The following is a 459,078-nucleotide window of genomic DNA, read 5'->3' as shown; positions in this document are numbered from 1 at the left end:
GCGCCCGGTCCCACGGCCGGGCGCATCATCGTATTTTAGGCAGGCACCCCTTGTCCGGCGGGCAAGGTGACGATGTCCGAGGATTCGGCCCACAGGTTGATGCCGCCATCCTCCGCCGCGCGGTCGATCGCGCCTTGCTCTTCCGGCGAGAAGTCGAGGTTTTTCACCGCATCGAGCGAGTCGTCCAACTGCTCGACGGTGCGCGCCCCGATCAGCGCCGAGGTGATCCGGGGATCGCGCAGGACCCAGGCGATCGCCATTTGCGCCAGCGTCTGGCCTCGCGCCTCCGCAATCGCGTTCAGCCGCCGGATCGCGGACAGATTGTCCTCGGTCAGCAATGTCTCGGACAGCGATCCGCCCCGGCTGGCCCGCGCATCCTGCGGCACGCCGTTCAGATATTTGGCGGTCAGCATCCCCTGCGCCAGCGGCGAGAAGGCGATGCAGCCCGTACCCAGTTCCTCCAGCGTGGCCAGCAGCTCGCGCTCGATCCAGCGATTGAGGATCGAATAGCTGGGCTGATGGATGAACAGCGGCACCTTCTCCTCCGCCAGCAGCGCCGCCGCCCGCCGGGTCAGTCCGGGTTCGTAGGAGGAAAGGCCGATATAGAGCGCCTTGCCCTGCCGGTGCAGCTGGACGAGCGCGCCGACCGTTTCCTCCAGCGGGGTGTCGGGATCGACCCGGTGCGAATAGAAGATGTCGACATAATCCAGCCCCATCCGCTTCAGGCTTTGGTCGCAGCTGGCGATGAGATATTTCTTGGACGAGCCGATATCGCCATAGGGGCCGGGCCACATGTCCCAGCCCGCCTTGGTCGAGACGATCAGCTCGTCGCGATGCGCGGCGAAATCGCTGGCCAGGACGCGGCCGAAATTCTCCTCCGCCGATCCGTAGGGCGGGCCGTAATTGTTCGCCAGGTCGAAATGGGTGACCCCCCGGTCGAAGGCGCGGCGCAGGATCGCTCGGCCGGTCTCGAACACGTCGGCGCCTCCGAAATTCTGCCATAGTCCCAGGCTGATCGCGGGCAGCTTCAACCCGCTTCGCCCGCAGCGGCGATAGGGCATGCGACCGTCATAGCGCGCCGGATCGGCGGCATAGGGGGCGGGGAAGGGCATCGGGATCATCCTCTTTGACTTTGGCGGCCAGGATTAGGCGGCAGCGCGCGCGCCGCCAATCGCCTGGGATAAGCAGCGGCGTTTATCCGAGCAGCGTCGCCAGCCGCTCCAGCCGCTCGGTCGGGTCGTCATGGCGTTCCTTCAGCAGATAGCGGCCGTCCTTCTCGACCAACCCCTCCACCTGCGCCAGATCGGCGTCGTCGCCATGCGGGGTCAGCGCGATCGCGGCCGGACCGGCATCGATGCGCGCAATGCCCAGTCGTCGCATCCTCTCGCGCAGCCGGGCGGTGGCGAGCAGGATGCGCGCATCCTCGGGCAGCGTGCCGAACCGGTCCTCCAGCTCCGCCTCGAACCCGTCGATCGCCGCATCGTCGCGCAGCCGACCCAGCCGGGCATAAAGCGAGATGCGCAGATCCTCATCGGGTATCCAGTCCTCGGGCAGCCGCCCCTCGACCCCCAGGCGCAGGTCCGGCGTCCAGCGCTCGACCGTCTCGCCGCGCGCGGTGCGCAGCGCATCCTCCAGCAGTTGCTGGTACAGCTCGACGCCGATCAGCCGCATATGCCCGGCCTGGGTATCGCCCAGCAAATCGCCCGCGCCGCGCATGTCGAGGTCGCGCGCACTGATCGCGAACCCCGCGCCCAGCCGGTCGAACGCCTCCAGCGTGCGGAGCCGCTTCAACGTGCGCGGGGCGATGGCGTCCTCCGCCTCGGTGAACAGCAGCACCTGGCCCCGCCGATGGCCGCGCCCGACCCGGCCGCGCAGTTGGTGGAGCTGGGACAGGCCGAAGCGATCGGCATGGACGATCGCCATGGTGTTGGCGCGGGGAACGTCCAGCCCCGCTTCGATGATGTTGGTCGCCAGCAGCACGTCGCCATCGCCCCGACCGAAGCGGACCATCACGTCATCGATCTCGGCCGCGGGCAATTTGCCATGGGCCTGGAGGACCTCCAGCTCGGGGACCAGCGTGGCCAGCCGCTCGGCCAGCGGGGCCATGTCGGCGATGCGCGGCACCACGACGAAGCTCTGTCCGCCGCGCGACCGTTCGCGCAGCAGCGCGGCGCGCAGCGTCTCGGGCGAGAAGCGCGACACCGCGGTACGGATCGGTTGCCGCCGCGCGGGTGGCGTCGCGATGATCGACAGCCGCCGCAAGCCGACCAGCGCCGATTGCAGCGTGCGGGGAATGGGGGTGGCCGACAGGGTCAGTACATGACCGGCGGACAGTTCCTGTAGCCGCGCCTTGTCGCCCGCGCCGAACCGCTGCTCCTCGTCGACAATCACCAGCGCAAGGTCCCGATAGGCGATGCCCTTGCCCGCCACCGCGCCGGTGCCGATCACCACCCGGATGCTGCCATCGGCCAGCCCCGCCTTGACGCGGCGCTTCTCGGCGGCGCTCGACAGACGCGACAGCCCGGCGACGGTGACGCCAGTCCCCTCGAACCGCGCGGCAAAGCTGTCGAGATGCTGGCGGGCCAGCACCGTGGTCGGCGCGGCGAGCGCGACCTGGCGGCCCGCGAGCGCGGCGATGGCGGCGGCGCGCAGCGCGACCTCGGTCTTGCCATAGCCGACATCGCCGACCACCAGCCGGTCCATCGGCCGCCCGGAGGCGAGGTCGGCGCGCACCGCCTCGATCGCGGTCAGCTGGTCGGGGGTTTCGCTGAACGGGAAACCGGCGGCGAAACGCTCATAGTCGGCCACCGGCGGATCGAGCACCGGGGCATGACGCTCGGCCCGGTCCGCCGCCATGTCGGTCAGCTGGCGGGCGGTCTGCGCGATCGCGGCGTCGATGTCGCCGCGCCGCTCCTGCCAGCTCTTGCCGTCCAGCGTGTCGGGCCTGACCACGTCGTCCTCGCCGCCATAGCGCCACAGCCGATCGGCCTCCGCGACCGGGACCAGCCGGGTCGCGGACTTGGCATAGACCAGCTTGATCGCATCGCCCTGCACCCCATCCTGCCCATCGAGCGGGACGATGCCCGCGACCGTCGCGATGCCATGATCCTCATGGATGACGGTATCGCCGACGCGAATCTCGGCGGTCTGGATCAGCGACAGGTCGACATGCGGCGTGCCGCCGTCGCCGCGATCGGCGCGACTGCCCAGCAGGTCGGCGGCGGCGATGGCGATGATCCCCTTGCGCCGGAACCCCCGCTCGGCCGGAGCGACCAGGGTCAGCAGCGAACCCCGTCTGGCCCTGGTCGCCTGTCGCCAGCCTTCGACCCGCTTCGCCTCGGCCTTCAGGACATGGTCGACGCGGCGCCCCAGGAAGCGAAGATCGCGCTCGCTGCCGATCAGCACGATCCGGTCCCCGGCGTCGAGCGCGGGGCGGGCGAGCCGGGCGAAGTCGCGCAGCGGCGCGCGCGTCTCGACGAAGCGGGGCGGCTCCTCGCCCTCGCGCGCGATGGTGGCGGTGCGGCGCTTGGTCAGCGCGTCTTTCCAGGCCGCGTCGCCGATCATGTCCCGCGCGGCGCGCTTCGAGCCGCGCCTCGCGACATCGGCGCTGAGCAACAGCAGACGGCGACGCCGCTCGTCCGCGCCCGGCTCGACGATGACGAGCGCGTCGGGCAGATGGTCCAGCAGGCTGCTGGTCCGGTCGCCCTGCACCGGCTCCGCGACGCGGCCGAGTTCGCGCCGGGCGATATCGCCGGTGCTGCGCTGGTCGGCGGGGTCATAGGCGCGGATCGCCACGATCCGGTCGTCGCCGACCTCGATCCGCAGCGGCTGTTCGGCATCGGCGGGAAAGATGTCGAGGACCTGCCCGCGCAACGCGATCTCGCCGGGTTCGTCCACCCGCTCGTCGGCGACATAGCCCAGGTCGATCAGCGTCACGTACAGCGCGGCCAGCTCGCATGCCTCGCCCGTCGCGACACAGGGCGGTTCGGCATCGAAGGTCGCGGGCGAGGGCAGGGGCTGGGCCAGCGCCTCGCCCGAGGTGACCAGCGCGATCCGGCCCCGCCTGGGCTGCGCCAGCGCCACCCGCACGCCGTGAAGCGCGGATACGCGCTGGCCGACATTGGCGGGGGAGGCGGGGGCGTCGTCACCGGGCAGCGCATCCGATCCGGGGCAGAACAGCACCGTCGCGTCGGGCGCCATCGCGGCCAGCATCCGCGCGACCGCGATGGCGCGCGTCTCGTCGGTGACGGCGAGGAGGACATCGTCCTTCGCCAGATGCCCGGCGACGCCCGCCGCCAGTTCGGCGATGCCGAGCAGGGGCACGGGGCCATCGCCGACCGGCGGCATGGTGGCGATCTGGGTGTCGGACAGCTTGCGCACGGACGATGGCATCCCCTGAAATTCCCAGTTCCGAACGGGCGGGGTGCGGCGTCGTTCCGTGACGGATCAGGCATTTACCGGATCGCTCGCGGCGGAACCCTATGCCGTCTCGCCCCTTACCGAACGGGACATGTGAGGGAGAAGGTGAATGGATCTGGGCATCAAGGGCCGCATCGCGCTGATCAGCGGCGCGGATTCGGGCATGGGCAAGGAAACCGCGCGGCTGCTGCTCGAAGCCGGGGTCCGCGTCGCGCTGACCGACAAGCCGGGCGGCACGATGGACCAGGCGGTGGACGAACTGACACCGCTGGGCGAGATCGTGGCGGTGACCGGCGACGTCACCAGGCCCGATCAGGTCGCCGCGATCTGGCGTGAGGTGCGCGAGCGGCTGGGCGAGCCCGACATCTATGTCAACGCGGCGGGGGTGACCGGCGCGACCGGCGATTTCCTGGAGATCGACGACAAGGGCTGGCTGGAGACGCTCGACATCGACCTGATGGGTGCGGTGCGCATGTGCCGCGAGGCGATCCCGGCGATGCGTCGCAAGGGATGGGGGCGGATCGTCCTCTTCGCCTCCGAGGATGCGGTCCAGCCCTATGTCGACGAACTGCCCTATTGCGCGGCGAAGGCGGGGATCCTCAGCCTGGCGAAGGGGCTGTCCAAGGCTTATGGCGCGGACAATGTGCTGGTGAACACCGTCTCCCCGGCCTTTATCGCGACGCCGATGACCGATGCGATGATGAAGAAGCGCGCCGAGGAAAAGGGCGTCAGCTTCGACGAGGCGATCGCGACCTTCCTCGACGAAGAGCGCCCCGGCATGGTGCTGAAGCGGCGCGGCCGCCCCGAAGAGGTCGCCGCCGCCGTCGCATTCTTGGTGTCGGAGCGGGCGAGCTTCATCAACGGCGCGGGCATACGCGTTGATTCCGGGTCGGTTTTTACGATTGCAGGCTGATTTCCCGCAGGCCGCCGGCATGGCTTTCGCCGATGGGCGGGGCTAGGCTGGCGGCCGGACGAGATGGGAGGATGGCCGATGATCGGGCGGGGATGGCTGGTGCTGGCCGGTGTGGCGGCGCTGGCGACGGGCGGGGCGGCACAGCAGACACAAGCCCCCGTCCGGACCGACACGCTGGGCGCGACCAATTACGGATTTGCCGGGCCGATGACCGCCCCCCGCACCACGCCCAGCTTTGGGGACGAGTTCAGCCGCCGCATCGACAACGCGCGCTGGCGGTGGGACGTCAGCCAGAACCGCAAGGGCTGGCCGAACAACGAGCTGCAATATTATGCCGGGCCGGACCGCGCCAATGCGCGGGTCGAACACGGCGCGCTGGTGATCGAGGCAAAGGCCGAGGCCCTGCGCGGCGAGGCCGACTGGGGCGGCCAGAAGTATAGTTCGGCCAAGCTGGTGACGCAAAAACCGCTTGGCTATGGTTTCTATGAGGTGCGCGCCAAGCTGCCATGCGGGCGCGGCATGTGGCCCGCCATCTGGCTGCTGCCGATGGACGGCTCGCGCTGGCCCGACGGGGGCGAGATCGACATCATGGAAATGGTCGGCTGGAACCCGGACGTGATCCATGCGACTGTCCACTCGGCGGCCTATAACCACCGGCTGGGCACGCAGCGCGGGGCCGAGACGCCGGTGCCGGGGGCATGCACCGCCTTTCACCGTTATCAGCTCGACTGGACGCCGCAGGCGATCACCATCGGCGTCGATGGCCGCGCCTATATGCGGGTGAAGAACGACCGGCCGGGCGGCGCGGCGGCCTGGCCCTTCACCCGCCCCTATTCGCTGATCCTGAACCTGGCGGTCGGGGGCGACTGGGGCGGCAAGAAGGGCGTGGACGACGCCGCGCTGCCCCAGCGCATGGAGGTCGATTATGTCCGCTACTGGCGGCGTTGAAGGCAAATTTTAGCGGCACCGGCCCGCTCCCCCACCCGGCCTCCCATCAAGGATACTCTGTGGGAGGCCGGGTGGGGGAGCGGGCCGGTGCCGCCCGAAACGCGCTGGCAGCGCGTTTCCGAACAGACGCTTAGAGCAGCGTCCCCGACAGGATCGCCAACGCGATCGTGAAATAGATTACCAGCCCGGTCACATCGACCAGTGTCGCGACGAACGGGGCCGAGGCGCTGGCGGGGTCGAAGCCCAGCCGCTGGAGCAGGAAGGGCAGCATCGATCCCGCCAGCGAGCCGAAGGTAACGATGCCGACCAGCCCGGTGCCGACCGTCGTCGCCACCAGCACCCAGTGCGGGCCATAATCGTAGAAGCCCAGCGTCTGCCATAGCGCGATCCGCGCGATGCCCAGCATGCCCAGGATCGCCCCCAGCGTCAGTCCGGCGGGCAGTTCGCGCAGCGCGACCCGCCACCAGTCGCGCAGCCGCACCTGGCCCAGTGCCAGCGCCCGGATGATCAGCGAGGTCGCCTGGCTGCCGCTATTGCCGCCCGAGCTCATGATGAGCGGGATGAACAGGGTCAGGACGACCGCGCGTTCCAGCTCGGATTCGAAATGCTGCATCGCGCTGGCGGTCAGCATCTCCGAGAAGAACAGGATGCTCAGCCACCCGGCGCGCTTGCGGATCATCGCGAGGAAGCCGGTTTCCAGATAGGGATTGTCGAGCGCCTCGACGCCGCCGAACTTCTGCGTATCCTCGGTATGCGCGGCGACCAGCGCGTCGAGCACGTCGTCGACCGTGACGATGCCGATCGGGCGACCCTGTTCGTCGATGACGGGCAGGGCGAGCAGATCGTGGCGGCGGATCATGTGCGCCACCTCTTCGCGGTCGGTGGTCGGCGCGACGGTGATCGGATCATGGCCGCGCGCGAGCTCGATCGCGGGCGAGTCGGGGTCGGCGGCGATCAGCTGGCGCAGCGAGACGGTCGCGACCAGCCGTCCCTGCGGTTCGAGCAGGAAGACCGAATAGACGGTCTCGCGGCTGCGCTCGACGGTGCGGATATGCGCCAGCACCTCGCCCACCGTGGCGTCGGCGGAGGCGGCGACATATTCGGTCGTCATCATGCCGCCCGCGCTGTCGGGCGGCCAGCGGAGCAGCGTGTCGATCGACGCGCGGATGGGGGCGGGGAGCGCGGCGTGGATCGCGGCGGCATCGTCCTCGTCCATTTCGGAGAGCACGTCGGCGGCGCGGTCCTCGGCCATTTGCGACACCAGCGCGGCGGCGCGCGCGGTGGTCAGCAGCGGCAGGATTTCGGACGCGCAGCGGAGTTCGGGGCTGTCGAGGACCGCCACGGCGCGCGCATCTGGCATTTGCGACAGGGCGTCGGCGGCCTCCGCGACCGGCAGCGACTGCAACGTATCGACGAGATCGGCGATGGACAGGCCGCGCCGCGAGGAACGGAAACCGGCGGCGACGCCGGCAATCAGATCGTTGACCATTTCAAACCTTTCGTCCGCACGACCCGGGCGGACGAAAGCCAGTCACGAAAACTAGCGAACGGGCCCGAGGCGTGCGGCGCTACTGGAACTGTCGCTGGACATGTTCTCGCTTTCTGGAACGACGCGGGGGACCCCGCATCTGCCCGGCCCTGTGATCCTCCGCAGGGCAATCGTCAACACCGCCGGGCAACCTGACAAAATTTTAATCCGGGCGGCAAGGATCGGGGGCCGTGGCTCCGTCTGGAGGGGCAAAAGGGACATAAAGGGGACCTCATCCGTGCATCGCCTGCTCTTCGCCTCGACCGCCACGCTCGCGCTGGCGGCGGGAGCGGCCGCCTCGGCCCAGACCGTGATCGACACCAAGCGCACGACGCCGGTCCGCACCGCCACCGTCAACAACGGCGCGGCTGCCGATGTCAGCATCACGACGGCGGGCAGCGTGGTCCCGACCGGCGGCACCGCCGTCCGCATCGACAGCAACAACAAGGTCGCCAATGCCGGGACGATCCAGATCACCGACGCCAACGATTCGACCGGCATCGGCGCGGCGGCGGGCGTCAACGGCCAGATCACCAACACCGGCAAGATCATCATCGACGAACGCTATACGGCGGTCGATGTCGACAAGGACGGCGACCTGGACGGCCCCTTCGCGCAGGGCGCCCGCCGCTATGGCATTCGCACCGATGGCGCGTTCACCGGCACCATCACCAATAGCGGCGAGATCACGATCAAGGGCACCGATTCCGCAGGGATCGCGCTGGGCGGTCCGCTGACTGGCAGTCTCGTCCAGTCGGGCAAGATCAACGTGCTGGGCGATCGGTCGGTGGGCGTGCAGACCGGGGCGGTCTCGGGCAATGTGACGCTGGGCGGCAGCATCGTCGCGGTCGGCGAGAATGCGGTCGGCGCGCGGATCGACGGCGATGTCGGCGGGGCGCTGACCGTCGAGGGCGGGATCGGGTCGACCGGCTATCGCTACACCACCCCGCCCGCCGATGTGTCGAAGCTGGACCGCGACGACCTGCTCCAGGGCGGATCGGCGCTGGTCGTCGCCGGCAATGTCGCGGGCGGCATCACGCTGGGCAATGTGACGGGCAAGGCGGCCGACCTGATCACCAACGGCGCGGCACCGACGATGCAGATCGGCGCGGCGAACCGGACGGTCGTCATCGGCGCGACCGGCGGCACCACCCCGGCGGCGGGGCTGGTCGTCAACGGACGGGTGTCGGCGGCGGGCGTCTATAGCGGCGTGCGCGCGACCGCGCTGTCGATCGGCGGGCTGGGCGGCGCGGTGCAGATCGCGCAGGGCGTCTCTGTCGGCGGCACCGTGCAGGCGACGGCGAACGGCGCGGAGGCGACCGCCATCCGCTTCGGCACGGGCGCTTCGACCCCGCAGCTTCAGGTCGGCGGCAGCGTGACCGCGACCGGCGGGGGCGCGGCGAGCGCGATGACGACCGCGATCCTGATCGATAGCGGCGCATCGGTCCCGACGCTCCGCAACACCGGCGCGATCAAGGCCAGCGCGACCGGCGCCTCGGCCACCGCGATCCTCGATCGTTCGGGCGGGCTGACCCTGATCGAAAATGGCGGCTCGATCGCCGCGGCGGGGGGCGATTCCTCGCGCAGCATCGCGATCGACCTGTCGGCGAACACAAGCGGCGCCGTCGTCCGGCAGCTCGCCCCCGCGACCGGCGCCACCGCGCCGAGCATCAGCGGGGCGATCCGCTTCGGCAGCGGCAATGACAGGCTGGAGATTGCGGGCGGCTCGGTCAGCGGCGATGTGAGCTTCGGCGCGGGCAACAACCGGCTGGAGATGAGCGGCGGCACCTATGCGGGCACCGCGACCTTCGGCACCGGTGCCGACACGCTGGTCGTCGGCGGCAGCGCGCGGTTCGACGGCGTCGCCGATTTCGCGGGCCAGGGCCAGGATCTGCTGTCGATCACCGGCAAGGGCGTCTTTGCCGGGCGGCTGGCCAATGCGGGCCATGTCGCGGTGACGGTCGCCAGCGGCGGCGGCACCTTCGCGGCCAACGGCGTATCCAGCATCGGCTCGCTGACGCTGGGCGATCAGTCGATCCTGAGCGTGGCGCTGGACAAGGCCAATCCGACCGGCAACCTGATCCAGGTCGGCGGCGCGACGGTGATCGGCGCCAACAGCCAGCTGGCGCTTCGTGTGTCGGGCGGCACGGACGTGACGGGGCGCTATGTCGTGTTGCGGTCGGGCACGCTGACCGGCGCGAACAACCTGACCCTGGCCGCGAGCGCGATGCCGTTCCTCTACAAGGGGGCGATCGTCGCCACGCAACCCAATGAGATCGCGGTCGACGTCACGCGCAAGGCCAAGACCGAGCTGGGTCTGAACCGCGCGGGCGTCAGCGCCTTCGACGCGATCGACACCGCGATCGCAAAGGACGCCAAGCTGTCCGACGCGATCCGGGGCATTTACGACGGCGCGGCGTTCCGGGGCGCGATCGAGCAGATGCTGCCCAATTACAGCGGCGGCGTGTTCGAAAGCGTGACGCTGGCCTCGCGCACCGCCGCCGCGCAGCTGCGCGAACCGGCGGGCGAGTTCAGCGAAGAAGGCAAATGGGGCTATTGGCTGACCCCGATCGGCTGGGACGCGTCCAAGGGCACGCGCTCGACCCGCAGCTATGACGTGCGCGGCTGGGGGATCAGCGGCGGCATCGAGCACAAGACCGATGCGGGCAATTTCGGCGCCTCGCTGTCCTATATGAGCGGTCGCGACAATGAAGGCTCGGCGGTCAACCGCGTCGACCACAGCCAATATGAGCTGGCCGGTTTCTGGCGCGCGCGCTGGGGTGCCCTGGCGAGCCAGGCCCGCGCTTCGGCGGCGTTCCTGTCCTTCGGGTCGCAGCGTCAGTTCAACGGCGTGGTGGGATCGGAAGCGGTCCAGCGCCGCGCGACCGCCGACTGGAAGGGCATGCTCTATTCGGGGTCGGGATCGGTGTCGTGGGAACATTGGGCGGGCCAGTTCAGCGTCCGGCCCATCCTGGCCCTCGACTATTACCGCCTGAACGAGGACGGCTATCGCGAGAGCGGCGGCGGGACGGGGTATGACCTGACCGTGCGCAAGCGGAGCAGCGACGAACTGGCGGTCACCGCCAGCGTCGCGGCGGGCATCAACTTCGGTGGCGACAACCGCTATGACCAGTGGAGCCGGTTGGAGATCGAGGGCGGACGGCGCGAGCGCGTCGCCGGGGCGCTAGGCCGCACGATCGCCAGCTTCGGCGACGGCACGCCCTTCATCCTCGATCCCGAGGCGCGTCGCGGCGGCTGGGTCGGCCGGGTGCGCGCGATCACCGGGACCAGCGAGATCCGGTTGAGCGGCGAGGTCAATGCCGAACAGAGATTGGGCAACGTGGCACTGGCGGCGCGGGCGGCCCTCCAATTCGCCTTCTAGGCGAGTTCGCCCGCGTGCATCCCCCCTGTAGCGCAGGCGGGCGTTCGGAGCCCCACCCCGTCCTCGGGTGGGGCTCCTTTCCACATCGGGGCTCTTCGGCTAAACCACGACATTCCCTTTCCCTTTCTTCGGTCACCAGCATGCCGCCCACCGGGATCGAGGCCGTCTTCCTCGCCAATCGCGACAGGCTCGTGCGCTTCCTGGGCGCGCGCGGGGCGGGCGACGCGGCCGAGGATCTGGTCCAGGACCTGTGGTTGAAGGTGTCGGGGCGGATGGACGGGCCGATCGCCAATCCGCTGGCCTATCTCTACCGCGCGGCGGACATGCTGATGATCGATCGCTACCGGGCCAGCCGACAGGCCGAGCGGCGCGAGCGGGACTGGGCCGAAGGGCAGCAGGCGGGGGATGCCGAGGCTCCCGCCGCCGAACGCGCCGTGGTCGCGCGCCAGACCGCCGAGCGGATCGCCGCGACGCTGGCGGCGCTTGGCGAGCGGCCCGCGCTGGTGTTCCGGCGCGCGCGGGTGGAGGGGGTGCCGCAAAAGCAGATCGCCGCCGAACTCGGCATCAGTATCAGCACCGTCGAAAGCGATCTTCGCATGGCGGCGCACGCGCTCGCCGCGCTCAAGGAACAGATTGGATGAGCCAGCCCCCGCAATCCCCGCCCGATGCGACGATCGACACGGTCGCGATCGATTGGGCGCTGCGCATGGCCGATCCGGCATCGGCCGACTGGGACGCCTTCACCGATTGGCTGGAGGCCGATCCGGATCACGCCGGACGCTATGACCGCGCCGCGGCGATGCTGCTGGATGCGGCGGACGCGCTGGCGGCGCATCCCGATGTCATGGCGGTGCCGGTCGTCGTCGACGACGAACCCGTCATGCCCGCCCGGCGGCGGCGACCGCTGGGCTGGATCGGCGGCGCGGTCGCGGCGGCGCTGGTCGGGATGGTCGGCGTCCCGCTCTGGCTCGACCGGCCGCAGCCCTATGCCGTCGAGACCGCCGCCGGGGAAATGCGGCATATCGCCTTGCCCGACGGCAGCCGGATCATGCTGGCCGGGGGATCGCGTGTCACGCTGGACCGGGCGGATCGACGCCGCGCCGTGGTCGACCGGGGCGAGGCCCTGTTCGAGGTGCGGCACGACGCCGCGCATCCCTTTGCGGTCGAGGCGCGGGGCATCGGGCTGACCGATCTCGGCACCGTCTTCGACGTCAGGCTGGGCGCGCGCGCCATGCGGGTGGCGGTGGCGGAGGGCGCCGTCATGGTCGATCCGAAGGGTGCCGCGCTTCGGCTGATCCCCGGACAGGCGGTGGTGGCGGAGGGGGATCGGCTGATCCGCCAGCCGGTCGCGATCGAACAGGTCGGCGGCTGGCGGCAGGGGCGGCTGGCCTATGACGGGGTGCCGTTGGCCGAGGTCGCCGAAGACCTTTCGCGCTTCCTCCGCCAGCCGGTCGCCGTCATGCCCGCCATCGCGGACCGGGGATTTCGCGGCACCATCGAACTGGACGCGGTGCGGGAGCAGCCCGACCTGCTGGGCCGGTTGCTCGACGTGCGGGTCCGTCGCAAGGCGGCCGGGTGGATGCTGGAACCGCGCGGGTGAGATTATCGGGGGCGGGGTTCGCGGTCCTGACGGCGGCCATCGCGGCTTGCGCGACGGCGGCCGAGCGCCTGCCCCTCGACCTGCCCGGCGGGACCGTCGCGACCCAGGTGATGGCGCTGGGGCAAAGGGCGCATGCCAATATCGTGGTGCCCGATGCGCGCCTCTGGTCCCGCGCGCTGCCCGCCTTGCGGGGCCGCATGTCGGTGGAGCGGGCGCTGGCGCTGATCGCCGAGCGCAGCGATGCGCGGGTCGAGGCGCTCGGCCCCGGTAGCTGGCGGCTGCTTCCCAGGGCGCGGCCCCGGATCGCGATCCCGCATCGCCACCGGTACGCGCCGCCGCCGCCGCCGGAAGTGCCGGACGGTGATGTCGTCGTCACCGCCAGCAAGCGCGACACGACCCGCGATCATTTCGCGGGGCAGGTGGTGCAGGTCGCGGGCGCCGATCTGGAGCTGGGCGGCGCGGGCGGCACGGGCAAGCTGGCGGACCGGATGACCGTGATCGCCTCGACCTATCTGGGTCCGGGACGCAACAAGCTGTTCATCCGGGGCATCGCCGACTCCAGCTTCACCGGCCCGACCCAGGCGACGGTGGGGCAGTATTTCGGCGATCTGCGGCTCAGCTACAACGCACCCGACCCCGATCTGCGGCTCGCCGATCTGGCGGCGGTCGAGGTGCTGGAGGGGCCGCAGGGGACCTTGTACGGCGCGGGGTCGCTGGGCGGGTTGATCCGGCTGGTTCCCAATGCGCCCGATGCGACGCGGGCCGGGGGATCGGTGATGCTGGGCGGATCGGCCACCGCGCGGGGCGCGCCGGGGGTGGATGCGCAGGCGGTGCTCAACATGCCGGTCGTCGCCGACCGGCTGGCGATCCGGATCGTCGCCGATACCGCGAGCGAGGGCGGCTATATCGACAAGCCGCTGCTCGGCCGGACCGATGTCAACCGCACCCGGATCGAAGGCGGACGCGCCGCCGCGCGGCTCGACCTGGGCGGGGGCTGGAGCGTGGAAGCGATCGGGATCGGCCAGCGGATACGCGGCGCCGACAGCCAATATGCCGATCGCGACGGCCCGCCGCTGACCCGCGCCGCGCCGGTGGCGGAGGGCTTTTCGGCCGATTTCGGCCAGGCCCAGCTGGTCCTGTCGGGCCGCCTGGGACGCGTCCGCTTCCGTTCGAGCAGCGGCATCACCGCGCACGACCTGATGGAACGCTATGACGCGACCCCGCCGGGCGGCCCGGTCCAGCTGTTCGCCCAGGCCAATGCCACCCGGATGCAGGCCAACGAGACCCGGCTGTGGCAGTCGTCGCCCGATGGGTCGGGCTGGCTGGCTGGGTTCAGCTATGTCCATAACCGCACCCGGCTGACCCGCCTGTTCGGCGAGCCCGGCGCGCTGGTCGCGCGGACCGGCGTGGTCAACGGCGTCGAGGAGGCGACGCTCTATGGCGAGGCGAGCGTCCGGCTGCTCCCCGGCCTGCTGACCACGGGCGGGCTGCGCGTCACCCATTCGGTGCTCGACGGGGCGGGCGAGGACTTGCCTTCGGCCCTGTCGGTCCAGGCACTGGCGCGGTTGCAGGATGTGACGGCGCGGCGCGCGCAGACGATCCTGCTGCCCGCCGCCTCCGCGCTGATCGACCTGACCCCGCGGGCGCAGCTCTTCCTGCGCTATCAGCAGGGGTTTCGTCCCGGCGGGCTGACCATCGAGGGGCCGGTGGTCCGCAGGTTCCGCAACGACCGGGTGGCGACGATCGAGGCGGGGTTGCGGACCGGGCGGCCGGGGCGCGACCGGTTCGACGGGGCGATCACGCTGGCCCACACGTCGTGGCGCGACATCCAGGCCGACTTCATCGATTCCGGCGGCCTGCCCAGCACCGCCAATATCGGCGACGGAAAGCTCTGGACGATCGAGGCGCTGGTCGGCGCGCGGCTGGCCGAAGGGCTGCGGGTCGAGGGGGCGCTGTCCTATAATGACAGCCGGATCGACGAGCCGTCGAGCACACGCGTCTTCGCGCTGGCCGAGGATCTTGCCGGCGATCCGGCGGCGGCGCGCGCGGCGGTGCTGGCGCGGTTGAGCCAGATTCCCAATATCGCGCGGGTCACCACGCGCGCGGGCTTGGTCTATCGCCGCATGCTGGCGGGCGGGCGCGACCTGCGCGTCGATGGCTGGCTGCGCTATGTCGGGGCGTCCCGGCTGGGCGTGGGGCCGATCCTGGGCGAGCGCCAGGGCGATTATCTCGACAGCGGGCTGACCGCGCGGCTGGGGCGGGGCGCGATCGGGATCACCGCCAGCGTCACCAACCTGGCCGATGTGCGCGGCAATCGCTTCGCGCTCGGCACGCCCTTCGCCACCGGGCGCGACCAGGTGACGCCGCTGCGCCCCCGCACGCTGCGCATCGGGCTGGACGCCGCCTTCTGATCAGCGGCGCGGGGCCGCGAACAGCGACAGCGGCACCGCCTGGGCCATGGCGCGATAGCCCGCCATGCTGGGATGCAGATGATCGCCTGAGTCGTAAGCAGGCAGCAGCCGGTCGGGCCTGGCCGGATCGCGCACCGCCCGGTCGAAATCGATCACCCCGTCGAACAGCCCCGACGTGCGGATGAAGCGGTTGATCGCCTGCCGGTCCGCCTCGGTCTCGGGGCCGGGATGATAATAGTCGTTGCCTTGGAACGGCGTGATCGTCCCGACGATCAGGCGGATGCCATGCGCATGGGCGCGTTCGGCCAGTTGGCGATAGGCGCCGGTGATCCGGCGCACCATCGCCTGATGGGTCGCGGCGTCGACCGGATGCTCGCGGGTCAGCACGCCCAGGTCATTGACCCCTTCCAGCAGGATGGCATGGCTGACGCCCGGCCGCGCGATCACGTCGCGGTCGAACCGCGCCATCAGATTGGGGCCGATCCCGTCGAGCAGCATCCGGTTGCCGCCGATCCCGGCATTGACCACCGAGAAGCGGCGCGTGGCGGGCGAGGCCGCCAGCCGCTGCGCGAGATCGTCGGGCCAGCGGGTGTTGCTGTCGTCCTTGATGCCATAGCCGTCGGTGATCGAGTCGCCGATGGTGACGATGGTCGCGGTTTGCGTGGCGTCGCGTATCTCGACATCGGACAGCGCCCACCAGCCGCCGATCTTCTGCGCATCGGGCAAAGCGGGCCGCGCGGTGGCGTTCCCGGCGATCAGGAAGGTGGTCGAGCGTGCGCCGGTATGGCCGGTCGGGGTCGTCACCGGATCGGGGAAATAGAGGCTGACCGCGACATCGCCGCCCGCCGCGACCGGCAGTGCGATCACGTCGGAATAGAGTTCGGCCCCCGGCGGCACCACGACCTCGCCCGCGCCGTCGAAGGTCACCGCCAGCGGCGTGGCGACGTCCGACCGGCCGGGCGTGGCCAGGCCGATGCTCGCCGCGCCGATATGGAGCGGGGTGGTGCCTGCGACATTGGACAGGCGAAGGCGAAGCACCCTGCCGCTGGCGGTCAGGCGGACGATCTGGCGGATCGTGACGGGACCGGCCTTGGCCACCCTGTCGGCATTGGCCCCCTCGACCCGCACCTGGGACGAGCCCCAGGCGGGAGTCCAGCGGGTGTCGCGCGCCTGGACGCCGGTCGCGATCATCACGGCCGTCGCGGCCACCATCGTCCAGTGCTTCATGCCCGATCCTCTCTTTGTCGCATCCACGCTTGCGGCCTGCGGTTTGTGAGCGATAACAGTAAGCGAGACAAACGAAAATAGTCCCGGTCGTCCTGCACGACGGGGAGACCGGAGAGACGATGAACCCCCTGTTATTGTCCGCCGCGCTCGTCGCGCTGATCCCCGGCGCCGCTGCTGCGGCCGCCACCCGTCCGACCTGTGCGGCACCGGTCGTCGCCTGCGAGCGGAGCGTGGCGGGCGCCCTGTCGCTGCTGGCACCGGGGCGGGTGGCGACGGTGGTCGTCGATCCGGGGGACGAACCCGGCGTCCGCCGCGCCGCCACCGATCTGGTCGCCGACCTGAAGGCGGTGGGCGGCGGGGACGTCCGGCTGGCGGGGGATGCGGCGGGCGGGGCGACCGTCATTGCCGGGACGCTGGGGCATAGCGCGGTCGTGGACGCGCTGGTCAAGGCGGGCAAGATCGATGTCTCCGGTCTCGCCGGGCAATGGGAGGGCTATGTCGAGCAGGTGGTCGACAACCCCATGCCGGGTGTCGCGCGGGCGCTGGTGATCGTGGGGGCGGATCGGCGCGGCACCATCTATGGCCTGTACGACATCAGTGCGAAGGCCGGGGTCAGCCCCTGGACCTGGTGGGCCGACGTTCCGGCGCAGCGCCATCCGACGCTCTATTTGACGGCGGGACGCGTCGCCGATCATCCGGTTGTCAAATATCGCGGCATCTTCATCAACGACGAGGAACCCGCATTCGGCGGCTGGGCGCGCAAGAGCTTCGGGGGGATCAACCACCGGGCCTATGAGCGGGTGTTCAACCTGCTGCTCCGCTCCAAGGCGAATTTCCTGTGGCCAGCCATGTGGGGCAAGTCGCTGTGGCAGGACGATCCCGCGACCGCGCCGCTGGCGCAGGAGATGGGGGTGCTGCTGGGCACCTCGCACCATGAACCGATGCAGCGCGCGCAGATCGAGTGGAAGCGGCAGGGCGGCGGCGCGTGGGACTATACGAAGAATGCCGACGAACTCCGCAAATTCTGGCGCTTCGGGATAGAGCGGCGCGGCCGGGCCGAGGACCCGGTGACGATCGGCATGCGCGGCGACGGCGACGAACCGATGACCGAGGGGACCGCGACCGAGCTGCTCGAACGGATCGTCACCGACCAGCGCAGGATCATCGCCGATGTGACCGGACGCCCGGCCGCGCAGACGCCGCAGGTCTGGGCGCTCTACAAGGAGGTGCAGGATTATTACGACAAGGGGATGCGCGTTCCCGACGACGTGACCTTGCTGTTCGCCGACGACAATTGGGGTAATATCCGCCGCCTGCCTCCGATTGGCGAGACGCGTGTTGGCGGATCGGGCGTCTATTATCACTTCGATTATGTCGGCGGCCCGCGCAACTATAAGTGGCTGGACACCAACGCGATCCCGCGTGTGTGGCAGCAGATGACGATGGCGCACCAATATGGCGCGGACCGGCTGTGGATCGTCAATGTCGGCGACCTGAAGCCGATGGAATATCCGACCAGCTTCTTCCTGGACATGGCGTGGAATCCCGACCGCATGGACCTGTCGGAGATGCAGGCCTATCCGGTGCGCTGGGCGACGCAGCAGTTCGGGGCCGCGCAGGGGCCGCAGATCGGCGAACTGATCCGCCGCTATGGCCAGCTCGCCAGCCGTCGCAAGCCCGAGCTGATCGACGCCACCAGCTATGACTATCGGGACGGCGAATGGGCGCGGGTGCTGGCCGAGTGGAACGCGCTCGACACGGCCGCCCGCAAGCTCGAGACGCGGATCCCCGCCGATCGGCGCGACGCCTATTACGAACTGGTGCTGCACCGGATCGAGGCGATGACGAACCTGCATCGGCTGTATCAGGCGGTCGCCGCCAACCACGCCGCGGCCAGTGCGGGCGATGCGGCGACGGCGGAGAAGATGGCGGCCGCCGCGCGGAGCTTCTTCGCGCGCGACGCCGCGATCCGCCGCCGTTACGAGGTGGAGACGGCGGGCGGCAAATGGCCCGCGATGATGGCGCAGACTCATATCGGCTATACCGGCTGGCAACAGCCCGACAGCGACGCGATGCCCGCGCTCGCCACCGTCGCCGCGCCGCTCCCCCTGCCACCCGCGCCGCCCCGTGCCGTACAGCGGATCGCAGCCGACCAGGGCCGGGCGGTCGATGGCGGCGGCATCCGGTGGCAGCGTGTCGCGAACTTCACCGCCGAAGGAGCCGCGATGATCGCCACGCCGACCACCGCGCCGACCATCGAGCGGCCGGGCGGGGCGAGCCCGCACCTCGTCTATGACCTGGCCACCGAGCGCGCCGGGCCGCTCAAGCTCGCGATCGTCGCGGCGCCGGGGCTGGACGTGCGCGGCGGCGGGCGGCACCGGATCGCGATGTCGGTCGATGACGGCACGCCCGTCATCCTGAACCTGATGGCCGGAGAGACGCCCGCCACCTGGGACCGTTCGGTGATCGAGAACCGGCGGGTCGCGAAGACGACCCTGCCGGGCGTCGCGGCGGGGCGGCATCGCGTGACCCTGTGGCTGGTCGATCCCGAGGTGGTGTTCGAGGGGATCGAAGTCCTGCCCTGACGGCTGAGAGGTTGTCTGAAAACGTGCCTAGGCACGTTTTACGGCACCGGCCCGCTCCCCCACCCGACCTCCCACAGAGTATCCTTGATGGGAGGTCGGGTGGGGGAGCGGGCCGGTGCCGCCCGAACGCCCTCTCAGCCCCCGCGCAGCATCCGCATCGCATGGGCGCGCAGCATCCCGGTATTTTCCGGGGCCGCGCCCAGCACGCCGCGTCGTTCCTCGGGCAGGTGCGCCAGCGGATGGCCGTCGCGGCGGAACGCGTAATGATCGAACCACGCACGCCACGCTGCGCGCTCCGCTTCGGGCCGTGCGGCGATGGCGGTCATGGCGAGGAGCAGCGCGGCGAAGGGCTGGTCGGGGCTGACCGGAAACGCGTCCCACCAGTAATTGACCAGGATGTTGAGCGTCCCCGTCGCCTCGACCCGGTGCCACCACAGCTTGGGCATGTAGAGCGCATCGCCCGCCTCCAGCTCGACCATGATCGCGCGGTGCCGGGCCTGCTCGAACCGGGGATAGCGCGGATCGCCGCTCTGTGCCTCGACGGCCAGCGCGATCGGCTGGCCAGCCATGGTATGGTCGATCGGCCCGACATAGAGGTCGCCGATCGCATCGGGCGGATAGAGGGTGAACCGCCGCCGCCCCGCCACGACGCAGGCGATATTGTCCATCATGTCGTAATGACAGGGCACGGTCGACGCATCGCCGATCCAGATCAGCGGCGACACGCCCGGCGGCGCGAAGGGCAGGGCATTGGCCTGCGCCAGTCCGGGCAGGACCGCCTCGGTCGGCACCGATCCGATATAGAGGCTCTCCTCCGTCTCGACCCCGCTCGTCAGCCGTTCGATCGCGGCGCGCAGCGTCATCGTCTCGCGGCGGAAATTGAAGCCGGTCAGGTCGTCGCTATAGCTGTAGCGCCCGGCGATGGCGCGCGGGCCGATAAAGGCCTCCACCTGCCGTCCGGCATCGAAGCCCGCCAGATATCCGGCCAGCGTCGCCGCGCTGGCCGCCTGCCGCAACGGCCAGCCATCGGCCGCGCCCCGAATGATCGCGGGGCGACAGGGTTCGGCGACCAGGCGTCGAAACGCGTCATATCCGTCGAGCGCGGCGCGATCAATCTCGACCGCCGCGTCGGTCATGCCGCCAGCCCGCTCAGCCGGTCGTTGCGCCGCCGCGCGAGGAACGGGATATGTCGGACTGATGCGGTCTGCGCATAGATGAGTTGCAGGTCGCCCGACCGGAACAGCGCCAATGCGGCCTCGTCGGGCAGGTGTGCGTGCAGCGCATCGAGGCTGATCGTATAGAGCGCGTCGAGCCGCAGGCTCTCGCCATTGTCGAAGCGGAAGCTGAGGTCGATCGGCTCGATCAGCTTGTGCGCCAGCAGGCGGCCGACAAAGGCCTCGGTCTCGGGCAGCCCCCGGTGCAGCCGTCGCAGGGCGGCCTGGATCCGCTGCAATGCCGGGGCGGCGTCGCCGTCCTTTTCGAAGATCGGGTCCCCTTCGCCCTGGCCGAGCGCGGCATGGCCGGGATCGATCGCGATATTCTCGCCGGAGACGTAGAAACCCTGTCTTTCCAAGTCGGCGGCGCGGTATCCGGCCAGCGTTCCGTTCGCGCCCAGGCAGAGATTTTCCTCCGGCACCAGCCCCATCAACGCGCCGGGATACAGGTCGCCGGTTTCCGGATGACGGGCGAACAGGATCGGATAATGGAGCGCGGCGGGCAGGAACTCATCGGCCACCAACTGCACGAAATGGCGGTTTCGGTCGGGTGCGGCGGAGACGCGGAGCGCGGCATGCCGTGCGCTGTCGAGCAATTCCATATCGGCCATGACGGGCAAATCCTTTCGCGTCGCATCCTCTCGCCCCGCGTCGTCCGGCTGGCCGACAGCGGCGTCGAAGCCCGGTTTGTGTTCGGTTCCCAAGGTCTTCGTCAAGGGTGGGCATAACGCGACCCCGTCGCTCTGACAAATGGCTTGTTATAGCGCTATCATAAGAGTAGCATAAGCGTATCGAAAGGGCGGTATGGCGGCATAACGCTGGCGGCCCCGGTGATAAAAGATTGAAGGAGAGGGGAAAATGGTGTCTCGCACTGTTTCTGTTGCCGCACTGGTTTCACGCCGTGCACTGATGGGCGGCGTCTCGCCGTTGATGGCGTTAGCGCTTCTCACGCCCGGCACCGCCTATGCGCAGACCGCCGCGCCGGGTACCGTCCGTCCCGATACGCCCGTTCAGGCCAACGCCACCAGCGCGCAGCAGGCCGGCACGCCGCAGGATCAGGCGACCGCGCCCAGCGAACAGGACAATGCTCCGTCGCCCTCCGGCGAGGCGAGCTCCGCCGAGATCATCGTCACCGGCCTGCGCAGCTCGCTCCAGCGCAACCTCGACATCAAGCGCACCGCGACCGGCGTGGTCGACGCCATCTCCGCCGAGGATATCGGCAAATTCCCCGACTCCAACGTCGCGGCGTCGCTCCAGCGACTTCCCGGCGTCTCGATCCAGCGCAACGGTTCGCGCGGCGAGCCGACCGGCATCACGGTTCGCGGCTTTGGCGGCGACTTCAACACCACCCTCTATGACGGCCGTCGCATCTCGACCGCCGCAGGCGGCCGCCAGATCGACTTCAGCACCGTCGGCTCGGACTTTATCGGCGGGATCAGCGTTCTGAAGACGCCCGACGTGTCGCTGGCCTCCAGCTCGATCGGCGCGACCGTCGATATCCAGTTCCCCAAGCCGTTCGACCATCCCGGCTTCCGCGCGGCGGTCAGCGCCTCGGGCTCGCTCCAGGACCGTTCGGGTCATGTTACCCCGACGCTGGGCGCGCTGGTCAGCGACACCTTTGCCGACGACACGATCGGCATCCTGTCCAGCTTCATCTACACCCGCCGCGACACCGATACCAACCGGGTTTTCGTGTCGGGCTGGCCGGGCGGCAATTTCGCGCCCTGCCAGCTGTCGGGCAGCACCGCGACCAGCTGCGCGCCGACCACCAACGGCACGGCGGCGGCGTCCGACCAGCGCACGCTGACCGGCTGGTTCCCGCAGCAATATGGCGCCGAGCAGCAGCGGACCAAGGACGAGCGCGTCGACGGTCGCGTCGCGCTGCAATGGCATCCGTCCGAAGACGTGATGCTGACCCTCGACAACAATTATTCGCGCCAGACGATCACGACCGACGTGTTCGGCTTCGGCGTGTGGTTCAACCAGGGCGACCTGCGCAACGTGAAGCAGGACGCCAATGGTACGGCGATCAGCTTCACCCAGACCGGCACCCCGACCGACTTCACCTCCGCGATCAACAAGCAGGTGCTTCAGACCAACCAGACCGGCCTGAACGTCAAATGGGACGTCAGCCCGAAGCTGACCGTCGAGGCGGACGGTGCCTATGCCAAGAGCTGGCTGAACCCCGGCGGCGTCGTGGGCAGCAGCAACGGCGATATCGGTTACGGCGGCAATCTGGGCACCAATCTGGGCTTCAACATCACGGGTGACAGCAACAAGGCGTTCCCGACGATCAGCAATTTCGGCCCCGCCGGCGACGGCGCGCGCTGGGCGGACCCGTCGCTGATCGGCTCGCACGTCACCGTGCTCCAGACCCAGAAGAACACCGACGAGCTGAAGCAATTCCGCGCCGTCGCCACCTGGAAGGAAGACAATCTGACGCTGAAGGCCGGCGGTCAGTATGTCGACGACAAATTCTACCAGCAGAATGCCAGCACCTTCACCAACAATTACTGGCAGGCCTATGCGGGTTACGGTTCGCCCTCGGGCCGCACCTCGGGCATCGCGCCGCTGCCGTCGAACCTGTATCAGGGCTCGATCAGCCTCAACAACTTCATCCCCGGTTTTCAGGGCGGCCTGCCGCCGTCGGTCCTGATCTACAGCCCGCAGGCCTATCAGAATTATCTGACCAGCCTGGGCAACCCGCAGGCGCAGACGGTGCCCGGCTTCAACTATGGCGGCGGGGTCAACGGCTTTACCGGCGCATTCGATCAGGCGATCGATCCCAACTCGGTCCGCACCATCCAGGAAAAGACCTGGTCGCTGTTCTTCAGCGCGCAGATCGAGGCGCAGGTCGCCAGCATGCCGCTGCACATCGCGGTGGGCCTGCGTAACGAGAATACGCATCTCAGCTCGGCCGGGCAGGGTCGTCAGCCGACCACCATCACGCGCAGCGCCGCCGACCCGACCTTGTTGTCGATCGACTTCACCCAGACCCAGCCGGTCGTCGGTCGCAACAATTATTCCTACATGCTGCCGACCCTCGACCTGCGTCTGGAGGTGACCGACAAGCTGCAGCTGCGCTTCGACGCGTCGCGTACGCTGACCCGTCCGGGCCTGACGCTGCTCAGCCCGGTGCTCAGCATCGGCAACGGCCAGCGTGTCGGCGCGCTGTCGGGCAGCGGCGGCAATCCGCAGCTGAAACCCTATCTGGCGGACAATTACGATCTGGCCGCCGAGTGGTATTATCAGCGCAACTCGTACCTGTCGGTCGACTTCTTCCTGAAGAATGTCAGCAACTTCATCGTCAACGGCGTGACCCGCCAGACGGTGAACGGCGTGGTCGACCCGACCACCGGCCAGCCTGCCGTCTTCTCGATCTCGCAGTCGATCAACGGCCCGGATGCCACCGTGCGCGGCGTCGAAATCGCCTGGCAGCAGGTGTTCGGCGACAGCGGCTTCGGCTTCCAGGCCAATGCCACGCTGGTCGACACCAACAAGCCGTACAACGCCAAGGACGTCTCGCAGAGCGGCTTTGCGGTGACGGGGCTTGCGAACTCGGCCAACTTCGTCGGCTTCTATGACAAGAATGGCTTCCAGTTCCGCACCGCGCTCAACTGGCGCGACGAGTATCTGCTGGCGTTCAGCCAGAACCAGAATACCGGCTCCTATGGTGCCGAGCCGACCTTCGTGAACCAGAGCTTCCAGGTCGATCTGACCAGCAGCTATGACGTGTCGAAGAACTTCTCGATCTTCGGCGAGATCCTGAACCTGAACAACAACAAGCAGAGCACGCATGGCCGGTTCAAGAACCAGCTGCTCGACGTGTTCGACTATGGCCGCCGCTTCACGGTCGGCGCGCGCTATCGTTTCTGACGATGGCCAGGGGCGGGGATGCCGGGCTTCGGCTTGACATCCCCGCGTCCAATCGGACCTTCTGACACCATGGTTCAACCCGTCCAGAATATCGTGATCGTCGGCGGCGGCACCGCCGGCTGGCTGACCGCGGGCGTGATCGCCGCCCGGCATCAGGGGCGGCGGCCGCATGGCTTTACCGTCACGCTGGTCGAATCCCCCAATGTCCCGATCATCGGGGTGGGCGAGGGGACCTGGCCGACGCTGCGCACCACGCTGAAGCGAATGGGCGTGTCCGAAACCGAATTCTTCCGCCAGTGCGATGCCTCGTTCAAGCAGGGCGCGCGCTTCAACCGCTGGACCACCGGCGCGGCGGATGACGGCTATTACCACCCGCTGATGCTGCCGCAGGGCTTTGCGCAGGTGAACCTGGCCTCGCACTGGCTGGCGGGCGAAAGCGAGGGGAGCTTCTGCGACGCGGTCACGCCGCAGGGGCGCATCTGCGACGCGGGGCTGGCACCCAAGACCATCGCGACGCCCGAATATGACGCGCTGGCCAATTATGCCTATCATCTCGACGCGGGCAAATTTGCCGATTTCCTGCGCCGCCATTGCTGCGAGACGCTGGGCGTCCGGCATGTCCTTGCCGATGTCGAGGAGGTGCTGTTGGCCGAAAATGGCGACATCCGCGCGGTCCGCACGGCGCAGGCGGGCGAAGTGGCGGGCGACCTGTTCGTGGACTGCACCGGCTTCCGCTCGCTGTTGCTGGGCGAGGCGATGGGGGTGGCGTTCCAGCCGCTGAACGACGTGTTGTTCTGCGACACGGCGCTGGCCATCCAGGTGCCCTATGACGATCCCGAGGCGCCGATCGCCTCGCACACCATCTCGACCGCGCAGTCGGCGGGGTGGATATGGGATATCGGCCTGCCGACCCGGCGCGGGGTGGGCCATGTCTTTTCGAGCAGCCATATCGACCGCGATGCCGCCGAACGCGAACTGCGCGCCTATCTGGGCGAGGCGGGGCGCGACCTGCCCGTCCGCGAGTTGAAGATCCGCGCGGGCCACCGGACGCGCTTCTGGGAGCGCAACTGCGTCGCCGTCGGGCTGGCGGCGGGGTTCCTCGAACCGCTGGAGGCTTCGGCGATCGTCCTGATCGAGCTGTCCGCCAAGCTGATCGCCGAGCAGATGCCTGCCTGTCGCGAGGTAATGGACACGGTCGCCAGGCGGTTCAACGACACGACCCTGTATCGCTGGGGCCGGATCGTCGATTTCCTGAAGCTGCATTATGCGCTGACCCAGCGGACCGACAGCGATTTCTGGCGCGACAATCGCCGGGCCGAGACGATGCCCGACCGGTTGCAGGAGTTGATGGCGCTATGGCGATACCAGACGCCGTGGATGCATGACGAGTTCGACCGGGTGGAGGAGGTCTTCCCCTCGGCCAGCTATCAATATGTCCTGTACGGCATGGGCCAGCGGACCGAGATCGCGCCGGGCAGCCTCCACGCCGAAACCGTGATCGCCGAGCGGGCGCGGCGGGAGAATGACGTGCAGACCGGGCGATTGCTGGCGGGTTTGCCGCGCCATCGCGACCTGATCCGCAAGATCGTGGAGCGGGGATTGCCGACGATCTGACGGGGGAGGGGGCGTGGCCTACGACTGCGCTCAGGCTGAACGGCGCGATGTATCCAGATCGCCCATTCCCACAGCCGTTCAGCCTGAGCGAAGTCGAAGGCCAAGGGATTTGCTTTCGACCTACCGCCCCGACAGGGTAAAGCGGTCCACGTCCATCCACCCGCCCTTGGCCCCCGGATTGTAGCAGAACAGCGCGAATTGCTGCCCCTGGAAGGTGCCGGTCCGCCAGTCGAACGCCAGCGGGAAGTCCCCGCCCAGCCCCTGCCAATCGCGCCCGTCCAGACTATAGGCCAGGCTCGCCCGATCGCTGCGGAAATCCATGTCGGTGCGCAGGAACAGCCTTTGCCCCGCGACCGGCCGGGCGTCGACGCGGACATCGGTCTTTTGCGTCGTGCCCTTGTCGGCGGCGACATCCTCGATCACCCGCATGGTCAGGGTCAGCCGCCCATCGGCCCCGCGCCCGACCGCGATATGGCCGCTATATTTGCCGAAAGTGCCAAAGCCGCACTGGTCGCCCGCGACGATGTGTGAGGTGTCGATCGCCACGACCCCGCGTCCGAACGGCCCCTGCCCCTTTTGCAGCAGGGTGTTGCGCGCGCTCCAGAGCGCCGGGGCCTGGGTGGCGCGCAGCCGCAGGAAGCCGGGCCGTTCGGTCAGCGACCAGCGGTCGGGCAGGGGGTTGTGGTTCCACTGCCATTGCAGGCCGAGCGTGCGGTCCGCAAAATCGTCCGAGGCGGGGAGCTGGCGGATCGGCTGGCCCATGATCGGCTTGGTCGCGGTGGCGGGAACGCGGCCGGGCGCGTCGGGCGTGCCCCAGACGGGCCAGCCGTCGCGCCAGAAGACCGGGCTGATATTGGTCATCCGCCCGATTGCGCCCGCGTCGACCATGACGAAGCCATAGTCGCGACCATCGGGCAGGTCGACGATCGCACCCTGGTGGCCGCCGGTCTTGTCGTCGATCTGGTCGCGCGTTTCCCAGGGGCCGAACAGGCTTTTGGCGCGGGATACCGTCATGCCCAGCCGACGGGGTATCGCGTTGAACATATAGTAGAAATCGCCGCGCTTGACGATCTTCGACCCCTCGGCCCCCTTGTTGAAATAGACGACGCGCTTGTCGGTGACGCGGCGCAGGTCGCGGTCCAGGCTAAGGAGCGTGGTCGTGCCGTCCGACCCCACCGATGTCATGATATAGGCGCTGCCATCGGTGTCGAAGAACAGCCCCGGATCAAAGGCTTCCTCGCCGATCCGGTTCATCGCCCAGGGGCCGCGAATGTCGCGCGAACGATAAATGCGCGTCTTCTCGCCCACCGGCGTCACCGCGATGTAGAAGACGCCGTCGCGGTAGCGCAGGCTGGGCGCGAAAATGCCTTTGCGATAGGCGCCGCCATCCTTCAGCTCATAGGCGGGCAAGCCCTCCAGCCGGTCGATGACATGGCCGACGAAGCGCCAGTTCACCAGATCGCGCGAGGTCATGATCGTCAGGCCGGGGACGTTCGCGAAGGTGGTGGTGATGAAATAGAAATCGCGCCCGACCCGGATGATGTCGGGATCGGGATAATCGGCATAAAGCGGCGGGTTGGCATAGGTGCCGTCACCGCGATCCGATTGCCAGACCTGCCCGCCTGCCATGGCGGACACCCCCGCCAGTGTCGCGCCGAGCGCGAGCGAGAAAAGCCGCCGCGCCGTCATTGCGGGCTATACGCATAGGGGCCGATCACCGTGCCGACGAACCCGCCCGCTTTGGCGGTGCTGAGGAAGCGGACATCCAGGTCGGACTTGAGCGTCGCCGTCCGCCCGTCCGCCTGATAGTCGAAGCTCATCGTCCCGCCCCTGGCATGGATGGTCAGCGTGACCGGCCCCTTGGCGGCGAAGGGCGCGGAGGCGATCAGCGTTTCCGGCGCGGTCTCGTCGCGGGTGTTCCGGCCCTCCCGCGCATAGAGCGCGATCCGGGGCTGTACGTCGATCCGGGTCAGCCCGAAGAACAGATAGGCATAGTCGTTCTGGATCGCCGCCAGCCCGGCCCGCGCGCCGTTCGCGCTGGGGGTGAAGGTCAGCGTGGTCGAGACGTCCGCGATGACATGCTGCTGCCGCCGCCCGACAAAGGCGGGCACGCCGTTCCGATCGCCCAACGCCGCGCCGCCGTTCAGCGACAGGCGGCCATTCGCCACGCTGTAGAAGGGCGTTCGGGGCGTGCGGATGCCGATCCACTGCATCGCCAGACGCTGGCCTTCGAACTCGTCGGTATAGCCGAAGTCGCCGCTGGTCGGCAGCGTGGGTGCCGGGCTGGCGGGCAGCGGGGGCCGTTTTTGCGTCCAGGGCACCGTCTTGCCCTTGTCCAGGATGATCGGCCAGCCGTCGCGCCACGTCACCGGCAGGAGGAAGGTCTCGCGCCCGATATTGTAATAATCCTCGGCATAGGGGCGCGTCGCCAGGAAGGTCGCCCACCAGTCGCCATTCTGAGTCTGGATCAGCTCGGCATGGCCCGCCGCGCTGATCGGATGCGGGCGGGCGGGGTCGAGATCGCGCTGGGTCAGGATCGGATTGCCCGCGAACGGGACATAGGGGCCGCGCAATTGCTTCGAGCGGAGAACGACCTGCGAATGGTTGACGCTGGTCCCGCCCTCGGCGGCGGTCAGATAATACCAGCCGTCCTTTTTGAAGATATGCGGCCCCTCGATCCAGACGGGCTTCTTCGACAGGTCGACGCCGCCGTTGATCAGTTGCGTGCTCTCGCCGACCATTTTCCCTGCGCGCCAGTCATATTCCTGGATCCAGATGGCACGGTGGCCGTCATAGCGCGGCGGCTCGGCGGGGGCGCGATTGTTGACGATATAGGCGCGGTCGCCCTCCCAGTAGAGTGAGGGGTCGATCCCCTCGAAGGGCAGCCAGATCGGGTCGGACCAGGGCCCGGCGGGGTTCTTCGCGGTGATGACGAAATTGCCCCGACACTGGACGCAGGTGTTGACGATATAGAAGGTGCCGTCGTGATAGCTGATGTCGGGCGCGAACACCGCCTCCGATATGGCACGGCCCGAAAAGTCGAGCTGGCCCGGCCGGTCGATCGCATTGCCGATCTGGGTCCAGTGGACGAGGTCGGTCGAATGGAAGATCGGCAGTCCGGGGAAATGCGCGAAGGACGAATTGACGAGGTAATAGTCCTTGCCCACCCGCGTCACCGACGGATCGGGATAATAGCCCGCGACGATCGGGTTGAGATACTCGCCCGCCTTCGGCTTCACCTGTTCGAGCGAGCGGCCCTGATAGGTGAAGCGATCGAAGCTGGCGGTCTGCGCGGCGGCGCCACCGGCGGCGGCCAGCGCCAGGGCGAGCGCGGTCAGGCTGCGGCGGATCATGCGATTCCCTTTCGAACGGGGGCGGCGCGCAGCGCGTCGGCGATGGCGGCGCGCATCGGCTTGGGCTTCAGTTCATCGTCATAGGGCAGGGGCCGCTGGGGCAGGCCGTCGGCGCGCGGCGCGAAGCCGTTCAGCCAGCTATGCTTGTCCCACAATCCCCAGCACAGCAGCTGGTCGAGCTGCGGATAGGCCAGCATCTGGTCGAGATAGCTTTTGGCGACGGCGGCGGTCTGCGCATCGCGCCGGGCCACGTCGCGCGGCATTTCGCGGTCGTTGATGTCGAACTCGGTGATCAGCAGGCGATAGCCCATGGCGACGACTTCATCCAGGAACCGCTTCCATTCGGCGCGCTGGACGCGCGAATGGCTGCCGTCATTGCCGAGATGGCTCTGGATGCCGAGCGCGTCGACAGGGACATTCTCCTTGCGGAACCGCGCGAGCAGGCGGAGCACGCCGGCGCGGTGGGTCTCGTTGCCGACCTCCCAGGACATATAGTCGTTATAGACGCGCTGGGCATGGGGGGCATGCTCGCGCGCGGTTTCATAGGCGATCTTGAACACGTCGAAGCCCAGCGCCTTGTCGAACACCGTGCCGCGGACCTCGCCCGTCTTGGGATCGATCGTCTCGTTGATCACGTCCCAGGAATAGATGCGGTCGCCGAAATGCCCCGCGACCTTCGCGATATAGGCGCGCAGCCATTTCTCGGCCCCGGTCGCCTCGACCATCTGGGCAAGCGCGGGCGAGATATATTTGCCGTAATTCCACAGCAGCGTGTGGCCGCGCAGCTTCATGCGATGGTCCTGCGCGAACGTCGCGATCCGGTCGGCGGGACCGAAGTTCAGCGCCTGCGGATCGTTGCCGAGGACATAGACCTTCATCTCGTTCTCGGGCACGACGACCGCGCATTCGCGGGCCACCAGCGCGCCATAGCCGGGATCGGCCATCGGCGAGGATCGCCCCGCGCTGATCGCGGTGCCGAACAGGACGCCCTTTTGCGCGGCCAGGTCCTTCAACGGTTCGTCACCGGCTGCGTCGAGACGCGAAGGGAGCGCTCCCATAACCAGGCCGCCCGCGATACCGGCCAGCTGCTGACGACGGGTCAGCATCGGCCCCTTTCCATTGGGTTCCATCACCCTCTCCTTGGTCTTTGCGCGGGACAGTCGCATGGCCCAACCGATCCGGCAAGGCCATGATCGCCCCTGTCGAAATGGATCAGTCGATCAGCCGCGCCTCGCCCCAGACGACCGGCAGGGCCGCCCCGGGAGCGCTATCGGCGCGGGCGACCAGTTCGATCAGCGAGCGGCCCCGCACATCGGCCTCGATCGGGGCGGGGGCCTGGTTCAGCGCCATCGGCCGCGACCGGGCGAGCAGGCGTCCGTCGCCGTAAACCTCGAACACGACGCTTCGCCCGCGCGCGGTAGCGGAGTCGTCGATGCCCACCGTCGCGGCAAAGCGCGCCTGCCCGCGATTGCGCACCTCCAGCCGCGAATTGGCCAGTACGCCCAGCCCAGTGTCATACCCCTTGCCCGCCAGCCGCAGGGGGCGGCCAAAGGGGGTGCGGTCCGCCTGCGCGCCGCCCCAGCCCGCATATTGCGGATAGTCGCCCGGCCCCTTGCTGCCGCCCCAGGGGCTGAGCTCGTGATGGATGGTGGGATCGCCCTCGGGCGTGCGGATGCCGTCCTCGGCGGGGTTCACGTCGCCGGGGGCTTCGGAAAGGTAATGACCCTTCGCCAGCCGGTGCACGCCCGTGACGCGGTAGATCAGCGTCTGGTGCGGCGCGACGGTCAGCTTGGTCTCACCCGAAAAGCTGCTCTTCTGACCCGTCCACAAATCGGTCATCGCGACCGGGCGGTCGCCGCGCAGCTTCAGATGGTCGGCGGTCAGGACGGGCTGGACCGGGCTGGCGGTCCGGTTGAGGATCGCCACCGCCTTGTCGCCATTGGCCAGGCTCTTCACGAAGATCTGGACATCGTCGGACAGATAGGCGGGCACCGCCTGATGCCCGGCCGGGTCTTGGTTGAGCGCGATGATCGCCCGGTTGCCCAGCAGCGCGATCTGCTCGGCATTGGCCTTGCGCAGATCGAACCCGATCAGCAGCGGCGCATTCATCATCGCCCAGAGCGCGAAATGCGACCGCGCCTCGGTCATGTGGTTCGCATCGAAATCGCCCGATCCGACGAACAGCATGTCGGGGTCGTTCCAGCCATGCGGATGCGCATAGAGCGCGCGGCTGGCGCTGGTATCGAAATTGGTGAGCATCCGCGACCAGTGCGCGGTGATGTCGTCGCTGGTGCGCGAGACATTGCCGATCTGCTTGCCCCAGCTTCGGACGTCGGACGATCCCCACAGGCAGAGCGAGAAGATATAGTCGCCGTCCGGATTCTCGCGGCGCAGCGCGGCGGCGACTTGGTCATAGAGCGCCCGGACCGCCGGAATGTCGGTGCGCGCCAGCGAGTTCATGTCGATCAGCGGCGTCAGCTCGCGATAATCGCCCTTGCGCACATGCTCGGAATCCTTGCCCAGCCCGCGGATGCCGCAGCCGTCGACCTTGATGTAATCGAACCCCCATTCGCGGAAATACAGCGCGATGTCCTGGTCGATATGGCCGTACAGCCCGACCTCGCGCTCGGCCACCGTGCCCTCGGGCTGGTTGGCGAAGCTGGGCGTATAGACCTGACCGCAGCTGTTGCGGCCGATGTCGGAATAGATGCCCGCCTTGAACCCCATGGCATGCAGCCGGTCGGTCAGCGGGCGAAAGCTGGTCTGCTGGTCGGGGCCGGCGGCGGCGGAAGGAAATTTGTCCGCGCGGATGACCATGCGTCCATCGGGCTGGCGACGACGCAGCCACCAGCCGTCATCGATGTTGATATAGCGATAGCCCGCCTCCGCCAGCCCCTTTTCCCGGATCAGCCGGGCCGAGGCCATGACCTTCTCTTCGTCGACATCGCTGTTGAAGGCGTTCCAGCTGTTCCAGCCCATCGGCGGCAGCGCGGCCTGCCCGTCCTGATTGGCGCTCCAGCGGCCGGTCGGGGCGAGCGGATCGACCCCGGCCTGTGCGCTGGCCGGACCGCCGGATATCGCCAGCGCGATCAGGGCGACAGCATTCCCCAGCGCCGCTCTCATGACAGGCCGCATGGCCATCCTCCCCATATTCGATCTTGGCCTTATCTTGTCCGAGTAAATCGCCGCTGTCCACCGCCTTGCGATTGAAAAGGCGGGGAATTTGTGCCGCCGAAAGACGGTCAGGCCAGATCGCCGCCGTCAAGGCGCACGGGGCGGCCGGGGGTGAGCGTCACTGCGACCCGGCGCTCGCCCAGCCGCACGGTCCGCCTGCCCGCCAGATCGCCGGTCAGTGTCGCCGAAACCAGCCGCCCCTCGCGCCAGACCAGATCGACCCGCGTCCGACCGCGGGCGCGCAGCCCGGCGACCGATCCGCTGTGCCAGGCGCGGGGGAGGGCGGGGAGCAGCAGGATCTCGTCGTCGCGGCTCTGCATCAGCATCTCGACCAACGCCCGCGCGCCGCCGAAATTGCCGTCGATCTGAAAGGGCGGGTGCGAGTCGAACAGATTGGGATAGGTGCGCTGCGGCCCCAGCAGATAGGCGATGATCCGGTGCGCATGCTCGCCATCGTGCAGCCGCGCCCAGAGGTTCGCGCGCCAGGCGGTGGCCCAGCCGGTCGACTGGTCGCCGCGTATCTCCAGCGACCGGCGGGCCGCGCTGGCCAGCGCGGGCGTGCGGTCGGGGGTGATCTGGTCGCTGGGGAACAGGGCATAGAGGTGCGAGACGTGGCGGTGGTGCGGATCGGGGGCACGGCCGTCCCAATCCTCCTGCCATTCCTGCAACTGGCCATCGCCCCCGATCCGATCGGGGGCGAGGCGGGCGCGTGCCCCACGAACCTGCCGGGCGAAGGCGGCGTCGGTATCCAGGATCGCGGCGGCGCGGGCCACCTGATCGAACAGGTCGCGCAGGATCTGCTGGTCCATCGCTGGCCCCGCGCAGATCGAGACGCCGGGGGCATGTTCGTTCTCGGGCGATAGCGAAGGGCTGGTGACGAGCCGCCCGGTCCGGGCATCGGTCTGGAGCGTGTCGAGGAAGAACAGCGCCGCCCCGCGCATCAGCGGATAGACCGAGGCGAGGAAGGCCCGGTCACGGCCATAGTCATAATGCTCCCACAAATGGGTGCACAGCCAGGCGCCGCCGGTCGGCCACATGCCCCAGGGGGCGCCGTCGATCGGGGCGGTCGCGCGCCACAGATCGGTGTTGTGGTGACAGACCCAGCCGCGCGCCCCATACATATCGCGCGCGGTCCGCTCGCCCGTGACGGCCAGGTCACGGATCATGGCGACCAGCGGCGCGACGCATTCGCCCAGCCCCGTCGGCTGGGCGGGCCAGTAGTTCATCTCGGTATTGATGTTGACCGTGTATTTGGAACCCCAGGGCGGGTTCGTGCTCTCGTTCCACAGCCCTTGCAGATTGGCCGCCTGTCCGCCGGGGCGCGAACAGGCGATCAGCAGATAGCGGCCATAGTTGAAATACAGGGTCGCCAGCGCCGGGTCATCCACCGCGCGGTCGGCGCGGACCCGTTCGTCGGTCGGGCGCGAGCCTTGCGGACTGGTGCCAAGGTCGAGGCGGACGCGCGCATAGAGGCGGCGATGCTCGGCCACCGCGTCGGCGGCGATCCGATCGTCGGTGCGGGCGGCGGCCTTGCGGAGAGTGGCGGTGGTCAGCGCGACCGGATCGCCGCTATGGTCGTCGAACCGCCGATAGCTGGTGGCCATCGCGACCCGCAGCGTCACCGCGCGCGCGCCGCGCACCGCCAGCCGGTCGCCCGACACCGTGACCCGGCCGCCGACGGTCCGGGCCTGGAGCCGGGCGGCAAAGCGCAGCACCGCCTTCACCCCCGCATGATCGGCATTGCGTCCGGTCAGCGTCAGCCGCATGTCCGCCGCCTCGACCTTTGCGTCGGGTTGCGGCGAGGTCAGCGCGATGTCGAGGTCGAAGGGGCGATCCGCCTCGATCCGCACCATCAGCAGCTGATCGACCGGCGAGGCGAAGACGGTCCGCCGATGCTCCACCCCGCCGACCGAGAAGCGCGTCGTCGCGGTCGCGGCGTCGAGATCGAGTTGCCGCTGATAGCCGGTCGCATCGGCATCGCTCAGCCCCGGCCAGCTGAGGGTCAGGTCGCCCAGCGGCTGATAGGGCATCTGGGTGCGCGGAATGCCCAGCAGCGCCTTGTCGGCCAGGGCCTGCGCCTCCTTCCACTGCCCCGCCGCGATCAGGCGGCGGACCTGGGGCAGGGCGGTGCGGGCGGCGGGGTTCACCGGGTCATAGGGGCCGCCGCTCCACAGCGAATCCTCGTTCAGCTGCAATCGCTCGCGCGCCACGCCGCCAAAGACCATCGCCCCCAGCCGCCCGTTGCCGATTGGCAGCGCCTCGGTCCAGGCCTTGGCGGGCTGGCGATACCAGAGGGTGTGAGTCGGGTCGGGCGCGGCCGCCGGACGGGCACCGACCGGCCCCGCCAGCGAGCCCGAAACCGCGCCGGCGGTCAGCCCGTGCAGGACCCCGCGCCGCGACGGGCGCATCACCGGCCGCCCTTGGCCGTCAACATTTCTCCGAAAAAGGGCAGCACCTTGTCCTGGAAACGAACGCCGATCCGGTTGACGTGATCGCCCTCGTAAATCTCGAACCGATGCGCGATGCCATAGCGGTCGAGCGTGTCGTGCAGCGCCTGCGCATCCGCCTTCAACCCGTCCTCAGAGCCCACGTCCAGCGCGATCGCGCGGTAGCTGCGCAACGGCGTGATATATTGGTCGACAAAGGCCAGCGGCGTGTTGGCGAGCCACTTGGCCATCACGTCGTCGCGCACCTTGCCGTCCTTGACCGGCAGGTCGAGATAGAGCGGCGGGTTCTTGGGATCGGGCGACCAGGCGGCCGAGGCGGCGAGCATCGCGCGCTGACCCCAATTCAGCTTTTCCGATTCCTTCGGAGAGGCCAGGCCGGTCAGCAGCTTCTCGTCGGTCCCCTCGGGCCGCGCCATCATGCGCGGCGACAGGCAGCAGGGGCTCATCATATAGATGGCGCCGTACATGTCGGCATGCTTCATCCCGATCCGCGACGTGCCGTATCCGCCCATCGAATGACCGACCAGGCCACGGGCTTCGCGGCGGGCGATGGTGCGATAGCGCGCGTCGATCGCGGCGATCAGGTCGTGGCTGACGAAACGCTCGAAGTCGCCCACCGTCTGCGACGAGGAGTACATCGACCCGTTGTGCATCGTCCGGCTGTCGGGAAAGACCAGGATCATCGGCGGCACGCCGCGCGCGAACGCGCCCTCGATCGAGGAGGGGACATGGATCTCCTTCGTCCACTGGTCCGCGCCGATCGAATAGCCGTGCAGCGCATACACCACCGGATAGCGGCGCGCCTTGTCCCTGGCATAGTCGGGCGGCAGCACCACGATGACGTCGCGGTCGGGGCTGTTGCCCTCCAGATTGCCTTCGATCGCGGGCGAATGGACCTTGATCCGCTCGATCGTCACGGGCTTCGCGCCCGGCACCACGGCGGGGGCCTGGGTGGCCATCTGGGCGGGCGCGGCGTGGAGCGGAAGCAACGCCAGTCCGGCGGCGATCAGCCAGCGCGGCTGCGAAAGGCGAAGGGCCATGCGGTCATCCTCTGTCCTGGAGATTGCGCCGACATGGGCGTGTCGGTCTGTTCATTCGTCGTATCGGGTATCGTTACCAACTATGCGGGGCGGGGTGTTGTCAAGCGGGGTGGAGCGGGTTGCCTGGTCCCGAATGCCAGACCGCCCGAGCGGAGCCGGCGGCCACGTCGGGTCGCCACCGGAAAACGATGAACCGACCTTGCATCCTTCCGCTTGATAGCGCTATCGTTACTCGAAAGCTCCGAAGATGGAGCGAAAGGGAGAGGTAAGCGATGAAGCGCTTGATGCTGGCCAGCGTGGCCGTGCTGGGTCTTTGCACGACGGCCTGCGGAACGTCGACCGACGCCGGGAACACGGCGCAGGAAACCGCCGCGACGTCCAACGACACCAACCCGACCGCCCCCGACGGTCGCCATTATCTGTCACAGCCGCTGGTCCGCGACATCTTCACCGCCGATCCGTCCGCCCATGTCTGGGGCGACGGCAAGATGTATATCTATCCCAGCCACGACATCCCCACCGAGACCAAGGACGACGATCTCGGCAACCAGTACGCGATGCGCGACTATCGCGTGCTGCGCATGGACGAGCCGGGCGGCCCCGTCACCGTCGGCCCCGTCGCGCTCGACGTGAAGGACGTGCCCTGGGCCTCGCAGCAGATGTGGGCGCCCGATGCCGCCTATAAGGACGGCACCTATTATCTCTATTTCCCGGCGCGCGATAAGACCAAGGACAAGAACGGCCTGGGCGCGTTCCGCATCGGCGTCGCCACCTCGAAGAACCCGATGGGCCCCTTCAAGGCCGAGCCCGAGGCGATCCCCGGCAGCTTCTCGATGGACCCCGCCGTCTTCCAGGATACGAACGGCACGGCGTACATGTATTTCGGCGGCATCTGGGGCGGGCAGCTCCAGCGCTGGAAGGACGGCAAGTACGATCCGAACGGCAGCGACACCGACCTGAAGCAGGACGACCAGCCCGCCATCTCGGGCAAGATCGCCAAGCTGAACCCCGACATGAAGACCTTTGCGGAGACCCCGCGCGACGTCGTCATCCTCGACGAACAGGGCAAGCCGGTGCTGGGCGGCGACCATGACCGCCGCTTCTTCGAGGCGTCCTGGGTATTCAAGCGCGACGGCAAATATTATTACACCTATTCGACCGGCGACACGCATTTCCTGAACTATGCGATCGGGACCAGCCCCTATGGCCCCTTCACCTATAAGGGCCATATCCTGAGCCCGGTGCAGGGCTGGACCACCCATCATTCGATCGTCGAGTGGAAGGGCAAGTGGTGGCTGTTCTACGCCGACACCCAGCTGTCGGGGAAGAACCACCTGCGCAACGTCAAGATGACCGAGTTGAGGTTCAACCCGGACGGCACGATCCCGACCATCGATCCGTTCGTGAAGTAAGGACCGGGCCATGTTTCTGGGCATCGATATCGGTACGTCGGGCGTGAAGGCCGTCGTGCTGGACGAACATGGCGCGGTGGTGGGGCAGGGGACCGCCGCGCTGACCGTGCAGCGGCCTCACCCGCTCTGGTCCGAACAGGACCCGGAGGCCTGGTGGCAGGCGACGACGGCGGCGGTCCGCGCGATCGACCCGGCGGTGCGCCGATCGGTGCGCGGCATCGGTCTGGCCGGGCAGATGCACGGCGCGACGTTGCTGGGCGCAGACGATCAGGTCCTGCGTCCGGGCATCCTGTGGAATGACGGGCGCAGCCATGCCGAATGCGCGGAGCTGGAGGCGAAGGCGCCCGAACTCCACCGGGTCGCGGGCAATCTGGCGATGCCGGGCTTCACCGCGCCCAAGCTGCTCTGGGTCGCGCATCACGAGCCGGAAACGTTCGCGAAGATCCGGACCGTCCTGCTGCCCAAGGATTATGTCCGGCTGCGGATGACCGGCGAGAAGGCGTCCGACGTGTCGGATGCGGCGGGCACGCTGTGGCTGGACGTTGCCGCGCGCGAATGGAGCGACGACATCCTTGCCGCGACCGGGCTGACCCGCGAGCAGATGCCGCAGGCGGTCGAGGGGACGGCGCAGACCGGCCGCCTGCGCGCCGAGGTGGCGGAGGCCTGGGGGCTGGACCGGGTGCCGGTCGCGGGCGGCGGTGGCGACAATGCCGCCGGAGCGGTCGGCGTCGGCGTGGTCAAGGACGGCGATGCGCTGCTGTCGCTGGGCACGTCAGGGGTGATCTTCGCCGCGACGAAGGACTTCCGCCCCAATCCGGCCGGTGCCGTCCATGCCTTTTGCCATTGTCTGCCGGACCTCTGGCACCAGATGTCGGTGCACCTGTCGGCGGCGGCCTGTATTGACTGGGTCGCGCGGCTGACCGGCGCGGCGGGGGCGGCCGAGCTGTTCGCCCGCGCCGAAAGCGTCGGCCCGGCGAGCGGCCCGGAAATCTTCCTGCCCTATCTGTCGGGCGAGCGGACGCCGCATAACGATGCCGAGGTGCGCGGCGCGTTCCTGGGCCTCGACCACGACACCACGCCGGAGCGGCTGGCGCAGGCGGTGCTGGAGGGCGTGGCCTTTGCGCTGGCCGACGGCCTGTCGGTGCTGTGCGACGCCGGGACCGAACTGACGCAGCTTTCCGTCATCGGCGGCGGCGCGCGCTCGTCCTATTGGGGCCAGACGCTGGCCGCTGCGCTGAACGTCGAGCTCGTCTATCTGAAGGGCGGCGAGGTCGGTCCGGCGCTGGGCGCGGCGCGGCTCGCCCAGCTGGCGGTCGATGGCGGCTCGCCGGAGGAGGTCTGCGCGCCCCCGCCCGTCAGCCACAGCATCGCGCCCGACGCGGCGCTCGCCGAGCGTTTCGCCCCCAAGATCGCGCGTTTCCGCGACAGCTATTCCCGTATCACCCCGAGGAGCTTCTAAATGGCTACCGATTTCTTCGCCGACATCCCCACGATCCGTTACGAAGGCCCGGACAGCGACAATGAGCTGGCCTATCGCTTCTACGACAAGAACCGCGTCGTGCTGGGCAAGACGATGGAGGAGCATCTGCGCTTCGCCGCCTGCTTCTGGCACACCTTCTGCTGGCCGGGTTCGGACGTGTTCGGCGGCGGCACCTTCAACCGCCCCTGGCATGCGGGCGCGAACGACAGCGCGGCGGCCGCGCAGAAGCGCGAAGTGGCGTTCGACTTCTTCTCGAAGCTGGACGTGCCCTATTACTGTTTCCACGATGTCGACGTGATGGCCGATGCGCAGGGCGTCGCCGAGCATCGCCGCTATTTCGCCGAGGCGGTGGATCATCTCGAACAGCTCCAGGCCTCGTCGGGCCGCAAGCTCCTCTGGGGCACCGCCAATCTGTTCAGCCATCCGCGCTTCGCCGCCGGTGGCGCGACCAATCCCGATCCGGAAGTCTATGCGTTCGGCGCGATGCAGGTCCGCGACGCGCTGGAGGCCACGCACCGGCTGGGCGGCGCCAACTATGTGCTGTGGGGCGGTCGCGAAGGCTATGAAACGCTGCACAACACCGACATGAAGCGCGAGCTGGACAATCTGGGCCGATTCCTGAGCCTGGTGGTCGAGCACAAGCACAAGATCGGCTTCAACGGCACCATCCTGATCGAGCCGAAGCCGCACGAGCCGACCAAGCACCAGTACGACTTCGACACCGCGACCGTGTACGGCTTCTTGAAGGCCTATGGCCTGGAAAACCAAGTGAAGGTCAATATCGAGGCGAACCACGCCACGCTGGCGGGCCATACCTTCGAGCATGAGATCGCGACGGCGGGCGCGCTGGGCATCTTCGGTTCGATCGACGCCAATCGCGGCGACCACCAGAATGGCTGGGATACCGACCAATTCCCCAACTCGGTCGAGGAGCTGACGCTGGCGATGATCGAGATCATCCGGGCGGGCGGCTTCACCACCGGCGGCTTCAACTTCGACGCCAAGGTGCGCCGCCAGTCGATGGACGCGGTCGACCTGTTCCATGGCCATGTCGGCGGCATCGACGTGGTGGCCAAGGGCCTGCTCAACGCCGCCGCGCTGATCGAGGACGGCCGCCTGGATGCGATCAAGGCCGAGCGCTATGCGGGCTGGACCGGCGAGTTCGGCCAGCAGGTCGGCAGCCTCGACCTGGCCGGGATCGCCGATCTCGCCGAGCAGAAGGCGATCGATCCCAAGCCCCGTTCGGGCCGTCAGGAGCGGATCGAGAATATCGTCAACCGCTTCGTCCATTCGGGCAAGTAAGCGACGGGCCGGGTGATCCGGCCCGCTTCCTGAAAAAGGGGCGCATCCGGTGGTTCGGGTGCGCCCCTTTTTGCTGGCCGGGTGGCGTGGCCTTCGACTTCGCTCAGGCTGAACGGAGGTTGGGGATGGGACCTGCTACAACACCCCGTTCAGCCTGGGCGAAGTCGAAGGCCAAGGGCCTCCCGCCGCCCCAAGCGAACGGCGGGAGCCGCTGGATCAAACCACCCCGTTCGCGACCATGTCGCGCAGCGCGTCGTGGAAGCGTGCGATCGCGGCGGTGCTGAACCCGGCGATGTTGATCCGCCCCGATCCGGCCATGTAGATGCCGTGCCGCTCGCGCAGCCAGGCGACCTGGCTGGGGGAGAGGGGCAGGGTGGCGAACATGCCCTTGCCATGGGCGACCGCCGCCAGATCGATCGCGCCGATCCGCCCGCCCGCCGCCAGGGCGGCGCGCAGGCTGGCCAGCCGCTGGCGCATCGTCTCCAGCTCGTCGCGCCATTCGCGGGTCAGGGCGGCGTCCTCCAGGATGATGCGGACGATCGCCGCACCGTGATCGGGCGGCATCGACCAGTTGGCGCGCGCCAGCGCCAGCAGGTTGGACAGCACGACCGCACCCGTATCGGCATCGGGCGACAGCGCGAACAGCGCGCCGGTCCGCTCGCGATACAGCCCGAAATTCTTGTCGCAGGAATAGGCGAGCAACGCTTCCGGCACCGCCGACAGGATCGTGCGCGCGCCCGCCGCGTCGACATCGAACCCGTCGCCCAGCCCCTGATAGGCGAGATCGACCACCGGCAGCAGCGCGTGGTCGGCGACATGCTGCGCGATCGCGGCCCAGCCCTGCCCATCGGGATCGATCCCGATCGGATTGTGGCAACAGCCGTGCAGCAGCACCGCATCGCCCTGCGCCGCCCCGCCCAGACCGGCGAGGAAGCCGTCCAGGTCGAAATGCTGGCTGGTCAGGTCGTAGCAGGGGATCAGGGCGGGCTCGACCCCCGCCTGCTTGAACAGCGGGGCATGGTTGGCCCAGCTCGGGCTGCCGATCCAGATGCGCGGCACGCCCGCGCGCGCCAGCAGCTCGGCGGCGAGGCGCAGCGCCCCGGTGCCGCCCGGCGTCTGCAACCCGACCCGGCGGTCGGCGGGCACGACCTGACCCAGCACCAGCTCGCCCAGCGCCCGGACGAAGCCGACATCGCCCTCCGGCCCCAGATAGGATTTGGTCGACTGTTCGGACAGCAGCCGCGCCTCCGCCGCCTTGACCGCGGTCATCACCGGAGTCCGCCCCGCCTCGTCGCGGAAGACGCCGACGCCCAGGTCGATCTTGTCGCTGCGGGGATCGGCGGCGTGCTGGCCGATGATCCGCAACAAGGGATCGTCGGGCTGGCGGGTCAGTTGGGCGAAACGCATCGATGGAACCTCTTGAGGAAAAGGCGCGCACCATAGGGCCGTCGCGCCGAAAGGGAATGTGCCATGACCCAAATCGCGCCGTCCCGGCCGTGCGGTCGCGACCGCCGCGCCGCCCTGCGCCGATCCCGCGCCAACACCATGCCAAATGGGCGGCATGCAAGCTCGGCTCGCCCTGTTTTTCGCGCTAACGCACGAAATAATCTGGATATTGATTTGAATTATGGAGCCCGGCGGATTGTTGTTCGTACACAATGTGAACGGAAATCGCCGCTGCGGCATCCGACACGGTGTGCAAGTTCGGGAGGGCGCACCGACGACGGATGACATGGTCGGTGCGATCGCCGCGTTGGATCCGACACGATCTTTTCCCCGGTGACGTGGTTCGCGTCATCGCCCTCGCCGCATGGCCGATGGTCGGCGGCCCGAAGAGGATAGCCTGCGATGAAGATCTGCCGTTCCTATGATCGATATGGGGTGCCGGGCGACGACGCATCGCGAGACCGGATGCCCGCCTCGGCCCGTTCGCCATGGGGAAATATCCCATGAGCCTGAGTCTCAGCCGACCGCTCGGCAGTTCGCCGCCCGCGCTCCAGCGTCTGTCGCGGCTGGCGACGCTCGACCAGGCCGCCGTCGCCGCGCTGATGGAGGCGATGGGCCGTTCGACCGTCTTCCGGCCGCGCCGCGAATTGCTGGTCGAGGGGCGCGACATCGTGACGCCGCACCTGATCCTGTCCGGCTGGGCCGCGCGGGTGCGCATCCTGCTCGACGGGCGGCGGCAGTTCCTCAACTTCGTCCTGCCGGGCGATGTGGTCGGCCTCTATCATCACGCCCGTGCGGTCGCGCCGACCACGGTCATCTCGCTGACCGAGGTGACGAGCTGCGTGCCGCCCGACTGGGGCGTCTCGCCCGCGCTGGACCAGGCCTATGCGGTGGGACATGCGCTCGACGAGGCGTATCTGCTGGCGCAGATCGCGCGGCTGGGGCGGATGAACGCGATGGAGCGGATCGGCGACCTGATGCTGGAGCTGCACGAACGGCTGGCGCTGAGCGACCTGAGCCATGGCCGCAGCTTCGAGCTGCCGATCACGCAGGAAACCCTGGCCGATGCGCTGGGGCTGACCGCGGTGCACGTCAACCGGATGCTCCAGGCGGCCCGGCGCGCGGGCGACCTGATCTGGTCGTCGCGGTCGATGACCATCCCCGATCCCCGTCAGCTGGCGCGCAAGGTCGGGCGGGCACAGATCCGGGTCATGGCCGACTGAGCCGCCCACCATCGGTCGCGGAAACGCATCAATCACCCACATGGGTGATTGATGCTTATCAAGATACTGTAAAACCGATATAAATCACGGAACAAGCCGCCTCACCCGACGCTGTCCGGGCTCGGAACGAGGAGAGGCTTATGCCGGATAGCGCCGACAGACCCTATGACGACGCGCCGCTTTCGACGGCGAAGGACACGGACGCCGCGGTCTGGATCGCGACCCATGAGGCGATCGCGGATCGCGGCGACAGCCTGACTGCGTGCGCGACCACGATCAACCGCCCGGCGGGCGAGCTGTTCGCCTGGTGGCGCGACTTTCCCAATCTGGCGAGCGTGATGGAGAATGTCGAACGGATCGACAGGATCGATGCCACGCGCTCGCACTGGGTGGTCAAGGCGCCCGGCGGGACGACCGTCGAATGGGATGCGATCGTGACCGAGGAAGAGGAGGGCCGGCTGATCGCCTGGGCCTCCGCCGAGGGGGCCGATATCGCCAATTCGGGACGCATCACCTTCCGCGACGCGGGCGCGCGCGGCACCGTCGTGACCGCGACGATCCTCTATGACCCGCCCGCCGGGGTGATCGGCAAGCTGGTCGCCAAGCTGTTCCAGCGCGAACCCAATATCCAGCTCCGCCGCGACCTCGCGCGCTTCAAGCAGCTGATGGAAACCGGCGAGGTCGCGACCAACGCGATGAACCCCAAGCAGTTCGAGGAGCAGGGTGCATGAAGGCGCTGACCTGGCACGGCAAGCATGACGTCCGCATCGACAATGTCGACGACCCCGGCATCGTCAACCCGCGCGACGCGATCATCAGGGTGACGGCGACCGCCATCTGCGGATCGGACCTGCACCTCTATGACGGCTATATCCCGACCATGAAGTCGGGCGACATATTGGGCCATGAGTTCATGGGCGAGGTGGTCGAGACCGGCTCCGCCTCGACGCTGAAAAAGGGGCAGAAGGTGGTGGTGCCGTTCACCATCGCCTGTGGCGCCTGCTATCATTGCGGCAAGCATCAATATTCGGGGTGCGAGAACGGGCTGCCCGCCGACAATCAGGACATTGCCCGCGAAATCTATGGCCATCCGATGGCCGGGCTGTTCGGCTATAGCCACATGACCGGCGGCTATGCGGGCGGGCAGGCGGAATATGTCCGCGTGCCGTTCAGCGATACCGGCCCCATCGTCATCCCCGACGGGGTGGACGATGAGAAGGTGCTGTTCCTGTCGGACATCCTGCCCACCGGCTGGATGGCCGCCGAGAACGCCCAGATCGAGCCGGGCGACACGGTCGCGGTCTGGGGCTGCGGCCCGGTCGGCCTCTTCGCGGTCCAGTCGGCGTTCCTGATGGGCGCGGAGCGGGTCATCGCGATCGACCATTTCCCGCACCGGCTGGAACTCGCCCGCCAGTTCGGCGCCGAGACGATCAATTTCGAGGAAAGCGCGACCTATGACGCGCTGATGGTGATGACCGGCGGCATCGGCCCCGATGCGGTGATCGACTCGGTCGGGCTGGAGGCGCACGGCCTGTTCGTCGACAATGCCATCGACCAGATCAAGGCATCGACCTTCCTGGGCACCGACCGCATCCACGCCATCCGCCAGGCGATCCTGGCGGTGCGCAAGGGCGGCCGGGTGTCGATGCCTGCCGTCTATGGCGGCTTTGTCGACAAATTCCCGCTGGGTGCCGTGATGCAGAAGGGACTGACGCTCAAGACCGGGCAGACGCATGTCCAGCATTACCTGCCCGGCCTGCTCGACGCGATCATGGAGGGGAAGATCGATACGACCTTCCTGATCTCGCACCGGCTTCCGCTGGAACAGGCGCCCGAGGGGTATCGCATGTTCCACGACAAGCAGAACGAAGTGACCAAGATCGTGCTGAAGCCCGGTCAATAAGGAGGTCCGACATGGCAGAGACATTCGCAATCGTGACCGGCGCCTCTTCGGGCATCGGCTATCATCTGGCGGCATGCGCGGCGCGCGACGCCTATGACCTGCTGATCGTCGCGGACGAACCGGCGATCCACACCGCCGCCGCCGATCTGGCCGCACTCGGCACCAAGGTACAGGCGGTGGAGGCCGACCTGTCCACGCTGGAGGGCGTCGACACGCTGCTGGCGGCGGCGGACGGGCGGCGGATCGACGTGCTGTGCGCCAATGCGGGCAACAGCAAGGGGGGCGCGTTCCTCGACCAGCCGGTGGAGGACTGGCGGCGATCGATCGACACCAACGTCACCGGCACCGTCCATCTGCTCCAGCGGGTGCTGACCGGCATGGTCCGGCATGGCGAGGGCAAGGTGCTGGTCACCGGGTCGATCGTCGGCTTCATCCCCGGCCCGTTCAACGCGATCTACAATGCGACCAAGGCGTTCATCGACAATTTCACCGAGGCGCTGCGCAACGAACTGAAGGAGCAGAAGGGCGTCACGCTGACCACGCTGATGCCCGGACCGACCGACACCAAATTCTTCGCGCGGGCCGACATGCTCGACACCCGCGTCGGGGCCATGGACAAGGATGATCCCGCCCAGGTTGCGCGCACCGGCTGGGATGCGATGAAGGCGGGCCGGGGGCACATCACCGCCGGGCTGCTGAACAAGGCGCAGGTCGCCGCCGCAGGCGTCGTCCCGCAATCGGTGCTGGCCGAAGCCCATCGCAAGATCGCCGAGCCCGGCTCGGCCGACCGCTGACCATCACGAAGGAGACGGACCATGGGCCTATTCAGCAAGGACATCGCGACGCTGGACGATCTGTTCGTTCACCAGTTGCAGGATATCTACTATGCCGAGCATCAGATCACGAAGGCGCTGCCCAAGATGATCGAGAAGGCGACCGACCCGCAGCTGAAGGCGGGCTTCGAGCAGCATCTGCGCGAGACCGAGGGGCAGATCCGGCGGCTGGAACAGGTGTTCGAGATGCACGGGACGACCGCCAAGGCGGTGACCTGCCCGGCGATCGACGGCATCATCAAGGAGGCCAATGAGGTCGCGGGCGAGGTCGCCGACAAGCAGGTGCTGGACGCGGCCCTGATCGCGGCGGCGCAGGCGGTCGAGCATTACGAGATCGCCCGTTACGGCACGTTGGTCGCCTGGGCGCGGCAGCTGGGGCGCAGCGACTGCGCGGCGATCCTGGACGAGACGCTGGCCGAGGAAAAGGCGACCGACGAGAAGCTGACCGGCCTGGCCGAAGGCGGTGCGAACGCGGCGGCGGAAGCGGCTCAGCTCGCCTGACATTTGGGGTATCGCCGCCGGCTCCTCGCGATCCGGCGGCGGTCCCGCCTCAATGGGCGAAATGCGTGACGCCCAGCATCAGGGCCATGCCCGCCAGCGTCGCCATGCTGGTCCAGAGCCGGGGATCGAGCGCCCGGCTGCGCGGCACCAGCTCGCACGCGCCGATATACAGGAAGGCCCCGGCGAACAGCGCCATCAGCGGCGCGAGCATCCCGCTCGGGATCGCGATGGCCAGCCCCAGCACCACGCCCAGCATCGGTGCCAGCCCGTTGACCAGCAACCAGCGCCGCGCCGCCGCTTCGGAGCGGGCGGCGAGGCTCAGGCTGACGGTGTTCACGCCGTCCGCCACGTCATGGGTCAGCACGGCCAGCGCGATCATCCATCCCGCCGCCGTATCGATCTGAAACGCCAGCCCGATGCCCAGCCCGTCCATCAGGCTGTGCAGGCAGAGCATGGCGGGGCCCAGATGCCCGCGCCAGGATTCGGCGGCGCGCGGGATGCCCGCCAATAGCCGGTCGAGCAGCATATAGCCCCCCAGCCCGGCGGCCGAGAACAGCATCAGCCCGCGCACCGGCCATCGCCCCTCGGCGAGCCCCAGCGCCTCGGGAATCAGGTCGAACAGCGCGACGCCCAGCACGATCCCGGCGGTCACGCCCAGGACCAGCCCGATCCGATGCTGGAGACGCAACGCCAGCAATCCGCCCGCCAGCGTCGCCCCCATCGCCGCAAGACCGAAGGCCAGGGGAATGAACGTCATCGGGCGGACCGCGAAACGGAGGGGGCAAGGGGGGCAGGCGGCATATATTCCCCATGGACCAGCCGATGTGACGTTACAAGGTTACCTGTAACAGTCGCGGTCGCCTGCCGGGACGGGATGGGTGGGTCCGGTCGCGCGCTATCCGCGCGCTATTCGCGCGCGATCGCGTCCAGCACCTGCGCGGCGACCTCGCGCCGACAGATCAGCAGATCGGGCAGCAGGGGATTCGCGCAATTATAGACGAGCGGACTGCCATCGATGCGCGAGGCATGCAGCCCGGCGGCCAGGGCAACGGCGGCGGGGGCGCAATTGTCCCATTCATATTGGCCGCCGTCATGCAGATAGACGTCCGCGCGCCCCTCGACCACCGCCATCGCCTTGGCCCCCGCCGACCCCATCGGGATCAGCGTCGCACCCAGCCGGTCGCCGACGCAGCGCGCGATGTCGGGCGCGCGGCTGCGGCTGACGACGACGCGCAGGCCCGCCGGGCAGGGGGGATGGACCGGGGGAAGGTCGTCGGTCGCGAACACCTGCCCCCGCGCCGGGACGGCCACCGCGCCGAGCGCCGGGCGACCGTCGATGGCGAGGCCGATATGCACCGCCCATTCGTCCGACCCCTCGGCATATTCGCGCGTGCCGTCGAGCGGGTCGACGATCCACACCCGGCTGGCCGCGCATCGCGCACGGTCGTCGAGCGACTCTTCGGACAGGATGAAGTCGTCGGGCCGTGCGGCGCGCAGCCGGTCTAGGATCAGCGTGTTGGCGTCACGATCCCCCCTGGCACCCAGCGCCGCGCCTTCCAGCCCGCCACTAACCTGCAAGTCGCGGAGCAGCGCCCCCGCCTCGACGGCGATGGCCCGTGCGAGTTCGGCATCGGTCACAGGTCGTAGCTCCAGACGCCCAGCACATGCTCCACGATCCGCGAGGCGGCCTGTTCCGCCGTCTCCTTCGTCGTGTCGACGCGGATCTCCGGCCGTTCGGGCGCTTCATAGGGGCTGGAGATGCCGGTGAACTCGGCGATCTCGCCCGCGCGCGCCTTGGCATAAAGGCCCTTCACGTCGCGCTCCTCGGCGACGGCCAGCGGCGTGTCGACGAAGATCTCGACAAACTCTCCTTCGGGCAACAGCGCGCGGACCATGTCGCGCTCGGCCTTGAAGGGCGAGATGAAGGCGGTCAGCACGATCAGGCCCGCATCGGCCATCAGCCTGGCGACCTCGCCCACGCGGCGGATATTCTCGACCCGCCCGGCTTCGGAGAAGTCCAGGTCGCGGTTCAGTCCGTGGCGGATATTGTCGCCGTCCAGCAGGAAGCTGTGGCGGCCCATGGCGTGCAGCTTCTGCTCGACCAGATTGGCGATGGTCGACTTGCCCGACCCCGACAGGCCGGTGAACCACAGCACGCGCGGCGACTGTCCCTTTTGCCGGGCATGCGCCTCGCGGGTGATGACGGTCGACTGCCAGTGGACGTTCTGCGCGCGGCGCAGCGCATGGTCGATCATCCCCGCCGCGACCGTCGCATTGGTCGCGCGGTCGATCAGGATGAAACCGCCCAGCGCGCTGCCCTTTTGATAGGGCTCGAACACGATCGGGCGGTCGGCATAGACTTCCGCCAGGCCGATATCGTTGAGCGCCAGCGTATCGGCGGGGCGTTCCTCCTGGCTGTTTACGTCCACCACATGACGCGGCGGCTGGACGGTCGCGCCGACCAGCTGCGTGCCGAGCTTGAGCGAATAGCTGCGCCCCGGCACCAGCGGCGCATCGGCCATCCAGACGATGGTGGCGACGAACTGGTCGGCGATCTCGGGCGGGTCCTCGGCCGCCGCGATCACGTCGCCGCGCGAGCAGTCGACTTCCTCGGCCAGCACCAGGGTCACGGCCTCGCCCGCGATCGCCTGATCCCGGTCGCCGTCATAAGTGACGATCCGCGCGATGCTGGTCGTCCGGCCCGACGGCGCGATGCGCACCCGGTCGCCGACCGACACCCGGCCGCTGGCGATCAGCCCGGCAAAGCCGCGAAAGTCGAGATCGGGCCGGTTGACCCACTGCACCGGCATCCGGAACGACGCCGCGACCGCGCGGTCGCCGTCGATCGCCACCGTCTCCAGATGCGGCAGCAGCGCCGGACCGTCATACCAGGGCATGTCGGGCGAAAGCGTGGTGACGTTCGCGCCGGTCAGTCCCGACAGCGGGATGGCGGTGAAGCGCTCGATCCCGATGCCGCGCGCGAAGGCGGCATAATCGGCGACGATGGCGTCGAAGACCGACTGGTCGTTGCCGACCAGATCCATCTTGTTGACTGCCAGCACGATCTCCTTGATGCCGACCAGATGCGCCAGATAGCTGTGCCGCCGCGTCTGGGTCAGCACGCCTTTGCGCGCGTCGATCAGGATCACCGCCAGGTCGGCGGTCGACGCGCCGGTCACCATGTTGCGGGTATATTGCTCGTGACCGGGCGTGTCGGCGACGATGAACTTGCGCTTCTCCGTCGCGAAGAAGCGATAGGCGACGTCGATGGTGATGCCCTGCTCGCGCTCGGCGGCGAGGCCGTCGACCAGCAGTGCGAAGTCGATATTGGCCCCTTGCGTGCCGACCCGGCGGCTGTCCGCCTCCAGCTGGCTCAGCTGATCCTCGAAGATGGTCTTGGAATCATAGAGCAGCCGACCGATCAGCGTCGACTTGCCGTCATCGACCGAGCCGCAGGTGATGAAGCGCAGCATCGACTTGGCGGCATGGGTGGCGAGATAGGCGTCGATATCGGCGGCGATCAGCGCATCGGGTTGATAGGCGGTCATCTCAGAAATACCCCTCGCGCTTCTTCTTCTCCATGCTGGCGGCCTGATCATGGTCGATCGCGCGCCCCTGACGCTCCGAGGTGGTGGTCAGCAGCATTTCCTGGATGACCTCGGACAGCGTCGCCGCCTCGCTCTCGACCGCGCCGGTCAGCGGATAGCAGCCCAGCGTGCGGAAGCGGATCGAGCGTTCGACCGGCACCTCGCCGGGCCGCAGGCGGAAACGGTCGTCATCGACCATCAGCAGCATCCCGTCGCGCTCCACCGTCGGGCGGAGGGCGGCGAAATAGAGTGGCACGATCTCGATGCCTTCCTGAAGGATATACTGCCAGATATCGAGTTCGGTCCAGTTGGACAGCGGGAAGACGCGGATGCTCTCCCCCTTGTGGATGCGGCTGTTATAGAGATTCCACAGCTCGGGCCGCTGCGCCTTGGGGTCCCAGCCATGCGCGGCCGAGCGGAAGGAGAAGACGCGCTCCTTGGCGCGGCTCTTTTCCTCGTCGCGCCGCGCGCCGCCGAACGCCGCGTCATAGCCGCCCGCGGTCAGCGCCTGCTTCAACCCCTCGGTCTTCCACATGTCGGTGTGGCGGCTGCCATGGTCGAAGGGGTTGATCCCCAGCGCCTCGGCCTCCGGATTGCGGTGGACGATCAGCTCCATACCCGCCGCCTCGGCGGCACGGTTGCGCAGTTCGTACATCGCCTGGAACTTCCAGGTCGTGTCGACATGGAGCAGCGGGAAGGGCGGGCGCGCCGGGAAGAACGCCTTCTTGGCCAGATGGAGCATCACGGCCGAATCCTTGCCGACCGAATAGAGCATCACCGGCCTTTCGGTCTCGGCAACGACTTCGCGCAGGATGTGGATGCTCTCGGCTTCGAGGCGCTGAAGGTGGGTTAGGCCAATCATCGGATTGTCAGATAATGTCGCCAGCGAACCGCGCGACCAACTTATCCTGTCAATCGCGATAGTCCCGCTCCAGCGAGTCGAGAATCCGCGCACCCGCCATGAACACCGCAATGGGGCAGGCGGCGAACAGGATCTTGCCAGGAAGTCCCGGATAAGCGGTCAGATAATGCATCCCGCGCTCGACCGCGCCCAGGCCGAGCCCATAGATGACGAGAAACGCCTCGAACTTCGTCTTGATGGTGAACAGGGCGACCAGGCGGGACCACATGCGGCGCTTTACACCACCGCTCAGGCCCCGCGCCAAGCCTCAACCGGCGGCCAATATGAGACAGTCGAGCGATTCCAGCAGTGCGCGCCGGGCTCCCTCGACCTGTGCGACCAGGCGGGGATCGGCGATCCCGGTCGGATCGATCGCCTCGGGCCAATGCGCCTCGACGACGGCGGCGATCCGGTCGAGCGCGGCATGATCCACCAGGAAGCGCGGGTCGATGGTGGCCGGGTCGGCGACGACGCGCAGCCGCAGACAGGCGGGGCCGCCGCCATTGGCCATCGATTCGCGGACGTTCACCACCTCCAGCCGCCGGATCGGGCCATTGCCCGCGACATGCTCCTGAAGCCAGGACCAGACGGCGACATTGTCGCGCGCCTCCTGCGGCAGGATCAGCGTGGGCTGGCCGTCCGGCGGCGTGACGAGCTGCGCGTTGAACAGATAGGAGGTGATGGCATCCTCCAGGCTGACCCGCGCGGCGGGCACCTCGACGATCTCGACATCGGGCATCAAGGTGCGCAGGTCGGCGTGGAGGCTCTCCCGATCGGCAAAGGCCTGTTCATGCGCGAACAGCACGCGCTCATTGGCGACCGCGACGACATCGTTGTGGAAGGCGCCCGCCGCGATGGCGGCATCCGACTGGCGCGCGAACAGCACCCGGTCGGGCGACAGGCGATGCGCGCGTGCCACGGCCTCGCACGCCTGACGGTGCTGGCGTGCCGGGAAGGGGCCGCCGCTCTCGCCATAGACGAAGATCTCGACACCGGGATGATCGTGGCCGCTGCACAGCCGCATATGGTTGGCCGCGCCCTCGTCGCCGAACGGGGCGGGGACCGGCGAATGGACCACGAAGGCGGGATCGGCGAAGATCAGCTTGAGCTGTGCCAGCGTCGCGGGCCATTCGTGGCTGCGATGCGGCATGGTCAGCAGGTTGGCGACGGTCAGGTGGCATCGTCCGTCGCGCGTGTCGGGCGCGGGCGAGACGGTTGCCGCATTGGCCGCCCACATCGCCGAGGCGGACAGCGCCTGCGCCTTCAGGACGGGCGAAGCGGCGTCATAGTCGGTGGCCAACCGCCCGAGCCAGCCATGATCGGGCCGGGGATGCGGCAGGAGGATGCCCTGCACCAGTCCCAGGTCGAGATTCGCGCGCATCTTGGCGATCCCCTGAAGCGCGGCGGCGCGGGGGTGTGAGGTCTTGCCCGCATTGCGGGTCGCGGCGAGATTGCCATGGCTGAGCCCCGCATAATTGTGGCTCGGCCCGATGATGCCGTCGAAGTTGATCTCTCTCAGCATGACGCTCACCGATCGATATGCAGGACGGTGTCGCCGACCGCCAGGTCGAGCGTGTTGGCGGCCTGTTCGGACAGGATGATCCCGCCGTCCCCGTCGCGGACCTCCGCCAGCGCGCAGCGGAAATCGGTCAGCCGTCCCGCCGCCACCAGCGCCTCGCGCCCCGGATGCGCGTCGATCGCGACCACCCGGCTCTCGCGCGCGTCGCGGATGGTGCGCACTTGGTCGGTCCGCGCGGTCATGGTCGGGCCGCCGTCGAAGATGTCGATATAATGTTCGAAGGCGAAGCCCTCATTCTCCAGCATCCGCATCGCGGCGCGGCCCGAGGGGTGGGGCAGGCCGATCGCGGCGCGCGCGGTGTCGGTCAGCATCGCGGTATAGATGGGATGCTTGGGCATCAGGTCGGCGATGAACTGGTGGCCGTGGATCGCGTTGAACTGGTCGGCCTCCTGGAAATTCATCCCGAAGAAGCGCCCCGCCAGCCCGTCCCAGAAGGGCGATCCCCCCGCTTCGTCGATCACTCCGCGCAGTTCGGCCAGCACCCGGTCGGCGAAGCGCGCCCGGTTGGCGCGCATGAACAGGTAGCGACTGCGCGCGAGCAGCAGGCCCAGCCCGCCCGCGCGCTCGCCGGGATGCAGGAACAGCCCGCCGACCTCGCTCGCGCCCTCCAGATCCGTGGTCAGCGACAGCATCTCGGCGCGGAAGGTGCGCTCCAACTCGCGGCTATGCTGGGTCAGCGTGCCGATGCGATAGCTGTAGAAGGGATGCTTCTGCCCGACATGGGTGAAGATCTGGCAGGTACCGCGCACCTCGCCGGTCGCGCGGTCCTCCAGCATCAGGACGAACAGCTCGTCCTTGACCTTGCCGTCGCCGTCATCCGCAAAGGCCTCATGGCTGCGCGCGAGCTTCGCGGTCAGCGCACGGCGGTCGGGGGGCAGGTTGGTGAAGCCGCCGCCGGTCAGCTTGGCCATTTCATACAAATGGCGAAGGTCGCTATCGACCGCGGGGCGGATGCAGAAGCTGCTCATGCGGCACCGATGATGCGCAGGATGGTCAGCGCCGACAAGCCCGCGCGTTCGGCCAGGCTGTCGATCAGCATATATTCCTCTGCCGAGTGGATCGCGCCGCCGCGCACGCCCATGGTGTCGACCACCGGCACCCCGGCCGCGGCGATGTTGTTGCCGTCGCACACCCCGCCCGTGTCGCGCCAGCCGATGGTCAGGCCCAGATCGCCGCCCGCCGCGCGCACCGTCTCGAACAGCCGGGCCGCACCGTCGTCAATGGGTTTGGGCGGACGGTTGAAGCTGCCATGCACCGCCACGCCCACGTCATGCTCGGCGGCGATCCGCTCGGCAATGGCCTGCATCGCGGGGCCGGTCCGCTCGATCGCGGCGAGCGCGCGGGGGCGGAAATTGACGTGGAGCATGGCGAGGTCGGGGACGACATTGTTCGGCCCGCCGCCATCGATCCGCGCCGGATTGACGGTGATGTCGTCCGAGCCCAACTGCGCCAGTTCCAGCGTGATCCGTGCGGCGGCGACGATGGCGTTGCGCCCTTCCTCGGGATTACGGCCCGCATGGGCGCTGCGCCCGCGCACGACGATGGTGAAGTTGCCGGTGCCGCCGCGCGCCCCCGCCAGCGTCCCGTCGGGCAGCGCGGGTTCATAGGTCAGCGCGGCGACCTTGCCCGCCGCGACCCGCGCGATCAGCGCCGCCGACGATGCGGAGCCGGTCTCTTCGTCGGAGTTGATGAGGACGTCATAGCCGAACCGTTCGGCCAGCGGGCTCGCCTCCACCGCCTGGAGCGCGGCGAGCAGGACCGCCAGCCCGCCCTTCATGTCGGCGACGCCGGGCCCGCCGATGCGGTTGGCGTCGAGCCGCGTCACCACCTGAAAGGGGTGATCGGCCGGATAGACGGTGTCCATATGACCGGTGAACAGCATCTGCACCGGTGCGTGGCGACGGACCGAGAGATGCAGGTGGCGGCCATGGTCGAGGGGGGCGAGCCGCCCGTCCGCGCCGACCCGCTCGACCCGGTCGGGATCGACCAGGGTCAGCGTGCCGGGCAGGGTGCCGAATCGCTCCGCCAGCCGATCGGCCATGATCGCCAGTCCGGGCAGGTTGCGCGTGCCGCTGTTGATCGCGGCCCATTGCTCGACCAGCGGCAGCATCGGATAGGCGGCGGCGGATGCCACGGCGTCGCGTTCGATGGGTGTCAGTCTCTCCATCGCGCGAGACTATGCCATGCCATGGGGGCAGGTGAACCCCCCGCCGCGTCAGAAGCTGTACACCACCGAGGCGCGAGTGATCGTGTCGGTCGTCTGGCGGCCCGCCGGCGGCTGGCTTTCATACTGGACATTATACGAAATCTGCGCGGAGAGCGGCCCGAACACCTTGGCGTTGAGCGCCGAATTGGTGCCGATCGTGCTGTTGAACTTCTGGAGATAGGCCGAGGCGCTCTGGGTCAGCGACATGGCCGGGGTCAGTTTCCAGACGAAGTTCAGATTGCCGCGCGCCGCCAGCGCGCTTTCGATCCGACCGTCGGTGAACTCGGTATGCCGGAACGCCGGGCCCAGTTCGACGTCCAGCGTCATGCGGGGTTTCCGGATCGCGCTGTAACCCGCACCCGCCGAAGCCGAGAAGCGGTTGAAATAGCCGAGGAAACGGTCGCCTTCATATTGCGCCGCGCCGTAAACGTAATTGTTGGCGCTGAGTTTGTAATTGGGTTCGTAGGACGCGACATAATGTTCGCGGCTGGTGACGTTGAAGCTCTCCTGATAATCGCCCTGGACGTGCAGCTTGTGCCGCCATTGCAGCCCCTCGCGCGTCAGGTCGAGTACGCCGGTCAGCCCCAGATTCTGGCTGTTGCCCGTCGTCGCGAAGCCGCCCAGTTCGACGCGGCCATGCCACAGGTCGAAAAAGGTCGCCTCGCGCAGCGTCCGGCTGCGGCTGGCGGTCTTTTCGTCGCGCCACACATCGGCCATCGCATCGATCGCGTCGGCGGCCTCGGGCACGGCGTTGCGGGCATATTTGACGACCGTGGTGATCTCGGTCTCGTTCCCGCTGGCGATCGCGGCCTCCAGCATGGCACGGATCGGCGGCGGGATCAGCGCGGGGTCGGGATCGTTCGGCTCGGCATTGGCCAGCAGGCCGAGCGCCATGGGGATCAGCAACAGCCGGGTCTTCATGGTTCGTGCCTTACGCCTTTGGCGGTTCCGCGGAAACGGCGCGGGCCCCGTGCCCTGCGGTGAAATGCGCCGCGAAGACGACCAGCAGTTCCTCGTACAGCGCCTTCTTGAACGGCACGATCATCGCGGGCAGCGTCTCCGGCTCGGCCCAGCGCCAGGCGCGGAATTCGGGATGCTCGGTGTCGATGCGGATGTCGCTATCCTCGCCCAGAAAGCGATAGAGGAACCAGATCTGCCGCTGGCCGCGCCACTTGCCCTTCCACACCTTGCCGATCATGTCCTCGGGCAGGTCATAGGTCAGCTCGCGGGGGGCCCTGGCGATCAATTCGACCTTGTCGGCGGTGACGCCGGTTTCCTCGAACAACTCGCGAAGTCCCGCCGCATCGGCATCCTCGCCCGGATCGATCCCGCCCTGCGGCAGCTGCCACGCCTCCAGCGTCGAATCGATCCGCTGGCCGACAAAGACCCGGCCATCGCGGTTCATCAGGATGACGCCCGCGCAGGGGCGATAGGGAAGGTCGGTCATGGCTGTTGTCCCATTTCGCTATGCCCCATCGCCTCGGCGATCAGTGCGCGCAACGCAAGCAGAAATCCGGTCAGGTCGGCAACGCCGGAGGGGATCGCCTTGCGGAGCGTCGCAAAGCCGTGGATCGTGCCCCGCGCCTCGCGGAAGGTGACCGGCACGCCCGCGCGCGCCAGTGCGGCGGCATAGGCGCGGCCCTGATCGCGGATCGGATCGCACTCGGCGGTGACGATGACGGCGGGCGGCATGGCGGTCAGGTCGCCGCGCATCGGGGCGGCGCGGACATCGCCCAGATCGGCGGCATAGCAGGCGACGAACCAGTCCAGCATCGCGCGCGTCAGGAAATGCCCCTCGGCGAAATCGCGCAAGGACGGATGCGCGCGGCCCATGTCGGTCGCGGGGTAGAGCAGCCCCTGCGCGATCACCGGCACGGCGGCGGGCCGGTCGCGCAGCGCCATGGCGGTGACGGTGGCGAGCGTCCCGCCCGCGCTGTCGCCGGTGACGATCAACCCGGTCGTACCCGGCTGTCCCGCCAGCCAGCGCGCGGCGGCCTCGCAATCCTCGGGCGCGGCGGGCCAGGGATGTTCGGGGGCGAGGCGGTAATCGACCGACACGACCGGCAGGTCGAGCCGCCGCGCCATCGCGGCCGCCAGCGAGGCATGGGTATAAATGTCGCCGATGACGAAGCCGCCGCCATGGCAGAACAGCACGACCGGGCCGGGCGCGCGCTCCTCGCGCGGATCGAACCGCCGCGCCGGGATCGGACCTGCCGGTCCGTCTATCGTGAAGGCGCGATCGGTGCCGAGCGGCCCGACCGGCGGATCGGTCAGGTCGCGCGCCGCGCGCATCATCTGTCGCGCCCCCTCGGGTCCCAGTTCATGCTGCGGCGGGCCGGGCAGGCGGTTGTAATAGCCGAGGAAGCGGGCGACATCGGCGCGCAGTTCGGGCAACGGGGCCGGGGCCCTCCTATCGCGGGTCATGGCTTCCTAACTAGGGCGCATGATCCATGTCGTCCATCACCCGTCCTATGTGACGGAGGCCCCGGCCCGCTCCACCTATCGCTGGGGCAAGAATGGCGCGATCCGCGACCTGCTGCGCGCGAAGGGGGATGATGTCGCCTGGACCGAGCCGCTGCCGATGCCGCGCCGCTGGCTGGAGGCGGTGCATGATCCCGACTATGTCGCCGAGGTGCTGGAGGCGCGAGTGCCGCCGGACAAGACGCGGCGGATCGGCTTTCCCGTGACCGAACAAGTCGCCTACCGCGCGCAGGCGGTGCCGGGGGGCAGCTGGACGGCGGCGATGCTGGCACTGGAGCACGGTTTTGCCGCCAATACCGCCGGGGGCAGCCATCATGCGCTGGCGACGATGGGGGCGGGCTATTGCGTGTTCAACGACCTCGCCATCGCGGCGGTGCGTCTGGTCGAGGAGGGGACGGTGGAGCGCGTCGCCATCATCGACTGCGACGTGCATCAGGGCGACGGCACGGCGGCGCTGACCGCCGGGCGGCCCGATATCGTCACCTATTCGATCCATGCCGAAAAGAACTTCCCCGCGCGCAAGGCACGCTCGACGCTGGATGTCGGATTGCCCGATGGGGTGGACGATGACGGCTATCTGGCCGAGCTGGAGGCGACGCTGCGCCCGTTCCTCGCCGAGCATCGGCCCGACATCATCTTGTACCAGGCAGGCGTCGATCCCTTTGTCGACGACCGGCTGGGACGCTTGTCGCTCAGCCAGGCGGGGCTGGTCGCGCGCGAAAACCTGATCGCCGACCTGGCGCTGGCGCATGCGCTGCCGCTCGCCAGCACGGTGGGCGGCGGTTATGGCGACGATGTGATGGCCATTGCCGAGCGGCACGTCACCGCGCTCATGACGCTGGGCCAGAGATTGGCGCGGCGACCGGAACGCGGGGAACCGGAACGGGATCGAAACGTAACGGCTGCATGACATCCCCGCATATCGTCTGGTTTCGCCAGGACCTCCGCCTTCACGATCAGCCCGCGCTTCTGGAGGCGGCGCAGGCGGGGCCGGTCATCCCGGTCTATATCCTGGACGACGAGACGCCCGGCGACTGGCGGATCGGCGGCGCGCAGCGCTGGTGGCTGCACCACAGCCTCACCTCGCTGGGCGGGGATCTGGAGGCGCTGGGCAGTCGTCTGATCCTGCGGCGCGGGTCGGCGGTCGCGGCGATCCGCGCGCTGGTCGAGGAGACGGGCGCCGCGCAGGTCCATGCCATCCGCCATTACGAACCCTGGTGGCGCGCGGCGGAGGACGAACTGAGCGACGTGCTGACCCTGCATGACGGCAATCACCTGGCCCGCCCCGAATGCGTGACGACGGGCGGGGGCAAGCCGTTCCGCATCTATTCGGCCTTTTGGAAGGGCTTGCAGGGCCATATGCCGCCCGCCCATCCGCTCGACGCGCCCGACCGGCTGGATGCGCCGGAGGCATGGCCCAAGGGCGAGGCGCTGGCCGAGTGGAAGCTGCTGCCGACCAGGCCCGACTGGTCGACCGGCTTCGGCGAGGACTGGGAACCGGGCGAGGCGGCCGCGCGCGAGCGGATGGCGGATTTCGGGGCCAAGGCCTCGGCCTATGACACCGCGCGCAACATGCCGTCCGAGGAGGGAAGCTCGCGCCTGTCGCCGCATCTGCATTTCGGCGAAGTGTCGCCGCGCGCGGTCTGGCACTCGCTCGACCGGCATGGCGATACCGAAACGTTCCGCAAGGAACTGGCGTGGCGCGACTTCACCGATGGCGTGGTGATGGCGCTGCCCGATTATGCCGATCGCAACGGGCGCGAGGCGTTCGATCGCCTGCCCTGGCGCACGGGCAAGGCGGCGGAGGCCGACCTCAAGGCGTGGCAGACCGGCAGGACCGGCTATCCCATCGTCGATGCCGGGATGCGCCAGCTCTGGACGACCGGATGGATGCACAACCGGGTGCGGATGATCGCCGCCTCCTTTCTGATCAAGCATCTGCTGATCGACTGGCGCGAAGGCGAACGCTGGTTCTGGGACTGTCTGGTCGATGCCGATTACGGTAATAATTCTGTGAACTGGCAATGGGTGGCGGGGACCGGGATCGACGCCAATATGTTCGGCCGGATCATGGCGCCGCTCAGCCAGTCGGAGAAGTTCGATGCGGGGGATTATATCCGGGAATGGGTGCCGGAGTTGCGCGACCTGTCCGATGCGGTGATCCATGATCCCGAAGAGGCGGGACGGCGACCCAAGGGCTATCCGGCCAAGATCATCGGGCATCGTGAGGGGCGCGAGCGGGCGCTGGCGGCGGGGAAGGCTGTGCGGGTATAGGGTGGGCGTGGCCTTCGACTTCGCTCAGGCTGAACGGGGTTTGGGGTGGCTGGGTCGGACGGGGTCGGGCTCTTTCCAACCACCGTTCAGCCTGAGCGAAGTCGAAGGCCACGCGAAAACCTCACCGCTTCTTGCGGCAAGCATCCGAGCAATAGACCACATTCTCCCAGTCCCGCGCCCATTTCTTGCGCCAGGTGAAGGGGCGTCCGCAGGCCGGGCAGGTCTTGGTCGGCAGATCCTGCTTGCGGACGCCATTGGGCATCAGCGCGCTTCCGTGTCCAGGAACGCCGCCACGTCGGCCAAGTCGACCGTCTTGTCGAGATAGGTCTGGCCGATCCCGCGCGCCAGCAGGAAGGGCAGGGTGCCCGCCGCCATCTTCTTGTCGTGCTTCATATGCTCGACCAACGTCGCGGACGGCGCATCGATCCCGGCGGCGGCGAGACCGTCGGGCAGGCCGACCGCGCGCAGGTGCGCGGCGACCCGCTCGGCATCCTGCCCTTCGCAAATCCCCTTGCGCACCGAATAGCGGAAGGCGAGCGCGCAACCCGCCGCGACGCCCTCGCCATGGAGCAGCCGGTCGGAAAACCCGGCCTCCGCCTCCAACGCATGGCCGAAAGTGTGGCCGAGATTGAGCAGCGCGCGGATACCGTTCGTTTCATGCTCGTCCGCCGCCACGATCCGCGCCTTGGCCGCGACCGAATGCGCGATGGCATGGACCCGCGCTTCCGCATCGCCCGCCAGCAGCGCGGGAGCATTGGCTTCGCACCATTCGAAAAAGGCGAAATCGTCGATCAGGCCATATTTGACGACCTCGGCATAACCGGCGCGCACCTGGCGCGCGGGCAGCGAGTCGAGCACGGCCGGGTCGATCAGCACCATCGCGGGCTGGTGGAATGCGCCGATCAGGTTCTTGCCCGCCGAGGTGTTGATCGCGGTCTTGCCGCCGACCGACGAGTCGACCTGCGCCAGCAGCGTCGTCGGGATCTGGACGAAGCGGCAGCCGCGCTTGATGATCGAACAGGCGAAACCGACCAGATCGCCGATCACCCCGCCGCCCAGCGCGATGACATGATCCGACCGCTCCACCCCCAGTTCGAGCAGCCGGTCGCAGACCCGCTCCAGCATCGCCCAGCTCTTGGTCTTCTCCCCCGGCGGCAGGATGATCGCCTCGCTGGCGACACCCGCATCGGCCAGCGATGCCTGGAGCATCACCAGGTGCGGGCGGACATTCTCGTCGGTGACGATCGCCATGGCGCGGCCGCGCGACAGCGGCGCCAGTATCTCGCCCGCGCGCGCCAGCAGCCCGGCCTCGATATGGATGGGATAGCTGCGGTCGCCCAGCGACACGGTGACGGTCTTCATCGTCCGATGGCTTTCAATATGGCGTTGACGGTGGCCTCGTGCGGGCCGCGCTTGCTGGAGACGTGGATGGGGGCGAGCGCATAGATCGGATTGCGGACCGCCGAGAGCTCGCGCAGCACCTTCAGCGGGTCCTTGCCGCGCAGCAGCGGGCGGGTGTCGCGCCGCCTTACCCGCTCGGCAAGCACCTCGGGGCTGGCGTTCAGCCAGATGGCGGTGGCCTGTTCCAGGATCAGCGCGCGTGTCTCGTCATTGATGAACGCGCCGCCGCCGGTCGCGATCACCTTGGGACGGCCATCGACCAGCCGCGCGATCACGCGCCGCTCGCCGTCGCGGAAATAGGGTTCGCCGAATTGTTCGAAGATTTCGGTCACGCTCATGCCGGCGGCTTGTTCGATCGCGTGGTCGGCATCGACGAAGGGCACGCGCAACCGATTCGCCAGACGGCGGCCCACGGTCGACTTGCCCACGCCCATCAGGCCGACGAGCACGATCGGCGAACCGGTCCAGCTTGCATCAACGGGGTTGTGGCTTTGCAACATTGCACTCTGCGCTATACAGCGGGCGCGCGCCCGGCAACACCGACCGGGCTTTCACGGGTCCATTATAAGGTTTTGCGTTTCATGTCCCGTATGGTCGTATCGCTTATCGTCCTGCTCGTCGTCATTGTCGGGGGGCTGTTCCTGCTCTCGGGCCGGGCGACCGAACGGCCCGTGACGCAGGTCGAAAAGGCGGTCTCGCTTGGCAACCTGCAATAAGCGTCGTCGCGCCCTCCGCCATGTGCCGAGGGCCGTCGCGCTTCTGATGGCCGGCGCGGCCGCGCTGGCCGCCGCGCAGGATCGTCCCGAATCGCTGCTCCCGCCGGGGTTCGGCCAGCCGAGCGCGCCGGGCGCCCCCCGGCCGACGCCGCGTGGCACCGCGACGCCCCGCGCCACGCCGCGTCCGGTCGCGAGCGGTACGCCCGTCGCGGTGCCGTCGCCCGCGCCGACTCCGGCCCAGGCCGACCCGGTCGGCGCGCTGATCGAATCGCTGTCGACCCCGGTTCCGACGCCCACGCCGTCCCCTTCGCCGACCCCGGCGATGGATGCGCGGACGCTGGCCGAATATGAGCTGCCCGCTTCGTCACGCCGGTCGCTGGCGCTGGTCGGGCCCGCCGGGCCGCGCGAGGGCGCGATGGGGCCGGAAATGTTCGCCGGGGCCGATGGCCGCGTCGCCGAGGCGCTGATGCGGCGCCTGTCCGCCCCGCTGCCGTCGCGCTGGATGTCGATCCTGCTCCGCCGGACGCTGGCCGCGCAGCTGACGACCCCGAATGGCGTGAACGGCGCGGATTTCGCCGCCGAGCGTGCCTGGCTGCTGCTGCGCATGGGCGAGGCGCAGGTCGCGCGCGCGGTCGTCCAGTCGGTCGATACGGGCAATTATACGCCCAAACTCTATCAGGTCGCGATCAACGCGCTGCTGGCGTCCAGCGATCCGGCCGGGCTCTGTCCGCTGGCGGATCGCGGTGCGGCGGTGACCGGGCTGGTCGGATACCGCGTCGCGCAGGGCATGTGCGCCGCGCTGGCGGGCGATGCCGCGCGTGGCAGCGCTATCGTCCGGCAGGTCCGGCGACAGCGCGCCGCCGACGATTTCGACCTGAAGCTGGCCGAAAAGCTGATCGGGTCGGGCGGCAATGGTCGCCGGGCGGTGACGATCGAGTGGAGCGGCGCGGACCGGCTGACGACCTGGCGCTTCGGCCTGTCGACCGCGACCGGCGTGTCGATCCCCGAAGACTATCTGTCCTATGTCGGCCCGCAGGTGCGCGGCTGGCTGGCGACATCGCCTGCCGTCCCAGCGACCGAGCGCGCGAGCGTGGTCGATCAGGCGGCGGCGATGGGGGTGCTCTCCAACGTCGCGCTGGTCGATTTCTATGCGGCGCTGGCCGACAACGACCAGGCTAGCCGCGCCCAGGGTGCGATCGCCGACGATCTGCGCAATGCCTATGCCGCCGGGGATGCGGGGGCGCGGTTGAGCGCGATCCGTTCGCTCTGGGGGGACGGCGCGCGCACGCCCTATGGCCGGTTGATCCTGACCGCACGGGCGGCGGCTCGGTTGCCGGTGGTGGACGATGGCGAGGAGGCGGACCGGCTGGTCGCCTCGATGCTGTCTGCCGGACTGGATCGCAGCGCGGCGCGCTGGCACGGCGCGGTCAAGCAGGGCGGCGATGGCTGGGCGATGATCGAGCTGACCGATCCCGAGCAGCAGGGGCAGGTCCCGTACGACCGCATCACCGGCTATGCGGGCACGGGCGGCGACACGCGGTTGAAGCAGCGGCTGTTCTTCGCGGGGATGGCCGGGCTCGGCCGCCTGTCCGCCGCCGATATGGAGCGCGGGGCCGAAGCCTTCGACGTCCGCATCGGTCAGCGCAATCCCTGGACCGAGGCGCTGGAACAGGCGGTGGCCGACGGGCAGACCGGCATGGTCGTCCTGCTCTGCGCGATCGGCATGCAGACCGGCAGCTGGAGCGGCGTGCCGCCCCAGGCGCTGTACCGCATGGTCGAGGCGCTGCGCAGCGTCGGGCTGGACGGCGAGGCGCGGATGATCGCGGCGGAGGCGATCGCGCGGGCATGAGCGCCTCCGACCCCGTTCTGACCGACCGGGCGCTGATCGACCGTTTCCTGGAGATGATGGCGGCGGAGGCGGGGGCGGCGGGCAACACCGTTGCGGCTTATCGCTCCGATCTGCGGCTGGCGGGCGAGGCGATCGGCGGGCTGGCCGAGGCGGATGAGGCGGCGCTGCGGCGGCTGGCGGATGGCTGGTGCGATCTGGCCAACGCCACCGTGGCGCGCAAGGCGGCGGCGCTGCGCCGTTTCTATGCCTTTCTGTACGAAGAGGGGATGCGCGGGGACGACCCTTCCTCGGTGCTGCCGCGCCCGGGCCAGCGGCGCGCGCTTCCCAAGATCCTGAGCCATGCCGATATCGACCGGCTGTTCGCGGCGATCGGCGAGCGCGTGACGGCGGCGCATCCGGCCCCCGCCGACCTGCGGCTCGCGGCCTTGATCGAGCTGCTCTATGGCTCCGGCCTGCGGGCGAGTGAGCTGGTCGCGCTGCCCCGCAACGCCATCCATCCCGACCGGCCGTTCCTGATCCTGCGCGGCAAGGGCGGGGTCGAGCGGATGGTGCCGATCTCCGACCGCGCGCGCGCGGCGGTGGCGGCGTGGCGCGCGCATGTCCCGGCGGACAAGCCCTGGCTGTTCCCCGGCGGCAAGAAGCACCTCTCGCGCATCCGCCTCTATCAACTGGTCAAGGCGCTGGCGGCTGAGGCGGGCATCCCGCCCGACCGGGTGAGCCCGCATGTCCTGCGCCATGCCTTCGCCACCCATTTGCTGGGCGGGGGCGCCGATCTGCGCGCGGTGCAGGCGATGCTGGGCCATGCCGACATCGCGACGACCGAAATCTACACCCATGTCGAGGCGGGTCGGCTGGTCGAACTGGTCAACACCCGCCACCCGCTCGTTGATTTTCGGGACAAGCGCCCTTAGGCGGTAGCGCCATGTCAACGAGCTTCCTCGATTTCGAGAAACCCATTGCCGAGCTTCAGAGCCGGATCGACGAACTGCGCGACACGACCGCCGAAGGGACGGTCGATATCGGCGCGGAGATCGCCAAGCTTCAGGCCAAGTCGGACAAGCTGCTGCGCGATACCTTCGCCAGGCTGACCCCGTGGCAGAAGACCCAGGTCGCCCGGCATCCGCAGCGTCCGCATTTCAAACATTATGTCGGCGGGCTGTTCGACGAGTTCGTACCGCTGGCGGGCGACCGCGCCTTTGGCGACGACCAGGCGATCATGGGCGGCTTCGCGCAGTTCCGGGGCCGGCGCGTGATGGTGCTGGGCCATGAAAAGGGCGAGGATACCGCCAGCCGCCTGCGCCACAATTTCGGCATGGGCAAGCCGGAGGGCTATCGCAAGGCGATTCGCCTGGTCGAGCTGGCCGATCGCTTCGGCCTGCCGATCGTGACGCTGGTCGACACCTCGGGCGCCTTCCCCGGCATCCAGGCCGAGGAGCGCGGCCAGGCGGAAGCCATCGCTCGTTCGACCGAGGCCTGTCTGGCGGCGGGCGTGCCGGTCGTCTCGGCGATCGTCGGCGAGGGCGGCTCGGGCGGTGCGGTGGCGCTGGCGGCGGGCAACCGGGTGCTGATGTTCGAGCATGCCGTCTATTCGGTGATCAGCCCGGAGGGCTGCGCCTCGATCCTGTGGCGCACCGCCGACAAGGCATCCGAGGCCGCCGAGGCGATGCGTGTGACCGCGCAGGACCTGAAGGGCTTTGGCGTGATCGACACGATCGTGGCCGAGCCGGTCGGCGGCGCGCACCGCGATCCGGCGGGGGCGATCGCCAATCTGGGCGATGCGGTCGAGAAGGCGCTGGGCGAGCTGGGCGGCCTGGGCCGCGACGAGCTGAAGCGCGGTCGTGCGGCCAAGTTCCTGGCGATGGGGCGGCTGTAACCGGCGTCGGTCGCCTGGACGGCCGGGTCTGAAACGAAAAGGGTCGGCGACCGCATTAGGCAGTCGCCGACCCTTTTTCTCGTATCCGGCAAGCGGCGCTGGCGCCGGTTGCCGGGTCCGTTCATCAATTGGCGCTGGACGAATTGTTGAGGCGGGTCGAGACGTTGGTGAAGGTGTTCTTCAGGCTGTTGCCGAGCGTCTGCATCGCACCGATCGCCGCGACCGCGATCAGGGCAGCGATCAGGCCATATTCGATCGCCGTCGCGCCCTTGCTGTCCTTCATCATCTTGCGGATCGTCTTCATTCCGGGCTCCATTCCTTTGAATGCCGTGTTGACCAGTCACAGTCTGAGCCGGAGGGCCGGATCAGCTGGTTATTCATAGGCTTGTATTCATTGAAGAAAGTTTAATTCGCGGGTTTCCGGCCGAGCGCGGATCAGGTCGCGTCGGTCAGGGTCGTGCTGATCCGGTCGAACACGGCCTGGAGGTCCACGCCGATCTGCGACAGGGCCGCGACGATGGCCAGCATGACACAGGCTATGATCAACGCATATTCGACGGCGGTTGCGCCACGATGGTCCGTCGCGATTTCGCGTGCCAGGGTGAGGATCGGGCCAAGCGCTTTCATCGATTCTATGGCGTAACGAGGAAAGGTTAATAATGTCTGTCGAACCCATGGCCCGCCCGCTCTTTCCGGTCGTCGCCGCGGCGCTGGTCGACGGCGAAGGGCGCGTGCTGTTGCAGCAGCGTCCGGCGGGCAAGACGCTGGCCGGATTGTGGGAATTTCCGGGCGGCAAGTTGGAGCCGGGCGAAAGCGCCGAAGAGGCGCTGGTCCGTGAACTCCATGAGGAACTGGCGATCACCGTCGATCTCGCCGCACTGGAGCCCGCGGGCTTCGCGACCGAGATATTGCCCGACCGGCATCTCCTGCTGCTGCTCTATGTGATCCGGCGCTGGTCGGGCGAGCCCGTCGCGCTGGAGGCGGACGGGCTGGTGTGGCGCATGCCGGAGGCGATGGACGCGTTGCCCATGCCCCCGGCGGACGGCCCGCTGGTGCGTCAGTTGCGCGCTTATCTGGGCGAGAGGACGACCTCGGTCGGCCCGGCGGCCAACGGCACCGAATAGCCGCCGCGCTCCATCACCCCCCGATCGGGCGTATAGGCGCGGCCGCCGGTCGTCGTGGTCTCGACGAACAGCCGGGCCTGTGGCGTGTCGGCCCTGGCGGGATCGAGGATCAGCCGCACCGTGCCGGTGGCGGGGGTGTAGCGCACCTCGGCGATCTTGCCCGCCTCCAGCGTCAGCCAGAGCCCGGCGGGCGCGACGAACAACCGGCTGCGCGCGCCGTCTTTCGGCACGACGCGGATCGTCCCGTCCGCCTCTGACAGATTGCCGCCATAGGACAGCCAGCCCAGCCGGGGATCGTTCACCACATAGGTGGCGGCGGCATAGGCATGGCCGAAAAAGCCCATGCCATAATCCCCGCTATACGGATCCCACTCCATCCGGTCGGGCCAGCTGTGGAAGGCGGCGGAGGAGGATCCGTCCTGGCCGATATTGGTGATCCCGCCCATCAACCCGCCATAGGCGACGCGCAGCAGATGCAGGTCGGCCGGGTTGCGCCGGAACGAATCGAACAGCGGGATGGCGTTCAGCGTCGATCCGTAATGATGGATCTGCCGCTCCAGCCGGGGATATTTGCCGCCATAGAGGAAATCCCAATAGCGCCGGGCATTGCCGTTATAGCCCCAGCTGGGGATGGACGGGTCATAGCCCAATATGACCTCGCGCGTGACGTCGGCCTGCGGGCCATAGCCGAAATAGCGCATCCAGGCATAGACCTCGGCCTGGCCGGTCGAGTCCCACGCCATCTCGCTGCCAAAGGGATAGCGCAGCGTCCGCCAATGGTCCGCGCGACCCTTCATCAGCGCCTCCACCTCGGCGGCCTGGGCGGTCCAGCCCTCGCGCTTCAGATCGGTCAGGATGTCGACGAAGACGTCCCCTTCCATCAGGCCGTATTGCGCATAATGCGGCGCGTCGCGCATCATCGCGGTGATGGTGCGATAGGCATGGTCGAGATACCAGCGCCAGTCATGCACACGCGTCATCCCCGGATGGTTGCGCGCGATCCGGTAGAGCGCCCAATGCCCCGCCGCGACATGCGGGTAATTATAGGCGCGACCCAGATCGTCCGCCTGATCCTTCTTCCACGAGGTCCAGCTCTGCCAGTCCTTGGCGGGTTGATAGAGCGAGGGGAAGGCGGCCGGGTCGTAATAGAACAGGCTCTTCTTCACGCCGCCCGCATGCGGGCCGTCGGCGACCTGGAGGCGGCCGACCACCGTCTTGTCGACCAGCTCCTCGATCCGGGCGAGCTCGGTCGCGTCGGGATTGTCGAGCTGCTTCATGACGGCGGCGACCCAGCTGCCCGCGCCGCCCTCGTCGCTCATCCCCGAAATCCACACGCGCGGATCGGCGGTGACGATGCGATCCGCCTCGCGGTCATAGGTCAGGATGGCGGGCGACCGGCCGAAGGGATCGTCCTTGCCTTCGAACCATTGCCGCGTCGTCGCGAAGTGGCCGAGATCGGCCATGGTCCGCTCGAGCGGCTTGGTGACGAAATAGGGAATGGTCTGCACCTGGCCGTCGGCATAGGTCAGCGACAGCCGCGCACGGCCCCATTGCCGCCCGCGCACCGACAGCTTCTCCCAGCCGGGCTTGCCCGCCGCCCGCGTCACCTCCAGCGCGCCCGCCGGATAGCTCTCGATCCCGGTGATGGGCGAGGGGGCCCGGACGAACAGCGATGCGTCGAGGTCGCTCGGCACGACATAGCCCGGCACGCCGACGACGACCGGCCGCTTCTGCGCGATCAGGGTCGGCTCGATCCCCCGGATGCTGGGCGCGGCGACGAAGCGAAGGCCGATCCGGCGGCTCTCGCCGGGGGCGAGGCGGATGCTGGTCGGCGCGTTCCACGGCGCGCCCGCCTTGGTCCAGTCGGTCTGTGCATAGGCGGCGCTGGCGACCGTCCAGTCGTAAAAGCCTTCCGACGTCTGGGCGCGTGGGCTCGCCTCGGCGATCACCGCCTTGCCGCCGGTCTCGCGGACCGTGGGGATCGGGACATAGGCCTCCAGCGGCGTCGCGGCCTGGGGCAGGACCAGCAGCGCGGGGCCCGCGCCGTTCAGCCGCGTCACCTGCACATAGCCCGCGTCGCGCCCGATATAGGGATCGGCGAAGCTCGCCTGGGTATGCGCCTGTTCGAGCGTGCGGTCGGAGATGATGTTGTCGAACACCATCGGCAGGCCCAGTCCGCCAATCTCCACCGTCTGGCCGCTGGTGTTGGTCAGCGTGAAGGCCAGCCCCGGCGTGCCCGCCGCGTTCGTCCATTCGCGCACGATGCGCAGCGGCAGTCCGGGACCCATCGTCGCGGTCATGTCCGCCGCCGCCAGCACGTCGCCCTTCGCGGGCAGGGCGCGGACCGGCACGCGCTGCTTCGAGGAGGAAAAATCCTGCCACGGCCCGGTGCCGGTACGGACCCGCAGGTGCAGGTCGCCCAGATGGTTGTACCCATTGCCGCTCCGCTCCCGCGACCGACCGACCGGCAGGAAGTCGAAAGCGGGATCGGCGAGCGGCGACAGACTGCGCGCGGTCTGGCTGGCCGGATCGAGTCGCAGGCGAAAGGCGCCGACGCGCATCGCCGGGGCGGAGGGTGCGGCCGCCTTGGGCCCGGTCGCGCGGGGCACGGCCTTCTGGGCCGGAACCGCCGCGACGGACAGCAGGGCCAGTGTCACGGGGAACAGGCGGAACGGAGAACGACGCATCGAGAACCCTTTCATCGGGTGTCGCTTCGCCGGTTATGGCAACGCGATTGACCCTCTGTCCAACGAACGCTAACGGTATACGGTATTTTGTGGAGAGCAAGATGGTACGGGCAAGCAGGCGCGAATGGATGCGGGGAGCGGCCACCGCCGCCTTGATCGGTGCGGCGCCCCGCGCGATCGCGGCACCGGCTTCGCGACTTCCCGCCAAGGCCGAACCCCTGCCGCTGAACGCCGTTCGCCTGCGCCCGTCCATCTATGCGACCGCGGTCGAGACCAACCGGCGCTATCTCTATCGGCTCGATCCCGACCGGCTGCTCCACAATTTCCGCCTCTATGCCGGTCTGAAGCCCAAGGCGGAGATCTATGGCGGCTGGGAAAGCGATACGATCGCGGGCCATACGCTGGGCCATTACATGTCGGCGCTGGTGCTGACCTGGCAGCAGACCGGCGATACCGAGATGCGGCGGCGCGCCGACTATATCGTCGCCGAACTGGCCGAGGCCCAGGCCAAGCGCGGCAACGGCTATGTCGGCGGGCTGGGGCGCAAGCGCCCCGACGGCACGATCGTCGATGGCGAGGAGATCTTCCCCGAGATCATGGCGGGCAAGATCAAGTCGGGCGGGTTCGACCTCAACGGGTCCTGGTCGCCGCTCTACACGGTTCACAAGCTGTTCGCGGGGCTGCTCGACATCCATGGCGGCTGGGGCAATGCGCAGGCGCTGTCGGTCGCGGTCGGGCTGGGCGGCTATTTCGCCCGCGTCTTCGCCGCGCTGGACGATGCGCGGATGCAGGAAGTGCTGGGCTGCGAATATGGCGGGCTGAACGAGAGCTTCGCCGAACTCTATCAGCGGACCGGCGACCGCCAGTGGCTGGCGCTGGCCGAGCGCATCTATGACCGCAAGGTGCTCGACCCGCTGGTGGCGGGGAAGGACCAGCTCGCCAATTTCCACGCCAATACGCAGGTGCCCAAGCTGATCGGCCTGGCGCGAATCCATGAGATCACCGGCAATCCCGCACCGGCGGCGGGCGCGCGCTTCTTCTGGGACACGGTGACGCAGCATCACAGCTATGTCATCGGCGGCAATGCGGACCGTGAGTATTTCTCGGAGCCCGACACGATCGCGCGGCACATCACCGAGCAGACGTGCGAGCATTGCAACACCTACAACATGCTCAAGCTGACCCGGCACCTCTATGGCTGGCAGCCCCAGGCGGCGCTGTTCGACTTCTATGAACGCGCGCATCTGAACCATGTCATGGCGGCGCAGAATCCGGAGAATGGCGGCTTCACCTATATGACGCCGCTGATGACCGGCATGGCGCGTGAATTCTCGACGCCCAAGGACGACGCCTTCTGGTGCTGCGTCGGTTCGGGGATGGAGTCGCATGCCAAGCATGGCGAGTCGATCTTCTGGCAGGGCGGGGACGCGCTGCTCGTGAACCTCTATATCCCGGCCGAGGCGCGGTGGGAGCGGCGCGGGGCGACCGTCACGCTCGACACCGCCTATCCGATGGAGGGGCAGGCGACGTTGCGCTTCACCCGTCTCGATCGCGCCGGACGCTTTCCGGTGGCGCTGCGGGTGCCCGGCTGGACTCAGGGCCAGGCGGTGGTGGAGGTCAACGGTCAGCCGGTCGAGCCGGTGTTCGACCGCGGCTATGCGGTGGTCGAGCGGCGGTGGAAGGCGGGCGACAGCGTCGCCATCCGCCTGCCGCTGGAATTGCGGGTCGAACCGACGCCGGGCGACGACAGCGTGGTCGCGGTGGTGCGCGGGCCGATGGTGATGGCCGCCGATCTGGGGTCGGTCGAGACGCCGTGGAACTCGCCCGACCCCGCCATGGTCGGCGCGCATCCGCTGGCCGCCTTCACCCCGGCCGAGGGCGCACCGGCGCGCTATGCGACGCGCGGCGTGTTTCGCCCGGCGGATCTCAGCTTCGTCCCCTTCTTCAGCCAATATGATCGCCGCAGCGCGGTCTATTTCAAGCGCTTCACCGAAGCGGGATGGAAGGCGGAGGAGGCAGCCTTCCTCGCCGACCAGGAACGCGCCCGCGACATCGCCGCGCGCTCGGTCGACGTGATGCATCTGGGCGAGATGCAACCCGAGCGCGATCATGGACTTACCTCGGAGATTTCCTATCCCGTCTCCTATCGCGGGCGGCAGGGTCGCGATGCGCGGTCGGGGGGCTATATCGAGTTCAGCATGGCGGTGCGTCCCGGCCCGCTGGTGCTTCAGGCGACCTATTGGGGCGACGAGCGCAAGCGCGACTTCGACATTCTGGTCGACAATGTGAAGGTCGCCACCCAGCATCTGGAAAGCGACAAGCCGGGTCAGTTCTTCGACGTCGAATATCCGCTTCCGCTAGGGGTGACGGCGGGCAAGAAGAGCGTGCGCATCCGCATCGTCCCGCATGATCGCAGCACGGCGGGGCCGATCTTCGGCATGCGCCTGTTCACCGCGAGGAAGGGCGTGACCGCGTGACCGGCATCCGCATGACGCTGGCGGAGTTGCGGTCGCTCGCGCGGGCCAAGCTGCTGGGCGCGGGGCTCGCCCCCGCCCATGCCGAGGCGGTGGCCGAGACGATGGTCGCGGGCGAGCGCGACGGATGCGCGTCGCATGGCATTTATCGCCTGCTGGTCGCCGTCTCCAGCATCAACAAGGGCGTGGTGGTGCCCGATGCCGAACCCGTCCTGTCGCATCCCGCGCATGCGCTGGTCCGCGTCGATGGCGGCGGCGGCTTTGCCCAGCTGGCGTTCCAGACCGGCAAGCCCGCGCTGATCGAAAAGGCGCGCAGGAACGGTATCGCCGCGCTGGCGCTCAACAATGTCGTGCATTTCGCCGCGCTCTGGCCCGAGGTCGAGGAACTGGCCGAGGCGGGTCTGGTCGCGCTGGCCTTCACCCCCAGCCATGCCTGGGTCGCGCCGTCGGGCGGGGCCGAGCCGGTGTTCGGGACCAATCCGATCGCGTTCGGCTGGCCGCGCCCCGATGGCCCGCCCTTCGTCTTCGACTTCGCCACCAGCATGGTCGCGCGCGGCGAGATCGAGCTTCACCGCCGCGCGGGCAAGGCGGTGCCCGACGACTGGGGCGTCGATGCGGAGGGACGTCCCACCACCGATCCCGCCGCGATCCTGTCGGGCGCGATGCGGACCTTTGGCGGGCATAAGGGATCGGCGCTGGCGGCGATGGTCGAACTGCTCGCCGGGCCGCTGATCGGCGACATGACCAGCCGCGAGTCGATCGACATCGATGCCGGACGCGGCGGATCGCCGCTGGGCGGCGAACTGATCATCGCGATCGATCCCAAGGGGTTTTTGGGCGATCTTCTGCCCGAACATCAGGCGCGGGCGGAGGCGATGTTCGCCGCGATCACGGGGCAGGGCGCGCGCCTGCCCTCGGCCCGGCGCTATGCGGCGCGGGCGGTGTCGCTGGCGGAGGGCGTGGTGATCCCCGCCGATCTGCACCGCGACGTCACGGCACTGAATGGTTGAAGCAGGAAGGGTATGAGCATGACGAACCGGATCGCACCGCTTCTGGCGGGAATGGCCCTTCTCTGCGTACCGGGGGCCGCGGAGGCGAAGGCGCCGACGGCGCAGCCGCGTGGCAAAGCGGCGACGGCGACTCGTGCGGCGGACGCCCGCTTCCGTGCCCTGTCCGAGGCGGAGTATAAATGGCGGGTCAGCCAGAACGCCGCCGACGAGGATAGCGGCAGCGCCGGATCGCGCCAGTTGCCCGATGTCGGCCCGGTAGCGCAGGCGGCACGGCTCGCGCGGTGGGAGGCAACCGCCAAGGCGCTGGACGGCATCGATATCAATGCCTTGTCGCCGGATGTTCGCACCGATTACATGGTCTATCGCGGCCAGATCGATGCCCTGCTCGCCGCCCAGCGCTTTCGGGAATATGAGAGGCCGCTGAACGCCGATACCAGCTTCTGGGGCAATCTCGCCAGCTGGGCGCGGGGCAGCTTCACCAAGGAAAGCCAGTATCGCGATTATATCGCGATGCTCCATCAGATGCCGCGCTATTACGACCAGCAGATCGGCAATATGCGCGCCGGACTGGCGCGGGGCTTCACCCCGCCGCGCGTCACGCTGAAGGGGCGCGATATCGGTGTCGCGCAGGTGGTCGATGCCGGCTTGGGCGAGGACCAGCCCTTCTACGCGCCGTTCCGCACCATGCCCGCCACCATGGCGCCCGCCACCGTCGCGGCGCTGCGGGCCGAGGCGAAGGCGGCGATCCGCGACGACGTCCTGCCCGCGCATGTCAAGCTGCTCGCCTTCCTGCGCAACGACTATATGCCGGGCGGGCAGGCCAGCACGGCCGCCTATGACCTGCCCGACGGCAAGGCCTATTACCGGTCGAAGATCCGCGAATATGTGACCGCCGACATGACCCCCGAACAGATCCATGCCATCGGCCTGTCGGAGATCAAGCGCATCCGCGCGCGGATGGACGATGTGATGCGCGAGGTGAAGTTCAGGGGCGATTTCCCCGCCTTCCTGACCTTCCTGCGCACCGACCCGCAATTCTATGCCAAGACGCCGCAGGAACTGCTCGACCGCGCGGCCTGGTTCGCCAAGAGCTTCGACGGCATCGCCGCCGACTGGTTCGGCCGCCTGCCGCGCAGCCGGTTCGCGATCAAGCCGGTGCCCGCCGATCTCGCACCCTTCTATACCGCCGGGCGCGGCGGTCCGGGTATCTATCTGGTCAACACCTATGACCTGCCGTCGCGTTCGCTCTATGCGCTGCCCGCGCTGACGCTGCACGAAAGCGCGCCCGGCCATGCCTTCCAGATGCCGCTGGCCGCCGAGAACAAGGATCTGCCCGCTTTCCGCCGCGATAGCTATCTGTCGGCCTATGGCGAGGGCTGGGCGCTCTATTGCGAGGCGCTGGGCGAGGATATGGGCTTCTACAAGACGCCCTATGATCGGTTCGGCATGCTGTCCTATCAGGCCTGGCGCGCCGCGCGGCTGGTGGTCGATACCGGCATCCATGCCATGGGATGGAGCCGCGAACAGGCCCAGGCCTATCTCCACGACAATACCGCGCTGTCGGATCACGAGATCGAGACCGAGGTCGACCGCTACATCGCATGGCCGGGCCAGGCGCTGTCCTATTATATGGGGCAGCTCGCCTTCCAGAAGGCGCGCGCCAAGGCGGAGAAGGCGCTGGGGCCGAAGTTCAACATCCGCGCCTGGCACGATGCGATGCTGCAACTGGGCTATGTCCCCTTGCCCGTCATCGCGCAGCGCACCAATCAGTTCATCGCGGAGGGCGGCAAGGGCCCCTATCCCGATGAGGAATGATCACGATTGACCTGCGACGATCGATTTGCTAAAAAGTATACGGTATCTAAATATAAACAGCAGGAAGACAGATTGTGAGCATCGGCTGGCGTGGCGTATTCCCCGCGGTGACGACCCAGGTGCGGGAGGATCTTTCGATCGATCTCGCCGACACGCAGCGCGTGGTGGACGATCTGGTCCGCGACGGCGTGACCGGCGTCATCGCCCTGGGCACGGTCGGCGAGAACAACTCGCTCGACTATGATGAGAAGGTCACGGTGCTGACCGCGATCGTCGAGGCGGTCGACGGCCGCGTGCCGGTGATCACCGGCGTGTCGGAATATGACACGCGCCGCGCGGTCCGCTATGCGCAGGCCGCCGAGAAGGCCGGCGCCGACGGCCTGATGCTGCTGCCGCCGATGGTCTATGTGCCCAAGGCGCATGAACTGGTGAACCATTTCAAGGGCGTGGCGGATCAGGTCGGCCTGCCGATCATGCTCTACAACAACCCGCCCGCCTATCGCACGGTCATCGACCAGACGGTGCTCGAAGCGCTGGTCGACGTGAAGAACATCGTCGCGGTCAAGGAATCGGCCCCCGACACGCGTCGCTTCACCGACTTCCGCAACGCCTTTGGCGATCGTTACGTCCTGTTCGCCGGGCTGGACGACGTGGCGCTCGAGGGGCTGTACCTCGGGGCGCAGGGCTGGGTCTCGGGCCTGACCAACGCCTTCCCCAAGGAGTCGGTCGAACTGGTCGCCGCGTTCGAGCGGGGCGATCATGCCAAGGCGATGGAAATCTATCGCTGGTTCATGCCGCTGCTCCACCTCGATGCCGAGCATGACCTGGTCCAGTCGATCAAGCTGGCCGAGCAGGTCATGGGTCGCGGTTCGGAGCGCGTGCTGCCGCCGCGCTACGTCCTGGAGGGCGAACGCCGCGCCCAGGTGATCGCGATGGTCGAAAAGGCCGCCGCGACCCGCCCGACCCTCGGGCTGAGCAAGGCCGCCTGATGGCGACGACGCTCCCGCCCCGCGACATGGTGCCGGATGACGGCCGAGCGCGGGGCGGGGGCGTCATCGTCGTGCAGACGCTGGCGGATCGGATCTTCGCCATCGTCCGCGAACGGATCGTGGCCGGGACGCTGGGGGGCGACCGGCCGATCCGGCAGGACGCGCTGGCCGCCGAGCTGGGGGTCAGCAAGATCCCGCTGCGCGAGGCGCTCGCCCGGCTGGAGCAGGAGGGGCTGCTCCAGGGGGTCGCCAATCGCGGCTATCTGGTCGGTCGGCTGAGTGCGGCGCGGGCCGAGGAAATCTACATGCTTCGCTGCCGCCTCGAACCGGCGGCGGCGGCGCGCGCGGCGTTGGTCGCGAATGACGAGGACCGGACGCGGCTGATCGCGGCGTTCGACATGCTGGACCGCGCCGCGACCAACGATCTGGCGCAGGTCGCCATTTCCAACCGGCAATTCCACATGGCGATGGTCCGCCCGATCGGACGGCCGCTCACCATCCGCATGATCCGACAATTGGCGGTGCTGGCGGAGCGCTATGTCGTCGCGCATCTGCAACCCGCCGGGCGCGATGCCCGCGCGCATCTGGAACACCGCGAACAGCTCGATGCCTTTCTGGCGCGCGACGCGGAACGGGTTCAATCATTGCTTGACGCGCATATCCGGTCCACGCTGATGGACCTGAAGGGCGGGTTCGCACTCGCCGGATAGCATGGAAACCATCGAGGCGGGGGATTTTGCTTCACATGTTCGGACCGTTCAAACCGCTGGGCAGCGCGACCCAGCATGGGGAAGGGCAGGCGCTGGCCAAGACGCTCAGCTGGCCGCACCTCATCGCGCTGGGGGTCGGCGCGATCGTCGGCACCGGCATCTACACGCTGACCGGGGTGGGCGCGGAACGGGCGGGGCCCGCCGTCATCCTGGCCTTCGCGATCGCGGGCGCGGTCTGCGCCTGCGCGGCGCTCGCCTATGCCGAACTGGCCACGCTGATCCCGGCGGCGGGCAGCGCCTATACCTTCAGCTACACCGCCTTGGGCGAGACGCTGGCCTGGGTCGTGGGGTGGAGCCTGATCCTGGAATATTCGCTGTCCTGCTCGGCGGTCGCAGTCGGCTGGGGTGGCTATCTGGTCGGCTGGATACAGGCGGCGGGGATACATTTGCCGCCCGAGCTCCTGTCCGGGCCGCATGGCGGCGGCATCGTGAACCTGCCCGCGGTGGTCGTCGCCCTGTCGGTGATGGGCATGCTGATCGCGGGCACGCGTGAGAGCGCGACGCTCAATATCGTCCTCGTCGTCATCAAGCTGGTGGCGCTGGGCATCTTCGTGGCCTTTGCCCTGCCCGCCTTCCAGGGCGATAACCTTCATCCCTTCATGCCCTATGGCTTTGCCGCGCACGAGGTGGACGGTGCCAAGCGCGGCGTGATGGCGGCGGCGGCGATCGTGTTCTTTGCCTTTTACGGGTTCGACGCGGTCGCGACTTCCGCCGAGGAAGCCAAGAACCCCAGCCGTGACCTGACCATCGGTATCGTCGGCTCCATGCTGGTCTGCACGTTGATCTACATGGCGGTGGCCGTTGCGGCGATCGGATCGATGCCCTTCCAGCAGCTCGCCAATTCGCCCGAGCCGCTGGCGCTGGTCCTTCGCTCGCTGGGCCAGCCCCAGGCGGCGCATCTGATCGCGCTGGCCGCGGTCATCGCGCTGCCTTCGGTCATCCTGGTCATGATGTACGGGCAGAGCCGCATCTTCTTCACCATGGCACGCGACGGCCTGTTGCCGCAGTCGCTGGCCGTGGTCAGCAAGCGCAGCGGCGCGCCGACCCGCATCACGCTGGTCACCGGCCTCTCGATCGCGCTGGTCGCTGGCACCTTCCGACTGGATGAGATCGCCGAGCTGGCCAATGCGGGCACGCTGCTCGCCTTCATCGCGGTCGGCGCCTGCCTGATGGTGCTGCGGCGCAAGGCGCCGGACGCCAAGCGGCTGTTCCGCTGCCCGCAGCCCTATCTGGTCGGCACGCTCGCCATCCTGGGCTGTATCTATCTGCTGTTCAGCCTGCCCAGTTCGACCATCATCCGGTTCGTCGTCTGGAACCTGGCCGGGCTGGCCTTCTACTTCGTCTATGGTCGGCGGCGGAGCGCGCTGGCGGCGGGATAAGCGGGCAGGCGGCCGGGGCGGCCGAACAGATAACCCTGGGCCTGGGGGCATCCCTCCTCCAGCACCATGCGATGCTGTTCGGCCGTCTCCACTCCTTCGGCCACCACCGGGAGGTTCAGGCTCTGGCCCAGCCCGACGATCGCGCGGACGATCGACCGCGCGGCCTCGTCATCGGTGACGCCGGAGATGAAGCTGCGGTCGATCTTGATCTTGTCGAACGGAAAGCACTGGAGGTTGCTGAGCGAGCTGTAGCCGGTGCCGAAATCGTCCATGACGATCCCGACCCCCATGGCCTTCAGCCGGTGCAGCGTCCGCAGCGTGCCCTCCCGGTCGTGGAGCAGGACGTTTTCGGTGATCTCCAGCTCCAGCCGACGCGCGGGAAAGCCGCTTTCGGCCAGCGCCTTGGCGACGATCTCGGCCAGGTTGGGGAGCTGGAACTGGATGGGGGAGACGTTGACCGCCAGCGTCATCGGCTCGGGCCAGGCGGCGGCGGCGCGGCAGGCCTCGCCCAGCACCCATTCGCCGAGTTGCAGGATGATGCCCGTATCCTCGGCGATGGGCACGAACTCGTCGGGGACGATCTCGCCGCGCTCGGGATGCTGCCAGCGAAGCAGCGCCTCATAACCGATGACGCTCGCGCCCTCGGTCGAGACCAGCGGCTGATAGACCAGCCGCATCTGGTCGCGCAGCAGGGCATGGCGCAGGTCATGTTCGAGCGCGCGGCGATGGCGGACCGCATGGTCCATGTCCTGGTCGAAGAAGGACGCCGCGCCGCGTCCGCTCGTCTTGGCGCGGTACAGCGCGACATCGGCATTGTGACGAAGCCCATCGGCGTCGGCAGCATCCTGCGGGAACAGCGACACGCCGATGCTGACCCCGACCGCCGTTGGATCGCGGCTCAGGTCCATTTCGGTGGCAAAGGCACCCAGGATCGTCGCGACGAGCTTGTGGACCCGGTCGGGATCGTCGACCCCGCGCTGGAGGATCAGGAACTCGTCGCCGCCGACCCGTGCGACCACCGCCGCCTCGTCGACCACGCCGGTCAGGATCCGGGCGACGCGACACAGGATCATGTCCCCCGCCGCATGGCCGAACAGATCGTTGACCGCCTTGAACCGATCGAGATCGAGCGCGAGCAGCGCGAAGGGGCCCTTCTGGTCGGCCTGTGCGATGGCCCCCTCCAGCGCCTGGGCGAAATAGGCGCGATTGGGCAATCCGGTCAGCGGATCATGGACCGCCATATATTCGATCTGGCGCTGCGCCCGCCGCTGCTCGGTCAGGTCGCGCACCGCCATCACGGTCGATCGTCGTCCGCGATATTCGATCTCGTGACAGGCGACCTCCAGATAGCGTTCCATCGAGGCGTGGCAGGGGCGCGTCTCGACCGGGTGATCGTGCGTCAGGCTCAGCGGCACGCTGTCCATGGTTTCCAGCCAGTCCCCGGGGGTGGAGCCGATCAACGCCTGCGGCTCGACCCCCAGCATCGCGGCGAGCCGGGCATTGGTCTCGACGATACGGCCGTTCAGCAGGATCGCGATCCCCTCGCGGGTCGCCTGGGTCAGGCCGTGCAGGTCGGTCAGTCGCCGGTCGAGGATGGCCGCGCCGATCATCATCACGACGATCAGGCCGGTCGCCCCCAGCACGGCGCGGGCCAGGCCGTGCGGCTGGAGCGGTTCGAGGGTCGGATCGACCACCACCCCGCCGGGCAGGAGCGTCGTCGCCGCCATCGCCCCGAAATGCAGCATCACGACCCCCATCGCGCCCGCCAGGATCGGCAGGACCGCGCGCGTCATCCCGCGCAGCCGGATATGGGCAATCAGCGCGAGCGAGAGGAAGGCCGTCGCGCCCAGCATCGCCTGCGTGACGCCCCATGGCCGGTACAGGATGCGGGCGGGCACGATCAGCGCGCTCATGCCGACGAAATGCATCGCGGCGATGCTGGCGGCCATGATCGTGGCGGCGATCACGAGCATCCCGGTCTCCCGCCGCCGGGCGATGAAGGTCAGCGCGAGCCAGATGCCCGCGATCGGAGTCCCGATCGAAACGACGGTCAGCGACAGGTCAAAGCCCAGCGGCAAGGGCCCCCGATAGGCGAGCATGGCCAGGAAATGCGTCGCCCAGATGCCGATCCCCGCGGTGATCGCGGCAAAGGCCAGCCAGCTGCGACGGCGACCCTCGACGCATTCCTCCGACCGGGCGTGCAGGAGGAAGAGCGCGGACAATCCCAGGACGCAGATCCCGGCGGCCAGTCCGACCAGCCAGGGATCATGGTCTTTGGTGATACATCCGACGATATTGAGCATGCTGTCTTGGTTCCCCGACGCCCCTTCATAGGACGACGCCGCTTTCCGAACATTTAAGGGCATTGGCACCAGATCGGAGGAAGCCGACCGGGTAGGGCGTTCGGGGGTTTCAAAAATCGCCGGGATAATTATATACCGACTGTTATGGAAAATGCTTTGCCCGCTTGTAAGGGGCGTCCTCGCGAATTCTGCACCGAGCAGGCGCTGGCCTCGGCGCTCCGGGTCTTCTGGAGCAAGGGGTATGAGGGCGCGTCGATGGCGGACCTGACCGAAGCGATGGGGATCACCAAGCCCAGCCTCTATGCCGCGTTCGGCAACAAGGAAGCGTTGTTCCACAAGGCATTGGACCTCTATGAGGCCGAGAAGATGGCCTTTATCCGCGAGGCGCTGAACCAGCCCACCGCGCGGGGCGTGGCCGAGCATCTGCTGCGCGGCGCGGTCGATGCGCAGACCAACCAGCAGGAACCGCGCGGTTGCCTGGGGGTGATCCACTCGGTCGCCTGCGGGTCGGAAGCCGAATCGATCAAGGCGGAGGTCGTCGCCCGCCGCGCCTCGTCACAGGCGGCGCTGCTCGCCCGGTTCCAGCGCGCCAAGGACGAAGGCGATCTGCGCGAGGATGTGGAGCCCGAGGGGCTGACCGCGATGCTCTATGCGCTGTTCCAGGGAATGGCCGTGCAGGCCGGGTCGGGGGCCAGCCGCGCCGATTTGGAAAGGCTGGTCGAGACCGGGCTGAAATGCTGGCCGACGCGTTGAATACCGGTCGGTATAAAATGCTTGACGGGGCGTTGGTGGCTTAATATACCGCTTGGTATGGAAGGCGCCTGGCAGTCTTCCGAACATCATTGGCGAGACATGGATACGGGCGGCATGGGGTCGCCGGATCGCGGCGGGCGGATGCGCTTTGCCGGACAGGGTGTCGCGCGACGCAAAAGGGGTATGTCATGGCCTATGTCGCTTTTCAGGAAATCGGTGCCGCGCGGGCCGCGTTCGATGCCGCCACCGCCGAACAGGGTGCGGCGGCGATCCGTCCTGACGCTCGCCTGTCCGCGCTGGAATGGCAGGTCGTGGCGCTGGCCCGTCGCGACCGCGTCTCGTCGCTGCGCGCCCCCAGCCGCCTGGGCCGCGCGCTCGGCTCCATCTTCGGTGAGACGCGCAATCCCCGGCTGGCCGATCCCTCGCTGGAGGCTCTGCGCCGGATGGCGGTGCTGAGCTGGCATCATGGCTATAGCGTGCCCTCGCATGAGGTCCGTGCGTTCCTGGCCGCGGGGTACAGCCCCGATCAATATGAGTTGATGGTCGACAGCATCGCGACCGCGCTGGCGGGTTCGCGCCGTTCGACCCGGATCGCCGCCGCCGCCTGACGGCGATCCTCGCGCCGGGACGAGGCGGCGTCGCGTCGATGCCCCTTGCCTCGCGCGATAAGCGGCGTACCTTGGGGGGATCAGCGACGGAGCAGATCCATGGCGGCCGAACTGCGTCTGACCGACCCCTTTTCGATCATCACCCTGCCCATGGCGGGCGCGCCGGGCAGCGAGCAGGCGGCGCCGTGGGAAAGGCTGTTCGCCTGGCCCCGTCGTGGCGATGTCCAGCTTCCCTTCGACGCCAGCAGCCGCGAGGCGCGCGATGCCTGGGCCACCCGGCTCGACCATGCGGTGGCGCATGCCGACAAGGCGGTTCTGCTGGTCGCCGAAAACGCCGCCTGCTTGGCCAGCATCTGGTGGGCGCGGCTGTCGCCCAGCCATTATGTCTCCAAGGTCGCGGGGGCGCTGTTCTTCCAGCCGCCCTCCATCGCGCCGCTCGACCGGTCCGGCGGGCAACTCTTCGCCTCGCCCGAGGCGGCGCTGCCTTTCCCGTCGCTGGTGATCGACGGCGCGATGCACGGACCCGCGCTGGCACAGGCCTGTGGCGGGCGGTTGCTGGAGGCACCGCGCGCCGCGCCGCCCGCGACCGGCATGTGGCGACAGGCGCAGCGTTTGATCGAGCGGCTGTCGGCCGGGGTGGTCGAACAGGATATGCGCGTCCTGCGCACGCTGGGCATTCCCGACCGATGACAGGCATAAAAATGGCCCGGCGGGATGCCGCCGGGCCAGTCGAACGCCATAGGGAGCTTCCTTTGGCGAGCAGGAGAGGTGGCGGGCCGCGTCGCCCGCGTCCGTCCGCCGCTATTGCGGGGCCGTGCTGTTGAAGTCGGCGTCGTTGGACGTCAGCAGGTCGTTGCCCAGGGCCTCGTTATCCGCCACCGGCGTTTCGTCATTGGCAAGCACCACCGATCCGTTATCCAGCGTGGCATTGTCGGCGGCGGTCCCCTTGGGCGAGCAACCGGCAAGCGGCGCGATCGACGCCAGCAGGATCAATGGAAAGGCGCGACGTCGCATCATGAATCCGGTTCCCTTCTGTCCCTGTACAGCCCTGTTCGGCTCGGTCTGATAAATACATACCAGATCGATGGGATATAAGAAGCGCTATTCTTTTGCGGCTGATAGCTGGGCTATCCGGCGCCTGATATTGGCCTTGGTCGGCATGGTGTCGATCGCCGGTGTCGCCAGCGCGCAGCCGGTCGGGCCGCCCGCGCTCGACGGACAGGCGGCGCTTGGGCTCGACGCCGCGACCTATGCGGCGCAGTCCGGCCTGTCGCCGTCCGCCGCCTTGCGCGAGTTGCAGGTCCAGGACGCCTCGGTGCCGGTGACCGATGCGCTTCGCACGGAGTTCGCCGATCGGCTGGCCGGGCTGTCGGTGGGGCATGCGCCCTTCCATGTCGATGTGCTGCTGACCGGCGACGCGCCCGTGGCGGACCGGGTGGTGCAGGTGGCGGGCATGCCGGTGCTGATCCGCTTTCGCACCGGAGCCTATGCCACCCATGGCCAGCTCGTCACCGCGCTCGCGCTTCACCAGACCGAAATCCGCGCCAGCCTGACGCGCCCGCCGGGGATCGGCGTCGATCCGCGTATCGGCGCGCTGGTCGTCATGGTGGGGCAGGCGGACCTGCTGGCCGAGCCGGGCGAGGCCCTGCGCGACCGGATTGCGCGGCTGGCGGGGGTGCCGGTGCGGATCGCCACCATGGAGACGCCCGATACCGACCTTGCCGATCTGCAAGGCGGTGCGCGGCTGGTCGGGGTCGATCCGGCCGACGGGCGGCGCTATGCCTGTACCAGCGGTTTCGTCGTGCGGCGCGGCGCGGAGGATGCGGTCGTCACCGCCGCGCATTGTCCCGACAATCTGTCGTGGAGCGACGCCGCCCGCACCGAACATCCGCTGCCTTTCCTGGGGCAATGGGGCTGGGGCTATCAGGACGTGCAGGTCAATGGCAGCCCGGTGCCGCTCGGACCGCGTTTCTGGAGCGATACGGCCAAGACGATCAGCCGGACCGTCACCGCCGAGCGTCCGCGCGATTCGACGCGGGCGGGCGACATCGTCTGCCATCGCGGCGAGCGGACCGGCTATAGCTGTGCCGAGATATGGATGCCCGATTTCGCGCCCGCCGGCGATTTGTGCGGCGGCGGCTGCACGGCGGCCTGGGTCGCGGTGCGCGGGCCGACTTGCCGCAGCGGCGACAGCGGCGGACCGGTCTTCCTGGGCGGCACCGCCTTCGGGATCGTCAAGGGCGGCAGCTACCGCGCCGACGGCAGCTGCGCCTTCTATTTCTATATGTCGCTCGATTTCCTGCCCAGCGGATGGTCCCTGGCGACCGGCTGAGGATCGCATCGCTGCATTGCAACGTTGGCGTGTCGGTAACGGATATCGGCAAAGGGCGACAACATGAAAGCGATGATCCTCGACGCACCCGGCGGGCTGGACCGTCTGCGTCTGGTCGAGCGTCCCGATCCGGGGGCACCGGGCGCGGGCATGATCCGGGTCCGGCTGCATGCCACGTCGCTCAACTATCACGATTATGGCGTTGTCTCGGGCCGGATGCCGACCGAGGATGGCCGCATCCCGATGGCGGATGGCGCCGGGATCGTCGAGGCGGTGGGCGAGGGCGTGACCGACTTCGCGGCAGGCGATTCGGTCGTCGCGTGCTTCTTTCCTGATTGGCAGGAGGGGCCCGCGCGGGTCGGCGACTTCGCCCGGACGCCCGGCGACGGCATTGATGGCTATGCCTGCGAGACGGTGGTCGCGCCCGCGACCGCCTTCACCCTGTCGCCCAAGGGCTATGACCATGCCCAGGCCGCGACGATCACCACCGCCGGGCTGACCGCGTGGCGCAGCCTGGTGGTCGATGGCGGGCTGAAGGCCGGGGACCGGGTGGCGGTGCTGGGCACGGGCGGCGTGTCGATCTGGGCGCTCCAGATCGCCAAGCTGATGGGGGCGAGCGTGGTCGTCACCTCGTCCTCCGATGCCAAGCTGGAACGGGCCAGGGCCCTGGGCGCGGATCATGTCATCAACTACCGCACCCATGCCGACTGGGGCCGGATGGTCCATGACTGGGCCGGAGAGGGCGTCGACCATGTGGTGGAGGTTGGCGGTCCGGGTACGCTCGCCCAGTCGATCGATGCGGTGCGGATCGGGGGACATATCGGCCTGATCGGCGTGCTGACCGGCGCCAGCGGCGAGGTGCCGACCGCGACCATGATGCTGAAGCAGGCACGGCTCCAGGGCCTGATCGTCGGCAGCCGCCGGATGCAGCAGGATTTCGTCCGCGCGCTCGACACCGCCGACCTGCGCCCGGTGATCGACCGGAGCTTTGCGCTGGACGAACTCGGCGATGCGTTCCGCCACCAGGAAAGCGGCGCGCATTTCGGCAAGATCGCGGTGACATGGTGAGGGCGCCGTCATGAGCGGGCCCGAAGGCCACGCCGTCGATCCCGCCTGGCCCCATGTCGTCATCATCGGCGCCGGGTTTGGCGGGCTGGCGGTGGCCAAGCGGCTGGCCCGCGCACCGGTGCGGGTGACGGTGGTCGACCGGAACAACTATCATCTGTTCGTGCCGCTGCTCTATCAGGTCGCGACCGCCGCGCTGTCCCCGGCGGATGTGGCCGAGCCGATCCGCCATGTCCTCGGCCGGTTTCCCAATATCCGCGTCGTGCTGGGCGAGGTCGCGCAGATCGACACCGGGGCGCGCCGGATCGGCCTGTCGACCGGCGAGACGCTGTCCTATGACCGGCTGGTCGTCGCCACCGGATCGACCAGCAGCTATTTCGGGCATGACGAATGGCGCAGCGTCGCGCCCGCCTGCAAGTCGATCGAGGAGGCGCGGCTGATCCGCTCGCGCGTGCTGGGCGCGTTCGAGGAGGCGGAGCGCGACGGTGCGGCAGATCGCGAGGCGCTGATGACCTTCGTGATCGTCGGCGGCGGCCCGACCGGGGTGGAGCTGGCGGGCTCGGTCGCCGAGCTGGCGCGCTATACGCTGACCTCGGACTTCCGGCGCATCCGGCCCGAGGCGGCGAAGATCATCCTGGTCGAGGCGGGTCCGCGCATCCTGGCGGCCTTTCCCGATTCGCTGGCCGATTATGCCGAGCGGGCGCTGGGGCGGCTGGGCGTCGAGATCATGACGAACATGCCGGTCGAGACGATCACCGAGGAAGGGCTGACCGCGGGCGGCCGCTTCATCCCGGCGCGCACCGTCCTGTGGGGGGCGGGCGTCGCGCCGACGGGAGCGGCGGCGCTGCTGGGGGTGAAGCCGGGGCCGGGCGGTCGGGTCGCGGTAAAACCCGACCTGAGCGTCGAGGGGCTGGAGGGTGTCTATGCGCTGGGCGATGTCGCTGCCTGTCCGGACGAGGCGGGCAAGCCGCTGCCGGGACTGGCGCAGGTGGCGCAGCAACAGGGCGACTATCTGGGCAAGGCTTTGCGCGACCTGTTGACCCGGGGCCGGTCCGCGCCGCCCTTTCGCTTCCACAATCGCGGCAATGCGGCCATCATCGGGCGACACGCCGCGATCTTCGATTTCGGCCGCTATCGGTTGAAGGGCTATCCCGCCTGGATGCTATGGGCGATCGTCCATGTCGTGCTGCTGGTCAGTTTCGCGCAGCGCATCCGCGTCAGCCTGCAATGGCTCTGGCGCTATCTGACCTATCGCCGGGGCGCGCGCATCATCACGACGCCCGTGGTGCGGGGTTCGGGATAGCGTTTATTCGGCCAGCTGGGCGCGAAGGTCGACGATCGTCGCGCCAATATGATCGGTCAGCAGCCCGGCGACCCGCGCTTCGTCACGCGCCAGCCATGCATCGAGCAGCGCGTGATGCTCCTCATGCGCGCGGTCCTCGCGTCCGGCGGGTTTCAGATGCTGGACGACATAGCGTTCGGCCAGCACCTGCAACCGCTCGATCAGCTGGAAGGTGAGCGCGGCGCCCAGCGGCCGGACCAGCGCGAGGTGGAAGGCGCGGTTGAGGAGCGCGACCTCGTGCAGCGCCTCGCGCGCCGCCACGTCGAGCGCGGTCAGCGCCTCGCGCGCCGCCGCCTGATCGGCGATCGACGCGACGCGGCTGGCCCGCGCGGCGGCATCGGGTTCGATCGACAGGCGGAGCTCGTAGATCTCCTCCGCCTCGCCCGCGCCCAGCGACCGGACGAAGAAGCCGCGATTGGCCTGGCTGACCAGCAGCCCCTCCTGCTCCAGACGCGCCAGCGCCTCGCGAAGCGGAATCTTGCTGACGCCCAGCTCGTTGGCCAGCGCGTCCTGGCGGATCGGCTGGTCTTCGGGCAGGGCGCCGCTGATGATGCGTTCGCGGACGATCGTGAAGATCTGCTCCGACAGGGTGCGAACGACAAGGCTCATGGTATCTCTCGTGCCGACAGGCCGGGAGGAGCCTGTAATTTGGGAAGAAACGTATACGTCAAGCTTTCAGCATAGCGCCGAACGTCCTCCCCTGCCAAGCCCGCTCTGGTCAGGCTGGTGGCAGGGTGTCCCGCAACTCCGCCAACCAGATCGCCGCACTGCCGTCCGAGGGCGCACGCCAGTCGCCGCGGGGCGAAAGCGCGCCGCCCGGCGACACTTTCGGCCCGTTGGGAAGCGCCGAACGCTTGAACTGGCTGGTCTGGAAGAAGCGGGTCAGGAACCGCTCCAGCCAGTGGCGGATCACGGGCAGGTCATAGGCGATGCGCGCATCCTGCGGCAAATCCTCGGGCCAGCCGCCCACCTCCGCGTCGCGCCACGCATGCCAGGCGAGGAAGGCGATCTTGGAGGGTTTCAGGCCGAAGCGGATGACGTAATGCGCGAAGAAGTCGTTGAGCGCATAGGGGCCGATCATCGCCTCGGTCGACTGCATCGCGCCGCTCGCATCGGCGGGGACCAGTTCGGGCGAGATTTCCTGCGCCAGGATCGCGGCCAGCACTTGGTTGGTCGCCGCGTCATACTGACCGGTGCGGATGCACCAGCGGATCAGGAACTGGATCAGCGTCTTCGGGACACCCGCATTGACCGCATAATGGCTCATCTGGTCGCCGACGCCGTAGGTGCACCAGCCGAGCGCCAGCTCCGACAGGTCGCCGGTGCCCAGCACGATCCCGCCGCGCTGATTGGCGAGGCGGAAGAGATAGTCGGTGCGGAGGCCCGCCTGCACATTCTCGAAGGTCACGTCATGGACCGGCTCCCCGGCGGCGAAGGGATGGCCCATGTCCGCCAGCATCTGCTGCGCGGCGGGGCGGATGTCGATCTCCTCGGCGCTCACCCCCAGCGCGCGCATCAGCGCCCAGGCCTGCGCCTTCGTCCCCTCGCCGGTGGCGAAGCCGGGCATGGTGAAGGCCAGGATACGGTCGCGGCTCCAGCCCAGCCGGTCGGTCGCCTTGGCCGCGACGATCAGCGCATGGGTGGAATCGAGCCCGCCGGACACGCCGATGACCAGCGACCGGGCGCGGCTCGCCTCCAGCCGCTTGGCCAGCGCCTCGACCTGGATGTTATAGGCCTCGAAACAATCCTCGTCGCGCCGCGCGGGGTCGTCGGGGACGAAGGGAAAACGCTGCACCTGGCGGCGGAGGCCCTGTTCGACCGGCTCGACCCCGTGGACGAAGCCGATGCGGCGGAACCGTGTCTCGGGATGGCCCATGGCGGCGGCGGCGTCGTTGAACGTGCCGAAGCGCAGCCGTTCCTGCGCGATCCGCTCGACATCGACGTCGGCGATGGTGAGCGCGGGTTGCCGGTCGAACCGCTCCGACTGGGTCAGAAGCTCGCCCAGTTCGTGGATCAGCCCCTGGCCATCCCAGGACAGGTCGGTCGTGCTCTCGCCAATCCCCGCCGCCGAATAGACATAGGCGCAGGCCGCCCGCGCCGACTGCGCCGCCGCCAGCATCGTCCGGTCGCGCGCCTTGCCGATGACGATGTTCGACGCCGACAGGTTGCAGCAGATCGTCGCGCCCGCCAGCGCGCCCAGCGTCGAGGGCGGGGTGGGGGCCCAGTAATCCTCGCAGATTTCGGCGTGGATGACGAAGCCGGGCAGGTCCTCCGCCGCGAAGATCAGGTCGGTGCCGAAGGGCACGGACTGTCCGTCCAGATCGATGGTCAGCCCGGTCAGCCCGGCGCCGCTCGCGAACCAGCGCTTTTCATAATATTCGCGGTAATTGGGCAGGAAGCTCTTGGGTACCACGCCCAGGATGCGGCCGCGCGCGATGGCGATGGCGCAATTGTAGAGCCGCCCGTTGCGCGGCAGCGCCGCTCCGACGAGCATCACCGGCGACAGGGCGGCGCTGGCATCGACCATCTCGCCCAGCGCCTCCAGCGTGGCGCGGTGCATCGCGCCCTGAAGGTGCAGGTCGTCGATCGCATAGGAGGTCAGCGACAATTCGGGAAAGACGACCAGGTCGACCCCGTCTTCATCCGCCGTCCGCGCCAGGTCGAGCATGGCCTGCGCATTGGCGAACGCATCCCCCACCGAGGCGGCGGGCGTCGCGGCGGCGACCCGGATCAGGCCATGGGTGTGAAGCGCGTAGAAGGGATGATCCTGCATGGCTGTCGGGATAGCGGGCCGGGAAGGGGGGCGCCACCCCGTGTGGATTGCCACGGGTTAGGTTTGTAGAGGGCGTGGCCTTCGACTTCGCTCAGGCTGAACGGCGGTTGGGGAAAGCTGTCATCCCCCGCTCCGTTCAGCCTGAGCGAAGTCGAAGGCCACGCCCACCCGCCAGCCCAATCCCCGAACCCGCCTGCTGCAATTCCCCCACATCACCGCTAATGCCCCCGACGAACTATGATCCGGAGCCTCGAATGACCGTCCAACTCTACGGCATCCCCAATTGCGACACGATGAAGAAGGCGCGGACCTGGCTCGACCAGCACGGCGTCGACTATCGCTTCCACAACTACAAGGCCGACGGGATCGACGAGGCCAGCTTGCGCCGCTGGGTCGATCAGCTGGGTTGGGAAGTGCTGCTCAACCGGGCGGGCACCACCTTTCGCAAGCTGGACGAGGCCGAACGCCAGGATATCGATGCCGACAAGGCGATCCGCCTGATGCAAGCGCAGCCCTCGCTCATCAAGCGGCCGGTGCTCGACCGCGACGGCACGCTGACCGTGGGCTTCAAGCCCGAACGCTACGCCGAAATCCTCCCCTGAAAATCCGCCCGCAAAGCAGGGGGCTGGAGCCGGTGGCCTAGCGGGAGTAGAGGCTGGCGCCATGTCCACGACCTACACGCTCGACACCGCGACGAGTCGCGCCAATCCCACGCCCGCGCCGATGAAGCGGCTGACCATCCCCGCCATCCGCCGCGCCAAGGGCGGCACGCCCCTGGTCATGCTGACCGCCTATACGGTGCGCTCGGCGCAGCTGCTCGACCCGCATTGCGACATGCTGCTGGTCGGCGACAGCCTGGGGCAGGTGATATACGGCCTGCCCTCGACCGTGCCGGTCACGCTCCAGATGATGGCCGCGCACGGGGCGGCGGTCGTGCGGGGCAGCTATCATGCGGTGGTCGTCATCGACCTGCCCTTTGGCAGCTATGAGGCGAGCCCGGAAAAGGCGTTCGAGAATGCCGCCTGGTTGCTCAAGGAAACCGGCGCGGCGGCGGTCAAGCTGGAGGGCGGGGTCGCCATGGCGCCGACCGTCCGCTTCCTGGTCGAGCGCGGCATCCCCGTCATGGGCCATGTCGGCCTGACACCGCAGGCGGTCAACGTGCTGGGCGGCTATGGCGCGCGCGGCCGCAGCCCCGAGGAAGCCGCCAAGATCGTCGCCGATGCGGTGGCGGTGGCGGAGGCGGGGGCCTTTTCGGTGGTGATCGAGGGGGTGGTCGAACCCATCGCGATCGAGATCACCCGGCAGGTCGCCTGCCCGACCATCGGCATCGGCGCGTCGGCCGAGTGCGACGGGCAGGTGCTGGTCGGCGAGGACATGCTGGGCCTGTTCGACCGCACCGCGCGCTTCGTCCGCCGCTACGAGACGATGGGCGAGCGGATCGGCGAGGCGGCGCGGACCTATGCCGAGGATGTCCGCGCGCGGCGTTTTCCGGGACCCGAACAGGTCTACGCCCCCCGCGAGTCCTGATCGCGCGGGGCCCAATTCCCAACCCCGCTTCCCACCGGGGCCGCTCCTCGCTAAAGGTCGCGGCTTCCTTATTGCCCTGATCCAGAATAGCGGAGCCCGTCTTGGCCCTAACGCCCCAATCCAGCCAGGCCTTTATGAGCGAGGTCGACGACGAACTGCGTTGCGACCGGCTGACCCGTTTCTGGACCCGCTGGGGCCTGGTGGTCGGGGCGGCGATCCTGATCGGCCTCGCGGCCTTTGGCGGCTATCTCTATTGGCAGCACCGCCAGCATCAGGCGGCGGGTGTCGATGGCGAGCAGTTGCAGAGCGCCTATGACGCGCTGGCGCAGAACGACACCAAGACCGCGGACGCCAAGCTGAAGACGCTGGCCGGGTCGAATGTCGACGCCTATCGCGCGCTGGCGGAATTCACCCAGGCGGACATCCTGCTCCAGCGCGACGACCTGAAGGGCGCGGCGGCCAGGTTCGCTGCGATCGCGGGCGACAACTCGCTGGCGCAGCCGTTCCGCGACCTGGCGCTGGTTCGCCAGACCATGGCCGAATATGACACGATGAAGCCCCAGGCGGTCGTTGCCCGTCTGGGCACGCTGGCGGTGCCCGGCAATGCCTGGTTCGGCAGCGCGGGCGAGATGGTCGCGGTCGCCTATCTGCGGATGAACAAGCGCGCCGAAGCGGGCCGCCTGTTCGGACAGATTGCCAGCGACAAGGATGTGCCCGATACGTTGCGGCAACGTGCGGTTCAGATGGCCGGCGTATTGGGGGTCGATGCGGTCGGCCAGAGCGAGGACACGAAGACCCAATGACGAAGCATTTCCGCACCTCGGCAGCGCTTGCCGCGCTGATGGCGCTGGGCGCCTGTGGGGTATTCAAGGGCGCACCCAAGAAGACGCCGACCATCGGCAACCGGGTGCCGATCCTCGTCTCCGAGACGGGGGTCGAGGCCGACAAGACGATCGCCGACGTGCAGGTCCTGTTGCCCGCACCCGAAACCAACACCGACTGGTCACAGCCGGGTGGCAATGCCGCCAAGTCGATGGGACAGCTCGCGCTGGCGGCGCAGCCGCAGCGTCTGTGGCAGAGCACGATCGACGGCGGCTCGGCCCGCGATCCGCTGACCACCGCGCCGGTGGTGGCAGAGGGCAAGCTGTTCGTCGTCGATGTCGACGGCAACGTCATCGCCATGAACGCCGATACCGGGGCCAAGCTCTGGTCGACCGCGGTCAGCGAGGGGGAGGCCAACCGTTCGGCCCGTTTCGGCGGCGGGGTCAGCTATGATTCCGGCACCGTCTTCGCCACCGACGGCCTGGGCGACGTGATCGCCGCCAGCGCGGCCGACGGCAAGGTGCTGTGGCGCGCCAAGCCCAGCGGCCCGCTGCGCGGTTCGCCGACGATCGCCAACGGCAATGTCTATGTCCTGACCCAGGACAACCAGCTTTATGCGATCAACCAGGCCGATGGTAAGATCGTCTGGGCGGGGCAGGGGACGCTTGGCACGCAGGGCGTGCTCGGCGTCGCCGCCCCGTCGGCCAGCCAGGGCACGGTGATCGCCGGTTTCTCCAGCGGCGAGCTGAACGCCTATCGCTATGAGAATGGCCGCATGCTGTGGCAGGACGCGCTGTCGCGCACGACCATCTCGACCTCGGTGTCGAGCCTGTCCGACATCGACGCCGCGCCGGTGATTGACCAGGGCCGCGTCTATGCGCTGGGCCAGGGCGGCCGCATGGTCGCGCTGGAGCTGTCGACCGGACAGCGGCTGTGGGAACAGAATTTCGCCGGTATCTCGACGCCGTGGATCGCGGGCGAATGGATCTTCCTCGTCACCGACGATGCGCGTCTGGTCGCGCTCGCCCGGTCGAGCGGCAAGGCACGCTGGATCGCCCAGCTCCAGCGTTTCCACAACGAGAAGAAGAAGACCGGCGCGATCACCTGGTTCGGTCCGGTGCTGGCGGGCAACCGCCTGATCCTGACCAATTCGGAAGGGCAGATCGTCTATGCCAATCCGGGCGACGGCTCGGTCGAGGCGACGGTCGACACCAAGGCGCCCTTCGCGCTGCCGCCGATCGTCGCGAACGGCACGCTGTACGTTCTGGATCAGAAGGGGCGGGTCACCGCTTACAAGTGATCGCTTGCGCCTCCCCGGCACGGTCGGGGAGGCGATACGTTTGTACCGTGACGAAGGGCTCGGCTTTCGCTAACGCAGCGTGATGGCTAAACTCCCTATCGTCGCGATCGTCGGCCGACCCAATGTCGGCAAGTCGACGCTGTTCAACCGTCTGGTCGGCAAGAAGCTGGCGCTGGTCGACGACCGGCCTGGCGTGACGCGCGACCGGCGTGAAGGCGACGCGCATCTCCTAGGCCTCGATTTCCGCGTGATCGACACGGCGGGTTACGAGGACGAAGACCCCGATACCCTGCCCGGCCGGATGCGCCGCCAGACCGAAGCCGCGATCGGCGAGGCCGATGTCGCGCTGTTCCTGGTCGATGCGCGCGCAGGCGTCATGCCCCTGGACGAGGAAATCGCCCGCTGGCTGCGCAGCTCGAACACCCCCATCGTGCTCGCCGCGAACAAGGCCGAAGGCCGTGCCGCCGAGCAGGGCGTCCTCGAGACGCTCGCGCTGGGCTTTGGCGACCCGGTCCAGCTGTCCGCCGAGCATGGCGAAGGCGTGGGCGACCTGTTCGAGGCGCTGCTGCCCTTCATCGACCGCGAGGATGAGGAGGAAGAAGAGGAGGTCGATCTCGACAATCCTTATGCCCCGCTGAAGCTCGCGATCGTCGGCCGCCCCAATGCGGGCAAGTCGACGCTGATCAACCGTTTCCTCGGCCAGGACCGGCTGATCACGGGCCCCGAGGCCGGGATCACGCGCGATTCGATCGCGATCGACTGGGAATGGCGCGACCGGGACGGCGAAGTGCGGCAGGTTCGCCTGATCGACACGGCGGGCATGCGCAAAAAGGCGAAGGTGCAGGACAAGCTGGAAAAGCTGTCGGTCGCCGATGCCCTGCGTGCGGTCGACTTCGCCGAGGTCGTCGTCCTGCTGCTCGACGCGACGCTGGGGCTGGAGTCGCAGGACCTGCGCATCGCCGACCGCGTGCTGGAAGAAGGCCGCGCGCTGCTGATCGCGCTCAACAAATGGGACGTGGCGGAAAGTCCGTCCTCGCTGTTCAACGGCGTAAAGAAGGCGCTCGAGGACGGGCTCAGCCAGGTGAAGGGCGTGCCGCTGCTGGCGGTGTCGGCGGCGACCGGCAAGGGGCTCGACACGCTGATCGAGGCCGCGTTCGAGACGCGCGCCGCCTGGTCGAAGCGCGTTCCGACCGGCGAACTCAATCGCTGGTTCGAGCGCGCGGTCGACGCCAACCCGCCCCCCGCCCCCGGCGGCAAGCGGATCAAGCTGCGTTACGTCACCCAGGTAAAGTCGCGCCCGCCCAGCTTCGTGATCTTCGGCACGCGCGTCGATCAGCTGCCCGCCAGCTATGAACGCTATCTGGTCAATTCGATGCGCCGCGAACTGGGCTTCGGCGCGGTTCCCGTCCGCCTGACGCTGCGTGCGCCGAAGAATCCGTTCGGCAACAAAGACGGATAAGGGCGGGGGGCGTCCCAGCCTGCCCTGGCGAAAGCGGGGCTAAGCCCCTCCCCTGAAGGAGAGGGGTGGGTCAGTCTCATATCATCGCTAGGGAATCGGGGCGACGGGGTGGAGGTCTGCCCTTGGCCTTCGACTTCGCTTAGGCTGAACGGCTGGTGGGACGGCATCGTGACAGGCGATGGAAGAGCGCCGCCCAAGACCCGCTCTCGCCTTATCCAACCCATAGCCCCGTTCAGCCTGAGCGAAGTCGAAGGCCACGCCATTCACCAGCGGCGGGGCCGTGCCACGAAAAACTGGGGGGCGAACCCTCAGGCCCGCCCCCTCGAAATCACCCCTTCAGATGCGGGGCCGCGCCCGACTTGGGCGTGTCGTTCTCGGCCATCGCGTTGAGCTGGACGTAATTCTGGATGCCCATGCGCTCGATCATCTCGAACTGGCGCTCCAGCGTGTCGACATGCTCTTCCTCGCTGGCGAGGATGCGCGCGAACAGGTCGCGGCTGACATAGTCCTTCACCTCTTCGCAATAGGCGATCGCGCCCTTCAGCTGCGCCACGGCCTCGATCTCGATGGCCAGGTCGCCCTTCAGCACTTCCTCGACCGTCTCGCCGATGCGCAGGCGGCCGAGCAGCTGGAAATTGGGCAGGCCATCCAGATACAGGATGCGCTCGGCCAGCCAGTCGGCATGGCGCATCTCGTCAATCGATTCGTGATATTCGAACTGCGCCAGCTTGTAGACGCCCCAATGGTCCAGAAGGCGATAGTGGAGGAAATACTGGTTGATCGCGGTCAGCTCGTTCTTGAGCGCCTCGTTCAGAAATTCGATGACCTTGGGGTCGCCTTTTGCGGCCATATGCTCGTCCTTTGTGATCGTTTCGGTCGCCATCTTAATGGCGGTTAGTTCCGGGCGACAAGCCGTCCCTTGCCGATAGGGTGCGAAACGCCCTCCCGGTCGCCGCAAAATGTGGTATTCCCAATATATGTTAAGCGAGATGGAAGGCTGGGCTCTGGCGAGACAGGCGACGGATCAACTGGCCCGGGTCATGGAGCATCTGCGGCACGGCATCCTGATCTACGATCGGGACGAGCGCATCACGCTGATCAACCATTATGTCAGCCGCATATTCGGGATCGCCGAAACGGCGGTGACGGTCGGGTCGACGCTTTCGGACTATCTCGCCTGTGTCGGCGAGACGGTGGGTTGGTCGCGGGAGCGGGTGGCGGGCATATTGGAGAATCACCGGAGCTGGGCCCGCGAAGGCGTGCGGCGGCAGTTCGACCATCATTTCGATGACGGGCTGGTGTTCGAGATCACCTTTCATCCCGAGGCCGGCCATGGCGCGGTCATGACCTTTGTCGACGTGACCCATGCCCGCAACCTGGCGCGGGTGAGCGAACGTCGCGAGGATCTGGCGCGGCAGGCTCAGGCGATGCTGGAGCGGGTCGGCCGAATCTCGGCCAATACCCGGCTCGTCGCGCTGAACGCCCGTATCGAGGCGGCGAGGCTGGGCCATGAAGGGCGGGGCTTCGCGGTCGTCGCCGACGAGGTCCGCGACCTGTCGCTGGAGACGTCGGATGTGCTGGTGGAGATCGGGCGGATCAACCAGGCGTCGCTCAATCTGGGCTGACCCCGGAGCCGGGCGACGTGCGCGGGGACGGTTGGTGGGCCCGGCAGGACTCGAACCCGCAACCTAGCCGTTATGAGCGGCCAGCTCTAACCATTGAGCTACAGGCCCAACCGTGATCCGTCCGTAGCGTGACGCAGGGCCTTTTCGCAACGCCGGATCGGCAATTTCCACAAGAAATTCGGGCAAAGAAAAAGGGCGCCTCCCCCTGGGGAAGCACCCTTTTTCCGACAAACAGTCTGCGCTTCGGACCCGAAGGTCCGAGGCCGCATTACTGCAGGTTGTCAGCCTTGGCGTCGGCAGCGTCACGGACGTTGTCGGCGGCGGCGTTGATGTTGTCGGCAGCGTTCTCGAGCGACGCAGCAGCGGCGGTGTTCGAGGTGTTGTCGGCAACCGCGTCGAGGTTGTCGGCCTGCATTTCCATGTTGTCAGCCAGCATGTCCGCGTTGTTTTCAACAGCGGCCGCTTCCGGCGACTTCGTGCAGGCGGCCACGGACATCAGGCCGGCGGCAGCGAGAACAAAGGCAATCTTCTTCATTCGAATGCTCCCAAGCATAAGCAATCATCGCGGCCGACCCGAATGCCGTCGCGAAGCGGCTCAAATAACGTGCGGTTCATCGCGGTCAATCCGCAAAATTCATACGAAAGCAAGGTTCGCGACGAACCGATGGCGCCTATCGGGCTTTTTCAAGGCGTTGACGTTACCAAAAGGTTACCGGAATCGCCCCGGTCAGCGCGGCGTGACGGCCCCGATCGGCTCGGGCGCGTTGGCCACGACCGCCAGCATCGTCGTCCAGGCCGCGACATTCTGGCGCAGTCCGGCCGGATCGACGCGGTCCAGTACGTCGTCCGGCGTGTGATGGGTATCGAAATAATCCCATCCCGACTGGTTCAGGTCGATCGCCGCCGTGCCCAGCTTCAGCGTCGGGCCGATATCGGTGCCGTCGCCGCCCAGGCCGCTGCCCCGCGTGATGCCCAGCGGGGCCAGAGCGGCCTGGAGCCGGTCCGCGACCGGGCTGGCGGCGGCGGGCAGGTTGACCTCGAACCGCCAGACCCGGTCGGCGCCGAAATCGCTTTCCGACGCGGTGGCGTGGCGTTCGCCCGCATGCGCCTTGGCATAGGCCGCGCCGCCCATGCCGCCGACCTCTTCGGCGCCGAACCAGACGACGCGGATCGTCCGCTTCGGCTGGCCCGCATCCATGATTCGCTTGGCGGCGGCGGTGGTGATCGCCAGTCCACTGGCATCGTCGATCGCGCCGGTGCCCAGGTCCCAGCTGTCGAGATGCCCACCGACCAGCACGATGCCCGCCGACGGATCGCTGCCCGGAACCTCCGCGATGACATTGCCCGATTCGCGCGTGCCGACCATGCGCGGGGTCAGGATCAGCTTCATCCGCACCGGCTTGCCGCGCGCCGCGACGCGTTCGAGCTGTTCGGCATCGGGCACCGACAGGGCCGCCGCCGGGATCGGCTTCACGCCCTCGGGGAAATTGGTCGTGCCGGTATGCGGAAAGCGGTGATGGTCGGTGCCGATCGAGCGGATCACGATCGCCAGCGCGCCCCGCTTGGCCGCCAGCGCGGGTCCGGTAAAGCGCGCGGTGCCATAGGCGCCGTACCCCGATCCGTCCTGGGTCCGGGGCATGGCGTTGCCGATATAGACGATCCGCCCCTTGATCGCCGAGTCGGGCGCCGACTGGAAGGCGGCCATGCTGGGGAAGACCGCGACGTCGGCGGTCAGCCCGCCCGCCGGGGTCGCCCCCGAATTGCCGAGCGCGGCAAGGGTCAGCTTCTGCGGGAAGGGCGCGATGATCTCGGCGCTCTCCGCACCGCGTTCCCAGACGGGCATCTGATAGGGTTCGATCCGGACATTCTTGAACCCCAGCGCGGTCAGCCGGGCGACCGCCCATTGTCGCGCCCGCGCCTCCGCCTCGGTTCCCGCCAGGCGCTGGCCGACTTCGGTCGTCAGCCCCTCGACAATGTCCCAGGCGACCGTGTCGGTCAGCGCGGCGTCGCGCAGCCGTTCGACCTCGGGCGCGACGGTCGCGGGCATGGGCGGGGGCGTCCGCTGTGCCAGAACGGGAGAGGAAAGGGCGGAGGCGGCCAGTGCCGCAAGGACAATTCGCTTCATGGGCGCGACTGTTGCCCAGCCCGTCCCGTTTGCCAACCGCCCGCGCACCCACTACATGGTCGGGCAAACATCCAACAGTCGCAAAAAAGCACGGAGCCCCGCGCCGCCATGGCCGTCCAATATACCTATGTGATGAAGGGTCTGACCAAGACCTTCCCCGGCGCCAACAAGCCTGTCCTCAACAACATCCATCTCCAGTTCCTGCCGAGCGCGAAGATCGCGATCATCGGCCCGAACGGCGCGGGCAAGTCCACGCTGATGAAGGTGATGGCGGGGATGGACACGGACTTCACCGGCGAGGCCTGGGCCGCCGAGGGCGTCCGGGTCGGCTATCTGGCGCAGGAGCCGCAGCTCGACCCCGCCAAGGACGTGATGGGCAACGTCAAGGACGGCGTCCGCCCGATCGCCGACCTGGTCGATCGCTTCAACGCCATCTCGGCGGAGATGGGCGACCCGAAGGACGACACCGATTTCGACGCCCTGATGGAAGAGATGGGCGAGCTTCAGGCCAAGATCGACGCGGTCGACGGCTGGTCGCTCGACAGCCAGCTGGAACAGGCGATGGAAGCGCTGCGCTGCCCACCGGGCGATGCCGACGTCACCCGCCTGTCGGGCGGTGAGAAGCGCCGCGTCGCGCTCTGCAAGCTGCTGCTCGAAAAGCCCGACATCCTGCTGCTCGACGAACCGACCAACCACCTCGACGCCGAGAGCGTGTCGTGGCTGGAAAATTACCTCAAGGAATATACCGGCAACGTCATTCTCGTCACCCACGACCGTTACTTCCTGGATAACGTCGTCAACTGGGTGCTCGAGCTGGATCGCGGCCGCTATTACACCTACGAATCCAACTATTCCGGCTATCTGGAGAAGAAGGCCAAGCGGCTTGAGCAGGAAGAGCGCGACGAGGCGGGCAAGCAGAAGGCGATCGCCGACGAGCTGGCCTGGATGCGTCAGACGCCCAAGGCCCGCCAGACCAAGTCGAAGGCACGTATCCGCGCGTTCGAGGAGCTGATGGAGAAGCAGGAGAACCGCGTCGCGGGCAAGGCGCAGATCCTGATCCAGATCCCCGAGCGTCTGGGCGGCAAGGTGATCGAGGCCAAGGGGCTGACGAAGTCCTATGGCGACAAGCTTTTGTTCGAAAATCTCGACTTCATGCTGCCGCCCGGCGGTATCGTCGGCGTGATCGGGCCGAACGGCGCGGGCAAGTCGACGCTGTTCAAGCTGATCACCGGCCAGGAACAGCCCGATGCGGGCACGATCGAGATCGGCTCGACCGTCAAGCTCGGCTATGTCGACCAGAGCCGCGACAAGCTCGATCCCAACAAGAATGTCTGGCAGGAAATCTCCGACGAGCTGGAGGTCTTCCGCTTCGGCAAGCAGGAACTGGGCACGCGCGCCTATGTCGGCGCGTTCAACTTCCGCGGGCCCGACCAGCAGAAGAAGGTCGGCCAGCTGTCGGGCGGTGAACGCAACCGCGTCCACATGGCCAAGATGCTCAAGGAGGGCGGCAACGTCCTGCTGCTCGACGAACCGACCAACGACCTCGACGTGGAAACGCTGCGCGCGCTTGAAGAGGCGCTGGAGACGTTCGCGGGCTGCGCCGTGGTCATCAGCCACGACCGCTTCTTCCTCGACCGCCTCTGCACCCACATCCTGGCGTTCGAGGGCGACAGCCATGTCGAATGGTTCGAGGGCAATTACGAGTCGTACGAAGAGGACAAGCGCCGCCGCATGGGCGATGCCGCCGACCGTCCGACCCGTCTGGCCTATAAGAAGCTGACGCGCTGATCCCCCTCGCGCATCGCTGACATCCGGCGCCCTTCCCGAGCGATCGGGGAGGGCGTCGTGCCATGGGCGGTCGGCCCATTTGCGGCCAGGGGGGCCGATCGCCTTCGGAACGGACCCGGATCGGGTTTAAAATGGTTAAAACAATCCTTATTCTGGACGCGTCCGGAACGAGGATGAAAGGGGTTCGACGGCGAATGGCGGTGGTGGAGCAGGCGCAGGGCGAGGATTTGGAAATCGCCGGCGCGGGGCAGTTGCATTATCGGCTTCGCCAGCAATCGGTGCTCGCCGCCTTCGGGATCGAGGCGTTGCGCGCGCGCGATCTGGACCCGATGCTGCAACGCGCGACCGAATTATGCGCCGAGGGGATGCGCTCGCGCTTCTGCAAGTTCCTGGAATATCGCGCCGACCGTGACACCCTGCTGGTGCGCACCGGCGTCGGCTGGGGGCCGGGCGTGGTCGGGTCGACCGAGATGCGGACCGACATGGGCTCGCCTGCGGGCTTCGCGCTCCAGACCGGGCAGGGCGTGATCTCCAACCATCTCGACCAGGAAGAGCGGTTTCGTACTCCGCAATTCATGGCCGACCACCATATCCGCCGCGCGATCAACGTTCTCGTCGAAGCCTCGGGGCAGCGTTACGGCGTGCTCGAGGTCGACAGCCCCGACGAAGGGCGATTTGAGGAGGCCGACCTCGCCTTCATGCAGGGTTTCGCCAATCTGATCGGCGTCGCCATCGAACGGCAGGAGGCCGAGCGTCGGCTGGCCGAGGCGGTCGAGCATCAGCAATTGCTGACCCGCGAGGCCAGCCACCGGGTCAAGAACAGCCTCGCGCTCGTCTCCGCCATGCTGAACCTGCAAAAGCAGGAGGATGACGATCCCCGCGTGCTGCGCATGCTGAACGACGCGCAGGCCCGGATCGCCGCCATCGCCCAGACGCATGACCAGCTCTGGCGCGGCGAGCGGGTGGGGATGGTGTCGCTCGACGATCTCGCCTGCGGGATCGCGCATCAACTGGCCGAGCAGGCGCAGAACCATCAGGTGCATTGCGATATCGAGGCGATCGAGATGAACGCCGATACCGCGATCCCGATCGGCCTGATGCTGACCGAGCTTCTGACCAACGCGATCAAATATGCCTATGACGAACAGGGCGGGGCGATCGACGTTTCGCTCCACGCGCGCGACGGCCAGATCGTCCTGACGGTGCGCGACCATGGCCAGGGGCTGCCCGCCGATTTCGACATGAAAGCGGCGTCGCGGCACAGCCTGGGGATGCGCATGATCGCCAGCTTGGCGCGCCAGTTGCGCGGCGAGGTGCGGTTCGACGATGCGGCGCCCGGCACCTGCGCGACGCTGACCATGCCCGACCCGAGGGAGTAGGACATTCCTCCCCTTGCCGGGGAGGATGCTACGGGATCACCGCACCCGCTTGACGAAGGTCCGGCCGTCCTCGCGGCGTTCGGTCTGGAAATTGGGCACCGCCTCGATCAGCTCGGACAGGCGCTTGAACCCGTAATTGCGCGTGTCGAAGCTGGAGCGGTTGCCCGCCAGCTGGCCGATGGCGGACAGACTGGCGAAACCGCGTTCGTCGCGCTTCACCGAATTATAGGCATCGACCAGCAGCTTCAGCAGTTCCTCGTCGATCGGGCGCGGCGTGCCTGCGGTCCGCTTGGTCTGTTCGATCGAAGGGGGCAGCGATTCGGCAAGTGGTACGTCGGCGGCGGTCGGCTTGGCGCTCGCCGGGCGCGTCGCCTCGCCGATCAGCGCGCCGACATCGATGAAGCGGCTGCACGCCTGCTTGAAGGCCTCGGGCGTCCGGGAATTGCCGAAGCCATAGACGGGAAAGCCGTCCTGCCGGATGCGGGTGGCGAGCGGCATGAAGTCGCTGTCCGACGACATGATGCCGAAGCCGTCGATCCGCCCCCGGAACAGCAGGTCCATCGCGTCGATGGTCATCTTCATGTCGGTGGCGTTCTTGCCCTTGGTCAGGTCGAACTGCTGCTGCGGTTCGATGCCATGTTTGACCATGACGTCGCGCCAGCCCTTCAGGCCGGGTTTGGACCAATTGCCATAGGCGCGGCGGACATTGACCGTGCCGAGCTCGGCCAGCACGGTCAGGACAGGGTCGATGGCGGCCGACTGGGCGTTGTCGGCATCGATCAGCAGCGCGATGTTGCGGGTCGGGGCATTCATCCGCCCTGTCTAGCAAAGCCGCGCCGCCGGAGCCATGGGCCGAAGCGTCAGCGTCGGCCGCCGTTGCGGACCTGTCCATTGGCCATTTCGGTGCCCTTGGTCACGCGCTCATGGCTTTCGGGATCGTCGACGGCGCGGGTCAGCTCGTCGCGCGTGCCGACATCGGTGGCGATGCCGCCGGTCCGACCGACCGCCGAGGGGGCCGCCTCGGCCGCGTCGATGATCGCGCTGTCGTCATGATCGCGCGGGCTGGTGGTGCGGGGATGTTCCAGGGTCGCTCTCCTGTGCTGCGCATCCAGCGCATGAGAGCGATCACCCGTTGCTCAGTTCGTCGGGTAAGTGATGGCGATGACCTCATATTCCTTTTCACCGGCCGGAAGGACGACGCGGCGCAGATCGCCCACCGCCGCCCCGCGCAGCGCGCGGACCAGCGGGGCATTCCAGCCGACCCGGCCCTTGCCCGCCTCGGCCTCGTCATCGCCGACCAGCGTCAGGATGCGCTCATTGTCATCCTCGTCGGCGATGGTGACGGTGGCGCCGAACCACACCTTGCTGCGGTCCTCCTGCCGGGCGGGATCGACGACCTTGGCCGCCTTCATCCGCTTGGACAGCCAGCCCAGCCGCCGGTCGATCTCGCGCAGGCGCTTGCGGCCATAGATATAGTCGCCATTCTCCGACCGATCGCCATTGCCCGCCGCCCAGGCGATGGTGTCGACCAGCTTGGGTCGCTCGACGGCGAACAGCGTCTCATATTCCTGGCGAAGCGCGGCATAACCCGCCGGGGTGATGTAATTGGGGCGATCCATCCGCCTGCTCTATCGACTGGGCCCAACTGATCAACCCGCCCGATCAACCCGGTCGGGACGTCTTGCCCAGATACCAGCTGAGCGGCGTCGGCCCCCGGCTGGTCGCGCGGGCCGGGTTCATCAGGTCATAGACGACGGCGTTTTCCAGCACGCGCTGGACGTAATTGCGCGTCTCCGAATAGGGGATCGCCTCGATCCAGTCGACGATGTCGACGCTGCCCGTTCGGGGGTCGCCGTTCAGCCGCAGCCATTTGTTCACATTGCCGCCCCCGGCATTATAGGCCGCGATCGCAAGCGGATAGCTGGCGAAGTTGTTGCGGATCCGCTCGAAATAGCTGGCCCCCAGCTGGATCGAGATATTGGGATCGGCGGTCAGCGCGGCGGGCGAATAGGCCAGTCCGATCTTGCTCGACTGTTCGGCGGCGGTGGCGGGCATCAGCTGCATCAGGCCGCGCGCGCCCGCATGGCTGACGGCGGCGCGGTCGAACTGGCTTTCCTGGCGCGCGATGGCGTGGATGATCGTCCAGCTCGATTCATAACCGGGGGGCACGGGCACGGTCGGGAAACCGGCGGCGGAATAATCGGTCAGCCCATTCTGCATCGCGCTGCGCCCGACCATCACCGCCAGGTCGGGGCGGTTGATGCTGCGCGACAGGTCGGCGGCGAGCAGATGGTCGTTCTCGTCCTGCGCATCGGCCGCGATCTGGCGGACAAAGGCGGTCTGGTCCTGCCACTGGCCGATCTGGCCCAGGAAGCGTGCCGCGCGGACGATCTCCTTGGCGTCGAAGGTGGCGCGGATGGCGGGCGCGATGCCGGTCGCGGCGATGGCGGGCGGTGCGACCAGCGGACGGCCGGTGCGCTCCAGCGCGAGCTGGCCGTAGAACTGATCGCGATACTGCGCCGCGCGATTGTAGAAGGCGGCGGATTCCGCCGTCCGGCCCGCCGCCTCGGCCGCGCGTCCGGCCCAGTAAAAGCCCTTGGCGCGGGTCTGCGGCGACTGGCTGCCCCGGCCATAACGGTCGAACAGCGTCATCGCGTCGGCGGGACGACCCAGCTTCATCGCGGTCTGCCCGCCCAGCCAGACGAGGCTGGTATAATCGTCGCGCTCGCCATAGGGCTTGGTCGAGACGTCGGTGCCCGGCGGATAGGCGTCGTCGACCTGCCGCGCGATGTCATAGGCGGTCTGAAGCTGGTTGTCGGCCGAGGCGGCGCGCGCATTGACCAGCAACGCTTCGTAGAATTTCTCGACATTGCCCGGCCGCACCGTCAGCTGGCGGCTACGCGCCAGCCAGGACCGCGCGGTCAGGCTGTCGCCGGTGTCGCGCAGCCACATCGCGCGGTCCGCGACATAGCCCGCATCATTGGCGTAAAGCTCGGCGGTCGAGGCGGACAGGCTGGCCGCATCCGCCGACTTGGTGCGGAAGGCCAGACGGGCGGCGAAGACCGGGCGCCGGGCGCTGGTCGTATAGCCAAGCTGGCGCGCCGCGGCGCTGGTCTGGCCGCTCCACAGCAGCATGTCCATGCGCGCGTCATGATCCTCGGGCGTCAGCGCGGAGGCGAAGGTCGACATGACCAGTGCCTCGTCGGTCGGGGACAGCGCGCCGCGTCGCCAGGCCGCACGCGCGGCCTGCGCCGCCTCGCCCGGCGCGCCGGTCGCCAGCAGGGCGCGGGCATAGGCGACGCCGCCCGCCGCCGTCAGGGGCGGAAAACGGCGGAAATAGGCTACGATGCTGCCGGGCGCGGCGGTGAAGTTCGCCGCCTGTCGCTCGGCCGCGCGGCGGTTGCTCGCCTCGCCGGGCCAGCCGGGATGGGCCATCACGAACCCGGCATAGCTGTCGAAGGGCAGCGAATCGGTCTGTTGCAGCGCGCGCCACTGAGCCAGCGCCGCCGCGATCGCGCCATCGGCGGGGGCGGGCATCCCCCGAACCTCCTGCGGGCTCATATTCGCCATCTGGGTGCGATACCGTTCGAGCTGATCCTGCTCGCCCGATGCGACCATGGAACTCGCCAGCGTCGCGAGGATCGCCCCCGCCTTCGTCAATGCCATCATGGTGGACAGAATAGGGCCTCTACCCGTACATGTCCTGAACAATTTCCCATTTCGGCCCAATTTCGGCGCAGCAGGAGCGCATTTCCTCTCATGTTTTCAGGGTCCATTCCGGCGCTCGTGACGCCGTTCGACGATCGTGGCGATCATCTCGGCGGGGCGTTCGACGAAGCGAAATTCCGGGACTTCGTCGAATGGCAGATCGCCGAGGGATCGTCGGCGCTGGTCGCGTGCGGCACCACGGGCGAGGCGGCGACCATGCCCAAGGACGAGCATTTCCATGTCGTCCGGGTGTGCGTCGACCAGGCCAATGGCCGGGTGCCGGTGATCGCGGGTGCGGGATCGAACGACACGATCGTCGCGATCGAGAATATGAAGGCCGCGCAGGCGGCGGGGGCCGACGCCACGCTGATGGTGCCGCCCTATTACAACCGGCCGAGCCAGGACGGCATCGTCCGCCACTTCGCCGAGCTGGCGCGCGAGGCGCCGCTGCCGATCATTCTCTACAACGTGCCCGGCCGCACGGTGACCGACATCCAGGCGGCGACGCTGATCCGGATCGTCCAGTCCGCGCCCGACATCTTCGTCGGGGTGAAGGATGCCAGCGGCGCGCTGCCGCGCGTCTCGCACCACCGCGCGGCGCTGGGCGCGGATTTCTGCCAGTTGTCGGGCAATGACGATCTGGCGCTGGCGTTCAACGCGATGGGCGGTGTCGGCTGCATCTCGGTCACTGCCAATGTCGCGCCGCGCCTGTGCGCCGAGTTCCAGGCGGCCTGCGCGGCGGGTGAGAGCGCGCGCGCGCTCGAACTGCATGACCGGCTGTTCCCGCTGCACGAGGCGATGTTCACCGACGCCTCGCCCGGCCCGGTCAAATATGCGCTCAGCCGGATCATGCCGCATTTCCCGACCGGCATCCGCCTGCCGATGACCTGGCCGTCCGAGGCGGCGCGCGCGCAGGTGGACGCCGCGCTGGCGCATGCCGGATTGATCTGACCCGGGCCGTCCGGCCCTGTTCCTGCCGCAATCATCGCCGACCTTTTCCCGAGATCAGGGAAAGGTCGGCCGATGTGGATCGCGGTGATGATGGCCTTGCAAGCCGGGGCGGTGGCGGGCCCGGTCCTGCCCGCGCTCAGGCGTCCCTCCACCGGCCGCTGTCCGGCGGACGATGCGGGCGGCGATGTCGTGGTGTGCGGGCGGTCGTCCGAAAGCTATCGGTTGCGGCCCATCCCGGACCGTTCCTCGCCCCTGACCCTGCCCACGGCGCGCACCGAAATCCCCGGCGTGGGGACCCTGTCGGCGGAGGTCGAGCAGGGGGGCGTCGGCGGCTTTCCCAGCAACCGCGCGATGATCCGGCTCAAGATCCCGCTGGGCGCGCGTCGTCGCAACTGAAGCGATAGCTGTCGTCCAGCGCCAACGCGAGGACCAGCGTGCGGACCCCCTGCTGGCGCGAGGCCGCGCACATCGTGTCGCGCGCGCCGCCGCTGTTGCTGCGATAGCGGTCGGCATATTCGGCGACCAGCACCGGCTTTCCGGCATCGAGAAAGGCCGAATAGCCGCCGCATTCCGAGAATTCATGGCATTGCTCGTTCAGCGCGAAGTCGAAGGCGGGTTGCAGCGCGGCGATCTGGTCGGTGTCGTTCTTCAACCCGATCGCCAGCCCCCGGCCATGCGCCTCGGCGGCGAGGAAGCGGTTATAGTCCAGCTGCATCGCGGCGGTCAGCCCGAGCCCGTTATCATTGGCATAGCCATCGACATTGTCCGGCTCGACCGCGTCGCAGCCCTTGGCCCTCGCCAGGTCGAGCCGCGCGGCCATCACCTTGCGGACGCCGGACGAATCGATGCGCAGCCAGCGCTCGCCTGCCCAGCCGGACAGCGCCTTGCCCCGGTCGCCGCTGGCGAATTGCGCATCGTCGGGGCGCCAGTTTTCCGAACTGCCCGCCGAGAAGTAACAGATCACGCGGCGCCCCTGACGATGGAGATCGGCGATCGTCGCGACCGGGCTGTCGAACAGGTCGATATCATAGGCGGCGACGGCATAGCCGGTATTGAGCGTCCCGCTGAGCTGCCATTGCCAGCTGAGCGTTCGCTCGGGCCGCCACCATCCGCCCGCGCTCGGCGTGGGGGTGGCGGCCGGGGTGGGCGAGGGGACGGGCGTGGGCGTCACGATCACCGGGTCGCCGTCCGCCGTGCCGCCGCCACAGGCACCGACTATCGCCAGCGCGGTGCAGGCGACGCCCAGGCGCCATATGCGGGAGAGCGATCGATGCTTGCGTGTCCGGCCCATGCCCGCGCCTTTGCGCCGCCATTCCGCCCGGGGCCAGCCCTGTCGCGGGATGGCACAGGCGGGGAGCGCCCGGAAACGGGACATTGCACAGCGAGCGGCTTTTCATGGCGGACGCGAACGCCTACATCGCTCCGTCCATGCGCCCGAAACCCCAGACATTCGACAAGAAGAAGATCGTCGCCGAGAACCGGCGCGCCCGCTTCGATTACGCCATCGAGACGACCTATGAGGCCGGTATCGCCCTGACCGGGACCGAGGTGAAATCGCTTCGCTTCGGCGAGGGATCGATCGCGGAATCCTATGCCGAGGTGCGCGGCGAGGAGGTCTGGCTGGTCAATTCCAACGTGCCCGAATTCAGCCACGGCAACCGCTTCAACCACGAAGCCAAGCGGCCGCGTAAATTGCTCCTTCATGAGCGCGAAATAAACAAGCTTCACGGTGCGGTGGCGCGCGAGGGGATGACCCTGGTGCCGCTGATGATTTATTTCAATTCGCGCGGACGTGCGAAGGTGGAGCTGGCGTTGGCGAAGGGCAAGAAGGCGCACGACAAGCGCGATTCGATCAAGGAACGCGACTGGAAGCGCGAGCAGGGCCGTATCCTGCGCGATCGCGGCTGATGGCCACGGCCGCGCCGACGATGTGGGGCCGGACGATGAACTGGGTCCGGCGCAACATGCCGACCCGCGATTCGATGGAGAGCAACCGGCTGCTCCGCCCGGTCGCGCACCGTGTCCTGGCGCCCGAGCTGTGGCGTTTCACCCGCCGGTCGGTGCCGCGCGGCGTCGCGCTGGGCGTGGTGGCGGGTTTCCTGTTCCCGGTCGCGCAGATCGCGATCGCGGCGGTCTTCGCGCTGCCGTTCCGCGCCAATGTGCCGGTCGCGGCGCTGACCACCTTCATCACCAACCCGCTGACCACCCCGATCATCTGGGTCATCGCCTATCGCATCGGCACGTTCCTGTTGCGCAGCGAGACGCCGATCAACACCCAGCCGGTGGCCGAGGCCGCGACCGGATGGCTGCAATGGGCGCTCAGCGCCTTTCACTGGCTGTGGGAGCAGGGGCCCGCCTTCGGCCTGGGGCTGTGCGTCCTGACCGCGTCCTGCGCGGTGGTCGGCTATGCGGCGTCGGCGCTGGGCTGGCGGCTGTGGATCGCGCGCAAATGGCGCAACCGGCGGAGATCGCCCGCAATTTGATAGCGGTATATCGGTTTGGCGTGGGTTTCTAACGGTTTGACTAGCCGTGTCGTCCCGCTACAACCGTCGCATCACTGTCCTGTTCGGGAATTTCGATGCGCTCTCTGCTGGTCGCCGCTCTTCTGTCCACCGCGATTTCCCCCGCTTTCGCCCAGACCCAAAACCCCGTCGACAAGGCCGCCGTCGGCCCGGTCAAGCCGCATGCCAAGAACGGCCCCGAAATCGGCGATTTCGGCTTCGACATGGCGGGCCGCGACACCACGGTAAAGCCGGGTGACGATTTCTTCGACTATGCCAATGGCATCTGGTACAAGACCACGACGATCCCCGCCGATCGTTCCTCCTATGGCATGTTCCACGTCCTGCAGGACCGCTCGCTCGAGCAGACCCGCACCATCCTGGACGACGCGGCCAAGCGGCCGGGCGACAAGGTCGGCGATTTCTACACCAGCTTCATGGATGAGGCGGCGGTCAACGCCAAGGGCGTCGCGCCCGTCAAGCCGTGGCTGAACCAGATCCGCGCGACCCAGAGCCGCGACGCACTGGCGGTCGAGATGGCCACGCTCCAGCGGCAGGGCGTCGGCGCGCCGTTCGGCGTCTATATCGGCCAGGACGACAAGGCGCCTGACACCTATATCGCCAATTTCGGCCAGAGCGGGCTCGGCCTGCCCGACCGCGATTATTATCTGAAGGACGACGCCAAGCTGGCGACGATCCGCACCGCCTATCAGGCCTATCTGGCCAGGATGCTGACGCTGGCGGGCGAGCCCAATGCCGAGGCACGCGCGGCGGCCGTGTTCAACTTCGAAAAGGCGCTGGCGGGTGTCCACTGGACCCGGATCGAAAGCCGCGACGCGGACAAGACCTATAACAAGTGGCTGGCGGCGGACTTCGCCGCCAAGGCGCCGGGCTTCCCCTGGGCGCAATATATGCAGACGCTGGGCATTGCGGGCCGCCCCGCCTATCTGGTCGCGCAGCCCAGCGCGATCACCGGCGAGGCCAAGCTGTATAGCGAGACGCCGCTGAACGTCCTTCAGGACTATGCGATGCTGAAGGTCCTGCGCAGCTATGCGGGCTATCTGTCGAGCGACTTCGACAAGACCAACTTCGCCTTCTACGGCACCACCCTGTCGGGCACGCCCGAGCAGCAGGCGCGGTGGAAGCGCGGCGTCGGCCTCGTCTCCAACGGGCTGGGCGAAGAGGTCGGCAAGCAATATGTCGCCAAATACTTCCCGCCGGAATCGAAGGCCGCCGCCGATGCGCTGGTCCGGAACCTGATCTCGGCGATGGGCGACCGGCTGCGCAATCTGGAATGGATGGCGCCCGAGACCAAGCAGAAGGCGCTGGCCAAGCTCGCCGCCTTCACGCCCAAGATCGGCTATCCCGACAAGTGGAAGGATTATTCGGGGCTTCGGATCGACCGGAACGACCTGGTCGGCAATGTCGCACGCGCCAATGCCTTCGAGTTCCAGCGCGATCTCAACAAGCTGGGCCAGCCGATCGATCGCGGCGAATGGTTCATGACGCCGATGACGATCAACGCCTATGCCAACCCGCCGATGAACGAGATCGTCTTCCCGGCGGCGATCCTCCAGCCGCCCTTCTTCGATCCGAAGGCCGATCCGGCGGTCAACTATGGCGGTATCGGCGCGGTGATCGGGCATGAGATCAGCCACCATTTCGACGATCAGGGCCGCAAATACGATGCGACCGGCAAGCTGACCGACTGGTGGACGCCGCAGGACGTGGCGCGGTTCAAGACCTTCACAGACGCGCTGGTGAAGCAATATGACGGCTATGAGCCGCTGCCCGGCCAGCATGTCCAGGGCGGCCTGACGCTGGGCGAGAATATCGCCGACCTGGCGGGTCTGACCGTCGCGCTCGACGCCTATCACAAGTCGCTGGGCGGCAAGCCCGCGCCGATCATCGACGGGACGACCGGCGACCAGCGTTTCTATTATGGCTGGGCGCAGGTGTGGCGGACCAAGTGGCGCGACCCCGCGCTGCAGCAGGCGCTGCTGTCCGATCCGCATTCGCCCGGCCATGAGCGGGTGCTGACCGTCCGCAACCTCGACCCCTGGTACAAGGCGTTCGGCGTCAAGCCGACCGACAAGATGGCGCTGACCCCGGCGCAGCGCGTCCGCATCTGGTAAGCGGGCCCCGCATGGGGGCATGGTTCAGGATCGCGCTTGACCCATGCCCCGTCGGCGGACGATGAGTCGCACCATGGCGATCGCGTCTTCCGAAACCCTGTCCCCCGTCCGTGCCGCCGCGCTCGTCTCGATCCTGGGCGGTGCGGCGGCGGCGGGGTTGATGTTCTTCGCGATCCGGAACTGGATCGTCGCGGCCGGCTTTCTGGCGACCGCGCTGCTGATGCTCGCCATCCTCGTCATGTGGCGGCTGCTCAGCCCGCGCGCGCAGGAGATGCGGCGCACGATCGACTGGGATTTCGCGCGCGTCGTCGCCGATGCCAGCCATGACGCGATCGCGGTGACCGACCGCGCCGGGCGTCTGGTCTGCGCCAACGAGGCCTATGCCGCGCTGTTTCCCGGCATGCCGACCCCGCCGGGCGTCCCGCTGGACGGCCCGTGTGTCGAGGCGCTGGCCCAGGCGGGTCGGACGGCGTGGCGCGACGGACTGGGCCGGGCCGACCGGATCGGGGTGATGGGCACCGAGCTGTCGGTGCTGGTCACCCGGTCGGGGGACGAGGCGGACCTGCTGGTCTGGCGCTTCGCCATCGCCGAGGAGCAGGACCTGGCCGAGACGGTCGAGCAACTGATCGGCGGCATCCATGGCGACCGGCTGGGCGCGGCGGGGATCATGGCGGCGCTGATCGCCCCCGATGGCCGCGTCCGGGCCGCCAACCGGGTGCTGTGCGCGCGGGCGATGGGCGGCGAGATGGAGTCGATCGTCGGCCGCGACTTCGCGACCTTCCTCGCCCACAGCCCCTCCGGCCAGATCCGGTTCGTCGCCGAAAAGGATGCCGCGACCCAGCATAGCCTGCGCATCCTGCAAATCCCCTTTGTCGAGGGCGAGGGCGCGCCGATGCTGGTCGTCCTGCTCGACGAAGAGCAGCAGATGGTCGCGCCCACCGGGGCGAATGCGGGCAACCATGTCCGTGGGCTCGTCTCGCTGATGCCGTTCGGCATCGCGCTGGTCGACCGGGACGGGCGGTTCCTCCAGATGAACTCCGCCTTCATGCGCGCGGCCGGGGTGAATGGCGGGCAGCCGCCGCTCTATCCGGGCGATCTGGTGGTGCGCGAGGACAAGGCGGCGGTGGCCGACGCGATCCGCCGCTTCGCCGGGGGGGCGACCCATTCGGCCGACATGGCGGTCCGGCTGAAGGATCATCCCGAGGAACCCGTCGCGCTGACCATCGCGGGCGCGCGGGGGCTGGGCGACGCCGCCGTGCTGTTGAGCCTGAAGGACAATTCCGAGGAAAGCCGCCTCAAGCGCGAAGTAGCGCAGGCGACCAAGATGCAGGCGGTCGGCCAGCTGGCGGGCGGCGTCGCGCACGACTTCAACAACATCCTGACCGCGATCATCGGGCATTGCGACCTGATGCTGATGCGCCATTCGCCCGGCGACAGCGATTATGACGACATCCAGCAGATCCGCACCAATTCCAACCGCGCGGCGAGCCTGACCCGCCAGTTGCTCGCCTTTTCCCGCCAGCAGACGCTGCGCCCGCAGATCCTGCAACTGCCCGATGTCGTGTCGGAGGTGTCGAACCTGCTCAAGCGGCTGCTGGGCGAACGCGTCCGGCTGGACGTCAGCCATGGCCGCAATCTGGGCCCGATCCGCGCCGATCCGGGGCAGCTGGAGCAGGTGGTCGTCAACCTGGCGGTCAATGCGCGCGACGCGATCCTGGAGAATGAACCGGCGGGCGGCGGCATCCTGACCATCCAGACCCGCGGTGTCTCGATGGCCGACGTGCGCGCGATGAACCACGACATCCTGCCCGCCGCGGACTATACCGCGCTCATCATCAGCGACAACGGCACGGGCATTCCGGTCGAGATCCTGCCCAAGATCTTCGAACCCTTCTTCACCACCAAGGAAATGGGGAAGGGGACCGGGCTGGGCCTGTCGACCGTCTATGGCATCATCAAGCAGTCGGGCGGCTATATCTTCGCCGAATCGCCATCGGGCGGGGGGGCGCGTTTCTCCATCTATCTGCCGGTCCATGCGGCCCCGGCGGTGCCCGTCGGCAAGGCGGTGGAGGTCAAACCGGCTCTCCCCGCGCCGACGCCCTGGGGGTCGGGCACGATCCTGCTGGTCGAGGACGAGGACATGGTCCGCGCGGTCGCCGAACGCGCGCTGACCCGGCAGGGCTATACCGTCCTGTCGGCGGAAAATGGCGAGGCGGCGCTCGACATGCTCGACAGGCATGGCAAGCCCGACCTGCTGATCTCCGACGTGGTCATGCCGACCATGGACGGGCCGACGATGGTCGGGCTGGTCCGCAAACGCTATCCCGACCTGGCTGTGCTGTTCATGTCGGGCTATGCCGAGGAACAGCTGCGCAAGTCGATCACCCTGCCCAATGTCGGTTTCCTGCCCAAACCCTTCTCGGTGCAGCAGCTTGCCGAGGCCACGCAGATCGCGCTGGCGCAACAAGCGGCTGGCGGATGACGCAAAGCATGATATGGCGGTGCCGATGACAGAGCCCGTGCAGATCCTCATCGTCGAGGACGAACCCCTGATCGCCATGATGCTGGAGGACTTTCTGGACGTCCTCGACAAACAGGTCGCGGGCACCGTGGACAGCGTCGACGACGCGCTGGCGCGGGTGGCCGAGGGGGGTATCGACGCCGCCATCCTCGACGTCAACCTGCGGGGCGGCCAGAAGAGCACCCCCGTCGCCGAAGCGTTGGCGGCGCGCGGCGTGCCCTTCGTCTTCGCGACCGGCGGATCGGACGACGCGGTGGACGAACGCTTCCGCGACCGCCCGCGCCTGCAAAAGCCGTTCACGATGGACGGCGTGGCGAAGGCGCTGGGGTCGCTCTGACCGTTCCGACGGGGTGCGAAAAGCCCCGTCGATGGCATGGCTCGCGAAATTTGCTTGCGTGGGCGGGGTGTCTGGCGACATAGGGCTGCGTCATGACACGCCAATTCGACAAGTCCCGCCTGCCGTCCCGCCACGTTTCCGTCGGCCCGGAGCGTGCGCCGCACCGCAGCTATTATTACGCCATGGGTATCCAGGAAGAGGATATCGCCAAGCCGTTCGTCGCGCTGGCGAGTGCGGGCAACAACTCCGCCCCCTGCAACACCACCCTCGATGCGCAGGCCGATGCCGCGCAGGGCGGGGTGATCCGCGGCGGCGGCATGCCGCGCCGGTTCAACACCATCACCGTGACCGACGGCATCGCGATGGGCCATCAGGGGATGAAGTCCTCGCTGGTCAGCCGAGAGGTCATCGCGGATTCGGTCGAGCTGTCGGTGCGCGGGCACTGCTATGACGCGCTGGTGGGCTTTGCCGGATGCGACAAGTCGCTGCCCGGCATGATGATGGCGATGCTGCGCCTGAACGTGCCGTCGATCTTCGTCTATGGCGGCTCGATCCTGCCCGGCCGCCACCAGGACCGTGACGTGACCGTGGTCGACGTGTTCGAGGCGGTCGGCCAGCATGCGGCGGGCAATTGTCCGCTCCATGACCTGATCGCGCTGGAAAAGGTCGCCTGCCCCGGTCACGGCGCGTGCGGGGGCCAGTTCACCGCCAACACCATGGCGTGCGTCGGCGAGGCGATCGGCCTGTCGCTGCCCAACAGCAACATGATGCCCGCGCCCTTCCTCGACCGGCACGGCATCGCCGAGGCGGCTGGCGAGCAGGTGATGGAGCTGGTCGCGCGCAACCTGCGTCCGCGCGACATCTGCACCCGCGAGGCGTTCGAAAATGCCGCGCGCGTCGTCGCCGCGACCGGCGGCTCGACCAATGCCGGGCTTCACCTGCCCGCAATGGCGAACGAGGCGGGGATCGATTTCGACCTGTTCGACGTGGCCGAGATCTTCAAGACCACCCCCTATATCGCCGACCTCAAGCCCGGCGGCCGCTATGTCGCCAAGGACATGTATGAGGCGGGCGGCGTCTATATGCTGATGAAGACGCTGCTGGCGGGCGGCTATCTGCACGGCGACTGCATCACCGTCACCGGCAAGACGCTGGCCGAGAATATCGACGAGGTGACGTGGAACCCCGACCAGAAGGTCATCTATGACGTGAAGACCCCGATCACGCCGACCGGCGGCGTCGTCGGCCTGCGCGGCAGCCTGGCGCCCGAGGGGGCGATCGTAAAGGTGGCGGGCATGAAGCGCCTCCAGTTCGAAGGCACCGCGCGCGTGTTCGATTGCGAGGAAGAGGCGTTCGCCGCCGTCGAGGCGCGCGAGATCACCGACGGCACCGTGGTCGTCATCCGCTATGAAGGGCCCAAGGGCGGTCCGGGCATGCGCGAGATGCTGTCGACCACCGCCGCGCTCTATGGCCAGGGTCTGGGCGAGAAGGTCGCTCTCATCACCGATGGGCGCTTCTCGGGCGGCACGCGCGGCTTCTGCATCGGCCATGTCGGCCCCGAGGCGGCCGATGGCGGCCCGATCGCGCTGGTCGAGAATGGCGATACCATCCGCATCGATGCCGAGGCGGGGACGATCGACCTAGTGGTGGCCGAGGAGGTGCTGGCCGAACGCCGCGCCCGCTGGACTCCGCGCATGAACGATTATCAGTCCGGTGTGTTGTGGCGCTATGCCCAGAATGTCGGCCCGGCGCACCAGGGCGCCGTCACCCATCCCGGCGCCAAGTCCGAGCGCCATGTCTATGCGGATATCTGAATCCGTCTGTATGGCCGGCGCCCTGGCGCTGGCCGGATGTTCGGGGCGGAGCGATGGCCAGGCGGGGGATGACGCCGCCGCCACCGCTCCGGCCCAAAAGCCCGGTCTCGCCATTGCCTGTGCCCGGGCGGGGGCCGCGCGATTTTCGCAGGAGTGCACCGTCGAGCAATCGGCGGCGGGCGATGCGGTGATCCTGACCCTTCGCCATTCCGATGGCGGATTCCGGCGGCTTCGGGTGACGCAGGACGGCCACGGCGTCGCCGCCGCCGATGGGGCGCTTCCGGCGCAGGTCACCATCGCGGGCGACCGGGAGATCGAGATCGCCATCGGCCCCGACCGCTATCGCCTGCCCGCCACGGTCGGCGCGCGATGATCCCGATCGCTGGCCGCACCGTCCTGACCGCCGAGGCGATGCGCGCGGCCGAGGCGGCGGTCTTCGCATCGGGCCTCGACCCGACTGCGCTGATGCGGCGTGCGGGGGAAGCGGTGGCCCAGGCCGTGGCCCGGCTCGCAGGCCCACGCGAGGTTCTGGTCCTGTGCGGCCCAGGCAATAATGGCGGGGATGGCTATGTCGCCGCCGCGACGCTGAAACATAAGGGCGTCGCCGTCCGGGTCGCGGCGAGCGACGACCCGCGCAGCGACGGTGCGCGCTGGGCCCGCGCGCTTTGGGATGGCCCGGTCGAGCTGTTGGCGACGGCGCGTCCTGCGCCGGTGCTGGTCGATGCGCTGTTCGGGATCGGCCTGTCGCGGGCGCTCGATCCCATAGTGCAGGCGGCGCAGGCACGGCTGGCGGGCGAGGCCTGGCTCGCCATCGCGGTGGACATGCCCAGCGGGGTCGCGAGCGATGACGGCGCGATAGGGGGCGATGTGCCCTGCTTCGACGTGACGCTGGCGCTAGGCGCGGTGAAGCCCTCGCACCTGTTGCAACCCGCCGCCGGTCGGATGGGGCAGGTGCGGCTGCTCGATATCGGCGTGCCGGTCGAGGGGACGACCCATGTGCTGGATCGCCCTGCGTTGCCCGAGCCCGACGCCCGATCGCACAAATATAGCCGTGGCATGGTCGCGGTGGTGGCGGGGAGCATGTCGGGAGCGTCGGAACTCGCCGCCACCGCAGCGCTTCGTGCCGGGGCGGGCTATGTCCTTCATTTGAGCGCGGGGGCGTCCGCCGTCGCGCATCCGCATGCCATCGTCCGCCGCGACTATGCGCCCGAAGCACTGGACGAGCAGCGGATCGGCGCGATCGTCATCGGCCCCGGCCTGGGCCGCGATGGCGACGCCAGCGCCCGGCTGGCGGCGGCGCTGGGCAGCGGCCGCCCGCTGGTCGTCGACGGCGATGCGCTGCGGCTGATCGATGCCGAGGCGCTGGGGCAGCATATCGGCCCCAAGATCCTGACCCCGCATGGCGGCGAGTTCAGCCATCTGTTCGGCGATGGCCCCGGCAGCAAGCCCGATCGCACCCGCCGCGCGGCCGAGCGGACCGGGGCGGTCGTCGTCCATAAGGGCGCCGACACGGTCATCACCGCGCCCGATGGCCGCACCATTCTGTGCCCGGAGGCCAATTCCTGGCTGTCGACCGCGGGGACCGGCGACGTGCTAGCGGGCGCGATCGGCGCGATGCTGGCAGCCGGGCTCGATCCGTTCGAGGCGGCGGCGGCGGGCGTGTGGCTTCATGCCGAGGCGGCGCGGCGTTGCGGGGCGGCTTTCATCGCCGACGACTTGGCAGACGCGCTTTCCGCCGTCAGAGGCTGATCGCATGAGCGATATCATCATCCGCGTTGCCGCACGCGGCGACGGCGTGACCGAAAATGGCCGCCACGCCGCCTTTGCCGCCCCCGGCGACCTGCTGGAAGCGGACGGCACCGTCACGCCCGGCCCGCATCATCAGGAGCCGCCTTGCGGTCACTTCCCCCGCTGTGGCGGGTGCCAGCTCCAGCATCTGGATGACGAAAGCTATGCCGCCTTCGTCACCGACCGGGTCGCCTCCGCGCTGGATGCGCAGGGGCTGGCCGCGCCGCTTCGCGCGCCCCATGTCTCGCCGCCGCGCAGCCGTCGCCGCGCCACGCTGCATGCCGAGGCAAAGGGCGGGCGCGTGATGATCGGCTTCTCGGAGGAAAAGAGCCACGCGATCGTCGATATCGCCGAATGCCATATCCTCGACCCCGTGCTGTTCGCGCTGGTCGCGCCCCTGCGCGCGCTGCTCCAGCGGCTGGGGTTCAAGCGGCGCGGCGACGTGCACCTGACGCTGGCGGACCAGGGGGCGGACGTTCTCGTCACCAATTTCTCGCCGGATGGCCTCGAAGCGGCGGAGACGATCATCAGTTTTTGCGAGCGGCACGGCGTCGCGCGATTCTCGGTCGATGACGGGCTGGGCCCGGAGACGCGCTGGGAGCCCGAGCCGGTGACGGTGACGCTCGGCGGCGTGGGCGTGCCCCTGCCGCCCGGCGCCTTTCTCCAGGCGACGCGCGATGGTGAGGCCGCGCTGGTCTCGGCGGTGCGCGAAGCGGTGGGCCGGCCGCGCACGACGGCCGATCTGTTCGCCGGGCTCGGCACCTTCGCGCTGGCGCTGCCCGGCAAGGTCTATGCCGCCGAGGGTGCGCGCGACGCGATCCTGTCGCTCAAAGGGGCCGCCAATGCGCAGGGGCGGCCGGTCTTTGCCGAGCATCGCGACCTGTATCGCCGCCCGCTGACCAAGGCGGAGCTGGACCGTTTCGACGCGATCGTGCTCGACCCGCCGCGCGCGGGCGCACGCGACCAGGCGGCGGCGCTGGCCAGCGCCGATGTCGCCTCGGTCGCCTATGTCTCGTGCAACCCGGCCAGCTTCGCGCGCGACGCGCGGGAGATGGTCGATCAGGGCTGGCAGCTGGAATGGGTGCAGCCGGTGGGCCAGTTCCGCTGGTCCACCCATGTCGAGCTGGCGGCGCGCTTCGTGCGTCAGCCGTCCGAGGGATAATCCGCCGCGACGAAGAACAGCCCGTCCGACGGCGCGTTCAGCCCCAGCTGCGCGCGGTCGCGGGCGACCAGTGCCGCCTCGACATCGTCCGGCGTCCAGCGCCCCATGCCGACCAGCGCGAGACAGCCGACCATCGAACGCACCTGATGATGCAGGAACGACCGGGCGGCGGCGCGGATATAGAGCCGCACGCCGACCCGCTCGACCGACAGCAGGTCCAGCGTGCGGACCGGGCTGTCCGCCTGGCAATGGACCGAGCGGAAGGTGGTGAAGTCGTGCCGCCCGACCAGCCGGGAGGCCGCCTCGGCCATCGCGGCCTCGTCCAGCGGCTGGGGCACCTGCCATGCCAGCCCCGCTTCGTGGGTCAGGGGGGCGCGGCGGTTGACGATGCGATATTCGTAAGACCGGCGGATGCACGAAAAGCGCGCATGCCAGTCGTCGGCCACCGTCACGCAGTCCAGCACCGCCACCGGGTTGGGCCGGATGCGCGCGTTGATCGCCTCCATCAGGCGAAAGGGCGCGATGTCCTTGGCGATGTCGACATGCGCCCGCATCGCCAGCCCGTGCACCCCCGCATCGGTGCGCCCGGCGGCATGGACGGCGGTGCGCTCGCCGGTCACGGCATGGATCGCATCCTCCAGCGCCTGCTGCACGCTCGGCCCATGCGACTGGCGCTGCCAGCCCATGAAGGGCCGACCGTCGAATTCGACCGTCAGCGCGAAACGCGTCAAAGCCGGGTTCCCGCCGGGATCGCAAAGCCGCGCAGCAGTTCATCCGCGCTCGACACGCCACGCCCGGCGCGCTGGACCGAGACGGCGCGCAGCGCGCCCTCGCCGCACGCGATGGTCAGCGCATCGTCCAACACCTCGCCAGGGGCCCCTTCGGCCTCGACCGGCTCGGCGGCGAGCAGCTTCACCCGCTCCCCCGCGACCTCGAACCAGGCGCCGGGTGCCGGGTTGAACGCACGGACCTGCCGCTCGACCTCGACGGCGGAGCGGGTGAAGTCGATCCGCGTCTCGGCCTTGTCGATCTTGGCGGCATAGGTGACGCCCTCCTCGGGCTGCGTCCGCGCCGGATAGCGATCGGGGTCTTCCAGTACCCGGACCATCAGCCGCGCGCCCATCGCCGCCAGCTCGTCGGTCAGCTCGCCCGTCGTCTTGCGTCCGATCGGGGTGGAGTCCTCCAGCTTGACCGGGCCGGTGTCGAGCCCCGCCTCCATCTGCATGATGCCGACGCCGGTCACCGCATCCCCCGCCAGGATCGCCCGCTGGATCGGCGCGGCGCCGCGCCACCGGGGCAGCAGCGAGCCATGGACGTTCAGGCAGCCGAGGCGCGGCGCAGCCAGGATCGGCCTGGGCAGGATCAGGCCATAGGCCGCGACCACCGCGACATCGGCATCATGCGCCGCGAACCGCGCCTGTTCCTCCTCGCCGCGCAGCGAGACGGGGGTGAAGACGGGGATGCCCAGCGCTTCGGCCGCCTGCTGCACCGGCGAGGCGACCAGTTGCCGCCCGCGCCGCCCGCCGGGGCGGGGCGGCTGGCTATAGCTGGCGACGATGTCATGCCCGGCCTGCGCCAGGGCTTCCAGGACCGGGACGGCAAAGCCCGGCGTGCCCATGAAGATGATCCGCATGGCAATGCCTCTCTGCGCTGGCGGGACGGCGCGCAACCCCCTATCTGTTCCCCATGGCATCCCCCGAGATCGAGGCGCTGACCCAGGCGCTGGCGCGCATCCCCGGCCTTGGCCCCCGTTCGGCGCGGCGCGCGGTCCTGCATCTGCTCAAGAAGCGCGAAGCGGCGCTGGCCCCGTTGCTGTCGGCGCTGGCGGCGGTCGAGGAGCGGCTGGAGACTTGTTCGACCTGCGGCAATATCGACACCGCGAACCCGTGCGCGATCTGTGCCGATCCCAGGCGCGACGCGGGCGCGCTCTGCGTGGTCGAGGAGGTCGCGGACCTGTGGGCGCTGGAGCGGTCGCGGCTGTTTCCGGGGCGCTTCCATGTGCTGGGCGGCCGCTTGTCCGCGCTGGAGGGCGTGCGGCCCGAAGACCTGGCGATCGACGCGCTCGTCCGCCGGATCGAGGGCGGCGGCATCGACGAGGTGGTGCTGGCGATGAACGCCACGCTGGAGGGGCAGACGACCGCGCATTACATCGCCGAGCGGATCGAGCGTTTTCCGGTCCGCGTAACCCAGCTGGCGCATGGCCTGCCGGTGGGCGGCGAGCTGGACTATCTTGACGAAGGGACGCTGGCCCAGGCCCTGCGTGCGCGCCGGCCGGTGGTCTGACGCCCCGGCTTGACGCTTTTGCCCATGCGCCGTAGCGAAACCGTCATGGCCATTCTTCCGATCGTCGAAGTTCCCGACCCCCGTCTGCGTCTCGTCTCCAAGCCGGTGGAGGTGGTGGATGACGGCGTGCGCCAGCTCGTCACCGACATGATCGACACGATGTACGACGCGCACGGCATCGGCCTGGCGGCGATCCAGGTCGGCGTCGACAAGCGCGTGCTGGTCATCGACCTTCAGGAAGAAGAGGATGAAGAGGGCAAGCCGGTCAAGAACCCGCGCGCCTATATCAATCCCGAGATCCTGTCGGTCAGCGACGAACTGTCCAGCTATAATGAGGGCTGCCTGTCGATCCCCGAGCAATATGCCGAGGTGAAGCGGCCCGCACGCTGTCAGGTGAAGTGGCTGGACGAAAAGGGCGAGGCGCATGAGGCCGAACTCGACGGACTGCTCGCCACCTGCATGCAGCATGAGATCGACCATCTGAACGGCGTGCTGTTCATCGACCATGTCAGCCGGTTGAAGCGCGACATGCTGATGCGCAAGCTGAACAAGATGCGCAAGGGCTGATCCCTTTCGCGCGAATGGGCCTGTTCGTTCGGGCCCGTTCGATCTATGTTCCGGCCTGTCCTTTGGTTCTGACAGGTTGTGACAATGCCCGAATTGATTGCCGTCGCGCTGCTGGCGCTGTTGCTGGGCGGATTGGCCGGATGGCTGGCGGCCCGGCGCAAGGCCGACGGGCTGGCGGGGGAGCTGGCCACGGCCAGGGCGCGCGCGGCCGAGGTCGATCCCTTGCGCGCCGCCCGCGACGCCGCCGAGCGTGACAAGAGCGACGCGCTCCAGGCGCTGGCGGAGTTGCGCGGGCGTGCCGCCGATCTCGACATGATCCGCGCCGCGCGCGACGCCGTGGAGGCCGAGCGCAATGCGGCCCTGCGCGAACTGGCCGAGTTGCGCGCCCGGTCGCAGGAGCGCGAGGCGGCGCATGCCCAGGCGCTGGAAGCGCTGGGCCAGGCACGCGAGCAGATCAACAGCCAGTTCGGCGAGGCGGCGGCGCGTGCGCTCGAAGTCGCGCAGCGCCAATTCCTGGAACGCGCCGAGGCGCGCTTCCGCCAGTCGGAGGAAGCCTCGGGCCAGACGCTCAAGGCCTTGCTCGATCCCGTCCACCAGCGACTGCAACGCTATGAAGAGGGCGTGCGCAAGGTCGAAGACGAGCGCCGCGATGCCTTTGGCGAACTCAAGGGCCAGATCGAGGCGATGCGCATCGGCCAGGAGCGCGTGTCGGGCGAGGCCGCCAAGCTGGTCAACGCGCTGCGCAACGCCCCCAAGGCGCGGGGCCGCTGGGGCGAGCAGCAGCTGCGCAACGTGCTCGAAAGCTGCGGCCTGTCCGAACATGCCGATTTCCAGACCGAGGTCAGCGTCGCGGACGGCGAGGGCGGGCGGCTGCGCCCCGATGCGATCGTGCGCGTGCCCGGCGGCAAGGCGCTGGTCATCGACGCCAAGGTGTCGCTCAACGACTATCAAGACGCGTTCGGCGCGGTCGACGAGGTCGAGCGCTTGGCGGGCCTGTCACGCCATGCCGCCGCGATGCGCGCGCATGTCAACGGGTTGGGCAATAAGAGCTATTGGAACCAGTTCGACGACGCCCCCGACTACGTCATCATGTTCGTGCCGGGCGAGCATTTCCTGTCGGCGGCGCTGGAACATGACCCGACGCTGTGGGACTTCGCCTTCGACAAGCGGGTGCTGTTGGCGACGCCGACGAACCTGATCGCGATCGCGCGGACGGTGGCTGCGGTGTGGCGGCAGGAAAAGCTGGCGCAGGAAGCGCGGCAGATCGGCGCGCTGGGCAAGGAGCTCTACGCGCGCCTGGCCGTGATGGGTGGGCATGTGTCGAAGCTGGGCAAGAATCTCGACACCGCGATGACCGCCTATAACGCCTTTGTCGGCAGCCTGGAGAGCCAGGTCCTGACCAGCGCCCGCCGGTTCGAGGCGCTGAATATCGACACGGGGGGCAAGAGCATCGACCAGCCCCCCATCGGCGAACAGGCCGCGCGACCGCTGACGAAGTTGATGCCGGTCGCGGAACTTGCGGGCGAGGGGGCGGAGATTTCCGGCTAGGGCTGCTGGCAGTCGGGGCGAGGGCGGGGCGTGGCCTTCGACTTCGCTCAGGCTGAACGGAGGTGGGGTGGGGCGGCTACGGTCATGGCCTCACCCTTCGCCTTAGCCAAAGCGCCGTTCGCACTGAGCGAAGTCGAAGTGCAAGGGAATCGCTGTCCCCGGCCAACTAGTCCTACCCCGACCGAACGAGAGCGAATCCGTCAGCCCGCCGACGCACCACCCTGCTGGGCCAGCACCTCATAGGCCATCACCGCCGTCGCCACCGCCGCGTTCAGGCTGTCGGCCTTGCCCAGCATCGGGATCTTGACCAGCTGGTCGCACGCCGCCGCATAGTCGGCGGGCATCCCCTGTGCTTCGTTACCGGTCAGCAGGAAGGTCGGCGCGGCATAGCGGGCGGACCGATAGTCCGTATCGGTGTCGAGGCTGAGGCCGACCAGCTGGCCCGGCCCCTGCCGCAGCCAGTCGAGAAAGGGCTGCCACTCGGTCTTCACGATGGGCACGGTGAACAGCGCCCCCATGCTGGCGCGCACCGCCTCGACCGAAAAGGGATCGACGCATTCGCCGATCAGGATCAACCCGCCAGCGCCGACCGCATCGCCGGTGCGCAGGATCGTCCCCAGATTGCCCGGATCGCGCAGCCGCTCCGCCACCAGCCAGATGCCCGCCGAGGATCGGTCGAGCGCGTCCAGCGTCGTGCCCAGTTCCTCGAACACGCCGACCACGGCCTGCGGATTGTCCTTGCCCGACAGCTTGGACAGGATGTCGGGCGTCGTCTCGATCGCCTCGCCCTCTGCGCGTTCGACCGCGCGGATCAGCTCGCGGACCAGCGGATGGTCGGCCGAGGGGCGGGCATAGAATAGCAGGGTCGGCACCCGACCCGTCTCGCGTGCTTCGGTCAGGATGCGCAGGCCCTCGGCGAGGAACTGGCGCGCCTGTTTGCGGTGGCGCTTGTCGCGCAGGTCGCGGACCCACTTGATCAGCGGGTTGGAATAAGCGGTAATTTCACGGGGCATCAGTCTTCGCCGAACTTCGCTTCCACCAGCGCGGCCAGCGCCTCGACCGTCTCGCCCGCGCCGTCGCCGGTCGCGCTGATCGTGATCGTGTCGCCCATCGCGGCGCCCAGCATCATCAGGCCCATGATCGAGGTGCCCGTCACCATGCTGCCGTCCTTGCCCACGCGCACCTCGCAGGGCTGGGTCGAGGCGAGGGTGACGAACTTGGCGCTGGCGCGGGCGTGAAGGCCACGCCGGTTGGTGATGAGGACGGAGCGGCTCTGCTCGGTCATGCGGCGGCCTCGCCCAGCACCTCGGAGGCGACCGAGATATATTTGCGTCCCGCCTCACGCGCGGCGGCGACGGCATCGACGACCTGCATCGCCTTGCGCGCCGACCCCAGGCGAATCAGCATGGGCAGGTTCATGCCCGCGATCACCTCGACCCGGCCGCGCTCCATCAGCGAGATGGCGAGGTTGGAGGGGGTGCCGCCGAACAGGTCGGTCAGCACGATCACGCCGCGCCCGGCATCGACGGTGGCGATCGCCGCGGCGATGTCCGCGCGGCGCTCCTCCATATCGTCCTCGGGGCCGATCGCGATGGTCGCGATCCGCTCCTGGGGGCCGACCACATGCACCATCGCGGTCACGAACTCATCGGCGAGCCGCCCGTGCGTCACCAGAACCAGACCGATCATGTCAGACACGCATATCCATCATTTCTTGGCCGGCCCGGCTTCCAGAGAGTCTTTCGGCACGGCACGCAAATCACGATGCACCACCGTGGGCGAAAAACCGCTTTTGCGCAACCGTCCCGCGATCCGCTCGGCGACATGAACCGACCGATGCCGCCCGCCGGTACAACCGATCGCGACGGTGATATAGGATTTGCCGCTGGCGATGTAACGCGGCACCAGCGTGTCGAGCAGCCCCTCGATCTGGCCGAGCGATGCCTCATAGGCGGGGTCGTGGCGGATATAGTCGATCACCGGCTGGTCCAGCCCGGTGCCCGGACGAAGCTCGGCCGACCAGTGCGGATTGCGCAGGAAGCGCATGTCGAAGACGAGATCGGCGTTGCGCGGCAACCCCTTGGAAAAGCCGAAGGACATGACGGTCATCACCGGCTCGCTCAGCCCCTCGACCGCATAATTGGCGCGCAGCCACTGGCCCAGGTCGTTGCTGGTCATGTTGGTCGTGTCGAGCAGGCGGTCGGCCATGTCGCGCAACGGCGCGAGCAGGGCGCGTTCGTGCGCGATGCCGTCATCGGCCGCCCGGTCCATGGCCAGCGGATGGCGATGCCGGGTCTCGGCATAGCGGCGCTTCAGCTCGGCCCCGCCACAGTTCAGGAACAGCGTCTCGACCGCGATGCTGGGGCTTTCGTTCAGGCGCGCGACGCGCTGGGAGATCTTGTGCGGATCGAAATCGCGCGTCCGGACCCCCAGGCTGATGGCGAGCGGGCGCTTCTTGCCTTCCATGCCGGCGGGGGGCGGCGCCTCCAGCAGACTGTCGAGCAGGAAGAGGGGGAGGTTGTCCACCACCTCCCAGCCCAGATCCTCCAGCGTTTTCAGCGTGGTCGACGTGCCCGCACCGGACATGCCGGTGACCAGCAGAATGCGTTTGCGGTCCATCACAAGCGCTCCTTGATGTGCGTAACGAGAAGCTCGACCTTGATCGGTGCCGAGGCGGGGCGGGGATCGAGGCGAAACACAGGCAGGGAAACGCCCGCGATCGGGCTCCGGGCCCATTCGGGCATGCGGTCCTCATCGCCCAGATCGATGACCAGCCCGACTATTGCCTCGGGCTGATGGGGCATGGGGCACAGGCCGACGCCCCTGACCTCGATCAGACCGGCGATCGTCTCGGGCACGCGGACCTGCAACTGGCCGTTCATGCCGCGGGCCTGGACGTAATCGTCACCGATCAGCGTCGCGCCGCGATCGATCAGTCGCAGCGCCAGGTCGGACTTGCCCGCGCCCGACGGCCCGCGCAGCAGCACGCCCATGCCCTTCACGACGACACAGGTCGCGTGGATCAGCTCGACGCGATCATCGGCCAGGGTCATGACATGGGCGCCAGCGGCAGTCGGACGACGAAACGCGCGCCGCTCATTCGGTCCTCCCGCGATTCGACATGGATGCGCCCCTGATGCGCGTCGACGATGGTGCGCGCAATGGCGAGGCCCAGGCCCGAATGACGGCCGAAATCCTCGGCGGCGGGGCGGATCGAGTGGAAGCGGCGGAAGATTGCCTCGCGCGCCTCCTCGGGGACGCCGGGGCCCTCGTCCTCGACGCGGATGATCAGGTCATTATGGTCGTGCGCCAGGCTGATCGCTACCACCCCCTGATCGGGCGAGAAGGACAAGGCATTGGCGACCAGATTCTCGAACACCCGTTCCAGCCGCGCGCCTTCGCCCATGACGATCGCCGGGCGCGGGTCGGGCGAGTCGAAGCGCAGGCGGATGCCGCGCTCCACCCCGCGCGCCTCGCGCTGTTCGATCAGCCTGCCGATCAGCGCGTGGAGATCGACCGGATCGAACTTCGCGCGGCTCAATTGTGCGTCCAACCGCGAGGCGTCGGAAATGTCGGTGATCAGCCGGTCGAGCCGCCGGACATCGTCGCGGACGATTGCCAGCAGCTGCGCCTGGAGCGCGGGGTCACGGACCATCTCCAGGCTGTCGACCGCAGAGCGGAGCGAGGCGAGGGGGTTCTTCAATTCGTGGGTGACATCGGCGGCGAAGGCTTCGGTCGCGTCGATCCGCGCGCGCAGCGCCAGGCTCATGTCCGACAGCGCGCGGGCCAGCATCCCCAGTTCGTCGCGACGATCGGGCAGGCGCGGCACCACCACTTCGCGCGCGCGGCCCAGCCGGACGCGCACCGCCGCGCGCGCCAGCCGCCGGAGCGGACGGACGATGGTGCGCGCCAGGAACAGCGAAAGCAGGACCGAGATCAGCGCGACGAGCGCCAGCAGGACGCTCAGCCGGAACCGCTCGATCCGGACGGTTTCGGTGATGAAGCGGGCATTCTCGGTCGTCATGATCGCGCCGCCGCCGGGTAGCGGGGCGGCGGCGGTGATGACGGGGGTACGGTCGGGCGCGCGCCAGACCGAGCCCGACACGCGCGCCTGCCGCGCCGCCACGACATCGGGCCATTCCGCGCCGCCGCGCCGCTCGCGATAAAGGGGCGGCCTTGCGGCGCCGACGACGGTGTCGATCCCGGCGTCGAGGAAGCGCGCGATCGCCTGCCCCCAATCCTGCTTGTCGGGATCGCGCAGGACGAAGTTGCGCACGCCCAGGTCGCGGCTGTCGGCGGTCATCCGCCCCTGCGGATCGTAGAGCCGCAACCGCCCGCCAGTGTCTTTGGCGATCCGCATCATCAGCGCATCGCGCTCGCCCGGCCGGACCGAGCTGAGCGCCTCGCCGACCAGCCGCACCTCGCGCAACGCCTGCGCCACCCGGTTGTCGAGTAGCCGGGTGCGATAGGAATCGAGATAGAAGAACCCGCCCGCCAACAGCAGCAGCGCAAAGATGTTGAGCGCCAGGATCCGCTGGGTCAGCGAGATCTGGCCCGACCAGCGCAGGGCCAGGTCGGGGGCTTCACTCCTCGGAGAATCGGTAACCGGCGCCATAAAGCGTCTCTATGGCGTCGAAATCGGGGTCCACCTGGCGGAACTTGCGGCGCAGGCGTTTGATATGGCTGTCGATCGTGCGGTCGTCGACATAGATGTCGTCCTGATAGGCCGCATCCATCAACTGGTTGCGGGTGCGCACGATGCCGGGCCGCTGGGCCAGCGTCTCCAGGATCAGGAATTCGGTCACGGTCAGGGTGACCGGCTCGTCCTTCCACGTCACCTTGTGCCGCGCCGGGTCCATCGCCAGCGCCCCGCGCGTCAGCGGGCCCTGCACCTCGGCGGCGGTCGTGCCCTGCACCTGCCCGGACGCCTCCGACCGGCGCAGGATCGCACGGATGCGCGCGATCAGCAGCCGCTGGGAAAAGGGCTTGGCGATATAATCGTCCGCCCCCATCGCCAGCCCCAGCGCCTCGTCCAGCTCGTCATCCTTGCTGGTCAGGAAGATCACCGGGATCTGGCTCTTCTCACGCAGGCGGCGCAGCAGCTCCAGCCCGTCCATGCGCGGCATCTTGATGTCGAAGATGGCCAGGTCGGGCGGATTGTCGATCAGCGCCTTCAGCGCGGCCTCGCCATCGGCATAGATGCGCGTGAGGAAACCCTCCGCCTGAAGCGCGATCGACACCGAGGTCAGGATGTTCCGGTCGTCGTCGACCAGCGCGATCGTAGCGGTCATGCGATGGACTTGCCCTGGAACGAGGCTTGCGATCGGTCGGCCATGCGCACTCGGTTAGGCCAAAGCGGGACACGGCTCAACCGTCTTTGCGGATTCGTGTGTTTGACGTGTTAAACAAAGCGGCTATGAAAAGGGGGACGCATACATATTCCTATGCGGCGGCAAGAGGTGCCGGAACTTCCGGCGCCCGGCATGAGGGAATGAGGAAGCTCTTATGAACGAACGGATTCCGGAGATCGGATTGCAGGCGCAGGGGATCGAAACCCGCGCGACGCTGCATTGGAACCTGGTGACGGCGCGGCTGATCGAAACGGCGGTCGCGCGGGGCGAGGGCAAGCTGTCCGCCGACGGCCCGCTGGTGGTCGAGACCGGCGAGCATACCGGCCGCTCGGCGCAGGACAAGTTCATGGTCCGCGACGACGAGACCCGCGACACCGTCTGGTGGGGCAAGACCAACAAGCCGATGAGCCCCGACGATTTCGCCGCGCTCAAGGCCGATTTCTTCGCCGCGCTGGGGCAGAAGGAAGATCTGTTCGTCCAGGACCTATATGGCGGATCGCAGCCCGAGCACCGGGTCCGCGTGCGTGTCGTGACCGAGCTGGCCTGGCACAATCTGTTCATCCGCACCATGCTGGTCCGCCCCGAAGAGCATGAGCTGCGCAAGTTCGTCGCCGACTATACGATCATCGACCTGCCCAGCTTCCGCGCCGATCCCGCGCGCCATGGCTGCCGCTCCTCGACCGTCATCGCGGTCAACATGACCGAGAAGCTGATCCTGATCGGCGGCACGCGCTATGCGGGCGAGATGAAGAAGTCGGTCTTCGGCCTCCTCAACTATCTGCTGCCGACGACCGGCGTCATGCCGATGCATTGTTCGGCCAATATGGGCGCGGACGGATCGACGGCGGTGTTCTTCGGCCTGTCGGGCACCGGCAAGACGACGCTATCGGCGGATGCCAGCCGTACGCTGATCGGCGATGACGAGCATGGCTGGTCCGACACGGCGGTCTTCAATTTCGAGGGCGGCTGCTATGCCAAGATGATCCGCCTCTCGCCCGAGGCCGAGCCCGAAATCTTCGCCACGACCAAGCGGTTCGGGACGGTGCTAGAGAATGTCGTGATGGACCCGGTCACGCGCCAGCTCGACCTGAACGATAACAGCCTGGCGGAGAACAGCCGGGGGGCATACCCGATCGATTTCATCCCCAATGCGTCGAAGGACAATATGGGGGGCGTACCGCGCAATATCGTGATGCTGACGGCGGACGCCTATGGCATCCTGCCGCCGATCGCCAAGCTGACGCCCGAACAGGCCATGTATCACTTCCTGTCGGGCTATACCGCGCGCGTCGCGGGGACCGAGATCGGCGTGACCGAGCCCGATGCGACCTTCTCGACCTGTTTCGGCGCGCCCTTCATGCCGCGTCATCCCTCGGTCTATGGCAATCTGCTCAAGGAGCGGATCGCCAAGGGGGGCGTGGATTGCTGGCTGGTCAATACCGGCTGGACCGGCGGCAAATATGGCGTCGGCCACCGCATGCCGATCAAGGCGACCCGCGCGCTGCTCAACGCCGCGCTCGACGGCAGTCTCAACCAGGCCGAGTTCCGGACCGATCCCAATTTCGGCTTCCAGGTGCCGGTCGCGGTGCCCGGCGTCGATCCGGCGATTCTGAACCCGCGCAATACCTGGGCGGACAAGGCGGCCTATGACGCGACGGCGGCCAAGCTGGTCGATCTGTTCAACGAGAATTTCGGCCAGTTCGCGGACCATGTCGACGAAGGCGTCCGCGCGGCGGCGCCCAAGGTGACGGTGGCGGCGTAGCTTCTCGGGTGGGGAGGGCGCTCGTGGCGGGCGTTCTCCCTTGGCCTTCGACTTCGCTCAGGCTGAACGGGGTTTCGGGAATCCGCAACAACGCTCGTTCAGCCTGAGCGAAGTCGAAGGCCACGCCCCAACGCCCGGCCTAATCCGCCAAAGGCTCCACCAGCAGCACCCCGCCATCGACATGCGCCACGCGCAGCCGAGTCCCCGTGGCGGCATCGGGGCCGCGCACCGGCCATTCGCCGTCGCCCAGCCGTGCGCGCCCTTCGCCGCCCGCGATCGGCGTCGTGACCGTCACGATCTGCCCGCGCAGCCGCCGGGCGGGCTCGTTCAGGATCGGGGCATCGCTGTCCACGGGAAAGTCCCGGTACCAGCGCCGCCCGATCACGACGCACACCACGCTCCACACCGCGAAATCGACGAGTTGCAGCCCGACCGGCAGGTCCGGCAGCGCCCAGACGGTCAACGCCGTCACCCCCGCTGCGATGGCGAGGAAGATCAGGAATACGCCCGGCACGAGCAGCTCGGCGATGCCCAGTACCAACCCCGCCGCCAGCCAGAGCGCGGCGGGGTCGATCTCCCCCAGGCTCACGAACCCGACGGCTCGAACGGCCCCGGCCTGGCAGGCGGGGTGGCGGCGCCCGGCTTGTTCGGGGCCAGCGCTTCCTTCGCCAGCTCGCCGATGCCGCCCAGCGTCCCGATCAGCTGGGTCGCCTCGACCGGGAAGAGGATCGTCTTGGCATTGGGGCTGGTCGCGAACTTGCCCACCGCCTCGACATATTTCTGCGCGACGAAATAGTTGATCGCCTGCGTCCCGCCCGAGGCGATCGCATCGGACACGACGCGCGTCGCCTTGGCCTCCGCCTCGGCGGCGCGCTCGCGGGCTTCGGAGTCGCGGAACGCCGACTCGCGGCGGCCTTCGGCTTCCAGGATGCGCGCCTGCTTCTGTCCTTCGGCGCGCAGGATCTCCGAGGCGCGCGAGCCTTCCGCCTCCAGGATGTTGGCGCGCTTTTCGCGTTCGGCCTTCATCTGGCGGGCCATGGCGTTGACGATATCGACCGGCGGACGGATGTCCTTGATCTCGACGCGGGTGATCTTCACCCCCCAGGGCGTGGTCGCATGGTCGACCACATTGAGCAGCCGCGCATTGATCTCGTCGCGCTTGGACAAGGTTTCGTCCAGATCCATCGCGCCCATGACGGTGCGCAAGTTGGTCGTCACCAAGTTCAGCAGCGCGACATACAGGTCCGACACCTCATAGGCGGCCTTGGGTGCATCCAGCACCTGGAAGAAGACAACCCCGTCGGTCGAGATCATCGCATTGTCCTTGGTGATGATCTCCTGTCCCGGAATGTCGATCACCTGTTCCATCATGTTCACGCGGCGGCCGACGCGATAGAAGAAGGCGGGGTAGAAGTTGAACCCGGGAGCGGCCGTGCCGGTATAGCGGCCGAAATGCTCGATCGTGTACTGATAGCCCTGGCGGACGATCTTGATCGACATCATCAGATACAGAAGCACCAACAGCACCGCCAGCGCGGCAATGATCAGGCCCATCGACAAACTCCCCCAGAGATCGATCCTGACACGTTCTAGCATGGCGGTGCAGCAAGGGCCTAGCGGGAACGGCTCGCTTTGGTTACATGGCCCGCCACTTGTTCCCTTCGCAGGATTTGGCAGCCCCATGGATATCCGCCTCGGCCTCACCTTCGACGACGTGCTCCTCGTTCCGCAGGAGTCCGACGTTCTGCCGAGCAGCGCTGACACGCGCACGCAACTGACCCGCTCGATCGCGCTCAACATCCCCGTCCTGTCGGCGGCGATGGACACCGTGACCGAGGCCGACATGGCGATCGTCATGGCGCAGCTGGGCGGCATGGGCGTTCTGCACCGCAACCTGACGCTCGATCAGCAGGTCGCCGCCGTGCGCCAGGTCAAGCGGTTCGAGAGCGGCATGGTCGTCAACCCGATCACCATCTCGCCGACCGCGACGCTGGCCGAGGCGCAGGCGCTGATGGCGCGGCACCGGATCAGCGGCATCCCCGTCGTCGAATTCGACGGCCGCCTCGTCGGCATCCTGACCAACCGCGACGTGCGCTTCGCCGAAAACCCGCAACAGCCGGTGTCCGAGCTGATGACGCATGAGGATCTGGCGACCGTGAAGGTCGGCGTCGGCCAGGACGAGGCGCGCCGCCTGCTCCACGCGCGCCGGATCGAAAAGCTGCTGGTCGTCGATGAAAGCTATCGCTGCGTCGGCCTGATCACCGTCAAGGATATCGAGAAGGCCGTCACCTATCCCTCGGCCACCAAGGATGCCGCCGGTCGCCTGCGCGTCGCCGCCGCCTCCACGGTGGGCGAGAAGGGTTTCGAGCGGACCCGCGCGCTGATCGAGGCGGAGGTCGACTGCGTCATCATCGACACCGCGCACGGCCATAACCGCGACGTCGCCCGCGCGGTCGAGGCGGCCAAGAAGCTGTCCGACACGGTGCAGGTGATCGCGGGCAATGTCGCCACTGCCGCCGCCACCCGCGCGCTGATCGATGCGGGTGCCGATGCGGTGAAGGTCGGCATCGGGCCGGGTTCGATCTGCACCACCCGCGTCGTGGCAGGCGTCGGCGTGCCCCAGCTGACCGCCGTGATGGACTGCGCCGAGGAAGGCTGGAAGTCGGGCGTGCCGGTGATCGCCGATGGCGGCCTGCGCACCTCGGGCGATCTCGCCAAGGCGCTGGCGGCGGGGGCGGGCGCCTGCATGGTCGGCTCGCTGCTCGCGGGTACCGAGGAAGCGCCGGGCGAGACCTTCCTGTATCAGGGCCGCGCCTATAAGTCCTATCGCGGCATGGGCTCGGTCGGCGCGATGGGGCGCGGCTCGGCGGACCGCTATTTCCAGGGCGATATCAAGGACCAGATGAAGCTGGTGCCCGAAGGCATCGAGGGCCAGGTCGCCTATAAGGGCCCGGCGCGCGACGTCATCCACCAGCTGGTCGGCGGTATCAAGGCGGCGATGGGCTATACCGGCTCGGCGACGCTGAAGGACCTGCGCGAACGGGCCCAGTTCGTCCAGATCACGGGGGCGGGCCTGAAGGAAAGCCATGTCCATGACGTGACGATCACGCGGGAAGCTCCCAATTACCCGACCCGCTGAGCCGAGGGACGCCCGCGCATGACCCCCGGTGCCCGCACCCAGGCGGCGATCGAACTGCTGGACGAGATCGTCGCCGCCGCCGCCAGCGGCGGTGCGGCGGCGGACACGCTGATCGCGCGCTATTTCGCGACGCGTCGCTATGCCGGGTCGAAGGACCGGCGGGCGGTGCGCGAGCTGGTCTATGCCGCGATCCGGCAGGCCGGACCGATGCCGGTTTCGGGCCGGGCTGCGATGCTGGCGGTCGCCGATCGCGATCCAGCGGTGGCGGCGACCTTCGACGGGGCGGGCCATGGCCCCGCGCCGATCGCGCCCGATGAACCGCGCGCCGAGGGCGGGGTGGCGCCGGGCTGGCTGGTCGAGGCGCTGACCGCGTCCGGGCTGGATGCGGCCCGGCAGGCCGCGCTGGTCGACCGCGCGCCGCTCGATCTGCGCGTCAACAGCCTAGCGACCACGCGCGAGGCGGTGCTGGAGCAATGGCCCGAGGGCGCGGCCACGCTGCTCGCCCCGCTCGGCATCCGCCTGCCCAACGGGACGGCGGTGGAGTCGTCCGACCTCTATCGCGCCGGACTGGTCGAGGTGCAGGACGAGGGCAGCCAGCTGGTCGGCGCGGCGCTGAACGCCAAACCCGGCGAATGGCTGGTCGACCTGTGCGCCGGGGCGGGGGGCAAGACGCTCCAACTGGCCGCCGCCATGGCCAATCAGGGCGCGCTGGTCGCCTGCGACATCGACCGGGCGCGGCTCCAGAAACTGCCGCCGCGCGCCGAGCGGGCGGGGGCGAGCATCATCGAGAGCCGCTTGCTCAATCCGGGGCACGAGGCCGAGATGCTGGCCGACTGGGCGGGCAAGGCCGATGGCGTCCTGATCGATGCGCCCTGTTCGGGCACCGGCACCTGGCGGCGCAATCCCGAAGCACGGTGGCGGCTGACCCCGGAGCGATTGCAGCGGCTGCGCGCGATGCAGGAACAGGTGATGACGATCGGCGCGGGGCTGGTGAAGCCGGGCGGGCGGATGGTCTATATCGTCTGCTCGCTGCTCGATGCCGAAGGGAGCGACCAGGTCGCCGCCTTTCTCGCGCGGCATCCCGGCTGGGTGGCCGCGCCTATCGAACCCGCGATCGGTACGGGCCATGGGCCGGGCCGTCGCCTCGATCCCGCGACGCACGGCACCGACGGCTTTTTTGTCGCCTGCCTCCGGGCACCATGCTAGCATCCGGCTTCGTGCCCAGTCCGGAGTTCCTCATGCGTTTGACGTCCCTGGCCGCCGCCGCCGCATTGGCGGTGGTCTCGCTTTCCACGTCGCTCAGCGGCCAGCGTCCCGACAGCCAGATCGATGCCCGGTCGCTGCAATTGCTGGAGCAGGGGCGCAGCCTGAAGGCGGCGGGCAATCTCGACGGTGCGACCGACATTCTGGAAACGGCGGTGACGGTCGATCCGCGCAACCGCGCCGCCTTCGTGCTGCTCGCCGAGGTCGCCGATGCGCGAGGTCTGCCGGGCAAGGCGATCCGGCTGTATCGCGAGGCGCTGCTGCTCGACCCGAACGACACGCGCGCGCTGCGCGGTCAGGGTGAAGCCCTGGTGCAGAAGGGCGCGATCGCCCGCGCCAAGGACAATCTCGCCAAGATCAAGACGCTGTGCAAACAGGATTGCGGCGATGCCACCGCGCTCGCCGCGCTGATCGCCAAGGGCCCCCCAGTCACGACCGCGCAGGTCGACAGCAAGACCCCGCCGACGCCTTAACTCGAATTCCTCCCCTGAAAAGGGGAGGCCTAGGTGTTTGATCCCGCAGTGTGGTGGTACGTTTGACCATCATGCATGGCGGGAGGAGCAATGGCGCAGGTTCTACACGGGAGCGCCCGCACGACGGAGGCAGTCCGTCGAGCGATACAGCGGAGTGAAGAGAGCGTAAGGGCGCTGGCGCGACGACACGGGATTAGCCCGACCACCGTGCAGAAGTGGCGCAAGAGAGCGAGCGTCAGCGATGCCCCGATGGGGCCGAAGGCCATTCATTCCACCGTCCTCACGATCGAGGAGGAAGCGATGATCGTGGCGTTCCGGCGCCACACACTGCTGCCGTTAGCCTGCCCCCGCGTAGGCGGGGGACTGTCTCTACGGCCTCCAGCCGACGATCCCGCACCTGACCCGCTCCGCTCTACACCATTGCCTGCAGCGGCATGGGATCAGCCGGTTGCCCGAGGTGGATGGCGACCAACCAGCCAGGCAGAAGTTCAAGGCCTACCCGATCGGCTACTTCCACATCGACATCGCAGAGGTCCGCACCGGGGAAGGCAAGCTCTACCTGTTCGTCGCCATCGACCGGACTTCGAAGCTCGCTTTTGCCAGGCTCAAGGACAAGGCCAACGTTGCCGGGGCCGTCGCCTTCCTCGACGAGCTGGTCGAGGCGATGCCCTATGACATCCACACCGTGCTGACCGACAACGGCATCCAGTTCGCAGACCTGCCGAAGAACCGTGACGGACCCACGGCACGCCTGCGCGGCCATCCCTTCGATCGCGCCTGCTGGCGGCATGAGATCGAGCATCGGCTCACCAAGCCGAACCATCCCTGGACCAACGGCCAGGTCGAACGGATGAACCGCACCATCGAGGACGCAACGGTCAAACGCTATCACTACGACAGCCATGACCAGCTTCGACAGCACCTCCAGCTGTTCATCGACGCCTACAACCATGCCCGCCGGTTGAAGACGCTCCGCGGCCTCACACCCTACGAATATGTCACACGCATCTGGACAGAAAACCCGAGCCGATTCAAAATCGATCCGTACCGCCACTCCCCGGGACTAAACACCTAGGGCCTCGCTCGCAACACCACCTTCGCGCGACAAACCTCTTCGCGCCATCGCGCCTTCGCGTGAACCGAAATCAACCGTCGTTGGAACGCAGTTCCTCGATCCGGGCGCGTTCATTCTCCGGAATGAACCCCTCCAGCACCGTCCAGAACCCGGTCACCGCCTGCTGCCCCGCGCGGGCATAGGCCTTGGCCAGCTTCTCGCGCAACGCGTCGAACAGCTCGGCCTCCATGGCCGCACCCGCCGGGGTCAGCCGCAGCAGCCTTTGCCGCCGGTCGCGGTCGCCCGGCCGCGTTTCCACTAGGTCGCGGCTCGCCAGTTCGTTGAGCACGCGCCCCAACGATTGCTTGGTGATGGCCAGGAGCGATAACAGCTCGCTGACCGTCATGTCGGGCCGCCGCGCCATGAAATAGAGCGCGCGGTGATGCGCGCGCCCCAGCCCTTGCGCGGCGAGGCCACGATCGATGGATCGCACGAGGTGGCTATTGCCGAAATACAGCAATTCCATACCCCTGCGGAGTTCGGGTTCACGAAGAAACTGTGCCGATGCGGACTGGTTCGAGGCAGCCATGTTGACCCGTCTACTCACAGCGCCTAGGCCACGGCAACCCAAAACAGAGAGTTGATCATGGAAGCGCATCAATCCCTTACGTTTCGGTTCGATCCTAGCCAGACCCCGGTCGAGGCGAGCGAGCGGACGGCGCGTTTGGTCGATCCCGGCTTCGGGCGCGTTTTCACCGATCACATGGCCCTGATCCGCTACAGCGACGACAAGGGCTGGCACGACGCGCAGATTACCGCGCGCGTGCCCCTCCAGGTCGATCCGGCCGCCTCGGTCCTGCATTATGCGCAAGAGATCTTCGAGGGGATGAAGGCCTATCGCTTGGCCGATGGCGGCACCGCGCTGTTCCGGCCCGAGGCCAATGCCCGCCGCTTCCAGGATTCGGCGCGGCGCATGGCGATGCCCGAACTGCCCGAGGACCTATTCCTGGAATCGGTCGAGCGATTGGTCGAGGTGGAGCGCAACTGGATTCCCGAGCAGGACGGCGGTGCGCTCTATCTGCGCCCCTTCATGTTCGCCAGCGAGGTCTTCCTGGGCGTGAAGCCCTCATCCGAATATCTCTACATGGTCATCGCCTCGTCGGTGGGCGCCTATTTCAAGGGCGGCGCGCCCGCCGTGTCGATCTGGGTCAGCCAGGGCTATACCCGCGCGGCTCCCGGCGGCACGGGCGCGGCCAAGTGTGGCGGCAACTATGCCGCCAGCCTGCTCGCGCAGAAGGAAGCGATCGCCAACGGGTGTGACCAGGTCGTCTTCCTCGACGCGGTCGAGCGCCGCTGGGTCGAGGAACTGGGCGGCATGAACGTCTTCTTCGTGTTCGACGACGGCTCGCTGGTCACGCCGCCGCTGACCGGCACGATCCTGCCCGGCATCACCCGCGATTCGATCCTGACCATCGCGCGCGCGCAGGGCCTGACCGTGCGTGAGGAGCCCTATGCCATCGACCAGTGGCGTGCCGACGCCGCCACCGGTCGCCTGGTCGAGGCGTTCGCCTGCGGCACGGCGGCGGTCGTCACCCCGATCGGCAGCGTCGCCGAGCCCGCGGGCCGCTTCACCATCGGCAGCGGCGGTCCCGGCCAGCTGACCACCCGCCTGCGCGACCAGCTGGTATCGATCCAGCGCGGCCAGGCCCCCGATCCGCACGGCTGGATGCGCCGCCTGGGCTGACGATTTTCCCCGCAATAGGGGCTTTTCAAGAGCGGCGCGCCCGGTATAAGGCGCGCCTCTCCACTGGGGCGTCGCCAAGCGGTAAGGCAACGGTTTTTGGTACCGTCATACGCAGGTTCGAATCCTGCCGCCCCAGCCAAGCACTGATTGCCCCAGCTAAGGGGACGGAAAACTGCGGTTTTCGGTAACTTGGCAGGGATTCAACCATCGACTGGCGTCAACTGACGCCAGTCGATGGAGCCAGTCCCTGATGCCAGCGATCGAGAACGTCACCCGCCGCAGCGCGGTCTATTGGTGGCGGCGAAGACTGCGTTTGGCGCCAGCGAGCGCAAAACCTATAACCGTAGTAATGATGGTCAGCCTTCTGACGAAGGATCAGCCGGTCGCGCGTCGACGCGCGGTCGCGATGACCGGGCAGAGCGAGACGGTGCGGATGAGCCTGTACGAGAAGATTGAGCGAGACGGCCTAACCGCCGACCAAGCCAGTGCCGTATTCCAGGAGGAGATGATCCGCTACCGAAATATGCTGGCCTATCAGCACCAGTCGATCCAGCAGGACGGCGAAGGCCATGTCGCGGAACGCTTCGCGCAGATGCGGGCCATCTATAGTGCGGTGAACCGCGATTTTGCCGACAATGGCTTCACCGATTTTCTTGGTATCGATTATGTAGGCGGCTTCGATCGCCGCTTTGCCGACTTGGACGACGAAGCTCGCGGGCATCTCTATGCGATGCTCGGTCGAACCCCCGAATTGCCCGAGCACCTGCTCAACGAAGCGCGAGACCTGTTGCGTTGCGTGGGTGTCGACGACTCCGGCGACCGGAGTGAGGCCGCCCGTCAGATCATGTGTCAGGCGCGAGCGGCGGCTGCGGCGTCGTACGGCGATCCGGCGTTGCAGGATATGGCAAATCGAATGGCCGTCGCGGCGACCATTATGCGATCCCTTGGCGCGGCGGCTCCTTCGCCTGCACAAATCGTAGCTCCAACGCCAGCCGCCATGTCCGCGCAGACGGCGGCGAATGTCGCGGCCGATCCCGAGCAATGGGATGAGGAGGATGGGGAGGACGAGAAAGCGGAAAGGCAGCGCTACGCGCGCATGAGCCCGTTGGAGGTAGTTGAGGCGTATATGAGCCTCAAGCCAAAGGCCCGAGGGCGCGCCACCGTGACCAAAGCGGCCGCTAACAAGCCCAAGTCGCAGGCGAAGACTTGGGCCGACAGTCAGCGGCGTCAGTTTAAGGCGGCAGCCTTCTTGTTCGGCAAGTCCAATGGCGGCAAGCCCTTGGCGCGAACGAGGCAGGAGGATCTCAACCGGTTCTACGACCAGCTCAACCGCATGCCTTCCACGCATCACAAGTCCGTGCGGCACGAGCCGATGAAGATCGAAGACATCTGCCTTGAGGCTGCCAACCGGGTGGAGGAGGCGGAGAAGCACGAAGAAGCCATTAATTTCACGATCGGATTGGATGTCGGTACGATCAATAGGCACTTTGCCAACCTGAAAAAGCTGTCCACATGGCTGGCCAGCAAGACGAAAATGCGGGTGCTCGATTTCTCCGATTACATTCTCGTGGAAGAGGAGCGCGACGAACGGACGGAGCGTGATCCCTACACCATCCAGCAGGGGCAAGAGCTGTTCGCTCTCGGAATCTGGACCGGCAGCCCCACGCTGGACGACCGGTTCACGAAGGGAAGTGACGGCCGGATTTGGCATGATGCGGCTTATTGGATCATGCCTATCGTCTGGTACTCGGGTATGCGGCGTGAGGAAGCTTGCAAGCTGCTAGTCGAGGACATCGGCGAGGAAGATGGCGTCCCGTATTTCGATATCCGCAACACCCGCGCCGGACGGGTCAAAACGGCCAAGAGCACTCGGAAGGTTCCCATCTGCGCGGAGCTTCGCCGGCTCGGCCTGCTGGACTACGTCGCCGCGATGCGGGCGGCGGGCGAAGAATATCTCTTTCCGGAAATTGTGCCCGGCAAGGGGGGGCGACCGTTGGGCGATGTGTTCTTCAACACCATCTGGCTGAAGATCAAGCCGCTATTGACGCTCATCAAGCCGGGCCAGGCGGTGCATAGCGGTCGACACATGGTCAGCACCGAGCTGAAGGCGTTGCAGACCTTCGAAGAGACGCGGGCTGACCTCCTTGGGCAGCAGATCGGCGGCGAAAATGCCGTTCGCTATGCGGGAGCGACGCGGCTGGAGATCCTGGCGGATGTCGTGGACCGCCTGCCCATCGTCACCGGCCATCTGCCGTCGCCCGAAACCATCAACCTCCTTCCGAAGCATCTGCGCTGTGCGCGCCCGACGCGTCAGTCGGCGGGCCGTAGGGCGCGAGGCTGACAGGCGCGGTTACGGGACGGAAATCAGCGCAGCCCCATCCGATCCATCTTCTTGAGCAGGCCGACGCGCGACAGGCCCAGTTCGCGCGCTGTATGGGTGTGGTTATGCCCGGTGCGCTGGAGCGCCTCGACGATGCGGCGATGTTCCAGCGCGGCCACTTCCTCTTCGAGACTTTGGGGAGCGGTGGTGGCGACGCTCTCCACCGGCAACGGAGCGTCGCCGACCGCGAAGGCGAGGTCGGCGGCCGTGACGATGGTGCCCGCCGCGCCCGGGATCGCCAGTGCTGTGGCGCATTCGACGGCGGCGCGCAATTCGCGGACGTTGCCTCGCCATCCCCGGCCGGCCAACCAATTCAGCGCGTCCGGCGAGAAGTTGGCCCGACCTCGGGCCGTCCGCTGCAGGAACAATCTGGCGAGCAGCGGTACATCGGTCGCACGCTCGGCCAGCGACGGCGTGCGCAGCACGACGCCCTTCAGCCGATAGAACAGGTCCTCGCGGAAGCTGCCCTCCGCCACGGCCGCGGCGAGGTCGCGATGCGTCGCAGCCACAATGCGCACATCGGCCTCGCGCGGAGCGCGGGCACCGACCGGCTGATAGCTGCCGTCGTTGAGGAAGCGCAGGAGCTTGACCTGCATCGCGGCGGGCATCTCGCCGATCTCGTCTAGGAACAGCGTGCCGCCATGCGCCGTCTCGATCAGGCCGGGCCGGTCGGCGGTCGCGCCGGTGAAGCTGCCCTTCAGATGCCCGAACAGCTCGCTTTCCAGTAACTCAGCCGGCACCGCGCCGCAATGGATCGTCACCAGCGGCCGGGTGGCGCGGGGCGAGGCGGCATGGATCGCGCGCGCGACCAGTTCCTTGCCCGTGCCGCTCGGCCCCAGCACCAGCGCTGGGAGGCGGGTCGGCGCCACGCGGCGGATCAGGTCGCGCAACCCCGCCATCGCCGGTGAGGTGCCGACGAGCCCCATATCCTCCTCGGCCCCGGCTTGCGCCCGCAGGGCGGCGACCTCGCGCGCAAGCCGCGCCCGCTCCAGCGCACGGGCGACGACGACGCGCAGCATGTCGGGATCGACCGGCTTGGCGAGAAAGTCCCACGCCCCCGCCTCGACCGCCTTCAGTGCCAGCGCATGATCGGCATGGCCGGTCATCACCACCACGGCGGCCGGCGCGAAGGAAGGGATCAGTGCAAGGCCCGCTTCGGGATCATGATGCGGCGGCATGGCGAGGTCGAGCAGGACGAGGTCGGCGGCTTTGACCCTGAACGCCGCCACCGCCGCGGCGCCATCGCCCACGACCTCCACGTCATGGCCAAGGCCACGCAGCCATGCACCGGTCAGCCGCTGGAAGGCGGGTTCGTCATCGGCGAGCAGGATCATCGGGATGCTCCGAAGGTGAGGCGGAAACAGGTCGACCAGCCGGGCCGCTCGGCAAGCGTGACGGTCCCGCCATGCGCCTCCATGATCCGCCGGACGATGGCGAGGCCGAGGCCGGTGCCGCCGGGGCGGCGGGAGACGAAGGGGCGGAACAGGCTGTCCGAGATTTCGGGCGCGATACCGGGACCGTCGTCGCAGATGTCGATGGTAACCGGCGGCCCGACCTCCGCGACGAGCGCGACGCGGGTACCGAGCGCGCGGGCGTTGTCGACGAGGTTGGTGAGTGCGCGCAGCAGCGCGTGGCGATCTGCCGTCACCATCAGGCTGTCCGGGACGTGGGCCTCCACGCGCAGGAACGCGACGAGGTCCGCCACGATTAGCGGCTGTGGCACGATCGTCCAGGCGCGGGCATAATCGAGGATGTCGGTGACGAGATGGTTCATTCGTGCCACCTGCTCGCCGATCTCGCTGCGGATCTCGGGCGGCGCGCCGGTAGCAGCCATCTGTACGATGCCGAGCGGATTGCGAAGGTCGTGCGCGACCGTCGCCGCCAGCGTACCGAGTTCCGCCAGCCGCGCCTCCCGCTCCGCCTCAACCATCTGGCGCGCGACGGTGAGGCGGCGGGCGCTCTCCGTCACCAGTCCGGCGAAGCGCTCGGCGACATGCCGCGTGGCGATTGGCGCGTCGTCCCAGCCGGTGAGGCTCACCGTCTCGCCGTCGACTGACAACGTCGGGCCATCCGCCGGCAGGCTCAAGCGCTGTCGAAGCAGCGAACGCGCCGTCTCGCCCAATGCCGCTTCGTCGGTCGGCTCCGCCAATTGGTCCCGCCATTCGGCCAGGTCCGCCTCGCTGATCCGCCCGCCCGGAAAGACGATCCGGTCAGCCATTCGCTTCAATGGCGCAAGGATCGCGAGCCCCAGCGCCAGTGTCGCCGCCAGCGCTGCCCAGGTCGCGAACAGTCCCGCCGGACGCCCCGCCAGCGCCAGCGGCAGCGAGGCGATCAGCGCGCTCGCCGCGCCCGCGCCGGCGACGAGTAATAGCCATACCAGCCCCCGGCGCGCCCAAACATCCGCGGCCATGAACCGATGCCGCACGATGCCATAGACCAAGGCGACCGAGTAAAGGGGCAGCAGCAGGACCGGCCAGGGATAGGCATCGATCCCCAGCGCCGGAAAGGCGAAGCCGGTCAGCGCGACGAGCCCGATCAGGCTGGAGACGAACACAGCGCCCGCCTGCCTACGGTGCTGGCCGTCCTGCTCGCGCCAGGTCTGCGCCAGCCGCAGATGCCCGGCGATAGACAGTATGGCTGCGACCGCCAGCGCGCACCAGCCGATCGTCGAGGGCACAAACATGCCCGGAAAGTCATGCCAAGGGACAACCTTGCCGACGCCGAAGATGAGCCCGATCAGCGTCATTAAGGCTGCGGTCGCATAGGCCGCGATGGCGACGGGCCGTAGCGCGCCGCATAGCGCGAAGGCGAAGGCCAGATGGATGAACCCCGCAGCCGGCAGCGGTGACAATGCGATCAGCGTGGTCGTCACCGGCCGGGCGGCCGGGCCGAGAATGGCGGGCAGGACCTGCGCGACGCTCCACAGGGCGACACCCAGCAGGAACACCGCCAGCAGCGTCGATCCCGGCACGGCCCTGGCACGGAGCACAACGAACAGCGCCAATAATATGCTGGCGATCGCGGTCAGCGAGAGCGCACCAATATAGGCGAAGAGGCCAACAGCTATATCCATCGTTGACAGCATCGCAGCATCTTCCGTTCACGGTGTAAACATCACAGGCCATTCCGACAGGCGGAAAAGCACGGATTTCCGTCGATCGTGGCAATTGGCATGCCATTCGCAACGCCTTTCCCAAGCCGGGCGATCGTCGCCAGGCACTTGAAGGGAGACCGAACCATGTTGCTGCCGATCGCAGCTCTGCTGCTGACCTATGCGCTGACTGCGCTTATCTCGTTGCTCGCCGCCGTCGTGCTCTGGCGCCCGCTGGCGATCCTGCTTGCCGAGCTCTGCGGAACCGAGGAGCGGTCACGCTTCTGGACGGTGTGGTCGACCGTGATGATGGTTGTGACGCCGATGCTGTTCGTGTCCTGGCGCGGCGTCGCCACCGAGCCGACACAGCTGGTGCAGGGTACGATGACGAGCGCGCTGCTCGGCATCCTGATGGCGCTGGCCGGCATGGGCATGGCGGTGTGGAGCCGCAGCCCCCGCGCCGACGCCTGACGGGAGCAAAAGTTCATGCATGTCCTGATCGTGGGCGCGAGCGGCTTTATCGGGCGGCACCTTGCCGCCCGGCTGGTGGCGGAGGGCGTCTGTGTCACCGCCGCCGGTCGCGCGCCGGATCACTTGAGGCGGTGCCTGCCGGGCGCAGTAGCAATCCGCTGTGACCTTGCCGCCGACCGTGCGGAGGACTGGTACGAGCGGTTGGCGGGCGTCGATGCGGTGGTGAACTGCGCCGGGCTGTTCGGTGACGATCGGGGCTATGCGAACGTCCATTCCGACGGGCCGATCGCGTTGTTCGACGCCTGCCGCGCCGCCGGAGTCGGCCGCGTGATCCAGATTTCCGCACTGGGCGCGGCAACCGCTGCCGCCAGCGCCTATCACCGCAGCAAGGCCGCTGCCGACGATCATCTGGCGGGGATGGGGGATGCGATGGGCTGGGCGATCGTCCGGCCGTCGCTCGTTATCGGCCATGGCGGGCAGAGCAACGCACTGTTCACCACGCTCGCCGCGCTCCCGGTCGCGCTGGACCTCGGCCGCGTCGATGGCTTGGTTCAGCCTATCCACGTCGACGATCTGGTCGAGATACTGGTTCGCCTGCTTCGCGCTCCGTTGCCGCTGGCCGTCCGGATCGACGCCGTCGGGCCGGAGGCAATGAGCACGGCGGCGCTGGTGACGATCCTCCGCAACTGGCTAGGCCTCCCGGACACAATACGCGTCACGATGCCGCGCTGGCTGATTGCAGGGGCCGCTCGCCTCGGCATCGGGCCGGTGACGCGCGAAGGCATGGCGATGCTGGCGGCTGGAAACACAGCGCCCGTCGAGCAGCTGATAGCCATGACCGGCTTTCGACCGGCAACGATCGCCCAGGCCTTGGCCCGGCGCCCGGCGAATGGCGCCGATCTGCGGACGGCACGGCTCGCCCCTGTCGCGCCGGCCCTGGGCACCGCGCTCGCGCTGGTCTGGTTCGCCGGGGGAGCGATACCGTTGTTCGTCACCCCGGCGGCGACGAACCTGGCGTGGCTGGCACGGGTCGGCCTGTCAGGCGGCATGGCAACGACGGCGTTATGGGCCAGCGCGCTGGCCGACATCGCCATCGGAGCCACACTCCTCCTGCACGTCCGTGGCGCGGCGCTCGCCGGTATCGGACTGATGACGATCTATACGCTGATCCTGACCCATATCGCGCCCGAACTGTGGGCCGATCCCTTCGGCCCGCTCGTCAAGAATATCGCCGTCCTCGCCCTGTCGCTTGCCGTCAACGCGCTGGAGACCCGTCATGGCTGATTATTTGCTGCTGAAAACCGTCCATATCCTCAGCTCGACCCTGCTGTTTGGGACCGGGCTCGGCACCGCCTTCCACAGCTGGATGGCGAACCGCTCCGGCAACGCGGGCGCGCGACGGGTGGTCAATCGCAACGTCGTCCTCGCCGACTGGCTGTTCACGACTCCCGCCGTCATCGTTCAGCCGGTGACCGGGGTGTGGCTGGCGCAACTTGCGGGCTTTCCGCTGACGACCGGCTGGCTCGCGGCGTCGATCGCGCTCTATCTTATAGTTGGAGCCTGCTGGTTGCCGGTAGTTGGCATCCAGATCCGGATGCGCCGGATCGCCGATGCCACCCCGGCGGAGATGCCGCTGCCGGCGCACTATTTCCAGCTGTCGCGCATGTGGTTCCTGCTCGGCTGGCCGGCGTTTATCGGGGTGATCGTTATCTTCTGGCTGATGGTGACCAAACCGGAGTTCGGGTGGTGACCCAGCCCCTGTTCCGCCCCTGTTCCGTCGTCTCCTCGGCAGCACAATCGATGACCTACCACCCGTTGTGCGCGACGCGCACGACAGCCGGATCGACCAACACTGGAGCGGCGTGGCGCAGGTCGAGGCAAGCCCCAACCCACTGGCGCGGCTGCTCTGCCGCATGATGCGCCTGCCAGCTGCCGGGACGGCCATCCCGGTCACGGTCCGGTTCGAGCGGCGCGGCGCCGTCGCTCTCGGCGACATCCTCTACCATGCCCCCGAGCCCGGCTGTTGCAGGACGTCGTCACCGCGATCCGCGAGAAGTGCACGGTCGATACACTCGGCTACCGGCGCGAGCGGCATGCCGACAGGCACCTTAAATCCCCAGCCGAGATGGAGCGGCGCTTCGCCGCCTCGCCAGATGCGATCGCCGCCACCGCCGCGATCGCGCGCGCCTGCACCTTCGACCTCGGCGAACTAAGCTACCAGTATCCGCATGAACGCGTCGTCGAGGGGCTGACCGCGCAAGGCGCGCTCGAACAGTTGACCGAAACCGCCGCGGCGCGGATGTTCCCTGACGGACTTCCGAAAGCCTATCGCGACCAGATCGCGCACGAACTGAAGCTGATCGGCGAACTGGGTTACGCGCCCTACTTCCTCACCGTGAACAGCATCGTTGCGGAAAGCCGGCGGCGCGGCATCCTGTGTCAGGGGCGCGGATCGGCCGCCAACAGCTGCGTCTGCTTCGTGCTCGGTATCACCAGCATCGACCCGATCAAGCATGAGCTGCTGTTCGAGCGCTTCGTCTCCGGCGAACGCCGCGAACCGCCCGACATCGACGTCGATTTCGAGCATGAACGGCGCGAGGAGATCATCCAGTGGATCTATGACACCTATGGGCGCAACCATGCCGCGCTAACCGCGGTCGTCACCCGCTACCGCGCCCGCGGAGCGGTGCGTGAGGTCGGCAAGGCGCTGGGCCTGCCCGAGGATTTGACCAAGGCGCTTGCCGGCCTCATCTGGGGCTGGAGCCAGGAGGGCGTCGGCGAGAAACAGGTAACTCAGCTCGGCCTCAACATGAACGACCGGCGGTTGCGCCTCGCGCTGGAGTTGTCCCGCCAGCTAATCGGCGTGCCCCGCCATTTGTCACAACATCCCGGCGGCTTCGTGCTGACCCATGACCGGCTCGACGATCTTGTGCCCATCGAGCCCGCCGCGATGGTCGACCGGCAGGTGATCGAATGGGACAAGGACGATATCGATGCGCTGAAGTTCATGAAAGTCGATGTGCTGGGCTTGGGCATGCTCGGCTGTATGAACCGCGTCTTCAACCTGCTGGAGGAAGCCAAGGGCCTGCGCGTCGGCATGGCCGACCTGCAGGACGACGATCCGAACGTCTATGCCATGATCCAGAAGGCCGACACGCTCGGCACCTTCCAGATCGAGTCCAGAGCGCAGATGAGCATGCTGCCTCGCATGAAGCCCGCGCGTTTCTACAACTTGGTCATTGAAGTCGCGATCGTCCGCCCCGGCCCGATCCAGGGCGACATGGTCCACCCCTATCTGCGCCGCCGCGAGGGGCGTGAGAAGCCCGACTATCCACGCCCCGAACTGCGCGCGGTGCTGGAGAAGACGCTCGGCGTGCCGCTGTTCCAGGAACAGGCGATGAAGGTCGCGATCGTCGGCGCAGGCTTCACTGCGGTCGAGGCCGACCAGCTCCGCCGCGCCATGGCGACGTTCAAGTTTACCGGCGGGGTCAGCCACTTCTACGACAAGCTGGTCGAGGGTATGGTGTCGCGCGGCTATCCCCGCGACTTCGCCGAGCGGACCTTCAAGCAGATTGAGGGCTTCGGCTCCTATGGCTTCCCCGAGAGCCATGCGGCCAGCTTCGCCAAGATCGCCTATGCCAGCTGCTGGATGAAGCACCATCATCCCGACGTCTTCTGTGCGGCATTGCTCAACGCGCAGCCGATGGGCTTTTACGCACCCGCGCAGGTCGTCCGCGACGCACGCGAGCACGGCGTGGAGGTACGGCCAGCCTGCATCAACGCGAGCCGCTGGGACTGTACGCTGGAGCCGTCGCGCGGCCGCTATCTCGCCGTGCGGTTGGGGCTGCGTCAGGTGCGTGGGCTCGCCAATGCGCACGGCGCGGCGATCGTCGCGGCGCGGGGGGACGTGCCCTTCCAGTCCGTCGAGGAGGTATGGCGCCGCGCGGGCGTACCTCGCGCCGCGATCGAGCGATTGGCCGAAGCGGATGAGGTCCGCGAAAAGCTGAAGCTGCGCAACGCCGATACAAACCAGTATCTCGATGCCTTCGAGCGCCAGCTGATGAGGCTTGCCGGGCATGAGCTTCGTGATGCCGCCGATTTCCTCGACTCTTCGTCCTTCCGCCTCAACGCCCTGCCGGCTTGGGTGAATGGCGCGAACGTCCCGACCGGCCTGTACGAGCTGCCGCGGCGCACTGGCGAGGCGCATCTATTCCGAGTCAACCACCCGCTTGGCGAAGCGACTCGCCGACGCTTGGTGCCGACAGGTCGGTGACACCGGCAACGACCACTGGTCAACGCCGCGTTCGATCACCGCATGCGCATTGGGCAACATGCGGAAACCCATGCCCGAGAGGCACCGCATCCACGCGCCGTAATCGAAGAAATATTCGTGGTTGCCCGGGATGGCATAGACCCCGTTCGGCGCACGCAGCTGCTGTAGTGGCGCTACGTCATGGCGACGCATTTCGACCGTGATCTGGCCCCCGTTTCACCGGACGGATTCAGGCGGTTGCAGAAACCAGTGCGCGATGTTCGCGCGGTGAACGCATTTTGAGCCCTGAATGGGGGTGGTTGTCGTTGTAGTCCTCGATCCATCCGGCAAGCGATGTCAACGCGGTGGGAGCATCAGGCAGCGGCGAGACGCGGACGTAATCGCGCTTGAGGGTATGAACGAAGGCCTCCGAGATGCCGTTGGACTGCGGGCTGCGAACGGGCGTGAAGCAGGGTTTGAGGCCCAGCTGCCGGGCAAAGGTGCGTGTTTCGCGGGCAGTATAGGCCGAGCCGTTATCGGACAGCATCTCGACCGGCACGGGCGCGCGCATACCGCCGAAGCGGGTTTCCACGGCTTCCAGCATGATGTCGCGCACGTCCGAGCCGCTGATGCCCGCATTGGCGATCGCGCGCCAGGCGATGATCTCGCGGTCATGGGCGTCGATGATGAAGGCGCCGCGCACGACCTCGCCGTTCCAGCAGGTGAACTCGAAGCCGTCCGAGCACCAGCGCAGGTTCGAGCGGATCGCCACCACGACGCCGTCATGGCCATAGTCGGCCCGCTCGGTGTAGCGCCGCGCCAGCAGCAGGCGGTCCGCTGCCATGATGCGGTAGACGCGCTTGTGGTTGACCGGCGCCAGTCCTTCGGCGCGTTGCTGTCGATTGAGGACCGCCGCGATGCGGCGGTAGCCGTAGGTGGGCCGCTGCGCGGCGATCTGGCGTATGCGGGGCAGCAGGTCCGCGTCGTCGGCCTTGGCGTACGGCCCGCGCGTCCGGGTGCGGCCGGTCAGGCGGTCGTACACCGTCGAGCGCCCGACCCCGAGCGTCTTGGCGACCAGGCTCACCGGATAGTCTCCGGCAACGGCGAGTGCATGAGCAAGCTCGCTTTTTTTGGGCGCGAGCGCTCCAGCGCCTCCTTCAGGATCTCGACCTCCAGCGTCTTGCGGCCGAGCTGGCGCTCCAGTTCGCGGATGCGGGTCTCCATCTCGCGGACCTGGCGATTGCTGGTCACGTCGTCGTCGCCGGCGACCGCGACGCTCCCGCCCTCCAGCATCAGCCGCCGCCAGCGGTACAGCAGGTTCGGCGCCACGCCGTTGCGGCGTGCCACCACCGATATGCTCTCGCGACCATCGAGCGTCTCCTCGACGATCCTCAGCTTCTCAGGCGTGCTCCAGTGACGGCGACGACCGCCGTCGGTGATGATTTCGGACACGGACATAAGCCTATGCTTAGGGGATAGCCCCAAGCCTCCTTCTTAGGCTTGAATCCGTCCGGTCGAAATGGGGGCCAGCTCAGACCGACCCGTCGATGAAGTCGCCGGTCACCACGATCAGGTCGGCGCCGGAGGCATTGGTGCGATCGACGACTGCCTGCGCCCAACGGGACGTGAAGAGGCGGCTGATATGCAAGTCAGTAAGTTGGACGACCCGATATCCGTCGAAGGATGGCGGAAGGTCGCGGATCGCCACCGTCACGTCCTTGATCGGCGGAACGCGCAGCGCATTGGCGACCCCGATCCCGGCCAGCACCGCGGCCAAGCCGGCAATGGTGTAGCGCAGCGCGTCTGGTTCCCGGATCCGGACGTTAACCCATCCGCAGCCGCTCGCCCCGCCGGCAGCGGCCGTGGCTGCGGGTCATATTGGTCGCCGTCCAGGTCTCGTCGACGAAGACGAGCCGCGCAGGGTCGAGGTCGAGCTGGCCATCAAACCAGTCCTCACGCGCACTCAGGACGTCGGCGCGATCCTGCTCGATCGCATGCCCGGTCTTTTTTTGCGCGTGATCCCGTGACGGGCAAAGAAGCGGTGCAGCGTCGAGATCGCCACCGTCACGCCCGCCTGACCCAGCTCGCGACGCAACTCGTCCAGCGTGATGTCGCGACGCGCTTCGTGCAGCGCCAGGATCGTGGGCGCATGCGCTTCGATCCGCCGCGACCGCGTGTCCCCGCCCTGCGGCTTGGCGGCATAGGTGCCCGTGCTGCGGCGCTGGTCGTGCCACCGGATCACCGTCGCGGCCGCCACACCGAACCGCACCGCCGCAGCCCGGCAACTCATCCCCTCGTCAACCGCGGCCAGCGCTCGCGATCGTAGATCCATCGACAACGGCTTGCCCATCAATGCCGGCCTCCATCCAGCCAGCACCGTGAATCAGATCAGCTCGGCCATGGGAATCCCCCGTCGACTCAGGTCGGCCGGAAAACGCTCTAGCCCGACCACCGTGCAGAAGTGGCGCAAGAGAGCGAGCGTCAGCGATGCCCCGATGGGGCCGAAGGCCATTCATTCCACCGTCCTCACGATCGAGGAGGAAGCGATGATCGTGGCGTTCCGGCGCCACACACTGCTGCCGTTAGCCTGCCCCCGCGTAGGCGGGGGACTGTCTCTACGGCCTCCAGCCGACGATCCCGCACCTGACCCGCTCCGCTCTACACCGTTGCCTGCAGCGGCATGGGATCAGCCGGTTGCCCGAGGTGGATGGCGATCAACCAGCCAGGCAGAAGTTCAAGGCCTACCCGATCGGCTACTTCCACATCGACATCGACATCGCAGAGGTCCGCACCGGGGAAGGCAAGCTCTACCTGTTCGTCGCCATCGACCGGACTTCGAAGCTCGCTTTTGCCAGGCTCAAGGACAAGGCCAACGTTGCCGGAGCCGTCGCCTTCCTCGACGAGCTGGTCGAGGCGGTGCCCTATGACATCCACACCGTGCTGACCGACAACGGCATCCAGTTCGCAGACCTGCCGAAGAACCGTGACGGACCCACGGCACGCCTGCGCGGCCATCCCTTCGATCGCGCCTGCTGGCGGCATGAGATCGAGCATCGGCTCACCAAGCCGAACCATCCCTGGACCAACGGCCAGGTCGAACGGATGAACCGCACCATCGAGGACGCAACGGTCAAACGCTATCACTACGACAGCCATGACCAGCTTCGACAGCACCTCCAGCTGTTCATCGACGCCTACAACCATGCCCGCCGGTTGAAGACGCTCCGCGGCCTCACACCCTACGAATATGTCACACGCATCTGGACAGAAAACCCGAGCCGATTCAAAATCGATCCGTACCGCCACTCCCCGGGACTAAACACCTAATCCTTCACCCCAGCGCGCGGGCCAGGGCGACGAATTCGGCCACGGACAGCGTCTCGGCGCGGCGGGCCGGGTCGATGCCCACCGCCTCCATCGCTTCGGTCGCGCCCGCCACCGGCTTCAGGCTCTGGCGCAGCATCTTGCGACGCTGGCCGAAGGCGGCGGCGGTCAGCCGTTCGAGCGTGCGGAAGCTGACCCCCTCGGGCGCCTCTTTCGGGGTGATGTGGACGACCGCCGACATGACCTTGGGCGGCGGGGTGAAGGCGGATCGATGGACCGGCATCGCGATCCGCGAATCGCTGCGCCACTGGGTCAGCACGGCCAGGCGGCCATAGGCGGACTGGTCGGGACCGGCGACGATCCGCTCGGCCACTTCCTTCTGGAACATCAGCGTGCAGGACTGCCACCAGGGCAGCCATGCTCCCGACAGCCAGCCGACCAGCAGCGGCGTGCCGACATTATAGGGCAGGTTCGAGACGATGTGCGGCTTGCTCTCGAACAGTTCGGGCGCGTTGATGCGCAGCGCGTCGCCCTCAATGACCTTCAGCCGGTCGGGAAAGGCCTCGGACAGTTCGGCGAGCGCGGGGATGCAGCGACGGTCGCGCTCGATCGCGGTGACGCGCGCGCCCGCCATCAGGAGCGCACGGGTCAGGCCGCCGGGGCCGGGGCCGATCTCCAGCACCTCCTGGTCGGTCAGGTCGCCGGGGATCGCGGCGATCCGCGCGAGCAGCTGGCCGTCGAACAGGAAATTCTGGCCGAGGGACTTGGCGGCGGACAGGCCATGGCGCGCGATGACATCGCGCAACGGCGGCAGGGGCGTGATCGGGGTCATGCGGTCAGGCCGCGGCCTCGGCCCGGCGTCGCGCCGCATCGCCCGCCATGGCGATCGCGGCGATCATCGCGCCGGGATGCGCCCGATCCTGCCCGGCAATGCCAAAGGCAGTGCCGTGGTCGGGCGAGGTCCGCACGATCGGCAGTCCCAGCGTGATGTTGACCCCCTCGTCGAAATGCAGCGTCTTGAGCGGCACCAGCGCCTGATCGTGATAGCAGCACAGCACCGCATCATAGGCGGTGCGCGCGCGGGGGTGGAACAGCGTGTCGGCGGCGAAGGGGCCGGTCGCGTCGATCCCCTCGGCCCGCAATTGCGCGATGGCCGGTTCGATCAGCTCGATCTCCTCGCGCCCGATCGCGCCGCCTTCGCCCGCATGCGGGTTCAGCCCGGCAAAGGCCAGGCGGGGGGCGGTGATGCCGAAATTACGGCACAGCCCGCGCGCGGTGGCGCGGCCCTTGGCGACGATCAGCTCGACCGACAACAGCCCCGATACCGCCGCGAGCGGCACATGGGTGGTGATCGGCACCACGCGCAGCGACGGCCCCGCCAGCATCATGACGGCATTGGCGCCCGCCACGCCGCAACGCTCGGCGACGAACTCGGTCTGCCCCGGATGGGTGAAGCCGATATCGTAGAGCTGCGCCTTGCTGACCGGCCCGGTCACCAGCGCGCCAGCGGCATCCGATCGGACAAGGCCGACCGCCAGCTCCAGCGCGTGGAGCGCGCAGCGTGCGCCTTCGACATCCGGGCGGCCCGGATGGATCTCGCCCGCATCGTCGACCGACAGGATGGGCAGCGCCGTATCGAACGCCGAGACCGCCGCCGCCATGTCGGTGACGCGCAGGGTCGGCCCGTCCCAGACCCGCTCGATCGCGCGCGCATCGCCGACCGCGACGAAGGGCGGCAAACCGGCCGCGTCGCGCGCGGCCCAGGCCTTGGCGATGATCTCCGGACCGATACCGGCCGGGTCGCCCATCGAAATCGCCAGAGGCCGGATCATGCCGTCGCTCCCATCACCGATATTCGATCACCGCGTCGCGGCGAAGGTCGCGCATCTTCTGGTTGGCGCGCAGGTTCACGCGCTGCTGCTCCAGCTGGTTCTGCAACTGGTCGTTGGTCGGCAGATTGCCCGAGCGCGGTTCTTCGCGGTCGCACAGCACCAGCGAGCGGACGCCCTGCTCCGGCGAGCCGAAGGGCGGGGTCGCCTGGCCGATCTGGAGCTTCAGCAGGATTTCCTGGAGCGGCGCGGGCAGCTGGCGGATCGTCACCTGGTCGTTGTCGACCACCTCGGCCTTCAGCTGGGTCGCCACGCGCTGCACGTCACCGCAGCCGCGGATCGCCTGGGTTGCCTTGGCGAATTCCGCCGCGCGGGCGCTCGCCTGCGCCTGGGTGGTGCCCGCCGGGAACTTGACGGTCAGCTGCTTGAGCGACAGCCGCGAATCGCGCGGATCGGCGGTCAGCACCTGGCGCTTGTCGGTCAGATACAGGATCGAGAAGCCACCGGGGATCTGGATCGGTCCGGCGACCTGGCCGACCTGCATCTGGCCCACCGCCGCCTGGAGCTCGGGCGGCAGCTGCGCAGAACGGACCCAGCCCAGATCGCCGTTCACCGCGCGGGTCGACGCCTCGGAGAAGCTGCGCGCGAAATATTCGAAGGGCTGCTGCCCCTTCTGGATCTCGGCGATGATCTGTCGCGCATTGGCGAACACCTGCTGCGCGGTCGCCTCGTTGGCGGACAGGAAGATTTCCTTGAGGTTATATTCCTCAGTGCCCTTGGCGGCTTCCAGGCGGGCGCGGATCGCGTTCACCTCTTCGTCGCCGACATTGACGGTCGGCTCGACCTTGCGGCGCAGATAGCGGCTCCAGGCCAGCTCGCCCTCGATCTGGCGGCGCATCGACTTTTCCGACGAGCCGACCTGGCGCAGGAACGCGTTCATCTGGCTGGGCGTCTTGCCGAACTGCTGCGAGAAGCGGGCATAGGCCTGGTTGATCTCGTCGGGCGTGACCGTGATGTCGGCGGTCTTCGCCTCCTGGATCTGCAACGTCTCGTCGATCAGCTGGCGCAGGATCTGCATGCGTAGCCGGTCGCGGTCCTCCGCCGACAGGTTGGTGACGTTGTTCAGCGCCAGCGCCAGCGCCATGCGCTGGTCGAGGTCGGTGCCGGTCAGCACCGTGTCGTTCACGATCGCGGTCGGCTTGCGGATATTGGGGTCCAGCTTGCCGAACAGCTGAAGATTCGAGGGGATGTTGAGCCCGCCCGTGTCGGGCACGGCCTGATCCGGAACCGTCTGCGCCAGCGCGCCCGCGGCGACGGCGGCGAGCATCAGCGTGCCCCCGATGCGAAGGAAGCGGGCCTTGGAACGAATGTCGTGCTTCACCGTGTCTGTGATCCTCATCGCGCCAGCTCTCGGCGCGTAACCGCGGGGGTATGGGGCAACCATGCTGAATGTCGGCTTAGCGACCGAGATTGGTGAAGGCCAGCGTCAACAGAAAGCTGTTGCCCGCCCGCGCATCGCCGGTGTTCACATAATCGCGCCGCCAGGTGAAGCCGAGGCGAAGGCAATCATCCTCATATTGCACGCCCAGCCGGTGACGAATCGGATCGAAGCCATTGGCAACCGACAGAGAATCCTCCGACCGGTCGGTCAGGTCGATGACCGTCGAGCCAAAGGCCGACCAGAAGCGGGCGAACTGCACGCGCCCTGCCAGCCGGACTTCCTCGCGGTCCTGCAAATCTTCGATTGAGGGGAAGATATGCCGGTTCAGGCGCAGATAGCCCGCCTGGAAATAGGTGGCGCGCGATCCGATCGTCGCGTCGAGCTCATTGCGGCGAACCGCGAAACTGTCCTTGTCCAGCCGGAAGCGGTGGGTCAGCGAGACGAAGTCGCGGAAGCGCAGCTCGGTCCGCCCCACAATGTCCGACCAGCGATCGGACAGGCCGGTGCCCGGATAGAGGATGGTCTGCCGGTCGTTCAGGCGAAAGCTCTGTCCCACCAGCGTGTCGAGGGTGAAGCCGGGCAGGGTGAGCGCCCATTGCGCGCCGTAGGTGATGCGCGTCGAATCTTCGAACCGGTCATAGCCGGGGAAGCGGTTGAGCGCGAAGAGGTTGGAATCCTCCAGATCGACCGCGCGGGCGTCCTCATTAGGGATGCCGAGATTGCGGATCGGCGGGCTGGCGACGATCTGGACGCGCGGGGTGAAGCGCTGGCTGCCGCCCCAGAGCTCGCCGACGAAGGGCCATTTGACATCGACCGCCAGCGCCCCGATCGCGCGCCCCTGGAACCCGTCCAGTCCCTGATAGACCAGCGGCGTGGTCGCGATGTTGCTGGAATTATAGGCGTCGCCGCGCGCATAGGCGGTGAACGTCACCTCCTGGCCCCAGTTGGTCAGGCGGCGCAGGTCCCAGCGCAGGCTGGCAAAGGCGCGCTGCGTGTCCTGGCCCGCCGTCCGGCTGATCGCCAGCGTGTTGAGCTGCATCTCGAACTTGCCGCCCAGCAGGCCGTCGTTGAAGCGGCGGCGATAGTCGATCTCGGGCAGGGCGATCGCCTGTTGCCCCTGCGGGTCGTTGACGCGCAGCGTCTGCACGTACCAGCCGTTGATCGCGAAATAGCTGTCGGCGTCGATCCGCTCCAGGCTGGCGGTGGTGCGCAGCCGGTCGTCGCGTGAAATATCGTAACGGCGCAGGAAGGTGCGGTCGGTCGTCACCCGCAGCGAGCCCGACAGGCTCCATTCGGGGGAAAACTGGTATCGGCCGATCCCGTCGAGATAGCCGCGAAACGCCTGGGTCGTGTCGGTCGGGTTGAGGGTGTTCAGGTCGTCGCTGCGGCGGCTGGCGGTAGCATAGCCGGTCAGGCGGAACGCGCCCAGCGTGTTCAGCGCCTCATATTCCGCCTCCATCATCGGCAGCACGGCGGTGAAGACGTGCGGCGTGACGGTCAGCCCCTTGTTGGGCGCGAGCTTCCAGTAATAGGGCGCGGCGATCTCGATTCCGTTGACCCGGTCGAGCCGGATGTCGGGGGTCAGGAAGCCGCTGTCGCCGCCCGACCCCACCGGCGCGGACAGGCGCGGCAGCGGGATGGTGGGCAGGCCGAACAGGTTCAGCCGCGCGCCGTTGAAATAGACGCGCTCGCGGTCCGGGCGATAGGTGACGCGGACCGCCGTGATCTTCCACGACGGCTCCTTGGGGCAGCCCTCGGACGTCTCGACCGCGCAGGGCGTATAGGCGGCATGTTCGAGATTGACGGTGCCGTCGGTCTGGCGGGTGCCGCGATCCGCCGCCAGGCGCCCGCCCTGTTCGAGCACGACCAGCATATTGTCGACCACGCCGTCCTTCATCGAGTCGGTCAGCTCGATCTGGTCGCCATAGGCGATGTCGCCTTCGGGATTGGTGATCGCGATATTGCCGGTGGCGAGCACCTTGCCGGACTTGCGGTTCCACGTCACCTTGTCCGCGCGCAGGCGTTCGCCGTCGCGGATCATGCGGACATCGCCGGTCGCCGTCACGATATCGGCGTCGATGTCATATTCCAGCTGCGCCGCGCTGAAGCGGACCTGGTTGGAGTCCGCAGGAGCGGGGCCGTCGGCGGGCGGCGGTGCCACGGGGCGATCCTGCAGATCCTGCGCGGCGGCAGGCGTCGCAGCGAGCGCGGCCAACAGGGCGAGGGGCAGGGTGCTGCCGGTCAGAAGCGTCGATCGCAACACGATGATACCAGGTCCGTCCTTGCCGACATGATGATGAAAGCCTCCCCCCGGCAGGGCGACGCCGCGAATGGCCCGCCTATCGCATCACCGGCCGCCCGCTGCAATCGCGCGCTTGCCACATCGGCTCCAAGGCCTAGATGATAGCCGCTGTTACTTGTTCATCAGGGGTTTCCCATGCAGATCGCGTTTACCTCCGCCGTCGAAACCGGCGATGTCATCGTCCTTCCCGTCGCGAAGGGCAAGGTCGACACGGTGCAGTTCGGCGGCGAGGAACAGGGCGCACTGGGCAAGGCGGCCATCGAGGCGGCGCGTTTCAAGGGCGATGCGGGCACGATCGCCGAATTCTTCGCGACCGTTGACGGCGCGGTGCGCCGGGTCGTCCTGCTCGGCATCGGTGAGGGTTCGGCGGCCGACTGGCGCAAGGCGGGCGGCGCGCTGACCGCCAAGCTGCTGACCTCGGCATCGTCGGCGTCGGTCGACCTGACCGGGCTGGACGGCCAGCCCGCCGCCGAGGCCGTGGCGGGCTTTGCCGGGGCGGCGGTGCAGCGCGGCTGGCGCTATGACGTGTACCGCACCAAGCTGCCCGAAAGCGCCAAGCCGGTGCTGACCCGCATCGCGATCGTGGGGGCAGGCGCCGAGGCGGAAGCCGCCTATGCGCGCATCCACGCGGTCAATGGCGGGCTGGAGCTGACCCGCACGCTCGTCTCGGAGCCGCCGAACAAGCTCTATCCCGAGAGCTTCGTCGAGCGCGTGCTGCGCGACGTCGAGGGGCTGGGGCTGGAAGTCACCGTGCTGGACGAGGCGCAGATGCGCGACCTGGGCATGGGCGCGCTGCTGGGCGTCAGCCAGGGTTCGGTGCGCGAGGGGCGCCTGCTGGTCCTGAAGTGGAATGGCGGCGCGGCGGATGCCGAGACGCTGGCGCTGGTCGGCAAGGGCGTGACCTTCGACACCGGCGGCATCTCGATCAAGCCCGCCGCGGGCATGGAAGACATGAAGTGGGACATGGGCGGCGCCGGTGCGGTCGCGGGCGCGATGAAGGCGATCGCCGCGCGCAAGGCCAAGGCGAACGTCGTCGGCGTCATGGGCCTGGTCGAGAACATGCCCGACGGCAATGCGCAGCGCCCCGGTGACGTCGTCACGTCGATGTCGGGCCAGACGATCGAGGTCATCAATACCGACGCGGAAGGCCGCCTGGTCCTGTGCGATGCGCTGACCTGGGTCCAGAAGACCCATTCACCCTCGACCATCGTCGATCTCGCCACGCTGACCGGCGCGATGATCATCAGCCTGGGCCATGAGCATGGCGGCCTGTTCGCCAATGACGATTCGCTGGCCGATGCGCTGCTCGCGGCGAGCAAGACCACCGACGAGAAGCTGTGGCGCTTCCCGCTGTCCGACGCCTATGACAAGCTGATCGACAGCCCGATCGCCGATATGAAGAATGTCGGTCCGCGCGGCGGCGGCTCGATCACGGCGGCGCAGTTCCTGAAGCGCTATATCAACGAGGGCGTCGCCTGGGCGCATCTCGACATTGCGGGCATGGTCTGGTCGGACAAGCCGGGCGTCAACCACGACAAGGGCGCGACCGGATACGGCGTGCGCCTGCTCGACCAGTTCGTCGCGGACCGGTTCGAGGCGTAAGGCACAGGGCGGCGCGATGCAGGTCGACTTCTATCATCTGACCATGGCGCCGCTCGACCGGCTGCTTCCCGTCATCGCCGATCGGGTGATGGCGGGGGGCGGGCGGCTGCTGATCGTCAGCGGCGATGCCGACCAGCGGGCCGCTCTCGATCGGCAGCTCTGGATGGTTCCGGCGGACGGCTTCCTGCCGCATGCCCAGGCGGGGGAGGGCGACGATGCCGCCCAGCCGATCCTGATTTCGGGGGAGGTACAGCCCGCCAATGGCGCACGGCATGTCGCGCTGGCGGACGGCGTGTGGCGCGACGCAGCGCTGGACTTCGACCGCGCCTTCCACTTCTTCGATGGCGACCGGATCGCCGAGGCGCGCACCGCCTGGCGGGCGCTCGCCGATCGCGAGGGCGTCGAGCGGCGCTATTGGAAGCAGAACGACCAGGGCCGCTGGGAACAGGCGGCGTAACATTCCTCCCCGTCCCGGCGCGGACCAGCTTGTTGCCATAAGACATTGCATTGCCTTCGCGCCGCGACTAGGGCGACGCCACTTCCAGCCAACACCCTAATTCAGGAGCTGCGTGACCATCATGGCCGCGAACCGTACCTTTTCGATCATCAAGCCCGACGCGACCCGCCGCAACCTGACCGGCGCCGTCACCAAGATGCTGGAGGACGCCGGTCTGCGCGTCGTCGCCTCGAAGCGCATCCACATGACCCGCGAGCAGGCCGAGGGCTTCTATGCGGTCCACAAGGAGCGTCCCTTCTTCAACGATCTGGTCGAGTTCATGATCTCGGGTCCGGTCGTCGTGCAGGTGCTCGAGGGCGAGAACGCCATGCAGCGCAACCGCGACATCATGGGCGCGACCAACCCCGCCAATGCCGAGCCGGGCACGATCCGCAAGGAACTGGCCGAGTCGATCGAAGCCAACACCGTCCACGGTTCGGACTCGGACGAGAATGCCGCGATCGAGATCGCGTATTTCTTCAAGCCGGAAGAAATCGTCGGCTGATGGAATGGCGGCTGCGATGGGCCGGGCCGGGCGACGCGCCTGCGCTGTCGCTCGTCGCGGCCGCCACCTTCCTCGAAACCTTTGCCGGGACCATTGCCGGTCCCGACATGGTGTATCACTGCACCACCAACAGCTCGCCCGCCAAGTTCGATCGCTGGATCGCGGACGACGCCTGCGTCGTCACTTTGGCAGAGCATCCCGATGGCGCGGCGCCCGTCGGCTATACGCTTCTCGTCCCGCCCGACCTGCCGGTCGAGACCGACGAGGATGATATCGAACTCCGCCGCATCTATGCGCTGTCGCTGACGCGCGGTTCGGGGCTGGGCCACAGGCTGATGGCCCGCGCGCTGGACGATGCCCGCGCACTCGGGCGACGCCGGATGCTGCTGGGCGTGCTCGGCATCAACGAAAATGCCCGCGCCTTCTATGAGCGCGAAGGCTTCACGCTGGCAGGCACGCGCCAGTTCCGGGTCGGGGACACCGTCTATGACGATGTCGTCTATGCCCGCCGCCTCTAGGGCGGATCGACATTAAGCCATGCCTTTCCGTCCCTCGCCCCTCGCAGAGGGGAGAGGGTTGCGCAGACTTGGCCTTTGCGTAGCAAAGGCTTAGTCGGAGCTGGGTGAGGGGTGGGCGCTCGCTTCGCGAGCGCGCGAGCCTTTGGGCTCGCTCGACCCCTCACCCAAGCTGCGCTAGCCAGCAAGCTGGCAAGCTTCGCTAACCCTCTCCCCTTTCCAGGGGAGAGGGGAAGAAGAAGCAATCGTGAATGTCGATCGACCCTAAGGCGACGACGCGACGATCGGCAGGCGGCCGCGCGTAACGGCAGGCGGGCGCACCGCGCATCTCCCCTCCGCCCATGCTGACCGTCCGGCCCCTGCTCTTGATCCGCAGGCTTCGCAGGAGCATGGCACGGGCCATTCGCTAGTTGATGGAGCCCCCATGCGCCTGTTCGCCGCGACTGCCACGATCCTGCTGATGTCGACCACCGCGATTGCCCAGACCCCGGCGTCCGCCCCGGCCGGTGCAAATGCTGCGTCTCTGCCCGCGTCCAATCCCTTTGCCGCGGCCAGCACGCTGCCGCTGGGGGCGCCGCCCTTCGATCGGATCAAGAGCAGCGACTATGCGCCCGCCCTGCTGGCGGGGATGGCGCAGCAACGGGCCGAGGTGCGGGCGATCGCCAATGCGCGCAGCGCGCCGACGTTCGACAATACGATCGCCGCGCTCGAACGGTCGGGCCGGTTGCTGGAACGTGCTAGCCTGGCTTTCGAGGGTGTGGTCGGTGCCAATACCGACGATGTCCTGCAAAAGACCGAGGCCGATCTGGCCCCGGCCTTCGCCGCGCATCAGGATGCGATCAACCTGGACCCCGCGCTGTTCGCCCGCGTCAGGATGCTGTACGACAAGCGCCAGTCGCTGGGCCTGACGCCCGAGCAGCTTCAGGTGCTGACGCTCACCTATCAGAACATGGTGCGCGCGGGCGCGCTGCTGTCCCCGGCCGACAAGGTCACGCTGAGCCAGTATAACGCGCAACTGTCGACGCTGGAGACCGCGTTCCAGCAGAAGCTGCTCGCCGCGACCAAGGCGGGTGCGCTGGTCGTCGAGGACCGCGCCAAGCTGGCCGGACTGTCCGAGGCGGAGATCGCGGCGGCGGCCGATGCGGCCAAGGCGCGGGGGCTGGTCGGCAAATATGTGCTGACCCTGCAGAACACCACCCAGCAGCCCGAGCTTGCCAGCCTGACCGATCGCGCCACGCGCGAGGCGCTGTTCCGGGCGAGCTGGACGCGTGCGGAGAAGGGCGACGCCAACGACACCCGCGACACGATCGCGCAGATCGCCCTGCTCCGGGCGCAAAAGGCCAAGCTGCTCGGCTTCCCCACCTGGGCCGATTACGTGCTGCAGGACCAGATGGCCAAGAATCCGCAGACCGCGCTCGCCTTCATGCAGCGGCTGGGCAAGCCCGTCGCCGTCGAGCAGCATCGCGAGGCGGCGGAATTGCAGGCGCGGATCAAGGCGACCGGCGGCGATTTCGAGCTGAAGCCCTGGGACTGGGATTTCTATTCGGAGCAGGTTCGCAAGGCGAAATATGATCTGAACCAGGATGAGCTGAAACCCTATTTCGAGATCAACAAGGTCCTGACCGACGGTGTCTTCTATGCCGCGCACGAGCTGTACGGCCTGACCTTCAAGCGCCGCACCGACATTCCCGTCTATCAGCCCGACGTGATGGTCTATGAGGTGGACGAAGCGAACGGCGCCATGCTGGGCCTGATGTATTTCGACTATTGGAAGCGCGACAACAAGAATGGCGGCGCGTGGATGTCGAACTTCGTCAACCAGTCGGAGCTGATCGGGACCAAGCCGGTCATCTATAACGTCGCGAACTTCACCAAGCCCGCCGCCGGTCAGCCCGCCCTGATCAGCTTCGACGATGTCGTGACCATGTTCCACGAATTCGGCCATGCGCTGCACGGCCTGTTCGCGAACCAGGTCTATCCCTCGGTATCGGGCACGAATACCGCCCGCGACTTCGTGGAGTTCCCGTCGCAGTTCAACGAGCATTGGGCGCTCGATCCCAAGGTGCTGTCGCACTACGCGGTGAACTACAAGGACGGAAAGCCCATCCCGCAGGCGTTGGTCGACAAGATCAAGCGGGCCAGCACCTTCAATTCGGGCTATTCCTTCGGCGAGGCGCTGGCCGCGGCCGAGCTGGACATGAGCTGGCATTCGCTGACGGCGGCGCAGGGGCGGCAGGATGCCGATGCCTTTGAGGACAAGGCGCTGGCCGCGACCGGGCTGGACATTGCCGAGGTGCCGCCGCGCTATCGCTCCAGCTATTTCCTTCACATATGGTCGAACGGCTATTCGGCGGGCTATTACGCCTATAGCTGGACCAAGATGCTGAGCGCCAATGCGTTCAACTGGTTCGAACGCCATGGCGGCATGACCCGTGCCAACGGCCAGCGGTTCCGCGACATGATCCTGTCGAAGGGGCATACCGAGGATTATGCGCCGATGTTCCGGGCCTTCAACGGCGCGGACCCGCAGGTCGGCCCGTTGCTCAAGGACCTGGGCCTGGACGCCGACACCCCGGAGCAGGCGCAGACCGGGACGACCGCCGGATAGGCCGGTGCCGGGCGGCATGACGGTGTGCCGCCCGAAAAAATCGCCTGGTCTCATGACCGTCATATTCCACGCGACGCGTCCGGTTTTTGCGGCTAGCGTCGATCCATTATCCCATGCCGTGATCGAGGAAGGTTGATGCGAGTAGCCCTGCTTTTCCGTCTTTTTCTGACGGGTATGGCGGCGAGTTTCACGAACCCGGCATCGGCGGTCACCCCGACGTCCGAACTGGTCGAGCTTCAGCGCGAGATGAACGCGCTGCTGGCCGGGCGTTCGGGGGAATATGGCATCGCCGCGATCGATCTGCGCGACGGCTATACCGCCAGCGTGAACGGCACGATCCCCTTCCCGATGGCGAGCACGGTGAAGCTCGCCATCGCGGCCGCCTATCTGACCGAGGTCGACCAGGGGCGGCGGAGCCTGGGCGACATGATCCATGGCCGCACCGCCGCGAAGGCGATGGAGGCGATGATCGTGCGCAGCGACAATCTGGCGGCCGACCAGCTGTTCGCGGCCGTCGGCGGCCCTGCCAAGGTCCAGCAATGGCTATGGACCCAGAACATCACCGGCATCCGGGTCGACCGGACGATCGCCCAGCTCCTCCGCGAACGCGGCCATCTGGCGGACATCAAGGACGTCGCGACGCCGGTCGCCATGGTCACCCTGCTGAAACGGCTCGACAGCGGCTCGGTCCTCGCGCCGCAGAGCCGTGCCTTCCTGCTTGGCCTGATGCGGCAATGCCGGACGGGCACCCGCCGTATCCGCGCGCTGCTGCCCGCCGGAACGCTGGTGGAGGACAAGACGGGGACGCTGGACGGCATTTCGAACGATGTCGGGTTCATCACCATGCCCGACGGCCGCCGCGTGGCGATCGCCGTGTTCGCGCGCGGGGGACGCGATCGTCAGCCGGTCATCGCCGAGCTGTCGCGGATGATCTATGATCGCTTCACCGACAGCGTCCGCAATGCGGTCGCGGCGTTCATGAAGCTGCGATAACCCGGACCGTAGGCGGTCGATCCGCTCCGGTCGGCGTGCGGGCCACCGCGCGGATACGGAAAATGGCTGGACAAACCCATCGGGCATTTGTCTTTTTAATGATCTACGTTAGCGCAGGCGGCGGGACGGGCCGGGGGGCCTTGTCCCGCTTTCGGGTGGCAGAATGATCAGGACACAGCCAGGCAGCATCTTCGATCGGATCATCATCTGGTCTTTCGACCGACCGGGTGTCGGGTTTCACGCGCTATACGCTGGCGGCGCTGGTCGTCGCATTCGTGGCGATCGCGCGGATCCTCATCATCCCCGACGAACTGCCATGGCTGCTCTTCATTCCGGCCACGATCGGCGTGGCGCTGGTCCTGGGGCTGGGCGCGGGACTGTTCGCCAGCATGGTGTCCACGGTCGCCGGTGCCCTGTCGATCGGCAATGCTGCCAACCCCTATTGGCTGCCGGACAATCAATGGGCGGCGGCGGCGGTGTTCCTCTTCATCCTGATCGGCATGGTCATGATGACCGGCGAATTGCGCGACACGCTGCGGCGGTCGCTGGCGCTGAACGCCGAACTGGTCGAGCGGGAGCGTTCCTCGGCGGAGCGCGAGGTGTTCCTGTCCAGCGTCCTGGCCGCGTCCACCGACTGCATCAAGGTCGTGGACCTGGACGGCAACCTGACCTTCATGAGCGAGGGCGGCATGAAGGTGATGGACATCAGCGACTTCAACGCGGTCCGTGGCTGTCCCTGGGCGGATTTCCTGAAGGGCAACGGCCCGGTCCAGGCCCGCGCGGCGCTGAAGGCGGCGGCCGAGGGGCGCTCGTCGCATTTCGAGACGCCTGCGGACACCTATATCGGCGTTCCCAAATGGTGGTCGGTTTCCGTCTCGCCCATCCCCGGCCCGGATGGCCGCCCGGCGCGCATCCTGTCGGTGTCGCGCGACCTCACCGCGCTGTACGAAGCCCGCGAGCAGCAGAAGCTCCTGAACGGCGAGCTGAGCCACCGGCTGAAGAATGTGCTGACCCTGGTCCAGTCGATCGCCAATCAGACGTTGCGCGGCGCGCACAGCATCGAGCAGGCCTCCGCCGCCTTCTCCTCGCGGCTCGCCTCGCTGGGGCGGGCGACCGATGTGCTGACGACCACCGCATGGCAGCAGGCGGAGCTTCACGATGTCATCGAGGCCGGGCTGTCGGCCGTCTCCGGGATGCGGGACCGGATCGCGATCGACGGTCCGCGCATCCGATTGAACTCGCATGTCGCGCTGGCGTTGACCCTGGCTTTCCACGAACTGGCGACCAATGCGACCAAATATGGCGCGCTCGGCAACGATACGGGATCGGTGACCTTGCGATGGCAGGTCAGCGGCACGCAGGGCAGCGCCTGTTTCCATCTGCGCTGGCAGGAACGGGGCGGGCCGCCGGTCGTCCGCCCTTCACAGCGCGGCTTTGGATCGCGCATGATCGAACGCTCGCTCGGCGCCTATTTCCGGGGCAGGACGGTGCTCGACTTTCCGCCCGAAGGGGTCGTGTTCCGGATCGATGCGCCGCTGGCCGACACTGGCGAGCTGATCGACGGCTGATATGGGACAGGCCAGTTTGCCGCGCAGCATCCTCATCGTCGAGGACGAGCCGTTCGTCCGCCACGACCTGGCGGACTTTTTCGAGGATCGCGGCTTTCAGGTCTTCGCGGCGCAGGATGCCGACACGGCGGCCGAGATCCTCGCCGCGCACGCGTTCATCCGCATCGTGCTTACCGATGTGCAGATGGCGGGGACGATGGACGGGGTGAAGCTGGCGCATGTCGTGCGCGACCGCTGTCCGCTGGCGATCCTCATCATCGTGTCGGGCATGGGGCATCCGCCGATAGCCGACCTGCCCCACGGATCGGTGTTCCTCGCCAAGCCGTTCGATCCCCGGCACGTCCTGGACGAGATTGAACGCCTCTCTGCCTGACGGGCCGACCGGCCGACGCCTCGACGCGCGGGTGAGCGGCCGGGACATGCGTCCCGGCCACCGTCACGTCAGAATTTGAAGCCCAGGCGGGCATAGCCGAACTGGCCCGGCAGGTCATAGGTGGTCGGATCGAACCCGCCGCAGCTCAGGCAGTCGGGCGCTCTCTTCCCCAAAATGTTGTTGACCCCCATGGTCAGCGTCATACGCTGCGACATCCAGGGCAGGGTCCAGCCGACCTGCGCATCCAGATACAGGATCGGCTTCATCTCGCGATTGGCATAGGCGGGCTCGATTACCTTGCCGATATAGCGGCCGGTCAGCGACGCCAGGAACGTTTCGCTCGACCAGTCGATCGTCGCGACGCTCTTGAAGCGGGGATAGGCCTGGTCGCCGCGTTCGGTGCCCTGCCGCTCCAGCTTGGCGCTGCCGGTGGCGGTGGGCAGGGTGGTCGAATATTCCAGCAGGACGTTGCTGGCCCAGTTCAGCCCGAACGTGCCCGCCCCGACGCGCGGACTGCGATAGAGCAGGGTGATGTCGATCCCCTCGCTCTTGAGCGAGGCGATATTCTGGAGCAGCCCGCGAATCTGCGTGATCTGGCCGCTGCCCGTCGAGGAGCGGGTGATCGCGCCGCAGCTGACCGCATCGCGCTGGTTGATGCAGTTCGCCAGCAGCACGTCCGCCCCGACCGAGGCGATCGCGTCATCGACCCGGATGGTGTAGTAATCGGCCTCCAGGCTCAGTTGGCTGGCGATGCCCGCCTCGCGCGCCCAGCTGGGGCTATAGACGGCGCCCAGCACCCAGCTTTCCGACTTTTCGGGCTTCAGCGCGCGGTTGCCGCCGGTCAGGATCGGCAATTGCAGGCCGTTCTGGACATAGTTGACCGGCACGCCCAGCGCGACGCAGTTCTGCCGCACCGTGCTGGTCGAGGGCAGGCTGGCGATGCCGGAACAGGGATCGATGACGGTGCCGTCGAACCGCGACGGCGTTCCGAACAGCTCGCCGATGCTGGGGGCGCGGAACCCTTGCGCCCAGGTGCCGCGCAGGCGCAGATCCTCGAACGGCTTCCAGCTGAGCCCGCCCTTCATCACCGTGCGGTTGCCGCTGGTCGAGTAATCCGAATAGCGCGCGGCGAACGACCCTTCGAGCAGCCGGAAGAAGGGGACGTCCTTCAGCACCGGGATGCTGAGTTCGGCGTAAACCTCGTTGACGTCGAAGGCACCCGCCGTCGGCTGGGCCGGAATGTCCGACCCCAGTCCGGCCGCGACGATGGGGTCGGGGTTGAACGATCCCGTCTGGCGGCGGAACTCATATCCCGTGGCCAGCCCCAGCGGTCCGGCGGGAAGCTGGAACAGCGTGCCCGTCAGGTTGAAGGTCGCGTCGGTCATCGTCTGTTCGGACCGGTCGCGCTGGGTGAAGGTCACATAGTCGATCATCGCCTGGGTGATCGAACCGGCGCCGCCGAAGATGTTGAACGGCACGCACGCGCCGGTGCAGTTCGCCACCGGCCCCAGCGCCAGGGCCAGGTTGGCGGCGTTCACATTGCCGTGCGCCACCTGCTTGGCATGGTTCTCGGCATAGATGACATTGGCGTCCCAGTACCAGGTGCCCGCACCGATCGGGATCTGGCCGTCCAGCGTGCTCGACATATACATGGTGTCGACCCGCTGGCTGTAATGGCGCGGTCCGTTTTCGACGAAGCGCCGCCCGATAAAGCCGTAATTGGCGGGCGTGCCGTTATTGCCCGCGCTCAGCGTCACGCCGAACGGGTTGAACGGATTGGTCCGGTCGATCGAGATGGTGTCGAGCAGATTGCCGTTGCCCGCATCGGGGCCGACGAACAGCGGCAGCGGTGCCGCCTGGTTGTCCGAGGTGCGGCGGTTGTAGATCAACTTGGTGCTCAGCCGGACATTGTCCGCCAACTGACCGGTGAAGTTGACGAAGGCACCGAATCGCTCCTGCGGGGTCAGCAAATAGTTATAGGGGCGGAAATTGAACCGGTCGGCGACGGTGAAGGACTTGAAATCGCTGTTCGCACCGGTCGGGTCCGACGGATCGAAGCGCGGCCGGGTCAGCGGATTGCTCTTAAGCGTCAGGTTCATCGCCTCGCCGGTGACGGGATTGTTGATGATGAACCGGCCATTGGGCGTGCCCGAACTGCAACTGCTGGAGCAGGCGGTCGCACCCGGATCGGGGAAGGCATAATAGGGGCGGTCGCCCGCGAAGACCGAGCCCTGGTTGATGTAATTGGCGCCCGCAACGACCGAGACCCGACCGTCCTCCGTGCGATGGCCCCAGCTCAACTGGTAATTTTGGGTGACGCCGTCGCCCTTGTCATATCCGCCGAGTTGCGCGGTGGCGAGGAAACCGTTCTGGCGCTTCTTGGTGATGATGTTGACGACGCCCGCGATCGCGTCCGAGCCGTAGATGGTGGACGCCCCGTCGCGCAGCACGTCGACGCGTTCGATCATGCTGTCGGGAATGGCGTTCAGGTCGACCGCGCCGGGAATGCCGCTCGCCGCGCTGCCGTTGATGAAGCGCAGGCCGTCGACCAGCACCAGCGTGCGGCGGCTGCCCAGATAGCGCAGGTCGATCTCGGCCGACCCCGCGCCGACGCCGCCGCCATCGGGCGGGTTGCCGTTATTGCCCGACCGATTGAAGCGGGAATTGAGCCCTCCCGCCGCACCGGGCAGGCGTTGCAGCACGTCGCCGATCGAGGAAAGGCCGGTCCGCGCGATGTCCGCGCCGTCGATCGCGGTCAGCGGTGCGCTCTGGTCCAGCGGATTGCGGCGGATGCGCGATCCCGTCACCACGATCGTCCCGTCGCTCGCACCCGTCGCATCGCCATCGGCGGTCTCGGCGGCGCCGCTGCCGCCCGAAGACTGGGTTTGCGCCTGGGCGTCGATGGCCAGGATCAGGGACCCGATGGCCGCCCCCGTCAGCGCCCATTTTCGCAACCGGCTCGGTCGATAAACCATGATCTTTCCCCTTTTTTGGTCCTGCTATGCTCCCGTTCCTGCTGCGAATTTAGGGTGGCCTCTGTCGTGCCGCCTTTGATGGGGTGTACCACGATCGGCCCGTGTGACGCCCGCTGATACGGTGTGCCCATGCCTATCGCTGTCACCTCAATTTCATATACGGTATGACATCGCGGATGGTGTCAAGGGGCTTGCTGCGAGCGGCGACGGGGGCGGCGCGCCAATTAATTCCTACCCGTTGAGTAGGTAAACTAGCATTGTCGCGACCGCACAGAGCCTTATGCCGGGCATGCGGCCGCGCCCATGGTCGCCCAAAGGGAGCAGATATGATCGGCCTGAGACTTATGGCGTCCGCCATCCCCGCGCTTGTGGTAGCCACGCCTGTCCCGGTGGCGGCCCAACAGGCCGCACCGGTCGCACCCGCCCCGCAACAGCCCTCCCAGCAACAGCCCTCCCAGCAACAGCCCTCCCAGCAACAGGCGGCGAAGGATGCGCCCAATTTCCTGGTCATCGTCGCGGACGATCTGGGCTGGTCCGATCTGGGCGCGTTCGGGGGTGAGATCGCGACCCCCAACCTCGACGCGCTGGCGCTGTCGGGGGTGCGCTTCACCGGCTTCCATACCGCGCCCACCTGTTCGCCCACCCGCTCGATGCTGATGAGCGGGGTCGACAATCATGAGGCCGGGCTCGGCACCATGGCCGAGTTGCTGGGGCCGGAAACGCGCGGACGGCCGGGCTATGAGGGCTATCTGAACGACCGCGTCGCCTCGATCGCCGAGCTGCTGCGCGCGGGCGGGTACACGACGCTGATGGCGGGCAAATGGCATCTCGGCCTGACCCCGGAGCGCGAACCCGCCGCGCGGGGCTTCGAGCACAGCTTCGCGCTGCTCCAGGGCCTGTCGAACCATTTCGGCGAGGACCAGAACGACGCCTGGACCCGGGCGGGCCTCGCCCCCAGCTATCGCGACGACGGCAAGCCCGCCGCGCTGCCCAAGGGCACCTATTCCGCCGATTATTTCGCGGACCGGCTGATCGGCTATCTCGACGCGGCGGCCAGGTCGGGGGATCGGCGCCCCTTCTTCGCCTATCTCCCCTTCACCACGCCGCACTGGCCGCTCCAGGCCCCGGTGGAGACGATCGCCAAATATAAGGGCCGCTATGACGCGGGCTATGAAGCGCTGCGGAGCGAGCGGCTGGCGCGGCAAAAGGCACTGGGGCTGGTTCCCGCCGACGCGGTGCCGCACACGCTGGAACTCGCGCGGCCCTGGGCCTCGCTGACCGCCGAGGCGCGCGCGGTCGAGGCGCGTAAGATGGAGGTCTATGCCGCGATGGTCGACCGGATGGACCAGAATGTCGGCCGCGTCCTGGCCGCGCTGAAGGCGCAAGGCAGGCTCGACAATACGATCATCCTGTTCTTCGCCGACAATGGCCCCGAAGGAAACGACATCCACGCGCCCAGCCCGCGCTTCAAGGTCGGTTCGCCCGATGCGGCCTTGCCCCCGGCGGAGGCGCTGGGGATCGACAACAGCCTGGGCAATATCGGCAAGGGCAGCAGCTATGTCGGCTATGGCCCCGGCTGGGCCCAGGCCAATTCGGTCCCGTCCTGGCTGGTCAAGAGCTATACCACCGAGGGCGGCATCCGGGTCAGCGCCTTTGCCGCCGGGCGCGGGGTGAAGGGCGGCGGGCGGATCGCCAATGCCAATCTGGACGTGCGCGACGTCGCGCCCACGCTGCTCGACTATGCGGGGCTGCGCCAGCCCAGCGCGTTCGCCGGTCGCCCGATCCTGCCCTATGAGGGGCACAGCCTGCGCCCCGTGCTGGCGGCCGATGCGGCGGGGGTGCGCGGCCCGGACCAGGCGCTGGGCTATGAACTCTTCTTCCGCCGGGCGTTGCGCAAGGGCGACTGGAAGGTCGTGTATCTGCCCGCGCCGACCAATCGCTACACACGCGGCGGGGTCAGCACCGGGCGGTGGCAGCTCTTCAACATCGCGGCCGACCCCGGCGAGACGAAGGACCTGTCCGCCGCCGAGCCCGCGCGGCTGGCCGATCTGGTGGCGGCCTATGATCGCTATGCCAAGGCGAAGGGCGTGGTGCCGCTGCCCGCCGGGACCGAGGCCGCAGCCGCCCCGGCGGCGCGGCCGTGAGGATAGGGGCGGCGTTGCTGCTGGCCGTGGCGGCGACCGCGACGCTGGGCGCGCAGGCCCCCGCGCCGATGCATCGCTGTCTCGGCCAGGACGCAATCGTCACGGTGCCCGCCGGGACCGTCCTGCTGGGCGAGGACGGCGCGGAGCGTCCGGGGCAGGCGGTGCGGGTGGCGGCGTTCCGCATCGACGCGCATGAGGTCACCAACCGCCAGTTCGCCGCCTTCGTCGCGGCGACCGGCCATCGCACCCGGGCCGAGCGCGAAGGCGCATCCGCGCTGTTCGTCGCCCCGACCGAGGCCGTATCGCTCGACGACGCCTCGCGCTGGTGGCGCTGGACGAAGGGGGCGGACTGGCGCCATCCCATGGGGCCGGGCAGCGACCTGACCGGCCGGGCGGACGAGCCGGTCGTCCATGTCGACCGCGACGATGCGGCCGCCTATGCCCGTTGGGTCGGCGGCGCGCTTCCGACCACGGCGCAATGGGAACGCGCGGCGCGGGGCAATCAGAATGCCACGCGCGACCCGGTCGAATGGGCCTTCGACCATGGCAAGCCGCGCGCCAATGTGTGGGAAGGCGTCTTCCCGATCCGCGACACCGCCGAGGACGGCTATGCCGGGATCGCCCCGGTCGGCTGTTTCGAACCCAATGACCTGACGCTCTACGACATGGTCGGCAATGTCTGGGAATGGGTGGCGGGCGAGGGCGATGTGGGGCTGGTGAAGGGCGGCAGCTATCTGTGCGCGATGAACTATTGCGCCAATTTCCGCCCCGCCGCCTATCAGGCCCAGGAACACGATCTGCCGACCTCGCATATCGGGTTTCGCGTGGCTTATCCGGTGGTTGCTCGGGCGCGGTCGTAAGGGTGAGGATATGGTTTCGGGACTTTCCCGTTCCGCCCTGTACGGTCGCAAATCAAAGGGCAGGCGGGCAATGTGGGTGTAACGCCACATCGCCCGCCTGCCTGACAACCTCAGCGTGTGAAGCGCAATCCGACGAAGAAGGTCCGGCCGATCACGTCATAGACGCCGGCCTGATAGCTCAGCTCGAAATTCGCGCCGCCGGCCTCGGCGCCTGGGATGCGCGGCGGCTTGCGGTCGAAGGCATTGTTGAGGCCGCCCGACAATTCGATATTCTTGTTTAGGCGAACCCATCCGAAGAAGTCGTTGTAGAAAACGTTCGGGGTGAAGACCGGGTCATATTTGGCCGCGGTGATCGTCGTTGACGCCTTCATCGGCGAGAAGTGGCGCAGCGTCCAGGTCGTGCCCCAGGTGGGTTGCGAATAGCTGGTCCGGATCACGCCCTTCCAGGTCGGGCTACCGAAGACGCCCCGATATTCGGTGATGGTGTTCGGATCGCTCGGATCGAGCGTGTAGCGACGGTTCAGCAGACGGGTATAGTTGGCGTTGATCGACAGGTTGCCCGCGCCTGCGCCCAGGCCCAGCCGTTCCAGATCGGTGGCGTAGTTCAGGCCGAAGTCGATGCCGCGGGTCAGATACTGCGCCAGGTTCAGCTTCTGGGTGATGACCGATTTGATGTTGTTGCCCGCGTCGCGCGTCACAAGCGAGCAGAAGACGTTGCTCAGGCTCGGCTGGTCGACGCACTTGTTGATGATGGTCTGCGCGCCGAAGGCGTCGATCGCGTTGCGCAGGTCGATATCGTAATAATCGACGGTCAGCGACAAGCCGCGAATGAAGCGCGGTTCGATGACGGTGCCGACGGTCAGGGTCCGGGCGGTTTCGGGCTTTAGCGCCAGATTGCCCTTCGAAATGATATCGCGGTAGATCCAGTAATTGCTCAGATCGGTCGGCTTGATCGCGGCACAATTGGCCGCAGTATATTGCGTACGCGATATACGGTTGGCGAGATTATAGGCGTTGCAGGGATCGGTCACCCACAGGCCGCCGATGCTGCTCGCCGTGAACAACTCGCCGATATTGGGCGCGCGCACCGCCTGGCCATAGGTGGCGCGGAAGCGGATGTCGCGGATCGGAGCCCATTCGCCGCCGAGCTTCCAGGTCGTGGTCCGACCTGCCGTGCTGTAATCCGACAGGCGCACCGCGCCGTCGATCGATAGACTATTGAAGAAGGCGGTGTCGCGCAGGATCGGCGCATGGATTTCGCCATAGGCTTCCTTGACGGTATATTTGCCGATCAGCGGCATCTGGGTCACGCCCAGTGTCGGATCGTAGCGGGGACTGTCGGCGTTATATTCCGCCGATACGCCGATATCGTTGCGTTCCTTGCGATATTCGGCGCCGATGACCGCCTGCACCGCGCCGCCGGGCAGATCGAACAGCCCGCCCGAGATATAGCCGGAGGCGACCTGCTGGGTCATGGCCGACTTCGCCCAGCTCGACGTGTACTGGATATAGTTGATCATCGGCTGGGTCAGCGTGACGAACGGATTGATCGGCACGCACCCGTCATTCGGGCTGGTCAGGGTGCTGCGACAGATCGCATTGCCGCGCGCATCGGTCGTCGAATCCAGCCCCAGATACCAGCGGGCGTAGGAGGTCGCATTGAAGTCGCGGACCTGCTGTTCGGAACGGCCATAGGAATAATAGGCGGTGTAGTTCCATGAATGCGCCAGCAGCCGGAAATCGCCTTCGGCGCCCGCGACGGCCTGGATGGTCTTGCGGCGATACTGGGTTTCGGGCGTGCCGACCTCCATCACGCGCCGGGCGAAGTTGACGCCGCCCGTCGGGACCGAGCCGCCTGCCGCCGCCACCATCTGGGCGGTGATATAGGGACTGTCGGCCGGAACCGCATCATAGCCAAAGCCCGTCAGCGGCGAATAGGCCGCAGTGCTGTAGTTGCGCGAGAAGCTGACATTGCCGAACAGCTTGAACGCCTCGCTGAAATCATAATGACTGGCGACGCGCGTCGAAAAGCGCTCCGAGGGCACCGAGAGCAGCCAGCCGTCGTAGCGGCCGTGATATTCGCTTCCGTCGCCCGCGAGCAGCGTGCCCAAGGCCTCGCTGGTATTGGTCATGTTGACTTCGCTGGGGTTGAGGATCCCCTGCGGTCCGAGATTGGGTGCGCGCAGCGCTCCATTGGCCCCGATGGCGTAAAGCTGCTTGTTGAGGATCACCTGGGCCGAGTCGGACGAGTAAATATTATAGTTGCCGTCATAGATGGTGTATTTCGACGCGCTCTTCGTCTTCGCGTAATAAGGATAGCCTTGTGCCGTCCAAGGTCGGTCCGCGCCGCTCACCAGTCCAGGCTGGTTGTCGTAAAAGGCGTAGAAAGTGACATTGCCACGGTTATCGGCAAAATTGCTGCCTGCCAGCAGGTCGAACCCATATTGGTTCATGTCGTTGCGGGTCGACGCGTTGTAGCGGACGTTCGATTCCAGCCCTTGGAAATTCTTCTTCAGGATGAAATTGGCGACGCCCGCCACGGCGTCCGCGCCATAGAGCGCGGAGGCACCGCCGGTCACGACTTCCACACGCTCGACCAGGCTGGACGGGATATTGCTGAGATCGACCGCCGAAGTGCCCGGAATGGCCGGGACCTGGCGATGTCCGTCGACCAGCACCAGCGTGCGCTGCGTCCCCATGCCGCGCAGGTCGAGTGCGTTGATGCCGGCATTGCCCGCCAGATTGCTGGTCTGGTTGGTCTGCGTGATCGCCAGCGCGGGAAGCTGGTTGACGACGTCGGAAATCTGCTGCGACCCGACCGTCCGGATGTCGGCCGCGGTGACAACGGCGACGGGTGCAGGATTGTCCTTGGCATCGCGGCGGATGCGCGAACCGGTCACAAGCACCTCGCCGGTGCTGTCGTCGGCGTCGGATTTCGCTTGGTTCTCCACGTCGGTACGCGGACCCGTTTGCGCGCACAATTGCTGTGCGAAACACGCGCATCCCAACATCAATGCAGCGCGCAACGCCCTTTTACGATCGATCATGTCTATTGCCCCCTCAATTCTTATTTCGTATACAAAATATAGTCGTCGGAGTGAGTCAAGCGACGCACCGACGAAAAAGGGGCGGTGTTATGTTTATGTCACAGTGGAGGACCGTTCACGGCGTACGTTCGCTGACGGCCTGCATGATCCTGGCGCTGGTTGTGCCTACCGCGCCTGTCTGGTCTCGCGGCGCATCGGCGGCCTCGGTCGAGCCGGTCGACGCGTCTGCCGCCCCGCCGCCCGCACCCATCGCCCTGCGCTATGCCCGTGCCGACCGCCTGCTCTGGCCCCAATTGCCGGCCCTGCTCGCCAACGCGTCGCTTCGTGCGGTGTTCACCGACGGGGGAGGGGGACTGTTGTACCGGACCGGCATCCAGGGACGCCGGATGCTGCAATATTTCGATCTGAACAGCCACGTACGCCGCGAGATCATCGACGAAGCGCGGCTGGCGACGCTGCTTGCGGCGAAGGTCGGCAAACCCGTCGATCCGCTGCTGCTGTCGATCGAGCAGCCGAGCTATGATCGTACGACCGGTGTTCTCAGCTTCACCGATTTGGATCGCCGCTGGACGCTTGCGCCCGACGGCGGACTGAGCGAAGCGATCGAGGGGCCGCCGGATGGCGAGGGCGTCGTTTCTCCCGATGGGCGGTTCGAGGTCGTCGCACATGGCTATGACCTCTATGCTCGCGAGCGGAAGTCGGGGCGGGAGGTGCGGCTGACCAGCGACGGAACGCGGGACCAGCCCTATGGGCGCGGCATAGCGATGCTGCCGGACATATTGAAGGCGGGCAACGAAGAGCCGCCCATGCCAGTGTCGGTCAAATGGTCTCCCGATAGCCGGCGTATCGTGACCTGGCGGCTCGACACGCGGGATGTGCCGCGCCTGTCGATCACCCAGGCCAATCCGCCCGGCAGCCTGTATCCGCGATCCTTCCACTATATCTATCCGCTGGCGGGCGGGGCCAAGCTGCCTCAGGCGCAACTGCTGGTGGTCAATATCGAGCAGGCGATGCGGCATCGCCGCGCCAGGCTGGTGCCGCTCGATATTCCTGGCGAGTCGATCCTTTATCCTCAGGACCCTGACTTCAGCTGGGAAGGGGATCATGTCCGCTCGGTCTGGACCCAGCGCGGTTATGGCGAACTTCGCGTCTATAACGCGGATCCGGCCACGGGTGCCGCACGCCTGGTCGCACGGGAAAAGGGCGATCCGCTGGTTTTCGTCACGTCCAGCTTCTTCCGTTCCGCACCGGAATTGGGTGGGGAACTGGATGTTTCGGAGCGGAGCGGCTGGGCTCAACTCTATCTCGTCCGCCCTGATTCACCGGATCAAGGCTATCCGCTGACCCGTGGTGCCTGGGAGGTCACGGGGATCGAGCATGTCGATGCGCCCTCGCATACGATCCTGCTCACCGGGGTCGGGCGCGAGGCGAATCGTGACCGCTATGACCGCGCGCTCTACCGCGTCACGATGGACGGCACGGCGCCCCGGTTGCTGACGCCCGAGCCACTGGATCACGAGGTGACGGTGTCGGATGATGGACGCTGGTTCGTCGATGCGATGTCCAGCCCGACCCAGCCCACCCGGACCGTCCTGCGCGATGCCGCCGATGGCCGGATCGTGGCCGAGTTGGGACAGGCCGACGATGGCGCATTGCGCGCGATCGGTTACCAGATGCCCGAACCCTTTTACGGTGTTGCCGCCGATGGTCACACACCGTTGCGGGCAATGATCTATCGCCCGATCGGTTTCGACCCGCGTCGGCGGTATCCGGTTATCGACAATGTCTATACCGGACCGACCACGACCCAGGTCCCGATTGGATGGCGCGACACGATCTCAGCCAGCTCCTCCAGCGTGGCGCAGATCGGGGCGGTGGTCGTCATGATCGACGGGCGCGGGACGTCGCGGCGGGGCAAGGCGTTCCGCTCCTCATCCTACCAGAATCTGGGTGAGGTGGGCCTTGACGATCATATCGCGATGATCCGCCAGATGGCGGCGCGTTATCCGTCCTTCGATGCATCGCGGGTCGGCGTCTATGGCGGTTCGGCCGGTGGTTATGACGCGGCGCGTTTCATGTTGCGGCGGCCGGACTTCTTCAAGGTCGGCCTCGCTTGGTCGGGTAATCACGACCTGCGGCTCGACAAGGCGTGGTGGCCCGAAGCATCGATGGGCAATGCCGATCCCGCCACCTGGGAGCGCAATTCCAATATGACGGTTGCGGGCCAGTTGCGGGGCAAGCTGATGCTCGTCCATGGCGATATCGACGACAATGTGCCCGTGACCGAAAGCCTGCGGCTTGCCAAGGCGATCATCGATGCCGGCCGGGACGTGGATCTCGTCATCCTGCCCAATACCCGGCATTCGGTCTATCAACCCTTCTTCTGGCGCAAGTTCCGTGACTATTTCACGCAGAACCTGCTGGAGGAAAAGCCTCCGCAATCTTCGGTCCTATCGGGGGCTGCACATGTGCGATGACCCACGCCTCTAGCGACATAGGTCGTCGAGTCCTATCAAGGGGGCAAAGTCGCTCGCCTTCCGCGCAGAGGCCGGTCCATCCGAGGAAGAGCATCCGGCTGCCGCTTCGGAGAACGCCAGTTGTCTCTGGGCGGGCGTCATAAGCCAATATTGGCGGATCGTATTCTGAAAAGGGAAATGATCTAGCCCTGCAATCCTATGCAGATTATGGTTAATGTGATGCCGTCGTCAGTTAAGGTTGACATTTGCATGGGTGCCATCTGCCAAATTCGCCTAGCCGCGCGCCGATCTTGTGCCACGCTCCCGGTCGCAATTGGCCCGCACGCTCCGGGCTTTAACCCATGATCGGGAATTTGCTTCCGATTTCGAAGCTATAGCAGCCGATGCGGGCGATCGCGCTTTGACGAGGCGTGATCTGGAGGCACCGCATCGTGAAACGCTATCTCGCCATCGGTATCGCAGCGCTTGGCTGCGTCGTGATCCCCGCGACCTCGGCCGCGCAGCAAAGCACGCAGTTCCAGGTGACGATGACGATCCAGGCCGAGTGCCGGCTGACCTCGGCAAGCGACCTGGCATTCGGCGCGACCGGCGTGATCCAGACCGCGATCACCTCGACCAGCACGATCGGGGTCCAGTGCACCAACACGACGCCCTATAATATCGGCCTGAACGCGGGCGCGGGGGCGGGCGCGACGGTGACGGCGCGGCGGATGACCTCGGGCGCGGGCGCGACGGTGGTCTATGAGCTGTTCCGCGACCCTGCACGCTCGCAGATCTGGGGCAACACGGCGGGCACCGATACGCTGGCCGGGATCGGCAATGGCGCGGTGCAGACGCTGACCGTCTATGGCCGGGTCCCCCCGCAGACCACCCCGGCGGCCGGAAGCTATACCGACACCGTGCAGGTGACCGTCACCTATTGAGCTGCCGGCAGGAGGAACGCCCATGAGACGCGCCATAGCGGCGGCCGCCATGCTGCTGACGGTTCCGGCGATCGGCCGGGCATCGGACATCCGGGTCGCGCCGGTCGCCATCGATCCTTTGCCCGGCGCGCGGACCACCGCGCTGACGCTCAGCAATGCCGAGCAGCGGCCGGTACGGGTCCAGGTCCGCGTGATGCGATGGACCTCGCGCAACGGCGCGGACGTGCTGACGCCGACCAGCGACGTCGTCGCCAGTCCGCCCTTTTCGACGTTGGCGCCGCAGCAGCAATATCTGATCCGCGTCGTGCGCACCGCCAAGGCGCCGCCGGTGGGCGAGGAGGCCTACCGCGTCCTGATCGACGAGGTGCCCGATCCGGGCCGGGCGCAGCCGGGCACCGTCGACCTAGTCGTCCGCCAGTCGATCCCGGCTTTCTTCTCGGACATTCCCCGCCGGATGCCCGATGTCAGCTGGCGGATCGACCGTTCGGGGGGCGCCACGGCGCTGGTCGGGCGGAATACGGGCAATCGGCGGTTGCGCCTGGCCGACCTGCAACTGATCGCGGGAAGCCAGCAGGTCCTCGCGCGGGCGGGGCTGGTCGGCTATGTCCTGGCGGGGTCCGAGCTTCGCATCCCGCTGAACCCCGGCACCAGCGTTCCGAACGGCGCCGATGTGCGGATGCGCGCGGTTTCCGATGGCGGCCCGATCGAGGTCTCCCTTGCGTCCCAGCCGCGCCGGTGAGCTGGGCTGGACGATCCTGGCCGCGCTGTCCTGCGCCCATCCGGCACGGGCACAGGATGACGGCAGCCTGCGGGTAGGTGTCGACGTGGACCCCCGCCGCCAGGAACAGGCGTTGCAGCTGGAGGTCTATCTGAACGACCGTCCCACCGGCTATGTCGCGTCGTTCACCCAGCGCCCGGATGGCGGCTTCAGCGCCCCGGCGACCGAGTTGCGCACCGTGGGCGTCGCGCTGCCCGTCGAGGTCGATCGGGGCGACGTGCCGCTCGAGCGTATCGCCGGTCTGCGGTATCGCTATGAGGAGATGCGGCAGATCATGTGGCTGGTCGCGGGGCCGACCGCGGAGCGGCCGACGCTGATCGATGGCGGGCGAAACGGTCGCGGCGGGGCGGTTCCGGATCGTCCGCCGCCGGGCGTGGTGCTCGACTATACGCTGTTCGCCAGCGGCGACCGAAGCGCGGTCGGTCCCCGCTTCACGGGCGCATCGGGGGCGTTCGGGACGCGGATATTCGGCACGTTCGGCCTGATCGAGAACAGCGCCGTCGCGCTGCTGTCCAGCGGGCCGCGCGTCACGCGACTGTCGACCACCTACAGCTATGAGGATCCGTCGCGTCTGGTGACGCTGCGCGCGGGCGACACGATCAATGGCGGGCATGGCTGGACCCGGCCGATCCGGATGGGCGGCCTTCAGATCCAGCGGACGTTCGGCATGCGGCCCGACCTGGTCACCATGCCGATCCCGCGCCTGGCGGGGAGCGCGGCCGCCCCCTCGACCCTCAACCTGTTCATCGACCGGGTGCGCACGCTGTCGGCGCGCGTGCCCGCAGGGCCCTATGCCGTGATGCACCCGCCGGTCGTGCAGGGCGCGGGCGTCGCGACCGTGGTCGTCCGCGACGCGCTGGGCCGCGAGACGGTGTCGACCGCGCCCTTCTATGCCTCGCCGCAATTGCTGGCGGAGGGGCTGACGGACTTCAGCGCCGAGATCGGCTTTGCGCGGCGCAGCTATGCGATCGTGTCGAACGACTATGACCGGCGGCTGATCGCCTCGGCATCGGCGCGGCGCGGCATCTCCAGCCGGTGGACGCTCCAGGCGCATCTCGAGGCTGGCGCGGGCCTCCTCCAGATCGGCGCGGGGAGCGTCGTGACGCTGCGCGACCGGGCGCTGCTGTCGGTCGCGGGCGCGATCAGCCAGGCCGGTGGGCGGACCGGCGGGCTTGTCGATATCGGCCTGGAGGCGCGCCGTCCCGGCTTCTCGGTCCTTCTGCGCTCGATGCGGACGATCGGCGGCTATGCCGACCTGGCGTCGCGCACGGCATCCTTCGGTCCGGTCCTGACGGGCGATCGCCGCATCTTCGGCGCGCCGCGCGAGATCGACCAATTCTCGCTGTCGCTTCCCATCCAGGCAACCTCGGCGTCGATCGGCATCAGCCTCGTCAATTCCAAATCGGCGGCGGGGGATCGCTATCGGCTGGCCAGCCTGTCCTCGACCGCCAATGTCGGGCGCTTGTCGTTGTTCGCCAATGCCGTGGCCGATCTGGGCGGCGATCGCAGCTTCGGCCTGTTCGTCGGCGCCAGCCTGCCGTTCGGACGACGCGCCTCGATCACCACCGGTGCGACGGTTTCGCAGGGGCGCGTATCGGGTTATGCCGAAATGTCGCGCCAAGGCGCGCACGAGCCGGGCTCCTGGGGATGGTCGGTGCGCGTCGCCGATGGCCGCGAACGGGCGGGACATGCGATCCTGCGCCACACGACCGGCTTTGCGCAGTTCGAGGCGACGGGCCTCTATGCCGGGGGCGGGGTATCGGGAACCCTGCAGGCGGAGGGGGCCGTGGCGCTGATCGGCGGCGACCTTTATGCGGCCCGGCGGCTCGACCAGTCCTTCGCGGTGGCCGATGCGGGGGCGAGCGGGGTGCGCGTGTACCGCGAGAACCGGCTGGTCGGGACGACCGGCGCGTCGGGCAAGCTGCTGGTCCCCGATATCGCGCCGTTCGAGCCCAGCGCCATCTCGATCGACCCCTCGTCATTGCCCGTCGATGCGCGGATCGCCTCGACCCATGCCGAGGCGGTGGCCTTTTCCCGCGTGCCCGCCCGAGTCGCCTTCGGGGTGGCGCGCGAGACCGATACCGCGCTGGTCGAGTTCGTCGATGGGGAAGGGCGGCTGCTGCCGCTGGGATCGCGCATCGCGCGGGAGGGCGCGCCCGACGAGGCGATCGGCTATGACGGGGTCGCCTTTCTCGGTGCGCTCGACGCTCGGAACGAGGTGGTCGTCACCGACCCCGATGGCGGGCGTTGCCGTGCGCGCTTCGCCTTTGCGGCGCGACCGGGCGAACAGGTCCGAGTCCGCGCCGTCTGCCTGCCGATCGGGAGTGCTACCCCATGAAGCCCCTGATCCTGGCGCTGCTCGCCGCCCTGGCGCTCCTTGTCATGCCCGGCACCGCGCAGGCGCAGACCTGTTCGGCGACGGTTTCGACGATCGATTTCGGCAGCCCGGTGCTCTTGGGCAGCGGCCCGGTCGATGTGACGGGGACGGTGTCGGTGACGTGCACCGGCATCCCGCTGCTCAGCGTGGTCAAGGTCTGTCCCGGCATCGGCGCGGGCAGCGGCGGCACCGATGGGTCGGCCCGGTTGATGACCGGCACGGCGGGCACGCTGCGCTATCAGCTGTATCAGGATGCGGCGCGATCGGTCGCATGGGGGTCGCTCGACAATCCGACCTTGGGCAGCGTGCCCGCGATCATCGTGTCGGTCGCGCTCAACGGGGCGGGGTCGGCGACGCGCACCCTCTACGCGCGGCTGTTCGGCGGCCAGACGACGGTGGTGCCGGGCAGCTATCGCTCCAGCTTCATCGGCAACGCCACGCAGTTCAGCTATGGGGTCGAACTGATCGGCGCGAGCAGCAACTGCACCGGCTTTGCGGGCTCCGCCTCGATCCGCCCGACATTCGATGTCAGCGCATCGCCGTCCAGGGGCTGCACCGTGGCGGCGACGCCGCTGTCCTTCCCGACGACCGGCGTGCTGTCCCGGCCGGTGACGGCGCAAAGCGCGCTGACCCTGACCTGCACCAACCAGACCGCCTATGCGGTGCGGCTCGATACGGGGCGCAATGCCGATACGTCGGGTGTCCGGCGCATGCGGGGCGCTTCGGGGAGCTTCATCGCCTATGGGCTGTTCCGCGACGCGGCGCTGTCGTCGAGCTGGGATGGCGCTCTCCAGGCCACGGGCACCGGGCTGGCGCAGTCGCAGGCGATCCATGGCCGCGTGCCGCCCCAGCCGACCCCGGCGCCCGGCCTCTATTCGGACACCGTCGTCGTCACGGTCACCTATTAGCCCGGTCGGACCGAAGCCGGGGTGATCCCGCCGCCCAGGGCGCGTGCCAGTGCGACGCTGGCCGCCAGCCGCTGCGTCTGCAGGGACAAGGCGCTCTGCTGGTCGCGGAGCAGGCTCTCCTGTGCGGTCGCGACGTCGAGATAGGTGGCTGCCCCCTTGATGTACCGGTCCAGCGCAATCTGCTCGGTGCTGGCGGCGGCGGCCACCGCCTGGGCCTGCGCGGTCTGGGCGTCGTCCAGGTGGCGGAGCGTGGCGAGCGCATCCTCGACATCCTGGAACGCGCCCAGCGCATGGCTGCGATAGTCGGCCATGGCCGACTTCCAAGCGGCGCGCGCGGCGGCGAGATCGGCGCGACGCTGCCCGCCGTCGAAGATGTTCAGGATCGCGCCGGGGCCGATCGCCCAGAACAGGTTCGGGGCGGCGACCAGACCGGCCAGCGCGGTGCTTTGGAAGCCGCCCGTGCCGCCCAGCGTGATCCGGGGGAAGAAGGCCGCCCGCGCGACACCGATCCGGGCATTGGCCGCCGCCATGCGCCGTTCCGCCGCCGCGACGTCCGGCCGGTTGGCGAGCAGCGTGGAGGGCAGGCCGACAGGTATCGCGGGCTGGGCGAGCGGTGCGTCGCGGCGCGGGATGGCGAAGGTGGAGGCAGGCTGTCCGACCAGGCTGGCGATCGCATGTTCGGTGACCGCGCGCGACGCCTCCAGCGCGGCATATTGGGCGCGCGCCTCGCCGAGCAGCGCGCCCGCGCGGCCGACATCCATCCCCGTGGCGATGCCGCCGCGAAAGCGGTTGCGGGTCAGCGCGTCCGCTTTGGCGAAAGCGTCGATGGTCTTGGCCAGCAGCGCAAGTTGCTGGTCCTGTCCCCGCAACTGCACGAAATCGGTCGCCAGCTGCCCTTGCAGCGCGAGCTTGACCGCCGCCAGATCGTCCCGGCTCGCCTCCGCCAGCGCGCGGCCGGACGCCACCGAATTGCGAACGCGGCCCCACAGGTCCGCCTCATAGGACAGGTCGCCGCCCAGCGTCGCGGCGGTGTAGAAGTCGGGCTGCGATCCGCCCCGCAACGGGCGTTCGTCCGATTGCCGGTTGCGGAGCAGGCCGGGGGTCAGCTCGACATGCGGAAACAGCCCCGACCGCGCCCCCGCCAGCGTCGCGCGGGCGAGATCATAGCGGGCCAGCGCACCCGCCAGCGTCGGATTGTCGCGCTCGATCCGCCCCTCCAGCTCATCGAGCAGCGCATCGCCAAAGCCCGTCCACCATGCCGCCGCCGGAGCGGGTGCGATCGCATCGACCGGCTTCCACAGGCCATCCCCCGTCGTCGGCATTTCCTTGTACGCCGCGGGCGCAGCCATGACCGGCGGGCGATAGGCGGGGGCCATCGAACATCCGCCGAGGAGCGCCAGCATCGCTCCCGACAGCCAGCGGGCGCGGGGTTTAGCCATGATGGTCGTCCCCCACGCGCACCAGCTCGCCCTGCGCCAGCGAGTCCGGAGGATTGTCGACGATCCGCTCGCCGGGGGTCACGCCCGACAGGATCTGGACGGTCGGGCCATTGTCCTGTCCGATATGGATCCGGTGCATCGCGATGCGGCCATGCGGATCGACCGTGGCGACCTGCGCCCCGCCCGCGCCGAACAGGATCGCGCTGGAGGGCACCATTGCGGTTCCGGCCTGTCCGGGCAGGTCGAACCGCGCCTGGGCATAGCCGCCGGGCTTCAGCAGGTCGTCGGGATTGTCGGCCAGCAACTGGACGCGAAAGGCGCCGGACTGCGGATCGATCGCGCTCGACAGCCCCGCGACCGTCGCGGGGAAGCGGCGCCCCGGAAAGGCGGGGACGCTCAGCGTCGCGGTCATGCCCGGCCGGATCGTCGCGGACAGCGATTGCGGGACGTTGACATAGACGCGGATGCGGTGGGTGTCGGCTACCCCGAACATGGGAGCCTGCGCCGCCGCGCCGGGGCCGACCAGATCGCCGACCTCGGCATTGCGCGCGGTCACCACCCCGGCAAAGGGCGCGCGCACCACGGCATAGCGTTTCATCGCCTCCAGCCGCGACAGCGCGGCGCGGGCCTCGGCGACCCCGGCGGTCTTGACCGCCAGATCGCCATTCTTCTCGTCGACCTCCTGCCGGGAAACCGAGGCGCTGGTCAGCAGGTCGGCCCAGCGAGCCGCCGTGCTGCGCGCCAGCTTCTCATGCGCCAGGGCGCTGGCGAGCGCGGCGCGGGCCTGCCCGATCTGCTCGTCCAGTTCGGGCGTGTCGATCTCGCCCAGCGCCTGCCCTCGCGCGACATGCGCGCCGATATCCTGCGACCAGCGGCGCACATAGCCGCTGACACGCGGAAAGAGCCGCGCGGCCTCCCAGGCCTGGAGCGTCGCGGGCAGGTCGAGCGCGTCGCTCGCCGCGCCGCCCTTGACGGTGACGAGGTGGACGGTCGGAATGGCATTGGCCGTCGACCAGCTGGCCGCGGACGCGACGTCATGGCTGCGCGACAGGGTTCCCACCCCCACGATGCCGATCGCCAGCACGGCGGCGGCAAGGCCTGCGGTCTTCAGGCCCTTGGGCGTGGGGGTGTCGGCCGACACAGCGGGGGCCGGGGCGGCTTCATGCATGGATGGCTTCTCCGATGGGCATGGCAGGGGAAGGGGGGGCGGCCGTCCGGCGGCGGTGCGCGATGGCGAAGACGACGGGGACGAAGACGAGCGTGGCGAGCGTCGCGCAGAGCAGGCCGCCGATGACCGCGCGGCCGAGCGGCGCATTCTGCTCGCCGCCTTCGCCCAGCCCCAGCGCCATCGGGGCCATGCCGATCATCATCGACAGCGCGGTCATCAGGACCGGGCGGAACCGGGTGGCGCCCGCCTCCATCGCCGCCTGGACGGCATCGCCGCACGCCGCCAGCCTTTCGCGCGCGAAGCTGACGACCAGCACGCTGTTGGCGGTCGCCACGCCCATGCACATGATGGCCCCGGTCAGCGCAGGCACGCTGAGCGGCGTATGGGTCGCGAACAGCATCCACACGATCCCGGCCAGCGCGGCGGGCAGGGCGGAGACGATCACCAGCGGATCGGTCCAGCTCTGGAAGTTCACGACGATCAGCAGGTAGATCAGCACGACCGCCCCGGCGAGGCCCAGGATCAGGCCGGTGAAGGCGGTGTTCATCGTCTCCACCTGTCCGCGCAGCGCCACCGTCGCGCCCTTGGGCAACTGGCCCCTGGTCTGCGCCAGCACCTGGCGGATGTCGGCGGCGACCGCGCCCAGATCGCGACCCTGCGGCGTGGCATAGACGTCGAACACCGGCTGCACCGCATAATGCGAGACGAGGGCGGGGCTCGGCTCGCGGTGGAGCGTGCCCAGCGCGCGCAGCGTCTGGAAGCTGCCCGGAGTGCTGCCGGTGATCGGCAGATTGTCGATCTGTTCGACCGTGTCGGCGCGATATTGCGGTGCCTGGACCACGATCGGATAGGACACGCCGTTCTTGGGGTTCAGCCAGAAGGTCGGCGCGACCTGCGCGCTGCCCGCCAGGTTGACCGACAGGCTGCGCGTCACGTCGTTCTCGGTAATGCCCAGGCGGCTCGCCTCGGCACGGTCCACATCGACCGCATATTCGGGATAGTTGGACGCCTGTTGCAGCCGGACATCGGCCAGCCCCGGAATCCGCGACAGTCTCGCGACCAGCATCCGCGCATAGGCCTCGCCCCCCTTGGTGTCGGGGCCCGCGACCTGGACGTCGATCGGCGCGGGCGAGCCGAAGTTCAGGATCTGGCTGACGATATCGGCGGGCAGGAAGGAGAAGGACGAACCCGGAAAGTCGTGCGGAAGCTGTTCGCGCAGGGCCTTCACGAACCCGGCCGTCGGGCCATGGCTTTCCTTCAGCGTGATCAGGATGTCGCCGTCCTGCGGACCGACGCCGCCGGTGTTGGAATAGGCGCGATTGATGCCGCTGACCGGCAGGCCGATATTGTCGACGATGGTATCGATCTGGTCGGCGGGCACGACCTGGCGGATGCGGTTCTCGATATGGTCGAACAGCGCCGCCGTCTCCTCGATCCGGGTGCCGACGGGCGCGCGGACGTGAAGGCTGATCTGCCCCGCATCGACCGCGGGAAAGAAGTTGCGGCCCAGCATCGGCACAAGCGCGAAGGACATCAGGACGACCGCCATGAAGGCGATGACGAACGGCCGCCGCCGGGCCAGCGCGAAGGCGAGCAGGCCGGTATAATAGCCGCGCACCCCCTCGAACCGGCGCTCGAAGCCATGCTGGAACCGGCGAAGCGGGTTGCGGCTCTCGGGGCGTCCGGCCTGGGCGTCATGCGTCACCATCACCTCGGCGGTGTGCGGCCCCGCATGGTCGCGCAGCAGGTAATTGCCCATGGTCGGGACCAGCGTGCGCGACAGGATGAACGAGGCGATCATCGCGAACACTACCGCCATCGCCATCGGCGCGAACAGGAAGCCCGCGACGCCCGGCAGGAAGAACATCGGCACGAAGGCGATGCAGATGCACAGCAGCGAGACGAAGGCGGGGCCGACGATCTGCCGCGCGCCGTCCAGGATCGCGTCGCGCACCGGCTTGCCCTGTTCGAGATGCCAGTTGATATTCTCGATGGTGACGGTGGCATCGTCGACCAGGATGCCGACCGCCAGCGCCAGCCCGCCCAGCGTCATGATGTTGAGCGTCTGCCCGGCCAGCGCCAGCCCGGCGATGGCGGCCAGGATGGCGAGCGGGATCGAGGCGGCGATGATGACCGTCGACCGCCACGAACCGAGGAACAGCAGGATCATCAGGCTGGTCAGCGCGGCGGCGATCACGCCTTCGCGCATCACCCCCGACACCGCCGCCTTCACGAACACCGACTGGTCGGACAGCAGCTTGACGTCCAGTCCGGCGGGCAGGGTCGCTTCGAGTTGCGGCATCAGCGCTTTGGCGCGATCGACGATGGCGATGGTCGAGGCGGACCCGCTCTTCAGCACGGTCATCAGCACCGACCGCGCGCCGTCGACCCGGACCTCGTTGCGCTGCGGCGGCGATCCGTCGCGGACATGCGCCACGTCGCGCATCAGGACGGTGGTCCCGTCGATCGTCCGGATCGGCAGGGCGTTGAGGTCCTCGATCGCGTCGGGGCTGTTGTTCAGCCGCAGATTATATTCGTAGCGGCCGATCCGGGCGGTCCCGGCGGGAATGATCTGGTTCTGCTGCGCCAGGGCATTGGCGACGTCGGTCGCCGACAGCCGGTGCGCCTGAAGCGCGGCGGGATCGAGGTCGATCTGGATCTGCCGCTCCTTGCCGCCATAGGGCGACGGGATCGCCGCGCCCTGGACCGATGCCAGCGCCGGACGGATCATGTTCTGGCCCAGGTCGTAGATCTTCTCTTCGGACAGGCCCTTGCCGGACAGCGCCAGTTGCAGGATCGGCACGGTCGAGGCGTTGTAGTTCAGGATCAGCGGCGGGGTGATGCCCGGCGGCATCTGCTTCAGCACGGTCTGCGAGACGGCCGTCACCTGCGCGGTGGCGGTGCGGATGTCGACGCCGGGGCGGAAGAAGATCTTCACGATCCCGACGCCCGACAGCGACTGGCTCTCGATATGGTCGATATCGCCGACCGTCGCGGACAGCGAACGCTCATAGTAATAGATGACGCGCCCCGACATGTCGCGGGGCGGCAGGCCGCGATAGGTCCATACCGCCGCGATCACCGGGATGCGGATGTCGGGGAAGATGTCGGTCGGCGTCTCCACCGCCGCGATCCCGCCGCCCAGCACGATCAGGATCGCGAGGACGACGAAGCTATAGGGCTTGGCAAGGGCGAGCTTGACGAGTTGAAGCATGGGCATCCCGGTGTCGGACACGAACAGGGTGTCGGCGACGGCGCGGGGGAAGAGGGTGGGGACCGCGGCCGCGTCGCCGACGGGAGCCTCTTCGCGCCGATCGGGCGCGCACGCGACTTAAATGAATTTCACACCGACCGGGGCAACGCGATCCGGACGCACAGGCCGGGCCGGGCGTCGGACAGGTGCAGGCGAAAGCCGTGAAGGTTCAGGATCGCGACGACGACGCTGAGGCCCAGGCCGCTGCCCGGCACGTCCCGCGCCGCCATACCCCGGTGGAAACGCCGCAGGACTGCATCGCGCTCCTCGGGCGGAATGCCGGGGCCGTCGTCTCGGACTTCGATGGCCGGGCCGTGATCGTCCTCGCTCAGCGCGATGCCGACCCGCCCGCCGGGGCGCGCGAACTTGATCGCATTGTCGAGAAGGTTGCTGAGCGCCTCGAACAGCAACCGGTCGTCGCCCTCGACCCATAGCGGCCGGGTCGCCACCGACAGGGCGATGTCGCGGTCCTCGGCCAGCGGCTCGTACAGCTCGGCGACCTGCGCGACCAGCAGGGCCAGGTCGATCCTGTGGAAGCCCGCGCGTCGACGCCCCGCCTCCAGCTCGGAGATGCGCAACAGCGCGGCGAACCGTTCGAGGACCAGGTCCAGGTCGGCGGTCGCCCGACCGATGCCCGCCGCCACCTCCGCCGGGTCATGCGGCCGGTGGGAGAGCGCGTTCAGCGTGGCGCGGACGCGGGTGAGCGGGGTGCGCAGGTCATGGGCGATCGCATCGGTCACGCCCTTCACCTGCGCGACGACGCGGCCGACCTCCTCGACGGTCGCATTCACCGTATTGGCGAACTGATCGAGTTCGTCATGCCGCCCCGCGATTGGCATCCGAACGGAAAAGTCGCCCGCCGCGATCTCCCGGCTGGCGCGTTGCAGCGCCCGGACGCGGCGGAGCGGGGCCCGGCTGAACCCGACCGCCGCCGCCCCGACGCAGAGCAGGATCAGCAGGCCGCTGACGATCAGCGTCTCCAATATGGTATGGCGCAGGACGCGCAGCAGGCTGATGTCGCGACCGACCAGCAACGTCTCGCCGTCGCGCGTCCGGAACGCGACCAGGCGGAACGGCCCGCGCGATCCGCTCTCCACGTCGACGGGACGGCCGGGGACCAGCGGCCGCAGGAGACGGACATTGCCCAGCACCGGCGTACCGTCGCCCGCGATCAGCGCCAGATAGTTGAAGCCGGTCCGGTTCCGCCTCAGCTCGTACCGGACCCGGTCGGGCAGTTGGTCGGCGGGCACCCGCGCCAGTCGCTCGGCGACGGCGTGCAGGATGCGGTCGCTGCGCGCGGTCAGGTCGCGGGCGGCGGCGAAATAGACGACGCCCAGCATCGCGATCAGCCCGATGACGAACACCGCCCCCAGCATCGCCGACAGGCGGAAGGTGCTGATCCGGACGACCTCGCGCCAGTGCAGCGGCTCAACCGGCGTCGAAGAGATAACCCTCTCCCTTTACCGTCAGTATGGGGGAGGGATGGCCCGGCCGGTCGATCTTCTTGCGGAGGCGGGCGATATGGACGCTGATGAGATTGGCGCCGGGATCGAAATAATAGCCCCAGACCCGTTCGAAGATGATCCGCCGGGTCATCACCTCGCCCCGGTTGCGCATCAGGAATTCGAGCAGGCGGAATTCCATATGGAGCAGCCGGGTCGGCACGCCGTCCACCCTGACCGTGCGGCGGACGAGGTCGCATTCGATCCCGCCGCCGCGCAGCACCACCGCCTCGGCCTGTTCGCGCCGCCGGAGCAGCACCTCGACCCGCATCGCCATCTCGGCGAAATCGAACGGCTTGGTCAGGTAATCGTCGCCACCGGCGCGCAGGCCCGCGATCCGCTCGTCCACGTCGCTCAAGGCGCTCAGCATCAGGACGGGGATCGCGATATGACGCTCGCGCAGCCGGGCGACCAGGCTCAGCCCGTCCAGCCCCGGCAGCATCCGGTCGAGCGTGATCGCATCGAAGGCCTCGCGCGTGGCCAGGGTCAGGCCGGTCTCGCCATCGGCGGCGCGGCTGGCCTCATGGCCGTGCCGCTCCAGCTCCGCGATGATGGCCGTGGCGGTGGCGTCGTCGTCTTCGATGACCAGGATGGCAGCCATGCGACCGGCATAGCCGCACATGCCGTTCACGGCCAAGGCTCGGCGCATCAGGTGAAATTCATTTAAGTCGGCCGGATCGGGCTTTCGGGCGAAACGGCGGGGTATCGCACGCCTCACGCCCGAAGGATTCCCCATGCGCCGCCTCTGCCTGTCGATGATCGCCCTTTGCTCGGGCCTGGCCGCCGTCCCGGCGCATGCCTTGCCGGGCGCCGGAGACATGGGCGAGGATTGCTTCGACGTCGCGGCACCCATGGCCGAAGCGACGCCATGCTGGGAACCCGGCCGTCACCGCGACCACCATCACGCGCGCCGCAACCGAAGCGCCGAGCGGCCAGGCCCTACCGCGTCATCGCATGAGCAAACGCCGCGACATCGGCGATGACGGGCGCGCGGCCGCGAAAGGGGCGTGCGACCGACAGGATCATCCCGACATGCCCCAGCTTGGGATAGGTGCGCAGCGTCACCGGCACGCCGCCCGCGCGCAATCGGTTCGCCAGCGCCTCGCTGTTGCGGGGCAGGACCGTCCGGTCCTCGCCTCCGACCAGCAACAGGGCGGGGGGATCGCCTTCGCCTGCCCAGTGGACGGGCTGTGTCTCCTCGGGGCGCGGCCATGCGCCGAACGCCGCGCGGCTGACATCGACGTCGAAGGGCGCGAAGTCATAGGGGCCCGCCAGCCCGACCAGACCACGGACCGCGCTCCGATCTGGGCCGAGCCAGCGATCGTCGACCGCCAGCATCGCCGCGATATAGGCGCCCGCCGAATGGCCCATCAGCACAATGCGCCGCGGATCGCCCCCGAACGACCCGATCTGCGCTTCCACCCAGCGCACCGCCGCAGCGCCGTCCTCGACAAAGGCGGGATAGCGGACGTTCGGCACCAGCCGGTAGTCGGGAATGACGACCACGAAACCCTGCGCCGCCAACGCCCGCCCGACAAAGGCATAGCCCGACCGCGTCCCGCTGTTCCAGCTGCCGCCATAGAAGAAGACGATCACCGGCTTGGACCCGGCGGCGCCCAAGCGCGGCGCATAGATGTCGAGCACCTGTCGGGCGTCGCGGCCATAGGCCAGCCCCGTCGCCACCCGCCTGGCTTCGCCATCCTTGGGCACCAGCGCGTCGAAGGTCTTGAGCGGCGAACAGGCGCCGATCATCAGCCCAAGGGCCAGCCACAGGGCGGCGCGACGCGATTGGGGACTATGATAGGGAGACGTCATTCCTTCATGATGGATATCGATCGCACCGCTCGCCAGTGTGCGGGACGCCTCTCGACCCAAGGCGGATCGACATTCAGCGATACCTTTCCTTCCCTCGCCCCTCGCAGAGGGGAGAGGGTTGCGCAGACTTGGCCTTTGCGAAAGCAAAGGCTTAGTCGGAGCTGGGTGAGGGGTGGGCGCTCGCGAAGCGAGCGCGCGAGCCTTTGGGCTCGCTCAACCCCTCACCCAAGCTGCGCTAGCCAGCAGGCTGGCAAGCTTCGCTAACCCTCTCCCCTGTCCAGGGGAGAGGGGAAGAAGACGCAATACTGAATGGCGATCCGCCCTAGAGCGCCCGCAACGCGGCCGAGGGCCGCGCCCGCAGGACCGGAAGCGTGCCCAGGATACCGATGCCGATCGTCACGACCGCGCCGATCACCAGCGTCGCCAGGATGACGGTCCAGTCGGGCAGCCATTCGAACTGGAACAGCCGCGTGACGACGAACCACCCGCCGCCCACGCCGAGCACCAGCGCGACCAGGCCGACAATCCCGGCGAGCAGCGCATATTCGATCGCCTGCGTCACCAGAACCTGCCGCCGCGTCGCGCCCAGCACCTTCAGCATGACCGCGTCATAGGTCCGCGCCGCGCGCGCCGCCGCGATCGCGCCCAGCAGCACCGCGATCCCCGCCAGCACCGCGATGCCCGCCGCGACGGTGATCGCGGTCGCCATCTGGCCGACGACGTCCTGTACCTGCTGGAGCACGCCGCCCACCTCCACGACCGAGGTGGAGGGGAAATGGGGCAGCAGCGCGCGGGTCACCGCCGACCCTTGTGCGGCGGGCATGTCGATGGTGGCGGCCAGATTGTGCGGCACATCGGCCAACGCCCCCGGCGAGAAGACCATGACGAAGTTGAACCCCAGCGTGTCCCAGGCGATCCGCCGGAACGAGGCGATCCGCGCGGTCCGCTCGATCCCCAGCACCGAGACGGTCAGCGGGTCGCCGATCCGCAGGTTCAGCGCCTTTGCCAGCCGCTCGTCGATCGACACGAGGCTCTGGCTGCCCTCCGCGCCGCGCCACCATCGCCCGGCCGTCAGGGTGCTGCCGGGGGGCAGCGAAGCCGCGAAGGTCAGCCCGCGCTCGCCCCGCAGCGCCCACGCGCCTTCGGGGATCGTGGCCAGGTCGGCGACGCGGGTGGCGCCATAGCCGGTGATCGTGCCGCGCATCAGCGGAACGGTCGCGATCCGGGCCGTCGGGGCGACCCGCGTGACGATGCGCCGGAATTCGGCTTCTCGTTCGGGCGGCACGTCGAGCGCGAAGAGCGCCGGCGCCCGCGCCGGGACCGAAAGCCGGATATTGCCGTCGATGCTGGTCCGGATGCTCGCCAGCAGGACGAACAGCGTCAGCCCCAGGCCGAGTGCGACGACCAGCGATACGGTCCGCGATCCCGGCCGATGGAGCGCGGTGACGGCCAGCCGCGCAAGCGGGCGGCGTGGGCGGGGCAGGCGGCGCGCGGCCGCCCGGATCGCCGCGCCGATCCCGACCAGCAGCGCCAGCGTCGCCGCCGTCGCGCCCAGGAACCCGGCCGCAAAGCCCGGACGCCCGGTGGTCGACAGCGCGAGCGCCACGACGGGCAGGCCCGCCGCCACGCCCCAAAGGGTGCCGCGCCAGCCGCCACCCGCTCGCGCATCGAGCACGCCGCGCAACAGCGCCGCCGCCGGCACGCGCCCCGCCGCGACGAGCGGTCGCGCGCAAAAGGCGAGCGCGATCAGCAGCCCATATGCCGCCGCCAGCGCCAGCGGAACGGGCGCGATCGTCAGCCCCGGCGCGACGGGCAGCACCGACCCGATAGCCAGCCCGACCAGCGGCACCGCGACGATCCCCGCCGCCAGGCCCAACAGGATGCCGACCCCGGCCACGGCGAATAGCTGGAGCAGATAGATCCTCGCCACCAGTCCCGATGTCGCGCCCAGCACCTTCAGCATCGCGATGCTGCCGCGACGCGCCTCCAGATAGGAACCGACGCCGTTGCCGACCCCGATCCCGGCGATCACCAGCGCGGCGAGCCCGACCAGAGTCAGGAACTCCCCCATGCGCGCGACGAAGCGGCTGGCGCCGGGCGATGCGCGGTCGCGGGTCCGCGTCTCCCAACCGGCGGTGGCGAAGGCGCGTTCGAACGCCTTGGCGACCTGCCTCGGATCGCGCGCGGTGGCGATGCGATAGCGGCTATCGTACAGGCTGCCCGGCTGAACCAGTCCGGTGCGATCCAGCCCCGCCCGCGAGACGATCGCGACCGGGCCGAGCGTGAAGCCTTCGCCCAGCCGGTCGGGCTCGTCCGCGATGATCCCCCCGACCCGGAACCATGCCGTGCCGAAGCGCAGTCGGGCGCCGGGCGTCACGGACAGCCGCTCGGCCAGCGCGCGCCCGATCCAGACGCCGCCCGCACCCGGCGCGCGGGCGGTGCGTCCGTCGGCCAGCGTCAACCGGCCATAGAGCGGATAGGCGGCATCGACCGCCTTCAGCTGGACCGGGGCGGTCGCGCCGTCGGCGGTGACGGCCATCGACTGCATCCGGATCGTTTCCGATACCCGTCCGGCGGCCTGCATCGCCGCCAGCTCGAGCCGCTCCGCCTGCCGCTGCGAGACCGCGAATTCGACATCGCCGCCCAGGATGACCCGGCCCCGCGCGGCGAGTTCTCCGCCGATCGCATCGCTCAGGCTGCCGATCGCGGCCAGCGCGCCGACGCCGAGGAACAGGCACAGCAGCAACAGGCGCAGTCCCCGGAACCGCACCGACAGCTCACGCCGGGCAAGCCGCCAGGACAGCGACCAGCCGCTCACGCGGCGATCCGGCCATCGGCGAGTTCGACCACCCGGTCGCAGCGCCGGGCCAGCGCCGGATCATGGGTGATGACGACCAGCGTCGCGCCGGTCGCCGCGCGCCGGTCGAACAACAGGTCCATCACCCGCACGCCGGTTGCCGCATCCAGATTGCCGGTGGGTTCGTCGGCGAAGACGATCCGGGGGCGCGGGCCGAGCGCGCGGGCGATGGCGACGCGCTGCTGCTCGCCGCCCGACAATTGCGCGGGATAATGATCCAGCCGGTGCGCCAGTCCGACCGCCGTCAGCTCGGCCTCCGCGCGGGCGAAGGCGTCGGCCTCCCCGGCCAGCTCCATCGGCACCGCGACATTCTCGCGCGCGGTCATCGTCGGCAACAGGTGAAAGGCCTGGAGCACGATGCCGATCCGGCCGCGCCGCGCGATGGCCAGTCCGTCTTCGTCCAGCGCGCCGAAATCGGTTCCCGCCACCTCGACCCGGCCCGACGTCGCTCGCTCCAGCCCGGCGAGCACCGCCATCAGCGACGACTTGCCCGATCCCGATGCGCCGAGCAGCGCCAGGCTCTCTCCGTCTCCCACCGTCAGGTCGATGCCCTTCAGAATCTCGACCGGCGCGGCGCCGCCCAGCGTCAGCCTTACATCCGTCGCCCGGATGACCATATTGACTGCGACCATAGTTGCGGGGATTCCAAGACAGAGATGACCAGGACGCCATATGTGGCCGGGGCCGCGCTTCTCCAAGCGGCATGGCTGTTATCCGCCTGCGATGTCCGGCGCGAGGACGAACCGCCCGCGACGAATGTCGCCCTCGGCCGCCCCGGCGCAGCCCAGCCCTTCGCCCGGCGCGAGCGTCCCCGTGTCCGGCCCCCGGCGGGTGGTGCTGGCATTCGGCGACAGCCTCTATGCCGGATATGGCCTCCAGCGGGGCCAGAGCCTGCCCGATGCCATCCAGGCGCGGCTGCGCGGGCAGGGGATCGATGCCACGGTCATCAATGCCGGGGTGTCGGGCGACACCACCGCCGACGGGCGGCGACGGCTGGCCTATACGCTCGACCGGCTGAAGATGAAGCCCGATCTGGTGATGCTCGGGCTGGGCGGCAACGACGTGCTGCGCCAGGTCGATCCGGCCGAGACGCGCGCGAACATGACGGCGATGCTGGACGAACTGGCCCGTCGGGGCATTCCGGTGATCCTGACCGGGATGATGGCGCCGCCCAATTTGGGGCCGGACTTCGCGTCACGTTTCAATGCGATATGGCCCGACCTTGCGAGCAGCCATCATGCGGTGCTCGACCCGTTCATCCTGCAAGGGGTGCTGGGCAACCGGACGCTGATGCTGCCCGACGGAGTCCACCCCAATGCGACGGGCGTCGCCCGGATCGCGGATCGGGTCGCGCCGCTGGTCGGCAAGGGGCTGGAGACGCTGCCGAAGGATTGAGCGGGACCCGCATATCGCGACGCTATGCCAATGCTATGCGATCCCCGGAAATCGATCTCGAAACCCTATGCGCCGATCCGTAGCTGGGGTGGCGCGGATCACGGTCGGTCCGCGTCGATGACGAGGATCGTACGTCATGTCGGAAGTGCTTCCCGAAACGGACCCAAGCGGCCCGACCCTGTATGTCGGACAGGATGTCGCGGGCCATTGGCTGGTCCAGGATAGCGACAAGCGGATGGAGGGCCGTTTCGTCTCCTTCGCGGCCGCGATGCAGTATGCGCAGGGCGAGCGTCACGCCTATCACGCCGCCGTCGTGGTGGCGATCGAGCCGCTCCGCCCGCTGGTGGCCTTCGTGCCGGTCGCGCCGTCCGAACGCGCGCTGCCGCGTGCGGCCTGAGGGGGACGGTCGATGATCGCCCATGACCCGCGCTGGCCCGCCATCCGTTCCGCCTTGTCCGGCCTGCGCGAGCAGCGGCGTTTCTCGGTCCGCATCGTCGATGCCGATTGCGGCGCGGGGGCGCTGTTGATCCGCGCGGTGCGCCATGCCCGGATTCTCGGCTTCACCGCGATCGAGGGGCGGGTGATCAGCGGCTCGCCCGCGATGATCGGCCGCGCCCGTTGCGCCGCGCGGCGGGCCCGCGACCCTGCCATCGGGCTGGAGTTCGCGTCGCTGACGCTGGACGAAGCCTTGCGGGCCGAACGCGATCTGCCCGCCGACATCCTGATTTGGCGCGGGCCGATCACGGCCGCCGTGTCGCAGGCCGCCATCCTCGTCATCGCACAGGACGACCGGACATGGCTGGAGAAGGCGGCATGACGCGGCATGACAGGGTATGGCGCGACAGGGCCTGGCGGGCGATGGGCGCGCTGCTGTGCGGCGGCTCCTGCGCGGCGGCGATGGGGCTGGGCGAGGCGCCGCTGGCGATCCTCTTCTTTCCGCTCGCGCTGCTGGGGCTGGTGCTGATGACCCATGGCAAGCGGGTGGCGACCGCATTGCGCGCTGAGCGGCGGGGCCATGCCCATACCGCCGACGTGATCCATGCCGAGCGTATCCGGCGGCATCGCCGCCGCCTCGACTGACCATCCCTCCATCACGGAGACGCCTCATGGCATTTTTCGACTATCGCGACGGCATCCTCCATGCCGAGGACGTGCCGCTGCCGCGCATCGCCGAGGCGGTGGGCACGCCGGTGCATGTCTATTCCGCCGCGGCGGTGCGCCATGCCGCTCATGGCTTCTCGGCGGCGCTGGCTCCGCTGCCCGTCGCGCGGCGGGCCTTTGCGGTGAAGGCCAATCCCAACATCGCGGTGCTGCGCCTGCTCGCGCAATGCGGCTATGGCGCGGACATCGTCTCGGGGGGCGAGCTGGCCCATGCGATCGCAGCCGGCATGAAGCCGCAGGATATCGTCTTCTCCGGCGTCGGCAAGACCAACCGGGAGATGGTCCAGGCGCTCGACGCGGGCATCGGCCAGTTCAATCTGGAACTGGAGGAGGAGGGGCAGGTCCTGTCCGACCTCGCCCGCGCGCGGGGCGTGCGTGCGCCGGTCGTCCTGCGCGTCAATCCGGATGTCGATGCGGGCACCCATGCGAAGATCGCCACCGGGCAGCGCGAGACCAAGTTCGGGGTGCCGATCGATGCCGCCCCGGCGATATATGCGCGTCTGGCGCGCCTCGACGGGCTCGATCTGCGCGGGATCGCGGTGCATATCGGCAGCCAGCTTCGCGACCTGACGCCGATGGAGCGGGCCTTTACCCGTATCGGCGACCTGGTCCGGACGTTGCGCGCGGCCGGGCACCGGGTGAGCGATGTCGACCTGGGCGGCGGGCTGGGCATCGCCTATGCGCCGGGCGAGACGGTGCCGTCGTTCGAGGATTATGCCCGGATGGTCGGTCGCGTGACCCGGGGCTGGAACGTCGCGCTGACCTTCGAGCCCGGCCGGGCGATCATGGGCGCGGCGGGGCTGCTGCTGACCCGCGTCATCTGGGTGAAGCCGGGCGTCACCCATCCCTATGTCATCGTCGATGCGGCGATGAATGACCTCATGCGGCCCGCCCTGTACGACGCGTTCCACCGCTTTGCGGCGGTCGCACCGCGCGGCGGACGGATGCAGGCGCATATCGCCGGGCCGATCTGCGAGACGGGGGATAGCTTTGCGCGGGGGCGGGAGATCGACGCAGTGCGCCGGGGCGACCTGGCGGTGTTCCATACCACCGGCGCCTATGGCGCGGCGATGGCGTCGACCTATAATTGCCGCGCGGTCAGCCCCCAATTGCTGGTGGACGGCGACGGGTACCGGATCGTCGGCGAGCGCGGCACCGTCATCGATCGCGCGGCGTGACGGGGCGTAAGGTCCAGTCGTCCGAACCATCCCGGAAAAGCATGATTTCTTAAGCCTTTCGTGAAACCTAGGGGGTCGAACAACGATCATAATATGAGAGACGATGCTCAAGAGCCTGTTCCGGGAACGGCGACGTTCCCACGCCGTACATGCCCTGGGCATCATGGGATCGCCACGCGAGCCGGGCTTTGACCGCTTCGTCTCGGCGGCGGCGCATGCGTTCGACGCGCCGATCGCCCTGCTCTCGCTGATCCATGCCGACCGGCAATGGTTCAAGGCGACCCATGGCATGGATATCGACTGCAATTCCCGCCAAGGCAGCTTCTGCAACTTCGCGCTGGATCAGGACGATGGGCTGGAGGTCTGCGATCCGTGCGGCGATAGTCGTTTCGCGACGTTGCGGTTCGTGGCGGGGGCGCCGCACATCCGATATTATATCGGCGCGCCGCTTCGGGTCGGGGCGGGCGTGGATGTCGGCGCGCTGTGCGTGATCGACGTCCGGCGGCGCGATCCGGCGTCCGTCGACCAGAAGGCCTATCTCGCGGCGCTCGCGCGGCAGGCGTCGGCCGCGTTGGAGGCACGGGCGGATCTGCTCGACATGCGGGGGGCGGCATGATCGCGGTCGCGCTCTGCACCTTCACGCAGCATGATCTGCGCCTCGTCGCGCTCGCGCTGCTGATCTGCCTGATCGGATCGGCGGCGACCGTCCAGCTGTTCAGCCGGGTTCGCGCGTCCTCGGGCTATCGCTGCTTCGGCTGGGTCGTGCTGGGCGCGGTCGGGGCGGGTACGATGGTATGGGCGACCCACTTCGTCGCGATGATGGCGTTCCGGACGACCGCGCCGGTCGTCCTCGATCCGATATTGACGCTCCTGTCGCTGCTGGCGGTGATCGGCCTTGCCATTCCGGGCCTGGCCGTCGCCGCCGGGCGACGGCGCAGGGCCGGGGCGTGCGGCGGCGCGCTGATCGGCCTGGGCATCAGCGTGATGCACTATGTCGGCATGGCGGCGTATCGCGTCGACGGGATCGTGACCTGGAACTGGCATTATGTCGTCGCCTCGATCCTGCTTTCCAGCGGGCTGTCGGCGCTGGCCTTTCATGTCCTGACTGGGCGTGGGCGTGGGCGCTGGCGGACCGCGGAGGGGATGGGGCTGCTCAGCCTGGCCGTGACGGCGCTGCACTTCACCGGCATGACGGCGATGCGCATCTCCGTCCTGCAATTCGGGCAAGGACTGTCCGATGTGACCATGGTGGCGCTGGCGACGACGACGACGGTGGCGACGCTGATCATCGTCGGCTGTGCCGCGATCAGCGCTTTGATCGACGGGCATACCCAGTCGGAAACCTATCGCCGCCTGCGCCACATGGCGATGCATGACAGCCTGACCGATCTGCCCAACCGGATCAGCTTCATCGAGGAGATCGAGAAGCGTTTCCTGATCCGGGGCGGATATCCGTGCATGGCGGTCGTCATGATGGACCTGTCCCGGTTCAAGGTGGTCAACGACACCTATGGGCATCAGGCGGGCGACCAGTTGCTGGCCGCGCTGTCCGCCCGGCTGTCGGCGATGCTGAAGCCGGGCGAGTGCGTCGCGCGCCTGGGCGGTGACGAATTCTCGGCGGTCATCTCCTATCACCGGCCCGAGGAGCTGGCCGATTTCCTGTCGCGCCTGACCGCCGCCTGCGACGCGCCCTTCCTGTTCGAGCGGTTCACCGCCTCGATCGGGGGGAATGTCGGCGTGGCGATCGCCAATCGGGATGGCTTCGACGCCGATGCGCTTCTCGCCAAGGCCGACCTTGCCATGTACCGCGCCAAGTCCGCCCATTCCCGCCAGCCCTGCTTCTATGACGCGCAGATGGACGACGCGATCCGGCAGGGGCGCGAACTGGTCGCCGACCTCCGCACGGCGCTGGACGAGAACGCCTTCGAGCTCCACTATCAGGTGCAGGCCGCCATCCCGTCGGGCGAGATTTGCGGCTATGAGGCGCTGATCCGCTGGAACCATCCGATGCGCGACATGGTGCCGCCGTCGGAGTTCATCCCGCTCGCCGAAAAGAGTGGCGACATCGTGCCGCTGAGCATCTGGATCCTGCGCCAGGCCTGTTTCGAGGCGGCGCGCTGGGCCAACAGCCATCCCGTCTCGGTCAACCTGTCGCCCATGCATCTGGCCGATCCCCGGCTGATCGAGACGGTGCGTTCGGCGCTGGAGGATAGCGGCCTGCCGCCCGAGCGGCTGTCGCTGGAACTGACCGAGAGCGCGATCATCCATGACCGGCATTTCGCGCTGGGCCAGTTGCGGGCGCTCAAGGCGATGGGCATCGCCATCGCGCTGGACGATTTCGGGGTCGGCTATTCCTCGCTCGACGTGCTGCGATCCTTTCCGTTCGACCGGATCAAGCTGGATGCGTCCTTCGTCTCGGAGATCGAGCGGGACGAGCAGGCCGTGTCGATCCTGCGCTCGGTCGCCGCGCTGGGTACGACGCTTAACATGCCGGTGCTGGCCGAGGGGATCGAGGAACCCGCGCAGCTGGCGATCGTCGCGCGCGAGGGGTGTACGGCCATTCAGGGCTATCTGATCGGCAGACCGTCGCGCCTGCTGGCCGATGCCGATCAGGTTCGCCGGATCGCGACGCGAAGGCCGCAGATCGTGGAAAGCGAGGCCGTGGCCTGAGCCCGCGACCTCGCTTCCTGCGGATCAGAAACGATCTGCGTCCATCACCTTGGTCCACACCGCGGCGAAGTCCTTGACGAACTTCTCCTTGGCGTCGTCGGCGGCATAGACCTCCGCCACCGCGCGCAGTTCGGAGTTGGAGCCGAAGATCAGGTCCACCGGCGTCGCGGTCCAGCGGGCCGTGCCCGTCGCGCGGTCCTTGCCCTCGTAAAGACCCGGCGTCGCCGACTTCGTCCAGACCGTGTCCATGGTCAGCAGGTTGACGAAGAAGTCGTTGCTGAGCGTTCCCGGCCGGGTCGTCAGCACGCCGTTCCGCGATCCGCCGCTATTGGCGTCCAGCGCACGCAGGCCGCCGACCAGCACGGTCATTTCCGGCACGGTCAGGTCGAGCGCATCGGCCTTGTCGACCAGCGCCTCGGGCGCGCTGACTTCCGCCTTGGGTCCGTAATAGTTGCGGAAACCGTCGGCGACCGGCTCCAGATGGGCAAAGGACGTCACGTCGGTCTGCGCCTGGGTGGCGTCGACCCGGCCGGGGGTGAAGGGGAGGCTGACCGGCACGCCGCCGGCCTGCGCCGCCCGTTCGACCGCCGCATTGCCGCCCAGCACGATCAGGTCGGCCATCGACACCTGGCGTCCGCTGCGCGCGAAGTCCTTCTGGATCGCGGTCAGCTTGGCCAATACCGTCTTCAGCTCGGCGGGGTCGTTGACTGCCCAGCCCTGTTGCGGGTCGAGCCGCAGCCGCGCGCCGTTGGCCCCGCCGCGCATGTCGGTGTTGCGGAAGGTCGAGGCCGAGGCCCAGGCGGTGCGGACCAGCGCCGGGCCCGACAGGCCCGAGGCCAGCACCATCGCCTTCAGCTTGGCCTGATCCTTCGCCCCGATGGGTGCGAAGCTGGCGGCCGGAAGCGGGTCCTGCCAATTATAGGTCTCGCCCGGAATCTCGCTGCCCAGATAGCGGGCGCGCGGGCCGAGGTCGCGGTGGGTCAGCTTGAACCAGGCGCGGGCAAAGGCCTGAGCGAACAGATCGGGGTTCTTCTGCCAGCTCTCCAGGATATTGCGGAAGGCGGGATCGTCCTTCAGCGCCATGTCGGTGGTGAACATGATCGGCGCGTGGCGCACGTTCGGCAGGTGCGCGTCGGGCACCAGCTGCGCCGCCGCCGGGTCGGTCGGCACCCATTGGGTCGCGCCCGCCGGGCTCTTTGTCTTCACCCAGTCATAGTTCAGCAGATTGTCGATATATTGCGTGGTGAACTGGGTGGGAGAGGCCGACCAGGCGCCCTCCAGGCCCGAGGTGATCGTGTCCTCGGCATGGCCCTTGCCGCACTTGTTGACCCAGCCCATGCCCTGCTGCTCGATCGCGCCGGCGGTGGGTTCGACGCCGAGGCAGGCCTTTTGCGGATGCGCGCCATGCGCCTTGCCGAAGGTATGGCCGCCTGCGATCAGCGCCAGCGTCTCCTCGTCGTTCATCGCCATGTTGCCGAAGGCGCGGCGAATGTCGGCGGCCGCGCCGATCGGGTCGTGATTGCCGTTCGGCCCCTCCGGGTTGACGTAGATGAGGCCCATGGTCGTCGCCGCCAGCGGCCGCTTCAGCGAGCCGTCGGGGTTCGAACGCTCGGTGCCCATCATCTTGGTCTCGGGACCCCAGAAGACGACGTCGGGCTGCCACGCATCGACGCGACCACCCGCAAAACCGACCGTCTTGAAGCCCATATCCTCCAGCGCGACATTGCCGCTGAGCACCATCAGGTCGCCCCAGCTGAGCTTGCGGCCGTATTTCTGCTTGATCGGCCAGACGAGACGACGGGCCTTGTCCAGGCTGACATTGTCGGGCCAGCTGTTCAGCGGATCGAAGCGCTGCTCGCCGCCGTCCGAACCACCGCGACCGTCACCTGCGCGGTACGTGCCCGCACTGTGCCAGGCCATGCGGATGAAGAAGGGCCCGTAATTGCCATAGTCGGACGGCCACCAGGGCTGCGACGTATGCAGGACGCGGCGGATGTCAGCCTTGACCGCCGCCATGTCGAGGCTGTTGAATTCCTTCACATAGTCATAATCGGCGCCATAAGGATTGGCGCGCGTATCCTCGTGCTGGCGAAGCGCGGTCAGGTCGAGGCGGCTGGGCCACCAGTCGCGGTTGGTCATCCCGCCGGGCTTGGCGACGACCGGCGCGGGCGGGTCCTGCGTCACGGTCTTGGCGGCGGTGGCCGCCTTGGGCTGCGGACGATCGGTCTGCTGCGCCGGGCTGGTCAGCGCGGCGACCATCGCGATCAGGGAAACGGGTGCAATCGACATAAGGCCCCTTTGTGTGTCGTTCGTGGTGCGGGGGGCCGATTAGGAAAGCGCATGCGCGCGGCATAACGGGATAACCCGATTACAGTCATCGATTGCAGGGCGGTTGACGAAAGGGTGGGGAACGGCCTTGGGGTTACGGGAAACCCTTGCCCCCATGCGCGCCGACGGCGGTGCCGGTCGAATAGCTCGCCTCGCCCGAGGCCAGCGCGACATAGAGCGAGGCCAGCTCGGCGGGTTGCCCTGCGCGACCCAGTGAGGTGTCCTGCCCGAACTCGTGCATCTTGCCCGGCAACTGGCCACCGGCGACCTGTAGCGGGGTCCAGATCGGGCCGGGGGACACCGCATTCACCCGGATGCCCTTCTTGGCGAGCTGCTTGGCCATGCCGCGGGTCAGGTTCTGGATCGCCGCCTTGGTCGAGGCATAGTCGATCAGGTCCTCGCCAGGGTCGTAGGAGTTTTGCGAAATGGTGTTGATGATGACCGACCCCGGCGGCATCGACGGGATCGCCGCCTTGGAGAAGCGGAAGACGTGGAAGACATTGGTCTCATAGGTGCGGACGAACTGTTCGTCGCTGATCTCCATGATGTCCGCCTTCGACTGCTGATAGGCGGCATTGTTGACCAGCAGGTCGAGGCCGCCCAGCTGGGCGATCGCCTTGCGGACCGTGTCCTCGCAGGCTTTTTGCGTGCGGATGTCGGCGGGCAGCAGCACCGCCTTGCGTCCGGCCTGCCGGATCAGGTCGGCGACCTCGCGCGCATCGGGTTCCTCGCTCGGATGATAGTTGATCGCGACATCGGCCCCCTCGCGGGCGAAGGCGATGGCGGCGGCACGGCCGATGCCGCTGTCCCCGCCGGTCAGCAGCGCCTTGCGGCCGGTCAGCTTGCCCGATCCGCGATAGCTGGTTTCGCCATGATCGGGGCGTGGTGTCATCTTGCTGGCCAATGCGGGCCAGGGCTGGCGCTGTTCGGGGAAGGGGGTGCGCGTATAGGCGTTGCGGGGATCGCGCAGGCTGGGGACGGAGGCGGGGCTCGCCGCCTGCGCCAGCGCCGCACCGGGGGCGACCGCGCCTGCAAGGCCCAGGGCCGCGCCGCCCAGCACGCCGCGCCGAGAGGTGTCGATATCGCTCATAATCCATCCTTCCGGCGCTAACCCACGAGAAGATCGGGTGATCTTCCCGCTCAACCAGCGGGGATGGAAGATGCTCCCTGTCCCGGCGCGGCGGGAGGGATGTAAAACCCGGCAGCGAGGATGCCGGGCGCGTCAGGCGGCGGTGCGTTCCTCGTCGATGATCGCGCGGGCCAGGATAGCGCACTGTCCGCATTTGGGCTGGCGGCCCAGCGCGCGATACATCTGGCAGGGGGTGACCGATCCCGCACGGGCCGCGTCGCGGACCTGGGATTCCCGAATGGCATTACAGACGCAGACGACCAAGACCATCTCCCTGAGAAGCACTGCCTTCGTAGCGCTAATGAGAGTGGATCGCAAGGCTCTTGCAACTCGTTTGCAGAAAAAGTCAGTGGCGTTGCGGGTGCCCGCGCGTCGCCAGACGCCACAATTTCTCCAGCGGCCCCTGACCGAAACGGTCGAGCCAGGGCTTGGACCAGAGCAGCATCAGCCCCCACATCGGCGGAACCAGCAGATAGATGGCCGCCCGGTCCCAGCGGGCGAACTGCCCCAGGCCATGGCCGTAAAAGATGAAGGTCATCACGAGGCTGGTCGCGATATAATTGGTGAACGCCATCCGCCCCGCCGCCGCGATCCGGGTCGTCCACCACCCGCCGGGGCGCAGCAGCAGGAGGATCAGCGCGGCATAGCCGACCGTCCCGATCAGCCGGAAGGGCACGTTCAGGCACAATTCCGCCAGCGACACCGCGCGAACATCGAAGCCGCTCGCCATGGTGACGATCGCCATGGCGGCATAGGCGGGCAGCGACAGCGCCATCGCGACGATCGTCCAGCGGCGATAGCGGGCGCGCGGCCAGGCCCCGGTCAGGAAACCCGATTTCAGCGCCGCCATGCCGATCAGCATCGCGCTCAACGTATCGGGCCCGATCGTCATCAGGTCGAACAGCGGGTCGCCATTATTGTCCAGGCGAAAGGCGGTGGCGGCGCTCCATGGCCCGCGCATCGCGGCGATCTCCGGCGCCAGCGCGGCCGCGCCGGGCGTGCCGAACGCGACTTGATAGGCATTCCACAGCGCGACCGCCTGGGGCGTGTGGCGGGCCGAGGCGGCCAGCAGGCTCGCACAGTCCAGCCAGCCGAGCAGCATCGACAGCCCCGCCATGAGCAGCGCGGCGATGCACAGCCGTCGCACCGACAGCCCGACAAAGGCCAGCGCGACGACCCCGACCAGCGCGTAATGCACCAATATGTCGCCGGTCCAGATGAAGGTCCGGTGGATCATGCCGAGCACGAACAACACCCCCATCCGCCGCAGGTGCAGCGACGCGCCGTTCAGCCCGGCCTGGTCGGCGCGCTGGAGGATCAGCAGCGTGGAGGCGCCGAACAGCAGCGAGAACAGCCCGCGCATTCGCCCGTTGACGAAGATCTCGGTCAACAGCCAGACCGCGATGTCGCCCGGTCCCGCATCGCCCCACGCCGCGGGATTGGAATAGGCCGGGTCGGGCAGCGCGAAGCCCGGCATGTTGGCGATCAGGATCGCCATAACCGCCACCCCGCGCAATGCATCGAGGGTCAACAGCCGCCCGCGATCGGTGGTCATGGCGGGCGAAAGGGGGGCGGGATCGGACAAGCACGGGCTCCGTTGCGGCCTGTCGGATTAGCTGGCGGCGCGCCGGATGCAACTGCCGGCGACCGCGAAGCATTGGCCTGGGATGGGATTATCGCCTCGCCTGACCGGACGCGCCTCCGCCCGCGCGCATCATTCGCCGCTGGCCTCGGCGTTCCTCCGCCGGGTCGAGCCGTTCTTCGCGGGAAGCGAGGTCACGGGCGGCCCGTTGCTGATCGCCACCATCCTGGCGCTGGTCCTGACCAATATCGGCACCGCTCACGCCTATGAGCGGTTCTGGGACATGCCGGTCCGCATCGCCTTTGGCGACCGGGCGGTGTCGCATCGGCTGGCCGAATGGATAGACCATGCGCTGCTGCCGCTGTTCTTCGTCATCGTCGGCGCCGATGTGAAGCGCGAGCTGGTCGACGGGGCCCTGTCGCAATGGCGAAGCGCGGCCTTCCCGCTGGCGGGGGCGATCGGGGGCATGGCGGTGCCGATCGGCCTGTATCTGCTGGTGGCGGGCGGGGGCGCGGCCCAGCCGGGCTGGGGCACGGTAATCACCACCGATACCGCCTTCGGCCTGGCCCTGATCGCGCTGTTCGCGACCAGCCTGCCGGTCGGGCTGCGCGCGCTGATGCTGGCATTCGCGGCGGTGGACGATGTCGGCGGGCTGCTGGTCATCGCCTTTGCCTATAGCGATGCGATCGACCCGATCGGATTGGTCGTGGCGGGCGCGGCCCTGGCGGGGATCGTCGGGCTGCGACGGATCGGCTGGGTGTCCTCGGTGCCTTATGTCCTGCTCGCGCTGATCGTCTGGGGCGGCGTGCTCGAGTCGGGCATTCACGCGACCATCGCGGGCGTGCTGATCGGCCTGACCGTACCGGTCGCGCCGCGACTGGCCCAGGCGGCCTTTGCCGAGCGGGTCCAGCGCCGGGTGGACGAGTTCAAACATGCCCATGGCGCCGCCGAGCGTGCGGAGGATGACGAGGAGGAGCATCAACAGCGCGAGCGCGCCGAGGAGCGGCTGGGCTATCTTCAGGAAATGGCGTCGGCGACCCGCGTCGCCAGCAGCCGGTTGATCGAGGTGCTGACGCCCTGGGTCAATTATGTCGTGCTGCCGCTGTTCGCGCTGTCCAATGTCCGCATCCATCTGTCGGGCGATCTGCTGGCGATGGTGGCCAGCCCGCTCGTCATCGGCGTGGTGCTGGGGCTGGTCGTGGGCAAGCCGCTGGGGTTTCTGGGCTTTACCTGGGCGGCCAGCGCGATCGGCCTGGCGCGGCGTCCCGATCGGGTGACGTGGCGGATGGTGACCGGGGTAGGGGCGCTGGCCGGGATCGGCTTTACCATCTCGCTGTTCATCGCCGGGCTGGCCTTTGGCGATGGCGAGATGCGCGAGGCGGCGTCGCTGGGGGTGCTGATCGCCTCGATCCTGGCGGCCGCGATCGGCTATGCGATCCTTCGCTCCTGCACGGGGCCCCGACCCATGGCCGGGACCCCGCCGGAACCTTAGGCGAGGGCCGCGTCGGCGCCCATCAGCGCCGGGAAGAAGCCCTCATGCGCGCGGCGCAGATCGTCCAGCGCGACGACGAAATCGCCATCCTCGCGCTCGAAGATCAGGCGGCTGCCCGCCGTGCGGCCGATCCGCTCGACCTCGACCCCGGCCTGATGCGCGTTCGCCAGGAAGTCGACCAGCGCGGTATCCTCGACCGTGGCGATATAGAGGCCCTGATCCTCGGCGAAGAGCTGGCGGCAGGCCTCGCCCGTCTCCGGGAACTGGATCAGCGCGCCGATATTGCCCGCCAGCGCCATTTCCGCGACCGTCACCGCGATGCCGCCGTCCGACACGTCGTGCACGGCGGTCAGATGGCCTGCGGTGATCGACTCGCGGACCAGATCGCCGGTGCGGCGCTCGGCATCCAGGTCGATCGACGGCGGCGGACCCGCGTCGCGGCCCTCCAGACCATGGACCTCGCGCAGCCAGAGCGACTGGCCGATCTCACCCTTGGGCGTGCCGATCAGGACGATGACGTCGCCGGTGCCCTTGAACGCCACCGTCGCCGACTTGGACCAGTCGGCCATCAGGCCGACGCCGCCGATCGCCGGGGTCGGCAGGATCGCCGAGCCGCCGCCGGTCGCCTTCGACTCGTTGTAGAGCGAGACGTTGCCCGACACGATCGGGTAGTCGAGCGCGCGGCAGGCCTGGCTCATGCCCTCGAGGCAGCCGACGATCTGCCCCATGATCTCGGGGCGCTGGGGATTGGCGAAGTTGAGGCAGTTGGTGATGGCGAGCGGCTTGGCGCCGACCGCCGTGATGTTGCGCCACGTCTCGACCACCGCCTGCATGCCGCCAGTCACGGGATCGGCATAGCAATAGCGCGGCGTGCAGTCGGTGCTCATCGCGAGCCCCTTCTGCGTGCCATGGACGCGGACGACGGCGGCGTCGCCACCCGGGCGCTGCACCGTGTCGCCGCCGACCATATGGTCATACTGCTCCCAGATCCACCGGCGCGAGGCGATGTCGGGCGAGCCCATCAGCTTGAGCAGGTCCGCCGCCGGGTCCTGGCAGCCGGGCGAGGCGATCGCGGCGGGAACCTCGGTCGGGACATGCGGACGGTCGTAGAGCGGCGCGTCGTCGGCCAGCGGCGCGAGCGGGATGTCGCAGACGATCTCGCCCTTGTGGCGCAGGACCATGCGGCCCGTCTCGGTGACATGGCCGATGACCGCGAAGTCGAGTTCCCACTTGCGGAAGATGGCTTCGGCGAACGCCTCGCGACCGGGCTTCAGGACCATGAGCATCCGCTCCTGGCTCTCCGACAGCATCATTTCATAGGCCGTCATGCCCTCTTCGCGCTGGGGCACGTCGTCCATGATCAGCTCGATGCCGACGCCGCCCTTGGACGCCATCTCGACCGACGACGAGGTCAGGCCCGCCGCGCCCATGTCCTGGATCGCGACGATCGCGTCCGAGGCCATGAGTTCGAGGCACGCCTCGATCAGCAGCTTTTCGGTGAAGGGGTCGCCGACCTGCACGGTCGGGCGCTTGGCCTCCGCATCCTCGCCGAAATCGGCCGAGGCCATGGTCGCGCCGTGGATGCCGTCGCGGCCGGTCTTCGACCCGACATAGACGATCGGATTGCCGACGCCGCTCGCGGCCGAATAGAAGATCTTGTCCTGATCGGCGACGCCCACGGTCATCGCATTGACCAGGATATTGCCGTCATAGGCCGGGTGGAAGTTCACTTCGCCGCCGACCGTCGGCACGCCGACGCAATTGCCATAGCCGCCGATGCCGTGCACCACGCCCGAGATCAGGTGGCGCATCTTGGGGTGATCGGGCCGCCCGAAGCGCAGCGCGTTCAGGTTCGCGACCGGCCGCGCGCCCATGGTGAACACGTCGCGCAGGATGCCGCCCACGCCCGTCGCCGCACCCTGATAGGGTTCGATGTACGAGGGGTGGTTGTGGCTCTCCATCTTGAAGATCGCGGCCTGGCCGTCGCCGATGTCGATGACGCCCGCATTCTCACCGGGGCCGCAGATCACCTGGGGCCCTTCGGTGGGCAGCTTCTTCAGGTGGATGCGGCTGGACTTGTAGCTGCAATGCTCGGACCACATGACCGAGAAGATGCCGAGCTCCACGAGATTGGGCTCGCGGCCCAGCGCGTTCAGCACGCGCTGATATTCTTCTTCGGACAGGCCGTGGTCGGCGACGATCTGGGGCGTGATCTCGGTCATGGCCCGCGCCTTTAGCGAGGTGTCGCGGGTTCGTCACTATCGCTGTGTCGAATGATGTGCTGCTATCCGGTGGGACCAATTGCGGGGGGCGGGATCCGATGATCCTATCGATGCTGATGGGCGCGGCGCTGGCGGGGGCGCAACTGCCGCCCCGACCCGAGCGGGCGATGCTGGCGGAGGTTCAGGGCCTCTATCGCGGGGCGGGGGATCGGCTGTGGCCGGGATTCGGCAAGGTGCCGCTGGACCTGGTGCTGATCGGCGCGGATCGCGAGACCCTGTTCTGTCACGCGGCGGTCAAGGGCTTTGCGGACGCCGGGCGCGATCCGCTGACGAAGTGCCATCTACAGGTCAGGCCTCGCCGGCTGAGCCCCGATCTTGCGGCGGCATATCCCGTGTTTCCCGGCGGCGAGAGCATCGCGATCGGCTATCCCGCGACGCTGGAGATGAGTCCAGCCTATTGGAAAGCCACGATACTCCACGAGGCGTTCCACCTCTGTCAATCGCATTTGCCGGGCTATGCCCAGGCCGTGCAGGCTGTCGGCAGATCGCTGGGTTCGTCCGATGGCGGCTGGGTGCTGAACTATCCCTTTCCCTATGCCGATCCGAAGGTCGGGGAGGCCTTCCTCGCCATGGGGGAGGCGGGTCTCGCCTTTCTGACCGCCCGGTCAACCGAGCAGCGCCTTGCGGCCAGAAGGGCCTATGTAGCGGCGCGCGAGACGGCGCTGGCGCGGGTCAGCGCCGATGACCGGCTCTATTACGAATTTCAGGTCGGGCAGGAGGGCGTCGCACGCTGGACCGAACTGACGCTGGCGCGGCAGGGGGACGCCGCGATGCGCGCCGATGCGCTCGACCGCTGGACGGGGCTGGCGACGAGCCTGAGGGCGATTCGCGAGCAGGGTTTCAAGACGTGGAAGCGCAGCGCGCTCTATGCCTATGGCGCGATCGAGGCGGAGATGCTCGAACGCTCGGGCGTCGACTGGCGGCAGGCGTATCGCCGCCAGCCCTTCGGGCTTGGCGAACAACTGCGGCGGCTGGATTAACCCAGCCGCATCGCCACCGCGATCGCCACGCCCGACAGGGCCAGCGCGCCCGCGATCCAGCCCGCGCCGGTGCGGATCGCGGCCTCGACCCCGGTGGTCGAGACGGCGGGGGCCTCGCTTTCCAGCTTGCGGGTCGTCGCCCGGATCAGCCGGGGCAGGTCGTCGCCCAGCCGGTCCAGTTCCAGCGCCAGCGCCGCCGCGCGCCGCGTCCAGCGCTCGGGCGACAGCCGCGCCTCGACGATCCGGGCGCTTGCCCTGCGCAGCGCGGCGGACAGGTCGAAATCGGGCTCAATGCCGCTCAACACGCCGTCGATGGTGATCAGCGCCTTGAACAGCAGCAGCATGTCGGGTTGCAGGACGATCCGTTCTTCGCGAAGCACGGGGAAGATATCGGCCAGGATCGCCGCCAGCCGCAACGCGCCGCCGCCATGCCGCGCGACCAGCCGGTCGGCAACCGCCTGGAACCGTTCGGGCGCGATATCATCGGTTTGCGACCAGTGTCTCAGCGTTTCGGCGAGCAAGGTCGGGTCGCTGTTCGCGATCGACTGGGTAAAGGCGATCACCTCTTCGCGGCGACGCGGGCTGACATGGCCGATCAGGCCCAGGTCGAGCAGCGCGATGCGGTTGCCCGGCAGGCAGAGGAGGTTGCCCGGATGCGGGTCGCCGTGAAAACGCCCGTTGATCAGCGTCATGTCGAGCACGATGTCCGCCCCCGCCGAGGCGATGGCGGCAGGATCGATCCCCGCCGCTTCCAGCGTCGCGGCGTTGCGCGGCGGCACGCCCGCGATGAAGTCCATCACCAGCAGCGTTTCCGAGCTGTGCGACCAGTGGATGAGCGGCACGACCACGCGCGGCTCGCCCGCGAAATCCTCGCGCAGCCGGTCGGCGTTGCGACCTTCGTTGGTGAAGTCCAGCTCTTCTAGGATGTCGCGGCCCAGCGCGCGAATCATCCGCATCGCGCCGTATCGACGCGCCTCGGCATTGGCCGCCTCGACCATCGCGGCGATCTGGGTCAGCAGGCGAAGGTCGGCCTCCATGATGGCGCGGATGCCGGGACGGCGGATCTTCAGGACGACCTCGGTCCCGTCGTGGAGCGCCGCGCGGTGGACCTGCGCGATCGACGCGGCGGCCAGCGGTTCGGGATCGAACCGGGCAAAGGCGCTCTCGGGCGGCTCGCCCAGCGCCGCCTCGACCTGATCGCGCAACTGCGGAAAGGGGAGGCGCGGCGCCTCGCTATGCAGCTTTTCGAGTTCGGCGATCCAGTCGGGCGGCAACAGGTCGGCGCGGGTGGCGAGGATCTGGCCCAGCTTGACCCAGACCGGGCCCAGCGCCTCCATGGCGGCGCGCGTCCTGGCGGGCAGGTCGAAGGGCAGGGCATCCGGGCCCCGCCGCGCCGAGTCGAGCCCGATGTGCGCCAGCAACACGTCCAACCCGAAGCGCGAGGCGGTGGCGATCACCTCGGCCAGACGGGCGCGGTCGCGTGCCGCAACCCGGATCGCGCCCAGCATGACCGGCTCAGCTATAAGGCGGCTGGGTGAAGCCCGCCGGGCTGAGCGTGAAGATCTCGCAGCCGTCTTCGGTGATGCCGATCGAATGCTCGAACTGTGCCGAGAGCGACCGGTCGCGCGTCACCGCCGTCCAGCCATCGTCGAGCAGCTTCACATCGGGGCGGCCGATATTGATCATCGGCTCGATGGTGAAGATCATGCCGGGCTTCAGCTCGGGGCCGGTGCCGGGGCGACCGACATGGACCACCTCGGGCGCGTCATGGAACAACAGGCCCAGGCCATGGCCGCAGAAATCGCGGACCACGCCGTAACGATGCTTCTCGGCATGGCGCTGGATGGCGTTGGCCACATCGCCCATATGGTTGCCGGGCCGGGCCTGCTCGATGCCCAGCATCAGGCATTCATAGGTGACCTCGACCAGCTTGCGCGCCTTCAGCGGCACGTCGCCGATCAGGTACATGCGGCTGGTGTCGCCATGCCAGCCATCGACGATCGGGGTCACGTCGACATTGACGATATCGCCCGACTTCAGCGTCTTTTCGGACGGAATGCCGTGGCAGACGACATGGTTGATCGAGATGCAGGTCGAATGGGTATAGCCGCGATAGCCCAGCGTCGCGGGCACGCCGCCGCGTTCCAGGATGAACTGGTGGATCAGCCGGTCGATCTCGGCGGTGGCGACGCCCGGCACCATATGGGGCACGAGCATGTCCAGCGTCTCGGCGGCCAGGCGGCCCGCCTTGTGCATGCCATCGAACGCCTCGCGGCCCCACAGCTTGATCGCGCCGGTCCGCCCCTCGGGCGCGTTGGCGGAAACGGTCACATATTCGGTCATGGCCGCGATATAGCGTGGCATCGCGGCTTTTGCGAGGCTATGTCCGGCACCATGCAAGCCGACCCCGCCTCCGAGCGTATCTGGACCGCCGCGCTGATCGTCATCGGCGACGAAATCCTCTCTGGCCGCACCCAGGACCGGAACATCGCGCAACTGGCGACATGGCTGAACGTGCAGGGCATCAGGCTGGCCGAGGTGCGGGTCGTCGCGGACCAGCCGGATGCCATCGCCGAGGCGGTCAACACGCTGCGCGCGCGCAACGACTATCTTTTCACCACCGGCGGGATCGGCCCGACGCATGACGACATCACCGTCGATTCGATCGCGGCGTCGCTGGGCGTGGCGGTGATCGAACATCCCGAGGCGCGGGCGATCCTGGAGGATTATTACACCACGCGCGGCGGCGTGACCCCGGCCCGCGCGCGAATGGCGCGGACGCCGGAGGGGGCCTCGCTGATCCCCAACCGCGTGTCGGGCGCGCCGGGCATCCGGATCGGCAATATCTTTATCATGGCGGGCGTGCCGCACATCACGGCGGGGATGCTCGATGCGCTGACCGGCACGCTGGAGGGCGGGCGGCCGGTCGTGTCGGGCACGGTCGGCTGCTGGGTGGGGGAGAGCGAGGTGGCCGATCTGCTCCGCGCGACCGAAAAGGCGCATGAGGGCGTCGCCATCGGCAGCTATCCCTTTTTCCGCGAAGGCCGGACCGGCGCCAATTTCGTCGTGCGCAGCCCCGACCCGGCGCTGATGGAGACGTGCCTGGCCGATCTGACCCGCGCGCTGGAGGCGACGGGGCGCGACGTGGTGCCGGGCGGCATCTGACCCGGTGGCGGCGGCAATGCGCGGGAACGCACCCATTCTCGTCACGGGCGTGGCCGGGTTCATCGGCCATGCCACCGCTCACCGGCTGCTCGACCGCGGCGAGACGGTGGTCGGTGTCGACATCGTCAACGATTATTACGACCCGGCGCTGAAGCAGGCCCGGCTCGCGACCTTCGAGGGGCGAGAGGGCTTCTCCTTCCACCGGATGGACGTGGCCGATGCCGAGGCGGTCGCCGGTCTGGTCCGCGAACGGGGCATCACCCGCGTCGTCCATCTCGCCGCGCAGGCGGGCGTGCGGTACAGCATCGCCAATCCCTTCGCCTATGAACGCTCCAACCTGGCCGGACATCTGGCGGTGATGGAGGCGTGTCGCCATGCGCCCGGCTTCGTCCATCTCGTCTATGCCTCGTCGAGTTCGGTCTATGGCGACAAGCCGATGGGCGGGCAGGGGTTTCGCGAGGACGAACCCGCCGCCAGCCCCGTCTCGCTCTATGCCGCGACCAAGCGCGCCTGCGAGTTGATGAGCCAGTCCTATGCCGCGCTTTATGGCTTTCCGCAGACGGGATTGCGGTTCTTCACCGTCTATGGCCCGTGGGGGCGGCCCGACATGGCCTATTTCTCGTTCACCGACCGGATCATGGCGGGCCAGCCGATTGAGGTTTACGGGGAAGGGCGGATGGCGCGCGACTTCACCTATATCGACGACATCGTCGACGGCATCATCGGCGCGCTTGACCGTCCGCCCGAGACGGGGGGACACCGCATATTGAATATCGGCGGCAGCCATCCGGTCGGCCTGATGGAGATGATCGCCACGCTGGAACGCGCGCTGGACCGCGAGGCGGTGAAGATCATGAAGCCGATGCAGCCGGGGGACGTGACGGCGACCTATGCCGATGTCTCGCGGCTCCACGCGCTGACCGGATATGCCCCGCGCGTCCGATTGCAGGAGGGACTCGGCCGCTTCGCCGACTGGTATCGCGGCTATTTCCGGGTCTGATCGATTGCCGGTCCGGCAGCATCCTGCCGAAATCCGGCAATGTCAGTGCCGATTTAAAGCATTTGGAAACGAATTTCGTCCTATACGCGCAACGGACCGTCGACGGGGCGGTGAGCGTGAGGAAGAGATAGCGTGGGCATCCCCGAGAATATCGCGTGGCAGGACCCGACCGAGCGTCGCGAGGACGTCCGCGTGCCGATCCAGCGCGAAGGCACCGTCCGCGTCGCCGACGATGGCGATTCGCTGCCCATCCTGATCTCGAACCTCCATCGCGAGGGCTGTCGGATCGATGGCTCGGTAGAGCTTTCGGTCAACCAGACCGTGATGATCGGCATTCCCGGCATCGGCCTGCGTGAAGCGCGGGTGAAATGGAAGAATGACGGGGCATATGGCGCCTGTTTCCTCCGCCCGCTGCCTGTGGGCAGCGTCGGCTCGGCGCTGGCCGACAATGTTCACCCGCTGGCAGGGACGCCGTCGCCCGTGTCGCATGCCCAGGTCCGCATCATGCCGATCGCCAGCCGTGGCGAATCGGTCGAGGAAAAATGGTCGCCTCGAGTCCGTTTCGCGCTGTTCGTCGCGATGACCTTCGTCGGCGGCACGATGATGGTCTCGCTCGCCGATCTGCTGCTCAGCTGAGCTATTGCCGTTCGAAGCGCGGCGCGGTCGCCTTAGCCGCGCCGAGTGCGATCACGACCGGACGATAGCCGACCGGCACCGCCGCGCCCTGACCCGCTTGCCCGCAGATCGGGCGATAGCGCACCGACCCGGAGAATTTCAGCACGAGCCGATCGTCCGGCGCGTCGGTCCAGACGATCATCTTCGAACCCTCCGCCCCGTCGACGCGCAGGGCGGTGATGCCCGGCTGCGACCGGTCCACCCGCCACGCCTTGCCCGCGGACGCCAGCGCCGTCGCCTCGCGCACCGCACAGGCGGCGGGCTTCGGGCGATAGTCATAGGTGTAGAGGCCGAAATTATCCTCCATCTCGCTCGGTCGCCGTCCCTGATCCTTCAGCTGATAGACCCAGACGCCGCCCATCCAGGGCGTCGCGGCCGACCATAGCAGGAATTGTGCGACATTGTCCGCCGCGCGCTCGGGCGTGATATCGCCGCAGGGGCCGCCCGTGGTGGTCGGCCAGCCCAGCTCGGTGACATAGATGGGCAGCGCATGGCCGTCGGTCGTCGGCAGCGCGCGGTGCAGCGCCTCGATCTGGCCGATCGCATCGGCGCCGGTCCGCTTCGCCACCGGCTCGCACTGGTTGTAATAATGGACCGACAGCGCACTCGCCCCGGCCAGCCCGCCATTGGCGGCGACCGAGCGGACCCAGGCCCAGCCCTTGTCCTCGCCCGCCGCGCCGACCAGGATCATGGCCTTGGGATCGACCGCGCGGATCGCGCGCGTCGCCTGGTTGGCGAGCCGGGCATAGTTGATGCCCGAACGCGGATCGTCGGCGGTGCCCGCCCCGCGCAGCATCCCGCGCTCGGGCGCGGCGTTCAGATTCCACTCGTTCCAGATTTCATAAAGCGGCTGGCGCGCTTCGGTGACGCGCACCGCGTCCTGGTTGAAGGCGGCAAAGGCACGCCGCGCCGTATCGGACACCGGCGCCTTGCCGCCATCGACGGCGGGGTGGGTATAGGTGAGGATCCACAGCGGCCGCGCGCGGGTGGCGGCAACCATCGCCTGTTGTCGGGGCGAGATGTCGCCGGGAACCGCCAGTCCCTTCTGCTTGAAGGCGACCCAGGGGATGTCGTCGCGGAACGAGGCGACGCCCAGCTCGTCGATCGCCTTGGCGGTGGGAGCGGGCTCATAGCCGAATTGGCCGCCGATGCCGAAATGCACGCCCACCCCGACGATCAGCGGCGTGGCGCGTCTGGTCAGCGGCCCATCGGGCAGCGTGCCCGCCGCCTGTCCGGAGCAGGCGGACTGGGTCGCGACCAGCAGGGTGGCGCAGGCCAGCACACGGCCGCCCAGCCGAACCAGCGATGCGGGGGATGATCGTCGTTTCACGTGGTGTCTCCCTCGTTGTCCAACGGCGCCCCCCGGCGCGACCGGCTTTCCCGTCAATAGGCGTTCTTGTGCACCAGAACCGCCGCCGTACGGAACAGGATCGAGATGTCCCGTGCCAGGCTCCAGCCGTGCAGATATTCCAGATCGGCGCGCAGGCGGTTCTTGAGGTCGACGTCGCGGTGCGTCGCGCCCCGGAAGCCACGCACCTGCGCCAGTCCGGTGATGCCGGGCTTCAGCGCGTGACGCTGCCAATATTGGCGGTCGACTTCCCAGAACAGCTGGTCCCCGGCGAGCGAGCCCAGCGCGTGCGGACGCGGGCCGACCAGGCTCATGTCGCCCAGCAGGACGTTCAGCAGCTGCGGCAGTTCGTCGATGCTGGTCTTGCGAATGAAGCCGCCGACGCGGGTGATCCGCTTGTCGTCGCGCGAGGCCGAGGTGTTGCCCTTGGCATCGCTGCTCTCGACCCGCATCGAGCGGAATTTCAGGATGTGGAAGATACGGTTGCCGCGCCCGATCCGTTCCTGCCGGAACAGCACGGGGCCCGGCGAGTCGAGCTTCACCGCCAGCGCGATCAGCAGCAGCATCGGGGTCAGCGCGATGACCAGCGGCACGGTGATCAGCAGATCGAGCATGCGCTTCTTGAACATGTCGCGATAGCTGAGCGGCCCCTGCGCCACGACCAAGGTCTGGCGCCCCTTGAAATCGGTCAGCCCCAGCACGCCGAGCGAGCCGAAGCCGGGGATCAGGATCTCGCCGTCCACCGCCGCGCCGCGCAGCAGCAGCGCCCAGTCATGCTGGCGATTGGGGGCGCAGCGGACGACCACGCGCTCATATTTCGCCAGCAGCTCGGCCAGGCGGTGGAGCATATAGGGGTTTTCGAGATCGGGCTCGACCCCGGCTTCCTTGGAGAAGACGGTGTCGCACAGCTGCGGCTCGGACCATTCCTCGCGCGTCATGTCGTCGACGATCAGCAGTTCGGCGACCAGCTTGGGCGCGGCGGTCGGGCGGACCATGATGACCAGCGTCATGCGCATCGCTGCCATGAAGACCGCGCTGCTCGCCATGCCGATCGCCAGCGCGACGCGCGACAGTTCGGGCCCGGCCTTGAAGAAGAAGATGAGCGTCATCGCCGCGAAGAAGGTGATCGCCAGCGGCGTCAGCGACCGGCGCAGCGAGATCGTCCCGCTGGTCAGCGCGTCGCGGCCATAGGCCTCGCTGTTGAACGCGATGATCAGGTAGATGGGCAGGATCGGATAGGCCAGGTCGATGCCGCTGAACGACAGCCACTGGCCGTCGCGGAACAGGCTGGCCACCAGAAAGCCCAGGCTGATCGCGATCACGTCGATCATCATCAGCGCGACATACAGCCGGATGCGGACGTTCCGCCGGTGGATAGCCCCGGCGAGCGACATTTCATCCGTCAGCGCTGTCGCGAAACTCATCGTATTCTGATTTCCCATAGCCGGCATAAGGACGCTCCGCCGCTGTCCAGGCATGTGATGGCTAGCCCGGTTCATCCGGGCCAGCAATCTGCTTTCGCACCTGCAACATAGCTGTTACGACCGTTCAACAGATTATGAGCACGGGGTACCGACAGCTCTCTGAAAACCCGGTCCGGGTCGTATCAAATGGAACCAAGTCATGACGAAGATCTACGTGAACGGCCGGTTCCTCGGCCGGACGATGACCGGGGTCGAACGCTTCGCCTTCATGGTGCTGGACCGCGTCCATGCGCGGATCGTTTCGGGCGCGGAGCCCGCGCGATGGACGCTCCTCCTGCCGCCTGGGGTTGAAAAGCCTGCGCAATGGACTGGTTTCGCGGCAAAAAACGTCGGAAGCTGGGGCGGGCATTTCTGGGAGCAGGCGACGCTGCCGGGGGCTGCGCGGGACGGGGTGTTGGTCAATCTGTGCAATTCGGGGCCGGTGCTGCCACGTCGGTCGCTGACCATCATTCACGATGCGCTGGTCTATGACATGCCGGGCAATTTTTCGCGCCCCTACCGGCTACTGCACCAGAGTTTGGGGCGGCTTCTGTCCCGCCGATCCCATCTTGGGACGGTTTCGATGTTCTCGCGCGACAGATTGTCGGCGGTGCTTAAGGTTCCCACGGACGCCATCCCGGTCATCCCCAATGCCGCCGATCATATCGACGCGATCGCCCCCGACGACACGGTGCTGAACGCGCTCGATGTCGAGCGCGGCCGCTATCTGCTGTTCGTCGGATCCTTCGCGCCCAACAAGAACCTGCCGCGCGCGCTGGAGGCGTTCGCGCGGATTCGGCGGCCCGAGGACCGGCTGGTGCTGGTCGGCGCGGCGGTGCGGTCCTTTGCGCAGAATGGGCTGGGCGACGTGCCGCCCGAGGGCGTCGTGCTGCCCGGCCGGATCAGCGATGCGGCGCTCATGAGCCTTTATCGCTCGGCACGGGCGCTGGTCTTTCCCAGTCTTTACGAAGGATTCGGCATCCCGCCGCTGGAGGCGATGCGGTTCGGCCGCCCGGTGATCGCGGGCGACATTCCCCCGGTGCGCGAGGTGTGCGGCGACGCCGCGCTCTATTGCGATCCGCAGTCGGTCGAGGCGATCGCGACGGCGATGCAGACGATGCTGCGCGACGACGCCGTGCATGCCGATGTGACCAGCCGAGTCAGCGCGCGCAGTCGGCAGTTCAGCTGGGATGCCAGCGCCGATGCCCTGCTGCGCGCGCTGAAGGCGGTCTAGGCCGCCGTCACCCGGCGGCGAAGCCCCATCTGCCGGACGATCACCGTCGCATTGCCCGCCGCCAGCGCGGAGACGCGAAGCGTCGCGATCAGATAGGGATAGGGGCCGCTCGACGCCGGGACGATGGCGGGGCGGGTGCGCAGGGTCATCAGCGCGGGGTCGTTGATCCCCTGATCGTTGGCGCCGTTCGGATTGCTCATGTCCTGCGATCCGAAGGCCGTGCCGTTGGAGCCCATGCTGGCCCCCGCCAGTTCCAGGGTGATCGACTGGAGCGAGGCGGGAGCGGCGACCAGTTCGACGAGCGCGAAGCCCTCCAGTTCGTCGCCCGGCCGCAGATTGGCGTGATATTGCCCGCCGACCGTGCCGGGCAAGGTCTGCTCCAGCCGGAAATGACCCGCGCCGCCAAAGCTGATCGCAGCCTGGACCCCGTTGCCGATGCCGTCGGGATTGGTGACGTTCGACAGCGTGGCGGAGCCGCCGCCGCTGCTCATCGCGGCGGTCCAGCCCGAGGGCGCATCGCCCGTCACCCCGTTGCCCGCCGTCCCGCCGGTCGTCGTGGTGAACAGATGGTTGGTCAGGATCTGGCGACGGCCATTGGCGGGCGTGTCGATGACCCCGCTCGACAGGACCGGGCGCGGCGGTACGATCCGCGCGAGCAGCGCCGCCAGGCTCTTGCCGTGCCAATAGGCCCCGCGCGCATTCATATGGATGCCGTCATAGGAATAGCCCGAACGAAAGGTCGGCGTCGTCGCCCCGGCCTGCATCACCACGGGATAGGCGTCATGGACATGGATGCCGGGCGTCCGTTCGGCATAGTCGGCGATCAGGTGACGCAGCTGGACCAGCGCCGCGATCTTCTCTCCGCTGGTCAGGCTCGATCCGCCGACCTCATTCTCCAGGACCACGGTCATTCCGGCGGCGTAGGCGGTATCGGCGATCAGCCTCAGGTCCCGCATCGCGACGGCGGCGATCGTGTCGATCGTCACCGTCTCGCCGGTGACCGCGTGATTATAGGTAAATCCCGTCGCGACTTGGCCGATATTGTTGATACCGCCCTGCACATAGAGCAGCCCCGCGCCGGTCGCGATCGCGGCGGGCAGCCGCGCCAGCATCTGGTCGGTCCGGTCGCCGCTGACGCCGAACGTGTCCCCGATCGTCATATTGTGGCCGAGCAGCGCATTGGCCCAGTTGATCGGCGACCGCGCGCAGCGGTTGCGGCGGCCGAAGTCGAGATAGATGATCGCCACCCGGCTGTCGCCGAGCGCGGTCAGTTGCTTGGTCAGCCGCCGGTCGGGGCTGACATTCAGGCGGGCCAGACGCGACAGGCCGACCCCGATGCTGCCAGAGGCATATCCCATCGCTCAGGCCTCCGCGATCAGGTTGGCGGCGGTGGTGCCGGTGGCGCGGACATAGGCGGCGTGCACCGCGATGTAGCTGGCGTCGGGCAGGTTGCGATAGGTGACGTCGACCGCGCCATCGATCCCGCGAAGCGTCACGTCGCCGCCGATGCCGACGTAAATGCCCTTGGGAATCTGCGGCAGGGGCTGGGTATCGCTGGGCGTGACGGGGAAGGGCGCGCGCGAGGGGCTGTTCACCGTGTCGATGATGCTGCGTGGATCGGCCATGCGAAACTCTCCCATCGGGGCGGACGGGATCGTCCGCTCCATGGTTGTTCCAGTTATGTTCCAATTTTCGTGTAGGACAGCGAAATTTTCGGCACGCCCGTCCGTGACGGTGCATTTCAGCCCGACTTCGCCATGCTGCGCCGCAAAATGGTACAGCCTGCCCCGGTCGCGACCGCTATACCCTTTCGATCCAACCCGCTACGCAGCGGCGTTGTCTCCACGTCGATGCCATCAAGAGGATCAAGGTGAACGGATTTCTACGATCGGTCTGCCGCGACCTTCACCGCTATGCCCATTTCGAGCAGACGCGGCCGTCATTCGCCTTTGCGGTTCGCATGCTGCTGCTGACCCAGGGGTTCCAGTTCGTGCTGGCGCGCCGCATCCAGGATCTGATCGTGCGGATCCCGGTCGCCGGGCGGCCGCTGCGCCGGGTCTGGTGGTGGTGGACCTGCCGCCGCTTCGGCGCGGAGATCGCGATCGGTGCGACGGTGGGCGACGGGCTCTATATCCCGCACCCCTATGGCATCGTGGTCGGCGTCTGCACCATCGGCGAGGATGTCGCGATCCTTCAGAACGTCACCATCGGCGCGCGCGGCCCCGAAGCGCCCAGCCAGGCGGTGATCGGGCGCGGCAGCTACCTGTCGGCCGGATCGGTGCTGGTCGGTGCGATCACGCTGGGCGAGGGCGCGGTGATCGGCGCGAATGCGGTGGTCCTGACCAATGTGCCCGCCCGCGCCACCGCCGTGGGCATTCCCGCCCGGATCATCACGCGCGGCTGACGCCTTCGCCTCGCCGGCCGACTTTCCAGAGGATTACCCCATGCGCATCCTGAGCATCACGGCCTTCTACACCCCTTTCGTCATCGGCGGCGCGGAGATGTGCGCGCAGAACCTGACCGACTGGTTCGTCGCCAACGGGCATGAGGCAGCGGTGCTGACCGCCGCGCCGACCCCGGCGGACGAGCAATGGGGCGCGGACAAGGACGGCTACAAGGTCTATCGCGTCAGCACGCCGCATCTCTATCCGGTCGCCGCGACCAACCAGCAACCGGGCTGGAAGAAGCCGATCTGGCACATGCAGGACATTCTCGATCCCCGCAACGAGGCGGTGTTCGACCGGGTGATCGCCGAGTTCAAGCCCGACTTCATCCATATCCACTGGATCCAGGGGCTGGGCTATAACGGGCTGAAGGTCATTGCCCGGCACGGCATCCCGACCGCGATCACGCTCCATGATCTGGCGCTGGCCTGCGTCCGCACGACGATGTTCCGCGGCATCGACGAATGCGCCGGGCAATGCGGGACGTGCAAGTTCAGCGCGAAGGTGAAGATGGGCTATCTGCGCCAGCTGCCCCGCCTGGGCTTCATCTCGCCGTCTCAGGCCAATCTGGACCGGGTGGCCGAGCTGTTGCCGATCGACGATTACCCGAAGTTCCATATCCTCAACCCCAACCGCTATCCGGCCCCGACGGTGCGCCATTCGCCGCAGGCCAGGACCCGGCTGCTCTTCGTCGGGCGTCTGGAGGAAACCAAGGGAATCAACTTCCTGCTCGGCATCCTCGACACGCTGTCGAAGGATTTCGATTTCCATCTGACCGTGCTGGGCAAGGGCCCCGAGGAACCGCGCCTGCGCGAGCAATATGGCCATCACGACTGGCTGGAGCTGAAGGGCCATGTCCCGCAGCAGGAGGTGTCGGACATCATGGCGACCAGCGACCTGCTGATCACGCCGTCGCTCTGGGCGGAGAATTCGCCCGGCGTGGTGATCCAGGCGCTGGCCAACGGCCTGCCGGTGATGGGCAGCGACAAGGGCGGCCTGCCCGAGCTGATCCAGCCGGGCGAGAACGGAATGCTGGTGCCGCCGGGCGACGAGGCGCTGTGGCGCTCGGCGATCACCGATGTGCTGCGCCACCCCGAAAAGATGGCGGCGCTGCGCGAAAGCACGATCCGTTCGGCCGACCGTTTCGACTATGACCGGCTGGGCCGAGAGATCATGGCGGCGCTGGAACATATCGCCGCGCAACCGGCCCGCGCAGCCTGATCGCTCAGGAGCGCGGGGGCCGCGGGTCAGAGCAGCCGGGCGTTGACCCCCAGCCGGCTGACGCCGGGTACGTCGATGACGACCGGCATCTCGCCGACCGTGACGGTGCGGTCGGCCGTCCCCGCCGTCGCCGACTGGCAGAGCGTGCGCGTGGTATAGGCCGCGGTGCCGCCCACGGTCAGGCGGCCGGTCCGTCCGGCCAGGCTGCTCCACGCGATGACCTGAAGTCCCTGCGGCGTCGCCGCGCGCACCACGGTCAGGCCCGATCCGACCTGTTGCACCGACATGGCGGTGGCGTTGCGGACGATCTGCGCCGCTTCGCGGAAACCGCACAGCGCGGGCTTGGCGTTGCCCGCCGCGTCGTACAGCCCGAAATGATGCTCCAGATCGTTGGCGTTGGTGCCGGAGTCCTTCAGTTCGTAGATCCAGCTTCCCGCGACCCAGGGCAGGGCGGCGGTGTGCAGCAGGAATTGCGGTACGCTGGTCGCGACGACCGAGCTGGCCACCGAACAGGACAGCGATCCGCCCGGCCAGCCCCATTCGGAGATGTAGATGGGCGGCGTCTGCCCGCCGGTGACCGATGCCAGACGGGTCTGAAGCTGATAGAGGCGCGCGATCGCCGCCGTCGCGGTGCGCAGGTCGGTGCGTTCGCACTGGTTGTAAAGGTGGACCGACACCCCGTCCGCCCGTTTCGCCGCGCCGCGTGCGACCGCATCGGCGATCCAGTCCCAGCTGGGGTCGCTGCCCCCTGCGCCGACGATCACCTTCGTGTCGGGCGTGCTGTCCTTGATCGCGGCGACGGTGTCGCTGGCCAGCGCTGCATAATAGCGCGCCGCGCGGACATCGCCTTCCTCGCCCGCGGTCATCAGCATCGGCTTGTCGGGCGCGGCGGTGACGTTCCACTCGTTCCAGATCTCGTACATCGCATTGCGGCCCGCCGTCGCCGCGACGGCGCGCCTGGCGAAGGCGACGAAGGCGGCGCGACCGGCGGCGCTGATCGGGGGCCAGCTTTCGGGGATGAAGGGATTGCCGTTGGTCAGGATGAACATCGGCCGCGCGCTGGTCTGCTTCAGGAAGCCGCTGATCGCGGGCGCCAGGTGCGAACCGTTGACGTCCCAGTCGGGCGCGAAGTCGTTCCAGAAGATGTCGTCGCGAAACGCGGTGACATTGGCCGCCTTCATCCACTGGGTGGTGGTGGCCGCGTCATAGCCGGACTTGCTGGCATAGGCGAAATGGGTCGCCACGCCGATCTCATAGGGCGTCGACCGGGTGGACAGGTCCCCGGCGCCGAAGATGATGGCGGTGGCGCCCGGATCGCTGGCCAGCGCGGTGGCGTCCGCCGAGGTGGAGCCGGTCGGCGTCGGGGTGGCGGTGGGTGTCGGCGTCGGTGTCGGGCCCGTGACCACGCTCACCGCGCCCGATGACGTGGAACCGCCCCCGCCGCCGCACGCGGCCATCAGGGGAAGGAGGAGCAGAGCAAAATGGGCACGCATGACAAAGCCTTGCTGGGTTTCATCACCTTGTAGGCCGAGCATGATGCAGGGTGGTTAAGTGCACTGGTTAATGCCGGATTCACCGGGATTTTGCGGTTATCTAAAAAAATTCGATTTGGTTCCCTGTCGACGAGATAATTTCGACCTGTCCCATTTTTGCCGCGTTGCAACAAAACCGCCCCTTTTGGGACAGTGCTCGGGCTTGACCGGTGATAGGGGAAAGGGCACCGCAGGTCGTTGTTGGTTGGGTAAACGTAACGAGGGCACGAACCGGATGCTGCAAAGCGGTGACATTTTGCGGCTGCCATCACGGCCTGTCTGCATGGGAATTGCCGCGATCGCCTTATGGTGCGTCGGCGGCACCGCTTACGCACAGGACGAGCGGCTGGGCGTTCCCCTGGTGCCGGTCCTGCCGGTCGCGCGACCCGTCGTCGCCGATCCCGGCCTTTCGTTAACCACCTCGGCCGAGGCGGCCTATGACGACAATATCTTCCGCACGAATTCGCGGCGGACGCCGTCGGTGGACGACTTCATCCTGACGCCGGGCGTGCGCGGCGTATATTGGCGGCAGGTCGGGTTGAACGACGTGCGGGTCGATGCCGATCTGGCCTATAGCTTCTTCACGCTGAACCCGGATCGAAGCCGGGGTCGCGCCGACCTGCATGGCAGCGGGACGTTCCGGGTCGCGGGCGTGTGCCAGATCCAGCCCGATGCGCGCATCCTGCGGCAGCAATCGGACTATGGCGACATCAATGCGGCGCGGGACAATTTCCAGACGGTCAGCAATCTGTCGCTTCGCGTCAGCTGCCCGCGCACGGTCGGCTTCTATCCCGTGGCGGACATCAGCCGCCGGACGACGACGAACAGCACCGCGTTCGACTTTGCCGACCTGCGCAGCGTCTCGCTGCTCGGCGGCATCGGCTATAGCCGCCCGAGCATCGGTCAGGCAGTGCTCTATTATCGCCATCTGAACAGCGAGCGTCCGACGATCAACGTCACCAACCGGGCCGAGCAGGTCGGGGTGACCTTCCACCGCGCGGTGGTCAGCCGCGTGACGCTGGACCTGGACCTCAGCTATCTCGACGTGACGTCGCGTGGGGCGAATGTGCGACCCTATCGCGGGCCGGGCTGGGACGCCAAGCTCGAACTCAAGCCGGTTCCCGCCGCCTCCTTCTCGATCGAGACGGAGCGCCGGATCGTCAACGACTCCCTGGTCCCGGCCGGTTTCGCCGTGCAGACCGATGTCCAGCTGGCGAGCGAGCTGCGCTTCGCCGAGCGGACGCGCCTTCGGGCCGGTGCCATATTGGGGCATCGCAACTTTCGGGGCGACCCACTCGTCATTGCCTCGCCCTTCGCGAGGGACGATTTTCAGTCCTACTCGCTGGGCGTGACACGCCAGCTCGGCGAGCGTCTGAACCTGAATGTGGACGGGCAGTATAGCAATCGCAACACGGATACGGGTGTGAACGAATATCACTTCACCCGCCTTGTTGCCGGAGTTTCCTATCGTTTCTGATCGGTCCTCCCCGGACCGGCCGGATATCGCGCGAATAGCATGAGGACGAAAAATGCGCCGTAAGCATAAGCTATTGCTGGCCATGGTCGTGCTGACGCCGGGCATGGCGTCGGCCCAGCAGGGTGTCGCGCCCGCCCCCGTGCGGACGGCCCCGCTGCCGACCCCGGGCGTGCGCCCGGTCGATACCGCCGCCAGCGCCTATGTGCTGGGCCCGGACGACGAGATCGAGATGAAGGTCTTCGGGCAGGACAATATGTCGCTCAAGACCCGCATCCGCGCCGACGGCACGATCACCGCGCCGTTCCTGGGCAATATCCAGGCGGCCGGGCGGACCACCGCGCAGCTCGCCCAGCAGTTGAGCGAAGCCTATCTGCGCGGCGGCTATCTCAGCCGTCCGTCGATCAACATCGAAGTTACCAACTATGCCAGCAAGAGCGCGACGGTGCTCGGCTCGGTCGGGCAGGCGGGCCTGTATCCACTCGATCGCCCCTATACGGTCGCGGCGATGGTCGCGCGTGCGGGCGGCCCGCGCGCGGACGGGGCCAACACGGTGATCCTGACCCCGATGGGCGGCCAGCCGGAGCGCATCTCGCTGGCCGATGTCAGCGGCGGCGCCGCGCGGCTGGTCCAGCCGGGCGACACGCTGTTCGTGCCGGTCGCCGAGCAGGTCTATGTCTATGGCCAGGTCGAGAAGGGCGGCGGCTTCCCGGTCCAGCCGGGCATGACCTTCCGTCAGGCCCTGGCGCTGGCCGGTGGCCCGACGCTGGCGGGCTCGACCAAGCGGATCGAAGTGCGCCGCGGCGGCAAGGTCCTGCCCAAGGCGACGCTCGACGACGTGGTCCAGCCCGAGGACGTGCTGGTCATCAAGGAAAAATGGTTCTGATCCTGGGGCCGTGGAACCCGGTAATGGCGTTGGGAGTGGCGTAGATGGGGTTCAAGACATGGCTGGCCGCGATCAAGGCCTGGCTGATGGGGGGCACGGCGGAAGCGGCCACCGGCTTGCCGCGCCCGGTAACGGGTGAGCGGCCGATGGGCCGCGTGCCGGTCGACGGCGCGGTGCGGTCGCCGGTGCCGGTCGCCCCGGCCTTCGCCGCGCCTGCGCCCGCTCCGTCGGGGTCGGCGCGTGCGCGGATCCATGCCGCGTTCGACACCGGCATGCCGGTCGAAAGCCGCGCCGGACTGGCGGGGCGGGCCGAAGAGCTGAACCGTCTGGTCGAGGCGGTCATCGAGAATGGCAAGCACGGCATCGTCTTCGGCGCGCGCGGCTCGGGCAAGACTTCGCTGTCGCGCGTGTTCGGCGATCTGGCGGACGAAAAGGGGGCGGTGGTCCTCTATAATCTCGCCAGCGGCGACCTGAGCTTCTCAGAGCTGTATCGCCCCTATCTCACCGAATTGGCGACCATTCCCGGCGGCGGATTGCGGCGCGGCGATATCGCGGCGCTGCTTGATGCGCCGTTCGACGCGCGCGCGCTGGCCAGCATCCTGGCGGAGCGGGTGCGTCGGCCGGTCATCCTGGTGCTCGACGAATTCGATCGCGTGGAGTCGGCGGCGACCAAGTCCGAGGTCGCGGCGCTGATGAAGCTGCTGACCGATATGCGCGCCACGACGCGGGTCGTGACGGTCGGCATCGCCGCCAATGTCGAGGATCTGATCCAGGGCCATCCCTCGCTGCGCCGCCACATGGTGTCGGTGCCGGTCGGCGGGATCGGCGCGGAGTCGCTCAAGGACCTGTTCGTGCGCTGCTGCACGCAGGCCGGGCTGACGGTCGAGGACGGCGCGGCGACCGAGGTCGCGTCGGCGGCCTATGGCTCGCCCTATCACCTGCGGCTTTTCGGCCTGAACTGCGCGCTGGCCGCCGAGAAGGCGGGCGTGAGCCGGATCGATCGCGAGATCGTGCGCATCGGGTTCGGCAAGGCCTTTGCGGACTGGCGAATGCTGAGCGCCACGACGGCGGACCTGCTGGTGCGGTGCGCCCGGCTGCCGACCGGGCACCGCTTCGTGATCGCGCTGATCGCCTATGCGGCGGCGATGCGCACGCGGGTCGACCAGGCCGAGATCACCGCGCTGGCGATCGGCGACGGCTCGCTCGACCCGGCGGTCGTCCAGGCCGCGTTCGACATGCTCCGTCCCATCTTGCGGCCCAGCGCGATCGACGGCCAATATCTGTTCGACGACGCGCTTGCGCCGCAATTCTACCTCCTGCTGCACAGCGGCAGGATTGATCCGCAACCGGCCGACCAGGGCCTGCGCTCCGACCTGCGAGCGTTCCTGGAGCAGGGAGGGCCCATGGCATGACCAGTTTTTCCGATCTTTTGATGGCGTTGCGCCATCGCAGCCGACTGGCGATCGTCGTGGGCGGCGTGGTCTTCGCGCTCATCGCGGTGCTCGGCTTTCTCCAGCCGCGCGCCTACACCGCCAGTTCGTCGATCCTGATCGATCTGACCCAGCGCGATCCGACGACCGAACGTCAGGCCAGCGAGACCGCCGCCTCGGTGATCGACACGATCATCGGGACCCAGCTCGACATCATCCGCAGCGGTGCCGTGCTCGAAGAGGTGGCGCGTCGTGCGCCGCCATCGGTCCTCGCCAAGGCGGGGGAAGGCACGGCGGAATCGCGCATGCAGCGTGCGGTCGGCATTCTTCGCCGCAATCTGAAGGCCGATGCCGACAAGGGCAGCAATGTCATTCAGCTCAGCTATACGGCACCTACCCCGCAGGAAGCGGCCAAGACGCTGAACATCATCACCGAGGTGTTTCTGGGCAAGCAGGTGGCGCTGCGTAGCGTCGCTGCGCGCGAGAATGCCAAATGGTATGACGCCCGGACCGCGGAGGTTCGCAGCCGACTGGAACAGGCGCAGCGCCGCCTGTCCGACTTCCAGCGCCAGCATGGCATCGTCGGCGTGAACCGCATGGATCTCGAGGCCGACAAGGCCCGCAGCCTGTCGACCGAGCTCGTCGCGGCCCAGGCCGCCGCTGCCGCCGCCCGTTCCAAGTCGGGCTCGGCCGCGCAGCCGGAGGTTGCGCAGTCGACCATCGTGCAGGATCTCCAGCGCGAAATCGGCGTCCAGGCCGGTCGCGTGGCCGAACTGTCGAAGACGCTGGGTCCGAACCACCCGGACATGGTCGCGGCGAATGCGCAACTTGCTGCGCTGCGCAGCCAGCTGGGCAATGCTCGGTCGGTACAGGCCCAGGCCCTGACCGCCGCCAGTTCGGCAGCGGCCCAGCGCGAAGCCACGCTTCGTTCCGATCTGGCGCAGCAGCAGGCCCGGATGGTTGCCTTGTCGAGCGTGCAGGACGATCTGAACGTGCTCCAGCGTGACGTCGACGCCGCGCGCCAGACCTATGACACGGTGCGCCAGCGCTTCAACGAAGCCACGCTTCAGAGCGAGATTTCGCGGGCCAATGCCAGCAGCCTCGATCCGGCCGAACCGCCGCTGCTGCCGTCCAAGCCCAATCTGGTGCTGTGGCTGATCGCCGCCATCATCCTGGGCGCGGGCACCGGACTGGCGGCGGCACTGGGCTCCGAAATGCTCCGGCCGCGCCTGCGCACGCCGGCGGGCACGTCGCAGTCGCTCGATCTGGACGTGCTGGCGGATATGACCGACTTGCGGTCGACGCAAAATAGCGGCTGGGCCGCAAACCGGGAGGTAATGGCGTGAGGCTCCGTTCGAGCGCGAATTCCGCGCAGTCCTATGCCGAGGCTGAGGCGCTTCAGGGGCGGGCGACAGGACAGGGGATCGATCCCCTGCTGGTCGCGGCCTTCACGATGGACGACCCCTATGTCGTCGCGATCCGCAGCATCCGCAGCTCGATCGTCCAGCGTTATGAAGACGTGTCGCGCGACACGCGTTACTGCGCGCTGATCGGTCTCGATTGCAACGAGGCGCTGGCGGTGATGGCCGCCAATCTGGCGGTGGTGACGACGCATATGGGATCGTCGACGCTGGTGGTCGACACCAACCATGCGCATCCGCGCGTCGCCGAACTGTTCGGCTGTTCGGATTCGCCGGTGGTCCAGTCGACGCCGCTGGTCGGGCTGACGGTGATCGGGACGGGGCGCGGCGAGGGCGGCGTGGCCGATCCGGTCGAGCGTCGTCCGCTGATCGAGCAGCGCGACGAATGGAATGCGCGGGTCGATCAGGTCATCGTCGCGATCGCGCTGAACGAGGCGCATAGCGCCGCCAGCATCGCCAACGCGCTGCATGGCTTCGACGCGGCGGTGATCGTCGCGCGCAAGAATGTGACGCAAGTCCGGCCGACCCGTGCGCTGATCGACGTTCTGGACCAGCACCGCGTGCCGATCGTCGGTACGGTCCTGGTTTGAGTCGCGCCATGGCGTCGGAGCACGGTCCTGCGCGCGGGGCACCTCGGGTGCTGCACGTTTGCGACAGCATCATCGGGGGGACTGGAAGCTATCTTGCGGAGCTCCTTACTCCGCAAGCCAAGCTATACGGGCCCGCGCAGCTTATGCTGCTGATGCCGCGCCAGCACATCCCTGATCTTGAGCCTCGACTGATCGATAGTGGCATTTCACTCATATATTTCCATCGCCCCAATCGATTACTGGGCATGGTGATGTTGTTTTTTGCATATTTGGCATGTTTGAGGCGCTATCGCCCTGACATCGTCCATGCTCATTCGTTCGGCGCTGGGGTCTGTACCCGCATCGTACCCTGGTTTCGCCGCCACCGCTTGGTTTTCTGCCCGCATGGCTGGGCTTTCAACATGCCCGTGAGCGCATGGATTCGGAGTGCGATAACCCTTGTCGAGCGCATTCTGGCTATGCGCGTCGACCGCATCCTTTTGATATCCCAACACGAGCGGCAGTCTGCCGAACAAGCCGGAATGCCCGTCCGAAAGTTGGTAACCATTCCGAATGCGATCGCGACGGAGCCGCCTCCGGTTGCGGCGGTTTCATGGCAGGATACGCGGATCAAGCTGTTGTTTGTCGGGCGGTTCGATCGACAAAAGGGGTTGGATTTGCTGCTGGATGCCATTCGACCTCTTGGGGCGAAATATAGCGTCCGCGTCGTCGGCCGTCAGGTGGTCGGCAACGGCGTCGATTTGGGTGAGCCGCTGGATTTTGTGGATTTCGTCGGTTGGCGCGATCGAGACGAGGTCTCGGCCGAGATGAAGGCTGCGGACGCGGTGATCGTACCGTCACGCTGGGAAGGCTTTGGCCTGGTCGCTATCGAGGCGATGCGGCTCGGCCGCCCGGTGATCGCATCCGACGCAGGCGGACTGAACGACATTCTGGATCATGGCCGCTATGGTTTCAGTTTTCCCGCCGGTGACGTCCAAGCACTTCGTATTCTGCTCGCCAATCTTGATAAAGATCAATTGCCGTCATTTGGAGAAATTGGTCGCAAACGTTTTCTGGCGGAGTATTCCGCGGACCGTATGGTCAGCCAAGTTGACGATGTTTATCGCGATTTGATGACCAAATGATTTTGTTCCGGTAATCTGCAGCAATCTTTTCGGCCAAATTGGTCTCCGGACACGCCGTGTGGCACCGCCATGGGACAGATTCGCCTGTTGGCCTATTGAGTAATCCTTAAAGAAGCTCATGTTGTGAACCCGTTACACTGTTCCGCATGGGGAACGAACGGGGTTGGCTTTTGGATGGCGGAACGACAAATCAGGTTCGATGCGCTGGACGCGTGGCGGGGCATTGCGGCGCTGATCGTCGCCCTGTTCCATTTTCAGGCAGCCGGATATTTTTACGCGGTTCCGCTGGTGCGGCATGGCAACCTGGCCGTGCCGTTCTTTTTCGTCCTGAGCGGCTTCGTCATTACCCATGCCTATCGATCCAAGCTGCATGATGCGGGGGACGGCTGGCGGTTCATGATCCGGCGTTTTGGACGCCTATATCCGCTGCACTTCGTCACGCTGATGGTGCTTGTCGTGCTGGAACTCGCAAAGCTGGCCGCGATGCAGTTCGGGTTTTCCGCCGCCGAGGGCGCGTTTCAGGGTACGAACAACATATCGTCGCTGATCGCCAACATCTTCCTGCTGCATGCCATCATTCCATTCCCCGACCTGAGCTGGAACGCAGCGAGCTGGTCGATCAGCACGGAATTCTACACCTATCTCGTGTTTCTGCTGGTCTATCTGCTGTCCGGGGCCCGTCATCGCCTGCTGGGATGCGCCTTGGCCTTTGTCGCATCCGGGCTGGTGTTGTTGAATATCGAGATATTCCACCCGCAACTGGGCATCGTGCAAGGCATGGGCATGGCGCAGTGCGTGTTCGGTTTCTTCACGGGCAATCTGACATACGAGCTGTATCTGCGTCTGCGTGGCAATCCCGTATTTCAGGGAACACGGCCCGAGATACTCGCGACCATGCTGATGGTTCTGTTGTTCTGGTTCAAGCCGCCCTTCATCTCATTCGATATTCTGGTGTTCGGCCTAGTCATCCTGCTATTCTCCTATGAGGGCGGCGCCGTGGCGCGTGTGATGCGTGCTCCGGCGCTGCAGCGGCTGGGGGAATTGTCCTATTCGATCTACCTCGTGCACTTCATCATCTTTGCCGTGATGTTCGTCATCGTGCGGCTGGCACAGGCGAAGTTGCACGTGCCGCTGATCGGCGCGATCGGCGGGATCGAGGTGATGGATTTCGGCCCGTCCTGGCTCATGGATCTGGTCGCCCTGGGCTATCTGATCACGGTCGTCATCTGTGCGACCCTGACCTATCGGTTCGTCGAGGTTCCCGGTCGCCGCTTTTTCAATCGCCTGTCCCGGAGCCGCGCCCAGCCCGAAATTCCGACCGGGGTTGAACCAACCCAGGCCTGATACGTTCAGGGCAGGCAGCCGCTGGGAACAGGCTTTCCGCAGCATTAATCATTTGTTGGTCTTTGCGACGTAACGTTTGCGCAATGAGTTATGTCGCTGATCCAATTTACTTAAAATTGGTTTAGCTATTCCGATTAGAGATTCGGCCACGGATGGACTCCGATATTGGGGACCGAACCTAATCGGAGTTCCAAGCCCGTGGCTGCTCAACCTGCTTCCGTTTCTGCCTTTCTTTCGACGCTGGGCGTAAACGCCCATGCGGGCAGCGCGAACGGTGCCTATGCGAATTCCAGCATGGTGCTAAGCGCGCTGAATTACCTTGGGATCAGCACGGTTCGTGATCATTTCACGAACCTGGGCACCGGCGGCGCCGCGGTCGGCGCGATGGCCGCGGCCGGTATCAAGTTCGATTTCGTGGCGTCGTCCGATCTGCCTGCCAAGGGCGATGCGGGGATGGCGGACTATGTCGCCGGACTGAAGGCGTTCCAGAGCAAATATGCGGGCAGCATCTTTGCGATCGAAGGGCTGAATGAAGTCAACATTCAGGCTTTCAACTACAAGGGCAGCGGCGATCTGGCGGCTGCGGCGGCCTATCAGAAGGCATTGTACGGCGCCGTGAAGGGCGACTCCGCCCTGTCCGGCATTCCGGTCATCAACCTGTCGATCGGTCTTGAGAGCAGCTCGGCCTATGCCGCCATCGGCAATCTGGGGGCCTATGCCGATTACGGCAACGCCCATGCCTATACCGCGACGGGGTGGCAGTCGGACAAGGTCATGGAAGCGTCGATGGCGCGCGCGGCGGGCGCGGCCAAGGGCGATCCGGTCATCGTCACCGAAACGGGCTATACGACCCTCAAGAGCGACACCGGTCTGGGCGTCAACGAGAGCGCGCAGGCCAAATTGACGTTGAACGCGGTTCTGCATGCGTATGAGAACGGCTCGAGCAAGACATTTCTTTACGAACTTTTTGACAGCAGCCTGGAGCCGACGGGTCCGGCGCGGGAATTCAACTTCGGCCTGTTCAAGACGGACGGCACTCCCAAGCAGGCGGCCGTTGCCCTGCACAACCTGACCAGCATCCTGGCCTATACCGATGCCGGGACCGGCACGGCGGCCAGCGCCGCGACCGCCTATACGCTGAAGGATATGCCCGCCGATGGGCATTCGATGGCGATGACCAAGGGCAATGGCGCCTACGACCTGGTGCTGTGGCGCGACGTTAAGATGTGGGACAGCGCCAGCCAGACCGAAACGACGACCGCGCCGCGTTCGATGACCATCGATCTTGGCGGGGTGCAGAAGACCGTCTATGTCTATGATCCGCTGAACGGCACGACGCCGATCGCGACCTATACGAATGTCAGCTCGATCACCGTCGCCATGGGCGACCGGCCGCTGATCGTCGAGGTTGGCGCCAAGGGCGCCTATACCGAGGTCAAGCCCAGCGTCGCGCCCGACCTGACCCTGACGGCGGAAGCCTTTGTCGCGCAGATCGACAAGCTCGCGGTGTCGACCGGGCTCAACAGCGTCACGCTGACCGGCTCCTCGGTGCTGCAGGTCGCGTCGGACGCGACGATGAAGTACATGGTCGCCAATTACGGCTCGGTCCTGTCCAAGGTGAAGGGCAGCTATTCCTTCCAGGTCACGCAGACCGGAGACAATTGGAAGGAAGAGCGCAGCTTCGACAGCGCGGGCAAGCTCACCGGCACGGTGGATTATGGCTATTCGGCCGGTGTCCTCGCCAATGTCCACAGCGAACTGGCCGACGGGACGGTCAGCGATCGGACCTATAATGGCGGCAAGCTGGCGCAGGTGACCACGCTGGCGCCTGGTGGGCTGCGCACGACGATCACCTATGACGTGGCGACGGGCAAGCCCACCGCAATGTCCGAGGTTACGTCGTCGTCCACGACGTACAGCGTCTATAAGAACGGGATCTTGTCGGCCCGGACGATCAATGCCGCCGACAAGAGCAGCGAAGTAGACAGCTACGACTCGACCGGCAGGCTGACCACGACCGTCCGCGTCGATACGGCCGGTGTCTGGACGACGACGAACCTGGATGCCGTTGGCAAGGCGACGCGCGTCTTCATCGAACGGCCGGACGGCACCGGCGAGAACACCACCTATGGTATCACCGGCCAGGCCTGGACCACCCAGCGCCAGGTGACGGCCGCGGGCGGACGGGTCACGCTTGTCGAGCGTATCCGCGCCGATGGCAGTTTCGTCAGCACGGAACGTTATCCGGGCGACGGCAGCAGCGTCGTGACCAGCTTCGACAGCCGTGGTGTCAGGCAGCAGGAGGTCAGCGTCTCGGCCAAGGGGGATCGGACGACGCTGGTCTATGATACGGCCAGCGGCAATGTGAAGACCCGTGTCGACCAGACGACGGCCGGGACCACCACGATCACCTATAGCGGCGGCGCGATGACCGACCGCACGCTGGTCCGCGCGGACGGCAGCCGCCAGTCGGAGACCTTCTCGAACGGCGTCTGCATCCGCCTCGTCGAAGTGGCGGCCGACGCGACCTTTACCACGCGGCTATTCGATCCGGTGTCGGGCAAGCCGACGAAGATCTATGTCACCAGCCCCGACGGCACCAATACGAACACGACCTTCGGCATCACCGGCAAGAGCTATGTGACCGAAGTCCAGATCGTCTCGAAGGCGGGCAAGGTCATGTCCGTCGTGCGCACCCATGCCGATGGAACCTATGACTATACCGACGTCACCGGAAGCGACGGCAGCCATACGCTGACCTATTATAATGCAAGCGGACAGCGCACGAGCACGACGATCATCGCGCCGGACGGCAGCCGCACGACCAAGACCTATGATATGTCCGCAGCTTCGCAGACCGGGCAGACCCCGCAGCTCGTGGAGAGCAACAAGACCACGACCAATGGCGGCACCTCGACGGACGCGGCGCCTGCCGGTTCGGGCACCAGCATCACCTATGCCTATGACGCCAACGGCGTGCGCAAGTCGCAGCTGGCGGTGGACGCCGCGGGCAACAAGACGACCACCACCTATGATACCGCCACGGGCGCGGTGACGGCGGTCTATGCCGCCTATGCCGATGGCAGCGGCGAGACGCGGCTCTATGGGATTACGGGCAAGAGCTGGACGGCCGAGGTTCAGGTCACGAACACCGCCGGCAAGGTGATCGCGCTGACCCGGACCCGCGCCGATGGCAGCGCGGTCTACACCGAACGGCGCGACGGCAACGGCCTGACCGTGACGACCTATGACGCAAAGGGCGGCAAGCAGGTCGAGACGATGACCGCGACCGATGGCGGCCAGACGATCCTCACCTACGCATCCGATGGCCAGCTGACCCAGCGCGTGACCAAGCCCGCAGCGGGCGGTTCGACCACTGCCACGATCTCGTCGGGCATCGTGACCTCGCTGCTGACGGTCGCGCCCGATGGCGCACGCACAACGACCAAATATGACGCGAAGGGCGTGAAGCTGAGCGAGCAGCTGGTCGATGCCGCCAACACATGGACCACGACGAACTACGATGCGAACGGCAATGTCAGCCGCCGCTATGTCAAGCGGGCCGATGGTTCGGGCGACAATTATGCCTGGGGCATCACCGGCCAGACCTATGTCAGCGAGCATCAGACGCTGGATACGCAGGGCAAGGTGATCGGGGTCGAGCGGCGCAACGCTGATGACAGCCTGGCCTATCTCGACCGGCGTCTGGACAATGGCGGGCGCCAGATGACCAGCTTCGACCAGAGCGGCCGGATGACGCAGGATGTCGTCATCGCCGCCGATGGTGGCGAGGTCGTCAAGGACTATGACGTCGCCAGCGGCAAGCTGAAGCGTCAGCTGGACCGGCCGGCGTCGGGCGATGTCATCGTAAGCCAGTTCGACCAGGGCGTGATGGTCAGCCGTCGCAGCCAGCTGGCGACCGGCAATATCGTTCTCGAAACCTTCAACGCCGACGGGTCGTGGTCGGCGGATACGTTGAACAGCGCAGGCTCGAAGATCCAGTCCCAGAGCCGCGACGCATCGAACACCTGGCGCACGACGCTGGTCGATGCGGCGACCGGGCGGCCGACGATGCTGTTCGTCCAGCAGGCGGACGGCACCTCGGAGAACACCGTCTATAATGTCACGGGTCAGAATTATACGACCCAGGTCCAGAAGGTCGACGCCAAGGGCGTGGTCGTGGGGGTGACGCGTCTGGGGTCCGATGGATCGTTGCGCTACACCGAGCAGCGTCGCGCCGATGGCGGCATCGATGCCTCCTATTATGACGGAAAGGGGCGCAAGACCTCCGACGTCACGATCGCGACGTCGGGCGCGCGCGACACGCGCAACTATGACGCGGCCACCGGCACGTTGCTGAACCTGGTCTCCGAGCAGGCCGATGGCGTGACTGCGACGACCTATACCGGCGGCAAGGTCAGCCGCGTCGATTCCAAGGGAAGCGACGGCGCCAAGCGAACCCGCGATTACAATGCCGCCGGAACCCTGGTGTCCGACGTCACGGTCACGGCTGCCGGAGAGTGGACGACGCTGAAGTACGATGCTTCGGGGACGCTGACGACCAAGTACGTGACCCATGCCGACGGTACGGGCGAGAACACCCAATATTATGCCTCGGGTCAACCTTATGCCGAGCAGCTGCAGGTGGTCGATGCTAACGGCAAGGCTGTGGCGGTGTTCCGCTATCGCAGCGACGGCACCCTGTCCTTTACCAGCCAGACGGGCGCCGATGGCCGGACCGAGCTGTACCGCGATGCGCAGGGCCGAGCGACGACCCAGTTGCAGGTCCGCACCAATGGCGACCGGATCGAGACGCAGCTGGATGCCGCCACCGGCACGCCGTTGTCGGCCACCGCGAAGCTGGCCGATGGGACGAACGTGGTCTCGACCTATACGGGCGGTGTTCTGGTCCGCCGCGTGACCCAGACGGCGGGCGGCAGCGCGACGACCGAGACCTTCTCGGCCAGTGGTCACGATACGACCAGGGTCGCGGCCCAGCCCGGTTTCGGTGTGATGGTTTCGGACTCGAAGGGGTGGATCAGCGGCGGCGCGACCGACGACATCCTGCTCGCCGACCGGCGGGACATGGTGCTGACGGGCGGCAGCGGCAGCGACCGGTTCCTGGTCACGCTGGGGGCCAGTGCCACGATCCGAGACTTCGGCGCGGGCCATGACCTGCTCGACCTCAGCGCCTTTGCCAAGTCGGGCTATCAGCCGATGATCTCGCTGGAGGGCGGCAATACGCTGCTCCGTTATGCCGGGGGAGAATCGGTCACGCTGGTCGGCGTCACGCCGGACAAGCTGAACACGAATCAGGCGGCATCGGGGCTGTTCCAGCTCGGCTGACCGCAGCTGGGCGGCCAGAGCGAGGCCCGGACGACGAAGTTCCGTCGTCCGGGCCTTATTTTTGTTCGGCCCATCGACCAGGCGCTGTCGTGACAACGAAAATGTAGGGATTTCACGCTATTGCGGTCGCATCGGATGGTGGTGCCGAGCGGGGTGCAGGCCGCCACGATCCGACCGTCGGAAGCCCGGACAGGGCGGCACCCCGCCGCCCGCCGGTTCCGGCAAGCCATGAGCGGGTGGACGGTCGACAGTGGATTTCAAAACTATTCGTGACGATAGCGGGCTGACGGCGCTCGCCGCGCTATTGGCCATCCATCGCATCGCGGTCGAGCCCGAGCAGCTTCGCCACGGCCTGGGGCATTTCCACAGCCTGACCGGGGACGATCTGGTCCGTCTGGCCAATGGCATGGACGGGGTTCGCGCCAAGACGCGCCGTGCCGACTGGACGGAGCTGGGCCGCATGCCCTTGCCCGTGCTGGGCAACGGCCCGGAGGGCTGGTTCCTGATCGGCCGGATGCAGGGTGAGGAGCTGTTGGTCCAGCGGGCTGGGGCGCCGGTCGTGAAGATCGGCCGCGCCGAGTTCGAGGCGATGTGGTCGGGCGAACTGGTCCTGATCGCCACGCGCGAGAGCGCACGCCTCAACCAGCGCGGCTTCGACATTTCCTGGTTCATTCCGCAGATCGTCCGCTATCGCCGGCTGATCGGTGAGGTGCTGCTGCTGACGCTGGCGCTCAACCTGCTGGGGCTGGCGGCGCCCCTGTTCTTCCAGACGGTGGTGGACAAGGTGCTGGTCCATGGCACCATGTCGACGCTGGCGGTGCTGGCGATCGGGTTCGTCGCGGTGTCCTTCTGGGAAACCGCGTTCGGCTGGCTCCGTACCCGCCTTTATTCCGAAACCAGCCAGAAAATCGATGTCGAGCTCGGTGCGCGGCTGTTCCGCCATCTGCTCCGCCTGCCGCTCGGCTATTTTGAACAGCGCCGGGTCGGCGACACCGCCGCGCGCGTCCGCCAGCTGGAGACGATCCGCGAATTCCTGACCAACGCCTCGTTGACCGTGCTGATCGACCCGGCCTTCGCGCTGGTCTTCCTGGCGGTGATGGCGCTCTATTCGATCAAGCTGTTCCTGATCAGCATCATCGCCATCCCCGCCTATATCGCGGTCGCGGTGCTGGTCACCGGCCCGCTGCGCAACCGCCTGGATGACAAGTTCGAGCGCGGCGCGGCGAACAACGCGCTTCTGGTCGAGACGATCGCGGGCATCCAGACGGTCAAGGCCGCTGCGGTCGAGCCGCAATGGCAGGACAATTGGGAGCGCAAGCTGGCGGGCTATTCCGCCGCCAACCAGCGCGTCATCGACCTGGGCAATAGCGGGTCGCAGGCGATCCAGCTGATCTCCAAGCTGAACCTGGCCGCCATCCTCTATTTCGGGGCGCAGGCGGTGATCGCGCAGGACATGACGGTCGGCGCGCTCGTCGCCTTCAATATGTTCGCGCAGCGCGTGTCGGGTCCGGTCATCCGCATGGCGCAGCTGTGGCAGGAGTTCCAGCAGGTCCGCATCGCGGTCGACCGGCTGGGCGACGTGCTCAACCACCGGGTCGAGCCGGGCAGCGGCAGCCAGACCGCGCTTCCGTCGATCCGGGGCGACGTCCGGTTCGAGCGGGTTCGTTTCCGCTATGGCGATGACGGCCCCTGGACGCTGGAGGATATCGACCTGGCCATTCCGGCGGGCTCCACGCTGGGCATCGTCGGATCGTCGGGCTCGGGCAAGTCGACGCTGACCAAGCTGCTCCAGCGGCTCTATGTCCCGGCGGGGGGCCGCGTCCTGATCGACGGCACCGATGTCGCGCAGATCGATCCGGCCTGGCTGCGGCGGCAGATCGGCGTGGTGTTGCAGGAGAATATCCTGTTCAACCGCACGGTGCGTGAGAATATCGCGCTCGCCAACCCCGCGCTGCCGATGGAGCGGGTGATGGAGGCCGCAGAGCTGGCGGGCGCGCACGAGTTCATCACGCGCCTGCCGCAAGGCTATGACACGATGATCGAGGAGCGCGGCGCCAACCTGTCGGGCGGCCAGCGTCAGCGGCTCGCGATCGCCCGCGCGCTGATCAACCGCCCGCGCATCTTGATCTTCGACGAGGCGACCTCCGCGCTCGACGCCGAGAGCGAGGAGATCATCCAGACCAATCTCAAGCGCATGGCGGCGGGGCGTACCGTCATCATCATCGCCCACCGCCTGTCCGCGATCCGCCAGTGCGACCGCATTGTCGCGCTGGAGCGCGGGCGGCTGGTCGAGACGGGCTCGCATGACGAACTGCTCGCCACCGGCGGGCGCTATGCCGATCTTCACCGACGCCAGATGGGCGTCCTGTATGGAATTGCATCATGAGCACGCTGGCGCAGAACTGGGCGCTCTTTCGCACCGCATGGTCCGAGGATCGTGCCGAGCGGCGCGGGGCGGCCCGCCCCCTCGAACACAGCTTCCTGCCCGCCGCGCTGGAGGTGATCGAGCGGCCGGTATCGCCGACCGCGCGGATCACCGCTTGGCTGCTGATGGGCGGTCTGGCGCTGACCGGCGGCTGGCTGGTGCTGGGCAAGGTCGATGTCGTCGCCTCGGCACAGGGGCGGACGGTCCCGGCGGAGTCGGTCAAGCTCGTGCAGTCGGCGACCGGCGGCATCGTCCGGCGCATCTGGGTGCATGAGGGCGATGTGGTGCGGCGCGGCCAGCCGCTCGTCGATCTGGACCCGACGCTGTCAAGCGCTGACGAGGCACAGGCGCGTCAGGCGCTGCTCGCGGCCGAGATCGATGTCGCGCGCAACGCCGCGATCGTCGACGGCCTGAGCGGCGGGGCAGGGGGCTTCACCGCGCCCGAGGGGACGCCCGCCGATGTCGCCGCGACCCAGCGCCGCCTGGTCGCCGCGCAGATCGCCGGCGCTCGCGCGACCGAGGCGGGACTGGCGGCGGCGCGGCGCTCGGCTTTGTCGGATGCCGAGGCGGCTGCGCAGCAGATGCGCACCTATGCCGCCAACCAGCCGCTGCTCGACCGGCAGGTCCAGGCGGTCGAGACGCTGGCCCAGCGCGGCTATGCATCGGGCATGCGCGTGCTCGAGATGCAACGCCAGCAGCGGGCCGAGGCGGGCAACCGCAACGTCGCCGCCGCCCAGCGCTCACGCGGACTTTCCGAAGCCGGGCGCTATGCCGAGGAACTGGCCCGTTCGCGCGAGCAGGCGCGCCAGATCGCGCTGGCGGACCTGTCCAAGGCGCAGACCGAGGCGATGCAGCGCCGCGAGGAACTGACCAAGGCGCGCCAGCACAGCCGGATGCAGCGGCTGACCGCGCCGGTCGATGGCACGGTGCAGCAGTTGAGCGTCCATACGCTGGGCGGTGTGGTCGAATCGGTCCGGCCGCTGATGGTCGTGGTGCCCAACGGACAGGTCACGGTGGAGGCCAAGCTCCTCAACCGCGACATCGGCTTCGTCCGCGCGGGCCAGTCGGTCGCGGTGAAGCTTGAGGCCTATCCCTTCACCCGCTACGGCACGGTGCCGGGCCATATCCTGTCGGTCAGCCGCGATGCGGTGACCGAGGAGAAAAGCGCGCCCTATTATCTGGCTCGCATCGCGCTCGACCGGCGGACGATCGGGGTGGATGGGCGGCAGGTGCCGCTGACCCCGGGCCTGAGCGCCACGGCGGACATCCGCACCGGTCAGCGGCGCCTGATCGAATATCTGATCGACCCGGTCAGCCGCGACGTATCCGAAGCGGCGCGGGAGCGGTAGGGGATGGGGCGGGGGCCTAAACGGCTTCCCGCCTTTCCGCTCGCGGCGCCCGCCCCCAATAGCGCGGCACGATCAGCCAGGAAAATCGGCTGTTGCTCAACCACTGGCCAGCCACGACGCATATCACCGTGAGGAAGACGGTGACCCCGAGGATGACTCCATTCGCCACGATCGACGATTGATGGATCGCGTCCAGCGGCGGCGCCATGATGCGGATCAGTCCGCCGACCCCGGCGATGATCAGAATGTGGAAGATGTAGAGCGGCAGGGTCTGTTTGCCGACCGATTTGAAAATCCGCATGATCGCCAGTCGGCCGGGGATCATGCCCAGCAAATTGGCGAAGAACCACAGCAATAGTATGGACTTGATAAGTCGAACGCCAGCGGCGTCGGACCCCCAGCTCGCCCAGATGACGAATGTGCACAACAGGCCCGTCAAGAGCAGCCGCACCCCGTTCGCCTGCTGAACGATCCGCTTGTAGATTTCGCCGAAATAGGCCCCCAGCGCGAACCAGATGAAATTGAACAGTATCGGTCCGACCTGGACGTGCCCGAACGTGTTCGTCACCATCGGCTCGACACGCTGTTGCGCGACATTGGATAGCAGCGCCATCGCCAGTGCGACGAGGAGCACCGGCCAGGGATGAGGCCCGATCCGGTTCTTGCACAGGATGATCAGCACGTTGAACAGCGGCAGGCACAGCAGAAACCAGTAGATAGTCGGAATGGCCAAAGCGGTGAGGAACTCACCGACCGTCGGGGCCGTCTCCCCGGTCGCCAGCGTGATCAGGAAGCTGCGCGAGAATAATATGCAGGACCAGAAGAGGTAGATGAACAACAGGCCGACGATGCGGGCGTCGCGCTTCTCGACCGGAGCCTTGTGGATATTCTGCGACAGGATGCCCGAGATCAGGAAGAACAAGGGCATCCGAAGAGGCGCCAGTGCCAGCGCGACATCTTGCAGCAGGAAACGGTCGGGCGAGAATTCGGAAAACCAGTCGCAGACATGGTATAAAACCACACCCACGCCGCAAAATCCACGTCCGGCGTCGATCCAGTCAAGTCGCGGCTTTTGCATCAATCGGCTCGCCGTCGGAAATACATACTACGTCTGTCCGGCAAAATCCGAAGAGGTGTCAGCCTTACCAGAACCACGCCAACTCCTTTTCCATCTGTCACCGCTGATGAACATATTGCTAAACGCATATCCCAGGAACAAGGTTGCAGTCGAAGGACCGTAACATTGCACCGTGACCGCATAAAAATTCAGCGTGGTGAGCAACAAAAGCTTTTCGATATTTTGATTCTTGCCGATCGTGAAATAGGACCCGATGACGAAAACCAAAAACGGCAACCCCATCATGATAAAGGTTGCTACGTAGAAATTGTCAACTGGAACAATAAGATAACCTAATTTGGTATATTCCATCGGATAGGTGAAACAGCCCAGGCCGCACCCGGCGAAGATCGCCGCCGGTGCGTTTTCCGCCAGCCAGGTGAAGGGGAAGATCCATGTGCGGCTGATCCGGTCCTGCATGCTGAAAAGGACGGGGCTGATCTTGGTCAGGTCCATGCCGCCCATCAGCGGCATCAGGATGAATGGGATTGGAATGGTCAGATAGGAGGCGCGAGCCAGAAACTGGGCGACCCGCAGTTCGCGATCCCTTTGAATTTCTACCGCAATATAAATCGCAGAGAAAGCGATGAGGGTCAACAGAGCGGTTTTGCTCGTCGAAAGCTCCACCGCGATATAGAGCGGGATCCACAGCGCGAAGTTGACCATCCGCGGAAAATGGCGGTGCATGACGATATAGGGGATCACCGCCATATAGGCGGCCATGGTCGATTCTCCGGCGAATCCCCCGTACCGGATTTTGCCGCCCGTCCACCAGATTTTGCCGACCTGTTTGACCGCGCCGAAATTGTCGAGATTCTGTCCCAGCCAGGGAAAATCCACATAGGGGGATATCAGCAGGCCGATGGTGGACGCGACGAACAGGGCGGTCAGCGCCCACCGTGCGGGCCATGTTGCCGTCAGCGAACGATCGACCATGACCGCCCCCACGAAGAAGGGCAGGAACAGCTTGATCGACGACACGAAGGCGAACACCGTCGACTGCATGAACACGAGGCCGACGATCGTCGAGAACAGGAAGGAGCAGGTGAGCAGGATCGCATAGGGCGACCGGCGTTGCCATGCGACACGCCATGCGAAATAGAAGAAGATGAACAGGCTGAACAGGTCGGGGATGAACCAGGCCGCGCTCAGGTGAACCAGCGACAGGTAATAGCGTAGCGAGCTGGTCAGCGTATCCCGGAAGAAGAACATGAACGCCACCGCCAGGATCAGCAGATAGGCGCGCTCGCCGATGATCGGCGCTTCGGTCGTCTTGCGCGATGGGGCGGAGCGCCAGCGCCGTATTGGCAGGATTTCGCCGATGGTCGTCGCCATTTACCGAGCTCCCGTTTCAGCTTTTACGATGATGCCCGATCGGCCGGGGGCAGGCTGGCCGTCGCCGCGCCCGGTGCTGCCTTCGCGGCTCCAGCGACGGTTCAACCATCGCAGCATCGGTTTTTCGATGCCGACATGAACGATCGCCGATCCGATCAAGGCGCCGAGAATGACCATCGCCAAGAACAGAGCCGGCGACCGCGCCGAGAGTCCCAGCCGCGCGTCCAGGATCTCGCCGACATGGATCGCGAACGGGTGGGAAAGATACAGCGCATAGGACGCGTTGCCGCCCGCGATCAGCCAGCTTATCCAGCGCGTTCGCCGCTGCGGCTCGAGCCCCAGAACCGAAGCGGTGACGATCATCACGGCGGGCAGCCCTCCGGTAAAGGGTCGGCCGATCGTGTCATAGGCCCCAATCTGATAGAACAGCACCGCCAGTGCAAATCCTGCGCCGACGATCGTCCATGCCAGGGCGCGGGGAATCGACATGCCGCGCAGGAACATATGCGCCACTCCCATGCCCGCCACGAACTCCAGGGTGATCGGCAGGCCCCAGAAACGGATCATGCGCCAATCGGGCGGCGTAGGCGCGGCGATTGCGATCAGGAGCAGCAGAATGCCGACGATCAGCATCAGTCCCCGCCGATAGGGCAGCAGCAACCCCGCAGCAAACACCAGATAGAACATCATCTCGTAATTGAGCGTCCAGCCCAGCGTCAGCAGCGGCGTGCAATAGAGGTCGCAGGTCGGTCCCGGCAGGAACAGATAGGAGAAGACGATCCGTATCGTGCTGGGCAGCGGCACGTGCAGCACCAGCCCCATGACCAGGGTCAGCGTGGTGAACAGGTAATAGAGCGGCACCACCCGAATGACCCGGCGGCGCAAGAAGTCGGCGGCGACGCCCGGCACCCCGAACCGATCATGCATCATATAATACATGACGAAACCCGAGATGACGAAGAAGATGTCGACGCCCAGTCCCCAATCGAGGGGGACGACCGACCAGGGGCGGGGGGGGGCGCCGGTCAGCTTGACCAGCGCCTGCTGCGCGTGACCGCACAAGACCAGGAATGCTGCGACGAAGCGCAGGACCTGTAGTGAATCGACCCGTTGGGAACGCATCAGAGTTCACTCTCCCGCTTCGTAACACCACAAGACGGGTCTGCCTCCGCTGTGCGACGAAACCCATTCCGTCAAATGCCTTAGCGCATGCAATATGCCGGGGTATATGCCGATCGCCATTATTTGAGGGACAGATTGTCCCTTTTTTAACCCTTGCGCAGAGGCACCCTCTTCCCGCATTGGGACATCATGCTGCGCTGCATCAACGTCCCGGTCCGGCCAGCGGCCCGTCTGCGAGACGGTGGCCCTTCACGCCCGAACGTCATGTCCCGGAGTGCAATCCCCGTGGTCAGGACGGCAGAAACAGGATAGGTCCCGAACGAATGGCCGCACTCCTTTCTCGCCTGATGCGCAGCGGTTTCGTCAGCATGGGAATCCGTGCGGCAACGCTGTTCTTCCGCTTCGCGCTGTCCTTCTATGTGGTCAGCTATCTCGGACTGGAGGCGGCCGGCGTCTATGGCCTGGCGATCGGTGCGATCGGCATCGTGCCGGCCTTGCTGGGTTGGGGACTGAACTATTTCGTGTCGCGCGATGTCGTCGGCATGACCCCGGATGGGGCCGCGCCGCTGGTGCGCGATCGCCTGACCGTGACCTTGGTGTCGCTGGCCCTGGGCACGGCCGTCGCCATTCCCGTGATCGTCGCGCAGACCGGCGGGGTGTCAACCGTTTATATGCTGATCCTCGCGCTCCTGTGGCTCGAAACCTTGGCGCTTGACGTGTATATGCCGCTGGTCGGGCTTCAGATGGCCTTGCAGGCCAATATTCTGGTCCTTGTGCGGTCTGCCCTGTGGATTCCGGTGGCGGTGGGGCTGGGCATGGTGTCGCCGACGTTCCGCAATCTGGAAACCGTCTTCGCGAGCTGGATCGTCAGCCATTTCATGGCGATCGCCCTGCTGTTCGTCTTTCTGCGCCACTGGCCGGTGCGCGCCGCGCTTTCCAAGCGGCTCGACCGCGCGGGGATGTGGCTGCGCATTCGTAACGGATGGTATATCTATCTCAGCGACCTCGGGCTCGTGGGCCTCAGCTATGCCGATCGTTTCATCCTGAACGCCATGCTGGGGCTCGCGGCGACCGGCATCTACAGCTTCTACTGGTCGATCACCAATGCGCTCTACACGCTTTTGAGCACCGCGGTCGTCCAGCTGGCATTGCCCCGCATGGTGCTGGTGCTGCGCCAGCGCGGAATGGAGGAGTGGCTGGCGGCGTTGCGTCGCGAGGTTCTCAAGGTCCTGGCGTTCGCCGCCGTCCTGAGCGTCGTTATCTTCCTGGCGACCGAGGCGATCATCCGCTTCGCGCCGCCGGGGCGCTTCCCGGTGGCCCGCCCGCTGCTGATCCTCATGCTGATCGCGGCGGTCCTGCGAGCCTGTGGCGACCTGCTGAGCGTCGGACTGACCAGCGCGGGCAAGGATCGCGTCTATGCCATCACCAATGTCGGCGGCGTGCTGTTGACGGTGCTTCTGAGTTCGCTGAGCCTCTGGCTGTTCGGCCTGATCGGCGCAGGCATTTCGGCTGTCGGGACGGCACTGGCCCTGTGCGTCGTGCGAATCCTCTATCTGCGCACCCTGCCGAAGCGCAATCCACCCGCCAAGGCGGGGCGGCGTGACGAAACCGGTACCGCCGCGCAATGACGGAATGAAGAAAACGGCATCCGGGTGCTTGCCAAGGGAGGCGCACTTTTATAGTGGGCTTACACCATGTCGGAATTCCAACGGAACGGAAGTTGGAACGACGAACGGCAAAGCGCGGTTTTTCCAGTAAACTGGGCGCGATGCGGGTGTAGCTCAATGGTAGAGCAGAAGCTTCCCAAGCTTACGACGAGGGTTCGATTCCCTTCACCCGCTCCAATCTGAAATGAAGGTCCCGCTCGGCAGATTTCCGATCGCCGGACGATGATCGCCGCAACGCGGCCCTGAACCCCCGAAATTCCACGACGCACGCTTCGGCTGACAAAGGCCATGCCGCCGAACCGTCCGACCCGCCGGTCGGCAAACCGGCGGGTCGTGATCGACGGCAAAATGCGAACGGTCCCGAAACCCCGTCAGCCGATCACCCGATCCGCTTCGTATGCCCGTCGATCAGCGCGATGGCCTCGGCCGTTCCGGCGGCGTTGGTGATCTTGCCCGCCTGGATTTCGTCGGCGATCGTCAGCAGGCGGCCGCTGATCACGGTGCCGGTTTCGGGCTCTTCCTGGATCGCGATCCCGCCCTTCGTGTCGGCGACCCTTTGCCATGCGGCCCGCACCGCCGCCCAATAGTCGCTGGTCTTCGCCCAATAGGTGTCGGCGGCCTTCACGTCATAGCCGTCGAAGCGTTCATAGCTGTTCAGCACCGATTCCTGGACGATGGGGACGAGCTTGCCGTCCTTCAGGCCCATCTTCGTATTGTCCTGCCAATGGATCCAGCCGGTCGGGGTCGGCTGGTGCCGGTTGATCGCATAATAGCGGTCATAGACCGGATGGCGGACCGCATCGCGGCGGGCGAGGGGGCGCCAGGTCCAGTTCGACCGCCAGCGCCGGACTCCGGCTTGCGTCTCGAACTGGCCCCATCCGGCATAGCGCGGGCTGTCGTCGACCTGATAGACGGTCTGCGACCAGCGTCCGGCGCGCATCCGCTCGGGCACGGCCTCCCACACCCACCGGCCCGGACCCGCATAGACCAGCACGCGGGACGGTTGATAATCCCAATCCTGCCGCCAATGCTTGATGACATGGGTCTTGCCGCCATGCTCGACGACCAGAAGATGCTGGAGCGCGATATGGTCGGGCGTGTCCTCGATCACGCGGACCACTTCGTTGCCGCCGGAAATCTTGCGCTCCAACGGAACATAGTCCGCCGCCCAGGGCGTGGTTTCCTGCATGTCGAAGCGGACCTTGTAATCGCCCGCCATCGCCAGAATCTCGGCCCGGTCGGCGGCCTTGGCGGCCTGGGCCTCGGCCATGGTCTGCTTCACCGGGCCATCGGCATGAGCGGGAACGGGGAGCAGCGCGAGCGCGGCCAGCATCAGCATCGGACGGTTCATCATCGGGTCAGTCCTTTCAGAAGCGCAAGGAGAGCGACGCGCTGGCGTTGCGCCCCGGCTGGGTGAAGGCGGCGGGGGGCACATCGGCGGCGCCGGTGGGGAGGGGGCGCGGCACCGACAGGCCGCGCACATCGGACCACCAGGCATAGGTGGCGTTGGTCAGGTTGAAGATGCCCGCGCGCATGGTCAGCGTGTCGGTCAGCTTCGCGAACAGCGTCGCGTCGAGGATCGTGAAGGCGGCCGGCCGGAAGCATGTGGTCGAGCACAGGCCGGTGGTGTCCCGTGCCGCCTTTTGCGCGCTGTGGGTCATCACGACCTGACCGCCGAAGCGCCCCTGGCCGGGTTCGCGCCAGCCCACCCCCATCACCAGCTTGAGCGGGTCGATCGTCGCCAGCGGCTTGCGGGTGCCGTCGGCGGCGATCTGGTCCCCTTGCGAATAGGAGATGGCGAGCTGGCCCGTCAGGCCGTTGCGGGCCCGCCCCTCGAACCGGGCTTCGGCGCCTTTCACCCTCGCGCGGTCGAGATTGATGAACTGGTACAGCGCGGGATCGCTGGGGGTGAAGCGGCCGCCCACCACCTCCTGGCTGATGAAGTCGCGGTAATCGGCGCGAAAGACGCTCGCCGACAGGTCCACGGCATCGCTGTTCAGCCGCAATCCGGCCTCGACCGCCTCGCTCGTCTCCGGGCGAAGGTTCGGATTGGGGATCGAGGTATAGCCGAAGGCGAGGTTGGAGAAGAACTGGTTGATCTGCCCCGGCTCGGGCGCGCGGAAGCCACGGGCGTAGCTGGCGAACAGTCGCACCATGGGGGTGAGCGTGACGACCGCGCCGATGCGCGGGCTGACCCGGTCGGCCGATTGCCCGGCGCCGGTGAATTGCGGCAACAGGGGATCGCGCCGGGGCGACAGGCGATACCAGTCATAGCGCAGCGCCGGGTGCAGCGTCACCGGCCCGATGCCGATCGCGTCCCCGACAAAGGCCCCGGCCAGGGTGAAGTCGGTCGTCGGAAAGGCGCGGGTCGGGAATGTCTCGCCCGAGGGCGGCACGGTGCCGTCGCGGACGCCCCGCTGGCGCAGCACGCTGACATCGGCGCCTGTCACCAGCCGGTGGGTGATCGCCCCCGTCGAGAAGCCGAGCCGGACCTCGCCCGAGCCGCCATAGACCCGGTTCTCCAGCGTGTTGAGCCGGGTGCGATCGGCCAGCGTCCGGCGGTCCTCGGCGCTGAACTGGCGATCCTCGGCATTCTGGACATAGGCGGCGGCGCGCGCGAACTCGATCAGGCCGGTCCCGTCATAGGTCCAGTCGAGCGTGCCGCGCCAGCGCTCGGCGGTATCGCGGGCCTGCAACCCGGCGACGCTGGTGTTGATCCCGGTGAGCACGTCGGTGGCGACGCGGTTGCCGAGATACTCGCCGGTCGCGCGCAGGCGGTGGCCTGGCGCGACGTTCCAGACCAGCTTGCCCAGCAGGGCATTGGAGTGGCCATCCTGCGGATTGGGCGCGGTGCGGGTGACGCCGGTGCCCTCGACATCGCCCCGGTTCTTCAGTTCGGAAAAGTCGCGCCGGGTATAGGCGAGCATGGCCGACACCGCGCCCGATCGGCCCGCGACGATCCCCGACTGGGTGAACTCCTCGTCCGCCGAATTATACTGGGTGCGCAGCGATCCGCCGAAGGATTTGTCGCCCAGAATGTCGGCGGGATCGCTGGTGACGAAGCTGACCGCACCCGCCAGCCCGTCGCTGCCATAGAGCGCCGAGGCGGGGCCGCGCAGGAACTCGACCGACTTGATCAGGCCGATGTCGACATAGTCGCCGCGCCCGGCATCCTGCGCCCCGAAGCTAAAGCCGTAGGGCACGCGTACGCCGTCGACTTGGATCAGCACGCGATTGCCGCCGATGCCGCGGATGACGAAGCCTTCATTGCCCGCTCGTCCGGTCGATCCCGATGCGGCGCCGAAGCGGGTGGGCGCGCGGCGGACGCTGACGCCCGGTTCGAAGCGGACCAGATCCTTGATGTCGGTCGCCAGTTCGTCGGCGATGGTCTCGGCGCGTTTGACCGAAATGGTGACCGGCGCGTCCTGCGCCTCGATCGGCGCGCGGGTCGCCGTCACGACGATATCGCGCTGTTCGGTCTTTTCGTCAGCCTTTTCCCCGGGTTCCCCGATCGCAGCCATTACGGCGAGCGCCAGAAGCATATGACCCCTTTCATCTATTGCCTATCACTCGCAATAAGACGCTAAGGTGCAATTCTCAATGGAAAAATGCACATGACTCGCATTAGGTTCTACGAGCTAATGCTAAGGGCGGTGCGTCATTGGTCGGACCGACTCGACTTCTCATCCTGCTTTTTGAGATGAGGTTTGGCGTACAAGGTACTGAAATAGATATGATTTAACGCGGGCCATGTGCGAAATGCGTCTTTACCCGACGATGCTCTGTCCCATGGCGAGCCGCTTGCCATTGGTGACGATCACCCGGTCGCCGATCCGTGTCGCCGCGAACAATTTGCGCGCAAAGGCGGTGGGCACGCCGACGCAGCCATGGGTCGCATAGCCATAACGCACATCGCTGCCATGGATCGCCACGCCGTCGCGGGTCAGCCGCAACATATAGGGCATGGGCGCATCATAGAGGTTGGACACATGGTCGGCGTCCTTCTCCAGGATGGGAAAGACACCGAGCGGAGTTGGCATATTGTCCGCGCCATAGATGATGGCCGCAGTGCCGATCTCATAGCCGTCGCGAAAGATCGACACGACCTGCGCGGCTAGGTCGACGGTAATCACCACCGGCCCCTGCGGCGCGCCACTCTCGTCCCACACGAAGTCGCCATGGTGCAGCGGTGCCTTCAGGTCGAGAATGCGGCGCACGACGAAAGGCGCGGGCGAGGGGCTAGGGGAGGGAGAGGGCGCGGGGGGACGGGTAGCCGCCGTTTGTGGCGCCGCCGCGACCTTCGACCGCGTGGCGTCCGCATCGGCGGAATGCCGGATCAGCATCACGCCGCCACCCAGGGCACCGATCAGAATCGCACCGGCCAGAAGCTGCATGGGGCGCATGGACAGCGCTTTAGCAGAATGGCTTCAACGAAGCGTTACCGGATTTCGATGGTCACATGGCCGACTGCGGGCATGCCATCCAGGCGGCGATAGACCTCCGCACAGTCCAGCGTGGTGCCGATCCCCTCGATCGACAGGACGACGGCATGGGCGGTCGGGCCGATCCGCCAGATATGGAAGTCATGGATGCGCGTATCGCCGGACGCCTCGATCCGCTCGCGCACTTCGGCGGCCAGCTTGGGATCGGCAGCGTCGAGCAGCACGGCCGAGGCCTGTCGCATCAGCCCGACCGCCCAGTTGGCGATGACCAGCGCGCCCAACAGGCCGACCGCCGGGTCGAGCCAGACCCAACCCAGATAGCGGCCCGCGACCAGCGCGACGATTGCCATGACCGAGGTCAGCGCATCGGCAAGGATATGGATATAGGCCGCGCGCATATTGGTGTCGCCGCCATGCCGGTCATGGGCATGGCCGTGATGATGCCCGTGATGATGGCCGTGGTCATGCCCATGCCCATGCCCATGCCCATGGCTGTGCCCGTGTCCGTGATCATGCCCGTGCCCACCGGCCAGCATCCACGCGCTGATCAGGTTGATCGCCAGGCCCAGCACCGCGACCAATATGGCATCGCGAAACGCGACCGGATGCGGATCGCCCAGCCGGACGACGGACTCATAGGCGATGCCCAGCGACACGATGCCCAGCACCATGGCCGATCCGAACCCCGCCAGTTCGCCGACCTTGCCCGTGCCCCAGCTGTAACGGGGATTGGCGACATGCTTCTTGGCATAGGAATAGGCGAGCGCGGCGATCCCCAGCGCGCCGACATGCGTCGCCATGTGAAAGCCGTCCGCCAGCAACGCCATCGATCCGGTCAGATAGCCCGCGACGATCTCCGCGACCATCATTCCGGCCGATAGCCAGACGACCGCCCGCGTCCGCCGGGCATTCTCGTCATGGGCATGGCCCAAATAATCATGGCTGTGGGCGGTCACGGTCGGGTCCTTCGGCAGCATCGGGTCACGGGATGGGAACTCAGCGGAAATGGCGGCGAAGCAGCTTGGCCAGCTCGGTGGCGGCGGCGGTCCGCTCGGCGTCGCCCAGATCGGGGGCGGCGACATGCGCGTGGAGATGATCCTCGACCAGCTCGTCCATCAACCCGGCCACCGCACCCCGCACCGCCGCCACCAGATGAAGCGTCTCGGCACAATCGGCATCCGCCGTCACCGATCGCTCGATCGCCGCGACCTGCCCCGCGATGCGGCGGACGCGCGCGACGATCTTTTCCTTGCTGGTGGTGACATGCGCCATAACGCATAGGGGTATAGGGTATATCGGGCGTTTCCGCAAGACGGCTTGCCGGGGCGGCGTCGGTTCGGCCAAGGTGGCGGATGCAACGGCGGGAGATGGCGGACGTGAAGGCATGGCGGCGATGGAGTGTGGCGCTGACGGCGTTCTTGGCGGGCACGGCGGCTCTGCCGGTCCGGGCGGAGACGATCCTGTTCGTCGGCAACAGCTTCACCTTCGGCGCCCACTCGCCGGTCATGCGCTATCGCCCCGATCTGGTCCGCGATCTCAACAATGAGGGGATCGGCGGCGTGCCCGCGCTGTTCAAGACCTTTGCCGAGGAGGCGGGGCAGAACTGGACGGTCAGTCTGGAGACCTCGCCGGGCAAGGACCTGGCGTTCCATTACGAGCAGAAACGGCGCGAGATCGATGGGCGCTGGGATGTCGTGATCCTCCAGGATTACAGCACGCTCGATGCGCAGCGCCCCGGCGATCCGACCCGCCATGCCGAGGCGGCGGGGCTGATCGCGTCGATGCTCCGTCGCGCCAATCCGCGCGTCCGCATCGAACTGGTCACCACCTGGAGCCGCGCCGACCTGACCTATCGCACCCCAAGTCCGTGGCGGGGCAAGCCGATCGACGCGATGGCGGACGATCTGGCGGCGGGCAATGCCTATGCCCTGCGTCGCAATCCGGAGATCGCGGGGGCGATCCCGGTGGGGCAGGCCTGGAACCGGGCATGGCGCGACCGGGTGGCCGATCCCAACCCCTATGACGGCATTGCCTATGGTCAGGTCGATTTGTGGACCTGGGACCAGTATCATGCCAGCGCGGCGGGCTATTATCTGGAGGCGCTGGTCGTGTTCGGAAAAGTGACCGGCTACGACGTCCGGCGACTGGGCGAGCAGGAGCGGGCGGGGCGCGATCTGGGCCTCGACCCGCGCGTGGTCGGCCGGTTGCAGGCCATCGCCCAGGCCGAGCTGACGCAGGCTATTCCGTGACGATCTTTCCGTCGCAGACGGCGACCGGCCAGGGGGTGAGCGCCTGCCCCATGCAGGGGCCGCCCAGGCAATGCCCGTCCTCGACCGCGAACAGCGCGCCGTGCCATGAACAGGCGATGCGCTCGCCGCCGGGCGTCAGATAGGCATCGAGTTCCTGCGCCAACGGCAGGCCCATATGCGGGCAGCGGTCGACATAGCCATGCACCATGGCGCCACGCCGGACGACGAAGCCGTGGAAACGTCCGGCGCGCATCTGGATCACGAAGTTGCGCGCCGCGCCGTCCGCGATCGTCTCCAGTGGGCCGAGCGTGATTCCCGCCGGGGTGGCGGCCAGCCGTTCCTCGCTCATCCCGCGTCCTCCTGCGCCTCGGGCGCGGCTTCGGGGGTGCGGCGTCGCAGCCGGTCGGCCGCGGCGGCCAGATGCGGGTAGGGGCTGAGGTCGACCGTGAACCGCTCGGCGTTATAGACCTGTGGCAGGACATGGCAGTCGGCCAGCGTCGGGGTATCGCCATAGGCATAGCCGCGCCCATGCCGCGCGATCAGCTTCTCCAGCGCGGCAAAGCCCTCCGCGATCCAGTGGGCGATCCAGCGCCGGACCGCGTCGTCATCGGCCATCATGTCTTGGCGAAGCATCGTCAGGACGCGCAGATTGTTGATCGGATGGATGTCGCACGCGACGATCGCCGCCATGGCGCGCACCACCGCGCGGCCAGCCGGATCGGCGGGAAGCAGCGGCGGATCGGGATAGCGCTCCTCCAGCCATTCGAGGATCGCCGGGCTCTGGATCAGCGCGCCGTCCGGGCCGTCCAGCACCGGCACCAGCCCTTGCGGTTGCAGCGCGCGATACGCCTCCGCCCGCTGCGCCCCCGTCCGCAGGTCGTGCGACACGCTGTCATAGGAGAGGCCCTTCAGCGCCAGCGCCAGCCGGACGCGATAGGCCGCGCTCGACCGCCAATAGCCGTGGAGCGTCAGGCTCATGGCAGCCGGGCCTTGGGGAAGTCCTTCCACACCGCGTCATAGTCGAGCTGCGCATGCGACAGGGCATGGGTGGTGGGCCGATAGGGCCAGCAGCTTTCCACCATGAACGCCATCGTCCCCTCGATCCGGTGCGGCTTGAGGTCGGCCGCGCTCGCCGCCTGCCAGCTGGCGAGGTCGGGGCCGTGCCCCGCCATCAGATTGTGCAGCGACAGCCCGCCGGGGCGAAAGCCTTCCGCCTTGGCATCATAGGCGCCGGTGATGAGGCCCATCGCCTCCGACATGACGTTGCGGTGGAACCAGGGCGGACGGAAGCTATCCTCCGCAACCATCCAGCGTGGCGGAAACAGCACGAGATCGGCATTGGCCCGGCCGGGCACGTCGCTGGGCGAGGTCAGCAGGGTGAAGATCGACGGATCGGGATGGTCGAAGCTGACCGTGTTGATCGTATTGAAGCGCGACAGATCGTACCGCCACGGCGCCAGATTGCCGTGCCAGGACACCACGTCGAGCGGGCTGTGGCCGAGCGTCATCGTCCAGAGCGAGCCGAGGAATTTCTGGACGACCTGGGTGGGCTCGTCGCGATCCTCGAACCAGGCGACGGGCGTCTCGAAATCGCGTGGATTGCCCAGGCCGTTGGCGCCGATCGGTCCCAGGTCGGGCAGCCGGAACAGGCTGCCATGGTTCTCGGCGACATAGCCGGACGCTTCGCCATCGGGCAACTCGATGCGGAAGCGCACGCCGCGCGGCACCAGCGCGATCTGGCCGGGCGCGATGTCGATCCGGCCCAGTTCGGTCAGGATCGTCAGGCGCCCCGATTGCGGCAGGAAGACCAGCTCGCCATCGGCGTCGACGAAGACCCGCGCCATGTCGCGGTTGCAGGCATAGACATGCACCGCGACGCCCTCCAGGTCGGCGGGGTCGCGATTGGCGAGCATCGTCGTCATGCCGTCCAGCCAGTCCGTCCCGGCGGGCGGCATCGGTGCCGGGTCCCAGCGCAGCCGGTTGGGGGGCAGGGGGGCGTCGCTGGTGCCGGCCGCGAAACGCGGCGCGCCGTCATAGGGCCGATAGGGCGGATGCTCGGCGGTCGGGCGCAGGCGATAGAGCCAGGAACGGCGGTTTTCGTGACGCGGCGCGGTAAAGGCGGTGCCCGACAGTTGCTCGGCATAGAGGCCGAAGGCGGGGCGCTGCGGCGAATTGCGGCCGATGGGGAGCGCGCCGGGGACCGCCTCGGTCGCGATGTGGTTGCCGAAGCCGGGGATGTAGCGCGGGGTTGCCGTCTCGTTCATGATCCTCTCCTTTGTCCGGGCACTCCTACCCGCCACGCCGTCGGTCACGGCGAAGCCGCGCCCCTGTGGCGTGGCCCCACCGTGCCAGCCGGTCGATCCTGGTCAGGCGTCGACCGTAATCACCCCGCGACGGATCTGGTCGAGTTCGATGCTCTCGAACAGCGCCTGGAAATTGCCGTTGCCAAAGCCCTCATTGCCCTTGCGCTGGATGATCTCGAAGAAGATCGGGCCGATCATATTCTCGGTGAAGATCTGGAGCAGGATGCCCTCTTCCCCGACATTGCCGTCGATCAGGATGCGGTTGCGCTTCAGCCGTTCCAGGTCCTCGCCATGGCCGGGCACGCGCTTGTCGACCAGTTCGTAATAGGTCTCGATCGTGTCCTGCAACCGGACGCCGCGCGCGCGCAGCTTTTCGACGGTCTCGTAGATATCGTCGGTGGTCAGCGCGAGATGCTGGATGCCTTCGCCATTATATTCGCGAATGAATTCCTCGATCTGGCTCTTCTCGTCCTGGCTCTCGTTCAGCGGGATGCGGATCGCCTTGTCGGGGGCGATCATCGCCTGGCTGAACAGCCCGGTCGCCTTGCCCTTGATGTCGAAATATTTCTGTTCCTCGAAACCGAACAGCTTGGAATAGAAGCCCGACCAGGTCCGCATCTCGCCGCGACGGACATTGTGGGTCAGATGATCGAGCAGGTCGAGCCCGACATTGTTCTCGGCCTCCGCCTGCTGCCAGCCCGCCACCTCGGTCCAGTTGGCGAACAGGTCGTCGCCCGCCTTGACCAGATAGAGATAGCTGCCGCCAATCCCCTCGATCGCCCGGGCGTCCGGGTTCAGGCAGCCGCGTGCCGCGTCGACCGGCACCGCGCCGCCCTTCACCGCATGGTCGAACGCCTCCGCCGGATCGGCCACGTAAAAGCCCATGCCGCTGGCCGAGGGGCCGTGCTCGCTGCGGAACTCGGCGGCCTGGCCTTCGGCCTCGGCGTTGAGGAGCAGGGTGATGCGCCCCTGCTTGTAGCGGGTGATCGCCTTGGTGGGGTGACGATGGGTGGGGACGAAGCCCATCATGTCGAACTGGCGCGCCAGCATGTCGGGTTCGGGGGTCGTGAATTCGCAGAAAGCGAAGCCGTCGAGGCCCAGCGGATTGTTCGGGGTGGTTGCCATGACGTCCAACTCCTGATCCAGTAACGTTGGAGACTAAATCGCAGACCGGAGAATTGGTGTCAAATGTTACGATCTCGCGAATTGCGGCTGGACGCCTTTCTGCCCTATCGCCTGTCGATCACCTCGAACCTAGTCAGCGACCATATCGCCAGCGCCTATCAGCAGCTGTTCGGGCTCACGATCCCGGAATGGCGGCTGATCGCGATCGTGGCGGAGGAAGGCGCGGTGGCGCAGTCGGCGGTGTGCGAGCGCAGCCGGATGGACAAGGTCACCGTCTCGCGCGCGGCGATCGCGATGGTCGGGCGCGGCTTGCTGGCCCGCACCGCGCATGACGGCGACCGACGCTCGCACTTGCTCGTCTTGACCGATGCGGGGCGAGAACTCTACGCAGATGTTTCACCCAAGGCCTTGGAATTGGAGGAACAATTATTCTCCAGTTTCAAACCGGAGGAGCTGGAGACATTCGTCGCCATGCTCCACCGGATCGACGCGGTCGCCTTGTCGCTGCGCGATCAGCCCAAGATGGAGCGGTAGAGCGCCAGATATTCGTCGGCCATCCGGTCGACCGAAAAGCGTGTCGCCGCCGCGCGGCGGCAGGCGGCCCGATCGATTTCGCCGATGCGCGCCACCGCCTCGATCGCCTGTTCGACCGTATCGACCAGAAAGCCGGTCACGCCGTCTTCGATCAGCTCGGCCATCGAGCCCCGCCGGATGGCGATGACCGGCGTGCCGCAGGCCATGGCCTCGACCACCGACAGGCCGAAGGGCTCGTCGAAATTGATGAGGTGCAGCAGGGCAAAGGCCTGCCCCAGCGTCGCGGTCCGGTCCGCACCGCCGACGGGGCCGCGATAGACGATCCGGTCGCCATCGACATGGGGCTGCACCTCGCGCTCCCAATAGCCCTGATCCTGTACGATCCCGGCCATCACCAGCCGCCGGTCGGCCGCCCGCGCGGTCGCGATCGCCTCCGACGCGCCCTTGTCGGGATGGATGCGACCAAAGAAGAGGAGGTCGTCACTACCCCTTGGATCGAAGGGAAAATCCTCGATCGGAATGCCGTGGTGAATGGTCGCGGCATAGCGCAGATCGGGGTGCCGATCCGCGTCCGAGATGGCGACATAATGCACCCGATCCTGATAGGGGGCGTACATCGGCAGGATACGCTCGGACGAAAAGCCATGGATCGTCGTGACCATCGGCGTATCGACCAGTCCCGAAAAGGCATGGGCCGGAAAATCGGCCTGATTGTGGATCAGGTCGAACTCGTCCGCCCGCTCGAACACGGCGGCGAGATGGCGCATCTCCCAGACCTTGGCATCGATCGACGGGTCTTCCGAATAGGCGGCGGGCACGGGCCCGGCCAGCCTGGCCTTGGTGATGCTGTCCTGGGTGGCGAACAGCGTCACATCGACGCCGCGCGCGACCAGGGCTTCGGTCAACAGGCTCGTCACCAACTCCCACGGGCCATAGGCGCGGGGCGGGGTACGCCACGCAATCGGGGCGATCATGGCGATTTTCATGCGTGGGTATCGACTTTCAGGATCAGCCCTTCGTCGGGGCGAAGCAGGGTGGGATCGGCATCGGACAGTGGGCCGGGCAGAGTGGAGAGCAGCGCCACGCCCGGCGGCAGCACGACCGGCGCCGGGGCGGACCCCAGGTTCAGCGCTACGACCAGCCGCTCGCCATCCTGTTCCCGTTCATAGGCCAGCACATCGCCGTCCGCCTCGATCAGCCGGATCGACCCGATGGCGAGCGCGGGCGTCATGCGCCGGAGCCGCAGCAGCGCATGGTGGAGCGCCAGCATCGAAGCGGGGTCCTCCAACTCGGCGGCGACATTGCGGCGCGGCCAGTCACCGCCCAGCGGCAACCAGGGCTCGCCGGTGGTGAACCCCCCATGAGGGCTGTCGTCCCATGGCATCGGCGTGCGGACGGGATCACGACCCAGCCCCAGTCCGGGTTCGCGCAACTCGCGGGGATCACGGACCCGATCGGGCGGGATATGGCCGTTCTCCATGCCGAGTTCGTCGCCATAATAAAGCGTCGGCGTACCGCGCAGCGTCAGCAGCAGCATGGCGGCAACCCGCGCCTGCGCGCATCCGCGCTTGGTGGCGCTGCGCGGGCGGTCATGATTGCCCAGCACCCAATTGGGCCAGCCGCCCGGGGGGAGGGCGGCCTCGTAACCCGCGATCATGCGGGCCAGTCCGCGCGCATTCCAGGGCGCATCGATCAGCTGGAAATTGAAGGGCAGGTGGACGCCTTCGCCCGCCAGTCCGTAATAGCGCATCAGTCGCTCGACCGGCAGATAGATCTCGCCGATCAGCACCCGGTCGTCACCTTTGCGACCAAAGGCATCGGCGATCGCGCGCATGTCGGCGGCGATGTCATGGACCTCGGGCTGGTCGGTCGAATGAAGCTGGAACACCCGGTTCATCTCGCCGGTCGCCGGGTCCCAGTCCGGGTTGAGCGGGTTGTCGGGAAACCCGGCATGCTTGACGATGTGCCACAACACGTCGATCCGGAAGCCGTCCACCCCGCGCGCGAACCAGAAGCGCAGGACGTCGAGCATCGCCGCCCGCACCGCCGGGTTGCGCCAGTTGAGGTCGGGCTGTTCCTTCAGAAAGGCATGATAATAATATTGGCCGGTCGTCGCGTCCCAGGTCCAGGCGGAGCCGCCGAAATCGCTGATCCAGTTGTTGGGCGATCCTCCGTCCGGCGCGGCGTCTTGCCAGATATACCAGTCGCGCTTGGGGTTGTCGCGCGATGCCCGGCTCTCGACGAACCAGGGATGCTGGTCGGAACTGTGATTGGGCACGAAGTCGAGCAGCAGCTTCAACCCGCGCGCATGGGCCGAGGCGAGCAGCGAGTCGAAATCCGCCAGCGTTCCGAAGCGCGGGTCGATGCCGCAATAATCGGCCACGTCATATCCGAAATCCGCCATAGGTGACGGAAAGATCGGCGAAAGCCAGATCGCATCCACCCCCAGCTCGACCAGATAGTCGAGCCGGTTCTCGATCCCGCGCAAATCCCCTATCCCGTCGCCATCGCTGTCCTGAAACGACCAGGGATAGATTTGATAGAGGACGGCCGACTGCCACCAGGGCCGTACGCTCACTGGAACAGATCCTTGGGCAGCCGGGTCATCCGGCAGGCCAGATCGGCCTCACCGCTGGCCACCAGATAATGATCGCCCATATCGACGATGCCGGTCGAGAAGACGACCGGCGTGGGCAGGTACATCTGGTGCGCGATGGAGGCGGTGAGGCTGGGGTTCGCTTCCAGCAGCGGACGCTCGTCCTCGATGCGCAGGATACGGGTCGGATCGTCCCTGTCGAATAGCGCCCAAAAGCTGCGGTAGATGCCCACCGACTCCCGCCGCTCGACGCCGTGATACAGCGTCAGCCAGCCCCGGTCGGTCAGGATCGGCGGGGTGCCGCCGCCGACCTTCATCGCCGAGGTCGAGGCCTTGCGCGCGCGGATGCCGGGTGCCTCGACCGGTTTCCAGTGAAGCCCGTCGGGCGATGTCGCGAAATTGATCGACGGACCGCCGACAAAGGGGCTGTCCTCGGGATAGGCGAAATAGACTTCGCCCAGCGGCCGGGTCAGCGCCATGAAGCGCCCGTCGACCAGCCCCTCGAAGAACAGCATGTCCTTGTTCTGATGGTCGAGGATGATCCCCGCCAGGCGATAGTCGAGCCCGTTGTCCGAGATGTGGAGCGTCGTCGAATGCCGCTCCGCCGAGACCGAACAGGTGGTCATGTACCAGCGATCGCCGACCCGGCTGATCCGCGCATCCTCGACCCCATAATCCTGCCATGAGGCGGCGGGCTCGATCGCCTTGTCGTAATGCACCGCCAGGACGGTCGCGCCGTCGGGGGAAAGCTCGACCGGTAACAACCAGGACAGCGAGGTCAGCGCCAATATGCGATGGGCCGAGCCGCGGATCGCGAACTGGCGCGGATCGGTCATGTCGACCCGGTCGACGGGATAGCGGTCGAGCGCATAGCCCGCCCCGGTCCAGCGGATCGCGCGGACATGATCGCCATCGACCGGGTTCGACAGCGCCTCGGCGACACGGACCATCAGCAGCAGATTGCCATTGGCCAGCCGGGTCATGCCCGGATTGAAGGCGCCCAGGACATAGGTCGGCTCGGCGATGCCCCGGCGCAGCGGCGACCGGGACAGGTCGACATCGTCGGGGCGAAAGATCAGCAGGTCGTCGGACATGTGCCGCCAACGCCTGCTGTCATCGCCCGTTCCCGCTCATCCGGCGCTGGCGACCTTCAGGAAGACCGACCAGCGATGCTCGAAGAAGTCGCTGGGGTCCAACCCCGAAAAGGGATCGGGCAATTCGAACTGCATCCGGCGACTGGGGCCGTCGATCATGTCGGCAAGCAGGTTGAACAGCGCGATCGGCGTCTCGTCCGCGCGCAGCAGCCCGACCTTTTGCGATGCCTGGATACAGGCGATGATCGGATCGGAGAGGACGCGGTCCCAGGTTGCGAAGCGCCGACGCAGTTCGTCGGAAAACACCGCTTCGGAGGTCAGGAAGGCGAGGAAACGGACCGTGTCGGGTTCGACGCAGAAGAAGAAGAAGCGGCGCGCGGAATTCTTCAGCCGCTCCAGCGGATCGCTGCCCTTGCTGTCTTCGACCATCGCCTGGTTGAGGCGATCCAGATCGCGCGACACCACCGCGTCGAGCAGCGCCATCTTGCCCGCATAACGCCGATAGATGGTGTGCTTGCTGACGCCGACGGAAAGGGCGATTTCCTCCATCGAGGTGCCCTCGATCCCGCGACGGCAAAACGCCTCGCGCGCCCCCGACATGATGATATCGTCGATCTGCTGTGCCTGCTCCCGGGTCGGGCGACCAGCAGTCCTTTTCGTAATGGCCATGATCCCCCTTCTGCGGCCTTATCCCTGCGCCGTCAAATTCAACTGCACCGCGTCGTGTCGTTTATGCAAAATGCGTGGTCCAGGGGAATTGCAGGACTTGAACGTCATGAGGTTCGGGGAGTTTCACGGCCGGCTCAAATTTTCGCCTTTCGGGCCGTCGCCGCTGGCGGCTTTGGCATGCGGACAGGGGGATCGCCGGCCCACCCCTTTGCTTTGCGACCCGGAGCGCCTAACCGGCCCGTCATGGAACAGGAGCAGGGCATGACGGGCTGGACGATCGGGATCATCGGCGGATCGGGTCTGTATGCGATCGACGCACTGGAGGATGTCGAGCCGCTGGTGGTCGACACGCCCTGGGGCGCGCCGTCGGACACGCTGGTGCGCGGGCGGATCGGTGCGGTGCGGTTCGTCTTCCTGCCCCGCCATGGCCGGGGGCATCGCCTCTCGCCGACCGAGGTCAATGCGCGCGCCAATATCCATGCGCTGAAGCTGGCGGGATGCACCGACGTCCTCGCCATCTCGGCCATCGGGTCGCTGCGCGAGGAGCTGGCGCCGGGCCGTTTCGTCGCGGTCGACCAGTTCATCGACCGGACGGTGCACCGTGACACCAGCTTCTTCGGCGCAGGCCTCGTCGCGCATGTCTCGATGGCGGACCCCGTCTGTCCGCGCCTGTCGGCGCTGGCGGCGCAGGCTGGGGAGCGCGCCGGGGCGTCGGTGACGCATGGCGGCACCTATCTGGCGATGGAGGGGCCCCAATTCTCGACCCGTGCCGAAAGCCTGCTCTATCGCCAATGGGGCGCCGACGTCATCGGCATGACCGCCATGCCCGAGGCCAAGCTCGCGCGTGAGGCGGAGCTGCCCTATGCGCTGATCGGCATGGTCACCGATTATGACTGCTGGCGCGAGGACGAGGCGCATGTCGAGGTCGACGCGGTGCTGGCGCAACTGGCCCGGAATGCGGCGACTGCGCGCGGGCTGGTGACCGAGCTGGCGGCCTTGCTGCCCGCGGAGCGGACCGCGTCGCCGATCGATACGGTGCTCGACCAGGCGCTGATCACCCATGGTTCGCATATCGACCGGGCCAAGGCCGACAGCCTCGGCCCGATCGTGTCGCGCGTCCTGGCCGCGCGGGGTTGAGGATCAGTCCTCAACGATCTGGCTGTGGTTGCGGGTGTCGCGCATCCGCAGATAGACGATCAGCGAGACGCCGATCATCGCGGTGACATACCAGTAGAAGCCCTGTTCGAACCCGGCCTTCTTGAACAGCAGGGCGACAGACTCCGCCGTGCCGCCGAAGATGGTGTTGGCCAGCGCATAGGGCAAAGCGACGCCCAGCGCGCGGATATGCGCCGGGAACAGCTCGGCCTTCACCACCGCGTTGATCGAGGTATAACCGGTCACGATGATCAGCGCGATCATCACCAGTCCGCCCGCCACCATCGGATCGCGCGTCGTCGCCAGCGTCGAGAAGATGGGATAGGTGAACAGCACGCCCGCGATGCCGAACGCGACCATCAGCGGCTTGCGCCCGATCCGGTCCGACAGTCCGCCCGCCACCGGCTGAAGCAGCATGAAGACGAACAGCGTGACGGCGTTGATCTGGCTGGCGACCTCGCGGCTGAACCCGCTGGTGTTGACCAGGAACTTCTGCATGTAGATCGAATAGGCATAGAAGGCGAGGGTGCCGCCCGCCGTCAGCAGCATCACGGTCAGCGTCTCGCGCGGGTGCTTGGTGAACAGCTGGATCAGGCCCGATTGCGGCGCGCCGTCCTTCTTGGCGTTCTCGAAGCTCTTCGTCTCGGCCAGCCCGCGCCGGATATAGAAGACGACGACCGCCAGCACCGCGCCCAGCGCGAACGGGACGCGCCAGCCCCATTCGTCCAGCGCCGCCTCCGAAAGCGTCGCCTGCAGGATCAGCAGGACACAGATGGCGAGCAGCTGGCCCGAGATCAGCGTGACATATTGGAAGGACGAAAAGAATCCGCGCCGGTCCTTGCCCGCCATCTCGGTCAGATAGGTCGCGCTGGCGCCATATTCGCCGCCGACCGACAGCCCCTGCATCAGCCGCGCCAGGACGAGAAGCGCCGGGGCGGCGATCCCGATCGTCGCATAGCCCGGCGTCACCGCGATGATGAGCGACCCCAGGCACATCAGCGTGACCGACAGGCTGAGCCCGGCCTTGCGCCCCTTGCGATCGGCATAGATGCCCATCACCCATGCCCCGATCGGCCGCATGATGAAACCGACCGCGAAGACCGCCGCCGCGCTCAGCAGCTGCGCGGTGCGGTCTTCGGACGGAAAGAAGTGCGGCGCGAAATACAGGGTGAAGGCGGAGTAGACATACCAGTCGAACCATTCGACGAGATTGCCGGTCGAGCCGCCGATAATGGCCTTCAGCCGCTCGCGCCCGGGGTCGGCGATACTGGTGGTCATGTCATACTCCCTTTGGTTGCATCTTGCCCGCGAACGATCCTCAGAAGCGGAAGCTGAGCCAGCCGGCCCAGAAATCCGAACTCTTGAGGTTGGCGCGTTGCATCACCGTGTCCGCCTTGAAATGTTCGTACCGCCCGGTGAACGAAAAGCGCGGCGTGATGGTCCAGACCGCCTGCAGGCGGGCGACCTCGCCGATCTTCTTGCCCCGGACATTCTGGGTTCCCGCCCAGGGGGCGCCGCTGGCGCGATAGACCGCGTCGAACTCGTCGGGACGCCAGGCAAAGCCATATTCGGTCGCCAGCCGCACGCCCTTGATCGGCGTGAAGGTGAAGTTCGGCGCCGCGTACAGCAGGTTGGTCGGCGTCAGGAACAGGCCATAGCTGTAATAGATATTGTTGCCGAACAGGCCGTTGGTCGTGTTCAGCTCGCCGGTCCGCTGATAGGAACCGCCGCCCGAGCCATAGTCGAAATGGACGCCGACGCGTGGGGCATCGGGCTTCTTGCCCAGGCGATAGGTCTGCGCGATGAACGCCTGCCACGCCGAGATCGGGCGATTGGCGAAGGTGCCGCGCTGGTTGTTGACCGTCCAGTCGATATTGACCGGCCCGGCATCGCCATAGGCATGCAGGCCCAGGAAATAGCGTTCCTCCAGCCCGGTGGTCGGCCCCCAGACGGCACGACGGTTGCGCAGCCGCCAGATGAAGGGATCGAGATAGAGCTTCGATCCGCCGAACAGCTTGGGCGACAGGCGGAAGCCGAAGGTCGCGCCGGTGAAGCGCACGTCCGGGTTGGTCTTGTCGTCGCTGATGCCCTGGAAGCCGTAGGTGACATAGTTCAGGTCGAACACATCGACCCGCGCATCCTTGCCGCGGGCATAGGCGCGAACGCCGTCCAGCACGAAATACAGCGTGTTGTTGTCGCGACCTACGGTCAGAAGCTGCGGCCCGTCGTAAAATTCCTGACGGCCCGCGCGCACGCCGACATCCAGGCCCAGCGCCTTGCCCTTCACCTCGGCGAACAGCTGCTGCACCGCCAGCTTGTTGCGCAGGTTGCCGCCCGGCGTGCCCAGGTTGATGCCCTGAAGCTCGGCACGGCCCAGTTCGCCGAAGACGCGGAAATGGTCGCCCAGATGGACGTCAGCGCCACCGATGATGCGCGCAATGTCCTGCCGCTGCTGCTCGACCTCGCGCAGATTGGGATTGGTCGTGATGTTGACCCGCGTGCGCAGCTCGCCCGAGAAGGTGACATAGGACTTGCCGTCCTCGGTCAGCTTCACGCATTTGAGCGCGTCGATGACATCGTCCCGCTTGGCGGGGTCGCACATCTTGCGCCAGTCCTCGGCCCAGCGCGACTGGTTGTAACCGCCGGCGGTGTTGCCGTCACCCGACGCACTGGCCGGATAGGCGGTGCTGGCGGGACTGGCGGGTTCGGATGCCGCCTTGGGGGTGACGGTCTGCGCCGTCACCGGGGACGCGGCGAGCCCCGCGGTCATTATGGCCGTACCGAAAAGCCAACGAAACTTCATGAAATACCCCCCTCAATCAAACCACTTTGCCAAGACGATGGCGCCCTTATCGCACCCAGGTAAACAAATGACCCGGCCGATGGGAGCGGCCGGGCCTGTACCGGGATCAGGCGATGACGGGCCGGGCGGCGGGATCGGGGAGGATAGGGGTGCCGTTCAGCGCGGCGTCGAGCGCGTCCTTGTCGAGGGCATTCTCCCAGCGGGCGACGACGACCGTCGCGACGGCGTTGCCGATGAAGTTGGTCAGGCTGCGGCATTCCGACATGAAGCGGTCGACGCCCAGGATCAGCGCCATGCCCGCGACCGGCACGTCCGGCACGATCGACAGGGTGGCGGCCAGGGTGATGAAGCCCGCGCCGGTGACGCCCGCCGCACCCTTGGACGAGAGCATCGCGACGAGGAGCAGGGCCAGCTGCTGGCCGAGCGACAGGTCCACGCCGCAGGCCTGGGCGATGAACAGCGCCGCCAGCGTCATGTAGATGTTGGTGCCGTCGAGGTTGAACGAATAGCCGGTGGGGACGACGAGGCCGACGACCGACTTTTCGCAACCGGCCTTCTCCATCTTCTGGAGCAGGCTGGGCAGCGCGGCTTCCGAAGACGAGGTGCCCAGAACCAGCAGCAGCTCGGCCTTCAGATAGCGGATCAGCTTCAGGACCGAGAAGCCGTTGGCGCGGGCGATGGTGCCCAGCACGACGACGACGAACAGGATCGAGGTGAGGTAGAAGGTCGCGACCAGCGCGCCGAGGTTGACGAGGCTGCCGACGCCATACTTGCCGATGGTGAAGGCGATGGCGCCGAAGGCCCCGATCGGCGCGGCGCGCATCAGGATGCCGACCAGGCGGAAGATGACGACGCTGATCCGCTCCAGGCTGGTCAGCAGCGGGCGGGCGGGCTCGCCGACCAGCGCCATGGCCACGCCGAACAGGATGGCGACCATCAGCACCTGCAGGATATTGCCCTGGGTGAAGGCGCTGACCAGCGTGTCGGGGATGATGCCCAGCAGGAAGCCGGTGACGGTCGTGTCATGCGCCTTGGCGGTATATTCGGCGATCGATCCGGCGTTCAGCGTGGCGGGATCGATGTTCATGCCCGCGCCAGGTTGGACGACATTGGCGACGATCAGACCGACGACCAGCGCGAAGGTCGACACGGTGATGAAGTAGAAAAAGGCCTTGCCCGCGACGCGGCCGACCGAGCCCAGCTCGCGCATGCCCGCGATGCCGGTGACGACGGTCAGGAAGATGACGGGGGCGATGATCATCTTCACCAGCTTGATGAAGGCATCGCCGATCGGCTTCAGCGACTCGCCGAAGGAGGGCCAGAAATGGCCGATGACCGCGCCGAGCGCGATCGCGAAGAGAACCTGGACATAGAGATGGGACCAGATACGCGCCCGGCGGGGCGCCTCTGCCACGGCATAATCCTGAGCGATCATGACTTTAGGACATCCTCTGCAAAAAAGGGCCGGACGCGGTAGGCCGCGCTTCCGAATTGCCGTGAGTGTGCGGGATGCACGTACGCATTACAAATTTTCCGGAGTAGCACCTAAGCTATTGTAAAATAACGATATAGAAATGGGTTGCCAGCAGCGTAGCGCGAAAATCCGCATGGCGCTTGGTGGTGGGTTGCGATATTCCGCACATATGCCGCCGACATGGTCCGTCATCCGTCTGTATATGCAGCGCTATGCGCTGCCGCTGATCGGCGTGCTGGTCCTGACCATCGCGGCGGCGGCGATCCTGCGGGTCTATGCGCATCGCCAGGCCGTGGCAGAGCTGCGTGCCGAGGCCGTCCGCGTGGCCCGGCAGGAAGAGCGGTTGCTCAACAGCGAGTTGCAGCGCTTTCGCCTGCTTCCGATCGTGCTGGTCGAATATCCGGATGTGGGCGCGGCGTTGCGCAACGGATCGGTCCGCGCGGCCGAGCGGCTGAACGAAAAGCTGCGCGGACTGGCGGAGCGGACCGGCGCGCCCGTCATCTATGCGATCGACCGGCGGGGGCGGACCATCTCGGCCTCCAATGCGGGCCAGTCGGACAGTTTCGTCGGGCGAGATTACAGCTTCCGCCCCTATTTCCGGCAGGCGATGCGCACCGGCACTTCCGAATATTTCGCGCTGGGCAATACCAGCCTTCGCCCCGGCCTGTTCCTCGCGCGGCGGATCGGCCCCGCCTCGGCCCCGGACGGCGTCGTGGTGGTGAAGGTCGAATTCGCCCGGATGGTGCAGGCCTGGGCCAGCGACGCGGGCCAGACGCTGCTGCTCGACGAGCATGGCGTGGTGGTGGTCACGACCGATCCGCGCGCGGTCTTCACCCTGACCCGCCCGCTCACTGCCGCGGCGCGGGCGGCGATCCGCCAGAGCCAGCAATTCGGCGACATCCTGCTGCGTCCCGGCCCCTTTCGCATCACCGGGGGGGACGCGACCGACCGCGACGGTGCGCGCTATGTCGCCGGGACCACGGCGGCGCCGCTGCCACGCTGGCGGCTCGTCCATGTCCTGCCGTCGCGTCCCGCGCTCAAGGAGGCGGATGGCTGGGTCCGTTCGGCGACCGCGCTGATCGCGGTCGGGCTGATCGGTCTGACGCTGCTGGCGATCTGGCGCCGGACCCGCGCCGAACGCGCCGCACTGGCGCGCGAGGCGCTGGAGCAGGAGGTCGCCCGCCGCACCGCCGAGCTTCGCGCGACCAACGACCAGCTGACCGTCGAAATCTCCGAGCGCATCCGGGCGGACCAGCGGTTCCGTGCCGCGCGCGAGGAACTGGCCCAGGCTAATCGGTTAGGCTCGCTGGGATCGATCACGGCGGGCGTCGCGCATGAGATCAACCAGCCGGTGGCGGCGATCCGCACCCTGGCCGACAATGCCCGCACCTTCCTGGCCCGCGACAGGCCCGACCGGGCGGCGACCAACCTGGCGACCATCGTCGAGCTGACCGAGCGGATCGGGTCGATCGTCCAGGAGATGCGCCGTTTCGTCCGGCGGGGCACGCATGGCATCGGTGCGGTATCGCTGAACGAAGTGCTCGACGGCACCATGTTGTTGATCGGCGACCGTTTCCGCACCGCCGGGGTCGCATTGGAGCGTCCCGGCGGCGGCGCGCTCCCACGGGTGGTGGCGGGGCGGGTCCGGCTGGAGCAGGTGCTGGTCAATCTGCTCCAGAACGCGCTCGACGCCGTGGCGGACCGCCCGGCGCCGCGCGTGCGGCTGACCGTCACCGAGCAGCCGGACGGGGTGGACCTGACCGTCGAGGATAACGGGCCGGGCCTGGACCCCGCCATCGCCACCGAGATTTTCACCCCCTTCGTCACCGGCAAGCCCGACGGGCTCGGCCTGGGACTGGGGATCGCAAGGGATATCATGACGGAGTTTGGCGGCATGCTGGAGGTCATCCCCTCGACGCTGGGCGGTGCGGGGTTCCGCATCCGGATGCGCCGGGCATGAGCGATACGCTGCGCGTCCTGCTGGTCGATGACGACACGGTGCTGCGCCAGGCGCTGGCCCAGTCGTTCGAGCTGGCGGGGATCGATGTCGAGCCGCATGGCGACCCGCTGGCGGCACTCGCTCGGATCGATGCCGATTTTCCGGGGATGGTCGTCTCCGACATCCGGATGCCGGGGATCGACGGGATCGAACTGGCCCGGCGGGTCGCGGCGATCGACAGCGAGATCCCCGTGATCCTGATGACCGGGCATGGCGACGTGCCGATGGCGGTCGCCGCACTGAAACAGGGGGTGTTCGATTTCGTCGCCAAGCCCTTCGCCGCGGATCACCTGATCGCCAGCGCCGAACGCGCGCTGGAGATGCGGCGGCTGGTGCTGGACAATCGGAGGTTGCGGCTGGCGGCGGAGGAGGCGCAGGGGGCCTATCCACTGATCGGCGAAACCCCGGTGATGATGCGGCTGCGCGACACCGTGCGGCAGGTGGCGCAGGCCGATGTCGACGTGCTGATCGAGGGGGAGACGGGGACCGGCAAGGAACTGGTCGCGCTCTTGCTCCACCGCTGGAGCGGGCGGCGGACGCGCCCCTTCGTCGCGGTCGATTGTGCGGCCTTGCCCGAGGCGATCGCCGAGGACGAGCTGTTCGGCCAGGCGCATGGCCGGACGCCGGGGCGGATCGCGGCGGCGAATCGCGGCACGCTGTTCCTCGACGAGGTGGACAGCATGGCGCCCGCCCTGCAGGGCCGGATGCTGCGTGTGGTCGAGGAGCGCGAAGTGCGCGCCATCGGTGCCGAGGATCCGCAGATCCTGGATCTGCGGATCGTGGCCGCCGCCAAGTCCGACCTGGCGCGGGCGGTGGACGAGGGACGGTTCCGCGCCGACCTTCTCTATCGGCTCGATGCGGTGCGGTTGCGCGTACCGCCGCTGCGGGAGCGGCGCGCCGATGTGCCGCTGCTCTTCGCCCATTTCCTGCGCGAGGCGGCCGAGCGATTCGGTCGCCCGGTGCCGATGATCGACGGGGCGATCCAGGCCCGGCTGTTGTCGCACGACTGGCCGGGCAATGTCCGCGAGGTGCGCAACTACGCCAATCGCGTCGCGCTGGGCCTGTCGGGCGAGGGGCAGGCGGAGGGCGATCCGCTGCCGCTGCCACTGCCCGAACGGGTCGAGCGGTTCGAGGGGGCGACGATCCGCGCGGTGCTGGAGGAAGCGGCGGGCGATGTCCGCGCCGCGCTCGCCATCCTGGGCATTCCGCGCAAGACCTTCTACGACAAGGTCGCGCGCCACGGCATCGACCTGAACGCCTATCGGCCCCAGCGAAGCTAGGCTGGACCGGCATTCACGATTGCGTCTTCTTCCCCTCTCCCCTGGACAGGGGAGAGGGTTAGCGAAGCTTGCCAGCCTGCTGGCTAGCGCAGCTTGGGTGAGGGGTCGAGCGAGCCCAAGGCTCGCGCGCTCGCGAAGCGAGCGCCCACCCCTCACCCAGCTCCGACTAAGCCTTTGCTCTCGCAAAGACCAAGTCTGCGCAACCCTCTCCCCTCTGCGAGGGGCGAGGGAAGGCAAGGCATCGCTGCATGGCGATCAGCCCTGGCGCCATTCCCGCTTGACGCCGACCGGGGGGCGGGGGAGCATGGTCCCGACGCCGGACGCAATCGGCGCAGGGTTAGGAGAATGCCATGGAGGATGCCGCCAGCCGTCTGGCGCGTGACCCGCGCTATATCGCGCTCGTCCGCAAGCGAGGTCGTTTCACCACCATCCTGACGATCGTCATGCTGATCGTCTATTTCGGGTTCGTCCTCACCATCGCCTTCGACAAGGCGCTGCTGGCCCGATCGATTTCGGGCGGCGCGACATCCTGGGGCATCCCGGTCGGGCTGGGGGTGATCGCGCTCGCGATCCTGCTGACGGGCCTGTATGTCTGGCGCGCCAATCGCGACTTCGATCCGGTGATCGATGCCCTGCGCGCGGAGGAAAGGGCATGAGGGGGCGGGGGCTATGGCTCGCCTTGCCGCTGGCGTTGCTGCCCCTGTCGGCGGCCCATGCTCATGCGATCGGCCCGGCGGTGCAGCAGGCGACCAACTGGACCGCGATCGGCATGTTCGCCGCCTTCGTCGCGCTGACCCTGGCGATCACCCGCTGGGCGGCGCGGCGGACGCGCACGGCGTCGGATTTCTATACGGCGGGCGGCGGCATCACCGGCTTTCAGAACGGACTGGCGATCGCGGGCGACTTCATGTCGGCGGCGTCGTTCCTGGGTATCTCGGCGCAGATTTATGCCGATGGCTATGACGGGCTGATCTATTCGATCGGCTTTCTGGTCGGCTGGCCGATCCTGCTGTTCCTGATGGCCGAGCGGCTGCGCAATCTGGGGCGGTTCACCTTTGCCGATGTGGCGTCGTTCCGCTTTGCCCAGACCCCGGTGCGCATGGTCGCGGCCTGTTCGACCCTGATGGTCGTGCTGTTCTACCTGATCGCGCAGATGGTGGGGGCGGGGCAGTTGATCCGGCTGCTCTTCGGCTTGCCTTACGGCTATGCCGTCGTCATCGTCGGCGTGCTGATGACCTTCTACGTCCTGTTCGGTGGCATGACCGCGACGACCTGGGTGCAGATCGTCAAAGCGATGATGCTGCTCGGCGCGGCCAGCTTCATGGCGATCGCGGTGCTGGCGCGGTTCGGCTTCAGCCCCGAGGCGCTGTTCGCCCGCGCGGTCGAGGTCAAGACGGCGCTCGCTGCGCTGGCCGGGGCGGGGCCCGACGAGGCGGTGACGAAGGGCCGGGCGATCATGGGGCCTGGCGGGTTCATCAAGGACCCGATCTCCGCCATCTCGATCGGCGCGGCGTTGATGTTCGGGACCGCGGGCCTGCCCCACATCCTGATGCGCTTCTTCACCGTGCCCGATGCCAAGGCGGCGCGCAGCTCGGTGCTGTGGGCGACGGGGTGGATCGGATACTTCTACATCCTGACCTTCGTCATCGGCTTTGGCGCGATCGTGCTGGTCGCCACCGACCCGGGCTTCCTCGATGCCGATGGCGCGCTTCGCGGCGGCAGCAACATGGCGGCGATCCATCTGGCGCAGGCGGTCGGCGGCAACCTGTTCCTGGGCTTCATCTCGGCGGTGGCGTTCGCGACGATCCTGGCGGTGGTCGCGGGGCTGACCCTGTCGGGCGCCTCGGCGGTCAGCCACGACCTTTATGCGACCGTCGTCAAGAAGGGGCAGGCGGATTCGGCCTCCGAGCTGCGCGTGTCGCGGATTACGGTGCTGGTGCTGGCGGTCGTCGCCATCCTGCTGGGCATCCTGTTCGAGAAGCAGAATGTCGCCTTCATGGTCAGCCTGGCCTTCGCGCTGGCGGCATCGGCCAATTTCCCGGTGCTGCTGCTGTCGCTGCTCTGGTCGGGATGCACGACGCGCGGCGTGGTCGTGGGCGGGGTGGTCGGCCTGTCGACCGCGCTGGTGCTGACCATATTGTCACCCGCCATCTGGGTGAAGGTGCTGGGCTATGACACGCCGATCTTCCCTTATGGATCGCCGACCATCTTCTCGATGCCGCTGGCGTTCCTGACCATCTGGCTGGTGTCGATCACCGACCGCAGCGGCCGCGCGGCGGTCGACAAGGCGGGCTATCCGGCCCAGCGCATCCGGTCGGAAACCGGGATCGGCGCGGCGGCGGCGCACGATCACTGATCGAGCCTGTCCCCGCTGTCTTCAAATGGGGCAGCGGGGACGGTTCCGGCGCGGTATGGACCCGTGCCCCAATGGTCAACAAAACGTTAACGTCCATGCCATGAGACGCCGCCTTGTCCTGACCAACGAAGCCGCCCGTCACCCCTTCCGACGGTCGCTGCCGCCCGTCCCGCCCGCGCGCAGCCGCCGGGACGACGATCAGGACATTCGCCTGTTCGTGCTCAGCTTCACCGCCTTCTTCATCTGCTTTTACAGCTTCCTGTTCTGATCGGCCGCCGTTCGCCGGGCGGGATCAGCCCGGCTGGACGCACCCATCGTCGCAGGCGCGGTGGAGCCGAAGCGCCAGCCAGGCGGAAACCAGGCACATGCCCGCCACGACGAACAGCATATTCTCCGGCGTGACGCCCATCGCGCTGATCCCGAAGACCGCCACCGAGCCGATCGTCATCGCAAAGCAGTTCACGATGTTGTTCGCCGCGACGGTGCGCGCGGTCTGATCCTTCTCGACCGTGGTGGTCAGGAAGGCATAAAGCGGGACCACGAACATGCCCCCGGTCGTCGCGATGGCGAGCAAGGTGGCGAGGATGGCGATCGCGCGCGGTTCGGCGAGGAAGGCCTGCCAGCTATACAGCCCGCCATCCGGCGCCGGGGTCCAGTTGCGGCACAGGACCGAGAACAGGACGACGAACGCGCCCATCGCGATGACCGAGATCGGCGAATAGCGCGCCGAAATCTCACCCTTCAGCATCGTGTTGATGACCACCGATCCGATCGCCACCCCGACCGAGAAGATCGCGATGGCCAGGCTCGCCACCTCCTTGTCGGCGGTCAGCACATTCTTGACCAGCGGCGGGAAGACGATGATCAGCACCGCGCCGATCGTCCAGAAGAAGCTGATCGCGATGATCGCCAGGAACAGGCGGCGGATATGCAGCGTCGCCGAGATCAGCCGCCAGGATGCGGTGAAGGGGTTGTAGTTCAGCTTGAGCGGCGGCCCTTCGCGCGGGGCGGGGGGCACCTGCCGCCCGGTGAACCAGCCCAGCACCGCCACGACGATCACGCCGCCCGCCGCCGCCTCGACCGGGATCCATCCGGCCGCGACCGTGCCCAGCAGGATCGCGAGATAGGTCCCCGCCTCGACCAGCCCGGTCCCGCCCAGAATGTCGTCGGGCTCCAGATGCTGGGGCAGGATGGCGTATTTGATCGGCCCGAAAAAGGTCGAATGGACGCCCAGCGCCAGCACCGTCCCCAGCATCAGCGCCAGCCCGATGGTGCTATGTCCCGACTTGGCGATCAGCAGGCCCGCAGCGCCGACCAGCATGATCCCGATCTCGACCGTCTTGACGATGCGGATGATCCGCGCCTTGTCATGGCTGTCCGCCAGCTGTCCCGACAGTGCCGAGAGGAAGACGAAGGGAAGGATCGATGCCCCGGTCGCGGCGGCGTTGAAATAGGATTCCGACGTCGCATCGGTGAAGATCGCATAGGTCGCGAACAGCACCATCGAGGTCTTGAACAGATTGTCGTTGAAGGCGCCGAGAAACTGGGTGGCGAACAGCGGCAGGAACCGACGCCGCTTGAGAAGCCCGAGGGCATTGAGCATAACGAAAAATGGCCCGATCGTGGCAACAGAATGGCAGCAACATAACCATCCGGCGGGCCATCGCCAACCGCTTAAAGCGGTTTGTCATGGGCAGGCTTGTCGTTAGAAGGCCTTATGCTGACGCTGCCCAACCTGCTGACACTCTCGCGAATCCTGGCCGTGCCGCTTCTGGCCGGGCTGTTGTGGCAACCCGAATGGGCGCTGGGCTATGCCATCGCCTTCGCGCTCTACTGCCTGATGGGCATCACCGATTATTTCGACGGCTATCTCGCGCGGGCCAAGGGTACGGTGTCGAAGCTGGGCGTGTTCCTCGACCCCATCGCCGACAAGATCATGGTCGCCTCGGTGATCCTCGTGCTGGTCGCGGTGCAGGTGTTGAGCGGGATCAGCGTCGTTGCGGGCCTCGTCATCCTGTTGCGGGAAATCGCGGTGTCGGGCCTGCGCGAATTCCTGGCGCAGTTGCAGGTGTCGGTGCCGGTGTCGCGGCTCGCCAAGTGGAAGACGACGTTGCAGCTGATCGCGCTGGGCGGCCTGATCCTGGGCGGGGCGCTGCCCGGATGGCCCTGGCTCCATGTGGCGGCGCTGGCCGCGCTGTGGGGTGCGGCGGTGCTGACGCTCGTCACCGGATGGGACTATCTGCGCGTCGGCCTCAAGCATATGGACAGCTGATGCCGCTCACCATTCTCTATTTCGCCTGGGTCCGCGAACGGATCGGCCTGTCCGAAGAGACGCTGACCCTGCCGCCCGAGGTCGCGACCATGGCCGATCTGATCGGCTGGCTGGCGACGCGGGGCGGCGGCTATGCCGAGGCGCTGGCCGAGCCGGAGCGGCTGCGCGCAGCGGTGGACCAGAATTTCGTCGGCCTCGATACGGCGATCGGTCGGGCGCGCGAGGTCGCGATCTTCCCGCCGGTGACCGGCGGATGATCCGGATACTCGTATCGCGCGATCCCATCGACCTGGCGGCCGAGGCGGCGCGCGTCGAGCAGGCGGAGGTGGGCGCGGTTGCCACCTTTTGCGGTCTGGTCCGCGCGGACGACGGGGTCGACCGGCTCGAACTCGAACATTATCCTGGCGCGACCGAGGCCGCGCTGGACCGGATCGCCCATCTCGCCAAGGCGCGGTGGTCGTTGCAGGCGGCCACCATCGTCCACCGGGTCGGACCGATGCAGCCGGGCGAGCGGATCGTCTTCGTCGCGGCGGCGGCCCCCCATCGGCGCGATGCGCTGGACGCCTGCGCCTATCTGATCGACCGGCTCAAAACCGATGCGCCGTTCTGGAAACGCGAGACGCGGGGGGCGGACGCCCGCTGGGTCGAGGCGCGCGACAGCGACGGGGCGGCCGCCGCGCGCTGGGACGACATCTGATCCGACACGAAAAAGGCGGAGCCGCAGCCCCGCCTTTCCGATCGTCCCCGAGGGGGAGGGATCAGCCGATCTTCGGCACGCTGATGCCGTTGGTCAGATGGACGACCCCGTTGGTCGCGGCCACGTCCGCCTTGTCGACATAGGCCTTCTGGCCGTTCACGTCGGTCAGCATGATATTGCCGTTGGGCCCCAGCTGCGCGGTCAGCGGCTGTCCGGCGAGCGTCGTCAGCGTCGCGGTGCCGTTGCCGGCGGCGATCTGCTGCTTCAGCTGCTCGGCGGTCAGCTTGCCCGAGACGACGTGATACTTCAGGATCGTGGTCAGCGCCGCCTTGTTCGCGGGCTGGCTCAGCGTGTCGAGCGCGCCTGCGGGCATGCGGCTGAACGCCTCGTCGCTGGGGGCGAAGACGGTGAAGGGGCCGGGGCCCGACAGATCGGCGGCCAGACCCGCGGTCGTGACCAGCTTGGCCAGCGTGCTGCGGTCGGGCGTGGCGGCGAGGACCTGAACGACGGTGCCGGTCGCGACCGGGGTGGCCGGAGCGGGCTGGGCCGGAGCCTGGGCGGGGGCCGTGGCCGTCGGCGCGGTCTGGGCCGTCTGGGCGGTGGCGGCGGTGCCCGCGGCGACCAGCGCGGTGGCGGACATCAGGATGGCAAAGGTCTTCGTCATGAAAGCATATTCCCGTCTATGGGCGGCGGAGCACACATAGGGGCCCACGCCGCGTGGAAGGGCAGAACATCCGAACCGGTTGCGAAACGGACGTCCCGTCGAGGGTAACGCACTTAATCCAGTTTTGGCACCAATACACCGTTCACGATGTGGATCATGCCATTGGCCTGACGCATGTCGCCCGCCTCGATATAGCTCTTGTTCCCGCCGCCATCGGTCAGGGTGATGACCGACTGGGTCATGCTGAGGGTCAGCGGTTCGCCCTGCGCCGTCATCAGCGTGGCGGTCCCGCCGCCCGCCGCGATACGCCGTTGCAGCTCGGTCACCGTCACTACCCCCGGTACCAGATGATAGCGCAGCACGCGGACCAGCGAGGCCTGGTTGGCGGGCTGGAGCAGCTGCGCCTCGACGCCGGGGGCGAGCCGCCCGAACGCCGCATTGGTCGGCGCGAACAGCGTGAAGGGGCCGGGGCCCGCCAGCGTGGTCGAGAGCGAGGCCGCGCGGATCGCCGCGACCAGCGATGAGAGCGAAGGCGTCGCGGCCGCATTGTCCAGGATGGTGCGGGTCGGCGCCATCGGCCGGTCGGCGACGAAGGGCGCTTCCTGCGCGGGCGCCGTGACCGCCGTGGCGGAGGGGGCGGCGGGCGCCTCTCGCTCGTCCCGTCCCCGCCCGCAGGCGCCCAGCATCACCAGAGCCGCGATCGGCAGGGCCGCCAGCATGCGCTTCGCTGGATGAGTCATGGGCCAAAACTCCTTTGCAAATCGATGGGTGTCGATGAACGCGATCGATCAGGCCGCTTCCGCCAGCACCTGGGCGAGCAGCCGGAAATCCTTCTCGCGCGGGCTCGCCCGGCGCCAGACCAGCGCGATCTTGCGCACGGCATTGTCGGCATCGAGCGGCCGCGCGGTGATGTTGGTATTGTCGAGGATACCCGACCGCAGCGCCATTTCGGGCAGCATCGTCATGCCCAGCCCATTGTCCACCATCTGAACGATGGTGTGGAGCGAGGTGCCCAGCATCGTCGCCTCGGCCCGCAACTCGGGGCGATTGCACGCCGCGAGCGCATGATCCTTGAGGCAATGCCCGTCCTCGAGCAGCAGCAGCCGGTTCTCGTCAATCGCCGACGCCGGGAAGGCGGGCGGCGGGCTGTGATCCTCGTCGGTCGGGAAGGCGACGAACAGCCGGTCGTCGAACAGCGGCTCGGCGGTCACCTCGCCACAGGCGAAGGGCAGGGCGAGCAGCACGCAGTCGGTACGGCCATTGTGCAGCCGCTCGCAGGCGGGGCCGCTGGGCTCCTCGCGCAGGAACAGCTTCAGGTCGGGAAAGTCGCGGCGGAGTCGGGGCAGGATGCGCGGCAGCATGAAGGGCGCGATGGTCGGGATGACCGACATGCGCATCTCGCCCGACAGCGGACGTCCGGCGGCGCGCGCCATGTCGCCCAGCTCGTCCGCCTCGCGCAGCACCCGGCGCGCCTTGTCGGCGATCCGCTCGCCCAGCGGGGTGAAGCGCACCACGCGCCGGGTCCGCTCGACCAACGTCACGCCGATCAGCGTTTCCAGCTCGCGCAGGCCCGCCGACAGGGTCGACTGGGTCACGAAGCAGGCGTCGGCGGCCCGGCCGAAATGGCCATGGTCCTGCAAGGCCACGAGATATTGAAGCTGTTTCAGGGTCGGTAGATAGGTCGCGGCCATTGATCGTCTCAGTCGATTGCCATGTGACAAATAGCTTGTTGGATCAAAGGCGCCAGTCCCCATATCCGTCGGTACAACGAATACAGGCGGTCGAACCGCCGATCGTGCGAGAGGATGGCTGGAGCCGAATTTCTAGAGAAGGAGGCACATTGCCATGTTGACCGTTGGAGACAAGCTCCCCGCATTCACCGTTCCCGTCCAGCAGGGCACCAGCGCGCTGCCCGCCGGCGAGACGATCAGCGACACGTCGTACGAGGGCAAGTGGAAGGTCCTGTTCTACTGGCCGAAGGACTTCACCTTCGTCTGCCCGACCGAGATCGTCGGCTATTCCGAGCTGAAGGGCGATTTCGAGGATCGCGACGCCGTGCTGATCGGCGCGTCGACCGACACCGCGCACGTCCACCTGGCATGGCGCAAGTCGGACCCGGATCTGGCCGCGGCCGATTTCCCCTGGATCGCGGACAATGGCCGCGTCCTGGCCGACGCGCTGGGCATCGTCGACAAGAATGAGCATGTCGCCTACCGCGCGACCTTCATCATCGACCCCGACAATGTCATCCAGCATGTCACGATCAACGGCCTGAACGTCGGCCGCAACCCGGCGGAGACGCTGCGTGTCCTCGACGCGCTGCAGACCGACGAGCTGTGCCCGTGCAACTGGAACAAGGGCGACGACGTCCTCCAGCTCGCGGCCGAGTAATCCTAGCGTCGGGGGGCGGCATCGTCCCTCGGCCCATCTTTCAGGCGCCCCGGCGAGGGTCGTCGGTCCCGTGCGATCGACGGCCCGGACTGGGGCGTCGCACATCTGGAGCATTCCATCCATGTCGCTCAAGGAATTTGCCGGGCAGCTGCCCGATTTCGCCAAGGACATCCGCCTGAACGTCGGCTCGCTGATCAACGAGCCGGTGCTGAACGACCAGCGCAAATACGGCCTGCTGCTCGCCTGTGCGCATGGCTCGGGCCACAAGCCGCTGGTCGAGGCGGCGGAAGCCGAATGCGCCCCCAAGCTGTCGGCCGAGGCGGCCAATGCGGCGCGCGCGGCGGCGGCGGTGATGGCGATGAACAATGTCTATTACCGCTTCACGCACCTGGCCGGGAACCAGGAATATCGCAACATGCCCGCCAAGCTGCGCATGAACGTGATCGGCGCGCCGGGCATCGACAAGATCGATTTCGAGCTGTTCAGCCTCGCCGTGTCGGCGATGAACGGCTGCGGCATGTGCATCGACGCGCATGAGGCGGTGCTGAAGAAGGCGGGCGTCACGGCGGAGGTCATCCAGACCTCGGTCCGTATCGCGGCGGTGATGCAGGCGGTGGCGACCGTCCACGCGGCGATCGCCTAACCGGTCGAGGGGCGCGCCGGCATGGGCCGGGCGCCCCATCGCTCTTGCTGGTCAGCCCTTCATGGCCTGATAGAAACCCCAAAGGCTGGTCAGGGTCAGGATGACGCCGACCAGCGTCAGCAGCACCCGCGCGGGAACGCGCTTGGCCAGCATCGCGCCGAACGGCGCGGCGCAGATGCCGCCGATCAGCAGCCCCACCGTCGCCATGGTGAACGCCTCCCAACCCAGTTGGGTGATGAAGGTCGCCGAGATCGTCGCGGTCAGGAAGAATTCGGCGGTGTTGACCGTCCCGATCGTCGTCCGCGGCGCCGCGCCCTGGGCCAGCAGGTTGGAGGTCACGACCGGCCCCCATCCGCCGCCGCCCGCCGCATCGAGAAACCCGCCGAGAAAGCCCAGCGGCTCGACCACCTTCGGCTCGCGGCTATGCGCCTTGTGCCGCCAGGCACGGATCAGGAGATAGATGCCGATCGCGGTCAGATAGGCGAGGATGAACGGCTTCACCACCGCCGCATCGATATTGGACAGGACATAGGCGCCCAGCGCACCGCCGATGACGCCCGGAATCATCAACCGCAGGAACAGCCGCCAGTTGACGTTGCGATGCACCGCATGACTGATCCCCGATACGGCGGTCGTGAAGGTCTCGACGCTGTGCACCCCCGCCGACGCGGCTGCCGGGGGCACGCCCAGGCTGATCAGCAGGGTATTGGAAATCACCCCGAACGCCATGCCCAAAGCGCCATCGACCACCTGGGCGGCAAATCCGACGCCGATAAAGGGCAGGATATGGATCCATTCGCTACTGGTCGGGTCCATCATCTCTCCTTACCCTGTGACGCCCGGCCCATGCCGTGCCCGAAGCGTGGCTGCAACAAAGATAGACTTTGTCGCGTCCGCCAAGGTTCCACGCCTATCTGGAATTCAGGAAAAGCCGTGCTTAAATGCCGGTATCGCATCTGGGGACATGCTCATGCCGAGCCGATTGGCCGCTTATCTCGATTCGATCCGGGCTCGTGACCCCGCTCCGCACTCGCGTGCCGAGATCCTGCTCTATCCGGGCGTCTGGGCCCTGGCGGGGCACCGCGTGGCGCATCGGCTCTACCGGTCGCGCGCCTTCTTTCTCGCGCGGCTGGTCAATCATTTCACCCGCTTCCTGACCGCGATCGACATCCATCCGGGTGCGAAGATCGGGCGGAATTTCTTCATCGACCATGGCTTCGTCGTGATCGGCGAGACGGCGGAGATCGGCGACGACGTCACCATCTATCAATGCGTGACGCTGGGCGGGACCAGCCCCGACAATGGCGTGGCGGGCAAGCGGCATCCGACGCTGATGGACGGTTCGATCGTCGGATCGGGCGCGCAGGTGCTCGGCCCGATCACGATCGGTCCGCGCGCACGGGTGGGGGCCAATGCGGTCGTCACCCGCGACGTGCCCGAGGGCGCGGTGATGGTCGGCATTCCGGCAAGGCCGACGATGGTCGAGGGCGGCGCGGCGCCCGAGAAGCGCTTCGTCCCTTATGGTACGCCCTGCTCGGAGGTGTTCGACCCCCAGACCCAGAAGATCGAGATGCTGCGGTGCGAGCTGGACACGCTGCGGCGGCAGCTCGACACGGTGCTGGCCGAGCAGAATATCGAGCGCGACCGCGCCTGATGGGGATCGTCCCGTTTCCGAAGGCACCGGGGCAGGTGGGGTTCGAGCGTGCCGAGTTGAACCGCATCCTAGACCTGTATGGTCGGATGGTCGCGGCTGGACACTGGCGCGACTATGCGATGGATCTGGGGCGCGACGCCGCGATCTTCTCGGCCTTTCGCCGTACCGCCGAGCGGCCGGAATACCGGATCGAGAAGCGCCCGGCGCTGCGCAACCGCCAAGGCATGTGGGCGCTCATCGGCGAGGCCGGGGCGGTGCTGAAGCGCGGACATGAGCTGGGGCCGGTGCTGGCGCCGGTCGAACGCCGCCTGATGAAGCTGGTCGAGGAATAGCCGCACTGACGGCAAAACGCCGACCCTCGCGAGAGGATCGGCGCTTCGTCGGAGCAATCGGGTCAGGCGATCACTTGCCGCCGCGCTGGCGACACTGGTCGAACTGGCCCTTCTTGCAGATCGGATAGCTCTTCAGCGCGGCCGGGGCCGGATAGGCCTGTTCGGGGCTCGGCGCCTGTTTGAAGATGACCGGCACGCCGGGGGCGGGGGGCGAGGCCATCGGCGGCTGCGCGGGCTGATAGCCGCCCGGCGTTTCCGTCCCGGCCGAGGCACTGGCCTGCATCGAGGCGTCGGCCGACGCGGTGGTGCCGGTCTGTCCGGTGCTGGCACCGGCCTGGGCCGTGGCGTCTGCCTGGGTGGTCGTCTGGGCGAGGGCGGGGGCTGCCATCAGCGTGGCGGCCGCCAGAATTACGAGCTTCATGCGAATCTCCTGTTCAGAAGCGCAAGTGCGTTAGCGCGGTGGATTGAACGCCCCACCCGCGACTTGGCTCCATCGTTTCGCACCCGGCCCAATTCTGACGGCCCGTTCACGTTCAGCCCCCTGCGTCGAGCGAATAGCCTGCCGAGCGCACGGTGCGGATGATATCGGGCCGGTCGCCGACATTGATCGCCTTGCGCAGACGGCGGATATGGACGTCGACCGTCCGGCTCTCGATATCCGAATCGTGACCCCATACCGCGTCGAGCAGCCGCTCGCGCGAGAAGACCCAGCCTGGATGTTCCAGGAAATGCTTCAGGAGGCGGAACTCGGTCGGCCCGAGCGAGACGACCTCGCCCGCGCGGCGGACCTTGTGGCCGACCGTGTCCATCTCGATATCGGCATAGGTCAGCGCCTCGCCCGCCAGCGCCGGGCGGACGCGGCGCAGCACCGCGCCGACGCGCGCGACCAGTTCGCGCGGGGAGAAGGGCTTGGTGACATAATCGTCCGCGCCCGTCTCCAGCCCGCGCACCCGGTCCTCTTCCTCGCCGCGCGCGGTCAGCATGATGATCGGCACGTTCGCAGTTTCGGGCGAACGGCGCAGGCGGCGGCAGACTTCGATCCCCGAAATCCCCTCGACCATCCAGTCGAGCAGGACGATGTCGGGCGTGCTCTCGCGCGCCAGCAACAGCGCCTCCTCGCCGTCGGGCGTGTGGGCGACCTCGAAATCCTCGCGCTTGAAATGGAAGACGAGCAGTTCCGCCAGCGCGGCATCGTCTTCGACCAGCAACATCTTTACCCGTGCCATGGTGCCTGTTCCCTCAAGAAGGCCAAGTACCGCCGCGATCCCGCTCACCCATCTGGGTACCGGTGGCGGCGAAATAGACCATCTCCGCGACGTTCGTCGCATGGTCGCCGATGCGTTCGAGATTCTTGGCGATGAACAGCAGGTGCGCGACCTGTCCGATCGTCTTGGGATTCTCGACCATATGGGTGACGAGCGTGCGGAAGATGGAATCGTAGAAATCGTCGAGTGCGTTGTCGCTGTCGCGGACCCGGACCGCCGCCTCGGCATCGCGCGCGGCAAAGGCGTCGAGCACGTCATGCACCATCGCCGAGGCGATCTTGGCCATGGCGGGCAGGATGGAGACGGGCTCGATCCGGTCCTCGCTCTCGATCATCGGCACGCGCTTGGCGATGTTCTTGGCATAGTCGCCGATCCGCTCGACGACGCTGGCGATCTTCAGCGCGGCGACGACCTCGCGCAGGTCGTTGGCCATCGGCGCGCGCAGGGCGATGGTGCGCACCGCCAGCCGCTCGACCTCCGCCTCGATCAGGTCGATCGCCTTGTCGTCCTCGCGGACTTTCCGCGCCAGTTCCAGGTCGGAGCGTTGCAGCGCGCGGATCGCATTGGCGATCGCTTCCTCGGCCAATCCGCCCATCTGGCTGATCAGCCCGCGCAAGCGGCCGATATCGTTGTCGAAGGCCTTTACGGTGTGGTCCATGATCCTCGTCCTCAGCCGTAACGGCCGGTAATATAGTCCTTCGTCCGCTCTTCCTTCGGGTTCGTGAAGATGTCGGACGTCTTCCCGTACTCGACGAGCGTGCCGAGATGGAAAAAGGCGGTGCGCTGCGACACGCGGGCCGCCTGCTGCATGTTGTGGGTGACGATCGCGATGGCGTAGCGGCCGCGCAGGTCGTGGATCAGCTCCTCGATCCGCGCGGTCGCGATCGGGTCGAGCGCGCTGCACGGCTCGTCCATCAGGATCACTTCGGGGTCGACCGCGATGGCGCGCGCGATGCACAGACGCTGCTGCTGCCCGCCCGACAGCGCGGTGCCGCTTTCCGACAGCCGATCCTTCACCTCGTTCCACAGCCCGGCGCGGGTCAGCGAGCGCTCCACGATCATGTCGAGTTCGCCGCGCGACGCGGCCAGCCCATGGATGCGCGGACCATAGGCGACATTCTCGTAGATCGACTTGGGGAAGGGGTTGGGCTTCTGGAACACCATGCCGACGCGGGCGCGCAACTGCACCACGTCCATCTCGGGCGCATAGATGTCCTGCCCGTCCAGCCGCACGTCCCCCGACACCCGCGCCGAGGGGATGGTATCGTTCATCCGGTTGAGCGTGCGCAGGAAGGTCGACTTGCCGCAGCCCGACGGGCCGATAAAGGCGATGACGTGATCCCGTTCGACATCGATCGAAATGTCGTGGATCGCCTGCTTGGCGCCGTAGGACACGCTGACGTTGCGCGCGGTTATCTTGGGAATGCTCACCAGCGTGTCTCGAACCGATTGCGGAGGTAAATGGCCAGCCCGTTCATCGCGAGCAGGAAGACGAGCAGGACGATGATCGCGGCGGAGGTCTTTTCGATGAAGCCGCGATCGACCTGATCGGACCACAGGAAGATCTGCACCGGCAGCACGGTCGCCGGATCGGTCAGCCCCTGCGGCGGCGCGGCGATGAAGGCGCGCATGCCGATCATCAGCAGCGGCGCGGTCTCGCCCAGCGCGCGGGCCATGCCGATGATCGTGCCGGTCAGGATGCCGGGCAGCGCGAGCGGCAGGACATGGTGAAAGATCACCTGCACCCGCGAGGCGCCGATCGCCAGCGCCGCGTCACGGATCGACGGCGGCACCGCCTTGATCGCGTTGCGACCCGCGATCACGATGACCGGCATCGTCATCAACGCCAGCGTCAGCCCGCCGACGAGCGGAGCCGAACGCGGCAGGCCGAACGTGCCCAGGAACACCGCCAGCCCCAGCAGGCCGAAGATGATCGACGGGACCGCCGCGAGATTGTTGATCGACACCTCGATCAGGTCGGTCCAGCGATTCTTCGGCGCATATTCCTCCAGATAGAGCGCGGCGAGTACCCCGATCGGGAAGGCCAGCGCCAGCGTGACCAGCATGGTCAGCAGCGATCCCTTGGCCGCGCCCCAGATGCCGACGCGGGTCGGATCGGTCGCATCGGCATCGGTCAGGAAGGTCAGGTTCCACCCGGTCGACAGGACGCCGCGGGCCTTGAGCCGCGTGACCAGCGCCTCGGCCTCGGGCGTGCCTTCGCCCTTGGCGGCGACGTCATAGGCGCTGGCGACGGGCAGCGAGAAGCGCGTGGTGCCGCGCAACAGGGCCGGGTCCGCCTTGATCGCATCGCGCACCACGATCCACGCACCCGGCGACAACAGGTCGGTGCCGTCGGCGCCGAAGGCCTGGGTCGCCGCGCCGTCGACCGCATGCTCCAGCCCCGCGCCCGCCAGCGCGAGGTCGGCACCGCGGCCCTTCAGCCGGGCGGGCTCTACCGGCAGGTCGGCAGCGGCCAGGTCGACGGGCAGGGTGACGCGCGTCTGGGTAAAGCCGCCAATCCCCTGTGCCACCATGGTGATCAGCAGAAAGGCCAGGAACGCCGCCGACAGGGCGACCGCTGCCATGCCGATCAACCGGAACCGCCGCTCCGCCGCATAGCGACGGCGCAGGCGGCGCGTCATGGCAGGGCTGTTCCAGATGGTGGGGGCGTCGTCCGCCGGGGAAGGGGGCGGGCTATTCATAGGTTTCCCGGTAACGCTTCACCACGCTCAGCGCGATGATGTTGAGCAGCAGCGTGATGACGAACAGCGTCAGCCCCAGCGCGAAGGCGGCGAGCGTCTTGGGGCTGTCGAACTCCGCCTCGCCGGTCAGCAGGTCGACGATCTGGCGGGTGACGGTCGTGGTGCTGGCAAAGGGATTGGCGGTCAGGGTCGCAACCCCGCTTGCCGCCATGACGACGATCATCGTCTCGCCGATCGCGCGGCTGACCGCCAGCAGGACGCCGCCGACCACGCCGGGCAGGGCGGCGGGCAGCATGACGCGGGTGATCGTCTCGGACGGGGTCGCCCCCATCGCCAGGCTGCCGTCGCGCATCGAATCGGGCACCGCAGCCAGGCTGTCGTCGGCCATGGACGAGACGAAGGGGATGATCATCACCCCCATGACCAGCCCGGCCGCCAGCGCGCTTTCCGACGATGCCCATTCGATGCCGATCGACACCGCGAACTGGCGGACGGCGGGCGCGACGATCAGCGCGGCGAAATAGCCATAGACGACGGTCGGGATGCCTGCGAGCACCTCCAGCACCGGCTTCATGATCCGGCGCGCGCGCGGCTGGGCATATTGGGTGAGGTAGATGGCGCTCATCAGCCCGAACGGAATGGCCACCGCCATCGCGATCACCGCGCCGATGAAGAACGTCCCCCAGAACAGCGGCACCGCGCCCAGCGACGCGCCCGGATCGCGAGGATCGATGACCTGCGGGCTCCAATGCGCGCCGAACAGGAAGTCGGTGATGGGCACCACCGCAAAGAAGCGCCCGGCCTCGTAGAGCAGCGAGGCGACGATCCCGGCGGTCGTCAGGATCGCGATGAGCGAGGCGCCGAGCAGCAGCCCCAGCACCACCCGCTCGATCCGCGTCCGCGCCGAAAAGTCGGGTCGGACCCGCAGATAGGCATAGGCGCCGCCCGCCAGCGCGAGCAGCAGGACGATGGCGGTCGCGATCCAGTCGATGCGCGTCTGGGCGGTCGCGTAAGCGGGGGCCAGGGTGCGCGAAAGCGTATGGAAGGCCCCGTGCGCCTGTCCGGCGGCCAGCGCCCGCGCTTCGGACAGGATCGCCGCCCGCTCGAACCCCGGCGGCGGCAAGCGTCCGGCGGCGGGCGTGCCCAGCACCATATCGGTGACGAGCGCGGGCGAGGTCGCGGCCCAGAACGCTAGGAAGATCAGCGGCGGCGCGGCGGTCCACAGCGCGACATACCAGCCATGATGATGCGGCAGCGAGCGGACCCGTCCGCCCGTCCGCCGCCGAAAGCCGAGCGCGCGCATGCGTGTCGTCGCCCAGGCGATGACACCCAATCCGACGATCAGGACCAGAAGGATGACGCCGTTCATGACGGCAGGGTCGCCGGATCGAGGGCGGTCTCGTTCGCGATGATGGACCGCGCGCGTGCCTGGACCCCGGCGGGCGCCGCGATCAGCCCGCGCCGGACCAGCGGCCCGCCACGCCCCCAATTGGCGGCATAGAGCGACAGGAACTGGCGCAGTCCCGGAATGGCATCGAGATGCGCCTTCTTGACGTAGAGATAGAGCAGCCGCGAACCCGGATAACGGTCGGCGGCGATCGCCTCATAGCTGGGGGCGATGCCGTCGATCGCCACCCCGTTCACCGTATTGCGGTTTTCCTCGAGATAGGAATAGCCGAACACGCCCAGCGCATCGGGGTTGGATTGCAGCTTCTGGACGATCAGATTATCGTTCTCGCCCGCATCGATATAGGCGCCGTCGTCACGGACGCGGGTGCAGAGCAGGCGGTGGGCATCGGGATCGTGATGCGCCAGCGCCGCCGCGCCCGGTTCGACCGCATCGCATCCGCGCATCAGGATCAGTTCGGCCAGCGCGTCGCGCGTGCCGCTGGTCGCGGGGGGGCCATAGACCTGGATCGGAATGGCGGGCAGGGCGGGATTGACGTCATGCCAGGTCCGCGCCGTGTTGGGCCGCCCGCCGGGATGCGCCGCGAGCGCCCGGTAGAGGTCGACGGTGCTCAGCGCCATGCGCGGCCCGCGCTTCGATTCGGCAAAGGCGATGCCGTCGATCCCGATCGGAATCTCCAGCAGCGCGGCCGCACCATGCGCGGCGCAATCGCGATATTCGGCGGCCTTCATCCGGCGCGAGGCGTTTTCGATATCGGGATGAGCCGCGCCGATCCCGGCGCAGAACAGCTTCATGCCCGCGCCCGTGCCCGTCGACTCGATCACCGGCGCCTTGGCATCGGGATCGGCGGTGACGAAACGCTCGGCGATGATGGTCGTGAAGGGATAGACGGTGGAGGAGCCGACCGCCGTGATCTGATCCCGCACGCCCGCGCCGCCGCCATTGGCCTGATCGTGACAGGCCGCCAGCGCGACGATCGCGGCGAGAAGGCAGGGCAGGCGCATCATGATCCTTGAGCACACCGGAACGGGTGTGGACCGGCGCTGCCACGCCCACCGGACCTCCGTGTGACATTTCTATTGCGGTTTTGTGACAGCGCCCTCGGAAACGGGTTTCTCGCTGGATTTTATCGGGGGCAGGCGGACGGTGACGGTCGTTCCCACCCCGACCTCGCTGGCGATATCCAGCCGTCCGCGATGCCGCTCGACGATATGCTTGACGATCGCGAGCCCCAGTCCGGTGCCGCCGACGCTGCGGCTCCGCCCCGAATCGACGCGGTAGAAACGCTCGGTCAGGCGGGGGATATGCCCCGGCGCGATGCCCTCGCCCCGGTCCGCCACCGTCAGGCGCAGCATGGGCCCGTCGCGGTCCAGCGTGACGCGCACCGGGGTTTCGGCGCGTCCATATTTCATTGCATTGCCGATCAGATTGTGGAGCATCTGCGACAATTGCGCGCGGTCGCCCGCGATCGGCGGCAACCCCTCGGCCACGTCGCAGCCGATGTCCTCGGCCCGCGGCGAGCCGGAGTCGAGGAACTCGTCCCAGACATGCTGGACCAGGTCGGCCATGGCGACCGGCTGGGCGGGCTGGCGATATTTGTCCGCCTCGATCCGGCTGAGCGAGATGAGGTCCTCGACCAGCCGCTGCATCCGGCGTGCCTCGTCGAACATCACCTTCAGGAACCGCGCGCGGATCTCGGCATCCTCGCCCGCCTCGTCGCCCAGCGTCTCGATGAACCCCAGGATCGAGGCGAGGGGGGTGCGCAGTTCGTGGCTGGCATTGGCGACGAAATCGACGCGCATCCGCTCGGCGGCGTCGTGCGCGGTCTGGTCGATCAGATGGACGATCCGCTGCCCACCGCTGGTGTCGGCGAGCCGCATCTCCCAGCGATGGTCGAGCGAGCCGAGCCCGACGAGCGAAATGGGATGGTCGGGGGCGGTCGCACCCGGAGCCATCAACCGTTCGGCGGCGGCGGGATGGCGGATGGCGATCCGCGCATCCTCACCGACGATATGCGCGCCCAGCAGCGTGCGGGCGGCGCGGTTGGCCAGCGTAACCCGGCCGCGTTCGATCAGCAGCACCGGCTCGACGATCGCGTCCAGCGCCTCGGTCAGCAGGGGGGACAGCGTATCGCCGTCCTCGACCTGCGCATCGTCCTCCTCCGCGTCGGCCGCCTCGCCCTCGCTCGCGACCAGCGCGGCGGCGATCCCGCCGACCAGCGTGATGATCGCGGGCCCCGGCCCGGCGGTCAGGAACACCACGACCGCAGCGACCACCGCCACCACGATGCCCCACAAGGTGCGAATGCCGAATCCCATGATGTCGCCGATGTAGCGGGCGCGGCTCGCCCTGTCTTCCCGCAACATCCGCCCTCTCCCGATGCGGGGCAGGCGGGATCGCACAGGTGCTTGTCGCGAAAGCGCGAATATGGGACATCCGCTTCACATGGACGAGACGCCCCAGCCCCACCGGACCGACGATGACGGCCCCGAGCCGTCGCGTGCCGCCACATCCAGCCGCCGCGCGCTGATGCTGGGGGCGATCGGGGCGAGCACGGTGGTCGCGATCCGCCCCGCGCTGGCGCAGACGACGGGCTCGGTGCTGAACTGCCAGATCCCCGTTCCCGATCCGGGGCGCGCGGGCAGCTATATCGCGCGTGACGGATCTACCGTGCCGGCGCGCACGCAGGGCTCATTTGCTCCCCCCAGCCGGCCCTATACCGGCGAGGAAGTGAAGCGCGCCCTGCAGGGTGGCCAACTCCCCAATTCCAACTCCCTCAGCAACCGGGCCTATCTCAACTATATCCGCCGGTTGCAGCGGGGGCAGGGCGGCTTCACCTGCTATGCCTCGCTCCAGATGCCGGGCGGCTGACCCATGGCCGCTCCGCGCTACCGCGCGGCGGGGGCGGAGCTGTTGCTGGTCGAGCCGCTGGACATGTTCACCGCCGTCTTCCACCGGCCGTCGGGCATCACCCATTTGCTGACCGAACCCGCGCCGCAAATCCTGCGCGCGCTGGCGGATGCGCCGCTGGACGCCGGGGCGCTGCTGGCCCGGCTGTCGCGGGACTTCGATCTGGGCAATCCGGGCGATGCGGAGGCGATGCTGCTGGCCCGGCTGGCCGAGCTGGAGGCGGCGGGGCTGGTCGAGCGGGTATGAGGTATCGGACGACCCTGCGCGTCGGGCCGGTCGGCTTTCGCATCGGCTCCGACTGGCGAGGGCCGATCGCGGCGGTCGAAGCGCTGTACCGCGATTATCCGCGTGCCGAATTCGCCGATTTCAGCGTCCGACTGGAGGCGGGGCAGCCTTGGCGGCGATGGCTTCGCCCCTCCATCCATATCGGCGGCGATTACCGCTTGCCGGAGGCGGCGCCGCTGCCGCTGGCCCAGGGGCTGCTGGCGGCCGAACTGGGCATGAACCTGCAAATGGCGCTGGGGCATCGACGGCATGTGCTGCTCCATGCCTCGGTCGTGGCGCGCGGTGACAAGGCCATTGTGATGAGCGGCATCTCCGGCGCGGGCAAATCGACGCTGGCGCTGCTCCTTGCCGAGCGGGGCTGGCGGTTCATGGGCGACGAGTTTGCGCTGATCGATCCCGCATCGGGGCTCGCCTTTCCCTTCCCCCGCCCGGTCAGCCTGAAAAATGAGAGTCTGGCGGCCATTCCGGCAGGCCGGGTCACAGGACCTCTGCTGTCGGGAACGCCCAAGGGCGACATCCGCCATGTCGCGCCCGACCGCGCCGCCATCGCCGCGATGGACGAACCCGCGCGGCCCGCCCTGTTGCTGTTTCCCCGTTTCGGATTCCCGTCGGCGATCCGCCCGCTGCCCCCGGCCGAATGTTTCGTGCGGCTGACCCAGGCGTCGACCAATTATGTCGCGATGGGCGAGCCGGGGTTCCGCGCCCTGACCCGTCTGCGCGCCGAGGTTCCGGCGGTCGCCGTCGATTATCCCGATGGCGAAGCGGGGATCGCCGCCGTGGAAGCGCTATGGGCCGCGCTATGACCCCCGCTCTGACCCCCGTCGAGCGGCTGATCGCCCTGCTGCGCGAGCCGGGATGCGCACGGCAACTGACGGCCAGTGACTGGACGGCGGTGCTGACCGTCGCGCGGGCCGAGCTGCTGATCGGCACGCTGGCCTATCGGCTGGACGGATTGGACCTGCCGCCGCGCGTCGCCCTGTGCTTGGCCGATGCGAAAGCCGCGGCGGAGGAGGGACGGCGTGCGGCGCTGTGGGAGGCGAACCGCGTCGCCCATGCGCTGGCCCCGCTGGGTCGTCCGGTCATCCTGCTGAAGGGAACGGCCTTCGTGGCGGCGGGGCTGGCGGCGGGGTGTGGGCGATCGATCGGCGATTGCGACATATTGCTGCCCCAGACCGATCTGGACCGGGCCGAGGCCTGGCTGATCGAGGCGGGATGGGAGTGGGTCAAGCCCGACCCCTATGACGATCTTTACTATCGGCGATGGATGCACGAACTGCCGCCGCTGATCCATCGCGACCGCGACCGGATGCTCGACGTGCATCACACCATCCTGCCCCCGACCGCGCGACCCAATCCCGACGCGGCCGGGCTGATCGCGGGGGCGGTGCCGCTGGCCCATGGGCTGGCCGTGTTGTCGCACCTCGACATGATCGTCCATGGCGCCGCGCATCTGTTCGCCGATGGCGACCTGACGGGCGGGCTGCGCAATCTCTGGGATATCCACGCGCTGGTCGGCGAAGGGGGCTGCGAGGGGCTGGCCGAGCGGGCCCGCCATCATGGGCTGGACCGAGCCGTCGCCCGCGCGATGCGGTTGAGCCATGTGCTGTTCGGCACGCCCGTGCCGCCGCAATGGCAGGCGCTGACGCTGGCCGACCGTCTCTATCGCCGCCGCATCCTGGCGCGTGACGGCTGGGGAGGCGGGCGGCATCCCCTGACCCGCCTGGCCTTCTATCTGCGTTCGCACCTGATCCGGATGCCCCTGCCGCTCCTCCTGCGGCACCTGTGGATCAAGGGGCGGAAGGCGCGAGCCGCTCCAGCGTCGGGATGAGGTCGTCATAGCCGTCGATGATCGCATCGGCGCCCAGCGTCTCGACCGGCTGGCTCAGGAAGCCGAAGGAACAGGCGATCACCGGCAGGCCGGCGGCCTTGGCGGCCTGCACGTCGAAGATCGAATCGCCGACAAAGGCCGCCGCCCCGCCGCCGCACCGGGCGACGAGCGCCTGGATCGGCACCGGCGAGGGCTTGGCGACGCCCATCGTGTCGCCACCGATGATCGCATCGAACCGGTCGGTCAGCCCCAGCCCGTCCAGGATCGCCCGTGCGAAGCGTTCCAGCTTGTTGGTCATGACGCCCAGCCGGACGCCGCGCAGTGCCAGCTCGTCGAGCGCCGCCAGCGTGCCCGGAAAGGGGCATGTATGATCCGCCAGATGCGCCTCATAATGGTCCAGCAGCCGCTGGTGCAGAACATCCAGCGTCTCGTTATCGCATCCCCCGGTCGCCGCCAGCCCATGTTCCAGCATCCGCCGCGCACCCCCGCCGATCATCGGCTTCACCGCCTCGACATCGAGGGCCGGACGCCCGATCGAGGCCAGCGCATGATTGACCGCCGCCGCCAGGTCGCCGCTGGTGTCGAGCAAGGTGCCGTCCAGATCGAAGCCCACGATGGAAAAAGGAAAACGGTCGGGTGAATTCGCGTCCATGAGCCATCCTGCGCCAAGTCTCGGTATGGCTTTGGCAAGAAATCCATGGCAGGCGCAACCATCATGACGAGACCAGTCGCCGCCATCATCCTTGCCGCGGGCAAGGGCACCCGCATGAAGTCCGACCTGCACAAGGTCCTTCACCCGATCGCCGGGCGGCCGATGCTGCTCCACCTGATCGACAGCGTCGGGGCGCTCTCGCCCGAACGCATGGTCGTGGTGACGGGCGCCGGGCGCGAGCAGGTCGAGGCGGCCGTGACGCCGCTGGGCGTGCGTACCGCGCTTCAGGCCGAGCAGCTCGGTACGGCGCATGCGGTGGCGCAGGCGCGCGACGCGCTGTCGGGCTTTATGGGCGATGTGCTGATCCTGTATGGCGACGTGCCGCTGGTCGAGACCGCGACGATGCGCCGGATGATCGATCGGCTGGCCGAGGCGGACAGTCCTGCGGCGGTGGTGCTCGGCTTCCGACCCGCCGACCCCGCCGCCTATGGCCGGGTGATCGCCGATGCCGACGGACGCATCGACCGCATGGTCGAGTTCAAGGATGCCAGTGCCGAAGAGCGTGCCGTAACCCTTTGCAATTCGGGCCTCATGGCGGTCCGTTCGGAGGATCTGTTCGGCCTGCTCGACCGGGTCGGCAACGACAATGCGGCGGGCGAATATTATCTGCCCGATATCGTCATGCTGGCGGCCGGCGACGGACGTCCTTCGGCGGTGATCGAGACGAGCGCCGGGGAAGTGGCGGGCGTCAACAGCCGCGCCGAGCTGGCGGTGGTGGAGGGCGACTGGCAGGTCCGTCGCCGCGCCCGTGCGATGGCCGACGGCGCCACGCTGATCGCGCCGGAGACGGTGTGGTTCGCCCATGACACCCGGATCGGCCGTGACGTGGTGATCGAACCCCATGTCGTCTTCGGCCCCGGCGTCCATGTGGCGGACGGCGTGACCATCCATGCCTTCAGCCATCTGGAGGGCGCGACCGTGGCGAGCGGCGCCGATATCGGCCCCTATGCACGCCTCCGCCCCGGTGCCGATGTGCGCGAGGGCGCACGGGTCGGCAATTTCGTCGAGATGAAGAAGGCGGTGCTCGGCCCCGGTGCCAAGGCGAACCACCTGACCTATCTGGGCGATGCCGAGGTCGGCGCGAACGCCAATATCGGCGCGGGTACGATCACCTGCAATTATGACGGCTTCCTCAAATATCGCACCGTGATCGGCGAGGGCGCGTTCATCGGTTCCAACTCGGCGCTGGTCGCCCCGGTCCAGGTGGGTGCGGGCGCGATCGTCGGCGCGGGCTCGGTCGTGACGAGCGATGTCGAGGCTGACGCGCTGGCGCTGGTCCGGGCGGAGCGGCAGACCAAGGCGGGTTGGGCCAAGCGTTTCAGAGAGATGATGACGGCCAGGAAGGCCGCGAAAAAGGCTGGGGAGTAAAGGGCTTATGTGCGGTATCGTAGGAATTCTGGGCGGAGACGACGTTGCCGAGCGGCTGCTCGACGGGCTGCGTCGCCTGGAATATCGCGGATATGACTCGGCGGGTATCGCGACGATCGACCAGGGTTCGATCGAGCGGCGTCGCGCATCGGGCAAGCTGGTCAATCTGGCGCGCGAGCTTGCCGCGCATCCGCTGCCCGGCACTATCGGTATCGCCCATACCCGCTGGGCGACGCATGGCGGCCCCACCACCAACAACGCACACCCCCATGCGACCGATCATGTCGCGGTCGTCCACAATGGAATCATCGAGAATTTCAAGGCGTTGCGCGACGAACTGATCGGTCGTGGCCACGTCTTCACCAGCGAGACCGACACCGAGGTCGTCGCCCATCTGGTCAGCGAGAAGGTCGAACAGGGGCTCGATCCGGTTGCGGCGGTCCGCGAGGTGCTGCCGCGCCTGCACGGTGCCTTCGCGCTCGCCATCCTGTTTCGCGACCAGCCCGATCTGCTGATCGGCGCGCGACTGGGCTCGCCGCTGGTCGTGGGATATGGCGATGACGAAACCTATCTGGGATCGGACGCGCTGGCGCTGGCCCCGCTCACCCAGCGCATCGCCTATCTCGACGAAGGCGATTGGGTCGTCTGCACCCGCGAGGGCGCGCAGGTCTATGACCGCGACAACAATCCGGTCGAGCGGCCCGTCACGATCTCGGGCGTGACCGGCGCGCTGATCGACAAGGGCAATCACCGCCACTTCATGCAGAAGGAGATTTACGAGCAGCCGATCGTCGTCGCCCAGACGCTTCGTTCGTATCTTCAACGGCTTGAGGGCAAGATCGCGCTTCCCATTCCCGAATTCGACCTGTCAGGGATCAAGCGCGTCACCATCGTCGCATGCGGCACCAGCTTCTATGCGGGCATGGTCGCGAAATACTGGTTCGAGCAGTTCGCGCGCGTGCCGGTCGACCTCGATGTCGCCTCCGAATTCCGCTACCGTGCGCCGGTGATGGAGCCGGGCGGGCTGATGATCGTCATCAGCCAGTCGGGTGAAACCGCCGACACGCTCGCCGCGCTCCGCCACGCCAAGGCCGAGGGGCAGACGATCGCCGCCGTCGTCAACGTGCCGACCAGCTCGATGGCGCGCGAGGCCGACCTGCTGCTCCCGACCCATGCCGGGCCGGAGATCGGCGTCGCCTCGACCAAGGCCTTTACCTGCCAGCTGAGCGTGCTGGCCGCACTCGCCGCCAATCTCGCCAAGGCCAAGGGGCGTCTGTCCGCCGACGAGGAACGGCAGATCGTCCGCCATCTGGCCGAAGCACCCGCCGCGATCAACGGCGCGCTGGCCTATGACGAGGCGATCGAAGGCATGGCGGGCACCGTCGCCGGCGCGCGCGATGTGCTGTATCTGGGCCGCGGCACCGACTATCCGCTGGCGCTGGAAGGCGCGCTGAAGCTCAAGGAAATCAGCTACATCCATGCCGAAGGCTATGCGGCGGGCGAAATGAAGCACGGCCCGATCGCGCTGATCGACGAGCATGTTCCCGTGATCGTCATCGCGCCGTCCGGCCCGCTGTTCGAGAAGACCGTCTCCAACATGCAGGAGGTCCAGGCGCGCGGCGGCAAGGTCGTGCTGATCTCCGACTATGACGGGATCGAGGCGGCGGGCGAGGGCTGTATCGCGACCATCACCATGCCCAAGGTCCACCCGCTGATCGCGCCGATCGTCTATGCGGTGCCGGTCCAGCTGCTCGCCTATCATGTCGCGGTCGCCAAGGGCACCGATGTCGACCAGCCCCGCAACCTGGCCAAGAGCGTCACCGTCGAGTGACGGGGAGCCAGACCTGACCATTTACGTCACTTTAAGCGTATCCGGTTACCATTGATCCATATAACGGGGATCGATGGATTCATGGTGACCGGATGCGCATACTGATCGTCGACGACGAACCGGCAATCCACGACAGCTATGCATTGTGCTTTTCCGGCCAGGGTCTGGCGCAGGACGCGATGCTCGACGCCATGGCCGCCGACCTGTTCGGCAAGCCCCAAGCATCGGATGACGAAGGCGATGCGGTGTTCGAGCGTCACCATTATCGCCAGGGCCAGGATGCCGTCGCGGCGGTCGAGCGGGCGCTGGCCGACGGCACGCCCTTTGCCGTCGCCTTCATCGACATCCGGATGCCGCCGGGGTTCGACGGACGCGAGACGGCACGGCGGATCCGGGCGCTGGACCCCGATATTCATCTGGTGATCGTCACCGGCTATTCCGACTTTTCGCCGGTCGAGATCAGCAAGGTCGCCGGGCCCGCCGACAAGATCTTCTATATCGCCAAGCCGTTCGAGGTCGCCGAGATCTGGCAGACCGCGCTGGCGCTGTGCCGTCGCTGGCAGAATGAGCGCGAGCTGGCGGCGACGCGGGTTCTGCTGGCCGCGCAGGTCGCCGCGCTGGAGGAAAAGACCGCCGAGCTGGAGGCCAATGAGAGCCGCGCCATGCATCTGGCGCTGCATGATGCCTTGACCGACGCGCCCAATCGCGTCGCCTTTCTGCGCGCGCTGGACGAGCGGGGTCGCCGGGGCGGCCGGTTCGTGACGGCGATGCTGGACCTCGACCGGTTCAAGCTGGTCAACGACACACTCGGCCATCTGGCGGGCGACGAACTGATCCGCGAGGTGTATGCCACGCTGAACCAGGCCGCACCCACCGGTGCGCTGATCGCGCGGCTGGGCGGCGACGAGTTCGGCATCCTGTTCGACAGCGCGCATCATGAGGTGGCCGTCGCCGCGTGCGAGCGGATCGTGACCGCCTGTGCGACCACCTTCAGCATATTGGGGCATTCGGTGCGCTGCGGCGCGTCATGCGGACTGGTGGTTCGGCAGGGCGGCACCGATGGCGATTCGATCGACCTGATCCGCCAGGCGGACATGGCGCTGAACGAGGCCAAGCGCGCCGGGCGCGGCGTCGTCCGGCTGTTCGATGCGCAGATGGACGACGGCATTCGCCTGCGTCGCGGTGTCGAGGCCGGGCTGACTCAGGCGCTCGCCCGTGACGAGCTGACCCTGGCCTTCCAGCCGATCGTCGGGCGCGCCGATCTCGACATTGTCGGGTTCGAGGCGCTGGTCCGGTGGGACACCGTCGAACATGGCGCGGTCAGCCCAACCATCTTCATCCCCATCGCCGAGGAGAGCAATCTCATTCACGAACTGGGCGACTGGGTGCTCGACCATGCGCTGGCCGAGTTGCGCCACTGGCCCGATCAATATGTTTCGGTCAATTTCAGCCCGATCCAGTTCCGCCGTTCGCATTTCGTCGCGCATATCCTCGACAGCGTGCAGAGGGCGGGGGTCGCCCCCGGCCGGGTCCAGATCGAGATTACCGAGACGGCGATCTTCGACGATGCCGAGCGCGCGGCCGAGACGCTGTGCGAACTGCGCGACCTGGGCTTCCGCATCGCTCTCGACGATTTCGGCACGGGTTATTCCAGCCTGTACAATATCCGCAAATTCGCGCTCGACTGTCTGAAGATCGATCGCAGCTTCATCGACGGCATGGGGCGTGAGCGCGAGTCCGACGCGATCGTCCACTCGATCATCCATCTCGGCCGCGCCCTTGGGTTGGGCGTGATCGCCGAGGGGGTCGAAACCGAGGCGCAGGCCCAGGCGCTGCGCGTCGCAGGGGCCAGTCACCTGCAGGGGTATCTCTTCTCCCACCCGATTCCCGCCGAACAGGCGCGGGCGCTGGCGGTGCAGCGTTACATGTCGCTGGACGGTATGCCGCCTACGCAACCCCCGATGGCCGGCGTGCAAGGCTGACCCTGATGCGTACCGCGATCCGGTGGTTGGGCGAATGGTCGCGTCGCCGATCGCTGCGCAATACGATGGTCGCGATGCTGACGCTGACCGGGATCGGCGGTGCGGTAGCGGTCGCGACCTTCCTGGCGCTCGTGATCTCACCCAGTTTCGACCGGCTGGAGCAGCAGGCGATCATGGGCTATCGCCAACGGGCGCAGACCCTGTTGGCCGATATCACCCAGCGGGTCGAGGAGATCGCGCGCGATCATGCCGGTATCGTGCCGGATGTGTTTCCCAATCATCCGATCCAGGGTGTGGCCTATCGGACCGCTGCCGATGGGCGGTGGAAGGCACGGTGGCGCGATCCCGGACATCCGGACGAGGCGGACGCCATGGCGTCCGCGCTGGCGGATGTGCTGAACCGCAGGGACCTTTCGCAGCTGCTTGAAGGACGGGATTCCAACAGCTTCTATCTGCCGCTGCGCGGGCGGATCGCCGCCATCGGTATCGCCACCGTCACCGGCATAGTGGGACGACCACGCGACTATCTCGCCGTCGCCCGCATTCTGACCCCCGCCCACCTGTCCCACGCAATGCACAAGACGGCGCGCCTGACCGGCCCCGCATCCGGACCGGACCGGACCATGTTCAAGGGCACGCGGCGCATGGAGATTGCCGTTCCGGTTCAGGGTCTGGATGGTCGCGCGGTCGGCATGGCGCGGTTCCGGATCTCGCGTGAGGTCACGTTGCTTGGCCGTCGGGTTCTCCTGTTGGCGACGGCCGGATCGATCCTGCTCCTGGTCTTCACGCTGCTGATGCTGCGGCGTGCGCTGGGATGGCTGGTGCTGGCACCGCTCGGCCGGGTCGAGCGCCATATGCAGCGGGTCCAGGCGTCGGGCGTCCTTTCTCCCTATCACGACAGGGAGGGGCGCGACGACGAATTCGGTTCGCTCGGCCGCAGTTTCAATGCGATGCTCAGCCAGTTGAAGGACCTGCGCGAACAGAATGAGATACAGAGCTTCGCGCTTGGCCGCTCGGAAAGCGCGGTGGCGGTGCTGCACAATGTCCGCAACGCGCTATCCCCGCTCGGCGCCATCCTCAGCCATGGCGGCGATCGGTCGCCCGCCTATGATCGCGCGCTGATCGACCGGGCCTTGGCGGAACTGGCGGGGGAGGACGTTGCGCCCGAACGCCGGACCAAGCTGGTGGCGTTCATCAGGGGCGCGCTCGATGCCGAGGCCAAGGCGCGCGAGGCGGTGCGGGCACGGATCGATATCGGGCGCGATGCGATGCGTCAGACGCTGGAGATCATCGGGGCGCAACAGGCCAGGGCGCATGAACGCCCTCCACGCGAACGCTGCGACGTCACCGACATCATCGCGCGCAACGCCACCATCGCCCGCTATTCGCAGGCCGCCTCGATCCATTTCGCCTTTCCCGCCCGGCCCTTTACCGTGCTGGCCAATCGGGTGATCCTGAGCCAGGTGGTCGGCAATCTGTTCGCCAATGCGATCGAGGCGATCGCCGCGACCGGGCGCGACCATGGTGCGATCACCGTCACCATCCAATCGGAGGGTGGCCGGGTGACGGTGCGGATCATGGATGACGGGGAAGGCTTCGACCCGGCGCTGGCGACCAAGCTGTTCCGGTCGGGCTTTTCCACCCGGACCGAGAAATCCGGCGGGCTGGGTCTCCACTGGTGCGCCAATTCCACGGCCGCGATGGGTGGATCGCTCGAACTGCATAGCCATGGGCAAGGATTGGGGGCGGTTGCGATCCTGGTCCTCGAGGCCGCTGAGGAGACGGAAGCGGACGCCGACCGGGCCGTGTGACCAAAGGCCTATAAGGGCAGTTCGGCCTGGCTCGGCCCATCCCCGCCGCCATGCGCCGCGTTGAGGCCCGACAGCGTCAGCCCCAACAGCCGGACGCCGCCGGCCAGCGGCAATTGCTGGTCGAGAAGGTCGAGACCGATCGCCAGGAATTGCGCTCGCTCGGTGATCGGGTGGCCGGTCGAGCGGGCGCGGGTGATGGTACGGAAGTCGCTGTATCGCAATTTCATCGTCACGGTCCGCCCGGCGACGCCGCTCCGCTCGATCCGGACCCATGCGGCCTCGACCACCCGCTCCAGCGCGGCCCGCAGCGCGTCGCGTTCGGTCAGGTCGTTCTCGAAGGTCCGCTCGGCGCCCACCGACTTGGCCTCGCGATGGGCGCGGACCGGGCGGTGGTCGATGCCACGCGCCGCACCGTGCAGATAGTCGGCATAGCTGCCGAAATGCCGTTGCAGGACATCCAGCGGCCGCTCGCGCAGATCCTGTCCGGTGAGGATGCCCAGCGCCTCCATCTTGCGCGCGGTGACCGGACCGACGCCGTGGAAACGCTTGACCGGCAGGGCGGCGACGAAGGCCGGTCCTTGCGCCGGAGGGATGATGCAAATGCCATCGGGCTTGTTCTGGTCGGAGGCGAGCTTGGCGATGAACTTGTTGTAGCTGACCCCGGCCGAGGCGGTCAGCCCGGTCTCCTCGCGAATGGCGGCCCGGATCGCCTCGGCGATCGCGGTGGCCGAACCCAGCCCGGCCCGATCGCTGGTGACGTCCAGATAGGCCTCGTCCAGCGACAGCGGCTCGATCTGGTCGGTATAGCGCGCGAAGATCGCCCGGATCTGCTGCGAAACGCTGCGATATACGTCGAAGCGCGGGGGAACGAACACCAGGTCGGGACAGCGGCGCAGCGCGGTGACCGACGGCATCGCGGACCGGACGCCATAGCCCCGCGCCTCGTAACTGGCCGCCGCCACCACGCCCCGCGCGCGCGATCCCCCCACGGCGACCGGCCGTCCACGCAGACCGGGATCGTCTCGCTGTTCGACCGACGCATAGAAGGCGTCCATATCCACATGGATGATCTTGCGGTTGTCGCCGACGGGGTCGGGGGCAGGGGGCTGGAGCGACACGGAAAAAAGCTCGTCAGGTTCGTCGGCCGATCAGGCACGGCCCTGGAAACGAAACAGGAACGCGGGCGGTTCGTCAAGTCGGATCCCGTCGCTCGCCGTGAAAGGCCGACACGCGGCGCATGGCGCGATTAACCCGGTTTTATGAGGTCGCCTGCTATAGGTTCCCAGCATAAGCCTATGAAGCCATACCGTCCCCTGGCCGCGCTGGCCCTGTTCCTTTCGGTCATGATCCTGCCCCTGGGGCGCCTTGAGGCGGCCGATTCGTGGGCGGCATGGCGATGGACGTCGTTCGCGAGCCTCGGCGAAGCGATCGGCCTGCCGCATATCACGACCACCGCGGTCGTGCGCGCGCGTGACGGGACGATGTGGATCGGCACCCGCGGTGGCCTGACCCGCTATGACGGCCTGACCCAACGGGTGCGGACCTTCAAGCAGCGCCAGGCCGATCCCCATTCGCTGCCCGACAATTATGTCCGCTCGCTGATGGCGCTGCCGGGCGGGGGCGTGCTGATCGGCACCAATGTCGGTGGCCTGGCCCGCTACGACCCGCAACGGGACGCGTTCATCCGGCTCAAGCCGACGCACGGCGCGATGGGAGCCCGCATCTTCAGCTTCACGCCGGACGGGGCGGGCGGCGCCTATATCGGCTCGGATGGCGGCGTGCACCATTATATCGCCAGGCTCGATCGCGTCGATCCGATGACCGATAGCGCGATACCCTCGCCCGATGGCCGCCCCCAGGGCGCCTTTGCGGTGTTCCGCGACGGCGACGGCACCTTGTGGGCAGGCTCCGACCATGGCCTATGGAGGCGTGCGCCGGGTACGAGCCCGTTTACGAATGTTCCGCTGGGCGCACACAAGCCATCGGGCGATGTCTGGTCGATCCTGCGCGACCGCCGGGGGCGGCTTTGGGTCGGTACCGGGTCGGATGGCGTGTACCTGTCCGAGAATGGCGATCCCCGGCATTTCGTCCAGCTGCCCACGCTGACCAGCGATGCGCCGTTGATCGGGCACCGGACGATCCGCGCCTTTGCCGAGGACCGGCTCGGGCGGATATGGATCGCGACCGACGGCATGGGCATCGTCCTGCTCGACCCGGCGCGCGGGTTCGCCGCCAGCGGGCTGCGTCACGACACGGGCAATCCGCTGGCGCTGGCCGGGGATACGGTGCGAGCCCTTGCGATGGATGATGGCGGCGGGATCTGGGCCGCGACCGAACTGGGCGCGTCGCGGACCCAGGGGCCGGGGGGCGGCGTGCTGCGCATCGGTTCGGCGATGCACGACCCTCGGCTGTCGCTGGCCGATGACAATGTCCGGGGCGTGCTGGTCGATCGTCGCCAGCAGATATGGCTGGGCTTCAGCAACGGCTCGGTCGATCGGCTCGACCGGGCGGCGGGGCAGGTCCGCCACCTTGCGCTTGCCGGGCATCATGCCGGTCAGGATATCAAGGCGCTGCTCGAATCGTCGGATGGGTCGATCCTGATCGGCGCGCGCGGTGTCGTGGCAATCGATCCCCGGACGCTCGCCACCCATGATCTCGTCATCCCCGAGCTTGGCGACCTGCCGGTCATTTCGCTGGCCGAGACGAAGCGCGATCTGCTGATCGGCACCTATAAGGGACTGTACAAGCGCGACCGGGCGACCGGGCGGGTGACGGTGTACCGGCACGATCCGGCGGACCCGCGCAGCCTGCCCAATAACGAGGTCATCAACATCCTGCCGCGGCCCGATGGCCAGGTGCTGGTCGCCACGCCCGGCGGGATCGGGCAGTTCGATCCGCGCAGCGGCCGGTTCGTCTGCTATGCCAATCGGGCGAACGATCCCTTTAGCCTGCCGCAGGATTATGTCGGGTCGATGGTGCCCGACGGACGGAGATTATGGGTCGGCACCTATGGCGGCGTGGCGCTCGGCCGCACGACGCGCGGCGGCTGGAAATTCCGCGCGATCGGCGAGGCGCAGGGGCTGGCGGGCGACAATGTCGCCTCGCTGACGCCCGACGCCCGGCGTCGGCTGTGGACGGCGAGCGCGGGCGGGATATCGGTCATCGATCCGACCACGCTCCATGTCCTGGAAATGAGCCAGCGCGACGGCATGCCGATGCGTGCGTTCAACCAGCGTGCGGCGGCCACCATGAACGACGGATCGTTGCTGTTCGGATCGCCCGAGGGGTTGATGGTCCTGCAACCCGATCTGCTGCTGGGACGGCGGGACAGGAGCGATACCGCCCAGTTGATCGTCAGCCAGGCGGATATCAACGGGCGGCTGCTGGCGATCGACTCGGTCGCGCGCGACCCGGTGGTGCATCTCGATCGTCAGGGCCGGACGTTGCGGCTGGGCTTTTCGCTGACCGATTATGCGGCGCCCGAGGAGATACGCTATCGCTATCGGCTCGAAGGGTTCGATGCCGACTGGATGACGGTGCCTGCGGGCACCCCTGCCACCGCCATCTATACCAACCTGCCCTCGGGCGATTACTGGCTGACGCTCAGCGCACATGTGCCGGGGCTGGCGGCGCGGACGGTGACGCGACAGGTGCGGATCACCGTCGATCCGCAATGGTATGAAACCTGGCCCGCCCGGATCGGCCTGAGCCTGTTGCTGCTGGTGTCGATCGGCGGCGCCTTCTGGCTGGTGACGGCGGTGATCCGGCGGCGCGCCGACGTGCTGGAGGCGATCGTGGCCGAGCGGACCAGCGCGCTGCGCGTCGCGAACGCCCAACTCGACCGGCTGGCCAGCACCGACCCGCTGACCGGCCTGGCCAATCGCCGCACCTTGATGAACGAAATGGAGCAGGCCGCCGAGCGGGCATGCCGTTCGGGCGGCGGCTTCGCCTTCGCGCTGCTCGACCTCGACCATTTCAAGCGGATCAACGACGAACATGGCCACAGCGTCGGCGATGCCGTGCTGGTCGAGGTGGCGCGACGTATCCAGGGGGCGGTGCGCGCGAAGGACTGCGTCGCGCGCTATGGCGGGGAAGAGATCGCGATCCTGTTTCCCGACACCGGGCTGGAGATCGCCACCGCCATCGTCGAGCGGCTGCGGCGCCAGATCGCCGAATCTCCGGTCATGGCCGACCATGGCCCGGTGCCCGTCACGATGAGCGCCGGGGTCGCCCATTGGCGGGCGGGCAATATCGCGGGCGACCTGATGCGCCGCGCGGACGAAGCGCTCTACCGCGCCAAGCGGGGCGGCCGCGACAGGGTGGAGCAGGCCCGCGATCTGGAAAGGGCCGATGGATGACCTTGCGGGAACTGGAGGTGGGCGCCACCGTTGGCCCGATGATGACGAACGACGACGCCCTTTCGGACACGCCCACCCACTCGCTGACAGGCCGGCTGGTGCGGCGGCACGGCGCCTTCATCCTGCAATGCGATGACGGTGCGACATTCGAGTTACGTCTGTCGCGCGTGCCCGTCGATCATGTCGGCAAGTCGGTGACGATCATCGGCCGGTTGCTCGGCCCCGACCTGCTGGAGGCGGATGGCGTGCGCGCCGCCTGAGCGGATCAGTGCGCGCCCTTGCGGGACGGGAGCAGGTGAAGCCCGCCCGCAATCACCCCGCCGACGATCAACCCGACGATCGCGGCACCGATCGCGCTGACGATCCAGGCGATCGCGGCCCCGGCAAAGGGCAGCGCCTCGCCCGCATGGTGCGCGGTGTCGTGGATCAGATGGGGCAGGGTGGTCAGCCCGAACTCTTCCATGCCGTGCACGATGATCCCGCCACCGACCCAGACCATCGCGGCGGTGCCGACGATCGCCAGGATACGCAGCAAGACCGGCATCGCCTTGACCAGCCCGCGCCCGACCGTCTGCGCCAGCGCATTGTCGCGCTGTGTCAGGTGCAGGCCGATATCGTCCATCTTCACGATGGCGGCGACCAGTCCGTACACGCCGACGGTGATCGCGATCCCGACCAGCGCCAGCGCGATCGCCTGGGTCCCGATCGACAGGTCGGGCAGTTCGGATAGCGCGATCGCCATGATCTCGGCGGACAGGATCAGGTCGGTGCGGATCGCCCCCGAAACCTGGCGATCTTCCAGCGTTTTGGCATCGACCGCCGCTTCCTCCTCGGCCTCGCCATGCCCGCCGATCAGCGATTCGAGGATCTTCTCGCTCGCTTCGAAGCACAGAAAGGCACCGCCCGCCATCAGGATCGGGGTGATCGCCCAGGGCGCGAAGGCGCTGAGCAGCAGGGCGGCGGGAAGCAGGAACAACAGCTTGTTCCGCAGCGACCCCAGCGCGATCTTGCCGATGATCGGCAATTCGCGCTGCGGCGACAGCCCGACGACATAGCGCGGCGTGACGGCGGTGTCGTCGATCACCACCCCGGCGGCCTTGGCCCCGGCGCGGGCGGACGCCGCCGCGACATCGTCGAGCGACGCCGCCGCCAGCTTGGCGATCGCCGCCACGTCGTCCAGCAATGCGACCAGACCCCCTGCCATCGAACCGTAACTCCCCAAATTGATGGGCAGTGCCTAAAGCCTGTGTCGGGCCGATGCACGGAAAAATGACGCCGCCGTCATGTCATCCAGGCCGCCCCGCGCCATTGCTCGGTCAGATGGGCGATCAGCGCGGGAACCGCGGCGGGGGCGCCGACCGGCGCGTGGAGGCCCCAGATGCCGACCTCGACCGATCCCTGCCGTTCGGGAAGCACGCGAACCAGCCGTCCATCGGCCAGCGCATCGGCCACGTCCCAGAGCGAGCGAAGCGCAATGCCCGCGCCCGCCAGCGCCAGTTCCCGCACGGCTTCGCTGGAATTGGTTTCCACCCGGCTCTCGCCCTCGACCGTCGCGCCGGTCAGGCGCCAGGGCAATTGCCCCTGTGCGGCGATCAGCCGGTGGCGGCGAAGCTCCGCGACCGTCGTGGGACGGCCTGCGCGCTCCAGATAGGCCGGGCTGGCGCAGAGCAGGCGGCGATTGTCGGCAAAGCGATGCCCGGCAAGCCCCGGCGGCGGCGCGGTGGTGATCCGGATCGCCAGATCGACCCGCGCCGCGGCCAGATCGACATAATCGTCCGACAGATCGAGTTGCAGCCGGACCGCCGGATAGCGATCGAGAAAGGCGGGAAGGCAGGGTGCGACCCAAAGCCGCCCGAAGGAGGTCGGAACGGTCAGCCGCAACGGCCCGGCCGGGGCGGCGGCGGTCTGGCTGATCCGCGCCTCCGCCATGCGGAGCCCGGCGACCAGCGGCGCGACATCCGCGTGAAAGGCCTCTCCCGCCTGGGTCATCGTCAGTCGTCGCGTCGTGCGATGAAGCAGCCGGACGCCCAGCCGAGCCTCGAGCCGCGCGATCCGCTTGGACACCATGGCGGGGGACAGCCGCTGTGCCCGCGCCGCGCCTGCCAGGCTGGCCTCGCGCACCACATCGACGAACAGGGCGATATCGGGGTCCATTCGTTCCTCCGGCGATCGACAGCGTTGCGATTATGCCCTCTACCGAAGGATATGGCGATGGCCTATTCTGACCCCCGAAATGCCAGTTCGGGAGAGTATCGATGATCGATCGCCAAGGCCTGTCCGTCGCGCCGGAACTGGTCCGCTTCCTGGAGGAGCGCGCCTTGCCGGGAAGCGGGATCGATGCGGATCGCTTCTGGACCGGCATGGCCGCCGTCATGGCTCACTTCGCGCCGGAAAACTCCGCGCTATTGCGCAAGCGCGACGCGATGCAGGCGGCGATCGACGACTGGTATCGCGGTGGCGGGCTCCATGACGGTGCGGCGCAGCGGCGCTTCCTGACCGGGATCGGCTATCTGGTGCCCGAACCGCCGCCGTTCACCATCGCGCCCGATAAGGTCGATCCCGAGGTCGCCCTGCTCGCCGGGCCGCAGCTGGTCGTGCCGATGCTCAATGCACGGTTCCTGCTCAACGCGGCGAATGCGCGCTGGGGAAGCCTGTATGACGCGCTCTACGGGACCGATGCCATCGCCCCCATCGGAGCTGCCGGGGGCTATGATCCCGAACGCGGGGCGGGGGTGATCGACTGGGCCCGCGCTTTCCTAGACATGGCGGTGCCGGTCGCGGGTGGCTGGTCGGCGGTGACCGATCTGGCCGATGCGGTCGCCGCGCTGGACGATCCTTCGCAGTTCGTCGGGCGCAGCGAGACGGGATGGCTGTTCCGCCATCATGGGCTTCATATCGAGGTGACGGTCGACCGCAGCCATCCGATCGGTCGGAGCGACCCGGCGGGGATCGCCGATGTGGTGCTGGAATCGGCGCTGACCACCATCTGCGATCTGGAGGATTCGGTCGCGGCGGTCGACGCGGCCGACAAGGTGGCGGGCTATGCCAATTGGCTGGGGCTGATCGACGGCACGCTGACCGCATCGGTCGAGAAGAACGGCCTTACGACCACCCGGCGGTTGGCCGGGGACCGCGCCTATCGGGCACCCGACGGGACGGCCTTCACCTTGCCCGGTCGAAGCCTGCTCTTCGTGCGCAATGTCGGGCATCTGATGACCACGCCCGCCGTCCGCCTGGCCGATGGTACCGAAGCACCGGAAGGCATTCTCGACGCGATCGTCACCAGCCTGATCGCAATGCGCGACGGCCGGAACGGAGCGCCCTTGCGCAACGGGCGGACGGGTTCGATCTATATCGTCAAGCCCAAGATGCACGGCCCCGAGGAAGCCGCCTTTGCCGACCGGCTGTTCGACGCGGTCGAGGATATGCTGGGGCTCGACCGGCACCGGATCAAGATCGGGGTGATGGACGAGGAGCGCCGGACCTCGGCCAATCTGGCGGCCTGCATCCATGCGGTGATGGATCGGATCGTCTTCATCAACACCGGCTTTCTCGACCGGACCGGCGACGAGATCCACAGCGCGATGCAGGCCGGTCCAGTTGTGCGCAAGGGCGCGATGAAGGCATGCGACTGGATCGCCGCCTATGAGGATCGCAACGTCCAGATCGGCCTGGCCTGCGGCTTTGCCGGGCGGGCGCAGATCGGCAAGGGGATGTGGGCCGCACCCGACCGGATGGCCGATATGCTCGCGCAGAAACACGCGCATCCGATGAGCGGCGCGTCGACCGCCTGGGTTCCGTCGCCGACCGCCGCGACGCTCCACGCGACCCATTATCACCGCGTCGACGTCGCCGCGCGCCAGCGGGCCCGTGCGGCCGAGCCGGTCGCCGCGCTCGAACGCCTGCTGACGCCGCCGATCGCGGTCGATCCCGATTGGACGGCCGAGCAGATCGCCGACGAACTGGAGAATAATGCGCAAGGGCTGCTCGGCTATGTGGTCCGCTGGATCGATCAGGGTATCGGCTGCTCCAAGGTGCCCGACATCCATGACATCGGACTGATGGAGGATCGCGCGACGCTGCGCATTTCCGCCCAGCATATCGCCAATTGGCTGCAACACGGGATCGTCGATGCGGGCCAGGTCGAGGCGGCACTGATGCGGATGGCCGCAAAGGTCGATGCCCAGAACCGGGGCGATCCGGCCTATCGGCCGATGGCCGGACGGGCGGACAGCGTGGCGCTCGCCGCGGCCCGTGCGCTGATCTTCGAGGGGGTGGCGCAGCCGAACGGCTATACCGAGCCGCTGCTCCATCGTTTCCGCCAGGCCGCAAAACAGGGCTCGGCACTGGGGGAGGCCGCCTGATGCCGCTCTATGCCCTAGGTGCGCATCGCCCGGACGTCCATGCCAGCGCCTGGATCGCCCCCTCCGCCGATGTCATCGGACAGGCGGTGATCGAGGCGGAGGCCAGCCTCTGGTTCGGGGCGGTGGTGCGCGCCGACAACACGCCGATCCGGGTCGGCGCGCGGACCAATGTGCAGGACGGCGCGGTGCTGCATTCCGATCCGGACAGCCCGCTGACGATCGGACAGGACTGCACCATCGGTCACCGGGCGATCCTGCATGGCTGCACCGTCGAGGAGGGCTGTCTGATCGGCATGGGCGCGACCATCCTCAACGATGCGGTGATCGGTGCCGGTTCGCTGGTCGGCGCGGGCGCGCTGGTGACCGAGGGCAAGGTCTTCCCGCCCGCCAGCCTGATCGTGGGGGCGCCCGCAAAGGCGATCCGGACGCTCACGCCCGAAGATCTGGCGCGGCTGCGGCGGTCCGCAGACGGCTATGCCGACCGTGCGCAGCGATATGCCGTGCAGTTGCAGCGACTTGACGGGGATCGGTCCGGAGCGGCCGTTGACGACGGCGTCGCACCTGCCTAGCCAGATGGGGTGACGCCGCCTACCATCCTGATCGTCGAGGACGATCCCGCCCTCCGCACCCTGACCGCGCGCGCGCTTCAGGAGAACGGATTTGCTGTGAAGCTGGCCAATGCCGCGCCCGAAATGTGGCAGGCGCTGGAGGTCGGGCAGATCGACCTGATCCTGCTCGACATCATGCTGCCCGGCACCAGCGGCATCGACCTGTGCCGCCAGGTCCGCCAGAAGAGCCCCGTCCCGATCATCTTCATCAGCGCCAAGGGCAGCGAGGTCGATCGCGTCGTCGGGCTGGAGCTGGGTGCGGACGATTATCTCGCCAAGCCGTTCGGCACGCGCGAGCTGGTCGCCCGCATCCGCGCGGTGCTGCGACGCGGCGGGCTGGAGAGCACGCCGGGCGAGCGCGAGGCGGGCATATTGGGCTTTGACGGCTGGACCGCCAACCTGCCTCGGCGCGAGCTGATGTCGCCGTCGGGCGCCCAAGTCGAGTTGACGGGGGCCGAGTTCGACCTGCTCGTCGCCTTTCTCGACAATGCCCAGCGCGTCATCGCGCGCGAACGCCTGATCGAGCTGTCGCGCGCGCGGATCGGCGACAGTTCGGATCGCAGCATCGACGTGCTGGTCAGCCGGTTGCGCCGCAAGCTGTCGGGGGCGGGGGGTGCCGCGCCGATCGTCACGGTGCGCGGCGTCGGTTACATGCTCAACGTGCCGGTGGAGCGGCGATGATCCGCCCCTCGGTCGGCCTGCTCGGCCGGATCGTCGCGATCCTGCTGCTGGCGGTGACGATCGAGTTCGCCGTCTCCACTTATCTCTACGAGCGCGCCAGCCATGTCTCGGTCCGTGACGATGAGGCACGGCGGCTGGCCGAGCATCTGATCGTCGCGCGCCGCGTCCTTAACGAGCGGCCCGCGATCGAACGCCCCGAAGTCGCCGAGGAATTGACCACCGACCGCTATATCGTCGGCTGGTCCACCCAGACCCCGCCGCGCCCGACCATTGCGCCTGCGATGGACAGCATGCGCCGCCAGATCGTCGATTGGGAGCCGTCGCTGGCCGCGACCGACATCCATTTGCGGCTGACCTCGCCGGGACGGACCTCGATGGTGTCGGGGGATTTGCGGCTGGACGACGGGTCGCTGTTGAGCTTTCGGATGCGCGAGGGGGTGCGGACGCTCGATCTGGCCCTGGGGCGGGTGCTGCTGGCGCTGATCCCGGCGATCGCGCTGATGTTCGTCAGCGGCGCGCTGATCGGGCGGATCCTGCATCCGCTCCGCACTTTGGCCCGCGCGGCCGACAAGCTGGGGCGGGGGCAGGGCGCCAGTGCCCTGATCGTTCCCGAGCGGGGGCCGAAGGAGGTGCGCCACGTCACCCGCGCCTTCAACCGGATGCAGGCGCGGATCGGGCGATTGATCGACGAACAGACGCGCGCCCTGGCCGCGGTGGGCCATGACCTGCGCACGCCGCTCGCACGATTGCGCTTGCGGGCCGATTCCATCCGCGAGGCCGAGGTTCGCGACGCGATCGGCAATGATATCGAGGAGATGGAAGCGATGGTCTCGTCGCTTCTGGCGTTCCTGGGCGGGGAAGGGGATGTCGAACAGCCCGAATTGACCGACCTGGCCATATTATGCGCCAATCTGGCCGACGATGCCGCCGATCACGGGCGCGACGTCCGCTATGCCGGGCCCGATCATTTCGACTGTCGTCTTCGCCGCTTCGGGATGAAGCGTGCGCTGACCAATCTGGTCGAGAATGCGCTGCATTATGGCCAGCATGCGGTCATCACGCTGGACGTCGAACGCAGCGACGCGGTGCGCATCCGGGTCGAGGATGACGGACCCGGCATTCCCGAGGAGTCGCTCGAACTGGTCCTGGAGCCGTTCGTCCGGCTGGACGCGGCGCGGCGGCGCGACACGGTGGGCTTTGGCCTTGGCCTGTCGATCGTCGCGCGGGTCGTCGCGGCCGAAGGTGGGGAACTGACCCTCGCCAACCGGCCCGAAGGCGGGCTGTGCGCGGAAATTCGCCTGCCGCACTGTCGGACATGATTTGTCACGAACGCGCTGCACGACAGCAAAAAACAACGCGTATATCCTGTCCGTAGAGGAGAGGAGTGACGGGTCGTCGATCAGCGGCCATGACCGGCTTCAGAAGTATTGAAGCCAGCGATCATGGAAGAGGCGCGAGGTCGACGGTCCGTCACGAATGCCGAGGCACCTTTATGCTTCGGCACCATCCTGCGACGGTCATCCGCATCTTGCGAAGAGGCCGCCGAACGGTTCGTTGTTTTGACATCATTCGGGAGCATGACCGATGACGATGGAGTTTGATTTGACCGCACTGGAATTGCAGGGTGCCCTGCTGGTGCTCGCGGTGATCATCACCTTCGCCGCGATCGAGGGCTGGAAGGCCCGCTAACCCCTTACCCGGTTTCGTCCGGGCTCCCCTGCCGCCCCCCTCCGGCATGAGCCCGATCGAAGGGGGTGGGCGGTCCGACCTCAGGGTCGGGCCGCCTGCTCCGTAACACCCAGCCGGCCCCGGATCGCGTTGAGCAGCTGCCCCGCCGAATAGGGCTTCGTCAGCAGCGCCGCGTCCAGTTCCGCCGCATCGCCCGCCATTCCGCCGTCGCCCGTCGCGAACACGATCGACAGCGTCGGCCGCAATAGCCGCGCCCGTCCCGCCAGCTCGATCCCGGATTCGCCCGGCAGGTTGATGTCGGTCACCAGCACGTCGATCTGCGCCGTCTGAAGCGCGGTCATCGCTTCCTCGGCGGTCACGGCATGGACCACGACGAAACCCGCTTCCTGCAACACCTCGGCGGTATTGGCGCGGATCAGGTCGTCATCCTCCACCAGCAGGATGGTCTGTCCGTCGTGCAGCGGATGGACGACCGGCTGGCTGTCGACCGGGTCGCCCGGTGCGGCGTGGCCCGCATCGTCCCTGGGCATCTTGCGTTGCCGCTGATTGGCCAGGACATGGCGGAACTTCCGCGCCAGCGCCTCGCGGGTATAGGGCTTGGACAACAGCTCGACGCCCTTGTCCAGCCGTCCGCCATGGACAATCGAATTCTCGGTATAGCCAGATGTGAACAGCACCGCGATATCGGGCAGCCGCTCGCGTGCCTTGCGCGCCAGTTCGGGGCTTTTCAGCGTGCCGGGCATGACGACATCGGTGAAGAGCATGTCGATCGGAATGCCGCTTTCGATGACGTTGAGCGCGCTCTGCGCGTCGACCGCCTTCAGGACGCGGTAACCCAGGTCCGACAGCAGCTCGACCACGGTCGCGCGCACTTCGGCATCGTCCTCGACGACCAGCACGGTCTCGGTGCCGCCGGTGATCGGGCCAGTGTCGACCGCCACCTCGACATCCTCGGCCTCCATCGCGCGCGGCAGGTAGAGCTTGATCGTGGTGCCGTGGCCGACCTCGGAATAGATCTTCACATGGCCGCCCGACTGTTTGACGAAGCCATAGACCATCGACAGGCCCAGCCCCGATCCCTTGCCCTCGCTCTTGGTCGAGAAGAAGGGCTCGAAGACCTTCTGGATGATGTCCTCGGACATGCCGCTGCCGGTGTCGGACACCGCCAGCATGACATATTGGCCCGGCACCACCTCGTCATGGGTGCGCGCATAGGCGTCGTCGAGATGCGCATTGCCCAGCTCGATGGTCAGCTTGCCCTGGCCATCCATCGCGTCGCGCGCGTTGATCGCCAGATTCAGCAGCGCATTCTCGATCTGGGCGGGGTCGATGAAGGTGTTCCACAGGCCGCCGCCGACGATCGTCTCGATCTCCACGCCCTCGCCGATCGCACGGCGCAGCATGTCGTCCATGCCCTGCACGAAGCGGGTGACGTTGACGACCTTGGGTTCCAGCGCCTGCCGCCGCCCGAAGGCCAGCAATTGCGACGCCAGCTTCGACCCGCGCGAGACGCCCGCCATGGCATTGGCGACCCGCTGTTCGGCACGGCTGTTGCCCGCCACGTCCTTGCCGAGCAGCTGGAGGTTGCCCGACACGACCTGAAGCAGATTGTTGAAGTCGTGCGCGACGCCGCCGGTCAGCTTGCCGATCGTCTCCATCTTCTGCGCCTGGGCCAGCTTCATCTCGGCCTGGCGGCGCTCGGCGATCTCCTCGATGACGCGGCTCTCCAGCGTCTCGTTGAGCTGGCGGAGCTGCGCCTCGGCGCGTTCGCGGTGATGGACCTGACGTGCCAGCACATTGGCCTGGTCGCGAAGCGCCTGTTCGGCCGCGCGCTGCTCGGTGATGTCGGTATGGACGCCAACCCATTCGACCAGTTCGCCATCGGCCCCGACGATCGGCAGGCCCCGGATCGCATAGGTGCGCCATTCGCCGTCATGGCGACGGACGCGGTGTTCGTGAACGAACATGCCCTTGGCCGCCACCGCCTTGTTCCAGGCGACGATGCTGTCCGCCGCATCGTCCGGATGGACGGCATTCGCCCAACCGAAATTCTGATATTCCTCGCGGGTCTGGCCGGTGATCGCGGCCCATCCGGGCTGCTCGCCGACCATCCGTCCATCGGCGCTGTTGGTCCACAGCACCCCGTGGACGGCGTCCATCGCGGCGCGGAACCGGCGATTGCTGCGCTCGATCACCTCGGCATGGCGCATCCGCTCGTCGACATCGAAGACCAGGATATGGAAGCCGACGACCGCGCCCTGTTCATCCCGGCGGGGAATATAGCGCGTCTCGGCGCGCCGATGGCTGCCGTCACGATGCTGGATCCGGACATCGGCGACCACCGTCTCGCCCGCTAGCGCCCGCTCGATCAGCGGGCGCCGCTCGGCATAATCCTCGTCGGTCAGCACGTCGCTGATCCGGGTGCCCAGCATGGCGTCGGGGTCGACGCCCAGGAACTCGCGGTAATAGCTGTTGGCGAAGCGATAGCGTTCCTCGCGATCGACAAAGGCGACCAGCACGGGCAGCGAGTCGGTGATGACCCGCAACTCGGCCTCGCTCTCCGCCAGCCGCCGCTCCGCCGCGACCCGTCCGGTATTCTCGACGACGGTACACATCACCCCGCCGACATCGCCATGGTCGAGATAGACCGGCGTGTAATACAGGTCGAACACCACCTCTTCGGGCTGCCCCGCGCGGGTGACGATCAGCTTCTGATCGTGAAAGGCCAGATCCTCGCCCTGGAATCCCCGCGACAGGATATCGCGATTCCAGTCCCATATTTCGGGCCAGACCTCCGGCACCAGGCCACCGAACGCCGACGGATGGCGCGGGCCGGCGATGGTGCGATAGGAGTCGTTATAGATCATCACATGATCCGGACCCCACATCAGGACCTTGGCAATCGGCGAATGGACGATGTTCGCCACGGTCGTGCGCAGCGCGGCGGGCCAGCCGCCGATCGGGCCCAGCGCCGTGGCGGCCCAGTCGTGATCGCGCACCCGCTGCCCGCATTCGCCGCCGCCGACCAACCAGGCGGTCGCCTCGTCGAAAGGCTGCTCCGCGCGCAGCCGCTCGACCGCCGCGACCAGCAGCGCGTGCTCGTCGGGAAAACGGCCGGTTTCAATGGCATGGACGACATATCGGTCGAGCTGCGCCGGGAGCGGCAGCATTCGCGACAGGGGAGTGTTCATGGATTGACGCATGGGTAAGCTAAACCGCCAAGTCAATCGGCGGTGTCGCCGATTGCATTGATTTCCATCATCTTCCTATCACGCAGGCGATGACCGGTGGGTTAATGGCTGTGGGTGGTGCGGCTCCAGGATCAGCGTCGATCCCTCGACCCGCCAGCTCTTGAGCCGCGACAGGAAGTTCATGCCCAGCACGTCCGTCTCGCCGAAAGCGGGGGAGATGACGACGGGGATGCCGTCGGCACGGATCGTACCGATCTCCAGCGTCTTCACGCGTCCGGTCTGCGCGCGGATCATGCCGTTGGCCGTGTTCAGCACCACGGGAAAGACCGGGGCGGACGGCCGCAGCCCGGCGGCGCGCGCGGTGTCGGTCGACAAGGCGGTCAGCGTCGCGCCGCTGTCGACCAGCATCCGTCGGCTGACCCCGTCGAGCGTCACCCGTGCCCAGAAATGCCCGTCCGGCGACATCCGGATGCGCACCGTGTCACCGACGACGCTCTGGTCCTGCAGATTGAGGACCTGCATCGCCCGCTGGATATAGGGATCAAACTGTTCGCGCTGTTGCAGCACGACCAGAAGCAGGCCGCCCAGCACCAGCCAGCTGACCAGGTTGATCGCCAACCGCAGGAACGGCACGCGACGACGCGCGACGATGCCTGCGACGACGATCGCCACGACGACGAGCAGCAAGGGCGTGGGGATGCCCCAATCGACAAACATGAAACCGCTATATCCTTGTCGGGCCAGGAAAAGGCCGGATTAGGCTGTATCGCGGAATCCGTCTGTACCGTTGCTGACCGTGACGCGATCAGCCCTGATCCGCAACCCCGACATCGGACGCGCTGAAACGCTGGCCGCCATACCAGCGGCGGAAGCTGCCGTCGGGTTGACGGAAATAGCGAATGCCGTTGTGAAGAACTGGTGCGCCCAGCGAACGATAGGCCGCCCAGACGCCATAGACCATGGCGACCACCGCCAGGACCTTGATCCACTCCATCGACTCGTCCCCTTATCGTTATCCCAGCGAGGCTCGCGACAAATAGGTGTGAGATCAAGCAAAATAGATGCTGCACCGCATGGCATTACTTGCCCGATCGATGCTGCACCGCGTCAGGACCTTGCGGAAATGGGCGGCTCAGCCATGGAGATTCGGCGATGCCGAACCGGCGGGGGCGTTCCGCAGCGCGGGTAATGCCGATGCGCGCTCCGCTGACGATCGCGACATCGGTGGCGGTCGGGAGCAGATTGAAGGGGGACTCGTCAAGAAAGGCCCCGTCCAGGCCCTGGTCGACACCCAGAGCCGCGCACAGCCGCCCGGGGCCGGCGCAAAGCTGCCTGATGGTGACCCGCCCGCCGCGCCGCCGGTGCATGACCTCCAGGCCATGGACCGGCTCGATGGCACGAATGAGGACGGCGCTGCCGGGCGTGCCGCAGACGATGTTGAGGCAATGATGCAGCCCGTAGATGCGATAGACATAGGCATGGCCGACCGCTCCGAACATCGCCGCATTGCGTGCGGTCCGGCCGGCGAAGCTGTGCGAGGCCGGATCGGCGGCATCATAGGCCTCGGTCTCCACGATCGGGCCGCCGACGCCGTCCACCAGTAGGGTCACGCCGAGCAGCGCGCGCGCGACGACATCAACCTCCTGCCCGTAAAAGTCGGGCGGCAGCATCATCATACCTCAGTGGTGCGGGCCTTTCGCCCGTCATTGCCGAAGACGGCCAGATAGCGCGCGATCTCCGCGGGATCGCCATTGGCCTTGGCCGGATTGTCGGAAAGCTTGACGGCGGGGCGGCCATTCACCTCGATGACCTTTGCGACCAGCGAGATCGGCTCCAGCCCCGGCAGCCCGTCGGGATCGCAATCGCGGAAGTCGTTGGTCAGGTTGGTGCCCCAGCCAAAGCTCATCCGAACGCGGCCGTTGAAATGCCGATAGGTCCGCTCGATCGTGTCGACGTCCATGCCATCCGAAAAGATCAGCAGCTTGTCGCGCGGATCGCGGCCATGCTGGCGCCACCAGTCTAGGATCGCCTCGCCCGCTTCGATCGGCGGCGCGCTGTCGGGTCGGAAGCCGGTCCAGTCGGCGACCCAATCGGGTGCATCGCGCAGGAAGGCGGCGGTGCCGAACGCGTCGGGCAGGACGATCAGGAGGTTGCCGTGATAATGCTGCCGCCATTCCTGAAGGACGCGGTAGGGGGCCTGGCGCAGCTCGTCATCGGTCCGCGCCATCGCCGCGACCGCCATGGGCAGCTCATGCGCGTTGGTGCCGATCGCCTCCAGATCATTGTCCATCGCCAGCAGCACGTTCGAGGTGCCGATCAGCCGGTCGCCAAGCCCTTCCTTCAGCGCCTCCACGCACCAGCGCTGCCACAGGAAACCATGGCGTCGCCGCGTACCGAAATCGGAAATGGCCAGATCGGGAAGCGCCCGCAACCGCTCCACCTTGCCCCAGAGCTTGGCCTTGGCGCGGGCATAGAGGATGTCGAGTGCGAAGCGGCCCTTGGCATGCAGCGCCGCACGGGCCCGCAGTTCGTTGACGATGGCGAGCGCGGGGATTTCCCACATCGTCGTCGCGCACCAGGGACCGTGAAAGCGCAGCTCGAACTGTCCGTCGCGGCGGCTCAGATCGTAATCGGGAAGCTGGAAATCGGCCAGCCACGCCAGGAAATCCGGCGCGAACATCCGGGTCTGGCCGTAAAAGCTGTTGCCGGCCAGCCAGATCAATTCCTTCTTCGTGAAGCGCAACGTCCGGGCATGGTCGAGCTGCGCGCGCAACTCCCCCTCGTCGATGACGTCCGCCAGGCGAACCGATCGCGTCCGGTTGTGGAGCGCGAAGGTCGCCTGCGTATCCGGATAGAGGTTCCGGATCATTTGCAGCATCAGCAGCTTGTAGAAATCGGTGTCGAGCAGGCTGCGGACGATGGGGTCCAGCCGCCAGCCATGGTCCCATGTCCGTGTCGCGATATCGGTGACGGCCATGCCTATCCTTTGTCGGTGCCGGGCCGGACGTCATACCAGACCGGCCCGTCCGCCAGCAAATCGGCCACCAGGCGGGGGCCCTCCGCCAGCACCACGGCGGTATCCCGCCAGTCGACCTGGCCCTGCGCATCCATCAGCGGGGCCAGGCGAAGCCCCATGACGCAGGTCAGCACCGCATCGCCGTGCCGCCGCTCGAACGCGATCACCCGGTCGCGGCCATGCCCCTTGACGGGAAGCGGCCGGTAATCGCCCTCGGCAAACAGTGCGGGGGCTCGACGGCGCGCGCCAAGCAACCCGGCGAGCAGGTCCAGCTTCGCATTGCCGCCTTCCGCCAGCGCCTGTTCGCGGGCGGGATAGTCGACCGGACGACGATTGTCAGGGTCGACCAGGCTGAGGTCGGCGAACTCCGTACCCTGATAGCAATCGGGTATCCCCGGCACCGTATAGCGCAGCGCCAGTTGCACCAGCGAATTGGCCGAGGCCGCCGGTGCGATCCGCCGCAGCAGGTCGTGCAGCCGCGCTCGAAACGACGCACCCTCCGCGCCGTCGATCAGGGCTTCGGCCAGAGCGTTGCAGCGCCCCTCATAATCCTCGTCCGGGGCTTCCCAGGACGAGCGCAGCTTGGCCTCTCGCAGGGCCTTTTCCTGCCACGCCGTCACCCGCTCCGTGAAATCGCCCAGATCCTCCGGCCGGGGCCAGGCACCGACCAGCGTCTGGATGAGCATGTACCAGTCCGCTGGATCGACCCCTTCGGACAGGGCCAGCGTGTCCTGCCGCCACCCTTCGACCGCGATGCGCCATTCGTCCGGGACCGCGCTCAACACCGCAAGGCGGGCGCGCACATCCTCGCCGCGTTTATGGTCATGGGTGGCAGTGGTCAGCATGGCATGCGGGAATGTCTTGGCCCTTCCCGACATTCGGTCGTGAAAGGCCGCGATCGGCAGGCTCATCCGCGCCGCGTCGAACCCCACATCATTGCGCGAGAGCAGGACGCCATGCCGATAAAAGGCGGTATCCTCGACCGCCTTGGCGGCGATCGGTGCGGACAATTGCTGGAAACGGCGCACCGCCTCGGCCAGCAGGGCGCGGTCTGCGTCACCTTCACCCGCCAGCCAGGCGAGGATATGGTCGACCACGAAGGTTTCGCCCGGCGGGATGAAACGCTCGACCCGTGACCGGGCCTGCCCGCGCACCTCGGCATCCGTCGCGGGCGCGTCCGGGCCATAGGTGCGATAGACCGGGAAGACCCAGAGCAGGCGCTCGATCGCGCGGCGGAGCATCGCGGTCGTGATCGCCCCCTCCAGCGCCGGGTCGGATGCCGTCAGCGCGGCGAAGGCCGCCACGCATCCGTCCAGCTGTCCTGCGAACTGCCAGGCGAGCAGATCCTGCCGCGCCTGCAATTCCTCGGGCGCGAAATCGGCCGATCGTCCGCTTAGCTGCGCCCAGAGTTCGGCGAGCGGTCGCGTGCCTTCCGGGGCATGGAGAAGGGCGGCAACCTCTTCCATGAAATCATAGCCGCTGGTGCCGTCGACACCCCAGTCGCGCCCCATCGCCTCGTCGGCGCCCAGGATCTTCTCGACCACGATATAGGCGCGGTTGCCGTCGTCGCGGGGGATGGCACCGAATCGCGCGCGCAGTTTCCGGCCATAGCCGATCGGGTCGGTCAGCCCGTCGATATGGTCGATCCGCACGCCGTCGATCAGCCCCTCGGCATAAAGGCGGAAATAGAGCGCATGGGTCTCCTCGAAGACGGCATCGTCCTCGACGCGAAGCCCGGCCAGTTCGTTGATCGTGAAGAAGCGCCGCCAGTTGAGTTCGTCATTGGACACGCGCCACGAGGCCAGCCGGTAATGCTGGCGGTCGAGCAGTTCGGCGATCGGCAGGATTTCGGCCTCGTCCTGATCGGCGTCGCGGATCGGCAGGCGGTGTTCGCCATAGGCGACGACCTCCGCCCGTCCGTCGGTCCGCTCGACGGTGATCTGTCCTTCGGCCAGGACGTGGGAAAGCGGGTCGCCCAGGATGGGCAGGACGATCCTGCGCGACCAGTCGATGTCGAAGAACCGGGCATAGCGGCTGTCGGGCCCCGCGCGCAGCACGTCGTTCCACCATTCGTTACTGCCGCCCGCCACGCCCATATGGTTGGGCACTATATCGATGATGACGCCCATGCCGCGCGCCCGCGCCGCCAGGGCCAGTGACCGGAAGCCATCCTCACCCCCCAGTTCGGGATTGATCCGCGTCGGGTCGATCACGTCATAACCGTGCATCGACCCCGCCGTGGCGGTGGTGATCGGCGAGGCATAGACATGGCTGATCCCCAATCGATCGAGATAGGGCAGCAACACTTCCGCACGGGCGAAGGGGAAGTCCTTGTGGAACTGGAATCGATAGGTGGCGCGCGGCGTCATGGCGACGTCCTTTGGTTCGAGCGGGTCAGCGGGCGTTGAGCGTGGCGATGCGGTTGGCGACGTCGGCGTCCGCCAGCAGCGGCTCCAGCCTGTCGGGCAGGCGGCGGCGCCAATTGGGGTGCTCGTCGGTGGTGCCGGGCAGGTTGGGCTGTTCCTCCAGCGCCAGCAGATCCTCGATCGGCACGATCGCGAGCGGGCAGGGGGTGGCGGCCACCGCCGCGATCGCGGCACCGACGACGGCGGCGGGGTCGTCGGGCAGGGCGGCGGCATCGCCGATCACCGCCCATAGCGCCTCGCGTTCGCTATCGCGGCTGGCGGCGTCTTCGCCCGACACCGGCTTGCCCGCGATCCGCGCCCGCCATTCGAGATCGCGGCCGCGCCACCATCCCGCGACCGTCGCGATGTCATGCGTCGCGGTCATCGAAATGGCCTCGGCATCCCATTCCTCCGGCGGGATGAAGCCGCCGTCCGCGTTCCGCTCGAACGGCAGGACACGCATGCCGAGCATCCCGGCCTCCGCCATCCTGTCCCGGAATCCCGGCGGCACGGTGCCCAGATCCTCGCCGATGACGATGGCGCCGCGTCCCTGATTGGCGCGGTGCGCCTCGATCTTCAGGATGCGCAGCATGTCCTCGAACGGCATCGCCAGATAGGCGCCCTGATCGGCGGCGGCGCCTTCGGGGATGACCCACAAGCGGCACAGGCCGAGCGCATGGTCGATCCGCACGCCACCGGCATGCGCGAACACGGCGCGCAGCGTGGCGATGAAAGGCGCGAACCCCTGTCTGCGCAGCGCGAAGGGCGAGAGCGCTGTGATCCCCCAATTCTGTCCGTCGGGGCCCAGCGGGTCCGGCGGCGCACCGATGGACAGGCCGGTGAGCAGCTCGTCGGGGCGGCTCCAGGCGTCCGCGCCGTCCCCGGCCACGCCGATGGCGAGATCGGCGATCAGCCCGATACCCATCCCGCCATCCCGCGCGGCCATGGCGGCGTCATGCAGCGCGCGGTCGGCATGCCATTGGGCAAAGGCATGGAAGGCGATCGCATCCCGGTGCTCGTCGGCGAAGGCCTGCACCGCCGGACCGGCGAAATCACGATAATCCGCGGGCCAGTCGCGCCACCCTTGCGCGCCGGTGCGGGCGTGGAAATAGCCTTGCAGCGCGTCGAACAGGGCCTGATGCTCCAGCACCTCGCCCTGCCGGTCGCGCCAGAGCACGAAGGCGTGCCGATCTGTCTCGGCCAGCTGATCAAAGACCGCGCGTAGGTCGCGCATCCGGTCCGGCGCGGCGCTGGTCCAGTCGATCAGCTCGGGCTGATCCGGCACAGGCTCCCCCGCTGGCGCCAGCCAGACGTTGCGGAACAGGCGGCTCGACGGTGCATAGGGGCTGAAACGGCTGGCATCGGCGGGGAACAGGGCGTGGACCGGGCTGATCGCCAGGGCGGAAGCCCCCGCGCGGGCCAGGGCGCCCGCCGCCCCGGCGAGGCTCGCAAAGTCGCCATAGGCGCCGCCGCCTTCCCGAAGCGACGGGATCTGGACCGCGCTGCCCCAATGGCGTCCGGCGGGCGGTGCCGGGCAGCGAAGCGGTGCGACGGCGACCGTCACGAAACGGTCGTCCTGCTCCAGTCGATGATAGCCCCATGACGTCGGCGCGGGAAGCGACACCCGGTCGGCATGGCCGGTCAGGACGACAGCGCAAGTCTCGCCATCTTCCACGATCAGCCGTGCATTCCCCGCCCGCCAACCCGCTGGCAGAAGGATGGCATCGCCCAGATCGGCGGAGACGAACGTCTCTTCCCCGACTGCGGTATCCAGCCGGTCGAGGATCGCGCCCAGTGCCTCGTCCGAGACCTGCTGGTCCCGGCCCTTGGCATCCTGCCACGCGATCGACAGACCGGCGTCTTCGGCGCGGGCGTGAAGGTCGCTCATCGTGCGATCCATGCGGCGAAGCGGTCGCCTTCGCGAAAGATCAGTTCCGCCTCCTCGTCACCGATCGGCGACGGCGCCTCGCCCAGATCGATCGCGATGGTCAGCGTCGCGCCGTCCCCCATCCGCCAGCGGGCCTTGACCGCTGCCGGACCGCAGACCTCCGCCGCCAGCCCGACCGTGTCCTTCAGGCGCGGCACGATATGCGCATGGCGCAGGCTCAGCAATTCGCGGTACAGCGCCCGCCACTCGCCCGCCTTCGGTCCCGGCTCGGGGACCGACACCTCAAAGGTCGAGCGTGCATTGGGGTCGGGAATGCGCGCGCGTGCTGCCTCGTCGGCAAAGGCGTCGAACTTGGCGAATTCCCGGCGGCGCCCCTCGCGCACCGCATCGGCCAGTTCGTCATGGAAATCGGTAAAGAACAGGAACGGACTCTCGCTCCCCTCATCCTCGCCCATGAACAATAGCGGGATCTGCGGCCCGAGCAGCAGCAGCGCGGTCGCCGCGCGCAGCCGTTCGCGGTCGGTCAGCCGGATCAGCCGCTCGCCCATCGCCCGGTTGCCGACCTGGTCATGATTCTGGAGGAACGCGACGAAGGCGGTGCTGGGCAGGTCGCCCGACGGCTTGCCACGCGGCTTGCCGTCATGGTTGGGCGAACCCTCGCCCTGATAGATGAAGCCTTCCTTCAGGCAGCGTGCCAGCCGCTCGGCCGGACGATCCGCGAAGTCGCCATAATAGGCGCTCGTCTCTCCCGTTAGAAGGACATGGAGGACGTTGTGGAAATCGTCGTTCCACTGCGCGTCATAGCCGCCCGGCGTCAGGCGCTCCGCATCGTTCTTCTCGTTTTCCAGCACGAGATGGACATGCCGCTCGGGCAGGGCGGCGCGGATTTCGGCGGCCATCCGGTCGAGGAAGCCGTCATTCTCGATCGCATGGACCGCGTCGAAACGGAGCCCGTCGATCCGATAGTCGCGCAGCCACATCAGGGCGTTGTCGACGAAATAGCGATGGACCGGATCGGCATCGACCGCCACTGCACCACCCCAGGGCGTATCGATATCCTGATGGAAGAAGGCACCGGCATAGGCGCCCAGATAATTCCCGTCCGGCCCGAAATGGTTGTAGACCACGTCGAGAAAGACCGAGAGGCCCAGCGAATGCGCGGTGTCGACCAGCGTCTTCAGCTCGGCGGGCGAACCATAGGCTTCGGCGACCGCATAGGGCAGGACGCCATCATAGCCCCAGTTGCGGGTGCCGCCAAAGGCGTTGACCGGCATCAACTCGATCGCGGTGATCCCCGACGCGGCGATCGCGCCCAGCCGTTCGCGAACACCCCGAAAAGCCGCCAAGCGTGCCCGCATGCACCTCCAGCAGCACCGTCTCTTCCCAGGGGCGTCCGCGCCATTCGGTCGCGCTCCAGGCGAAGGACGGATCGACGACCACGCTCCAGCCATGGACGCCCCCCGACTGGAGCCGCGAGGCGGGATCGGGAACGGCAAGATCGGGGGCGACCCTGAACCGGTAGCGGGTGCCCGGCGGGGCAGGGGCCTCGCCGGTGAACCAGCCGTCGGCGACGCGCACCATGGCGACCTCGCCGCCGCCGTCGATCTCCAGCGTGACCGACGGCCGGTCCGGTGCCCACAGACGGAAGCGGGTATCCGCGCCGTCGCGCAGTTCGGGGCCCCAATGCGTCATGCCGTGATCCCATTGCGCCAGGTGACCAGTACGGCACTTTGCGGCTCGACCTCATAGCTGTCGTCGATCGCGACCTCGCCCTGCTCCGGCTTGGCGCTGTCGATCAGGACGGTGCGGTCGGCATGGGGCGGGGGCAGGGTGAAGGTGATCGGATCGGCCGACGCGTTGAGGAGCAGCGACACCGCCTCGACCTCGCCATCCTCGGTCGCCGAGGCCCGACGCATCATCAGCGCGCGGCCTTCCGGGTTCTGCCAGTCCTCGGGCGACAGCTGGTTGCCGCGCTCGTCCCACCATTCGATATCGTTGATCCCGTGCCCCGGCGTATCCTGGCCATAGAGGAACTGGGGTGCACGCAGCACCGAGAAGCGGCGGCGCAACTCGGCCAGCCGTGCGGTGAAGGCGATCATCGTCTCGCCATCCTCCGACGCCGCCGCCTTCCAGTCGAGCCAGCTGATCTCGTTATCCTGGCAGTAGGCGTTGTTGTTGCCGTGCTGCGTCCGGCCGAACTCGTCCCCCGCCACGATCATCGGCGTGCCGAGCGAGGTGAGGAGCGTCGTCATCATCGACCGCATCACCCGGCCGCGCGCCGCGTTGATCCTCGGATCGTCGGTCGGCCCCTCCGCGCCCCAGTTGCGCGAGTAATTCTCGGAATGGCCGTCGCGATTGTCCTCCTTATTGGCCTCGTTATGCCGCTCTTCGTACATGACGGTATCGGCCAGGGTGAAGCCGTCATGCGCCGCCAGCATGTTGAGGCTGGCCCAGGGACGCCGCGCCCGCCGGTCGAACAGGTCCCCCGATCCGGCCAGTCGCGCGGCCAGTTCGCCGCGCTGGCCGGGGTCGCCCCGCCAATATTTGCGCACGGTGTCGCGGTACTTGTCGTTCCATTCGGAAAAGCCGGGCGGGAAATTGCCGAGCTGATAGCCGCCGGGTCCGACATCCCAGGGCTCGGTCAGCAGCTTGAGCCGCCCCAGCACCGGGTCCTGCCGCAGCACGTCGAAAAAGGCCGAGCCCGGATCGAAACCGTCCACCTCGCGCCCCAGCGTCAGGCCGAGGTCGAAGCGAAAGCCGTCCACGCCGAAGCTGGTCGCCCAGTAGCGCAGCGAGTCCGCGACCATCTGGATCACCCGCGCCTTGGACAGGTTCAGCGTATTGCCGGTTCCGGTGTCGTTGATCGTATAGCGGGGCTGATCCTGGACCAGCCGGTAATAGCTGGCATTGTCGAGACCGCGCCACGACAGGGTCGGGCCCTTTTCCGACCCTTCGCAGGTATGGTTGTAGACGACGTCCAGGATCACCTCGATCCCCGCCTTGTGCAGCCGGTGCACCGCACGGCGAAGCTCGTCCTGCGTATCGGTCGCGAAATAGGCCTGTTCGGGCGCGAAGAAGCCCAGCGTATTATAGCCCCAATAGTTGCGCAGTCCCTTTTCCTGAAGGAAACGGTCCTGGGTGAAGCTGTGGATCGGCAGCAGTTCGATCGCGGTGACGCCGATCCGCTTCAGATGCTTGATGACCGCCGGATGGCCGAGCCCGGCATAGGTGCCCCGCTCGCGCGGCGGCACCAGTTCCATCAGCTTGGTCAGCCCCTTGACGTGCGCTTCGTAGATAACGGTTTCGGACCAGGGCGTGTTGGGCTTTACATCGCGCGACCAGTCGAAATGATCGTCCACCACCACCGCCTTGGGCATGGCGGCGGCGCTGTCGCGCTTGTCGAAGCTCAGATCCTCCTTCTTGGAACGGATCTGATAGCCGTGCAGCGCATCGGTCCATTTGATCTCGCCATGCAGCTTGCGCGCATAGGGATCGAGCAACAGCTTGTTGGGGTTGAAACGATGCCCCGCCTCCGGCTCATAGGGGCCATACGCGCGATAGCCATAGAGGAGGCCGGGCCCGACATCGGACAGATAGCCGTGCCACACCTCGTCCGTGCATTCGGGCAGCGTATAGCGGCGCAACTCGCGCTTGCCCTGGGGGTCGAAGATGCAGAGTTCGATCCGGTCGGCATTGGCGGAGAAGACGGCGAAGTTGACACCTTCGCCATCGAACGTGGCACCCAGCGGATGGGGCGAACCGGCAAGCATCTGGTCGGGCAAAGCGGTCAAAGAGGGTCTCCGGCAAAAGTCGAACGACTATCCGTGGGGTCAACGCAAGAAGGGGGAAACGAGGGGCCGCATCCGGCCCGTCGCTCTTGAACCACCCGCCAGGCGGGCGGCGTTATTCGGTCTTGGCGGCGCGCGGCTTGCGCGCCTTGGGCTTGGGGGCGGGAGCCGCGGCTTCGGTTTCGGCCGGGGAGGTCAGCTTGCTGCTTTTCCGACGCGTGACGGCGGCCTTGGGCTGGGGAGCGGGTTCCGCAGCCTGGGGCTCGTCCTTGGTCTGGACGGGCTCGGCACCGGCCAGTTCGCGTTCTGCCATTTCCCAATGCTCGCGGTCGCGCCCATGCGGCTCACCTTCGGCTTGCCAAATGCCATAGGCCCGTTCGCGAAGCTGTTCGTCCCTGTTGTCCACCATCGACTCCCTGAAGTGACATCAATTGTCATCGGCAGCGTAACGATTGATCCTGTCATTCCGCTCCCCAAGAAGCGAATAGATAATGATCAACTGGCGCCGGTGGGCGACTTGACCTTGACCGGCGCCGGGCGATCGACGGCGGACAGGGTCTGGCGCTGGCTGGCGGGATCGATCCGCCGGGTACGGGTGAAGGGCGGCAGTTCCACCCGGCCGCCGGTCTTCAGCGCCTGCTTGATCCCCTCGATCACGCGCAGGTCGGACAGGCCTTCCTCCGCATCCGGCTCCGGATCGCGATCGTTCAGGATGCAGTCGGAGAAATAGCGCATCTCGCCGCCGAAATGATCGGTGTGCTTGAAGGCTTCATGGCTCTTCTTGTCGCCGATCGTCACATTCTGCTCGATGGCCGACTGGAAGCCATAGGCCGGGCTCATATGGATCGAGCCCTTCATGCCCGCGACGATCAGGCTGTCGACATCGTTCATCGCATAGCTGACGGTGAAGCTGGCGAGCTTGTCGCCCGGCATCCGCAGCACAACGGCGAAGGTATCGTCCAGATCGCCCAGACCCGCGCTCGGCTGGCGCGTGGCGACCGCGCTTTCGACCGCGACCGGCTCGGCCCCGAACAGATAGCGGATGGCGTTGATCGGATAAGGCGCCATGTCGAGCAGCGGCCCGGCCTCCAGACCATGTTTGGCGCGGTGGTTGTCGGGGTCCAGCTTCTGCCCGAAGCAGGAGGTGAAGGCGACCAGTTCGCCCAGTTCGCCGTTGCGAATCTTCTCGATCGCGTCGAGTGTGCCCGGCTCGAAATGCAGGCGATAGGCGGTCATCAGCTTGGCCGAGGAGCGGCGCTCGGCGTCCTGAATGGCGCGGCCCTGTTCGACCGAGATTTCCAGCGGCTTTTCGCACAGGACATGGATGCCCGCCTCCAGCGCTGGAATGGCGAATTCGGCATGGCGCCAATTGGGCGTGCCCAGATAGATGGCATCGCAGACATTGGCGGTCAGCAGCTTGCCGAACTCGTCATAGGAATAGACATGCTCGACACCGTATTTCTCGGCGAGCAGGCGCCCCTTTTCCGCATCGCCGGTGACGATCGCGGTCAGTTCGGAATTGCCGGTATGGCGGATGCCGGGCAGCATCGCCGATTGGGTGATGTCGCCCGCGCCGACGACTGCGTAGCGCACTTTCTTGGTGCCGAATCCGAATGCCGATGCCAGGCTCATGGCGATGCTCCCAATAGACAGGTCGGATGTTGCAACGCGCAAATCACGGGAAGGTCCCACGGAGATTTAACGGTTCTGGCGAGTTTCCATGCTCCTAACCTAGATTGTCTTTCCGCCAGCGGAGCCTGCGCCATCGTGACACTGCCCGATCAGCACCCCGACCCGCTTCGCGACCAGCACGGCTTTCTCCACCTCGAAGATTATGCCGCGCTCGGTGACGGGCGTAGCGTGGCGCTGAGCGGCGCGGACGGGGCGATCGACTGGTGGTGCGTGCCCAACATGGACTCCCCGCCGCTGTTCGACCGGCTGCTCGACGCCGAACGCGGCGGCACCTTCGCGATCACCCCGGTCGAACCGTTCACGGTCGAGCGCCGCTATCGCCCCGACAGCAATGTGCTGGAGACGATCTTCACCACCGCATCGGGCCGCGCCAAGCTGGTCGAGTCGATCAACAGCGGCACGGCGGGGCGATTGCCCTGGGCGGAGCTGGCGCGGCGGGTGGAGGGGCTGGACGGCCATGTCCGCTTCGGCATCACCCTGCGCTTCAGCCGACGCGCGGACACGGTCAGCCCCTATTTCGCGCCCGCCGGGGGGCATAATGTCTTCCACGTCGACCGGGTGCTCGGCATATTCCGGCATTGCGGCCATGTCGTGATCGATCATCTGGAGGATGGGCTGGTGACGGGCCATACCTCGGTCGCACCGGGCGATCGCGCCCGGATCGCGCTGATCGCCGGAGAGGACGAGCCGCTGGTCTGCCAGGATATTGAACAGATCGATGCGCGGATCGACTTGTCCGACGCCGAATGGCGGCAATGGACCGCCGGACTGAAAGTGCCGGAGGCCCAGCGCGACCGGGTGTTGCGCAGCGCGCTCGCCCTGAAGCTGCTGCTCTATTCGCCCACCGGCGCGATCACGGCGGCGGCGACGACCTCCTTGCCCGAGGGGATCGGCGGGCAGAAGAATTACGACTATCGCTACGCCTGGGTTCGCGACGCGGGCTATACGATCAAGGCGTTCCTGCGGATAGGCGCGCATGCCGAGGCAAAGGCGGCCTTTACCTGGCTGCTCAAGCGGCTGGGCGAGGGACAGCCCCAGGTCTGCTACACGCTCGACGGACGCCCCGTGCCCGCCGAGCGCGAGATCGCGGTGAGCGGCTATCGCCATTCCCGGCCGGTGCGTGTCGGCAATCTGGCGGGTGGCCAGCATCAGCATGGCATCTATGGCGACATATTCGAGACGGCGAGCCGCTTCGTCGCGTGCGGCAATTTCCTCGACACCTCAAGCGCGGAGACGCTGTCGCATCTGGCCGATGCCTGCGCGGATCGCTGGCGCCAGCCCGATGCAGGCATCTGGGAATTGCCGGAGGAACGGCATTACACCATGTCCAAGATCAGCTGCTGGCAGGCGCTCGCCCGCGCGGTGGAACTGGCCGACGAGGGGCAGATTCCGACCACCTGTCGCGACCGCTGGGCGCGGGAACGGGACCGGATCGAGGCGTGGATCGGCGAGCATTGCTGGTCGGAAGCGCGCGGCGCCTATCTGATGCACCCCGACAGCGACGCGCTCGACGCCAGCCTGGCGCTTGCCGTGCGTTTCCGGTTCGATGGGCAGGACCGGCTGGCCCGGACGCTGGACGCGCTCGACCGCGAACTGGGAGCGGGGGCATTCCATTATCGCTACTCGGGAGTCGATAAGGAGGAGGCGTGCTTCCTGGCCTGCACCTTCTGGATGATCGAGGCGCGCGCGATCCTGGGCCAGCAGGAGGCGGCCCAGGCCGCGTTCGACGCCGCGACACAGGCGCTCGATAGCCGGGGGGCGGGGCTCTATGCCGAGATGATCGATCCCAAGACGGGGCATTATCTGGGCAACATGCCGCAGGGGCTGACCCATTTGGCGGTCATTCAGGCGGCGGCCACGCTGGCGGGCGAGGAACTTTAGGCGAGCATGGTGGCGGACCTGCGGCCGACTTGCTAGCAGCGGGGCGATGACCGCCGCCCAGCCCGATCCCGACTTGGCCTTCCTCGACGGGGGCGGCGAGGCGACACGCCTGATCCTCGCGCGCGACTGGACCGACCATCCTCTGGGGCCGCCCCGGAATTGGCCGGAGACGTTGCGCGTCGCGCTCAGCCTGGTGCTCAACTCACCGGAATCGATGATCCTGGCCTGGGGGCCGGAACTGCATTTCTTCTTCAACGAAACCTATTTTCCGCTGCTCGGCCCCCGTCTGCCCTGGGCGATGGGCGCGCGTTTCGACGAGGTATGGGCCGATGCGCTGGAGCAGGCGCGGCCGATCATCGACGATGCGCTGGCGGGGCGGACCCAGCGTTTCGTCGATCTGCCCTGGAAGCTGGATACCGACCGGGGCGAGGCGCACACCTTCTGGTCCTTTTCCTATTCGCGCGTTCTCGACGGCCGGGGTGATGTCGCGGGGCTGTTCATCTTCACCAACGAGACGACGGCGCGCGTCCATGCCGACGCGGCGCTGCGCGACAGCCAGTTGCAATTGTCGCAGGCGCTGGAGGAACTGCGCGGGCTCAACGTCACGCTCGAACAGCGGATCATCGAACGGACCGCCGAGCGCGACCGCATGTGGGACGTATCGCCCGACCTGCTCGCCGTGCTCAATGCCGAGGGCGTGATCCAGCGGACCAACCCGGCCTGGGGCAAGCTGCTCGGCTATGGCGGACAGGCGCTGGTCGGGCGATCGGTGATGGAGTTGGTTCACCCCGACGATCTGGCCGGGGCGCAAGAGGCCCTCAGCAATTCGCTGACTCGCCAGGTCTCGCGGATCGAGGTTCGAATGCGCCACGCCCAGGGCGATTATGAGTGGATCGCTTGGGTCGGTGCCTCCAGCGCGCGCGAAGTCTTCGCGGTCGGCCGCCATATCACCCAGCAGAAAGCGGCGGAGGAGGCGCTGCGCCAGACCGAGGAACAGCTGCGTCAGGCGCAGAAGCTGGAGGCGATCGGCCAGCTGACCGGCAGCGTCGCGCACGACTTCAACAATCTGCTGACCGTCATTCGCGGATCGATCGACCTGATCCGCCGACCCGGATTCCCGCCCGAGCGCCGCCAGCGCCAGATCGAGGCGATCGCGGATGCGGCCGACCGCGCCGCCAAGCTGACCGCACAGTTGCTGGCCTTTGCCCGGCGGCAACCTCTGACGCCCGAGGTGGTCGATGTCGGGGCAAGCATCATGACGCTGTCCGAGATGATCGCCACGCTGTCGGGGCCGGGCATCCGGCTGGTCTTCGATCTGCCGGATCGGCCGTGCCATGCCCATGTCGACCGCAGCCAGTTCGACACCGCGATCGTCAATATGGCGGTCAATGCCCGCGACGCGATGGCGGGGCAAGGGACGCTGACCATCCGCGTCTGGTCGGAGGCGGAGCCGCAAGGAGCGGATCAGGTCCGGATCGCGATCATCGATACCGGCGAGGGCATTCCCGCCGACCGGCTCGATCAGATCTTCGAGCCCTTCTTCACCACCAAGCGGCTGGGGGCGGGCACCGGCCTGGGTCTCAGCCAGGTGTTCGGCTTTGCGCGCCAGTCCGGCGGCGATGTGCATGTCGCCAGCACACCGGGGCAGGGCGCGACCTTCACCCTGGTCCTGCCCCGGACCGACGGCCTGCCCGCCGCCGATCGGCAGCAGGGCGATCCGCGCGCAGCGAACGGGACCGAGCGCTGCGTGCTGGTGGTCGAGGACAATGTCGAGGTCGGGCAGTTCGCGGTCGAGGCGCTACAGACGCTGGGCTATCGCACGGTCATCGCGACCAATGCGGCGGCGGCTATGGAGGAACTGAAGGCCGGGGCGGAGCGGTTCGACTTGGTATTTTCCGACGTCATGATGCCGGGTCAGTCGGGCATCGACTTCGCGCATGATATCGCCCGGCTCCACCCAGAGCTGCGCATTCTGCTCACCAGCGGCTATAGCCGGGTCATTGCCGACGAGGGGAGCCATGGCTTCGCGTTGCTCCGCAAACCCTATACGCTTGCGGAGCTCGCCCAGCAGATCGATCGGCTGTTCGGGGTCTGACGCTCAGTCGAGATCATTCTCGCTGACCACGACCAGCGCCTGCTCCATGTCCCGGCCCAGCGCGGTCAGCGCGGCGTCGAGAATATCGTCGGAGTAGCGATCGAACATCTCGACGGCATCGCCATCGGGCACGTCGCCGCTCAGGGCTTCGAGCAGGTCATATTGGACGGCGAACTGATATTCCTCGCCCTCCAGCTCGGCCACGAATTCGACTTGCCGGTCCGCGACATTGTCCTCGACCGTTTCCTTGATGACCGTCAGCGTGTCGTCCGCCATGGCGTGCCTTTCCTGAATGTTCGCGACGGGGACGCGGCAGACGCCCCCGGGTTCCCTGATCGAGTGCGGTTATTTTACCCGGTGCCAGCGCTGCTCGCGACAGCCTAGCCGCCCGAGCAGGCATCCCTCGCCGACCAAAGTCCGCGCATCGAGTTGGGTGATCGTGCCCTCGACCTCGCGACCGATGTCCGGAACGAAGACCGTGCCCGCCCAGCGCCCCGGCTCTTCCTCCTCGAAATCGGTGAACAGCCGGGTGCCCACCAGACGGGGCGAGCCGCCGCGCGCGGCATCGGCCTTGGCCTGTTCGCTCGCCCAGACCACCGTGCCGCACATCAGCTCCGCGTCGGGGCCACGGCCGCAGGGGGCGAAGCGGACCTGCACGGTGTTGGACGGATTGGCCCAGGTGCCCGCAGGCACCCGCGCGTCCGCCGCTCCGGCCATGCCGATCCCTGCCATCGCCGCGGCGGCCATTGCTATCCAGCGCTTCCTGTTCGTCATCCTGTTTCCCGTCACGCATCCCCTGTCGAAAACCGATGTAGGGCGCGATCCGGCCAAAACAAAACGGCCGGTGGATCGCTCCACCGGCCGCCCGCATGAGATTGGTCGATCGGGATCAGGACGCGCGCTTGGCGAGTTCCTTGTTGATCCCCAGCGCGGCGAGCGTGGCGACCGCACCCGACAGCAGATAGGCGCCGACCGACAGCAGGCCGAAATGGCTCGACAGCAGCAGCGCGGCGAGCGGTGCGAAGCCCGCACCGATCAGCCAGGCAAGGTCCGAGGTGATCGCGGCGCCGGTGTAGCGGCGAAGCGACGAGAAGCCCGAGTTGATCGCACCCGACGACTGGCCGAAGCCCAGGCCGAGCAGCAGGAAGCCGAGCACGATGTAGATCGTCTCGCCCGTGCCACCATTGTCCAGCAGCTGCGGTGCGAAGCCGGCAAAGGCCGCGATGCCCGCCGCCGAAAAGCCCAGCAGCGTGCGACGGCCGACCCGGTCGGCGATCTTGCCCGAGGCGAGGATGGCGAACACGCCGACGATGCTGCCGATGATCTCGATCATCATGAAGTCCTGCGGGCGCTCCTTGTTGAACAGGACGACCCAGGATAGCGGGAACACGGTCACGATGTGGAACATGGCGAAGCTGGCGAGCGGCGCGAAGGCGCCCAGAAGGACGGTGCGGCCTTCGGTGCTCAGCGTCTCACCAACCAGCGCGGGCTGAAGTTCCCGGCTTTCGAACAGGCGCTGGAACTCGGGCGTGGCGACGATGCGCAGGCGTGCGAACAGCGCCACGACGTTGATCGCGAACGCCACGAAGAACGGATAGCGCCAGCCCCAGTCGAGGAAGTCCGCCCGACTGAGGGTGGTCAGGAAGAAGGCGAACAGGCCGTTGGCCACCAGCAGGCCGAGCGGTGCGCCCAGCTGCGGGATCATCGCATACCAGCCGCGACGACGCTCGGGCGCGTTGAGCGACAGGAGCGACGGCAGGCCGTCCCATGCCCCGCCCAGCGCCAGGCCCTGCATGACGCGGAAGATGCCGAGCAGCACGGCCGCCGACGTGCCGATCTGCGCATAGCCGGGCAGGAAGGCGATCGCCATGGTCGACCCGCCGAGCAGGAAGAGCGCGATGGTCAGCTTGACGCCGCGACCGAGATTGCGGTCGACCGCCATGAAGATGAAGGTGCCGATCGGGCGGGCGATGAACGCCAGCGCGAACAGCGCGAACGAATAGATCGTGCCGGTCAGCGCGTCGACGTACGGAAAGATCAGCGACGGGAAGACCAGCACCGAGGCGATGGCGTACACAAAGAAGTCGAAGAACTCCGACGTACGCCCGATGATGACGCCGATGGCGATGTCGCCCGGGGCGACATGGTGCGGATCGCGGGCATTGACCAGCCGCGCGTCCCGCTCAAGGGGCGTCGAGGTCGATGCGGTTAACTCTGCGCTCATCGGCTGCCAGTCCTGATTTCTTGCATTTTCATCTCGGCGGAACGGTGGCGGCGCAAAACGACCGCACAAAACCGCCATTCTGTTGCGCCTATGCGCCTTTCGTCGGGCCGGGGGGATTGGACAAACTGTCCAATGTGCGCAGGTGCAGCAAAGGCGTAGCGGCCCTTGCCATATGTCTCATTCGTCGAGCCTTGCGCGCCTGCGCCCTCTTCGCTGGGCCGCCTTGCCCCTCCTGGCCATGCTGGGGGGATGCGATGCGGTCGTGCTAAACCCTGCCGGTGACGTTGCCGTGCAGCAACGCGATCTGGTGCTGATCGCGACGGCCCTGATGCTGCTCATCATCATTCCGGTGATGGCGCTGACGGTGCTGTTCGCGTGGCGCTATCGCAAGAGCAACACGCAGGCCGAATATGATCCGGAGTTCGATCACTCCACTATGCTCGAACTGGTGATCTGGTCGGCACCGCTGCTGATCATCATCTGTCTGGGCGCGGTGACGTGGACGAGCACCCATCTGCTCGACCCGTATCGCCCGATCGAACGGACGGCTCCCGGCCAGCCGATCGCCTCCAGCGTCAAGCCGCTCGAGGTCCAGGTCGTCGCGCTCGACTGGAAATGGCTGTTCATCTATCCCGAGCAGGGCATCGCCACGATCAACGAACTGGCGCTGCCGGTCGATCGTCCCGTCGAGTTCCGCCTGACCGGCACCTCGGTGATGAACGCCTTCTACGTCCCCGCCATGGCCGGCATGATCTACACCATGCCCGGCATGGAGACGCAGCTGCATGCGGTCATCAACCGCGAGGGCACGTTCAAGGGCCTTTCGTCGCACTATAGCGGTGCCGGTTTCTCGGGCATGCACTTCCCGGTCTATGCGCTCCAGGCGAACGGCTTCGACCAGTGGGTCGAGAAGGTCCGGACCTCGCAGGCCGGTCAGGGCAAGGGCCATGGCCAGCTGACCCGCGCCGCCTTCCTGACGGTCGAGAAGCCCAGCGAATATGTGCCCGCCATGTATTTCAACGGCGTGCAGGGCGGCCTGTTCGATCGCGTCGTCAATCGCTGCGTCGCCGACAACACGCCGTGCATGTCGGACGTGATGATGCACGACCGGATGACCGGTGGCGGCGATCCGCACAAGATGAAGGTCGGCGAGGGCAATCCGCCGGTCAACAATACCGGCCCCATGCACGGTGATCGGACCAAGGGCGCGCTCGAAAAGTCGCCGGAGGAAATCCAGACCTCGCCGCATCAGAGCAAGGAGCCTGTCCCGTCGAAGGGCGTGCAGGAGCCCGGTGAGATGAAGAACCGCCGCATGTCCTTCCTTTCCATCCCGCAGACCCCCGGCCCGCAGACCTTTGGTCATGCCGGTGCGGGTCGCGGCTGAGGCACGCCATCATGGAACACATCATAAAGACCATCTTCGGACGGCTATCGATCGAATCGCTGCCGATCCACGAGCCGATCGTCGTCGGTACCTTCCTGGGTGTCGCGGTCGGCGGCATCGCGGTGCTGGCGCTCATCACCAAGTTCAAGCTGTGGGGCTATCTCTGGAAGGAGTGGTTCACCACGGTCGATCACAAGCGCATCGGGATCATGTACATGATCCTGGGCATCGTGATGCTGCTGCGTGGCTTTGCCGACGCGCTGATGATGCGTGGCCAGCAGGCCATTGCGTTCGGCGACAATCAGGGCTTCCTGAACTCGCACCACTATGATCAGGTGTTCACCGCGCACGGCGTCATCATGATCTTCTTCGTGGCGATGCCGATCATCACCGGCCTGATGAACTATGTGGTGCCGCTCCAGATCGGTGCGCGCGACGTGTCCTTCCCGTATCTCAACAATCTGAGCTTCTGGATGACCGCAGGCGGCGTCGTGCTGGTCATGGCCTCGCTGTTCATCGGCGAGTTCGCGCGGACCGGCTGGCTGGCCTTCCCGCCGCTGTCGGAACTGGACTTCAGTCCCGATGTCGGCGTCGACTATTACATCTGGGCCCTCCAGGTGGCCGGTGTCGGTACGACCCTGTCGGGCATCAACCTGATCGCGACCATCATCAAGATGCGCGCGCCGGGCATGACCATGATGAAGCTGCCGGTGTTCTGCTGGACCTCGCTGTGCGCGAACGTCCTGATCGTCGCCAGCTTCCCCGTGCTGACCGCCACGCTCGTCCTGCTGTCGCTCGACCGTTATGTCGGCACCAACTTCTTCACGAACAATCTCGGCGGCAACCCGATGATGTACGTGAACCTGATCTGGATCTGGGGCCACCCGGAGGTTTACATCCTGATCCTGCCGCTGTTCGGCGTGTTCTCGGAAGTCACCTCGACCTTCTCGGGCAAGCGTCTGTTCGGCTATACCTCGATGGTCTACGCTACGATCGTCATCACGATCCTGTCGTACCTCGTCTGGCTGCACCACTTCTTCACCATGGGTTCGGGCGCGAGCGTCAACTCGTTCTTCGGCATCACCACCATGGTGATCTCGATCCCGACGGGTGCGAAGATCTTCAACTGGCTGTTCACCATGTACAAGGGGCGCATCCGGTTCGAGCTGCCGATGATGTGGACCATCGCGTTCATGCTGACCTTCACCATCGGTGGCATGACCGGCGTTCTGCTGGCCGTTCCGCCCGCCGACTTCGTGCTGCACAACTCGCTGTTCCTGATCGCGCACTTCCACAACGTGATCATCGGCGGCGTGCTGTTCGGCGCCTTCGCCGCGATCAACTACTGGTGGCCCAAGGCCTTCGGGTTCAAGCTCAACCAGTTCTGGGGCAAGGTGTCGTTCTGGCTGTGGGTCGTCGGCTTCTGGGTCGCCTTCACGCCGCTCTACATCCTGGGCTTCATGGGCGTGACGCGTCGCCTCCATCACTTCGACGATCCGTCGCTGCAGATCTATTTCGTCGTCGCGCTGCTCGGCGCGCTGATGATCGCAGGCGGCATCGGGGCCTTCCTGGTTCAGATCGGCGTGTCGATCTGGAAGAAGGAAGAACTGCGCGACGTGACGGGCGATCCGTGGGACGGCCGTACGCTGGAATGGGCGACCTCGTCGCCGCCGCCGGATTACAACTTCGCGTTCACGCCCGTCATCCACGAGCTGGATGCCTGGTACGACATGAAGGACAAGAAGGCGCAGGCTCCGGCTGAAGGCTATCGTCCGATCCACATGCCCAAGAACACGGGCACCGGCGTCATCATCGCCGGTCTGTCGACCGCCGCGGGCTTTGGCATGATCTGGTACATGTGGTGGCTCGCCGCCTTGGGCCTGATCGGTGTCGTCGTCGTCGCCATCTGGCACACGTTCAACTATGACCGCGATTACTACATCCCCGTCGATGAAGTCGTGGCAACGGAAAACGAGCGGCGGCGCCTGCTCGGTCAGGGGGCCTGATCCATGTCGACCGATGTTCTGAGCGCCGATCCGGCGAAGAACCCGACCTATTACTTGGTCGAGGACGAGGATCATCATCACGAATCCGGTGGCTCGACCGCCATCGGCTTCTGGATGTACCTGATGAGCGACTGCCTCATCTTCGCCATCCTGTTCGCCACCTATGGCGTGCTGGGCACCAGCTATGCGGGCGGGCCGACCCCGCGGGAGATTTTCGAGCTCCCGCTGGTCGCGCTCAACACCTCGATGCTGCTGCTGTCGTCGATCACCTATGGTTTCGCCATGATTGCGATGGAGAAGAACCAGAAGTCGAACACGCTGATCTGGCTGGGCATCACCGGCCTGTTCGGTCTCGCCTTCCTGTCGATCGAGCTCTACGAATTCGCCAACCTGATCCATGAGGGCGCGGGTCCGCAGCGTTCGGCCTTCCTGTCGTCCTTCTTCACGCTGGTCGGCACGCACGGTCTGCACGTCACCTTCGGTTCGATCTGGCTGGTCACGCTGATGGTGCAGGTCGGCCGCTTCGGCCTGATCGAGGCGAACAAGCGGCGCCTGATGTGCCTGTCGATGTTCTGGCACTTCCTGGACGTCGTCTGGATCGGCGTCTTCACCTTTGTCTATCTGCTGGGAGTTCTCCGTTGAGCGCTCATCCTCCGCATGGCCATGGCGATCACGCCAATCTGGACCATGACCTCCACGCGCATGGCGACACGCACGGTCACGGCTCGATGAAGGGCTATATGATCGGGTTCGTGCTGTCGGTCATCCTGACGGCCATCCCGTTCTGGGCGGTCATGACCGGCGCGCTGGGCGACACCCAGACGACCGCGCTCGTCATCATGGGGCTGGCCTTCGTCCAGATCGTCGTCCACATGATCTACTTCCTCCACATGAACACCAAGTCGGAGGGGGGCTGGACGATGATGGCCCTGGTCTTTACCGCCGTGCTGGTCGTCATCACGCTCAGCGGGTCGATCTGGGTCATGTATCACATGAACACCAACATGATGCCCGACATGGCCGCCCAGATGGGCGGTGGCATGTAATGACGGACGCCGGCACAAGCGGTGAGCGGCGGGGCCGCTCGCCGCTGGGGCTGGCGATCCTGTCCGCGATCGGGATCGCCCTGATCGCGGGCTTCGTCTCCCTCGGCGTCTGGCAGTTGCAGCGCCGGGTCTGGAAGCTGGACCTGATCGCCCGCGTTGAGGCACGGCTCCATGCCTCCCCGGTGGCGGCCCCGCCCGTCGCCGATGCCGACGATACCTATCGCCGCGTGACGGCACGCGGTGTCTTCCGCAACGATCGCGAAACCTTCGTTCAGGCGGTGACCGAGCGCGGTCCCGGCTATTGGGTGCTGACCCCGCTGGTCGGCCCGCAATTTACCGTGCTGGTCAATCGCGGCTTCGTTCCGGCGGAAAAACGCGCCGTTCACGACCGTCCTACCTACCCGGTTTCGGTGACCGGCCTGATCCGGATGACCGAGCCCAAGGGCGGCTTCCTTCGCTCCAACGATCCCGTGCAGGATCGCTGGTATTCGCGCGACGTCGCCGCCATTGCCGCCGCCAAGCGCCTTGGCCCCGTCGCCCCTTATTTCATCGATGCCGACGCCACGGCCAATCCGGGCGGCTATCCGGTCGGCGGACTGACCGTCGTCACCTTCCGCAACAGCCATCTGTCCTATGCGCTGACCTGGTTCGGTCTGGCGATCCTGACGGGCGTGGGGCTTGTGATCCTCTGGCGGGGCGGTCGGGACAGGAGTTCCGAGTGACGCCGGGCGCTCCGCCCTTCCTGCCGTTCACCGTCCGTCCGCGCGAGCCCGACGCGACGGCGGGCACGGCGAACATGCGCCAGCTGATCCATCTGCGCTGGATGGCGGTGGTGGGGCAGCTGGTGACGATCCTGGTCGTCAACCGCATCATGGGCGTGCAGCTGCCTGTTGCGGCGATGATGGGCGTGCTGGCCATGGCGGTGGGGATCAACCTGCTCAGCCATCTGCGCCTTCGCTTCCACCGGATCACCAACACCGAATTGCTGTTCGCGCTGATGTTCGATGTCGGCACGCTGACGCTTCAGCTGTTCCTGTCGGGCGGGGCGACCAATCCCTTCATCTCGCTTTATCTGATCCAGGTGGTGCTCGGGGCGGTCTTGCTGGAGACCTGGTCCGCCTGGGCGCTGGCCGGGATCACGGGGCTGTGCTTCGGCCTCTTGTCGCTGCATCACCGCCCGCTGGCCTTTCCGTCCTGGCTGTTCGGCGATATTGCCGGGCTCCACACGCTGGGCAACTGGCTCAGCTTCGCGATCGTCGCCGGGCTGCTGATCCTCTTCGTGACCCGGATCAGCCGCAATCTGCGGCGCAGCGCCGCACGGCTCGCCGATCTGCGCCAACAGGCGTCGGAGGAGGAGCATATCGTCCGCATGGGCCTGCTCGCCTCGGGGGCGGCGCATGAGCTGGGCACGCCGCTGGCCAGCCTCTCGGTCATCCTGAGCGACTGGCGCCGCGTCCCCAAGCTGCGCGACGACGCCGAGCTGATGGGCGAGATCGCCGAGATGCAGGCCGAGGTGCAGCGGTGCAAGGCGATCGTCACCAGCATCCTGCAATCGGCAGGCGAACCGCGCGGCGAGGCCGCGGAGCTGTCCGAGGTGGGCAGCTTCATCGACGCGATCGTCGGCGAATGGCGGCGCAGTCATGGCCAGATCCCGCTCGACTACCGCTCGATCGACGACGATGCGCCGATCGTGTCCGACCCGGCGATCAAGCAGGCGGTGTGGAACGTGCTGGACAATGCCGCAGAGGCTTCGCCGCATTGGGTAGCGTTGAGCGTCGTGCGCGAGGGCGAGGTGGTGGCGGTCCGAGTCTCCGATCGTGGCCCCGGCTTCACCGCCGCCACGCTGGCGCAGTTCGGACGACCGCAGCAATCGACCAAGGGCGAGGGGCACGGCGTCGGGCTGTTCCTCGCCTCCAGCGTGGTTCGCAAGCTGGGCGGCCGGGTCGAGGCGATCAACCGCGTCGAGGGTGGCGCGACGGTGACGCTGACCCTACCTCTCAGCATGATAGGCTTTTCGGATCGGGACATGTGATGGACGGCGAACGATCGCTGATAATCGTCGAGGATGACGAGACTTTCGCGCGCACGCTGCAACGTTCGTTCGAGCGGCGCGGCTATCAGGTGCGGGTGGCGGGAACGCCCGACATGCTCGTCGCGACGCTGGCGGAGATGACGCCGCGCTATGCCGTGGTCGACCTCAAGCTGGGCCAGGCCTCGGGTCTGGCATGCGTGCAGACCCTTCATGCGCATGATCCCGAAATGCTGATCGTCGTGCTGACCGGCTTTGCCAGCATCGCCACGGCGGTCGAGGCGATCAAGCTGGGGGCGTGCCACTATCTCGCCAAGCCGTCCAACACCGACGATATCGAGGCGGCCTTCCACAAGGCGAGCGGCGATGCGACGACCGCGATCACCGATCGGCCCAGCTCGATCAAGACGCTGGAATGGGAACGGATCAACGAGACGCTGGCCGATACCAACTTCAACATCTCGGAAACCGCGCGGCGGCTGGGGATGCACCGCCGGACGCTCGCGCGCAAACTCGAAAAGCGCCACGTCCCCTGACGCGGTGGCGGGGGAGCGACCGCGTGCCGCTCCCCCGGTCGATCAACCCCGGCGTTTTTCCGCCGCGATCCAGTCGTCGATTTTCTTCTCCAGCACCGGCATCGGCAGAGCGCCGGTGTCCAGCACCACCGCGTGGAAGCGCCGCGGATCGAACTTCGCGCCGAGTTCGGCCTTGGCCTTGGCCTTGGCGCGGCTGATCGTGATCTGTCCGATCTTGTAGGCGAGCGCCTGGCCCGGAATGGCGATATAGCGTTCGACCTCGGCGGTGGCATCGGTCCGCGCCATCGGCGAATTGGCCAGCATATAGGCGATGGCCTGGTCGCGGCTCCACCCCTTGGCATGGATGCCGGTATCGACCACCAGCCGCATCGCGCGCAGCATCTCGTCGCTCAGGCCGCCCATCCGCTGATAGGGATCGGTCTCCATTCCCAGTTCGGGCCACAGCGTCTCGGCATAGAGCGCCCAGCCTTCCGCATAGGCGGTGTTGCCGCCGAAGCGCATGAAGGCGGGAAGGGCCGCATTTTCCTGTGCCAGGCTGATCTGGAAATGATGCCCCGGCACCGCTTCATGGAGATAGAGCGTCTCCATCTCCCACATATAGCGCGAGGGCAGGTCATAGGTGTTGTAATAGAAGACACCCGGCCGCGTCCCGTCGGGCGTGCCGCCCTGATAGGAGCCGCCCGCATCGGTCTTTTCCTTGAAGGCGGGTACGGGGCGGATTTCCAGCGGCGTCTTGGGGATCAGCGAGAATTGCTCGCGGACGCGGGCGTCGATACGGCGGCCGATCGCCTCATAGCCCTCGCGCAGCTGTGCCGCCGACTGGGGCTGAAACCGCGTGTCGGTGCGCAGGAAGGTGAAGAAATCGGCCAGGCTGCCCTTGAAGCCGACCGCCTGCTTCTGCACCTCCATCGCCTTCAGGATACGCGCGACCTCGGACAGGCCGAGCTGGTGTACATCCTCGGCCTTGAGCGGCAGGGTGGTGTTCTGCTCGATCAGATAGGCATAGAGCCGGTCGCCGCCCGGCATTCCCGACAGGCCGATACTGTCGCGCGCGGCGGGCAGATAGGTATCGGCGAGAAAGGCCCGCATCCGCCGCTCGGCGGGGAGGATGACATCGCGGATCTGCGCAGCATAGGCGGCCTTGAGCCGCGCCTGATCCGCCGCCGGGACGCTTGCGGGAAACTGACGGACCGGACCGTAGAAGGTCGATTGCTCGACCGGGCCGGCGAGCAGATTGTCGAACTGCGCGATCATGTTGCGCACGACGAGCTTGGGCTGAACCACGCCGCTCGCCATGCCCTGCCGGAAGCGGCCGATGGCTTCGTCGAGCAGCCGCGCATATTCGACGTTGCGCTTCAGGTTGTTCTCATAGTCCGCCACCGTATTGAACGGCGCCGCGCCCTGGCCCGAGGCGAATTCGGGATAGAAGGTCTGGATGCCGTAGAAATGGTCCATCGGCCGCACGATGGTCAGCGCGACGATGGCGGGGTCATAGCCCTTGAGCGTGGTTTCGGTCTGCTGTCGAAAGACGTCATAGGCGATCTGGTTGGTCACGGTCAGCCGGGCGCGGTCGATCTGGCCGAGCCGCTTCAGATCGCTTTCCGCCGCCTGCCGTTCGGCCTGGATATAGGCGTCCGAATAGAAGTCGCCGATCCGGTCGGCGCGGCGCATGTCGCCCCGGAAAAGACCGCTGATCGGATTGCGCGCCAGGCTGGCTTCGTCGCTGTCATGGAAAAGCTGCTTGAGCCGGGCATCCTCCTTGCCCTCGCCGGGCTGGGCGGGCGACGGGGGCAGCGCCTGGGCGGCCGCGATGGCGAAGGGAACAGGCAGGGTGGCGGCAGCGAGCAAGGCGGCAAGGGGCAGAAGGCGCAAGCGGAAATCCCGTTCTGATCGAGGAGATCCTATCCCTATAAACCGCAATCCCCGGCGACAAGGTGGCGCGGTCGTCCGCTTCGCTTCCTCATGAAAAGCGCGCCGTAACCCATGTTATTGGTCCGGCGCGCCGTCACTAGGTTAAGGGGCGTGGCGGGGTCAGGCTGACTTGTTCGCCGCCGCCTTGGCCGCCGCCGATCCGGCATTGCTCGCCGCCTTCACGACATCGTCGAACAGCGACTTGGCGCGGTCCTTCGCCGCATCCTTCGTCAGCCCGGCTTCCTCCAGCTCGCGAAGGCCGGTCTCGCGCGCCGCCTGGGTGGCCTGGCGAATGGTTTCGCCCACCTTCTTGCCGACCGGCGCCAGGAGCTGCTTTTCACGCGGCGAACGCGGGATCAGCGCCCCAGCGAGCGCACCGACCGCAAGGCCGCCGACCAGGATGCCCAGCGGATTGCCCTCGATGGTGCGCGCGGTCTTCTGCGCGATCTCGCCAGCCTTGTCCTTGGCATCGTGATAGGCATGCGACGCGGTCTCACGACCATGGTCCAGCGTTTCGCGAAGCCGGCTATTCTGCTGATCGGTAGGGATTTCGGTGGTCATTGCGATCATCCTTCTGAACTACGGTGCCGACGGGCGCATCCGCCGGAAAACCAAATCAGCGCTTGCGCTTGAACAGGCGTGCGATCCGCCGACGATTGAGCAGCAGCCCGATGACGGCGACGCCGCCCGCCACCGCGCCGGGATTGTTCTTCGCGCCCTCCAGGCCGCATTTGGCGGCGGTCCGGCCCGCATCCCGCGCCTGCGCGGCCAGGGCCTGAGGCTCCAGTCGCGCCTGGATGCGCGAGGCGGTCTTGTTCAGCCGCTCGCGCGCCTCGGCGGCCCGCAATTCGGCTTCGGCGACGGTCATGCCGCACCTCCCGTCAAGCGGCCCTTGCCGATCATCGCCAACACGCCTGCAATGACGACGACCAGGCCGACGACGATCAGCGTCGCGCCAAAGGGGCCGACCAATGGTGTCAGCGACAGGATCAGCCCGACGAGCAGCGCGACCAGCGCCGCAAGCCCGAGGACCGCCGCCGCACCGAAGAAGATCGCCGCGCTGCGATAACGGCCGACCTTGTCGCTGGCTTTCGCCTTGGCCAGATCGATCTCCGCCGCGATGAACGAGCGACCGTCATCGACCAGCTGCGACACCAGCGAGGTCAGCGTCTCGGGCTCGGGCACCCGCGCCGATAGGGGAGCAGCCGCCCGGGTCACGCCGTGGCGTCACCCGGCTCGCGGGTTTCGATACCCGACTGTACCACGCGCGCCAGCACGAAGCCCAATGCCGCCGCAATGCCGATCGCGACCGCCGGGCTCTTCGCGACGAAGGCGCGGGCGTCGTCGAGCAGTTCCTCGACGTCCTTGTCCTTGATCGCGCCGGATAGCGAGGTCACGCTGTCGGCCGCCGAACGGGCATATTGCCCATATTGGCTGCCCAGCTTCTCATCGACCTGACCGGCCGCATCGTTGAGCAGCTGCGCGACCTGATCGAGTGCCGATCCCGCCTTGGCCTTGCCGTCGCCCGCCAGCGCGTAGACCTTGTCCACCGCCTGCCGCTGGACCTTGGTGGCACCTTCCTTGACCGACTGCTTGGCATCCGCCAGTCCCGCCTTGGGCTTGTCATGCGCCTCCGCCTCGCTCGCGAACGGAGCCACTTCGGGCGCCACGCCCGCATTGCCCGCAAAATTGGGACTGGTGCTCTGTGTCGTCGGCAATGTGCCGTCGGTGTCGACCATAGGAAAATCCTTTCTCCAAGGCCCGGATCACCGGGCGATTTGCGTTCTAACCCCGGTGACGGAAGCACGGTTCCATGCTTTTCCCGCAATTGCCCTTCGTCGTGTCACGCGATAGAGCGCCGCCGAGACCTTCAAGGCTGATGTAGGAGCATCGTTACGTGACCGCAATCATCGACATCCACGGGCGCCAGATCCTGGACAGCCGCGGCAATCCCACGGTCGAGGTGGACGTTCTGCTCGAAGACGGCAGCTTCGGCCGCGCCGCCGTACCCTCGGGCGCATCGACCGGCGCGCATGAGGCGGTCGAACGCCGTGACGGCGACAAGAGCCGCTGGATGGGCAAGGGCGTCGAGGCGGCGGTCGAGGCGGTCAATGACGAGATCACCGACGCGATCCTGGGCATGGACGCCGAGGACCAGGCCGATCTGGACCGCGCCATGATCGAGCTGGACGGCACCGAGAACAAGGGCCGCCTGGGCGCCAATGCGATCCTGGGCGTCAGCCTGGCGGTGGCCAAGGCGGCGGCCGAGGCGCGGGGCCTGCCGCTCTACAAATATGTCGGTGGCGTCTCGGCGCATCTGCTGCCGGTGCCGATGATGAACATCATCAATGGCGGCGAGCATGCCGACAATCCGATCGACTTCCAGGAATTCATGATCATGCCGGTCGGCGCGGCGAACATCGTGGAGGCGGTCCGCTGCGGCTCGGAAATCTTCCACACGCTGAAGAAGGCGCTGCACGAAAAGGGCCTGGCGACCGGCGTGGGCGATGAGGGCGGTTTCGCCCCCAACATCGCCTCGACCACCGAAGCGCTCGACTTCATCATGGCCTCGGTCGAAAAGGCCGGGTACAAGCCGGGCGACGACGTGATGATCGCGCTCGACTGCGCCGCGACCGAGTTCTTCAAGGACGGCAAGTACAATATCTCGGGCGAGGGCAAGATCCTGTCGAGCCATGAGATGGCCGAATATCTGGCCAAACTGACCCGCCAATACCCGATCCTGTCGATCGAGGACGGCATGGCCGAGGATGATTGGGAAGGCTGGAAGGCGCTGACCGACCTGATCGGCGACAAGGTGCAGCTGGTCGGCGACGATCTGTTCGTCACCAACCCGAAGCGTCTGAAGAAGGGCATCGAGGGCGGCTACGCCAACTCGCTGCTGGTGAAGGTCAACCAGATCGGCACGCTGACCGAGACGCTGGAGGCGGTGTCGCTGGCGCAGCGTTCGCGCTACACCGCCGTCATGTCGCACCGTTCGGGCGAGACCGAGGACGCGACCATCGCCGACCTGGCGGTCGCGACCAACTGCGGCCAGATCAAGACGGGCAGCCTCGCGCGTTCGGACCGGCTCGCCAAGTACAACCAGCTGATCCGCATCGAAGAAGAGCTGGGCGACTCGGCGCGCTATGCCGGTCGCGATATTCTGATCCGCGCTTGAAATCGAAGGGCGTCGATACAAATATGGCCGCTGTGACCAAGTCGACGCCTTTCATGCGGACCATGCGGCGGGCTGCCTTGCCCGCGCTCGGGTTGACGATCGTTGCGTTCTTCGGCGCCTATGCGGTGCTGGGACGCAACGGTCTGCTCGCTTATGGCGAGTATCAGCGGCAGTTGGTGAAGCGCGAACAGGATTACGCCGCGCTCGACAAGCGGCGGACCATCCTGAAGAACCGTGTCGCGCTGCTCGATCCCGACCATGCCAATCCGGACATGGTCGATGAGATGGTGCGCAAGGAACTGAACGTCGCGCATCCGGACGAGGTGATCGTCCCGCTGAAATAAGGGCGACCCCGCCAGGGGCCGCCCTTTTCCATTATCGACCCAGGAAGGTCAGCAGGTCGCCGGTCAGGCGATCGGCATGGGTGACGTTGAGCCCGTGCGGCGCGCCGTCATATTCGACCAGCTGCGATCCGGAGATACCCGCCGCCGCCGCGCGGCCCGCCGGATCGATCGGCACGGTCTGGTCGCCGGTGCCATGGACGACCAATGTCGGCACGCGGAAGGCGGGCAGGTCGGGTCGGAAATCGGTCTGGCTGAAGGCCTCGGCACAGGCCAGCGTGGGCTTCAGCCCCGCCTGCATCGCAACGCTGGTCGCCCAATCGAGCACCTCGTCGCTGACCGGGCTGGAGATATAGCCCACGCCGAAGAACTGCTTGAAGAAGGTGTGGCGCAGGAAATGCGCGCGGTCGTCGCGCAGGCCCTGGGCGATCTGGTCGAACACCGACTGGTCGGTGCCCTGCGGATTGTCGTCGGTCTTGGGCATATAGGGAACGACCGACGCGATCAGCCCGGCGGCGATCACGCCCTTGCCGTCGTGGCGGCTCATATAGCGGGCCACCTCGCCGCCACCCATCGAAAAGCCGATCAGCGCGGCATCCTGCGCGCCCGTCGCCTCCAGCACATCGGCCAGATCGTCCGACAGCGTGTCATAGTCGTAACCCGACCAGGGCTGGCCCGAACGACCAAAGCCGCGCCGATCATAGGCGATGGCGCGGAAACCGGCTTCGGCCAGCCCCATCATCTGCGTGTCCCACATGTCGGCTGACAGCGGCCAGCCATGGATGAGGACGACCGGACGGCCTTCGCCCCAGTCCTTGACATAGATGTCGGTCCCGTCACGCGTCTTCACATAAGGCATCGCCAACTCCTTGACGTTCTTGTGGTAAGCGGAAGGGGGAACGGGCCGCCCGAGCCACCGTTCCGTCGCCATGCCACCATCAGTGCCATGCGGACCGCGTGCGATTTTTCGGAACGTAACGCATTGCCAGCGGCGGGTGATGAAGTCACATTCGCCCCCATTCAGGATATGGAGCATGACGAATGCGGGGATGGCGGTGGATGCTGGCCGGATCGATGCTGGCGACACAGGTTGCGGGGGCCCCGGCGATGGCCCAGATGAGCACGATGACGGAGAATGACCCCTATATCTGGCTGGAGGAGAAGGACGGCGCCAAGGCGCTGTCCTGGGTCGAGGCCGAAAATGCCAAGACACTGCCCCGGTTGCAGAATGATCCGCGCTATCAGACCTTCTACCAGGAAGCGCTGGCCATCGCCTCGGCGAAGGATCGCATTCCGATGCCGGGCCAGATGTATGGCCGCATCGTCAACTTCTGGCGCGACACCGATCACCCCCAGGGGCTGTGGCGCTGGACGACCGAGGCCGATTACGCCACCGCCAATCCCCGCTGGACGACGCTGCTCGACCTGGATGCGCTGAGCAAGGCCGAGGGCAAGAAATGGGTGTGGAAGGGCGTCAGCTGCCTCAGCCCCGAGGAAAGACTCTGCCTGGTCGCGCTGTCGGAGGGCGGCGAGGATGCGATCGAATATCGCGAGTTCGACATGGCGACCGGCGGCTTCGTACCCGATGGTTTCCGCCTGTCGACCTCGAAGCAGGGCGTGGCATGGCTGGACAAGGACACGCTGCTGGTCAGCCGCGATTGGGGGCAGGGGACGCTGACCAAGTCGAGCTATCCCTTCGTCGTGAAGATGGTCCGGCGCGGACAGCCGCTGTCGCAGGCGACCGAGATCTTCCGGGGCGAGCCGTCGGACGAGCTGGGCACCTATGCGGGTGTGCTGACCGATGCCCAGGGCCACCGCGCGGTCGTGATCGAGCGGCGGCGAACCTTTTTCGGTGGCGACAAGCTGTTCTGGACGCCGCAGGGCGGGGCCAAGGCGATCGCCATGCCCGCGCGCGCCTTCCCCGCCGGAATGGTCGATGGCCGCGTGATCTTCCAGACCAGCGACGCATGGGGCTCGTTCCCGGCAGGTTCGGTCGTCTGGGCGCCGCTGTCCGAGCTGGAGGCGGGCAGGATCACCCCGCGCGCGCTGTTCACCCCGACCGAGCGTCAGGCGGTGGAGGGCGTGTCGACCACGAAGGACCGCGTGGTTATCACCTATATCGACAATGTCCGGGGCCGGGCGAGCGTCTTTGCGCCCACCGCCACCGGCTGGGCGTCATCGGCGGTGCAGGTGCCCGACAATATGACCGTCGACGTGGCCAGCACGAGCGACCGGTCGGACATCGTCTATCTGTCCACCTCGGGCTTCACGACCCCGACCGTCCTGTCGCGCTTCGACGCGGCGAAACCCTCCGCGCCGCAGGTGCTCAAGACGCTGCCCGCCCGGTTTGACGCGACCGGCGCGACGGTCCATCAATATGAGGCGGTGTCGACCGACGGCACCAAAATCCCCTATTTCGTCGTCCTGCCCAAGGGCGCGAAGCTGGACGGCACCACGCCGACGCTGATGACCGCCTATGGCGGGTTCGAGATTGCGCGGCTGCCCTATTATCTGGGGTCGACCGGCAAGATCTGGACCGAGCGCGGCGGGGCGTTCGTGCTCGCCAATATCCGGGGTGGTGGCGAGTTCGGGCCGAAATGGCATGACGCGGGCCGCAAGACCAAGCGGCAGATCATCTATGACGACTTCGCCTCGGTCGCCAAGGACCTGTTCGCGCGGCATATCACCAGCCCGCAGAAGCTGGGCATCTATGGCGGCTCGAACGGCGGCCTGCTGATGGGGGTCGAGTTGACCCAGCATCCCGAACTGTGGAAGGCGGTGACGATCCAGGTGCCGCTGCTCGACATGGTCCGCTATCAGAAGATCGCGGCGGGTGATTCGTGGAAGGACGAATATGGCTCGATCGACGTGCCCGAAGAGGCCACGTTCCTGCGCAAGATCTCGCCCTATGCCAATATCCGCAAGGGCGTCGCCTATCCCGAGCCCTATATCTGGACGACCACCAAGGACGATCGGGTCGGGCCGCAACATGCCCGCAAGTTCGCGGCGCGGCTGGGTGAATATGGCATCCCCTATCTCTTCTACGAGGATATGGCAGGTGGCCATTCGGGCGACGCCGACATCGCGCAGGGCGCCCGGCTCAATGCCCAGCAGATGGTCTATTTCGCCCAGAAACTGATGGGCCCGGCGAAGTGAACCAGGGGGCGCGAGCGCATGCCGTTCGCTCGCGCCCTTTTTCGATGGGCGATTGCGGCGTAATTGCTCTTGCTGCGTTGCGGCAGGACGGGCAAATGCAGGGCATGACCGATATGACGACGACCGAGCGCCGTCCGGCTGAGCCGGCGGCGGGCGCTCCTGCGATCATCTTCGAAGCCATTGTGAAGATGCAGGCGGTGTCCGCCATGTATAATCGCGGCGAAGTGGTGTTGGCGCCCCATGTGATCTACACGCGGCATGACGAGTTGTACGTCGATGCCACAACCGTCGAGCGGGACGGCAAGCCGCCGCGCGAGGAAAAGATGGGGACGTTCAAGCTGGCGGGCCTGGGCTCGCTGCGCCTGACCCCGCGCCGCTTCCCCGCCAGCGCGCTGTTCGAGCGGGATGCGGAGAAGTACAGGAACTGCGCCCTCATGATGGTCGATCCCGCCTGATCGGGTATCGCTGAAATCCGGGGCGGCCTGGTGTTCCCGACCGCCCCCAAATATCGGATCAGCGGCAGCGGACCTGGTTCTGCTCGATCGACCGCCCGGCCAGCGCACCGCCGGCCGCGCCCAGCAGCGTCGCGATCGTGCTGCTTCGCCCGCCGACCAGATTGCCCAATATGCCGCCCGCCGCGCCGCCGATGATCAGGCCGGTCGTGCCGTCCGACCGGCGGCAATAATAGCGGCCGTCGGTGCCCGCATAGACGCGGTCCTGCGGTTGCAGCACACGCTCGCGATATTGCGGGCCGTCCCGATAATCGCCGACCGGGTCGTAATAGGGTTCGCCATTGGCATAGCCATCCGCCGGGATCGACGGGGCGACACGATAGCCGCCGGGACCGCCGGGCGGCGGCGGGGCGGGGCGGTCATAGCCGTCGTCATATCCGCCACGTTCCCGCCGCGACAGATACAGCTCGGCCTCCTGGCGATAGATCTGATACTCCCGGTCGAACCGCGCCTGTGCCGCGCGGAAGCGCGCATCGTCGGCGGCGGTCTGTGCCGTGGCGGGAATGGCGGTCAGGGTGACGGCCGTCGTGATCGCGACGGTGGCCAGGCGGCGAAAGCCCATCGGTTATCCTCCAGCGCCCGGACAATCGGGCGATGCGACCGATACGGCTACGAATCGATATGGTTCCTGAACGACGCCCCCGGATCAGGCGACGCTTTTGGTGACGAAGCTGTCCATCACCCGCTTGCGCCCCGCCTGTTCGAAATCGATCTCCAGCTTGTTTCCCTCGATCGCGGCGATCGCCCCATATCCGAATTTCTGGTGAAAGACCCGGTCGCCCACGGCCAGGTCGTCCCGGCCCTTTTGCCCCAGCCCGACCGAGGGCGCGCGCGACTCGACGATCCGCGCGGGTCGCGTCGGCGTCGCGTTCTGGCTGGTCGCCGCCCGCTGCCATCCCGGCCCGCGCCCCGTCCCCCGCGCCACATTGGCGAAGGGGTCGGCATGTTCGGACCAGTTGGCGCGCCACAGGCTTTCGCCGCCGGTCATGCTCGTCTCGCTGTCGATATGCTCGGGCGGCAGCTCGCCGACGAAGCGGCTCGGCAGGCTGGAGGTCCATTGGCCATAGATGCGGCGGTTGGCCGCATGCAGGATCACCGCCTTGCGCCGCGCGCGGGTGATCGCGACATAGGCGAGGCGCCGCTCCTCCTCCAGGCTGCGCGTGCCGCCTTCATCGATCGCGCGCTGCGAGGGGAACAGCCCTTCCTCCCAGCCCGCGAGGAAGACGGTGTCGAACTCCAGCCCCTTGGCGGCGTGGATCGTCATGATCGTCACCTCGGGCTCGCGCTGGTCGCCATCGCGTTCCATGACCAGCGACACATGCTCCAGAAACGCGCCGAGCGACTCGTAATCCTCCATCGCGCGGACGAGTTCGGACAGGTTCTCCAGCCGCCCGGCCGCCTCCGCCGACTTCTCGTTCTGGTACATGGCGGTATAGCCGCTCTCGTCCAGTAGTTGTCGGGCAAGTTCGGGGTGCGGCAGGTCGCGGGCCATGTCGCGCCACCGGGCGATGTCCCCGATCAGATTGCCCAGGCTCCGCCGTGCCTGCGGGGTCAGTTCGTCGGTGTCGAGGATACGCGCCGAGGCCAGGGTCAGCGGCAGGCCCTCGGCCCGCGCCAATTGATGGATCTTGGCCAGCGCCTTGTCGCCCAGCCCGCGCTTGGGAACGTTGACGATCCGCTCGAACGCCAGATCGTCCGATGGCTGGTTGACCACCCGCAGATAGGCCAGCGCATCGCGGATTTCGGCACGCTCGTAAAAGCGGAAGCCGCCGACGATCCGGTAGGGCAGGCCGATCGCGATGAAGCGATCCTCGAACTCGCGCGTCTGGTGCGAGGCGCGGACCAGGATCGCGATATCGCCATAGGAGGTGCCGGATCGCCGCGCCGCCTCGATCTCCTCGCCGACGCGCCGGGCCTCTTCGGGGCCGTCCCATACGCCCAGCACGCGGACCTTTTCGCCCACGTCGAGTTCGGTCCACAGCGTCTTGCCCAGCCGTCCGCCATTATTGGCGATCACGCCCGACGCCGCCCCCAGGATATGCGGGGTCGAACGGTAATTCTGTTCCAGCCGGATGACCTTGGCACCGGGGAAGTCGCGTTCGAAGCGCAGGATATTCTCCACCTGCGCGCCGCGCCAGGAATAGATGGACTGGTCGTCGTCGCCGACGCACGCGATATTCTTGCGCGCCTGCGCCAGCAGCCGCAGCCAGAGATACTGGACGCTGTTGGTGTCCTGATATTCGTCCACCATGATATAGCGGAAACGCTGCTGATAATGCTCCAGCACATCGCGATGCGTCTTCAGGATGGTCAGCATGTGGAGCAGCAGATCGCCGAAGTCGCAAGCGTTCACGCTGCGCAGCCGGTCCTGATACTGGCGATACAGCTCGGCCCCGCGGCCATTGGCATAGCGTTCGGCCTCGCCCGCATCGATGTCGCCGGGGACCAGCCCCTTGTTCTTCCACTCGTCGATCAGCCCGCCGAGCGCCCGCGCCGGGAAACGCTTCTCGTCGATATCGGCCGCGACGATCAGCTGCTTGAGCAGGCGGAGCTGGTCGTCGGTGTCGAGGATGGTGAAGTTCGACTGGAGCCCGACCAGCTCGGCATGGCGGCGCAGCATCTTGGCACCGATGGCATGGAAGGTGCCCAGCCATGGCATCCCCTCGACGGCATCGCCGACCAGCCGCCCGACGCGTTCCCGCATCTCGCGTGCGGCCTTGTTCGTGAAGGTGACGGACAGGATTTCGGAAGGCCAGGCCTTGCGGGTGTAGAGCAGATGCGCCAGCCGCGCGGTCAGCGCCGCCGTCTTGCCCGTGCCCGCGCCCGCCAGCACCAGGACCGGGCCATCGGTGGTCAGCACCGCCTCACGCTGTGCCGGGTTCAGCGTGCGCAGATAGGGGTAATCGGCCAGTTGTCCGGTGGAAATCCGGGCGGGATCGGCGGAGGGAGCGACGGTCATCGCGAACAGTTAGGGAACGTTGGCCGCCGGGGCAACCTTCGGTCGTTCGATGGCGATGCTGTGTCATAGCGGGATATGTCACACGGGCGTCCCACGCCCGACCCGAAACCGACATGCGGGTGGCCTAGGGGCGGTGCGTGCCGACGAGCGACGGGGTGGAAACACCGACGCCGCCGTGACGGGCACGACCCCATGCAGGAGCTTCCCATGAGCAAGATCTTTGCCGTCGCCCTTGCGGCCTCGTTTTTCCTGTCCGGCGCCTCCGTCGAGGCGCAGGTGCGCGAACCGGTCAGCATCAAGGTCCGTCACGCCGATCTCGATCTCCATCGACCCGATCACCGGGCGATGCTCGACGCCCGCATTCGCCGCGCGGCGGCGATCGCATGCGGACCCATGACCAATGATCTGGCGCAGAACGAAGGCGTGGCGCGGTGCCGCGCGGAGATGCAGGCCGACGCCGCCGTGAAGGTCGCCGCGCTGCTTGCCGCCCCCGTCATGCTGGCCAGCACGCGATAAGGGCCTGTCCGGGATAGGGCGGGACGTCGCACGAGGACGTCCCGCCGCATACCGGCATGGCATTCGCCACGGCTCGCGGGCCCGGCGTCATAAAAACGTCACCTCCGTGGCGCAACGGACGTTTATCATGACACCTTATGCGCTTGCCGGCGGGGAATCCGAATCTCGCATTCGTGGACCGAAGCTCGATGCGTCGCTGCATCCGTCGGGGCGGTGGATTTTCCTCGCGCTGATCGTCGGCGGCCTGGCCTATGCGGGGGTCAGCATCCTGAGCGATACGGCGCGGGTCGGCGAGCCGATGGCGGTCGGTGTCTTCGCCTTTCTGGGCCTGGCCCTGCTGATCGCGTTGGGGTTCGAGTTCGTCAACGGCTTCCACGATACCGCCAATGCGGTGGCGACGGTGATCTATACCCATTCGCTGCCCGCGCCGGTGGCCGTCATATGGTCGGGTTTCTTCAACTTCCTGGGCGTCGTCACCTCCACCGGCGCGGTCGCCTATTCGATCATCACCCTGCTGCCGATCGACCTGATGCTGCATGTCGGATCGGCGGGCGGGTTCGCGATGATCTTCGCGCTGCTACTGGCGGCGGTGATCTGGAATCTGGCGACCTGGGCGGTGGGGCTGCCCAATTCGTCCAGCCACGCGCTGATCGGATCGATCCTGGGAGTCGGCCTCGCCAACCAGCTTTTGTCCAGTATCCCCGGCACATCGGGCGTCGACATGGAGCAGGTGCGGAAGGTCCTCTCCGCGCTGCTGTTCAGTCCGCTGATCGGCTTTGCCGGTGCGCTGATGCTGCTCCTCGTCATGAAGCGCTTTTTCCGCGACGACCGCCTGTATCGCGAACCCGAGGGCGATACGCCCCCGCCGCGCGGCATCCGGGCGCTGCTGATCTTCACCTGCACGGCGGTCAGCTTCGCGCATGGCGGCAATGACGGGCAGAAGGGGATGGGCCTGATCATGCTGATCCTGATCGGCTGCGCGCCCACCGCCTATGCGCTCAACCGGACGCTGCCCGAAAGTGCGATGGCCGCCTTTGTCCGCAGCGCCGACATCGCCTCCGCCGCCTATGCCGCGCACGGCACCGGCCATGTGGTCCCACTGGACCAGGCCCGCGCCGCCGTCGTCGATGGCGTGCGCGCCAAGGCGATCGATACGCCGCAGGTCTATGAAGGCCTGTCGGTCCTGTCGCACGACATCGGCGAGCGGATCGCCGATTACGGCACGCTCAGCCGCGTACCGGCGGCGATCGTTCCCAATCTGCGCAACGACATGTACTTGGTTCTCGATACCACCCGGATGGTGACCAAGGACGAAGGCGCCAAGAGCCGTTTCACCGCCGGCCAGATCGAGTCGCTCAACGGCTATGCCAAGCAGCTGGAGCGCGGCACCCGCTATATCCCGCTCTGGGTGAAGATCACGGTCGCCCTGGCGCTGGGCCTGGGGACGATGGTCGGCTGGCGGCGGATCGTGGTCACGGTCGGCGAGCGGATCGGCAAGACGCATCTGACCTATGGCATGGGTGCGGCGGCCGAGCTGATGACGGCGGCGACGATCCTGCTCGCCGACCAGCTGGGGCGGCCGGTGTCGACCACGCATATCCTGTCCTCCGGCGTCGCCGGTGCCTCGGTCGCCAATGGCGCCGGGCTCCAGGCGCGGACGATCCGCAACATGGCGCTCGCCTGGATCATGACCCTGCCGGTCGCGATGCTGCTGTCGGGCACGCTCTATTGGCTGTTGCTGAAGCTGACCGAGGTGCTGGCGGGCTGATCCGGCCCGCCGGGTCGCGGCGGATAGGTCTTTACGGCGGCATTTGGCTTCTGCCACAGCGGGCGGATGACCCGTGCCTCGACACCTTCGCACCGCCATATCCTGCTGGCCAGCCTGACCGGGACGGCGGTCGAGTTCTACGATTTCTATATCTATGCGACAGCGGCGGCGCTGGTGTTCGGCCCGCTCTTCTTCCCGGCCTCCTCGGCGGCGGCGCAATTGCTGTTGTCCTATGCCAGTTTCGGGCTCGCCTTCGTCGCGCGGCCGGTTGGCGCGATCGCCTTTGGTCACTTCGGCGACCGGGTCGGGCGCAAGTCGACGCTGGTGGTCAGCCTGATGCTGATGGGCGGATCGACCGTCGCCATCGCCTTCCTGCCGACCTATGCGCAGGCGGGCTGGATCGCCCCGTTGCTGCTGTGCATCGCCCGATTGGGCCAAGGTCTGGGGCTGGGCGGCGAATGGGGTGGCGCGGCGCTGCTGGCGGTGGAGAATGCGCCGCCGGGGCGTCGCAACACCTGGGGCATGTTCCCCCCGCTTGGCGCGCCGGTCGGCTTCATCCTGGCGAACGGCTTTTTCCTGCTCCTCGGACTCGTCCTGACCGATGCGCAATTCCGCGCCTGGGGCTGGCGACTGCCGTTCCTGGCCAGCGCGGTGCTGGTGATGCTCGGCCTGTGGGTTCGCCTGCGGCTGACCGAGACACCGGATTTTGCCGAGGCCAAGCGGACCGAGGCCCTGCCGCGCGTGCCGATCGCGACGTTGTTGCAGGGACATGGCCGTGCGCTGCTGGCGGGGACGGGTGGGGTGATCGCCTGTTTCGCCGTCTTCTACCTCGCGACCGCCTTCGCGCTGGGCTATGGCACCAGCGCCCTTGGCTATCCGCGTGAGGCGTTCCTGGGCGTCCAGCTCGTCGCGATCCTGTTCCTGGCGCTGGGCGTCGTGGTGTCGAGCGTGATGGCCGATCGCCGTGGTGCGCCCATGATGCTGGCGCTGGGCTTTGCCGGATGTGCGCTGGTCGGCGTCGCAATGGGGCCGATGCTGGGATCGGGATCGCTGGCGATCGTCTTCGTGTGGCTGGCGGCGGCGCTGTTCGTGATGGGGTTCGCCTATGGCCCGCTGGGCGGCTGGCTGCCCGCGCTGTTTCCGGCGGGGGTGCGCTATACCGGCGTCTCGATGACCTTCAATCTGGGCGGGATCATCGGCGGCGCGCTGGCGCCGATCGCGGCGCAGGCGCTGACCGAGCGCGGCGGGCTGAACTGGGTCGGCGGCTATCTGGTCGCCGCGGGCCTGCTCAGCCTCGCCGGGCTGGCGTTGATGCGGGGGCGGAGCCTGGCTCAGCCCTGACGCAACAGGGTCAACCGTGCCTTGCCATGGACGCGCGAGGCGTCGACGACGAAGCCCGGCAGGTCGATCTCTTCCTGCTTGGCCGTCTCGATGCTGATCCAGGTGCCCGCCGCCACCCAGCCCAGCCGGGTCAGCTTGTCGAGCGCCACGACGCCCGCGCCGGTGCCATAAGGCGGGTCCATCAGGATCAGGTCGAGCGGCTGGCGCGCGGGGCCCAGCGCCAGCACCGAGGTCGCCCGGACATCGCCCGTCGCGCCCAGCTTGGCGAGATTGGCGCGTAGCGCGTCCAACGCCCCGCGATCCTGCTCGACGAACAGGCAGGACGCCGCGCCGCGCGACAGCGCCTCGATCCCCAGCGCACCCGATCCCGCGAAGAAGTCGCCGACCGCCAGCCCCTCGAAATCGCCCAGCCGCGCCGCCAGCATCGAGAACAGGGCCTCGCGCGTGCGATCTGCGGTCGGGCGGGTGACGTCACCCTTGGGCGCGACCAGCGGGCGGCCCCGCCACTCTCCGGCAATGACGCGCATCAGCGATTTCCTCCCGGACGACCGGGCCGTCCGTTACGCCCACCGCCAAAGGGGCGTCCGCCGCCCGATGGTGCGGGCGGTCGCGGACCCCGCGACGGCCGATCACCGCCCGAGGGACGCTCGTCACGTGGGGGCCGCTCGTTGCGACCGCCCTGCGCCGAGGGCGCCGCGTCGGACCGCGCCCGGAACGAACGATCCCCTCCAGGGGGGCGTTCGCCGCCACGCGCGGGTCTTTCGTCACGAGCGCCACGTCCCGTGGGTCCGGCATCCGGACGCGACCGGAAGGGACGTTCGCTGCCCCGTGCGGGCCGATCCTCGCGAACGCCGCGCCCGCTCGGTCCGGCATCCGACCGGGAGCGAAAGGGACGCTCCCCCCCGGACGGCCGTTCGCCACGGGCAGGACGCTCGTCACGCCCACCGCGCCCCGACGGGGCGTTTTCGGATCGCGGGCGGAAGGAACGCTCTTGCCGGTCGCCGGAGCGTGGCGCACCGGGACGCGCGCGCTCGCCGAACGGTGTCGAAGCGCGAGGCTTGGCGTCGCGCCGGGGCGTGGCATCCTGGTCCGCCGTGCGCCGCGCCTCGGGCCGGGCCGGGCGTTCCGGCTTGGCATTCGTGGGCGGTGTGCGGAAACCGGCGCGGGGCGTCGGGCGGACGGCATCGGCGGGGATGCCGCCCAGCAGGGTCTTGCGGAACTCGACGATCTGCGCGCCCTTGACCTCGCCGATCTCGCCGACCGGCAGATCGTCCAGGACGAAGGGGCCATAGCGCAGGCGGATCAGGCGGCTGACCTGGAGGCCCAGATGTTCGAGGACGCGCCTGACCTCGCGATTCTTGCCCTCGCGCAAGGTCATCTCGATCCAGACATTAGCGCCCGTGCGACGCTCCAGATTGGCGTCGATCTGGCCATAGCGGATACCGTCGATCTCGACCCCGTGGATCAGATCCTCGAGCTGCGCCTGGGTGACGTCGCCATAGGCGCGTGCGCGATAGGTCCGTTCCACCCCGGTCGCGGGCAGTTCCAGCTGGCGCTTGAAGCCGCCATCGGTGGTCAGCAGCAGCAGCCCCTCGGTATTGAGGTCGAGCCGACCGACCGGCACGAGGCGGGGAAGCCCGGCGGGCAGACGGTCATAGATGGTCGGCCGCCCGGCGGGATCGCGTTCGGTCACCAACAGGCCGTTGGGCTTGTTGTAGAGGAACAGCCGCGTGGGTTCGGGCGCGGCGACCGGTTGGCCGTCGACCGTCACTCCGTCGAGCGAGGAAAGCAGCGTCGCAGGCGTGTCGATCGTCGTGCCGTTCAGCGCGATCCGACCCTCGGCGATCATCCGCTCGACTTCCCGGCGCGAGGCGACTCCGGCCCGGGCAAGCAGCTTGGCGATACGTTGTTCTGGTGTCATGATCCACGCTGATACATAGGGTGTCGCGCAAAGGAAAATATTTGCGTCGTTTCCCCCGACAATGCGTTAGGCGCAAGAGCGGGCAAGAAAGACGGGCCGATACGGGATGAGACTCTTCGGGCGAAAGAAGCGACAGCTGACCAAGCTGTTGGTGGTCGAAGACGAGCCGCTGGTCGCGTTCGACACCGAACATGTCCTGACCGACGCCGATTATGAGGTCGTCGCGACCGTCGACCGGGCCAGCAAGGCGGTGACGCTGATCGAGGGGGACACGCCTATAGACCTCGTCCTGGCCGATGTCCGGCTCGCCGACGGCAGCGGACTCGATGTGGCGCGCGCGGCACGGGCGCGGGGCATACCCGTGCTCTTCCTGACCGGAACGCCGCCCGACGAGGCGGACGGACTGGCCGAGGGCATCCTCATGAAGCCCTATGGACCGCGCGAGCTGCTGGGTGCGATCACGGTCATCGAGGAGCGCCGGACCGGCAAGCCGCCGAGCCGTCTGCCCGCGGGCTTCCGCCTGTTCGCGAGCGCCTGACACCGCCGTCATCGGCGACATTGCCCCCATCGGCCAAGCCCTCTACGGTCCGCGCTTTGCAGTCGAGGCGAAACGGATCGGGTATGGCGAGTGGGCGTTGGGTGGATGCGGTACGGCCCTATATCGAACCGGCGCCGCTCGCCGCATTGGCGCTCGGCATATCCTCCGCCTTTCCGCTGACCATGATCAACGCGACCCTGGCGAGCCGCTTGGCGGAGGCGGGGATCGAGAAGAAGAGTGTCACCGCCTTCGCGCTGGTCATCCTGGCCTATAATCTCAAATGGCTGTGGGCCTGGATCGTCGAGGGGGTGAAGATCCCCGTCCTGCACCGTTTTGGCCAACGCGTATCCTGGCTGTTCGTCGTCGCCGCGCTCGTCTGTGCGGCGGCTGTCGGACTGGGGCTTTCGGACCCCCGCGTCTCGCTGGCGCAGACCGCCATGGCCGCGATCGCGCTGGGCATTGCCGGTGCGACCTTCGACATCGTGATCGACGCCTATCGCATCGAATTGCTGGAGCCGCGCCAGCTGGGCGTCGGCGCGGGCATGGGGCAATATGGCTGGCGCATCGGATCGGCGCTGGTCGCCTCTCTGTCGCTGGTGATCGCGGCGCGGGCGGGGTGGAGCATCGCCTATATCGTCAGCTGCGCCTTCGCGCTGCCCGCGCTGCTGACCGCGGTGATCATGGGTGAGCCCGCGCGGCATGCCGAAATCACCGCGCGCCGCCCGGCCGAGGGGATCGTTCGCGCGGTCGTCGGCCCCTTTGCCGAGTTCTTTCGGCGGCAGGGTGCGGTTCTCGTGCTGGCCTTCATCCTGGTCCACAAGATCGGGGACACGCTGGCCAATCTGACCTTCCGCCTGCTGTTCAACGATCTGGGCTTTTCCAAGGACGAGATCGCCTTTTACGACGTCGGGGTCGGTTTCTGGGCGCTGCTGGTCGGCGTGTTCGTCGGCGGCATTCTCTATGCCCGGCTGGGCATGAAGCGATCGGTGATGATCAGCCTGGTGCTGATGGCGGTGTCCAACCTGTCCTTCGCCGGGCTGGCGGCGGCGGGGCACAGCAACCTGGGCATGGCGGGCGCGATCGGGTTCGAGAATTTCGCGAGCGGGATCGGCGGCGTCACGCTGGTCGCCTATTTCTCGGCCTTGACCGATCTGCGTTTCACCGCCGCGCAATATGCCCTGATCTCGGCCGCGACCAGTGTGTTGGGGCGTATCCTGAGCGGAACGACGGCGGGGGCGCTGGTCGAGCGGTTCGGCTATGTGGATTTCTACCTGCTGACCACCGTCATCGCCTTGCCCGGGGTCGTGCTGTTCGGCTGGATGGCGCGGTCGGGGATGATCGACCGCTCGATCGGCAGCGCGGGCGTCGAGGGGGAAGGCGACACCCGCGCCGACGTGGCCGTCAAAGGCTGATCGGCCGCCCCTCATCGGCGAAGGCGGCGCTGACCGCCGCCGCGCTGGCGAGGACCCCGTCGATCCGCCGGGCGCCGAGCAGATCGCTCATCAGGAAGCGCGCCTTTTCGGGCGCCACCTCCATCTGCGCCAGGACGGTGAGCAAGGCCGCCTCCGCCGCCGTCATCCGCCCGCAGCAGCACGGCGCGATCGCGATCTGGCCCGAGGCATGCGCCGCGAGATCGGCCATCAGCGTCCGCATCAGGATAAGCGGGCGGCGAAAATCCTGCCCGAAGACGGTGAACAGGGTATGCGCGGCCCGTGCATCGGCCAGCCCGTGCGCGCCCATCCGACGGATCGCGAACAACGCGATCCGGGCATGGGGGCAGGCCGGGAGCATATGGGGCAGGGCAGTGGCGAGCGTGGTGGTTTCGGCCATCGGGCGGGACTCCGTATTTGCCCGCTTATGCTAAACCGCCGCTATTGATAGTCAATCGCAAATAAAGCGAGGTGCATTATCGGTTCGTCGCATCACTGCGGCACCTCGTCATTGGCTTCCAGCACCTGCCCCGCCAGATAGAGCGATCCGGCGATCAGAACCTTGGCGGGGCGGTTGAAATGCCCGGCGATCCGGACCAAGGCATCGGCCGGATCGGTGGCTGCTTCGGCCGACAGCCCCTGACGGCGCGCCTGCTCGGCCAGGTCCTCGGGCGCGTGGCAGGCATGATGCGGCACCGGCACGGTCACGACGCGGTCCACCATCGTGCCCAGCCTATGCAGGACGGGCCCGGCATCCTTGTTGGCTAGCATGCCCAGCACCAGCGCGGAGGGCCCTTGCGCCTTCCACCCGGCCATCGTTCGGGCCACGGGCGTCGCGGCGGAGGGGTTGTGTGCGCCGTCCAGCCAGCATTCGCTTCCCTCGGGCAACGCCTGCGCCAGCGGGCCGGACGACAGCCTCTGCATCCGCGCGGGCCAGTACGCCTGCCTTGCCGCGGCCTGGAGCGCGCTATCGGGGATCGTCACCGCCCCCTGATGCCGCGCCATGGCGACCGCCAAGGCCAGATTGCGCGACTGGTGCGGGCCCGACAGGCCGGGGCGGGGAAGGGTGATCGTGCCCTGCCGGTCCTCGTAGAGAATGGCCTTGCCATCGGATCGGCTGAACCAGGCCGCACCACGCGCCAGCATCGGTGCGCCCGCAGCCTCGGCGACCTCCGCGATTGCCTGTCGCAACGGCCGGGCATAGTCCATCGTCACCAGCGGGGTGCCCGCCTTGGCGATCCCGGCCTTTTCGCGGGCGATGCCCGTCAGATTGCTGCCCAGAAAGGCTTCATGGTCGATCCCCAGCGCCGCGATCCCGCATATGGCGGGGGGCGGCAGGATGTTGGTCGCGTCGAGCCGTCCGCCCAGGCCTACTTCGACGATGGTCGCCGCCGCCGGGGTCCGCGCAAAGCAGAGAAAGGCGGCGGCGGTCGTCACCTCGAAGAAGCTCGCGCCGATCCCCTCGGCATGGTCGAGCACCTCATCCAGCACGGAGGCCAGCTCAGTGTCGTCGATTAACCGCCCGCCAAGCCGGATACGCTCGTTGAAGCGAACCAGATGCGGGCTGGAATAGACATGCACCGCCTGGCCCGACGCCTCGATCGCGGCACGCAGAAAGGCACAGGTCGATCCCTTGCCGTTGGTCCCAGCGACATGGAAGACCGGCGGCAGATGATGCTGTGGATCCCCCAGCCGGGCGAGCAGCGTCGTGATCCGTTCCAGCCCCAATATGTCCGCCCCCGGCGACAGCGACCAGAGCCGGTCGAGTTGCGCCTGCACGGCGGGGTTCTGGGATCGGGCATGATCGGGCATCGGCCGGTCTCGTGAAGGGAATGAAAAAGAGGCGGACCTCTCGGCCCGCCCCTCTAATGGCGTCGCGGCGAAAAGGCGACGCTTCGCGATCGGGATGTCAGGCGGCCTGACGCGAGGCGGTCAGATAGCCGATGACCGTCGCCAGCCGCTCGCGCAGATCGTGGCGATGGACGACCATGTCGAGCATGCCGTGATCCAGATAATATTCCGAGGTCTGGAAATCGTCGGGCAGCTTTTCGCGGATCGTGCTCTCGATCACGCGGCGGCCGGTGAACGCCAAAGTCGCCTTGGGCTCGGCGATCTGGACGTCGCCCAGCATCGCATAGGCGGCCATCACACCGCCCGAGGTCGGATCGGTCAGGACGACGATATAGGGCAGGTCCGCATCGTGCAGCATCTGGATGGCGACCGTGGTGCGCGGCATCTGCATCAGGCTGAGGATACCCTCCTGCATCCGCGCGCCGCCCGAAGCGGTGAAGATCACATAGGGGCAGTTGTCGGCGATCGCCGCCTCGACCCCGCGCACGAACGCCTCGCCCACGGCCAGGCCCATCGAGCCGCCCATGAAGGCGAAGTCCTGCACGCCGACCACGACCTTGTTGCCGAGGATCGTGCCGCGCGCATTGACCAGCGCGTCGGTGTCGCCGTTATTGGCACGGGCGACCTTCAGGCGGTCGGTGTAGCGCTTGGAGTCGCGGAACTTCAGCGGATCCTCGGGCACCTTGGGCGGCGACAGCTCGGCGCAGCTGCCCTCGTCGAACAGGTGCCGGAAACGCGCCTTCGGCCCGATGCGGTCGTGATGATCGCATTTCGGGCAGACGTTCAGATTGTCTTCCAGCTCCTTGGTGAAGACCATCTGCCCGCACCCCTTGCACTTGTGCCAGAGATTGTCGGGCGTTTCCTTCTTGACGACGAAGGGGATGACGTTGCGGACGCTGTTGAGCCAGCTCATGCGAGTTCCTTGCGCGCGTCGGCGATCGCCGACGACAGAGTTTCAATATAGGCGCGGACCGGGGCGGGTGCCGCCGCGCCATGTTCGCCGACCAGATCCACGATGGCGGAGCCGACGACCACGCCGTCGGCGACCCGGCCGATCGCGGCCGCCTGGTCGGGCGTACGGACGCCGAAACCCACCGCGACCGGCAGGTTCGTCGCCGACTTCAGCCGGGCGACCGCATCCTCGATCGAGGATTGCGCCGCCTGCTGCTGGCCGGTGATGCCCGCGACGGAAACATAATAGAGGAAGCCATCGGCACCCGTCAAAATCGTCGGCAGCCGCACGGCGTCGCTGGTCGGGGTCGCCAGCCGGATCGAGGCGATGCCCTTGTCCCGCAAGGCGACGCCCAGCGCGTCGTCCTCTTCGGCGGGCACGTCGACGCAGATCACGCCGTCCACGCCTGCGCCAGCCGCGGCCTGCGCGAACCATTCGGGGCCGCGCACCGTCATCGGATTGGCATAGCCCATCAGGACCAGCGGCACCTCGGCATGGCGCGCCCGAAAGGCGCTGGCGATCGCCAGCACGTCGGCAGTGCGGGTGCCCGCCCCCAGGCTGCGAATATTGGCCTTCTGGATCGCGGGGCCGTCGGCCATCGGATCGGTGAAGGGCATGCCCAGCTCGATCAGGTCCGCGCCGCCCTCGACCAGCGCGTCGAGGATCGCGGCGGTGTCGGCGGGGGTCGGATCGCCGGCGGTCACGAAACAGACGAGCGCGGCGCGCCCCGCCGCACCGCAGCGGGCGAAGGTGTCGGCGATCCGGCTCACATCTTGGCTCCCAGCGCTTCGGCGACGGTGAAGATGTCCTTGTCCCCCCGACCCGAGATATTGACCAGCACGATCTGGTCGCGGTTCATCAGCGGCGCGCGGCGGATCAGGCCGACCAGAGCATGGCTGCATTCCAGCGCGGGGATGATTCCTTCGACCTTGCAGCACAGCTGGAACGCGTCGAGCGCCTCGGTGTCGGTCACGCCCTCATAGACGACGCGGCCCGTGTCGTTCAGCCAGCTATGCTCGGGCCCGATCCCCGGATAGTCGAGCCCGGCCGAGATCGAATGCGCCTCGGCGATCTGCCCGTCTTCGTCCTGCAGCAGATAGGTCTTGTTGCCATGCAGGATACCCGGCTTGCCACCGGTCAGGCTGGCTGCATGCTGCGTGGTGTTCAGCCCATGCCCGGCCGCCTCGATGCCCAGCATCGCGACCTCGGGATCGTCAAGGAAGGGGTGGAACAGGCCGATCGCATTCGATCCGCCGCCGACCGCGGCGATCAGCAGGTCGGGCAGCCGTCCTTCGGCCTCGAGCATCTGCGCCTTCGACTCGGTGCCGATCACCGACTGGAAGTCGCGGACCATCTCGGGATAAGGATGCGGCCCTGCGGCGGTGCCGATGATGTAGAAGGTGTCGTGGACATTGGCGACCCAGTCGCGCAGCGCCTCGTTCATCGCGTCCTTCAGCGTCTGCGCGCCCGAGGTCACCGGGCGGACCTCGGCGCCGAGCAGCTTCATGCGGAAGACGTTGGGCGCCTGGCGCTCGATATCGCGCGCGCCCATGAAGATGGTGCAGGGCAAGCCGAAGCGCGCCGCCACGGTCGCGGTCGCGACGCCATGCTGCCCCGCGCCCGTCTCGGCGATGATCCGCGTCTTGCCCATGCGCTTGGCGAGCAGGATCTGGCCGATGCAGTTGTTGATCTTGTGCGCGCCGGTGTGGTTCAGTTCCTCGCGCTTGAAATAGACCTTCGGCCCCTTGCCCTCAGGCGCGCTGGCGCGGAGCGTCTCGGTCATGCGCTCGGCATAGTACATCGGGCTGGGGCGACCGACATAATGGGTCATCAGGTCGTCGAACTCGGCTTTGAAGGCCGGATCGACCTGCGCCGCGCGATATTCGCGCTCCAGGTCGAGGATCAGCGGCATCAGCGTCTCGGCGACATAGCGGCCGCCGAAATCACCGAAATGGCCGCGCTCGTCGGGCTGCGCACGGAAGGAATTGGGGGCGTTCATCTCGTTTCCCTTGGGCGTTTGCAAAGGCGACCCCTGCAAACGATCCTGTCACTGATTTGTCGCAACGGCTTTAAGGAACGTCGCGATCTTGTCCATATCCTTGACGCCGGGCGCGCTCTCGACGCCGGAGGATATATCGACCAGCGGCGCGCCGGTCCGGCGGATCGCCTCGCCCACATTGCCCGCGTCCAGCCCGCCCGACAGTGCCCAGCGGAGCGGATGGCGCACCCCATCGAGCAGGCTCCAGTCGAAGCGCAGCCCCATGCCACCCGGCAGCGATGCGTCGTCGGGCGTCTTGGCATCGTACAGGATACGCGTGGCCGCTCCGGCATAGTCGCGGACCTTGTCGACATCGGCGCGCACCTTGATGGCGACGGCGGCCCAGACCTCTCGGTCGAATTTCAACCGGATCGCCGCCACCCGCGCGGGGGCGGTGCGGTGAAGCTGGATCGCGTCGAGCATTCCGGCGCGCACTGCGGCCTCCAGCAATTGGTCGTCGGGATCGACAAAGACGCCGACGCGCTGGACATGGCCCGGGACCCGCCCCGCCAGTCCCGCCGCGACGTCGAAGGTCAGGTGGCGCGGAGAGGCGGGAAAGAACACGAAGCCGACATGGCTCGCCCCGCCGCCCAGCGCGGCATCGAGCGTGGCGGGGGTCGTCAGTCCGCAGATCTTGGCAGTGGTCGTCATGGCCAGCTCCGAAAAGAGAGGACTGTCGCGAATATCGTCAAAGCGTCGCGGCGATCGCCCGCGCGGCGGCGTCGGGGTCTTCGGCCTGGGTGATCGGGCGGCCGATGACCAGGATCGAGGCACCGGCGTCCAGCGCGGCGCGCGGGGTCACCACGCGCTTCTGGTCGCCGACGGGACCATCCGCCGGACGGACGCCCGGCACCACGAAGAAGCCCTTGGGCCAGGCCTTGCGCACCGCCGCGACCTCGGCACCCGAACAGACGATGCCGTCGACCCCAGACTCGGCGGCCAGGTCGGCGAGGCGACGGACATGATCGGCGGGCGAGCCGGTGACCCCGGTATCCGACAGGTCATTGGCGTCGAGGCTGGTCAGCATCGTCACCGCCACCACCTTGGTACCGGTCGGCGCGGCGGCCTTGGCATCCTCCAGCATCGCACGACCGCCGCTGGCGTGGACGGTCAGGATCGCCGGGGCGAGCGGCCCCAGCGACTGGACCGCCTTGGCGACGGTATTGGGAATGTCGTGCAGCTTCAGGTCGAGGAAGATGGGCAGCCCGATATGCGCCATCTCGCGCACGCCCCCCGCGCCGTGCGCGCAGAAGAATTCCAGCCCCAGCTTCAGCCCGCCGACATGATGGCGGACCTTGTTCGCCATCGCCTGGGCACGGGCGAGGTCGGGGGTGTCGATCGCGACGAAGATGCGGTTGCTCATAAAGGGATCAGACCATGGGCTGGGGGGTGGCGATGGGCTGGGCGGCGACCGGGCCGGTGGCGGCATAGGCGTCGGTCTCCGCCGAGACGGCGGCCAGCGAACGCTCGGCCGCGCTAAGCCGCTGGCGAAGACGCCAGCGTGCCGCATGCTGCCAGATCAGCGTCGGGACCAGCCCCATCAGGAAGGTCAGGAACAGGAGAAGCGGCAGGTTGACGTCGGCCACCAGCCCGCCGACCAGCCGGATCGGCACGGTCGTCCAGTTCCCGATCGTGAAGGCCGCGGCCAGAAAGGCCAGCAGGCACCAGAACAGCATTTTCAGGAACTGCATGCGCTTCTCCGCGTCATTCTCTCGTCCGAACGCCCTACAGGCACCGGACATCGCTTGGCGAGGCGGGTCTAGCGGCGTTGGTCCGGCATGACCAGCCTGTCAGCCGATCTCCTGACGAAGCGAGGCGATCAGCGGGGCGATCGCGGTCAGCCGCGCCTCCTCCTCGTCCAGGATCGCTAGAAAGGCACGGCGCTTGAACGCGGCGACGCGACCCGGCTTCAGCCGGATGGTGGGGGGCAGGGTGGAGATGGCGATGTCGATCATCCGCTCCGCCCCGTGCAGACGGCCCCACAGATAGTCGTTCTCACGGTAGCTGCGGCTGAAGAACGCGCCGAAGGTCAGGAACTGGATCCCCTTCAACGTCGCCTCCGCGCCGCCCGAGCGGATCGCGGTGGCATCGTCGGGAGCGATGCGATCGACCTTGATCGGATCGAACTCGTCCAGCCCCTCGCCCTGGAGCAGCGGCAGGGTCGCCACGTCGAAATAGGGAAAGCCCAGATAGGTCAACAGCAACGTCCGTCGAGCGACGCGGGGCAGACCGGCAAAGGCGGCCGCCAGCCGTGCATCGGCCTCGCCATCCAGCCGGATCAGGTCGAACCGCGCCGCGATCCGGTCGAGCAGCGCCGCGCCATCGTTGGGCATGTTGCGAAGATCGTCCGCCCCTATGGCATCCGCGCTGCCATGTTGGCGTTCCAGATAGTCGGCGAGCGAATCGTAGATCGCGTTGCGCACCGGAGCGAGTTCGGCCTCGCTGTGATTTGCCTCCAGCTCGGTCAGCCGCCGCGCCAGCAGGCGCAGCCGCCGGATGCGATAGCCGAGGTCGAAGACGCGCAGGAAGGTCTTGGCACCGCTGCTCGGGCCGCCGGTGAAGGAGATTGCGTCACCCTCGACGCTGCGCGCCGCGATCGTCCGCTCGACCATCGCGCGCAGCCGGATACGCCGTTGCGGCCCTTCGTCGCCAATGGCGTCGGACAGCAGCGTTGTCAGCGCGTCGATGACGTTGGCGACCTTCAGATGCCCATAGGCGGCATAGCTGAACCCGGCCTTTGCAGCGGCCGCCGCCTGGGCGCGGACACGCCAGGACGCCAGCCGTGCGGCGGTGGGGCGGTCGAGGAAGAAGGTGCCGCCGAACAGCTGCTCGATCTCCAGCTCCACCTCTTCACGGATCGCGGCAACGATCGCCTGCATCCGGTCGATCCGCCCCGAGCGGGCGGCGATCGCCTCCAGATTGTCGCGGATGGGCTGTTGTCGGGGAAGTTCGCTGATCGCGCCGATGATCGTCTGGAAGAAGCCGGGATGGCCGCCGCCGCCGGGCAGGCGGAAATGCATGCCCGGAAAGGGATCGATATAGACGAAGCGGCGATCCACCTGCCGCCGCGCAGGTCGACGACCCAGCGCATCGATGGCGGGACGGAAGGGCGCGTTGACCAGCACCGATCCGTCGATCAGTACCGCCTTGTCCGCCGCCCCCGCCGCATGATGGCGCGGCAGGACGCGGCGCAGGAAGGTATCGCGGCTGTCCCAGCTCTGGTCGCGGCTTTGGAGCACCCGGTCCAGCTCGCCGACCGTGAAGGGGGGGAATGCGCCGGGAAAGCTCGACGTCGCGCGCGCGGCGAACACCAGTTCCGGGATGGCCGCCAGCCTGCCGCCGCCGCTGTCGGTGAAATCGACCACCATGCGATGTTCGGTCTCCACCACCTCGCCCGGCGAATGGAGCCGCAGCCGCTGGGGCTGGCCGGTGAAATCGGTGACGGTGACGAACAGGTCGAGCGGCTGGCCGGGGGGAAGCAGGCGCTTGCCCGCCGGGGCCGCCGCCATCCGGTCGAACGCATCGAGCAGCCGGGCGGTGAAGGCATCGGCGGCGAAGGGCGGCTCGAACCAGCGTGAGCGGATGAGATGACCGACCTTGCGTCGCACCTCCTCGCGCGTTTCCTCGTCCAGCAGGTCGAGCTTCTCGCCGCTGCGGCCCGCCGCCATCCATGCGATCGGCATCGCCCACATCTTGGAAAAGCGCGAGGTCGGCGCAGCCTCCGGGGCGATCAGCGATTCGATGTCCGCCGCCTCCAGCCAGAGGTCGGTCAGCGGATCGAGCGACTGGCCGGTCGCAAGTGCCTGTCCCAGGAAGATGCCGTTGATCCCCCCGGCGCTCGCCCCCGCGATGATGTCGGCGAGGATACGCACCCGCACGCCGCCGCGCGCCGCCATCTCGTCCAGCAGATCGTGATAGACCGCATCGACCGCCGAGGCGGGCTCGTCGCCTTCGTGCGAGGCGCGGCTGGCGCGCACCACCCGCCAGATTTCCTTGGTGATGCCGTGCATATAGACGGCCAGGCTGATCCCGCCATAGCAGACCAGCGCCAGCCGCAATTCCTTCTCGCGCATCAATGCCGTCCGATCATCGCCCAGATGGGCAGATGATCCGATGCCTTGCGCGAGGTGGCCGTGGCATGAACGCCGCAATCGGCGATGCGCAATTCGGGCGATACCATGATCCGGTCCAGCCGCCCGATCGGCCGCCGGGCATGAAAGCTGGGCCCCGTCTCGGCCAGGGTGAAGTCGCGCGTAAAGTCGCGCAGACAGCCGGCGGCGCGCGTCCATTCGTTAAGGTCGCCCATCATCACCGTGGGATGGCGATCGATGCAGCTCGTCAGATGCGAGATGATGGCCGCCGCCTGCCGCCGCCGCCACAACCCCGACAGGTCGAGATGCATCCCCACCACCCGCAACACCCCCGCCGTCGTGCGCAGATCGGCCATGACCGCGCCGCGCGGTTCCAGCGAGGGGAGGTGGATCGCCTCGAAATCCAGGATCTCGGTGGACTTGCGCACCAGGATGGTATTGCCGTGCCAGCCAAGCGAGCGCGCCTTCATACCATAGACGATCGGCTTCCACGCGCTGTGTTCGTCGAGCAGATGGAGCGGGATCACGCCCTCGCGTTCGCCGAATCGGCGGTCGGCTTCCTGCAACGCGATGATGTCGGCATCGACCTCGCGCAACACGTCGAGGATACGGTCGGGATTGCGGCGGCGGTCGGCGCCGATCCCCTTGCGGATATTGTAGCTCGCGACCTTGATCATTTCGCGACTGAAACGCCGCGCGGGGCGTTTGGTGCCACCCAGGGTCTGGGGAGTGGTGCCGGATGAGGGGATCGAACCCCCGACCTTCGGTTTACAAAACCGCTGCACTACCGCTGTGCTAATCCGGCGTTGCCGATCCCCCTAGCGTCAAGCGACGCCAAAGGTCCAGCCCTCCGTTTGCGCGATCTGCGGGGTAAGCCCCGCCGGGTGCCACAAGTCGGGTCGCGCCGCGACCTTGCGCAACCATGCGGCGGTCAGGATCGCGTCGGTGCTGTGGTCGTCATAGAAGGCCAGGGGATCATGGGCCCGGCTGCCGAGATGCAGGAGTGCCGCATCCAATGTCTCGGCGCTCCGCATCTTGCTGCGCCCACGGGGCCGCCCGGCGTCGCGCGCAGCGATCGTGGTATAGATTTCCACCACCGTCATGCCGGTGGGCGGCACGGGATCGAACGGCCAGATGGCGACCTGTCCGTCCAGTCGGTGCAGCAGGCGCATGCCCGAAAAGCTGGCCTTGGCGACCTGCGACGCGCCGATCGCGTCATAGACGGTCGAGGGTTTGCGGGTGCCGTCGACCGCGACCTCGCAGCGGCGCCAGTGGAGGAAATCCGCCTTTCGCCCATCGGCGGCACCGAGATAGAAATGCCGCCCCCGCCGCGCCTCGAGGAAGCTGCGCGCGCCCAGATCGGGATCGTCGCAGCTCCGCTCGACATGGGCCCAGAGTGCGCGGGCGTCCGGCGTGGCGGGATCGCCGGGAAGATGCGCGCCCCGCTCGACAAAGGGGGCGGAGAAGCTGAAGTCGAAGCCGACCAGCAGCGGTTCATGCCGCCGTGCCATCAGCCATGCCGCAATGCCCTCCCGCGACCAGGCCCGTCCCGGCGGCGCGACGATGCGGGGCGCGGCGTCGCCACGACCGCAGCGGGCCATCCGGATGCCGGAGTGCGCCGTGCCATGCGCACCCGACCAGTCGATCGCGACGAACCCCGCAAATCGATCAGCCTTCATCGCCGCCGCCCTGGAGCGCGCGCCGCCGCTCGTCCCACCAGGCCATGCGTTCGGCAATCCGCTTCTCCAGGCCACGGCCGGAGGGTTTGTAGAAGGGTTGGGGCGGCAGTTCGTCGGGCCAGTAATTCGCCCCCGAAAAGCCGCCATCGGCGTCGTGGTCATATTGATAGCCCGCGCCATATCCGATCTGCTTCATAAGCTTGGTGGGCGCGTTCAGGATATTGGCGGGCGGCATCAGCGATCCCGTTTCCTTCGCGGTCCGCCAGGCCTGTTTCTGCGCCTTGTAGGCCGCATTGGATTTGGGCGCGGTCGCGCAATAGAGGCAGGCCTGCACGATCGCCAGTTCGCCCTCCGGCGAGCCCAGAAACTCATAGGCATCCTTGGCCGCCAGGCACTGGGTCAGCGCCTGCGGGTCGGCCAGGCCGATATCCTCGATCGCGGCGCGGGTCAGCCGACGGAGCACGTAGAGCGGCTCCTCTCCGGCGGTCAGCATCCGGGCGAGATAATAGAGCGCCGCCTGCGGGTCCGATCCCCGGATCGATTTGTGCAACGCGGAGATCAGGTTGTAATGCCCCTCGCGATCCTTGTCATAGACGGCCACGCGGCGCTGGAGAAAGGATGACAACCCGGCGGCGTCGAGCGGTTCCGGGAGGTCGACCGAGAACAGCGTCTCCGCTTGGTTCAGCAGGAAGCGGCCATCGCCATCGGCACTGGCGATCAGCGCCTCGCGCGCGCCGTCCAGCAGGGGCAGGGGGCGCTCCATCACCGCCTCCGCCCGCTCCAGCAATTGTTCGAGCGCGGATTGTCCCAGCCGGTGGAGGATCAGCACCTGCGCCCGGCTGAGCAGCGCGGCGTTGAGTTCGAAGGAGGGGTTCTCGGTGGTCGCGCCGACCAGCGTGACCGTGCCGTCCTCGACAAAGGGCAGGAAGCCGTCCTGCTGCGCGCGGTTGAAGCGGTGGATCTCGTCCACGAACAACAAGGTGCGCTGCCCCATCCGGGCATGCTCGCGCGCCTCGGCAAATACCTTCTTGAGATCGGCCACGCCGGAAAACACCGCCGAGATCGCGGCGTAGCGCAGGTTCACCGCGGCGGCGAGCAGGCGTGCGATCGTCGTCTTGCCCGTGCCCGGCGGTCCCCAGAGGATCATCGAGGACAACCGCCCCGCCGCGACCATCCGCCCGATCGCCCCGCCGGGGCCGGTCAGATGATCCTGCCCCACGACATCCTCCAACCGCTCCGGGCGAAGACGGTCGGCGAGCGGCGCGTTCGTCGGGGGCGGGGCGGGAGAGGGGGCGGGGTCCATGCCCGCGAACAGATCGGCCATGTCGCCCATGTAGGAAATGGAAATGGGATCGTCACCTCTCCGCCAAGATATATCGGAGAGCATCTTGAAACTCGCGAAGTAAGATATATCTTGATGCTATCGAAACAAGGAAGACTTATGCGACACCATCATCATCACAGAGGCGAGCATGGCGATGGCCACTCGCGCGGCCGTTGGCATTTCGGGCCGTCCGATCGGGAAGGCATGTTCCGGGGGCCGCGCGGCGGCGACTGGTTCATGGGGGGCGAGCGTACCGGCGGCGGGCGTCGTCCGCGCATGTTCGACGGCAGCGAACTCCGCCTCGTCCTGCTCAGGCTGATCGCGGACGAACCGCGCCACGGCTATGATCTGATCCGTGCGATCGAGGCGCTGACCGGCGGCGCCTATGCCCCCAGCCCGGGCGTCATCTATCCGACGATCACGCTGCTCGACGAAATGGGCTTTATCGAGGAACAGCAGTCCCAGGGTGCCAAGAAGCGCTTCGCCGCCACCGATACGGGGCTTGCGCATCTTGCCGAACATGCCGAACAGGTCGAGGCGCTGATCGCCCGGCTGAGCGCGCTTGGCGAACATCGCGAGCGGGTCGACTCGGCACCGATCCGGCGGGCGATGGGCAATCTGCGCGTCGCGCTGGGCGAGCGGTTCGGGCGCGGCGACGTTTCGCAGGACATGCTGCACCAGGTGACCGCCATGATCGACGAACTGGCCCAGAAAGTGGAGCGACTGAAATGACCATTTCCGTCACCCGCGTACCGACCCTGTCGGCCAGCCGCTATCTCCAGCAGCTCGCCAAGCATTGGAGCCACAAGATGGAGGTGGTCTTCACCCCGGAAGAGGGCACCATCACCTTTCCCAACGGCTCGCGGCTGGAGATGCGCGCGGCCAGCGAGACGCTCGACATCGTGCTGCACGTGCCCGAAGACGGCGACACGGCCCGGATGCGCGAAGTGGTGTCGAGCCATCTCGACCGCTTCGCCTTTCGCGAGGCGCCGCTGACCTTCGACTGGCGCGACGGCTGAGCGTCAGGCCCGCTCGGCGAACAGCAGGCGATAGGCGTCGATCACCGCCTCATTCACCTTGTCCCACCGGTAATCGGCAACGCGGGCCTGGCCCGCTTTGCTGTACCGGCGGCGCAGGTCGGGATCGGTGGCGATCCGCTCCAGCGCGTCGGCATAGCCGGTGATGTCGCGCGCGCCGACCAGATGGCCGGTCTCGCCCTCGACCACCAGGTCCATCGCCCCGGTGGCATTGGCCGCCACCACGGGCACGCCCGCCGCCATCGCCTCGGTCGTGACGTTGCCGAAGGTCTCGGTCACGCTGGGGTTGAAGAAGATGTCCATCGACGCGACGGCTCGGCCCAGATCGTCTCCGGTCTGATAGCCTGCGAAGATCGCATCGGGTGTCGCCTTGGCGAACCAGTCCTGCGCGGGGCCCTTGCCCACGACCAGCACCTTGTGCGGCACGCCCCGGCGGCGCAGCTCGGCAAGGGCCTCGGCAAAGACGTCGAGGCCCTTTTCCTTGACCAGTCGACCGAGGAAGCCGATCGCCACCTCGTCGTCGCCGATGCCCAGCGAACGCCGCCATTCCAGGCTGCGGCGCGAAGGGCGAAAACGGTCGTGATCGATCCCGCGCGACCAGATGCTCATCGGCGGCGTCACGCCCCAGCCGCGCAGCAGGGCGATCATGCTGGGGCTGGGGGCGACGATGCGGTCGAATTTGTTGTAGAAGCGGGTGAGCAACCGGATGATTGCCGGTTCCAGAAAACCGAGGCCGTAATAGGCCGGATAGGTCTCGAACCGGGTGTGCACCGATGCGAGCGAGGCGACCCCTTTGTCCCGTGCCCAGCGCACCGCCGCATGACCCAGAAATTCGGGGGCGGAGACATGGACGATATTGGGCGCGAACGCCTCCAGATCGGCGCGCACGCTGGCAGGCAGGCCGCGCGCCAGCTTATAGTCGGCACGCAGCGGCATCGGAATCGACGGCACGTCGACCAGATCGCCCACCGGCGGAAAGGCCGGGGTCGAGGAGGTCGGCGAATAGACGCGCACCGCGACTCCACGCGCGAGCAGATGGCCGACGAGCAGGTTCAGGCTCTGGTTCGCGCCGTCGCGCGTATAATTATAGTTGCCGCTGAACAGGGCGACACGAAACTGGTCTGGGGTCATGGAATCCTGCCCATAGCCGGGTGACGCCCGGATGACCACTCCTGCGGACATGCTGCGCTCTGTTCCATTTACGTTCCGCCGACGCTACATGGGCGTCATGGCCAAGATCCAGAAGCGTTATGTCTGCCAATCCTGCGGATCGGTATCCTCCCGCTGGCAGGGGCAATGCCCCGACTGTTCCGAATGGAACACCATGTTGGAGGAAGCGCCGGTCCAGATGACCCCTTTTGCCGCCAAGCATAATTTGCAGGGCGGCGGACGGGCGATCCAGCTCGTCGGGCTGGACGCCGATATTCCGCTGCCCGACCGGATGGCGACCGGCATCGCGGAACTCGACCGGGCGCTCGGCGGCGGCTTCGTCGAGGGGTCGGCGACGCTGATCGGCGGCGATCCGGGGATCGGCAAGTCGACGCTGCTGCTTCAGGCGGCGGCGAAGCTGGCGATGGCGGGGCGACCGGTCGCCTATGTATCGGGCGAGGAAGCGGCGGATCAGGTCCGGCTGCGGGCGCGGCGGTTGGGGCTGGGGCAGGCGCCCGTCCGGCTCGCGGCGGCGACCTCGGTACGCGACATCCTGACCACCCTGTCGATCGGCACGCCGCCCGCGCTCCTTATCATCGACTCGATCCAGACCATGCATTCCGACCTGATCGAAGGGGCACCGGGCACGGTCAGCCAGGTCCGCGCCTCGGGTCAGGAACTGATCCGCTTCGCCAAGGAGCGCGGCACCGCCGTCGTGCTCGTCGGGCATGTCACCAAGGACGGATCGATCGCGGGTCCGCGCGTGCTCGAACATATGGTCGACACCGTGCTGGCCTTTGAGGGCGAGCGGAGCCACCAATATCGCATCCTGCGCGCGATCAAGAACCGCTTCGGCGGCACCGACGAGATCGGCGTCTTTTCCATGCAGACCGAGGGGCTGGCCGAGGTCGGCAATCCCTCCTCGCTGTTCCTGACCAATCGCGAGGAGGGGATGACCGGCGCGACCGTCTTCCCCGCCCTGGAAGGGACGCGGCCCGTACTGGTCGAGATCCAGGCCTTGACCGTCCGCCTGGCCTCGGGCGCGACGCCGCGCCGGGCGGTCGTGGGATGGGATTCCGGGCGGCTGGCGATGATCCTGGCGGTGCTGGAGGCGCGGTGCGGGCTGAGCTTCTCCTCGGCCGAGGTCTATCTCAACATCGCCGGGGGATACCGCGTGCAGGACCCCGCCGCCGACCTGGCGGTCGCCGCCGCGCTCATTTCGGCGCTGTCGGAGCGGCCGGTGCCCTCGACCGCGATCGTGTTCGGCGAAATCGCGCTGTCGGGCGAAATCCGTTCGGTCGCGCATGGCCCGCTGCGGTTGAAGGAGGCGGGCAAGCTGGGCTTCGAGAAGGCCATGCTCCCGCGTACGATGGCCGGGGACGAGGGCGGATTGGCGATGACCGGCTTTCGAACCTTGGCCGAGTTCGTTGACCATATGCTGGGCCGGGGGTAGCGAGGGAGGTGCCGCCCTGCCTGTCTCCGCCTGCCGGGCGGACAAGGCATTCCCGCCGGGCGCATGACGGATGGGTTGAAGAGTTGGACACCAGGCGTTGACGGCCCTTGATATTCTTGTCCTGATCGCGGTGTTCGGCGCGGCGATCCAGGGTTTTCTGCGCGGTTTCGTGACCGAGGTGCTGGCGCTGTTCGCCTGGGTCGCGATGGTCGCCGCGTTGAAGCTGTTCCATATTCCGCTGGCCCAGACCCTGACCGGCGTGGTCGGCACCGTGTCGGGGGCGGCGGTGCTGGCCTTCGCCCTGATCGTCGGCGTCACCTATCTCGGCGGGCGGCTGGTCGCGCGGGCGATCGGACAGCGTACGCGGACCTCGGTGCTGGGGCCGGTCGACCGGGCGCTGGGCTTCGGCTTCGGCGCGCTCAAGGGGCTGATCCTGGCCAGCCTCGTCTTCCTGGTCGTCGCGCTGATGGTCGATACGGTCAGCGGCGGTCCCGCCCGGCGACCCGACTGGATGGTCAAGAGCCGGACCTACAAGCTGCTCAACGCCACCAGCGCCGGGATCGCCGATTTCGTCGATCGCCGCCGTCGCGGGCTTCCCGTCTTCGGCGCGCCCACCCCGCCCGCTGCCTCAAATAGCGAGACGCCGTCATGACCGCTCCCCTCTACAATGCCGAGATCCTGCGGCTGACCACGGCCATCCCGCATGACCGCCGCCTGGCCGACCCGATGGCCAGTGTCGAGCGCCGCTCGCCCATTTGCGGCAGCCGGGTGACCGTTGACGTCAATTTGGACGAGGACGGGCGGGTGAGCGAGGTCGGGATGCTGGTCCGTGCCTGTGCGCTGGGTCAGGCATCCTCGGCATTGCTGGCGGGCCATGTCGTGGGGCGCACCCCGTCCGAACTCGCGGCCGCCCGCGACCGCCTGACCGACTGGCTGGCGAGTGGGCAGGGGGACGCGCCCGACTGGCCGGGGCTCGACGTCTTTGCCCCCGCCTTGCCCTATACCGCGCGCCACCCCTCGATCCGGCTGGCCTTCGAGGCCGCCGCCGAGGCCGCGCAGGAAGCGGGAGCGCGGCGCTGATGCATGGCGAGGTCTCGCTGATCCGTGACGGCGCGATCCTGTTCGGCTTCGGTCTCGCTTTCGTTCTGATCTTCCGCCGACTGGGACTCGGCGCGACGCTGGGTTATCTGGTCGCCGGCGCGGTCGTCGGACCGCATGTGCTGGGGCTGGTCGGCGACGCCGAGTCGAAGCTGGGCATTGCCGAGATCGGCATCACGCTTCTCCTGTTCATCGTCGGGCTGGAGCTCAACCCCGCCCGGTTGTGGCGGATGAAGCACGAGATTTTCGGACTGGGGCTGCTTCAGGTCGCCGCCTGCGGGTTGGCGATCAGCGGTATCGTCCTTCTCGCGCATTTCTCGCTGGAGGCGGCGCTGGCGCTGGGCCTGCCGCTCGCCCTGTCATCAACCGCGCAGGTGCTGCCGATGCTCCAGTCCTCGGGGCGGCTGCGGACACCCTTTGGCGAACGGGCCTTCTCGATCCTGTTGTTCCAGGACCTCTCGATCGTCCCGCTGATCACCATCGTCGCGGCCATGTCGCGCAATCCCGCCGATCATGCGGGGCCGCCGGGCTGGATCCTCGCGATCGAGACGGTCGGCGCGATCATCGGGCTGATCGTGGCGGGGCGCTTCCTGCTGCGTCCGCTCTTCCGCCTGATCGGCAATATGGGCGAACGCGAGATGTTCGTCTTTGCGGGCCTCTTTACCGTCGTCGCCAGCGCGGCGGTGATGGAGATGCTGGACCTGTCGACTGCGCTGGGGGCCTTTATCGCGGGGGTGATGCTGGCCGACAGCCCGTACCGGCATGAACTGGAGGCCGATGTCGAGCCCTTCCGCTCGATCCTGCTCGGCCTGTTCTTCCTGGCGGTCGGCATGATGCTCGATCTGCCCGCCATCGCCCAGCGGCCCGTGTTCGTCGCGGTCATGGCGCTGGCGTTGATCGCGACCAAGACCGGGGTCATCGCGCTGATCGGGCTGGCGTTCCGGATGAACTGGCGCTCGGCGCTCGCGCTGGGCCTGCTGATGAGCCAGGGCGGTGAGTTCGGCTTCGTGCTCTTCGCCCAGGCCCAGCAGGGCTATCTGATCGCGCCCGAGGCGGCGAGCCTGTTCGGTGCGATCATCACCCTTTCCATGGCGACCACGCCGTTCCTGATGCGCGCGACGCGCAGCATTCGCGAGGAACCGGTCATCACCCGGGGCGGCGAGCGTCAGGGGCCGGTAACCGACGGTGCCAACGCCCTGATCGTCGGTTATGGCCGCTTTGGCCAGACGGTCGCGCAGATGCTGATCGCCAGCGACATTCCCGTCACGCTGATCGACCGCGATATCGAGATGATCGACATCGCCGCCTCGTTCGGCGCCAAGGTCTATTATGGCGACGGCACCCGGCTGGACCTGTTGCGCCAGGCGGGTGCAGCAGAGGCCGAGCTGATCCTGTTCTGCCTCGACGACGACCAGATCACGCTCGATCTGTTGGAAAGCGTCCATGCCGCCTTCCCGAATGCGGCGCTGTTCGTCCGCGCCTATGATCGGCGGGCGGTGCTGCGGCTGAAGGGCGGCCCGGCGGCCTATGTGGTCCGTGAGGTGCTGGAGTCGGCGGTCAAGATGGCGCGGCTGGCGCTGGGCAGTCTCGATGTCGGCGAGGCGGAGATCGAACGGGTCGAGGCGATGTACCGCGCGCGCGACAAGGAACGGCTCGCCGCCCAGGCCGAGGCGGGCGATCTGCGCGCGGCGAACGACCGGATCATCACGCAGGACGAACGGAAGGGCTGACCATGGGATTGGTGGCGATATTGGCGGCGCTGTCGGGTGCGATCGCCATTGCGGCGGGGGCCTTCGGCGCACACCGGGCCGAGGGCGCGGCCGTCGAGTGGCTGCGCACCGGCGGTCAGTATCAGCTGATCCATGCCGTCGCCGCCCTGGTGGCCCTGCGCTTCGATTCGCGCGGGGTGGCATGGGCTTTCGTGATCGGGGCGGCGATCTTTGCCGGTACGCTTTATGCCATGGCCTTTGGCGCGCCGCGCTGGCTGGGGGCGATCACGCCGATCGGGGGAACGGTCCTGATCGCCGGATGGCTCTGGTTCGCCTGGACCCTGCGCGGCTGAACGCGGCGGCTTCACCTGCGCGAGGCGATGTTCTAGGGACCAGCCATGGCCGATCCATTCTATATCACCACCGCGATCCACTATCCCAATGGCCGTCCGCATATCGGCCATGCCTATGAGATGGTCGCCGCCGACGTCATCGCCCGCTTTCAGCGTCAGGCGGGGCGCGACGTGCTGTTCCAGACTGGCACCGACGAGCATGGCCTGAAAATGGCGCAGGCGGCGCGTGCGCGCGGCATTTCGACGCGGGAGTTCGCGGATGAAATGTCCAGTCATTTCCATGTCATGGCCGACCGTCTTGACATTTCTTATGACCGGTTCATCCGGACCGTCGACGCCGATCACTATGCCGCGAGCCAGGCGATCTGGAAGGCGATGCAGGACAAGGGCGATCTGTATCTCGATCGCTACGAAGGCTGGTATTCGGTTCGCGACGAGGCCTTTTACGACGAGAGCGAACTGACCGTCGGCGACGACGGCACCAAGCTGTCGCCGCAGGGCACGCCGGTGGAATGGACGGCGGAGGAGACCTGGTTCTTCCGCCTGTCCAAATATCAGCAGCCGCTGCTCGACCTGTATCGCGACAATCCTGATTTCATCCGCCCCGAAAGCCGCCGGAACGAGGTGATGCGCTTCGTCGAGGGCGGGCTGTCCGACTTGTCGGTCTCGCGCACCAGCTTCGACTGGGGGGTGCCGGTGCCCGACAGCCCCGGCCACGTCATGTATGTCTGGGTCGACGCGCTGACCAATTACCTGACCGGCACCGGCTATCCGGACAAGGACAGCGAGCTGGCGCGTTTCTGGCCCGCCAATCTGCACCTGATCGGCAAGGACATCGTGCGGTTCCATACCGTCTATTGGCCTGCCTTCCTGATGTCGGCGAACCTGCCGCTGCCGCAATCGGTGTTCGGCCACGGCTTCCTGCTTCACCGGGGCGAGAAGATGTCGAAGTCGGTCGGCAACGTGGTCGATCCCATGGGCCTCGCCGACGCATTCGGCGTCGATGCGCTGCGATATTTCTTCCTGCGCGAAGTCAGCTTCGGGCAGGACGGTTCCTATTCGGCCGAGGCGATCGTGACCCGCGTCAACGCGGAGCTGGCCAACAGCTTCGGCAATCTGGCGCAGCGCACCCTGTCGTTCATCGCCAAGAACCTGGGCGGCGCCTTGCCCGAGGTGGGGCGGAGCGATCCGACCGATGCCGTCTTGCTGGAAGAGGTGGTCGTCGCCTGCGCCGCGCTGAAGACCGCATTCGGCGATCTAGCGCTCAGCCAGGGGATCGAGGCTTGGATGCGCGGCGTCTATGCCTGCAACCAGTATATCGACGTGCAGGCGCCCTGGTCGTTGCGCAAGACCGATCCGGAGCGGATGCACGCCGTGCTGGGCACGCTGGTCCGCGCGATCCGGATGCTGGCGATCGCCATCCTGCCCGTCACGCCGCGCGGGGCGGGGCTGGTGCTCGATACGCTGGGCGCGGACGAGCGCGATCATGCCGCGATCGACGATGACGGGTGGTATGCCCGCCGTGCCGCCAATGGCGTGCCGCTGTCCCCGCCGTCCCCGGCCTTTCCGCGACTGGAAATCCCGGCCGAGGCGGACGCCTGATGCTGGCCGACAGCCATTGCCACCTCAATTATAAGGGGCTGGCGGAGGATCAGGCGGTGCTGGCGCGCGCACGCGACCGCGGCGTGACCGCGATGCTCAACATCTCCACGCGTGAGAATGAATGGGATGCCGTCATCGCCACCGCCGAGCGCGAGCCCGACGTCTGGGCGACGGTCGGCATCCATCCGCACGAGGCCGATGCGCACCCCCATATCGATACCGCCAAGCTGATCGAGCGGGCGGCGCATCCGCGCGTCGTCGGCATCGGCGAAAGCGGGCTCGACTATTTCTACGACCATAGCGACCGCGCCCGCCAGCAGGCGAGCTTTCGCGCGCATATTGCGGCCTGTCGGGAAACCGGCCTGCCGCTTGTCGTCCATACTCGCGAAGCGGAGGACGACACCGCCGAAATCCTGGCGGACGAGATGGGGAAGGGGGCCTATCCCGGGGTGATCCACTGCTTCACGGCGAGCGGAGATTTTGCCGACAAGGCATTGGCATTGGGCTTTTATATCTCGATCTCGGGCATCGTGACCTTCAAGAATGCCAAGGATTTGCAACAGACGGCCGCGCGGCTGCCGCTCGACCGTTTGCTGATCGAGACGGATGCGCCCTTCCTGGCTCCGGTGCCGCATCGGGGCAAGACGGGGGAGCCGTCCTTTGTCGCCGACACCGCGCAATTCCTGGCCGATCTGCGCGGGGAATCCTTCGAGGATCTGACCCGCGCTACTGCCGAGAATTTTCATCGTTTGTTTTCGAAGACGCGCGCATGAAGCTTCGCATCCTGGGGTGCGGTACATCGTCGGGCGTGCCCCGGATCGGCAACGACTGGGGCGCATGCGATCCGACCGAGCCGCGCAATCGACGGATGCGTATGGCCGCACTGGTCGAGCATGGCGATACCCGTATCCTGATCGATACCGGCCCCGACATGCGCGAGCAGTTGCTGGCCGCGAATGTCGCCACGGTCGATGCGGTCCTGTGGACCCACGATCATGCCGATCATTGCCATGGTATCGATGACCTGCGGCAGATCTTCCATGCCCTGGGCGAGCCGGTGAGCGGCTATGCCCGGCCAGCAACTGCCGTATCGCTCGAAAACCGCTTCGGCTATGTCTTTCACGGCAAGACCGGCTATCCTCCGACCGCGACCATGACCGAGCTGGGCGACAGCCTGACGATCGGCGACATTCACATCCGCACCGTGGATCAGCCGCACGGGCGGACCCGTTCGGCGGGTTTTCGGTTCGAATGCGATGGCAAGAGCATCGGCTATGCCACGGATTTCCATGAACTGACGCCGGAGATGGCCGCGCTTTACCGCGATCTGGATATCTGGATCGTCGATGCGCTGCGCCGCCATCCGCATCCCGCGCATGCGGACCTGCCATCGGTGCTGGGCTGGATCGCGATGCTGCGGCCGAGGCAGAGCGTGCTGATCCATATGGATCAGTCGATGGATTATGCGACCCTGCGCCGGGAACTGCCCGACGGGGTGGTGCCCGCCTATGACGGCATGGACCTGATCCCGTGACCGCCGATCGGGCCGCGGACCTCGTCTATTTTGGCCTGGTCCTGCTCCTCGCGCTCAGTGCCTTGGCCGCGCGGCGTATCCCGTTGCGCCGAACCTTGCAAATGGCTCTGGCCTGGATCGGCATTTTCGGGATCGGCTTTCTGATCCTGGCCCAGCGCGACCGTTTGGCCGCCCTCTGGCCGGGCGCTGCGGCACCACAAGGCTCGGTACATATTCCCATGGCCGAGGACGGTCATTTCTGGGTCATGGCGCGCATCAACGGCGTTCCGCGCCGCATGCTTGTCGACAGCGGCGCGACGACGACGGCGCTATCGGTCGCGACCGCGAAGGCGGCGGGGCTCGACCTGGCGGAAAGCCCGTTTCCGCGCATGATCGATACAGCCAATGGCACGATCACCGCTGACCATGCGACGATCCGGGTGTTGGAGATCGGGGCGATTGCACTGGACGACGTCGGTGCGGTCGTTTCGCCAGCCTTTGGCGATCAGGACGTGATCGGCATGAACGTCCTGCGGCGTTTGAAGGGATGGAAAGTCGACAGGGGGACCTTGGTACTCAACCCGCAAGACTGACCGTATTTTACATAATAAATATTATCATACGCGAGGATATATGGCTGTCGAACGGCTGCTGACCATCATGAAACGCCTGCGCGATCCCCAGTCCGGTTGCGAATGGGACGTTGCACAGAGTTTTGAAAGCATTGCTCCCTACACGATCGAGGAAGCGCATGAAGTCGCCGATGCGATCGCCCGTGGCGACATGGCCGAGCTCAAGGACGAACTGGGCGACCTGCTGCTTCAGGTCGTGTTTCATGCGCAGATCGCGCAGGATCAGGGGCATTTCGCCTTTGCCGATGTCGTGGCCGCGATCAGCGACAAGATGGAGCGGCGTCACCCCCATATCTTCGGCGACGCGGCCTCGGGCGGCCATTACCTGTGGGAGCAGATCAAGGCGGAGGAACGCCGCTCCAAGTCCGCCGAGGGAACGCTGGACGGCGTGGCGCTAGGCCTTCCGGCGCTGATGCGCGCCGAGAAATTGCAGAATCGTGCGGCGCGGGTCGGCTTCGACTGGCCCGATGCCGAGGGGCCGCGCGCCAAGATCGACGAAGAGCTTCAGGAAATTGCCGAAGCCACGCCCGACACGCTGGAAGAGGAATTTGGCGACCTGCTGTTCGCCGTCGTCAACTGGGCGCGCCACCATGGCATCGATCCCGAAGCCGCCCTTCGCGCCGGCAACCGCAAGTTCGAGCGCCGCTTCCGTGCCATGGAGGCCGAGGCGGGCGACGGTTTCGCTGCACTCGACCTCGAAGGCAAGGAAGCCCTTTGGCAGAGCGTCAAGGAACGCGGCGGGTAAAGCGGTCGTAATCCGCCTCTGACAACCGCACGTCGTAAACGGCTTCGTCGTCCTCGATCGTCTGATCCAGCACCTCGCCATGCGCGTGCAGCCAGGCGGCCCCCGCCCCGTCGCCCGCGTCCAGCGTGACGCGGTAGCGGCGGTGACCGGAGGTCAGAGCCGCTGCGACCTGCTCGATCAGGTCATCGACCCCCTCGCCCGTCATCGCCGACAAGGCGACGATATTCGGCCGTCGCGCGGCCTCGGTCAGCAGGTCTTCGCGCAGATCGCCCTCAACCAGATCGACCTTGTTCCACGCCTCGAACCGGGGCGTTTCGGGATCGACGCCGATCTCGGTCAGCACCGCCTCGACATCGGCGCGTTGCGCTTCGGTATCGGGATGCGCGATGTCGCGGACATGGATCAGCAGGTCGGCCGACACCACTTCCTCCAGCGTCGCCTTGAACGCGGCCACCAACTGGGTCGGCAGATCGGACACGAAGCCCACCGTGTCGGACAGGATCGCCTTGTCGATGCCGGGCAATTGGATCTGGCGCAAGGTCGGATCCAGCGTGGCGAAGAGCAGATCCTTCGCCATGACATGAGCGCCGGTCAGTCGGTTGAAAAGCGTCGATTTTCCGGCATTGGTGTACCCGACCAGCGCAATCACTGGCCAGGGTGCGCGCTGGCGTCGGTCGCGGTGGAGCCCGCGCGTCCGGCTGACCTGATCGAGTTCGCGCCGCAACCGCGCCATGCGATCGCGGATCATCCGCCGATCGGCTTCGATCTGCGTCTCACCGGGGCCGCCGAGAAAGCCGAAGCCGCCGCGTTGACGCTCCAAATGGGTCCAGCTGCGAACCAGCCGCCCCGCCTGATAGTCCAGATGGGCGAGCTCGACCTGCAACCGCCCTTCGGCGGTCGCCGCCCGTTCCCCGAAGATCTCGAGGATCAGGCCGGTGCGGTCGATGACCTTGGCCTCCAGCGCGGTTTCGAGGTTACGCTGCTGCACAGGTGTCAGCGCGCCATCGAACACGACAAGCTGCGCATCCTCCATGCGGACCTGCTGCGCGACCTGCTCGACCTGACCGCTGCCGATCAGGGTGGCGGGTTTCGGTGCCCGGACGCGCAGCGCGATCCGTTCGACCACGTCCAGCCCGATCGCCATGGCAAGCCCGGCGGTTTCGTCCAGGCGCGCATCGGCGTCACGGGCGGCATCGCCCTGGTCGGGCAGGACGATGACGGTCCGGGCACCACGCGCGAATTCGCCGCGATCGCGATCGAAACCCGTGCTCAATCCTCGGCCGATCCCGCCTGCTCTTCCGCCAGGTTCAGCGGCCGTGCGGGCTGAATGGTGGAAACCGCATGCTTGTAGACGAGCTGCGCCATGCCCTCACGCTGGAGCAGCATGCAGAACAGGTCGAAGCCCGCAATCTGCCCCTGCAGCATCACGCCGTTGATCAGGAACATGGTGACGGGGTCTTCGGACTTGCGCACCGCGTTCAGGAAAATCTCCTGCAAAAGCGGGTTCTTGCGCTGCTGTTCGGTCACGCCGTCGACGATGGCGGCCACGTCCAGCGGGCCCGAGGGCATGATGGTGGAGATGGCGTGCTTGTAAATCAGCTGCGACTGACCATCGCGACGCAGCAGCACCGAGAAGTTGTCGAACCACGTCACGATGCCCTGCAGCTTGACGCCCTTGACGAGGAACATGGTGACCGGCGCCTTGGAGCGGCGCAGTGCATTGAGGAAGAGGTCCTGAAGCGAACCCGCTTTGTCGGCCATGGGGAAGCCCTTGTTCTTGGCGGGTCCGTGCCCGCGAATTGCGCCGTTTCCCGGCGTCGGAACCGCGCCCGTGCGCCGGACGCCCCGAGTATCTATGGTTTCGCCGGGCATTCGTCCAGAGGGGGCGGACACCCGGTACCGATCAATCCTCGCGCGTCTCGCTGATCCCGAGCAGCTTCAGCTTGCGATGAAGCGCCGAGCGCTCCATTCCGATGAAGCTGGCGGTGCGCGATATATTGCCCGAGAAGCGCCGGATCTGGACGCGCAGATATTCGCGCTCGAAACTTTCCCTCGCCTCGCGGAGCGGTGCTCCCATGATGGCGGTGGCGCCCCCGCCCCCCATATCGGCCCCCTCGCCCAGCACTTCGGCGGGCAGCAGGTCGAGGTCGATCCTGGCAAGCCGATCGCCCGGCGCCAGGATGATCGTGCGTTCGACGACGTTGCGCAGCTGGCGGACATTGCCCGGCCAATCATAGGATTGCATGGCGACCATCGCATCGGGTGCGATCTCGGGCGTGCGTACGCGCCGTTCGGACGCATAATGCGCCATGAAATGCTCGACCAGCGGAGGAATATCCTCACGCCGCTCCGCCAGCGAGGGGATCGTCACCGGCACCACGTTGAGCCGGTAGTAAAGATCTTCGCGGAAACGTCCCTCGGCGATTTCCTGGGTCAGATCGCGCGCGGTGGCGGATACGACGCGGACATCGACCTTGACGACGCGCGTACCGCCGACCCGCGTGAAGCTCTGATCGGTCAGGACGCGCAGGATGCGCGCCTGGGTGGCGATCGGCATGTCGGCGATCTCGTCGAGGAACAGCGTGCCGCCATGCGCCTGTTCGAGAAGGCCCGTGCGGACGAGGTCACCCCCCTCCTCCACCCCGAACAACTCCTCCTCGACCCGCTCGGGCGTCATCCGGGCGGCGCTGACCACGACGAAGGGCGCGTCGACGCGGTTGCTCCAGCCATGGAGGAGGCGCGCGGCGACCTCCTTGCCGACGCCCGCCGCGCCCATGATCAGCACCCGGCTGCCGGTCGCGGCGACGCGCTTCAGGGTGGCGCGGATGCCGTTGATCGCGCTGGATGATCCGGTCAGGTCGTTCTCGCGCCCGACACTGGCGCGCAGCGAGGCGTTCTCGCGCCGAAGCCGCTCGGTCTCGGTCGCGCGACCCACCATCAGCAGCAGGCGCTCGGCCTCGAACGGCTTTTCGATGAAGTCCGCGGCCCCCTTGCGGATCGCGGCGACGGCGGTGTCGAGGTTGCCATGGCCCGAAATGACCAGCACCGGGATCGACGGATCGCGCCGCTTGATCTCGTCGAGCAATTCCAGCCCGTCGAGCTTCGATCCCTGGAGCCACACGTCGAGCAGGACCAGCGAAGGCCGCCGCACCGCCATCGCCTCCAGCGCGGAGTCGCTGTCGGCGGCGACGCGGGCGTCATAGCCCTCGTCCTCCAGCACGCCCGCGACCAGTTCGCGGATATCAAGTTCGTCATCGACGACGAGAATGTCCAAAGCCATGGTGTCTTTACGTCCGGGTACGAGTCAAAGCGGTGAGCTGGCCCTCCCCAGCCAGTTCGGGTTCGGCGCCCCCCTGATCCAGTGCGGCGAGGGCTCCGGCGTCGAACATCATCGAAACAATGGTGCCGCCGGTCGGATTGTCGGAAAAGCCGATCGTGCCGGCATGTTCCTCGATGATCTTGTTGACGATCGCCAGGCCCAGGCCGGTGCCGCGCGCGCGGGTCGTCATATAGGGCTCGATGATGCGATCGCGCTCGGGCGGCAGGCCGACGCCGTTATCCGCGACGGTGATCGTGACGATGCTCGCCTGCTGGCCGACGGTCATTACCACCTTGCCGCCCTTGGCCCCTTCCGGCCTGCCCTCAATGGCTTCGACCGCATTCTTGACGATGTTGGTCAGCGCCTGGCTCATCTGGCGACGGTCGCAGACGAGCGTGGGGGCGGGATCGTCCTGAACGATCTCGAACGTCACGTCGGGATGCGCCACTTCGTGCAGGAACATCGCCTGCGCGCAGATGTCGGCAATGGCCTCTTCGCGGAAAACCGGCTTGGGCATTCGCGCGAAGGACGAGAATTCGTCGACCATGCGGCGCAGGTCGCCGACCTGGCGGACGATCGTCTCGGTCAGGCGGCCAAAGGTCTGGTCCTCCGGATCGATCACCTTGCCATAGCGGCGCTGGAGCCGCTCGGCGGCGAGCTGGATCGGGGTCAGCGGGTTCTTGATCTCGTGCGCGATCCGGCGCGCGACGTCGGACCAGGCGGCGCGGCGCTGGTCGAGAAGCTGCTGGGTGATGTCGTCGAAGGTCAGGATAGGGCCGTCCGCGGTCTGCGCGATTCGTACCGCCAGCGTCCGCATGTCGCCGTGCAAGGCCACCTGTACCGTTGCCTCGCGCCGCCCCTGGTCGAGCAGCTCGTCCAGTTCGGGCGCGACATCGCCGAGCTTGCGCCCCACCAGGCCGCCCTGGTCCGCACCCAGCAGCAGGTCGGCCGAATTATTGGCGATCCGCACCTGCCGATCGCGCCCGACCGCGACGACGCCTGCCGACACGCCCGCCATCACCGCCTCGATCAGCGCGCGGCGGTTGTGCAACTGCGCATTGGCGGTCACCAGTTCGGTGTTCTGCTGCTCGAGCTGGCCGGTCATCTGGTTGAAGGCATTGGCCAGCGTGCCGACCTCGTCTCGGGTCCGAGGATCGGGCACGCGGGCGGTCAGGTCGCCGCCCGCGATCCGGCGTGCGGCATCGACCAGCTCGCCGACCGGCCGAACCAGCCGGTCGGCCACCGCCAGCGCGATCCACACCGCGATCCCTACGATCAGCAATGCGACGGCGAGCAGCGCCAGGTTGAACTTCAGTTGGAGCGACCGCGCCCGACCTTGCAGCGCGCGGTAGCCATCGACCACATCCTCGGCCGCGAAATGCTGCTGACTGAGAAAGGCCGCGTTCACGCTGGTGCCGACATAGAGCATGACGTTGCCGCTGTCGGGCAAGGGCGTGACGACCCAGACGCGCTGTTCGTTGGCACCGCCAACCGGCTGGTCCGATCGCCCCGCCTGCCCGATCACGTCGGGCGTCACCAGATTGCGAAAGCTGGCGTCGGAGGGCTGGTTGAAGAAATCGTAGAATTTGAACCCCTGTTTGGGGTCGTAGGAGAAGAGGACCGCCTCCTCCAAGTCGCGCACTATCGTCTGCTGCGCCATATAATTGTGGAAATCGCGCGGATTTTCGCGAAGCAAGGGCAAGTTGCGCCCCAGATCCTTCGACATGGCGCGCCCGGCCAGGATCCAGCGGTTGATGATCTGCTGCTGCGACTGGCGCGCGATATCCATCGCGTCGCCGAACGCTTTCCGGGCGCGGTCGGAAATCCAGAATTCGGCCGAAGACTGGAACATCATCGACGCGGTGACGACGGTCAGCAGGATCGGAACGCTGGCGGTCAACGAGAAGATCGCGACCAGCCGGACGTGCAGCCGCCCGCCTCCGCCAACGGCCGATTCCGCCGCCCGGCGCATCGCCACGCGTCGCCCGAGCAGCATCAGCAGCAGGATGCCCGGCACCAGGTTGAGCGCGAGCAGGCCCGCAATGACCGGCGGTGCGATCAGTCCCTGCGCATCATGCTGTCGGGCGATGAACCAATAGGTCCCGATCGCGATCGCAACCGCGCCGACGATCACCGCAAGCTCGACCGCCGGGGTCACCGCGAAGCGGGATCGCGGCGTTTCGGCAGGACCAGCAGGCTTCAGGAACGCCAACATCGTTGCAATCGTACAACGTCGAGCGTGTCCTGCAAGCCACAATTCCAAAAAATCACGCGGCCGGGTCGAGCCCCTCGTCCTCGCTGCCCACGGCAATTCGCAGGGTGTCGAGCCGCTTGCGCAAGGTATTGCGGTTGATCCCCATGGCCCGCGCGGTGCGAAGCTGGTTGCCGCCATGGCGCGCCAGCATCGCCTCGATCAACGGGCGCTCGACCTCGCTGATGACGCGATCATAAAGCGTGCCGTCGTCCAGCGCCGCCGGGCGTTCCGAAGCGAGCCGGGCCAGATAAGTGCGGACGGCCGCCGCCAGATCGGCGTCCGACGGCGCGCCGCCAGCGGCCATGGTCGGCGGCGCCTCGCCCAGCATTCCGCGTACCGCCTCGGCATCGATCACCTCGTCGCGTGCCAGCACGGCCAGCCGCCGCATCAGATTTTCCAGCTCTCGGACATTGCCCGGCCAGTCATGCGCGACCAGCACGTCGAGGGCATGGGCATCGACCTTGCGCCGGGGCAGCCCCTGAGCCGCTGCATTCTCCAGGAAATGCCGGGCGAGCAAGGGAATATCCTGCCGCCGCTCGCGCAGGGACGGCAGGGTGATCGGCACGACGTTCAGCCGGTAGAACAGATCCTCGCGGAACTGGCCCGAAGTCACCTGCTGGCTGAGATCGCGATTGGTAGCGGCCACGATCCGGACATCGGTGCGGATCGTCCGCGCACCGCCGACCGTGGTGAACTCGCCCGATTGCAGCACGCGGAGCAGTCGGGTCTGCGCCTCCATCGGCATGTCGCCGATCTCGTCCAGGAACAGCGTGCCGCCCGCCGCCTGCTCGAAGCGACCGGCATTGCGCTGTGCCGCGCCGGTAAAGGCGCCGCGTTCATGGCCGAACAGCTCCGCCTCGATCAGCTCGCGCGGGATCGCGGCCATGTTGATCGCGACGAAGGGGGCCTGGCGGCGCGGACCCAGATCATGGATGGCGCGCGCGACCAGTTCCTTGCCCGTGCCCGACTCGCCGGAGATCAGGACGGTCAGGTCGGTGGCGACGACACGCGCGATGATCCGATACACGCTCTGCATCGCCTGCGACCGCCCGATCAGCGGCAGCGCGCGGTCGTCCTCGCCCAGCCCGTCCTCGACCAGCACGCCGCCGCGCGCCAGCGCCCCGGCCACCGCATTGGTCAGCGCATCGAGATCGAAGGGCTTGGGCAGATATTCATAGGCGCCGACCTCCGCCGCGCGCACGGCGGTGGTCAGGGTGTTCTGCGCGGACAGGATGATGATCGGCAGGGCCGGAAAGCGCGCCGCGACGCTGCGGATATGATCGATCCCGTCCCCATCTGGCAGGATCACATCGGTCACCAGCACGTCGGGGGCACCGCCGGTCAGCACGCGATCAAGCCGGGCCAGCGTCTCGACCGCCGTGACCTCATGCCCGGCGCGACGAAGCGCCTGGCCGACGACGGTCCGGATCGCGGCGTCGTCATCGACGACCAGGATATGGCTCATGCCCGTGCCCTTGGCAGCAACAGACGCAGCACGGTCATTTCCGGTGTACCCTCTCTGGCATATTGGACGATCCCGCTCATGTCGCGGACCAGCTTGTCGACCAGCGCCAGCCCCAGCCCCTGCCCCTCGCGACGCCCCGACACGAACGGGTCGAACAGATGGTCGGCGATATCGGACGGGGCACCGGGGCCATTGTCGATCACGCAAATCTCAATCGGCAGCGGCAGGCGCGATTGCCCCTCGCCGATGCTGACCGACATGCCGTGTCGATAGGCTGTCGTCAGGATGATCCGCGGGTTGCGCACCGAGCGGACGGCCTCCCGCGCATTCTTCAGCAGGTTGATGACGATCTGGAGAAGGGCGTCCCGGTTGATCCGCGCGGGCGGCAGCGAGGGATCGAATCGTTCCTCGATCTGGATGCCCCTGGCGAACCCGGCCAGCGCGACGCTGCGCGCATGGGCGAGCAGCGGATAGATATTTTCTGGTACCAGCGGCAACGGCCGGGTATCGCTGAAATCCTGCATCCGATCGATCAGCGCGGCGATGCGATCGACCTCGGTGGTGATCAGGGTGGTCAACTCCCCGCCGTTCAGCAGCTGCGCGGCGCCGCGTATCCCCGACAGCGGGTTCTTGATCTCGTGCGCGAGCATCGCCGCTGCCCCGACCGCCGCACGCGCACCCGCGCCGCGTTCCGACGCATGGCCCAGCCGCCGGGAAGGACCGGCACTGTGCAGCGTGATGGCGCGCCAGCCGGGATGATCGGGAATTTGCGCCTCGACGAAATCGACCCGGATCTTGGGGCCGCGCGGCATCGCGATCTCGGTATCGTACACGGCAAAGCCATGGCCATCGCGGCTGCGCGGCGCGTCCGGCGGGGGCAGGATCGCCTCGACCGGCTGTCCGACCATCACCCGTTCGGACAGGTTGAGCATCTGCTCGGCCAGGCCATTGGCATGGGCGATGCGGTTGTCGGGATCGACCACCACCACGGCCACGGGCAGCGCCCCGAACAGCGCGGCGAAACCCGGTCGGCCATGGCGGGTCGGCTCAGGCAGCGGCGGCAAGCTCGATCTGCGGCATGTAAAAGTCGTACAGCATCGCCTTGACCCGGTCGGCGCTCGCCTCCTGGTTCACCTTGTTGCGGAAATCGGCCGAGCCGTGCAGCCCGCGCGTGTACCAGCCGATATGCTTGCGGGCCATGTTGACGCCCGTCTCGGTGCCGTAATGCTCGAGCATCGCGTCATAATGTTCGGTAACCGCACGATATTGCTCGTCCAGGGGCGGATCGGCGCGACGCTCGCCGGTGGCGAACCAGTGCATCACCTGGCCCAGCAGCCAGGGACGGCCATAGGCACCGCGCCCGATCATGATGCCGTCCGCACCCGACTGGTCCAGCGCCGCATCGGCATCGTCGATCGAACAGATATCGCCATTGGCGATCACCGGGATGTTGACCGCGTCCTTGACGTTGCGGATGAACGCCCAGTCGGCGCTGCCCTTGTACATCTGGTTGCGGGTGCGGCCATGGACCGTGATCATCTTCACCCCGATATCCTCGGCGATACGCGCGAGTTCGGGGGCATTCAGGCTGTCATGGCACCAGCCCATCCGCATCTTCAGCGTGACGGGCACGTCGACCGCCTTCACCGTCGCCTCGATGATCGCGGACGCCAGCTTCAGGTCGCGCATCAGCGCCGAGCCCGCATCGCCGTTGACGACCTTGCGCACCGGACAGCCCATATTGATGTCGATGATCGCCGCGCCGCGATCCGCATTGAGCTTGGCGGCCTCACCCATCTCCAGCGGGGTGCAGCCGACCAGCTGCATCGACACCGGCTCTTCTAGGGGGTGCCAGGCGGCCTTCTGGATCGACTGACGCGTCTCCCGGATCGCGGCCTGGCTGGCGATCATCTCGGTGACGTTCAGTCCCGAGCCGTAGCGGCGGACGAGCGTGCGGAACGGCATATCGGTCACGCCGGTCATGGGGGCGAGGACGACGGGGCTGTCGATCGTGACGGGACCGACCTGAATGGGGGCGAGGTTACGCATCAAACTGCCTGAAAAATAAGCAACGCCCTATCCCAAGATGGTCAGCAAGGCAAGATTGGCGGGGGCAGGCAAAAGCCGCTAGGCGACATCGCCATGAGCCAGAAAGCAAAGATCGCCGCGCTGATCGTCGCGGCGGGTGGCGGCAGCCGGATGGGCGGCGGCGTGCCGAAGCAGTTCCGCGATCTCGGCGGTCGGCCGATGCTGTGCTGGAGCCATGACGCCTTTCTCTCGCATTCCGCCATCGACCTAGTGCTGACGGTGGTGGCGGAGGATCGGCTGGACCAGGCCCGCGCCATCCTGCCGGGCGGTTTGGTGGAGCCGGGCGGTGCGTCGCGGCGCGAATCGGTGGCGCGGGGCTTGCGGCACTTGGCGCTGGCGGGGGTGGAGCAGGTGCTGATCCACGACGCCGCCCGCCCCTTCCTCTCGGCCGAGGTGATCGACCGGGTGCTGGCGGGCATGGCATCGGCCGATGGGGCGATGCCGGTCCTGCCGGTGGCGGACACGCTGGCGCGCGACAGGGATGCGGTGCTGGGCGAGATCGTACCGCGCGACGGCGTCGTTCGGGTGCAGACGCCGCAGGGCTTTCACCTGCAGGCGGTAGTCGCCGCACATGCCGCCTGGCCGGCCGATGCGGAGGCGACCGACGATGCGCAGATGGTACGACGGCTTGGCGGACGCGTCGCTTTGGTGCAGGGCGATGCCATGCTCGAGAAAATCACCTATCCCGACGACCTGACCGGCGCGGACATGCGCCTGACCTGGGAAACCCGGACGGCCATGGGCTATGACGTCCACCGGCTGGAAGACGGCGAGGAATTATGGCTGGGCGGGGTGTTGATCCCGCACCATCAGGGGCTGTCGGGACATAGCGACGCCGATGTCGCGCTCCATGCGCTGACCGACGCGCTGCTCGGGACGATCGCGGCCGGGGATATCGGCACGCATTTCCCGCCCAGCGATCCGCAATGGAAGGGCGCTGAGTCGGGGCAGTTCCTGCAGCATGCCGCCAAGCTGATCGCCGACAAGGGCGGTCGGATCGATTTCGTCGACCTGACGATCATCTGCGAAGCGCCCAAGATCGGGCCGCATCGTGCCGCCATGGTCGCGCGGATCGCCCAGCTGCTCGGTATCGACCAGGGCCGGGTCAGCCTGAAGGCGACGACCACCGAGCGGCTGGGCTTTACCGGACGCGGCGAAGGCATTGCGACGCAGGCGGTGGCGACCGTCCGCCTGCCGGGCGGGGCGGCGGCGTGAAGCGGCTGGCGCTGATCGCCGCGCTGGCTTTGCTCATCGCTCCGGAGGCGGCGATGGCGCAGCAACGGGCCTGCATCACACCGCCCGAGGCCGAGGCGATGACCCTGGTCGCCATGCCGGATATTCTGCGCGAAACCGGCCGGGTCTGCGGCGCGCGACTGCCCGCCAATAGCCTGATCCGCGGCAACGGCACGCTCATCTCCAAATACGAAGCCTCCGCCGATCAGGCATGGCCGACCGCGCGCGCCGCGATCGTCAAGCTGTCCGATCCGACCGTGGATACGCTGCTCCAGTCCGACTATGCCCGGCCGCTGCTGACCTCCCTGCTCGTCCCGTTCATCGTCGGGCGGATCGGGCTGGAGGATTGCGGGACGATCGACCGGCTGGTGACGCAACTCGCCCCCCTGCCCCCGCGCAACATGGCGGCGGTGATCGTCACCGCGCTGCAATATCTCAAAAGCGAAAAGGCGCGCGGACGGCAGGTTGCCGTGCCCGACCTGCCCCTCTGCCCCAACGGAAACCGCTGATGGACGTGCTTCTCCCCCCCGAACTGGTCGCGCTGGCCAAGCGTGTCGTCGTCGCCAACCGCGCGATCGGCCGCCGAGTCGCGCTGGCCGAGAGCTGCACTGGGGGCTTGGTATCCGCCGCGCTGACCGAAATTCCCGGCTCGTCCGACGTGGTCGAGGCGGGTTTCGTCACCTATTCCAACCAGGCCAAGATCAAGCTGCTGAACGTCAGCCCGGACATGATCGACACGTTCGGCGCGGTGTCGACCGCCACCGCCTGGGCGATGGCGCAGGGTGCGCTGGCGGCGAGCGAGGCCGACATCGCCGTCGCGATCACCGGCGTGGCAGGGCCCGGCGGCGGCACGGCGAAGAAGCCGGTCGGAACGGTCGTCTTCGCCCAGGCGCTTCGCGACGGCGACCCCGAAGAGATCAAGGCCGAGCGGCACGAATTCGGTGAAATCGGCCGCGGCGCGATCCGGCTTCAGGCGGCGCTGTTGGCGTTGGAGTTGTTGTTGCCGTAAAGCCTGGCTGCGCGGTCCTCGAACGCGCCGATCATGCGGCGGAGCGCGGTGCCGAACACCTGCCCCGCCAGCATCTCGAACACCCGGTTCTTGAAGGCGAAGTCGACGGTGAAGTCGACCGCGCAGCCTTGTTCCTCGGGCCGGAAGCGCCAGTTGTTGCGCAGATATTTGAGCGGCCCGTCGAGATATTCGACATCGATCGCCTCCGGCCGCGCCTTGGTGACGCGGCTGGTGAAGGTCTCGCGCAGCCCCTTGAAGCCGACGATCATGTCGGCGACCGTCTCGGTGTCCGAGTCCGATCGCACGCGCATCGCCGAAACCCAGGGCAGGAATTCCGGATAGCGCGCGACGTCGGCGACCAGGTCGAACATCTGCTCCGGCGTATAGGGCAGATGCCGTGTTTCGCTATGCTTGGGCATTAGCGGGCGCTGGCCAGCTTCGCCTCGCGCGCGGTCCGCAGCCGTTCGAAATCGTCACCCGCATGATAGCTAGACCGCGTCAGCGGCGAGCTGGCGACGAGCAGGAAGCCCTTGGCGCGGGCGATCGAGGCATAGGCGTCGAACGCCTTGGGCGTGACGAACTCGGCAACCTTGGCATGGCGCGGCGTCGGCTGGAGATACTGGCCCATGGTCAGGAAATCGATGTCGGCCGAACGCATGTCGTCCATCACCTGATGGACCTCCAGCCGCTCCTCGCCCAAGCCCAGCATGACGCCCGACTTGGTGAAGATCGACGGATCGTGGCGCTTCACGCTCTCCAACAGCCGCAGCGAGGCGTAATAGCGCGCGCCGGGACGGATCGTCGGGTAAAGCCGGGGCACCGTTTCCAGATTGTGGTTATACACGTCGGGCCGCGCCTCGACGATCGACTCGATCGCGGCCTGCGCCTTGTTGCGGAAATCGGGCGTCAAGATTTCGATGGTCGTATCGGGGGTCGTGCGGCGCAGCGCCTGGATGACCTTCACGAATTGCGATGCGCCGCCATCGGGCAGGTCGTCGCGGTCGACCGAGGTGACGACGATGTGCTTCAGGCCCATCTGCGCCGCTGCATCGGCGACATTCTGCGGCTCCATCGCATCGACCTTGCGCGGCATGCCGGTCTTGACGTTGCAGAAGGCGCAGGCGCGGGTGCAGGTGTCGCCCAGGATCATGACGGTCGCATGCTTTTTCGACCAGCATTCCCCGATATTGGGGCAGGCCGCCTCTTCGCAGACGGTCGTCAGGCTCTTGGCGCGCATCAGCTCGCGGGTCGCGGCGAAACCGGCGCTCGTCGGTGCCTTGACGCGGATCCAGTCGGGCTTGCGCGCGCGCGCGGGCGCGGCCAACGGTGTCAACTCGTTCATGCCCGCGAAATAGCGATGCAGCCGGTCGGACACAATGCCCGCTGACACGCAGCGCGATATCCGTGGACAGACACATTTTGATATGGAACCGAAACGGCCATGCCCGGGTTCGCCTGCTATAGCGTGGCTTCCTTAACTGGATAAGAGAGAGCAATGACCGACTTTAACGACCTCGTGGATGGCTATCAGCGCTTTCGGACCTCCGATTGGCGTCGCCAGCGCGACCGCTGGGCCGAACTGAAGGAAGGCCAGAGCCCCAAGGTGATGGTGATCGCCTGCTCGGACAGCCGCGTCGATCCGGCCCAGATCTTCGACACGCTGCCCGGTGAGATCTTCGTCGTGCGCAACGTCGCCAACCTGGTTCCCCCGTTCGAGACGGGCGGCGGGCATCACGGCGTGTCGGCTGCACTGGAATTCGCGGTGACGCAGCTGGAAGTGACCGACGTCGTCGTCATGGGTCACGGCGCATGCGGCGGCTGCAAGGCCGCGCTGACCCAGGGCTTCGCCCATGCCCCGCAGGGCGAAGGTGGCTTCATCTCCGACTGGGTGAACCTGCTCGACGGCGCGCGCGAGAAGGTCATCGCCAAGCATGGTGACGGCCCCGACGCGATGCGTGAGATGGAGCTCGAGTCGGTTCGCACCTCGATCGCAAATCTGCGCACCTTCCCCTTCGTCACCAAGCGTGAGGAAGCGGGCAAGCTGACCCTGCGCGGCGCCTATTTCGCGATCGCCGACGGCGTGCTGCACCTGATGGACGAGAGCGGCGAGTTCAAGCCCGCCTCCCCGTCGCTGGTCGCGGCCTGAGAAGGTCGGTCTGGGCCCCCGGCCCGGACACGACACGAAAAAAGGGCGGACGCCGCATCCGGCGCCCGCCCTTTTTCTGTGCCCTTCGGGCGGGATCAGCCCGCCGAAGCGGCGACGACCTGATCCACATCCTTTTTCGGCTCGGCGGTCGAGCGCAGCGACAGCTCGCGCATCTGCTTGTTGCTGGGCAGGCTGGGGGCGCCCATCAGCAGGTCCTCGGCACGCTGGTTCATCGGGAACAGCGAGATTTCGCGCAGATTCTGCGCGCCGCAGATCAGCATCACGATCCGGTCGACGCCAGCGGCCATGCCGCCATGCGGCGGCGCGCCATACTGGAACGCCCGGTAGAGACCGCCGAAACGCTCCTCGACATCCGCCTTGGACAGGCCGACCTTCTCGAACGCGGCGACCATCAGTTCGGGCGACTGGTTTCGGATCGAACCCGACGCGATCTCGAAGCCGTTGCAGACCAAGTCGTACTGATAGGCCTTGAGCGACAGCGGATCGGCGGTGGTCAGCGCCTCCATGCCACCCTGCGGCATCGAGAAGGGGTTGTGCGCGAACTCGACCTTCTTCTCGTCCTCGTCCCACTCGTAGAAGGGGAAGTCGACGATCCAGCAGAGGCGGAACGCCCCCTCTTCGATCAGGCCGAGCTGCTCGGCGACGCGGGTGCGGGCGAGGCCGGCCAGTTTGGCGGCCGCATCGACCTTGCCCGCCGCGAAGAACAGGCCGTCATCCGGGCCCAGGCCCAGCGCGGCATAGATCGCCTCCATGCCCTCGGTGCCGTGGTTCTTGGCGATCGGACCGCCGAACTCGCCGCCCTTGCGGGTGACATAGCCCAGGCCCGCATGACCCTCCGCGCGCGCCCATTCGTTCATCTCGTCGAAGAACTTGCGGCTCTTCTCGGCGGTCTTGGGTGCCGGGATCGCGCGGACGACGCCGCCCGAACCGACGATCTTCTCGAACAGCCCGAAGCCCGAGGTCGTGAAATGCTCGGAGACGTCGGTGATGATCAGAGGGTTGCGCAGGTCGGGCTTGTCGTTGCCATATTTCAGCATCGACTCCGAATAGGGAATGCGCGGGAACTCGCCCGTGGGCGTGACGGTCCGGCCATCGGCGAACTTCTCGAAGATGCCGCCGATCACCGGCTCCATCGTCTCCCACACCTCTTCCTGGGTGACGAAGCTCATTTCCAGGTCGAGCTGGTAGAATTCGCCCGGCAAGCGGTCGGCGCGCGGGTCCTCGTCGCGGAAGCAGGGCGCGATCTGGAAATAGCGGTCGAACCCGGCGACCATCAACAGCTGCTTATACTGCTGCGGCGCCTGCGGCAGCGCATAGAACTTGCCCGGATGGATGCGGCTCGGCACCAGGAAGTCGCGCGCGCCCTCGGGCGAGGAGGCGGTCAGGATCGGGGTCGAATATTCGGTGAAGCCCGCCGTTTCCATGCGACGCCGCATGTCGGAGATCACCTGGGTCCGGCGCACGATATTGGCGTGCAGCGTCTCGCGACGCAGGTCGAGGAAGCGATAGCGCAGGCGGATATCCTCCGGATATTCCTGCTCGCCCGCCACGGGCATCGGCAGTTCCTCGGCGGCCGATAGCACGGTGGCGCCGCGCGCGAACACCTCGATCTCGCCGGTCGCCAGATTGGCGTTGACCGTGCCCGCCGAGCGCGCCTTCACCACGCCGTCGATCGTCACGACCGACTCGACGCGCACTGCCTCCAGGATGGCGAGCGCGGGGGTGTCGCTGTCCGCGACGATCTGGGTGATGCCGTAATGGTCGCGCAGATCGACGAAGAGGACGCCGCCATGGTCGCGCTTGCGATGGACCCAGCCGGACAGGCGGACCGTCTGGCCCACGGCGTCGGCTGTCAGCGCGGCACAGGTATGAGTACGATAGGCGTGCATGGCGAGCATTCTCTGAACGTCTGGGGAAAGTGACGCCGCTTCCCCGCCCACCCCTGTTTTGTCAATCCCCCAGTGGCCGCTCTCCATGCCGAACGGGCACCTGCGCGTTCCTCTTTGTCAACCCGCGCGCGTGCGGCTATGTGCATGCGATGCACGTTCATCCGTTGATTACCGACAGCGCCACGCTCGCCAATCTCTGCGCCCGCCTCTCGCAAGCCGACTTCATCACGGTCGATACCGAGTTCATGCGCGAAAGCACCTATTGGCCGGAGCTGTGCCTGATCCAGATCGCCGACACCGAAGAGGCCGCCGCGATCGACCCCAAGGCGCCGGGTCTGGATATGACGCCGCTGCTCGACCTGCTGGTCAACAATGACGAGGTTCTGAAGGTCTTCCATGCCGGTGGGCAGGATATCGAGATCATCTACAACCTGACCGGAAAGACCCCCCACCCCCTGTTCGACACCCAGATCGCGGCCATGGCGCTGGGACAGGGCGAGCAGATCGGCTATTCCAACCTGGTCGACAGCTGGCTCGGCATCCCGATCGACAAGGGCGCCCGCTTCACCGACTGGTCGCGCCGCCCGCTCGACCAGCGGCAGGTCGATTATGCGATCGGCGACGTGACCCATCTCTCCGCCATCTTCCCCAGGATGCTGGAACGGCTGCGCAAGACCGGGCGCGGCGCATGGCTGGACCAGGAAATGGAGCGGCTGGCCGATCCCTCGCATTACGCCAATGATCCCGACAGCGCCTGGAAGCGCGTCCGCGTATCGGGTCGCAAGCCCGACATGCTCGGCCGTCTGAAGGCGCTCGCCCGCTGGCGCGAACTGGAGGCACAGGCCAAGGACCTGCCGCGTGGCCGCATCGTCAAGGACGAGACGCTGGCCGACCTGGCCGGGCATCCGCCGCGCAAGCAGACCGATCTTGCCAAGGTGCGCGGGCTTTCCGCCACCTGGGCGGGCAACGACATCGGTCATCGCCTTATGGAGGCGCTGGAGGGCGCGACGCCGCTCGACGCCGACGAACTGCCCGCGCGTGACGATCGCAAGCCGGGGCTGGGGCGCGAGGGCGCGCTGGTCGCCGATCTGCTCAAGCTGTTACTCAAGATCCGCGCGCGCGACATCGACGTGGCGCCGCGCCTGCTGGCCCGGTCGGACGATCTGGAGATGCTGGCGGCGGGGGTTCGCAGCGGCCTGTCGGTGCTCGATGGCTGGCGGTTCGAGCAATTCGGGCGCGACGCGCTCGATCTGGTCGAGGGGCGCACCGGGTTCGTCGTCAAGGGCGGCAAGCTGAAGATGGTCCGCACCGAGGATCCAGTGGCATGAACCGGGCCGTGGTCCTCGTCGCGCTGATGGCGATCGGTGCCTGTACCCCGACCGGAACGCCGCCGTCGCGCGGCGAGCAGATGGCGGAATTACCGATGCAGTGCGGTGAGGGCCGCGTCGCGGACCTGGTCGGCAAGCGCTGGGGCGAGGCGATGCGCGCCGACGTGCTGAAGCGCACCGGCGCGCGGACCCTACGGGTGATTGCGCCGGGCGATGCGGTCACGATGGACTATCGCACCGACCGGCTGAACCTGGAAACCGATGCCGAGGGACGGATCACGCGGATTCGGTGCGGCTGATCCGCGTCGCCATCCGCCCCAGCGCGGCGGCGAGCGCGGCATGGCGACGCTCGACCGCCTCGCCGTAAAAGCCCCTGTCCTCGTCCAGCATCGTGAGGCCCAGGCTGGTCGCTTCCAGAACCAGCCTGGTCCGCTCCAACGGCCCCTCTAGGCCGCCGCTCAGCCGCTGGCCCAGCCGGATCGCCAGTCCCCAGCTCGTCGCCAGCTTCAGCTGTGCCGGGGTCGCCAGTTCGGCGAGCGGCGCTGGCACGTCCAGCCCTCCGCCCAGACTCGTGTGCAGCGCCTGCGCCAACATGGCGCGCCCCGTCGCGTCGATCCCGACCCAATTGCCGTGGAGCGCGATCTCCACCCCGCGTTCGGCCCGAAATTCCGGATTGGCGCGCCAGCCCACATCGGCGAGCAGGCAGGCGGCATGACGAAGCCGCGCCTCGGCGGCGGCTTCCCCGGCAAATAGCGGGGCGATCCAGCTTTCGAGCAGGTCGCCATGTTCGGGAAAGCGCCCGAGCAACCGCCCCTCTTCGCGCGCCGCCACGATCAACGGATCCTGGGCGCGGGTCCTGGCATCCAGATTGCCGTAGAGCAGCCCTTCGCGCAGGCCATAGGCGGACACCACGGTCGTACTGCTGCCCAGATGCTTGAGGAGGACGCTCAGCAGCGCGGTCGCATCGCCGAGCGTCGCCGCGCGGCTGGACGACAGGCCCTTCACGTCGCGCAGCCGCGCCTTGGACAGATGCGGGATGGTCCGCGACAGCCTCGCTATATCGGTCGGCGTCAGTTCATAGTGATGGATGATCGGCAGGGGATATTCGGCCAGCGTCATGTCGAGCCGCGCCAGCGCCCGCCACGATCCGCCGACCAGATAGAAGGGCAGGCCCCGACCGCGGCCTTCCCATCCCGCCTCCTCGATCAGCCGCCCGATCTGCCGCTCGAACGCCTTGCCGCCGCGCTCTCGCAGCGCCGGGATACGCAGCACGCCAAGCGGAAAGGACACCCGGTCCTCGACCCCACCGTCCCGCACCCGCACGAGTTCCAGGCTGCCTCCGCCCAGGTCGCCGACGATCCCGTCGGCATCGGGAATGGCGGACAAGACCCCCTCGCCCGCCCCCTTGGCCTCCTGCTCGCCCGACAGCAGCTCGACCTCAAGCCCCAGCGACTCGGCGCAGTCAATCAGTTCCTGCCCATTGGCGGCGTCGCGCACCGCCGCCGTCGCCACGGTGCGCAGGCTGCTCACCCCCATCTCCCGCGCGAGGCTGGCGAAGCGGGCCAGCGCCACCCGCGCCTTGCCCAGCGCGACCGGGTCGATCGCCCCCGTGGCGGCGAGGCCCCGGCCGAGGCCCGCCATCACCTTCTCGTTGAACAGGATCGCGGGCAGGCGCGCTGGACCCTGATAGACGACGAGACGGACCGAGTTCGAGCCGATGTCGATGATCGCCGTACGCGGCGCGCGGATCGCTGCCATCGTTCCGCCGCCCCCGATCAGCGCTGTCGCCGGAGCGACAGGGTCGGCACTGCCTTGCTGGTGTCGAGCGCGGCGCCGCGCCCCGAAAGCGAAGGATTGGTCATGAAATACCGATGCAGGTTGAAGGGGCGATCGCCCGGTTCGTCACGGACATAGCGGCCATCGGGCTCCAGTTCCCAGCTCTGTTCGTTGTCGAGCAGGTTGGCGACCATCACCTGGTCGAGGATCTGGTCGTGGACGGTCGGGTTGAGGATGGGCAGCATATATTCGACCCGCCTATCGAAGTTGCGCGGCATCCAGTCGGCCGAGGAAATGAAGAGCTTGGCCGCGTCATGGGGCAGCGCCTTGCCGTCGCCGAACGCCCAGATGCGGCTATGCTCCAGAAAGCGGCCGACGACCGATTTCACCCGGATATGATCCGACAGGCCGGGGACGCCGGGGCGCAGGCAGCAGATGCCGCGCACGATCAGGTCGATCTCGACCCCCGCACCGCTCGCCTCGTACAGCTTTTCGATGATCAGCGGATCGACCAGCGAGTTCATCTTGGCCCAGATGCTGCCCTTTCGACCCGCGCGGGCATGGGCGATCTCGGCATCGACCAGCGCCATCAAATTGTGCCGCAGGTCGCGCGGCGACAGGCTGACCCGGTTCATCGCCACGGGTTCGACATAGCCGGTGATATAGTTGAACATCTGCGCCGCATCCCGCCCGATGGCGGGGTCGGCGGTGAAGAAGCTGAGATCGGTATAGATGCGTGCCGTCACGGGGTGATAATTGCCCGTGCCGAAATGGCAGTAGGTGCGGAAGTCGCCGCCCTCGCGCCGGACGACCATCGACACCTTGGCATGCGTCTTCCAGTCGATGAAGCCATAGACGACCTGGACGCCCGCCCGCTCCAGCGCGGAGGCCCAGTAAAGATTCTGCTCCTCGTCAAAGCGCGCCTTCAGCTCGACGATCGCGGTCACCGACTTGCCCGCCTCCGCCGCCGCGATCAGGGCGTTGATGACCGCCGACTGCTTGCCCGCGCGGTAGAGGGTCTGCTTGATCGCCACCACATCCGGGTCGACCGCCGCCTGCTTTAGAAAGGCGATGACCGCCTCGAACGTCTCGTACGGATGGTGGACGACGATGTCCTTGGCCTTGATCGCGGCGAAACAGTCGCCCGCGAACTCGCGAATCCGTTCGGGAAAGCGCGGCGTATAGGGCGGAAATTTCAGGTCCGGCCGATCCGCATCGACCAGCATGTCTAGATCGCCGATGCCGAGCAGATTTCCGCTCTCGGTGATGATCGCATCCGTCCCGCCCAGTTCGTCGCGCAGCACGTCGGCCAGTTCGTCGGGCATCCCCGTCTCCAGCTCCAGCCGGATGACGCGCCCGCGCCGCCGCCGCTTGATCGCATTGGCGAAATAGCGGACCAGATCCTCGGCCTCCTCCTCGATCTCGATATCGCTGTCGCGAAGGACGCGGAAGGTCGCCGCGCCGTTGACGACATAGCCGGGGAACAGCAATCCCGAAAAGCGGCGCAGGATCGTCTCGATCGACACATAGCGCGTCCCCTCGCCCGGCAACCGGACGAAGCGCGGCATTGTTGCGGGGATCATCACCAGCTCGCGGATCGGCGCCTTGTCCGACACGCGGGTCAGGTCGAAGATCATCGACAGCCCCTTGTTCGGGATGAACGGAAAGGGGTGCGCGGGATCGAGCGCCTGGGGGGTCAGGATCGGGAAGATCTGGTCGCGGACATGCCCCTCCAGCCAGGCGCTCGCCTCGGCATCGATCGCATCGCGGCGCAATACGAAAATGCCCGCCGCATCGAGCAGGTTGCGCAGGTCGCCCCATACTTCCTGCTGGCTGGCCATCAGCCGGTCCGCTTCGGCGACGATCTCGTTCAGCTGCTGCCCCGGCGTCAGCCCGTCGACCGAGCGCTGTTCGACGTCCTGCGCCTGCTGCCCCTTCAGGCCCGCAACGCGGACCATGAAGAATTCATCGAGGTTCGAGCCCGAGATGGACAGGAAGCGGAGCCGCTCGAGCAGCGGATGCGCGGTGTTGCACGCCTCTTCCAGCACGCGCCGGTTGAAGGCCAGCCAGGACAGCTCGCGATTGAAATAGCGCCCGTTCGGCTCCCGCGTGACATGATCGTCGTCCGGTTCGGACATTTGCGCGATATGGGCAGGCCGGGTCATCGTTTCTCGCTTGGTTCGCGGGGCTCAGGGCTCGGCGATCAGACCGGCCCCGATCAGGGTGGAACGTGCAAGGGCAATCGATAAGCGCGCGCGCCGTTCCATCGCCCCCTGATCGAGCATATCCACCGCGCGGATGACAGAAAGGTGACTACGCTCGATCCGCGCGGTCAGCCATTCGATCAGATCGGGCCGCGCATCGAGCCCGCGCCTCTGGAACAGCAACTCGAACAGGGCGGCGACCAGCTCGTCGTCGGGTGCTCCGATTTCTGCCAGGCTGCTATTAGCGAGCCGCGACCGCAGGTCGGGCAGCTTGACCGCCCAGCGCGGCGGCGCGGCGTCGGCGACGATGACCAGCGGTCGGCGTTCCGCCTGTGCCGTGTTCCAGGCATGGAAGATCTGGACCTCGGGCACGCGCTCGGCATCGTCGATGATCGTACCACCACTGCGCGCGGCGAAGATGCGCGCCAGCAGCGACCGCCCCGACTTGCGCGGGCCGGTCAGGATCGCGGCCATGGTCGGCCATTTCTCCCATTGCTCCAGCATGCGCGCGGCAAGCCGGTTGGAATCGGTCAGCAGGAACGCGTCCGACAAGGGGTCCGCTGGCCATTCCAGCGGAAGCGCCATTTGGTTCATCCGGTGATCACATTATCCGATGGAGGCGCAGGCGCCTGGACTTGGGGGGCGCGACGAATGCGAAGCGTCGTGCCGGACCCTGAAACCTGATAGCCGCGCTGTTCCAGCGCACGGCGAAGCTGCTCGGGGTCGCCGTCATAGGTCACGCCCATCAACGACACGCCCCCCAGCGCCAGGCTGGTGGTGGCGGCCCGCACGACCCCCGGAATGCCGCGTACGAGGCTTTCGGCATTGGCGACCGCGCTGGCACTGGGCGCATCATATTGCAGCGTGACCGATATCCCCGCGCCCGACGGGGCGATGGCGCTATCGATGCCGGCGACGGGTTCGTCGCCGCCCATGCTGTCGTCGGTAATCGGCACCTCCGGCTTGGGCGGCGGCGCGAGTGTCGAATCGGGATGAAGCGTCCCGCCCGCCAGCGCGCGCTGGTACAGGCCGTCGAGCCGTGCCACGCCGGTATCGAGCAGTTGCGGCAAAGCATCGGTGCTGCCGACGCGCAGCGTGACAGTGCCGAGCAGGAAATTGTCGGGGCCGTGCCGTGCCTCGAAGACGCCGATCACCGGCCCGCCGGGCCATTGGCGATAGAGGCGGACGACCGGGATCAGGATGTCCGACGCGCCATATTGGTCGAGGATCGTCCGCCACCAGCCACGCGACCGGCGACCGATCTGCCCCGCATTAAGCAGCAGCGGGTCCATGCCGGTGCCCGAGGGACGGATATAGTCGATGCTGCTGTTGCCCGTCCGGAACCGCGCCCAGGCCAGCTGCCACGGCGTCCGGCTCTCGAACATCTGCGCACTGCCGCCCGAAATCTGGAGGGGCATGACCAGCATCGGCGGCGAGCGATCGGCATAGGCCGACACGCCCAGCACCGAGGCGGCCCGCACCCGGTCGAACAGGACCCCCAGCCGCGCGACATAGCGGGTCGGCCCGATCTCCTCATTTTCCACCACGATGCCCGAGACGAGCGAATCGAGCAGGCCGTCGGACGCGCCGACGCCGCCACGCCCCAGCCGCTGCGCCAGCATCGCCCAGGCCTTTCGCTGCGCGATTCGCCAGCCGCCGAGCCGCGCGGCCTCTGCCGTGCTGCCCGACACGTCGACCGTCACGCCGGTGACTTCATAGGCCCCGCCGCTGTCAACGGGCGCGACGCCGCGATCCTGTCCTTCGATCTGGGCCAGGACCGCACCGCCCCCCGCGCCCACCGCGACAAGGGCGGTCAGGCCGTACATCAATGAGGGCAATCGCAAACGCATCGCGGCCTTTTGGCGAAGCAGGCGTGGAAATCCAAGCGCGATATAGCTAACGGGCAAACATGACCGACAACAGCACGCCGTCCACCACCCCGTCGCCCGCCGAACGCGGCGCTCCCTACACCTATGCCGATGCGGGCGTTTCGATCGCCGCAGGCAACGCGCTGGTCCGCGCGATCGGCCCGCTCGCCAAGGCGACGCGGCGGCCGGGCGCCGACGCCGATCTGGGCGGGTTCGGCGGCTTCTTCGACCTGAAGGCGGCGGGCTTCACCGATCCGCTGCTGGTCGCCGCCAATGACGGCGTGGGCACCAAGCTGAAGCTGGCGATCGAGCATGATCGCCATGACGGGGTCGGCATCGACCTGGTCGCGATGTGCGCCAACGACCTGGTCGTACAGGGCGCCGAGCCTTTGTTCTTCCTAGATTATTACGCCACCGCCAAGCTGGAGGGCGATGTTCCCGAGCGGGTCATCGCCTCGATCGCCGAAGGCTGCCGCATCGCGGGTTGCGCGCTGATCGGTGGCGAGACCGCCGAGATGCCGGGCATGTATGCGCCGGGCGACTATGACCTGGCGGGCTTCTGCGTCGGCGCGGTCGAGCGGGACCAGGTGCTGACGGGAAGCGGGATTTCCGATGGCGACGTGATCCTCGGCCTCGCCTCGTCGGGGGTCCACTCCAACGGCTTCTCGCTGGTCCGCCGCCTAGCCGCCGACAAGGGATGGAAGCTCGATCGCCCCGCGCTGTTCGATCAGGAGCGGCTGCTGATCGAGGCGCTGATGGCGCCGACTCGGATCTATGTCCGCTCGCTGCTGCCCTCGCTCAAGGCCGGGACGATCAAGGGGCTCGCGCACATCACCGGCGGCGGCCTGCTCGAAAACATCCCGCGCGTCCTGCCCAAGGGCGTCCATGCCGTGGTCGATGCGGATCGCTGGGAACAGCCGCGCCTGATGGCGTTCCTGCAGGCCCAGGGCGGGATCGAACCCGAGGAAATGGCGCGTACCTTCAACTGCGGCATCGGCATGGCGGTGGTCGTCGCGGCCGACCAGGCCGAAGCGCTGGCCGCCACCCTGACCGAGGCGGGCGAAACCGTACTGACCATCGGCCGGATCGAGGCGGGCGAGCGCGGCTGCACCGTCACCGGCTCGGCGGGCACCTGGAGCGCCAAGGCGGACTGGACGGCGACCCATGCGGCCTGACGGCCCGGTCAAGGTCGGCATCCTGATTTCCGGCCGCGGCTCCAACATGCAGTCGCTGGTCGCCGCTTCGCAGGACGGCGACCCGGCTTATCATGTCGCCCTCGTCGCCTCGGACAAGCCCGAGGCGGCCGGGCTGGCCTGGGCGGCGGAGCGGGGCATCGCGACCTTCGCGCTGTCGCCCAAGGGGATCGGCAAGCCCGCCTATGAAGCGGCGATCGACCAAGCGCTGCGCGACGCGGGCGTGGAGGTGATCGCGCTGGCGGGCTATATGCGGCTGTTGTCGGGCGATTTCGTGCGCCGCTGGGAAGGCCGTATCCTCAACATCCATCCCTCTCTCCTGCCGCTCTACAAGGGGCTCGACACTCATGCGCGCGCGATCGCGGCGGGGGATGCCAAGGCGGGGTGCTCGGTCCATATCGTGACCGAGGAACTGGATGATGGCGAGGTGCTGGGTCAGGCCGAGGTGTCGATCCTGCCGGGTGACGATGCCGGGGCACTTGCCGCGCGCGTCCTGGTCGAGGAACATCGTCTCTATCCCCGCATCCTCTCGGAGTTCGTGCGTCGATGACCGATAATCTGGCCCGCATTCGCGACATCGCCCTGCTGCTGCCCGGTGTGACCGAGGACCTGCACGACGGCGAAACCTGGTTCCTAGTCGAAGGCGAGCCCTTTGCGCGGGTCGCTGACGGGGCGTCGGGACTGCACCTGTGCGTCGCCGACGAAGGCGCCGCGCCGCACTGGACGACCATCGCGCTGACTGCCGACAGCGACTGGACGCTGGTCGAGGACCGGATCGCGCGCAGCTGGGAACGGGTCGCGCCGACCGAATTGCTCGAGGCGGGCGGGCGATGAGCCAATCGGCGGGCGACGAGGCCGCTGATCGCGCCAAGTCGCGGCGGCGATTGCTGAGCCTGGCCGAGTTCGTGGCCGTGGCAGGCCTGCTCGTCGCCGCGCTGACGCTCTATCTGAACTGGTCGCAGCGCCGTAGCGATGCCGCCGACAAGGCCGCCGCCGCCAGCGCGCAACGCAACGAGCGTGCCCGGCTGGACCTGACCGCGACCGTCGAAGGCGACGGCCGCCGCCTCGCGCTGCGCGACCCGAATCATGACCTGCAGGACGTGACGATCGATTTCCCGGCAAAGTCGGGCATCGCCCGGCAGGCGCCCGTCGGCGACCCCGTGATCGATGCGGGGCCGATCGCCGACCCGATCCTGGCCCTGACCGATGGCCAGGCGGATACGAAGGAAGGCCGACTGCCGGTGCTGATCACGACCCGCTATTGGGACGGCGATACCGCGCGGACCGCAAGTGGGCTGTACGACGTGATCTGGAGCACGCATGGTCGCCTGCTGCGGGGCCGGACGCTGCGCCTGGAAGGGCTGCGGCTGCGGGACCGTCACGGCACGATGGCCAAGCTGAACGCCGCTTGGGCGACGAAACGCGGCTAAGCCCCCCCCCAGGAGTTTGAGGGGCGCTGGTCTATTCAGCGTGCGATGATGGCATTGGCATTGATGATGCGGCTTATGTCGCGTGTGTCTATTAATCGCCAGATCGGCGCTCGCTCAGAGGACGGACCAGATGCGGCGCTTCTGCGCGCCGAAGATGGCCATTATCGCCGCTTGTTCGAACGGCAGGCGGGGACCACCAACCCGGAGATCGTCGCTTAGCGGTCAGATACTCCCTGCCCGCTCGACGACCAGCACACGCGCAGGCCCGATCGGCACGGCGCGATGGGTGTCGCCGGGTTCGGCGTGGAAGATCGTCCCCGGCGTCAGGCGATGGACGTGCTCCTCGCCCCGCTCGCGCACCTGCATGTCGACTATGCCGTCCAGCACGACAAAGACCTCGGCACCATCGTTGACGTGCCAGATATAGGGCTGGTCGGTCCAGTGAAGCCGAACCGATACCCCGTCGATCTCCGCGATATCCAGCGCCGCCCAGGGGCGATGGCCCGTGAACGTGGCTGCTTCGATGATCTTCATCTCGACCTCCCTTGTCACGGCTCCCATGCTATGGGACGAGATGATTGGCGAGATTGCGGATCGCCGTCAGTGACGACGTTTCGAAAGCGCCCATGAACCGGACCGGCATGACCCTGGACGAGACCGACCGGAAGCTGGTCGCATTGTTGCGTCATGACGCGCGCCGGACGACCACCTCGCTGGCCCGCGCGTTGAACCTGTCGCGCACCGCCGTGCAGGCCCGTATCGCGCGGCTGGAACGTGACGGTATCATCCAGGGCTATAGCGCGATGATCGCGCCCGATGTCGTCGCGGGCGTCCAGGCGCTGGTGACGCTTTGCCTGGCGGTTCGCCCGTGTCGGCGGATCACCGACCCGCTCCTGTCCTGGCCCGAGGTGGAGCGTATCTATGCCATCGCCGGCGACCGGGACGCGGTGTTGGTCGTCTCGGTCGCGTCGCCACAGGCCTTGTCGGACCTGGCGGACCGTCTGCGGGCGGTGGAGGGCGTCGCCTCTGTGGAGACGACCGTCATCCTGTCGGCACGGGCGGGGTGCCCGGAAAAGCCCTGATCCGCGACGGCCGGGTTGCGCAATGGCCGCCCCGTCGCATAGCGTAGCACCAATAGCTTCATAAACGGGGAAATTTCATGGATCGTCGCACCTTCATGCTGTCCGGTGCCGCGGCCGTCGGGGTTGGCGCACTACCTGCCCGTCCGGCCTCCGCGCAGGCTTCGGGCGGTCCGGCGGCGGCGGCCTTGCCGGGGGACACGCGGCTGAATGCGGTCTTCGATCAGGTGCTGGGCGAAACCGTGCGCCAGTCGCCGGAATTCGCCACCTCGCTGGGCTTCGATACCGGTACGAACGCCGATCTGCGGCACAAGCTGAGCGACAACAGCTACCAGGCGATCGCCAAGGACCTCGCCCGCAATCGCAAGGCCCATGCGCTGGTCGCTGCCGTCGACCCCGCTTCGCTATCGCCGCAGGCCCGCATCGACCGCGAAGTCGTGCTGTACAACATCAAGTCCAACATGGTCGGCCCGGAGCAGTTCGGCCTCTCCTCGCCGCAAGGCCCCTATCCGATCTCGCAGCAGGACGGCGTGTATTTCTCGTTGCCCGATTTTCTGGCCTCGACCCATCCGGTCAAAACCGCCGACGATGCCGAAGCGTATCTCGATCGTCTCGCATTGATGGGGCGTCAGCTGGATAACGAAACCGAGGTTCAGCGGCGCGAGGCGGCAAAGGGGCGGCTCGCCCCCGACTTCTCGCTCGATCTCGCGCTTGGCCAGATGGCGAAGCTCCGGTCGCCCGCCCCGGCCGACAGCCAGCTTGTCCAGGCCCTGACCCGCCGCACCGGCGCGGCGAACATCGCTGGCGACTGGCAGGGGCGCGCCGCCCGGATCGTCGCCGAGCAGGTCTATCCCGCGCTTGATCGCCAGATCGCGCTGTTGCGCTCCCTTCGCCCTTCGGCACGCGGTGCCGCCGGCGTCTGGGCACTGCCGGACGGCGAGGCGCTCTATGCCGCGGCCCTGGCGCAGGCGACCACCACGACCCTGTCGCCGGACGCGGTACATCGCATGGGGCTGCAACAGGTGGCCGAGCTGACCGCACAGCTCGAACCCATCCTGCGGAGCCAGGGTCTGACCAAGGGCAGCGTGGGCGCGCGCCTCGACCAGCTCAACCGTCTGCCGACCCAGTTGTTCGCGGATACCGACGCGGGACGCGCCGAATTGCTCGCCAGCCTGAACGCCAGCGTCCAGGCGATGCAGGCGCGCCTGCCGCAGGCGTTCACCAACCCGCCCAATGCCCCGCTCGAGATTCGCCGCGTCGCGCCCGAAATCCAGGACGGCGCGCCCAACGGCTATTATTTCCGCGCGCCGCTCGATGGTTCGCGCGCCGCGATCTACTGGATCAATCTCAAGAGCGTGCACGACTGGCCGAAATACACATTGCCGAGCCTGACCTATCATGAAGGCGTGCCGGGCCATCACCTCCAGATTTCGACCGCCCAGCGAGCGCCGACCCATCCGCTGCGCAAGATCGCTTTCTTCAATGCCTATCTGGAAGGCTGGGCGCTCTATGCTGAGCAACTGGCCGACGAACTCGGCGGCTATGCCTCACCGGTCGAGCGGGCAGGTTATCTCCAATCCTTCCTGTTCCGCGCTGCGCGGCTGGTGGTGGATACCGGCATCCATACCAAGCGCTGGACGCATGATCAGGCGACCAAATACCTGGTCGACACGGTCGGCTTCGCACCCGGTCGCTCCCAGCGTGAGATCGAACGCTATTGCGTCTCGCCGGGTCAGGCATGCAGTTACAAGATCGGCCACGCCGCCTGGTTGCGCGCGCGCGAAAAGGCCAAGGCGATCGCGGGCGACCGCTTCGACCTCAAGCATTTCCATGACGTGCTGGAGTCCGGCGCGATGCCGCTGTCGATGCTCGAGCGGATCGTCGAGGAACGGGCCCGCGCCGTCTGACGGCCGCTATTCGGCCCCTCGCTCCGGGGGGATGAAGCTGACATGGTCGAGGCGCCACGACCGATCCGGGGCGCCCGGCCAGAACGCCGCCGGATCATAGTCGCCCTCGTCCGGCAGGGCGCCGACGACCTGGGCGCCAATGACGCGCCCTGTCTCGCGCAGGCGCACCTCGGCGCCCGGGAAGCGGGCCTTCAACGCCGCATGCAGCGCCGAGGCGTCGTCGGCCACGCGCTCCCCGTCGAGCGCGCGGGGGGCGCCGTCGATCAGTTCCGCCGCCGCCGACTTCAGCGAGCGCAGCCCGTCGTTCAGAATATCCAGCGAGATCAGGCCCGCCGCGACCGCATCCGCCCACCAATAGCCCAGCCCGATACCGATCACCCCGCCGATCCCGGCCACGCCCGTCATCCAGTTGGCCTTCTGCGTCATCGCATCGGTGAAGAGCGTCTTGTCGTTCAATTCGCGCGCGAGCGGCAGCTTCAACCGGCCGAGGACGATCGGCACGACGATCGAATAGACCTGAGCGGCCACCATCAGCCAACCCAGCCAGATTTCCTGCCCCGCGATGTTTACGGAGGTAACTGTGGCATGCTCCTGGCCGATCAGGCTCATCGCCGAGGTCACCAGCAGGACGCCGCCAAGAGCCGTGAGCGCGGCGGCGGCCAGGGCGAAGGCGACGCTCGGCGCGCGCGCGAAGCCGTTGGGAAACAGCGCGGTGGGCGGACGTCTCTCCAGGCGGGCGGAGATCAGGAAGACGATCGGCGGGACCAGGCTGAGGCAATCCTCGATCCAGGCCGTCTTCATCGCCTGGCTTGCCCCCATCGCCGCGCCCATGATGGCGATCACGCTGATCGTCCAGGCCAGCGACCACCACTCCAGCCGTTGCGCGCGGGCGAAGACGGGTTTCAGATGCGGCGGCAAGACGTCGTTGCTCATCGGTCCGGCACCTCTGCTCGTGTTTCGCGTTCGACCAGTGTGATCCACGCATTCTCCCCGTTCCGGGCGACGATATGCAATGCCGTCACGGCCTTGCCTTCCTCATGGCGGCGGTACGGCAGACCGAGCGCGACGCGCTTTGCCCAGGGGGATTTCGCATCGAAGCGGCCACCGACGACGAGGTCCAGTTGCCCCGCTTCCAGCCGAAGGAGCAGCGGCTCGAGCGTACCGACCACGACCTTGGGCGCAGCACCGGTCCGTGCGGCGATCCGGGTCAGGATCCTGTCGGCAACCGCCATGTCCCCTCGCTCGGCACCCGCGACCGCCCCAACGCGAATGGCTCGGCTCGCGCGGACGGTCTCCAGCGTTCCCTCGGGGTCGCGCGGAATGTCGCCACACCCCGCGAGCAGGAAAAGCGGCAGCCAGACGAATCTCATCGACGGCCTGCGCCAATGCGAAGGACATTCCTCATGACCCATAGCAGCGGGATTTTCCTTTCGATGCAAGTACATTGGGTCAGGCGCGCGATATTGTCCGCCCTGCCCGCTGGCGTGCCCCCAATCGCACTGGCTCACAAACCATTTGCGCCATAATAGATAGATAGCTATCTATATTTCGAAATGTCCGATTCTCGACGTCATCTGGAACGGCGATTGGCGACCACGCTGATCCCGCTGGCCCGCGCCTACAGGCGGCATCTCGACCGTGCCCTGGCAGGGCTGTCGCTTTCGCACTCGTCCGCGCTTGCCGTCATGTTGCTCGGCCGGATGGAGGACGGGGTGCGCCAGGGCATGTTGGCGGAGCAGCTCGGCGTCGAAGGGCCGACGGTCGTGCCGCTGGTCGACCAGATCGAGCGCGCGGGCCTTGCCGAGCGGCGGCCGGATGCCAGCGACAAGCGCGCCAAGACGATCCATCTCACTCCGGCCGGTCGTTCGCTCGCCGCGCTGGCGGAAACTCGCTCGGCGGAAATCCGGTCCGCGCTCTTTGCCGATATCCCGGCCGAAGATCTGGCCATCGCGATCACCGTGGTGGAACGGCTCAGCCAGGCGATCGGCGCGTCCGAGACGGATTGAACTCATGCGGATCGGCGTGCGGCAGGCGGTATTTTCCGCCAATTGCTTCGTGGCGGCGATGCTGGCGCTGTTCGTGTCGTTCCGGCTCGGGCTGGATCGCCCCTTCTGGGCCATGGCGACCGTCTATATCACCAGCCAGCCGCTGACCGGCGCGGTGCGATCCAAGGCCGTGTTCCGCCTTCTTGGGACGATCGTCGGGGCCAGCGCCACCGTCGTGCTGATACCCTTGCTGGTCAACGCGCCGATCTTGCTGTCGCTTGCGCTCGCGCTCTGGGTTGCGGGCTGCCAGTTCGTCTCGCTGCTCGACCGTACGCCGCGATCCTATCTGTTCATGCTGGCGGGCTATACGGCGGCGCTCGTCGGGTTTCCCAGCGTCACCCACCCGGAAGCGATTTTCCAAGTAGCGGTGCTGCGCGCCCAGGAAATCGGGATCGGCGTGACCTGTGCCGCTATCGTCCACGCGGTCGTCTGGCCGCGCAGCGTCACCGCCCTGCTCCGCACGCGCATCCAGGCCGTGATTGGCGAGGCGGAAAGCTGGATCGTCGACTCGCTCGCGCCGGAGCCTCTGGCCCATACGGATGCGAAGCGCCGCCGCCTCGCCGGAGACGTCACCGAACTTCACGTCATGGCCACGCATGTGCCGTTCGATACCGACGCGCAGCGACCGACCACGGCGGTACTGGCGGCGTTGCAGGATCGGCTGGTGCTACTCGTCCCGCTCGTTTCCGCCGTGGAGGACCGCATACGCAGCCTTTCGGTCCTGCACGCCCTTCCCGCCCCCGTCGCGGCGCTGATCGACGATGTCCGGCGCTGGGTGCGGGAGCCGGACAGTGCCGCGCCTGCCGCGCTCGTCGCGCGCGGCGCGGCGTTGGCGGCGGACGAGCCCATGCGGTCATGGGGCAGCCTGCTGATCGCCAATCTGCTCGCCCGTCTCGGCGAACTGGTCGTGGCGCTCGACACGGCGCGACATGTCGCCGTGCAGGCGACCGCGCCCGATACCCCGATGCCCGAGCCCGTCCGGGCCCTGCTGCGCGAGCGACAGCGCCGCCCGCTCCACCGGGACTATGCGCTGGCGGCGCTGTCTGCCGCAGCGACCGCGATCGCGATCCTGGGGTGCTGCGCTTTCTGGATCGTCGCCGCCTGGCCCGAGGGAGCGGTGGCGGCGATGATCGCGGCCGTCGTATGCTGTTTCTTTGCGACGATGGACGATCCGGTTCCGGCCCAGCGTGGTTTCCTGATCTGGACCGCCGTCTCGCTGCCGCTGACCGCCCTCTATCTCTTTGCGCTGCTGCCGCTGGTACACAGCTTCGAGATGCTGGCGCTGGTGCTGGCCCCGATGCTCCTGATCGCCGGTGCCCTGCTCGCGCTGCCGCACTGGTATGGCCGGATGATGCCGATGATCATCGGGATCGCGGGGGGGCTGGCGTTGACCAACAATTTCTCCGCCGATGCGGTCGGTTTCTTCAATGGCAGCATCGCCCAGCTGGTCGGCGTGGCGGCCGCGATCTTTGCGACGCGTGTCTTCCGCAGTCTTGGCGCAGGAACGGCCGTTCGGCGGCTGCGCCGCGCGGGCTGGCGCGAACTGGCCGATCTCGCGTCCGGTCCGTCCAGCCTTGCCATCGCCAGTTGGAAGAGCCGGATGCTCGACCGGGTGGGGCTGCTCGCCGCGCGCGTCGGTGATGTCGACCAGGCGGACCGCGATGTCGCCATGGCGACCCTGCGCGATTTGCGGGTGGGCGTGAATGTGGCCCAGCTGGCGCCGGACGGGAGCGAGGATAACGCAGCGCTGGCCGCGTTGCGCAACGAGATCGCCGTGCATTTCCGCAACGGCGACCCCGACACGACGGCGATACCCGCATCCGCCCTGCTCGACAGGATCGATGCCGCCATCGCCTCCGCGATCGACCTGCCGGTTTCCAAAGGCCGGTGGAACGAGCTTGCCGCGTTGACCGGGCTACGGCGCAATTTCTTTCCAGGGGCCGCTCCCTGGGACATGCGGGAGGAAGCGGCATGACGGGGGAAGTCGATCTTGCCGGGGTCTATGTCCACCCGCTGCTGATCGCCGCCATTCTGGCGTTCGTCGCCGCGGAAGCGATCGCCTGGGTGCTGGGGCGGCTGCGACTGTATCGTTTCGTCTGGCATCGCGGCTTGTTCGATGTGGCGCTTACCATTCTCCTTTGGGCGGGCTTTGCCGCGCTCCTCAACGGCGGCGATGTGGCCGCTCTTTTCGGTTAGTGAAATGAAGAAGACTGCATTTCTGCGCGTCGCCGTGACGCTGATGGTCGTCGCCCTCGCCGGGTTCGCCGGGCAACGGCTATGGGCGCATTACGAGCAAGACCCCTGGACCCGCGACGGCCGGGTTCGCGCCGATGTGGTTCAGGTGGCGCCCGATGTGTCCGGGCTGGTCACCTCGGTCCTCGTCCGCGACAACCAGCAGGTGGCCGTCGGCACGCCGTTGTTCGAGGTCGACCGGCCGCGTTACCGACTGGCCGTGGCGCAGGCGCAGGCGGCGGTCGCCGCCCAGCAGGTGCAGCTTGCCCAGGCCCGACGCGAGGCCCGACGCAACCAGTCGCTGGGGGATTTGGTCGCCGGGGAAGTCCGCGAACAGAGCATGGCCAAGGTCGCCCAGCTCGATGCTTCGCTGGCCCAGGCCCGCACGGCGCTGGACACCGCCCGCCTCAACCTGGCCCGAACGATGGTACGCGCCAGCGTCGCGGGCACGGTCACCAATTTGGAGCTCCGCCCCGGCGACTATGCGAGCGCCGGTCACCCCGAATTTGCGATCATCGACCGGAGTTCGCTCCACATCATCGGCTATTTCGAGGAGACGAAGCTGCCCCGCATCCATGTCGGCGATCCCGTGCAGATCCGCCTGATGGGTGAAGGATCGACCATTGCGGGGCATGTGCAGAGCATCGCTGGCGGCATCGAGGATCGCGATCGCAATTCGGGCGCGAACCTGCTTGCCAATGTGAACCCGACCTTTAGCTGGGTCCGGCTGGCACAGCGCATCCCCGTCCGCGTGACGATCGATCGTCTGCCCGCCGGGATCGCGCTGGTGGTCGGTCGAACCGCGACCGTCGAGATATTGCCGTCGGTGGCACCGGCTCGACCGAAGGGGGTGCGGGCATGAAACGCCACCCGCTTGCCTCTTCCCTCATGGCGGCCCTGCTTGCGGGCTGTGCAGCGGCGGGCCCCGATTATCACAGGCCCGCCACGGCCGTTGCGGAACGCCCCAGTGCAACCGGCGGCTTTGTCAGCGGCTCTTCCACGGCCTTCGCCCCTGCCCCGCTGCCGGACCATTGGTGGAAGTTGTACAGCGATCCGGTGCTCGATCGACTGGTCGAGGACGCGCTCGCCCATAATACGGACCTGCGCGTTGCCAGCGCCAATATCGCACGCGCCAATGCCGCGCTCGGCCTTGCGGAGCAGGCTCGCCAGCCCAGGACCGAGATCGAGGCGGCGCCCGGCTATGCCCAGCGATCGGCCGAGGAAGAGTTGCTGCCGGGCACGCCCCTGCCCTCGTCCTTCGTCTATTCGGCGCGGGCGGGTATCTCCTATCAGGTCGACCTTGCCGGGCAGATCCGGCGCGCCATCGAAGCGGCGGGGGCGGATGTCGCAGCGACCCAGGCCGCCTATGACGCGACCCGCGCCACCGTCGTGGCGGATACGACCCGCGCCTATCTCGATGCTTGTGCCGCCGGGCGGGAGATCGGCATCGCGCAGCAGGCGGTAGCCCTTCAGGCGCGCACGACGACCCTGACGCAGCGGCTGATCCGCGCCGGACGCGGCATCGCGCTCGACGCGACCCGGTCGCTCGCGCAGGAGGAACAGGTCCGGGCCACCTTGCCGAGCTTGCTCGGGGCCAAGCAGGTCGCGCTGTTCCGCCTGGCGACGCTGACCGGCCGCCCGCCCGCCGAGTTCGATCGCCAGGTCGCGGCCTGTACGCAGGAGCCCCGTCTCGACCGGGCCATTCCGATCGGCGACGGCGCGGCCCTGCTGCAACGTCGTCCGGACGTGCGCCGCGCCGAATTGGAATTGCATGCCGCCACGGCCAGGATCGGGGTTGCGGAAGCGGAACTCTATCCGCGCATCACCCTCGGTGCCTCGGTGGGCTCGGTCGGCCTGCTGCGCAATGCGCTCGGCAGCGACACCTATAAATTCTCGCTGGGGCCGCTGATCAGCTGGGAGTTTCCAAACCGTGGACGGGTCCGAGCGCGCATCGCCAGCGCGCAGGCCGACGCCGACGCCGCTTATGCCAGGTTCGACGGGACGGTTCTCGCCGCGTTGCGAGAGACCGAAACTGCCCTGACCATTTACGCGCGGGACCTGGATCGCCGCGCGGCCCTAACCGCCGCCCGCGATCAGTCGGCTCGCGCTGCGAATGATGCCGAACGGCTGTTCAAAGCGGGACGCACGGGTTTCCTGTCCGTCCTCGATGCCCAACGTACGCTGATCGGCGCAGAGCAGACGCTCGCGGCGGCGGACAGTCGGCTGGCGGCGGACCAAGTGCAGCTGTTCCTGGCATTGGGGGGCGGCTGGCAGATTTAGCCTTCCGGACAGCAAAACCGGGGGTTTTCCGAGATATGGCCGGGCAACAGGAATTCCAGCTTTCAATAAGGATCACCCTGCCGATCAGCTGTGCTACGCTCGATCCGTCGTCCCTGACCGGCCGCTCCGCATATTCCAGAGCAGCCCTGCCATGATACACGCCGCGCCGCCGACGAGCATCGACGGTCGGATACCAAGGCGGACAGCCGAACGGTCGAGCAACACCTCCCCTCGACCGACGGCGTTGACCAGTCGCGGCACAATTTGCGTGTCGATGAAACATTTCGGAGCCGAGGGCCCCGTCGTCTTTTTCAGCATATAGTCGCGACCGACCGTCATGGCATTTCTCCTTTTTAAATCCGTATCTTAGGTTAAATCTGGGATAGCCGCCGCCGATACAGGGTTAACGACAGGACCCGGCGAATGTTTCGCAAGGAAACGCCCGCCGCCCCGGCCGGAGATGCCCGATGAAAGCCACTTACAAGCCGTATCGCCTCCCCTCCGGTGGGTGGGGATCGGCCCGATCGGTCGGCAATATCCTGCGCCGGGAAGGCGTGCTCGGCAGCGCCAGCATCGCGCTGTCGCGCCACAACAAGGTCGACGGCTATCAGTGCAACAGCTGCGCCTGGGTCAAACCGGCTACGCCGCTGCCCTTCGAGTTCTGTGAGAACGGGGTGAAGGCGGTGGCGTGGGAGTTGACCGCGCACCGCTGTACGCCCGCCTTCTTCGCCGAACATACGGTCAGCGAATTGCTGGGATGGGACGATTATCATCTGGAGCAGCCGGGGCGGCTGACCCATCCGCTACGCTATGATCCCGCGACCGACAAATATGTGCCGGTATCCTGGGGCCATGCCATCGCGGAGATCGCCCGCGAACTTCGCGCGGTGGATGACAAGCAACACGGCACCGTCTTTTACAGCTCCGGCCGGTTGTCGAACGAAGGCAGCTATCTCTATCAGTTGTTCGCCCGGCTTTATGGCAACAACAACCTGCCCGACAGCTCGAACATGTGCCACGAAACGACCTCGGTCGCGCTGCCCGCCAGTATCGGCCAGGGCGTCGGCACGGTCGATCTGGGGGACTTCGCCAAGACCGACTGCCTGATGTTCTTCGGCCAGAATCCGGGGAGCAACTCGCCCCGCATGCTGCACCCGCTTCAGGAAGCCAGCCAGCGCGGGGTGCCGATCATCACCTTCAACCCGCTTCATGAGCGCGGGTTGGAGCGTTTCCTGAACCCCCAGTCGCCGACCGAGATGCTGACCGGCAAGGACACGCGGATCAGTTCGGACTATCATCAGGTCAAGAATGGCGGCGATCTGGCCGCGATCGCGGGCATCTGCAAGGCGGTGCTGACGCTGCACGACGACGCCCTGGCGGCGGGTGAGCCGCCGATCCTCGACCTCGCCTTTATCAACGAGCACACGCATGGGTTCGCGCGCTTCGCCGACTGGCTGCGGGCGCAGGATTGGGACGAGTTGGAGCGGCGTTCCGGACTGCACCGTGCCGACCTCGAGGCGACGGCACTCATCTATGCCCGTGCGCCGTCGACCATCGGCATTTACGGCATGGGCCTGACGCAGCACCGTGCGGGGGTCGAGACGGTGCAGATGCTGGTCAACCTGCTCCTGATGCGCGGCAACATCGGAAGGCCCGGCGCGGGCATCTGTCCGGTGCGCGGCCACAGCAATGTCCAGGGCCAACGGACGGTCGGCATCACGGAGAAGCCCGAGCTTTTCCCGCTTGACCGGCTGGGTGAGCAATTCGGCTTCGAGCCACCCCGCGAGGCGGGGTACAACACGGTCGAAGCGTGCGAAGCGATCCTCGAAGGGCGGGTGAAGGCGTTCTTCATGCTGGGTGGCAATTTCGCCCGTGCCATCCCGGACCAGGGCCGGATGGAGCCTGCCTGGCGCCGTATGCGGCTGACCGTCAACGTCCTGACCAAGCTCAACCGCACCGCCCTGCTCCCCGGCGAGATCAGCTATATCCTGCCGGTGATCGGGCGGCTGGAGATAGACGAGACGGCGGCCGGGCAGCAGGCGCTGTCGATGGAAGACACCTCTGGCTGCGTACACGGCAATCGCGGAATCCGCACGCCGGCCTCTCCGCATCTCATCAGCGAGATACGACTGCTATGCGAACTCGCCAAACAGGTGCTCGAGCCCCATCCCAAGGTGCGGTGGGACGACTATATGACCGACTATGCCGAGATCCGGCGGGAGATCGCCCATACGCTTCCCGACAACTTCCACGACTATGAAACGCGGATGTGGGAGCCCGGCGGTTTCCAGCGCGATCTGCCGGCCAAGCGGCGCGAATGGCAGACCGATACCGGCCGCGCCAATTTCGTTACGCCTGGGGCACTCGACGAAGACCTCGATATGCCGGACGTCGGCCATGACGTGCTGCGGTTGATGACATTGCGCAGCAACGACCAGTTCAACACTACTGTCTATGGCTATAGCGATCGTTTTCGGGGTATCGACGGCATCCGCAACATCGTGCTGATGAACCGCTCCGACATCGAACGCCGGGGCCTGAAGGTCGGGCAGGCGGTGACGTTGCGCACCGTCGCCGATGACGGGGTCGACCGGCATTTGTCGGGGATGATCGTCGTCGCCTATGACATCCCGGTCGGATGCATCGGCGGCTATTATCCCGAGTGCAACGTCCTGATGCCGGTGTGGCATTATGCCGTGGGCAGCAAGACGCCCGCCGCCAAATCCATTCCCGTGACGGTCGAGAGCGACGGCGATGCGATAGTCGAGCCGGGGATGGAGGATCGTTCGACGGCATGACCGGCGGAACCGGTCTTTTGGGAAGCCGAGCTGAGGCACGCGGTCCCCGCTCACAGCAAGGGATCCCGAGTGTAGCACGTTGATTTTGCGCATTTCGGCGGATGCAAGTCCGTCACGCCCACCGGCCTGAATCGACGCGTGGCAGGCCCTTTGCAAATCGCTTGCTATTCGTAGGGCTTAGTCCATACATTACGATTTGATGACGCTCACCATCCCCGACATGTCACGGGACCGCCGGATAGAAGATCCGACAAATCTCTGGATTATTCATCCAGCGGCGCGCTTTCTTTTGCCCTGGTTCATTGCGCGCGGAATTTCGGCCAATGCCGTTTCCCTGGCCGGGCTGGCTTTGGGCACGTTGGCGGCGCTGGCTTACATCCAGTGGGAAATGTGGCCTTTTGCCTTGGTCGGCTTGCTGCTGTCGGTCGGCTGGCTTGTCGCCGACGGCCTGGACGGGATGATCGCGCGGGCCACGGGCACCGCCAGTCCGCTGGGACGCGTGCTGGACGGGTTGTGCGATCACGGCGTTTTCATCCTGATCTATGTTTCGCTGGCCTTGTCGATTGGCACATTGGAAGGTTGGGCGCTGGCCGTGGCGGCAGGCATTGCGCACATGGTCCAGTCGAACATGTACGAGAGCGAGCGGGCCCGCTTTCACCGTCGCCGCAATGCGGTGGCGATGATCGCCCCTCCTGCCCCGAGCCGCAATCCGCTGGTTCGACTTTATGACCTTTGCTGGGGACTATTGGACCGCGTCGCCGCGCGGTTCGATCATGTGCTGGGCCAGCACCATGCGCCCTCCGAGTTTGCGGCAAGATATGCCGTCCAGGCCGTTGGACCTATGCGGCTGATGAGCCTGTTGTCCGCCAATGTGCGGGTCTACGCGATTTTTCTTGCCTGCCTTTTCGCCAATCCCCGCCTGTTCTGGTGGTTTGAACTCATCCCAATGAACATCATCCTTATCTTCGGACTTTTCCAGCACCGCATCGTCGAAAATCGTCTGAGTGCAGTCCCGGCAGATCCTTTTCTAGTAAATAAGAGGGAATAAGAAATAATGTCGGCCATTAATATCGCTATCGTTGGAATAGGAAACTGCGCCAGTTCTCTCGTGCAGGGTCTTTCCTATTATCGCGAGGGCGCAAATGAGACCGTCGGGCTCATGCACTGGGACCTTGGCGGGTATAAGCCGAGCGATATCCGCGTCGTCGCGGCTTGGGACGTCGATCAACGGAAAGTCGGCAAGGACGTATCAGAGGCGATTTTCGCCAAGCCCAATTGCACCGCCGTCTTTTGCGAAACCGTGCCTGCCACTGGGACCAAGGTACGGATGGGGCATGTGCTTGACGGCGTCGCCGAACATATGTCGGATTATGACGACAATCGGACATTCCTGCTCGCGCATGAAAAGGAGGCGTCCAAAGCGGAAGTGGTCGCCGCCCTGCGCGAGACCAAGACCGATGTGCTGATGAACTATCTGCCGGTGGGTTCGCAGGCCGCCAGCGAGTTCTACGCCGAATGCGCGCTCGAGGCGGGTGTGGCGTTCGTGAACAATATTCCCGTGTTCATCGCGAGTGATCCCATATGGGCGGAACGCTTCACCCAGGCTGGCGTGCCGATCATTGGCGACGACATCAAGGCGCAGCTCGGTGCCACCATCGTTCATCGCGTGCTGACCGATTTGTTCGCGAAGCGGGGCGTCAAGCTGGAGCGGACCTATCAGCTCAACACCGGGGGCAACACCGACTTCCTGAACATGTCCAATCATCGCCGCCTCGCCTCCAAGAAAATCTCGAAGACCGAGGCGGTGCAGTCGGTCGCTGCGGAGCGGCTGCATGACGACAATGTTCATATCGGCCCGTCCGACTATGTGCCCTGGCAGAACGACAACAAGATCTGCTTCCTGCGGATGGAAGGGACGATGTTCGGCGGTGTGCCGATGAACCTGGAATTGCGACTGTCGGTCGAGGACAGCCCGAACAGTGCCGGTGTCGCCATCGATATGATTCGGTGCGCCAAGCTGGCGAAGGATCGCGGTTTGGCGGGACCGATCGATGCGGCATCGGCGTATTTCTGCAAGCATCCGCGTTTCCAGATGACCGATGACCTGGCGGCGCAGGCTGTCGATGAGTTCATTGCCGAAGCGGCGGAATGATCGAGACCGGTATCGTTCTCGCGGCAGGCGAAGGCTCCCGCCTTCGCGCTGTCGCCGCGCTCAAGCCCCTTTGCCTGGTCGACGGGCGGACACTGCTTGCCCATGCCGTGTCCGGTATGGCGCAGGCAGGGCTGGCCCGAACGGTCGTGGTCGTCGGCTATGAGGCAGAGACGATCGAAGCCTATGTCGCGGCACAGGACTGGCCGATCGAGGTCGAAACAGTACGGGTAAAGGATTATCGGCATCCCAACGGCTCGTCATTGCTGGCGGCCGAACCGCTGCTGGGCGGTGAGGAGGCGATCCTGGCGATGTGCGACCATCTGGTCGAACCCGCATTTTATCGGCGAATGGCCGCCGCCGATACGGGCGGTGGCGCGTCGCTCGGGATCGACCGTCGGATCGATAGCGATTGGATCGATCTTGACGACGTGACGTGCGTTCAGACGGAGGGCGACCGCTTGGTCGGCATCGGCAAGGGTCTCGCCCTCTATGACTGCTTCGATACGGGGGTGTTCAAGGTAGGCAGGGGTCTGTTCGACGCCCTCCGCGGATTGGACAGGCCCTCGCTCACCGAGGGAATGCGGTGCCTGGCAACCGATCGGGCCGCTGGCATCACGGATTGCAGCGATCTGGGATGGATCGATGTGGACGATGAGCGGGCATGGCACATTGCAGAAACATGGATGGCATCAAGTCGTCTTGGCGTAGTCGACGCTTAAGTGTTCCGTCCCGGCATCTGGCGGATCGGATCGACGATGAACCGGTCTTGCTCTGACGTACAGACTTTTAGGGCCGATCGACATTCAGGATTGCTTCTTCTTTCCTCTTCCCCTCTGCAAGGGGCGAGGGAGGGAAAGGCATTATCGGCCCTAGGTGTTTGATCCCACGGTTTGATGGTGCGATCCTTTCGTTGGAATGGAAGGATGCCGTATGGGACAGGTACGTCACGGAAGCGCCACGACCACGCACGCCGTCCGAGCAGCAATACAGCGATCGCAAGCTTCGCTCTCGACGCTGAGCCGTGAGTTGGGGATCAACCCGAAGACGGTCGCGAAGTGGCGTAAGCGGGCGACGGTCGAGGATATGAAGACAGGGCCGAAGGCCCCTCATTCGACAACCCTGTCCGAGGCCGAGGAGGCAATGGTTGTGGCGTTCCGGCGGCACACGCTGCTGCCGCCAGCCTGCCCCCGCGTAGGCGGGGGATTGCCTCTACGCCCTGCAACCGTCGCTCCCGCATCTGACGCGCTCAGCGCTGCACCGATGCCTCCAGCGGCACGGGATCTCCCGGCTGCCGGACATCGAAGGCGACAAACCGAAGCGGCAACGCTTCAAACGCTACCCGATCGGCTTCTTCCACATCGATATTGCCGAAGTGCAGACTGCCGAAGGCAAGCTCTACCTGTTCGTCGGCATAGACCGCACCAGCAAGTTCGCGGTCACTCAACTGGTCGACAAGGCTGCCAGACGCACAGCGTGGGAGTTCCTCGAACATCTGCTGAAAGCCGTGCCGTACCGCATCCACACTATCCTGACCGACAATGGCATCCAGTTCGCCGAGCAGCCCCGCAACCGCAACACCGCCTGGTCCCGCCAAATGCGCTTCGACATGATCTGCGAGGCAAACGATATCGAGCACCGGCTCACCAAACCGAACCATCCGTGGACCAACGGACAGGTCGAACGGATGAACCGCACCATCAAGGAGGCGACCGTCAAACGCTTCCATTACGAGAGCCACGACCAGCTCCGGACGCACCTCGCCGACTTCATGGCCGCCTACAACTTCGCCCGACGGCTCAAGACGCTCAGCGGGCTCACACCCTACGAATACATCGCCAAGATCTGGACGTCAGAGCCAGACCGGTTCATCGTCAACCCGATCCACCAGATGTCGGGACTGAACACCTAGGTTGTATTCGTAGGGTAGGAGGCCGCTGAGCCTCTTGAGTTATAGGCGGCCATGAAGGTCGTGACCGCCGGTATCGATCCTGTTTGCGGCCTATGCCATGGTCGGTCAGGCCTTCGCCTCGTTGATGACATGAACCTGCGTGAATTCGTGGAATCCCTCCTCCGCGAATTCGACGCCCAGCCCCGATTGTTTCGCGCCGCCGAACGGAATGCCGGGCCCGAAATCGAGATGTTTGTTGATCCAGACCGTGCCCGCCTCCATGCGCATGGCGAGGTCACGCGCCGCATCGCGGTCGGACGACCAGATCGAGCCGCCCAGCCCCATATCGGACGCATTGGCGCGCGCCAGCGCGTCTTCGGGATCGTCATAGCGGATGACGGGAAGCACGGGGCCGAACTGTTCCTCGTCCACCAGCCGCGCACCGTCGTTGATGTCGCGCACGATGGTCGGCCGGATGAAATAGCCCGGCCGGTCCAGCACTTCGCCCCCGGCGATGATCGTGCCGTCCGATCGCGCCGCTTCGATGATCGCCTTCACCTTGTCATATTGCGCCCGGTTCTGGAGCGGTCCGATCTGTGCGCCCTGCTTCAACCCATCATCGACAACGGCTTCTTCGGCGAGCTTGGCCAGTTCCGCGCAGAGCGCATCATAGATGTCGGCATGGGCATAGACGCGCTTGATCGCGATGCAGACCTGTCCCGCGTTTAGGAACGCGCCGCCGAAGATGCCCGTCGCCGCCTTCACCGGGTCGGCATCGGGCAGGACGATTGCCGCGTCGTTGCCGCCCAGTTCCAGCGTGAGGCGCTTGATCGACGCCGCCGCGCTTTCCATCACCTTCCGACCGGTCGCGGTCGATCCGGTGAAGCTGATTTTCGCGATATCGGGATGCGACGTCAGACGGGTGCCCAGATCGTTCTGATCGGTGATGACGTTGACCACGCCGGGCGGGAAAATGCCGGCCATCATCTCGCCCAGGCGCAGCGTCGACAAGGGCGTGGTGGGTGCCGGTTTGATGACCAGCGTATTGCCCGCCAGCAGCGCCAATGGCAGTTTGAAGGCGACGATCAGCACCGGGAAGTTCCAGGGAATGATCGCGCCGACCACCCCCAGCGGGCGGCGATGCCGTTCGACCCGGCGGCTGTCATTGTCCTCCAACACCCCGACCGGCAGGTCATGGGTCGCGAGCTGGCGGATGAAGGCGATGCTATAGGCGATCTCGGCGGTGGCTTCGCTCAATGGCTTGCCCTGTTCCTGGGTCAGCAGACGCGCCAGGCTTTCCGCATGCACCTCCATGCAATCGGCAAGATCGAGGATCAGCGCGCGCCGCTCCGCGATCGGGGTCTTCGCCCAGGCCGGAAAGGCGCGCTTCGCCGCCCGGACCGCTTCATCCAACTGCCCTGTCGAGGCGCGCGGGCATAAGGCCAGCACCTCCTCGGTCGCGGGGTTGATGACCTCCATCCTATCCGCGCCATCGACCAATCGACCGTCGATCAGAAGCCGGTAACCAGGCATATCCCATCCTCCTGCATTGTCGTCGACGTCGGCCAGCTGGGCGAAGCGAACGTCGAGGAATTTCAGGAAGGCTAAGAAGCTTTCGGTCCATCCCCTAGAGCCAAATCCGGCCTTAAGAGTGGTACCAGTTCGGGCGGCCTAGCGCCGCTGGCCGACCACCGTGGCGACACGGGTAAAGGCTTCGCGGATCGCCTCCTCCGACAGCCCGGTATAACCGAGTACCAGCGAGCGTTCGCGAAAGCGGCCGGGGTTACCATATTCCTGCGTAGCAGCGCCTGCGAACGGATACAGGCCGACGCCGCAGTTCAGCGCGATACGCTGCATATCATTCGCGGCGGGGAGATCGGGCGGCAGCGTCCACATCATGTGCATCCCGCATTCGCGCCCCATCAGCACGCCGCCGGGGAAATGCTCTTCGATCGACCGGATCACCTGGTCTCGTGCGCCCATATAGGACCGGCGGATCCGGCGCAGATGGCGGAGAAACGCGCCTTCCTTCAGGAAATCCGCGATCACTGCCTGCTCCAGCCATGGCGCGCCATGGTCGGTCAATGTCTTCACCAATCGCGCCTGATCGAGAAGATGACGCGGCATGACCGCATAACCCACTCTCAGCCCCGCGCCGATCGATTTGGAGAAGGTGCCGAGATAGATGACGTGCCCCCTGCGATCCAATCCGGCGAGCGCGGTCAGCGGCGGTCCGTCGTAGCGGAAGTCGCTGTCATAATCGTCCTCGATGACATAGCTGCCCGTCTGATAGGCCCAGTCGAGAAGATGCAGGCGGCGGTCGAGGCTGAGCGTGCAGCCGGTCGGAAACTGGTGGGACGGCGTCACATAGACGAGATTGCCCATGAAGCTTTCGAGTTGCGAGACGACGATACCCTGTTCGTCGACGTCGATCGGACGGATGCTGGCACCATAGCTGCCGAAGAGAAAGGCGGCACCCTGGTAACAGGGATTCTCGACCGCCACGCTCGCCTTCGTACGATCGGTGATGAAGATGCGGGCGAGCAGGTTGAGCGCCCCCTGGATGCCGGAGGTGACCATGATCTGATCGGCGCTGGCTTCCATCCCGCGCGTTTCGCCCAGATGCGCCGCAATCGCTTCGCGCAGCGCGGCCAGTCCACGCGGATCGCTATATTCGGTCTGGATGCCATGGGCATAAGCGAGATGCCGCGCGATCGTGCGTTGCCAGAAGCTGGTCGGGAAGCTGTCGGGGCGCGGTCGTCCGACGAAGAAATCGAACTGCGGCCGCGATCGCCTTTCGTGCCACAAGCGGGGCGCCCGCCCGGAAAAGCTGGGATTCTTGCCCAACCGGAGCCGCTTGCGGCTGGGCTGAACCGATGAATGGCCATTGCGCAGCAGGACGGTCGCGTCGGGCAGCCGGTCGTTGACGAAGATGCCCGCCTTGGCCCGCGAGGTGATATAATCCTCTGCGGCGAGGCGTTCATAGGCCAGCGTCACGGTGTTGCGGGCGATGCCCAGCTGGTCCGACATGCTGCGCGTCGAGGGCAGTCGCTTGCCCGCGGCCAATGTGCCTTGCAGGATCTGATCGCGGACCGCCTCGTAAATCTGCACCTGCAGCGATCGCTCGTCTTCGCGGTCGATACGAATGATCAGGTTCATCGTCATCGTCAGGCATGCCTTCGCTACCCCAGCTGCACCGATCCTATCGCACGGTCGCGCCAATGATAGAGCCGTCGGCATCTGGCACCATCATCTTCCGCTATACTGGCCCTACCGACTGGCCAAGTCGCTCTTCATCCTCACCGCACAGCTTATCGGGCTGGACTCATTGAGCGGAGAATCCCATGTCCATCTATCTCAGTATGCAGCGCGTGCGCTTTTCCAGCCCGGACGGATACGAGAAGTTCAAGGTCATTTTCGCCGATACGCGCAATCACCTGATGAAGCTGCCCGGCTTCCTCCATCTGACATGGTGGGTCCATCCCGAAGATCCGACTTGGTTCAACGAGGTCAGCTTCTGGGTGAACCGCGCGGCGCTCAAGGACTGGCACCAGGCGACCTACCACAAGCACGCCAAGGCATGGGCGGCGCGTGGTGCGATCATGGAAGACATCATCACCAATTTCGAACTGACCAACACGCGGCTTCTCCGCGTATGCCCCAATTGCGGGCTGGTCGAGGACAAGGCGTTCGAGCTGCAGGAAGAGCAGAAGGTTCTCGCCGAACCCTGCCCCCAGTGCAATTTCAACTTCCCCGTCATGCCGAACACGCCCAGCAGCTTCGCCGTGTTCAAGGATGTGCCGCTCCTCGCGGAGACCATCTCGCTGACCGCCCCGTCGATGGAGGCGTGAACGGCGGAGACGGCGGTCGAATGTGGCCATCTGGCCCCATCAAAAGGGCCAGGGATGGCGCTAGGCCGTCGGTCGTGATGCTCTGATATTCAAGCCTGGTCGACGTTCGGGGGGAACCGAATGGTTTTCCCGATCGGCCGGTTACGGTTCAATCTCGTTCAAGGGAGATTTGGCATGGCAACGCAGTTGGCGGCGCAAGTGCAGGAATTGCCGCGTTACGCGGTTCATGGCGGCGTGCAGAACGAACCCAATGAGAAATGGCTGCCGTTCGAATGGGTCGAGCCCCGTTTCGGCATGCAGGTGCACGGCGAATATGTGGTGACCCGGACCGAGGGTATGTCGGGATCGCTGTCGGCCGGCTTCTGGCGCACCGGCCCCACCGCCCCGGGCGCGACGGCGGACGGGTCGCATACCATCGTCTATTCCTCGCCCCTGGGCGACGAAGTCGCCTGCGTGATCGACGGCACCGCCGTGCTCACCGTCCTTTCCACCGGCAAGCGCTACAAAGTCGGCCCCGGTTCCATCATCAACTCGCCCAAGGGGCTGGAAGTGCAGTGGGAGATCGAGGGGCCATCGTTCAAGAAATGGTGGTGCATCTGGAACGGCAGCGAACCGACGAGCAATGCGCCGCAGGATTTGCTGATCTCGCACACCAGCGACAATCCCGCCGATTGGCTGGAATATCATTTCGACGAACCCGCCGAAGGTCCCCTGGTCGCGGGCGAACTCTATTTCCTGCGCTCCGGCGGTTCGACGGGCACGATGATGAGCGGCGTCTGGCGGTCGGGCAAGGGCATCGCGGGCAGCGATGTCGATGGAAAGGGCGCGCTCAAGACCCCCTATACCGGCGTGCTGGGCGACGAGACGATCCTGCTGCTCGAAGGCGAGGTCGAGGTGGTGGAAACCGACACCGGCAAGGTCCACAATTTCAAGGCGGGCGATACGATCGGTCTGTCTTCCGGCATGCACATCACATGGACGTCGAAGGGCCCCTTCTCGAAGAAGCTGTGGGTCATCACGCGGGACGTACTGCCCGAATAACGCCGGGATCGCGGTGACGGGTGGCGGGACCTCTGGGGGCCGCCACTCCGGTCCGGCAGACGCCGTCCGCAGGGGCGAACGCATCATCATGGATCCAGGCCGACGCCTCCTCCCGCCAGGCGCAGCGGCAATTCGATAATCAAGGTGGGAAGCCCGAGAGACCGCATAGATGCGGCGTGATCGTGGAGAGGATCGAACGCATGACCAGCCTATCGGCATCGGTCGCCGTCCCTGATTACAGGGAGGCGGTCGAGGAATTTTGCATTGAACGGGAGCGTGCACGGCTTTCGGGCCATCTGTCGGACGGCATCAACGCCTGTGTCGAATGCTGCGACCGCTATGCCGATAGCGACGATTTGGCGCTCATCACGATCGCGGCGGATGGCACGCGTTGTGATCATGGCTTCGCCGCGTTGCGCGACCTGTCCGCCCAGGTGGCGCATATGCTGGCGGCGCACGGCGTCCGGCCCGGCGACGTCGTAGCGGGCCTGTTGCCGCGAAGGCTGGAGCTGGTCGCGACGATCCTGGGCGTCTGGCGGATCGGGGCGATCTATCAACCGCTGTTCACCGCCTTCGGCCCCAAGGCGATCGCGCACCGGCTGGGCATCGGCAACGCCGTGCTGGTCGTGACGGACAGCGCCAATCGCCCGAAGCTGACGGACATCGCGCAATGTCCACCGATTGCAGTCGTCCGCACGCCGGACGAGCCGCTCGTGGCGGGCGATATCGACTTCCGGGCCGAGGTGGCGGGGATGTCGACCGATTTCGTACCGGTCCTGCGCACGGGCAACGATCTTTTCCTCATGATGTCGACATCGGGTTCCACGGGCCTCCCAAAAGGCGTGGGTGTGCCCCTGAAGGCGCTGATCGCGGTCGGCGCCTATATGCGATGGGCGATTGACCTGCGAGCGGAAGACCTTTTCTGGAATATCGCGGATCCCGGCTGGGCCTATGGTCTCTATTACGGGATCACCGGGCCGTTGCTGCTCGGCCGGGCGACGATCCTGCATGATGGCGTCTTCTCCGCCGAGGCAGCCATCGATCTTATCGCCCGACTCGGCGTCACCAATCTCGCCGGTTCGCCCACCGCGTATCGCCTGCTGATGGCGGGGGGCGGCGCGGCCGCTTCCAAGATAAAGGGCATGCTGCGCGTCGTCAGCAGTGCGGGCGAGCCGCTGAATCCCGAAGTCATCCGGTGGTTCGATGCCCAGCTCGCGGTGCCGGTACACGATCATTACGGCCAGACGGAAACGGGCATGCTCGTGAACAACCATCACGGCCTGTCGCACGCCGTCCGCATCGGCTCGGCCGGAGTCGCGATGCCCGGCTACCGGGTCGCGGTGCTGGATGAGGACGGCCACGAACGGGGCTTCTTCGAACCGGGCGAACTGGCGATCGACATCGCCCGGTCTTCCCTCTTCTGGTTTGGCGGCTATTGGCAACAACCGACGCCCGCCATCCGTGGCGGCTATTACCGGACGGGGGATACGGTGGAACTGGGCCCCGACGGCAGTGTCAGCTTCATCGCGCGTGCCGACGACGTCATCACCTCATCGGGCTATCGGATCGGCCCCTTCGATGTCGAAAGCGCATTGATCGAACATCCCGCCGTGATGGAGGCCGCGGTGGTCGGCGTGCCGGACCCGGACCGCACCGAGCTGGTCAAGGCCTTCATCGTCCTGAACGCGGGATTTGCGCCGACGCCCGCGCTGGCCGATGCCCTGAAAGCGCATGTCAAAACCCGGCTGTCCGCGCATGCCTATCCCCGGCTGATCGCGTTCCTGCCGGAACTGCCGAAAACCCCCAGCGGCAAGATACAACGCTTCATGCTGCGCGCCATGGAACAGGACCAAAGTTGAACTGGCCCCATCAAAAAGCGGCGAACAGGTCCTAAGAAGAGGGGCAGATATCCGGCACCTTGAGCCCTGGCACCAGCGTTCGGGGCTGTGCGACAGGATCCACGCACCCCTTTATCCCTGACTGCTGATGCCCAGGCGCAACGGGTCACCAATGCACTCAGATGCAGTGACCTTATCAGGGAGCTTCACATGAAAAGGGTCGGGGGCATCAGCATTCTCGCCATCGCGACATGCACGGCGATGCCGGCATCCGCGCAGGATGCGAGCAAGGCGCAGACGCAGGCCGGAGGATTGGAGGAGATCGTCGTAACCGCCACCAAGCGGTCGGAGAACCTCCAGGACGTTCCGGTTGCCGTGTCGGCCATTTCGTCGTCGGAACTCGCCGCTCAGGGCGTGTTCGACACGTCGGACCTGAACGGTTCGATGCCCAATCTGCAGGTGTCATCGGCTTATGGTTCGCAACAGCCCAATTTCACGCTGCGCGGTATCGGTGTCGGCACCGAACTCAGCGCGAGCGCGGCATCGCCGGTCGGCGTCTATGTCGACGAGGTCTATCAGACCTTCCGCGCGAGCCAGGGCCAGCAACTCTATGATCTGAACCAGGTCGAAGTGGTCCGCGGGCCCCAGGGGACGCTCTATGGCCGCAACACCACCGGCGGCGCGATCAACTTCATCACCCGCAAGCCCGCCCTGAAGGGCGACAATGGGTATCTGACGGTGGGCTATGCCAATTACGACCGCTGGAATTTCGAAGGCGCGATCGAACTGACCCCCGTCGAAGACCGGTTCGGCATCCGCATCGCGGGCACCTATGTCAAAATGGATCCCTATATCCATAATCTGATGCCTGCCGGTCTGAACAAGACGGCGGCGGGCGGCGCATCCGGGCGGAATTTCGCGACGGGTCGCGATCCCGGCGGCGATGAGAGCTACGCGTTTCGCGGCACGATGCGGTTCAAGCCGGTCGACGCGCTTGACATCACGCTGAAGGGTTATGCGTCCAAATCGACCGGAGGCGCGGCGGCCTCTCTCGGTGCTGGCCCGTACAAGTCCAATCCGGGCCTGTTCGACTATGAAAACCCCAATTTCATCCTTTCGCCCCTGTTCCAGGCACTGGGCTCCAAGGGCGCCGGTCTACTGCCGAGCAGCTACAGCCGGGCGGGGCTGTCGGATACCGAGATCGAACAGGATACCGTCGGCCGCGCCGTTACCCGCACCGAGGGGGCGGTGTTGACGGTGAAGGCCGACCTTGCCGACCGGCTCAGCCTCACTTCGATCACCGGCTATGATTCCGGCCTCTATCTCCAGACACAGACGGATTGCGACAGCAGCCCGCTGCGCCTCTGTTCGAATGGCTATCGGTCCGATTTCAAGGCCTTCAATCAGGATATGCGGCTCGATTACAGCAGCGGCCCGTTCAAGATGATCGCGGGCGCCTATTATGGCTGGGATTCGGTCACGTCGAACAACGCCATCGACATCTTCAACCTGCTGAGCGACGTGCGTGCCGCCGTCGGCCTGCCCGCGACCTGGTTCAACCCGGCGGGCGGCTTCAACGGAAAGGTGCTGTCCGCCGGTTCGGTCCCGACCGGCATTCTGGGCAAGCAGCATTTCCGGCAGGAACGCGAAAGCTGGGCCGTCTATGGCGAAGGCAGCTATGAAATCACCCCGACGGTGAAGGTCACGGCGGGCCTGCGCTACACGACCGACATCACCCGATATCGCGATGGCATCACCACCTATTATGACGACGCGGGCAATGCGCGAATGCTCGCCGTTTCCGCCTATGGCGCGCCCTATTTCCTGTCGCCGGTCTATAACGAGGCCGGGGCCGTGGTGATCCCGGCAACCGGGGGAAGCGTGCCCGGCGGCATCAACAAGGACGGCAAGACCAGCCGCATCTCGGGCCGCGCCATACTGGACTGGAAGCCGGTGGACGGCGTCATGCTGTATGCCAGCTATAGTCGCGGCTATCGCGCCGGAACGTTCAACGGCCTCGCCTATATCAGCTCGCCGCAGGTCTATTTCGTCAAACCGGAAGAAGTGAACGCCTATGAGGTGGGGTTCAAGACCCGGTTCCTTGACAACCGGCTGCAGGTCAACGGCAGCTTCTTCTATTATGACTACAAGAACCAGCAGAGCCAGGTCGTCGACCAGAGCGTGACGGCGAACGTCATCACGCTCGACGGCACGATGAAGGGGCTGGAACTGGATGTCGAATTCGCCGCCACCGATCGCCTGACGCTCAGCGCATCGCTCGGCCTGCTCGACAGCAAGTATAAGGATTTGGATCAGGCAAGCTGCGCAGCGCTGAACCTCAGCGGCCTGTATCCGGCACAGAAAGGGTCTTGCGTACAATCGGGCGCGGGCAGTGTCAGCGTCGGCGGCAACCCCTTCCCCTATGCACCAAAGTCGTCGATCAACCTGGGCTTCGACTGGGATGCGGCGGATGTCGGGGCTGGCACGATCAAGGTACATGGCGACACCGCCTATTCCGGCCGCTTCTATTACGACTCGTTCAAGGACTATAGTCGCGGTGTCCTGAAGAACCTTGCGACGGGCGTCTATACAAATGGCGAGGGCGATTACTGGGTGTTCAACAGCCGTATCAGCTATGTGACGGATCGCTACACCCTTTCGGTGTGGGGCAAGAACCTGTCGAACAGGCTCTATTTCCCGGGCGGCTATCCCAATGAGGGCATCACCGGAGCGGGCTATCTGGTTCGGGCCCTGCCCAGGACCTTCGGCGTGGAAGCCACTGTTCGCTTCTGACGACAGGGGGATCGCACCGCGATCCCCCCTTCCCCAACGACCTTCCTATTCTGTCACTGGAGTATTCTTGTCGTGAAGACCCGCGCCGCCGTCGCCTTCGAAGCGAAGAAGCCGCTCGAAATCGTCGAACTCGATCTGGAAGGACCCAAGGCCGGAGAGGTCCTGGTCGAGATCATGGCGACCGGCATCTGCCACACCGATGCCTATACGCTGGACGGCCTGGACAGCGAGGGGATCTTCCCCAGCGTGCTCGGCCATGAAGGCTGCGGCATCGTGCGCGAGGTGGGTGCGGGCGTGACCAGCGTCGTGCCGGGCGACCATGTCATCCCGCTCTACACCCCCGAATGCCGCCAGTGTAAGTCGTGCCTGTCGGGCAAGACTAACCTGTGCACCGCGATCCGCGCGACGCAAGGCAAGGGGCTGATGCCCGACGGCACGACCCGGTTCAGCTATAAGGGCCAGCCGATCTTCCATTATATGGGCTGCTCGACCTTTTCGAACTTCACCGTCCTGCCCGAAATCGCGGTCGCCAAGATCCGTGAAGACGCGCCGTTCGACACCAGCTGCTATATCGGCTGCGGCGTGACGACGGGCGTGGGCGCGGTGGTCAACACCGCCAAGGTTCAGCCGGGCGAGAATATCGTCGTCTTCGGTCTGGGCGGCATCGGCCTGAACGTCATCCAGGGTGCCAAGCTGGCGGGCGCGGGCCGGATCATCGGCGTCGACATCAACCCCGACCGCGAGGAATGGGGCCGCCGCTTCGGCATGACCCACTTCCTCAATTCCAAGGGCCTGTCGCGCGAAGAGACGATCGCCAAGATCCTGGAGTTGACCGATGGCGGCGCGGATTACAGCTTCGACGCGACCGGCAATACCGAGGTGATGCGTACCGCGCTGGAGGCGTGCCATCGCGGCTGGGGCACCTCGATCATCATCGGCGTGGCCGAGGCGGGCAAGGAGATCAGCACCCGGCCGTTCCAGCTGGTGACGGGCCGCAACTGGCGCGGCACCGCGTTCGGCGGCGCGCGCGGGCGGACCGACACGCCCAAGATCGTCGACTGGTATATGAACGGCAAGATCGAGATCGATCCGATGATCACCCACCGGCTGACGCTGGAGGAGATCAACAAGGGCTTCGACCTGATGCACAAGGGCGAAAGCATCCGCTCGGTCGTACTGTTTTAGCATTGTAGCGGCCCCGCAGCGCACCGCACGTGCGGTGATTGTCGCGGAACCTCTGGGCGGAGTAGCCATGCCGCTGTCCGATACCGGCTGCTCCAATCATGGCGTCAGGCCATCTGAAGCCCCGGCCTTCCAGCCTCTACGGTGAACCGCGCCAGGTCGGCGATGGCTGATCGCGGATCACGCGCGTCGGCCAGGCCACGAAAGGTCACGTGGCAATGGCCGCCCGACAAGTCTATTCGGCCATAGCCGCGCACCAGATTTTCGGCATAGTGGAAGCCGGTCGTCGCCGCGGCCGTCGATTTGAACAGCGGATCGGGGTTGAGCGAGGTAATCGACCCGCCGACGAATTCCGACGCGATGGGCGCGCCGTCCGGCCGGTCGGGGTCGCGCAGATCGGTCGCGGCAAAGGCATGGATGTCGCCGCTCAACACGATCGGATTGGCCGTCCCCGCCGCGACCCAGCGTCGGAAGATGCGGTCCCGCGCCGCCGGGAAGCCTTCCCAGCGGTCGACCGAGTGGAACATTGCCCCCTTGTCCGGCTGTTTGGGATCGATGGTCGGAAAGGGCGTCATCAGGGTCTGCTGTGCGAGCAGGTTCCAGCGCGCCTGTCGCCCGCCCAGTTCCTCGTTCAGCCAGCCTTCCTGCCGCGCGCCGAGCATGGAGAGTTTCGGGGCGTGCCGGGCCGCGCAATCGGCCACCAGATAGTCGTACCGGCGTTGGCCGTTGGCATCGGGGGCTGGCTGGCACGGGCGATCGTCGCGATACTGCCGGTCGTCGAGCATGACGATCCGCGCCAGCCGCCCCCAGTCCAGCCGACGATAGAGACGCGCCCATGGCCCGGCGGGATGCGATACCCGGCGCAGCGGCATATGCTCCCAATAGGCCTGATAGGCGGCCGCCCGCCGTGCGAGGAAGCGGGCAGGATCGCCATAATGCTGGTCCCATTGTCCGGCATAGTCGTTGGCGACCTCGTGATCGTCCCAAATCGTCATCCAGGGTGCCGCCGCATGGGCGGCCTGAAGCAGCGGATCGAGCTTGTAGCTGGCATAACGCAGCCGATAGCCGGGCAAGTCGAACGGCTCGGGGTTCAGATGGGGGCGCAGCGCCTTGGGATTGGGTGCACCTTCGTAGATATAGTCGCCCAGGAACAGGATCAGGTCAGGGTCTTCCGCGATCGCATGGGTCCAGGCGGCATAATGGCCGACCTCATATTTCTGGCACGAGCCATAGCAGATGCGCAGCCGATCGACCGTCGCGTCGGCGGCGGGCGCAGTCCGGGTGCGGCCGACCGGACTGACCTGCCCCAGGCTGAGAAAACGGTAATGATAGACATGGGCGGGGCGCAGGCCGCCGACCTCGACATGCAGGCTGTGGCCGTCCTCGGGCGTCGCGCGTACCTCACCGCGACGGACGATGCGGCGGAACTGTTCGTCCTCGGCGACTTCCCAGCGGACGGGCACGCGAGCGTCGCCCAGGCCGCCGCCGGGCGCCAGCGCTTCGGGGGCGAGCCGCGTCCACAGGACGACGCCATCGGCGCTTGGCTCGCCCGATGCGACGCCGAGTGAGAAAAGGGGAGCCGCAGGGCCGCGCACCAGCGCCATGCCCCCCGATGCGATGACGAACGGAGCCATCGCCATGGGGGCGCCGATGATCTGCCGACGCGAGGGACGAAAGGTCATGGGATCACGGTTCCTGAAGGAAGATATGGCTGCGCTTTACGCCCCATTTTGCTCGCTCGCCAGAGTATCCGACCACCAGTGATAGGGAGATGAAGAAAATGTTGCCGATACGACAACATTGTCATCATAGCGTCCGCAAATCTGTCATGAAACTGACCCTGACCGTGCCTATCCGCCCCCGAAATGCGGACATGAGTCCTTGGGGGAGCAATGAAAATGGTGGTCAAGACTTCGCGCGGCGGGGGCCGCACGGGCTATAGTGTCGCGTCCCTGTCGCTGGCGGGTGTGGCGCTCTGGGCCATGCCGCTTCAGGCACAGACGACGCAAGCTCCGGCTTCGCCCGCCGCCGCCGATACCGGTTCGGACGCCGCCGCCCCGGATCAGGGCGACCTGGTCGTCGTCGCACGTCGGCGGGACGAGCATATCCAATCGGTGCCGATCCCCGTTACCGTCATCACCTCGCAGGAACTGGCGCGGCAGAACCTGGTCAACTTCACCAATTTCCAGACCAAATTTCCGTCCTTCTCGGTCTATCTGACCAACCCGAAGCAATTGAACCTCGGCATTCGAGGCATCGGTAATAACGGCTTCAACACCGACGGCATCGACGCCTCGGTCGGTGTGTTCGTCGACGGGGTGTATAATGCGCGGCTCGGCATGGTGTCGAACGACTTCAACGACATCGCCGACGTCGAGCTGTTGCGTGGGCCGCAGGGCACATTGTTCGGCAAGAACACGACGGCGGGCGCGGTCCTGATCAACACGCTGAAGCCCAGCTATACCTTGGGCGCCGCGACCGAGTTCACCATCGGCAATCAGGGGTTCCGCCAGATCAAGGGGACCGTCACCGGCCCGCTGATCGACGGCAAGCTGGCGCTGCGGCTCTCGGCCTTTTCCAGCAGCACCGACGGCTATTACCGCAACGTCTATAATGGTCGCTGGCAGAATGCCCGGCAGGGCGAGGGCGCGCGTGCACAATTGCTGGCCAATCCGACCGAGGATTGGACGATCCGCGTGATCGGCACCCATGCGACCCAGGCTTTCCCCTCCATGGGGCCGATCACGTTGGGCGTGTACAACCCGAGCGCCCTGCAGGCGCGAATGGCGGCGGCCGGTTACACGCTGCTCGTCAGCTCCAAGGAAAAGCGGGAGATGAACATAGACTCCCCGCTGAACGCGCAGACCAAGACCGATGCGCTGAGTCTGCAGCAGAACATCGATCTGCACGCGCTCGGCACCATCACCTCGATCGGCGCGTGGAGCCGCTGGTCCTGCTTCACGAACAACGACAACGATTATACCCAGCTGGATGCGATCCGCGATTACGGTTCGTGCAACCGGGTCCAGCAATGGTCGCAGGAGGTGCGCTGGGCCTCGATCACCGGCCATCCCTTGGAGGGGTTGGTCGGTGCCTTCTTCTCGCGGCAGCAGCTCGATGTCGACTCGCGCATCCGCTTCGGGTCGCAATATCATCTCTGGGCGGGCAATCCGAACGCGACGCTGTTCGGCACCAATCCGGCCAATGGCCTGATGTGGGGCAAGGGCGGCTGGGCCTCGGCGCTGACCGGCGCGGGCTTTGACAGCCATGCGGTGTTCAACACCCGGACCAGCGCGGTATTCGGCCATGCTACATGGCATCCGGACGAAGCCCGTCGCCTGGCCTTCGACCTGGGGCTTCGTCAGACCTGGGAGGAAAAGCGGATGCGCTATGACGGCGTCATTGCCAATCGTGGTGGCCTGAGCACCGCGCAGCTCCTCGCCTTGTCGTCCAGCGGCGCGAATGCACAGCTCGGTTCGGCGGCCGACCATGTCACCGACAATTCGCTGTCGGGCGAGGTCGGCGTGAACTGGAAACCGGTCGATACGGTCATGGTCTATGTCACCGGCGCGCGAGGCTATAAATCCAAGGGGTTCAACCTGCTGCCTTATAACAGCAGCAATCCGGACAAGGGCATCGCCACGGCGATCGCGCTGGGCGCGGGCCAGCACATCGACGGCGAACAGGCGGATAATATCGAGGCGGGGATCAAGACCGAGTGGTTCGATCGCAGGCTGGTCTTCAACCTGACCGCCTTCCATACCTATGTGAAGAATTATCAGGCCAACCAGTCGATCGGTGTCGGCAACACCGCCACCAAGTTCCTGGCCAATGTCGGCGCGCTGGTGTCCGAGGGCGTGGAGAGCGAAGGCGAGGCGTTTATGGGCCCGCTACACCTGAAGGGGTTCCTTGCCTATAACCGGGCGATCTATGCCTCGTTCCGCAATTCGGTTTGCCCGGTGCAGATCAGCGCGCCGACCTGCGACCTGACCGGGCGACAGGTGGCCTGGGCGCCGAAATGGACTGCCGACATCACCGCCGACTATACCCGGCCGGTGTCGGACCATAGCGCGGTCTATGGTCTGGTCGACGTCAATTGGCGGACCCGGCAGAACACGACGATCACGCTCGATCCGGCGGCGGAGATTGCGGGCTATGCGCTGACCTCGGCGCGGGTCGGGATGTTGATGGATGACAAGCGGCTGGAGGTTCAGCTCTGGGTCGAGAATCTGTTCGACAAGGCCTATTACGTGAACCTGCTGGGAGTGACCAAGTCGACCGGGATCGTGCAGGGGTATCCGGGCGCACCCCGAACTTTCGGGATCACGGTGCGCGGTCGCCTCTGATCCGCAGTACCCGCGCGCAGTAGGTGTTTGGTCTCGGAGGATGGTAGTGCGGATTTGACGTGAAACGGGCAAAGGCGAGCCGTAAGTAGCTCTAAAAAAACGTCGAACCGTCTTTAAAGCCTTTCTCATTGGGGGCCGATGCCGACGGACCCGACGTCCCGCAGTCCGGCCAGGGAGCGCGGCGGATGAGATCGCGCCCACCCTAATCCTCGGGCGCGATGCGTATCCGGTATCCCGTGCCCATATCCCGCATGGTCAGTTGGCAGGCCAGGCGGGATCGGTCAGTGCGATAGGCGCTGCTGTCGAGCAGGTCGTCTTCGTCGGGGCCGGGCGGCGGCAAGTCCCCTCCCCCGGCCTCAACATAGACGTGGCAGGTCGCGCAGGAACAGCATCCGCCGCACATCGCCAGCAACTCGCCGATACCGGTATCCCGGATCGCTTCCATGACGCTGACATCTGCGGCGGCCTCGACCTCGGTATGGTTGCCGTCACGGGTAATGACCTCGATCGTTACCATTAGGCGTCCCCCTGCTTCATAAAGCCGGTCAAGCGCTCTGCGATCAGATTTTGCACGTCACCGACGATCCGCTTGATCAGCTGGCGACAGGTCGGCACGTCATGGATCAGCCCCTGAACCTGCCCGGCCCAGACCAGCCCCGCGTCCAGATCTCCGGTTTCCAGCGCCGTCCGCCCCTTGGCGCCGGACACCAACGGTCGGATATCCTTGAACGCGGCGTCGGGACGCGCGGAAATTTCGACGACTTGGTCCGACACGCTGGTTTTGGCCACACGTCCCGTATTGTGAAAGCGACGAAAGATTAGGTTGGTCGCACGCTCGTCGTTCGAGACGATTAGTTGTTTGATCGCATCATGGATCGGAGCTTCGATCGTCGCACAGAAGCGGGTGCCCATGTTGATGCCCTCCGCTCCCAACGTCAGCGCGGCAACCAACCCCCGGCCATCGGCAAAACCGCCGCTTGCCAGCATCGGGATCTTCACCTTGTAGGCGGCGGCGGGGATCAGGATCAGACCCGGAATATCATCCTCACCCGGATGACCGGCACACTCGAATCCGTCGATCGAGATGATGTCCACGCCCATCCGCTCGGCCGACAGGGCATGGCGGACGGCGGGGAGACGGACGGCAGGATCGTCAGGTTCACTCCGAACGGCTTGTCGGTCATGGTCCGGCAGCGGTCGATCTCCCGCCGCAGATCATCGGGCGTCGGCTGAGTGAGCGCGGTCAGCATCCCCAGCACACCCGCATTGGACATCGCCGAAGCCAGCTCGGCGCGGCCAACCGTCAGCATCTTCGCCAATTGTTCCGGTGCCACGCCGCAGACGCTGAACGACAGCGTCGTCTCACTCGTCCAGCGCGCGCTGTCGAGCGTGAAGAACCTCCTCTATTTCGAGAGTTCGGCCGACACTTTGGGCTTGGCTACGATCACCGTTACCGTGGACCGTCGGGGATCAGGACAATTTTGCCCGCGAAGCTGCGATCCTTCAGCAGTCGATGGGCGGCGGCGCCTTCGCTCAGCGGGAAAGCGGTGATCGCAGGCGCAGTGATGGTGCCAGCCCGCAAGGCCGCGAACAGCCGGTCGGCGCGGCTCTGTCGGCTTTCGGCGCGGTTGAGATAGGTCCAAAGATCGCCGCCAACGACACCCTTGGAATGCTCCATCAGCGACAGCGGATCGATCGCGGGCGGCGTACCACCCGCCTTGCCGAAGATCACCACGCGGCCACCGGGACGCAAGGCGGCGAGGCTGTCGTGGAGCGTGGTGCCGATCGAATCATAGACCACATTGACGCCGTCCCCGGTCGCCCGCCGCACCTGCGCCACCCAATCGTCATAGCCATAGACTGCACTTGCGCCATTCGACCGCGCCTGTTCGCGCTTGGACGGCGTCGAGGCCAGCGCATGGACCTCGGCGCCCAGCGCCGCCGCCATCTGGGTCAGCAGCCGCCCGACGCCGCCCGATGCGGCCTGGACCAGCACCCGGTCGCCTGCCGACAGCCTGCCGCTATCCTCGACCAGATATTGCGCCGTCACGCCTTGCAGCAACAGCGCGGCGGCCGTGCGGTCATCGACATCGTCCGGCAGTGCGACCAGACGATCGGCGGGCGCGTACACCCGTTCGGCATGGGCGCGCGGCACGTCGAGAAACCCGACCCGCTGCCCGACCCGCCAGCGATCCACGCCGGTCCCGACCGTAACGATGCGCCCGGCACCCTCATAGCCGCCGATCCATGGCGCCTCGCCGTCCAGCACATAGACGCCCTGACGGCGATAGATGTCGGCGAAGTTCAGGCCGACCGCGCTGGTCTCCACCAACACCGAACCAGCGTCGAGAGCCTGATCCGAAAGATCGCCATAGCGCAGGACCTCGGGGCCCCCGAACCGATCGAAAAACAACGCCTTCACCGCACTATCCTCGACACACCCATCGCCGATCATCCTTGTCTCGGTTGCCAATGAACGGAGGATGCCTGCTGGACAGTGTCGGAAACAGCCGCATAGGCTACGACGTCTTCGAACCAGGGGTTTGCAATGGACCGATTGACCAGCATGGCGATCTTCGTATCCGTGGTCGACCTCGGCAGCTTTACCGCCGCGGCCAAGGCGCACGACATTTCGGCAACGATGGTGGCCAAGCACGTCAATGCACTGGAAGCGCGGCTCGACACCCGTCTGCTGCACCGGACGACCCGGCGGTTGTCGCCGACCGAGGCCGGTCGGCGCTTCGCCGAATCCTGTCGCCGCGTGCTGGCGGATGTCGCGATCGCGGAGGCGGTGGGGGCCGAGGTGGCGCAGACGCCGGTCGGTCGGCTTCGCATCGCCGCACCGATCGCCTTCGGCACCGAACGGGTCGCGCCCTTGCTGGCCACCTATCTCGACCGCTTTCCGGACATGCAGGCGGAACTGGTGCTGGGCGACCGCAAGGTCGATCTGATCGAGGAAGGCTTCGACCTGGCCTTTCGGATCGGTGCGCTGGAGGACGACTGGCTGGTCGCCCATCCGCTCGCTCCCTATCGGCTGATACTCGCCGCCGCGCCGGGCTATGTGGAACGGCACGGTCATCCGGAGACGCCCGACGACTTGCTCGAACATCGGCTGATCGGTTTCGCGCAATTCGGTGCGGACGACCGCTGGACGCTGGTCGGTCCGGGCGGTGAGCATGTCGTACCGCTGCCCCCGCCCCGCCTGCGCATCAATCACGCAGCCGCCCTGCGGCAGGCGGCGGTCGCGGGCTATGGCATCATCCTGCAATCGCGCGTGACGCTGGACGGTGATCTGGCGTCAGGGCGCCTGATCCCCGTCCTGGCGGATTACGCGCCCGAACCTCGTCCGCTGACGCTCGTCCGCCTGCCCGATCGTCGCATGACGGCAGGCCTGCGCGCCTTTGTCGACATGGCGGTCTCGGCGTTCAGCGACGATGCATAGGGTTATGCTTCGAGCTTCCAGAAGCCATCGGCAATCGCCGCCAGATCCGGAGCGTTTGTCATCCGGCCACCTGCCGCAGCACGGCAAGAAAGCGGTCGTTCTCCGCCGGTCGTCCGACCGTCACGCGTACCCAGTCATCGAGCGGGGGGAACGGCTTGGCAATCTCGATGCCTGGCGTGGCGGCCGCAGCGCGAAGGCGGCCTGCTGCCGGCGTGCGGAAGAAGACGAAGTTCCCGCGCGCATCGGTGTGGCGGAGCGACAGCGCGTCGAGCGCCGTGTGAAGCCGCCGCCGCTCCCCCGCCGTCCGGTCGCGCACCATGGCGACATGGTCTTGATCCGCCAGCGCCGCGCCGGCCGCCACAAGCGCAGGGCGGGACAGGGAATGCGGCGCGCCGATCCCCGCCTGACGCAAGGCGGTCGCCAGCGGCGCCTGCGAAACGGCATAACCGACCGACAGTCCCGCCAGCCCATAGATCTTGGCGAGGGTGCGGAAGACGAGCACGTTGCGCCCCGCCCGCACGTGCCGGATCGCCGACAGCCCGGCGAGGTCGTCATATTCGAGATACGCCTCGTCCACTACGGCCAGAGTCCGGCGGGACACGTCGGCCAGAAAGGCATGCCACGCCCCCGCCTCGCTCACTGTGCCGGAAGGATTGTGAGGGTTCACCAGCGACACGGCCAATGTGTCCCCGCCGACCGCACGCGACAATGCCGGCAGGTCGTTCTCCAACCGCCCATTGAGCGGCACCGGCCTGCCCCGCCCACCAAGCGGGGCCGCGGCATCGACCAGCGCCGTATAGCCGGGTGCCGAGAAGACGATCTCGCCACCCCCTGCCCGCCTGCGCGCCAGGAACAGCCCGAGTGCTTCGAGCACTTCGCCGATCACGACCTGCTCGGGCGCGACGCCTTCGAGGCGGGCGATCTGCCGGGCGAGCGCGTCCACCTCAGCCTGCTCGACATAGCGCTCCACGCCAATCGCCGCCGCACGGATGGCGGGCGCGACGTTTGGCGACGGCCCCCAGGCGTTCTCGTTGAGTGACAGCCGGGTCCGTGCGGCAAGACCAGTGCCGATCGCCGGTGTCGCGGCCACCGCCGCGCCCATCGCGATCCACTCGCGCCGGTTGAGCAGCGCCGCCATCAGAAGCTCACTCCGGCGCGAACATAATAAAAGGCACCGCTGAAGCCGAAGGGTGAGAATTCGCTGTACGGAAAGACACCGAACGTATCGGCGCCGGTCAGCGCGGCGGTCGACCGGATGTTCTCGGTCGGGTAGACGTTGAACAGATTGTTGGCGCCCACCGTCACCGCCAGGTTGCGGTTGACCTGCCCGGTGAAGCTGAAATCCGTCACCCATTTCGGCTCCAGCTGCTGGATGACATCGACATTGCCCCGCGTCCCGGATTCGGTCGGCAATGTGCGATAGGGCGTCGATCCTTGCGCGATCAGGGCGACGGCGGCAGGCGTCTGGTTGGTCAGCGCCACTTGCTCGACCCGGCCATAGCGGGTGGCGCGCACATCGAAGGTGATCGGCCCGGTCCGGAGGGTCGTCCCCAGCGCTACCTTGTCGCGCGGCTGGCCGCGCTCGACGCGCGTCCGTTCGACGACGTCGAACAGCGGTGTCGTGATACCCAGCGCCGTAATTTGCGGGGGCGTCGCCGCGATACGACGCAGCCGTGTCAGGTTATGATTATACGCCGCCGTCAGCTTCAGGTCGCCCCACCCGCCCAGCGGGGTTGCATAGGCCGCGGTCACGTCGACACCTTGCGTCCGGGTGTCGACCGCGTTGGTGAAGTAGCGGACGCTGGTCACGCCCGGAATACCGATACCGGCGAGATAGTCGCGCAAACGGCGGCTGCCCGACGCATCGACATAGTTGGACGACAGCATGATCCGGTCGTCGATGTCGATATGATAATAGTCGACCGACGCCGTCAGACGGCCAGCCGCGTACGTCAGGCCACCGCCGAAGTTGGTCGACGTCTCGGGTTTCAAGGCCTGGGCGCCGAGGGCCTTGGCGAGGGCCGAGCCGACCGGCGCGGTGCGGACGAGGACGAATTCGGGGAAACCGGTCGTGTTGTTGACGATCGTCCGGCTGCTGGTCGAACTGAAATATTGCTGGGCAAGACTGGGCGCGTGGAAGCCGGTGCCGATGGACCCGCGCAGGGCGAACCCCGCCGGCAGGGCGAGGCGCGTCGACGCCTGCCCGTTCCAGGTGTCGCCGAAGTCCGAATAATGCTCATAGCGTCCGGCGAGATCGACCGTCCAGCCGTGCAGCGGTTCCAGTCCGGCTTCCGCGAAGGCGCTGATCGCGTCGCGGTGGACATCGACCGTGTCGCTTGGCTGAATGCCCGCGAAACCCTGCGACCCGATCGTCGGGATCGCGCCGGCATTCGGGCCGTCGAGTACGCGTGCGGGCCCATATTGATAGCTGGCCAGCTCGCCGGCGCCGATCTTGTACCCGTCACGGCGATATTCCGCCCCGATCGCGACGTCGATCGGCGCAGCCAGCCCCGCCTCGACACTGTTCGAGAGGGTCAGGTCGGTCGTCCACTGCGAATTGCCATAGCGGCCGTTATAGAAGCGCGTGGGGCTGGCGGTCCCCAGCGTGGCGTTGAGCGTGTTCCGTGTCCGATATGCGATGCGGTTGCCGCCATAGACGCTCGACAGGTCCCACTTCCAACCGGCCAGATCGCCGCGCAGGCCGAGCGCGCCGGTATAGTCTGTACTTTCGGTATCGACGAAAGGCAGGAAGCCGTTCGGGTAGATCGCACGGACATTCTCGTCCTGCCCCGGACGGCGGAACGAGGCGTTGCTCTTCGCCCTGCTCAAGCGATAGCCGCCAAAGCCATAGAGTTCGACGCTGCCGAGCGGCTTGCTGAGATTGACCAGGACGGAGCCGTCCTTGATGTCGCCCTGATCGGCGAAGCGCCAGACGTTGCGGTCGACGCTGGCCTCGCGCGGGTCAAGCCGTGTTCCCGTGACACCGCCGGGCGGATTGAGCCCGATCCCCGCCCCATAGCGCGACGACAATGGCTGCGGCGCGCCCGTGGGCGAGAGGCCGAAATAGAATTGCCGCGTGTCCGGCTGCGCACGGTTCGCCGCCTGATGATCGCGATAATAGCCGGTGACGTTGACGAAGCCGTCCTCCCCCAGCTTCAGCCCGCCACCCAGCGAGACCTCATAGGTGTCGCCACCGCCGTCATAGGTCGTGCCCGCGCTGGCCGTGGCATGCAGCGCGGTATCGGTCCGAAGCAGGATGTTGATGACGCCCGCGATCGCGTCGGAGCCATATTGCGCCGAGGCACCGTCGCGCAGGATCTCGATACGGCCGATCCCTGCCGCCGGGATCTGGTTGAGGTCGGTCGGCGTCGCGCCCTTCCCGATCGTGCCGCCGGTATTGACCCAGGCCGCACCGTGAAGCCGCTTGCCGTTGACCAGCACCAGCGTCTCGTCGGGTGACAGCCCCCGCAGCGAGGCGGAGTGGATATGGGTGTTGCCGTCCGGCGTCGTCGGATTGGCGAAGGAGAAGGACGGCGCAAGCTGGCGGAGCACCTCGCTCGTCTCCTGATAACCCGAAGCGCGCAATTCGTCGCCGCGCAGCACGTCGATCGGCACCGGTGAAGTCGTGACGGTACGTTCGCCGGTGCGCGTCCCGGTGACCACGATCTCGTCGCCCGTCTTCGACTCTCCTACACTCGCCCGAGGGGCCGCATCTTGTGCCGCTGCGGTCGCCATGGGTGATGCGCCGACCAACAGACTCATCACGACGATCTTCATCCATCAACCCCCTTGCCGACCCTGCGACGCCTGTTGGCATTCGCATCGACATAATATCCCATCGAGTCGATAGGATTTGATAGAAATGATTGTGTACGGGCAAGCTCAGGCCCACCTTTCGCTCCTGCCACGCCGCTGCCTTGGAATGTCCTTTCCGCCAGGCGCTCAGGCTGCTTCCAGCCCATGCGAGCATCCGCGCTCAAACGGGACTTGGCCGGTATACAGAAGGCTTGAAGCCGATCTTCAGCGGAGGCTTGCACGCATTCGGCCGAGTACCGTGTCAGACCATGCCCCCTCCCCCGTCCCAACTATTAGCTGCTCGGACGCAGGAAAAACTTTGTCGCGGGACCGCTCACCGCTTTTCTACCTAACTCCCATCTGAATAAGGGGGTATTATAATGTCGTTGGTCATCGGCCGCCGTCGAGCGGTACAATTCGCCATGTCCGGTGCGGCGCTGATCGCGATGGCGCAACCGGGACTGGCACAGCAAAATGGGCGTTTGGCGCCCCCCGCCGATGATCAGATTTCTCCGACCGATCCCCTGGCCACCGCAGCCGACATCACGGTCGTCGGGACGCGGGCCTCGCTACGCTCGGCGATCGCGCGCAAGAAGCAGGCGGATACGGTGGTCGATTCGATCGTCGCCGACGACATTGCCAGCTTTCCCGACAAGAATGTCGGCGAGGCGCTGGCCCGGATCACCGGCGTGCAGTTGCAGCGCGACTTCGGCGAAGGCAGCAAAGTGTCGATCCGCGGCGTCGAGCCCGATCTGAACCGCATCGAGATCAACGGCGTCAGCCAGCAGAGCGCCGGCGGCGAGCGGAGCGGCGACTTTCGGGAACTGGCGGTCGAGCTGGTTAAGTCAATCGATGTCTATAAGGGCTATACGGTCGATCTGACCGAGGGGGGTATCGGCGGGACGGTGCGCGTCGAGACCCGTCGTCCGCTCGAACTGCTCAAGCCCATCTTCAGCATCAAGGGCGAGGCGCAGCGGCTGAACCTGGCGCAGAAATGGCGCCCGCGCGTCAATCTTACCGCGGGCCGCGCCGACCTGCTCGACGGTCGACTGGGCGTGCTGCTCAACGTGACGCACAGTCAGGTCGACACGCGCGGCGATTCCATCGCGAATACCGACTGGCGGCGGTATTTCGATCTCGACCGGTCGAGCGAAAAGACCGTCGCCGACCCGGACTATGCTGCCTATTCGACCTATGAAAGCTGTGCGGGCACGACGGGCGGAACCGCCGCCAAGGCCACCGCCGCGCGGCTGGCGTGCGAGACCCAGTTCTTTGACTGGGCTCCCAACTCCGCACGATACCGGGTGCTGGACCGATTCGACGCCCGGACCTCGTTCGACGGGCAGTTGCAATATCGCGTCGCCGATAACTTCACCATCTGGACCCAGGCGCAGCTCAACTGGCGCAACCAACGGATGCGCGACACCAACTACACCGTCAATCTGAGCAGCGGGACCGGCAGGACCCTGGACCTGACTCGCTATAACCTGGACGCGCCGCTGGCCACCAACGCCGCCGGTGGCGCTTCCCGTCCGCGTCCGACCGTGGGAACGGTCACGACCGAGAACCATGTATTGACCAGCGTGCTGACCGCGCTGAACGGCGTAAACGCCGCCACCGACGGCGCGACCGCTAATTATCGTGGCGCGAACGGCATCGTCGGGGTGCAGCGCCGCGACTTTCGCTACGACGAGGAAAGCCGCTATTTCCAGACCGGGTTCGAATGGGATCTGGACCGGCTGCACCTGATCGGCCTGGCCTCGACCTCCAGGGCGTCGCGGATCGATGAGACGAACCTGGTGGGGATCACCACGGGCGTACCGGGTATCAAGATCGACCGGCGCAACCCCGACGGTCTGCCCATCCTTCAGTTTCCGGCGGCGTTCGATCCCGCCGACATATCCAGCTATGCCGACGCCACGCGGCGCGGCGCGAATGGGCAGTTGCTCAACCAGACGGGCCCCGTGCTGCAATATCGCCCCGGCCAGAACGATGCCTCGGAAGACCAGTTGAAGCTGGATGCGACCTATGCCGTCAACTGGGGGCCGCTCAAGGCCATCGCCTTTGGTGGTCAGTTTCGGGATCAGGACCTGGTATCCTATGGGGCGGGTGGCGCCCGCCTGCTGAGGGCGGCCGTGACCGCGGTTCCGTCTGCCGGGATCGCCGCATCGCCCGCCATCTACCAGTATAACAACAACATATCCTATACGACCGTGATCGGCCCGGTTCCTGCGGGCGGAGCGGCGGCCAATACCTATTACCTGACTGCAGCGCAGTATCAGCAGTTCCTCGCGGCCAATAGCGGGCTGACCGGTGGAGCGCCGCTGTTCACCGGGATTTCAGGAGCGGAGGGCGCGCCGCAGAGACTGGCCATCCCATTGTTCGACTACGCCAATCTGTCGCGTTACTATGACCTGTCGGGATTCAACCAGGATCGCGTGCGCTTTGCAGACGGCCTTCCCCAAATTCCCGATTACGTCATCAACGAGCGTATCGTCGCGGGCTATCTGAAGGCCGATATCGACACACGTCTCTTCGGAATGCCGCTGACGGGCAATGTCGGGGTGCGCTATACGGCGACACGCGACCGTTCGGTCAGCAGCAACACGCGGCGCGAAAATCGCGTACGGCCGGGAACCGGGGTCGGCACCGTCCCGGCGGTGATCGAAACCGCGACGGTCGCGGTTCAGCAGATCACGCTGCAAAATCACTATCATGACTGGTTGCCCGCCGCGAATGCCGCGCTGGAAGTGCAGCCCGACCTTTTCATCCGACTGGGCTATGCCAAGAACCTGGCACGGCCCAAGCCCAGCGATCTTTCCCCCGCGATCAACTGCGTGATCGACACGGCGAATACGATCGCGGGTGAAGACACCTGCTCGGCAGGCAATCCCTATCTGAAACCTTATCGTGCCGACCAGTATGAGTTGAATGCCGCCTGGTATCCCAACCGCGATACCGCGATCAGTATCGGCTATTACTACAAGGACATCCAGAGCTTCGTGCTGCCCGCCGCGACGGTGTCGGGCGTAGACCTTTTCCGCGACGGCACGCTGTACACGGTACGCCAGCCGCTCAACGGCTTCGGCGCGAAGCTCGACGGGATCGAGGCGAGCGCCCAGACCGTGCTCGGCTTCCTGCCCGCGCCATTTGACGGCTTCGGGCTCAGCGGGAACATCACCTATAGCCGCTCGATCAACAGCGGCCTCACCAACCAGGCGACGGGCGAGCCGCTGTCCGAATTCCCCGGACTGTCCAAATTCACCTACAATGCCAGCATCTTCTTCGACCGCGACTGGCTCAACGCCCGGATCAATTACAACCGGCGGAGCAGTTGGCTTTATCAGGCCGCCAGTGCGAACAACGGCAACAGCCCCGTGTACCGACGCGGCGAAACCTATGTCGATGCCAAGGTACAGCTTCGCCTGGGCGCCCATTATTCGGTCTTTGTCGAGGCGCTGAACCTGACCAATCAGTTGACGCGATCCTATATCGACGATGCGCGGCCGATCGAATTCACCGATGTCGGACGGCGCGTGTTCCTTGGCGCGCAGCTGAAACTGTAAATATGCGGGTGGTTCTGATCGCAGCCGGGCTGGTCGGTCTTGCGCTGCTCCCGACGAGTGCGTCTGCCGCCTGTGTTCGGGGCAGAACGCCGCCGCTGTCCGCATGGCGAATCGAGGCGGAGGACCCGGCGGCGCGTGTCACCTTCCTCGGTGGAGGCGGAGTCGAGATCGACACGGCGCGCGGTTTGACCTTGTGGTACGCCCGCCGTCTGGCGATGCCGGTTCGCATCGCGTTCGAGGCGAAGGCGGTCGCGGCGGGTGGGCCGAACGATCAGGTGAGCGACCTGAACGCCTTCTGGATGGCAACCGACCCCGCCGTTGCGGACGGTTCGGTGTTGGCCGCCGGACGCCATGGCAGGTTCGAGGATTATGATGCGCTGGCCACCTATTATATCGGCATCGGCGGCAATCGGAATACGACCGTTCGGATGCGGCGTTATGTGGGTCAGCATGGCAACCGGCCGCTGATCGGCGAGCGTGCGCCCGCCCGCTCGCGCGACCTGCTATACCCCAATCGATGGACCCGGATCGTGCTGACCGCCGATCACGAGGGGATTTCCGTGACGCGCGACGGCCGCCTGCTCTTCGCCTATCGTGACGCGGCGCCCTATCGGCAAGGCTGGTTCGCCTTTCGCACGACGCAGAGCCATTGGCGCCTGCGCCCAATCTCCATCACCTCTGGCCGTAATCTGGAGTAGACCACCGATGCGACCGACCCACCGCGAGCGGGCCTGATTGATGTGAGCGTCGCGATCTGATTCACGCCTCGCGAAGAAGCCGGGATGAGCGACCATTTTTTGGACTGCTACGTAAATGTGCTACGTACAGCGTCGGCCCGGCCATCAAAAAACGGCGGAAAACTGAAATTCTTGGAAATGGTCGGGGAGACAGGATTCCTGACCAATTTTTTCCGCGCGCTAAGTCATTAATTTTGCGTCGCCATGCAGCTCGTCTGTCCGCGAGTTGTACAGCAAGGGGTACAGCTGCGGGTACAATGAGGCAAGTCCATTGAATCGCGTCAAAGGTCGAAGACTGCACGGCAGCAGCTGCGACACGTTCGGATCAGGCCGCTCAGTCGGGCGCGTGTGGATTTTGGTAGCCGAAGCCGAGGGTGAGCATGATGCCCGCGCAGTTCACGGGCACGTCAAGCCGCCACATGTCACAAGCCACATGTCACAATCGGACATGATTCATAACGCGTTGCCAATCCGCTTCGTCGCCGACGTTATGTCGATGCAGTGCGGCGCTCGGACGGACGTCAGACTCACCGTCTTCAAGTCTTCCTTGTTATGGACATTGGCCTCTACGACTGCCCGCTGATGTCCCGAAAGGTCGTGCGAGATCGTGGCCGATGCCGACGAACTCGACGGCCTGCGGTCCGGCCAGGGGCGCGTCTGATGAGATCTCGCTCACCCTCAATCCTCAGGCGCGATACGTATCTGGCAACTGGTGCGCATATTGCGAACCGCGAGCTGGCAGGCGAGGCGGGATCGGTCGGTGCGATAGTCGCTACTGTCGAGCAGATCGTCTTCGTCGGGACCGGGCAGGGGCAGGTTCTCTCCACCCGCTTCGACATAGACATGGCAGGTTGCGCAGGAGCAGCACCCGCCGCACATCGCCAGCAGTTCATCGACACCGGCATCGCGGATCGCTTCCATGACGCTGACATCTGCGGCGGCCTCGACCTCGGTATGGTTGCCGTCACGGGTAATGACCTCGATCGTTACCATTAGGCGTCCCCCTGCTTCATAAAGCCGGTCAAGCGCTCTGCGACCAGATTTTGCGCGTCACCGACGATCCGCTTGATCAGCTGGCGACAGGTCGGCACGTCATGGATCAGCCCCTGCACCTGCCCCGCCCATACCAGCCCCGCATCGAGATCGCCGGTTTCCAGAGCCGTCCGTCCGTTGGCGCCGGACACTAACGGCCGGATATCCTCGAACACGGCGTCTGGTCGCGCGGAGATTTCGACGACCCGGTCCGATACGCTGGTCTTGGCCACCCGCCCGGTGTTGTGGAAGCGACGGAAGATCAGGTTGGTCGCACGTTCGTCATTGGCGATGATCAGTTGCTTGACCGCATCATGGATCGGGGCCTCGACCGTCGCACAGAAGCGGGTGCCCATGTTGATCCCCTCCGCCCCCAAGGCCAGCGCAGCGACCAGCCCCCGGCCATCGGCGAAACCGCCGCTCGCCAGCATCGGGATCTTCACCTTGTCGGCCGCCGCGGGGATCAGGACCAGCCCCGGAATATCATCCTCGCCCGGATGGCCCGCACATTCGAACCCGTCGATCGACACGATGTCGACGCCCATCCGCTCGGCCGACACGGCATGGCGTACGGCGGTACATTTATGGATGACGGTGATGCCGTGCGCCTTGAAGTCTTCGACATGCTCCTGTGGACGATGGCCCGCCGTCTCGACGATCGCCACGCCGCTGTCGATGATCGCCCGGCGATATTCGGCATAGGGCGGCGGGGAAACCGACGGCAGGATCGTCAGGTTCACCCCGAACGGCTTGTCGGTCATAGTCCGGCAGCGGTCGATCTCACGCCGCAGATCGTCGGGCATCGGCTGGGTCAGCGCGGTCAGCATCCCCAGCCCACCCGCATTGGACACCGCCGAGGCCAGCTCGGCGCGGCCGACCCACATCATGCCGCCTTGGACGATGGGATGTTCGATCCCGAGCAATCGGGTAACGCGCGTGGCGAGTCCCATCACAGCGCCTCGACGATGGTGACGTTCGCGATACCGCCCCCTTCGCACATGGTTTGGAGACCATAGCGCTTGCCCCTCGCGCGCAGAGCGTGAACCAGGGTCGCCATCAGCTTGGTGCCGCTCGCGCCCAGCGGATGGCCGAGCGCGATCGCCCCGCCATTGACGTTCAGCCTGGCGGGATCGCCGCCGACATGTTCGAGCCAGGCGAGCGGCACGGGCGCGAAAGCCTCGTTGACTTCGTACAGGTCGATATCGGCGATCGACAGACCGCTCTTCTTCAGTGCCTTATCCGTCGCGAACAGCGGCTCCTCCAGCATGATGATCGGGTCACCCGCGGTAACCGTCATGTCGACGATCCGCGCGATCGGGATCAGCCCATGCGTCTTCAGCGCCCGCGCGCTGACCACCAGTACCCCGCTTGCCCCGTCGCAAATCTGGCTGGCGTTCGCGGCGGAGATCATGCCGCCCTCCTGCAACAGCTTGACCGCGCCGATACTTTCCAGCGTTGCGTCGTAGCGGATGCCCTCGTCGCGGACATGCGGCTCGCCATCGACCAGCACGGGCACGATCTCGTCGGCAAAGGCCCCGGCTTCCGTGGCGGCGGCGGCGCGGCGATGGCTTTCCAGTGCGAAACGGTCGAGCGTCTCGCGATCGAAGCCATGTTTGCGCGCCAGCATTTCGGCGCCGGCGAACTGGCTGAATTCCTTGACGCCGAACCGTTCGGCGATGCTGGGGCTGACCGGGCCAATCCCGATCCCCTCGCGCTGGTGGAAGCTGAGATTGGAGAACATCGGCACGCGGCTCATGCTCTCGGTGCCCGCCGCGATCACCATATCCTGCGTGCCGGACATGACCGCCTGCGCGGCGAACTGCACCGCCTGCTGCGACGACCCGCACTGGCGGTCGATGGTGACGGCGGGCACGCTGTCGGGCAGCCTGGAGGCGAGGACGGCGTTGCGCGCGAAAGCAAAGGCCTGCTCACCCGCCTGGGTGACGCAGCCCATGATGACATCATCGATCGCCGCCGGGTCCAGGTCGTTCCGGTCGACCAGCGCGTTCAGGATATAGGCGGCCAGGTCCGCCGGATGAATACCGGACAGGCGCCCGTTACGGCGGCCCCCGGCGGTGCGAACGGCGTCTACGATATAGGCATCGGCCATGTCAGGCTCCTTGAAAATCGGGTTTGCGGCGTTCCACGAAAGCGGCGATCCCCTCACGCGCTTCGGCATGCGCCCCGGCGCGGGCGATGCTCTGTGCCTCGCGGTCGAGATGATCGGGAAGGGTCGCGGTTGCGCCATCGATCAGCAGGCGACGGGCAGCCCCCAGCGCAGCCGTCGGCGACGCGATCAGGCGGGCGACCACCGCCTGGGCTTCCGGGATCAGGTCGGCATCATCGACCGTGCGCGTCACCATGCCGATCCGCTCGGCTTCTTCCGCCCCGATCCGCTGATTGGTGAGGATGACCGCCTGCGCCCGGCGAAGCCCGACGAGCCGGGGCAGCAGCCAGCTCATGCCGCCATCGGGACTGAGGCCGACCCCCGTATAGGCGGCGGTGAAATGCGCCGAGCGCACGGCGAGCACGACATCGCCCATGATTCCCAGGCTCAGCCCCGCGCCCGCGGCCGGGCCGTTGACCAGCACGACCAGGGGCTTGGCCATGTCCGTCAGCGTGACGATCGCACCGTGCAGCGTATCGGCCAGGTCGCGGAGGAAAGGCCCTGCCTCTTGCCCCGCCGCCGCCATCGTGGCGACATCGCCGCCGACGCAGAATAGTCGTCCCGCCCCGGTCAGCACGACGCAGCGTATCGCTGGATCGGCTGCCACGTCCCGTGCGGCTTCGGCCAGTTCACACGCCATGGCCGGATTGACGGCATTGCCTGCCTCGGGACGGTTCAGCGTCAACCAGGCGGCCCCACCTTCCTTGCGGACCAGAACGGAACTCATCGGCACGCCTCCATGGCTTCCCGTGCCAGCCGCGCCAGCCGGGGAAAGCTCTCCGCACGCTCTCGGGCATGGGCGGACGAGGCATTGCCCCGGATCACCCGCCCCTTGATCCCGTGGAAGATCGCGGCGAGCCGGAAGAAGTTGAACGCGATGTAGAATTCGTAATCGGCGATCCCGTCGCGCCCGGTCCGCGCGCAATAGGCGGCGACATAATCGGCCTCGCCGGGCAGCCCCAGCGCCGCGACATCCGCCCCGCCCAACCCCGCGACGATGTCGGGCGGCATCCGGTACATCATGGCGTGATAGGCAAAGTCGGCCAGCGGATGGCCCAGGGTCGACAATTCCCAGTCCAGCACCGCCAGGATACGTGGCTCGCCGGGATGGAAGATCAGATTGTCGCAGCGGAAGTCGCCATGCACGATCCTACTCTCGTCCCCCGCCGGTATGTGCTCGGGCAACCACGCGACCAGAGCATCCATATCCTCGTTTCGCCCGGCATCGGCGTCGTCCAGATACTGGCCGGACCAGCGCGCGATCTGCCGCGCGAAATAATTGCCCGGCCGCCCATAATCGCCCAGCCCGACCGCGATCGGATCAATGCCGTGCAGCGCCGCGATCGTCGCGTTCATCGCGTCGAAATAGGCGGCGCGCCCGGCCTGTTCGATCTCGGCGAAGCTTGCGTCCCAGAATATCCGGCCTTCGACCATCTCCATCACGAAAAAGGGCGTGCCGATCACCCTTTCGTCGGAGCACATGCCGTGCACCCGCGCGACCGGTACCGGGGTATCCGCCAACGCGGTCAAGATACGCGCTTCGCGCAGCACGTCATGCGCGCCTTTTGCCAGCGGCCCCGGCGGCTTGCGGCGCAGGACATAGCGGGCGTTTGGCGTAGACAGGCGATAGGTCGGGTTGGACTGGCCGCCCTTGAACTGTTCGACCGTCAACGGACCATCGAAACCGGTTATGGCTTCGTCCATCCAGGCCGTCAGCGCCGTTTCATCGAAGCGATGCACTTCCCGGACAGGCGTGGTTCCGGCATTGGCGACGTGATCGAGGGCACTGGCCATAGTCAGCAGCCCTTCCACTGTGGCGGCCGCTTCTCGGCGAAGGCGGCGGGCCCCTCGATGGCGTCCTGTGAGGCCATCATCGTCGCGACGGCCGGATAATCCCATTGCTCGCGCAGGAAGCGATCGGGGGCCGTGTCCAGCCCGCGCAGCACCGCCTCCTTGGTCGCGCGGATCGACATCGGGCTGCACGCCAATATCTCGTCGGCCCAGCGCCGCGCGGCAGACAGCACGTCGCCCTCCACCACCTCGTTGACGAAGCCCAGCCGTTGCCCTTCCTGGGCACTCACCCGCCGTCCGGTCAGCATCATGCCCATTGCAGGCTTCAGTCCGATGGTGCGGGGCAGGCGTTGCAACCCGCCCGCCAGCGCCGCCAGCCCGACCTTCGGTTCCGGCAGTGCGAAGACGGCGCGACCGCTCGCGACGACGATATCGCAAGCGAGGACGATCTCGAACCCACCGCCCATCGCGATGCCGTTGACGGCGGCGATCACCGGCTTGGCCATGTCGAACCGCGCGGTCAGTCCGCCGAACCCGCTGGGCGGGGTGGCCATGCCGCCACCCGACGCCTGCTGCTTCAGGTCATGACCCGCGCAGAATGCCTTTTCGCCCGCGCCGGTGATGATCGCGACCCATTGGTCGGGATCGGCGGCAAAGGCGTCGAAAGCCGCCGCGAGCTCCTCATGCGCAGCGGCATTCAAGGCGTTGTGCGCCTCGGCCCGGTCGATCGTCACGATCGTCAGCCGACCTTCCCGCGCAACGGTGATATATCGATAGGTCACTGTGCGGCTCTCCAATCCCGCTTGATCGTCTTGGCGAGGCTCCATTTGTGGACCTCGGTCGGGCCGTCATAGATTCGGAAGGCCCGCACCTCGCGGAACACCTGCTCGACGATGGTGTCGCCGGTGACGCCGGTCCCCCCCATCACCTGAACGCAGCGGTCGGCCACGCGCATCAGCGCCTCCGACACCGCGACCTTGGTCATGGAGCTCTCCGTGCCGCCGCTCTCGCCCGCGTCGAGCACGCCTGCGCACCAGTCGATCATCAGTTCGGCCTGTTTCAGGTCGATCCGGTTTTCCGCCAGCATGAAACCGACGCCCTCATGGTCGATGATCGGTTTGCCGAAGGCTTCGCGGCGGCAGGCATAATCGGTCGCAATCTCGTTCGCGCGCAGGCAGGCGCCCAGCCAGCGCATGCAGTGCGACAGGCGAGCGGGGGCGAGGCGGATCTGGGCGTATTTGAAGCCCTCGCCACTCTGACCCAGCATCTGGTCGGCGGGGATGCGCAAATTCTCGATGCGCACGACCGCATGGCCGCCGGGCATGGAGGTGTCGATCGTATCCAGCACCCGCTCGACGGTGATGGCCGGGTCGGGCAGGTCGACCAGGAACATGCAGGCGCCATCATCGGACTTTGCCATGATGATGCCGACCTGCGCCCCTTGCGCGCCGGTAATGAATGCCTTGCGCCCGTTCACGACCCAGTGATTGCCGTCGAGGACCGCGCTGGTCTTCATCATCGAAGGATCGGAACCCGCCCCGCCCTCCTCCGCCGGCTCGGTCATGAAGAAGGCCGAGCGCGCGTCGCCGCGGATCAGTGGTTCGAGGAAACGCTGCTTTTGCTCCGCGCTGCCGACCTTGCCGAGCAGGTACATATTGCCCTCGTCCGGGGCGGCAGTGTTGACCGCCAGCGGCCCCAGCGGCGACAGGCCCGACTGGCGCAGGACATAGGCCGTCTCGCGCTGGTTGAGATGTTCGTCCCCCCCCAGGATATGCGGGGTCAGCACACCCGCCGCCCGTGCTTTGGCGCGTAGCTCGGCCACCAGCGCATCGGTGGGGCCGTGCGCGTCGCGGCGGGGATCTCGCTCATATGGCACGACCACCTCGCGCACGAACGCCGCCACCGCCCCGCCGATTGCCCCGGCGCGTTCGGAGGGCGCAGGGCCGGTCAGGCTCATCGCGGGGCCATCCGAATGGAACCGTCGATACGGATCGTCTCACCGTTCAGCATCGGGTTGGTAACGATCGCCTCGACCAGCTGGGCATACTCGTCGGGCTGGCCGAGGCGCGAGGGAAACGGCACCTGCGCGCCGAGCGAATCCTGGGCCTCCTGCGGCAGGGTGGCGAGCAGCGGGGTCATGAAGATGCCCGGCGCGATCGTCATCACCCGGATGCCATAACGCGCCAGCTCGCGCGCGATGGGCAGGGTCATACCGACCACGCCGCCTTTGGACGCCGAATAGGCCGCCTGCCCGATCTGCCCGTCATAGGCCGCGACCGAGGCGGTGTTGATGACGACGCCCCGCTCCTCCCCTAGCGGATCGGCGGCGTGCAGGGCTGCGGCGAATTTGGACAGGACGTTGAAACTGCCGATCAGGTTGATCGTCACGATCTTCGAGAAGGCGGCGAGCGGCAAGGCCTGACCCTCGCGGTCGATGACCTTGGCGGGCGGGCCGATCCCGGCGCAATTGACCAGGATACGCGCCTTGCCGTGAAGTCCCTCCGCCTCTTGGATCGCGGCGGCGACGGCATCTTCGTCCGTCACGTCGACCCGGATGAAGTGCCCGCCGATCCGCTCGGCCAGCGCCGTGCCCAGATCGGCGTTCACGTCGAAGATGGTAACCTTCGCTCCCGCCCGCGCCAGCCGCTCGGCCGTGCCGCCGCCCAGCCCCGATGCGCCCCCCGTCACGATCGCCGCGACGCCCCGAATATCCATGATCCTATCCTTTCGATATCAGATGAGTTCGATGGCGATGGCGGTCGCCTCGCCGCCGCCGATGCACAGTGCCGCCACACCGCGCCTGAGGCGGCGCGCCCTCAGCGCGGCGATCAGCGTGACGATGATCCGCGCGCCGCTCGCCCCGATCGGATGGCCCAGCGCGGTCGCGCCGCCGTTCACGTTCATCCGGTCGCGAGGGATACCCAGGTCCCGCATCGCGATCATGGCGACGGCGGCGAAGGCCTCGTTGACCTCGAACAGATCGACATCGGCGACGCTCCAGCCTGCCCGCTCCAGCACCTTGCGGATCGCGAAGACCGGCGCGGTGGTGAACAGGGCGGGCGCGTGGGCGTGAGCGGCGGTGGCGACGATCCGGGCCTGCGGGTTCAGCCCCTCACCCTCGGCGATACTGAGCGGTGCCAGAACCAGCGCGGCGGCACCGTCCGAGATCGAAGCGGAACTGGCCGCCGTAATGGTTCCTTCAGCCGCGAAGGCGGGGCGCAGGCCAGCTATCTTGTCAGGACGCGCCTTGCCCGGCTGTTCGTCGCGGTCGACCAGCACCGTGCTGCCACGGCCGGGCACCGCAACCGCCGCGATCTCCCCGGCGAATGCGCCCTGTTCGATCGCCGCCTGTGCCCGTGCCAGGCTTTCCAAGGCATAGGCGTCCTGTGCCTCGCGGGTCAGGCCATAGTCCCTCGCGGAGTCTTCGGCGAAAGCCCCCATCGGCTTGCCGCGATCATAGGCGTCCTCCAGCCCGTCCATCATCATCGAGTCGATCACCCGGTCATGGCCGATCCGCGCGCCGCCGCGATGCTTGGGCAGCAGAAAGGGCGCGCCGGTCATGCTTTCCATGCCGCCCGCGATGACGATCCGCGCCGCCCCGGCGGTCAGCGCCTCGGCCGCCATGATGACGGCCTGCATCCCTGATCCGCACATCTTGTTGATCGTGGTAGCCTCGACCGATTGCGGCAGGCCCGCCTTGAGCGCCGCCTGCCGCGCGGGTGCCTGGCCCAATCCGGCGGGGAGGACGCAGCCCATTGTGATGCGCTCGATCCGGTCCGGCGAGACACCGGCACGTTCCACCGCGGCGGCCACCGCGACCGCACCAAGCTCCACCGCGGTCAGTGTGGCGAAGGCGCCCTGAAACCCGCCCATCGGCGTCCGGGCGCTGCCCAGAATGACGATCGGATCAACCATGATGCTCTCCCAGACCACGGGCGATCACCATCCGCT

General features: G+C 67.1%; 390 protein-coding genes, 4 tRNA genes and 6 pseudogenes (1 of these 400 running past the window's edge). 205 read left to right on the top strand and 195 right to left on the bottom strand.

What is annotated here, in order from left to right; all coding sequences use genetic code 11:
* Nucleotides 1–35: 35 nt before the first annotated feature.
* Both mgrA and QE385_RS04270 read right to left on the bottom strand, forming a co-directional pair.
* Nucleotides 36–1,112 carry an L-glyceraldehyde 3-phosphate reductase gene (mgrA, locus tag QE385_RS04275; RefSeq protein ID WP_307099417.1) on the bottom strand — a complete coding sequence of 359 codons (1,077 nt, stop codon included), beginning with the start codon at nt 1,110–1,112 and terminating at the stop codon, nt 36–38.
* A gap of 82 nt (nt 1,113–1,194) precedes the next feature.
* Nucleotides 1,195–4,392, bottom strand: coding sequence for a TRCF domain-containing protein (locus QE385_RS04270; RefSeq protein WP_307099415.1), 3,198 nt, complete (start codon nt 4,390–4,392; stop codon nt 1,195–1,197).
* A gap of 136 nt (nt 4,393–4,528) precedes the next feature.
* Between QE385_RS04270 and QE385_RS04265 the strand changes: the two genes are divergently transcribed.
* Both QE385_RS04265 and QE385_RS04260 read left to right on the top strand, forming a co-directional pair.
* The gene (locus QE385_RS04265; protein WP_307099413.1) at nt 4,529–5,332 is read left to right on the top strand and encodes an SDR family NAD(P)-dependent oxidoreductase; all 804 of its coding nucleotides are present in this window, start codon (nt 4,529–4,531) and stop codon (nt 5,330–5,332) included.
* A gap of 78 nt (nt 5,333–5,410) precedes the next feature.
* The gene (locus QE385_RS04260) at nt 5,411–6,280 is read left to right on the top strand and encodes a glycoside hydrolase family 16 protein (RefSeq protein WP_307099411.1); all 870 of its coding nucleotides are present in this window, start codon (nt 5,411–5,413) and stop codon (nt 6,278–6,280) included.
* A gap of 130 nt (nt 6,281–6,410) precedes the next feature.
* Here the strand turns inward: QE385_RS04260 and mgtE are convergent, their stop codons facing one another.
* Nucleotides 6,411–7,769: a magnesium transporter gene (gene mgtE / locus QE385_RS04255; protein WP_307099409.1), complete on the bottom strand. Its 1,359-nt coding sequence runs from the start codon at nt 7,767–7,769 to the stop codon at nt 6,411–6,413.
* A 277-nt stretch (nt 7,770–8,046) separates the two neighbouring features.
* Between mgtE and QE385_RS04250 the strand changes: the two genes are divergently transcribed.
* The 4 genes from QE385_RS04250 to QE385_RS04235 all read left to right on the top strand — a co-directional run bounded on the left by QE385_RS04250 (nt 8,047) and on the right by QE385_RS04235 (nt 15,201).
* Complete coding sequence (locus QE385_RS04250) at nt 8,047–11,190, top strand: autotransporter domain-containing protein (RefSeq protein WP_307099407.1); 3,144 nt, start codon at nt 8,047–8,049, stop codon at nt 11,188–11,190.
* A 140-nt stretch (nt 11,191–11,330) separates the two neighbouring features.
* Entirely contained in the window at nt 11,331–11,831 is a 501-nt protein-coding gene (locus QE385_RS04245) for an RNA polymerase sigma factor (RefSeq protein WP_307099405.1), read from the top strand.
* Nucleotides 11,828–12,790, top strand: coding sequence for a FecR domain-containing protein (locus QE385_RS04240; protein WP_307099403.1), 963 nt, complete (start codon nt 11,828–11,830; stop codon nt 12,788–12,790). Before QE385_RS04245 ends, QE385_RS04240 begins: the two co-directional genes overlap by 4 nt.
* Entirely contained in the window at nt 12,787–15,201 is a 2,415-nt protein-coding gene (locus QE385_RS04235) for a TonB-dependent receptor (RefSeq protein WP_307099401.1), read from the top strand. Before QE385_RS04240 ends, QE385_RS04235 begins: the two co-directional genes overlap by 4 nt.
* Here the strand turns inward: QE385_RS04235 and QE385_RS04230 are convergent, their stop codons facing one another.
* Nucleotides 15,202–16,428 (bottom strand): SGNH/GDSL hydrolase family protein, encoded by a 1,227-nt coding sequence (locus QE385_RS04230; RefSeq protein WP_307099399.1) that lies wholly within the window; start codon nt 16,426–16,428, stop codon nt 15,202–15,204. It abuts the gene before it with no gap.
* A 119-nt stretch (nt 16,429–16,547) separates the two neighbouring features.
* On the opposite strand from QE385_RS04230, the gene QE385_RS04225 reads away from it, so the two are divergent.
* Nucleotides 16,548–19,013, top strand: a complete 2,466-nt coding sequence (locus QE385_RS04225; protein WP_307099397.1) for a glycosyl hydrolase 115 family protein — start codon at nt 16,548–16,550, stop codon at nt 19,011–19,013.
* 134 nt (nt 19,014–19,147) lie between these two features.
* Here the strand turns inward: QE385_RS04225 and QE385_RS04220 are convergent, their stop codons facing one another.
* Nucleotides 19,148–20,149, bottom strand: a complete 1,002-nt coding sequence (locus tag QE385_RS04220; protein WP_307099395.1) for a cupin-like domain-containing protein — start codon at nt 20,147–20,149, stop codon at nt 19,148–19,150.
* Nucleotides 20,146–20,838 carry a SapC family protein gene (locus QE385_RS04215; protein ID WP_307099393.1) on the bottom strand — a complete coding sequence of 231 codons (693 nt, stop codon included), beginning with the start codon at nt 20,836–20,838 and terminating at the stop codon, nt 20,146–20,148. The genes QE385_RS04220 and QE385_RS04215 overlap by 4 nt, the downstream gene beginning before the upstream one ends.
* Nucleotides 20,839–21,085: 247 nt before the next feature.
* Between QE385_RS04215 and QE385_RS04210 the strand changes: the two genes are divergently transcribed.
* Together QE385_RS04210 and QE385_RS04205 are read left to right on the top strand one after the other, a co-directional pair.
* Entirely contained in the window at nt 21,086–24,103 is a 3,018-nt protein-coding gene (locus QE385_RS04210; protein WP_307099391.1) for a TonB-dependent receptor, read from the top strand.
* Between the two features lie 69 nt (nt 24,104–24,172).
* Complete coding sequence (locus tag QE385_RS04205; protein WP_307099390.1) at nt 24,173–25,717, top strand: tryptophan halogenase family protein; 1,545 nt, start codon at nt 24,173–24,175, stop codon at nt 25,715–25,717.
* 120 nt (nt 25,718–25,837) lie between these two features.
* On the opposite strand, the gene QE385_RS04200 is transcribed toward QE385_RS04205, so the two are convergent.
* The 6 genes from QE385_RS04200 to QE385_RS04175 all read right to left on the bottom strand — a co-directional run bounded on the left by QE385_RS04200 (nt 25,838) and on the right by QE385_RS04175 (nt 35,731).
* Complete coding sequence (locus QE385_RS04200) at nt 25,838–27,406, bottom strand: glycoside hydrolase 43 family protein (RefSeq protein ID WP_307099388.1); 1,569 nt, start codon at nt 27,404–27,406, stop codon at nt 25,838–25,840.
* On the bottom strand, nt 27,403–29,070 hold the full coding sequence (locus QE385_RS04195) for a glycoside hydrolase family 43 protein (RefSeq protein WP_307099387.1): 1,668 nt from the start codon (nt 29,068–29,070) through the stop codon (nt 27,403–27,405). The genes QE385_RS04200 and QE385_RS04195 overlap by 4 nt, the downstream gene beginning before the upstream one ends.
* Nucleotides 29,067–30,200 carry an endo-1,4-beta-xylanase gene (locus QE385_RS04190; protein ID WP_307099385.1) on the bottom strand — a complete coding sequence of 378 codons (1,134 nt, stop codon included), beginning with the start codon at nt 30,198–30,200 and terminating at the stop codon, nt 29,067–29,069. The genes QE385_RS04195 and QE385_RS04190 overlap by 4 nt, the downstream gene beginning before the upstream one ends.
* A gap of 82 nt (nt 30,201–30,282) precedes the next feature.
* On the bottom strand, nt 30,283–32,193 hold the full coding sequence (locus QE385_RS04185; protein WP_307099383.1) for an NPCBM/NEW2 domain-containing protein: 1,911 nt from the start codon (nt 32,191–32,193) through the stop codon (nt 30,283–30,285).
* A gap of 119 nt (nt 32,194–32,312) precedes the next feature.
* Nucleotides 32,313–34,652: a glycoside hydrolase family 95 protein gene (locus tag QE385_RS04180; protein WP_307104541.1), complete on the bottom strand. Its 2,340-nt coding sequence runs from the start codon at nt 34,650–34,652 to the stop codon at nt 32,313–32,315.
* Nucleotides 34,652–35,731 carry an alpha/beta hydrolase family protein gene (locus tag QE385_RS04175; protein WP_307099381.1) on the bottom strand — a complete coding sequence of 360 codons (1,080 nt, stop codon included), beginning with the start codon at nt 35,729–35,731 and terminating at the stop codon, nt 34,652–34,654. Before QE385_RS04175 ends, QE385_RS04180 begins: the two co-directional genes overlap by 1 nt.
* A 272-nt stretch (nt 35,732–36,003) precedes the next feature.
* On the opposite strand from QE385_RS04175, the gene QE385_RS04170 reads away from it, so the two are divergent.
* Genes QE385_RS04170 through xylA form a run of 3 tightly spaced genes read left to right on the top strand, consistent with a single transcriptional unit; the run spans nt 36,004 to nt 39,925 of the window.
* A complete protein-coding gene (locus QE385_RS04170; RefSeq protein ID WP_307099379.1) occupies nt 36,004–37,143 on the top strand; it encodes a glycoside hydrolase family 43 protein in 1,140 nt (379 codons plus the stop codon).
* Between the two features lie 10 nt (nt 37,144–37,153).
* Complete coding sequence (gene xylB / locus QE385_RS04165) at nt 37,154–38,602, top strand: xylulokinase (protein ID WP_307099377.1); 1,449 nt, start codon at nt 37,154–37,156, stop codon at nt 38,600–38,602.
* Complete coding sequence (xylA, locus tag QE385_RS04160; protein WP_307099375.1) at nt 38,603–39,925, top strand: xylose isomerase; 1,323 nt, start codon at nt 38,603–38,605, stop codon at nt 39,923–39,925.
* A 216-nt stretch (nt 39,926–40,141) separates the two neighbouring features.
* Here the strand turns inward: xylA and QE385_RS04155 are convergent, their stop codons facing one another.
* Entirely contained in the window at nt 40,142–41,332 is a 1,191-nt protein-coding gene (locus tag QE385_RS04155) for an aromatic amino acid transaminase (protein WP_307099373.1), read from the bottom strand.
* Between the two features lie 542 nt (nt 41,333–41,874).
* Here QE385_RS04155 and QE385_RS04150 point away from each other — a divergent pair.
* The 5 genes from QE385_RS04150 to QE385_RS04130 all read left to right on the top strand — a co-directional run bounded on the left by QE385_RS04150 (nt 41,875) and on the right by QE385_RS04130 (nt 45,831).
* A complete protein-coding gene (locus tag QE385_RS04150) occupies nt 41,875–42,594 on the top strand; it encodes a Crp/Fnr family transcriptional regulator (protein WP_307099371.1) in 720 nt (239 codons plus the stop codon).
* A gap of 140 nt (nt 42,595–42,734) precedes the next feature.
* Entirely contained in the window at nt 42,735–43,325 is a 591-nt protein-coding gene (locus QE385_RS04145; protein ID WP_307099369.1) for an SRPBCC family protein, read from the top strand.
* Nucleotides 43,322–44,497 (top strand): zinc-dependent alcohol dehydrogenase, encoded by a 1,176-nt coding sequence (locus QE385_RS04140; protein ID WP_307099367.1) that lies wholly within the window; start codon nt 43,322–43,324, stop codon nt 44,495–44,497. Before QE385_RS04145 ends, QE385_RS04140 begins: the two co-directional genes overlap by 4 nt.
* 11 nt (nt 44,498–44,508) lie before the next feature.
* On the top strand, nt 44,509–45,291 hold the full coding sequence (locus QE385_RS04135; protein ID WP_307099365.1) for an SDR family oxidoreductase: 783 nt from the start codon (nt 44,509–44,511) through the stop codon (nt 45,289–45,291).
* A 21-nt stretch (nt 45,292–45,312) separates the two neighbouring features.
* Nucleotides 45,313–45,831: a ferritin-like domain-containing protein gene (locus tag QE385_RS04130; protein ID WP_307099362.1), complete on the top strand. Its 519-nt coding sequence runs from the start codon at nt 45,313–45,315 to the stop codon at nt 45,829–45,831.
* A gap of 49 nt (nt 45,832–45,880) precedes the next feature.
* Here the strand turns inward: QE385_RS04130 and QE385_RS04125 are convergent, their stop codons facing one another.
* From QE385_RS04125 to QE385_RS04075, 11 genes are all read right to left on the bottom strand, one after another.
* Nucleotides 45,881–46,588 (bottom strand): ZIP family metal transporter, encoded by a 708-nt coding sequence (locus QE385_RS04125; protein WP_307099360.1) that lies wholly within the window; start codon nt 46,586–46,588, stop codon nt 45,881–45,883.
* Between the two features lie 149 nt (nt 46,589–46,737).
* Entirely contained in the window at nt 46,738–47,469 is a 732-nt protein-coding gene (locus QE385_RS04120; RefSeq protein WP_307099358.1) for a 3'(2'),5'-bisphosphate nucleotidase CysQ, read from the bottom strand.
* Complete coding sequence (gene cysN / locus QE385_RS04115) at nt 47,466–49,379, bottom strand: sulfate adenylyltransferase subunit CysN (RefSeq protein WP_307099356.1); 1,914 nt, start codon at nt 49,377–49,379, stop codon at nt 47,466–47,468. Before cysN ends, QE385_RS04120 begins: the two co-directional genes overlap by 4 nt.
* A 1-nt stretch (nt 49,380) precedes the next feature.
* Entirely contained in the window at nt 49,381–50,280 is a 900-nt protein-coding gene (cysD, locus tag QE385_RS04110; RefSeq protein ID WP_307099354.1) for a sulfate adenylyltransferase subunit CysD, read from the bottom strand.
* A 49-nt stretch (nt 50,281–50,329) separates the two neighbouring features.
* Nucleotides 50,330–50,548 carry a hypothetical protein gene (locus QE385_RS04105; protein ID WP_307099352.1) on the bottom strand — a complete coding sequence of 73 codons (219 nt, stop codon included), beginning with the start codon at nt 50,546–50,548 and terminating at the stop codon, nt 50,330–50,332.
* Nucleotides 50,549–50,587: 39 nt separating this feature from the next.
* Nucleotides 50,588–51,841: an N-succinylarginine dihydrolase gene (locus tag QE385_RS04100; RefSeq protein WP_307099350.1), complete on the bottom strand. Its 1,254-nt coding sequence runs from the start codon at nt 51,839–51,841 to the stop codon at nt 50,588–50,590.
* A 5-nt stretch (nt 51,842–51,846) separates the two neighbouring features.
* Nucleotides 51,847–52,866, bottom strand: a complete 1,020-nt coding sequence (locus QE385_RS04095) for an arginine N-succinyltransferase (RefSeq protein ID WP_307099348.1) — start codon at nt 52,864–52,866, stop codon at nt 51,847–51,849.
* Nucleotides 52,863–54,065 carry a hydrolase gene (locus QE385_RS04090; protein ID WP_307099346.1) on the bottom strand — a complete coding sequence of 401 codons (1,203 nt, stop codon included), beginning with the start codon at nt 54,063–54,065 and terminating at the stop codon, nt 52,863–52,865. Before QE385_RS04090 ends, QE385_RS04095 begins: the two co-directional genes overlap by 4 nt.
* Before the next feature lie 48 nt (nt 54,066–54,113).
* A complete protein-coding gene (locus tag QE385_RS04085; RefSeq protein WP_307099344.1) occupies nt 54,114–55,025 on the bottom strand; it encodes a YdiY family protein in 912 nt (303 codons plus the stop codon).
* 10 nt (nt 55,026–55,035) lie between these two features.
* Nucleotides 55,036–55,551 (bottom strand): RNA pyrophosphohydrolase, encoded by a 516-nt coding sequence (locus QE385_RS04080; protein ID WP_307099342.1) that lies wholly within the window; start codon nt 55,549–55,551, stop codon nt 55,036–55,038.
* Nucleotides 55,548–56,528, bottom strand: coding sequence for an alpha/beta hydrolase (locus QE385_RS04075; RefSeq protein WP_307099339.1), 981 nt, complete (start codon nt 56,526–56,528; stop codon nt 55,548–55,550). The genes QE385_RS04080 and QE385_RS04075 overlap by 4 nt, the downstream gene beginning before the upstream one ends.
* A gap of 19 nt (nt 56,529–56,547) precedes the next feature.
* On the opposite strand from QE385_RS04075, the gene QE385_RS04070 reads away from it, so the two are divergent.
* The gene (locus tag QE385_RS04070; RefSeq protein ID WP_307099337.1) at nt 56,548–57,495 is read left to right on the top strand and encodes a histone deacetylase; all 948 of its coding nucleotides are present in this window, start codon (nt 56,548–56,550) and stop codon (nt 57,493–57,495) included.
* Nucleotides 57,492–58,859 (top strand): deoxyribodipyrimidine photo-lyase, encoded by a 1,368-nt coding sequence (locus QE385_RS04065; protein ID WP_307099335.1) that lies wholly within the window; start codon nt 57,492–57,494, stop codon nt 58,857–58,859. The genes QE385_RS04070 and QE385_RS04065 overlap by 4 nt, the downstream gene beginning before the upstream one ends.
* A gap of 121 nt (nt 58,860–58,980) precedes the next feature.
* Here the strand turns inward: QE385_RS04065 and QE385_RS04060 are convergent, their stop codons facing one another.
* Genes QE385_RS04060 through QE385_RS04050 form a run of 3 tightly spaced genes read right to left on the bottom strand, consistent with a single transcriptional unit; the run spans nt 58,981 to nt 60,760 of the window.
* Nucleotides 58,981–59,121 carry a DUF2256 domain-containing protein gene (locus QE385_RS04060; protein ID WP_307099333.1) on the bottom strand — a complete coding sequence of 47 codons (141 nt, stop codon included), beginning with the start codon at nt 59,119–59,121 and terminating at the stop codon, nt 58,981–58,983.
* Nucleotides 59,121–60,221, bottom strand: coding sequence for a 3-dehydroquinate synthase (gene aroB / locus QE385_RS04055; RefSeq protein ID WP_307099331.1), 1,101 nt, complete (start codon nt 60,219–60,221; stop codon nt 59,121–59,123). The genes QE385_RS04060 and aroB overlap by 1 nt, the downstream gene beginning before the upstream one ends.
* On the bottom strand, nt 60,218–60,760 hold the full coding sequence (locus tag QE385_RS04050) for a shikimate kinase (protein ID WP_307099329.1): 543 nt from the start codon (nt 60,758–60,760) through the stop codon (nt 60,218–60,220). Before QE385_RS04050 ends, aroB begins: the two co-directional genes overlap by 4 nt.
* A gap of 81 nt (nt 60,761–60,841) precedes the next feature.
* Here QE385_RS04050 and QE385_RS04045 point away from each other — a divergent pair, with 81 nt between their 5' ends.
* The 4 genes from QE385_RS04045 to QE385_RS04030 are packed head-to-tail and all read left to right on the top strand — an operon-like array spanning nt 60,842 to nt 64,698.
* A complete protein-coding gene (locus QE385_RS04045; RefSeq protein WP_307099327.1) occupies nt 60,842–60,976 on the top strand; it encodes a hypothetical protein in 135 nt (44 codons plus the stop codon).
* A 46-nt stretch (nt 60,977–61,022) separates the two neighbouring features.
* A complete protein-coding gene (locus tag QE385_RS04040; protein ID WP_307099325.1) occupies nt 61,023–62,825 on the top strand; it encodes a hypothetical protein in 1,803 nt (600 codons plus the stop codon).
* Nucleotides 62,822–63,736: a tyrosine-type recombinase/integrase gene (locus tag QE385_RS04035; RefSeq protein WP_307099323.1), complete on the top strand. Its 915-nt coding sequence runs from the start codon at nt 62,822–62,824 to the stop codon at nt 63,734–63,736. The genes QE385_RS04040 and QE385_RS04035 overlap by 4 nt, the downstream gene beginning before the upstream one ends.
* 11 nt (nt 63,737–63,747) lie before the next feature.
* Complete coding sequence (locus QE385_RS04030) at nt 63,748–64,698, top strand: acetyl-CoA carboxylase carboxyltransferase subunit alpha (RefSeq protein ID WP_307099320.1); 951 nt, start codon at nt 63,748–63,750, stop codon at nt 64,696–64,698.
* 124 nt (nt 64,699–64,822) lie between these two features.
* On the opposite strand, the gene QE385_RS04025 is transcribed toward QE385_RS04030, so the two are convergent.
* Nucleotides 64,823–65,002 (bottom strand): Flp family type IVb pilin, encoded by a 180-nt coding sequence (locus QE385_RS04025; RefSeq protein ID WP_307099319.1) that lies wholly within the window; start codon nt 65,000–65,002, stop codon nt 64,823–64,825.
* A 131-nt stretch (nt 65,003–65,133) separates the two neighbouring features.
* Nucleotides 65,134–65,325: a Flp family type IVb pilin gene (locus tag QE385_RS04020; RefSeq protein ID WP_307099317.1), complete on the bottom strand. Its 192-nt coding sequence runs from the start codon at nt 65,323–65,325 to the stop codon at nt 65,134–65,136.
* Between the two features lie 32 nt (nt 65,326–65,357).
* On the opposite strand from QE385_RS04020, the gene QE385_RS04015 reads away from it, so the two are divergent.
* Complete coding sequence (locus QE385_RS04015) at nt 65,358–65,822, top strand: (deoxy)nucleoside triphosphate pyrophosphohydrolase (protein ID WP_307099315.1); 465 nt, start codon at nt 65,358–65,360, stop codon at nt 65,820–65,822.
* Here the strand turns inward: QE385_RS04015 and QE385_RS04010 are convergent.
* Nucleotides 65,768–68,509: a DUF5695 domain-containing protein gene (locus tag QE385_RS04010; RefSeq protein WP_307099313.1), complete on the bottom strand. Its 2,742-nt coding sequence runs from the start codon at nt 68,507–68,509 to the stop codon at nt 65,768–65,770. The two genes, QE385_RS04015 and QE385_RS04010, sit on opposite strands and share 55 nt — an antisense overlap.
* A gap of 101 nt (nt 68,510–68,610) precedes the next feature.
* Between QE385_RS04010 and QE385_RS04005 the strand changes: the two genes are divergently transcribed.
* The 6 genes from QE385_RS04005 (at nt 68,611) to QE385_RS03980 (ending at nt 76,946) form a co-directional block, all read left to right on the top strand.
* Nucleotides 68,611–70,986 (top strand): glycoside hydrolase family 127 protein, encoded by a 2,376-nt coding sequence (locus QE385_RS04005; protein WP_307099311.1) that lies wholly within the window; start codon nt 68,611–68,613, stop codon nt 70,984–70,986.
* Nucleotides 70,987–70,997: 11 nt separating this feature from the next.
* Nucleotides 70,998–71,993, top strand: a complete 996-nt coding sequence (locus QE385_RS04000; RefSeq protein WP_307104539.1) for an Ldh family oxidoreductase — start codon at nt 70,998–71,000, stop codon at nt 71,991–71,993.
* 18 nt (nt 71,994–72,011) lie between these two features.
* On the top strand, nt 72,012–73,808 hold the full coding sequence (locus tag QE385_RS03995) for a DUF885 family protein (protein ID WP_307099309.1): 1,797 nt from the start codon (nt 72,012–72,014) through the stop codon (nt 73,806–73,808).
* A gap of 74 nt (nt 73,809–73,882) precedes the next feature.
* Nucleotides 73,883–74,797 carry a dihydrodipicolinate synthase family protein gene (locus QE385_RS03990; protein ID WP_307099307.1) on the top strand — a complete coding sequence of 305 codons (915 nt, stop codon included), beginning with the start codon at nt 73,883–73,885 and terminating at the stop codon, nt 74,795–74,797.
* Nucleotides 74,797–75,507 (top strand): GntR family transcriptional regulator, encoded by a 711-nt coding sequence (locus tag QE385_RS03985; RefSeq protein WP_307099305.1) that lies wholly within the window; start codon nt 74,797–74,799, stop codon nt 75,505–75,507. Before QE385_RS03990 ends, QE385_RS03985 begins: the two co-directional genes overlap by 1 nt.
* Nucleotides 75,508–75,542: 35 nt before the next feature.
* Complete coding sequence (locus tag QE385_RS03980; RefSeq protein WP_307099303.1) at nt 75,543–76,946, top strand: amino acid permease; 1,404 nt, start codon at nt 75,543–75,545, stop codon at nt 76,944–76,946.
* Here QE385_RS03980 and QE385_RS03975 read toward each other — a convergent pair.
* Nucleotides 76,910–79,249: an EAL domain-containing protein gene (locus QE385_RS03975; protein ID WP_307099301.1), complete on the bottom strand. Its 2,340-nt coding sequence runs from the start codon at nt 79,247–79,249 to the stop codon at nt 76,910–76,912. The two genes, QE385_RS03980 and QE385_RS03975, sit on opposite strands and share 37 nt — an antisense overlap.
* 144 nt (nt 79,250–79,393) lie before the next feature.
* On the opposite strand from QE385_RS03975, the gene QE385_RS03970 reads away from it, so the two are divergent.
* The 3 genes from QE385_RS03970 (at nt 79,394) to QE385_RS03960 (ending at nt 81,300) form a co-directional block, all read left to right on the top strand.
* A complete protein-coding gene (locus tag QE385_RS03970; RefSeq protein WP_307099299.1) occupies nt 79,394–80,002 on the top strand; it encodes a TetR/AcrR family transcriptional regulator in 609 nt (202 codons plus the stop codon).
* A gap of 188 nt (nt 80,003–80,190) precedes the next feature.
* Entirely contained in the window at nt 80,191–80,610 is a 420-nt protein-coding gene (locus tag QE385_RS03965; RefSeq protein ID WP_307099297.1) for a hypothetical protein, read from the top strand.
* A gap of 99 nt (nt 80,611–80,709) precedes the next feature.
* Nucleotides 80,710–81,300, top strand: coding sequence for an alpha/beta hydrolase (locus QE385_RS03960; RefSeq protein ID WP_307099295.1), 591 nt, complete (start codon nt 80,710–80,712; stop codon nt 81,298–81,300).
* Nucleotides 81,301–81,411: 111 nt separating this feature from the next.
* On the opposite strand, the gene QE385_RS03955 is transcribed toward QE385_RS03960, so the two are convergent.
* Nucleotides 81,412–81,627: a hypothetical protein gene (locus tag QE385_RS03955; RefSeq protein WP_307099293.1), complete on the bottom strand. Its 216-nt coding sequence runs from the start codon at nt 81,625–81,627 to the stop codon at nt 81,412–81,414.
* Nucleotides 81,628–81,694: 67 nt separating this feature from the next.
* Between QE385_RS03955 and QE385_RS03950 the strand changes: the two genes are divergently transcribed.
* From QE385_RS03950 to QE385_RS03940, 3 genes are all read left to right on the top strand, one after another.
* Nucleotides 81,695–82,942 carry a hypothetical protein gene (locus tag QE385_RS03950; protein WP_307099291.1) on the top strand — a complete coding sequence of 416 codons (1,248 nt, stop codon included), beginning with the start codon at nt 81,695–81,697 and terminating at the stop codon, nt 82,940–82,942.
* A gap of 63 nt (nt 82,943–83,005) precedes the next feature.
* Nucleotides 83,006–84,010, top strand: a complete 1,005-nt coding sequence (locus tag QE385_RS03945; RefSeq protein ID WP_307099290.1) for an NAD(P)-dependent alcohol dehydrogenase — start codon at nt 83,006–83,008, stop codon at nt 84,008–84,010.
* A gap of 10 nt (nt 84,011–84,020) precedes the next feature.
* Nucleotides 84,021–85,310, top strand: a complete 1,290-nt coding sequence (locus QE385_RS03940) for an NAD(P)/FAD-dependent oxidoreductase (protein ID WP_307099288.1) — start codon at nt 84,021–84,023, stop codon at nt 85,308–85,310.
* A gap of 3 nt (nt 85,311–85,313) precedes the next feature.
* Here QE385_RS03940 and QE385_RS03935 read toward each other — a convergent pair whose 3' ends face one another.
* Together QE385_RS03935 and QE385_RS03930 are read right to left on the bottom strand one after the other, a co-directional pair.
* A complete protein-coding gene (locus tag QE385_RS03935; RefSeq protein WP_307099286.1) occupies nt 85,314–85,958 on the bottom strand; it encodes a GntR family transcriptional regulator in 645 nt (214 codons plus the stop codon).
* A 109-nt stretch (nt 85,959–86,067) separates the two neighbouring features.
* Nucleotides 86,068–88,122, bottom strand: coding sequence for an NAD(+) synthase (locus QE385_RS03930; RefSeq protein ID WP_307099283.1), 2,055 nt, complete (start codon nt 88,120–88,122; stop codon nt 86,068–86,070).
* Nucleotides 88,123–88,376: 254 nt separating this feature from the next.
* Between QE385_RS03930 and QE385_RS03925 the strand changes: the two genes are divergently transcribed.
* From QE385_RS03925 to der, 5 genes are all read left to right on the top strand, one after another.
* A complete protein-coding gene (locus QE385_RS03925) occupies nt 88,377–88,724 on the top strand; it encodes an ArsC family reductase (RefSeq protein WP_307099281.1) in 348 nt (115 codons plus the stop codon).
* A gap of 61 nt (nt 88,725–88,785) precedes the next feature.
* Nucleotides 88,786–89,649, top strand: coding sequence for a 3-methyl-2-oxobutanoate hydroxymethyltransferase (panB, locus tag QE385_RS03920; protein ID WP_307099279.1), 864 nt, complete (start codon nt 88,786–88,788; stop codon nt 89,647–89,649).
* A gap of 134 nt (nt 89,650–89,783) precedes the next feature.
* On the top strand, nt 89,784–90,452 hold the full coding sequence (locus QE385_RS03915) for a tetratricopeptide repeat protein (RefSeq protein WP_307099276.1): 669 nt from the start codon (nt 89,784–89,786) through the stop codon (nt 90,450–90,452).
* A complete protein-coding gene (locus tag QE385_RS03910) occupies nt 90,449–91,771 on the top strand; it encodes a PQQ-binding-like beta-propeller repeat protein (protein ID WP_307099274.1) in 1,323 nt (440 codons plus the stop codon). Before QE385_RS03915 ends, QE385_RS03910 begins: the two co-directional genes overlap by 4 nt.
* Before the next feature lie 82 nt (nt 91,772–91,853).
* Nucleotides 91,854–93,230: a ribosome biogenesis GTPase Der gene (der, locus tag QE385_RS03905; protein ID WP_307099271.1), complete on the top strand. Its 1,377-nt coding sequence runs from the start codon at nt 91,854–91,856 to the stop codon at nt 93,228–93,230.
* A 328-nt stretch (nt 93,231–93,558) separates the two neighbouring features.
* Here der and bfr read toward each other — a convergent pair whose 3' ends face one another.
* Complete coding sequence (bfr, locus tag QE385_RS03900; protein ID WP_307099269.1) at nt 93,559–94,080, bottom strand: bacterioferritin; 522 nt, start codon at nt 94,078–94,080, stop codon at nt 93,559–93,561.
* Between the two features lie 109 nt (nt 94,081–94,189).
* Between bfr and QE385_RS03895 the strand changes: the two genes are divergently transcribed.
* Complete coding sequence (locus QE385_RS03895) at nt 94,190–94,855, top strand: PAS-domain containing protein (protein WP_373424625.1); 666 nt, start codon at nt 94,190–94,192, stop codon at nt 94,853–94,855.
* A gap of 32 nt (nt 94,856–94,887) precedes the next feature.
* On the opposite strand, the gene QE385_RS03890 is transcribed toward QE385_RS03895, so the two are convergent.
* From QE385_RS03890 to QE385_RS03880, 3 genes are all read right to left on the bottom strand, one after another.
* A tRNA-Ile gene (locus tag QE385_RS03890) sits at nt 94,888–94,963 on the bottom strand.
* Nucleotides 94,964–95,123: 160 nt separating this feature from the next.
* On the bottom strand, nt 95,124–95,390 hold the full coding sequence (locus QE385_RS03885) for a hypothetical protein (protein WP_307099264.1): 267 nt from the start codon (nt 95,388–95,390) through the stop codon (nt 95,124–95,126).
* Between the two features lie 192 nt (nt 95,391–95,582).
* Nucleotides 95,583–96,980 (bottom strand): M20/M25/M40 family metallo-hydrolase, encoded by a 1,398-nt coding sequence (locus QE385_RS03880; RefSeq protein WP_307099262.1) that lies wholly within the window; start codon nt 96,978–96,980, stop codon nt 95,583–95,585.
* Nucleotides 96,981–97,088: 108 nt separating this feature from the next.
* On the opposite strand from QE385_RS03880, the gene ettA reads away from it, so the two are divergent.
* Together ettA and QE385_RS03870 are read left to right on the top strand one after the other, a co-directional pair.
* Nucleotides 97,089–98,768 (top strand): energy-dependent translational throttle protein EttA, encoded by a 1,680-nt coding sequence (gene ettA, locus QE385_RS03875; protein WP_307099260.1) that lies wholly within the window; start codon nt 97,089–97,091, stop codon nt 98,766–98,768.
* Nucleotides 98,769–98,962: 194 nt separating this feature from the next.
* On the top strand, nt 98,963–100,147 hold the full coding sequence (locus QE385_RS03870; protein WP_307099258.1) for a sensor histidine kinase: 1,185 nt from the start codon (nt 98,963–98,965) through the stop codon (nt 100,145–100,147).
* A gap of 36 nt (nt 100,148–100,183) precedes the next feature.
* Here QE385_RS03870 and QE385_RS03865 read toward each other — a convergent pair whose 3' ends face one another.
* The 3 genes from QE385_RS03865 to QE385_RS03855 form a co-directional block, all read right to left on the bottom strand.
* Nucleotides 100,184–100,960, bottom strand: a complete 777-nt coding sequence (locus QE385_RS03865; protein ID WP_307099256.1) for an NYN domain-containing protein — start codon at nt 100,958–100,960, stop codon at nt 100,184–100,186.
* 323 nt (nt 100,961–101,283) lie between these two features.
* A complete protein-coding gene (gene greB / locus QE385_RS03860) occupies nt 101,284–101,766 on the bottom strand; it encodes a transcription elongation factor GreB (protein WP_307099254.1) in 483 nt (160 codons plus the stop codon).
* A 43-nt stretch (nt 101,767–101,809) separates the two neighbouring features.
* Nucleotides 101,810–103,816 (bottom strand): lytic transglycosylase domain-containing protein, encoded by a 2,007-nt coding sequence (locus QE385_RS03855; RefSeq protein ID WP_307099252.1) that lies wholly within the window; start codon nt 103,814–103,816, stop codon nt 101,810–101,812.
* 90 nt (nt 103,817–103,906) lie between these two features.
* Here QE385_RS03855 and dapA point away from each other — a divergent pair, with 90 nt between their 5' ends.
* Together dapA and QE385_RS03845 are read left to right on the top strand one after the other, a co-directional pair.
* Nucleotides 103,907–104,806 carry a 4-hydroxy-tetrahydrodipicolinate synthase gene (gene dapA / locus QE385_RS03850; RefSeq protein WP_307099250.1) on the top strand — a complete coding sequence of 300 codons (900 nt, stop codon included), beginning with the start codon at nt 103,907–103,909 and terminating at the stop codon, nt 104,804–104,806.
* Between the two features lie 87 nt (nt 104,807–104,893).
* Nucleotides 104,894–105,202, top strand: coding sequence for a 5'-nucleotidase (locus QE385_RS03845; protein ID WP_307099248.1), 309 nt, complete (start codon nt 104,894–104,896; stop codon nt 105,200–105,202).
* Here QE385_RS03845 and QE385_RS03840 read toward each other — a convergent pair.
* Nucleotides 105,168–106,097, bottom strand: a complete 930-nt coding sequence (locus QE385_RS03840; RefSeq protein ID WP_307099246.1) for an endo alpha-1,4 polygalactosaminidase — start codon at nt 106,095–106,097, stop codon at nt 105,168–105,170. The two genes, QE385_RS03845 and QE385_RS03840, sit on opposite strands and share 35 nt — an antisense overlap.
* Nucleotides 106,098–106,234: 137 nt before the next feature.
* Here QE385_RS03840 and smpB point away from each other — a divergent pair, with 137 nt between their 5' ends.
* The 9 genes from smpB (at nt 106,235) to QE385_RS03795 (ending at nt 117,064) form a co-directional block, all read left to right on the top strand.
* Nucleotides 106,235–106,714, top strand: a complete 480-nt coding sequence (gene smpB / locus QE385_RS03835) for an SsrA-binding protein SmpB (protein ID WP_007403364.1) — start codon at nt 106,235–106,237, stop codon at nt 106,712–106,714.
* Nucleotides 106,714–107,289 carry a DUF2062 domain-containing protein gene (locus tag QE385_RS03830; protein ID WP_307099244.1) on the top strand — a complete coding sequence of 192 codons (576 nt, stop codon included), beginning with the start codon at nt 106,714–106,716 and terminating at the stop codon, nt 107,287–107,289. The genes smpB and QE385_RS03830 overlap by 1 nt, the downstream gene beginning before the upstream one ends.
* Before the next feature lie 95 nt (nt 107,290–107,384).
* Complete coding sequence (locus QE385_RS03825; RefSeq protein WP_307099242.1) at nt 107,385–109,442, top strand: M13 family metallopeptidase; 2,058 nt, start codon at nt 107,385–107,387, stop codon at nt 109,440–109,442.
* Between the two features lie 73 nt (nt 109,443–109,515).
* Nucleotides 109,516–111,924, top strand: coding sequence for a PAS domain-containing sensor histidine kinase (locus QE385_RS03820; protein WP_307099239.1), 2,409 nt, complete (start codon nt 109,516–109,518; stop codon nt 111,922–111,924).
* A gap of 25 nt (nt 111,925–111,949) precedes the next feature.
* Entirely contained in the window at nt 111,950–112,300 is a 351-nt protein-coding gene (locus QE385_RS03815) for a response regulator (RefSeq protein WP_307099237.1), read from the top strand.
* Nucleotides 112,301–112,392: 92 nt separating this feature from the next.
* On the top strand, nt 112,393–114,114 hold the full coding sequence (gene ilvD / locus QE385_RS03810) for a dihydroxy-acid dehydratase (protein WP_307099235.1): 1,722 nt from the start codon (nt 112,393–112,395) through the stop codon (nt 114,112–114,114).
* Nucleotides 114,115–114,124: 10 nt separating this feature from the next.
* Nucleotides 114,125–114,487: a hypothetical protein gene (locus QE385_RS03805; RefSeq protein WP_307099233.1), complete on the top strand. Its 363-nt coding sequence runs from the start codon at nt 114,125–114,127 to the stop codon at nt 114,485–114,487.
* Complete coding sequence (locus tag QE385_RS03800; protein WP_307099231.1) at nt 114,484–115,863, top strand: NAD(P)H-hydrate dehydratase; 1,380 nt, start codon at nt 114,484–114,486, stop codon at nt 115,861–115,863. Before QE385_RS03805 ends, QE385_RS03800 begins: the two co-directional genes overlap by 4 nt.
* Before the next feature lie 4 nt (nt 115,864–115,867).
* Nucleotides 115,868–117,064, top strand: coding sequence for a class I SAM-dependent RNA methyltransferase (locus QE385_RS03795; protein ID WP_307099229.1), 1,197 nt, complete (start codon nt 115,868–115,870; stop codon nt 117,062–117,064).
* Here the strand turns inward: QE385_RS03795 and truA are convergent.
* Together truA and fmt are read right to left on the bottom strand one after the other, a co-directional pair.
* Nucleotides 117,046–117,795 carry a tRNA pseudouridine(38-40) synthase TruA gene (gene truA / locus QE385_RS03790; RefSeq protein ID WP_307099227.1) on the bottom strand — a complete coding sequence of 250 codons (750 nt, stop codon included), beginning with the start codon at nt 117,793–117,795 and terminating at the stop codon, nt 117,046–117,048. The two genes, QE385_RS03795 and truA, sit on opposite strands and share 19 nt — an antisense overlap.
* Complete coding sequence (gene fmt, locus QE385_RS03785) at nt 117,792–118,697, bottom strand: methionyl-tRNA formyltransferase (RefSeq protein WP_307099225.1); 906 nt, start codon at nt 118,695–118,697, stop codon at nt 117,792–117,794. The genes truA and fmt overlap by 4 nt, the downstream gene beginning before the upstream one ends.
* Nucleotides 118,698–118,750: 53 nt before the next feature.
* Between fmt and recR the strand changes: the two genes are divergently transcribed.
* The 3 genes from recR to rmuC all read left to right on the top strand — a co-directional run bounded on the left by recR (nt 118,751) and on the right by rmuC (nt 121,462).
* Entirely contained in the window at nt 118,751–119,347 is a 597-nt protein-coding gene (gene recR, locus QE385_RS03780; RefSeq protein WP_307099223.1) for a recombination mediator RecR, read from the top strand.
* Between the two features lie 45 nt (nt 119,348–119,392).
* On the top strand, nt 119,393–119,914 hold the full coding sequence (gene def / locus QE385_RS03775) for a peptide deformylase (RefSeq protein WP_307099221.1): 522 nt from the start codon (nt 119,393–119,395) through the stop codon (nt 119,912–119,914).
* Nucleotides 119,915–119,998: 84 nt separating this feature from the next.
* Nucleotides 119,999–121,462 carry a DNA recombination protein RmuC gene (gene rmuC / locus QE385_RS03770; protein ID WP_307099218.1) on the top strand — a complete coding sequence of 488 codons (1,464 nt, stop codon included), beginning with the start codon at nt 119,999–120,001 and terminating at the stop codon, nt 121,460–121,462.
* 200 nt (nt 121,463–121,662) lie between these two features.
* Here the strand turns inward: rmuC and QE385_RS03765 are convergent, their stop codons facing one another.
* Genes QE385_RS03765 through QE385_RS03735 form a run of 7 tightly spaced genes read right to left on the bottom strand, consistent with a single transcriptional unit; the run spans nt 121,663 to nt 126,753 of the window.
* A complete protein-coding gene (locus QE385_RS03765) occupies nt 121,663–122,475 on the bottom strand; it encodes an RNA methyltransferase (RefSeq protein ID WP_307099216.1) in 813 nt (270 codons plus the stop codon).
* The gene (locus QE385_RS03760) at nt 122,475–122,747 is read right to left on the bottom strand and encodes an HPr family phosphocarrier protein (RefSeq protein WP_307099215.1); all 273 of its coding nucleotides are present in this window, start codon (nt 122,745–122,747) and stop codon (nt 122,475–122,477) included. The genes QE385_RS03765 and QE385_RS03760 overlap by 1 nt, the downstream gene beginning before the upstream one ends.
* Entirely contained in the window at nt 122,744–123,151 is a 408-nt protein-coding gene (locus tag QE385_RS03755) for a PTS sugar transporter subunit IIA (protein WP_307104538.1), read from the bottom strand. The genes QE385_RS03760 and QE385_RS03755 overlap by 4 nt, the downstream gene beginning before the upstream one ends.
* An 18-nt stretch (nt 123,152–123,169) precedes the next feature.
* The gene (rapZ, locus tag QE385_RS03750; protein WP_307099213.1) at nt 123,170–124,081 is read right to left on the bottom strand and encodes an RNase adapter RapZ; all 912 of its coding nucleotides are present in this window, start codon (nt 124,079–124,081) and stop codon (nt 123,170–123,172) included.
* Entirely contained in the window at nt 124,081–124,515 is a 435-nt protein-coding gene (locus tag QE385_RS03745) for an HPr kinase/phosphorylase (RefSeq protein ID WP_307099210.1), read from the bottom strand. The genes rapZ and QE385_RS03745 overlap by 1 nt, the downstream gene beginning before the upstream one ends.
* Nucleotides 124,512–126,077, bottom strand: a complete 1,566-nt coding sequence (locus tag QE385_RS03740) for a stimulus-sensing domain-containing protein (protein WP_307099208.1) — start codon at nt 126,075–126,077, stop codon at nt 124,512–124,514. The genes QE385_RS03745 and QE385_RS03740 overlap by 4 nt, the downstream gene beginning before the upstream one ends.
* Nucleotides 126,046–126,753, bottom strand: coding sequence for a response regulator transcription factor (locus QE385_RS03735; protein ID WP_307099206.1), 708 nt, complete (start codon nt 126,751–126,753; stop codon nt 126,046–126,048). Before QE385_RS03735 ends, QE385_RS03740 begins: the two co-directional genes overlap by 32 nt.
* Before the next feature lie 214 nt (nt 126,754–126,967).
* Here QE385_RS03735 and QE385_RS03730 point away from each other — a divergent pair, with 214 nt between their 5' ends.
* A complete protein-coding gene (locus QE385_RS03730) occupies nt 126,968–128,575 on the top strand; it encodes a phosphoenolpyruvate carboxykinase (RefSeq protein WP_307099204.1) in 1,608 nt (535 codons plus the stop codon).
* A 139-nt stretch (nt 128,576–128,714) separates the two neighbouring features.
* Here the strand turns inward: QE385_RS03730 and QE385_RS03725 are convergent, their stop codons facing one another.
* Together QE385_RS03725 and QE385_RS03720 are read right to left on the bottom strand one after the other, a co-directional pair.
* On the bottom strand, nt 128,715–129,164 hold the full coding sequence (locus tag QE385_RS03725) for an NfeD family protein (protein ID WP_307099201.1): 450 nt from the start codon (nt 129,162–129,164) through the stop codon (nt 128,715–128,717).
* Complete coding sequence (locus QE385_RS03720; protein WP_307099200.1) at nt 129,161–130,129, bottom strand: SPFH domain-containing protein; 969 nt, start codon at nt 130,127–130,129, stop codon at nt 129,161–129,163. Before QE385_RS03720 ends, QE385_RS03725 begins: the two co-directional genes overlap by 4 nt.
* Nucleotides 130,130–130,256: 127 nt before the next feature.
* Here QE385_RS03720 and guaB point away from each other — a divergent pair, with 127 nt between their 5' ends.
* The 4 genes and pseudogenes from guaB to QE385_RS03700 all read left to right on the top strand — a co-directional run bounded on the left by guaB (nt 130,257) and on the right by QE385_RS03700 (nt 134,525).
* Nucleotides 130,257–131,714: an IMP dehydrogenase gene (guaB, locus tag QE385_RS03715; protein WP_307099198.1), complete on the top strand. Its 1,458-nt coding sequence runs from the start codon at nt 130,257–130,259 to the stop codon at nt 131,712–131,714.
* Nucleotides 131,715–131,732: 18 nt separating this feature from the next.
* Complete coding sequence (locus tag QE385_RS03710) at nt 131,733–132,920, top strand: RsmB/NOP family class I SAM-dependent RNA methyltransferase (RefSeq protein ID WP_307099196.1); 1,188 nt, start codon at nt 131,733–131,735, stop codon at nt 132,918–132,920.
* Between the two features lie 32 nt (nt 132,921–132,952).
* Nucleotides 132,953–133,450: a tetratricopeptide repeat protein gene (locus QE385_RS03705; RefSeq protein ID WP_307099194.1), complete on the top strand. Its 498-nt coding sequence runs from the start codon at nt 132,953–132,955 to the stop codon at nt 133,448–133,450.
* A gap of 90 nt (nt 133,451–133,540) precedes the next feature.
* Nucleotides 133,541–134,525, top strand: a pseudogene (locus tag QE385_RS03700) (IS481 family transposase).
* Between the two features lie 70 nt (nt 134,526–134,595).
* Here QE385_RS03700 and QE385_RS03695 read toward each other — a convergent pair.
* Nucleotides 134,596–135,093, bottom strand: a complete 498-nt coding sequence (locus QE385_RS03695; protein WP_307099192.1) for a helix-turn-helix domain-containing protein — start codon at nt 135,091–135,093, stop codon at nt 134,596–134,598.
* 57 nt (nt 135,094–135,150) lie between these two features.
* Here QE385_RS03695 and QE385_RS03690 point away from each other — a divergent pair, with 57 nt between their 5' ends.
* From QE385_RS03690 to QE385_RS03680, 3 genes are all read left to right on the top strand, one after another.
* Nucleotides 135,151–136,248 (top strand): branched-chain amino acid aminotransferase, encoded by a 1,098-nt coding sequence (locus QE385_RS03690; RefSeq protein ID WP_307099189.1) that lies wholly within the window; start codon nt 135,151–135,153, stop codon nt 136,246–136,248.
* A 64-nt stretch (nt 136,249–136,312) separates the two neighbouring features.
* Nucleotides 136,313–136,387, top strand: a tRNA-Gln gene (locus QE385_RS03685).
* 111 nt (nt 136,388–136,498) lie between these two features.
* A complete protein-coding gene (locus QE385_RS03680; RefSeq protein ID WP_307099187.1) occupies nt 136,499–138,589 on the top strand; it encodes an integrase in 2,091 nt (696 codons plus the stop codon).
* 23 nt (nt 138,590–138,612) lie between these two features.
* On the opposite strand, the gene QE385_RS03675 is transcribed toward QE385_RS03680, so the two are convergent.
* A complete protein-coding gene (locus QE385_RS03675) occupies nt 138,613–139,962 on the bottom strand; it encodes a sigma-54 dependent transcriptional regulator (RefSeq protein ID WP_307099185.1) in 1,350 nt (449 codons plus the stop codon).
* Complete coding sequence (locus QE385_RS03670) at nt 139,959–141,713, bottom strand: sensor histidine kinase (protein ID WP_307099183.1); 1,755 nt, start codon at nt 141,711–141,713, stop codon at nt 139,959–139,961. Before QE385_RS03670 ends, QE385_RS03675 begins: the two co-directional genes overlap by 4 nt.
* Nucleotides 141,714–141,866: 153 nt before the next feature.
* Here QE385_RS03670 and QE385_RS03665 point away from each other — a divergent pair, with 153 nt between their 5' ends.
* From QE385_RS03665 to QE385_RS03645, 4 genes and pseudogenes are all read left to right on the top strand, one after another.
* Nucleotides 141,867–142,190 (top strand): hypothetical protein, encoded by a 324-nt coding sequence (locus QE385_RS03665; protein WP_307099181.1) that lies wholly within the window; start codon nt 141,867–141,869, stop codon nt 142,188–142,190.
* A 15-nt stretch (nt 142,191–142,205) separates the two neighbouring features.
* Complete coding sequence (locus tag QE385_RS03660) at nt 142,206–143,474, top strand: SDR family oxidoreductase (RefSeq protein ID WP_307099179.1); 1,269 nt, start codon at nt 142,206–142,208, stop codon at nt 143,472–143,474.
* A complete protein-coding gene (locus tag QE385_RS03655) occupies nt 143,467–143,940 on the top strand; it encodes a DUF2269 domain-containing protein (RefSeq protein WP_307099177.1) in 474 nt (157 codons plus the stop codon). The genes QE385_RS03660 and QE385_RS03655 overlap by 8 nt, the downstream gene beginning before the upstream one ends.
* Nucleotides 143,941–144,166: 226 nt before the next feature.
* Nucleotides 144,167–146,331 (top strand): annotated as a pseudogene (locus tag QE385_RS03645) (error-prone DNA polymerase); the annotation flags it as partial.
* Between the two features lie 361 nt (nt 146,332–146,692).
* Here the strand turns inward: QE385_RS03645 and QE385_RS03640 are convergent.
* The 3 genes and pseudogenes from QE385_RS03640 to QE385_RS03630 form a co-directional block, all read right to left on the bottom strand.
* A protein-coding gene (locus tag QE385_RS03640; protein ID WP_307098189.1) for an IS3-like element ISGbe2 family transposase occupies nt 146,693–147,900 on the bottom strand; the annotation gives its coding sequence in 2 pieces (ribosomal slippage) (nt 146,693–147,576 and nt 147,576–147,900; 1,209 coding nt in all).
* Nucleotides 147,901–147,973: 73 nt separating this feature from the next.
* The gene (locus QE385_RS03635) at nt 147,974–148,219 is read right to left on the bottom strand and encodes a hypothetical protein (RefSeq protein ID WP_307099175.1); all 246 of its coding nucleotides are present in this window, start codon (nt 148,217–148,219) and stop codon (nt 147,974–147,976) included.
* Between the two features lie 49 nt (nt 148,220–148,268).
* Nucleotides 148,269–148,792: pseudogene (locus tag QE385_RS03630) on the bottom strand (helix-turn-helix domain-containing protein); the annotation flags it as partial.
* Between the two features lie 49 nt (nt 148,793–148,841).
* Here QE385_RS03630 and QE385_RS03625 point away from each other — a divergent pair.
* A pseudogene (locus tag QE385_RS03625) lies at nt 148,842–149,769 on the top strand (IS481 family transposase).
* Between the two features lie 4 nt (nt 149,770–149,773).
* On the opposite strand, the gene rsmA reads toward QE385_RS03625, so the two are convergent.
* From rsmA to QE385_RS03605, 4 genes are read right to left on the bottom strand one after another with little or no spacing between them, the layout of a single operon-like run.
* Complete coding sequence (gene rsmA / locus QE385_RS03620) at nt 149,774–150,598, bottom strand: 16S rRNA (adenine(1518)-N(6)/adenine(1519)-N(6))-dimethyltransferase RsmA (RefSeq protein WP_307099173.1); 825 nt, start codon at nt 150,596–150,598, stop codon at nt 149,774–149,776.
* Nucleotides 150,599–150,602: 4 nt separating this feature from the next.
* Nucleotides 150,603–151,598 (bottom strand): 4-hydroxythreonine-4-phosphate dehydrogenase PdxA, encoded by a 996-nt coding sequence (pdxA, locus tag QE385_RS03615; protein ID WP_307099170.1) that lies wholly within the window; start codon nt 151,596–151,598, stop codon nt 150,603–150,605.
* A 13-nt stretch (nt 151,599–151,611) separates the two neighbouring features.
* Nucleotides 151,612–152,994, bottom strand: a complete 1,383-nt coding sequence (locus tag QE385_RS03610; RefSeq protein ID WP_307099168.1) for a peptidylprolyl isomerase — start codon at nt 152,992–152,994, stop codon at nt 151,612–151,614.
* 58 nt (nt 152,995–153,052) lie between these two features.
* On the bottom strand, nt 153,053–155,299 hold the full coding sequence (locus QE385_RS03605; RefSeq protein ID WP_307099166.1) for an LPS-assembly protein LptD: 2,247 nt from the start codon (nt 155,297–155,299) through the stop codon (nt 153,053–153,055).
* Between the two features lie 174 nt (nt 155,300–155,473).
* Here QE385_RS03605 and QE385_RS03600 point away from each other — a divergent pair, with 174 nt between their 5' ends.
* The 8 genes from QE385_RS03600 (at nt 155,474) to QE385_RS03565 (ending at nt 163,998) form a co-directional block, all read left to right on the top strand.
* Nucleotides 155,474–156,940: a leucyl aminopeptidase gene (locus tag QE385_RS03600; protein WP_307099164.1), complete on the top strand. Its 1,467-nt coding sequence runs from the start codon at nt 155,474–155,476 to the stop codon at nt 156,938–156,940.
* Between the two features lie 16 nt (nt 156,941–156,956).
* Nucleotides 156,957–157,397, top strand: coding sequence for a DNA polymerase III subunit chi (locus QE385_RS03595; RefSeq protein WP_307099162.1), 441 nt, complete (start codon nt 156,957–156,959; stop codon nt 157,395–157,397).
* Between the two features lie 121 nt (nt 157,398–157,518).
* Entirely contained in the window at nt 157,519–157,941 is a 423-nt protein-coding gene (ndk, locus tag QE385_RS03590; protein ID WP_307099160.1) for a nucleoside-diphosphate kinase, read from the top strand.
* On the top strand, nt 157,941–158,459 hold the full coding sequence (locus tag QE385_RS03585) for a GNAT family N-acetyltransferase (protein WP_307099159.1): 519 nt from the start codon (nt 157,941–157,943) through the stop codon (nt 158,457–158,459). The genes ndk and QE385_RS03585 overlap by 1 nt, the downstream gene beginning before the upstream one ends.
* Nucleotides 158,460–158,880: 421 nt before the next feature.
* Complete coding sequence (locus tag QE385_RS03580) at nt 158,881–161,064, top strand: M3 family metallopeptidase (protein ID WP_307099157.1); 2,184 nt, start codon at nt 158,881–158,883, stop codon at nt 161,062–161,064.
* A 174-nt stretch (nt 161,065–161,238) separates the two neighbouring features.
* On the top strand, nt 161,239–162,057 hold the full coding sequence (locus QE385_RS03575; RefSeq protein ID WP_307099155.1) for a serine hydrolase: 819 nt from the start codon (nt 161,239–161,241) through the stop codon (nt 162,055–162,057).
* A 227-nt stretch (nt 162,058–162,284) separates the two neighbouring features.
* Nucleotides 162,285–163,625: a sensor histidine kinase gene (locus tag QE385_RS03570; RefSeq protein WP_307099152.1), complete on the top strand. Its 1,341-nt coding sequence runs from the start codon at nt 162,285–162,287 to the stop codon at nt 163,623–163,625.
* Nucleotide 163,626: 1 nt separating this feature from the next.
* Nucleotides 163,627–163,998, top strand: a complete 372-nt coding sequence (locus QE385_RS03565; RefSeq protein ID WP_307099151.1) for a response regulator — start codon at nt 163,627–163,629, stop codon at nt 163,996–163,998.
* A gap of 68 nt (nt 163,999–164,066) precedes the next feature.
* Here QE385_RS03565 and QE385_RS03560 read toward each other — a convergent pair whose 3' ends face one another.
* Entirely contained in the window at nt 164,067–166,973 is a 2,907-nt protein-coding gene (locus QE385_RS03560) for a TonB-dependent receptor domain-containing protein (RefSeq protein WP_307099149.1), read from the bottom strand.
* 326 nt (nt 166,974–167,299) lie between these two features.
* On the opposite strand from QE385_RS03560, the gene QE385_RS03555 reads away from it, so the two are divergent.
* Both QE385_RS03555 and QE385_RS03550 read left to right on the top strand, forming a co-directional pair.
* Nucleotides 167,300–169,117, top strand: coding sequence for an arylsulfatase (locus QE385_RS03555; RefSeq protein WP_307099147.1), 1,818 nt, complete (start codon nt 167,300–167,302; stop codon nt 169,115–169,117).
* A 14-nt stretch (nt 169,118–169,131) separates the two neighbouring features.
* Nucleotides 169,132–169,977, top strand: coding sequence for an SUMF1/EgtB/PvdO family nonheme iron enzyme (locus tag QE385_RS03550; RefSeq protein ID WP_307099146.1), 846 nt, complete (start codon nt 169,132–169,134; stop codon nt 169,975–169,977).
* A gap of 110 nt (nt 169,978–170,087) precedes the next feature.
* On the opposite strand, the gene QE385_RS03545 is transcribed toward QE385_RS03550, so the two are convergent.
* Nucleotides 170,088–172,877: a TonB-dependent siderophore receptor gene (locus QE385_RS03545; RefSeq protein WP_307099144.1), complete on the bottom strand. Its 2,790-nt coding sequence runs from the start codon at nt 172,875–172,877 to the stop codon at nt 170,088–170,090.
* Between the two features lie 308 nt (nt 172,878–173,185).
* On the opposite strand from QE385_RS03545, the gene QE385_RS03540 reads away from it, so the two are divergent.
* From QE385_RS03540 to QE385_RS03520, 5 genes are all read left to right on the top strand, one after another.
* Complete coding sequence (locus QE385_RS03540; RefSeq protein WP_307099142.1) at nt 173,186–175,501, top strand: DPP IV N-terminal domain-containing protein; 2,316 nt, start codon at nt 173,186–173,188, stop codon at nt 175,499–175,501.
* A 431-nt stretch (nt 175,502–175,932) separates the two neighbouring features.
* Complete coding sequence (locus QE385_RS03535) at nt 175,933–176,424, top strand: spore coat U domain-containing protein (RefSeq protein ID WP_307099139.1); 492 nt, start codon at nt 175,933–175,935, stop codon at nt 176,422–176,424.
* 22 nt (nt 176,425–176,446) lie between these two features.
* Nucleotides 176,447–177,163, top strand: a complete 717-nt coding sequence (locus QE385_RS03530; RefSeq protein ID WP_307099137.1) for a molecular chaperone — start codon at nt 176,447–176,449, stop codon at nt 177,161–177,163.
* Nucleotides 177,141–179,540, top strand: a complete 2,400-nt coding sequence (locus QE385_RS03525) for a fimbria/pilus outer membrane usher protein (protein ID WP_307099134.1) — start codon at nt 177,141–177,143, stop codon at nt 179,538–179,540. Before QE385_RS03530 ends, QE385_RS03525 begins: the two co-directional genes overlap by 23 nt.
* The gene (locus QE385_RS03520) at nt 179,537–180,487 is read left to right on the top strand and encodes a spore coat U domain-containing protein (RefSeq protein WP_307099132.1); all 951 of its coding nucleotides are present in this window, start codon (nt 179,537–179,539) and stop codon (nt 180,485–180,487) included. Before QE385_RS03525 ends, QE385_RS03520 begins: the two co-directional genes overlap by 4 nt.
* On the opposite strand, the gene QE385_RS03515 is transcribed toward QE385_RS03520, so the two are convergent.
* From QE385_RS03515 to QE385_RS03480, 8 genes are all read right to left on the bottom strand, one after another.
* A complete protein-coding gene (locus QE385_RS03515) occupies nt 180,484–181,926 on the bottom strand; it encodes an efflux transporter outer membrane subunit (RefSeq protein ID WP_307099130.1) in 1,443 nt (480 codons plus the stop codon). The genes QE385_RS03520 and QE385_RS03515 overlap by 4 nt on opposite strands.
* Nucleotides 181,919–183,094, bottom strand: a complete 1,176-nt coding sequence (locus QE385_RS03510; RefSeq protein ID WP_307099127.1) for an efflux RND transporter periplasmic adaptor subunit — start codon at nt 183,092–183,094, stop codon at nt 181,919–181,921. The genes QE385_RS03515 and QE385_RS03510 overlap by 8 nt, the downstream gene beginning before the upstream one ends.
* The gene (locus tag QE385_RS03505) at nt 183,087–186,308 is read right to left on the bottom strand and encodes an efflux RND transporter permease subunit (protein ID WP_307099125.1); all 3,222 of its coding nucleotides are present in this window, start codon (nt 186,306–186,308) and stop codon (nt 183,087–183,089) included. The genes QE385_RS03510 and QE385_RS03505 overlap by 8 nt, the downstream gene beginning before the upstream one ends.
* Nucleotides 186,309–186,436: 128 nt before the next feature.
* Nucleotides 186,437–187,723, bottom strand: coding sequence for a HAMP domain-containing sensor histidine kinase (locus tag QE385_RS03500; RefSeq protein WP_307099123.1), 1,287 nt, complete (start codon nt 187,721–187,723; stop codon nt 186,437–186,439).
* 52 nt (nt 187,724–187,775) lie between these two features.
* The gene (locus tag QE385_RS03495; RefSeq protein ID WP_307104536.1) at nt 187,776–188,450 is read right to left on the bottom strand and encodes a response regulator transcription factor; all 675 of its coding nucleotides are present in this window, start codon (nt 188,448–188,450) and stop codon (nt 187,776–187,778) included.
* Nucleotides 188,451–188,788: 338 nt separating this feature from the next.
* Nucleotides 188,789–189,664 carry an alpha/beta hydrolase gene (locus tag QE385_RS03490; protein WP_307099122.1) on the bottom strand — a complete coding sequence of 292 codons (876 nt, stop codon included), beginning with the start codon at nt 189,662–189,664 and terminating at the stop codon, nt 188,789–188,791.
* Between the two features lie 322 nt (nt 189,665–189,986).
* Nucleotides 189,987–192,482 (bottom strand): ABC transporter permease, encoded by a 2,496-nt coding sequence (locus QE385_RS03485; RefSeq protein ID WP_307099120.1) that lies wholly within the window; start codon nt 192,480–192,482, stop codon nt 189,987–189,989.
* Nucleotides 192,479–193,153 (bottom strand): ABC transporter ATP-binding protein, encoded by a 675-nt coding sequence (locus QE385_RS03480; RefSeq protein WP_307099118.1) that lies wholly within the window; start codon nt 193,151–193,153, stop codon nt 192,479–192,481. Before QE385_RS03480 ends, QE385_RS03485 begins: the two co-directional genes overlap by 4 nt.
* Before the next feature lie 181 nt (nt 193,154–193,334).
* Between QE385_RS03480 and QE385_RS03475 the strand changes: the two genes are divergently transcribed.
* The 7 genes from QE385_RS03475 (at nt 193,335) to QE385_RS03445 (ending at nt 198,925) form a co-directional block, all read left to right on the top strand.
* Nucleotides 193,335–193,916, top strand: a complete 582-nt coding sequence (locus QE385_RS03475) for an arylesterase (RefSeq protein ID WP_307099116.1) — start codon at nt 193,335–193,337, stop codon at nt 193,914–193,916.
* Nucleotides 193,917–194,052: 136 nt separating this feature from the next.
* Nucleotides 194,053–194,313, top strand: coding sequence for a hypothetical protein (locus QE385_RS03470; protein ID WP_307099114.1), 261 nt, complete (start codon nt 194,053–194,055; stop codon nt 194,311–194,313).
* 12 nt (nt 194,314–194,325) lie between these two features.
* The gene (locus tag QE385_RS03465; protein WP_307099112.1) at nt 194,326–194,733 is read left to right on the top strand and encodes an SAM-dependent methyltransferase; all 408 of its coding nucleotides are present in this window, start codon (nt 194,326–194,328) and stop codon (nt 194,731–194,733) included.
* On the top strand, nt 194,730–194,996 hold the full coding sequence (locus tag QE385_RS03460) for a hypothetical protein (RefSeq protein ID WP_307099110.1): 267 nt from the start codon (nt 194,730–194,732) through the stop codon (nt 194,994–194,996). The genes QE385_RS03465 and QE385_RS03460 overlap by 4 nt, the downstream gene beginning before the upstream one ends.
* Before the next feature lie 26 nt (nt 194,997–195,022).
* The gene (gene lysA, locus QE385_RS03455) at nt 195,023–196,255 is read left to right on the top strand and encodes a diaminopimelate decarboxylase (protein WP_307099108.1); all 1,233 of its coding nucleotides are present in this window, start codon (nt 195,023–195,025) and stop codon (nt 196,253–196,255) included.
* A 163-nt stretch (nt 196,256–196,418) separates the two neighbouring features.
* The gene (locus tag QE385_RS03450; RefSeq protein WP_307099106.1) at nt 196,419–196,871 is read left to right on the top strand and encodes a GAF domain-containing protein; all 453 of its coding nucleotides are present in this window, start codon (nt 196,419–196,421) and stop codon (nt 196,869–196,871) included.
* Nucleotides 196,868–198,925, top strand: a complete 2,058-nt coding sequence (locus tag QE385_RS03445; protein WP_307099104.1) for a bifunctional diguanylate cyclase/phosphodiesterase — start codon at nt 196,868–196,870, stop codon at nt 198,923–198,925. The genes QE385_RS03450 and QE385_RS03445 overlap by 4 nt, the downstream gene beginning before the upstream one ends.
* Nucleotides 198,926–198,949: 24 nt before the next feature.
* Here QE385_RS03445 and katG read toward each other — a convergent pair whose 3' ends face one another.
* The 4 genes from katG to QE385_RS03425 form a co-directional block, all read right to left on the bottom strand.
* Entirely contained in the window at nt 198,950–201,214 is a 2,265-nt protein-coding gene (gene katG, locus QE385_RS03440) for a catalase/peroxidase HPI (RefSeq protein ID WP_307099103.1), read from the bottom strand.
* Nucleotides 201,215–201,347: 133 nt separating this feature from the next.
* Nucleotides 201,348–202,343, bottom strand: a complete 996-nt coding sequence (locus QE385_RS03435; RefSeq protein ID WP_307099100.1) for an SDR family oxidoreductase — start codon at nt 202,341–202,343, stop codon at nt 201,348–201,350.
* 132 nt (nt 202,344–202,475) lie between these two features.
* Nucleotides 202,476–202,646 (bottom strand): bacterioferritin-associated ferredoxin, encoded by a 171-nt coding sequence (locus tag QE385_RS03430; RefSeq protein ID WP_307099098.1) that lies wholly within the window; start codon nt 202,644–202,646, stop codon nt 202,476–202,478.
* A gap of 82 nt (nt 202,647–202,728) precedes the next feature.
* Entirely contained in the window at nt 202,729–203,967 is a 1,239-nt protein-coding gene (locus tag QE385_RS03425) for a DUF418 domain-containing protein (protein WP_307099097.1), read from the bottom strand.
* An 82-nt stretch (nt 203,968–204,049) separates the two neighbouring features.
* Between QE385_RS03425 and nhaA the strand changes: the two genes are divergently transcribed.
* The gene (gene nhaA / locus QE385_RS03420; protein ID WP_307099096.1) at nt 204,050–205,456 is read left to right on the top strand and encodes a Na+/H+ antiporter NhaA; all 1,407 of its coding nucleotides are present in this window, start codon (nt 204,050–204,052) and stop codon (nt 205,454–205,456) included.
* Here the strand turns inward: nhaA and purL are convergent.
* Nucleotides 205,453–207,678 carry a phosphoribosylformylglycinamidine synthase subunit PurL gene (gene purL, locus QE385_RS03415; protein WP_307099093.1) on the bottom strand — a complete coding sequence of 742 codons (2,226 nt, stop codon included), beginning with the start codon at nt 207,676–207,678 and terminating at the stop codon, nt 205,453–205,455. The two genes, nhaA and purL, sit on opposite strands and share 4 nt — an antisense overlap.
* Nucleotides 207,679–207,776: 98 nt before the next feature.
* Between purL and QE385_RS03410 the strand changes: the two genes are divergently transcribed.
* The gene (locus tag QE385_RS03410; protein WP_307099091.1) at nt 207,777–208,718 is read left to right on the top strand and encodes a hypothetical protein; all 942 of its coding nucleotides are present in this window, start codon (nt 207,777–207,779) and stop codon (nt 208,716–208,718) included.
* Here QE385_RS03410 and QE385_RS03405 read toward each other — a convergent pair.
* Nucleotides 208,715–210,226, bottom strand: coding sequence for an AarF/ABC1/UbiB kinase family protein (locus QE385_RS03405; RefSeq protein ID WP_307099089.1), 1,512 nt, complete (start codon nt 210,224–210,226; stop codon nt 208,715–208,717). The two genes, QE385_RS03410 and QE385_RS03405, sit on opposite strands and share 4 nt — an antisense overlap.
* Nucleotides 210,227–210,233: 7 nt before the next feature.
* The gene (gene map / locus QE385_RS03400; protein WP_307104535.1) at nt 210,234–211,061 is read right to left on the bottom strand and encodes a type I methionyl aminopeptidase; all 828 of its coding nucleotides are present in this window, start codon (nt 211,059–211,061) and stop codon (nt 210,234–210,236) included.
* Nucleotides 211,062–211,112: 51 nt separating this feature from the next.
* Here map and QE385_RS03395 point away from each other — a divergent pair, with 51 nt between their 5' ends.
* From QE385_RS03395 to QE385_RS03385, 3 genes are all read left to right on the top strand, one after another.
* Complete coding sequence (locus tag QE385_RS03395) at nt 211,113–211,883, top strand: molybdopterin-binding protein (protein ID WP_307099088.1); 771 nt, start codon at nt 211,113–211,115, stop codon at nt 211,881–211,883.
* Between the two features lie 16 nt (nt 211,884–211,899).
* Nucleotides 211,900–212,883 (top strand): NAD-dependent epimerase/dehydratase family protein, encoded by a 984-nt coding sequence (locus QE385_RS03390; RefSeq protein ID WP_307099086.1) that lies wholly within the window; start codon nt 211,900–211,902, stop codon nt 212,881–212,883.
* 132 nt (nt 212,884–213,015) lie between these two features.
* Nucleotides 213,016–213,519 carry a hypothetical protein gene (locus tag QE385_RS03385; RefSeq protein ID WP_307099084.1) on the top strand — a complete coding sequence of 168 codons (504 nt, stop codon included), beginning with the start codon at nt 213,016–213,018 and terminating at the stop codon, nt 213,517–213,519.
* Between the two features lies 1 nt (nt 213,520).
* Here the strand turns inward: QE385_RS03385 and QE385_RS03380 are convergent, their stop codons facing one another.
* Together QE385_RS03380 and QE385_RS03375 are read right to left on the bottom strand one after the other, a co-directional pair.
* Nucleotides 213,521–214,888, bottom strand: a complete 1,368-nt coding sequence (locus QE385_RS03380) for a cellulase family glycosylhydrolase (protein WP_307099082.1) — start codon at nt 214,886–214,888, stop codon at nt 213,521–213,523.
* A gap of 53 nt (nt 214,889–214,941) precedes the next feature.
* Nucleotides 214,942–216,330: an exopolysaccharide biosynthesis polyprenyl glycosylphosphotransferase gene (locus QE385_RS03375; protein WP_307099079.1), complete on the bottom strand. Its 1,389-nt coding sequence runs from the start codon at nt 216,328–216,330 to the stop codon at nt 214,942–214,944.
* A 199-nt stretch (nt 216,331–216,529) separates the two neighbouring features.
* Here QE385_RS03375 and QE385_RS03370 point away from each other — a divergent pair, with 199 nt between their 5' ends.
* The gene (locus QE385_RS03370) at nt 216,530–217,603 is read left to right on the top strand and encodes a glycosyltransferase family 1 protein (RefSeq protein ID WP_307099077.1); all 1,074 of its coding nucleotides are present in this window, start codon (nt 216,530–216,532) and stop codon (nt 217,601–217,603) included.
* Here QE385_RS03370 and QE385_RS03365 read toward each other — a convergent pair.
* Entirely contained in the window at nt 217,600–218,961 is a 1,362-nt protein-coding gene (locus QE385_RS03365) for an SGNH/GDSL hydrolase family protein (RefSeq protein ID WP_307099075.1), read from the bottom strand. The two genes, QE385_RS03370 and QE385_RS03365, sit on opposite strands and share 4 nt — an antisense overlap.
* Before the next feature lie 3 nt (nt 218,962–218,964).
* A complete protein-coding gene (locus QE385_RS03360; RefSeq protein WP_307099073.1) occupies nt 218,965–219,228 on the bottom strand; it encodes a hypothetical protein in 264 nt (87 codons plus the stop codon).
* A gap of 245 nt (nt 219,229–219,473) precedes the next feature.
* Between QE385_RS03360 and QE385_RS03355 the strand changes: the two genes are divergently transcribed.
* Both QE385_RS03355 and QE385_RS03350 read left to right on the top strand, forming a co-directional pair.
* On the top strand, nt 219,474–220,007 hold the full coding sequence (locus QE385_RS03355) for a serine O-acetyltransferase (protein WP_307099071.1): 534 nt from the start codon (nt 219,474–219,476) through the stop codon (nt 220,005–220,007).
* Between the two features lie 40 nt (nt 220,008–220,047).
* Nucleotides 220,048–221,268: a glycosyltransferase family 4 protein gene (locus QE385_RS03350; RefSeq protein ID WP_307099070.1), complete on the top strand. Its 1,221-nt coding sequence runs from the start codon at nt 220,048–220,050 to the stop codon at nt 221,266–221,268.
* A gap of 26 nt (nt 221,269–221,294) precedes the next feature.
* On the opposite strand, the gene QE385_RS03345 is transcribed toward QE385_RS03350, so the two are convergent.
* Complete coding sequence (locus QE385_RS03345) at nt 221,295–222,761, bottom strand: hypothetical protein (protein ID WP_307099068.1); 1,467 nt, start codon at nt 222,759–222,761, stop codon at nt 221,295–221,297.
* Between the two features lie 322 nt (nt 222,762–223,083).
* Here QE385_RS03345 and QE385_RS03340 point away from each other — a divergent pair, with 322 nt between their 5' ends.
* The 10 genes from QE385_RS03340 (at nt 223,084) to QE385_RS03295 (ending at nt 240,189) form a co-directional block, all read left to right on the top strand.
* Nucleotides 223,084–224,277, top strand: a complete 1,194-nt coding sequence (locus tag QE385_RS03340; protein ID WP_307099067.1) for a hypothetical protein — start codon at nt 223,084–223,086, stop codon at nt 224,275–224,277.
* 52 nt (nt 224,278–224,329) lie between these two features.
* Nucleotides 224,330–225,160, top strand: a complete 831-nt coding sequence (locus QE385_RS03335) for a polysaccharide biosynthesis/export family protein (protein WP_307099065.1) — start codon at nt 224,330–224,332, stop codon at nt 225,158–225,160.
* A 44-nt stretch (nt 225,161–225,204) separates the two neighbouring features.
* The gene (locus QE385_RS03330) at nt 225,205–226,572 is read left to right on the top strand and encodes an ATP-binding protein (RefSeq protein ID WP_307099063.1); all 1,368 of its coding nucleotides are present in this window, start codon (nt 225,205–225,207) and stop codon (nt 226,570–226,572) included.
* Nucleotides 226,569–227,936, top strand: coding sequence for a GNVR domain-containing protein (locus QE385_RS03325; RefSeq protein ID WP_307099061.1), 1,368 nt, complete (start codon nt 226,569–226,571; stop codon nt 227,934–227,936). Before QE385_RS03330 ends, QE385_RS03325 begins: the two co-directional genes overlap by 4 nt.
* Entirely contained in the window at nt 227,933–228,601 is a 669-nt protein-coding gene (locus tag QE385_RS03320) for a hypothetical protein (protein ID WP_307099059.1), read from the top strand. Before QE385_RS03325 ends, QE385_RS03320 begins: the two co-directional genes overlap by 4 nt.
* Nucleotides 228,602–228,609: 8 nt before the next feature.
* Entirely contained in the window at nt 228,610–229,725 is a 1,116-nt protein-coding gene (locus tag QE385_RS03315) for a glycosyltransferase (protein ID WP_307099056.1), read from the top strand.
* A 174-nt stretch (nt 229,726–229,899) separates the two neighbouring features.
* On the top strand, nt 229,900–231,069 hold the full coding sequence (locus QE385_RS03310; RefSeq protein WP_307099054.1) for an acyltransferase: 1,170 nt from the start codon (nt 229,900–229,902) through the stop codon (nt 231,067–231,069).
* A gap of 198 nt (nt 231,070–231,267) precedes the next feature.
* The gene (locus tag QE385_RS03305; RefSeq protein WP_307099052.1) at nt 231,268–236,415 is read left to right on the top strand and encodes a hypothetical protein; all 5,148 of its coding nucleotides are present in this window, start codon (nt 231,268–231,270) and stop codon (nt 236,413–236,415) included.
* A gap of 250 nt (nt 236,416–236,665) precedes the next feature.
* Nucleotides 236,666–238,801: a type I secretion system permease/ATPase gene (locus QE385_RS03300; RefSeq protein WP_307099051.1), complete on the top strand. Its 2,136-nt coding sequence runs from the start codon at nt 236,666–236,668 to the stop codon at nt 238,799–238,801.
* The gene (locus QE385_RS03295) at nt 238,798–240,189 is read left to right on the top strand and encodes an HlyD family type I secretion periplasmic adaptor subunit (protein WP_307099049.1); all 1,392 of its coding nucleotides are present in this window, start codon (nt 238,798–238,800) and stop codon (nt 240,187–240,189) included. Before QE385_RS03300 ends, QE385_RS03295 begins: the two co-directional genes overlap by 4 nt.
* Nucleotides 240,190–240,205: 16 nt before the next feature.
* Here the strand turns inward: QE385_RS03295 and QE385_RS03290 are convergent, their stop codons facing one another.
* From QE385_RS03290 to QE385_RS03280, 3 genes are read right to left on the bottom strand one after another with little or no spacing between them, the layout of a single operon-like run.
* A complete protein-coding gene (locus QE385_RS03290) occupies nt 240,206–241,267 on the bottom strand; it encodes an acyltransferase (RefSeq protein ID WP_307099047.1) in 1,062 nt (353 codons plus the stop codon).
* 27 nt (nt 241,268–241,294) lie between these two features.
* Nucleotides 241,295–242,641 carry a hypothetical protein gene (locus QE385_RS03285; RefSeq protein WP_307099045.1) on the bottom strand — a complete coding sequence of 449 codons (1,347 nt, stop codon included), beginning with the start codon at nt 242,639–242,641 and terminating at the stop codon, nt 241,295–241,297.
* On the bottom strand, nt 242,642–243,763 hold the full coding sequence (locus tag QE385_RS03280) for an acyltransferase (RefSeq protein WP_307099044.1): 1,122 nt from the start codon (nt 243,761–243,763) through the stop codon (nt 242,642–242,644).
* Between the two features lie 323 nt (nt 243,764–244,086).
* Here QE385_RS03280 and QE385_RS03275 point away from each other — a divergent pair, with 323 nt between their 5' ends.
* Together QE385_RS03275 and QE385_RS03270 are read left to right on the top strand one after the other, a co-directional pair.
* The gene (locus QE385_RS03275; RefSeq protein ID WP_307099042.1) at nt 244,087–245,391 is read left to right on the top strand and encodes a lipopolysaccharide biosynthesis protein; all 1,305 of its coding nucleotides are present in this window, start codon (nt 244,087–244,089) and stop codon (nt 245,389–245,391) included.
* Nucleotides 245,392–245,533: 142 nt separating this feature from the next.
* Nucleotides 245,534–245,607, top strand: a tRNA-Gly gene (locus tag QE385_RS03270).
* 202 nt (nt 245,608–245,809) lie between these two features.
* Here QE385_RS03270 and QE385_RS03265 read toward each other — a convergent pair.
* From QE385_RS03265 to QE385_RS03245, 5 genes are all read right to left on the bottom strand, one after another.
* Nucleotides 245,810–246,784, bottom strand: a complete 975-nt coding sequence (locus QE385_RS03265) for a DUF6607 family protein (protein WP_307099039.1) — start codon at nt 246,782–246,784, stop codon at nt 245,810–245,812.
* 13 nt (nt 246,785–246,797) lie between these two features.
* Nucleotides 246,798–248,951: a TonB-dependent hemoglobin/transferrin/lactoferrin family receptor gene (locus QE385_RS03260; RefSeq protein WP_307099037.1), complete on the bottom strand. Its 2,154-nt coding sequence runs from the start codon at nt 248,949–248,951 to the stop codon at nt 246,798–246,800.
* A gap of 246 nt (nt 248,952–249,197) precedes the next feature.
* Nucleotides 249,198–249,833, bottom strand: a complete 636-nt coding sequence (locus QE385_RS03255; RefSeq protein WP_307099035.1) for a L,D-transpeptidase family protein — start codon at nt 249,831–249,833, stop codon at nt 249,198–249,200.
* A 35-nt stretch (nt 249,834–249,868) separates the two neighbouring features.
* Complete coding sequence (gene dmeF / locus QE385_RS03250; RefSeq protein ID WP_307099032.1) at nt 249,869–250,849, bottom strand: CDF family Co(II)/Ni(II) efflux transporter DmeF; 981 nt, start codon at nt 250,847–250,849, stop codon at nt 249,869–249,871.
* A gap of 19 nt (nt 250,850–250,868) precedes the next feature.
* A complete protein-coding gene (locus QE385_RS03245) occupies nt 250,869–251,144 on the bottom strand; it encodes a metal/formaldehyde-sensitive transcriptional repressor (protein WP_307099030.1) in 276 nt (91 codons plus the stop codon).
* A 95-nt stretch (nt 251,145–251,239) separates the two neighbouring features.
* Here QE385_RS03245 and QE385_RS03240 point away from each other — a divergent pair, with 95 nt between their 5' ends.
* Complete coding sequence (locus QE385_RS03240; protein ID WP_307099028.1) at nt 251,240–252,121, top strand: PEP-CTERM sorting domain-containing protein; 882 nt, start codon at nt 251,240–251,242, stop codon at nt 252,119–252,121.
* On the opposite strand, the gene QE385_RS03235 is transcribed toward QE385_RS03240, so the two are convergent.
* The 4 genes from QE385_RS03235 to hppD all read right to left on the bottom strand — a co-directional run bounded on the left by QE385_RS03235 (nt 252,111) and on the right by hppD (nt 255,549).
* A complete protein-coding gene (locus QE385_RS03235) occupies nt 252,111–252,470 on the bottom strand; it encodes a Rieske (2Fe-2S) protein (RefSeq protein ID WP_307099026.1) in 360 nt (119 codons plus the stop codon). The two genes, QE385_RS03240 and QE385_RS03235, sit on opposite strands and share 11 nt — an antisense overlap.
* Nucleotides 252,467–253,099 carry a maleylacetoacetate isomerase gene (gene maiA, locus QE385_RS03230; RefSeq protein WP_307099024.1) on the bottom strand — a complete coding sequence of 211 codons (633 nt, stop codon included), beginning with the start codon at nt 253,097–253,099 and terminating at the stop codon, nt 252,467–252,469. The genes QE385_RS03235 and maiA overlap by 4 nt, the downstream gene beginning before the upstream one ends.
* Nucleotides 253,096–254,385 carry a homogentisate 1,2-dioxygenase gene (gene hmgA, locus QE385_RS03225; RefSeq protein ID WP_307099022.1) on the bottom strand — a complete coding sequence of 430 codons (1,290 nt, stop codon included), beginning with the start codon at nt 254,383–254,385 and terminating at the stop codon, nt 253,096–253,098. The genes maiA and hmgA overlap by 4 nt, the downstream gene beginning before the upstream one ends.
* A 102-nt stretch (nt 254,386–254,487) precedes the next feature.
* Nucleotides 254,488–255,549 (bottom strand): 4-hydroxyphenylpyruvate dioxygenase, encoded by a 1,062-nt coding sequence (hppD, locus tag QE385_RS03220; protein WP_307099020.1) that lies wholly within the window; start codon nt 255,547–255,549, stop codon nt 254,488–254,490.
* A gap of 63 nt (nt 255,550–255,612) precedes the next feature.
* Here hppD and QE385_RS03215 point away from each other — a divergent pair, with 63 nt between their 5' ends.
* Entirely contained in the window at nt 255,613–256,083 is a 471-nt protein-coding gene (locus tag QE385_RS03215) for a MarR family winged helix-turn-helix transcriptional regulator (RefSeq protein WP_307099018.1), read from the top strand.
* On the opposite strand, the gene QE385_RS03210 is transcribed toward QE385_RS03215, so the two are convergent.
* The 4 genes from QE385_RS03210 to QE385_RS03195 are packed head-to-tail and all read right to left on the bottom strand — an operon-like array spanning nt 256,062 to nt 260,442.
* Complete coding sequence (locus QE385_RS03210) at nt 256,062–257,069, bottom strand: glycosyltransferase family 4 protein (RefSeq protein ID WP_307099015.1); 1,008 nt, start codon at nt 257,067–257,069, stop codon at nt 256,062–256,064. The genes QE385_RS03215 and QE385_RS03210 overlap by 22 nt on opposite strands.
* On the bottom strand, nt 257,066–258,661 hold the full coding sequence (locus QE385_RS03205) for an alpha-amylase family glycosyl hydrolase (protein ID WP_307099014.1): 1,596 nt from the start codon (nt 258,659–258,661) through the stop codon (nt 257,066–257,068). Before QE385_RS03205 ends, QE385_RS03210 begins: the two co-directional genes overlap by 4 nt.
* Entirely contained in the window at nt 258,658–259,773 is a 1,116-nt protein-coding gene (locus QE385_RS03200; RefSeq protein ID WP_307099012.1) for a glycosidase, read from the bottom strand. Before QE385_RS03200 ends, QE385_RS03205 begins: the two co-directional genes overlap by 4 nt.
* A gap of 36 nt (nt 259,774–259,809) precedes the next feature.
* Nucleotides 259,810–260,442: a TetR/AcrR family transcriptional regulator gene (locus QE385_RS03195; protein WP_307099010.1), complete on the bottom strand. Its 633-nt coding sequence runs from the start codon at nt 260,440–260,442 to the stop codon at nt 259,810–259,812.
* Nucleotides 260,443–260,703: 261 nt separating this feature from the next.
* Here QE385_RS03195 and mtnP point away from each other — a divergent pair, with 261 nt between their 5' ends.
* A complete protein-coding gene (gene mtnP, locus QE385_RS03190) occupies nt 260,704–261,579 on the top strand; it encodes an S-methyl-5'-thioadenosine phosphorylase (RefSeq protein ID WP_307099008.1) in 876 nt (291 codons plus the stop codon).
* 3 nt (nt 261,580–261,582) lie between these two features.
* On the opposite strand, the gene QE385_RS03185 is transcribed toward mtnP, so the two are convergent.
* The 3 genes from QE385_RS03185 to QE385_RS03175 all read right to left on the bottom strand — a co-directional run bounded on the left by QE385_RS03185 (nt 261,583) and on the right by QE385_RS03175 (nt 265,835).
* A complete protein-coding gene (locus QE385_RS03185) occupies nt 261,583–262,875 on the bottom strand; it encodes an MFS transporter (protein ID WP_307099006.1) in 1,293 nt (430 codons plus the stop codon).
* 40 nt (nt 262,876–262,915) lie between these two features.
* Nucleotides 262,916–264,400, bottom strand: a complete 1,485-nt coding sequence (locus QE385_RS03180) for an alginate export family protein (RefSeq protein WP_307099004.1) — start codon at nt 264,398–264,400, stop codon at nt 262,916–262,918.
* Between the two features lie 106 nt (nt 264,401–264,506).
* Nucleotides 264,507–265,835, bottom strand: a complete 1,329-nt coding sequence (locus QE385_RS03175) for a dicarboxylate/amino acid:cation symporter (RefSeq protein ID WP_307099001.1) — start codon at nt 265,833–265,835, stop codon at nt 264,507–264,509.
* Nucleotides 265,836–266,076: 241 nt separating this feature from the next.
* On the opposite strand from QE385_RS03175, the gene QE385_RS03170 reads away from it, so the two are divergent.
* From QE385_RS03170 to QE385_RS03150, 5 genes are all read left to right on the top strand, one after another.
* A complete protein-coding gene (locus QE385_RS03170; protein WP_307099000.1) occupies nt 266,077–267,834 on the top strand; it encodes an ATP-binding protein in 1,758 nt (585 codons plus the stop codon).
* Nucleotides 267,831–269,153 carry a sigma-54 dependent transcriptional regulator gene (locus QE385_RS03165; protein WP_307098998.1) on the top strand — a complete coding sequence of 441 codons (1,323 nt, stop codon included), beginning with the start codon at nt 267,831–267,833 and terminating at the stop codon, nt 269,151–269,153. The genes QE385_RS03170 and QE385_RS03165 overlap by 4 nt, the downstream gene beginning before the upstream one ends.
* A gap of 350 nt (nt 269,154–269,503) precedes the next feature.
* Nucleotides 269,504–269,809, top strand: coding sequence for a DUF485 domain-containing protein (locus QE385_RS03160; protein ID WP_307098997.1), 306 nt, complete (start codon nt 269,504–269,506; stop codon nt 269,807–269,809).
* Nucleotides 269,806–271,509, top strand: coding sequence for a cation acetate symporter (locus QE385_RS03155; RefSeq protein ID WP_307098995.1), 1,704 nt, complete (start codon nt 269,806–269,808; stop codon nt 271,507–271,509). Before QE385_RS03160 ends, QE385_RS03155 begins: the two co-directional genes overlap by 4 nt.
* 100 nt (nt 271,510–271,609) lie before the next feature.
* Nucleotides 271,610–271,777 carry a hypothetical protein gene (locus QE385_RS03150; protein WP_307098993.1) on the top strand — a complete coding sequence of 56 codons (168 nt, stop codon included), beginning with the start codon at nt 271,610–271,612 and terminating at the stop codon, nt 271,775–271,777.
* A gap of 24 nt (nt 271,778–271,801) precedes the next feature.
* Here the strand turns inward: QE385_RS03150 and QE385_RS03145 are convergent, their stop codons facing one another.
* Nucleotides 271,802–273,112 (bottom strand): MFS transporter, encoded by a 1,311-nt coding sequence (locus tag QE385_RS03145; protein ID WP_307098991.1) that lies wholly within the window; start codon nt 273,110–273,112, stop codon nt 271,802–271,804.
* Nucleotides 273,113–273,226: 114 nt separating this feature from the next.
* Between QE385_RS03145 and pgsA the strand changes: the two genes are divergently transcribed.
* From pgsA to QE385_RS03130, 3 genes are read left to right on the top strand one after another with little or no spacing between them, the layout of a single operon-like run.
* Nucleotides 273,227–273,781, top strand: a complete 555-nt coding sequence (gene pgsA / locus QE385_RS03140) for a CDP-diacylglycerol--glycerol-3-phosphate 3-phosphatidyltransferase (RefSeq protein WP_307098988.1) — start codon at nt 273,227–273,229, stop codon at nt 273,779–273,781.
* Nucleotides 273,781–274,038, top strand: coding sequence for a molybdopterin converting factor subunit 1 (moaD, locus tag QE385_RS03135; protein WP_307098986.1), 258 nt, complete (start codon nt 273,781–273,783; stop codon nt 274,036–274,038). Before pgsA ends, moaD begins: the two co-directional genes overlap by 1 nt.
* Nucleotides 274,035–274,478, top strand: coding sequence for a molybdenum cofactor biosynthesis protein MoaE (locus QE385_RS03130; protein WP_307098984.1), 444 nt, complete (start codon nt 274,035–274,037; stop codon nt 274,476–274,478). Before moaD ends, QE385_RS03130 begins: the two co-directional genes overlap by 4 nt.
* A 61-nt stretch (nt 274,479–274,539) precedes the next feature.
* Here QE385_RS03130 and QE385_RS03125 read toward each other — a convergent pair whose 3' ends face one another.
* The 3 genes from QE385_RS03125 to QE385_RS03115 form a co-directional block, all read right to left on the bottom strand.
* Complete coding sequence (locus tag QE385_RS03125; RefSeq protein WP_307098982.1) at nt 274,540–275,142, bottom strand: fasciclin domain-containing protein; 603 nt, start codon at nt 275,140–275,142, stop codon at nt 274,540–274,542.
* A gap of 113 nt (nt 275,143–275,255) precedes the next feature.
* Nucleotides 275,256–275,882 carry a fasciclin domain-containing protein gene (locus QE385_RS03120; RefSeq protein WP_307098980.1) on the bottom strand — a complete coding sequence of 209 codons (627 nt, stop codon included), beginning with the start codon at nt 275,880–275,882 and terminating at the stop codon, nt 275,256–275,258.
* Nucleotides 275,883–275,930: 48 nt separating this feature from the next.
* The gene (locus QE385_RS03115; protein WP_307098978.1) at nt 275,931–276,833 is read right to left on the bottom strand and encodes a hydrogen peroxide-inducible genes activator; all 903 of its coding nucleotides are present in this window, start codon (nt 276,831–276,833) and stop codon (nt 275,931–275,933) included.
* A 154-nt stretch (nt 276,834–276,987) separates the two neighbouring features.
* On the opposite strand from QE385_RS03115, the gene QE385_RS03110 reads away from it, so the two are divergent.
* Nucleotides 276,988–277,533, top strand: coding sequence for a peroxiredoxin (locus QE385_RS03110; protein WP_307098974.1), 546 nt, complete (start codon nt 276,988–276,990; stop codon nt 277,531–277,533).
* A gap of 121 nt (nt 277,534–277,654) precedes the next feature.
* Nucleotides 277,655–278,176, top strand: a complete 522-nt coding sequence (locus QE385_RS03105) for a carboxymuconolactone decarboxylase family protein (RefSeq protein ID WP_307098971.1) — start codon at nt 277,655–277,657, stop codon at nt 278,174–278,176.
* A gap of 51 nt (nt 278,177–278,227) precedes the next feature.
* On the opposite strand, the gene QE385_RS03100 is transcribed toward QE385_RS03105, so the two are convergent.
* Complete coding sequence (locus tag QE385_RS03100) at nt 278,228–278,995, bottom strand: sulfite exporter TauE/SafE family protein (RefSeq protein WP_373424624.1); 768 nt, start codon at nt 278,993–278,995, stop codon at nt 278,228–278,230.
* Nucleotides 278,996–279,146: 151 nt separating this feature from the next.
* Here QE385_RS03100 and epsC point away from each other — a divergent pair, with 151 nt between their 5' ends.
* Both epsC and QE385_RS03090 read left to right on the top strand, forming a co-directional pair.
* Complete coding sequence (gene epsC, locus QE385_RS03095) at nt 279,147–279,830, top strand: serine O-acetyltransferase EpsC (RefSeq protein WP_307098967.1); 684 nt, start codon at nt 279,147–279,149, stop codon at nt 279,828–279,830.
* The gene (locus tag QE385_RS03090; RefSeq protein ID WP_307098965.1) at nt 279,830–280,162 is read left to right on the top strand and encodes a DUF2794 domain-containing protein; all 333 of its coding nucleotides are present in this window, start codon (nt 279,830–279,832) and stop codon (nt 280,160–280,162) included. The genes epsC and QE385_RS03090 overlap by 1 nt, the downstream gene beginning before the upstream one ends.
* 70 nt (nt 280,163–280,232) lie before the next feature.
* Here QE385_RS03090 and QE385_RS03085 read toward each other — a convergent pair whose 3' ends face one another.
* The 8 genes from QE385_RS03085 to QE385_RS03050 all read right to left on the bottom strand — a co-directional run bounded on the left by QE385_RS03085 (nt 280,233) and on the right by QE385_RS03050 (nt 287,903).
* Complete coding sequence (locus tag QE385_RS03085) at nt 280,233–280,583, bottom strand: hypothetical protein (protein WP_307098963.1); 351 nt, start codon at nt 280,581–280,583, stop codon at nt 280,233–280,235.
* A gap of 112 nt (nt 280,584–280,695) precedes the next feature.
* The gene (phoB, locus tag QE385_RS03080; RefSeq protein WP_307098960.1) at nt 280,696–281,388 is read right to left on the bottom strand and encodes a phosphate regulon transcriptional regulator PhoB; all 693 of its coding nucleotides are present in this window, start codon (nt 281,386–281,388) and stop codon (nt 280,696–280,698) included.
* 13 nt (nt 281,389–281,401) lie between these two features.
* Nucleotides 281,402–282,085 (bottom strand): phosphate signaling complex protein PhoU, encoded by a 684-nt coding sequence (gene phoU, locus QE385_RS03075; RefSeq protein WP_307098958.1) that lies wholly within the window; start codon nt 282,083–282,085, stop codon nt 281,402–281,404.
* An 11-nt stretch (nt 282,086–282,096) separates the two neighbouring features.
* Nucleotides 282,097–282,858, bottom strand: a complete 762-nt coding sequence (gene pstB / locus QE385_RS03070) for a phosphate ABC transporter ATP-binding protein PstB (RefSeq protein ID WP_307098956.1) — start codon at nt 282,856–282,858, stop codon at nt 282,097–282,099.
* Nucleotides 282,855–284,069, bottom strand: coding sequence for a phosphate ABC transporter permease PstA (gene pstA / locus QE385_RS03065; protein ID WP_307098953.1), 1,215 nt, complete (start codon nt 284,067–284,069; stop codon nt 282,855–282,857). The genes pstB and pstA overlap by 4 nt, the downstream gene beginning before the upstream one ends.
* A gap of 52 nt (nt 284,070–284,121) precedes the next feature.
* Nucleotides 284,122–285,498: a phosphate ABC transporter permease subunit PstC gene (gene pstC / locus QE385_RS03060; RefSeq protein ID WP_307098951.1), complete on the bottom strand. Its 1,377-nt coding sequence runs from the start codon at nt 285,496–285,498 to the stop codon at nt 284,122–284,124.
* On the bottom strand, nt 285,495–286,541 hold the full coding sequence (locus QE385_RS03055) for a substrate-binding domain-containing protein (protein WP_307104532.1): 1,047 nt from the start codon (nt 286,539–286,541) through the stop codon (nt 285,495–285,497). Before QE385_RS03055 ends, pstC begins: the two co-directional genes overlap by 4 nt.
* Nucleotides 286,542–286,613: 72 nt before the next feature.
* On the bottom strand, nt 286,614–287,903 hold the full coding sequence (locus tag QE385_RS03050) for a sensor histidine kinase (RefSeq protein WP_373424623.1): 1,290 nt from the start codon (nt 287,901–287,903) through the stop codon (nt 286,614–286,616).
* Between the two features lie 61 nt (nt 287,904–287,964).
* Between QE385_RS03050 and QE385_RS03045 the strand changes: the two genes are divergently transcribed.
* From QE385_RS03045 to QE385_RS03030, 4 genes are read left to right on the top strand one after another with little or no spacing between them, the layout of a single operon-like run.
* On the top strand, nt 287,965–288,408 hold the full coding sequence (locus QE385_RS03045; RefSeq protein ID WP_373424622.1) for a hypothetical protein: 444 nt from the start codon (nt 287,965–287,967) through the stop codon (nt 288,406–288,408).
* A gap of 3 nt (nt 288,409–288,411) precedes the next feature.
* Nucleotides 288,412–288,693, top strand: a complete 282-nt coding sequence (locus tag QE385_RS03040; protein ID WP_307098949.1) for an HPr-rel-A system PqqD family peptide chaperone — start codon at nt 288,412–288,414, stop codon at nt 288,691–288,693.
* On the top strand, nt 288,690–289,535 hold the full coding sequence (locus tag QE385_RS03035) for an HprK-related kinase A (protein WP_307098947.1): 846 nt from the start codon (nt 288,690–288,692) through the stop codon (nt 289,533–289,535). The genes QE385_RS03040 and QE385_RS03035 overlap by 4 nt, the downstream gene beginning before the upstream one ends.
* Complete coding sequence (locus QE385_RS03030; protein WP_307098945.1) at nt 289,532–290,560, top strand: nucleotidyltransferase family protein; 1,029 nt, start codon at nt 289,532–289,534, stop codon at nt 290,558–290,560. The genes QE385_RS03035 and QE385_RS03030 overlap by 4 nt, the downstream gene beginning before the upstream one ends.
* On the opposite strand, the gene QE385_RS03025 is transcribed toward QE385_RS03030, so the two are convergent.
* A complete protein-coding gene (locus QE385_RS03025; RefSeq protein WP_307098943.1) occupies nt 290,520–291,212 on the bottom strand; it encodes an HAD-IA family hydrolase in 693 nt (230 codons plus the stop codon). The genes QE385_RS03030 and QE385_RS03025 overlap by 41 nt on opposite strands.
* 63 nt (nt 291,213–291,275) lie before the next feature.
* Between QE385_RS03025 and glmU the strand changes: the two genes are divergently transcribed.
* The 4 genes from glmU (at nt 291,276) to QE385_RS03005 (ending at nt 298,264) form a co-directional block, all read left to right on the top strand.
* Nucleotides 291,276–292,640, top strand: coding sequence for a bifunctional UDP-N-acetylglucosamine diphosphorylase/glucosamine-1-phosphate N-acetyltransferase GlmU (glmU, locus tag QE385_RS03020; protein ID WP_307098941.1), 1,365 nt, complete (start codon nt 291,276–291,278; stop codon nt 292,638–292,640).
* A gap of 7 nt (nt 292,641–292,647) precedes the next feature.
* On the top strand, nt 292,648–294,471 hold the full coding sequence (glmS, locus tag QE385_RS03015; protein WP_307098940.1) for a glutamine--fructose-6-phosphate transaminase (isomerizing): 1,824 nt from the start codon (nt 292,648–292,650) through the stop codon (nt 294,469–294,471).
* A gap of 92 nt (nt 294,472–294,563) precedes the next feature.
* On the top strand, nt 294,564–296,453 hold the full coding sequence (locus tag QE385_RS03010) for a bifunctional diguanylate cyclase/phosphodiesterase (protein WP_307098938.1): 1,890 nt from the start codon (nt 294,564–294,566) through the stop codon (nt 296,451–296,453).
* 5 nt (nt 296,454–296,458) lie between these two features.
* Nucleotides 296,459–298,264 carry a sensor histidine kinase gene (locus QE385_RS03005; protein ID WP_307098935.1) on the top strand — a complete coding sequence of 602 codons (1,806 nt, stop codon included), beginning with the start codon at nt 296,459–296,461 and terminating at the stop codon, nt 298,262–298,264.
* 8 nt (nt 298,265–298,272) lie between these two features.
* On the opposite strand, the gene dinB is transcribed toward QE385_RS03005, so the two are convergent.
* On the bottom strand, nt 298,273–299,382 hold the full coding sequence (gene dinB, locus QE385_RS03000; RefSeq protein ID WP_307098933.1) for a DNA polymerase IV: 1,110 nt from the start codon (nt 299,380–299,382) through the stop codon (nt 298,273–298,275).
* Between the two features lie 177 nt (nt 299,383–299,559).
* Between dinB and QE385_RS02995 the strand changes: the two genes are divergently transcribed.
* A complete protein-coding gene (locus QE385_RS02995) occupies nt 299,560–302,622 on the top strand; it encodes a ligand-binding sensor domain-containing diguanylate cyclase (protein ID WP_307098930.1) in 3,063 nt (1,020 codons plus the stop codon).
* Nucleotides 302,619–302,882, top strand: coding sequence for a DUF5818 domain-containing protein (locus QE385_RS02990; protein WP_307098928.1), 264 nt, complete (start codon nt 302,619–302,621; stop codon nt 302,880–302,882). Before QE385_RS02995 ends, QE385_RS02990 begins: the two co-directional genes overlap by 4 nt.
* A 5-nt stretch (nt 302,883–302,887) precedes the next feature.
* Here QE385_RS02990 and QE385_RS02985 read toward each other — a convergent pair whose 3' ends face one another.
* Both QE385_RS02985 and QE385_RS02980 read right to left on the bottom strand, forming a co-directional pair.
* A complete protein-coding gene (locus QE385_RS02985) occupies nt 302,888–303,826 on the bottom strand; it encodes a DUF808 domain-containing protein (protein ID WP_307098926.1) in 939 nt (312 codons plus the stop codon).
* A 77-nt stretch (nt 303,827–303,903) separates the two neighbouring features.
* On the bottom strand, nt 303,904–304,776 hold the full coding sequence (locus tag QE385_RS02980; RefSeq protein ID WP_307098924.1) for a LysR family transcriptional regulator: 873 nt from the start codon (nt 304,774–304,776) through the stop codon (nt 303,904–303,906).
* 101 nt (nt 304,777–304,877) lie between these two features.
* On the opposite strand from QE385_RS02980, the gene QE385_RS02975 reads away from it, so the two are divergent.
* From QE385_RS02975 to QE385_RS02960, 4 genes are read left to right on the top strand one after another with little or no spacing between them, the layout of a single operon-like run.
* Nucleotides 304,878–306,986: a malate synthase G gene (locus tag QE385_RS02975; RefSeq protein WP_307098921.1), complete on the top strand. Its 2,109-nt coding sequence runs from the start codon at nt 304,878–304,880 to the stop codon at nt 306,984–306,986.
* Nucleotides 306,986–307,555 (top strand): gamma carbonic anhydrase family protein, encoded by a 570-nt coding sequence (locus QE385_RS02970; protein ID WP_307098920.1) that lies wholly within the window; start codon nt 306,986–306,988, stop codon nt 307,553–307,555. Before QE385_RS02975 ends, QE385_RS02970 begins: the two co-directional genes overlap by 1 nt.
* Before the next feature lie 9 nt (nt 307,556–307,564).
* Complete coding sequence (locus QE385_RS02965) at nt 307,565–308,275, top strand: response regulator (RefSeq protein WP_307098917.1); 711 nt, start codon at nt 307,565–307,567, stop codon at nt 308,273–308,275.
* Nucleotides 308,272–309,594 carry an ATP-binding protein gene (locus QE385_RS02960; protein WP_307098914.1) on the top strand — a complete coding sequence of 441 codons (1,323 nt, stop codon included), beginning with the start codon at nt 308,272–308,274 and terminating at the stop codon, nt 309,592–309,594. Before QE385_RS02965 ends, QE385_RS02960 begins: the two co-directional genes overlap by 4 nt.
* Before the next feature lie 450 nt (nt 309,595–310,044).
* Here QE385_RS02960 and QE385_RS02955 read toward each other — a convergent pair whose 3' ends face one another.
* The 12 genes from QE385_RS02955 to QE385_RS02900 form a co-directional block, all read right to left on the bottom strand.
* Nucleotides 310,045–313,155, bottom strand: a complete 3,111-nt coding sequence (locus QE385_RS02955) for a PAS domain-containing protein (protein ID WP_307098913.1) — start codon at nt 313,153–313,155, stop codon at nt 310,045–310,047.
* Between the two features lie 78 nt (nt 313,156–313,233).
* On the bottom strand, nt 313,234–313,872 hold the full coding sequence (locus QE385_RS02950; protein ID WP_307098911.1) for a TIGR02281 family clan AA aspartic protease: 639 nt from the start codon (nt 313,870–313,872) through the stop codon (nt 313,234–313,236).
* An 88-nt stretch (nt 313,873–313,960) separates the two neighbouring features.
* On the bottom strand, nt 313,961–314,149 hold the full coding sequence (locus QE385_RS02945; RefSeq protein WP_307098909.1) for a hypothetical protein: 189 nt from the start codon (nt 314,147–314,149) through the stop codon (nt 313,961–313,963).
* Nucleotides 314,150–314,234: 85 nt separating this feature from the next.
* Nucleotides 314,235–314,828: a DNA-3-methyladenine glycosylase gene (locus tag QE385_RS02940; protein ID WP_307098907.1), complete on the bottom strand. Its 594-nt coding sequence runs from the start codon at nt 314,826–314,828 to the stop codon at nt 314,235–314,237.
* Nucleotides 314,828–316,132 (bottom strand): nicotinate phosphoribosyltransferase, encoded by a 1,305-nt coding sequence (pncB, locus tag QE385_RS02935; protein ID WP_307098905.1) that lies wholly within the window; start codon nt 316,130–316,132, stop codon nt 314,828–314,830. Before pncB ends, QE385_RS02940 begins: the two co-directional genes overlap by 1 nt.
* A 2-nt stretch (nt 316,133–316,134) precedes the next feature.
* Nucleotides 316,135–318,540 carry a malto-oligosyltrehalose synthase gene (gene treY / locus QE385_RS02930; RefSeq protein WP_307098903.1) on the bottom strand — a complete coding sequence of 802 codons (2,406 nt, stop codon included), beginning with the start codon at nt 318,538–318,540 and terminating at the stop codon, nt 316,135–316,137.
* A gap of 25 nt (nt 318,541–318,565) precedes the next feature.
* On the bottom strand, nt 318,566–320,464 hold the full coding sequence (gene malQ, locus QE385_RS02925) for a 4-alpha-glucanotransferase (RefSeq protein ID WP_307098901.1): 1,899 nt from the start codon (nt 320,462–320,464) through the stop codon (nt 318,566–318,568).
* Complete coding sequence (locus QE385_RS02920) at nt 320,461–321,810, bottom strand: alpha-amylase family glycosyl hydrolase (protein WP_307098899.1); 1,350 nt, start codon at nt 321,808–321,810, stop codon at nt 320,461–320,463. The genes malQ and QE385_RS02920 overlap by 4 nt, the downstream gene beginning before the upstream one ends.
* Complete coding sequence (locus tag QE385_RS02915) at nt 321,695–322,156, bottom strand: hypothetical protein (RefSeq protein WP_307098897.1); 462 nt, start codon at nt 322,154–322,156, stop codon at nt 321,695–321,697. Before QE385_RS02915 ends, QE385_RS02920 begins: the two co-directional genes overlap by 116 nt.
* Nucleotides 322,153–324,234, bottom strand: coding sequence for a glycogen debranching protein GlgX (glgX, locus tag QE385_RS02910; RefSeq protein WP_373424707.1), 2,082 nt, complete (start codon nt 324,232–324,234; stop codon nt 322,153–322,155). The genes QE385_RS02915 and glgX overlap by 4 nt, the downstream gene beginning before the upstream one ends.
* A 133-nt stretch (nt 324,235–324,367) precedes the next feature.
* Nucleotides 324,368–324,658 carry a DUF2934 domain-containing protein gene (locus QE385_RS02905; protein ID WP_307098894.1) on the bottom strand — a complete coding sequence of 97 codons (291 nt, stop codon included), beginning with the start codon at nt 324,656–324,658 and terminating at the stop codon, nt 324,368–324,370.
* A gap of 89 nt (nt 324,659–324,747) precedes the next feature.
* Entirely contained in the window at nt 324,748–325,884 is a 1,137-nt protein-coding gene (locus tag QE385_RS02900; RefSeq protein WP_307098892.1) for a Gfo/Idh/MocA family protein, read from the bottom strand.
* Nucleotides 325,885–326,019: 135 nt separating this feature from the next.
* Here QE385_RS02900 and QE385_RS02895 point away from each other — a divergent pair, with 135 nt between their 5' ends.
* Both QE385_RS02895 and QE385_RS02890 read left to right on the top strand, forming a co-directional pair.
* Nucleotides 326,020–327,825, top strand: a complete 1,806-nt coding sequence (locus tag QE385_RS02895) for a glycoside hydrolase family 15 protein (protein ID WP_307098890.1) — start codon at nt 326,020–326,022, stop codon at nt 327,823–327,825.
* Nucleotides 327,826–327,871: 46 nt separating this feature from the next.
* On the top strand, nt 327,872–329,920 hold the full coding sequence (locus QE385_RS02890) for an ATP-binding protein (RefSeq protein ID WP_307098888.1): 2,049 nt from the start codon (nt 327,872–327,874) through the stop codon (nt 329,918–329,920).
* A gap of 3 nt (nt 329,921–329,923) precedes the next feature.
* On the opposite strand, the gene QE385_RS02885 is transcribed toward QE385_RS02890, so the two are convergent.
* The 3 genes from QE385_RS02885 to QE385_RS02875 form a co-directional block, all read right to left on the bottom strand.
* Complete coding sequence (locus QE385_RS02885; protein WP_307098886.1) at nt 329,924–330,196, bottom strand: DUF1488 family protein; 273 nt, start codon at nt 330,194–330,196, stop codon at nt 329,924–329,926.
* A gap of 69 nt (nt 330,197–330,265) precedes the next feature.
* A complete protein-coding gene (locus QE385_RS02880; protein WP_307098884.1) occupies nt 330,266–330,694 on the bottom strand; it encodes a DUF2147 domain-containing protein in 429 nt (142 codons plus the stop codon).
* A 115-nt stretch (nt 330,695–330,809) separates the two neighbouring features.
* Entirely contained in the window at nt 330,810–332,144 is a 1,335-nt protein-coding gene (locus QE385_RS02875; RefSeq protein ID WP_307098883.1) for an MFS transporter, read from the bottom strand.
* A gap of 172 nt (nt 332,145–332,316) precedes the next feature.
* On the opposite strand from QE385_RS02875, the gene cyoA reads away from it, so the two are divergent.
* The 7 genes from cyoA to QE385_RS02840 are packed head-to-tail and all read left to right on the top strand — an operon-like array spanning nt 332,317 to nt 339,145.
* The gene (gene cyoA / locus QE385_RS02870; RefSeq protein WP_307098881.1) at nt 332,317–333,528 is read left to right on the top strand and encodes a ubiquinol oxidase subunit II; all 1,212 of its coding nucleotides are present in this window, start codon (nt 332,317–332,319) and stop codon (nt 333,526–333,528) included.
* Nucleotides 333,529–333,539: 11 nt separating this feature from the next.
* Nucleotides 333,540–335,534, top strand: coding sequence for a cytochrome o ubiquinol oxidase subunit I (gene cyoB, locus QE385_RS02865; protein WP_307098879.1), 1,995 nt, complete (start codon nt 333,540–333,542; stop codon nt 335,532–335,534).
* A 3-nt stretch (nt 335,535–335,537) separates the two neighbouring features.
* Nucleotides 335,538–336,176 carry a cytochrome o ubiquinol oxidase subunit III gene (gene cyoC, locus QE385_RS02860; RefSeq protein WP_007403230.1) on the top strand — a complete coding sequence of 213 codons (639 nt, stop codon included), beginning with the start codon at nt 335,538–335,540 and terminating at the stop codon, nt 336,174–336,176.
* A complete protein-coding gene (gene cyoD, locus QE385_RS02855; protein WP_373424621.1) occupies nt 336,173–336,580 on the top strand; it encodes a cytochrome o ubiquinol oxidase subunit IV in 408 nt (135 codons plus the stop codon). Before cyoC ends, cyoD begins: the two co-directional genes overlap by 4 nt.
* A complete protein-coding gene (locus tag QE385_RS02850; protein WP_307098877.1) occupies nt 336,580–337,302 on the top strand; it encodes an SURF1 family protein in 723 nt (240 codons plus the stop codon). The genes cyoD and QE385_RS02850 overlap by 1 nt, the downstream gene beginning before the upstream one ends.
* On the top strand, nt 337,299–338,612 hold the full coding sequence (locus tag QE385_RS02845; RefSeq protein WP_373424620.1) for an ATP-binding protein: 1,314 nt from the start codon (nt 337,299–337,301) through the stop codon (nt 338,610–338,612). The genes QE385_RS02850 and QE385_RS02845 overlap by 4 nt, the downstream gene beginning before the upstream one ends.
* Nucleotides 338,612–339,145, top strand: coding sequence for a response regulator transcription factor (locus tag QE385_RS02840; RefSeq protein WP_307098875.1), 534 nt, complete (start codon nt 338,612–338,614; stop codon nt 339,143–339,145). Before QE385_RS02845 ends, QE385_RS02840 begins: the two co-directional genes overlap by 1 nt.
* 42 nt (nt 339,146–339,187) lie before the next feature.
* Here QE385_RS02840 and QE385_RS02835 read toward each other — a convergent pair whose 3' ends face one another.
* From QE385_RS02835 to QE385_RS02815, 5 genes are all read right to left on the bottom strand, one after another.
* The gene (locus QE385_RS02835) at nt 339,188–341,017 is read right to left on the bottom strand and encodes a DUF885 family protein (RefSeq protein ID WP_307098873.1); all 1,830 of its coding nucleotides are present in this window, start codon (nt 341,015–341,017) and stop codon (nt 339,188–339,190) included.
* 159 nt (nt 341,018–341,176) lie between these two features.
* Nucleotides 341,177–341,617, bottom strand: a complete 441-nt coding sequence (locus tag QE385_RS02830) for a hypothetical protein (protein ID WP_307098871.1) — start codon at nt 341,615–341,617, stop codon at nt 341,177–341,179.
* A gap of 55 nt (nt 341,618–341,672) precedes the next feature.
* Nucleotides 341,673–341,924, bottom strand: a complete 252-nt coding sequence (locus QE385_RS02825; protein ID WP_307098869.1) for a phosphatase — start codon at nt 341,922–341,924, stop codon at nt 341,673–341,675.
* The gene (locus tag QE385_RS02820; RefSeq protein ID WP_307098867.1) at nt 341,921–342,274 is read right to left on the bottom strand and encodes a phage holin family protein; all 354 of its coding nucleotides are present in this window, start codon (nt 342,272–342,274) and stop codon (nt 341,921–341,923) included. The genes QE385_RS02825 and QE385_RS02820 overlap by 4 nt, the downstream gene beginning before the upstream one ends.
* The gene (locus QE385_RS02815) at nt 342,271–342,795 is read right to left on the bottom strand and encodes a hypothetical protein (protein ID WP_307098865.1); all 525 of its coding nucleotides are present in this window, start codon (nt 342,793–342,795) and stop codon (nt 342,271–342,273) included. The genes QE385_RS02820 and QE385_RS02815 overlap by 4 nt, the downstream gene beginning before the upstream one ends.
* A gap of 158 nt (nt 342,796–342,953) precedes the next feature.
* Here QE385_RS02815 and eno point away from each other — a divergent pair, with 158 nt between their 5' ends.
* Both eno and QE385_RS02805 read left to right on the top strand, forming a co-directional pair.
* Nucleotides 342,954–344,234 carry a phosphopyruvate hydratase gene (gene eno / locus QE385_RS02810; RefSeq protein ID WP_307098863.1) on the top strand — a complete coding sequence of 427 codons (1,281 nt, stop codon included), beginning with the start codon at nt 342,954–342,956 and terminating at the stop codon, nt 344,232–344,234.
* Between the two features lie 23 nt (nt 344,235–344,257).
* Nucleotides 344,258–344,578 (top strand): septum formation initiator family protein, encoded by a 321-nt coding sequence (locus QE385_RS02805; protein WP_307098861.1) that lies wholly within the window; start codon nt 344,258–344,260, stop codon nt 344,576–344,578.
* 31 nt (nt 344,579–344,609) lie between these two features.
* Here the strand turns inward: QE385_RS02805 and QE385_RS02800 are convergent, their stop codons facing one another.
* Nucleotides 344,610–345,434 carry an alpha/beta fold hydrolase gene (locus QE385_RS02800; protein ID WP_307098859.1) on the bottom strand — a complete coding sequence of 275 codons (825 nt, stop codon included), beginning with the start codon at nt 345,432–345,434 and terminating at the stop codon, nt 344,610–344,612.
* Nucleotides 345,435–345,616: 182 nt separating this feature from the next.
* Between QE385_RS02800 and QE385_RS02795 the strand changes: the two genes are divergently transcribed.
* Entirely contained in the window at nt 345,617–347,731 is a 2,115-nt protein-coding gene (locus QE385_RS02795) for a prolyl oligopeptidase family protein (RefSeq protein ID WP_307098857.1), read from the top strand.
* 95 nt (nt 347,732–347,826) lie between these two features.
* Nucleotides 347,827–348,186: a hypothetical protein gene (locus QE385_RS02790; protein ID WP_307098855.1), complete on the top strand. Its 360-nt coding sequence runs from the start codon at nt 347,827–347,829 to the stop codon at nt 348,184–348,186.
* 58 nt (nt 348,187–348,244) lie between these two features.
* On the opposite strand, the gene QE385_RS02785 is transcribed toward QE385_RS02790, so the two are convergent.
* Together QE385_RS02785 and QE385_RS02780 are read right to left on the bottom strand one after the other, a co-directional pair.
* A complete protein-coding gene (locus QE385_RS02785) occupies nt 348,245–348,805 on the bottom strand; it encodes a glycine zipper 2TM domain-containing protein (RefSeq protein WP_307098853.1) in 561 nt (186 codons plus the stop codon).
* Nucleotides 348,806–348,889: 84 nt separating this feature from the next.
* The gene (locus tag QE385_RS02780; RefSeq protein ID WP_307098851.1) at nt 348,890–351,202 is read right to left on the bottom strand and encodes an ATP-dependent helicase; all 2,313 of its coding nucleotides are present in this window, start codon (nt 351,200–351,202) and stop codon (nt 348,890–348,892) included.
* A 207-nt stretch (nt 351,203–351,409) separates the two neighbouring features.
* Between QE385_RS02780 and QE385_RS02775 the strand changes: the two genes are divergently transcribed.
* The 3 genes from QE385_RS02775 to QE385_RS02765 all read left to right on the top strand — a co-directional run bounded on the left by QE385_RS02775 (nt 351,410) and on the right by QE385_RS02765 (nt 354,827).
* Nucleotides 351,410–351,718 (top strand): UrcA family protein, encoded by a 309-nt coding sequence (locus QE385_RS02775; RefSeq protein ID WP_307098849.1) that lies wholly within the window; start codon nt 351,410–351,412, stop codon nt 351,716–351,718.
* A 127-nt stretch (nt 351,719–351,845) separates the two neighbouring features.
* On the top strand, nt 351,846–353,486 hold the full coding sequence (locus QE385_RS02770; RefSeq protein WP_307098847.1) for an inorganic phosphate transporter: 1,641 nt from the start codon (nt 351,846–351,848) through the stop codon (nt 353,484–353,486).
* Nucleotides 353,487–353,552: 66 nt separating this feature from the next.
* Nucleotides 353,553–354,827, top strand: coding sequence for an MFS transporter (locus QE385_RS02765; RefSeq protein WP_307098845.1), 1,275 nt, complete (start codon nt 353,553–353,555; stop codon nt 354,825–354,827).
* On the opposite strand, the gene rsmD is transcribed toward QE385_RS02765, so the two are convergent.
* Together rsmD and QE385_RS02755 are read right to left on the bottom strand one after the other, a co-directional pair.
* Nucleotides 354,818–355,354, bottom strand: a complete 537-nt coding sequence (gene rsmD, locus QE385_RS02760) for a 16S rRNA (guanine(966)-N(2))-methyltransferase RsmD (RefSeq protein WP_307098843.1) — start codon at nt 355,352–355,354, stop codon at nt 354,818–354,820. The two genes, QE385_RS02765 and rsmD, sit on opposite strands and share 10 nt — an antisense overlap.
* The gene (locus QE385_RS02755) at nt 355,354–356,748 is read right to left on the bottom strand and encodes a pseudouridine synthase (RefSeq protein ID WP_307098841.1); all 1,395 of its coding nucleotides are present in this window, start codon (nt 356,746–356,748) and stop codon (nt 355,354–355,356) included. The genes rsmD and QE385_RS02755 overlap by 1 nt, the downstream gene beginning before the upstream one ends.
* 106 nt (nt 356,749–356,854) lie before the next feature.
* Here QE385_RS02755 and QE385_RS02750 point away from each other — a divergent pair, with 106 nt between their 5' ends.
* On the top strand, nt 356,855–357,286 hold the full coding sequence (locus QE385_RS02750) for a response regulator (RefSeq protein ID WP_307098839.1): 432 nt from the start codon (nt 356,855–356,857) through the stop codon (nt 357,284–357,286).
* An 83-nt stretch (nt 357,287–357,369) separates the two neighbouring features.
* On the top strand, nt 357,370–358,698 hold the full coding sequence (locus tag QE385_RS02745; protein WP_307098837.1) for an MFS transporter: 1,329 nt from the start codon (nt 357,370–357,372) through the stop codon (nt 358,696–358,698).
* Here QE385_RS02745 and QE385_RS02740 read toward each other — a convergent pair.
* The 13 genes from QE385_RS02740 to QE385_RS02680 all read right to left on the bottom strand — a co-directional run bounded on the left by QE385_RS02740 (nt 358,688) and on the right by QE385_RS02680 (nt 370,651).
* Nucleotides 358,688–359,116, bottom strand: coding sequence for a DUF6628 family protein (locus tag QE385_RS02740; protein WP_307098835.1), 429 nt, complete (start codon nt 359,114–359,116; stop codon nt 358,688–358,690). The genes QE385_RS02745 and QE385_RS02740 overlap by 11 nt on opposite strands.
* Nucleotides 359,117–359,208: 92 nt before the next feature.
* On the bottom strand, nt 359,209–360,528 hold the full coding sequence (locus tag QE385_RS02735) for a folylpolyglutamate synthase/dihydrofolate synthase family protein (protein WP_307098834.1): 1,320 nt from the start codon (nt 360,526–360,528) through the stop codon (nt 359,209–359,211).
* A 97-nt stretch (nt 360,529–360,625) separates the two neighbouring features.
* The gene (gene accD / locus QE385_RS02730; protein WP_307098833.1) at nt 360,626–361,480 is read right to left on the bottom strand and encodes an acetyl-CoA carboxylase, carboxyltransferase subunit beta; all 855 of its coding nucleotides are present in this window, start codon (nt 361,478–361,480) and stop codon (nt 360,626–360,628) included.
* Complete coding sequence (gene trpA / locus QE385_RS02725; protein WP_307098831.1) at nt 361,477–362,289, bottom strand: tryptophan synthase subunit alpha; 813 nt, start codon at nt 362,287–362,289, stop codon at nt 361,477–361,479. Before trpA ends, accD begins: the two co-directional genes overlap by 4 nt.
* Nucleotides 362,286–363,518 carry a tryptophan synthase subunit beta gene (gene trpB, locus QE385_RS02720; protein ID WP_307098829.1) on the bottom strand — a complete coding sequence of 411 codons (1,233 nt, stop codon included), beginning with the start codon at nt 363,516–363,518 and terminating at the stop codon, nt 362,286–362,288. Before trpB ends, trpA begins: the two co-directional genes overlap by 4 nt.
* A 48-nt stretch (nt 363,519–363,566) precedes the next feature.
* Entirely contained in the window at nt 363,567–364,208 is a 642-nt protein-coding gene (locus tag QE385_RS02715; RefSeq protein WP_307098826.1) for a phosphoribosylanthranilate isomerase, read from the bottom strand.
* Between the two features lie 37 nt (nt 364,209–364,245).
* Complete coding sequence (gene pyrF / locus QE385_RS02710) at nt 364,246–364,920, bottom strand: orotidine-5'-phosphate decarboxylase (protein WP_307098824.1); 675 nt, start codon at nt 364,918–364,920, stop codon at nt 364,246–364,248.
* 7 nt (nt 364,921–364,927) lie between these two features.
* Entirely contained in the window at nt 364,928–365,248 is a 321-nt protein-coding gene (locus tag QE385_RS02705; RefSeq protein ID WP_307098822.1) for a hypothetical protein, read from the bottom strand.
* 99 nt (nt 365,249–365,347) lie between these two features.
* Nucleotides 365,348–367,630, bottom strand: coding sequence for a patatin-like protein (locus QE385_RS02700; RefSeq protein ID WP_307098821.1), 2,283 nt, complete (start codon nt 367,628–367,630; stop codon nt 365,348–365,350).
* Complete coding sequence (locus QE385_RS02695) at nt 367,630–368,325, bottom strand: endonuclease/exonuclease/phosphatase family protein (protein WP_307098819.1); 696 nt, start codon at nt 368,323–368,325, stop codon at nt 367,630–367,632. Before QE385_RS02695 ends, QE385_RS02700 begins: the two co-directional genes overlap by 1 nt.
* A 53-nt stretch (nt 368,326–368,378) precedes the next feature.
* Nucleotides 368,379–368,453, bottom strand: a tRNA-Thr gene (locus tag QE385_RS02690).
* A 19-nt stretch (nt 368,454–368,472) separates the two neighbouring features.
* Nucleotides 368,473–369,327 carry a hypothetical protein gene (locus tag QE385_RS02685; protein WP_307098817.1) on the bottom strand — a complete coding sequence of 285 codons (855 nt, stop codon included), beginning with the start codon at nt 369,325–369,327 and terminating at the stop codon, nt 368,473–368,475.
* Entirely contained in the window at nt 369,317–370,651 is a 1,335-nt protein-coding gene (locus tag QE385_RS02680; protein WP_307098815.1) for a replication-associated recombination protein A, read from the bottom strand. The genes QE385_RS02685 and QE385_RS02680 overlap by 11 nt, the downstream gene beginning before the upstream one ends.
* A 117-nt stretch (nt 370,652–370,768) precedes the next feature.
* Here QE385_RS02680 and QE385_RS02675 point away from each other — a divergent pair, with 117 nt between their 5' ends.
* A complete protein-coding gene (locus QE385_RS02675) occupies nt 370,769–371,383 on the top strand; it encodes a PadR family transcriptional regulator (protein ID WP_373424616.1) in 615 nt (204 codons plus the stop codon).
* On the top strand, nt 371,380–371,670 hold the full coding sequence (locus QE385_RS02670) for a DUF2218 domain-containing protein (RefSeq protein WP_307098813.1): 291 nt from the start codon (nt 371,380–371,382) through the stop codon (nt 371,668–371,670). The genes QE385_RS02675 and QE385_RS02670 overlap by 4 nt, the downstream gene beginning before the upstream one ends.
* Before the next feature lie 3 nt (nt 371,671–371,673).
* Here QE385_RS02670 and QE385_RS02665 read toward each other — a convergent pair whose 3' ends face one another.
* On the bottom strand, nt 371,674–372,819 hold the full coding sequence (locus QE385_RS02665) for a glycosyltransferase family 1 protein (RefSeq protein ID WP_307098811.1): 1,146 nt from the start codon (nt 372,817–372,819) through the stop codon (nt 371,674–371,676).
* A gap of 97 nt (nt 372,820–372,916) precedes the next feature.
* On the opposite strand from QE385_RS02665, the gene radA reads away from it, so the two are divergent.
* The 10 genes from radA (at nt 372,917) to mazG (ending at nt 381,942) form a co-directional block, all read left to right on the top strand.
* Complete coding sequence (radA, locus tag QE385_RS02660) at nt 372,917–374,290, top strand: DNA repair protein RadA (RefSeq protein ID WP_307104521.1); 1,374 nt, start codon at nt 372,917–372,919, stop codon at nt 374,288–374,290.
* Nucleotides 374,291–374,387: 97 nt separating this feature from the next.
* Nucleotides 374,388–374,942: a CvpA family protein gene (locus QE385_RS02655; RefSeq protein ID WP_307098809.1), complete on the top strand. Its 555-nt coding sequence runs from the start codon at nt 374,388–374,390 to the stop codon at nt 374,940–374,942.
* Nucleotides 374,939–375,370 (top strand): iron-sulfur cluster assembly scaffold protein, encoded by a 432-nt coding sequence (locus QE385_RS02650; protein WP_307098807.1) that lies wholly within the window; start codon nt 374,939–374,941, stop codon nt 375,368–375,370. The genes QE385_RS02655 and QE385_RS02650 overlap by 4 nt, the downstream gene beginning before the upstream one ends.
* Nucleotides 375,370–377,118 carry a cation:proton antiporter gene (locus QE385_RS02645; RefSeq protein ID WP_307098805.1) on the top strand — a complete coding sequence of 583 codons (1,749 nt, stop codon included), beginning with the start codon at nt 375,370–375,372 and terminating at the stop codon, nt 377,116–377,118. Before QE385_RS02650 ends, QE385_RS02645 begins: the two co-directional genes overlap by 1 nt.
* 2 nt (nt 377,119–377,120) lie before the next feature.
* Nucleotides 377,121–377,450 (top strand): DUF423 domain-containing protein, encoded by a 330-nt coding sequence (locus tag QE385_RS02640; RefSeq protein ID WP_307098802.1) that lies wholly within the window; start codon nt 377,121–377,123, stop codon nt 377,448–377,450.
* Between the two features lie 45 nt (nt 377,451–377,495).
* A complete protein-coding gene (metG, locus tag QE385_RS02635; RefSeq protein ID WP_307098800.1) occupies nt 377,496–379,052 on the top strand; it encodes a methionine--tRNA ligase in 1,557 nt (518 codons plus the stop codon).
* The gene (locus QE385_RS02630; protein ID WP_307098797.1) at nt 379,052–379,825 is read left to right on the top strand and encodes a TatD family hydrolase; all 774 of its coding nucleotides are present in this window, start codon (nt 379,052–379,054) and stop codon (nt 379,823–379,825) included. Before metG ends, QE385_RS02630 begins: the two co-directional genes overlap by 1 nt.
* Nucleotides 379,822–380,586 (top strand): MBL fold metallo-hydrolase, encoded by a 765-nt coding sequence (locus QE385_RS02625; RefSeq protein WP_307098795.1) that lies wholly within the window; start codon nt 379,822–379,824, stop codon nt 380,584–380,586. Before QE385_RS02630 ends, QE385_RS02625 begins: the two co-directional genes overlap by 4 nt.
* The gene (locus tag QE385_RS02620; protein ID WP_307098793.1) at nt 380,583–381,158 is read left to right on the top strand and encodes a TIGR02281 family clan AA aspartic protease; all 576 of its coding nucleotides are present in this window, start codon (nt 380,583–380,585) and stop codon (nt 381,156–381,158) included. Before QE385_RS02625 ends, QE385_RS02620 begins: the two co-directional genes overlap by 4 nt.
* Before the next feature lie 40 nt (nt 381,159–381,198).
* Nucleotides 381,199–381,942 (top strand): nucleoside triphosphate pyrophosphohydrolase, encoded by a 744-nt coding sequence (gene mazG, locus QE385_RS02615; RefSeq protein ID WP_307098792.1) that lies wholly within the window; start codon nt 381,199–381,201, stop codon nt 381,940–381,942.
* Here mazG and hflX read toward each other — a convergent pair.
* The 7 genes from hflX to dusB form a co-directional block, all read right to left on the bottom strand.
* Nucleotides 381,923–383,215, bottom strand: a complete 1,293-nt coding sequence (gene hflX / locus QE385_RS02610; protein ID WP_307098790.1) for a GTPase HflX — start codon at nt 383,213–383,215, stop codon at nt 381,923–381,925. The genes mazG and hflX overlap by 20 nt on opposite strands.
* Nucleotides 383,212–383,703, bottom strand: coding sequence for an RNA chaperone Hfq (gene hfq, locus QE385_RS02605; protein ID WP_373424613.1), 492 nt, complete (start codon nt 383,701–383,703; stop codon nt 383,212–383,214). The genes hflX and hfq overlap by 4 nt, the downstream gene beginning before the upstream one ends.
* Nucleotides 383,704–383,845: 142 nt before the next feature.
* Nucleotides 383,846–385,222: a sigma-54 dependent transcriptional regulator gene (locus tag QE385_RS02600; protein WP_307098786.1), complete on the bottom strand. Its 1,377-nt coding sequence runs from the start codon at nt 385,220–385,222 to the stop codon at nt 383,846–383,848.
* A gap of 7 nt (nt 385,223–385,229) precedes the next feature.
* Nucleotides 385,230–387,476, bottom strand: coding sequence for an ATP-binding protein (locus tag QE385_RS02595; protein ID WP_307098785.1), 2,247 nt, complete (start codon nt 387,474–387,476; stop codon nt 385,230–385,232).
* 52 nt (nt 387,477–387,528) lie between these two features.
* Nucleotides 387,529–388,980 carry a nitrogen regulation protein NR(I) gene (gene ntrC, locus QE385_RS02590; protein WP_307098783.1) on the bottom strand — a complete coding sequence of 484 codons (1,452 nt, stop codon included), beginning with the start codon at nt 388,978–388,980 and terminating at the stop codon, nt 387,529–387,531.
* Nucleotides 388,977–390,044, bottom strand: a complete 1,068-nt coding sequence (locus tag QE385_RS02585; protein WP_307098781.1) for a nitrogen regulation protein NR(II) — start codon at nt 390,042–390,044, stop codon at nt 388,977–388,979. Before QE385_RS02585 ends, ntrC begins: the two co-directional genes overlap by 4 nt.
* Nucleotides 390,028–391,029, bottom strand: a complete 1,002-nt coding sequence (gene dusB / locus QE385_RS02580) for a tRNA dihydrouridine synthase DusB (RefSeq protein WP_307098779.1) — start codon at nt 391,027–391,029, stop codon at nt 390,028–390,030. Before dusB ends, QE385_RS02585 begins: the two co-directional genes overlap by 17 nt.
* A 93-nt stretch (nt 391,030–391,122) precedes the next feature.
* Between dusB and QE385_RS02575 the strand changes: the two genes are divergently transcribed.
* The 3 genes from QE385_RS02575 to QE385_RS02565 are packed head-to-tail and all read left to right on the top strand — an operon-like array spanning nt 391,123 to nt 393,310.
* Entirely contained in the window at nt 391,123–392,283 is a 1,161-nt protein-coding gene (locus QE385_RS02575; RefSeq protein WP_307098776.1) for a bifunctional 2-C-methyl-D-erythritol 4-phosphate cytidylyltransferase/2-C-methyl-D-erythritol 2,4-cyclodiphosphate synthase, read from the top strand.
* Nucleotides 392,280–392,810 (top strand): hypothetical protein, encoded by a 531-nt coding sequence (locus QE385_RS02570; RefSeq protein ID WP_307098774.1) that lies wholly within the window; start codon nt 392,280–392,282, stop codon nt 392,808–392,810. Before QE385_RS02575 ends, QE385_RS02570 begins: the two co-directional genes overlap by 4 nt.
* On the top strand, nt 392,810–393,310 hold the full coding sequence (locus QE385_RS02565; RefSeq protein WP_307098772.1) for a CinA family protein: 501 nt from the start codon (nt 392,810–392,812) through the stop codon (nt 393,308–393,310). Before QE385_RS02570 ends, QE385_RS02565 begins: the two co-directional genes overlap by 1 nt.
* On the opposite strand, the gene QE385_RS02560 is transcribed toward QE385_RS02565, so the two are convergent.
* Entirely contained in the window at nt 393,271–393,729 is a 459-nt protein-coding gene (locus QE385_RS02560; protein ID WP_307098770.1) for a type II toxin-antitoxin system RatA family toxin, read from the bottom strand. The genes QE385_RS02565 and QE385_RS02560 overlap by 40 nt on opposite strands.
* Nucleotides 393,729–394,652 (bottom strand): lipoyl synthase, encoded by a 924-nt coding sequence (gene lipA, locus QE385_RS02555; protein ID WP_307104519.1) that lies wholly within the window; start codon nt 394,650–394,652, stop codon nt 393,729–393,731. The genes QE385_RS02560 and lipA overlap by 1 nt, the downstream gene beginning before the upstream one ends.
* A gap of 153 nt (nt 394,653–394,805) precedes the next feature.
* On the opposite strand from lipA, the gene QE385_RS02550 reads away from it, so the two are divergent.
* Nucleotides 394,806–395,456, top strand: coding sequence for a carbonic anhydrase (locus tag QE385_RS02550; RefSeq protein ID WP_307098768.1), 651 nt, complete (start codon nt 394,806–394,808; stop codon nt 395,454–395,456).
* Nucleotides 395,457–395,551: 95 nt separating this feature from the next.
* On the opposite strand, the gene aspS is transcribed toward QE385_RS02550, so the two are convergent.
* Entirely contained in the window at nt 395,552–397,366 is a 1,815-nt protein-coding gene (aspS, locus tag QE385_RS02545; protein WP_307098767.1) for an aspartate--tRNA ligase, read from the bottom strand.
* 149 nt (nt 397,367–397,515) lie between these two features.
* Between aspS and rnd the strand changes: the two genes are divergently transcribed.
* Both rnd and QE385_RS02535 read left to right on the top strand, forming a co-directional pair.
* Nucleotides 397,516–398,694: a ribonuclease D gene (gene rnd, locus QE385_RS02540; protein ID WP_307098765.1), complete on the top strand. Its 1,179-nt coding sequence runs from the start codon at nt 397,516–397,518 to the stop codon at nt 398,692–398,694.
* Nucleotides 398,691–398,993: an I78 family peptidase inhibitor gene (locus tag QE385_RS02535; RefSeq protein WP_307098763.1), complete on the top strand. Its 303-nt coding sequence runs from the start codon at nt 398,691–398,693 to the stop codon at nt 398,991–398,993. Before rnd ends, QE385_RS02535 begins: the two co-directional genes overlap by 4 nt.
* On the opposite strand, the gene QE385_RS02530 is transcribed toward QE385_RS02535, so the two are convergent.
* The 4 genes from QE385_RS02530 to QE385_RS02515 are packed head-to-tail and all read right to left on the bottom strand — an operon-like array spanning nt 398,971 to nt 404,524.
* A complete protein-coding gene (locus QE385_RS02530) occupies nt 398,971–400,452 on the bottom strand; it encodes a Ppx/GppA family phosphatase (protein ID WP_307098761.1) in 1,482 nt (493 codons plus the stop codon). The two genes, QE385_RS02535 and QE385_RS02530, sit on opposite strands and share 23 nt — an antisense overlap.
* Before the next feature lie 17 nt (nt 400,453–400,469).
* A complete protein-coding gene (locus QE385_RS02525; protein WP_373424612.1) occupies nt 400,470–402,635 on the bottom strand; it encodes an RNA degradosome polyphosphate kinase in 2,166 nt (721 codons plus the stop codon).
* Nucleotides 402,636–402,659: 24 nt separating this feature from the next.
* Complete coding sequence (locus tag QE385_RS02520; protein ID WP_307098758.1) at nt 402,660–403,268, bottom strand: chromosomal replication initiator DnaA; 609 nt, start codon at nt 403,266–403,268, stop codon at nt 402,660–402,662.
* Nucleotides 403,265–404,524: a heavy-metal-associated domain-containing protein gene (locus QE385_RS02515; protein WP_307098756.1), complete on the bottom strand. Its 1,260-nt coding sequence runs from the start codon at nt 404,522–404,524 to the stop codon at nt 403,265–403,267. The genes QE385_RS02520 and QE385_RS02515 overlap by 4 nt, the downstream gene beginning before the upstream one ends.
* A gap of 59 nt (nt 404,525–404,583) precedes the next feature.
* Between QE385_RS02515 and purM the strand changes: the two genes are divergently transcribed.
* Genes purM through QE385_RS02490 form a run of 5 tightly spaced genes read left to right on the top strand, consistent with a single transcriptional unit; the run spans nt 404,584 to nt 407,384 of the window.
* Nucleotides 404,584–405,717 carry a phosphoribosylformylglycinamidine cyclo-ligase gene (purM, locus tag QE385_RS02510; RefSeq protein WP_307098754.1) on the top strand — a complete coding sequence of 378 codons (1,134 nt, stop codon included), beginning with the start codon at nt 404,584–404,586 and terminating at the stop codon, nt 405,715–405,717.
* Nucleotides 405,707–406,285 carry a phosphoribosylglycinamide formyltransferase gene (gene purN / locus QE385_RS02505; RefSeq protein ID WP_307098752.1) on the top strand — a complete coding sequence of 193 codons (579 nt, stop codon included), beginning with the start codon at nt 405,707–405,709 and terminating at the stop codon, nt 406,283–406,285. Before purM ends, purN begins: the two co-directional genes overlap by 11 nt.
* Nucleotides 406,282–406,569 carry an MmcQ/YjbR family DNA-binding protein gene (locus tag QE385_RS02500; RefSeq protein WP_307098749.1) on the top strand — a complete coding sequence of 96 codons (288 nt, stop codon included), beginning with the start codon at nt 406,282–406,284 and terminating at the stop codon, nt 406,567–406,569. Before purN ends, QE385_RS02500 begins: the two co-directional genes overlap by 4 nt.
* Complete coding sequence (locus QE385_RS02495) at nt 406,566–407,165, top strand: hypothetical protein (protein ID WP_307098747.1); 600 nt, start codon at nt 406,566–406,568, stop codon at nt 407,163–407,165. The genes QE385_RS02500 and QE385_RS02495 overlap by 4 nt, the downstream gene beginning before the upstream one ends.
* A 45-nt stretch (nt 407,166–407,210) precedes the next feature.
* Complete coding sequence (locus QE385_RS02490) at nt 407,211–407,384, top strand: hypothetical protein (RefSeq protein WP_307098745.1); 174 nt, start codon at nt 407,211–407,213, stop codon at nt 407,382–407,384.
* A gap of 3 nt (nt 407,385–407,387) precedes the next feature.
* Here QE385_RS02490 and QE385_RS02485 read toward each other — a convergent pair whose 3' ends face one another.
* On the bottom strand, nt 407,388–407,699 hold the full coding sequence (locus tag QE385_RS02485; RefSeq protein WP_307098743.1) for a cupin domain-containing protein: 312 nt from the start codon (nt 407,697–407,699) through the stop codon (nt 407,388–407,390).
* Nucleotides 407,700–407,791: 92 nt separating this feature from the next.
* On the opposite strand from QE385_RS02485, the gene QE385_RS02480 reads away from it, so the two are divergent.
* Nucleotides 407,792–408,247, top strand: coding sequence for an Lrp/AsnC family transcriptional regulator (locus QE385_RS02480; RefSeq protein ID WP_307098742.1), 456 nt, complete (start codon nt 407,792–407,794; stop codon nt 408,245–408,247).
* Nucleotides 408,248–408,324: 77 nt separating this feature from the next.
* A complete protein-coding gene (locus QE385_RS02475; protein WP_307098741.1) occupies nt 408,325–410,151 on the top strand; it encodes a DUF885 family protein in 1,827 nt (608 codons plus the stop codon).
* A 6-nt stretch (nt 410,152–410,157) separates the two neighbouring features.
* On the opposite strand, the gene QE385_RS02470 is transcribed toward QE385_RS02475, so the two are convergent.
* Together QE385_RS02470 and QE385_RS02465 are read right to left on the bottom strand one after the other, a co-directional pair.
* Nucleotides 410,158–411,084, bottom strand: a complete 927-nt coding sequence (locus tag QE385_RS02470; RefSeq protein WP_307098739.1) for a cation transporter — start codon at nt 411,082–411,084, stop codon at nt 410,158–410,160.
* On the bottom strand, nt 411,081–411,521 hold the full coding sequence (locus QE385_RS02465) for a hypothetical protein (RefSeq protein WP_307098738.1): 441 nt from the start codon (nt 411,519–411,521) through the stop codon (nt 411,081–411,083). Before QE385_RS02465 ends, QE385_RS02470 begins: the two co-directional genes overlap by 4 nt.
* A 216-nt stretch (nt 411,522–411,737) precedes the next feature.
* Between QE385_RS02465 and QE385_RS02460 the strand changes: the two genes are divergently transcribed.
* The 10 genes and pseudogenes from QE385_RS02460 to QE385_RS02415 all read left to right on the top strand — a co-directional run bounded on the left by QE385_RS02460 (nt 411,738) and on the right by QE385_RS02415 (nt 423,567).
* Nucleotides 411,738–412,157 (top strand): MarR family winged helix-turn-helix transcriptional regulator, encoded by a 420-nt coding sequence (locus QE385_RS02460; protein WP_307098736.1) that lies wholly within the window; start codon nt 411,738–411,740, stop codon nt 412,155–412,157.
* A gap of 4 nt (nt 412,158–412,161) precedes the next feature.
* On the top strand, nt 412,162–414,171 hold the full coding sequence (locus tag QE385_RS02455; protein WP_307098733.1) for an FUSC family protein: 2,010 nt from the start codon (nt 412,162–412,164) through the stop codon (nt 414,169–414,171).
* Entirely contained in the window at nt 414,168–414,392 is a 225-nt protein-coding gene (locus tag QE385_RS02450) for a DUF1656 domain-containing protein (RefSeq protein WP_307098731.1), read from the top strand. The genes QE385_RS02455 and QE385_RS02450 overlap by 4 nt, the downstream gene beginning before the upstream one ends.
* Nucleotides 414,393–414,396: 4 nt before the next feature.
* Nucleotides 414,397–415,290 (top strand): HlyD family secretion protein, encoded by an 894-nt coding sequence (locus QE385_RS02445; RefSeq protein WP_307098729.1) that lies wholly within the window; start codon nt 414,397–414,399, stop codon nt 415,288–415,290.
* Nucleotides 415,287–416,708, top strand: a complete 1,422-nt coding sequence (locus tag QE385_RS02440; RefSeq protein WP_307098727.1) for an efflux transporter outer membrane subunit — start codon at nt 415,287–415,289, stop codon at nt 416,706–416,708. The genes QE385_RS02445 and QE385_RS02440 overlap by 4 nt, the downstream gene beginning before the upstream one ends.
* A gap of 467 nt (nt 416,709–417,175) precedes the next feature.
* Nucleotides 417,176–419,506, top strand: a complete 2,331-nt coding sequence (locus tag QE385_RS02435) for an FdhF/YdeP family oxidoreductase (RefSeq protein ID WP_307098725.1) — start codon at nt 417,176–417,178, stop codon at nt 419,504–419,506.
* Nucleotides 419,507–419,705: 199 nt separating this feature from the next.
* Nucleotides 419,706–420,554, top strand: coding sequence for a CDP-alcohol phosphatidyltransferase family protein (locus tag QE385_RS02430; protein WP_307098724.1), 849 nt, complete (start codon nt 419,706–419,708; stop codon nt 420,552–420,554).
* A gap of 6 nt (nt 420,555–420,560) precedes the next feature.
* Nucleotides 420,561–421,658 carry an inositol-3-phosphate synthase gene (locus QE385_RS02425; RefSeq protein ID WP_307098722.1) on the top strand — a complete coding sequence of 366 codons (1,098 nt, stop codon included), beginning with the start codon at nt 420,561–420,563 and terminating at the stop codon, nt 421,656–421,658.
* Nucleotides 421,655–422,377 carry an NTP transferase domain-containing protein gene (locus tag QE385_RS02420; protein ID WP_307098720.1) on the top strand — a complete coding sequence of 241 codons (723 nt, stop codon included), beginning with the start codon at nt 421,655–421,657 and terminating at the stop codon, nt 422,375–422,377. The genes QE385_RS02425 and QE385_RS02420 overlap by 4 nt, the downstream gene beginning before the upstream one ends.
* Nucleotides 422,378–422,588: 211 nt before the next feature.
* Nucleotides 422,589–423,567: pseudogene (locus tag QE385_RS02415) on the top strand (IS481 family transposase).
* Nucleotides 423,568–423,672: 105 nt separating this feature from the next.
* Here QE385_RS02415 and QE385_RS02410 read toward each other — a convergent pair.
* Nucleotides 423,673–425,079 (bottom strand): aldehyde dehydrogenase family protein, encoded by a 1,407-nt coding sequence (locus QE385_RS02410; protein ID WP_307098718.1) that lies wholly within the window; start codon nt 425,077–425,079, stop codon nt 423,673–423,675.
* Between the two features lie 138 nt (nt 425,080–425,217).
* Nucleotides 425,218–426,711 (bottom strand): PLP-dependent aminotransferase family protein, encoded by a 1,494-nt coding sequence (locus tag QE385_RS02405; protein ID WP_307098716.1) that lies wholly within the window; start codon nt 426,709–426,711, stop codon nt 425,218–425,220.
* Between the two features lie 179 nt (nt 426,712–426,890).
* Here QE385_RS02405 and QE385_RS02400 point away from each other — a divergent pair, with 179 nt between their 5' ends.
* From QE385_RS02400 to QE385_RS02380, 5 genes are all read left to right on the top strand, one after another.
* On the top strand, nt 426,891–427,397 hold the full coding sequence (locus tag QE385_RS02400) for an antibiotic biosynthesis monooxygenase (RefSeq protein WP_307098714.1): 507 nt from the start codon (nt 426,891–426,893) through the stop codon (nt 427,395–427,397).
* Nucleotides 427,398–427,571: 174 nt separating this feature from the next.
* A complete protein-coding gene (locus tag QE385_RS02395) occupies nt 427,572–428,438 on the top strand; it encodes a cupin domain-containing protein (RefSeq protein ID WP_307098712.1) in 867 nt (288 codons plus the stop codon).
* A gap of 200 nt (nt 428,439–428,638) precedes the next feature.
* Complete coding sequence (locus QE385_RS02390) at nt 428,639–430,297, top strand: AMP-binding protein (RefSeq protein ID WP_307098709.1); 1,659 nt, start codon at nt 428,639–428,641, stop codon at nt 430,295–430,297.
* Nucleotides 430,298–430,486: 189 nt separating this feature from the next.
* Nucleotides 430,487–433,069 carry a TonB-dependent receptor gene (locus QE385_RS02385; protein WP_307098707.1) on the top strand — a complete coding sequence of 861 codons (2,583 nt, stop codon included), beginning with the start codon at nt 430,487–430,489 and terminating at the stop codon, nt 433,067–433,069.
* Between the two features lie 72 nt (nt 433,070–433,141).
* Nucleotides 433,142–434,254 (top strand): S-(hydroxymethyl)glutathione dehydrogenase/class III alcohol dehydrogenase, encoded by a 1,113-nt coding sequence (locus QE385_RS02380; RefSeq protein ID WP_307098705.1) that lies wholly within the window; start codon nt 433,142–433,144, stop codon nt 434,252–434,254.
* A 104-nt stretch (nt 434,255–434,358) separates the two neighbouring features.
* On the opposite strand, the gene QE385_RS02375 is transcribed toward QE385_RS02380, so the two are convergent.
* Nucleotides 434,359–435,933: an alkaline phosphatase gene (locus QE385_RS02375; RefSeq protein WP_307098703.1), complete on the bottom strand. Its 1,575-nt coding sequence runs from the start codon at nt 435,931–435,933 to the stop codon at nt 434,359–434,361.
* A gap of 216 nt (nt 435,934–436,149) precedes the next feature.
* Here QE385_RS02375 and QE385_RS02370 point away from each other — a divergent pair, with 216 nt between their 5' ends.
* Nucleotides 436,150–438,597, top strand: coding sequence for a TonB-dependent receptor (locus QE385_RS02370; protein ID WP_307098700.1), 2,448 nt, complete (start codon nt 436,150–436,152; stop codon nt 438,595–438,597).
* Between the two features lie 202 nt (nt 438,598–438,799).
* Here the strand turns inward: QE385_RS02370 and QE385_RS02365 are convergent, their stop codons facing one another.
* Both QE385_RS02365 and QE385_RS02360 read right to left on the bottom strand, forming a co-directional pair.
* A complete protein-coding gene (locus QE385_RS02365; protein ID WP_307098698.1) occupies nt 438,800–439,114 on the bottom strand; it encodes a 2Fe-2S iron-sulfur cluster-binding protein in 315 nt (104 codons plus the stop codon).
* Nucleotides 439,114–439,907, bottom strand: a pseudogene (locus QE385_RS02360) (NAD(P)H-dependent flavin oxidoreductase). Before QE385_RS02360 ends, QE385_RS02365 begins: the two are co-directional and overlap by 1 nt.
* Here QE385_RS02360 and QE385_RS02355 point away from each other — a divergent pair.
* Complete coding sequence (locus tag QE385_RS02355; protein ID WP_307098696.1) at nt 439,831–440,148, top strand: efflux RND transporter permease subunit; 318 nt, start codon at nt 439,831–439,833, stop codon at nt 440,146–440,148. The pseudogene QE385_RS02360 and the gene QE385_RS02355 overlap by 77 nt on opposite strands.
* Here QE385_RS02355 and QE385_RS02350 read toward each other — a convergent pair.
* Nucleotides 440,048–441,019, bottom strand: a complete 972-nt coding sequence (locus QE385_RS02350; protein ID WP_307098694.1) for a quinone oxidoreductase — start codon at nt 441,017–441,019, stop codon at nt 440,048–440,050. The genes QE385_RS02355 and QE385_RS02350 overlap by 101 nt on opposite strands.
* Nucleotides 441,020–441,145: 126 nt before the next feature.
* Between QE385_RS02350 and QE385_RS02345 the strand changes: the two genes are divergently transcribed.
* Nucleotides 441,146–442,039 (top strand): LysR family transcriptional regulator, encoded by an 894-nt coding sequence (locus QE385_RS02345; protein ID WP_307098691.1) that lies wholly within the window; start codon nt 441,146–441,148, stop codon nt 442,037–442,039.
* Nucleotides 442,040–442,097: 58 nt separating this feature from the next.
* On the opposite strand, the gene QE385_RS02340 is transcribed toward QE385_RS02345, so the two are convergent.
* Entirely contained in the window at nt 442,098–443,177 is a 1,080-nt protein-coding gene (locus QE385_RS02340; RefSeq protein ID WP_307098689.1) for a histidinol-phosphate transaminase, read from the bottom strand.
* Nucleotides 443,177–445,816 (bottom strand): TonB-dependent siderophore receptor, encoded by a 2,640-nt coding sequence (locus tag QE385_RS02335; protein ID WP_307098687.1) that lies wholly within the window; start codon nt 445,814–445,816, stop codon nt 443,177–443,179. The genes QE385_RS02340 and QE385_RS02335 overlap by 1 nt, the downstream gene beginning before the upstream one ends.
* 398 nt (nt 445,817–446,214) lie before the next feature.
* On the opposite strand from QE385_RS02335, the gene QE385_RS02330 reads away from it, so the two are divergent.
* Nucleotides 446,215–449,400, top strand: coding sequence for a TonB-dependent receptor (locus tag QE385_RS02330; RefSeq protein ID WP_307098685.1), 3,186 nt, complete (start codon nt 446,215–446,217; stop codon nt 449,398–449,400).
* Nucleotides 449,401–449,402: 2 nt separating this feature from the next.
* Nucleotides 449,403–450,098, top strand: a complete 696-nt coding sequence (locus QE385_RS02325; protein ID WP_307098684.1) for a DUF6250 domain-containing protein — start codon at nt 449,403–449,405, stop codon at nt 450,096–450,098.
* A gap of 717 nt (nt 450,099–450,815) precedes the next feature.
* Here the strand turns inward: QE385_RS02325 and QE385_RS02320 are convergent.
* The 10 genes in view from QE385_RS02320 to QE385_RS02275 are tightly spaced (at most 18 nt apart) and all read right to left on the bottom strand, a layout consistent with a single transcriptional unit that may run on beyond the window.
* Nucleotides 450,816–451,130, bottom strand: coding sequence for a 2Fe-2S iron-sulfur cluster-binding protein (locus tag QE385_RS02320; RefSeq protein WP_307098682.1), 315 nt, complete (start codon nt 451,128–451,130; stop codon nt 450,816–450,818).
* Nucleotides 451,130–452,119 (bottom strand): nitronate monooxygenase family protein, encoded by a 990-nt coding sequence (locus QE385_RS02315; RefSeq protein WP_307098681.1) that lies wholly within the window; start codon nt 452,117–452,119, stop codon nt 451,130–451,132. Before QE385_RS02315 ends, QE385_RS02320 begins: the two co-directional genes overlap by 1 nt.
* Nucleotides 452,119–453,279, bottom strand: a complete 1,161-nt coding sequence (locus tag QE385_RS02310; RefSeq protein ID WP_307098679.1) for an acetyl-CoA C-acetyltransferase — start codon at nt 453,277–453,279, stop codon at nt 452,119–452,121. Before QE385_RS02310 ends, QE385_RS02315 begins: the two co-directional genes overlap by 1 nt.
* Before the next feature lies 1 nt (nt 453,280).
* The gene (locus QE385_RS02305; RefSeq protein WP_307098677.1) at nt 453,281–454,063 is read right to left on the bottom strand and encodes an enoyl-CoA hydratase/isomerase family protein; all 783 of its coding nucleotides are present in this window, start codon (nt 454,061–454,063) and stop codon (nt 453,281–453,283) included.
* Nucleotides 454,060–455,130 (bottom strand): phosphotransferase family protein, encoded by a 1,071-nt coding sequence (locus tag QE385_RS02300; protein ID WP_307098675.1) that lies wholly within the window; start codon nt 455,128–455,130, stop codon nt 454,060–454,062. Before QE385_RS02300 ends, QE385_RS02305 begins: the two co-directional genes overlap by 4 nt.
* A 2-nt stretch (nt 455,131–455,132) precedes the next feature.
* Nucleotides 455,133–455,909 (bottom strand): enoyl-CoA hydratase-related protein, encoded by a 777-nt coding sequence (locus QE385_RS02295; RefSeq protein WP_307098673.1) that lies wholly within the window; start codon nt 455,907–455,909, stop codon nt 455,133–455,135.
* On the bottom strand, nt 455,906–457,084 hold the full coding sequence (locus QE385_RS02290) for an acyl-CoA dehydrogenase family protein (protein ID WP_307098671.1): 1,179 nt from the start codon (nt 457,082–457,084) through the stop codon (nt 455,906–455,908). The genes QE385_RS02295 and QE385_RS02290 overlap by 4 nt, the downstream gene beginning before the upstream one ends.
* Nucleotides 457,081–457,842, bottom strand: a complete 762-nt coding sequence (locus tag QE385_RS02285) for an SDR family NAD(P)-dependent oxidoreductase (protein ID WP_307098669.1) — start codon at nt 457,840–457,842, stop codon at nt 457,081–457,083. Before QE385_RS02285 ends, QE385_RS02290 begins: the two co-directional genes overlap by 4 nt.
* Nucleotides 457,843–457,860: 18 nt before the next feature.
* Nucleotides 457,861–459,042 (bottom strand): acetyl-CoA C-acyltransferase, encoded by a 1,182-nt coding sequence (locus QE385_RS02280; protein ID WP_307098667.1) that lies wholly within the window; start codon nt 459,040–459,042, stop codon nt 457,861–457,863.
* Nucleotides 459,035–459,078 carry the 3' portion of an acyl-CoA dehydrogenase family protein gene (locus tag QE385_RS02275; RefSeq protein WP_307098665.1) on the bottom strand. Its footprint extends 1,099 nt past the window's final position, so the window shows 44 of its 1,143 coding nt (coding positions 1,100–1,143); its start codon lies beyond the right edge, outside the window; its stop codon occupies nt 459,035–459,037. The genes QE385_RS02280 and QE385_RS02275 overlap by 8 nt, the downstream gene beginning before the upstream one ends.

It is taken from the genome of Sphingomonas sp. SORGH_AS_0950, assembly GCF_030818415.1.
Taxonomy (GTDB): domain Bacteria; phylum Pseudomonadota; class Alphaproteobacteria; order Sphingomonadales; family Sphingomonadaceae; genus Sphingomonas.
This window is presented reverse-complemented; position numbering and strand designations above follow the sequence as displayed.

What these genes read in the sequence shown, in the direction of transcription:
- QE385_RS03375 (WP_307099079.1), bottom strand. Translation starts at nt 216,330, where the DNA reads ATGAGTTTCGCGACAGCGCTGACGGATGAAATGTCGCTCGCCGGGGCT.
- QE385_RS03600 (WP_307099164.1), top strand. Translation starts at nt 155,474, where the DNA reads ATGCAGATCGCGTTTACCTCCGCCGTCGAAACCGGCGATGTCATCGTC.
- QE385_RS03100 (WP_373424624.1), bottom strand. Translation starts at nt 278,995, where the DNA reads ATGATGGACCCGACCAGTAGCGAATGGATCCATATCCTGCCCTTTATC.
- QE385_RS02495 (WP_307098747.1), top strand. Translation starts at nt 406,566, where the DNA reads ATGAGCCAATCGGCGGGCGACGAGGCCGCTGATCGCGCCAAGTCGCGG.
- QE385_RS03275 (WP_307099042.1), top strand. Translation starts at nt 244,087, where the DNA reads ATGGCCGCACTCCTTTCTCGCCTGATGCGCAGCGGTTTCGTCAGCATG.
- QE385_RS02670 (WP_307098813.1), top strand. Translation starts at nt 371,380, where the DNA reads ATGACCATTTCCGTCACCCGCGTACCGACCCTGTCGGCCAGCCGCTAT.
- QE385_RS04200 (WP_307099388.1), bottom strand. Translation starts at nt 27,406, where the DNA reads ATGACGGCGCGGCGGCTTTTCTCGCTCGCGCTCGGCGCGACACTGGCG.
- QE385_RS03145 (WP_307098991.1), bottom strand. Translation starts at nt 273,112, where the DNA reads ATGCTCAATGCCCTCGGGCTTCTCAAGCGGCGTCGGTTCCTGCCGCTG.
- QE385_RS03820 (WP_307099239.1), top strand. Translation starts at nt 109,516, where the DNA reads ATGGCGATCGCGTCTTCCGAAACCCTGTCCCCCGTCCGTGCCGCCGCG.
- QE385_RS02485 (WP_307098743.1), bottom strand. Translation starts at nt 407,699, where the DNA reads ATGAAGATCATCGAAGCAGCCACGTTCACGGGCCATCGCCCCTGGGCG.
- QE385_RS02795 (WP_307098857.1), top strand. Translation starts at nt 345,617, where the DNA reads ATGCGGGGATGGCGGTGGATGCTGGCCGGATCGATGCTGGCGACACAG.
- QE385_RS04220 (WP_307099395.1), bottom strand. Translation starts at nt 20,149, where the DNA reads ATGACCGACGCGGCGGTCGAGATTGATCGCGCCGCGCTCGACGGATAT.
- QE385_RS04105 (WP_307099352.1), bottom strand. Translation starts at nt 50,548, where the DNA reads ATGTGGTCCCGCCTGGTCGCCCTGTTCACCATCAAGACGAAGTTCGAG.
- QE385_RS02765 (WP_307098845.1), top strand. Translation starts at nt 353,553, where the DNA reads ATGACCCGTGCCTCGACACCTTCGCACCGCCATATCCTGCTGGCCAGC.
- QE385_RS03895 (WP_373424625.1), top strand. Translation starts at nt 94,190, where the DNA reads ATGTGGTATTCCCAATATATGTTAAGCGAGATGGAAGGCTGGGCTCTG.
- QE385_RS02940 (WP_307098907.1), bottom strand. Translation starts at nt 314,828, where the DNA reads ATGATGCTGCCGCCCGACTTTTACGGGCAGGAGGTTGATGTCGTCGCG.
- QE385_RS04035 (WP_307099323.1), top strand. Translation starts at nt 62,822, where the DNA reads ATGAGCGCCTCCGACCCCGTTCTGACCGACCGGGCGCTGATCGACCGT.
- QE385_RS03460 (WP_307099110.1), top strand. Translation starts at nt 194,730, where the DNA reads ATGACGCGGCATGACAGGGTATGGCGCGACAGGGCCTGGCGGGCGATG.
- QE385_RS03115 (WP_307098978.1), bottom strand. Translation starts at nt 276,833, where the DNA reads ATGGCCGCGACCTATCTACCGACCCTGAAACAGCTTCAATATCTCGTG.
- QE385_RS03800 (WP_307099231.1), top strand. Translation starts at nt 114,484, where the DNA reads ATGATCCCGATCGCTGGCCGCACCGTCCTGACCGCCGAGGCGATGCGC.
- QE385_RS02385 (WP_307098707.1), top strand. Translation starts at nt 430,487, where the DNA reads ATGAAAAGGGTCGGGGGCATCAGCATTCTCGCCATCGCGACATGCACG.
- QE385_RS04170 (WP_307099379.1), top strand. Translation starts at nt 36,004, where the DNA reads ATGAAGCGCTTGATGCTGGCCAGCGTGGCCGTGCTGGGTCTTTGCACG.
- QE385_RS04000 (WP_307104539.1), top strand. Translation starts at nt 70,998, where the DNA reads ATGACGCTGGCGGAGTTGCGGTCGCTCGCGCGGGCCAAGCTGCTGGGC.
- QE385_RS02915 (WP_307098897.1), bottom strand. Translation starts at nt 322,156, where the DNA reads ATGACGCATTGGGGCCCCGAACTGCGCGACGGCGCGGATACCCGCTTC.
- malQ (WP_307098901.1), bottom strand. Translation starts at nt 320,464, where the DNA reads ATGAGCGACCTTCACGCCCGCGCCGAAGACGCCGGTCTGTCGATCGCG.
- pstC (WP_307098951.1), bottom strand. Translation starts at nt 285,498, where the DNA reads ATGAACGGCGTCATCCTTCTGGTCCTGATCGTCGGATTGGGTGTCATC.
- QE385_RS02890 (WP_307098888.1), top strand. Translation starts at nt 327,872, where the DNA reads ATGACCGCCGCCCAGCCCGATCCCGACTTGGCCTTCCTCGACGGGGGC.
- QE385_RS03585 (WP_307099159.1), top strand. Translation starts at nt 157,941, where the DNA reads ATGGAATGGCGGCTGCGATGGGCCGGGCCGGGCGACGCGCCTGCGCTG.
- QE385_RS02990 (WP_307098928.1), top strand. Translation starts at nt 302,619, where the DNA reads ATGACCTTGCGGGAACTGGAGGTGGGCGCCACCGTTGGCCCGATGATG.
- QE385_RS03680 (WP_307099187.1), top strand. Translation starts at nt 136,499, where the DNA reads ATGCCAGCGATCGAGAACGTCACCCGCCGCAGCGCGGTCTATTGGTGG.
- QE385_RS02630 (WP_307098797.1), top strand. Translation starts at nt 379,052, where the DNA reads ATGCTGGCCGACAGCCATTGCCACCTCAATTATAAGGGGCTGGCGGAG.
- QE385_RS03035 (WP_307098947.1), top strand. Translation starts at nt 288,690, where the DNA reads ATGAGGTATCGGACGACCCTGCGCGTCGGGCCGGTCGGCTTTCGCATC.
- mgtE (WP_307099409.1), bottom strand. Translation starts at nt 7,769, where the DNA reads ATGGTCAACGATCTGATTGCCGGCGTCGCCGCCGGTTTCCGTTCCTCG.
- QE385_RS02850 (WP_307098877.1), top strand. Translation starts at nt 336,580, where the DNA reads ATGACGGACGCCGGCACAAGCGGTGAGCGGCGGGGCCGCTCGCCGCTG.
- QE385_RS03185 (WP_307099006.1), bottom strand. Translation starts at nt 262,875, where the DNA reads ATGACCACCAGTATCGCCGACCCCGGGCGCGAGCGGCTGAAGGCCATT.
- QE385_RS02595 (WP_307098785.1), bottom strand. Translation starts at nt 387,476, where the DNA reads ATGTTGGCGTTCCTGAAGCCTGCTGGTCCTGCCGAAACGCCGCGATCC.
- QE385_RS03490 (WP_307099122.1), bottom strand. Translation starts at nt 189,664, where the DNA reads ATGACGTCTCCCTATCATAGTCCCCAATCGCGTCGCGCCGCCCTGTGG.
- ntrC (WP_307098783.1), bottom strand. Translation starts at nt 388,980, where the DNA reads ATGAGCCATATCCTGGTCGTCGATGACGACGCCGCGATCCGGACCGTC.
- radA (WP_307104521.1), top strand. Translation starts at nt 372,917, where the DNA reads ATGGCCAAGATCCAGAAGCGTTATGTCTGCCAATCCTGCGGATCGGTA.
- QE385_RS02535 (WP_307098763.1), top strand. Translation starts at nt 398,691, where the DNA reads ATGAACCGGGCCGTGGTCCTCGTCGCGCTGATGGCGATCGGTGCCTGT.
- QE385_RS03235 (WP_307099026.1), bottom strand. Translation starts at nt 252,470, where the DNA reads ATGAGCGAGGAACGGCTGGCCGCCACCCCGGCGGGAATCACGCTCGGC.
- QE385_RS02440 (WP_307098727.1), top strand. Translation starts at nt 415,287, where the DNA reads ATGAAACGCCACCCGCTTGCCTCTTCCCTCATGGCGGCCCTGCTTGCG.
- dusB (WP_307098779.1), bottom strand. Translation starts at nt 391,029, where the DNA reads ATGCGTAACCTCGCCCCCATTCAGGTCGGTCCCGTCACGATCGACAGC.
- QE385_RS03265 (WP_307099039.1), bottom strand. Translation starts at nt 246,784, where the DNA reads ATGATGAACCGTCCGATGCTGATGCTGGCCGCGCTCGCGCTGCTCCCC.
- recR (WP_307099223.1), top strand. Translation starts at nt 118,751, where the DNA reads ATGGCATCCCCCGAGATCGAGGCGCTGACCCAGGCGCTGGCGCGCATC.
- QE385_RS03105 (WP_307098971.1), top strand. Translation starts at nt 277,655, where the DNA reads ATGTCGCTCAAGGAATTTGCCGGGCAGCTGCCCGATTTCGCCAAGGAC.
- QE385_RS03760 (WP_307099215.1), bottom strand. Translation starts at nt 122,747, where the DNA reads ATGACCGAGCAGAGCCGCTCCGTCCTCATCACCAACCGGCGTGGCCTT.
- QE385_RS02740 (WP_307098835.1), bottom strand. Translation starts at nt 359,116, where the DNA reads ATGGCCGAAACCACCACGCTCGCCACTGCCCTGCCCCATATGCTCCCG.
- QE385_RS02395 (WP_307098712.1), top strand. Translation starts at nt 427,572, where the DNA reads ATGGCAACGCAGTTGGCGGCGCAAGTGCAGGAATTGCCGCGTTACGCG.
- QE385_RS04015 (WP_307099315.1), top strand. Translation starts at nt 65,358, where the DNA reads ATGTCTGTCGAACCCATGGCCCGCCCGCTCTTTCCGGTCGTCGCCGCG.
- QE385_RS04210 (WP_307099391.1), top strand. Translation starts at nt 21,086, where the DNA reads ATGGTGTCTCGCACTGTTTCTGTTGCCGCACTGGTTTCACGCCGTGCA.
- QE385_RS02650 (WP_307098807.1), top strand. Translation starts at nt 374,939, where the DNA reads ATGACCGCTCCCCTCTACAATGCCGAGATCCTGCGGCTGACCACGGCC.
- QE385_RS03555 (WP_307099147.1), top strand. Translation starts at nt 167,300, where the DNA reads ATGATCGGCCTGAGACTTATGGCGTCCGCCATCCCCGCGCTTGTGGTA.
- QE385_RS03055 (WP_307104532.1), bottom strand. Translation starts at nt 286,541, where the DNA reads ATGCGCCTGCCCTGCCTTCTCGCCGCGATCGTCGCGCTGGCGGCCTGT.
- QE385_RS03805 (WP_307099233.1), top strand. Translation starts at nt 114,125, where the DNA reads ATGGCCGGCGCCCTGGCGCTGGCCGGATGTTCGGGGCGGAGCGATGGC.
- bfr (WP_307099269.1), bottom strand. Translation starts at nt 94,080, where the DNA reads ATGGCCGCAAAAGGCGACCCCAAGGTCATCGAATTTCTGAACGAGGCG.
- greB (WP_307099254.1), bottom strand. Translation starts at nt 101,766, where the DNA reads ATGGATCGCCCCAATTACATCACCCCGGCGGGTTATGCCGCGCTTCGC.
- QE385_RS02390 (WP_307098709.1), top strand. Translation starts at nt 428,639, where the DNA reads ATGACCAGCCTATCGGCATCGGTCGCCGTCCCTGATTACAGGGAGGCG.
- QE385_RS03670 (WP_307099183.1), bottom strand. Translation starts at nt 141,713, where the DNA reads ATGCTGTCAACGATGGATATAGCTGTTGGCCTCTTCGCCTATATTGGT.
- QE385_RS03945 (WP_307099290.1), top strand. Translation starts at nt 83,006, where the DNA reads ATGAAAGCGATGATCCTCGACGCACCCGGCGGGCTGGACCGTCTGCGT.
- QE385_RS04075 (WP_307099339.1), bottom strand. Translation starts at nt 56,528, where the DNA reads ATGACCCGCGATAGGAGGGCCCCGGCCCCGTTGCCCGAACTGCGCGCC.
- rsmD (WP_307098843.1), bottom strand. Translation starts at nt 355,354, where the DNA reads ATGCGCGTCATTGCCGGAGAGTGGCGGGGCCGCCCGCTGGTCGCGCCC.
- QE385_RS03170 (WP_307099000.1), top strand. Translation starts at nt 266,077, where the DNA reads ATGCAGCGCTATGCGCTGCCGCTGATCGGCGTGCTGGTCCTGACCATC.
- katG (WP_307099103.1), bottom strand. Translation starts at nt 201,214, where the DNA reads ATGTCGATTGCACCCGTTTCCCTGATCGCGATGGTCGCCGCGCTGACC.
- QE385_RS03720 (WP_307099200.1), bottom strand. Translation starts at nt 130,129, where the DNA reads ATGGGCCTGATCATTGCCGCGCTGGCGGTGCTGTTGGTGCTTCTGTAT.
- QE385_RS03530 (WP_307099137.1), top strand. Translation starts at nt 176,447, where the DNA reads ATGAGACGCGCCATAGCGGCGGCCGCCATGCTGCTGACGGTTCCGGCG.
- QE385_RS04065 (WP_307099335.1), top strand. Translation starts at nt 57,492, where the DNA reads ATGACATCCCCGCATATCGTCTGGTTTCGCCAGGACCTCCGCCTTCAC.
- QE385_RS04240 (WP_307099403.1), top strand. Translation starts at nt 11,828, where the DNA reads ATGAGCCAGCCCCCGCAATCCCCGCCCGATGCGACGATCGACACGGTC.
- QE385_RS04090 (WP_307099346.1), bottom strand. Translation starts at nt 54,065, where the DNA reads ATGGAGAGACTGACACCCATCGAACGCGACGCCGTGGCATCCGCCGCC.
- QE385_RS04140 (WP_307099367.1), top strand. Translation starts at nt 43,322, where the DNA reads ATGAAGGCGCTGACCTGGCACGGCAAGCATGACGTCCGCATCGACAAT.
- QE385_RS03090 (WP_307098965.1), top strand. Translation starts at nt 279,830, where the DNA reads ATGGGGATCGTCCCGTTTCCGAAGGCACCGGGGCAGGTGGGGTTCGAG.
- maiA (WP_307099024.1), bottom strand. Translation starts at nt 253,099, where the DNA reads ATGAGCCTGACGCTCCACGGCTATTGGCGGTCGAGCGCGGCCTATCGC.
- QE385_RS04150 (WP_307099371.1), top strand. Translation starts at nt 41,875, where the DNA reads ATGAGCCTGAGTCTCAGCCGACCGCTCGGCAGTTCGCCGCCCGCGCTC.
- QE385_RS03660 (WP_307099179.1), top strand. Translation starts at nt 142,206, where the DNA reads ATGCATGTCCTGATCGTGGGCGCGAGCGGCTTTATCGGGCGGCACCTT.
- QE385_RS02815 (WP_307098865.1), bottom strand. Translation starts at nt 342,795, where the DNA reads ATGGTCGACACCGACGGCACATTGCCGACGACACAGAGCACCAGTCCC.
- QE385_RS03500 (WP_307099123.1), bottom strand. Translation starts at nt 187,723, where the DNA reads ATGCTGGGGGCGGTGTTCGTCATCGGGCTGATCGCGATGCTGGGCGTC.
- QE385_RS02750 (WP_307098839.1), top strand. Translation starts at nt 356,855, where the DNA reads ATGAGACTCTTCGGGCGAAAGAAGCGACAGCTGACCAAGCTGTTGGTG.
- QE385_RS03315 (WP_307099056.1), top strand. Translation starts at nt 228,610, where the DNA reads ATGGCGTCGGAGCACGGTCCTGCGCGCGGGGCACCTCGGGTGCTGCAC.
- QE385_RS03695 (WP_307099192.1), bottom strand. Translation starts at nt 135,093, where the DNA reads ATGGCTGCCTCGAACCAGTCCGCATCGGCACAGTTTCTTCGTGAACCC.
- QE385_RS04155 (WP_307099373.1), bottom strand. Translation starts at nt 41,332, where the DNA reads ATGCGTTTCGCCCAACTGACCCGCCAGCCCGACGATCCCTTGTTGCGG.
- QE385_RS02805 (WP_307098861.1), top strand. Translation starts at nt 344,258, where the DNA reads ATGGCCGCTGTGACCAAGTCGACGCCTTTCATGCGGACCATGCGGCGG.
- mazG (WP_307098792.1), top strand. Translation starts at nt 381,199, where the DNA reads ATGGCTGTCGAACGGCTGCTGACCATCATGAAACGCCTGCGCGATCCC.
- QE385_RS04010 (WP_307099313.1), bottom strand. Translation starts at nt 68,509, where the DNA reads ATGCGTCGTTCTCCGTTCCGCCTGTTCCCCGTGACACTGGCCCTGCTG.
- QE385_RS03295 (WP_307099049.1), top strand. Translation starts at nt 238,798, where the DNA reads ATGAGCACGCTGGCGCAGAACTGGGCGCTCTTTCGCACCGCATGGTCC.
- QE385_RS03840 (WP_307099246.1), bottom strand. Translation starts at nt 106,097, where the DNA reads ATGGGCCGGACACGCAAGCATCGATCGCTCTCCCGCATATGGCGCCTG.
- QE385_RS02375 (WP_307098703.1), bottom strand. Translation starts at nt 435,933, where the DNA reads ATGACCTTTCGTCCCTCGCGTCGGCAGATCATCGGCGCCCCCATGGCG.
- QE385_RS03130 (WP_307098984.1), top strand. Translation starts at nt 274,035, where the DNA reads ATGATCCGGATACTCGTATCGCGCGATCCCATCGACCTGGCGGCCGAG.
- purL (WP_307099093.1), bottom strand. Translation starts at nt 207,678, where the DNA reads ATGACCGAGATCACGCCCCAGATCGTCGCCGACCACGGCCTGTCCGAA.
- QE385_RS03595 (WP_307099162.1), top strand. Translation starts at nt 156,957, where the DNA reads ATGCAGGTCGACTTCTATCATCTGACCATGGCGCCGCTCGACCGGCTG.
- QE385_RS02325 (WP_307098684.1), top strand. Translation starts at nt 449,403, where the DNA reads ATGCGGGTGGTTCTGATCGCAGCCGGGCTGGTCGGTCTTGCGCTGCTC.
- QE385_RS02785 (WP_307098853.1), bottom strand. Translation starts at nt 348,805, where the DNA reads ATGGGCTTTCGCCGCCTGGCCACCGTCGCGATCACGACGGCCGTCACC.
- QE385_RS03870 (WP_307099258.1), top strand. Translation starts at nt 98,963, where the DNA reads ATGGCGGTGGTGGAGCAGGCGCAGGGCGAGGATTTGGAAATCGCCGGC.
- QE385_RS03240 (WP_307099028.1), top strand. Translation starts at nt 251,240, where the DNA reads ATGGCGGACGTGAAGGCATGGCGGCGATGGAGTGTGGCGCTGACGGCG.
- QE385_RS04180 (WP_307104541.1), bottom strand. Translation starts at nt 34,652, where the DNA reads ATGCGCCCGTCGCGGCGCGGGGTCCTGCACGGGCTGACCGCCGGCGCG.
- QE385_RS02290 (WP_307098671.1), bottom strand. Translation starts at nt 457,084, where the DNA reads ATGAGCCTGACCGGCCCTGCGCCCTCCGAACGCGCCGGGGCAATCGGC.
- QE385_RS02600 (WP_307098786.1), bottom strand. Translation starts at nt 385,222, where the DNA reads ATGGCTTTGGACATTCTCGTCGTCGATGACGAACTTGATATCCGCGAA.
- QE385_RS03855 (WP_307099252.1), bottom strand. Translation starts at nt 103,816, where the DNA reads ATGATGGCATTGACGAAGGCGGGGGCGATCCTCGCGACGCTGGCGAGT.
- treY (WP_307098903.1), bottom strand. Translation starts at nt 318,540, where the DNA reads ATGACGCCGCGCGCCACCTATCGATTCCAGTTCCACAAGGACTTCCCC.
- QE385_RS03505 (WP_307099125.1), bottom strand. Translation starts at nt 186,308, where the DNA reads ATGCTTCAACTCGTCAAGCTCGCCCTTGCCAAGCCCTATAGCTTCGTC.
- QE385_RS02420 (WP_307098720.1), top strand. Translation starts at nt 421,655, where the DNA reads ATGATCGAGACCGGTATCGTTCTCGCGGCAGGCGAAGGCTCCCGCCTT.
- QE385_RS03165 (WP_307098998.1), top strand. Translation starts at nt 267,831, where the DNA reads ATGAGCGATACGCTGCGCGTCCTGCTGGTCGATGACGACACGGTGCTG.
- QE385_RS04030 (WP_307099320.1), top strand. Translation starts at nt 63,748, where the DNA reads ATGTCAACGAGCTTCCTCGATTTCGAGAAACCCATTGCCGAGCTTCAG.
- QE385_RS02840 (WP_307098875.1), top strand. Translation starts at nt 338,612, where the DNA reads ATGGACGGCGAACGATCGCTGATAATCGTCGAGGATGACGAGACTTTC.
- QE385_RS02685 (WP_307098817.1), bottom strand. Translation starts at nt 369,327, where the DNA reads ATGAAGGCTGATCGATTTGCGGGGTTCGTCGCGATCGACTGGTCGGGT.
- rmuC (WP_307099218.1), top strand. Translation starts at nt 119,999, where the DNA reads ATGCCCGAATTGATTGCCGTCGCGCTGCTGGCGCTGTTGCTGGGCGGA.
- QE385_RS02560 (WP_307098770.1), bottom strand. Translation starts at nt 393,729, where the DNA reads ATGCCCAAGCATAGCGAAACACGGCATCTGCCCTATACGCCGGAGCAG.
- QE385_RS03005 (WP_307098935.1), top strand. Translation starts at nt 296,459, where the DNA reads ATGCGTACCGCGATCCGGTGGTTGGGCGAATGGTCGCGTCGCCGATCG.
- pyrF (WP_307098824.1), bottom strand. Translation starts at nt 364,920, where the DNA reads ATGAGCAACCGCATCTTCGTCGCGATCGACACCCCCGACCTCGCCCGT.
- QE385_RS03030 (WP_307098945.1), top strand. Translation starts at nt 289,532, where the DNA reads ATGACCCCCGCTCTGACCCCCGTCGAGCGGCTGATCGCCCTGCTGCGC.
- QE385_RS03180 (WP_307099004.1), bottom strand. Translation starts at nt 264,400, where the DNA reads ATGAAGTTTCGTTGGCTTTTCGGTACGGCCATAATGACCGCGGGGCTC.
- rapZ (WP_307099213.1), bottom strand. Translation starts at nt 124,081, where the DNA reads ATGGACCGCAAACGCATTCTGCTGGTCACCGGCATGTCCGGTGCGGGC.
- QE385_RS02875 (WP_307098883.1), bottom strand. Translation starts at nt 332,144, where the DNA reads ATGAGCGCAGAGTTAACCGCATCGACCTCGACGCCCCTTGAGCGGGAC.
- ilvD (WP_307099235.1), top strand. Translation starts at nt 112,393, where the DNA reads ATGACACGCCAATTCGACAAGTCCCGCCTGCCGTCCCGCCACGTTTCC.
- QE385_RS03610 (WP_307099168.1), bottom strand. Translation starts at nt 152,994, where the DNA reads ATGAGGATCACAGACACGGTGAAGCACGACATTCGTTCCAAGGCCCGC.
- QE385_RS02480 (WP_307098742.1), top strand. Translation starts at nt 407,792, where the DNA reads ATGAACCGGACCGGCATGACCCTGGACGAGACCGACCGGAAGCTGGTC.
- QE385_RS03470 (WP_307099114.1), top strand. Translation starts at nt 194,053, where the DNA reads ATGTCGGAAGTGCTTCCCGAAACGGACCCAAGCGGCCCGACCCTGTAT.
- QE385_RS02640 (WP_307098802.1), top strand. Translation starts at nt 377,121, where the DNA reads ATGGGATTGGTGGCGATATTGGCGGCGCTGTCGGGTGCGATCGCCATT.
- QE385_RS02340 (WP_307098689.1), bottom strand. Translation starts at nt 443,177, where the DNA reads ATGGCGGCGCTGCTCAACCGGCGCGAGTGGATCGCGATGGGCGCGGCG.
- QE385_RS03975 (WP_307099301.1), bottom strand. Translation starts at nt 79,249, where the DNA reads ATGCTCAATATCGTCGGATGTATCACCAAAGACCATGATCCCTGGCTG.
- phoU (WP_307098958.1), bottom strand. Translation starts at nt 282,085, where the DNA reads ATGGACCACACCGTAAAGGCCTTCGACAACGATATCGGCCGCTTGCGC.
- QE385_RS03815 (WP_307099237.1), top strand. Translation starts at nt 111,950, where the DNA reads ATGACAGAGCCCGTGCAGATCCTCATCGTCGAGGACGAACCCCTGATC.
- QE385_RS03040 (WP_307098949.1), top strand. Translation starts at nt 288,412, where the DNA reads ATGGCCGCTCCGCGCTACCGCGCGGCGGGGGCGGAGCTGTTGCTGGTC.
- QE385_RS02335 (WP_307098687.1), bottom strand. Translation starts at nt 445,816, where the DNA reads ATGAAGATCGTCGTGATGAGTCTGTTGGTCGGCGCATCACCCATGGCG.
- QE385_RS04265 (WP_307099413.1), top strand. Translation starts at nt 4,529, where the DNA reads ATGGATCTGGGCATCAAGGGCCGCATCGCGCTGATCAGCGGCGCGGAT.
- QE385_RS03110 (WP_307098974.1), top strand. Translation starts at nt 276,988, where the DNA reads ATGTTGACCGTTGGAGACAAGCTCCCCGCATTCACCGTTCCCGTCCAG.
- QE385_RS03730 (WP_307099204.1), top strand. Translation starts at nt 126,968, where the DNA reads ATGAACGAACGGATTCCGGAGATCGGATTGCAGGCGCAGGGGATCGAA.
- QE385_RS03405 (WP_307099089.1), bottom strand. Translation starts at nt 210,226, where the DNA reads ATGCTGGGCGCGATCCGGGTTGCGGCACGCGACCGCGCCCGTCTGGCC.
- cysN (WP_307099356.1), bottom strand. Translation starts at nt 49,379, where the DNA reads ATGACCGCCTATCAACCCGATGCGCTGATCGCCGCCGATATCGACGCC.
- QE385_RS02745 (WP_307098837.1), top strand. Translation starts at nt 357,370, where the DNA reads ATGGCGAGTGGGCGTTGGGTGGATGCGGTACGGCCCTATATCGAACCG.
- dmeF (WP_307099032.1), bottom strand. Translation starts at nt 250,849, where the DNA reads ATGCTGCCGAAGGACCCGACCGTGACCGCCCACAGCCATGATTATTTG.
- epsC (WP_307098967.1), top strand. Translation starts at nt 279,147, where the DNA reads ATGCCGAGCCGATTGGCCGCTTATCTCGATTCGATCCGGGCTCGTGAC.
- QE385_RS02775 (WP_307098849.1), top strand. Translation starts at nt 351,410, where the DNA reads ATGAGCAAGATCTTTGCCGTCGCCCTTGCGGCCTCGTTTTTCCTGTCC.
- QE385_RS04195 (WP_307099387.1), bottom strand. Translation starts at nt 29,070, where the DNA reads ATGATCCGCCGCAGCCTGACCGCGCTCGCCCTGGCGCTGGCCGCCGCC.
- QE385_RS04070 (WP_307099337.1), top strand. Translation starts at nt 56,548, where the DNA reads ATGATCCATGTCGTCCATCACCCGTCCTATGTGACGGAGGCCCCGGCC.
- QE385_RS02705 (WP_307098822.1), bottom strand. Translation starts at nt 365,248, where the DNA reads ATGCAGTTCCTGAAAATGCTGTTCTGGTGCCTGCTGGCCTTTCTGGCC.
- QE385_RS04190 (WP_307099385.1), bottom strand. Translation starts at nt 30,200, where the DNA reads ATGGAACCCAATGGAAAGGGGCCGATGCTGACCCGTCGTCAGCAGCTG.
- glgX (WP_373424707.1), bottom strand. Translation starts at nt 324,234, where the DNA reads ATGCTTGCCGGTTCGCCCCATCCGCTGGGTGCCACGTTCGATGGCGAA.
- cyoA (WP_307098881.1), top strand. Translation starts at nt 332,317, where the DNA reads ATGTCTCATTCGTCGAGCCTTGCGCGCCTGCGCCCTCTTCGCTGGGCC.
- QE385_RS03325 (WP_307099061.1), top strand. Translation starts at nt 226,569, where the DNA reads ATGACCAGTTTTTCCGATCTTTTGATGGCGTTGCGCCATCGCAGCCGA.
- QE385_RS02945 (WP_307098909.1), bottom strand. Translation starts at nt 314,149, where the DNA reads ATGGAGTGGATCAAGGTCCTGGCGGTGGTCGCCATGGTCTATGGCGTC.
- QE385_RS03345 (WP_307099068.1), bottom strand. Translation starts at nt 222,761, where the DNA reads ATGCGTGCCCATTTTGCTCTGCTCCTCCTTCCCCTGATGGCCGCGTGC.
- QE385_RS04230 (WP_307099399.1), bottom strand. Translation starts at nt 16,428, where the DNA reads ATGAAGCACTGGACGATGGTGGCCGCGACGGCCGTGATGATCGCGACC.
- pncB (WP_307098905.1), bottom strand. Translation starts at nt 316,132, where the DNA reads ATGGCCGTCACCGATATCGCGACACGGACATGGGACCATGGCTGGCGG.
- QE385_RS02970 (WP_307098920.1), top strand. Translation starts at nt 306,986, where the DNA reads ATGCCGCTCTATGCCCTAGGTGCGCATCGCCCGGACGTCCATGCCAGC.
- QE385_RS04175 (WP_307099381.1), bottom strand. Translation starts at nt 35,731, where the DNA reads ATGGCCCTTCGCCTTTCGCAGCCGCGCTGGCTGATCGCCGCCGGACTG.
- QE385_RS02450 (WP_307098731.1), top strand. Translation starts at nt 414,168, where the DNA reads ATGACGGGGGAAGTCGATCTTGCCGGGGTCTATGTCCACCCGCTGCTG.
- QE385_RS02780 (WP_307098851.1), bottom strand. Translation starts at nt 351,202, where the DNA reads ATGACCGTCGCTCCCTCCGCCGATCCCGCCCGGATTTCCACCGGACAA.
- guaB (WP_307099198.1), top strand. Translation starts at nt 130,257, where the DNA reads ATGGATATCCGCCTCGGCCTCACCTTCGACGACGTGCTCCTCGTTCCG.
- lysA (WP_307099108.1), top strand. Translation starts at nt 195,023, where the DNA reads ATGGCATTTTTCGACTATCGCGACGGCATCCTCCATGCCGAGGACGTG.
- QE385_RS03200 (WP_307099012.1), bottom strand. Translation starts at nt 259,773, where the DNA reads ATGTCCGACGACCTGCTGATCTTTCGCCCCGACGATGTCGACCTGTCC.
- QE385_RS03580 (WP_307099157.1), top strand. Translation starts at nt 158,881, where the DNA reads ATGCGCCTGTTCGCCGCGACTGCCACGATCCTGCTGATGTCGACCACC.
- pdxA (WP_307099170.1), bottom strand. Translation starts at nt 151,598, where the DNA reads ATGATCCGGCCTCTGGCGATTTCGATGGGCGACCCGGCCGGTATCGGT.
- QE385_RS02285 (WP_307098669.1), bottom strand. Translation starts at nt 457,842, where the DNA reads ATGGATATTCGGGGCGTCGCGGCGATCGTGACGGGGGGCGCATCGGGG.
- QE385_RS03010 (WP_307098938.1), top strand. Translation starts at nt 294,564, where the DNA reads ATGCGCATACTGATCGTCGACGACGAACCGGCAATCCACGACAGCTAT.
- QE385_RS03175 (WP_307099001.1), bottom strand. Translation starts at nt 265,835, where the DNA reads ATGATCGCTCAGGATTATGCCGTGGCAGAGGCGCCCCGCCGGGCGCGT.
- QE385_RS03390 (WP_307099086.1), top strand. Translation starts at nt 211,900, where the DNA reads ATGCGCGGGAACGCACCCATTCTCGTCACGGGCGTGGCCGGGTTCATC.
- QE385_RS02680 (WP_307098815.1), bottom strand. Translation starts at nt 370,651, where the DNA reads ATGGCCGATCTGTTCGCGGGCATGGACCCCGCCCCCTCTCCCGCCCCG.
- QE385_RS03310 (WP_307099054.1), top strand. Translation starts at nt 229,900, where the DNA reads ATGGCGGAACGACAAATCAGGTTCGATGCGCTGGACGCGTGGCGGGGC.
- QE385_RS03050 (WP_373424623.1), bottom strand. Translation starts at nt 287,903, where the DNA reads ATGTTGCGGGAAGACAGGGCGAGCCGCGCCCGCTACATCGGCGACATC.
- QE385_RS04080 (WP_307099342.1), bottom strand. Translation starts at nt 55,551, where the DNA reads ATGACCGACCTTCCCTATCGCCCCTGCGCGGGCGTCATCCTGATGAAC.
- trpB (WP_307098829.1), bottom strand. Translation starts at nt 363,518, where the DNA reads ATGAACGCCCCCAATTCCTTCCGTGCGCAGCCCGACGAGCGCGGCCAT.
- QE385_RS04125 (WP_307099360.1), bottom strand. Translation starts at nt 46,588, where the DNA reads ATGACGTTCATTCCCCTGGCCTTCGGTCTTGCGGCGATGGGGGCGACG.
- QE385_RS02280 (WP_307098667.1), bottom strand. Translation starts at nt 459,042, where the DNA reads ATGGTTGATCCGATCGTCATTCTGGGCAGCGCCCGGACGCCGATGGGC.
- QE385_RS02530 (WP_307098761.1), bottom strand. Translation starts at nt 400,452, where the DNA reads ATGGCAGCGATCCGCGCGCCGCGTACGGCGATCATCGACATCGGCTCG.
- QE385_RS03085 (WP_307098963.1), bottom strand. Translation starts at nt 280,583, where the DNA reads ATGAAGCTCGTAATTCTGGCGGCCGCCACGCTGATGGCAGCCCCCGCC.
- QE385_RS04205 (WP_307099390.1), top strand. Translation starts at nt 24,173, where the DNA reads ATGGTTCAACCCGTCCAGAATATCGTGATCGTCGGCGGCGGCACCGCC.
- QE385_RS02900 (WP_307098892.1), bottom strand. Translation starts at nt 325,884, where the DNA reads ATGAGCCTGGCATCGGCATTCGGATTCGGCACCAAGAAAGTGCGCTAC.
- QE385_RS03565 (WP_307099151.1), top strand. Translation starts at nt 163,627, where the DNA reads ATGGGACAGGCCAGTTTGCCGCGCAGCATCCTCATCGTCGAGGACGAG.
- QE385_RS03245 (WP_307099030.1), bottom strand. Translation starts at nt 251,144, where the DNA reads ATGGCGCATGTCACCACCAGCAAGGAAAAGATCGTCGCGCGCGTCCGC.
- QE385_RS03995 (WP_307099309.1), top strand. Translation starts at nt 72,012, where the DNA reads ATGACGAACCGGATCGCACCGCTTCTGGCGGGAATGGCCCTTCTCTGC.
- QE385_RS03160 (WP_307098997.1), top strand. Translation starts at nt 269,504, where the DNA reads ATGGAGGATGCCGCCAGCCGTCTGGCGCGTGACCCGCGCTATATCGCG.
- QE385_RS02345 (WP_307098691.1), top strand. Translation starts at nt 441,146, where the DNA reads ATGGACCGATTGACCAGCATGGCGATCTTCGTATCCGTGGTCGACCTC.
- QE385_RS04085 (WP_307099344.1), bottom strand. Translation starts at nt 55,025, where the DNA reads ATGAAGACCCGGCTGTTGCTGATCCCCATGGCGCTCGGCCTGCTGGCC.
- QE385_RS03435 (WP_307099100.1), bottom strand. Translation starts at nt 202,343, where the DNA reads ATGAGCGATATCGACACCTCTCGGCGCGGCGTGCTGGGCGGCGCGGCC.
- QE385_RS03510 (WP_307099127.1), bottom strand. Translation starts at nt 183,094, where the DNA reads ATGCATGAAGCCGCCCCGGCCCCCGCTGTGTCGGCCGACACCCCCACG.
- QE385_RS03125 (WP_307098982.1), bottom strand. Translation starts at nt 275,142, where the DNA reads ATGACGAAGACCTTTGCCATCCTGATGTCCGCCACCGCGCTGGTCGCC.
- QE385_RS03765 (WP_307099216.1), bottom strand. Translation starts at nt 122,475, where the DNA reads ATGCCCCGTGAAATTACCGCTTATTCCAACCCGCTGATCAAGTGGGTC.
- QE385_RS04095 (WP_307099348.1), bottom strand. Translation starts at nt 52,866, where the DNA reads ATGAGCAGCTTCTGCATCCGCCCCGCGGTCGATAGCGACCTTCGCCAT.
- QE385_RS03845 (WP_307099248.1), top strand. Translation starts at nt 104,894, where the DNA reads ATGATGGCCTTGCAAGCCGGGGCGGTGGCGGGCCCGGTCCTGCCCGCG.
- QE385_RS03520 (WP_307099132.1), top strand. Translation starts at nt 179,537, where the DNA reads ATGAAGCCCCTGATCCTGGCGCTGCTCGCCGCCCTGGCGCTCCTTGTC.
- QE385_RS03365 (WP_307099075.1), bottom strand. Translation starts at nt 218,961, where the DNA reads ATGGGATATGCCTCTGGCAGCATCGGGGTCGGCCTGTCGCGTCTGGCC.
- QE385_RS02465 (WP_307098738.1), bottom strand. Translation starts at nt 411,521, where the DNA reads ATGAGATTCGTCTGGCTGCCGCTTTTCCTGCTCGCGGGGTGTGGCGAC.
- QE385_RS03675 (WP_307099185.1), bottom strand. Translation starts at nt 139,962, where the DNA reads ATGATCCTGCTCGCCGATGACGAACCCGCCTTCCAGCGGCTGACCGGT.
- QE385_RS02500 (WP_307098749.1), top strand. Translation starts at nt 406,282, where the DNA reads ATGACCGATAATCTGGCCCGCATTCGCGACATCGCCCTGCTGCTGCCC.
- QE385_RS04040 (WP_307099325.1), top strand. Translation starts at nt 61,023, where the DNA reads ATGGCCGGCGCGGCCGCGCTGGCCGCCGCGCAGGATCGTCCCGAATCG.
- xylB (WP_307099377.1), top strand. Translation starts at nt 37,154, where the DNA reads ATGTTTCTGGGCATCGATATCGGTACGTCGGGCGTGAAGGCCGTCGTG.
- hppD (WP_307099020.1), bottom strand. Translation starts at nt 255,549, where the DNA reads ATGGCAACCACCCCGAACAATCCGCTGGGCCTCGACGGCTTCGCTTTC.
- QE385_RS03120 (WP_307098980.1), bottom strand. Translation starts at nt 275,882, where the DNA reads ATGACTCATCCAGCGAAGCGCATGCTGGCGGCCCTGCCGATCGCGGCT.
- QE385_RS03290 (WP_307099047.1), bottom strand. Translation starts at nt 241,267, where the DNA reads ATGCAAAAGCCGCGACTTGACTGGATCGACGCCGGACGTGGATTTTGC.
- cyoC (WP_007403230.1), top strand. Translation starts at nt 335,538, where the DNA reads ATGTCGACCGATGTTCTGAGCGCCGATCCGGCGAAGAACCCGACCTAT.
- ndk (WP_307099160.1), top strand. Translation starts at nt 157,519, where the DNA reads ATGGCCGCGAACCGTACCTTTTCGATCATCAAGCCCGACGCGACCCGC.
- QE385_RS02515 (WP_307098756.1), bottom strand. Translation starts at nt 404,524, where the DNA reads ATGCGTTTGCGATTGCCCTCATTGATGTACGGCCTGACCGCCCTTGTC.
- QE385_RS04005 (WP_307099311.1), top strand. Translation starts at nt 68,611, where the DNA reads ATGGTACGGGCAAGCAGGCGCGAATGGATGCGGGGAGCGGCCACCGCC.
- QE385_RS02695 (WP_307098819.1), bottom strand. Translation starts at nt 368,325, where the DNA reads ATGATCAAGGTCGCGAGCTACAATATCCGCAAGGGGATCGGCGCCGAC.
- QE385_RS03045 (WP_373424622.1), top strand. Translation starts at nt 287,965, where the DNA reads ATGGGACATCCGCTTCACATGGACGAGACGCCCCAGCCCCACCGGACC.
- QE385_RS04025 (WP_307099319.1), bottom strand. Translation starts at nt 65,002, where the DNA reads ATGAAGACGATCCGCAAGATGATGAAGGACAGCAAGGGCGCGACGGCG.
- QE385_RS03935 (WP_307099286.1), bottom strand. Translation starts at nt 85,958, where the DNA reads ATGAGCCTTGTCGTTCGCACCCTGTCGGAGCAGATCTTCACGATCGTC.
- metG (WP_307098800.1), top strand. Translation starts at nt 377,496, where the DNA reads ATGGCCGATCCATTCTATATCACCACCGCGATCCACTATCCCAATGGC.
- hfq (WP_373424613.1), bottom strand. Translation starts at nt 383,703, where the DNA reads ATGGCCGACAAAGCGGGTTCGCTTCAGGACCTCTTCCTCAATGCACTG.
- QE385_RS02995 (WP_307098930.1), top strand. Translation starts at nt 299,560, where the DNA reads ATGAAGCCATACCGTCCCCTGGCCGCGCTGGCCCTGTTCCTTTCGGTC.
- QE385_RS03825 (WP_307099242.1), top strand. Translation starts at nt 107,385, where the DNA reads ATGCGCTCTCTGCTGGTCGCCGCTCTTCTGTCCACCGCGATTTCCCCC.
- QE385_RS02425 (WP_307098722.1), top strand. Translation starts at nt 420,561, where the DNA reads ATGTCGGCCATTAATATCGCTATCGTTGGAATAGGAAACTGCGCCAGT.
- QE385_RS03925 (WP_307099281.1), top strand. Translation starts at nt 88,377, where the DNA reads ATGACCGTCCAACTCTACGGCATCCCCAATTGCGACACGATGAAGAAG.
- purM (WP_307098754.1), top strand. Translation starts at nt 404,584, where the DNA reads ATGACCGACAACAGCACGCCGTCCACCACCCCGTCGCCCGCCGAACGC.
- QE385_RS04185 (WP_307099383.1), bottom strand. Translation starts at nt 32,193, where the DNA reads ATGAGAGCGGCGCTGGGGAATGCTGTCGCCCTGATCGCGCTGGCGATA.
- QE385_RS02715 (WP_307098826.1), bottom strand. Translation starts at nt 364,208, where the DNA reads ATGACGACCACTGCCAAGATCTGCGGACTGACGACCCCCGCCACGCTC.
- QE385_RS03970 (WP_307099299.1), top strand. Translation starts at nt 79,394, where the DNA reads ATGGAAAATGCTTTGCCCGCTTGTAAGGGGCGTCCTCGCGAATTCTGC.
- phoB (WP_307098960.1), bottom strand. Translation starts at nt 281,388, where the DNA reads ATGGCACGGGTAAAGATGTTGCTGGTCGAAGACGATGCCGCGCTGGCG.
- QE385_RS03705 (WP_307099194.1), top strand. Translation starts at nt 132,953, where the DNA reads ATGCGTTTGACGTCCCTGGCCGCCGCCGCCGCATTGGCGGTGGTCTCG.
- QE385_RS02790 (WP_307098855.1), top strand. Translation starts at nt 347,827, where the DNA reads ATGCAGGGCATGACCGATATGACGACGACCGAGCGCCGTCCGGCTGAG.
- QE385_RS02885 (WP_307098886.1), bottom strand. Translation starts at nt 330,196, where the DNA reads ATGGCGGACGACACGCTGACGGTCATCAAGGAAACGGTCGAGGACAAT.
- map (WP_307104535.1), bottom strand. Translation starts at nt 211,061, where the DNA reads ATGACCGAATATGTGACCGTTTCCGCCAACGCGCCCGAGGGGCGGACC.
- smpB (WP_007403364.1), top strand. Translation starts at nt 106,235, where the DNA reads ATGCGCCCGAAACCCCAGACATTCGACAAGAAGAAGATCGTCGCCGAG.
- QE385_RS02980 (WP_307098924.1), bottom strand. Translation starts at nt 304,776, where the DNA reads ATGGACCCCGATATCGCCCTGTTCGTCGATGTGGTGCGCGAGGCCAGC.
- QE385_RS02880 (WP_307098884.1), bottom strand. Translation starts at nt 330,694, where the DNA reads ATGACGAACAGGAAGCGCTGGATAGCAATGGCCGCCGCGGCGATGGCA.
- QE385_RS02575 (WP_307098776.1), top strand. Translation starts at nt 391,123, where the DNA reads ATGAGCCAGAAAGCAAAGATCGCCGCGCTGATCGTCGCGGCGGGTGGC.
- nhaA (WP_307099096.1), top strand. Translation starts at nt 204,050, where the DNA reads ATGGGATTATCGCCTCGCCTGACCGGACGCGCCTCCGCCCGCGCGCAT.
- QE385_RS02400 (WP_307098714.1), top strand. Translation starts at nt 426,891, where the DNA reads ATGTCCATCTATCTCAGTATGCAGCGCGTGCGCTTTTCCAGCCCGGAC.
- QE385_RS03665 (WP_307099181.1), top strand. Translation starts at nt 141,867, where the DNA reads ATGTTGCTGCCGATCGCAGCTCTGCTGCTGACCTATGCGCTGACTGCG.
- QE385_RS03980 (WP_307099303.1), top strand. Translation starts at nt 75,543, where the DNA reads ATGTTCGGACCGTTCAAACCGCTGGGCAGCGCGACCCAGCATGGGGAA.
- QE385_RS03560 (WP_307099149.1), bottom strand. Translation starts at nt 166,973, where the DNA reads ATGGTTTATCGACCGAGCCGGTTGCGAAAATGGGCGCTGACGGGGGCG.
- QE385_RS03930 (WP_307099283.1), bottom strand. Translation starts at nt 88,122, where the DNA reads ATGCAGGATCATCCCTTCTACGCGCTTCACACCCATGGCCTGATCCGG.
- QE385_RS03445 (WP_307099104.1), top strand. Translation starts at nt 196,868, where the DNA reads ATGATCGCGGTCGCGCTCTGCACCTTCACGCAGCATGATCTGCGCCTC.
- QE385_RS03215 (WP_307099018.1), top strand. Translation starts at nt 255,613, where the DNA reads ATGTTACGATCTCGCGAATTGCGGCTGGACGCCTTTCTGCCCTATCGC.
- hmgA (WP_307099022.1), bottom strand. Translation starts at nt 254,385, where the DNA reads ATGAACGAGACGGCAACCCCGCGCTACATCCCCGGCTTCGGCAACCAC.
- cysD (WP_307099354.1), bottom strand. Translation starts at nt 50,280, where the DNA reads ATGATTGGCCTAACCCACCTTCAGCGCCTCGAAGCCGAGAGCATCCAC.
- QE385_RS03480 (WP_307099118.1), bottom strand. Translation starts at nt 193,153, where the DNA reads ATGGTCGCAGTCAATATGGTCATCCGGGCGACGGATGTAAGGCTGACG.
- QE385_RS02455 (WP_307098733.1), top strand. Translation starts at nt 412,162, where the DNA reads ATGCGGATCGGCGTGCGGCAGGCGGTATTTTCCGCCAATTGCTTCGTG.
- QE385_RS03280 (WP_307099044.1), bottom strand. Translation starts at nt 243,763, where the DNA reads ATGCGTTCCCAACGGGTCGATTCACTACAGGTCCTGCGCTTCGTCGCA.
- QE385_RS03025 (WP_307098943.1), bottom strand. Translation starts at nt 291,212, where the DNA reads ATGGACGCGAATTCACCCGACCGTTTTCCTTTTTCCATCGTGGGCTTC.
- QE385_RS04270 (WP_307099415.1), bottom strand. Translation starts at nt 4,392, where the DNA reads ATGCCATCGTCCGTGCGCAAGCTGTCCGACACCCAGATCGCCACCATG.
- QE385_RS02625 (WP_307098795.1), top strand. Translation starts at nt 379,822, where the DNA reads ATGAAGCTTCGCATCCTGGGGTGCGGTACATCGTCGGGCGTGCCCCGG.
- QE385_RS02410 (WP_307098718.1), bottom strand. Translation starts at nt 425,079, where the DNA reads ATGCCTGGTTACCGGCTTCTGATCGACGGTCGATTGGTCGATGGCGCG.
- aroB (WP_307099331.1), bottom strand. Translation starts at nt 60,221, where the DNA reads ATGAAGACCGTCACCGTGTCGCTGGGCGACCGCAGCTATCCCATCCAT.
- QE385_RS04135 (WP_307099365.1), top strand. Translation starts at nt 44,509, where the DNA reads ATGGCAGAGACATTCGCAATCGTGACCGGCGCCTCTTCGGGCATCGGC.
- QE385_RS02830 (WP_307098871.1), bottom strand. Translation starts at nt 341,617, where the DNA reads ATGACCACCGAAATCCCTACCGATCAGCAGAATAGCCGGCTTCGCGAA.
- QE385_RS03340 (WP_307099067.1), top strand. Translation starts at nt 223,084, where the DNA reads ATGGGAATTGCCGCGATCGCCTTATGGTGCGTCGGCGGCACCGCTTAC.
- QE385_RS03960 (WP_307099295.1), top strand. Translation starts at nt 80,710, where the DNA reads ATGGCGGCCGAACTGCGTCTGACCGACCCCTTTTCGATCATCACCCTG.
- QE385_RS03150 (WP_307098993.1), top strand. Translation starts at nt 271,610, where the DNA reads ATGAGACGCCGCCTTGTCCTGACCAACGAAGCCGCCCGTCACCCCTTC.
- QE385_RS02430 (WP_307098724.1), top strand. Translation starts at nt 419,706, where the DNA reads ATGACGCTCACCATCCCCGACATGTCACGGGACCGCCGGATAGAAGAT.
- QE385_RS03575 (WP_307099155.1), top strand. Translation starts at nt 161,239, where the DNA reads ATGGCGGCGAGTTTCACGAACCCGGCATCGGCGGTCACCCCGACGTCC.
- QE385_RS03735 (WP_307099206.1), bottom strand. Translation starts at nt 126,753, where the DNA reads ATGACCGCTACGATCGCGCTGGTCGACGACGACCGGAACATCCTGACC.
- QE385_RS03465 (WP_307099112.1), top strand. Translation starts at nt 194,326, where the DNA reads ATGATCGCCCATGACCCGCGCTGGCCCGCCATCCGTTCCGCCTTGTCC.
- QE385_RS03410 (WP_307099091.1), top strand. Translation starts at nt 207,777, where the DNA reads ATGATCCTATCGATGCTGATGGGCGCGGCGCTGGCGGGGGCGCAACTG.
- QE385_RS02755 (WP_307098841.1), bottom strand. Translation starts at nt 356,748, where the DNA reads ATGACACCAGAACAACGTATCGCCAAGCTGCTTGCCCGGGCCGGAGTC.
- QE385_RS02700 (WP_307098821.1), bottom strand. Translation starts at nt 367,630, where the DNA reads ATGCGCGAGAAGGAATTGCGGCTGGCGCTGGTCTGCTATGGCGGGATC.
- QE385_RS03260 (WP_307099037.1), bottom strand. Translation starts at nt 248,951, where the DNA reads ATGGCTGCGATCGGGGAACCCGGGGAAAAGGCTGACGAAAAGACCGAA.
- dapA (WP_307099250.1), top strand. Translation starts at nt 103,907, where the DNA reads ATGTTTTCAGGGTCCATTCCGGCGCTCGTGACGCCGTTCGACGATCGT.
- QE385_RS03985 (WP_307099305.1), top strand. Translation starts at nt 74,797, where the DNA reads ATGGCGACGACGCTCCCGCCCCGCGACATGGTGCCGGATGACGGCCGA.
- QE385_RS03515 (WP_307099130.1), bottom strand. Translation starts at nt 181,926, where the DNA reads ATGGCTAAACCCCGCGCCCGCTGGCTGTCGGGAGCGATGCTGGCGCTC.
- QE385_RS03210 (WP_307099015.1), bottom strand. Translation starts at nt 257,069, where the DNA reads ATGAAAATCGCCATGATCGCCCCGATTGCGTGGCGTACCCCGCCCCGC.
- QE385_RS02950 (WP_307098911.1), bottom strand. Translation starts at nt 313,872, where the DNA reads ATGTTTGTCGATTGGGGCATCCCCACGCCCTTGCTGCTCGTCGTCGTG.
- QE385_RS03910 (WP_307099274.1), top strand. Translation starts at nt 90,449, where the DNA reads ATGACGAAGCATTTCCGCACCTCGGCAGCGCTTGCCGCGCTGATGGCG.
- QE385_RS02645 (WP_307098805.1), top strand. Translation starts at nt 375,370, where the DNA reads ATGCATGGCGAGGTCTCGCTGATCCGTGACGGCGCGATCCTGTTCGGC.
- QE385_RS04245 (WP_307099405.1), top strand. Translation starts at nt 11,331, where the DNA reads ATGCCGCCCACCGGGATCGAGGCCGTCTTCCTCGCCAATCGCGACAGG.
- QE385_RS04145 (WP_307099369.1), top strand. Translation starts at nt 42,735, where the DNA reads ATGCCGGATAGCGCCGACAGACCCTATGACGACGCGCCGCTTTCGACG.
- QE385_RS04050 (WP_307099329.1), bottom strand. Translation starts at nt 60,760, where the DNA reads ATGTTGCAAAGCCACAACCCCGTTGATGCAAGCTGGACCGGTTCGCCG.
- QE385_RS03350 (WP_307099070.1), top strand. Translation starts at nt 220,048, where the DNA reads ATGCGCATCCTGAGCATCACGGCCTTCTACACCCCTTTCGTCATCGGC.
- glmS (WP_307098940.1), top strand. Translation starts at nt 292,648, where the DNA reads ATGTGCGGTATCGTAGGAATTCTGGGCGGAGACGACGTTGCCGAGCGG.
- QE385_RS03915 (WP_307099276.1), top strand. Translation starts at nt 89,784, where the DNA reads ATGAGCGAGGTCGACGACGAACTGCGTTGCGACCGGCTGACCCGTTTC.
- QE385_RS04060 (WP_307099333.1), bottom strand. Translation starts at nt 59,121, where the DNA reads ATGCCCAATGGCGTCCGCAAGCAGGATCTGCCGACCAAGACCTGCCCG.
- QE385_RS03865 (WP_307099256.1), bottom strand. Translation starts at nt 100,960, where the DNA reads ATGAATGCCCCGACCCGCAACATCGCGCTGCTGATCGATGCCGACAAC.
- der (WP_307099271.1), top strand. Translation starts at nt 91,854, where the DNA reads ATGGCTAAACTCCCTATCGTCGCGATCGTCGGCCGACCCAATGTCGGC.
- QE385_RS02445 (WP_307098729.1), top strand. Translation starts at nt 414,397, where the DNA reads ATGAAGAAGACTGCATTTCTGCGCGTCGCCGTGACGCTGATGGTCGTC.
- QE385_RS02735 (WP_307098834.1), bottom strand. Translation starts at nt 360,528, where the DNA reads ATGCCCGATCATGCCCGATCCCAGAACCCCGCCGTGCAGGCGCAACTC.
- xylA (WP_307099375.1), top strand. Translation starts at nt 38,603, where the DNA reads ATGGCTACCGATTTCTTCGCCGACATCCCCACGATCCGTTACGAAGGC.
- ettA (WP_307099260.1), top strand. Translation starts at nt 97,089, where the DNA reads ATGGCCGTCCAATATACCTATGTGATGAAGGGTCTGACCAAGACCTTC.
- QE385_RS03395 (WP_307099088.1), top strand. Translation starts at nt 211,113, where the DNA reads ATGCAAGCCGACCCCGCCTCCGAGCGTATCTGGACCGCCGCGCTGATC.
- QE385_RS02490 (WP_307098745.1), top strand. Translation starts at nt 407,211, where the DNA reads ATGATGGCATTGGCATTGATGATGCGGCTTATGTCGCGTGTGTCTATT.
- QE385_RS03830 (WP_307099244.1), top strand. Translation starts at nt 106,714, where the DNA reads ATGGCCACGGCCGCGCCGACGATGTGGGGCCGGACGATGAACTGGGTC.
- QE385_RS02960 (WP_307098914.1), top strand. Translation starts at nt 308,272, where the DNA reads ATGATCCGCCCCTCGGTCGGCCTGCTCGGCCGGATCGTCGCGATCCTG.
- accD (WP_307098833.1), bottom strand. Translation starts at nt 361,480, where the DNA reads ATGAGCTGGCTCAACAGCGTCCGCAACGTCATCCCCTTCGTCGTCAAG.
- rnd (WP_307098765.1), top strand. Translation starts at nt 397,516, where the DNA reads ATGCACGTTCATCCGTTGATTACCGACAGCGCCACGCTCGCCAATCTC.
- QE385_RS03795 (WP_307099229.1), top strand. Translation starts at nt 115,868, where the DNA reads ATGAGCGATATCATCATCCGCGTTGCCGCACGCGGCGACGGCGTGACC.
- QE385_RS03955 (WP_307099293.1), bottom strand. Translation starts at nt 81,627, where the DNA reads ATGATGCGACGTCGCGCCTTTCCATTGATCCTGCTGGCGTCGATCGCG.
- QE385_RS03155 (WP_307098995.1), top strand. Translation starts at nt 269,806, where the DNA reads ATGAGGGGGCGGGGGCTATGGCTCGCCTTGCCGCTGGCGTTGCTGCCC.
- QE385_RS03330 (WP_307099063.1), top strand. Translation starts at nt 225,205, where the DNA reads ATGGGGTTCAAGACATGGCTGGCCGCGATCAAGGCCTGGCTGATGGGG.
- QE385_RS02365 (WP_307098698.1), bottom strand. Translation starts at nt 439,114, where the DNA reads ATGGTAACGATCGAGGTCATTACCCGTGACGGCAACCATACCGAGGTC.
- QE385_RS03880 (WP_307099262.1), bottom strand. Translation starts at nt 96,980, where the DNA reads ATGAAGCGAATTGTCCTTGCGGCACTGGCCGCCTCCGCCCTTTCCTCT.
- QE385_RS02405 (WP_307098716.1), bottom strand. Translation starts at nt 426,711, where the DNA reads ATGACGATGAACCTGATCATTCGTATCGACCGCGAAGACGAGCGATCG.
- QE385_RS03495 (WP_307104536.1), bottom strand. Translation starts at nt 188,450, where the DNA reads ATGGCTGCCATCCTGGTCATCGAAGACGACGACGCCACCGCCACGGCC.
- QE385_RS02310 (WP_307098679.1), bottom strand. Translation starts at nt 453,279, where the DNA reads ATGGCCGATGCCTATATCGTAGACGCCGTTCGCACCGCCGGGGGCCGC.
- QE385_RS03965 (WP_307099297.1), top strand. Translation starts at nt 80,191, where the DNA reads ATGGCCTATGTCGCTTTTCAGGAAATCGGTGCCGCGCGGGCCGCGTTC.
- QE385_RS02550 (WP_307098768.1), top strand. Translation starts at nt 394,806, where the DNA reads ATGACCGACTTTAACGACCTCGTGGATGGCTATCAGCGCTTTCGGACC.
- QE385_RS03195 (WP_307099010.1), bottom strand. Translation starts at nt 260,442, where the DNA reads ATGGCCATTACGAAAAGGACTGCTGGTCGCCCGACCCGGGAGCAGGCA.
- QE385_RS04020 (WP_307099317.1), bottom strand. Translation starts at nt 65,325, where the DNA reads ATGAAAGCGCTTGGCCCGATCCTCACCCTGGCACGCGAAATCGCGACG.
- mtnP (WP_307099008.1), top strand. Translation starts at nt 260,704, where the DNA reads ATGACGGGCTGGACGATCGGGATCATCGGCGGATCGGGTCTGTATGCG.
- QE385_RS04130 (WP_307099362.1), top strand. Translation starts at nt 45,313, where the DNA reads ATGGGCCTATTCAGCAAGGACATCGCGACGCTGGACGATCTGTTCGTT.
- QE385_RS03655 (WP_307099177.1), top strand. Translation starts at nt 143,467, where the DNA reads ATGGCTGATTATTTGCTGCTGAAAACCGTCCATATCCTCAGCTCGACC.
- purN (WP_307098752.1), top strand. Translation starts at nt 405,707, where the DNA reads ATGCGGCCTGACGGCCCGGTCAAGGTCGGCATCCTGATTTCCGGCCGC.
- fmt (WP_307099225.1), bottom strand. Translation starts at nt 118,697, where the DNA reads ATGCGGATCATCTTCATGGGCACGCCGGGCTTTGCCGTCCCGGTCCTG.
- QE385_RS03255 (WP_307099035.1), bottom strand. Translation starts at nt 249,833, where the DNA reads ATGCGCCCCATGCAGCTTCTGGCCGGTGCGATTCTGATCGGTGCCCTG.
- QE385_RS04045 (WP_307099327.1), top strand. Translation starts at nt 60,842, where the DNA reads ATGTCCCGTATGGTCGTATCGCTTATCGTCCTGCTCGTCGTCATTGTC.
- QE385_RS03940 (WP_307099288.1), top strand. Translation starts at nt 84,021, where the DNA reads ATGAGCGGGCCCGAAGGCCACGCCGTCGATCCCGCCTGGCCCCATGTC.
- QE385_RS04260 (WP_307099411.1), top strand. Translation starts at nt 5,411, where the DNA reads ATGATCGGGCGGGGATGGCTGGTGCTGGCCGGTGTGGCGGCGCTGGCG.
- QE385_RS02975 (WP_307098921.1), top strand. Translation starts at nt 304,878, where the DNA reads ATGATCGATCGCCAAGGCCTGTCCGTCGCGCCGGAACTGGTCCGCTTC.
- QE385_RS02800 (WP_307098859.1), bottom strand. Translation starts at nt 345,434, where the DNA reads ATGCCTTATGTGAAGACGCGTGACGGGACCGACATCTATGTCAAGGAC.
- QE385_RS02525 (WP_373424612.1), bottom strand. Translation starts at nt 402,635, where the DNA reads ATGACCCGGCCTGCCCATATCGCGCAAATGTCCGAACCGGACGACGAT.
- QE385_RS02955 (WP_307098913.1), bottom strand. Translation starts at nt 313,155, where the DNA reads ATGAACACTCCCCTGTCGCGAATGCTGCCGCTCCCGGCGCAGCTCGAC.
- QE385_RS03740 (WP_307099208.1), bottom strand. Translation starts at nt 126,077, where the DNA reads ATGGCGCCGGTTACCGATTCTCCGAGGAGTGAAGCCCCCGACCTGGCC.
- QE385_RS03285 (WP_307099045.1), bottom strand. Translation starts at nt 242,641, where the DNA reads ATGGCGACGACCATCGGCGAAATCCTGCCAATACGGCGCTGGCGCTCC.
- moaD (WP_307098986.1), top strand. Translation starts at nt 273,781, where the DNA reads ATGCCGCTCACCATTCTCTATTTCGCCTGGGTCCGCGAACGGATCGGC.
- QE385_RS02985 (WP_307098926.1), bottom strand. Translation starts at nt 303,826, where the DNA reads ATGGCAGGGGGTCTGGTCGCATTGCTGGACGACGTGGCGGCGATCGCC.
- glmU (WP_307098941.1), top strand. Translation starts at nt 291,276, where the DNA reads ATGACGAGACCAGTCGCCGCCATCATCCTTGCCGCGGGCAAGGGCACC.
- pgsA (WP_307098988.1), top strand. Translation starts at nt 273,227, where the DNA reads ATGCTGACGCTGCCCAACCTGCTGACACTCTCGCGAATCCTGGCCGTG.
- QE385_RS02470 (WP_307098739.1), bottom strand. Translation starts at nt 411,084, where the DNA reads ATGAGCAACGACGTCTTGCCGCCGCATCTGAAACCCGTCTTCGCCCGC.
- aspS (WP_307098767.1), bottom strand. Translation starts at nt 397,366, where the DNA reads ATGCACGCCTATCGTACTCATACCTGTGCCGCGCTGACAGCCGACGCC.
- QE385_RS02770 (WP_307098847.1), top strand. Translation starts at nt 351,846, where the DNA reads ATGACACCTTATGCGCTTGCCGGCGGGGAATCCGAATCTCGCATTCGT.
- pstA (WP_307098953.1), bottom strand. Translation starts at nt 284,069, where the DNA reads ATGACGCGCCGCCTGCGCCGTCGCTATGCGGCGGAGCGGCGGTTCCGG.
- QE385_RS03360 (WP_307099073.1), bottom strand. Translation starts at nt 219,228, where the DNA reads ATGGCCGATCCACGCAGCATCATCGACACGGTGAACAGCCCCTCGCGC.
- lipA (WP_307104519.1), bottom strand. Translation starts at nt 394,652, where the DNA reads ATGAACGAGTTGACACCGTTGGCCGCGCCCGCGCGCGCGCGCAAGCCC.
- QE385_RS03450 (WP_307099106.1), top strand. Translation starts at nt 196,419, where the DNA reads ATGGGATCGCCACGCGAGCCGGGCTTTGACCGCTTCGTCTCGGCGGCG.
- QE385_RS03950 (WP_307099291.1), top strand. Translation starts at nt 81,695, where the DNA reads ATGGGATATAAGAAGCGCTATTCTTTTGCGGCTGATAGCTGGGCTATC.
- QE385_RS03710 (WP_307099196.1), top strand. Translation starts at nt 131,733, where the DNA reads ATGACCCCCGGTGCCCGCACCCAGGCGGCGATCGAACTGCTGGACGAG.
- mgrA (WP_307099417.1), bottom strand. Translation starts at nt 1,112, where the DNA reads ATGCCCTTCCCCGCCCCCTATGCCGCCGATCCGGCGCGCTATGACGGT.
- QE385_RS02475 (WP_307098741.1), top strand. Translation starts at nt 408,325, where the DNA reads ATGGATCGTCGCACCTTCATGCTGTCCGGTGCCGCGGCCGTCGGGGTT.
- QE385_RS04215 (WP_307099393.1), bottom strand. Translation starts at nt 20,838, where the DNA reads ATGGCCGATATGGAATTGCTCGACAGCGCACGGCATGCCGCGCTCCGC.
- QE385_RS03745 (WP_307099210.1), bottom strand. Translation starts at nt 124,515, where the DNA reads ATGACCCTGGCCGATGATCGCGTCGAGCTGATCCACGCGACCTGTGTC.
- panB (WP_307099279.1), top strand. Translation starts at nt 88,786, where the DNA reads ATGTCCACGACCTACACGCTCGACACCGCGACGAGTCGCGCCAATCCC.
- cyoB (WP_307098879.1), top strand. Translation starts at nt 333,540, where the DNA reads ATGGAACACATCATAAAGACCATCTTCGGACGGCTATCGATCGAATCG.
- QE385_RS02330 (WP_307098685.1), top strand. Translation starts at nt 446,215, where the DNA reads ATGTCGTTGGTCATCGGCCGCCGTCGAGCGGTACAATTCGCCATGTCC.
- QE385_RS03335 (WP_307099065.1), top strand. Translation starts at nt 224,330, where the DNA reads ATGCGCCGTAAGCATAAGCTATTGCTGGCCATGGTCGTGCTGACGCCG.
- rsmA (WP_307099173.1), bottom strand. Translation starts at nt 150,598, where the DNA reads ATGACCCCGATCACGCCCCTGCCGCCGTTGCGCGATGTCATCGCGCGC.
- QE385_RS03370 (WP_307099077.1), top strand. Translation starts at nt 216,530, where the DNA reads ATGACGAAGATCTACGTGAACGGCCGGTTCCTCGGCCGGACGATGACC.
- QE385_RS03885 (WP_307099264.1), bottom strand. Translation starts at nt 95,390, where the DNA reads ATGAAGAAGATTGCCTTTGTTCTCGCTGCCGCCGGCCTGATGTCCGTG.
- QE385_RS02675 (WP_373424616.1), top strand. Translation starts at nt 370,769, where the DNA reads ATGCGACACCATCATCATCACAGAGGCGAGCATGGCGATGGCCACTCG.
- QE385_RS03755 (WP_307104538.1), bottom strand. Translation starts at nt 123,151, where the DNA reads ATGATCGGTCTGGTTCTGGTGACGCACGGGCGGCTCGCCGATGAGTTC.
- QE385_RS02435 (WP_307098725.1), top strand. Translation starts at nt 417,176, where the DNA reads ATGAAAGCCACTTACAAGCCGTATCGCCTCCCCTCCGGTGGGTGGGGA.
- QE385_RS02665 (WP_307098811.1), bottom strand. Translation starts at nt 372,819, where the DNA reads ATGACCCCAGACCAGTTTCGTGTCGCCCTGTTCAGCGGCAACTATAAT.
- QE385_RS02320 (WP_307098682.1), bottom strand. Translation starts at nt 451,130, where the DNA reads ATGGTAACGATCGAGGTCATTACCCGTGACGGCAACCATACCGAGGTC.
- QE385_RS02370 (WP_307098700.1), top strand. Translation starts at nt 436,150, where the DNA reads ATGGTGGTCAAGACTTCGCGCGGCGGGGGCCGCACGGGCTATAGTGTC.
- QE385_RS03690 (WP_307099189.1), top strand. Translation starts at nt 135,151, where the DNA reads ATGGAAGCGCATCAATCCCTTACGTTTCGGTTCGATCCTAGCCAGACC.
- QE385_RS02825 (WP_307098869.1), bottom strand. Translation starts at nt 341,924, where the DNA reads ATGACCGTCGCCGAAGCCGAATTGCGGGCCGCCGAGGCGCGCGAGCGG.
- QE385_RS04225 (WP_307099397.1), top strand. Translation starts at nt 16,548, where the DNA reads ATGAACCCCCTGTTATTGTCCGCCGCGCTCGTCGCGCTGATCCCCGGC.
- QE385_RS02565 (WP_307098772.1), top strand. Translation starts at nt 392,810, where the DNA reads ATGGACGTGCTTCTCCCCCCCGAACTGGTCGCGCTGGCCAAGCGTGTC.
- QE385_RS04100 (WP_307099350.1), bottom strand. Translation starts at nt 51,841, where the DNA reads ATGCTGAGAGAGATCAACTTCGACGGCATCATCGGGCCGAGCCACAAT.
- QE385_RS02315 (WP_307098681.1), bottom strand. Translation starts at nt 452,119, where the DNA reads ATGGGACTCGCCACGCGCGTTACCCGATTGCTCGGGATCGAACATCCC.
- QE385_RS02305 (WP_307098677.1), bottom strand. Translation starts at nt 454,063, where the DNA reads ATGAGTTCCGTTCTGGTCCGCAAGGAAGGTGGGGCCGCCTGGTTGACG.
- QE385_RS02300 (WP_307098675.1), bottom strand. Translation starts at nt 455,130, where the DNA reads ATGGCCAGTGCCCTCGATCACGTCGCCAATGCCGGAACCACGCCTGTC.
- QE385_RS02520 (WP_307098758.1), bottom strand. Translation starts at nt 403,268, where the DNA reads ATGAACCAAATGGCGCTTCCGCTGGAATGGCCAGCGGACCCCTTGTCG.
- def (WP_307099221.1), top strand. Translation starts at nt 119,393, where the DNA reads ATGGCCATTCTTCCGATCGTCGAAGTTCCCGACCCCCGTCTGCGTCTC.